Raw genomic sequence first — 461373 nt, 5'->3', positions numbered from 1 at the left:
GTCGATGAGCAGCGATATGAGCGCAAGCTCAATGATGTGAGCCATGCGGTTTACGAAGTTACCTACGCCGTTTTCCCTGATAGCTCAGGCAAGCTCAGCATCCCCGCACTAACCTACGTGGCCATCGCTGGGCGCAGGGACCCCTTCTCCCTATTTAATCGCAACAGCCAAAGGCTTCGACTTCGCTCCCAAGAGAAGTCTATCGAAGTGCTGCCAAAACCCGCTGACTACTCTGGCAGCCAATGGCTGCCCGCTGCCAGTCTCGGCATTGTTCAAAGCTGGAGCCAGGACCCGGACACCTTTGCCGTAGGCGAACCTATCACCCGAATTCTTACCGTACGTGCCGAAGGGCTCAGGGCCGCACAGTTGCCCCCACTTCCCAAACTCAACGTGGATGGCCTTAAAACTTACCCCGATCAACCGCAACAAGAAGACCAGGTTGGGCCCAACGGCGTTACCGGAAGCCGTATTGAGACAACCGCGATTGTGGCTACACAACCCGGGGACTACGAGCTTCCTCCCGTCACTGTGACCTGGTGGGATACAAAAAGCCAACGACAACGCACCACTCAACTACCGGCATTCCGCTTCTCAGTTTCCGGTACTGCTGCTGCAGTAACCAGCGACAATGAAACCAGTGCTAAAGTACCTCAGTCAGCTACACCCACCGAACAAGTCGGTACTGTGAGCCATTTTTGGCGCAACCTGGCTATTATCGCGATTGCCTCTCACTTACTGTGGGTCCTGTACTTTTTCTTTCAGAGGCGCAAACCCGCCCAGCAAATACCGAGCAACCACACCCAGGCTCCCGACTTACAACGTGAAACCCGTGCCCTTAAAAAAGCTCTGGAGAGTGAGAACCCCATCCATATCCAGCAAGCCACTTTAAAGTGGCTTACTGCAAAGTGGCCGCAAGTAAATGGTAAGAGCTTGGCTGAGACCGCGAGGCAACTGAACATCCCCGAGCTGGATCAGCTCCAAGCAGTTCTGGACGCCGCTATTTACAAGTCACCGGCTAGTCCTTTGGACATCAATAAGGTGAAAGCAATAGTCGACTTACTAGTGAACGCGAAACCTGAAAGTGAACCCAGTGAAACGGATAGCGCCCTGCCCTCACTGTTCTCTTAACAGGAGCCACTTCAAATCAAACAGGGAAAGGTTGGCCTTCACCGCCTATGGGTAAGGCCAATTCCTGTGTATTCGAGCAGTTTAAGAGGTACTTTAAATAGAATCAGGAAAAAGTTTGTGTAGATATGATTTTCTTTGCAAGCCCTAACAATTTCCAGATTTTGATGAATCCGCCCCCAAACGCCCTGGGAACTAACACCCCCTTCACGCATTTTCACAATACATTTTGGCAAGCGCCTGAAGCTGATTTTATCCCGATGAAGAAAACGAGCTAGCAATTCAAAATCTGCTGCAACACGGTAGTTGGTTTTATATAAACCTAGCTTTTTATAACAGTCACGCCGTACAAAAAATGTAGGGTGGGGTGGCATCCAGCCCCAGCGAAATTTAGACACCCTAAATTTACTGGAGCCATAAAAACGCACTCTTTGGCTTAAGTTATTGCGAGCCACAATCTCCAGGTCTGCATAGACAGATTGGGCTCCCGAAACCAAAAATTCATTAACAACATTTGAAATTACACGATTATCAGAATAGACATCATCAGAGTTAATAGTGCCGACTATATCGCCAGACGCCATGCATATGCCTTTATTCATAGCATCATAAATACCCGAGTCTTTTTCAGACACAACTGCCGCGACTTGGTCTTTAAACTCAGATATTATCTCTAGCGTGCCATCAGTAGAGCCACCATCAATAATTATATGCTCAATATTTGCATAATCTTGAGCCAACACGGATAGTATTGTGTCGCGAATGGTGTCAGCACTATTTAGACAAACCGTTATCAGGCTTATTTTTATCACAAAAATTCTCAAGTTGTCGTTTCGTGAAAAGTAAAACCTCTTCTGAGAACTTTAGTACAAATTACAATGTCTGACATTCGATCAACATAAAATACTTCTATACCAGTCGTATGTTTTCTTTAACCCTACCCCCAAGGAAGTCTGGGAAGCCCACCCCAACTTCGATAGCTTTGAGGTGTCTAGCAACTTCCGCGGCACACCATCAGGCATTGACCTGTCAAATGTAATATTTCCCTCAAACCCAATGATCTCGGCGATTAAATAAGCCAGCTCCTTAACAGTACAATCCACCCCAGTACCCACATTTAGGTGGGAGCACATAGGCTCTGTCACGGATCGATATACTCGATCTTCCAAACCCATTACAAACACCAACGCATCAACCATATCCTCTACATACAGAAATTCTCGTCGAACATCACCACTCCCCCAAACCCTGACATTCTGCACCCCTTCATTTTTGGCCTTATGGAAACGATGTATTAATGCAGGGATAGCGTGTGAATTTGCAGAGTCAAAGTTGTCATGTGGACCATAAAGGTTTGTCGGCATAACACTGCGATAGTTACGTCCATACTGCCTTGAGTACGACTCGCATAACTTAATTCCGGCAATCTTGGCAATAGCGTAAGGCTCGTTAGTCGCCTCCAACCTGCCCCCAAGCAGGTCCTGTTCCCGTATCGGCTGGGGGGAATCCCTTGGATAAATACAAGACGACCCAATAAACAGCAAATTTTGGATATCGGCCTTGTGAGCCTGATGGATTACATTGCACTGAATCATCAGATTCTGGTAAATAAAATCAGCTGGGAGCTTGCTATTCGCCAATATGCCCCCCACTTTTGCCGCAGCCAAATAAACAGTATCAATCGACTCCGAATTAAAAAAATCAGAAACAGCATCAGCATCTGTCAAGTCCAGCGAATCTCGAGGGCAAGTAATGACTTCACAGTTTTTTAGCGGTCTCAGCCTCTGAATTAATGCCGAACCAACCATGCCCCGATGACCTGCGACAAAAACTCTCTGGGAGTATTTCACTAACTACTCCTCAAAAATAGGCTCAGTGCGATAACCATTCCCAGCCAACAACAAATTCCGCTTCGCTTCCCTCAAATCATACTTAACCATCTCCCCAACTAAATCTTTCAAGGTTGTTTTAGGTGCCCACCCCAGCTCTTGCCGAGCCAATGAGGCGTCACCTACTAGTGACACCACTTCTGTCGGGCGAAAATAACGAGAGTCCACTTTAACAATTACATCTCCACACTTAACTGCTGGAGCATCTTCTCCCACAATTGAAGCAACAACACCTACCTCTTTCTGCCCCTCTCCATGAAACTCTACCTCTATCCCCAACTCTTGAGCACAATTACGAACAAAATCTCGAACGGAGTATTGCAGCCCTGTAGAGATGATAAAATCCCTAGGACTTTCTTGCTGCAACATCAACCATTGCATTTCAACATAGTCTCTAGCATGGCCCCAGTCCCTCAGTGCATTCAGCTCCCCCAAATACAGGCACCGCTCTAAACCTTGGGCAACATTTGCCAAACCCCGGCTTATCTTTCGAGTAACAAAAGTTTCACCACGCCGTGATGACTCGTGATTAAATAAGATTCCATTGCAAGCATATAAGCCATAGGCCTCGCGGAAATTGACCACGGTCCAATAAGCAAACAACTTTGCAATTGAGTATGGAGAGCGAGGGTAAAAAGGAGTGTTTTCATTCTGAGGGGAAACTTTGGCAGCACCATAAAGCTCCGATGTTGAGGCTTGATAAAACCTGGTTTTATCCAACCCCAGAAGACGCATCCCCTCAAGTATTCTGAGGGTTCCAAGCCCGTTCACATTTGCAGTATATTCAGGGCATTCAAAACTGACCGCAACATGAGACTGAGCACCCAAATTATAGATTTCATCAGGCCGCACCTCCTGAAGAATTCGGGTCAAATTATTCGTATCGGTAAGGTCTCCATAGTGAAGAAAAAACCTTCTACTATCATCTTGCGGCCCTTGGTACAAGTGATCTATGCGGCTCGTATTAAATGAAGAGGACCTTCTTTTAACCCCATGAACCTCGTACCCTTTCGCCAATAAAAATTCAGCTAAATAAGAACCATCCTGGCCTGTTACACCCGTTATTAATGCTTTTTTCATGTCTCAGCCTGTTAGAATTATTGGTATACAAGCTCACCTCTTCACAATCAATACCGCCCAAACATTTACAAAGATCAATGTCGCTCAGGTTTCGCCCCTAACATCAAGCGAGCCATCTCCCGTATTTCAACCCCCCACAACCTTATCTGAACGAAAGTTGCCATCAATCTATAACCAATATAAATCTCCCTTTTCCTCCAAAAAAATACAACCACCCTTACCGGCGGAAGAAGGGTATATAGAATCAGCTTAATCCTCCCTACCCCTTGAGAGAGGAAAAACTGCCCTCCCTTTATCCGCCTTGCTTTTGTCGCTACAGATTGCCAGGAACATCTAACTCGATGATGGACAAAAGCGGATTTCAGAAATAAGACTTGGTGCCCTTTCACCCTCAACCTTCTGCAAAACTCAAAATCACCACTCGAAAAGAAATTCTCACTAAAGCCGCCAAACTTCAGAAACAAAAACCGATCAACTACCATATTCGCTGTAGCCGCAACTCCTGCAGATACGTAAACTTCTTGTGGTATCCCTCTCATAAAGTCATAGACTTCATAGATATTGGAAAATCCATATTGCTTTTGACTTCGCACATCACCGGCAAATAACTTTACACTCCCTCCCCAACACCCGATCGCCCTATCAATTCCAGCTATCCACTTTGAATCCGGCAGGCAATCAGCATCCGTAAATATAAGCCAATTTCCTTCAGCTAACTCTGCCCCTTTGTTTCTTGCCGCATAAGACCCAGGCTTTTTGCACTTTCCTGTCTTAATCTGAAAACTCCCCCCCCCTAAAAAGGACGGAGAATTCCCGTCATTTGATATCAGTACAAGCTCAAAAAGGTCTTTTGAAATGACTTGAGACTCCAAGCAACAAACCAACTCCTCAATAAAGTGCCACTGCTGATAGACCGGAACAATCACGGAAAATTTAACCCGCATAGCAGCACCAATTGCAGATATTGTTAGACATTTGAATCATCACGCACTGACTAAACGATTAGCACAACACTTGGAATTAGCAACCTTCAGCAACAGTTGCCAAGCAGGATCGGCAGTCTTTTCAACATATTGATATAAAAGGAACTGGTAAAAACTATGATAGCTTTCAGCGTAAGGCGGGTCTTAAGTGGTTAAATTTATACAGCAGATACTGATAGAAAAATGCTTTCGGTTAAATTTTAACTCAACTTCTACGCGCACTACTCAACCTAATAACAGAAAATTCCAATACAAAACAAGCGCTGAGCAGTAGATAACCAAACTTTAATGGACTGAAAGCATACTTCGAAGAGCTTAGGCCGCCAGTAAAAATCTCAGGGGCAAACACTAAGTCAAGCGCAACTCGAAAAGTTGTAACCTCAAAAGAGAGACTGAAGAGCCTTCTGACAGCTAGGACAGCCGACTCCAACACCTTCAAAGTAGTACTTGCCACCTGACTCAAGAGAACTCTATCCCCCTTGTACCCGCAGCCTGCTGAAGGCTATTCGCCAAATCCATATTTAAATACAACTGATTATTGCTATCAACCAGACCTAAACCGAAAAGGATCAACCAAAATAGCCCCCAACCACTTCACTTGCAGCTCCACATTAGATGTCACCACCGAGGCATTAGTAAAAACTCTTCAACACCGGAGATAACTTGGGAGTATTAAGTATATATTCTACCCCGGTAATGATTGGCATATGGGCAGCCAACTCCGTCAAAAACCAGGACCTTAGCAGATGATAGGGCATGAATTATTATGGATAACTACTGGGATACTTAATATATTCGAAAAAGATGTTTGAAGCCTGCATGAAGAAAGAATACCACTTCTCGGCCATTTACCCATCATAGATGGCTGACCAAATCATTAGTAACTATCTAATACAATAAAGTATGATCAAACAGAATTTGAGATTGCTCATTACGCAAGAAAAGATTTGCAGAAGCAATCTCGAAAAAATACACGGTAGCAAAATCAATCTACCGGTCAAGCAAAGATCACCTTTCCAATATCGAGAGGGTATCTTTAGCAGCCCGCCCCCAAGAAAACTGCCCCGCCCTAACAAGTGCACACTTCTGCAATTCTCTAACAATTGAGATATCTTCAGAAAGACTTTTTAAAGCTTGAGCTATAGCCTCAGGCGCCTCAGGATCAATCAAGAAAGCCCCATCACCACCAACCTCTTTCATCGCTCCACGATTGGAGGTGAGTACAGGCGTTCCCTGACTAAAAGCTTCAACGATGGGGAGACCAAAACCCTCGTACAATGAGGGGATCAATAGGGCCCTGGCATTTCTATAAAGCTCTGCCAACTTATAGTCCTCAACATACCCAAGAACCTCCACATATCCCTCAAGCCCCAGTTCTGAAACTATCTCATCAACCTCAACCCCACCCCAACCTTTACCGCCACAAACTTTAAGAGGAAGAGGATTATCAACCAAGTTGATATATCTTTTAAATGCATAAAGGAGGCGGTTTAAATTTTTACGCGGTTCCAACGTACCCACAAATAAGAAATAGTCCCCTAAAACTACAGGAACACCACCCCCACCTAGGAATGGAGCTTCCTGTATCACGCTAACTTTACCTTCGCAGTGATCAAAAAACTCTACCAACTCCAGCATCGTACTTTCAGAAACAGCAATTACTGAGTCAGCTAACCTCAATGTAGGAGGCATCAGCAAACTTTCAAGCAGCCACCCAAGTCGAGACATGGTCTGAGGAAAGTTCCGCCAAACAAGATCATGAATAGTTACTACTTTCGTAATATTTGTTGGCAAAAAAACTGGTAGGTGATGGCGGGGAGACCAGAAAACTTCAACTCGATCACGTCGAGCCCAGATTGGAAAAACAACTTGCGCAAACGGCGAGCTCATACTTCCCCACGGGACATTGCCACACCGTACGGTAACATTGTCTAAACCAGAGAAATCTTCCAAAAGCGGCATGTGACTATATAAATACCACTCATGATCACTCTTACACATGCGCTCAAGTAGAGCGTATGTATAGCGTCCAATACCAGTAATTGCTGCCGCAAGAGGCCGAGCATCAACAGCAATTTTAGCCACCGGCAGCTCCTTCTCTCTCCTCTAACACTTCCCGATATAAACCTTGATAAGAAGCGACCATTCTCTCCGCAGTAAACAACCGTTCAAACCGGTGCCTCCCAGCTACCCCCATTGCTCTAGCATTATCTGGATCAGCCCACAACTTACTCATCGCTTCTCGTAAGGATCCAACGTCGGAAGGAGGGACAACATACCCCGTCTCCCCATCCACATTCACATAACTTGTTCCTGTCCCTATTTCACATGACACTAGGGGCTTACTGCTCATTAGCCCCTCAATCAACGTTACACCAAAGGCTTCGGAGCGAAGATGTGATGGAAAAACTATCGCCCTTGAAAGACGCATAAGAGCCATCTTCTCTTCATCACTTACAAAGCCTGCAAATACAACATTGTCAGCACCTAAGCTGCTCGCCAACTCCCTTAGACGCTCCATTTCTGGCCCCTGGCCAGCGATCACAATATTGTATGGCTGCCCTGTAGAGGCTCTTATTAGAAAATCTAAACCCTTGTAATAGCGAAGAACACCAACAAACAGCATAAAGTCACGACCAAATCTAGACTCTACGGAGGTCAGGGTGTGACTAGCTGGACATGGGTAGCCATCCTCGGAGATACCAAGCGGAATTACCCTCACCTTGCCTTTATATCTAGCAAGCACATCACTACTGTCTGCATAAGCTTGAGAGGTTGCGACAATACGATCAGCCTTACCGAGAAAGAAATTCATTAACGGCTTGTAAAGCAGACCCAGGAAGCGCTGGCGCACAATATCTGAGTGATAGGTAATCACTAACGGTCGTGACCGACCAGCCACAAGGTAGGCCACATCTCCGAATGGCCAGGGGAAGTGAAAGTGCAGCAAATCAGATGAGCTTTTAAACAACCCCCTTAAAAAACCCGGCCCTACACAGCACGAAGCTATGGAAAACCAGCGTCGCGCGGCCGTGAACTTTACGCTTGAGTACACACCATCACTTCTGGGAGCACTTGAAAGAGTTAGCACGCTCCCATCCGTACCGCGTGCAACCTCATAAATGACCTGCTCCAATCCCCCCTGACTCTCAGGGAAAAAAGTTCGGTAGCATTGCAAAACCTTAACTGAATCTCCCAACGAACTACCTCACCTAAACTTCTGGAGCAAATTCAGCCCATTATGACACATTTAACAGCCTGAACTAAGGCCAACTAGTCAACAATCCGTCACTTCTGTAGGCTATTGTTTTTTAACAAAATATTGTATTATTTACTGTTCGCAGAGTCTACCGGTAGGCCTTGGTTGTGACAATACAAACGCCCTATTGGAGGACCTAAGACTGTCGCCCAAAGTACGTTATGGGCTTTCTAAATTACCATGGGCATATTATTCTGATGTTAAAGAATTACCTCAGCATTATCTGGATTCGCGGAATCGGTGCCTTAAAGGCTGATTCTGAAAATTCGTACCTAGGATCCATCTGGTGGGTGCTAGAGCCCATCCTTTTAACAGCTTTGTTTTATGTGGCGTTCTCTACTGGGATCAGGGGAAGCAGTCAAGGCTCAGGGTTTATTTACTTTTTGATCTGCGCACTCATTCCATTTAAATGGACATCATCCTCAATTACCGGAAGCGGGGACTCGATAAGCAGCAATAAAGGAATACTAAGCCAATTTTACCTTCCCAAGTGGATATTTCCTTCCACCGTAAATTTATCCATGTTTTTGAGGTTTTTGTTTGTATTGCCTTTTCTGTGTGCATTTCTAGCGCTTGGCGGCAAGTATCAACTTAGCTCAGTTTGGTTACTTGTAATTCTTATCGTGTTTTGTCAATTACTCATAAATCTCGGGATCAGCTTTATAACCTCAGCTATTGTCCCCCTAATTCCAGACTTTAAGCACATCGTTAACTTGGGTGTAACGGCGATACTTTTTACTTCGGGTATATTTTTCGATATTAATGAGCGCCCTGAGTCCATCCAAGCAATCCTCCAACTAAACCCTTTCGTCTCAATTTTTGACTCCTATAGAGCCGTTCTATTACGCGGAGAAATGCTTCAGGTTGAAGACCTCGCATACCCCTTTACTTTTGCCATTTCCTGTATGTTGGCTGGTGTATTGGTTTTAAGAAAATTTGATCGTTATTATCCGAGGACCCTCTTATGAGTGACAGGATTCTCCAATTCAATGATGTTGGTGTTAGATTTCATCGGCGACTAAATCCTTTCAGTGAAAAACATCATATTTTGAAGGGTTTAACATTTGAGCTATATCGCGGAGAGACCTTAGGGGTAATTGGTCACAATGGCGCAGGCAAGTCCACACTGCTTAAATTGCTAGGGGAGATCATCGCTCCAGATAGCGGCACCATTATTCGCCCCAAGGGATTACGATCGCAACTACTGTCTCTAAGCCTAGGCTTTAACAAAAATCTGAGCGGTTATGACAACACTGTTATGGCATTGGTTACACAGGGAGTCAGAATCCACAAAGCTAAATCTCTAGCCTCAGAGGTTGCCAGTTTTGGCGGGGTTGAGCATTTAATGGATCAACCCGTCGGCACATATTCTGCTGGGGAGAGAGCGAGATTAGGTTTTTCCATCGCAATTCGCACTAGCCCAGAAATACTATTATTGGATGAAATCCTTGGAGTTGGCGATAAGCAATTTAAAGAGCGTTCATCGAACGAACTAAAAAAACGAGTAAATTCTGACCAAACAGCTGTGTTAGTGTCACACTCAGTTGAAACGCTAAGGGAACTATGCGATAGGGTTCTATGGATGGAAAAGGGGCGTGTAAACATGCTAGGTCCCGCAGGTTTAGTGCTAGATAGTTACTCAAAATCAACAAAGTCCGCATGAAGATACATCTCCATATTGGCTCAGATAAAACTGGTACCACTGCTATTCAGGCTGTACTTACCAGTAACCGAAAAATTTTAATGGATAATGGTGTTTTATATCCCGAGCTTGAGAAATCACCGCACCAAGAAATCTTAGCTAGAGAACTTGTCAGTGGAGAGAAAGGACCTGCCTGGGAGGCCCTGGAAAAGCACATAGCTTCAAAACCCAAGCACCTGATTATAAGCTCTGAAATGTTTTGCAGCCTAAGCCGGCAAAACATACAGCGCTTTAAGTCATGGGTAGGGGATGCCGATATCAATGTCATTGCATACTTAAGAAGTGCGGATGAATACCTTGAATCAGGTGTTTTGCAACGACTCAAGGCATCTAAGTCTAGGCGTAATTTTTTTAAGCTTTATCGAAAAGTTAAGTGGGTTCCAGCTCCGATAAATCCCCTTGTCTATATCGCTGCCCTCAAACCTTTGTTTGTCTACAAATGGGCAAATATATTTGGCAAGGACTCACTAAAGGTAAGACCCTACTGTAAATCTCAGTGGGAGGATAGCGACCTTTTATCGGACTTTATGAGAACCTTAGAGTTAGAACATTTAACTGACAAGTTGGTACAACCACACAGAAAAGAAAATATTACCCCAAATATTTACACTGTTTTCGCAATGTCTTCTTTCGCACAATCGAGCTACCCCCCCCTCCGGCACAAGTTTAGCGAGATAATGACGACCAATTTTGAGGGCGCAACAGCAAAAACTCCCATTAGCAGCTATTATCAAAGACGCTTGGCAAAAATGCTCGGATCAAAAATTTTCAATAGAATTTACCGGCAATTTAGATGCCCTCCCCCCCAGAGTGAGCCAACAAAGGAAAGCCTGGCTCCAAGTGAGCTATCACTCATAGAAACTGCACAAATGTTACTTGTGGAGTTTTCAATATTCCAGAGAAAACAGATCAACTCCATTGAAAACAAACTTCGCAAGAAGTAAATAGCTGGCAGTCGGAAATAGGCAGTATATATTGATGTCCATACACATAACTCCGAGCCAATCGGCAATAGCAAGCAAGATGGAAACGAGTAAAGCGAAAAAACGTGTTCTGTTCCTAACTATGCAGTTTGGAGATGGGTACAATCAGGGGACAGAAAAGTATATTCAGAATGTCACTGCTAAACTAATGCAGCTTGGACACGATGTTATCATTGCATCAGGTGACCCAGAAAACATTAAGCTCAACAACGCCAATAAAGTAAGTGGTAACACTGTAGATGTTTTGAATATCCCAACCAAAGGATGGGGTACGCTGAAAGGTCAGGGAGAAAGCTACTATAAAAAGCTGTTTCAAACTGTAAACCCTGATATTGTACACATGGTCAACCCTGCACACATTGGTATTAATGCGCTAAATGCTGCCAACTTACTAAAGATACCTTACTTTGTAACCGTAACAGACTTCTGGTGGCTTTGCCCCAAACATACACTTACACTCAAAGATGGTAGTTTCTGCGAAGGGTTTCAATCCTCTAAAGACTGTCAACGATGCATTTTGGCAACCCACCCAAATATAACAATTCAGAATTTAGCCACACGGAAGCATCTTCGGCCGTTCATTCAAGGCGCAATGAACTTAAAAAGCTTGCTTCAGCTTAACGAGCTTCCAATATGGCCATCAAGAAAAGCTATACTGGAAAATACGCTCAAAAAAGCACAAAAAGTCATCTGCCTATCAAAAACTAGTAGAGATAAAATAAGAAATTATTTTAATATTGAGAATACAATATACCTTCCAACAGGATTATCTGAAGAGTGGTTTTCAGCTATACCGGTTACCGAAACCTTAAGAGGCTCTTCATTTACAATCGGATACTTAGGGGCCATAGCCCCCCATAAAGGTCCTCACACCCTTATTAATGCCCTAACGAAGTTAAACTTAAGTAACGTGACACTTAAGATGGCAGGGCCCATTAATGATCAACGCTATGCTGCGCGCCTATTTGAAAGCGCTCTTGACATAAAATACCTGGGCAGAATTACAGAAACCGAGGCTGTTAAATTTATCGACTCAATCGACCTCCTGGTCATCCCAAGTAATAGTCCAGAAAATCAGCCTCAGGTTCTACTTGAAGCTGCCGCAAGGCAAACACCCATAATTTCTAGCGATAGCCCTGGATGTGCCGAGCTTTTAGATCAAGGGGCAACTTATCCAGCCAACGATTCCACAAAGCTCGGGGAGCTAATCATAAAGTTCACTCAGGCGCCCCTCGCCTTCCCAGTTCCACAAAAGCCCTTTTCTGCATCTGCTATTGCAAAGGAAACCAGCATGCTATACGAAGCTACAGATTCCCCCATAGATCGCAAGGCGACGATTTAACGAAAAAATGAGAAAAATTTTATTTTATGAGGCCATGCCAGATATTGTTAGAGCAGAACATATTTGCGCACTTGCACAAACTGAAATACTAAAGGGAAACAATGTACTTCTCGTTCTTGAAGAAGAGGTACAACTACTCCATAGGAATTCATTCGAGCAACCCCACTCAGTTTATTGCAAGAATATTATCAAAGCCAAGATTGCAGAGCAAAATATTCCCTTCTTCGCTCTCCCCAGGAATAGAAAACTAAAAAGAGCTTTTGAGAAAAACCCACTAGCAACTTTAGATGCAATAAGAAAGTATCGTTGCAACCACTACAAAAATATTCTAGAAGAATTTCAACCAGATCAGGTAATAATTTGGAATGGACTGGCACATTACCAACAGGACTTCATTAGCCTAACCAAAAAAATAAATCCCAAGCAGACCTTCTCATTTCTAGAGGCAGGTTGGTTTCCTCAGTCTGGCACATATTATTCAGACTGTCGTGGAGTAAATGCCGCAAGCTCCATTGCAAAAACATGCCCCGCTAAATTATCACCTTTAGAAAGTAAGCGTATCGAGAAGTGGAAGTGGTCATATCGAAGAAAAAACGGTGATTACAAAATTCAAGACCGCGAATATATTTTTGTTCCACTTCAACTAGAAACTGACACAAACATATCTAAATTTTCTCCCTTCAAATCTATGGAGGACCTCCTTTTATGGACCATTAAAAAAACACCCAAAAGCCATAAAATTATAGCTAGGCCTCACCCACTCTCCCCCAAAAATAAAACTAGCAAATACTCCGAGATTTCAGACCGATTAATTATTGACAACACCACAAACTTGCACCAACTAATAGCTGAAAGCTCTGCTGTAGTAGGTATTAATAGCACCGTGCTCCTCCAAGCTTTAATTTATGACAAGATGGTATTTGCATTAGGTCAAGGCATATTTCAATCCTCACCTGCCATAACAACGCAAAGCATTGATAAATCTATCCACCTAGAAAGCCAGATAGAAAATATATCTGACAAGAACGCACTATTACATCACTTACTTAGCAAGCAGCAAAAAATACCAGCGATATCTAACTTACCTACAATTAACCGCCGAACAGATCTTAACCAAAAGACTCTGACAGGTTACAAGAAAATAGATATATATACTTCAAAGATATACTTAAAAATTAAGCAGTACCTACTCCAAAAAATAGGCAGCTAACCAAGATCAGCGGCTGGCTGAGTCACTCCTATTAAAGCTCAGCCTGCTGGCAAATAGCACACTTAGAACGAATAAACACCTGAAACCAACCACCCCAGCCAAACCATACAAAAATATCAAATTCTTTAATTCACAGCTACAAGTCCTACATGCCTTGATATTGCAAAGTGCGCTAAAGTATCTAGAAAATCAAAGATATTAAAAAATTCAATCTGAATGAATTGCTTTAAAATTTATTAGTTAATCTACAGCAATAGCTTCAATAAATGAGCCCATCTTATATTGAAAATAATTTTTACTAGCTCGTTCACGCCTTCAAATCACATAGAAGTAAGCTCGGGAAACTACCCGAGCTTACTATATGAAAATTTACTAGCCGATCTTATTCACATCCACAAAAGGCAAATATGGTCTAACAAGTGATCTTGGGCTGCAAATAGAGAGTTCCACTCCAGCAGCCTTTAGCACACGGTAAGCATTAGAGAAGTTCCATATTTGCACACTCGTAAAGGGATCACTTGGCTCGACCACCTTCTCCTTATAGAAACGAGGCTGATCCGGCTTATATATTAGATCAACACCTACAAGGTGTATTTTTTTCAACCCCAAATAATAGGCTAGCTGCAAGGCAAGCATTGTTGTAGTGCAACCAAAATAAAATCCCGACTCTAGATCTGTCGAAAAACCGTCACGCCCAATCGATTTTACAAAGTGAGTATTACCTCCAACCTCAGTTAGATCAGCTGACAGTTCTTCTCGCAAAACACAAGGTATATCACGATCAAACATAACGTCAGCGATGGGCCTTTTCTCTGGGTTTTGCAAGAAACGCCTATCGGTTAACACATAATAGTCAAGGGTCAGGCCGCACTTTTCTTCAAGTAAGGGAGATGCATTTAACCCAATATGGACAACAGAATCATTTTTTTTCTTATAGCCTAATGCAGAAGGACCATTTGCCAAAATGACTCCCACGCCTCCTTCATGTAGCCCTTTAAAGGAACGGATACTATTAGAAGAGCTCTTCATACTTCTGCGCATAAATGCCTACCAATCTCTCAGGCTTTAAATAATTATTAAAAAACTCTAATGACTTTTTTTGATATTTTATAATTAGATCTGGAGAGGATACCAGTTCTTCCATCCGTTCAACACAATCATCCTCAGTAACTGCAAAAAAAGGTAGCTCTTCCACAGCTCCCAAGCAGCTCATAAATGAAAGGTTCGAAAAGTAATCGGACCCATTTACGCACACCGTTCCAGCACCCATAGCTTCCAGGCTAACTTGGTGAAAACCACCCGTGATTATTTCATCAACGGAAATTTGGCATGTTTTTCTTAGGGAGAACAATTCATATGGCGTTAGAAAAGACTTTGGCCTAACGTACTCAATTTTGCCTAGGGCAGATAGTGCAGTTAAAGTTTCTTCAAGGACCTTTGACCCCTTCCCGCCCCAGCGAGCTTTGCGTGAATGAGTCGGGGAAAAAAGTACTCGAGGCCTCTCTCCCTCACCCATCGGAGCTGGCTCCGAGTTGGCTGGAAAGCTAATAATATTTGGGACCGGCTCATAATTTTGGTAGAGGCGAGGGTAGGCCTGCGCAATCGTAAAAAATCGCTTAAATGGGAGCCCCATCATCTCAGTAGCATCAAAATACAAAGGCCCCTCTCTCAATCCAGAGTGGGTTTGGAAAACATATGCGGCTGAAGGGTTCAACTCATATATTTCATCACAAACTACCCGGTAAACTGCATTATGTATATGAATTACATCAGCATTTTTGATTAACTCTACTGCAAGCCCGTTACCCTTGCCTGGCCTTCTATCCCAATAAATTCCCGAAGAAGTAAAGCTTCCCTTTAAAGGCTTAGGATAATCAGACAGATAGATAAACTCGCCTCTATGAGGGGTGTATCGATTTATGCAGTCGGCAATCTTTCCTGGAGAACCTACTAATGGAGTTAAAGAAATATGGACTATATTAATAGACGATTTCATACTTCACCCCCTCCTTCAAAGACTTCAACAACAAGCCTACCGGATCATCCCTTTCTTCAGACTCCCAAACTAAATCTCTATACCTCAGATTAAGCTCCTCTCTAAGAAGTATATACTTAATTTTCTCCTTATTATGCTCAATCATTTCTATGAAAGTTGCCCCCTCAACAGGATTAAACGGCTCCTTTAAACATAAAACACCATCTATTCCCTTGGCATTAAGAATCTCAATATCAGGTATATACTCCAAACCACGGTAAGCTGGCACAAGCATATTTTTTTGTTTCTCACTGAAATCAAGAATAACGCTTGTCAGTACATGCTCCAAAGAATCTAGCGGGCTATGGATATATATATATGAACTCTTCCGGTCATGAGGAGTAATGATACCGTCACAATCAATTACAACAGATGCCACATCAAGGTAATCCTGTAAAACAGTGTGGTCCTGTTCGCCAGTCAAGATCAAGATTATATTCGCGTTCTGATTAACCTGCCAATACATCCAGGGGATATACCCCTTAGGATTTATGATTACTAAATTTTGATACGAACAATACAGACTATCTTGTAGCTTTAAAGGTTTCAGCCTCGTCATCAAAACCAGCTTATCACACACAAGCGCCTCATTATTCAGCAGGCTGACACCAAGATTTTCTTTCCTGAAACCAATGAAGTTAGACGTATTCTCAGACACTTCTTTCAAAAAATCACTACCAACATCATCCTCCGATGCCGACAAGAAAAACAGCGATGAAAATCGCTCATTTGTTGGTGAAAATTTAGTTCGGTTTATCCCAAACTTTTGTTTATCTTTGTAAATCAAGCTATAGCGCGAATAACCGCTAGAAGACTTCCTCTGAGTTTTTCGTATCCGAATAAATTTAGCGTCATCAAGAACGGCCCGATCGCCAGCCTCAACTACCCCAGAAATATCTTTCGCCCCCATAAACTTCAATGGCACAGACGTTGCATTTGCAATATCGTGCACTAAAACCCCTGGCGAAAAAAATACTTTTTTGAATATACGTGCAGAAAATTGCAATGGTTCGGTTTTCAGCCTAAACCATACCAACTTTAAAATTCCGATCATACACCTAACCACTTATTAAATTCTTTTCGAACATTTTCAACTCCAACCCAAAACGCCTCATTAACTTTAGCGACCTTTTCTGAAAACTGTGCAGAATCCGAAGAAGCTTGCAATGCATTCAAGATTACCTCTATTGTCTTTTCTTCGTCGGCAAAACCCTTAAAAACCACCTCATTATCTGCCCACTCACTAAACCCAGTATTAGGCCAAGCAATCGCCTTAGCACCATGTAAAATTGCCTCATAGCCAACCATAGAAAACGATTCAAACCTACTAGGAATCAGTACACATTTAGCCCTCTTTAGAAGATTCATTTTTTCTGAAGGGCCTACAAAACCGTGGTTATCGATATAATGATCATATACACCTAGATCTATAGGTCTATCATCTCCCGCCACCGCAACCTTCAAACTCCCATCGAAATAATTTACGACCTTTAAGAAAACATCAATTCCCTTCAAATACTGATATCGCCCCAAGAAAAGAAGATCAATATCTCTATCTGTCTCGCCATATATATAGTTATCCCTCTGGTTACAGATAGGGTTAGGGTATACACAAACCTCTCGCCCCTTTAGCTCGCTGGACAATTCGTTGCTCATCAACTGTGAAGGAGACGAGAGGAAGTCCGCTTTGCGCATTTGCCTAATCTCGCGGAACTTTAATAATTTACTAGGGCGCGCTCGATCATATTTCTGCGCCAAAAACAAAGGGCAATGCAGCCTAAGATGAGTGAAGTACCCACGTGGAATCAACTCCCCAAATGCCCTTGCATCTGGAACTTCAATTATTGTATTTTTCTTACTAAATTCACTTAAACTATGGCGTACGATCCTCTTTAGGTCCCCTCTTTTTTGGCCGTGATGGAAGCTAACCAAGACTACATTTACATCTTCCCTTGAGATGATTGCCTGCCTTAACTCTCTAGAATATATATCTATACCGGAATTAGACCCTTCCTCACCACTATAAAAAGGATTTAATATTACGTAATTTATCATGCCCACAATATCGTAAAAATCTTAAAATCCGAAAAACCTATTAGTATAAATAGCTGTATTTACATTAATAAAGTTATGGTAATTGCCAATTAAGCTTCATTCGGCAAGTCTCATAAAAGTTATGCTCGAGAGGATGGACCAAAGTTAGCCTATGAGGCTTTTTGTGGATGCGGATAATATCTCCAGGTTTAGTTACAACTTGCTCATGACCATCACATGTTACATATGGGTTTGTAGTATTGTGCTCCCCAACTGTTATCTTGAATTCACTACTACCCTCCACAACAATTGGGCGGCTACTTAATGTGTGAGGATTCAATGGAACCAATACAATCGCATCAAGCTTTGGATGCATGATCGGCCCCCCTCCAGATAAAGCATATGCGGTAGAGCCTGTAGGGGTTGAGATAATAAGTCCATCAGAGCGCAACGTATATACAAATTGCCCATCTATATGGAGATCAAATTCGATCATTCGAATAAATTCTCCAGGATGCAAAACTACGTCATTCAGTGCTGTTCCCTTACCTATACTCTTACCATCTCTCGATACTGACATATCTAGCAAAAAGCGGCTTTCAGCTATATATTTTCCAGCCAGTACCTCAGCCACCTTAGATTCAATTTCATCTGGAGTAATATCCGTAAGGAAGCCCAACCTACCTCGATTAATACCAAGAAGGGGCACGCTAAACTTTGCCAAAGCCCTGGCTGCAGATAGCAGGCTGCCATCCCCACCGACAACAATAACGAGATCGCAAACCTCGCCAAGCTTATCCCGAGGGGAAGTAGCTGCAGCATATCCTGTTAGAGATTTCGCGGTTTCGGCTTCCAACACAATCGTATAGCCCCGAGCTTGTAAAAAGCTCATTAGCCTCTTCAGAGAGATAACGGCGCTATCACTTTCTGTTCTGCCAATTAAGCCTATATTTTCAAACTCTGACACATCTCCCCCAGGCATAAATTGAGGCTCATTCCCAGACTAAACCAGCCATCCACCCGGGTAACCCCAGGCAATATAAAACCTCCATTATGCCGGACCATGCATCTATAGTCGAATTGAGAGATCACTGTTCAATTTGCGCCTCGCCTGCCTTGAAGCCCACCAGAATGAACAATAAGGATTCGTGCCCCTCTATTGATACGCCCCTGCAACGCGCTATCTTTCAGCCCATACAAGAGCTTGGTGAGGTATATAGGGTCTAAAGGCGCCTTAAGATGACGCTCCGCCTCCCTTTGGAACAAAGCCAATTCCTCAGATATCTTTCCATACCCTCCAAAATGGTACCCACCAAGCAACACGCCGTTTGCATTACGCCCCGCGCGCAACTCTCTTCTTATTACACCATGATCGACAACAGCCGGATGCCGCCCATGATCCACTCCCCAGCCAAGCACATCCTGAAAGATTGCTTCACCGGCATTCACAACCTCAACGCCAACTACAGAAGCACTTTTAACACTTGAATACAGTCCAGCGAAGGTAGATCCTGTTCCGCATGCCACCCAAACCTGATCAAAGTCTACCGGCATGGTTTTCTCAATGACCTCCCCAAGGAGCTGGATACCTCTGATCCCCAGCAGATTCGCCCCTCCCTCAGGGATGAAGTAGCAACCCTCCCCCCCTAAAGAGGTCTCAGCTAGGAAATCTTCCTCCCTCCTTTCTCTATATTTGGCACGACTAACAAACGCCAGCCTCATTCCTAGCCGCTCAGCATCGAGCAAAGTTGCACTTAAATGGCGCGGTTTATGCCCCCGAATTACCCCTATAGTTTGAAACCCAAAGCGGGCACCAGCTGCCGCCACAGAGTGGATATGATTTGACCAAGCACCGCCACATGTAACCAACGTCTTAGCTTTCCGGCTCTTTGCTTCCAGCAGGTTGTAAATGAGCTTATAGGCTTTATTTCCAGATATTAGTGGGTCCAGCAGGTCATCTCTCCTCAACCAAACCTCAATATCAGAAAAAAAACCCTTACCACCTCTTTGATAAGGGACTTCACATGAGGCCTCAACAAAAGACTCTAAACTCAAATCATCCAACATTCGGGGACACATAAACTATCACCTATTGACTTGGGTAGCGCCCATCTTCAGGAGCCCCAACAGTAGAAACGTCAAAAATGAAAACTTCGTGCGGAAAACGCCCAAAAGCTGCCCAAGAAGCACGCTTAACAACTTGCAAGAGCCCCGGAAAAACAGACAGGCTAAGATTGGAAGCCCCCCAAATAGCCGGACACCCACAAGTTAGGTATTGATTTTAAAGGCTTAAGAGAGACCGAACCGGAATAACGAAATAACAGATACAAAAAAGCCCTCACATGTGAGGGCTTTTTTGTATCTGGCGGACCGGACGGGACTCGAACCCGCGACCTCCGGCGTGACAGGCCGGCATTCTAACCAACTGAACTACCGGTCCTCGGTAGTAAACTTTCTCTATGGAAGTTGGTGGGTGGTACAGGGGTCGAACCTGTGACCTACGGCTTGTAAGGCCGTCGCTCTCCCAACTGAGCTAACCACCCGGTGCTCTTTGCTATCGGGGCCGTGCCCCCTTGAGCGAGGCGCATATTACCCGACTCTAGATTCCTGTCAACAATTTTCACGCCAAATAATCACGTCCGATTAATTTCCATCCGATTCGTCTGGTAAAGAGACAGGAACCCCCCTCATTTCAGCCTCTTCAGTACTTGCTCCCTGCAAGACCTTACCTTGCCGATAGTCTGGGTCTAGCAGATGCCCAGCTATCTTCACAGGTATCCCCCTCGGTATCAGCTGCTCTTTTGGGCGGGCCAAGTCTTGCTCGTTGTAATTACAAACACCGGTAGGAAATATTCTCTTTAGATCTGCCACACGACTGGAAATTTCCTCGGTGAATGGACCGTAGATCCCCTTCGCCAGCGCCCGCTCAACCGGCTGCAGTGCGCACTTAAAGACATCATCAGTCACCGGCGCTCCCGCCACTTGCCTTGACGTACTATGGATCGTGTATACCCTCATACACTTCCCGGGAGCTTGGCTATTCCAGGGGCCATCCCAAACCTTATCTCCAGACGCAAGTAAATTTCCCTCCTTGTCGAAGCATCGGTCATTGGCATCATCCGGGCGGTTTTCCACGACACCTTTACCTGGGTTTTCTATGATGCTCTGCATCCAACGGTCGACTAAATCCAGCGCCTCATGCAATGGGTTGTAGCCTTTGTCACTCATCCAAATCAGTTGATTCTCCGCATGTCCACGGGCACGCCGAATACGCTCGCGTGCGGAAAAAGAGGCTGAGCTGTGGTGCATATCAGGCTCTTTATCGAGGTAGTGCCGCAAATCAATAATGGGGATCTCTACATCCCCCAGGAAAACGTGCCCGGAACGATATATTCCATTAATAGCCTCCAGACTTGCGCGACTGCGCTTCGCCGGCTTTTGGAGGGTTCCCATATTGAGATTTTGCTCACTCCAAAGGGACAAGCGAACCGGAAACATATTCCCATTCATAAACCACAACTGCTCTTGGCTCTGATCTTCTGGTGCTTTCCAGCCACCTACAGCAGCATTGACACGTAAAAATGTATCTATATTAATTTCGCCGTTCACTAGGGCTTTCAGGCCGTACTGCACCCCCTCATTATCCCAAGAACTATTTGCATACCCTGATGCATTTGCACCATAAAACTGGCGAAGGTCTTCCCAGTGTGTCCAATGCACTTTGGGGATAACCTCAGCAGAAAAACTCTTAGCAAAATGAACAAAATTAGGGTTATTAACCAACGGCACTAAGCCTCGCCATCCTTCGACACATTCAGTGGTTCCTTGCATCCTGTCTCGGTAGCGGCTATCAAAAATCCCGGCGAAAAAGCTCAGCACTCCAAATTTACTTGAACCATTCTCACTGGCAGCTAACCCCTGGATAACCGTACGCTCCTCTGCTTTTTTCCAGCGCTGATTCTGCCTATCCACAATGTCAAAGAAGTACTCCAGTGGCTCACAATCGAAGGCATAGATCGTTTGGGACACCATATCTGGGTAGGAATACAAGGGTATAGCGGCATCTAAGAGGCCCGGTGCATTCTGCGCAAATAGATACTGTTGTATCGCTCCACCTGACCCCCCAATGCCAACGGTGTACATTGGCTCCCCGTATAACGATACAAATTGCTTTTTCACCCTACGAGCAGTGTCTTCTGCCAGCCACATATTGTAGTGGTTTCTAGTCTGATTGGCGGTCGAATAGACAATCGCATAACCGCGCGCAAGTTCATCCATTCGCCGCGTGGTGATATCTCCTTTGTTGATTTTTCCCTGGCGCCCGCCAATGCCTACGCCACCACGGAACTGATAGATCAGCCGCTTATTCCAGTTACTACCACTTGGTCTACCTGCTGACTCACCCTCGCCCCTTAATACTGCTATTGCATAAAAGTGGCGGTTGATCGTGCCTGTCTCTACACGAACAATAAAATCTACCTGCTTCCCGTTTACCGTCACCTTATCGATATCATTTCTGGCCTCATGCAGATAGTGAAACTGGCCATCAGTGGTACTACGGTAAAAATAGGTAACCTCTGTAGCGTGACTGCAATCCCGGCTATACCCAATAACCTCTTTTGTCTTTCTGCCCTTATCATTTAGAGCAAAGATGGGCACCCCTTCCCCATCCTGATTGTCGACCAGGGGCTGCTTATTTGTAATATTGTTTTTCCCACAATAAAGAGGGTACCTGACTGGGCCACTAAATAGCGTCTCTACAGGCCCCACCTCTCCCAAGCCAATAGGAAATGGGAAATATTCAGGCGGGCGGGACATCATTCGGGGGTGAGGGCCGGAATAAGCTGGCGCAGGTTGATAGTCCAGCACCCCTTCAGGAACCTTCAACACCGGAGCATCTACGCTCCCGTGGACTTTTGGCAGCTGGTTATACCCATACCAAGCTGCTGCCCCCAGGCCCACTAGCACCAAGAGCAAAATAGAGAGTATCCAGCCTCTCCTAACGGACATAAGCGCCTCCACAGGAAACATCACTTTCTGTACAGCTTGAGTATATGAACGGATGCCCCAGGCTACTGACAGTTGGCGCCGAGGAAGACTTAAAGAGATGCAGGACTTGTAGAGCGGTGCGCAGAAGCGCAAAAATCTTTAGGACAAAAGCAAAAAAAGGGGGATCTAGTGATCCCCCTTCTCGAAAGCAATACCGCCTAGTCTTTAGCGATAATGCCTTTCTCTTGGAGAGTGGAGAGAATCACTTCTACTTCCTCCTCAAGAGTCATTTCAGCAGTATTCAGGTGCAATTCTGGTGAAACAGGTGCCTCATAGGGATCATCAATACCAGTAAAGCCTTTGATCTCACCTGCGCGAGCTTTCTTATACAAGCCTTTGGGGTCGCGTGCCTCAGCCTCTTTCAGCGGACAGTCTACGAACACCTCCATATATGGAAGATCACCTGCTTCGTGCATCTTTCTTACTAAATCACGATCTTCACGGTAGGGACTAATAAAACTGGATAAAACAACCACGCCAGTATCCGCAAACAACTTGGAAATTTCGCCTACGCGACGGATATTTTCCTGGCGATCCTCTGCAGAGAAACCGAGGTTTGAATTGATGCCCAAACGAATGTTATCGCCATCTAGACGGTAGCTAAGCACGCCACGAGCAGCGAGAGCCTTCTCTACAGCAACAGCCACAGTACTCTTACCAGAGCCCGAAAGGCCGGTGAACCAGAGAGTCACGCCTTTGTGGCCGAGGAGACTCGCCCGGTTTTCTCGGGTCACATCACCCTCATGCCAATGGACATTGGTCGCTTTTTGCTCAACTGTAGCTGTCACTGATCACTCCAAGTCTTGAATACAATCCTAGTGTCACAGGTACCAGGCATTTCACTACACTCTGTGCCTATGCCTGCCTGTGATATGGGCGCTAATTATCGAGTATTTGAACTGTAAGCGTAAAGCCCCGTGTTATAACGTGTCTATTCAACTCAAAGCCTTGTGTGCATAAGCAACAAAAGTGGCATTGTTCTAATAGTGGGGCCGATTGGGGAAAATAGCCCTATTGATAAGACTTTTTTTGTTTGGTATCTGCATCAAGAACACTAGCCCAGGCACTATCATTTAAACCACTCAGCCACTACCATCCCTTCGTAACGCAGAGGCTGAGTAGATAGAAACCTTAGAGTTTTACACCAATCCCCCTATAAATTGAGTGCAATAAAAGAAGAAGTATCACTAGTCACAAGACATAAACGCTCGCCACCAATATCGATCTACTTATTTTATAAATCTATAAATTCTCACCGGGGATCTAAGCCCTTTCCGGTAGCCCCTTATACTCGCTCCAATGAACTATATGCCGTTGAATCATCATCAGCTGGAAAGCAAATAGCAGCTAGGGAAATTTGGCAAGGAGGTTCCTATACAATGCTACCCTCCCCTCAAGCAAAGAAACTTAGGAGTACCGCTACCCTATTGGACTAGCTAGACAAACCAAAGTAGACCATTCAAATCCATAGACAATTGTTTATTACAGTTAACATAAAAAACTATTATTCTTTACAACCCGAATACAATAGAATTTCATGGTTTTAGGCTCAAACTTGTCACCTGCCGATAAAAGCGGCATTTAATTTCAAATCACCAACACCCTCAAATTTCTTACGCGAAGCAAAGAAATCCCCAATAATTGCGCAGGTTTTCTCACTCATCATATTTTCGACCGGCTACCGAGTGACGTGCTTTAATCTAGTTAAAAATACAAGTTCCATGGTAATCTTTGGGCCTGAATTGAGAAAAACAGCCCTATATTTCTTAGGGTTTATAGCCAGTAAAGGAGGATGCTCAACGATGAGTAAAGGGGTTTTGAATAGATTTAAAATTCGCAAAGGAAAAATTTTTGAAGCCCCGCTAGAAGAGGCATTTGGTCGCCTGGTTACTCCTTTTGAGGAATTTATTCATCGCCAAAGCAGCAGTGGTATATTACTAATGCTCTCTGCGCTTATCGCTTTGATTATTGCCAACTCTCCTCTGCAAGAGGCTTACAAGCACCTACTTCATATGCCTATTGCGATAGGTGCAGGAGACTGGATATTTTCCCTTTCCCTACATCACTGGATCAATGACGGCCTAATGGCCATCTTTTTCTTTCTGGTAGGCTTGGAATTAAAACGAGAGTTTCTTGTGGGAGAACTCTCAGATCTCCGTCAGGCAGTACTACCTGTGATGGCCGCTATCGGCGGCATGGTGGTGCCCGCCCTACTATACAGCTCCCTTAATTTAGGTACCGAAGCCGGTCCAGGCTGGGGTATCCCGATGGCAACAGACATTGCCTTTGCGGTAGGCTGTATTGCACTACTAGGCAACCGTGTACCACGAGCAGTAGTGACCTTTTTGGTCGCACTGGCGATCGTAGATGACTTAGGGGCAATTCTCGTTATTGCCATCTGGTACACAGAACAAGTAAACATGACAGCACTCATCGCATCAGGTGGCCTGGTTGCAGTGCTCGGGCTGCTCAATGCTGCGGGGATTCGCCGATCCGCAGCCTATGTCTTTGTTGGAGGTCTATTGTGGTACGGACTTCACTCGGCTGGTGTCCACGCTACTCTCGCTGGTGTCATTACCGCTATGGCATTACCTGCCAAGCCAAAATACGATCCTGTAGCATTTAGCACCTTCGTAAAAGATATCATTCGCAGCTTTGACCGTTGCTTCCGCCCAGGTGACAAGATTATCGCTAACGATGATTTACGAGCTCGCGTAATGGGCTTGGGTAATGGCGTGAACTTAGCCCAATCTCCGCTACAACGCATGGAGACTCGCCTGCACATTCCGGTCGGGTTTGTAGTGATACCTATCTTTGCACTAGCTAACGCGGGAATTCCGGTCGACAGCTTCAGTAGCTCCGAAGCGGTACTCAACCCGGTCACTCTCGGGGTAATCTTTGGCTTGGTGGTCGGTAAGTTGCTTGGGATTGTAGGGGCCACTTGGGTAGGTTGGAAGCTAGGTTGGGGCCAATTACCCAAAGCGGCGAATTTCCAACATATCGTCGGTGTAGCATTGCTCGCAGGTATTGGGTTCACTATGTCCATTTTTATTGCCGAACTAGCATTTAGCTCACAAAATGAGCTGCTTATTCAGGCGAAAGCCGGCATTCTATTAGCGTCGGTTATCGCTGGGACAGCTGGCTTTTTGGTGCTACGTAACGCTCCTGCCTCAGAAGACAATGAAGCCAAAGGCGAGGAGCCAGATTACCCAGCCCAAGCTACTTCCAACTAAACAACAACAATCAAAGTAGGCCGGGCAAACTCCGGTTGCCCGGCCTACAAAAAGCGTCATTACGAATAGAAGGCAAACTTTGTGTCGACTATGTCCCTATAACTTAGATTCGAACCAAAGTTACATCACAATGTGCATAGTTCACTATGCTATTAGCGGTAGAACCAATCAGGGAACTCAAACCTTTCTTGGAGTGAGTTCCCAGAACTATCAGATCCACCTTCCTTTTTTCAGCTTCCTTACAGATAGCCTCATAAGGCTTTCCCACTTTAAGGGCCCGATTTCTCTTGCTAACCCCAAAGTCTTCCGTAATCTCCTCAAACTTCGGGATTGCACTCTCTTTCAGCTCTTTTTGATAATCCTTGGGCAGGAAGCTATAAGGCAGTACATTTAAAACTACTAGCTTGCTATCAAATTTCTTAGATAATTCTACCGCTTTAGACAACACATACCTCCCTTCTTGAGACGCTTCTATAGCGCAAAGGATAGTATTGTACATATTCCCCCTCCAGTATATTTGACTAATAACAACTGAACTTATCGAGCACCGATTCCACCACAGCTTAAATGAAAAGAGTTCGAAGCACAAAGAGGGAAAATTAAAAAATCAACCTAATACCACCTGTTATGTATTCAACCCGAACGGACTAAAGCCTCGATTACGGCACAACTCTCAAACAGCCATAGGAGGCCAGAAGTTATCATTTTCTTGACTAAACCTCCTGCAAGCTCTAAAAAAACTAAAGGCCGAGAAGATATAAGGAACAAACGGATAGGACACATCTGCGTCACAAGCAAAAATTTATTACTATACGATGGACATCTTTATCCACGCAGATGATATCAATAGAAGAACTTTCAACTTCAGAAAAATGTATACCTAATAACATCTCATTTACAGCCCTAGCTCTCTTCTATTTTGGCACAAGTCTATCTCACAAAAAATCCATTACCAGAAGACATCAATTACAGGGCTTTCTGTTATTTTTAAACTGTCAACTCATCACTTTCAACAAGTCTCGCCCCTAGAGCTGATTGTATAACTTAAGAAAACTATGACATTACATTCCCAGCCCTGCACCCAAACAAAGCTTCATTTCAGAGGCCAATTGTTTCTCCAACAGGATCTGCATTCCAAATGCGCGGTGTCACTCAAAGACCGAAAGAAACCTGATATGAAAGCCTCATGTGTAGCAGCTATAACTCTTTGTAAGCTGTCTCTCACTTAATTAGACATACTAGAAAGTAAAAGGGTTCTTTTAGTCTGCAGAATGGAAGTAGCAAAAATTCAACAAGGTAATTACAAATATCCCTATGGACTAGAAGACACTCACAATCCCCTCTTAACTGTTTATGCGCGCAGTAATATTAGCTTACTTAAGTAGCTTGGCATTGCAGTAATTGGATCCATAGATACGACAAAAATGGAATGAAATAGACCAAAAATAGCCAACCATATTACTACTAGAAACAATGTTGTCGTCAGTGGGCTAACTCTAGGAATTGAAACAGCAGCCTGTACGGAACGCTAGCTTCTAAAGGTGGAACAATTACAGTCTCACCTACGGATTGCACATATAGCAAACCCAATGCCGAATTATCGACTAACAATGAAAGTATCAGAAAGTGGGGGCCTGTGGGTACCAGAACACACCACCCAACAGCACTTTTTTTTGTAAGCCAGAATAGATTGCAGCTAGGCCTTTCCCAACCCTCTCTAATTGTTGAATCTGAAGCTTCGGAAGGCTCAATGAAGTATGTAGATTTTTGCCTCCAGGCTAAACACAAACTCTTTGTATACTACTTTTGCCCATAAAGATCGATATCATCGTCTCCTAGAACCTTAAAAAGTCAATAAAGTACTGACTTTTTAAGGTTGAAATTATCAAGTTAACACTAACTTCATTATTCTTTTACAAGAAAATTTTTGTACTCGACAATTCTGACCCGCATCGAGAAAAATTACCGTTCTCCAGCACTCTCAAGTAGTTGATAAACTCGCCCAGGGAAATCACCAATAATCCCATCTACACCAAGGGATATACTGCGCTCAATGTCATCTATATCGTTAACTGTCCAGAGATCGACGGCCACGCCTTTACTCTGAAAAAAGCGAACATAGGGCTTCGTGGTAATACTGTATGGCAGTTGGGCAACTTCAAAGTCCGGCTTGAAAGCCCATCCAAAGCCCGAACTCCAGGCTAGACTGGCCTCTATAAGTTCACCGATTGTTGCGCTCGTTCTAATCTCTCCCCCACTGATATCACGAAAATGGCCCATAGCCCTATTGTGCTGGCTAGCCACAGTAACTTGCTGCTCCATTCTATAGTCAACAATTACTTGCCATAGTATTTCTGATAGGACCTTATCATTTGGTTTAATTTCAATATTAAAAATGGCACTGGGGTAGCGCTCAAATAGCTCATTTAATGTTAAGAGGGCGAGTCCTTGGTTTCGGAATGGGTAACTATCACCATTATCTAGGGTAAACTTATATCCAGCATCCAATGCTTTTATTTCTCCCAAAGTCAAATCTTCTATTTTATCCGAGACACCTGTATTTTTTTTAAGGTCTGCATCATGATTGATAATAATAAACTTATCTTTTGACAAATGTATATCCAACTCTAGAATATCTGCCCCCTGCTCTAATGCCATATCAAAAGCCAGGCTGGTACTTTGAGGGTACTCACCAGATGCTCCCCTGTGAGCAAGTATGTCAATGGCCCAAACCTCTCTGTAAATCGTTATCGATAAAACTAGACAAGTAACGACCTTGAGTACACTGTTCATTTACAAGTTTCCTATATTTTAAGAGAAAAACTATTGCTAAGAGACTACGTAAAGCCAATCAAAAAGAGATACTACAGGGTAATAGTATTGGGCATACTATTACTCTCACATACAAAGCACCTATTAACTCATTTACACTATTTAAGAGATACAAAAGTAACTCTTACAGCCTTCAAGGCTCTTTTCGTTCACGTATACCCAAAGAGTCAACCATTAAAGTACTTAAATCTGATTGACACCCCAATCTAAATGCACTTATCTATTTTAAGCAATATCATACATTTAAATATTAAGTACTAACGCACAAACCCAGAAAATATCGCCACCAAATTCGTCATCCAAACAAAACGTCCACAATCAATAAAGGACATATCGATCAAACTTATGGGTTAATAGATTCTACCCTTTAAGCTAAAAACACCACATTTAAAGCAAGCCAGGAAGGTTAAGAGTAGTAAAGAGGGCCTGAGAAGCCTTCCCTTTCATCTATACAGGCGAGTAAAAATGAAAATATATTGAACAACATAAAGCGTAGCACAAATTAGACCTATTATTCTTGTACAAACATGATGCAGATCATGACAAAAACTCTCCTCAAAGTGCAAAAACAAATACTAGTTAAGCTTCTGTACATAAAAAAAGGGTTAAATTGGAGTGCAAGGTTGGTATGTAGGTTTTATTAAAAATAGAACATACTTCTGGCCAGGCAACTAGCCAACTACGCTTCGGCGTATTCAGCCGATAGTAACTACCAAAGGCTACCGACTCGGAGCCCAGATTTATAAATTTGGAGAATCCCATGGAAAGATACGCATTGTTTACCGGCACTTATAACCTACTTATGGGTGGAATAAAGGACTTCAAGCGATCATTTCACAATGAGGAGGATGCCTACAAAGAGATAGAACAGATTGCCAAAACTGACCCATTTACTCGCTGGGCACAGATATTCGACAAGAGAACTGATAAAGCGAGATTTTTTGATATTATCGATAAAAATGTAGTTGAGAGTAAAATCAATGATTGCCCTAAGCAATCTGCAAAATCAATGGTGAAGGCAGTAACTGAGTTTTGCTGAATTATGTTCAGCCAGTTTATGAGCCCGCTTTAAGCAGGCTCATAAACCCTCATTATCATTAGCAGTTTCGTATATCAGATTCTCAGGTGACTAACCAGAAAATAAAGGGGGGTTTTACTTTCTACCAATACCTGTACGCTATGAATTCTGTAGGCAGAACTCTCCCAAATTACGAATAGCGGCAAGTAGAAGGAAGAAATTACTCCTACCTTAAAGCTACCCTTATGATTTGGAAGGAGCGTTGCATCGGAGGGTGCTGGTGTGCCACCCAACACAGCGCCTTGTAAAATGGCAGTGCATTGGGCACAGTGAAATCATCTTCGCCAGGCCGTTCTTTTCAAGGTCACGCCAACGTCCGTTCTTGACCTCCTACTCAGAATCTCCTTTTATACTATCTGAATAGGATAGCTGGGGCACAAGAGCACCCAGCATACTCAAAATTAGCCTGCAACCTCGGCTCACAGTCGCTCGCAATATTCATAAGACCAAACTTTGAAACAGACACCTACGGTAAAAACCTCTGCCTTATCGAGTTTGGAAATAGCAGATTGAGCAGCACCAACCGGGCAAGCAAAAATCAGACTGAGTGGCCTGATCATCAAATGATAGGTCGCCAGCCAAGGTGTAACCTTCTATGAAATTTCAGATACCTGTTATAATAACGAGTATCGAATTACCCGTGTACTGCCCCCATTTAGCGCCTATTTGCGATCGTCAGGCTTCCACTCAAGAAAGAAAAGAATGGGATAAATTATTAGACGTCGTTTACCTCCGAAGCTTTTTCAAACACCCAACACTTCGTTTATCTCTCCAACAATGTGCTTATCTGTAGGCCCTTGAGCGTTATTGGTCTCGATCTTTTTGATAGCTGAGCGAGGCGGAGTTCTACCGGAATCTTGTTATACGTACTGACCTATATATTCCCGTGCCGGTTTACCCTTGCCGCACTTCCATGTACGGCATACATACCCCCAGGCAATACTCCTGAACGCCAAAGAATAGACTCCAATCTCTTATCATTACGCTTTACATCTGCGCCAAATATTTACTAGGCGCCGTGCCATTGGCTGCCTGATCACGGATAGCAATCTTAGCGATACCTGAGCTTTTCTCACTATTATAGAGTTCAGAGTAAACTTCGCTGGATTTGGAAAGATGCGCCCAATTGCTGCACGCTCTTCCCATGTATACGAAAGGCCACGTTATTTAGGGCAATCGAGCTGGCATAAGGAAATTACTTTCTCGGTTCAGCAGCTGCTCGATCAAACTTTGAGGTGTCGAGCTATCTACTAACATCAATCATTCCCACCCTGCTGCTCTTACACATTTAAACGCTTGTGGTTGTAATACTAATTGACCATCCGCCCCCCGCAGCTATCAGTACCCCAGCAAGATCTAACCGGTTGTCCGCGAGCCAACCAGCGAGAGTTTAAGCACCAATGGCAGTCATATAGCCAGCCTTATTTACCAATTTTCTTAGGGTATCGTGAAGCGTCTTGAATGCTTCCAAGCCTTCATCGCTTTCTCGACGCTGCGTCCCACGACATAACTACCGAGGCTGATTTTTACGACCTTCAGTAGCTCGCGCGCCTGGTCCTCACTGAGGTTTGGAGCAGCCCAACCAGTAGAATACAATCAGCCCGACAAATGGGCCATTGTTACCGGCCGCCAATTTCTCTGCAGCCATAACTTTCCAGAAGCCTCTGAAGTCACTACTTGGGTAGCTGTTTTCAACTCTTCCAGATTCATCACAATCAGCTGTGAATTTACCCGAGCCTTGAGTCAGTTTTCTCTAGAAAGGCTTTGCCTGACAAATTGGGTTCGGCTGAAATCATTAGTAACTCCAGACAGTTGGCGTATACCCTTACCAGGAATTTAATCAAGGTCATCCAAATATATAAACCGCTTTTTGATCGCCCCCTTTTGCTTCACTCCTATCCCAGTGAAGCCCTCCTCTAAGGCAATATTCAAAAAATCATGCGCCCCGCTGAAACATCAACAGCCTATCAAATGGCATGGGGCATAGTGGCCTTTAGCCGGGAGTTATAAACTGGGCAGCGATAACCGGAATTAGTAATCATCGGATTACCATAAAGCTCTCTGACTTGAATTAAGCGCCTGAGGGCTTCATCTTTGAAATAGTTTTTTTCACAGCAACGACAAGACAACTCTGCTTCCATAAATAATCATTATCAAACATGGGAGCACCAAAAACAAAAAACCCGCACAAGGCGGGTTAAATTTTATGAAATAAAAATCGCCACAAAGCGACTTCGCTTAGATATATTATCTGATTTGAATAAACAGCGTACCTTAACCCTTAAGTCAAAATAAAGATACAGTTAGAGTTCGTAAGCTTCTCTTAGAATATCTTCAAGATACATATGATGAATTTCAAATATCATGCCTTGCGCATCTTTAACTTTAAGGCTTATGGCTGTTTCATCACCATCAGGACCAGACATTGTTGAAGTTTCTAGCTTATATGCTTCATAGAACTTTGATTCATCACCGAACGGTGCGTGAAAATGGTAAATTTCTTTTCCCTCCCCAAACCACAGCAATTCGACAACAAATGCCATATCACCATTGCTTGAATTTGGATCAAGAGTTGGGTTATCTCTTAGAGACAATTCAACCTGATTACCGTCAACGGTGAAAGTTTTGACATCAACAATCTTGCTTGGAGTCGTATCAACCAACTGTCCATGAGCAGTAAATAGTCTTTGGTCAAAATTCAGTGAACGCTCTTCCCCAATAAAACTTTCAGCCTCAGAGACATAACCCTCAATGTTGATCATTGTATTATTTGGGCTTTCAAGGTCCAGGCCATCTACTACAACATCAAGCTGACGATACACCCAGGCACCATCGACGGTTGCTTCATGTCTCCAACCTCCATCATCCACCTGGAAATTACTTACTGACAGACTAGGCGCATTAGGGAAATTAATTTCTACCGAAGTAAGCACGGCAGGTGACCATTGATCCTCTTGGTCAACAGTCAAACTTACAGAGCTAGCGCCTTCTAAATCTAGACCTGGGTACTGTATTTCACCACCAAATGAGCCTAGATCTTGAAGCTCGTATTGGAACGTTTTAGCTTGCGCTCCGAAGGCTAAAAGGGCCACAGAAACGGCTACGGTTTTCACGGTTTTTCTAATAAACATAAAAACTCACTAAAAATATATTGAATTAACTAGCGGAAGAGAAAGTGAAGCTTATAACACACCTTAAACCAAGTAAATTATACCGCGCTTAATTTAATACCCCATTCGGTATGATTTCGCCAAGTAAAGAAACTCACAACTTCAGGATGGGCTTTTCTTTCCCATCGAATTTAACATAAATAACACACATAAAAAATCCAGTACCTGATCACACTTCATGGAAGTACCATTAAAAAAACATTAAGCACGGTTAAGACCTACAAAAATTTTTCAATGACAGTAAAGCTCACCAACTTCCAGGCACAAAAAACCGCTCCGTGGCCGTTTTAATTTTTCAAACAGAAAGACTGCGTGCTAGTAAACTCATATCCCCTCAGGACAAAACTGTCAACAAGCGGCCTTAAGCCACCCTCTGTACTCTTGCAAAATCTCAGAAGCAGGTCCTAAAGCTCTTACGGGTAAAGGTTCCAATCGCTGCTGCAAACGTTTCCAACTTTTTACCCACCCCTACCCGAACGCTTTTTATCACATCCTAAAATTGTCCATGCATGGCCCAGGCTTATTAATCGACCATTCACATCACCTAGTGCATACGCATTAATACAAAATAGCGCCAGCTGGCTAACCTTTTCTCGCGGGTACGGATCCGTCAATTTTTCGAGCTCAATTATCAAATATTTCAGTAGTGTCCCTCGCTCTTTGACTCTTGCGGCTGGCAGAGCATAGGCGGCCATACCCTGGGATCATTCGCTCACAGCTTTGCAACCCGATCTTGTATTAACCCTTTTTCACAGGCGTTCATGATGCGGCTGTCGCTATACTTAATTCCGGGGGCTTCTTACACAATTACTCTTGGAGCACCAATTCGCAAACTTTTTAGGCCAGCGACTCCCTCTTCTTTGTCATTTTCCATACCGCTCAAAATACCCCCTGTACCAATTGATGAAATCAAAACCTTAACATAGACTGAGACCAAAATTACCATACCAGAACCAGAAACGAAAAACCCCGCACTAGGCGAGGTTTTAACTCCTTGAAAAACAAGGAAGAATATGGGATGACCAACGGGGATCAAACCCGCGACCTCAGGAGCCACAATCAGATAGAAAATTAATAAATTATCATGCAGTTATAACAAACCGTGTGCAAATAATGGGGCAGCTCTATCGCTCTATGGAGCCTATAAATACGCTGTCATTCAATTTTTGGCACACGCGAAAACTGTATACCTGCACAGTGGTAAAATTACAATCGCCGGAAACTGATTTCACTACTAGCGAGGCAGCCTGGCTAACTCTATAGCTGATTTGCCCACGGCCTGCTTATAAATGGAAATCGTCCTTTTTCAATCTAGTGCCCTTATTTAAATTGAAAATATCGCAGCGGCACGTTGACTACACCCTTCAAAATCAGCTCATGCCCTTCTCTTGTAAGTATGGGCCGATATTCGACATTGGCGAACTGCGCTTCTGACTTATGTTTTTCTAGATAGCTGGCCATCCAGGGTGGACAACACCATATCGCGCTCACTCAAGTCAAAGGCCGATCAAAATGAAAACACCACAGTTACCCTCTACATTGAGCTGCCATTAATATATGGCATGAAAGTGACCGGGGGATTGGTGATTAACTGCACATTAAGGCTGAGATCTGTGACGAACATTTACTAACTCAATGGAAATCTCAGTCAGGGCTCACGTAAGTTTGCACTTCAGTTCCAACTTGCAAGTTAGCTGCTATTTGTAATTAATGTATGCTCAAGTATTCAGTGAGGCAGGCTAACCCTACCTCACTGCTCGCTCTATAGCTCAGGAATAGGGCGTACTGCAGCTTCAGGACCTGCATTGATATCAGTCTCTACTTGCATGATAACTTTCCTTATACGTTTGATAAATCAGTAGTGAGGCTAGCTAAGCTCAGCCTCACTGCCCTACGCTAGGGAATAGGGTGTATTACGGCTTCAGGGCCTGCTTTGATATCAGTCTCTACTTGCATGATGACTTTCCTAATACGTTTGATAGATCAGTAGTGAGGCGAGCTAGCCTCTCTGCCCTATTAATATGGAATAGGACGTATAACGGCTTCAGGACCTGCTTTGATATCAGTTTCTACTTGCATGATAACTTTCCTTATATGTTTGAGAGATCAATAAAGAGGTGAGCTAAGCCAACCTCTCTGCCCTACTACTAGGGAATGGGGTATATTGCAGCTTCGGGACCTGCTTTGATATCAGTCTCTACTTGCATGATAACTTTCCTTATGTGCTTGAGAAATCAGTAGTGCAGCAAGCTAAGCTAGCCTCTCTGCCCTATTAATATGGAACAGGACGTATAACAGCTTCAGGACCTGCTTTGATATCAGTCTCTACTTGCATGATAACTTTCCTTATATGTTTGAGAAATCAGTAGTGAGGCGAGATAAGCCAACCTCACTGCCCTACTACTAGGGAATGGGGTGTATTGCAGCTTCAGGACCTGCATTAATATCAGTCTCTACTTGCATAACAACTTTCCTTATAAGTTTGAGAGATCAGTAGTGAGGTGAACTAAGCCAACCTCGGACCCTGTTGCTATGGAAGAGGGAATATAGCAGCTTCAGGACCTGCTTTGATATCAGCCTCTACTTGCATGATACTTTCCTTATATGCTTGAGAAATCAGTAGTGAGGCGAACTAAGCCAGCCTCGGACCCTATTGCTATGGAAGAGGGAATATAGCAGCTTCAGGACCTGCTTTGATATCAGTCTCTACTTGCATGATACTTTCCTTATATGCTTGAGAAATCAGTAGTGAGGCAAGCTAAGCCAGCCTCGGACCCTATTTCTATGGAACAGGACTTACAACAGCTTTAGGACCTGCATTGAGATCAGTCTCTACTTGCATAATAAATCTCCTTACCTTTGTTTCTTGTCCTTTGACGATACCCAAGGTGAAAAGTTATGACAATACCCAAAACACATTTTTTTTGATGGAGTATGCAAAAGAAGAGAGGTGTGAAAACTCCTACTTACCTAAATTGCTGCCTCTACTAGCAAGCTAACCCGGCCAGCTCTATGGCTGATTTGCGAGCGGTCTACTTTATAAATGAAAACCGCCGCTCCAATCTAGTGCCACAATTAATGAGGGTTCTCGTAAATATATACAACGATCCTCCGAGAGCAACCACCTCCGGAATGGAGCAGCTTTACGCTAGCATACAGAAAAGCGACCTGAATATAGTCGATAGGATGCAGTAACTCATTATGAATTAACGTATGTACTCCAGCTGACCATTTAATCTTGCCAGGAACTTTGAGATTCGCCAGATAACAAATAGGAACACTCCCCACCATATACCACCAAATAAATTGGTTGAGGCCACCGCGAGCATAAAAACAACTATCTCAAGTGTAATTGCCCATAGTAGGTTATCACTACTCTTGACACTTACTACTGCATTGCAATTTACACACTCACATACGATGCCCGGTATACAAAGAGCTTGGAAGGCTAATTTTTTACGAGATATAGTGCTCCCCTGACAATATGGACAATCCCTGTTCTTCATAAAGGCCCTCAACTATAAATCTATATCACGTCTCGTTCAGTTTCGGATATCGCGCAGCTAATTATTAAAAATAATGGCCACGCTCCCGCAAAAAATTCAACAAATAGCCATGACCGCTTAAGAATGAAGATAACCGAATTATTTTGCCACTCTTGAATTTGAGCACATACCAAGGCCACCAACAATTAAACTCTACTGATTCGAGATCGCACCATTTTTCATCTTTCTTACCCGTCCAAGGAGTTACGAAAACAATCGAAGTGTCATTATAAGCCCCTTTCACAAAGAAACCTTCAGCTATGTAATATATAGCGGCAATGCCAAAACTAAGGGTTAAGCCAATAAGGGCTATTGTTTCCCCAGGCTTATCTACCTGATAATTTCCGGTTAAAAATACTCCGAAAGGAACTACCGAAAATAGCAAAGTAACCAACCCAAACCCCTTTGTGATCAGACCAAACTTTAGAACTCCTTCCTGTTCAGCGTAAACAGACCTTTTTCTTTCGTATAAAGCCACAAAGAAGCCTATCGCACCCGCAATCAAACCCTGCCAACTGATATCCATATAAATCCTAAATAAACTCTATATCTAAGACACTTGCAGTAAAACCAAAAGAGAGCCACAGCTTTGGTTCCGAACGCCTTTACTTATTAAGTATTGCCGTCTTCGACTGCACAGCGCCATTTACCGTAAAATATAATTCTTCAAATCTATACTCCTTAAACTCAGGAAATACAAACTTAAAGTCAATTCTTGTGCGGCACTTGCACATTTCATTTACCCCAGATGGAAACACCTCATCCACCGCAAGCGTTAAAGAATCGTTGCCAATGTAAAGCTCAGGATTTGCCACTTTCGCGGCACAGTTTATAACGGTAGATAACTCCGCAAACACTACCTCACCTTTTGAATACGAGGTAGATGCAGAACCAAAATTAACCGTGGACTCAACGCAATTTTTTTGATTCATCTCTAGCTTAAATAAATCAACATCATCTTCAGCAAATACAGGCCTGCAAAATAATAATGCAATGTATAGATATTTCTTCATAAATAATTAACACCCACAGTAGGATCGCTCCATAGAGGCCAGAAGAGGAGCAGCAAATTGCTTGTGAGCACTAAGCATATTCTTGCTTTATTGCCCTTTCTAGACATTGAATTTCTATTCGAATGGTTGGATGTCTACGAACCCAAAATTCACCTAAAAATTCATCTATCGTTCTATTTTTGAGTAATTCCTTCATGCCCTTAGCATTGCGAGCCTGCAGGAGTTCATGCGCCATCCCAAGTACGTCTTCACTATAATCTGCTTGAATGGTGCCAATTTCTTCATCCCACTCCTTTTGAATTGCCGAAATTAGCTTACCCGCTGCCTTTTCTGATATTGATTTTTCTCTGGCCATATTTTATATGCTTAGCGCTTATTGCATGCTCGGTAAACCGCAAGGTTGACACCCAATGCCTGCATTTGTTACATGCCAAGCAGTGCGCCAATCATACCGCCCCACATGTAAATACTCATTAGTAAAAGCCCAGTGTAACTAACTACATGAGCGCGAACCATTAAACCTGATATTGTTATTGACCCCTGATAGTTTGCTTTAAGCCAAAGCTTAGATAAGTGCCAGCGCTCATAAATAATAGTTAAAATAAAAGTAACAGTTAACCATATAAGTGATAGTGGCCCCAGAAGATCCGTATGCGGAGCTCCTTCGTATGCCCAAGTACCCATTAGAGATGCGTAGTCTTTAAATGGTTCTGGAAGAGACATAGCTAATGCAGTAACAACAGCCAATATAAAGGGAAAGCCGAGACCTACAACTATAGTTGAGCCTAAATTGACTAAAAAAACCTGCTTGAATGCAGTTACTGGATCAAGGTCTGTACATTTGCAGTAAATGAACGTTTCAGAGGCTAATATCCAGACTTGCCCATAAAGAAAAACACTACCGCTGATAAAGAGTAGAAGAGGTCCACCACCATTGGCATAGCTCGCTAATGGAAATACCAGCAAAAAAATAAGTAACAACTTTTTTCTGTTAATGAGATTCACTCATGACTCTCCATGGCCACTTAACGCTGGTAGAATTGACAGCCGAACTGTCCAGCCCAGCCTGGGCTGTGCGGCCTCGCACGGCCTGGTTATGCTTATTCCGGAACATATAGATACTTCAAATAACGCTCTTTATAAAAAGACTCAAGGTTCAGGTTTGACTGAAACAACTCGGACCAAACTTCGTAATTTTTAATAAGCTCATCACCATCCTGCTTGTAACAAACTTGCTCTGGGTGCATATCAAAACCATTATCTTCAGCGTATTCCTCAGCTTCTTTTCTCGCTCTACTATGGGCTTCTTTGAACGATTCAGCCCTTATACAAACCACCCTTTCTTCAAAGATATTCAAGCCCTTAGAACTTATTCCGAAGTGGTAAACACTTCTAACACCATACCAGCTCAACTAATTTCTCCTCAAAGAGCATAACGCCGCCGGTAGGGGCCTCTCACCCGGCCTTATTAAGCTCGCTGTATTCCCCTCAGTTTCCACAACAGATTTCCTAGACCAGAGGCTCCAAAGCAGAGAAAAGCACCGATCACTACCTCTACCACCGTGGTAATCTGAGCAATAACTGTTTCGGCGTAATTACTATCATTCATGTACGCCCTTTCCGAAAAGTGAATGAGCCACATTCCGTTATTAACTAAGTCAGGGATTGCCCATGAAAGGATGTATACCCCCAGAAGACAGAATGCAATTGAAAGCAACTCTTTCCCATTCTTTGAGAGCTCAACATTATTGTCAGACTCGTGAGGTAATAGTTTCTTTGCGACCGAATTTGGGAACTTGAGGAATATTAGCGCAAGTAAAAAAATCAAAGCGATCTCTATTACAGTCACCACTGCGTACACCTGAATACGCTCATCCAATTCATATGAAAGCATCCCCAATGACATATATTGGCTAGAAATTGTTCGCAAGCCTAAAAATATCAGCAACACGCCGCAAACTCTAAGACCAGCTGATAATAATTCTTGAGGTTTCATATGATTCCTTTTCTTCGCTTAACATCCAATGCAACGGTGAACGTTATCGCTCCTAGCCTGCAGGACAAGCAGTGCTGCCTATGTTTCTGTTTGTTTAACGCTACTGTCGCCACGCTTTATTTTCCTGATATTCGTTTTAGTCACCAATGGACTAGCCTACTCAAACCCGCACCAAGGCCTCAACCAATCCACTCTTTCTCAGATCTCGCCAACAACAGGACTTGCTCACCCTCTCGATATTGCCATTTATGCAGCCTGAATAGGGCAGCTGGGACACAAGAGCGCCCCAGCATGCTTAAAACTTAGTCAGCACTCTTTGTAAAATACAGACTATCTTTCACTCGATTACCGGTGCTTGGATCAGTTACATACCAAGTTAGTTCGTAATCCCCAGCTTCGAACCAAGCAGGTATGTTTAGATAATTTCTAGTGTAATCTTTCGCCTCAGAATAATTTAACACCACATCCCTTGACTTATGAATGGGATAATTATCGCCGTTGGGTAGAGTGAGTACACTCCATTGCTCAAATGTAACCAGTGATTTCGAAGAATCTAAATTACGAATATTCGCATCATAATTGACTCTTCCTCCGTAGGAAGGAACTAAAAATTCAGCAGGTTCGTCAAGTACAATCGCCAACTGAATGTCAGAGACATCACCCTCTACAACCAATTCAAAATCCCAGAAATCTACATAACCACCGGATACATGATACGTAAACTCACCTTCTCCATCGAGAAAATTCTTTGCCAAGATACTATTTCCATCCCCACAGAAATTGATGCTTTTTTGTAGCTGTGGTACAGGGTTGGGGTTTTCCGGTGTTGGAAAATCTACACTCCTAACAAGCATCTGCACATACGCTTCAAAAATAGGCAAAGTGAAAGGTCCTTCAGGTTCACTTTGCACTGAATAAGATACTGATGAAGCAGTTCCATTATCAACTTTACCACTAATACAAACTTCATTAATGGTATCGAATTGATAACCAGTATCTAAATTTACCGCGTGCCTGATTCCATCTTCCATCCTAAAGGGGAACGGTTCACCTAAGTCTATTTTTGTGCTTATTGTCTCTGCTTGGACTAATGCCGATGCGCAGATTAAAGCGATACCACCGATAGAATTTTTCAACACAGCCCTGTGCAGAGGGGAATTTGTAGTCATTTTTTTCAAAATTAAAATCCATTACATACATTATGAAACACAACTTACTTCGGACAGTTTTTAGAGCTGAATCCTTATAAAGCAAGACCAGTTCCTTGACAATCAAGCATTTATCGAATGTCTTGGCAGTTCCAATCCAAGAAAATAACTTTACCTGTTTGCCAGGCTAAAACTGCCCGAAGCATTGTATTTTACCCTTCCCCATCCCTACAAAATTTTTTCCTACCTAACCGTACCAGATACAATAAAAACTGAAGGCGGCACTACTAATTAATCTGGTTATCCCAATAAATATCTTTACGCGAAAAAAATTGCGTAAACACCTCAGCCAAGTTTATGCCTACATCCCCAACAACCATCAGTAATAATTCTTGGCGATTAGCTCCTAACTGTTTTAGTCACCCGTTAGGGATCGCCATAGCCGCAATAGAACTGTGCACGGCAAGCCGATTGGCCACTTCAACAATACAGTCAGACACCAAGCCAGCAGCTTCATCAACAACATTTACCGTTTGGCCTGCATCCGTGGTTAACGTCTTAGTGGTGACGTACACCGTATCCATAGAGTCGCCGGCCGCATCGGTCTGCACATTGTTCTGGCTGTCGATTACGGCAATCACGCATTTGAGTACGGCCACCGCCTGGGCTTCAGCGTTCGCAGACTCTTTTTTTTGAGTAATGGTTGCTCGCACAATGGTGCCGACGCTATGGCCATCATCGATAGTGTAAGCAAACTGCCAATCAGCCAGGCCTGGCACTCCATCTAAAACGGAAAAACTGGGCATGTCGCCTCCTAAGGTTTTATATCGATATTGTGAGTGATTACTCGGTGCTCGGGGTTCACACCGGCGGCAAATGAGATTCCACCGACAGAGATTTTGTAGACGGTGCGCAAGCCTGCGCACTCGACGTTAACGACTTTTTCCCAGGTCAGCGGATCACAGTTATGCAGGGTCCCAAGCGCAACGCCCACACAATCCTGAGCCAAGTAGACGCGCCCTTCTCTATCCGTAACTGGGGTTTCTCGACTGCAAATAACTTGCGCACCAGTCTCCATCGTCAACACTACGCAGAGCACATTGTCCTGGGGTTTAACGGCTTGGATCGGTGCAAAGTGAGTATTGGAGTCACCCACATCCCAGCATTCGATTAAATCTCCAGGGTGGCAGTTATCTGCTAACAATCCATCGCGCAACCAGGTACCGGCTGCAACGCACCAGGGATCAACCGGGGTGGTAGTGCCACCACCATCTGAAGGGGTTGTGATAGTACCTACAGTCCTTCTACCAATCCCAGCAGAGAGCTTCCAAATCTGTGTCGTTGTGTAATAGGTAACACCACCACCTGTATAGTGCGGGTCATCAACATAGATGTAATACTTGGTAGAAAAACTCAGACCGGTTATGGAGCCGCTATTGTAGGTAACGGTATAACCACCATACTGAACCGTATGGCTCGCAATTGTGATTTTTGCGGACGAGCCGTCATCTGATGCGGAAATGATATTGCTGCTAGTTGGTAAAGCGGGTATCGATCCAACATTTTGTGGAAGACTGCGCTGGTCCGCAATTTGGCCATATTCATTCAGTCCACTCATGTATTGGGCAAACCCAATCAGTGGACGCGGGTTCTGATAGATCCCACCGCTCTCAACACTCTCTGAATCAGTGAGGTGTAATTCTCCTATAACAATATGATCATCAGTGGGATTAAAGCTGACGTGCTTGGAGCTGCCATCATAATAATGCGCTCGAAATTCACCGCGCTCGATGCTGACACACATAGCGCTATAGCTGCTGTCCCAATAGCCAGTGCTCGCACGCACAACAATGTAAAGCAGCCCAGCATACCCTGGATTTAGGTGAACACTGGGCACAACCAGCATCTGCCCATTCCACTGAAACCAACCGGGCAAGTTTGCATTGGGGTTTCCAGTCGCACCAAACCCGCAAAGCATGGCTTCGCCTGGCGTTTCGTTGTCTTCCAAATTTGTTCCGCTATTGATCTTTAGGTAAAGGCCATTGCCGGTCGGCTCAACCTCATCAATGCGGATATAGTCAAACTGAGTGCGCCCGATTTTATCGTTGTAATTGACAATTGCAGTGGGAGAAAAGTAGCGCACGTCCGCGTGCAGTTGAGCGGGCTGGGCAATTGAGTTGTAGCCCAAAGAAGTTTCCACTTCGGCAGTATCACTGGCATTTCCTTTAAAGTAGCCCGTGTACTCTTGCCACGCCTCACCTGCTGCCTCGACGCCTGCGCAGGCGATATAGTGCTGCGTTCCGACAGAATCATCCCCATTGCGATTACAGCGAGTGCCATCAGCACGAAAACCAGCAACGCCTATAAATAGGCTTCTATCTGTATCGCCTTCATTGAAAACAGTAGCGCGAGCCCGAAGGCGATAGAGCTTATCCGGATCAAAGGGGAAGCGCTCGATATACTCGATAAATGCCTCGCCATTGGAAGCTAGAGTCCCTGTACCATCGCCACCAATGCGCAAAACATTACCACCAGCACGCGCCCCAGAATCTTCAGTTTTCACATAGTAGATATTGTCCTGAGTATTACCGCCAATAATCGGCCAATCTTCCTTTGCCGTGGAATCCACAAACGCATCAATAAATACGGAAGCGGAAGCTTGTTGTGCGCGCAGCTGGGCCCGGCGCACACTCTGCATTGAGCCAATGAGAATTCCATCATCAGTGAACTGTCCGGTGGTCTCGTCATAGCCAATAATATTACGGGTGGAGTCAAACGCTTTTTCTCTCGTAGCGTCTATCGTCGCACTGAGCAATGCGGTTTTTTTGTCGTAGGCGTACTCCCAATTACTGTCGAAAATAGTGCGGCTAATCGCGGTATTTTCTTGGCGGTCGTCCCAGGCTGGTGTTAACCCCTGCAAGTAACTGGTGAGTGCTGTTAATGCATTCGTAAAATCAGCGCGCTCAGCATCCAGTACAGTACCCACATTACTGGCCAAGATATCCAGATCCGTTTGATCGTTAATTAACTGGTTGTATTCGCGAATCACCTGCAGCTTTTCATTCGCGTGCAGTACGCCGTCTGCAGAAATATTGCCCAGGTCTTCCAGCGCTGCCTCTGCATCTTCCTTAGCCTCCTCTGCAGCATCCAGGGCTACCTGTAAATCGGGGTCTAGTGCTGGATCTTCCTGATCTGGATAGGGAAGACGCGAGCGGGGAACAAATAGAATTCGAACTGCATTGGTTCCCAGACAAGTATTACCTAGGCCAGCATTACCGGGACTGGTGGGACTATCTCCATAACAGGCAACAATTTTGCTGCTGGTAAGTACGGGCATCGGGTTGTCGGTACCGTCCACTAAAAGAACAATGCCACCTGGGGCACCGCCGCCACCGCTGCCACCGGCCACACCTCGAACCCCTACCAAGCCTGCACTTGCATCCTCGCCGGATAAATCAAGCTTGCCGGAAACCCCAAAAGCAATCCCCCGGGCTACTACAACAAGCCCCGCGCCACCTGCGCCGCCATCCCCCCCTCTTCCATCTCGCTCGTGGATATTATCCGCTCTGTTGTAGTAATAACCGTCTCCGCCATCAGCACCGCCGCTACCGCGTATATCGTCGGGAATCCCTTGAAGGTCGCCGGCATAATTTTCGATATTGAGCGGCGGCATGACTTCATTTCGGCCGGTGACCACCTCACCACGGCTTGAGCGGTAAATATATCCGGACTGATTGAAGCTGCCCGACAAGCTGCCATCACCACCACGGCAGGAACCCAAAAAGCCAACTCCGGTATTTCCCGGGACACCGGCCAGTGAACCCTCGATCTGCAAGACACCGCGCACCCGCAGCTCCACATTGTTGAGCACGGAAAGCGTGAGGCCTGCCGGTATAGTGAGGTCACCCAGGTGGTAATAAATCGATCGGCTATCAGTGTTGCCAGTAAGCGTGCCGTCTGCCGTAAGGAAACCATCAGAATCAACACTGAGACCTGCGGCCGCCATTGACGTCCCTTCGCTCTCATACCACTCATCTGGCAATTCAGCGCTGGTGCTTTCGGATTGATCGGCAATCATGCCGGCAGGTTGGTAGCTTCCGAACAGGTCAACACTGACCGCGCCCGTCACTTGGTTAATACTGACCCTCTGAACCTCCATAGCCCGATCTAAGCTGTATTCATCCATCCCTAAAGCAGGAAGTAGCCGGATGTAATCCAGCTCATAGCTATAGTCTGCAGTGTGGTCATGGCCAATATCGATGCGGATTAGCTCGATATCACCGCCGGTCCAGTCGTCCTCCTGGGATAGATCCAATACAAATTCTTGCCACTCATCTTTAACACTGTTCATCCGCTCGATAAGATCGAGCATTTCATCCGCGCCCGCTGAAAAATAACTGCTACTTCCGGTGTGTTTGAAAAACAGTTTACTGCCTGTACCTGCAGCGATCGGCTCATCACTGGTGCGACGAATGCGCAACTTTATATAGGGCAGATCCACACCAGGAAAAGTGGGGGAGAAACTGCGGCTAATCCAGGGATTCTCACCAACGACATTAATCGCCAGCACTCCATCTTTCACACTGGATGAGGTGATGCCATCACGAGGTATCCAGCCCTCGTTATCACTGGTGAAGTTAAATTCATAGGGGCGATCCCCTCGAATCGAGTGATCGCGCAGCTGGGGTAAACTCACCAGCACTATATCCCCTACTTCCAGGTCATTCTTACTTGGGAGTAGGCCTAGGCGCAGGCTCAATGGAGGGCCGGCAAAGCGATCCCTAAGCGCATCAAAAGTGTTTTTAATCGTAGTGTAGGTGTGGCGTGAATTATGGAGCCCTCTAAATGCCAAAGTATGCTGTTTTGCCTCACCATGAACAGCGATTGAATCAGCATCAAGTACGTGGTTTGTACGCAGATACTTGCCATCAAATCCAGGCTGCTCAAACCAACTCCATTCAACAGAAAATACATTCCGCACACCCGCCAAGCTATATTTCAGCTCACCAAGGCTGGTAACATCATCAGGACCAATTGTCGCTACACTTCCAGAGTCGGCGAGTACTCCAGCCATACGACGAAACCCCAACTGGCCGGCAGCATTAACTGGCATAAATGCACCGAGCAGCAGATTGATTTCAGTCTCGATAAACTTCTTGCCATCCGCTTCTTCGAGTCCGTCGAATCTTAAAATCTTACCTTTGGAGTGGTCGCTGGGCTTGTACCAGTCTGAACCTATATTTTCGAACTGATCGCGGATCACATAGTTAGGATCTATCCCTAGATGCCAATTGCTGGGCAGTACATCATCGGTACCTAAGATAGCGCCAGTAAGAAGCGCATACGCCAGCTGAGGGCCTGGACCTTCCAGGTAGACAAACTCTTCTACTTCTACCCCGCTTTCATCATCGCTGTCTTCTGGGAGTATATGGTCACGAGCATAAGTGCCGAACAGCCCTCGACTACAGCCAGTAAAACTACTATCGGTTTTACCGGTAGCCCGAACAATTTCGAAACCATCCTGATATTTAATTTTCAGGTAATAAACTGATTGATTCGGGGCATCGCCATAGGCTGAGGTGTGCGGGTTTGGTTCGAAGCTGCTTGCATCGTAAACCTGTAGGGTAACGTCAGATTTAGAGAAGTCTGCAGCTAAGCGCGTACTGTTAAGCACAAAGATATCACTGCGCATTTCCCGCTGGATATCTCTACAACGTACACGGTAGATACCGTTTGTATAAGAAATAGATTCCTCAGCAATTTGGGTCTGCTCAAGTCTAAAATCTTCCCAGTCGAGACCGGCAAACCCCTGATATAAGCGGACTGTACATCCCTTAATACCACGCCCATTCTCCAGCTCATCACGCAGCAAATAGGATAACTGAGCGGCAATATCGACCACTTCAAAGGAGATTGCTCCTATCTGTGCCAACCCCTGCTCAGGAATAATTTTTTGGCTGGTGGAACTGCACTTCTTTAAGGTCCCAAGAATCGCATTGGCAGGAAGCCCAGGAATATCCGTATGACTACTGATATAGAGCGGCATGTCATAGCCAATCTCAATCACCAATCGCAATTGCCGCTGCGGAGCCTGGTTATGCAAATCAAATATTTCAGTGTTGTTGCGCATAATTAAGCAATCACTTGAACCGTGGTAAACGAGAAGATAAAGCGACCATCTTTCTGCCGCTTTTCTTTGAAGGATTTAAATTTGAGTTGCACTTGTTGAGGGTCATCGGTGAGATCCACGGAGCCATAAGCATCGAAAGTAAAGAACTCACCGAATGCGCAGCTTCTTTTAAACTCGCGCCAACGCGCTAATTCTGTGCTGGTAAGCTTGAGCGGCACTGTTTGGCACGTGTACTCCTCTTCGATGCGATAGATCGTGTACTCACTTTGCCCGCTGAGCGCCTTGTGCTCTTTACCCTCAAGCCGGTCACTGCTGTCATAGCGCTTCAGTTTGGCTTCAATCTGGAAATCACTACCATCACCAACTAGTGAACGAGTTGGAGTGTATTGAATCAGCATGAGCTACTCCTTTATCCAGCAAGCTCTAGAGCTTGACGGCTGTTCTTATCGAACAGCACCAGTTCTCCCTCACTCATCTTGGTTTGAATTTCTTCTATAAATCGTTCACCGCTATCGCCAACGACATCTCCCTGAATCTGGATAATCACTTGAGAAGCTGGCTGTTGCAATTCCCCTTCGACTACTTCATCAATACCAGACACACCAGGGCTCTCTACGACTGAACCCGTTGTGCTAATACTGGGTGCGGCAGCACTGCCTGAAACGCCGCTGGGGGCCTGCAAAGAGGACAACATCCCGGCTATTTCAATGCCTTGGCCGATAGCACCGGCAATCATGGGAATATTTTGCGGGTAGCCAATTTCTGAGGCTTTGCCAATATTTTTTGCCAGGGAAACTCCGGTAGAGAAAACAGCCATTGCCATCTCTGCTTTCGCCGCTTTTTCGTTATAAGCTGCCGCTGCAGATAGCACTTGGCTGGCTCCGGAAACAAACAACTGAAGCTTGCTTTTGTGGCCGGCCTTATCAAGCTTCTCGCGCTGCTTACGGTGCTTTTCTTCTAAAAGGGTGAGATTGCGCTCATAGGTATCGTGCGCAATTAATTTGCTAGCAAAGGCCTGATCCAACAGGGCCATCTCTTCATCCTGCTGGACTTGCAGCTGCTCCATTTCGGTAAGCCAGGAGAGCTGCAAAGTCTCCAAACGGGCGAGCATGCGCTGGCGTTCAGCTTCGGTAAGGCCATCCTCACCGGCTTGGCCCTCTTCACCTTCACCATTGGCTGTACGCGCCTGCTCTTCGGCCAGGGCCATTTGGTAACGGTCTTTCTCACGCTCCGCATATTCAGTGCGCAGTGCCTCAATAGATTCAAAGCCTCGCCTGGTAAGCTCTTCCTCGGCAACTTGCAATGCAGCTATTTGTTGCAGTCGCTGCTCATGGTCGAGCTGGATCTTGCCTTGTTGATCGGCTAGGAACTGATCTAGTTGGGTTAACTGAGCGCTTCCAGCCTCTTCCGCCATCGCTCGCTGTTGGGCGATACGATCGCGCTCAGATTGTTCCCTCGCGGCTTCTTCAGCTTTTCGCTCTTCCTGCTGCCGCTTTTGCTGCGCGGCTATTTGTTCACTCTGTAGCTCGGCAAGTTGGCCACGTATCATTTCAGATCTGTTGCGATGGATTTCGACCTGAACCTGAATGCCATCAGCTTCCGCCTTGGCCAACATCTTTTGATGCCACACATACTGATTGTGTAACTCGGCAAACTGTGTGCGCTGCTTTTCTTCATCGGTAGGCGCGAGCCCCCGCCGCAGGGTATCCACGGCACCGGTTAATTTATTAATGCCAGCAGTTGCAAGGCCTGTAGAGCCCGAGGTTTCACTCAGCCCCTCTAGGAACTCCTGCCACGATTGCGCCAAAGAATCCGTCGCTCCGGTAAGGCCACCTGCTTCGGCAGATGCTGCACCTCCAACCTGCTGCTCCAGCTTGAGTAAAATCATGCGCTGGGCTTCGGCAACACGCCCTGATTGCTCCAGAGTCCTGATCTGCTCCTTTTCTGCAGCCGTGAAACTGACCCCGGCACGTTTCAGTGCGGTGATTCCGGTTGAGGGTTCCTCTAGCGCCTTACCTAACTGAAGTGCCGCGTTCTTTGCATCGCCTCCCATCACCGCTGCCATATCCTGGCTGAGGCGAATAGCATCATCGAATACCGGGCCTTGAACACCTTTAAAGGTGAGCAATATGCCCTGAGCTTCACGGATACCAGTAACACTAGCCAGGGTTGCGCGGGCCACTGAACGGGCTTGTTCATCCAGCTGCTCTGCAGTTCGACCACTGGCACTACCGGTCGCCTTCAGCAGTGCCTCAATCTTGAGCTGACCCCGCTCCATTTCTTCACCAGCACGAATACTTTTGTACATCACGGCTGTGACACCAGCGATCGCGACACCAAAAGTCGCCCATGCCAAGTTCCCACTGGTAAGCAATCCATTAAGCGCACCGACTCGACCAGAAACACCCCCCAAGGGACCATCGATAGCGGCGACACCCTGTGCAGCTCCGCGCATGGAACGGCCAAACATATCCCCCGCTGAACTGGTGGACTTCAGTTCTCGGGTTAGCTTTTTATTGCGTGCAGTAGCTTGGTCCATCTCCCGCTTATATTGCGTGGAGCGTAGCTCCAGGTTGGCCACCATCGTGGCCATGGAAGTTTGTTTTGCCATTGCTCAACTCATGGAGTTCCAGATTGCGATTTGCTGTTGCACGGTTTTGGGTTTGCGCGCTTGAGGTAGGTATTGAGAGACTTTGCCTCCCAGGGTGCCGGCAGCGATATGGGCGAGCTGCCACTGCTGGACTTCGGTCTGTAAGGGCCGCTCGGTGTGGAATTCATACCAGTGGTCCAACTCGGTAGAACTCATAGAGCGCAACATATTGAAATAATCGGGACGATTAAAATCCCGCGCGAGCTGCCGGGCAAAGTAAAAACCCGGCACTAGCCTTTTTTTTCGGTGCCCTCGCTTTCTATTTCGCTATCCGCCTCTTCAGTTTGGACATCGACAAACAGCCCGGATAGCTTAGCCGCAGGGACATAGAGCACATCGATCAATTTAGGCGTAACACCGCGAATCAGCCGCTGATGAATATCTTCCAGTGAATCCTGGCAGTCCGGCTTCATCCAGATGGCATAGGCAACCAGCAGCAGTTTCTTACTCACCTCCCCCATACGAAAAGCCCAAAGCTGGCCAAAGGTCTCCAGCTGAGTTTCCGGCAACTCTTCATCTTGGGGCAGTGGAATATCTTCAGTAGTTTTTTGCAGATACTCACAGCGGTGGTAGGCACTCAGCTCAAAAAGCTCGACTTCTTGCTGACCGAAAGAAACGGTTTCAGATTCTAAAATAGGCGCAGGGACAAAACTCATAATTAGCTACCTGCGGTTACTGTGGGTTTACCGGAAATCTTAAACTTCACGGTGCGGGTGATCTTGTCATCCTTGGGTACCGCCTTACCCCAGCCGGTAATATGGCCGGTAAATTCCACGGTGGTACCTTCTGGGTATTCAACCTTGTAATGCTTATTGGTATCGGAGTCGTAATCTGCACGCAGTGCCTGCTGGCCGCTGTCGGTTTCTTTCCAGATCAAAGTAATGGAAACCTCGCCGGCATCCCGCAAGCCGGAGGGGTCATAGTCCATATAGCCGCTAGTGCCATCAATCGGGGTCATGTCGACAGAACCGCGGGACTCTTCACCGGGTTCAAGATCCAACATGCCCGCCACCTGGGAATAGGAGCTGCCATCATCACTGCGATAAAACTTGGTTTTGTAACCTTGTGCCATAGTTATGATCTCATTGGGTTGAGTAATTAAAAGTCTGTGGGCTCAGTGGAATACTGGGCGCTGTAAGTAAGACGCACTTCGCCCAGAGGGTGATCTTGATCTAGGGCAAACTGCGTTTGGCTAAGCAGGAATAAGTCACAGGTGCCCTCAAGAGAGTCATCTTGCAGTACGCTCTCAATATCGGCCGCTGCTTGATCCAGCTCGACATAAATATCTCCGCTGCTCTTCACTACTGCGGCAATAGTGAGATCCAATTGCCGACTGGTGCCGCCGTCCATTTGGTGGTCGATCGGTTCATTTGCAAAGCCCACAATAATCGCAGGCAGCTTTTCCGGGCAGATGCTCTCTGTGGTACCAGCTGAGGGGAAGTTGTAGCCGGATAGGGTTTTTAGTTTGCTTAATACAGCATCGCGGATGGTGATGCGTTGGGTCATTGGGGATTGCTCCAGGAATTTTGGGCATAAAAAAACCCGCTGGTGCGGGTTTGAGTGTTTACATTACAGCAATGCTTACCAAACTAACAATCTTCTCCTTGACAGCTACCTAAATATCAAAAAACCACACAAATCACAAAAAGGGACAGCTTTACTCATAGCCACTAGTTAGATCAGATTTAAAAGATTCAATCGATCTAATCCGATCTAAATCAATGTCACTATCGGTAAATTTCCTGTTTTTAGGTTTGTCTCTTTTTGACCATTTATAGAGAGCATATGCCACACCTAATAAAAGTGGAATAAAACCTAGTGCCAATGCAAAAATAAAACCAATTGATACAGATGTAAGAGTTGCACCAGCAACAACAAAACAAAATGAAATCTTTAATTCAGAGTATTTTTTAGTGTCATAAACTATCGTATAACCCAACGCTTCAAATGTAACTATTACCGTTTTCTCTCCAGTTTTATACTTTAGGTTATGATCGCCTCCGGACACTGATTTCCTATAGCGTTCTATTCCATTTTCATCTTGGTACTTAAAAACCGCAAATAATAGATTACTTTTTGTTCCTCTAGCTGTTTCCCAAATTTCTGAGACTCCACCCGCGACTATTGCATTATATTTAGCACCTAAAGTTCGTTGATACACCGAAATACTAAAAATCACTAATCCTATGTATAAAAGCAAGAGTCCTACAAGAAGAAGTATCACCAGAAACAATACATCATTTGGATTAATCAATATCCCTTTTTCAAGATTATTTAGAATAAAATCCATGACTATTGAGCTGCCCCCTAACCGATCAATATTTAAACAATCACCATTTCTGCCGATCTAACGCCGCGCTCACAATTAGGCGTCGGCCTGCAGCGCATTGTTATGGATTGCAGACCTCGCTGAACTGTTTGCTAAATGCTGATTGCACATTAGGGAAGTAGCTACTTTTTGACACAAAACTATTTAGAACATCTCTAGCAGCGAAAAACTGCTTTTTCTCTTCACTAGACATGCCTTTTAGGAATAGATAGTAATCTTCATCAGCGCTCATCGCCGCCTTTTCTGATGTATAGAAGGAATCATTGGCCATAGCTAAATCCACTCTACTTCCCAACGAACCACTTGAAGTTACTTTTAACGAAAATCTAGGCACCAATTTCGCAATCGTACTACCAGTATTAAGTAGACTTGGATCGATAATATTCAATTTTTCTGCTACATAGATATCTAATTTGTTGTAGCGTACCTGAAATTTTACAAATGGCTTTATGATTTTGAAAGCTGCCTTATCCTCTTCGAAAAGTTTTTTTGTGGCTTCTAGCATCGATACACTTTGAGAATTTAAATATTTTTTGTATTGCTCGATTTCACATGATGCATTTGCAAGACTGCAATACATAAGGTACATCAGAAAAACTACATTCTTCACTTAGATCTCCATGATCCATAGCGCCCGCAACAGGGGCGACCAATGCTGTGCACATATTGTGCTAAAAAGGGAGCGCAGCGACCAGCACAATATGTGGATGGCGTTGGGCGTCCCGCGGAGGCCCGAAAGGCCGGAGCAATCTGCCTGCGATTGTTATGAGGGATTATGGGTACATAGGCTCCAAGTATCCCTTACTCTATAGCTATTGAGAGGGCAATAGATTTTCCATGGCAGTTATCCCCAAAATGAATCACCGTATCTGCGACCTTTGCCGCTGATTCGCAGAGAAGAAACACTGTACGGAGATGGTCTTCACCTCTAATGGCTGATGGGTAGAACTCTCCAGTAATAACTGAATCTTTTTTCATCTGCACAGTAAAACTAGCGAATTCATATTCAGCGATTTTGGTAACAGTAGTAATTTCAATGACCTTACAGCCTGGATATGCGTCATCGTCTAAAAGTTCATAACTGATCCCAATCTCTTGGGCGGCGTGAAGATCAGCATTAATCAATGGGTGATCGATTTCTCCGCATGATGTCATCGAAGCGCAAGTAGAGCCCGAAAATAATATTACTACGAGTAAAAGTAATTTCTTCATAGCGACTCATAACACCTAAATATGGGGCCGACGCTTACATAGGTCCCAGTGCGCGCTTTTCGCGCACGGTATAATTTTCTTGTTAGGCTATTCATCTAGCCCGAAGCTTATTGTGACCACTATGCCCTTTTGAGGGCCAGTGTAACGATAATACTTTGCAGATTGTATTGCCGCTTTACCGAAATCATCAATAGGGTGTGATACGACAACTTCATGATTTAAAGTACAGCCAGACTCATTTGTATCGAATTTTATTTTTGCATAGCCTTCCACTCCATCCTTAAGAGCCTCTCTTGGATAGATAGGCTTCTTTAGAAAGTGATAACAATTGCCATCCTCCTGGCAATGCGGAGGGTTGAGCTTTTTCCCTGCGCAAAAATCACTCTCGCGCTCAATGAGTTTTACTGGTCTTTCTTCAGCAAAACATAAGTTTGTAAACAGCACGAGAAATGGAAATAAATTCTTCATTCACGTTTGCCTAACGCCCAGCACACGGGCGGCCGAAACAGAGCGAAGCGGCGTGTAGGCCGTCCAGCCTGGCGCTTTTTGCCGGGCTTTCGTGCTGCTGCTTGTTAGAGTTTGTGGCACTCATGTTAATTTTTAAATGACAATATTTTGAGACCAAGACAAACCAGCGCTCCAATTAACACGCCTTGCCCAGCAGCTATGATCGGAACTAATGGTACGGCTAAAAGCATATTACCAGGGGCGTCAGGTTGTACCAAAGCAGCAATTAAGAACAGCGGCGTAAAGATAACGGAAACACCCGTAGTCCAACCTTTCCATATTTGTGTGAACATTAATTACACTCGGTTTTATTGGTAGCTTGGTCTTGCCCACAAAAAGTAGACACTCTAACTATGCGTATTTTCGTTCATACTCTGCTGGACTTACATAGCCCAATGCAGAGTGCCTACGAACCCTATTGTAGAAAATCTCAATGTATTCAAACACCTCAGATTTTGCTTGCTCTTCGCTTTCGAATGTTCCGGCATAGACCAGCTCGACTTTTAGCCTGCTAAAGAATGATTCCATTGCCGCATTATCCCAACAGTTAGCCTGGCGACTCATACTCGGCTTGCACTTACTTTCGGACAAGAGATCCTGGTATTTCTGCGATCGATATTGCACACCCCTGTCAGAGTGAACTAGCAGTCCAGGCTTTATTGGTCGTCGCTCTAGGGCCATTTTCAATGCTCGACGTGTCAATTCATCGGTCATCTGCGAGTCGAATGCCCAACCTACAATACGTCGAGAGTACAGATCCATAACTACCGCGAGGTATAGCCACCTATCCAGAACCCAGATATACGTAATGTCACTGGTCCAGCGGCAATTTGGTCGATCCACATCAAAGCAACGCTTAAGTAAGTTGGCGGAGACGTTAATGCTCCCCTCTACGGGCTGACTATATCGAAAGCCTTTGCCGTTTCTCGCTTTAATATGTTCCTGTTGCATAAGCTTAGCGACGTAGTTCCGCGAGCATGGCTCACCTAACTCTTGAAGCTCGCAAGCAATTCTAGGCGCGCCATAACGACCTTTAAACTCAACAAACGTCTCTCGGATTTTCTCGATTGTTCGTATCTCTCTAATCGTGCGAGCAGATGGCAATCGCCCCCGCCATCGATAATAACCCGATCTTGAGACTTCTAAACACCGACACATCAAACTAACCGGGAATGACCCTACATGCTCTTGTATCAATGCGTACTTTACTCTTGGTGGTTCGCAAAGTACGCAGCTGCCTTTTTTAGAAACTCAACCTCCTGACGAGCTTCATGCAGCTCCTTCTTGAGTTTGCGAACTTCAGCGCTTTCCTGTTTGGAATAGTCGACACCGTCTAAACTATTGAACTGCTTATCAGACAGTCGATTAAATTGACGACGCCAGTTGTAGATCTGCTGTGCGCTGACGCCTAGCTCTCGCGCCACAGAAGCCGTTGTTGCTCCAGCCTTTTCCGCTCTCTTAACTGCTTCTCTGCGGAACTCCTCCGTATACGCCTGAGTTCTTTTCTTACCCATGATACACCTCCGTGTTAGGCCTAAACCTAACTATACAGGGTGTCTACTAAACGTGGGTAAGTCTTAGCTCTAACGCCCAAAGCTGCGGGTGCGAAGCATCCGTAGCCTTTGTTTGTTAAATTTAGTTCTCCATACCACCAGAAACATACTCCCGCAGGGCTTCAATCCCAACCCTAAACGGATGATTCTCATCTAATGGTTTAGGTTTTTTTGAGTAGTCTGAATAATTTAAAGCCCTCATTTTTCTCTGCATCCATCCCTCGTTTGTGGTGGGACAGTATGCCGCTGTACGTAACATCGTTTGAAAAATGTATTGACTGGGGATCAAATCAATTACTTCAGAAATATTCTTTGACGTTATGTGTTCTAGAAATCGATCACATGCCTCTCCGTTGGGTATTTCACCGGAGTTATAGGCCTCTAATACTTCTTCATATGTACGATAATTATCCATGGTTTTGCAATTTAACGTCGCCATAACCGGCAGCCGTGCGCAAAGCGCGCTTTAGGCTGTCCAGCCACGAAGTGGCGTTGGTTGATGGCCTTGTTATGCATTTACTCGTACCTTATTAAAGAATAACAATGGCAGACCAATAGATAATGCTAGCGACCAATCATAAAAATAAAAACCTATTAAAGCATGAAAACCTATTATATACATTGTTTGTTCGGGGTATTTTCTTAGGAAGAGAAATACACCACAAGCAAAACAAACAAGCATTGACGCAATACTCAAATAAAAAAACTCTGAAGCATCCTCTGTAAGTACATAGATCAAGGTACTCTTTGCCGCTTTATATGTGCTTAGTGCCTCTGGCTGGGCAACAAGTAATAGAATTGTCCAGATAGCAAGAAAGTAAAAGACGCAAAGGAAATTTAGTGCTCCAGATATCTTAAAACCCATAACCTTCTCATGATGCATAACGCCAAGCGAATGGGCTGGCGCTGCGTAGCAGTGACAGTCCAGGCCAACTGGTTGGCCGAGCATTGCGCGCCTTGTTATGGCTCATTTATTGGTAAACCCGAGAGTTCAAAGGTGGAATAAGCTCTTCTGTGATTGTACCCATTATTATTTCTAATTCGCTTTTGATTTCTACGAGTTGGTTGTTGAACTCTGGATACTGCTGCCAAAAGTTATCAGGAACTGCAGCAATATTTGCCAGTAAATCTCCTTTGTACATGTCACCTTCGGCCAATGGGTTTACAGCAAGAATATCAAGAGCAACGGGAACCAGAAACCTTAAACCAATTTTTTGACCAATTAGTATGCGTAGGTTTTCGACCGAAAGTTCCGCTAAAGGAACTGACCATAAACGGTGACATTCAGCGGCTAGACTTGAGCCAAAGTCAGGCCTGCCCCATTTTTCTTTGTGTAGCTCTTCGAGAGATTTTGATAGATCCACGATAATCCTTTAAGGGCCATAACGCTTAGATAACCTGCACTGCAGGCGGTAAAAAAATGACTTGGCATTGAATTTAGGCCGAACTAAAGAGGCCCATTCCTGCAGTGTCTGGTTCATCGCCATGTTGTACATTCCCGCCGGCACTATCTTGCCGAGCCGCCCTCTTTATAAAGGAAATTCCTTTTTTCGCCTTAGACCACACTCTGCCAGTCAACTTTGTAGATTCATGGCACTGCCCACACTCTACCACCAGATCTTGGATTTGCAATCCAGCTGGGAGTCGTTGATCTTTCATTAAACCCACTTGATTACTACATAGATCGTGCTTTTTCTTATTGCACCCAGCATATAACCCATAACTCCGTACCATGTGTTTTCCTATTGGAGGTATGTGCTGCAAGACACGTCTTAAGAACTCCTGAGGCTTTAATCTTAGTCGCTTGCGTCGCTGGTCACGGTGATCAAAATAACGAAATTCCAGCTCCTTATGATCCACGTTTAATATCTGCTTTGGCTTCAGCGGGCCACCTTTGATATATCGTGAAAAATACAGAAGCACTCCTTGTCCATGCTCATATCGATCCTGAATACGAACTGACCATTCTTTGCGATAGCAAGCTTTAAAGAGAATATCAAACTGGCCAATGGGCCAACTGGGAGGCAGCTTGATTAGCCCAGCACGATACTGCTCTAGTAACAGCGCTTGAAACTTTCCCCTATAAAGACTCTTAACCACTCGCACAGGTAATAAATACTCACCTGTTTCTTTCCAGTTTTCTCTTAAAGTCAAACCGCCAGCGGTGATCAGGCAGTGTATATGTGGATGTAAAGTTAACTGTCTTCCCCAAGTATGCAGAGCCATAAGCATCCCGGGGGTTACGCCGTGATAGTCCTTACTTGCCATCAATTCAAATAGCGTTTCTTTACTCGACAAAAAGAGTATATCTGTAAGCTTCTCCTCGTTGTATTGCCATATCGGCAGATACTCATGAGGTATAGTAAAGACCACATGAAAATGTTCTGTATCAAATAATTTACGACGCTGCTGATCAACCCACTGGAGCTGTTTTCTGCCTGAGCAAAGGGGGCAACTTCTATGCCTACAAGAATGATGCTGCTCAGTGACATGGTTGTGCTTACAACGATAATAACTGCTTCCCATCGATTTTGTACGGCATTCTTGTATCGAGGAGATAGCCTTTAAATTTTTTAGTGGTTGCGCAGTATTAGATAAATAACCACTGTACGCAGAAAATATATTTTGCAATACCCGGTTATGCATTTTCTAAAATGCCTCTTATAATTTAAAAGTGGCACCACTCCCGCGCAGCGGGTTTGTACAACATTTATATAGTGGTCATCATGACCACTATTATTTTGACTACTATTTCTGATACAAATTTACGCCAATACGCCATCTTCTTCCACTAAATCAATAGATTACGATCATTTGGTACTACCGGCCCATCTAGAAAAATGATCAACTTGACCACTATCCCCATTTTTAACCGTCCCTTTAACCCACTGATTTTAAAGCATTTATTCGTGATTTTGAGCAACTCAAAAAAATAACAGTCACAACGATCATAAATCCTGTGCTGAACTACCCGCTGGGGCTACCCATACACCAGCACCCGCCAAACCACCCCATCATCCGCCAGCCGCTTGCGAACCTTATACTCCACTCCACCCAACGTAATCACCGCCTCTGAGTTGTAAGCCCCCACCTCACTCACCAGCAGGCTCAACTCAATACGCGCCACCCGCAGCCGCTCCTCCTCATCGAACTCGTCGATCTCCTGATCGAGGATTACCTTGCAATCAATGGGGACGCCGCCGCTACCATCGGTATAGGCAGCGGCTTTGCCCCATTTGCGGAACGCGCGCTCTGCGGCTCTCTGGTCCAAGTCCATGGTTCACCTAGGATTTAACAGTGCCAGGGACGCCGGTAAACTTCACGGCAAAACTGGTAACGCCATTCCCGGCAGCCTCTGCGGCGACGGCGGTGGAGCCGGTGATATCACCAGTAGCTGCGGTGGCTGCATTACTATCGAATGCGCTGGAGGCAACCACCCAGGTGAGGGTTTCGCCCTGATTGATTTCTGCGGCGGATACCTTGGGCACGGTGAATACACCATCAATGGCAATCACCCCGGAGGCGCCCACGGCGATATCGTCCATCGCGACACCCAGGACGGCACCTGCGATTACCACCTGGCCGGAAGTAATCGCTGCGCTGGTGTTGTTGGTGTAATCGAGCATGCGCCCGTCTTGTACAAAATTCGTAGCCATAATCTTTCTCTCAGTGGATAAAGCAGTCGAAATAAAAAAGGCCGCGTATTGCGGCCCTTTCCGGTTTAGTTTCAGTTGGGATTGGAATTAGGTTTTGGGTGTTTTCACCATGCCTTTCGCATCCCACGCTTTGGCTGCGGCATCCAGGCGGACTTTGAATTCCACGCCGTCCACGCTCCAGCCATTTTGCTCTTCTAGGACTGGGGCTTGCTGGCCGTCCAGATAGAGCACTTCGATAGTGTCGTGCACTGCCGGGTCGGCATTGAGGTACCAGCCGTTGTGGCCACTGAGGCGCGCATCAGAGAGCACTTCGGCAATATTGCGAACGCTGTTCGGCGTGGTGTTGTTTTTCGTGGATGCGCCTACTTCGTACTCAGACTCAAGTGCAACCTTTGCACTGCCTTCATCAGCAATATCACAGAGCAGGAACTTGGGCCGGATATTGAGTACCGCATCGCCATCCTTTTGCTTGCCCATCAATACCCGTGCGGCATCAATACTGCTTGTATTGATTCCCGCTGCGCTGGCGAGGTTGCCGTGACTAGCGTCGAACAGGGGCTTTTCGTCTGCCATATTGGGATTATTGAGCAGGATGCTAAATACCAGGTCACCTACAGTGCGCACAGCAGCCAGGCCCATCTTCTGTGGGATACGAGTAAATGCGCCCAGGTCATCGTTGATGATGGCTTGGCGGTTTATAGAAAAGAGTTCACCGTAAGTGGCCAGAGCGGCTGTCTCGGCGCGCTCGCCGATAGTCACATATTTAAATTCTGCCCCCGCTGCTACTTTACGAAGTGAGGGGAAGCTACCCAGGTCTGTGCGGGTTGTCAGTTTAAAGTCACTGAGGTTGCCGACGCTGGTAAAGCGCGGGAAGATCTCTTGTGCTTCTTCATAGCCTTTCAGCATGGATTTATTAGCAATATTGCCAAGGACAGTCGCGAAGTCACCAGAGCTATGGGTAAACGCTGCGGCGACCACGCCCATCCGATCCAGGCCAGACAAGCTCTGCCCATGGGCCTGCATCAGGATGCGGGCAATCTCCATCATGGTGTAGCCACTGAGTTCATTGCCCTCTGTGCGTTTTTCACCGAGGGCACGCACGGCAATGGCATTTTCGGCATCAGCCTTGAGGCGTTTCATCCCCTCACCTTCCTGCACCACTACGCTGTAGCTTTGCACTGGGGTTGGGGTTTGATTGCCGAGGGCTGTGAGCAGTTTGTCTTTGGCTTTTTCAGCGGTGCAGTCCATATCATTGAGACATTCCTGCATCACAACACTGTGCGCTTCGAAGCCTTTAAATACGGCCGTGATATCGTCTTTGCGCTTTTTCTCATCGGCGGCAAATTGCGCTTTGGCATCGGCGGCAATCTGCGCTTTCATTTCTGGGGTAACCTCGGGCGCAGCGGTTGCAGCTGGCGTGGTGGAGGTAGTTGTGGTCATAGCTTGCGCTTCCTTGGTTTGGGTTTGGGTTGGATTGCCTGCAACCGCAGACGGGAATCTAAATTCAGCGGGCCCCTGCATGACCAATGCGTTAATGGCTTGAGGGGTGTTTTTAAATTGATTTAAGTGATCGGCACTGAAGCTGGCAGCCATCTCGATGGCTGCGGTGGTGTCGGTGGCAAAACCGGCCTCTACCGCTTCGGTGCCGGTATACCAAGTCTCGTCATCCATCACTTGGCTGATGTCCTCATCCGACATTCCGGTGCGGGAGGAATACAGGCTTTTCATGGTGGCTTTAACTTTGGCCAGCAGGCTCTTGGTTTTTTCCAGAGCGCGCTCGTCACCGCGAACACCGGCACTGGGGTTGTGCACCATGTAATAGGCGTTCTCGGCAATATGGACCGTATCCCCGGCGAGGGCGATCACACTGCCCATACTGGCGGCGATGCCTTCAATCCAGGTTTCCACTTCGGCTTTATGGTCTTTGAGCAGGTTATAAATAGCCGTGCCGTCGAACACATCCCCGCCGGGGCAGTTGATGTGTAGATTGATCTTGCTGACATCGCCGAGCGCTTTCAGGTCTCGGGCAAAATCTTTTGCGGTCATGCCCCAGCCGCCGATAGAGTCATACAGATAGATATCAGCTTCACTGGTATTGGCGGCAGCGGTCATGCTGTACCAGGATTTATTCGGCATAGCTGCCTCCTATTCAGATTCAGTTTCTTGCGCGGGTACGGCTTCGCGTTTGGTTGGGGTGGTAATGTCGTTTTGTTTGAGCTTCCGCTGCCAGGCAGCGGTTTGCTTTATCACATCGTCCGGCTTTTTGCCTCGGCGGCGGATGGTCTGCTGTGGGCTGGCCAGTACATTTTCCAGCAGGGTTTCATCCGCGCTGGCTTCATGGACCGGGTTAATCCAGGGCATCACCGGGGTAATAAAATCGACGTGCATCAGCGTGGATGGATCGACATCACTCGGCACTTTGAAGGCATCCGCTAGTAAACCCATCTGCACCCAGCGGCGGGTGGCCGGCTCTACAATTTCCTCGCAGAATTCCAGGCTGAGGGTTTCGTAGTTTCCCCACTGCTCCACCAGCTCCTGGCGCTGCGAACTATAAGTCCCGTTGTAGTTTTTGCTGATGCTGCTAAAGCTGGCCATGGTGCCGGCGGCAGTCATGCGCTGCATGGTTTCTAAAAATGGCGTTAGTAAACCGCTGGGGCGATTGTTTTGAATGGTGCCGACTGATTCCCCAGGGCGTAAATCGTCGTAGATAGCACCAGCGCGAATATCCAAGGTGCGATTTCCTTCATCATCAACGTCGTTCTGCGAGTAATCATCTGGACTGCCCTTTTGGATAAAGCCCACCATGGCCGAGGCAATTTTGGCAGCGACACGCTCGTTTTCTTCATAGTCTTTAATATCCGTAAGGCGATTCATCACCGCTGCAAAGATGGAAGCCCCACGGGTTTGATGCAGCCGGCGCACAAATTTCAGGTGCTCGATATTTTCCGCACTGTGAAACCTGCGCTTCATTCGCCAGTTAAATGAGGCTCCGGGATGTTCGTCGTACAACCAAAACCCTGACGGCTCACCCCAGGCGGATTTTTGAATACCTTGCACAATGCGCTTACTGGGGTCGTTGTAATCCACCGGTAGGAAATCTGGCTCCAGGCATTCAATGGTGTAAGGCACGGAAGTGCGGTGCTTTAATCCAGGCACTGTGCCCTGCAAGTGCCGCAATAAAGTTTCACCATCGCGCAGCCAGGTATTGCACAAAAGCCGCTGCGCTTTGCCCCAGCTGAATTGCCGGGTGCATTCCGGGCGCCTTGCCCATTCCTTGTGGGCATCATTCATTTGGCTGGCAAGATCGTCATGGATATCGCCATCCCAGGTTTTGGGCTGGAATTCCACATCGATACCGCGCGGGCCGACAATGTTATTTACCAGGGTGGTAAGAATGCCAAAGGCAAAATCGTGGTTTTGCTCCAGGTGCCGGGCTTGGCCGCGCAGGGTTTCCACACTGCCTTCCAGCACCAGGTCGCCGCTGCGGTTATCACCGGGGTTTTTACGCAGGCGACTGGGGCGCGCAGCTTCATAGGCGGCGGCAATCTCCAGGGCGCGCCGGGCTTGTACGCGGCGCAGGGCAGCCTCGGGCGCAAAGAACCCGATGACAGAATCTAATTTATTCATCAATTAAAATTCGCGTAGGCGGGCCCAGGGCGTTTGCCGGCGGCCTTTAAGGTTTCAGCAGTTGCGCGGCGCTCCCACTCCTGACGACCCGCGCGGATTTCCTGCAGGTTCTCGGCGGTAAATTGGCGGCCATTAATCACCGTGGTTTTTCCGGCGAGCACGTCTATCTCGGCCTCGATATAGAGGTCGACCATCTCTTGTGCAGTTTTCGACATTTAACTATCCAGTAGAGAGCCGGCTGGCTGCGCGGGCTGCCTTGGTTTTTTAACGGCGGGTTTGGGTTGTTCGGGTGTTTGTTGAGGTTCGCTAAATAGCGTGCGCTGGCCCAGGCGCGATTCTATAGTGGACCATTTTTTCTCGGTCTTCTTGTGTAGTTCCATGGCATAGGCTGCGTGCAGGGCGTAGACCTCGGTATCTGTGCCCTCATTCGGTCTCCCGGGTCGCTGCTGCCAGGTCTCTCTACCTTTGTGTTTTTTACTCGGTGCTTTTACTTCAGCAGTCACCTGCTCCCAGTAATCCTGTCGCACATGCTTACAGCTGTGCATATAGGCACTGGTGCCTAGTAGTCGCCGGGCAATTAGATCCTTAGCCTTGTGGGTGCCTACCATATACACCTTCACTTCGTGGCGATCGGCTTTAGTAGTGCGCGTAGGGTTGCTAACTTCTGCTTTCCTTGGGTGCAAAATATTTCTTTACTACCAAAGTCTCTGCTATCGCCTTTAATCGCCATCACAAGAACGCGTCGATATTTTCTTTTTCTGGTTCTTACCCACTCATACACTGCGCCGCTGGTAGTTCCATCAGAGGAATCGATGCTCACCGCAGATGCGTAAATCTCACCAAAGCGCTCGTGCTTAAAGCTTTGAAAAACTAACTTATCCAGGGCATCCCAGCAGCTATCACGCTTATCTACCGTGTCGCCATCAATTTCGCCCCAGTACATTTGCCAACTTTCTTCATTGCGACCAAATGCGCGGATGGTGATTGCGAGTCGATCGTGCTGGACATCGACACCGGCAGTCACCAGCAAACCACCAGCAGGACAAAACAGTTCTGGGTAGTCTTCAGCAGCTTCTTCAAGTTTCTCGTGGTCCAGTAACCGATTGGCAGCATATTTATAAGGTCTGCCTAACTTGTTGTTTTGGAATACGATGCGTGCAGATTCATCGCCGCTTTTGGCTTCGTGCTCAGCCTCTAAGAAATCCCTAACGACCTCCGCCAATCCTGTGCCAGGGATACACACATAAAGCTCCGATAGCTCCATAAACGTCTCTATCGGTTCTATCTCATCCTGCTCATAGTCTTCGCCGCATTGAGTTTTAACCCAGCCGGCAAATTCATCACCGTTTTCACGCGCTGTTTTACAGGTCTGCAATATGTTGGCTTGGCGGCGGTAGTCATCCCATTCACTGCCGCACTTGGGGCAACCGTAAATTGCGGTTTCTGGCTGATTCAAGCCGAATACCGGGTGCGGCGTGCCGCCGTCTTTCTCTAACCAACTGACGTTTTCCCAATCCAACACATGAGACTCACCGCAGTCATGGCAAGTAATCGGCAGTACTCGCATGGTGCCTAGCTTGGTGTAGTGTTCCACCTGGGAGAGATCCGCAACCGCCGGGGTGCCACCGATAATTAATTTCTTATTGCGCATTCGCTTAAGACGTTCGCGCAGATGGCGAATGGAGTCGCCCTGATCACCGACGTCTTTATTAGTATCGTCCGGCTCCTCCACATAGCCTCGCTTGGCAGTGGTGGATTTAACATTGGAGACGGAGTTAGAACCGACTGTACGCACTTCCCCACCAGGGAATACTTTTCTGGTAGATCTGTTGCCTAGCTTGCGACTGGTGGAGACATCAATCACACGCGCTACATTCGGCGAGCCCTCAACAATCTTCACGAACTTTTCGTCCATGAAGTTCTGGCCTTTTGAATCCTTAGGAAAGAGCATCAAAACCCGCGCGGGATCAGTCACCGCCACCTTACAGATATCTGCCGCTAACAGTACCGTCCAGCCAATCTGCGCCGCTTTTTGCATTACCACCATCCAGGAGACTTGGCTATCGAGCGCGTACATTACGCCCCAGAAATAGGGCACAAAATCTACTCTGTAATATCCTGCGTTATCGCTATCTTCGGATGGCAGTTTGATATTTTCTGGCAACCACTCAATCAGCGGGATTTTAGGCTGCGGTATCCAGGTCTGGCGTACCTCCTTCACCAGCCTCTGTAAATTCAATCTCGTAACCGCCAATAGTTCTGAGGGCAGCTTCAATGTTTGGCTGTAGGGGTTCTCTGTCGACGGTAATGGCATACTGACTTTCGATAGCAATAATGATGCTCTCTACCGCTCCTATAAATTCATTCTTTCCAACGGTGGACCACTCCACCATCGCCTTGCGCGTTGACTCGACATCAAGGATTAATTGATCCTCTCGATACAGCTCGCGCATTTTTAGTTTTGCATTAACTTCAGACTCAATCGCCTGGGCCATATCGCGACGATTTCGGGCCTCATTCGACTGGCGGCCTGCGGCCTCGGTTCGCAGTCGCTCGCAGTATTCATGAAGCCAAACTTTGTAACTGGCACCTACGGTAAAGACCTCAGCCTTGAAGTGTTTGGCAATAGCAGGTTGAGTAGCACCAACCAGACGAGCAAAACCAGACTGAGTGGCCTGATCATCAAGTGATAGGTTGTCAGCCAAGGTATAACCCCCTAGGAAATTTCAGATATCTGTTAAAAAAACACGGTCCGAATTACCCGTGTGCTACCCCCTCTCAGGAGGACCCATTCAGCGCCTCTTTGCGGTCGCAATCGCATGGTCCATGGCTTTATCAAGTTCTAATGGCAAATGCCTACGAGCTATGCCGTCAGCAATCCGAAAGAAAGGAAAGCGCTTGCGGTAGTCTGGCTTTCCCTTTAGGAAAATGAGAATGGGCTTTACTGTAGGACGTCGCTTACCTCCGGCCCTTTTCCAGACACCCAACACTCCGTTTACCTTTCCGACAAAGTGCTTGCCTGTAGGCCCTTGAGTACTATTTGCCCCGCCCTTCTTGATACCTGAACTAGCACGGAGTTCTGCCAGAATCTTCTTATAGGTAGCGACCGAGATATTCCCATGCCGGTTTAGCCTTGCTGCTTTTCCATGCACGGCATACATACCCGCAGGCAGTACATCTAAATGCCGCAGGGCACGCTCAAATCTCTTATCGTTGCGCTTCACTTCGATAACCGACGGCGCCAAGTATTTACTCGGTGCCGTGCCGTTGGTTGCTTTATCACGAATAAAAACCTTCGCAACACCCGAGCGCTTAGTGGCTTTCTTCACCAGTACAGAGTTCAGTGTCAGCTTCGCTGGACTTGCAAAGATGCGCCCAATTGCTGCGCGCTCTTCTCCACGTATACGAAAGGCCACGTTATTCAGAGCAACCGAACTGGCATAAGGTAATTGCTTCTTCAGTTCAGCAGCTGCTCGATCAAACTTTGAGGTATCGAGTTTTACACTAACGTCCATCGTCCCCGCCCTGCTGCTCTTGCAGCTTCAAGCGCTTGTGGTTGTAATACCAGTTCACAATGAACCCACCCAAAGCAATCAAGAAACCACCTACCGCCAATATCTCTTGTGCTGCATATCCACCAACTACAGCAGTACCCGCAGCAACCGTAGTGGTTGCACTGGCGACCTTCTGAACCATGGCTTCCCTCGCTGCCTCTTGAGCTACAGTGTTCACCGCTTAACCTCACTCACCCACGACTTCACAAAATAGAAACCGATGATGATGCTATAAGGCTGCACAACCACATCAACTAGCAGACCCTTTAGGTCTGCTACAAAAGGCGCGTTAAAAGCCATGGCCGCCGCAATAAATAAAACCAGCAACGCCCAAACCAATGTCACCAGAAAGGCAATTAATCTTCGCGCCCGGTTCTGCGGTTGCGTGGCTTCCAGGTATTTGAGATACCAACGAGATTTTTCCTCATTGGTAAACCACACCGCATCCACAGTATTCACAGTGGCATCCAGCACTTTGCTTGCCGACTCGGGGCCAGCAAATAAACTCTTAACTCCAGACAAAATACCCATCACGGATACTCCGGCACATAGTGCGTAATTGTCAGATTAAAGTTAGGCGGCAACATGTCCCGCAATTGCCCCATTGCCTTGCGTGACTGCATCACCCACCAGCCACCCGGAGCTACACCAGAGCCAACACCAATGCAGCCCTGCACATCTGCAGCATAATTTGCTGTATGGATCAAGATTTTTGAACGACTAGGCACGTCCAGTAGCTCCCACACATTGGGGAACCTTGGTGAACTATAGGGATTACAGGAATAAACCCCTTCAGGAATACAGCTCTCGAACGGACGATTACCTAACCACGGGCGCTCTACCGTATAAAACACACAGTCGCGCACCCTTAGCCTCCCCAATGTGGCATTAGGCCCATAGGCAAATCGCTGCAGATTGCAATTCATGAAGTTCTACTCGCAGAGTATTGGAATAGAAAACGGCACCCAAATGAACACCGCCAAATACAGAAATTTGAAGACTAAAAAATGAAAAAACCCGCACAAGGCGGGTTAATTTTTACGAAATATGTATCGCTGCTGAGCGACTTCGCTAAGCTATTTTAACTGACTTGAATAAACAGCGTATCTTAAACCTTAAAGCAAAAATAAGGATGCGATTAGTGCTGGTAAGCATCTCTCAGTATATCTTCAAGATACATAGGATGTGTTTCAAGCTCCATACCTTGTGCATCTTTGACTTTAATACTTATGGCTGTTTCATCACCATCATAACCAGACGTTGTTGAAACCTCTAGCTTGTATGCCTCAAGAAACCTTGATTCATCACCGAAGGGTGCCTGAAATTGGTAGACTTCTTTCCCTTTTCCAAACCACAGCAATTCGATAACAAATGCCATATCACCATTGCTTGCAATTTGGTCAAGAACTGGGTTATCTCTTAGAGATAATTCAACCTGATTACCGTCAACAGTGAAGGTTTTGACATCAACAATCTTACTTGGAGTCGCATCAACCAACTGCCCATAAGCAGCAAATAGTCTTTGGTCATAGTTCAGTGAACGCTCTGCCCCAATAAAATTTTCAGCCTCAGAGACATAACCCTCAATGTGGATCATTGTATCATTTGAGGTTTCGTGTGCGTTTTCGAGGTTTAAGCCATCTACTACAACATCAAGCTGACGATACACCCAGGCACCATCGACGGTCGCTTCATGTGTCCAACCTCTGTCATCCACCTGGAAATTGCTTACTGACAGACTGGGTGCATTAAGAAAATTAATTTCTAACGAGGTAAGTACAGCGGGTGACCATTGATCCTCTTGATCAACAGTCAAAATTACAGAGCTAGCCTCGTGCAAATCTAGACCAGGATACTGCAATTCACCACCAAATGAGCCTAGATCTTGAAGTTCGTATTGGAACGTTTTAGCTTGCGCGCCGAAGGCCAACAAGGCCACAGAAACAGCTACTGTTTTAACGGTATTTCTAAAAAACATAAAAACTCACCAAAAAATATATTGAATTAACTAGTGAAAGAGGAAGTAAAACTTACAGTACACCTTAAACTAAGTAAATTAAATTGAACTTAATTTAACATCCTTTTCCAGTACGACCTTACCAAATAAAGAAACTCAAAATTTCACGAACAATGTCTTTCTCATTCACCAAATTAATACAAACAGAACGCATAAAAACCCAGCGCCTGATCACACTTTGTAAAACAGCCATTTAAAAAATACATAAAGTGCGATTAAAGCTTGAAGAAACTTACTGAGCTGACCAACTTCCAGGCACAAAAAAACCGGCTCAGTGGCCGGTTTAATTTTGCAAAGCAGAAAAACTGCACGCTAGGAAATTTATACCCCCTTAGGACAAAGCTGTCAACAAGCGGCTTTAAGCCGACCTCTGTACTCCTGCACAATCTCAGAAACGGGCCCTAAAGCTCTTGCGGGTAGAGGGTCCAAACGCCGTTGCAAACGTTTCCAAATTTTTACCCACTCCCTATCCCACCGCTTTTTGTCACATCCTAAAATTGTCCGCGCTTGGCCCAGGTCTATTAATCGGCCATTCACATCGCGCAGTGCACACGCATTAATACAAAATAGCGCCAGCTGGCCAACCTTTTCTCGCGGGTGCGGTTCTTCCCATTTGTCGAACTCTCTCATCAAGTACCGCAATAGGGCCGCTCGCTCTTTAACTCTTGAGGCTGGCGGGGCGTAGGCGGCCATGCCCCAGCAGTATGCCAACGGATCACTCGCTCGCAGCTTTGCGACTGCATCTTGGATTAACCCCTTTTCACAGGCATCCATGATGCGGTTGCTACTGTCCTTGGCTCCCGGGGTTTCTTTCGCAACTAGTGTTGGGGCTTTAACCCGGCAAATGACTTGGTTGGCCCTGCCCTGCACTTCTCCGCGAATTACAACTTTTCGCCCTTGTCCAGCTGAGGTAGCCGTACTTCTGCCGCCCATGGCCTCATAATCAAATGCAGCGGTGGAGCTATCAAAGGCGTCGTGCCACGCTTGTCTAGCACTTTCGAATCTCATGTCATGCCCCCCAAGCAATTTTCAAGCAACCAAAAACCAACCACACTCCCCATCAAGCAGCCTTCGGCATACTCTCGTAGTAATCCTGAAATCGCCTTTCAGCTGCGTGCAAATTATCTCGGTGATAAGTGCCCTGGTAATTTATGTGGCTCTGGTTTATCCAGAACTAGGTATCCACCGTATTCGCGAAATCGATTTCCACGAGGTGAGCGGACTTGGTTATGAGAATCGTAATCTGAGCGCAGAGCCTTTTGGCCGCTGTCGCTCTCTTTCCAGATCAAGGTAATAGAGACCTCTCAGGCATCACGCAAGCCCGAAGGGTCATAGTCTATATAGCTACTGGTGCCATCAATGGGAGTCATATCAACAGAACCTCGAGACTCTTCACCGGGCTCAAGATCCAACATGCCCGCTACTTGAGAATAAGAACTGCCATCATCACTGCGATAAAACTTAGTTTTATAACCTTGTGCCATAGTCATAACCTCATCGGGTTGTTTCGTTAAAAGTCTGTGGGTTCAGTGGGATACTTGGCGCTATACGTCAAGCATACCTCACCTAATGGGTGATCCTGGTCCAGCGCAAACTCGGTTTGGCTAAGCAGGAACAAATCACAGATACTCTCCAGAGAAGCATCCTGCAAGACGCTTTCAATATCCACCGCTGCTTGGTTGGTCTAACGCCGCATACACATCGCCGCTAGTTTTCACCACCGCAGCAACCGTCAGATCAAGTTGCCGCTCGGTACCGCCATGCATTTCGTGTTCGGTGTTCTCAACTGCAAAGCCCACCACAGTGGACGGCAGCTTTTTGCTATCAATTTCTTCTGTGGCGCCAGGAGTTGGGAATGTGTAGCCGGATAGGGTTTGCAGCTCACTTTGTAAAGCATCGTGGATTGTTATGCGCTGGGTCATTGGATAATGCTCCAAAAATTTCGGGCATGAAAAAACCCGCTGGTGCGGGTCTGGCTTCCAAAACCACTTAACTTTTATTGGAATAAAACTTTTTACCACCTTACGTGTTTGACTGCATATCGAATACTATTTAGTTGAAATCACTCTGGTTTTTGACCACGAATCATGCCACCCGCGTGTAGAACCGCTACGACCTAAAAAGGAAAATGGTTCAAATGGAACAAGTCGAATTAGGCTCCGACCTAAAGCTTGGCCCATTGTAATTTTCCCACCCTCAAGGTTTACAACTTTCGTTCTAGTAATAAATTTGGCAGGAGTTTTTCCAAAAAAATATTCAGGCAAAAAATTGTATAAAACCATCACCACTATGGCAAACACCGAAGCCCCTGCACCCAAAAAAATATGACCAATCCCTAATTGGGCAACCACAACCATTAAAACAACAGCCACTAAATAATAGACACCTGTGTCAATCATCAGATTGATAAATCTTTTTTGTAGTTGAAGCTAATTTATAATTAGATTCATCATCACCTACTTCAAGCGAAGCAGTTGGTGCCTGATACATATTTTCACTCATTATTTACTTAACTCTTTTTAATTTTTCCCTGAAAGTCAACTCAAGCTGATACTAAAGTGCAAATTAAATATAAAAAATCTGCTTTATAGCCCAGTATTTTCTCTGTTTTATATCCTTTTGAGAACCCTTTGAAAGACACTTACTTAACCCTTTCGCCCATAGTGGACTAATCTCACTTTATTCTTTAGTGTCAAAATTGGTTTCTTTGTACTTATTTGCAAACTAAATAGCATCAAAAAATCAGTTTCAGCTTGTAATGTCTACAGCCACTGAACACCTAAAGGAGAATGATAAATGAACGAGCGCTATTGCCTTGCGGCATTGTGTTTACACTCATGGCCGCCGTGAACCCCGATAATAGAGCCTCCAGGCAACTTATCGCGGAGCTGCTCCGCTAAGCAAGCAACTCTCTTTAAAACAGCCTTACACCCTATACACCAAGACTTGTTCTAAGTACGCCAGCCGAAGTAATCATATGGTCAGTTCGATATGGGTAATTATGTTTTTCTGCTTCAGAGTAATCGCCCTCATTACCTCGCAGAAAAAATGTCAGCGTACATGCACCTCTCATCTGCTTTACTTATTTCTATCATGTACAATCCAACTAAACTTCCCAATCAATACACCAGTAAAATGTGATAGTATTATTACTTTCTGATCACTCAGATTCCTCTACAACTGTAGAATGCTCAAGAATTACTACACCTTTAGCTAAATTGCGAAGGTTTTGAATAAATACTTCATCTTCAAGCTCAGGTTGGAAGGTGATTTTTCCTACATCCATATTAATTAAACTAGAGACAACGAGTCCCCCTATTACACTTCCTCTTGAGCCTGTATATTCCGTTTGACCTGCCGACAAAGAACTATTTGAAGTTTTTCCAGCTTTAGTAAAGGAAACAGCACTAACACCTTCTACATCTAGGTCACCAGATACTATAGCATTTTCGCACGAAACACCTTTCTCCACTTCTTTTACTTCAGTACTGCTCGTTGAAAAATAATTATATATTCTAGGCTTTTCATTAACATTCTTTGGAATCCAAATTCCCCCATCCCACGTCATGTAAGTTAATATGCTTGATGGCTTATGTAGCATGTCGTCCCTCCCAACAAACACACCTCCTTGAGGAGCTCGATAGTATATCCCCTGTCTATCTTCTCTTTCCGAAATATAAGGCCCTGGCTGCAAAGTTGTTCTGAATTCTACTTGTTCCCAACCTCTCTTATCAAAGCCCTCTACTCCTGAAGGGACTTGAATGCAGGTTATTTGGGTAGGAACATCCAAACTATTCGGATTCGTTGCACACCCAGTCAGGAACATTACTATTAAAAACGCATACAAATTTCTCATACTATATCCTCTTTCGTGATAATACTTGCCACATAACACACAATGTACAATATTTTTTAATTTAAGCATATGGAGAGATGACAATAATATTTTGCTCAAACTTACCATTCAATTTGGGCATACAGACACTTAAGAGTAGCTCCCTGGTTTCAGCGGCAACATCGCAAGTGCAGTGTGATTAAATCTTTTTGAGATACTCAATAATTATTCTTATTTCTCTCCCATTGTGCGACTCCCAGATGCAACTGGCTGACAAAAAATGAAATCCTCTATAATCCAACATTGTCGCTGCTTTATTTTACTTTGGGAAGTGTATAAGTCTCTATGCATCCACCAACACCCGTTAAATAACCCCATCATCCGATAACATCTTTCGCACCGCATACTCCACACCACCAAAGGCAACCACTGTCTCTAAACAATAAACCCCTACCTCACTCACCAGAAGATTCAACTCTACGCGTGGCACCCGGACGCGCTCATCCTCTTCGAACTCGCCAACCTCCTGATCTTTTATCACTCGGCAATCAATAGACTCATCGCCGCTACCATCATCATAGGTAGCGGCTTTGCCCCACTTACGAAACGCGCGCTTGCGGCTCCCTGATTTAAGCCCATGATGAATTATGACTTCACTGAGCCTGGTACACCGGTAAATTTGACCGCGAAGCTGGTAACACTGGAACCCGCATCGTCAGCGGCAAAGGCCGCTGCTCCGATGATATCGCCAGTGGCTGCGCTGTTATCGAATGAGCTGGAGACAACCACCCAGGATAGGGTTTCACCCTGATTGATCTCTGTGGTAGATACCTTAGACACCGTGAATATGCCATCAATAGCAATCACGCCGGACTCACCCACGGCGATATTATCCTTCGCTAGCCCAAGCACCGCGCCTACCACCACCTGACCAGAGGTAATCTTCACACTGGAGTTATTGATGTAACCCAGTATGCGCCCGTCTTGCACAAAATTAGTAGCCACTCTCTTTCTCTCGAATGGGCTTGTAACTGAAAGTAAAATGGCCGCGCGGTGCAGCCTCTTCAATGAACCTTGCCAGAACTAGCTGTAGGCTAGTTTTGGGGTCTTCATCATGCCTTTGAGGTCCCAGGCTTTGGCTGCCGCATCCAGGCGGACTTTGAATTCCACGCCATCGATGCCCCAGCCATTTTGCTCTTCTAAGACTGGTACTTGCTGACCATCCAGATAGAACAATTCGATAGTGTCATGCACTACCGGGTCGGTATTAAGGTAGTTGCCGGCACCAACGCCTCCCAGGCTGAAGTCTGGGTTGCCTATGAGAAATACCTAGCCGGTCTAGTGCAAAAGACCTTTACCTTCGCGGATTTAGTAGAGCTCTACTTCGCCTCACCCCAGTACACCAAACATATAAAGCCGCAGACTCAAAAAGACTACCATCGCTACAGCCAGCGTGTTCTCGCGGTATTTGGGGAGATGGAACCAGACAATATCACCTCCCCACTGGTACAAATGTTTATGGATGCACGCGGCGCTGAGTACCCCACCTCAGCCAATAGAGAGCGAACCTTTCTAGGCATTGTGATGAAGTGGGGCAAAGCCAGGGGCTTCGTTAAGATTGAAGACCCCACAGCAGTAGTAAAAACAATTAAAGTAAAGCCCGGCGGGCGCTACGTAGAAGACTGGGAATACCAAGCCTTTTGGCAATGGCTGGGTGATCGCGGCCACGTGATGCACCAGTGCGCTATGGAAATTAGCTATCTGTGTGCAGCCAGGCAACAGGATGTACTCGCCCTCACCCGTGCAGACATCCATGAAGATGGCCTATTGATCGTGCAAGCCAAAACAGGCAAAGCCCAACTAAAGCTATGGAGCTCAGCCCTCAAAGAAGCCGTTGATCGCGCAGTAGCCACTAACACCGAATCACAAATCCAAACCACCCATATCATTCGCAGTCGTGTTGGCCGCGCCTACACCCGCACCGGGTTCAATGCTATATGGCAAAGAGAGCAGCGAACAGCACTAGCCGCTGGCGCCATTAAGCAGCGCTTTCGCTTTCACGATCTGAAGATCAAGGCGGCTAGTGACTTTGATGGCGATGTTCAAAAGTTCACCGGACATAAGACGCGATCTATGGCTGAGCGGTACAATCGTACCGCGGATCGGGTGGTTAGCCTTGACCACAATGGGAAACTAACAAAGTAACGCTAAAGCATTCCCCCTGAAAACCCCCTTGATTTCAACAAAAGCACGATTAGTATTCTTGCTTACCTCTCGACACCAAAGCAGAAACCAGTAATGGGTCCTGTAGTCGTCAACAAGGGGACATAAATGTAATGAAGATCTAGTGCAAATATGCCAAGAATCCTAACTTACACTTCATGAATTTTCAGTCATAAAGAAGAAATAAATGAAAACCAGAAATTTAGCTTTCCTATTAGTTGGCTCGGTACTAGCTACTGTTCTCATATATGCAGGAGCTCTGATTTATTTTGCGTGGCCTATAGACGAAATATCCATCAACAAATCAGGAGTATTTGGTGACAGCTTTGGAGCACTAACATCCTTATTCTCTGGGCTTGCATTCGCTGGACTTATAATTACGATCTTGATGCAAAAAAATGAACTAGCCTTACAAAGAGAGGAGCTTGCACTTACCAGAACCGAGCTGTCAGAGCAAAGAAGAGAGCTAAAAACCCAAAACGAAACTATTAAAATCCAAAGATTTGAAAATACCTTTTTTAAAATGCTTGAATTTCTTGAAGGCTGTCGCAATGAAATATCTTATCACCGTCATTTAAACGCCCCCCTTCACAGTAGGGATGCCATTAAAAAAATATACAACGAATTCAAATCAGAAATTCTGGGAGCCTATATAAGGAACCCAAAAAACCCGACAGTTAAACAGCCAATTTTTAGAGAAGAGTCAAAAACAATAGAGGGAGTAAAGGAGGCATACCGAAAACTATACTCACAATATGGTGAGGAATTGGGGCAATACTTCCGAACTCTATATAACGTTTTAAAATTCGTAGAAGCAAACAAGTTCATAACAAATCCAGAAACATATACAAACCTCCTCAGGGCACAACTTTCAAGGTATGAGCTCTCTCTACTTTTTTACAATTGCATAAGTGAATATGGTAGTGAAAAGCTATCTCCGCTTGTCCAAGATTTTTCAATATTAAAGCATTTGGAACCCAACACCCTCCCCCAAGAAAACCTTAAGTTTTGGGAGCAATACAAAAACAAGGCAGTAAAAAATGATGAACTCAACTTAGAGCCCGCCACCCCTGAAATATAACCCAGTAAGCACCTAAGAAGTATAAATAAACATGCAGGGTTGCCGGCCTGAATTGAACACTAGCAGAGAGAGGCAAATAATTTAATTTTCTTTTTGCCCCATATATTCTCTGCTTTTTACAACATCAATGCGAGCATTTCTTTCAAGCTCAAGCTTCAGCACTGCTCGCAAGTCTTCAATTGATTTAGGCGATAAAGCGGCCTGCTCACCTTTTGCTTTAGCCAGCTCAGCTGAAAGTGCATGAGTTAGATTACTTATAGATTCATCAGAAAGAGTGACCGGCTGCATACCCACAGGGGAGTTTAGATTTACAGAAACAACTTTATTTTGAGAGTAGATCTGCCAACATAGTGCAACAGCAGCGATAGCAGCCGAACAAGCGGCAACCCAAACCGCCCTCCCTGTATGCATGGTACCTTTACGTGCGATTTCTGCGCTATCCATTGCCGCATTTGCACTCATTTTGGCTGCATCAGTGCTCTCATTAGCAACATGCACTCCTTCTTGAGCAATAGAATTCGCTCGCCTAGCTTCATCTAATGCCCGCCTAGTCAAATCTACTTGTTCCCGCACTTCTCTGCGACGAATAAAACTCTCGAAAATCTCAATCTGCATATCAACCTTCGGAAGTAGACCTTGAATAGACTCCTTTTTTTGCTCAGCCTTTCCCATCAGCTTGCGGCGGAGTTCCAATTCTAATTGGCCCCCTAGAGGCATAGAGGCCAACTTTTCAAAACATGCACCTGCGCCATCATGGAAATTTTGAAGCTTGACCCTCCATTTTTTTAACTCTAGGCTTGACCGCTCCTGATCCGGCTCTCCATTCTCTGCGCGCCACCCTGCCAACCGGTCAAACTCATCTTCCAGCTCTGGCAAATCATCTATTTCATCTAAAACCCGCTCTATCCCCCCCAATATTTCATTCATTTACTTCTCCTCCTTAAGAATCACAGCAAGTAACAAGCAAAACCTCAACATAGATTGAGACCCAAATTACCACACGGGAATCAGAAATGAAAAAACCCGCACTAGGCGAGGTTTTAAGTTCTTTATAAACAAGGAAGAATCTGGGGTGGGCGAGCGGGGGTCGAACCTAAAGATCCACCACCTACGCTACCACTGATAAGCAAACTTTACACTTGCACCGGTAGTATGCTCATCAAAATACGGCTCATCACCTGACCTGGTTCCCGCATGAACAGCGGCACCGAGAACAAATGAGGATTCAGAAAATCCTGAAAAGTAATAATTGTAAAGCAAAGCAATCCCGTTATAGCGCGCTGCTTCATCTCTACGATAGTTAACCTCTACAAGCCCCAGGAAAGCTCCTAAAGAATGGCTATCGGAAGCTACAAGTCGCTCCCAACCCAATCCGTAACCCGCAACTGAACCAGCCTCATCGGAATAGCCCTTCCAACCCAAAGAGCCGAAGTACTTATCTTTACCGCGGTTAATCGAATACTTTGCTCCTATCCCAGCATGATCCAGACCCTTGCCTAATGAAAAGTTTGAGTCCCCAGCCGCAGAGGCGAAAGCAGAACAAGTTAGGAAAAATACGGACAGCAGATACTTCATTACAGCTCCAAGCTACTTCTTAGTGATTTTAAAAAGGGGGGGGGGATTTTTACCGCCAGATAGACATGGCTCACGATCTACCAAAATCAAACCTCAACATAGATTGAGGCAGAAATTCGTACACCGAATTCGTACACTGAGGCCTAAAACTAAAAAACCCCGCACTCGGCGGGGTTTTAAGTCCTTGATAAACAAGGAAGAATCTGGGGTGGCCGACGGGGATCGAACCCGCGACCTCAGGAGCCACAATGTTTGGCCCGCCCTTTCAAAATCAACCACCTACATCATTTTCAGGGGTAATCACTGTATAAAAAACCAGTACATTACCCCGCGCTGCGGGTATTAGACATCGATAGTTACCCCTTATGCAAGCTGGACATGCAATCAGTGCTTTTTGTCACCCATACGATGGTACCGAATAGACGCCTTAACCACACCCTCAACTAGCAACTCCTGCCCTTCCCAGACCGGTATTGGCCTGTATTTGCCATTAGCTGACAATAGTCGGCCTCGTTTCAAGTCCAAGATTTTGCAAGCCAGCTGACCATCCAGAGCGACCACTACCACATCACCATTCATAGGTGTCAGGGAGCGATCGACAATGAGCACATCACGGTCAAAGATGCCCAAGCCCTGCATAGAGTCTCCGTTGGCCCTGGCCATGAATGTAGCCGGAGGATTGGTTATTAAGTGTTCATCTAGGCTTAACGGCTGTTCTTTTGGGTCATCTGCTGGGGAGGGAAAGCCACAGCTGACGCCGCTGCCGTATAGAGAGGTAAGTTTCATAATATACCGCATGCCGTATACATATACAGTATGCGAAAACAAGAAGCTGTATGGCAAAATTTACCGCTACATACCGATTAATATTAGCCACCAGTAGACACTAGAAAAGTTATCAATCACTATCAAGCTGTCGTGAAATATAAAAAGGGAGTAAGGTTATTGTGAGTGAGGGTAGGAATGAAGATTTTTCCAAAGAGGGCGTAGTCGAAACTACGGTTGAGGATCCAGCCAAGAGAAACGACGCGGATAGATACCCACTTCCTGGCCTAGGGTGGATACTAACCACACTTGGAGCACTCATTCTTATATCCCCCTTGTTGAATTACTTTTTTACTTTGATATTAACTATAGCTGCCTTATTAATCTCTTTTTTCCATAAGCAACATCGAAAATATCTACGAAACTGGTGGTCACCTGAAGGCCTTATTGAAAAGAGGACATTATGGCAATCAGGAAAATTTAAAGCTGCTCTAATCGTCCCGCTGGCAGTGTCATTTGTTTTCTGTTTAATAATTGGCCTAAACCTCGATAGAGAGTTTGACTATTCTTACGATGGTTTTAACAGGCTATTCGACATCTTTAGATTCCCTTTAGCTCTTGCCGCAATAGCTTTGCCACTTACCGCCCTTGTAGCCTCGAATCATAGGTCTGCCCAATTCGCAAAGGCTCTTAGCGAAACCGAGGAAAGAAATACGGCTTCCAACTTCTATGACCATAAGAAAGATTTCTTAGAGATGCTTGACCAGTTAGAGGTCGATTGGAATATTAAATTCTATAACCGCCGAAAACTATACCAAAGAATATTCCCTCACAATAATGCAAAAAATGTAGACTTTAAATCTTTAAAAGACAACAGAGGAATGCTCTACCTAGATACAACCATTAGACAATTTAACCATATTAGCAATGACATCACTCCAGTAAATAACGCAGACACCAACCTGGCAGCCCAGTATTTCATGAAGACATTTAGATTGTCTGAGAGTCTACACATCAGGTTTAATGAGGGAATCATACCTCCAAATTGTCAAACCGAGCATTTAATAGCTTACGATGACACCCATCCTATTTTTGCGCTAATTACAATATTGAAGGTGATTGAAGCTTTTTGTAGTTATAGTTTTTTGCCAGAAATCGATAACAGGATCATATGGAAATCTAGCTCTGCCCAATTTAATATCTGCGCACGTAAATATATTGCTTCAAAAAAATCGTCACCCTAAATATCCTAACTTCAAAGGAGCTAGATAGAACAAACATTCTCTTTGGCACCAATATTTGGGCTGAATCTTCCAGTAGAGGGTTCAGCCCACTCACCTCAATAATACTCAACTTACTCTAATAATTCTCTAAGCCGCTCCTGCTTCTCGTTGAGACTGTTCAGCTCATCTACAAGGGCATTGGTTGCCGCATCCAGATTGTTCACCTGCACCTTCAGCATGTCCCTAAGCTTCGGGTCGGCAGTGTCTGCGGTCATATCAATAGTGTTCAAGCAAGCGCGTATCTCGGCTTCAACCTCTATGAATGTCATGGTCCAACTCCTTCTTTCCGTCGACACAGGGGCAATCTACCAAAATACTGTATGTATATACAGTATCGATAGCAAAAAGAAGATGGCGCCCACGCTAGCGGGCTTAGAGGGTCAGGATATACAGGTTTTTATGGGTGCTGAGTGGCTCTTTGAGTGATTGGTAGACGGAGGCTTTAGATAGAGTTAGTTAAATTAATTCGACTCTATTAGGGAGGCGCCTCTCATTTCATGGACTTACAGCATAATTTCTACACCTAGCGCTATTTTATACTGAGCCACACAAACCATAGATGATAATCATGAACAATTCTTGGACGCTGTAAAAGGACTAGTCAGTAAATGGAAATTAAGTACCAGAACGGAAAGAGAATAACCAAGCACAAACATGAATTGTCTCATCTAGAGTCGATGATTCAAGACTACGAACAAAAGGCAGAAAAATTCTACAGCGGGGGCAATGCGGTAAACTCCTTAGATAAAGAGAGGAAGGCAGAAAGGGAAAAGGCTCTGAAATATTTGGATCAAGAGCGCAGAACCATTGAAGCCATGATGGACGTTCAAGAACAGCTTGCTAAGTATCGAGCGGTAGGTGAAGGAGCCCTTAGCGGTACACTAAAGGAAAGGGCGGATACTCTTCAGGTAATGGAGAAAGAAAAACACCACCCCACCGATACGCTAGAAAAGTACATGCGAGCCGAGGGAGTGCCCAAGCCGAGTCCACTACATACTGCGCACCACATTGTGCCAGGTAAAGGAAAGCTACCAGTCGTCACAGGTAGAGCCCGAATGCACCTCCATCGTCATGGGATCCGTATAAATGACCCAGCGAATGGAGTTTATCTAGTCAGAAGAGATGATGATACTCCACACTGGTCTATGCCAGAATCGACAGGCCACTTAACATATCATACCCATGAGTATGAGCGATGGGTCGCTCGACGTATACAAGGGTTTCGCGATATGGATACGATCAAAACTCAACTTCAGGTAATCGGGAGAATACTCCAAGAAAATGAACCCGATACCGCTATTACCGAAATTAAAAACGGAGTTATCTGATGCCTGCAATTTACGCAATTCGTGACGACGGCTTTCGGTTTAAAAACCTAGACTTAAGTATTCTGGATATTGCCAGGCACGCACCAGATGACTCCGATCCAGACTCAATCCTAGATTTTAGCCTGCGCAATACTGCGATGGCTGCTTGGTGGCCCCCTATGGGCGCACACTTTTTAAGCAATGAAGGGTTTGAGGGGTCCCCTATTCCAGATATATCATCTGGCCTGGGTGCCACGCTGGTACTGTCCCCAAAGGCCAAACGTTACCTTGGGGATTTACTGGAAAGCTATGGGGAGCTGCTACCCGTTGAAGCAGAAGGTGAAGTCTACTATCTCTTCAATTGCCGCACTTTTGGTCAGGAAGATTTAGATGTTTCCCAGCATGAATACCTTGGTGATACCCCTATTTCTTTAAAAGCTTTAGCTTTTACCGGTGATGCCGAAAAGCTAGCAACCTTTAAATCCAAATTTGAAAACTGCGCGACTGTATTCTGCAATGAGCAGTTTAAATGTGCTGTAGAGAAATTTGAGCTAACTGGCATTAGCTTTGATGAGAACCTAGTTGAGCAGTTTGGCTGAAGAACAGCAAATGGGAGGCAAAACCTCCCCTATTCCTCTATTAATCCCAGAATCTGGGCTGACTTTCCGGAGAGAGCTGCAGCCCATGCTTCTTAGCTATGACATAGACTCATTTTGGCCACACCCGAGACAGTGGTAGTAGGGTCCAAACCTGCCTGTACGAAATTCAACCGGCCCGCCACAGCGGAAACAGGAATATTCCTCTCCCTGACTCCAGCGCCAAAGCCGCAAGCCTGGAGGGAAAGCAAACAATATTCCGAGGCAAAATAAAACTAAACCACCCCAGCCCGACAACCAATATGCTCCCGCTACCATCTTTTCAAACATTGGGTGAGTAAAAAACAAAGGTATAATCTTTCCTAACACTACTATTGCCAGGAAGGACAGTAGAAAAAATAAAATTGAATAGCGGAATAATTTCAAGAACATCCTTGTCTGCATAGAAAACCTTTAACCTGCGTTATTGCTTCTTAGCGCTGCAAATTGCCGCGCCTCATCTTCTGTTAGAGCCAATCCATACTTCTCCACTATCGCCATAAAGCGCTGCACATAGATGGCCTGGACAGGCTCATAGGGTGGCATCCACTCATCGGGGCCTTTGTCACCCTTGCTTTGGTTCCGGCCATCATCGACCAGCCATAGATTCTCAGGGTCTTCTGCAAATTGACGCTTCAGCTCTACAGTCCAGTTGGCACCACCGTGCCCGTGCGCCCAGGACAGCGGCACGATATGTTCAACATCCAGGTCAGAGGCCAGGCTGTAGAAGTTGCCGGTGTATGGGTCCAGCCAGAGGCCTGTATCTACCGTGCACTGCTTGTCATTGGTGAAGGTTACTGGGGCCAGGGAGAACTGAACTAGCAGCTCATGGCGTGTGCTCTGGCAGTCTCTATCAGTATCAGACCAACGAGGTAGCCACTCGTGGCGGTCGTATTCGTTGGTATTGGCTACAGCCTCAAAACAACCAGACAGAGCGGTGGATATGATAATTGGTAGAAATAGGCGCATGACGACCCCTCTTTATTGTTTAGAGGGATCGTACATGACGAAAATTAAGAGAACAAATACAAGCCTTTACACTTTTTACTGTAACCTACCTGGGAGGGTAATCGAGAATTTCTTCTCCTGTGTATTGCCCTGAATTAATATCGAAGACACCAAAGCTCTTAACAGGCGCATTCCAAACTCCAAACTTGGGAAATGAAGTGCTCCCATCACCATGTTGTCGATATGCAATTGTGATCTCATTGTATTTAGCCCGCTTTTCAGAAGTCAGAATATCTTTATAATGAAAAGCGTTTTCAGCTAATTGCTCACGGTCCTCCGGAGTTACCGGGCGGGTACCAATCAAACCTTTTTCTTTAATTCTATTGCCCAGCCCATACCTAAGCTTCACCCCTGGCTTATGTGAAGAAGAGGGTCGATCAAATGCAATCATTTGCGCGCCAATATCATTTTCATACGCCAACTTTATGCGCGTCATTTTACTTCTATACTCTCTAAATAAGGGGCAAAGAGATGATTCTGGATACTTTTTAACTATATGGTCAACCACATGAAGTAAATGCATATCTTCAGGCTCAGGAAGTGGCATAAAAACAGCTACAGCACCATGCTTCCCCCTATCTAGAGCTAAAAATAACTGCTCAGATATAGGTTTTTCCCGCGTCAATAAGGAGGCACTAAGATCATGCAGGCCATACCTATATTTTAAACTTTGAGACCCGGGGCCATTATAAAAAAAGCTCGGCATCGTTCGAGCCAACACTCCTTGACCACTCACATCATATATATGATCGTAACTCTTTTTTCCTGACTCCCCAAATGGCGTAGCCATAGTAGACTCATAAATTGTTTGCCATTTAGAAGAGCTATCACTTCCATCACAATTATTGTACACACGAATAGATAATCGCGACTCGTGAAAAGCTTTCGATACAGTATCCTTAGACTCCCACTTCTTAAACTCACGCCACCACACTTTGGCATAAGAAGCGATAATGCGTTCCGGCCTTTCATCTGCCACTTCCAATACATCGATAAAATCATTACGCGCCTCAATAAGGTTCATAAAATTCCTGCCATGCATTGTAAAAAAAGGTTTCTATTGATACCGACTCCCCCCCAAGCATCAATCTTTAAAATATGCACAAAAAGGGAAAACTAACAGTAAAAAACATCAGAATTGAAATCAATTAAAAACAACACCACTCATACTATTCTCTTAGAGCAAAATAACTACACAAGCAAAAAAACAACTAGCCGAAAAACTTTCCTTAACCTCCATCAGGGAGAAACAAAATAATAGAAAGAAGCTGAGGTATGACAACCCTCAGAATTATATTGAGTGGTCGTACTGGAAGTGAACAGAGGAGACAAATACAGTTCGACATATCAAACACTTGTCTCCATATATCAATTTTGAAAAATTAACAAGAGTTTACTATTACGTGGCAAGTCACGATAATCCCCGTGGACCACTAGTTAAATATCAAAAGAAAATTGAATAAGCCAAGGAATGGTTTTGAAGAAATTAATTTTTCTTGCATTTGGGGATAATTTTTTTACACGATTCTTAAATCACCCCGCATTAAGCATTTGTATACCTGCCTTTACCACTATGTATTATCTAACCCTTGATATTTGGGGGGATGACTTTGCATTAATCAAGAACAACATAGAATTTCATCAGTCAGCTTTTCTGACCCTCCTCTTTATCACATCCCTAGTGATAATATTTAAAACGATTTCTGAGCTTTTGCACAGCAAGGTAAGCAAACAAAAAAACGAGATAACCAAGGCTCTAATAATGCTATTCAAGAGCCTGGTAAATAAGAAAAAACGTAGATTTTTCGACAAGGCAAAGCACCTAAAACCAACCGGTGATACCTTCAAAGCAATCACACACCCAAAGGAGCAATTAGAGTATGTACTGGCTGAAACAAAAAGATTTTTAGTCGAAGCTTTTGGATTAGACGCCAAAAATATTGCAATAACAATCATCCAAGGCAATCCAAGGGAAGATAAGTGGTGGTATGAGTTGCGATGTGAAACACAAAGAAAATACGCAAGAGCTCGGGACATCATGAACGGAAACTCTACAGCCGCCACCTGCTTTCAATCTGGTGATAGCCTATTGATTCCAGATATTAGAAAGGGTATCAAAGAGAATATGTTTGAGCACTCTAAACGATCTAGAGATGCCAAACAGGGATCAATTTATTGCAAGCCAGTTAGAATAACTGTAAACAACTGTAATTATGTTTACATTTTCTCTATTGCAGTTTATGGTCAAAATATATGTCCAGCAGATAGTAATGAAGATTTTAAGGCCTGCGAAAATGTATTGGATGACATCGCTGACCGCGTCGAATTAGAGCTTTATCTACACTCAATGAGAAAATATCGATTTCAGGACATCAGTACAAGCAGGGAGGGCAGTGCAAATGCGGAAGATATTAGCACCTGAAAAAGGTGAGTTTAAACGTCAAGGAAAGCTCGATTATATAAGGTCTGCAGCAATTAAAATGCTAGCCTCCAATATCAAACCGGTTAGCAGTAAGGAGCCCGAGGTACAAATTATAACTAGTCGCCCTAAAGAGCTAAAGCCATCCGGGAGTTACTGATAGTTAACCATGCAAACAGTACCACTTGGGGCTGACTCACGCGCCCCAAGTAGCTGGCACCCTCATTCCAATTGGGGGTTTTACCTTATGGCACGCTTCTCCTTAATGCCCACTGCCAGACACTTTTTGTATTTGCTATCTGGGATATGGTTTAGGAATGAATAAAGAAACAAAACAGTTAATCGAAGAAATTGTCTTTACATTCGGGTTAGCTGTTATTTTTATAGCTCCCTTTGTGAAAGATTGGCACTTCTCATAGCCATTACTGGTTAACGACATCCAGGGCCCCAACCAAAGGTGCGAGTGATTTGCCCTCTTCCCTTACGGGGGTTACTGGTATGTCTATAATCTCGGCATCTAAAACTCCCTTGGCGCGCCGCCCTTTGTACCCTAGCTCCAGTAATTTCAGAGTTGCCCGCTCAAATACGCCCAGGCTTTCTTTTAGAGAATTAACTGCCACACCTGTCGGCCCATCGCCTAGAGCTGTTCCAGGAACAGGAATACGCAACTCACCAACTTTGGCAATACTCTCAAGGGCTTCAAATTCCTCATTAGATAAAATTTGCTTAAGCTTGGGTCTGCCAATGCCCTCAATTGCTCTTCGGAATTCCGCCCCATTGAAAGTCCGCTCGCCCTGCTGATTTGTAGCAAGCGATTTTGTTGCCCTATCTTTTAGGTGTACCAAAGTTTGAGCCCGAAGGTCATTCCAAGCAGCCTTGCCAGCCTCACCACTGCCGCTATTCAAATAGCCCTTTAAGAGCTTCAGGTCATCAACTTTGCCGCCCTTGCCTACCACCAATCGATTGAAAATGTCCTCTGGCGCAACCCCTCCCTCCAGTATTTGCTTTACAACGGACTTGTCGTTCTTCCAGAACTTATGCTTTTTAACTGCCTCCAGCGATTTCCGGGACTGCTCGAAAGCCGCGCGAGCTTCTTTGTAGAAATCGTCACCGGCAGATGCAAAAACATCCTCGTCAACCGCGTCCTTGAGTTGTGTCAATATGCGGCGCCCAATGCCGCTAGTGGAATCCCAATATTCATTGATAAGTTGCCGGACATCCCGCTCCACTTGCCTTGGCGTGAGGCGTGCATGTTTCTCTACCATGCCTGCCGAGTTAACCGCTGATGGGGACTGGCTGAGCAGCAACCCCTTACGCTGTAGCCTGCCTCTGATCGCCTTCAGCACACCATTAGCAGCATCGTCCGAGGTCATACTATCTTCCAACAAGCTATTGAAACGCTTGAGCAGCACTTTCGGCTGGCCACCAGCAATCTCACTAGCCTGCTGATACAGCTTCGACGCGAGGGCATCATCATGTAATGCTCTACGTGTGATCGCGTCCTCAATCGCATAACCCGTTTCATGCGCCTCTCGGCTGGCCCCACCAGTCCGGCCAGCCAACTCATCTACGCGTTGAGTTAAAATAGAGTCCTGCTCTTCCAGAGCTCCACGGATAGCGCCAGAGTGCTTACCCAACTCTTGCTGCTCGCGGAAATCATCAGCATTACGCGTGAGCTGGGCCTTTGTTGGTTTTACTCCTACCTCTTCGAATGTCCTGTTGCGCACACGCTGCTCGACTGTATCGAGAGCACCTTTTAACTGCGTAGGCTGAACCTCGCCACGCGCCACAAGTCGCGCCCCCTCCCTGGTAACCCCTTTCTCATCAGCGAGAACGCCTTGGGAGATAGCCATTGGCTTGCGCTTCATATTTGAGGTTACAGCTGCAGCCCCTACGGGTAGCGCTAAAGCCCCTACCATCTCGCCCACTTGACGCCCAGTCTCGCCGCCAACATATTCACCAGCTTCTCCACCAAACTCAGAGCCAGCACCTGACGCGGCGCCAAGACCAATATCAGCTGAGGCCGAAGTCTTACCTACTTCGCGGATAGCTCCGGCAACCGCTGACTCAGAAGAAGCTCCGAATTGCGGCAGCCTTGCAGCGGCTTGCCTTAACATACCCCCGGCACTTGCAGCAGCAGGGATTACTTCCCCTGTTTGGCGGACTACATTTTTGCCTAGCCCGTCCTCCATGAAATTGCCTTCAGTTCCCTCTTCTAAAGCATCTGTTAAACGAGGCATTCTCCAATCAGAACCAGCCGCATATGCCACCGCATTCGGTACTGCACCAGCAACAAAATCTACAAGTTCAGTTGCACCACGGTTCACCGCACTCATGAACTCCAGTGGAACAGAGGCTACTAGAGGCATAGATGAGCTTTCAGCACTACTCTCGGTCTCTTCCTTTGCCCATTGACGCTCCCAAGGCCTCGGATTTTCTGAAGCGGATTCCCAATTTCTCTCCCAAGGCTTTGTCATTATTTCTGCCTCCAGTTGTTAGGGTCGTTTGGGTTACCGCCAAGGAATTCATAGCCGTCTACTACCTCTCCCTTTTGGGGGAGGCCTGATGGAGGACCAAGGGAATCAATATTTGTATTTCCTGTTGGCTCATCTCCACTGCTAGGCCGAGCCTCATCAAAACCGATTCCAAGTTTTGCGCGAACAATCTGGTCTACCATTTCAAGCTTTGCTTTTCGCGCTTCGGGATGGTCTTTTCGGGTCGGAATCATGTTTATCAGTAATTCTTGGTCTTTATCTGTAAAAACACCTTCACCAGCTTCACGGAAAAGAGATTTAAGAATTGGAGCCATTGCTGAGACTGCACCATCAGCCGTCTGCGCCGCTGAGGTCAACGCGGGTAATGAGCCTGTAATCGGGTTAGTAGTGGTCCCCGCCATTCCTTTAGTTAGACCTTTCATACCTGCTTGATACGCCTTGTAAGTTTTGGCGTTAAGCGCTGCAGTTTTTTCGGCCTCAGAATTAGCCTTTAAATCAAGCTCGCCTTTCTTGTTCTTTATGCGCTGGTCATAAATCTTCTGAAGCTGCTCATCCGATAAGAGCTCTACTGGAGTGTTGCCGCCAGTGGTTGTCAAAAGCTGGTCACCGATCTTATGTACTTTGGGATCAAATCGAACACCCAAGTCACGTACTTCAGTCGAGCCGTCAGGGTTCTTAACCGCAATCCCATAGTTACCATTAGCGAGCGCCAAAGGAGAGCCAACAGTCTCAGGAGTAGCCATTCCTTTCTGCTCTATCATTGCTCGCTTAAGATTTATTTCATCAATCCCAGAATTGAGCTTGGCACTATTGTTTTGCAGTGCTGCTAATTGACTGTTGTAGCCCTGATAAGCTTGTGAGGGGTCGCCACCGTTTAGGCCTACACCTGCAGCTGTCAGCATCCGTCCAATGCGGGCCCACTTATTACCTTTCAGCCTTTCAACTTCACTTTGATTGTCAATTAGCTGCTGTTCGTATCGGTCTATGCTGCGAGCGAAAGGGTCTGAGGAATCGAAGGAGGGAGATTGTTGTGGTTCAAGAAAATTTTGGTCGAGCACTCCGATAGGCTCACCCATGCTTAGTACTGGCATTTATCTATCCTGTTGATTTTCAGTTGTGGGCCTTATCCCATGCCCTGCATGATTCCGCCGATACCACTAAGGATGCCCCCGGCTCCTTGACTACCGCCTGCCTGAGTGGACTGATTAAGCACAATTGGTGAACCAATGGAGCCCTGGTACAACTGCAGTTTTTGCCAGGGCGCCATGGCTACTTGCTGCATGTAGTTCTGCATGGCGTTGCCACCCTGCCCCATCATGCTTACGCCGCCCATACCCATGTTGTAGGCGTTGCCAAATCCGGTATTGAAGAGATTGCCCGCTGTACCGAAATTGCTCGTCGCCATATTGGCGTTGAGATTGTTGGTGTTCATCTGGGCATTTTGATTTGCACTGGCTTGATTCGCTGCAACCCCCACGGCCTGGTTATAGGCATTGGAGCGAATACCTGCGGCCACATCTGAGGCCCTATCATCTGCTCCGCGCATAGCGATACCTTCGGCAACCCCTCGGCGAGTTGAGCCTGTATTGCCTGTAGAGACAGCGCCTGAGGCTATGCCCGGCAACTGGTTTTCATTGAGGTCGCGGTAAATATCACGAGTGCTGGCTGTGATTTGCGAATTAATCAGGTCGTTATCAATCAGTGAGTTTACGGTGTTCATATCTACACCGTTTTGCATTGGTGCCTGATATCCGCCGCTACCCATCACCTGATTCAGGTAATTCTGCATTGTGTCTGCAGTATTGCCGAAGCCATTAGACGCACTTGTCACTTGGTTAGCATAACCATTGGCCGTATCACCAAACCCCATTGCAGCCTGAATGTACTGCTGCATTTGTGGTGTGAGGTCTGCGACTGGAGATTGGCCAGAGTTGTAGAGTTGCTGCCCTTGCCCCCAAATATCATTGAGGTAGCCTTTCTGGTCCTCATCCAGATAACTCTGGCTTTTGGACTCGCCACCGCCACCCATAAGACTGTCTAAAAATCCCATGTTTCACCTGTTAGAAGAGGCTGAGAATGCCTTTGATTAGTGGGTCTTCCTTCAATCCATCTTCAAACGCTTTACCAGCGTTGGAGAAATCCAGAGAGCCAAGGTTTGCCATTGATTCAACCATGCTGCCAGAGCCCGGCAAGGTATCGTTGAGGTCGTCTTTCCAGCGGTAGGTGGCATCCTGCTCGAACACCTTGCCGCCGAGTAGGTCCAGGGCGTAGCCCTTGTCATCTTCATCGCGATAGCCACCATCCCGAGCTTCGTGCTCATTGATTGCAATGATTGCGGCCAGGGCCGCCCAGGGGCCGGCTGATGCAATCCAACTGGAGCCTCCTGCTGCACCACTACCGGCGCCAGTGCTTGCGGTACCGCCTGCCGTACTGCCTGCACCAGATGCGCCGCCGCCTGCAAATTTGTTGTACCAGCTCATAGCCTGCATTGGGTTAATGCTGGATTGTTGTGTGGTTTGGGGTTGTTGAGTTAAAGAGGGTGTCGGGTTGTACAGGGTTTCCCAGTCGGGCATGTAGGGGTTGTATCCGTATCTCATATCTATTAAATCCATTGAAAGTTATACAGCCAAACTTAAACCTCAGATAAACTCAACTAGGAACCGACACGGACAAGGAATATCCATGCAAATCGTACTTCCAGAAACCATTGATGGGCTGAATATATTTTTCTTTTCTATAGCTATTGCTGGGCTTGTTATTCCTTACTTCACTCAAAAGGGTAAGAATCAAGCGATTATCGAGGACTTGGAAAAAATCCAAACAGCGCAAGGTGAAATATCTCTCAAGTTTTCGAGCGAGCTAGAAAGGGTCAAAAAAGAGCACTCGAAAGAGCTTGAAGATATAAAAAACCAAAACAATCTTCTAATTGAGCAGTCGAGAAACCATAGCGCATTAAAGATTGCTACAGTAGATAGACGACTCGACGCCTTTGAAAAAACAACCACCCTCTTATTTAGAATTCATAGGAGTGAAAACATTAAAGATGCGATATTAATAAAACATGAACTTGACGCTCTTATGCAGCAAGCTTTCATGTACTACAACAAGCAAACATTGAAACTATTAACTCAGCTTTTGAAGAAGCTAAGAGATTCTGCCACTGAGAAGGATTTGAACTCCTCAAGAGAGTTATGCGTATCAAGTGTTAGATGCCTTGCAAACTCAGTTGACTTGCCAGATCTCTCTCTTCCAAATACAGACACACCGAAGAGTAAGCTTCAAGAGGCATGACACCATTTATGTATCACCCGCTAGGGATCGCCATAGCCGCAATAGAACTATGCACAGCTAGGCGATTCGCAACTTCAACTATATCACTGACTGCATGGTCTATAACGACTTCCGATTGCATGCAGAGTCATCGAAACAATCTAACTGGTACAAACACACGATAAATACTGATTTATAAATCCAAATAACTATTGTTCCACAATTTGATTTTGGGTATTTTTCAAGTGGCGCGAAAATTATTAGGTAGAGGCCACATGAAAACTTCAAGTTTCCATAAATTCCGCTCCAATCGTTTTGTGCGCTCTTTAGTTTATAGGTAAATAGGAATTACAACATGAATGTAGGAACTGACATTAAAGCTGGCCCAAACATCGAGAATGGGTCAGGAGGAGCCAGACCGGAACCTGGACAGGGCTAGTTAGCGGCCACTAAATCCAGATTTACAGAAACCTCGTGTTGCGACTCGAGGTTTTTGAAGCTTAATAAGTCCTTTAGTGGGCAGTCCTCTCCCATCACAATCGTATTCACGCGCTAGGAATAGCCATTGCCGCTATTGAGCTATGCACCGCTAAACGATTCGCCACCTCAACAATACAGCTCGCTACTAAATCAGCTGCATGGTCTGCCACATTCACAGCCTGACCTGAATCAGTCTGTAGTGTTTTCGTTGTTACATACACACTAGACATTTCATCACCAGCACCATCAAGCTGCACATTGTTTTGAGCATCAATTACAGCGATGGTGCACTTCAATACGGCGGCAGCCTGGGCATCAGCAGAAGCGGACTCAGTAGCTTGGGTAACTGTAGCGCGAACGATAGTGCCCGCACTGTGACCATCATCGATACTGTAGGCGAACTGCCAGGACTCTAAATCTGGAACACTGTTTAAGGGAGAAAAACTGGGCACAGTTGCCTCCTAAGGTTTATATATTGCGTTGTGGGTAATTACTCGGTGCTGAGGGTCAACACCTGCGGCATAGCTGATATTGCCAACGGAAATTTTGTAGACAGTCCGCAGTCCAGCAGATTCAACACGCTCAACGGTTTCCCAGGTGAGCGGCTCGTCTTCATGCAGGACTCCAAGCTCAACATCAACACAATCCTGAGCCAAATAAACCTGACCGGATTTATCTGTAACTGGGGTTTCCCTGCTGCAAATAACCTGAGCCCCGCTCGTCATCGTGAGCAACACACACGGCACAGTCTTTTGAGGTTCAACCGCCCTGATAGGTGCCAAATGGGAATCTCTGTCACTAACATCCCAACAGTCAATCAGGTCTCCAACCTTGCAGTTATCTGCCAATAATCCGTCTCTCAGCCAGGAGCCCTCTGCAACGCAATACGGGTCAGTTGGAGTTGTGGAGCCTCCACCATTCGCTGGGGTTCGAATGGTCCCCACTGCACGCCGTCCAATGCCGGCAGCTAATTTCCAAATCTGCGTAGTTGCATAGTAAGTAACACCACCACCGGCATAGTCCGGGTCATCTACATAAACGTAATAGGTAGTAGAAAAACTCAATCCGGTAATAAAGCCGCTGTTATAAGCAACCGTGAAACCTGCGTACTGAACAGAGTGGGAAGAGATTGAAATTTTTGCAGTCGAACCGTCATCCGCTGCAGACAGTACTGCACTGCTAGTTGGCAAGCTAGCCACGCTGCCTATATTCTGCTGCAAGCTGCGCTGGTCCGCAATCTGCCCGGACTCATTTAGCCCGCTCATGTATTGAGCAAAGCCAATTAGCGGTCGCGGATTTTGGTAAATCCCACCGCTCTCAATATTTTCAGAATCACTAAGGTGCAACTCTCCGATGACCAAATAATCATCGGTAGGAGTAAAACTAACGTGCTTGGAACCGCTGTCGTAATAATGATATTGATACTCGCCGCGCTCAATACTGACACACATAGCGCTATAGCTGCTGCTCCAATAGCCGGTGCTCGCCCGTACAACAATGTAAAGCAGACCTGCATACCCAGGGTTTAGGTGAATCCTGGGCACAACCAGCATCTGCCCATTCCATTGAAACCAACCGGGCAAGCCTGCGTGAGGGTTTCCATTCGCATCAAACCCGCAAAGCATGGCTTCACCAGGGGTTTCATTATCCCCCAAGTTTGTTCCGCTATTGATCTTTAGATAAAGGCCATTTCCGGTCGGCTCAACTTCATCGATACGGATATAGTCAAATTGAGTACGCCCAACTTTATCGCTGTAATTGACCACAGCAGTCGGGGAAAAGTAGCGCACATCCGCGTGCAGCTGAGCAGGTTGGGCAATTGAGTTATGTCCCAAAGAAGTTTCAACTTCTGCAGTATCACTGGCATTACCTTTAAAATAGCCCGTGTACTCTTCCCACCCCTCGCCAGCTGCCTGGACGCCTGCGCAGGCGATATAGTGCTGCGCTCCGACAGAATCATCCCCATTGCGATTACAGCGAGCACCATCAGCGCGAAAACCAGCAACGCCTATAAATAGGCTTCTATCTGTATCTCCTTCATTGAAAACAGTAGCGCGAGCCCGAAGGCGATAGAGCTTATCCGGGTCAAAGGGGAAGCGCTCAATATACTCAATAAATGCCTCGCCATTGGAAGCTAGAGTCCCCGTCCCATCGCCACCAATACGCAAAACGTTACCACCAGCACGCGCCCCGGAATCTTCAGTTTTCACATAGTAGATATTATCGCCACTGTTGCCCCCAATAATCGGCCAGTCTTCCTTTGCCGTGGAGTCAACAAATGCCTCAATAAATACGGATGCAGAGGCTTGCTGCGCGCGTAGCTGTGCCCGGCGAACACTTTGCATTGAACCAATCAGTATGCCGTCATCGGTGAACTGTCCCGTGGTCTCATTGTAGCCAACAACATTGCGGGTAGCATAAAAGGCCTGTTCTCGAGTGGCTTCAACCACTGCGCTCAATAGCGCGGTTTTCATATCGTGGGCATAGTCCCAATTAGCATCAAAAATAGTACGACTAATTGAGGTTTTTTCAGAGAGGTCATCCCAAGCTGGAATTAGCCCCTGCAAATAACTAGTTAATGCGGCCAAAGCATTAGTAAATGCAGCTCGTTCAGTATCAAGAGCGGTCCCAAAGTTGCTTGCCAGTACATCCAGCTCAGTCTGGTCACTAATTAGCTGGCTGTACTCGCGAACTAGGGACAGCTTCTCACTTGCATGCAGCACGCCATCTGAGGAAATATCATCCAGGTCTTGTAGCGCTGTATCCGCACCTTCTTGCGCACTGGCGGCAGTACTTCCTGCATCGTCAGCTGTTTTTTCAACGCGAGTATAAAGCCGCTCGATAGACATAAATTCGCGGCGGACAAACTGCCAAAGCTCTGTCAGAGTGCGCGGGATTCCTGGACCAATTCTATAGCTCATCGTCCATCCACCTGCAGCAAATCCAAATCCCACCCTGTTAGTCGCCAAAACCCATCATCAATAGATTCGATGCGAATAGCGAGATAGCGAGCCTTCACCCGGCAATCCACTTTTAGCCCTGTTGCAATATCAAAGGTGCGCGGCTGTCTCCAACGTACTGCACCCATCGGAGTATCAGAACCGCCGATAGTTATTCGCACCTGGCCAGAGCCCTCTATTTGCGGGACTATTTGGCGAATCAGCTTCCAGCGCTTGGAGGGGGCTTTAATAAATTGGTCGAGGTCAATTCCAGTGCGCTCAAGATAAACTGCTTCAGTACTGTTAGCGGTGGCGAGATAGTCGGCTTCCATCAGCTGGCCGTCAGAGAAGTAGTACATAACCGGGTAATATGTCGTTTCTGACATATCGCCCCAGCTCTGAGCCAATTCTTTCCAGCTCAGCCCCGCCAGCTCATCCCAGGTAATTATCTTCCCCTGCTTTGGTGCGAATACCGCGCAGGCAACATTTGGTAGGTCGACAAAAGTGAAGGTGTTATCAAGCCAGTTATAAACCAAAGCACGGTTTGCTGAGCCGGTCGGGTTGGTGGAGTAATAGACCCACACTTCTTTGGTTTTGTGATTCGCAATGCAGCGCACTTTATCCCGCTGTGCCAGCTCACCGTAAAACATTTTATTTACACGGCGGTGAGCTATTGGCCGAGGCGTTAGGCCGTCATGGACAAAAATTTCTGTGGAGCCAACCACGAAGTGACTGCGGTCAAAGGCGGCTACCGAGTTTCGGCAAAGAATGCCCTGATCGAAAAGTGTTTCGAATGAAAAAATAAACTGGCCACCAACATGCTGCATCAAGTAGGTGGCGTCATGGCTATAAACAATATTGGCCGAGCCCATCGGCAGGCAGTCAACAAGCTCGCTTGCGCCCGCGTCAATGGGGTTTGCACCCGCCAAATTTGAAGTGTCAGCAACGTCCCAGGTCTCCGGCACTGTCCCAGGTTCGGCTTCATCACTCCAGCGCACTGTATTGGGATAGCTCACACCATCCTCAGTTACACCAAGTGCAATCATAAAACCTTTGTAAATCCGTAAGCATTTTGCCCGCAGATTACTTGGCCAGTTCGGCAGGTCTTTAAATTCAGTATCAATCGGCTCAATGATTTGCGGAATATCGGTGCCGTTATTGAATATCGCAGACTCTCCCCAGACCTCACTGTGCCAGTCATCACTGTTGTATCCGGATGAGTAAGCAGTGCCTGTGCGCTCTACGAATGCCTCATTCTCACGGCGGTACAGCTTGCTTGCTGAGGCATAGGCCAACTGAGGGATACCGTCAGCAATCCAGCCCTCTCCCCATACTGGAGCTTCAGCTAGACCTTCCAGGGAAATCGGCGTTGGCATAGTTTGGGCTGCGCCGTTGGCAAAGCGAACATTGCGCCCAAAACTAAATTCATTGATTGCCAGTTCATAGGCGGGCTGGTCGGCATTAATGCCGCGCTCGCCCAATTTGCGTATGGGATAGAAAGGCATTATGTATCATCACCCCCGCTTAGGCTGGAAAGCAGGTCATCAATATTTTCGCTGGTAATTTCAGAGGTTTTTATAATCCAGGCCAGGGCGTAATAAGGAGGCGTTACGTCAACGGTATGGGCGTGTTCCCCATCTTCTTTAATTCCGTGGGCGTGCTCTTTCCCACCACCTTCAGATTCAATCGTTCCAGAAACACCATCCTTATCAGAGGGGTCGTAATCTGGCCCAATTGAAGAGCCTTCATCCTTAGTGGTTGACCAGAAAGAGCCGCCCCCGTGGTTGTGCTCGGGCATTTCGTCATCTTCTAGCGCGTGCCCTTCAGTTTCGCCGTCATGGCTATGCTTTCCGGCTTCCTTTGTGGTCTTTTCTTTTATATTGCTGGTATTTCCAACGGCGTAGTCACCCCCAGCGCCCACAACAAACAGCCCGCGCAAATCGGGTATGCCGTTTGTTCCGTCCATCAATTGCCACCCATCAGGAACAGGCGCCAGGACTGTGGACCAAGGCTTAATAGAATATTTCTGCTCAGTATGCGGCAGCATAAAATTAACGGTAGCGCTTACCGCATCCAAAATACTCTGAGGCAACCTGTTGATTTCATCCTGGCTTAGCTCGACCTGGCTAGAGATATTTGGAAAGCTGTTCTTCAGCGCCTTCTTTAGCATCCGAAGATGGTCATCACCCCACCCTGCCGGGTCACCATGGGCTGGATTATTGTTATCCAGCTCAGAAATAAAATTTGCATCTTCAATTGGCATGGTTTGATACTCGAATGACCGTTAATAGGCGCTCTGCACAATGGAGCCTGAACCAGCAAGCTCTTCTTCCTCGCATACAAGGTTGAGCCGGTGCAGCTGGTCTTGAAATTTGGATTCCCAAAGCGGGACACGGCTGTCATTCATCAGGAATGATTCAGCCTCTACAAGAGCGCCGAATAGATATAGGTCAGGCGCGGAAGTTAGAACCGGGTTCGTATCTGTATTAATGGAAAGCTGGCCCGAAAAGTCCTGATTGCGCGTAAAACCAACCGCGCCATTTACCTCAGCGCTAACAGTTGGTCCGCGTAATTCGCGAAGGATTCGCAGTTCAGCCAGCCCAATGAAATCAGGGATTGATTCGTCCAGGTCTTCACGCTCCAGCCATCGAGCAATTGCGGCTTTTAATTCGCCATAATTGGTGATTGCCATCAGATTCCCTCAAAGAATTTCTGTGAGCGCCCCATAATGCAGCGGGGAAACTCGGAGTGAATTATCTGGTCGAATTTGCGCTTTTCAGCCGGTGACATTTTCCCGTATCGAATCGGGTCCATTTCCTTCCCGTACTTCTTGATGATTTCAAGCTGAATAGTTGCCGGAATACTAAAGCGAAGACGGCGGTAATCTTCTTTCACTGCACCCGCTTCTATTTGATGCCGGCGATGGTCTTGCTGAGCAAAGAAGGCCTGCTCATTATCTTTACGGACCTGATAGATGGTGCCGTCTTCAATCGCGAAACTTTCGTGTGTTCTAGCCATAAAAATTGAGCAATAAAAAAGGCGCCCGGAGGCGCCCTTAGTTGGAGAGAGTTAAACCTTAAGAGGTGGTGATATTCTCAATCACAAAGCTGGTTTTATCGTTGAGACAAGCCAGTGTCAGCTCTGCTTTCCACATCATTTTCTGGTTGTGGCCGGTTAATGCTAGTGGCACCAGCTTAGTTTTCTGCAGGGTGTCCGCAGACCAGAACTCTGAATCAAGACCGAGTATTGTGGAAGTGTCCATGTACCGACCTTTAACCACCGACACTGAACCATGAGGCGTATCAATGATATCGATACAATCAACCAGTCTTTTCTCTTCCACCTCACGGTTTCGCCCTGACTGCTGTGCAAATCCTGCAATGGGGTCAGCGTGAATAGGGTTAATCAGAAGCGTTTCAACATTGCCACCATTGTTATAGGTCGCTAGCTGGCCAGCCTTGATTGAAGCTTCACCATTCGACGCTGTAAACGCGGCACCGTGGTCCACCCGGCAATCGCTATGAATCTGCACTTGAGCGCAATCCATCTTGTCCGGCACGTTGTTACCATCACCAGTCTGTCGAGTTTGCTTGCCAGCACCATTAAAGGCGTACTCAATGTCATTCTTGAGTTCGCGGAGTTTTACGGTGGATTGGTCCTTTAGCTCACTCGACCGACCGTGACTTTTGATCTCTTCGAGTGTGTCGGATATTTTGAACGGCTTGTCCATCAACTGACAACGATTGTCCATCATCGCTGTCGGTGTGTAGCCGAACGTGCCGATATCAGCCCCTTCAGGCCGTGCATTTTCACTTGGCGCCGTGGCATCCCGCTTTTGCCATTCGTGCAGTTTGCCTGTTGCCTTCCCGTTTTTGATCACGTTCAGCATCGGCTGGTCAATCAATTTGGTTTCGAAGATTGCATCTTTTACATCTTCAGCGGCACCTACTGAGTCGTACGTGGTAGTCATTGCTAGTTTCCTAAAAGACGGTCGATTTCACTATTTACAGTGTGAGCTGTAAGGCGGTTTTGAGCGGCACGGTCACCTTTTGCAGCAAGTGTGCGGTCCCGCTTTATTGCGTCCCCGCGCTTCTGTGCAACTGTACGGGGCTTGCCTGCCGCCTTCTGCTTAATCGTGCGCTTTACTGTTTGGGGTTTAGGTTTGGGTTTGACTTGGGCCTTCTCAGCCCGCATCTGATTGAGTAATGCGGAAATCACCCAAGGGCGGGTTTCATTTGCAATTTCATCCTGGGGCACACCCTTCTCGACTGCATACTTCAGCACCGAGTGGTACAGCTCATTGCTCCAGTCAGAGTGCATCTCCTGCAGGGTTTCAACTGCCTCCTTGGCCTTTCGCTGGTGGTCTGCCTTGCGCTGCTCCTCGGCCTGTCCCTTCAGTTTCTTGCGGGCTTCCTCAACCTGCTGGAATCCCTGCAGGGCAACTTTGTATTGCCCGTGCAGCTGCTGATACTTCGCCGGGTCATTGGCTTGTAGCTCTTGCCAGTTAACGCCGTCGAACTGTGCCAGTGGACCTTTCAGCTGGTTTTCGAGGAACTGCAAACCCTGGTCAAGCTGCTGATACTTCTGGTCAGCTTGCTTTTGGGTGTCCGCCAACTTCTGGTATTTCTTGGTGTAACCAGCCTGAAAGTTCTTCTCAGCATCGCGCCAGGCCTTCACCTGGGTCAGCGACACTTTCTCACCGTCTACATCAAAAGCAGGCTCTTCAGTAGATTCCGCTTCTTCGGTGTCCTCCTCGCCGTCTTCCTCCGATTCCTCTTCGGTTTCTGGTTGCTCCTCTTCGGAGTCCTCCGCCTCAGCCTCCTCTTCGGTTTCAGTGTCGAGGTCAGTTTCGGTTACTTCCGGGTTTTCGGTTTCGGTTTCTGGTTGCTCTTGCGAGTCCTCCATCTCACCTAATACACCGGAAATTGCTTCGTCAATTGCAGAATTATCGGAGTCCGACATAGCCGGTTATTCCTCTGTTGGTTGGTAGTAGCTGTTTAATTTTTCGGTGACGCGATGCAGTGCGCGGGATTGGCGGTGCAACTCTTCTCGCTGCTGTGGGTTTTCACAGTGGAGCCATTCGCCCTGAATATCTGCGATTGCATCCTTAACCGCCTGTTTAAATGCAGGGTCATCCCAGAGTTGTTTGGCATGTACCGAACGCGCACGGGCTGACAGGCAGGTATTGGCAACCCGCTTGAGTAGTTTTTTCATGGGATTAAATGCTTACGTTGCGGTCCTGCCGGCGCTCAAGGGCGAGTTCCAGCTCGTCGATAGTTTGGTCATGGGCTTCAGCGTCTTCAGCCAAGGATTGCTTGCGGTCACCAAGGGAGGCGTCTGTCATTTGCTTCTGGCGCTTGAGGTCCAGGTCACCCAAGGCTTTTACTTGCCTTGTCTCTGCATCCTGGGCTTTGATACCAAGCTCCTGCTGATTGAACTGCTGCAATACCGCTTGGAGCTGCTGGTTTTGCATGGTCATCTGTTGCAGCTGCTGCTGGGTCTGCATCAACTGCTTCTGTAGCTGTGCCGGTGTGCTGTTTGGATCCGTCAGGAATTCCGGCGAAGGCTGGCCAGACAGTTTGAATATCTCGCGCAGCACAGAGTATTTGTTTTGCGGTGAATAAATAGCCTGTAATGAAGGGTCCATCTGTGCGCCCTGAGTCAGCGAGTTATGCAGCACCATCAGTGTGCGCGCTCTCATCTCGGCATCATCTGGGGTCAGGGCTGTGGTCACCTCCATATCAACGCCCTCACCCATTTCCTGTGGGTTGAGCTGCTGCCACTCGCCATCGACCTCAGCCAGCAATCCCTCCTGGTCGTGCTCGAGAGCCAAGGTGTAAATCTCTTGGAATATTGGAATCAAGAAGAGCTCGGCATACCGTCTGGCCATGCCCATCATTCGCCGCATTGCTGCGCTAGTCATGCGGTTAATCATGTCGTCAGCATTCTGATTGCTGATAACGTCCTGATTGAGCCCAGAGGTTAAACGAGACACACCGGCCCGGTGCTCTTTGTCCTGGTTGAGCATCTCCAGGGCGGGCATAGTCAGCGGTGTTAATTGTGGTGCCGGAGTATCCATCACAAAGTTGGAAATCGGCTCACCTTTCTCAGCCTTAACCCAGTGAGTCGCACCAACTGGGTTCTCAATCCAGTCTGCCGGATTAACAAACGCTCCTTTTCTGGCAATGCGAGACTGATTATTGGAAATCAGCAGGTTGTCTACTATCTGCCGCTTGATTATCGACTTGAGCTTTTGGATATCGCCGACAATATCGAAGGTAGATAGGCCATCATATCGATGAGCTACCCGAAGCGCTGCCCAGCTGAAGTAAGGCATACGCTGCACCTCTTCAGTCTCAAGAATAGTATTGCCAACCTTAAAGACTTGGTGCAACTGGGCAACACCATCGCCCTCGTCGTCCCACCAGATAAACAGCTCGTAAAGCTCCAGGGTTTCTTGCGAGGGTTCACCAAGCAAGTCATCGCCAGTCGTCACGCCCTCCCGGGCCTGCTCTTCCATTTCATCCCGGGAATCACCGTCAGCAGTTAGGCCATCAACCAGCTCAGGCTTAAAGCCCATCTCAATCAACTCGGAACGGGTAACCTCGCTCTTCTCGCCCCAGAAACGGGCCTTGCTTGGCTCGGTGGCGTTCGGGTCTCGAACTACACGCTCAGGCGCAATGATTTCAATGGCAACCCTGGAGGCATCAACGGGTACCCTAAGCTCTGCATCAATCAGGCCGCTGGCTTCATCCTGCACAGCCTCGACAATATCAACCTCAGAACTTTCAAGCTGCTCGTAAACTTCAACTGTGATGTCCTGCACCTGCTCGGTTTTATATTCGGTCTCTTCATTCCAGTAGACCTTGGCGGTGCAGTTCTTGGCTAATAGCGCATCCTGGATAGAGTCGTGCAGGATGGAATACCCAGAATTGTTTTTATTAAATACCCGGTTGCAGTAACTGGTGCGCAGCTTTGCCTGCAGCACATCATTCTGGTCTTGCGGGGTGAATTTCACGGTCTCCCGGTTGGAGCCGAACACTTCCAATAAAATCTCTTTGGCATCCTCCACTGCATCGAATACATCACGGCTTACATAGTCAGAGCGCCCCTCACGCTCATTGCCGAAGGGTTCACCGTAGTAATACTTGTAGGCCTGGGCACGGTCATCGGAGTTGGTGGAATCGTCATCACCCTCTGATAGCTGAATACACTGCTCAGCCAGCTTCAGAATTTCGCCTTTAGTCTTTGCCATCAGTAACGGATTCCAGGGTTGGAGCGGGAATAGTCGAAGTCATCATCATCGACGGTCACCTCAGCCATGCACATCATTAGCGCGTCGGCCATATTGGGTGAATCGATTTGGAATTTGGATTTCATTTCTTGCTTGCTGTACAGCTGGATTTTGCCCCCGGCCACATACTTGCGCGGCAAGCGGCAAACCTCAGAGCGAAGCTGTGCAAGCTCTTTGATTTCTGAATTAATGCTTATCAGCTCATCAGGGTTGATGTACTTACCCTTCTCAACTGCCAGGAAGGTTTTAAACATCCTGTCTCGCAGCATCCAATAAAACTGAGCGCGACGATTGGCGAATGTTTCCCTGTTGGTTTTGGGCTCTTTGATTTCGCCGTCTTCTGGCTTGTAGATAGAATCCGGGTCTACCGGTGTGGCAGCACCATTGAAGCCTTCAATCTCTATCTTCTTACCTTCCAGCGCTTCGGTGACCTGCTTCTTAAGACCAGCACCAACACCAACCACATCCCAGAGGAATGCGTCAGGCTTGTGGTCATTGGTAAAGCTCAGCGCCCAATCGGTTGCGCTATCCAGGTCACCGGCTTCAGTGTTCTGCGCATCAAGCAGAATGGAGCCATGCATATAGGCCACTGCTTTAGCATCACCTGAGTCAGCTGGGTCGTATGCAATCCGCTCCTGGCCCACAGGTCCAAAGCCAAGCTTCTTGTGAGCATCGACACAGGCATCAAACCAGTCCGGCTCAATAATTGCGTTTTCCACTGAGTCTTCGTAAGCACCCAGCCAAATATGTTCGTACTTGGCTCGGGGCAGCTTCTCCTTGTCTCTGAGTCTGTCCTTCTCCAACACATTGGGGAAAAAGGGGTTATCGTCGTAGTTAATATCAATGATGAGAATGTCATCATCTTCATAGCGCTTATCCCTAGCTAAGTGCTTCTCGTAGGGCGCCAGGTAGTGCTTGCTGAATGGGTCATTACTACTGCCCCTGTTGAGGGTAAACAGCAGCTGTGAGCCCTCTTCCCTCACCGTTGGACCGAGTATGTCGATACTTGCCTGAGACATGGTGCGGGCCTCTTCTACCCATACACCATTCAGATTGAAAGTTGACTTAAGGCTCTCCAGGTTGCGAGCCAAACCACGATAGAAAGCACCACCAGCGTCAGGGCCATATACTCGGGTTGCGTCGTACCTGAGTCCCGGTAAATCCAGCTCATCGACTTGCGCCTTCATCAACGCATGAACGGAGTCGTCGATACTGTTCTGGAACTCGCGGGCACACAGCCAGCGCTGTCCTTGTGCAACTCGTTTGGCTATTAACTTTGCGGCAGTAAACGACTTTGCTGAGCCTCGGCCACCAACTAAAACGATTGTCCGCTTGTCAGTGGTGAATATTTCCCGAAGCCTGGGCGGTACCGTCTGGAGGAATTCGCGCTCTTGTCTTACCAGTCTGATTGCTGCCGCTAATTGCAGCTTGTTCATATGGTGTCAGGGTCAATGCCGGCTTCTTTGAGGAGATTGTTGGCTTCAGCCAGAGTCATGGAGTGCTCTATGGGGCCACCGCTGGGGCCTGATACTTCGTGAGTGTTGGCGTCCTTCAATCCCAGGTCACGAGCGATGATATTTGAGTTCAGCAAACCTGCAGCAGCACCTGAGAACTTCTGCTCTCTTATCACGCTATCTGCTCTCTCTACGATGCGAACAAAATCTTCGTTAGCACCTTCTCTCCAGCGCTGCCAGCACCTCCTGGTGATACCCAAGAACAGACAAAGCCCTTCGACAGTCATGGCTCGCATCTTAAACATGGGTCTACTGATAGCCTCACCATTGGAGCTGACAATCTTGTCTTCCCAGAGAGGGTTATCTTCCACCCACTCAAAGTATTCACAGCAGGCTTCCCACAATGCTTCTGAGCTGGCGAACAGCTTGTCACGGCCATGCTTGGCTCGCGCCTTCCAAAACTGGTTGCCTTCAGGTGCTGCCATGATTACTTGTCCAAGATGCTTATGTGGCCATCGTCATAATCGTTTAGCCACTGACGTTGCCATACAGTCGGAACGCCGTTCACGTTGAATGTGACAGTATCCTTATCTGAAGCTATCACCCTGAGACGCTGGGCCTCTATGTTGACTAGAGTTCCCGGTTTAAATGGGTCCGGCTTACCCTTGAAGAGAGTTTTGAGGAAGCTTTGCTTTTCAGTTTCCTTTGGCGACTTTCTACTTCTCACTGTTTTGACTTCCTTTGTGTTGTTCTGTCATCAACTTGTGCCGCTGGTGTGAGTAATACCAATTCACCACCAGTCCTGATGCGGCAATTACCACGCCTATAAGGCCGAGCCAATTATCAGCGAGCCAACCGGCAAAAGTGCCCGCACCTACAGCGGTCATATAACTGGCCTTATCGGGTATTTCCCGCATTGCATCGTGTAGGGTCATGATTGCTTCCAAGCCTTCATTGCTTTCTCAGCGCTTCGCCCCACGACATAACCACCGAGGCCGATTTTTACTATCTCCAGCAAGGCCAGGGTTTGCTCCTCGCTTAGGTTTTCGGCTGTCCAGCCTAACCAATGGGCAACAATCAGCCCGACAAATGTAAGCATTGTTACTGGCCGCCAATTTCTCTGTAGCCATGACTCCCCCGAGGCTTCTGCCGTGATTACCTGGGTTGCCGCTTTTAGCTCTTCCAGGTCCATTGAAATCAGCTGAGAATCAACCTGAGCTTTTAAGCGGTTGGCTTCTGTCTTATCTGGGAATGCTTTGTCTATGACCTTGCCGAGTAGATTTGATATGGCTGAAATCATTAGTAGCTCCAAACAGTGGGCCGGGTTAGTTCGCCAGGTATTGCTTCAAGGTCATCCAGGTGGAGGAATCGCTTACCGATAGCGCCCTTTTGCTTAACTCCTATACCGGTAAACCCTTCCTCTTGAGCGATTTGGATTAACCGATAGGCTCGGCCTAGTGCCACTTGAACATCAACAGCTTGCCCGGTGGCGTGGGTCATGGTGGCATTTAACCGAGCGTTATGTGCTGGACAGCGATAGCCAGAGTTAATAATCATTGGCTTGCCGAAGCGCTCTCTAACTCTAATCAGGCGCTTTAGCGTTCCATCTTTGAAATGATTTTTGCCACAACAACGACAGGCCAACTCCGACTCTGTGAAGTAGTCGTTTTGGAACATAGGAGTCTCAAATTTCAGGCATAAAAAAACCGGCTTGGGGGCCGGCTTAAGAAAGGATGGTCGCTGCATGAAAACCAAAGCAGCTATGAACATACTACTCTCGGGCACAAATACTGTCAATATATACAGCTGTATACATATACAGTTATGAAAATTTATGCGCCATTCTGACAATCTGGCACAAAAAAGCCCGCATTGAGCAGGCTTTAGGGCGTTTCGCTAGGAATCTGCATATTTATCCCAGCATGGGGTTTTTATACAGTTCTGACACAGAGAAAGTCAAGGGTTTCCAGTTCATTGGTTTTTTTGGGCTTTTACTAATGGACTCTAGGAAGAACAACAAGACTTCCCACCCTGTTGAACTGGCGGGCATGGAACCGTTCCATAAGAGCAAAATACACAGCAATCACCCTTCTTAGGGCTTAGTAGCTCACCACATTTATTACATTCATAAAACCACTGGCAAGCATCTACTGCCATAATTTCTGTGTGTTTGTGACCACACTTTGGACAGGTAATCGTAGACGTTCTATTTATATCTATCGCCATTGATTAATTGCCCTTTCCAGGAAACTTATATTTAGAATTCTACTACCCAGAACCTAAATCATAGTCTATGGGCCTTTTTCTACCCTGCTTAAGTCCGACCAAACCTCTGTATCTAGCCCTGAGCTGGTCAGCCTTGGGGTTTCTTCTATTTATAGAGCGCTCTCGTCTTGCAAACTCTAGCAATATGATGTCTTTTTCCTTCATGGATATACGCTTACCTGGCCTAGCCTGAAACTTCCGATTCCAGAAATAAGCCTCAGCGCCAAACTTATCTATGAACAGATTCCTGATTACTGGGCCGAATATCTCTCTATCCTTAGGGCCCGGTCTATCAGCAATGAAGACATCACGAACAAACGCATCAGCCGAATATTGCTTTTGTGATGAAATTGCCTCCCAGAATGGGTGGGATAGGCAAAACCCATAATCAACACACAGATCTCCAAGCAAGTCCTGGAGGCTTTCATACATATAGTTTCTTTTCATTAAAGCTATAGTCGCGCCAGCGACATGATACTTAGCAAGAACTCCTACTATGCTTAAGTATCCACTATAAATCAACGATGGAGCTACACCCGCAAGACTCCAAAACCAAAGAATCTTTTTGAGAGCAGAAATGAAAAAGCCCGTATTAAACGGGCTTCAGAGAGCTTCGCTGGGAAGCTGCATAATTATCCTGGCATGGGGTATTTGTACAGTTCTGACACATAGAAAGTCAAGGGCTTACAACGAATACTAAACAACACACCAAACAAGGACACTACATACAAAGCTTTACTCTGAAAGATACAAAACCTTACAATTCAAAAAGGCTCAAAGCTTCATATGCATCAGCCACATCAGAATGCCCATCACGCCTTAACTTACATGCGGAAATCTCACTACGCAGTTTTTTTATCATTTCATTATAGCGTTTCGCCATCCACAAGTACTTCACTCGGATAGAAACTTTCGAATAATGACTAGAATTCTTTAACCCTAGAGCAATAACCTCATATAAGTTCTGGGCATAATGAGGAAAAGTAACGACTGAATCATCTAACTCCTCAATTGCACTATAAAAATAGTCAATGTAGTACAAGCCATCTGAATCTTGCCCAAGGAAAGATGTAAGAAAATCGCGCTCATCTTTAGGAGAATTCCAGCTACTTCTATATTCAACACCCAATTCTATAATTTTTTGCTCCAAAACCACTCTTGGATAATTCGCCGCGCTGGACTCAAGTGCATAAGCTTCCACCAAAGCAGGACCAAAAAGATATTCATCTGTATGAATACACTTACCCTTGACTATCCCACCCCTGCACAAAATACCCTTGCCCACCAACTCTAACAGCAAGTTTTGAATGATTGAAATAGTCCAGTATAGCTCACCCTCCTCTACCCACCTGAAGGAAACCACAATACAGTCAGAAAATAATGTGACCTGTCTTGCATCATCAACATTCTGATCATCAAGATCCAGTACTTTTCGAATTAATTTGTATGCACCTAAAATTTTATCAATTGCATTTTGACTATGAGCTTCATCTTTTTTTACCGTCTCTCCAAGTAAGTCTTTAAAACCTAAAATATCAATAAATGCAACTATCCGCTCTTCGTACTTCATCTCCAACCTCAGAAAACTAATGAAAAATCATTCTCCAACTTCACAACCAACCCCACACAAAAACTATTTTGTCATCAGCCATTAGAGCCCCTAATTTCCCGCCCTTTCTCCAACAAGATTTCTTATTGTGCCGTCAATCTGAAATGAAATAAACGCTTGATCAACACTGGGCAAATGTTCTCGCAGGTAGTCAAAAACCCTTTCCCTCTGATTGTTAACCTTTAAAAAAAATCAATTTCTTACTCATTGAAATACTCTTACTAGCAACCAAATAAAAAGGGCAGGATACCATGAACTTGAATACAAATATGAACAAGGGTACAGGCCATTAGTGGATCACCGACAAAAAGAAACTCTATCCAAACAATTTTTCTTGATATTGATTTAAGATTTGACTTACTGGAAGTAGTGCTCGTTCAGGAAGATCATCTAGTAATCGTCCCAGACGCGCCCAAACCCTACGCCAATCTCGCGCCCAATCTTCTTTATCACACCCCAATACCTGCCGCGCTTGACGAAGATCAACTCTCCTACCCGTTACATCACGTAAAGTAAAAGAATGGATACAAAATAAGGCCAACTGCCCAGCTTTCAATGGGGCATGAGGCTCACCCCAGCTATAAAACTTCTTCATCATGTAATTCAGAAGATAAGCCCGCTCCTTATACCGATTCCCCGGCGGTGCATAAGCAGCCATCCCCCAACAGTAAGCCAGCTCATCAGTTTCTCTCAGCTTCGCAATGGCATGCTGTACCAATCCCTTTTCACAGGCATCCATAATTCGGCCACTACTGCCCTTTCCCACCCTGGTTTCAGTTGCATAAACAGTCTGACCTGCCAAACGAGCAGTAACTTTTCCATCTTCATTCCGAATTTCATCGATGTAATGCTTCGGCCCCCTACTTCGCACCGTCTGCCCACCCAACATTGCCGCATAATCAGATTGTTGAGTGGCCGTATCGAACGCATCATGCCAAGCCTGTCGAGCTGAGTGAAAATTCATTGATTCACCTTGAAGATTTTTTGGAATATCTTTGATGTGGGTTCTCTGTCTCGATACCTCACTTTGCCTGTGTCTTGCCAGCGTAAGTAATCACCACAAGCAAGCTCTTCTACTGCACACCTATCCCTTTGCTTACACGTGTCGCACGGAGATGGCTCGAACAAGGCGCTCTGCTGGTTGCGAGTTAGTTCTGTGTTTCCCCAGCTAGGCATTAGTTACTCCTTTATCAATCCCTTTTCCCGCATCTTGCTTTGGGTTTCGTATAGCGCTCTAAGCTTGCTACGCTCCACCTCAGCCTTTGAGATGTCCGTCTTGCTCCGGCCATCAATAACGTCATGGCAGCTGCTACAGCCGTACACACCCCACCAATCAGGAGATTTGCGGGCTAGACCTGCATTGCTTGGCAGATGGCAAAGCACTACCGTTTCAGGATTGCTGTTGCAGTGTGGAAACAACCTCAAGGTGCAATCTTCACCTCTGGCAGACTTGCGAATTCTGCTCATTGTTCTCCCCTCTGCTTTAGCTTCATGAATTCACCTTCCCCTGGCACGGTTAGAAATAATCCCCGCTCGGTTGCCCAGGCTAGGTGCTGGTCCATCATCTGGAGCATCACCCCCTTGTCACCACTGGCGGTCTTGTAGCGCTCGCCATTTGCATCAAGCCCTACATGCTGACTGACAAATAACTCGTGCGCGTCTTGAGCATTGAATGGGCGCTGCCCATACGGCTTACCTCCTTTCATGCAGAGAGGCATGGTTGCACCTCTCGCTGCCATCCATTCGGCTGTTTCGCTCATCCACATCCGCCAAGTTTTCTTCATCGGCCAACTGTTGGGGTTGTGTTGATTCCACTTGAACAGCCAAGGCCTACCTTCCAGGTCCAAGCTCTCAATGAACTGAATCAAGCGTGACTTACTGAATTCATCACGGATTAGCTCTTCTGCCATCTGCCTTACTCCAACCCAACCAAAAACCAAACACCTGAGCCAACCGCCACCACCCAGAGAAATAGCTCCAGATAGAAAACTGCTTTGGTTGGGGCTGGCTCATTCCTCACGCGACTTCTCGCATACTTTCTGAGTAGTCTTGAAGCCGCTGGCGGGCCTCGCTCAAGCTCTCCTTGTGAAAGCTACCCAGGTAGTTGATATCGCCCCACTTGATGCGCTGCTGGGTGCGGATGGTGTTTGCAAACATCACATTCACTTGGTCGTCTCGCTTAGTGCGGAATACTGCTAGCGGGCTGCAGGGCTCAGTGGTTGAAATCCGCTGAAGAGCTTCTGGAATGGTTGCTACGGTCATGGGTATCACTCCTTGATGGTTCTAGGTTTACCAGTTGGTATCAGTGAGTATTTCGGTCACAGATCGGTCTCGGGTCCGCCCCTGCTGCATGGATTGAGCGTGCGGCTGCTGTCCTTGGTTCTCGTGATTTAGCAGCCACTGGAATTGGAATCCTCGCCAACCTCGCTCACAGCAAATGGCAAGACAGTGGTCAACGCTGTAGCCGTGTTGGCTGGCTAGGTGAAACTGCTTAGCAATCTGGTTGACAGCGGTTTGAGTTAGCGGCGCCTTGCAAACTTTTTTCCAGTCCTCCAGAACTTCCTTCCCAGGCTCAGTTGGCCAAGATGAAAAATCCAATCCCCTATTAATATTTTTAGGTTCTTTTAGTTTCTTTTTAGATTCGTGGTCCGTTTTTGGTACTGGTCCAGTCCCGTTTTTGGTACTGGTTTTGTCCGTTTTTGGGCCTGGTCCTTTTTTGGGACTAGTACCGTTTTTGGTACTGGTGATTTGGCCAAAATTCAAAGTGAATTGATTGCTGGAGCCGCTCGATTTGAGGCGAATAATCAGGCTAGATTCTTCCAACTGCTCCATTGCAGAAATTACGGTTTTGCGGTTGAGGCCAGTAGCTTGAGCAATGTACGCAATGGATGGATTGCACTGCCCGTTTGCCTCATTGTGGCAATTGGCAAGAGATAGCAGCACTAACTTGTGCGTAGACTTCACGCCCTGCTGCCATGCCCAGAAAGTGGCCTCAGCGCTCACGGCTAACTCTCCTTCACTTCAATAAAGTCAGAGGGAGTCTCTGAGACTCTCTGAGGATTAAAAACTGAGTCGACAACATCACCACACAACTGAGCCATCTGCTGGCGCCGACTTTCGTCTACTTGTAATTCACTGTAATTTTTCGGCAGCTGGGCAGGAATTGTTTTACGCGGCTCATTTTGAGTTAGCGCATTAGAAGTTTTATTAGACATACAATGCCCCTTTCTTTTGCTCTTGATGTGTGAACCGTTTTATTTTTTATGGCACTTCTACAGCAGGGAATTTAGATCTTTCTAAAACGCGCGGACCTTAGAGAGGACCGCCATACTCGTAAGGGCTTCTTTTAAATCTGCCTGAGTCTGAGCAACGTAGACAGGCAAACATGCTTCAACCATGATTCGTAAAAGCTGCTCATGGCCGATACCCAATTCCGTCGCCCTGGACTTAAGTTGATTGAAGTCCGACTGCTTAATTCTCAAGTTGCATTTTCTTAAGCTGGTCTCCATTGCTATTTCCTGAACCATCCTTGAGTTAAAGTTGTTTTCAGCTCTTCGGCTGTTAGTGAAACCAAATAACTACCCCCAAATATCTGGACGACACTCAGCCAGGCTTACGTCACCATTCAGTTGCTCCGCCAGCTTTATCGAAAGCTTCGGGCCCGGAAGGACCTTCATGCGGCCGTACGCAATACGGGACAAATATCTGCCGGTAGTTCCAACCTTTTGAGCTAACTCATCTCGCTCAGACAGGCTCAGTCTTTTGAGGTAGAGGTTAATTTTCATACCTGAAATATACCCATAAGGTTTACTTTTGTCCATACAATAAACTTTTAGGTGTTACTTTTTACGTCAAAGTAAACTTTTTAGGATGATTTTTGAGGGGGTTATTCCTGCTAACATGGGAAAAGATTGATGAGTTCTTGATAAAAGAGATGGATATAAACGAAATAAGACGCGCCAATATCCGGCGGATAGCAACCAACTATAAGAATCGAGCGGAATTCGCTCGCAAGGTAAATAGGTCTGAGCAGCAGCTCTATTCACTCATAGGTAAAGACGCCACCAAAACAATTGGCAACCGAATAGCAAGAGATCTTGAGGAAAAGCTGAACCTAAAAGAAGGTGAGCTAGATAGGCTAGAAAGTAGCGGGATTAGCACTACGAGCGATATTGACCTCGAACTGCTACGCAAGTGTATCGATGCTATTGAGACCGAAATTGAGAAACGGGGCCTCCAGGGTATTACTTCATCCAAGAAGGCCCAGGCTATAGCGTTAGCCTATGGAGCGACTCGCGCGAGCAGTAATGATGATGTTGTCCCTGTAGACTTCATTGTCGCCACACTTTTTTAAGCCAAAGAAGCAACGGTGGTCTTCACCTACCAAAACTCCAAGCTTGGATCAAAATACTTGAGGTCCAAGCTGAAGCTGCAATTCTCAGATTAATAAATACCCTCCCCCTCTTTTTGAGTCCCATACAGCTCAACCGCCCATCTTGGGGATATCGAAGCTGCCTTCACCTCTCAGCACAACCAGAAATACCCCCCCCTGACAAGCCCATTAATCCCACCGCATTCACCTTTTCCGATGAAATATCTGCCAATCTAAACCAAAATAAACCTTTTGGGTTTACTTCATAAACCTTTGCGGTATATTTAATTTCAAGAATCAAAACCGCCGGAGTACAGGCGCCCACCAAGCCCGGGTACAAGCTCGAAGAGGATAGGGAAATGCACATAGCCAGCTCAACCGCCCCCACCGAAAACGCTCTCAACGCCCATGAGAATCACCAAGACTCTCTGCCTGACGAAACCGCAACTGATGTAGAGCGCGTTGAGGCTGGTATTGCTGACTACTTCATGGCCCGAATTTTTCTGGGAGTTCACCGCCTCGCCGAACTCGAAGCTCGCTGCTACGGGCGCTTTCTCGAAATCGCACTGGATGAAGTTGATGAAGACAAGCTCGGCGAACTCCTCGCTTTAAGCAAAAAAGACCAGTGTGAAGCCGGAAATCTCAGCTCCAAGTTTGCTGATAAATGCGCAAAGCAAGTTGCAAAAGAGTTCCGCGAGGAGCTGGAGCCTCTAGCAATTGAATATGGATATGTCCGAGCGGCTTGAGGTTTAGCCTCTTTTAATTACGGGAATTCGCAAATGTCTGAATCAAGTCAAGTAATAGTAAAGCCGGAGTCTCAGCCGGCTCCTGCTCAGCCAGTTTCTGAAGCTACACAAATGCTCGCTGTTATTGAGCGTGTAGCAGCAAATCCAGAAGCAGATATCGACAAGCTGGAACGCCTTCTGGATATGCAAGAGCGGATTATGAACCGCAACGCAGAGCAAGCATTCAATACAGCAATGGCTCAGATGCAGGCAGAGCTGCCAGTTGTGAGCAAGAACGGCGAAATTATTGTGAACAAAACTGTCCGCAGTAAATTTGCAAAACTTGATGATATTCAAGAAGCATGCAAACCATTTCTAAAGAAATACGGATTTGCAGTTAGTTTCAGAATAAAAAATACAGAGCGTGACGTTTGTATTTCTGGAATTTTAATGCACAACCAAGGACACAGGGAAGAAACCGAGATAACGCTGCCAGCAGACGGTAGCGGAAGTAAAAACAACGTCCAATCAATAGGTAGCTCCGTCTCTTACGGGAAGCGTTATGTCTACGGCGCACTATTGGATATCACGATTAAAGGCGAAGACACGGACGGAGTGCCCCCCGCTAACATCAACAACGTATCCCCCCAGCAAATCCAACAGCTCCGCAACGCAATGCGAGTTGCCGGAATTACAGAACAACAGTTCTGCACTTCCGCAGGCGTAGCCACCATCAACCAACTACATGCGGACAGATACAACCGCGCAATGAACCATCTTCAAAACCGAGCACAAGGAGTGCAGCAATGATTACCTGCAAAGTCGAACAAGGCTCTGAAGAGTGGCACCGACAACGTGCTGGAGCCATCACTGCCAGTAATTTCTCTGAGGTCCGCAAGCGTTTAAAGAGCGGAAAAAACAAAGGTGACTTCACCGCCGCCGCTCACGACTACGCCTTTCGCCTAGCTGTAGAGCGTATCAGTGGTGAACCCTTGGATGGAGGTTTTCAGACCTGGGCAATGAAACGCGGCAACGAGTTAGAGCCAGAAGCGCGTGCAGCCCACGAAGACAAAATCGATATGTTTATCGAGCAGACCGGGCTGGTGCTAACTGATGACCGCAAGTTTGGAGCCAGCGCAGACGGCTTAATTGGTGAGGATGGCGGCAGCGAATATAAGTGCCTAGTTTCACCTGAGCGCCTTAGAACCATCCTGCTTGATGAAAATCTCGACGAATTCAAAGACCAGATTCAAGGCTGCATGTGGTTAACCGGGCGCAAGTGGTGGCACTTTGTTTTGTACTGCCCTGCCCTGGATAAAATCGGAAAAGCTCTAACCGTTCGAAAAATGAAGCGTGATGATAACTACATCAACGAGCTGGAAATGGATTTATTGAAGTTCGACAAATTGGTTGAGGAGTATCGCAGCAACCTAACTCAAAAAGCCGCTTAGCAGGGATAGAAAAATGACTACAGAATTAATCGCCTCACCGGATATTCAACCGGTTCAAATTTTCGCAAGTAATGGATTAAATGCAGTTCTGGAAGAAATTACCAGTAAAGCAAAGTCTGTCGTTGCCGATGCCAGCACTGCAAAGGGTCGCAAAATCATTGCCTCCATTGCCCATCAGGTAGCCCGCAGTAAAACCTACCTTGATGGTTTAGGGAAAGATTTAGTAGCCGACCAGAAAGCCGAAATCAAAAAGGTCGATTCTGAACGCAAGCGTATGCGCGACTATCTCGACAATTTAAAAACGGAGGTAAGGAAGCCTCTCGCCGATTGGGAGGAAGTTGAGGAGAAGCGAATCAACGGGCATAAGAGCAAGATTTCTCAAATGGCGCTTTACGCCTCCGAATGCTCCGATCTTGACTCAAAGGAACTATCACATTGCATTTCAATTATTGAGTCGGTAGCAATTGGTGAGGACTGGGAAGAATTCGAAGCCCAGGCCGCTCGCACAAAAGAAGCCTCACTGGCAACACTTCGCGAAGCTCTAGAAAAACGCAATACCTATGAGGCAGAACAAGCCGAATTAGCTCAGCTCCGGATAGAGCGAGAACAGCGTGAGCGCAAAGAGCATGAGGAGCGCATAGCCAAGGAAGCCGCAGACCATGCACGCCATCAGGCAGAGCTAGAAAAGCAGGACGCCATTGAAGAAATAAAGCGCGCAGAGCGTGAAGCAAAAGAAGCAGCAGAAAGAGCTGAGCGACAAGCAAAGGAAGCAGCTGAGCGAGCAGAAAGAGAGAAGCGTGAAGCAGTGGAGCGTGAGCGCCAGCGAGTTGAAGCTGAAAAACGTGCAACAGAAGAAGAGCAGCGCTTAAAGGAGGCAAACAAGGCTCACTGCCGCAAGATAAACAACGCTGCAAAAAAAGCCTTCATTGATAGAGGATTCCAAGAAAAAGCAGCGCAAAAGATTGTTGAGTTAATCGCTCGCGGCTCAATCCCAAACATTTCAATCAACTACTAGCGCGTGAGGCTTGCGCTGCTGGTATGGGGCGCTTTTTTAGGAGATAGCTAGGGCTGCTAGTTTAGGGCTCCTAAAGGGGTTCACATGGAAATTTCAAAACTACCTCTCAATAAGCAGGCTACAGCAGTAGTAGCAGAAGTAAAAAAATTCCTTTCTGCATTCCAGGGTTTAAAAAAACGGAAACCCGAAAGAGTTGCGGTTAAATCAGATAAGTTCCAAATGATTCAACGTGCCGTAGTAGCTGAATTAAGAAGACAAAACAAAGGAACCCCATCCGCAAAGGAGATTACCGTTCCTAATGTTTTGAGCGTGGAAGGGGTTCAGATTTATCCGTTTGTGGCATGAACTTATAAATCAATCTCTCGAGAGACATGCGATGACCAAGCTATTAACTAAATATGAAATAGGCAAGCTAACTGGTGTTGGCGCGGAGAATGCTGAAGAGCAAAAGCGAGTGCTGGATAAGAATCGTATCCCCTATGTACTTAAGAAAGACCGCTCTCCCGCCCTGACTTGGGAGATGGTCAATCAAGCTAAACTCATGCAAATAAACAGCACCAGCCCCAACGGGCAAACACCTCAAATACCCGCCGGAATAAACATGAGCGCCATCAATGGCTAGACCAAGAAACCCCAAGAACGCCTGGATGCCACGCTGGGTAGAAGTTTACCCGCGCGGCTATCGGGTAAAAATACGAGGACAAGGTGCTTGGCACCTGTGTGGCCCTGACGCTACTCGCGCCGAAGTATGGACCGCCTACGAATTGTGGGAAAGCGGCCAACACAGCAAAACATTTACCATCGCCGACCTGATAGAGCTGTATCTAGCCTCTCCTCAATACACCAAAGAAATTAAACCTCAAACGCAAAAAGACTATCTGCGATACGCAAAGAAAATTGAGGCCGTCTTTGGCCAAGCAGTGCCAGACTCCATCACATCACCTGTGATTCAAATGTATATGGATGCACGTGGGCAGCAATACCCTACCGCAGCAAACAGAGAGCGCACATTTCTCAGTATTATTTTTCGCTGGGGAAAGGCTCGCGGGTTCGTATCGATCGAAGACCCAGCCAGGGCGGTCAAGCCAATCAAGGAAAAGCAGGCTGGCCGCTATGTCGAGGATTCAGAATATTTAGCCTTCTATAACTGGTTAGAATCCAAGGGACATACTGCTCACGCAGCTGCAATGGAGATTGCCTATCTCTGTGCCGCTCGCCAGCAAGATGTTCTCGCATTAAAGCGGCAGGATATTACCGAAGAAGGTTTATTGATTTGCCAACAGAAGACCGGCAAGAAACAACTGAAGCTCTGGACGGACCGATTACACGACGCGGTTGAGCTGGCACTTAAAAGCAACACCACCTCCAGGTCACAAAGCATGTATCTGATTCGCGGCCGAACTGGGCAGCACTTCACCCGAGACGGATTCAACACCACCTGGAGCAGAGAACAAAGAGCTGCCAATGAGGCCGGCGCCCTTCCCGCTCGCTTCCGGTTTCATGATTTAAAGATTAAGGGCATCTCAGATTTCGAAGGCGACAAGCAGGAGTTCAGCGGGCACAAGACTCGCAGCATGATGGAGCGCTACAACCACACCGCCGATAAAGTGGTTTCTCTTAACAAGGCGAGGATTAAAGGGAAGGAAGGCACGCCAAAGGACACTGGATAAATGTCCAATCCGAGGAGCTGGAAAAATCGATTGTGGTAAAAATTACCCCCTCGAATTACCCCTCAAAGGCCCAAAACTAAAAAACCCCGCACTAGGCGGGGTTTTAAGTCCTTGATAAACAAGGAAGAATCTGGGGTGGCCGACGGGGATCGAACCCGCGACCTCAGGAGCCACAATCCTGTGCTCTACCAACTGAGCTACGGCCACCATAAAAGTGATATACTTCAGCACCTTGTGGCAGTACTGATTGCCGGATACCTCTTGCAGCCAATCTGGCTTCAGACTAAGTCCTTTTTGCCAAACCAGCACCATCTTGTGAAGATGGCACGCCCGGCAGGACTCGAACCTGCGACCATCCGCTTAGAAGGCGGATGCTCTATCCAGCTGAGCTACGGGCGCAAGGTGAACCCGGAAAATTGGTCGGGGCAGAGGGATTCGAACCCCCGACATCCTGCTCCCAAAGCAGGCGCGCTACCAGACTGCGCTATGCCCCGTTTTTCCAATCATTCGCACCTCTTTGACCCTGTTAACCGCCCCGTAGGTGGTTGTGTAAGTCGCTGTAGCTGCGAAGTGCGTGCATAGTAATGATACCCCCGGCCCATGTCAACGCTTCTAAGCTATTATTTTTAAAGAAGTTTATCCTTTTGCCTATCTGGGCCCAGAAGTGGCGAAATTATTTCCAACCTGTGCGAAAATGGCGCACTTCGCGAATCCGACCGGATAAAAAGTAAGCGTTTTTAAAAATCGCCGGCTTCCGCCCTTCTATATAAAGTAGGTGCTGAAGCAGATTCCGGTCTATTAGCCATCGATTTTTTACTGTTAGAGATAGTATCTATGTCTGCACTGGTTCTGGACGGCAAGGCCCTGGCACAGAAAACTGAAGAGGAACTCTCGGCTCGGGTAGCCGTACTAAAGGAAAAGAGTGGTGGCCAAACGCCAATCCTGGCGACCATTCTGGTAGGTGATGACCCCGCCTCTGCCACTTACGTAAAGATGAAGGGCAATGCCTGCCGCCGAATCGGCATGGACTCCCTCCAGGTGGAACTGCCCTCCTCCACCACCACTGAGCAGCTGCTCGCCAAGATCGAAGAACTCAACACCAACCCCAACGTCCACGGCATTCTGCTCCAGCACCCGGTACCGGCGCAGATCGATGAGCGCGCTTGTTTTGATGCGATCAGCCTGGAGAAAGATGTAGACGGTGTAACCTGCCTGGGCTTTGGCCGTATGGCAATGGGTGAAGAGGCCTATGGCTGCGCGACTCCTAAAGGAATTATGCGCCTACTGGAAGCCTACAATATTGAATTGGAAGGCAAACACGCCGTGGTTGTGGGTCGCAGCCCCATTTTGGGTAAGCCGATGGCGGCCATGTTGTTGAATGCCAATGCCACCGTGACTATCTGCCACTCCCGCACCCAAGACCTGGCCGAGCATATCCGCCGCGCCGATATCGTAGTGGGCGCCGTGGGCAAGCCTGAGTTTATCAAGGCCGAGTGGATTAAGGATGGCGCTGTGGTTGTGGATGCCGGTTATCACCCCGGCGGTGTCGGCGATATCGAGCTGGGCCCGCTGACCGAACGCGCTGCAGCTTACACCCCGGTACCCGGCGGTGTTGGTCCCATGACCATCAATACCCTGATCTATCAATCTGTCGATTCCGGTGAACGTAAAATTGGCTAACCTGATTCGTCTGGATAAAGCGGTCAGCCAGGTCACCGACCTCTCCCGCACTGATGTAAAGCGCGCCGCCTGGGCGGGGCGCATTACCGTCAATGGTGAGGTGGTCACCAATGCGGCCACCAAAATACAAGTCAGTGATGAGTTGTGCCTGGATGATGAGCCCCTGCACGAGCCGGGGCCCCGCTACATTATGTTGAACAAGCCCCTCGGCTATGTCAGTGCCACCAAAGATGGCGAGCACCCTACAGTGCTGGACCTGATTGATGAGCCTAACAAGGAAAAGCTGCATATTGCCGGGCGCCTGGATATTGATACCACCGGCCTGGTGCTGCTTACCGATGACGGCCAGTGGTCCCACAAAGTGACCTCCCCCAACCACCATTGCGACAAGACCTACTACGCTCTGTTGGCCGAGAAAATTGAGGAAGATGCCGTGGCCAAGCTTGCCAAGGGTGTCTGGCTCAATAACGAAAAGAAGAGAACCAAGCCCGCCAAGCTGGAGATCCTCTTTGCCAACGAAGTGCGCATCACCATCGGTGAAGGGCGCTATCATCAGGTGAAGCGTATGTTTGCGGCCCTGGGCAACAAGGTATTGGAGTTGCACCGGGAAAAGATCGGCGAAATCATCTTGGATGAAGAACTTCAGGAAGGTGATTACCGCCTCCTGACCCCTGAAGAAATTGCCTCTATCAATTAAAAAAAGATATGTCAGCCCTTCTACATCAGGAACTTATCCAGGCCCCAGAGGAAACCCTGTGGATCGCCGATGAAAACAGCAAACCCCTCTTACACCAGGAGGGGTTTCATTTTGCCGGGGATTTAATCAGTAACCGCTGGGATATTGCCGAACTCGCCGAAAATACGGTGAAGCGGAGCTTCTTCAACGATTTCCACTTTGAAGAACTGGACCGCAAATACCGCCGTATTGTTTACGCCGTTTCGAAAGAGAAGGCCGTAGTTCACCATATTATTGATTGTGCACCCCACTTCCTCGGTGAAGGTGGCGAATTGATTCTGCTGGGTGAAAAGCAAAGCGGAATCAAAAGCTACGCCGCCAAAGTGGCCGAGCGCCTGGGCACTGCCAAGCACTTGCAAAAAAACGGCAACGACTACCTGAGCAGTAATGTTGTCGCTCACGAGGACACCGGCAATCCAATCAGTGAGCTTCAGTACGCCCAGTTACAAAAGCTGCCCGAGCTTGGCGGCCTCTACTCCAAGCCGGGATTGTTCGGCTGGAACAAAATCGATAAAGGCAGTGCCCTACTCGCCCAGCAATTAACGACGGAGTTGCCACAGGACGGTTCTCGTATTGTTGATCTCGGTTGTGGTTATGGCTACCTGAGCATGCAATTAGCCGCTCTGGGTAAATATCATTTTACCGCTACGGATAATAACGCCGCTGCTCTATTGGCCTGCCGCAAAAATTTTACCGAACAGGGAGTCGAAGGCATCGTTGTGCCCTCTGATGCAGGCTCTGAACTGGAAAGTGAAATCGCCGATCTGGTACTGTGCAATCCTCCTTTCCATCAGGGCTTTCAGGTGGAGGGAGATTTGACCGATCGCTTTCTGCAACAGAGTGCGCGGATTCTCAAAGATTCCGGCACTGCGATTTTTGTGGTGAATGAATTTATTCCCCTGGCGAAAAAAGGGCCCCGCTATTTTTCCCAGGTGGATTTAATCACCAAAGAGCAAGGATTTTGCGTATACCGACTGCGCCCCTAAGAGCTGGGGCGCAGGCCGGCAGCAGTCGCCTGGAAACAGGATTAAAGGCTAGTAATCGCGCAAATTAAACAAGTTCATCGACAGCGTATGCTCTTCCAACTCTTCGAGTTGTCGCAATCGTTCGAATGCATCCCGTGCCGATGGGGTTTCAGCGCCCTGGGCAAGATCCCGATATTGATCGGCCAGGTAGATCTCGATATCCATGGCCAACTTGGCAATCTGCTCCAAGTCTTCAATATCAATGCCGCGCAAGCGCTGCAAAAATTCTTTCTCTCGCCCTTCCGGGGCAAATTGCACCCAGGTATGTAGGGCTCCAGGGGGCAGGTCTTCATGGAAATTTTCCAGTGAGTGCTTCATGGAATCTTCCCGTCGTCGCAGCTGATCCAGCAGCAACTCGACCCGTTCATTGGTGGCAAGCTGCTCATACTCTTCGTACTGCAGCGCCAACTTGGCATGAAAATCCCTTCCTTCCTGAATCACTTCCTCAACAGTTTTGTACCGCATCAATCGATCCCGGCAGAACACTTCGCTCACCTTGAGTATAGTCACGAGGTGACAAAGGGCGCCAATGAATATCACTATTAAAGTGACAGGGATTTTAGGAGCCCGCCTCTGTGGGGGCTGTCGAGATTAGCGAAGCTGGCTCATGCGGAAATCCAGGCGCCGGTTGGGGTTGGCGGGATTGATCTTTTCTGGGGCCCTGGCCGCCAACTCACCTTTGCGCAGAGTTCCTCTGCTCACTGCCAGGATATGATTCTCGTACTGGGGCATATAGGCCATCCAGGCTCCGCCGAGTCGATCGCGCATAGCTTTATCGCGCCAGGCGCTGTTCTGTAGCTCGGGCCTATCCCCGAAGTTGCTGACCAGCACGCCATCCTTATGAAGCAGGCGCATCAGGCTGGAGCACCAGGACTTATCGGCGGGTACCGCTCGCTGCGCTACGCCGTCGCAGTGCCCAAATAAGTCGTCGATCACCAGGTCGAAAGTGCCGTGAGAGGGTCGCTTCAAGTGGTCGCGTACAAAGTCACAGGCATCCGCACACACCAGCTCAACATCACGTACGCCAAAGAAGCGACGGGCAATATCCAGGTGCACCGGGTCCAAATCTACGCCGACAATATGCTTGGCGGAGGTGAACGCCTGCAAAAGGCGAATCAGGGCACCGCCACCAACGCCGAGCACCAATACCGAATTCAAGCGCTCTTCAGGGAGGAAAAATGCCGGTAGCAGCAACAACTCCCATAGGGAGCCCTTGAGCGGATCGCGGGGATTCCACTGAGAGTGGAAAACCCCATTGCTGTAGAGGCGCACACTGGCGCCATGGTTGCGCACTTGGTAACAGGTGTCGCCAACCTGCTTTTGCCAAAGGAGCGCCATCAGCTCGCCGGGAGGTCTGAGGACTTGAGCAATACCCTGGCAAATTCCTGTAGGCCCGCCAGGTCTTCCTCGCTAAAGCGCGCCACACTGGGGCTATCGATATCCAGCACTCCCAGGCAACGACCCGCGTCATCATACAGTGGCACCACCACCTCTGAGGCCGACACGGCATCGCAGGCGATGTGGCCGGGGAACTGATGCACATCGTCTACCAATTGGGATTCACCGGTCGAAACAGCAGTGCCGCAAACACCGGCGCCCACTGGAATCCGGGTACAGGCAGGCTTGCCCTGGAAGGGCCCCAAACGCAATTCATCACCGTAGAGGAAATAGAAACCGGCCCAGTTGATATCCTCCAGCTCCATAAACAACAGCGCACTGGCGTTGGCGGTGTTGGCTAGCCAGTCTCGCTCTCCAGAAAGCAATCCTTCCAACTGCCCATTTAAGGTGGTGTAAAACTTGTTCAGCGACATACCTAGCGCCCCTTGCCCACTTATAATTTCAAATCGTGTCAGCTAAAACTGGCAAACCCGCAAAACAGTATCCTGCGGGAGGCAGGTATTTTGCGGGCTTTGGCGAGGGAATCAATATGCAGAGAGCAAAATTACTGGTAGGGATCGACCACTGCGGGTTCTTCACCGGTCTCACCGCGATACTCATCGGCATCTACAGTTGGGCGAGACCACTCGCTTTCATCATTGTTGCTACGAGTGTTCGACTGAATAGCCGGCGGCGCGCTGGTAACGTCTGATTGCATCAGGTTGCGCGACTTTTCGAAGCGGTCTTCCACTTTTGGCTTGGGCGCAACTTGTGCGGGATTGCCGCTACCTTCGCGGCGAATACGGTTGGCCATAGCACTCAGGTTAGGGCGGCGGCGCTCCGCAAGTTTCACGGTTTCCAACTCACTGTTCAGGCGGTTGATCTCCGCCTGTAAATCACCCATCTGCGCCTGAAGTTCAGTAATCTGGGTCAACACGCCTTTTACTTTACGACTTTCCTTCTCGTACATCACGGCGGCGCCGCCAAAGGCCAACGCAAAAATGACCAGGATGGAAAACTGACGCATAGCAAACTCCGGAAACTGCACTTGTTATTCTGAGGGGCATTTTTACAGCAAATTTTTTCTATCTTCCGAGAAATTGCGCATAAAAAACAAGTTCAAACGCCCGCCGACACCTTGATAGTCACCATTCCATAAAAAACGAACAATTAAAATTTATCGGATAGCGACATATTCACACTAATGTCCCTGCCAACTCCCCAATCTCAACCGCCTCCTGATCCACATAGCGATTGCTGTCCGAAATTGCTGGCAACAGAGTGCTATCTGCGTATTGGCAACCAATCGCTTGCACCAGCTTTTGTCCCATCTTTTCCGCCTGCTCCGGAGCATGGGCTTTTCCCGTGCGCAGAAAATGCAGTAACAGATCGTAGCCCGGGCGCCAGCACTGCAAGTCGGGAAAGCTCTTTCTCAGCGCTGCAGCAATCCGCAATCCCTCATAGTCCAGATCCCCCCAGAAAAATGTTGGAACCGTTCGGGATTCCCCATCGTGCCACCAGCTTAGGAATTGCTGCCGGATATTTTCATCAACCACATTAATAGTGCTGAAGCGCACCCTCTCCCCATTGCGAATCCGCTCTGCGCCTCCCTGGTAGCCCTCGCTATAAACCAGTGCTGCACGACTGGGTTGCAGCTCCGCCAAGCTAATAAAAGTGTCCTGGTTTTCGATGAAAATGACCTGCTCAAATTGCCTGGGCAGGTAGGCGTGAAGTAAAAGCTGGCGCTCCTGGATTTTACGGCTCAGGTCAGGATAGAGGTTGCGCACCAGGGATTGGCGGCTGGGTAATTCCAGGTATTTGGAATCCCCTTTAAAGCAGCGCGCGGCTAATTGTCGCCAGGAAATTTTATCTGCAAAGATCAGCTCTTTGCCGACGGACACCCAGCAAGCAATAATTTCTTCGACGGAATCAAACCCCGGTTGGAGCTCCAAGCCTTCGAGGGGAAAAGCAGAGGGATTTTCAAAGCGATCAACATAGGGTTCCAGCAGGCTGGTCCAGGCGGATTGGCGAACGGTGGGGGAGGGGCGATTGAGCCACAGGCGCAGCTGTTCCTCGCTGGCATCCCGAAAAATCAATTGGGCCCCCTGCCACTCGGCAATGCCCGGCCGCCTTTTCGGATTCGGTTTTACCGTAAAACACTGGTATTCCCGCGCAAAATGCTGCAATTCATTCCACAGCTCCTGCTCGTCTTGATCGGGGTCCCTGAGGGGCTCCAACACTTCCAACCAGCGCTTACTGCCAGCGCGTAAATCCAGCCTAAAACTAATGCGGGCTTCCTTGCCGCGCTCCAGCTGGCTGTCCCGCCGATCCAGAATAAAATTCAGGATGCCGATTACCAGCGGGTTTTCCTCTACCCAATAGGGCAATGTCTTTTCCATCGGTTGCCTCCCTGCCAATGGAGGGGTTTCCCCCGAAAATACCTATCCCTCTACTTCTACCAGGTCCATAAAATCCAGCGACGCCTGCTGGCGAATCGTGCGGCGGTGATTGGCCCAGAGTTCGGCGATACGCTCCTGGTTGCACACCTTGCGATCGACATACACCCGGGTATTCAGCTGGCCGATGGGCTTTGCACTGGGGCACTTACTGAATACAAACTGATTCGAGATCAGGTCCATAAAAGGACCGGATTTACTGCTGGGCATAATAAACAGCAGTTGTAAGCCCAGGGTTTCGGTCAGGTAACGGATCACTTCCTTGGAGCGAGACTCATCCATTTTGGAGAAGGCCTCATCCACCAGCACCATTTGCAAATGGCTGCCGCTTTCACCAAAGCGGAAGGCCGAAGTGACCGCTGCGGAGCGGATAATATAAGCCGGCGTTTCCAGCTGACCGCCGGAACCGGTGCCGTACTGGCTGAGCGCAATCGGCTCCTTGCCTTCCGGTTCCTTATAGATCTCATAGCTGCGGTAGTTGCGATAGTCGCTGATCCGATCCAGCTCGCGCCGCGCTACCTGCTCGTCTTCACTCAGCAGCATACTCAACAGGCGATCCCGCACCTTGCGGTGCTTGGGAGCCAAGTCCGTGTCGAACAGGCTCTGCTCTTCACCCAGATTCGGCAGTTCAATTACCGCCTTAAAGAAGCTCCAGTACTCCTTGAATTCCGCCACCCACTGGTAGTCGAAACGGAAGCGCTCGCGGTCGGCTCCAAAGCGGTGGTGTTCCAGCTCTTTGTTCAGATCATCCAACACGCGCTTACCATCGTTAATGGACTGGTAAATAGCGTGGCACAAGTGGGTTACAAAAGTGGTGTTAAAGGATTTTTTCAATCCCAGCAATTGATCGTGGCGCTCCACCAGCAGGTTGTTCTTCAGGCGGTTGCGCAGGGTCTCTACCTGATCGCCGAGACCGCTGATCAACTTGAACAAACCATCTTTGTGGCCGCCACTCAAGTCTGGCTCAAATACCAGGGTATCGACGCTGGCACAGGTGGCGTTGTACTCCATCACCGCGCGATCCAACTGGCGACTGTATTTCTCCAGCTGCCCCTGCCAACTTTCGATATCCGCTGAGAAGTCGAAGTTGTCAGCTGCGCGCTCTACCTGCTCATCAGCAGTAACCAGTACTTGCTCGGCATCGAAAGTGGGGTCGATGGCGGTAATACGCCTTACCATTTCCTCGCTGTCACTGGCGGCATCGTCCAGGGACTCAAGCTCGCCAGACAGGGCGTATAAGAGTTTTTCGTTGCTCTTTAATTTCGTTTCCAGGGAGCCAGTCTTGCGCTGCAGATCAGATAACTGCTTTTGATGGTCCTTGAGCTGGGCCTTGAGTTCATCAACCTGCTGCTCGAACTGCTCGAAGTCCTTCAGGTCCAGGTTTTCCAGAGCCCGCTCGGCGCTGCGCCATTCCCGCTGTGCCGCCAGGGCGGAATCCACAATGGACAACAGCTTGATATTCGCCAGTCCGCGCACCGCGTTGGTAACGCGGCGGTAGAGCTGGTGGCGCTCGTTGACGTGGGCGGCCTCTTCCAGCAACTGCTCCATAGCGCGCTGCTGCGCCGCCAGTGCGCGAGCGCGGGCGCCCTGGCCGAACACCAACTCGGCATCGTCCATATCGCAGCGCCACATGCTGTAGTTGCCACTGGCCATACCGTCGGCAGTCAGACCCCGGCGGGTGCCGCGCAGCTCGTGTTCATCCTCCACCTGCACCACGGCACCGTAAGAAGCGCGCAAATAGTGCTCGGCAGTTTTATGGGTGAATTCCATCAGTTCGATAATGGAGCCCGACGGCGTATCCAGGCGCTCCGCATCTCTGCGGGCTTTGTCCCCCTGGATCACGCGGGCGCGGTTGTTGCGCCCGGGCAGGCTGCGCACGATACGAATAGCGCGGGCCTCGTGTTCCGGCTCCACAATAATCGAGAAGCGCGCGCCGCCCAGATAGCCTTCAATCGCCATCTGCCAGCGCTCATCCAGCACTTCCACATAATCACACAGGACGCGGGGCTCCGCTTCAGGGCACTGCTCGCGAATTGCGGCCAGGGCCGCTTCCACCGATTGGGGGTAACGCACGCGGTTGGCCTGGAGATGCTGAATGCGGCTCTCCTGGGTGCGCAGCTGCTTTTGCAGTTGCTGGACTTTTTGCTCCCAGCGGGAGGCCTGCTGGGCAATCTGCTCTTTGGGAGAAACCTCATCACTGGCGCCAGCTTTGCCACTGCTATCCAGCAGATCGAAGAGGCGGTTCTGTAGAGCTTCGCTGCTGGCAGCGCGTTCGCGCAATGGCTCCAATGCAGCCAGATCGATCCAGTCCTTGCCCAACAACTTGTGCAGATCCGGCAGGTCTTCCTCGCGGGCTACCTGCTTAATTGCCTGCACCAGTGCCTTATCGGAGAAGGCCGGAATTTCCAGCTCGGCAGAGGTGGAGTTGAGCAGGTTTAATAATTCTTCGGCGGCCTCGCGGTTCTCGCGCCAGCGGGCTTCTTCGGCAGACATGGGGGTGTGTTGCTGGGACAGCAGGCTCAGAGCATTGTTAATGCGCTGTTCCAGTTCGTCCTTATTGCGCAGTGCATCGATACCCAGGCGCTGGGCTTGAAGCTCCACCAGCTGGCCATTGAGCTGCTCGACTCGTTCGGAGGCGACGCGCACTTCACGCTCATTGTTGTCCAGATCACTGCGCAGTTTTTTCTGGTCGTTCTTGCCGCTCAGATAACTCTTTTGCACCCGCTGCTGGCGGTGGCGTGCGCACAAATATTCCTGCACCCGCAACTGCAACCACTGCTCCCGGTAGAGCTCTACCGACTGGGCGATGGCCTCCAGGGAACTGACCCGCTCCACAATCTGGCGGGCTTCCTGTTCCATGCTGTGGATGGTTTTCATCAGTTCGGAGACGGAGCGGATGGCATCACCCAGATCGCGTTTTTCCAACACTTCCTGGGCGACAAAATCGTTGATGCTTTTTACTGGCTTGTAGGCCATAAAATTGGCAAAGGTGCGAGCGGCGTGCATAGCCTCGCGATCGGAGATCGCATCGCGGCGTCCGCGCAGGGCACCGTAAAGGCGGCGCAGGTAGGCCTTTTTCTTGTCGTACTGCTCGACTTTTTCGAACTGTTTGCTCAGGACCTGGTTGAATTTATCCAGTGGCAGTAAATGTTTGCCATCGGTGTAATCCCGGACAAAATCCCCCATCACCAACTGTTCGCCGGGGAATACGAAAAAGCGCAAATCACTTTGGCGGGCCTGGGCGGGTTTACTGCTGTTATCCAGGTGTGCGCGAATACCCATCACTGCGGTAAAAGGCTCAGCGTCGTCTTCACCGCTGGTGGGATGAAAAATACCGGCGATGTAACAGTCGGTGGGCTCAACACGGGCATAGCTGCCGTCGTCACAACCCAACACGTAGGATGCGAGCGTGCGCACCTGCTTGCCGCCGCGCCCGCGCTGGGTGGTTTCATCCTGCCCCGGGTTAAAGGTAAACAGGGTGTCGTGGGCGGCGGTCATCAATGTCTGGATGGCATCGGCTGCGGTGGTTTTACCGGAACCATTGCCACCGGAAAACAGGTTGATCGGGCCGAAATCATATTCCAACTGCGGAATATTACCCCAGTTAATCAGGATCAGTTTTTTTAGGAACATAGTCTTTTCAAAAAAACGGTCTTTTCAAAAGCAGGGTCTTTTGGCAGGCGGAAAGCCACTACCCTTTTTCGAGGCCCCGGCGGTCGAGTATTTGTCTATTTTTTGTGGCCGCTGTTGCGGCCTCTATTTTTCAGCTAAGAAGCCGCTTCACTCTCAAATAAGCTGTGGTCTTCGACCTCTGGGGTGATGCGCGCAGGCGCCGGCTCTATTTCCGCTTCTTCAAGCTCACCCACCTTATCGGTTTCGGCAACTTGGCTCTCTGCGGCGGGCGGGACTTCGCTGTCGATCAGCTGGTGCAATACCGACTCGCTGACAAAGTGGGCGATGGTCGGGCGCACGCGCAGCCACACTTCCGCACTGGTCTCCACCTCTTCGCTGCTGAACTGCACCAGGCGCAACTGGCGCAATTTCTTCAGCAGGTTTTTACGCTCGGCGTGCTTATCCGGCAGGGACATTTTCAGCAAGTTGCGCATGCCCAGTTCCAGGGCTTCCATCGATAGCGCGGCGCAACCACTCTCATCCACCTGCCCTTCCCGCAGCGCTTTATCGTATTCCACTCGTAAGGCGAGAATCGCGGCCACTTCCTGCTGACTGAGACGGGCGCGGAAGCCGCCGTGGTGCGGCTCTTCCTGATCTGGCAAACCCGGCACTTCGGCGCCGGGCGGATACACGCGGATAAACTGGAAACGACTGTCGTGCTGCAAACGCAACCCCAGCGGGGCCAACCACTCGCGCACCAGCTGCTCGCAGCGCTGGAAGCGATCGTAAAGCGTGGTCTCAATTACGCTTTCATCCCGGCAGATAACGCCGTAATCCAACAGGCGCACCAGCAGCTCGGAAAATTCGCTGCGGTTCAGGCGACACTGCGCCAGGGCCTCTTCCAAAGCCTGTTCAATCACTGTTTTTCAGCTCCAGGATATATTCGTCAAATTCGGTGAAAAAGTCATTGCTGGCGATTTCACCGGTAAATTTCACCTGCAGGTCGGCGGCGCCGCTCTGGTTCACCGCCGCTGCTTCGATCACATGGCTCATAGCGAGCAGATCACGCGCATCACGCAATGGCAGGTTGCGGCTGTTGATCTGGCGGCCGGTGCCGAGGGCATCACTCAGATAATCGCGCAGGTTACTGTTATTGAAGTTAAACGCCTGGTCGAGCAGTTGTTGCAACTCGATCTCGCGGCGGTTTTCTTCACCGATGGGGGTTTCATCTTCGACCCGGGTATTTACCGGCTGGCGGCGATTGCGCTGCCACAGCTGGGTTTGCTTGGGGTCAAACAGGCGCAGTTGGAAGCCACCTAACTGTTCGCCCAGCTGCTCGAGAATTTGTGTTTTTTGCTGGCTCTCGCCGAGACGCTGGCACAGGTCGGCAAATTCACCTTCGGCCTGGCTATGCAGGTAGCTGAGCTGGCGGATAATAATATCGGCACGCTTGGTAAAGCCCTGTAGTGCACGGCGCAAAGCGGGCAACTTCACCTCGCAGGCGCGGCGCATGCGGTCCTCGATGGTATCGAGCATCAGCCACAGCAGGGAGTGGCCCGGTTGCATCAACTCCGGCAGCAGCTGGCGCAGGCGCTTCTCCCACTCCGCTTTCTGCATATCCTCCTTGCGGCGAATGCAGTCAATCACCCGGTTGATGGAATCGCGATGTTTTTCCACGCTGTCCGCAGACAAACGGATAGCCAGGTCCGGTTGGAAGCGGCTCTCCATAAAGGAGAAAAACTCATCGGTGGCCTGGTGCACCAGCAATTGGGCCTCCACTTCCCGCACCATTTCCCGCTTGCGCTCTTCCAGCTCGGCGATCATATCGGTGAAATCCGCCACGATACGTTCGGAGTATTCCCAGGCATCGATCAAGTCGTGGATTTCACCTCGGCTGGCAAAGGCTTCCAGGGCATTTAAGGTGTTGCGGGTATTGCGGTGGCGGGTGCGCACGCGGGTGCCGTTCACTTCCACTAGCGGCTGAGTGAAAAGGCGGCCCCGGCGGCTAAACGGATAGGTGGCGGTGAGCGTGGCGCTGTCCACCTGCTTCTCCAGCCAACCGAACTCCACCAGGCTGTTCAGTACCCAGACGGCCTGATCGCGCAGGTTGCGGAAGCGGCCCTCGGGGTCCTGCACACCGTCCTCGCTGTCGAGTTGGGGCGCGCGGGTCAGGGCCTCGGCAAAAATTTCCAGAATCTGTTCCCGCAGCAAAGACTCACCGTAGTCAGCCTTGGCGGTGTACAGACGCTCATACAAAAGACGCAAGCACTCAACCACCTGCTCGCGGTATTTACCGGTCAGCGGGCGGAAGAAGTGCTGGTAGGAATCGACGAAGAACAACGACTATAGGCCCGCTTATTCCTCTTCCGGCTTTTGGTTGAAGACACAATATTTTGTGTAGTCGCGGGTATCGTCAAAAGTCCACTGCCCTTTGGGAATGCCATCCATTTTCTCGCACCAGGCATCGGAACCCCGTTTGGGCTCACAGCCGGTCAGTGCGATAAGGGCGATCACAGCGCTGGTCAGGACAAATACTTTTTTCATGGTTCGCTTCTACAAATGAAATTCGAATTTCACTTCCCCGGCGGCCGCAATGTGCCAAACCGGGGAAAATCTATCGGTGTCTCAAGTCTATCCGTGTCTCGGGGAGGGACCGCGCTATTCGCGGCGCCACTTAGTCCCTTCGCGGCTATCCTCAAGCACCACACCTTTGGATTTTAACTCTTCGCGAATCTCATCGGCGCGGGCAAAGTCACGGTTCTTCTTGCTTTGTGCGCGCTCTTCGATCAGTGCTTCAACTTCTTCGGCAGAAATACCTTCATCTCCACCACGGGCCTGTTTGAACCAGGCTTCCGGGTCTTGCTGGAGAATGCCCAGCATATCTGCAGCAGCCAGCAGCAAACCTTTCAGGCGTGCTTTATCCGCCTCATCGGCTTTGTTCAGGTCGCGGGCGATCTGGTGCAATTCGCTGATGGCGATCGGCGTATTCAGATCGTCTTCCAACGCCTTGATAAAGGCGGTGTCATTAAGATCTGCCGCTTCAGCCTCAACCGCTTCCGTTTCACGCAGTGCGCCATAGAGAGTATCCAGGGTGCGCCATGCCTGATCCAGCAAATCAGCACTGAAATTCAGTTCTGAACGGTAGTGGGCAGACAGCAGTGCGAAACGCAGCACTTCACCGGGGTATTGGCTCAGCAGGTCTTTGACCATACGGAAGTTGCCCAGGGATTTGGACATCTTTTCGCCATTGATATTTACATAGCCGTTGTGCATCCAGTAGCGCACAAAATCCACACCATTGGCGCAGCAGCTCTGGGCGCGCTCGTTTTCGTGGTGGGGGAAGGTCAGGTCGCGACCGCCGCCATGGATATCGATAGTGTCACCCAGGTGCTTCTTGATCATGGCCGAGCACTCCAAGTGCCAACCCGGGCGCCCACGGCCCCAGGGGCTGTCCCAGCCGGGCTCGTCATCGGCGGACGGCTTCCACAGTACGAAGTCGCCGGCGTACTTTTTGTAAGGCGCCACTTCCACCCGCGCACCGGCGAGCATATCGTCGAGGGAGCGCTTGGACAGCTGGCCGTACTCCTGCATGGATTCCACGGCGAACAGCACATGGCCTTCGACGGCGTAGGCATGACCTTTCTCCAGCAGGCTTTCGATCATCGCGATCATTTCCGGCAAGTGCTGGGTGGCGTAGGGGACGATATCCGGCTCCAGATTATTGAGCGCGGCCATATCCTCGTAGTAAGCCTGGGCATAGCGCGCCGACAGCACGCCGATTTCCTCGCCGTTATCCCGCGCGGTCTTCATGATTTTGTCGTCAATATCGGTAATATTGCGCGCGTAAATCACATCGCTGAAATTTCTTTTCAGTACCCGGTACAGGGTGTCGAACACCACCACAGGGCGGGCATTGCCAATATGCACGCGGTTGTACACGGTGGGGCCACACACATACATGCGCACCTGATCTTCCACCATTGGTACGAAGGGTTCTTTCTTCCCGGAAAACGTGTTGTAGACCTGTAGAGACATCTTTTCTCTCGAATTCTTTTTGCTGTGTGGCTGGGCCAGTCATTGACCCAGCCGCGAAAACTGCCGCTCGGGCAGCCCTCCGCCTTGCTATTTGTTTTGCTCTTTGGCCCAGCTGTCGCGCAGACCAATGGTGCGGTTAAACACCGGCGCTTCCGCGCTGCCGTACTTGCTGTCGCGACAGAAGTAGCCGTTGCGCTCGAACTGGTAGCCCTGCTCCGGCTCCGCTTTGGCCAGGCCGATTTCCGCCTTACAGCCTTTTAGGATTTGCAGGTTGTCCGGGTTTACGCAGTCGAGGAAGTTCTTACCGCCGGCATCCGGCGCCGCATCATTGAACAGGCGATCGTAGAGGCGCACTTCGCAATCGACATTGTTGTCCGCAGATACCCAGTGAATAACGCCCTTCGGTTTAACGCCGTCGGCCGGATCTTTGCCCAGGGTGTCCAGATCAACCGAGCAGATCACCTCAACAATTTCTCCGGCATCGTTCTTCACGACTTCTTCAGCAAAGATCACATAGGCGTTGCGCAGGCGAACTTTTTTGCCCAGCACCAGACGCTTGTACTTCTTGTTGGCCTCTTCGCGGAAATCCTCTTTCTCAATATAGAGAGTGCGGCCAAAAGGAAGTTCACGGGCCGGCAGATCATCGCGCACCGGGTGGCCAGGTGCTGACAGCATCTCTTCCTGGCCTTCCGGGTAATTTTTCAGGGTAATCTTCAAAGGCTCCATCACGCACATGGCGCGCGGTGCATTTTTATCCAGATCGTCGCGAATGCTGTATTCCAGCATGCCCACATCGACAACTGAGTCGGAGCGGGTTACACCGATCATCTCGCAGAAGTTGCGAATGGAAGCCGGGGTGAAGCCGCGACGGCGCATACCGGAAAGGGTCGGCATGCGGGGATCATCCCAGCCGTCCACATGGCCTTCGTCTACCAACTGCTTGAGCTTGCGCTTGGACACCACGGTGTAGTTGAGGTGCAGGCGGGCAAATTCGTACTGACGCGGGCGCGAAGGCACCGGCAGGTTCTCGATCAGCCAGTCGTACAGGGGCTTGTGATCTTCAAACTCCAGGGTACAGATGGAGTGGCTGATACCCTCAATCGCATCACACTGGCCGTGAGCGAAATCGTAGCTGGGGTAAATGCACCACTTATCACCGGTCTGGTGGTGAGCCATCTTTTTGATGCGGTAGATGATCGGGTCGCGCAGGTTGATATTCGGTGCGGCCATATCGATCTTGGCGCGCAAACTGCACTGGCCCTCTTCCATTTCACCGTTGCGCATCTTTTCAAACAGCGCCAGGTTTTCCTCGACAGAGCGATCCCGGAAAGGGCTGTTTTTGCCCGGCTCTTTCAGCGTGCCACGATAGTGACGAGCTTCTTCTGCGGACAGGTCGCAGACATAGGCCTTGCCCTCTTTAATCAGGTGCAGTGCCCACTCGTACAATTGATCAAAATTATCCGAGGAATATTTGGCCTCTCCATTCCACTCAAAACCAAGCCAGGAGACATCGCGCTTAATCGCATCGACAAACTCTTCTTCTTCCTTGGCCGGGTTGGTGTCGTCAAAGCGTAAATTACAGGTGCCACCGAATTCCTGCGCCAGACCAAAATTCAGACAGATGGACTTGGCGTGGCCAATATGCAGGTAGCCGTTGGGCTCCGGCGGGAAGCGGGTCGCGATCTGCGTAACCCGGCCCTCAGTCAGATCTTCACGGATAAGGTTCTGTAAAAAGTGAGCTGGCTTGCTCTCGGATGTCATAGGATTCTCTTAATTTACAGCTGTGCGAACGTAAACGGCGAATTATAACCTACTTGAGAGACAGAATATCGAATTTGAAGGAACGCTTTTCATAGAAATTCACTGCAAGCGTTTGATTTTTGTGCAATTGACACAGATATTCCGACACAGCATTTTACAGCTACAGACTACAAGGTATCATGCCGCCCCAAATCAACCCTCATAGGACATTTTATGATCACCCTTCACACAACCCATGGAGATATAGCCATCGAATTGGATTTCGAAAAGGCACCCAAGACTGCTGCCAACTTTTTGCAGTACTGCCGTGACGATTTCTATACCGGCACTGTCTTCCACCGGGTGATCAACAACTTTATGATCCAAGGTGGCGGCATGACTCCAGACATGCAGCAGAAGGAAACCCGCGATTCCATCGAAAACGAAGCCAACAACGGCTTGAAGAACGACACTGGCACCCTGGCCATGGCCCGCACTATGGACCCGCATTCCGCCAGCTCCCAGTTCTTTATCAATGTTAAGGACAACGATTTCCTGAACTTCCGCAGCGAAGATTCTCAGGGTTGGGGTTACTGCGTATTTGGTAAGGTTGTCGACGGCATGGACGTGGTCAACAAAATCAAAGACGTTAAAACCGGCAGCAAAGGCTTCCACCAGGACGTACCCCTGGAGACTATCGAAATCACCGGTATCAGCATCTCTGACGCCTACGCCGATAAGTAATTCCACGGGTCAGTACCGACTCTAAGGCGGGGACATTGTCTACTTATTTTATTTCTGACTTGCACCTCGACGAAAAACGCCCGGATATTACCCGGGCGTTTTTTGATTTCCTGCACGGGCGAGCTGCCGGTGCTGAGGCGCTATATATTCTCGGCGACTTTTTTGAGGCGTGGGTTGGCGACGACGACGATGCCCCGCTGGCCCGCGAAGTGATTGGCGAGTTAAGTCGCTATAGCGGTACCGGCGTAGAGTTGTACCTGATGCACGGCAATCGAGATTTCCTGCTGGGTACCGACTTCGCCCAGCGCGCGGGAGCCACTTTACTTCAGGACCCGACTGCGTTGTCCCTCGGTAATGAGCGCGTGTTGCTTATGCACGGCGACAGCCTTTGCACCCTCGACAAAGAGTATATGGCGTTCCGCCGCCAGGCCCGGGACCCCAAGTGGCAACAAGAGCTATTGACCAAGTCCCTACAGGAACGCCGCGCTATTGCCGCGCAGATTCGTATGGCATCCAAGAGTATGAACAGCCGCAAGGCCGAAGACATCATGGATGTGACCCAGGAAGAAGTGGAGCGGGTGATGCTTGAGCACAATGTGCACCGACTGATCCACGGCCACACCCACCGGCCCGCCCGCCACGCGTTGACAATCAACGATGAACCGGCGGAACGTGTTGTGCTGGGAGACTGGGATAAGAATGCCTGGTGCCTGAAAGCGGACAACGACTCACTGGAGTTGATTCACTGGCCGATCAGTTAGGAACCGGCGTTTTGGATGAGGCTCTGCTGTTGCTGCACAGCCTCTACCAATTCCCCAAGCGTCTCCCACAAACGCTGTACACCCCCAAATTGAAAACCTTTCCCCTGTAAATAAGTGCAATCCATCACTGCCGGCGGTTTCACTTGTGGCTGGGAAGGTAGCGGTCCCTGCTGTCCGGATATCGATCTTAGAATCTTCACCAACTCGCGACTGCTAACCAGGCAATCACTACAATTTACTGCCCGTCCCCGGGCATCTTCGTGCTCCAGTAAAAGCTCTACCGCCCGCGCCACATCTTCTCCGTGCACTTCCGTTGAAAGCCGGGAAGTTAAATAGGCTTCCCCAGATATCACGGCTCGAGCGATGTCATACCACTTGCTGCGACTTAGTGGACTCACCAGCCCGTAAACTCCAGTTAAGCGCAATGAAACCGCATGCCAGCCACGCTGATACGCCCAAGCAGACAACATGGCTTCCACAGCCGCTTTATAGCCGCCGTAGAAAGTATCCGGCTGAACAACCTGCTCCTCACTTAAAGAACCGCTCAACTTTCCAGTGGCATAAACGGCACGACTGGAAATAAACACAAATTTTTTTACCTTCGCTGCATAGGCGAATCGGATTAATGCCAGGGTTTGATTGAGGTTTACATGTAAAAAACCCTCGAGATCATCCCCCTCCCCATTTCGATAGCGCCCGGGAAGATGCTCGAAAGCCGCATGCACCACCACATCCAGATTGCTGGCGAATGTCTGTAGTGTTTTATCAGAAGTAATATCCCCGACGCTCCACGCCAATCTGGGTGAAGCAATACTGCTAAAAAGAGCTGCTCTTTCCTCCCTGCGCAGTAATGCTCGCACTTCATAGCCCTGCCGCAAAAAATGCCTGACCAGAAATTGCCCCACATAGCCACTGGCGCCAGTAATCCCTATTCTCACAATTCCCTCTCTCGATTTTATTTTCTAAGCACGGGCCAGCTCATCCAGATCAACGGCAATATCTCGCCCTTCGTAAACAGCCCACCACAAGTCGATCAGGGGTTTGAGCTTTTCAACTTTTGAGTGCTGTTTTTGCCAGGGTTTTTCATATTGGTAGTGAATGACATGAATACTGTCCCACTGCCACAGCTGGGGTAAATTCAGGTAGAGGTATTGCAAGGCGTTATAGATATAAGGCAAACCGTGCCAACGAGGGAAAAAGGACTGCAAAAAAGTCTGGTCTGTGCGCCGCCAGAAAACTCCTGGTCGATCCAGTTGCTCAAGCATTTTTTGGTAAGTCGTTTCACTCGGTACCGCAGTAAACAATCCCGAATTCATGCGATGAAATCCATCCAAGTCTTCGTAAAGATTGGGCGCTGCGCAAAATTCCGGATAATTCATCAAGTGATCAATATTGCGCAAAACCAGGGTGTCTGCATCCAGAAAAACAAGCTTATCGAATTGGGTCAATTGCCACAGTGCCAATTTACAAAAGTTATTCAATGGGTCATGGAAAGCGGGCTTACTACCCTTATCAAAGGGCGCGCGCCGGTGCAAAGAATCGCGTTTATGGCGGTGGATAAACTCATCGGAAAAACGAGGCGTATAAACTTCTTTTATCTTACAGCCCGCCGCTTCCAATGGCGCTGCATCACAGCTGTTCGGTGGCACCATACAAATTAACGGATAGGCACTGGCCGTACGATCCAGTGAGTGTTTCAGTGCCTGCGCACCTATTACATAATCCGGACTATTGACCAGGGTCACAAAGGCACATCTTGACATAACAATTGGCTCTACAGTCCCTATACAGCGTTATTTACAGCGGCGGTAGAATATCTTCAGGCCCGCACAATAATCTGTCACACCAGCGACTTACCATTTCCTCTACTTGTTTTTGTTCGAAGCAATTCTCATTGTAGATAAAGCTAGAGCGCAACTTCTTTCCAAAGACAGTAATAGAAAGATAGATGCCATATGGCGTTAAGCGCGTCGCCAGGGGGACAATGCGAATTTTCAAATGGTCATTCAATTTGACCCAGTCGGAAGTTTCACCGGTATAAACTGCAAAAAAACCTTCCCGATGCTCCTCTGTTTGCAGGAAAGTCACCAAGTAGCAATGGGATGCATCGAGGTGATGGCCAATCAGGCCGTGAGGCCCAATTGCATCAGCAGCATAAACCGTGCGCATGGCATACTTTATCTCCGCAGACAGGCGCGTGAGCTTCTCCTGCCAGGATTCATCCCTACAAACCATCAGGTTGACATACCTGCACATGGGGCCAAACACTTCCCGATACTCTCTCTTTAGCCGAAGGGATAAATTGCCATTCATCCAAAAAGAGTGAGGTATGAATTCACATAAAACTTGCTGAAATGCGGCTGCCAGATAGGCGAAGAGACTCACATTCTCCGAGCTGGCCAATGCCTTTATCTGCTCCAGCTCAATCTCATCTATGTGCTGGATTACTTCACTACAAATAACCGAGGTCTCTTCCGATTGGGGCAACTGCTTTATCTTATCTTTTTGGGATTGCAACTTTTGCTGCCAAAGATTTCGCGCCTTATCCCCCCTCGGCGATCTCAGATAGGTATTTTCATAATTCACATAATCAGCAAAGTCTGCAGTTTCCACCCTGGGTTGATAATCCTTACCCTTCACACTATCCAAATAGTGAGTCAAGGATTCAGACCAGAGGAGTGACAAGCTAATCCCATCGGCAATGATGTGGTGACACTTGGTCAAGAAAATGTATTCATCTTCTCCACTGCGAAGAACACTGAGTCCCAACAATTGGTCCTGCGTCAAATCCATTGGCGAGCTACCAAATTGACGCAAAAAGCTCTCGAAGTGAGTATCACTTATGTGGCGAATGTCGATGTAGTCCAGTTCAATATCTACAAAAGAGCGAACAGCCGGTTCCCCGCTATAACGACAGCGAAAAATCGGATAGGTATTTACCACCTCTGAAATGGACTTCTTAAACAGTTCAACATCGAATTCTCCTTTGAAAACCATGGCGCGGGTAATCAGGTCGACCAGATCCTTGCGGTGATGCAAATCATAAATACGCTGCTCAGTGATCGATAGGGGGACCTGAGTCGATAAACTCCAACCGGCCATTCTGGTCTCCAAAAGTCATTTGCCCGAAACAAGATCACTAATGAATCTGATAAAACTGCACAAGATCATCCGGAACGTTACTTTTAGAATATACAAAACAGTGAAATGACAACGGCGGTATGCTGAAGGCGCAGACAAGATTCTCTTGATTTAAGTCACCGGCACGATGCATGATCTCTACAAACTATAAGGGGCAGGAGTTCCATCCAGGTGATCAATAACCTGAATAAACGCGTAATGATTCTCGGCGGCTACGGCAATTTCGGTGCACGTATTGCACAAATGCTGAGTTCTGAGCCCAATATCCAGCTGATTATTGCCGGCCATAACAAGACACGGGCAGACCGCTGCGCCCAATCACTCGGTGGCCTCGCCGAGGGGTTACGACTGGAGCGAGACTCCATCAACTTGGCTGCGCAACTGAAAGCCTTGCACCTGGATTTATTGATCCACTGCGCTGGCCCCTACCAGAGAGAAACCGATTACCGGGTGGCCAAAGCCTGCATTGAAGCCCGCACACCCTACATCGATATTTCAGATGCGCGCCGCTTTGTATGTGATTTTCACCGTCTCTCCCCGGCCGCCGAGGCCGCCGGTATCGCCATGGTATCCGGTGCCAGCAGCCTGCCCGGCCTCAGTTCAGCAGCCATAGCTGAGATCCAGAAAGAGCTACCGGTCATTCGCTCCGTGCAGGCGGCAATTGCTCCGGCACACAAGGTAGAACGCGGCCTCGCCACCGTGCGCTCCGGTTTTGAAGCGCTGGGAGAGAGCTTCCCCCAATTGCGGGATGGGCGCTGGAGAGAATCATTTGCCGGCAATCACCTGCGCTCGGTAAGTCTTGCCCACCCTGTGGGAAAACGCTGGCTGTGCGACTTTGAAGTACCCGACCTGGAGTTGTGCCCCAGGTACCTGCCAGATTTAAACACAGCACTATTTTCCACGGGGACAGAGCCCCTGATTCTCCAGGCCGGCCTGTCTTTGTGCGCCCAGCTCTCGCGCCTAAATTTGCCCGCTACAAGCTCCCGCATCGCACAGATTGCCCATAAATTGAGTGCCCGCTGGCCTGGTGGCAGCTCTCACGGCGGCATGATTGTCCGCGCACTGGGTGAAGATGCTGACGGTAGGACAGCTGGTAGGCAGTGGCAAATACTTGGAATGGATGGCGATGGCGTCTGGATTCCTGCAGCACCCGCAGTGGCTTTAGCGAGAAAATTCCTTCGCGGTGAGATTTCAGACAGTGGCGCGCGCGCATGCTGGCAACTATTGAAGCTGGATGAAATTCTGGATGAACTGAAGGATTACTCCATCGTCACTGCCATCGAGTTTTTACCTGCAGAGCAAAATTCACTGCCTGCGTTGGCGGCGAGCTAGGGGAAAAAGCCCTTTAGTTGACCTTATCAAGGCAGAACCCTTACAAATGATCTAGGTTCAGTATCGGAACTTTATGTAACGATGCTGAACCTGATTTTATGAGTAGCTCCAACCCCTGGTGCGCCTATTCCGGCCGGAATGGTATAAAGCGCGCAATTATCCCCATTACCGCTCTTATCCTGACCCCATTCTTCTTGGTGTTCACGTTTACAAACAGCGCCTGGTGGCTGGTGGCTCTACTGATTAGCGTTTCACTGGTACTACTGGGAATCTACGATATGCTCCAACCCCACTGGAGCATTACGCGGAACTTCCCGGTTGCCGGCCGCATTCGCTGGATATTCCTGAACCTGCGTCCCTATTTCCGCGCCTATATGGTCGAGGGTGATGAGGAGGGGCGCCCTTACAGCATTGAAGCCCGACGACTGGTGTACGCCCGCTCTGAAGGTTTTTCCGATATGCATCCGTTCGGCACTGAAAAAGATGTGCAGAGCGAGGAATATACCTGGCTCACTCACTCAGTGAAGCCCGAAAAAAATGCAGACACTTCCTGCCGTACTGAAGTGGGCACGGGCCGCTGCAAACAGCCCTACTCCGCCGCCCTGTTAAATATCTCCGCCATGAGCTTTGGCGCTCTGTCCGCTGCCGCAGTAGAAGCCTTGAATAAAGGAGCCTCAATTGGCGGCTTCTATCACGATACCGGTGAGGGGGGTATCAGCCCCTATCACCGCAAACATGGCGGCGACCTAGTGTGGGAATTGGGTACCGGTTATTTCGGTGCGCGCAACGATGACGGCAGCTTTAACCCGGACCTATTCCGCGAGGCCTGTAACGACCAGGTTAAAATGACGGAAATTAAATTGAGCCAAGGAGCGAAACCCGGGCACGGTGGGGTATTACCTGGCACCAAAGTAACTCAGGAGATCGCCTCCACCCGGAAGGTTACGCCCGGCCAGGACTGCGTATCCCCCCGCGCGCACTCCATGTTCTCCACCCCCATTGAAATGCTGGAATTTGCCGAACAAATGCGTGAACTGTCCGGCGGCAAACCGGTAGGCATAAAACTCTGTGTAGGGCATATCTACGAGGTGATGGCCATAATGAAGGCCATGCACGAAACCGGGAAACTGGTGGACTTTATTGTTGTAGACGGCGCCGAAGGCGGTACCGGTGCAGCGCCGCTGGAGCTTTCCAACCACGTGGGTATGCCGCTGCTGGAAGGGTTGATTATCGTACGCAATGCCCTGGTGGGGGCGGGCCTGAAAGATAAGGTGAAGCTGGCTGCCAGCGGCAAGGTTTATTCCGCATCCGGACTAGCGCAATGCTTGGCCATCGGCGCCGACTGGTGCAATGCGGCGCGGGCCTTCATGCTTTCCGTAGGCTGTATTCAATCCCAACGCTGCCACACGGATACCTGCCCAACTGGCGTTACCACCCAAGATCCTCGGCGTCAGCGTGGGCTAGTGGTGGATGTGCAAAGCAAGCGAGCGGCGGCCTTCCAGGCAAAAACCCTCGAAGCATTGGAGGATATTGTGGCCGGCGCGGGGCTTACCGACCCCCGAGACCTAAAACCCTATCACATGATTCACCGAATTAATGGCGCAGAATCCAGGCCGATAGATCGTATCTGGCATTTTCTTGACACCAACTCGCTGATCGACGCACCAGAAGATACGCCCTACTGGCACTGGTGGCTGGCCGCACAGGCAGACAGTTTTCAGCCTGCGATCAAGCTCGAAGAAGGCAAGTACGCGTCGATCCGCCGCGCTATTAACCGCTAGCCTCACCCAATCTGTGGAGATTGCTATGCAAACCGTTTCAGAGATTATTGTCGATACACTGGTCAAGGCCGGCGCCAAACGGTGCTACGGCATTGTCGGCGATACCATCAATCACTTTACATCAGCGGTACGCACTTCCGACTTGGAGTGGATACATGTGCGTCATGAGGAAGTGGGCGCTTTCGCCGCTGGGGGGGAGTCTTACCTTACCGGTGAGCTGAGTGTCTGCGCCGGGACTGCCGGACCCGGCAGCCTGCACTTTATCAACGGCATTTTTGAAAGCCATCGCAATGGCGCCCCGGTGGTACTGATTGCATCCCGCATCGACCGTGCGGAACAGGGGTTCGGCTATCCACAGGAAGTGGACCAGCAAAAACTCTACGAACAGTGTTCGGTCTTCTGTGAAACCATGACCCACCCGGAGCAAGCCCGTCGAATGATTGTGCAGGCGGCACAAGCTGCGCTTACTCGCGGTGGTGTCGCGGTGGTGCAAATTAGCGGCGACTTGTTCAAGGAGAAGACCAAAGACAGTCTGCCCTGGTCGGTACATCGCCCTGAATGGCTAGCGCGTCCGTCTGACTCTGAGCTCGACGCCCTGGCAAAGAAAATCAACGCCGCAAAAAATATCACTATTTACGGCGGTATCGGCTGCCGTCACGCTCACGATGAAGTAGTAAAACTGGGACAGCACTTGGCCGCTCCTATCGCCCACACCACCAAGTCGAAAGAGTTTCTCGAATACGACAACCCCTGCCATGTGGGCATGACCGGGATTCTCGGCAATCCCGCGGGCTACCGGGCCATGGAGACTTGTGACCTGTTACTGTGTCTGGGTACCGATTTTGCCTACACCCAGTTCTACCCGAAAAAAGCCACCATTATTCAAATTGATGCGGAAGCGCCGCACCTGGGGCGACGCGCTCCTGTGGATATGGGCCTGGTAGGGCATGTGGGGCCCACCATTGAAGCCCTCTTGCCCCGATTAAAGGCCCGCACCGATAGCACCTTCCTCGATGACCTTCTCGAACGATACAAAAAAGATCGGGAAGAGATGAAGAGCCGCGGCAAAGAGAAAGACCCCAGCCTGATCCACCCTCAATTTGTCGCCCAGACGCTCAACAAGCTGGCCGATGAGGATGCCGTATTCACCGCCGATGGCGGCGCCTGTATGGTTTGGATGCTCCGCGACCTCACTGCCAACGGCAAACGCTCATTTCTCACCAGCCTTTCCCACGGCACCATGGCCAACGCCTACCCCCAAGCCCTGGGCATGGCCAAAGCCTATCCCGGGCGCCAGGTCATCGCTATGTGCGGCGACGGTGGTATGACCATGTTAATGGGAGACCTGTTGACACTGGTGCAAGAAAAAATCCCATTAAAAGTCCTGGTATTTAACAATAACTCCCTCGGCTTCGTAGAGATGGAGCAGCGCATTGAGGGGCTTCTCGACAGCTATACCGACTTACATAACCCGGACTTCGGCCGCGTTGCCGAAGCTTGTGGCATCAGTGGTGCCAGTATCGAGAGTGCGGATCAGCTTGAGGAAAGTATGAAGCGCTGGCTCGCCACTGACGGGCCGGCACTACTCAGCGTACCGACGAACCGCGTGGAGCTAGTGATGCCGCCGGAAGTTACAGCGCAGCAAGTCACCTCCACCGCACTGTTCGGACTTAAGGCAATACTCAACGGCCGCGCCGATGAGGTGGTAGATCTTTTGCGAGACAATTTCCTGCGCTGAGACTTTTTAGCAGGCCACAACAAAAGGTTTGTGCGGCACTCATGCATCATTTCGGACAGCAACGCCATAACAGCATGCTGGCCCTGATCGCCAGCAGTGAAGTCGACGACAACAGCGCTCCCGGCCGCGCCGCCATGAGGCTACAGGCAGAGTTATCAGAGCGAAAAATTGACGTAATAACAACCACCAGTGGTAGTGATGCCTGCGCCATACTGAGTACTAACACCGCGATCCAATGCCTGCTGATTAATTGGACCCTGCCCGGTGAAGCGAAATGCCCCGCCCTGGTTGTATTGGAAGAACTTCGCGCCCGCAATCCCCAAATGCCGGTATTCCTTCTGGCAGATCAGCAGACTGTCAGCACCATGCCGCGACGGGCCCTGGAATTAGCCAACGATTTTATCTGGATGCTAGAAGATACCCCGACCTTTATCGGCGGTCGCATCCAGAGTGCGATTGAAAGATACCGCCACGCCATTCTTCCCCCCATGTTTCGCGCCCTGACCCACTTTGCCCGGGTCCATGAATATTCATGGCACACACCCGGCCACACTGGGGGAACAGCTTTTCTCAAATCCCCTGCGGGTCGCGCTTTTTACGATTTCTTTGGGGAAAATATGTTGCGCTCGGACCTCTCTGTTTCTGTAACAGAGTTGGGATCGCTTTTGGATCACTCGGGCCCCATTGCCAAGGGAGAGAAATATGCAGCAAAAGTATTTGGTGCGGATCGCACTTACTATGTAACCAATGGCTCTTCGACATCGAATAGAGTGATATTGATGGCATCGGTTACCCGGGGGCAATTGGCTCTGTGCGATCGAAACTGCCATAAATCCGTCGAACACGCGATCACCATGTCAGGTGCAGTTCCAACCTACCTGATTCCCCTACGCAACAACTACGGCCTCATAGGCCCTGTCCCTCCCCAACAGTTGACGGCCAGCTCTGTTGCCAATGCTATTCGGCAAAACCCTTTGTCCAAGCACGCCAAAAACTCCCGTGCCGTTCACGCAGTCATTACTAATTCCACCTACGACGGTCTCTGTTACAACGTGCGCAGAGTGGAAGAACTTCTCGGCGAGTCCGTTGATCGCCTGCACTTTGACGAAGCCTGGTACTCATACGCTCGATTTAATCCTATCTATCGAGATCGCTTCGCAATGTATGATTTGGGCGAAGCCGACGCGAAAAATGGCCCGAGCAAATTTGCCACTCAGTCAACACATAAATTACTTGCCGCATTGTCCCAGGCATCGATGATTCACATTCGCGATGGGCGTAAACCCATTGAGCATGGGCGCTTTAATGAAGCCTTTATGATGCATGCCTCAACCTCCCCACTTTACTCCATCATGGCCTCCAATGATGTGAGCGCAGCAATGATGGATGGGCCGGGTGGAAAAGCATTAACAGAGGAGTCAATTGCTGAGGCCATAGCGTTCCGACAAGTATTGTCCCGTTTGCAACAGGAGTATCGCGATAAAGAAGAGTGGTTCTTCGGAGGTTGGCAGCCTGAGCATGTCACCGACCCCAGTAACGGGCACAACTACGCCTTTCACAGCGCCCCAGCAGAGCTCCTGTGTCATGAGCCCAGCTGCTGGTTATTAGACCCCGGCGAGTCATGGCATGGATTTGGTGATATTGAGCCAGATTACTGCATGTTGGACCCGATTAAAGTATCGATTACCACCCCAGGGATAAACCCTGATGGCAAACTGTCTGCATCTGGAATACCTGCCAACATCGTCAGTAAATACCTGGACAATCTCGGCATTATCGTGGAAAAAACTACCGATTTTACGATTTTGTTCCTGTTTTCTATCGGTATTACCAAGGGTAAGTGGGGCACTCTAATCAATGCTTTACTGGCCTTTAAGCGCGACTTCGATGCCAACCGGCCCTTGAGTGAATGCCTGCCAAACCTTTTAAAAAAGTCCCCAGCCTATCGCAATATCGGGCTGCGCGACCTTGCAGACAATATGTTTGCTTCCATGAAAAAATTGCAAACCACAGTGCAAATGTCTGCAGGGTTTTCAGCCTTACCTAGAGCTGACTGCAGTCCGGTACAAGCTTATGAAACCCTGGTTCGCGGCGATGTGGAAATGCTTCCGCTAAGCAAGTTACCGGGACGTACCGCAGCCACAGGCGTTGTACCCTACCCTCCAGGTATTCCTCTGCTAATGCCCGGCGAAAATTTTGGCGATGAAGATAGTCCGGCATTGATTTACTTGAGAACTCTGGAAGCCTTCGACCAGCAATTTCCAGGCTTTACCCACGATAACCACGGAGTAGAGGTGCGGGACGGCCACTATCATATTTACGCCCTGCGGGGAGACTCGCCATAGGCTCGCCTATCAAAGAGGAGCATAAAATAGGCCTGGTCCCCGCAACCCTGATGGTTGCAGGCAATATGATGGGCTCCGGGGTTTTTATGCTCCCCGCCAATCTCGCTGCAGTCGGCAGTATTTCTTTGATCGGCTGGTTGATAACCATCGTCGGCGCTATCTCCCTAGCCCTGGTATTTGCCAAGCTCGCCGCTATCTACCCCGCAGCCGGCGGCCCCTATGCCTATGCCCGCCGCGCTTTTGGCGATTACATTGGCTACCAAACCAATCTGGTTTACTGGCTGGCCAATGTAATCGGTAATGTTGCGCTGATTACTGCAGGCCTGGGCTATCTGACCCATTTTTTTCCACCGTTAAAAGACCCACTGACTTTTGCCATGGCCCAGGTTGCCATGGTCTGGCTGCTAACTTACGCCAATGTACTGGGCCCGCGCACCGTCGGTCGCATCCAATCCCTCACCACCGGCCTGGTTTTGCTTCCAATCCTCGGCACCGCTATTTTTGGCTGGTTCTGGTTCGACCAGCAAAACTTTACCAGCAGCTGGAATGTCTCAGGCAAAAGCGACCCCAGTGCTATTATGGCCAGCCTGACCTTCACGCTCTGGGCCTTTATTGGGGTGGAAACCGCCTCTGTATCCGCCGCAGTGGTAAAAGACCCCACCAAGAACGTCCCAATCGCAACGGTTGGGGGAGTTATCCTGGCTTCTATTGCCTATGTACTCAGCTCATCGGTCATTATGGGGATGCTGGCGAACCAGGAATTAATCAGCTCCTCCGCTCCCTTTGCCGATGCTGCTCGCCTGGCACTGGGAAATACTGCGGCCAATGTCGTAGCCCTGTGCGCCGCTATTGGCTGTATCGGTTCATTGGGCGGCTGGATACTGTTGGTGGGGCAGTCTGCCAAGGCGGCGGCAGATGATGGCCTGTTTGCAGCACTATTTGCCCGCACCAATAACAAAGGCGTACCTACCGGCGGATTAACCCTGGTGGCCGTGTTGATGTCTGTATTGATACTCTCCACCATATCGCCAACGGCCAGCCAGCAGTTTGGCAAAATTGCCTCTGTCGCCGTGATTATGACACTGATGCCCTATATCTATTCTGCGGTAGCTTTGCGGGTTTTGGCCTACGGCAAAATGCCGCCTCAGCAGTACGGACTGTTTACTGTGATTTTGCTGATTGCTGCGGTGTACTGCCTTGTGGCCCTGGTGGGATCTGACGGACAACAAACCCGCTGGTCCCTGATCTTTGTGATTGCGACAGTCATTTTTTATGCGCTAATTTTAAATCGCCGTCGCAGCGTTGAAGAAAAGCACTTTCTACCCGGTGGGCCAGAACCAGCCTGGGTTCACTACTTCACTCTCTTTGCCACAATTGCTGCCCTGTGCCTGTTCTTCTGGTTTTCCGTGGGGCAATACCCGGACCTGGAATTGCGCTTGCGCGCACCCAACCCCTCAGGTCATCATCTTGAGGGGCACATTGAACCCTAGACTCAGCGGGTTAGCGCCCTCTCGATGGTTTCCGCGGTAATTTCAGTAATCCCTTGGGAGTTGGATTCACGGTTACCCGCCACATTGAGCGTCTGCGGACGATTCTTGAGGATAAAGTCGCGCACCAGTTGTACTCGATTGGCATCAGTCGGATTGACTACTAAGTGTGGTCTCCCCGATGCCTGGCAGAACTCAATAGTAAACAGAGTGCCATCACTACCGGGATTGGTTGTGAAGATAATAGTGGCATCGGAGTTGCGGATATTCTCCCGGGTGCGCTCTTCCAGATCCGGGGACGTGTTTTCAATCAGCCCAAGCCCTTTCAGAAAATCCGGCCGATCACCGATCTCAGTCCAGTAACCCTGTGGCGCTGTGCCACCGGTGGCAATTCCCAGGCGCTGCCCCGCCAGCAGGCCACCGGTATCCGCCCCCGTCTGACCACCACTAATAATTTTCTCCGGTCGGAATATCACTTTTCTCCCCCATATCGTTCATCGTCCTACTAGCTCGAGCTAGCAGATATCAAACCAGCGATAATTGGCATTGAAATTAACGATCGCAGCCACTAATTTATCTCCAACTTTAGTCTGGCCAGCAGCACTGTGAATTACTATCTGATACTGAAAACACTGCATATCCTCTGCGCCATAATCGTACTCGGCACAGGGACCGGCATCGCTTGGTACACCCTGAGGGGCTGGCAGTCCGGAAATGCCCAAGTTATGCAGTGGGTCAGCCGGGAGACGGTACAGGCAGACTGGATATTTACCGGATCGGCGGTAATTGGTCTATTCGGAAGCGCGGTGGGTATGCTGCTGATTAATCCAAGCTGGATGCAGCAAGCCTGGTTACAATTGGCCGCCGGTCTCAGCGCAACCGTGTTCTTGTTGTGGCTGCCGGTTGTTTACCTTCAGTACCAGCTGCGTAAACATGCCAAAGAAGACGGTAATATAGACAAAATGCGCAAGCTAATGATGGCTTGGTGCCTGCTCGGGGCTATCGCATTTCCCATGACCGTTACCATTGTCTATCTGATGGTATCCAAACCAGTACTATAAGGAACTTATGCCTGGCCCTTACCTCTTCGCCCCCCTGAGGGTCTTATAGCTCGCTCGATGGCCAATATCTTTCCACTGCCGCTTGAAGTCATCCAGGACTACCCCAGACACAATTTCTGCATTACCTTCCGCACTTTTATCCAAACGATGTATCGCTTCTTTCTTACATAAAGGAACAATAATTGCCGATCGTTCATGCCTGTCCATTCTCAACAGACGGCTGCGAATATGCTCTGCCTCACCACCAGTACAACTTGCATCTGTAATCACAAATACATTGGTATCACTGTCTAGATCCGAAGCTATAGTGCCAAAACCTAGATCAAACTGCCGAAATACCACCCCTTTGAACAACCCCTCCCCCACTTCCGAACCCGTTATAAAGGGCCAGGCATGCGCCAGGGTCCACAAGTAGGATTTACTTAAGACATATTGCAGGTGTTGATTGCGAACAAGCCCCAACTGGAATTGACGCTCAAAGGTTTCATCATTCAACTTGGCTTTACTGCAAATGGCCTTGGGAATGAGTTCCCCTTTGTAGCTGGTGGTCGGAATAACCACGATAAAATCATCAGCATCCCGCTTTTTTTCCAATGCCTTAAGAATGGTCGCCTGTAAATGTAAGACAAATTCCTCGGTGGTAATTACATCGTGTGGCAGCGCTGCGTTGTCCATTGCCAGGTTCATATAAAGTGTTTCCGCTCTATATGCCTGAATAATCGGCTCCAGCTCTTCTCGACTAAACAACAACTTTTCATCGAGAATCGCCTGCTCATTAATTTTCTTTGCGTAGCAATCTATCAGCAGTTGGTCTGCGGCATAGATACCGAAATTTCCCGAACTGACACAGCGGAAGTATTCCTCATCTTGCATCGACAAAAATCGCTCAACCACAGCCCGACTTATGTCCCGGCCAAACAACTCATAAAGCGCGTCCTCTTGCCTAGGTAAAAAATATTCTTCCGGGTCAATCAACCGCTGAGATCGTTTAAGAACCACTTAATCACACCTAATTCTTGATCCACTGCCATTAACCCGTATTAACAAATACGAATTATGTTAAACGCAACAATTTACAGAGTTCTGCACACTTCATCGAAATCCAACCGAGGGTTGCGCGGATATAATTTGTCAGTTTCGCCATAGCCAAGATTGCACAAGAAATTGGACTTAATATGACAATCGGGGAAGTGCTCCGGCAGAAAAGCCGGTGCTGAGCATTTGTCACTAAAGAATTCCTCATCAACCAATGCGTTATCAAACCCCGACATTGGGCCGCAATCGAGCCCCAGGGCCCTCGCCGCTAAAATAAAGTAGCCTCCTTGCAAGGAACCATTGCGAAATGCGGTAACCTCAGCGTATTCGGGGCTATCGGCAAACCATTCCCGCGCAGGAGTCTGGGGGTAGAGCTTCGGAAGGTGTTCATAAAAGTGCATATCGTAAGCAACAATGGCAGTCACTGGAGCCCGCATAGTTTTTTCAATATTTCCCTCATTAAGCGCTGGCTTGAGCCGCTCCTTAGCCTCCGTACTTACAACAAACACCAATCGCATAGGGCAACAATTAGCACTTGTAGGTCCGAATTTGACTAGGTCGTAAAGCTGTTTCAAAACCACTTCTGAAACCGGCTTATCCTGCCAATGACTATGGGTTCGGGCCTTATTGAACAACTGGTCGAGCAACTCAGAGGAAACAGGTTGCATAAGAGCTACCCCAAAATAACTTCGCTGGTAACAGTTTAGTTTGCGCCAGGCATTTCAAAGGAGCAGCAGAATCATTAGAAGATGGCAGGCCATCACCAGGTAGGTCACGATGCTGCGGGTGCGGAAATACTGATCCCTCCCGGGCAGATTGGGGTTCAACCGGGCCTCGGCCCAGACCACAAAACCGAAAGCAATTAGTAATACCGGTAATGCCCAAGTGGTGCGAAACATCAGCAACGCCACCCACCCCACCAACGTCACCAGGTTACTCAGTAGCGCTAAAATCATCCTGTGCGGATGCCCCACTTGATTGAGTGCAGCGCCCCACCAAACACCGCAAAGAAAACTCAGAATCACTGCGCTATAGGCGGTGAACAGCAGGCGCGGAGTCACTCCCCAAAGAGAAAACCCTAACCACTGCATAATGATTCCTGCGACAAATGGAATCAAACCAAGGTAAGCCAGCCAGTCAAACAGCCGCGTATCTACTGGTGGGTAGTGATGGATGTCAGTGTCCATGTCGTCTAAGCTTCCAAGTCAAAGACAGTTTCGTCTCAAACAACAAGCTTAGCGGCAGGAGCAAGCAGCAATGGATGCCGAACAGAAGATTGACGTCAAACAAGCGCTGCGGGTGTTTGATAGGGCGACAAAGGAGGGGCGCAAGGAAGGTAACGAATGGCATTACCAGGGGCTGGCAGTCAGCACTGACTTTGACGGCTATACGGTTTTTATCAACTCCCCCAAAGTAAAACTCACCATATTTTTCCACAATAAATTTTCTGTGGATTCCACCAGCAGTAAAGAGCTCGAAGAGTTTATTCGGCTATTGAAAAAGCTTGATTCAGGATAAGAGAAAAGAACCTAGAAACCTCAAACAGAGGTAAATTTTAAACACCAAAATGAGACACATTGAGAGCAACTTTTCGACATTCACTAAAAGAACACCGTAAGCACAAATGGAGACACCATCCGCCACCAAGCTTAAAAATCTTAGAAATCCAACGCATCCGGTTTAAAATTACCGCCTAATACTACCGCAGCTACCTTCCAGATAAATCGATCATCTTATGGAATTATGCGGGTGGCACAGAATTTTGAAGCCCAGCGAAACATTGATCCATCATTTCACCCAAAGTCCGCTGGGCTAAATCTTAAGCTTCCCCTAGTAGAATTTTAATTATTGCCCCAAGAATATAACCAACACTATCCGTCACTCCACCAGACACATCACTTCCAGCCATTAACATATCTGCTGAAATGGTTTTCCCTTCTTCAGATATCTGAGTATGCATCACATCCTCATGTATTGAGCCAGCAAAACATACACTGATAGTTAAGACCATAAAAAACAATTTATATATAACTTTCATTTACATTCCTCCTAATTGATCGAGTTTTCCATCTTTCCTTCTTTCCATCCTCCAAAAATTTCCCTATTTTTGGAATATCCACATTAATGGATATTTGAACAGCCTTCAAACCTATTAGATTAAACTTAAAAATCTCATATGAAACCTTAATAGCTTCCATGAACGAAATAATACCTGCGAGATCAGCCTAGGCATAACTTCCTGACGGAACAAAGTAGCCAGCAAGATTGAACTTGCGGTTGCCAATATCTTCCGGATCATATTCAACCTCCCTGAAACCTAAAAAGCATCAACAACTCCAAAAGGTTCAGTGTTATCACTGGGACACGCGCCCAGTACTTTTCTGCCATGTCTAAAAGCAGAGGACCACCACCTGCCAACATGGTAGAATTGTGTTTAAAAAATCCAATATCTGGTTATCCATAACCAGATATTTCGTCAAACACCAGTCCCAAATAACAGCACCTCCCCAGCCTCCCTTTAATATCAACCTTTACATTTCATTGCATGCAAATATTTTTTAACATCCTCAGGAGCCAATAAACAATTACAGCTTTGAAATAGCTTGCTCTTAGCAACATCATTGGTCACACAAAAGATCATCTTGAGCATCAATACTGATTCATAGTTAGCTATGTTGATGTTCAAACGGAAAAATATAGCCTTTTTCGCCAGAGTAAAGTTGGAAGCTTGCCATGTCTTTTTTCAGTCCTTCTCGAGTAAGGCCAAATAGCCTCACACCCTAACAGGATTCTTTAATGGCTTTATTGATACAACCTTCTCGCCAAGGATAAATGTAAATCATGGTCATATCTACTGGAGAGCGTCCCAAGATCTTTATATTTTCTGCAAACTAAAATACTACGGCGTCTAAGTGATCAACCCCACTGTGAATACCACCTTGTTTTATGAGATCTTATGCAAGATTATTGAGTAAAGCACGGGACAGCCTTGCCTTTGTGCTTCTCTCAGCATCTGTATATTTCTTGGAAATGAAAGATAGTTTTTCCATTACTTACTTTTTTTGGAGGAGGAGGGGAGAAATACCGGGCTACCTGGTACAAACTCACCACAACAATCACCCTGACTGATCATTACGCCCTTCAATCTTCAGTACTCCAAGATCGTCGGATGCGGCCCCTGCAGTAACACCAATAGGTATACCGTCCTAGGCTTTCCCGTTTTGGTGCATTTCTCAGGTAGTCTAAAAAATTCCTGAAATTAGTCCGTTGTCTAGCATCTCTCTCTTATATGTCGTTAAGCAGTTTCATTAACCCTTAATCCACTACAAAAAAGCATCCAAAGAACCATTTTCGTCTTCCTTGATTCACTCCGGCGAAGATGTCCACAAACCATATATACTTTCTGATTACAGAATAACTAATTGAAAATAAAAAGCTGATTAAGAAACGGCACTTAAACCTTCAAAAGGCGGTGCTCAAAAACTGTACTTCCACACATTGACTCTAAAGTATAATTTTTACGGAAGGATGGTCAGTAGAAATTCACTGTGCAGTACATATCTTTTTCAAGTTTGTGGCCAACAAGGTATTGATGAACAGCGCCTAGTGTACGAGTTTGATCTTCTAGCGTGCTTACGATAGTACAGCTTACAAATACCCTTTGGTATTAGTTTACTACTGCTCACCCAACTTACTTATAGCATTTGATCAATCGATATCGACTTGTACTGGCGAGATCCAACAGAGACCTGTGCTGATTTTTAGAGCACTAACGTAGAATCGGGTAAAGGCAACAGAACTACCAAGCAGTCCTACGATAACGCCATAGCCAACGTTTTGAGCTACTGCCGGTATGACCCAATTTAGTGAGCTTAGGCACTAAGTATTCTGGTGTTTTCACTAAAGAATCAGGAAGCTTGTAGCCAATAAACATCAATTCAAAAGCTTCCTGAAAATCTGAGCCAACTTAGCAGGCCGGGCTAGAATTACTGCCCGGCACTCTCCGGCACACCACTGTGAAAGCGGAACTGTCCATCACTACCTTCCACTAATTCCTTTTCTTTCTCCAGCAGCACCTGAACCCTAGGTTGAATATCTTCATCGGAAGCCTTCTGGGCAAGGTGCAGGTAATCGCGGAAGTGACGCGCCTCAGATTTAAGCAGGGAGAGATAAAACTTCTGCAACTCGTCATCTAACTGGGGCGCAATCCGTGCAAAGCGCTCGCAGGAACGCGCTTCGATAATAGCGCCACAAATCAGCGTGTCGATCAGTCGCCCCGGCTCCGCACTGCGGACTTCGGCACGAAGACCGGCCGCGTAGCGGGAGGCACTAACGTGGGGATAGGCGATGCCGCGCTTCTCCATAATCGCCAGCACCTGCTCAAAGTGGCGCAACTCTTCGCGAGCCAGACGCGACATTTTGTTCAGCAGCTCAAAGTCATTCAGATAGCGAAACATCAGGTTCAGGGCAGTACCCGCCGCTTTTTTCTCGCAGTTGGCATGATCGATCAGCATCATTTCCGGCTCCTTCAATGCCGCCTCCACCCAGGCATCGGGCGTGGGACACAGTAGGAATTCATTGATAGCGGACAGATCTGGGATTTGAGCATTCATAGGGCGAACAAACTTAACTGGAGCAAAATAACTTGGCGCGGGATTATAGCGGCCCCAAGCCACAAACGCCCACTTTTAAACCGCCAGCGGGTACTACTTCACCGACTGACAGAGCCTGGCAGCAATTACCCAAGAAGGTCCCTAGTGATAAATACACTCAATTTGATAACGATTTATTAAGTGCATTAATATATAAATCACTTTTTATCCGGCATATCTGATGAATGACTACAGAACCCAGGCAAAAGCTATCCCACCTCTACTGGAAAACGTCCATGGCGCCGTCCAAGCCCTGAGAGAATCCCTGGAGTTGCTGCAAAATGCCGAGAAACCCTGGCAGCACTATCTACTTCAGCCCCCTTTCGCACAGGATGCCGCACTCAGTCTCAATCAGAGCTTTGAACGCCCCTATTCTCTGTCAGGCGCTCTCTACTCGCAACTCGACTATCTGGAGCCCATTAGCGCCGGAGGAGATGCCCGCGCCACTTTACAAGTACCGGGTTTATTGGCGGTACCGACCAAAACCCTTGAGTTTGCCCAACAACTCAATAACCACAAAGAGATCTTTGCCAAGGCTATCGCCGAACTTCGCAGCGCCCTGGCGGAGCGGCCAGTTGCCGAACAGGATCGTACGGTGCGAGAAGTGCTTGCGGATGCTGGATACCCCCGCGCGCATTTGCGCCAATGCTACCGCTTGGTGTTGATGTGTCCGAAACGCCCCGATGCGATTACCCTCTCATGGATAAAGGCGCGTAAATCCATTCGCAAGGTCACGGTGAAATGGTGTGAAAAGAAGCTGGTGCAGCTGGATCCTCAGGGGGCCGATCCCGGCATCCAATACCAGCGCCAGCTACTCGCCGGGCTACACAAAAGCCAGCAGGAGGATTTACGCCAGGTGCAAGTGCAGAGTCGCCCCAATCTCCAGGTAGCGGAAATCTTCTATGGGCACGAGCTAGGTGAGGAAGAGGAATATCATCAGGTCGGCTATTCCTCCATGCCAATTCTGGTAGAAGCCAACGAGGCCGGACAACTGCCTGAATTCACCCGAGTCGACCACCAACCGAGCTTGAGTCGACGGCGCCAGCGGCGGGATCTGGCAATCGCCAGTGAACCCTTTCTACCGGCGCTCAGAGTATTTTTGCGCCAGCAGCGCTAAACCCAAGCCCCAAATGGGGCTGCCATCAAATTTTTGAACCTTCTTAGGTAATACCAGGCGCCACATAGCGCTGGTAATAGGCGACAGACAGTGCGTAAAAATCCTCATCGATAAGGCGGCGAATTTCCACCAGTGGGGCGCCGCGAGCCTGTGCGGTGAGTTGCAACCCAAAAGCCTTGAGGTCCGATATCTGGCTGGCCCCTGCCCTCAATAGTTCGAACACCCAGCAGTATGGATTTTGACTCTCATCAAAACGGACCCGCTGGTGATGAAGCTGCTCCAATAGCAGCTCGCGATCCACGATCTCCAACTGGCTGCGTACTGCGTTCACCAAATACCCTTCTCGGCGCTCGGCAATTACTCGGCGCTGTTCTTCACTATAGGCATTCCAATCAATAACCTCGTGTGCAAAGCGCTTGCAGCCACGGCAAACATCATCGCCAATTCCCGTGGAGCAAACACCGATACAGGGCGTGCGAACCTTCTTATACATTAACTATCCGACCAACCTATTTATGCCGCCCGCGCGGCCTTCAAATTGCGCGTAGCCTATTTTGTTTCCGCCGCCAAGAAAAGGGGGGAAGTACCAGCTGCCAAACCACTAAAATTCACCCAGTAAATAGTCATAATTCACTTAAATTATTGATTTTTCGATAAACTTAACAGCAGTAGGGCTTTCCTGTAGTATTCGCCCCCCGCCATCAGCGGCCTCGAAAAAAAAATCCCGGCTGACAGTTAATAGATCGGGAATTCCACCCGCTGTAGGTGCCACCCCACACACCAAGAGGGACTTATCAGTGCTTGAAGCCTATCGCAAACACGTCGCCGAGCGCGCCGAACAAGGTATTCCGCCAAAGCCATTGGACGCCGAGCAAGTCGCCGGCCTGGTTGAATTGCTGAAAAATCCGCCAAAAGGCGAAGAACAGGAACTGGTTGACCTGCTCACCCAACGCGTTCCGCCGGGCGTTGACGAAGCCGCTTATGTTAAAGCAGGTTTCCTGTCCGCCATTATCAAAGGTGAAGCAGAATCCCCGCTGATCGATCGCAAACACGCTGTAGAACTGCTGGGCCAAATGCTGGGCGGTTACAACATCTCCACCCTGGTCGAGCTGCTGGACGACAAAGATCTGGCCGAACTGGCTGCCGAGCAGCTGAAAGGCACTCTGCTGATGTTTGACGCCTTCCACGATGTGGAAGAGAAAGCCAAAGCCGGCAACGAATTCGCCAAAGCGGTAATGCAATCCTGGGCAGACGCTGAGTGGTTCACCAAGCGCAACAAAGTACCCGAGAGCATCAAAGTTGCCGTATTCAAGGTAACTGGCGAAACCAACACTGACGACCTGTCTCCGGCACCGGATGCCTGGTCCCGTCCGGACATTCCCCTGCACGCGCTGGCCATGTACAAAATGAAGCGCGACGGTCTGGAGCCAGAAGAAGCAGGCGTTACCGGTCCGCTAAAGCAGATCGAAGAAGTTAAAGCCAAGGGCCTGCCCGTTGCTTTCGTTGGCGACGTAGTAGGTACCGGTTCTTCCCGTAAGTCCGCCACCAACTCCGTGCTGTGGTACTTCGGTGAAGAAATGCCTGGCGTGCCCAACAAGAAGGGTGGCGGTATTTGTATCGGCGGTAAAGTTGCCCCGATCTTCTACAACACCATGGAAGATGCCGGCGCACTGGTATTCGAAGCCCCCGTTGACGAACTGGGCATGGGCGACGTTATAGAGATCCGCCCTTACGACGGCAAGATCCTGGCCGAAGACGGCAAAGTCCTGTCTGAATTCCAACTGAAGTCCGACGTACTGCTGGACGAAGTTCAGGCTGGCGGTCGTATCAACCTGATCATCGGTCGCGGCCTGACCGGCAAAGCCCGTGAAGCCCTGGGCCTGGCGCCTTCCGAGCTGTTCCGCAAGCCTGAGCAACCTGCCGATACCGGCAAAGGTTACACTTTGGCGCAGAAGATGGTTGGTAAAGCTTGTGGCGTTGAAGGTATCCGTCCGGGCACCTACTGCGAGCCGAAAATGACCACTGTGGGCTCCCAGGACACCACTGGCCCCATGACCCGTGACGAACTGAAAGACCTGGCCTGCCTCGGCTTCTCCGCCGACCTGGTAATGCAGTCTTTCTGTCACACTGCGGCCTATCCCAAGCCCGTTGATATCAGCACCCAGCACACCCTGCCGGACTTCATCATGAACCGTGGCGGTGTTTCCCTGCGCCCGGCTGACGGCATCATCCACAGCTGGCTGAACCGCATGCTGCTGCCGGACACCGTAGGTACCGGTGGTGACTCCCACACCCGCTTCCCCATGGGTATCTCCTTCCCGGCAGGTTCCGGTCTGGTAGCTTTCGCCGCCGCTACCGGTGTTATGCCGCTGGATATGCCTGAGTCCGTACTGGTGCGTTTCAAGGGTAAAATGCAGCCCGGCATCACCCTGCGCGACCTGGTGCACTCCATTCCTCTCTACGCCATCAAGCAGGGCCTGCTGACCGTTGAGAAGAAAGGCAAGAAGAACATCTTCTCCGGCCGCATCCTCGAGATCGAAGGCCTGGAAGACCTGACTGTAGAGCAGGCATTCGAACTGTCCGACGCCTCCGCCGAGCGCTCCGCTGCTGGCTGTACCATCAAGCTGTCCGAAGACACCATGTCTGAGTACCTGCGCTCCAACGTAACCCTATTGCGCTGGATGATCGCTGAAGGTTACGGCTCCAAGCGTACCCTGGAGCGCCGCGCGCGCGCCATGGAAGAGTGGCTGGCCAACCCGAAACTGATGGAAGCGGACGCCGACGCCGAATACCTGGAAGTGATCGAGATCGATCTGGCCGAGATCAAAGAGCCGATCGTATGTGCTCCGAACGACCCGGACGACGCTCGCCTGCTGTCCGACGTTGCTGGCGACAAGGTAGACGAAGTGTTTATCGGCTCCTGTATGACCAACATCGGTCACTTCCGCGCTGCCGGTAAACTGCTGCAGGAACACAAAGGTGGCATCTCCACTCGCATGTGGATCTCCCCGCCCACCAAGATGGACGAGCACCAGTTGATGGAAGAGGGTTACTACAACATCTACGGTTCTGCCGGTGCCCGCACCGAGATGCCTGGATGTTCCCTGTGTATGGGTAACCAGGCACGTGTGGCACCGAACGCCACCGTACTGTCCACCTCTACCCGTAACTTCCCCAACCGTCTGGGCGATGGTGCCAACGTGTACCTGACCTCCGCTGAGCTGGCTTCTGTAGGCGCCATCCTGGGTAAACTGCCGACTCCGGCTGAGTACCAGGAATACGCACAGAACCTGGACTCCATGTCCAGCGAGATCTACCGCTACCTGAACTTCGATCAGATTGAAGACTTCCAGAAGTCTGCCGAAGAAGGCAAGCGCATCGCAGCGACTGAGATCCAGGAAGTGAATGTCTAATTGACAGCCTGATCCAGACGAAAAGCCCCGCTAACTAGCGGGGCTTTTTTTTGCCTATAGGAAAGATCTCAGCTTGCCCTGCACAAAAAAATAACTTTTAAGCTGGCGCACTTTACGTCTACATGGCTCGACACCAAGCTCTAGAATCTAGCCGACTATAATTAACTCCGAATCACGAGAACAAAATTTGATTGCCGGCTTTCCGTCAGCAATCAATGAGCACTCACTAGATTTCTCTATATCTAACTATAAGAATATGCTTCCATGCCAACGCCCGTAAAACAGCTATCTTCCGAACAGGAAACAACATCACTCCGTGAGCACACTTTTTGGATAAGGTGGCGAGATCGCTGCATATTCTTTTCTCAAAAGCTAAAAAGAAAAACCCTAAAATATGCCAGGCGCCTAGCCAATATTATTATGCGAAGGTATCGCCATTTTCCCAATTTCCACTATCCGAGCAGTCGTTCCCCCTACCCCAAAACTACGCCAGTCAAATCTCATAAAGCCACAACAAATAGAACCCAGACCTTTGTTCTCTACAGAGTCATCGGCAACGACTTAGCTCCCCGGCATAGTGTGGGACAGTCCCGCAAGAATCTTGAATTTATTTTGAAGCATGAGCCTGAACTCGACGACTGCGAAAAAATATTTATCCTCAATCGAATAGTCGACCCTAATGAAGAAGCAGCCATCATTAAACTACTCGACGACTTTCAACAAACCTTTCTCAGAATCCCCTTTAGCTGGGACGACTACCGAAAAATAGAGTGGAATATTCTCGATCACCCCATCAGCTATGCCCCCTATAAATTAAAGGGGCTACGATTACGCCAGGACTTAGCGGTTCAGGCAGAGCTGAGCCTTTACCGCTATAAAAACAATTATGTAATGAACAATAATGGGGCCAGAAATCTCGCCCTCCAGGACGGCAAATCGAAAGCAGACTGGATTTTACCTTGGGATGGCAACTGCTTTGTAACCCAAAAAGCCTGGCGAGCAATAAAGCAACAGGTACTCAACAACAACGCTTACCCCTACCATGTTATTCCAATGACAAGACTGCTGGATAACCAATCCATTCTATGTGAGAACTTCAAACCAACTCCCACTGAAGAGCCACAAATAGTATTTCGATCTGATAGTACAGAGGTATTTGATAGCCGCTACTGCTATGGCAGGCGACCCAAGGTAGAACTTTTATGGCGGCTAGGCGTATCGGGGAAATGGGATGAGTGGGCGATTTTCCCATGGGATCTCCCCTGCCCGGATTACTCGGAAGCCGCAGGTCACTATACTCAGGGAGGCTGGGTAGCCAGACTATTTTCCGGAAAGCCGCATCTGGAGCGAACAGATCAGCAGTCCAGCCGGGATCGAGGAACAACTCGCTCTGAAGCTATCCTTGCCATGCTGGATCAACTCGATGATTCCAGCTTTTCCGCCGACACATGCGCCCCTGGCAGCAAGTTGGCCGTAGCAAACAGGTGCGACCTTCCCTATCTAATACTATTAAGAGAGGCCACGCAAAGATCGGTAAAAGCAAAACAGAGGGCGCGGCCCAGTTCGATTAACAGCCTGCTTCAGGATTTGACCATTGTCGCCCTTGCCCAATCCCACTGCTCGAAGCCGGAATTCATTCAATTTATCGACAATAGTCTCATCAAGCTATTCCCCGACAAACATGAAACGAAATACAGCAAACAATTACAATCTGTAAATCCCAACCTACTGGTCCACACCCTCTGCACTTTAAAAGAACTTAAACAAGAACAGCAGATTCGTCTGATAGGAGTTGAGCGATTAGACTACCATCTGGAGCAATACCTTAGCTGGCTGATAGATAGTCATCGCGGACAATCAATGCGTCCAAAACTTGGGCATCTTGGCACACAGTATGATTTACAAGTTGTAGCTTTAGCGCTCTATCTCAATCAAATACAAGCTGCCAGAAAAACTCTCAGGGACTCCCGCTTCCGAATATTAGAGCAGTTTGATCACTCGGATAACCAAGTATCGAAAATCAAGAGTAAAAATAGTGTTCATTATGAATGCCTAAATCTTCAATTATGGATTTATCTTGCCAGTCTCGCAGAAACAATTGATGAAAATTTCTGGAACTTCACAGCAAGAAATGGGACTGGCATCCAGCAGGGAATAGATAATTTTCTACAAGCATTCGAAAACAACAAGGGCGCCAAGCATTTCGATCGGCAGAGACTGATCCCAATAGCCTATGCCTACAGACAACATTATGGAGAGCTAAAAATAGAACTTAATGCCGTACCAATCAGCCAATGCAAACCTGTTTTCCCAATCGAAACGGGAATTTTCCCATTTTGGAACTTTGGCAAAGAAGCACAAACTTTGCCTTTAAAGGCTGCCGATCAATTAACAACTGAAGCGGAAAGATAGACAACGGATAGGTTATTAAAATCAAACCTCAGGCTTTTTTATCCCCAACAAATAAAATGCAAATAATAAAAGCAAACATGGCGAGATAGGCGTTTACAGTAAATGCATATTCAATACCCGACGGCATGTCAGTGGCCATCGCCACTATCGTTGTATTCAACCCTAATCCTACGGCACCACCCGCTATTTGAAACATAAAAATGATTGCACCCGCCAAACTCGCTCTACTGTTATCAACAACCGTTATAGCCACAGTGGTAATGGTGGAATTGAACAAACCAATACCAGCACCTAATATCACCAGGCCAGGAACCAAAGACATATATTGAGTATCCTTGTGGATATGAGATAGAAGATACATTCCCAGCGTCATCAATAAAGTAGCTGCCGATACTATCTTCTTTGCTCCAATCACATCATATAGCTTCCCTGCCAGAAAGCCGAAAACGCTAAAGGAGAGCATCATAGGGATCAACCCCATCCCCGCCTTCATCGCCGAGGTACCTCGAACATGGGTTAAGAATTGGGGAATAAAAAACAATCCCGCAAAGAAAAGTGCTGAAATCAATAACGTAGCAATAGAGGCGAAAACAAACCGTTTATTCCCAGCCACATCCGGTGGAATCAACGCCTGAGCCCCAACTCGCTTCTCAACGAGACTAAACAAGCATATAAGTAAGAAAAAGGCAGCGATAAGGCCGAGGACCAATGGGCTTTTGAAACCGACATCAACCACAAGATCAAACGCCAGCAGCAAGGCAAATAGAGCCATCGACAGCGAAGTGATTCCGGCATAGTCAATACGTTCATCACAAGCTTCTGGAGAGTCATCAGGAATCACTCTCCAGCAAACATATAAGGCAACTGCTGATACCGGCAGGTTAATAAAGAAAATCCATCTCCAACTGGCATAATCTGCCAGCGCACCACCCAACAGTGGTCCAACTGAATTGGCAATACCGCAAACAGTAATCACCAGCCCTCCAGCCAAACCCGCTCGCTTTTCAGTCATCAGGCCATAGGTCATACCCAGGATCGACGGCCACATCATAGCCCCTCCAATCCCCATCAGTGCCCGGGATATCAATAACATTCCCATATTAACTGCAATCCCACCGATAAGTGAGAACGCCATAAATAGCAGGGTTCCAATAAAGAATACCCTCCTCCTGCCATACATATCGGCAAGGCGACCACCTGAAATAATCAGTACTCCAAAGACTAAGGCGTAACCATTAATGACCCACTGGGTCGTTGTAAGGTCAGAGTGGAACTCGTGCTCCATTGCCGGCAGCGCGGGAGAAAAGGCCGTAAAATCATTGGCGACAAGGAAAATGGCAAGAGACAGAGCCAACATTCCAAGGTATAAATTCTTATCTAAGAGACCCTCTTGTCTTTCCATTGCGTAAACCTGTACTTACATATACATAAACCAATTGACATACAAAATGACGTTAAGCTTTTTCTTCCTTAGACCCTATAAATAAAACGCAAATAATAAAAGATAACATCGCCAAGTATGCGTTTAATGTAAATGCCTGACTAATCCCATAAGATATATCACCAGCCATTGCGACTATTGTGGTATTCAGGCCCAACCCCACTGCACCACCCGCTATTTGAATCATAAAGATTATTGCTCCGGCCAAACTTGCTCGGCGCGGATCAACAACCGATATTGCAAACGTGATTATAGTAGAATTGAATAAGCCAATACCCGCCCCCAAAATTAACAACCCGGGAACCAAGCGAATATATTGACCGTCCTGATAGATATGAGACAGCATATATAAACCTAAAGCCATTAATAGTGTTGCTATGGAGACAATTAGCTTGGCTCCCAGCACCTTATAGACATTACCAGCAACAAAACCAAATACACTAAATGCCAACATAAGTGGAACCAATCCCAGACCTGCTATTGTTGCAGAAGCTCCATGGACTTTACTTAAATATTGCGGGATAAAAAAGAACCCCGCATAGAAGAACTGGGCAATTAACAAAGCGACACAGGCTGCAGTGACAAAAGACTTGTTTCCTGCTACATCTGGAGGGATTAATGCCCCCTCAGCTGCTCTCCCCTCAACCAATATAAAGAGGCAAAACAAGAGAAAAAAAGCCATAAACAGTCCAAACACCAGATAGTTTTTAAACCCCACATCGACTACAAAGTCGAAAGCAAGCAGAAGAGAGAATAGTGCCGATGACAGTAGAGCAACTCCTCGATAATCTAACTTATCTTTAGGCACATTTAACGAATCTGGTGGAATCACTCTGAAGCAAAGATAAAGAACCACTAGAGAAAGTGGTAAATTAATAAATAGAATCCATCTCCAGCTGATATAGTCAGCCAGGAAACCTCCCACTAATGGCCCTACAGAATTTGCTATACCGCATATCGTAATAATCAGTCCACCGGCCAACCCTGCATTCTTCGGTGTCATCAGACTGTACATCATCCCCAAAACAGACGGCCAAATCAGCGCACTCCCCGCCCCCATAAATGCACGGGAAACCAATAGCATTCCCATACTTCCAGCAATTCCGCCCAAAAACGAGAAAAACATGAAAATTAATAACCCGACAATAAATGTTCGCCTCCTACCATACATATCAGCCAGACGACCTCCTGAAACTATCAACACACCGCAAACCAATGCGTAAGCACTAATTACCCATTGACTCGTAGTAAGATCTGACTGGAACTCTTGTTCAACCACAGGCAGTGCCGGCGAAAATGCAGTGAAATCATTGGCCACAAGAAAGATGGCCAGGGACAGCGCGCCTAGACCAAGATATAGATTACTTTTCACCGAGGGCTTTTTATCAACCACACCTAAAAACTCGGCTTGTTCTCAGTGAAAATAGCTGCCATTAACGAATCGTTTTTGTAGAATGACCAGAAAAGAAAATCATGGAAATCAAGAACCCAAGTAGTGCCAGATAAGCATCAACCACAAAGGCCCGCTCAATCCCAACAGCGATGTTGGGAGCCATAGCCAGTAAAGTCGCATTAACTCCCAACCCAAGGGCCCCGCCCACAAATTTAAACATATAGATAATCGACCCTGCCAAACTGGAATCACTGGGCTCAACTACGCTAATTGCCGCTGTAACAATCGTAGGGCTATATATGCCAATACTGCTGCCCACTATCAAAAGCCCGGGAAGGAAGCGAATATAAGATGCCTGGGGCTCAACAGCCGACAGTAGAAACAGCCCTACACACATACCCAAAGCACCAGCACAAATCAAAATCTTAGCGCCCAGCCGCTCGTATAATGCGCCAGAAATATAGGCTACAACACCAGAGCTGACCATTAATGGTAGCAACGCCAACCCTGCCCCAAAGGCAGAATAGCCCTTTACCTTGATAAATAGCTGCGGGATATAAACCAGGGTCGCAAAAAATGCGATAGCAACAAAGAACATACTGAGTCCAGCGGCGATAAAGCCTCTGTTCTTTATCAATTCACCTGGAATTAGCGCGTTATTAGGATCAACAGTTTCAACAACAGCAAAAACTATCATGAGAAATATGGACAGTACCAATAGGCCCCACACATAGAAGTGGGACAAGCCATACTGAACCACCAGATCCATAGCAAGGAGGAAACTAAATAAAGACCCACAGAGGGTAATAACACCCCAATAGTCAATTTTCTTATTGCTTCTCTGAGTACTAGCTGGAGGATATTTGCTCCAACACAGAAGAATAACCAGCAAAGCAATGGGAATATTAATAAATAATATCCAGCGCCAGCTGGCAAAATCAGCCAACAGACCACCAATCACTGGGCCACTGGCATTGGCCAACCCCGTTGTAGTGAGAATCAACCCTCCGGCCAGCCCGGCCTTATCCCTGGGCAAGAGGGAGAAAACCATACCCAGGATGGCAACCCAGGCCAAGGCTCCCCCCAAACCCATCCATGCACGGGCGAATAATAGCGTTCCTATATTTCCCGCAAATCCACCTACAAGGGAAGATGCAGTAAAGATATAGATGCCGGTAATAAACATTCGCCGACGACCATAGATATCAGCCATCCTGCCCGTAGACACAATCAAAACACCATACACCAGGGTATAGGCGTTAACGACCCAGTGAATGGTGGTGATATCGACATTGAATGTCTTTTGAATTGCCGGGAGTGCCGGCGAAAATGCCGTATAATCATTGGCAAGAAGAAATGCCGCCAGTAGCAGGGCAAAGAGCCCCCAGTAGTGAGTGGGAGTTAAAGAGCTTTCATTGGATGCCATCGATTAAATCTACATGTACTTTATATCCAGTATGGTGTATTTGTTCCAACACCCACCCCAGCAAAGCCTCAATTCGTAATCAAAAATCAATATAATTCGAGCCACTATCGTATTTACATGACAACAGCTAGTGATTACTATTAATTAAGCTACACCCCACTTGAAAACAATAGATTTAAGCGAGTTTCATCAAGAAGTACATGCCTACAAATTATTACAAAGCGCCTAAAGCCAACCTGGAAAGTAAAACCACTTCTGCGCCCAAAACTATATCCTTCCTTATTGCCCTTAAAGCTACTGCGCTAACCTGCGTCGTATTGCCAACTATTATTGCGGTTTTTTCCTTGCCAGGTGCTTCCGGAATTCAGATTCTTAATGGCACAGTTCCGATGCTGACATTCTATCTGATGACCACCCTGATATCTTTAATCGCCACCCTAACCTACGGGAAACTTGTAGAGTATTTCCTATTAAAGATGCAGAGATATAACCGAGTTTCTATGATGTTGGGTGGTGCTCTTCCAAGTATTCTCCTTTCATGTGCTGGAGTTGCGACTTCAGAATCAGGTTTCTTTGCTTCTGCACTTCTTATCGCTTTATATTCAATTCCCATTGCATTTTTATGCCATTACTTTGTTAGAAAATCTGATGAAGGCATAGAAAGCAACTAAAAATCTGCCACCTCACCCTCTCTCAAGAAAAGAAATAAAAGCCTAAGTTCACGCTTGGGAGTTTCTTCTCAGAATATTGATAGTTAATTCCCAGGGAAAACACCCGGCCCATAATCAAAAATCGGAGGGTCATCCTATAACGTCATCCAATATCATTTTAACGATAGTGCTTTGGATGTCAGTGGTAGCTTTGGGTGAAAATAATTCAAGTAATTACCCAGGGATTTGAGAGCCGTCTTTGCCTAACCAGCTATTCAGCAGAGTCCCAAATCGACAAACAGGCAGTAATCCGCTTGATAGAACTTAATATGTTGATTTGTAAGGAAATAGATATGAAAACTTACGCCTCCATTGCTGCGGCAGTCGCTATAGCCATCAGTGGGCACGCTGCCGCCAATACTACCATTGTCAATCAAAATGGCGTCGGGAATTCAGCCCTGTCCAACCAGGTTGACCCATCCACGTCAGGTAACTTTGCGATATTCACACAAATCGGTGACAACAACTCATCGACCACATCTCAGGTAGTCAACACTACGAATAGTGTTATTAACAGCACTCAACTTGGCGACAACAACACTGTTTCATCGATTGATCAAAGCGACGCTACTACATCAACTGTTACCGTACTGCAAAATGGCCAAACCAATTTGTTTAATGCGCTTCAAATTAGCACTACTTCAAGCACTTCAACAACGACACAAACTGGCACCTCCAATCAATATACCACCGTACAAACTAACTCATCTTTGGATAACACCGTAATCACCCAGAATGGTGACTCCAACATGGGTTCCATGGTTCAGTCATCCTCCTCTGGGAATGGGCTTTTTATTACCCAGCTTGGAACAACTAATACCGCAGGAGCAGCTCAATCAACTGAGACTTCCGGCACCATCACGGTACTTCAAGATGGCACATCAAATATGTCGGGAAGTACACAATCTCTCGGAACAGGGAATACTCAAAGTACAACCCAGGTGGGAACGAGTAACACCTCATTAGTTCTTCAATTTACCAGTGTCGGAGATTCTGCTGAATTAATACAGGAAGGTGATTCAAACGATGCAGATATTGAACAAGATTTAGGCGCGGGCAATAGTCTCTACGCTGAACAACTAGGCACCACCAATACGGTCATGACCTTTCAAACTGGTGCGGGTAACGATGGTGAAATTCTCCAGGATGGATTAAGTAACTCAGCAGATCTATCACAGGATGGCGACTTGCTCGTAGCCTATATAGAACAAATCCAGACTTCGAATACTGCAACAATTACCCAAACATCAACCAACAATAATGCCAGTACTATGCAGATGGGTTTCGCCAACACCCATGACACCACCCAGGCAACAAGTGGAAACTCAGCAACTGCTACCCAGCTAGGTACCAGTAATACAGGTACCATCTTGCAGTAATTTATCGGCCGGCTCCTGTGAGACTCAAGCTGGAGCCGGCCATACCTGATGACATAGTGATATTTACTTTGCTATAGTAAATCTTTCAACAATTAAAGCCCCCAGGTTTTTCCCCGCCCCTATTTTAAATGCATAAAAGAAATGACTAACGTAATTAGTCACTTCTTTTTTACACAAGACAAGCTGCAATATAGGCCTGCAACTATCTCTTTAGGGATTTCTTCTCAGTAGATTGATAGTTAAATCCCAAGGAAAATACTGCTCACCTGACCGAAAATCGTTAGGTCATCCTACACCATCACCCAATATCATTTTAACGGTAGTATCTTGGGTGTCAGCAGTAACTTTGGATGGGAACAATTCAAGTAATTACCCAGGGATTTGAGAGCCGTCTTTGCCTAACCAGATATTCCGCAGAGTCCCAAATCGACAAGCAGGCGGTAATCCGCTTGATAAAGATTAATATGTTGATTTGTAAGGAAGTAGATATGAAAACTTACACCTATATTGCTTCGGCACTTGCTTTAGCAATCAGCGCGCATGCTGTCGCCAATACCACGATTGTCAATCAAAATGGCACCGGGAATACAGCAACAGCCAACCAAGCTGACCCCACCACGTCGGGCAACTTCGCGATATTCACTCAAACCGGCAACAACAATTCATCAACCACATCACAGATAACCAACTCTACAAATAGTGTTATCAACAGTACCCAAATTGGCGACAACAATACCGTTTCGACGATTGAGCAAGATAATGCGATCACATCGACAATTACTGTACTGCAAAACGGTCAAACTAATTTATTCGATGCCACTCAAACCAATACCACATCGGTAACTTCGACAACCACACAAATTGGCACTTCCAACCAATTCACCACAACACAACTCAATTCCTCCCTCGATACTGCCACAATTACCCAGAATGGTGATTCAAACACTGGATCTATTATTCAATCAAACTCTTCGGGGAATGGACTTGTTGTCATCCAACTGGGAACGACTAATGACGTAGGCGGTACCCAGTCAAGTGAAACTTCTAGCACCGCCACCATATTTCAGGATGGCACATCAAATATGGCTACCTTTTTTCAGGTCGCCGTTGGCTCGGGAAATTTCCAGAGCACAATCCAGTTAGGGACAGGTAATACCTCACTCATAACACAATTTACATCTACCGGTGGTACTGCTGAGCTAATACAGGATGGCGATTCAAACGATGCTGATCTTGGACAGCAGGACGGCCTCGGTAATAACCTTTTTGCCGAACAACTGGGTACAACCAATATGGTTTTTGCCATTCAATTTGGTGACAGTAACGATGCTGAGATCGAACAGGATGGCTTAAGCAATTCCTCTACGCTATTCCAGCTTGGAGATTTACTGGTTGCCGATGTGGAACAGATTGGAGATTCCAATACGGTTACGATTAACCAATCAATGACGATGAATACCGCCAACATTATGCAAATGGGCACAACAAACACCCATGATACCACCCAGGCAACATCTGGAAACTCTGCAACCGCTACGCAAGTGGGAACCAGTAACACCGGCACAATCTTGCAGTAGTCCACAGGCCGGTCTCCAGAAACACGAGCGAGGCCGGCCATTTTGTTTGATCTATCGAGGCCTGTATCTCAAGAGAATGACTCCCGCCACCCTATTTAATAGCCGTCAAAATATTACATACTTAAACGGCTCAAGAATAAAACCACTCGTAGTGTTAAAGCTACATTTCAGGATTCAACTCTAAGGCCAGGGATACTTACCAGTACCCTCTTTCTCAAACTGCTCTAACTTCTCTTTGGCTTGAGGTAAAAGGTCATAGATTGGCGGATTATTGGATATAAAACCGATCTTGAATTGTGGGGGATACTTAATGAGCTCTTTCATGTAGTCCCCTGCTGTTGTCATCACCGGCACAAGCATTGGCAAATGACGTACGCCGATACTGACATCTTCCTGAGGGTTGGAATAAAGGTTAAATAATATTGCCCCGCCACTCTCAACAAAAATGGGACCACTGAACCCGCCCCAGTTTCCCCTCTGTACGACACCATTTTCGATTTCTGCCGTCCATACATATTTGAACTCATCAATACGCATGGCAGAAAAATACTGATTCATCGTATAGGGCCGACTACGGCGTGCAGACTGGCCATTATCCGCCAATAGCATTCCCGTTTGATCGATACCATCGATATATCGATCTTCACTAACAAAACTTGCCACCTCTCTACCGGGCTTGCCCGCTATTGAAATGGCTGTGTTAAAGAGATCAGCCAGATCAAACAACCCTTCAGTTCGGCGCGGCTTTATCATCCCCTTCCAATAGGCAAATGTCGGCACTCTTACTCCACCCTCCCAGCTCGTACCTTTACAACCCCGGAAAGGGGTTCGGCCATAAGGGGGAACCTCGCACTCGGGGCCATTATCCGAGGTGAAGAAAATCAGGGTGTTATCCAGCTGGTTTGTTTCCTGCAAAGCACTAAATAGCTGTGCAAGTACATAATCCATATGTACCATACAGTCGCTATATACTGTACGAGCTCGCGATTTCCCTGCCCACTTATCAGATGGATAATTATCAAAGTGGCAACCTCGGGGGGCGTGATACAAAAAGAATGGCTTTTCAGAGCTTTTCATTTGCCTAATGAAATTTACACTGTAATCCATCCACTGGTCATCGAGCACCTTGATAGTGTCCAGGTCAATCAGATGGAGATCTTCACACCGCTCCGTGTCCTGCGGCGTGCAATGAACCTCACTATGACTAAATGGCTCCTTCTGCATCATGGCAAAGCGCTCTGGAGACAGCGCCACTTCTGGATTGAAATAAACGTCCCGCCATTCCGTATACATATCTGATACACCGAGAAACCCTCGGTAATCGTCATAACCAACATTCTGCGGTAGTGAGCCCTTATTCTCTCCCATATGCCATTTACCGACCCCCTGGGTCACGTAGCCTAACTTTTTGAGTACCGCCGGCATAGTTACCGCTCCGTCCAAGCCACCAGCCTCACCGTACATAGGGGGGCGTAGGATTCCATGGTGTAGCGGATTTTGGCCGGTATGAATAGTAGCCCGTGTTGGCGAGCATGAAGGTGTTGAATAGGCAGAGGTTAAAATAAGCCCCTCATTCGCCAATTTATCCATAGTGGGTGTGGCATTGCCGACAGCAATACCTCCACCATTAAAGCCAACATCCATCCAGCCCACATCATCAAGTAAGAAAATCAATATGTTGGGCTTTTTGCCAAATTTCTCCTCCAGAAGAGCCAGCTTCTGTCTAGCCTGCTTTTCCTCTTGCGGATGCTGAATTACCGGATACATATTGTCAGCCAGCTTTACAGGCTTTAAATGGAGAAACTGATCCGGGTGACTGTATCCAGGTGCAGAAGTTGGCCCCGTGGTACTTCCCCGTAAATTCTCTGCCAGAGCAATGGGGCCTGACACCATCAAGATTACAGCAAGAGATACAACAAGAGAATTATCAGCCAAGAACCGCAACCAAGACAATTTCATATCCGAGATCCATTTCGTATAAATTTACTATTAGCAATCTCTAAGAACTCAGCTCTTCCTGAGCCGCCAATATTAAACGGCTAACAACCCATACGAGTTAACATCGCTAATACTTGTTGAAGGATAGCCCCGACCACTCGCCTTATCCCTTGCAGTCAACATTTAGAGAGAATGAAAATAGGAAACATGCTCCTAAATACCGATAAGAAACCGTATTGCCTAAGAGGAATCTAAGCAGCGCGTCAATTACCTTCTCTGGGGCTCCTGAAAGAAGAAAATTGCAATCAAGAACCCTATAAGGACAATAAATCCATCTACCAGTAGTGCCCGGTTCACACCGGTGGCAATATCCGGCGCTGACGCCAATATGGCTGAATTGATCCCCAAACCCACAGCACCACCTAAAAAACGGAACATATAGACAACAGCACCAGATAAACTGGATTTACTGGCCTCCACAGAAGTTATTGCGGCAGTCACAGCGGCAGGGCTAAATATACCTAACCCAATGCCAATCAATAACATGCCCGGCACAAAGACTGGGTAGACAATATGATGACCGTGAACCGAAAGCATAAAAAGCCCCAGACTCATCACCAGGGCGCCTGAACAGAGCAGTAATTTGGGGCCAAACCGCTCATGAATTGCTCCAGATACAAATGCAAAAACGCCAGAAGAGACCATAGCTGGCAACAAAGCCAATCCGGCCTGAAATGCAGAATAATGATGCACGCTAATAAAAAGTAAAGGGATATAGACAAGGGTTGCAAAGAAGGCGATAGCGACAAAAAACACACTAACTCCTGATGCCATAAACACACGATTTCTCACCAAGCTCGCTGGAATAAGAGCATCATCTGCCATTCTAGCTTCAACAAAAGCAAAAGTTATCGCAGCCAATAAAGATATTGCCAGAAGACAGAAAACCAAGAGTCGAGAAATACCTGTCTGAGTCATTAAATCAAGAGCCAACAAAAACAGGAAAAGGGATACGGAGAGAGTTAACACGCCCAAGTAATCAATTCGTTCGTCTTTTTTCTCAAAGCGCTCTGACGGGTACTTCAATATGTAAATAACGACCACAAAGATAGCAATGGGGATATTCAAAAATAAAATCCAGCGCCAGCTCAAAAAATCTGACAGCACTCCTCCAATAACAGGCCCGCAAGCAGTAGCCACACCTAATGCAGCCAAAACAAAGCCCCCAACAAATCCTGCGCGATCAGATGGCAACAGTGTGTAAGCCATCCCCAGCATTGCCGACCAGGCTAATGCACCTCCCAACCCCATCAATACCCTGGCGATTAACAGCACCCCTACCTCACTCGCGAACCCTCCCAATAGCGATGAGCAAGAAAATATACCAACACCAATTAAGAAAACAGTTTCACGCCCATAGATATCCGCCAAACGCCCACTGGTCACAATAATGACTCCATAGGCCAAGGCATAGGCATTCACTACCCAGTGCACAAATGAGATGCGGACAGAAAAGTCTTTGGCGATAGCGGGGAGAGCTGGTGAAAAGGCGGTGAAATCGCTGGCGATAAGGAATACTGATAGGAAAAGGACAAATAGACCCCAGCATTGATTCGCAGAGATACTGCTCTTATTCGCCATTTTTTCTATACCAGCCCCCTAATTCCTATCAAATTAAACTCTAGCTTATAGGAAGAAGTAGTCTCAAACCCAGCTTAAGATCCGAATTATCAGTATAACTTTGAATGCTAAATTAAATGACAACTTAAGCACACCAATAAACAAAGCAAAGGCCGACAAATAATATCGAATCCGATTTAAAGCATGATCTTCTCAATTGGATAACAGGACCTCTAAACATCAGATTAAAATACAAATAACAAAGGTATTAATGAATTCGCATAGTCACTCCAACTAAAATGGAGCACATACTTTAGGAACAGTAGCCATATATACTGGCACTCAAGCTATTATACTTTCATTATTGAGACAACTTTTATAGAGGCAGAAAGACCCACAATCAAATCATTATAAGAAAGGAAAACCTCCAATTTAAAATCAACATTTAAGTAAAATAACGAAGCAGCATTAGACCATCCATGCATACATTTTTTGTCCAAGCCATCCTATAGGAATAGATGGTAGATAATTATATATGGTATCGAATACTGAGCGCTAATCAACCCTGCATTATTGCAAGCAATTACATTGTCAGCAGGGCCACCCAACCTATAAGCATTTATAACGGTTACCAATTACTCTTAACCCAAAGGCTGGAAAATAAAACTAGCGGGCAGCACCGTCTTTTATAATAAACCACTCATTGTATCAAACTCCCCACAAAATCTTCCGCCCTCCCACTTAGCAGCATCCAGAGCCACAATAAACTTCGAAATAAAGTCAGAGAAATTATCAGCGATAAGAAGCTTAGTATCTTCATCCCTGCCAAAAGCAATTATCTGGCCATACTTGCCTTTACTATCCGGATCAAAATCAACACCAATATGGTTGCCAGCCCAATCAAAAGTTAAAGGAATCCAGTATTTATTAGTATATAGGGGTTTTATATACCCTTCTGGACTGGATTTCATATAATCGGCACAATCTTCATTCATTTCCTCTTCATCCAACTCCCGCCAACCATCCCAACGAAGCTGGATATCAGACGTTGAAAGAAATTGTGATTCGAAGAAAAGTCCTAACCCCCGATAAAACTGGCCATTATGTATCGATAAAAATGCTTTCACATCTACTGGCAACTCGATACCAATATGCTGCTCCAAACTTTCCAATTCCATTTTAGTGCAGCCCGGATTTAGTTGCAATCCATCAGCACAACCCAAAGAAGACAATTTCTGTATGATAGTTCCCCAATAACTTACCATGGCCCACCCACTATTATTCGTGCAAGTTTTTCAAGCTTATCATGGCAACTGAAAAGCCGCCAACTTAAAATGAAAAACATGCTTCAATAGTCTTAACAGGATACAGCGATTCATGTAGATATATTGAGCGCGACACATTAATTACAATCATAGATTTTCCAGCCTCTCAACTCGAATTACTTGTGAATCTGGTTATTTTATTCAGCCTGACATAAAGCACCACCTTACTGATTAAAGAACTACAAGCCAGGGCGCCCCCTAACCGCATCAGAGCAGCCTCCAACACAGAAGCCCGTAAAATGGAACTTTATTACTAGCAATTCCAAACCTCCATCTCATATCCACCCCCAACAAAATCAGCAACAATTATCCTTGCAGCAAGGATACAAAAGGAACTCAGTTCCTGGGAATTTATTATCAACATTAAACGACCTGCCCCTCATGGAAAATATTATTTCTGCATGGCAGAAATATAACCTACCCCCAGACAGAGGAGGATAACCCTGCTGAAAAACTGAATGGCAAAACACCTTATTCAGGTAAAATCATTTAAGGAGCTCGCATACAACCGGCATCCTGGTAAAGAAAAGCTGTAATACCAACAAAAATGGCTTGGAAAAATCTATTAAGCAGCCCATAGAATTATCCCCATTTAGCGCCACCCCAACAATATCGATATTTTAGCGTCAGATAGAGGACACCCCGATATGTCATTTATTGGCATGGGAATTCTCTACCTCACAAAACCATCAGCAGCAAAACGAAATTCACTCAATTTTTTAAATTTATGAGTTGCCCATGAAAATTTCAATATTTATCCCAACAATTCTCTCCCTAGCCATCAGTAATACAGCCCTCTCGGACAATACCTATATTGTTAGTCAAGTGGGCAATGGAAATACTGCTATGGCAGACCAGAGTGACCTTACCATTAGTAACAATTTGGTTGTGCAGACCCAGGTCGGGGATAACAATGACGCTGAAGCGGTACAAATAAATGGAAATACTAACGGCACTGTCATTCACCATCAGCAGGGAAATAATAACTCCACAGATAGCGAACAAGATGGAACTACAAACACTACAGCTATAATAACTATTCTTGGCAACAACAATAATGGACAAACAACTCAGATTTCAACAAGTAACTCGCTAATGCAATACTCCATAACAGGAACTGATAATTCTTCAAGCTCTGATCAAGAATTTACCTCAAACAGTACAATGATCTACACCATGACAGGCACCTCCAATTTCGGCGGTTCACTACAGAGGTCCACTTCTAATACCATAATGACATACACTTTTACCGGCACTAATAACGGTGGTGGTTCTGTACAAGAAGACACATCAAATAGCTCTATGCAATTTACCATGACAGGCAGCGATAATATTGGCTCCTCCGTTCAAAGCAATGTAGATTTTGCTGTTCTGACTGTAGAATCTTACGGCGTTGGCAACGTTGGCACATCGCCGCAGAGTGAGAGTATCAATACCAGTATCACCGTTTTTCAAATGGGTAACGATAATTCTGGAGGTGGTGGAGATCAAAATAGCAGCGCGAATACTAGTGGCGTGGTTGTACAATTCGGGAATGACAATAATGGCTTTGCCGTTCGCGACGCAAGCTCCAACCAGACTAGCACCATAACCCAGTACGGTGACAGTAATAGTTCAATAATAGATGTAACAAGCTCAAACAACAGTGTCGGCCATACATTGCAACAAGGTAGTAATAACGATATTTCAGTTACCACTCAAATAGTTACTGAAAACAACCACTTAATTACTCAAATTGGTGATAACAACTCCGTAGATATTATTCAGTCCGGGTCTACCCATAGTATTGAGGTAATTCAGCTGGGTAATATCAATACCTTGAACAGTGAACAGACCGGTGCCACTTCCAATCTCTTTGCCATTCAGAGTGGTGAAGATAACCTAATTAATTCTCTACAAGATGGCATTGGTGTTTCCTCCACTCTTAGCCAGGCCGGTAATCTCAACGAAATCGATTTAACGCAAAGCGGACAACTAAATACTAGTGGCCTCTCTCAAACTGGAAGCAACAATTTCCTAATGGTAACTCAAACTGGATTCAGCGGCACAGTTAATATTACCCAGCTCGGAGATAATAACAGCGCGACCCATATGCAGTAATTATTCAACACATCAGTACATCTTAATAACCTTGGAAGTGGTGAGCTGCCTCCCCCCTCCAAGGTGCGTTTCTTTTGGGTGAGAAGGAAACTAAACCCAGTGATACAGGAGTCATCCAAGTTTGTTTTCTGTACTTTCAATCATATGCTACTCCCTAATATCGGAAATGCTTTCGAGTAGTAAGTTATACCTATAGCGGACTAAGGCTGAGATGAACCATAGTACTATGAATACAGATATGACCATGGCTTTCCGCTATGAATTCAAGTACTGCTTCTCACCTTTAGTGTCTTACTAGAATGAAACTTCCAGGAGGTGCATCTACTTCAATAGATGAGGCTTCTACACGCAGAGGTAGAACTTCTTTCCTCCTATAAAACAGGAAATACAATTACAAATAAAATCGACTTACACCTTCAATTTGCGACAACTTAATTGCTGATTTTTCAGCATATTTCTTGCTTATCGGCCATCCCTGACAGGCTTTACTCCTGTGTATAATATTCAGTTATTCTTCTACACCAATAAGGAACTACAGGAGGCTTACTCTGCTCATACCTCTTTTGCAACACTTCCGATAATAGCAAAGCTTTGTCTGCTTCGACTGGATTAGCTCGCAGACAACCCAGCAACATCTCTCAAGACAAAATCACTTCTTGCCTCCATAAACCATCTCCGCTCTCCTTATCCGGCCTCTCCCTGAACTTCTCAATAATTTTTTCTCCCATTATTATCAAGTCTCCATCCGCACTCATAACCTTCCCTTATTTCCAAGTATTTAGATGTTATTATGGCTCCATAGTGAACTCAAACCCCTCTAACAATAGCTAAATATCCGAGGTTGATAGGTATGAATAACCTCTTATGCTTATCAACAAACACTGAATACACCCATAAATGAGTTTACAACTTGAAAACCTAGTAAATTCACGACCCCATTTACAATGGTATAAATTAGTTTCAAAGAAATAGCATATATTTTTTAACACTTAAATAGTGTTTAGTTCGACTTAAACAATTGGTTAGTGCTAATAAAAACAATGAGCTAGGTCACTCCTTGTTTGATATGGATATCATCAATATACAGGAAGCCTTTATCTTGTCGCTACAGATTGCTCTATCAATTTAAGTAAGTAAAAAGCAATCTTAAGAGTTAAGACTAGTATGAAGCTTGCTATACCAAGAAGAAGTATAGAAACGAATAAAGATTTATCATGTATAGCGGCAAACTACCCGATTACTGAACGCTTCCGTTATTTAAAACTTCTGGAATTAAGCCCGACAATTGCCGGGCTCCAAAATCACAGCTTACCAATTATATTAATAAACACCCCGTGACTGTCATAGTCCAGCTGGGTGAGGTCATCAGAGAAGTCGGTAAAGTTGTAGCCCACCCCCAACTTAAGGTGGTCGCCAACATGGCGATACAAGCCGATTAAGGCGCCGCTCTTGCTATCCTGGGCATCGGGTAAATCGAGCAGACGCGCTTCCAAGAGGAGGTCCCAGCGTTTGATAAAATGCCAATCGGCACGCAGTACATAGAGGCTCGCACGGCTATCGAAAAACTCCGGGTCTTCCGTATCCATGCTCAACTGGCCCAGACGATAGGCGTACTTGCCACCCAAAGTCCACTGTCGATTGAGATCGTAACTGGCGTCTATCGAAAAGATATGGCTCTTTTGGATAAATTCCGTGGAGGTATTTTCAACCGTAACCTGATCCTGGGTCGGCACATTATAGAAATAGGTGTACTTCATCAGGGTATTCAGCCGGTCATTGTTTACCGGGCGATAGGCATAACCCATTACCGCTTCGGTGAATTTACCATCGTAGAATTCACCTTCCGAACTTTTGCTGTCTGAATAGTTGAGTTTGCCAACCAAGCGCCAGTCCGGGGTGAACTGGTAGTTGAAGGTATTTTTTAATAGCCAGGTATCGCGCTCAGTTTCCGATACAGTATTTTCGCCCGATACCGTTTCCGATATATCCGTACGGTATTCCAGCGCGGATGCGATGCGTATAGCATCCAAACCATAGCCCACATTAAAGCCCATGGCATTGCGCTCGGTCTTGGCTCCTGTATCCGGGTCTTCGAGTGTGCCCGCCTCCAGGGTAGTGCCATAGGTCCAACGGTCATTGGGGGCCAGATCCATACCCAGGGCGTGGGTCAGGCCAGTGGAAACATCACCGTGACTGTAGCGCTCCTCACCGTAAATATTTAGCGTATCAGAATAGCGACTGCGGAAGCCGGTACTCATATTGCCCTTGCGTGCACGCACACCGGTATCGCTGCGCTCGTTATCCAGCGCATAATTCATATAGAGGCTGGTTCTGTCAGTCACCAGAAAGTCCGTACCGAGTCGGGCAGCTGTGCCAGTATCACCACCGGAAACTTCACTGTCCATTGTCAAACGGTCACTCACCCGATAAGCGCCGCCGAGGCCGATGCGATTGTTCTCTTCGCGGGTACCGGTCACTTCCATCGTATTCTGAACAAAACCAAAGGCGCTCCAACTCTCACCGGAATCATAGCTCGCCTCGACAGCAACATCTGTGCGATCCCCCTCTGTCTGGGTAGCGGCGACAACTTCGGATTCATCTTCACGGCTATCATTGCGAACTGCGGAGGTGAGTCGCCAGTGATCATTGATACGGTAGCCGAGCATCAAGTCCATGGCATTGGTTTGCAACCCCTGCTCTTCCTCTTTGGTGTCGGCTTTGATTCTTACATCAAAACTTTCGCCGATCGGCAGGTTAACGCCACCGCCATATTGGATGGTATCGCCATCCACAAATTGGCCTGGACCGGAAAAACCAGCTTCACGCTCTTGATGGTAAAAACTACCAGAGCCACGCAAACTCTCGAAGAAATCTCCCAGCTGTAAAACGCCTTCCACTTTGGTTGCACTCGCAGCAACCGTGGAATCCAGGCTTTCATCATCAAAGGTGTAGCCGCCATCGAGCGAACTGACGCTATCGAGATTGCTGCCCTCGCTATCGGCCATTTCAATTTTCACCCAACTACTGGCGCTTTTACGCAAAGTCAGGTCAATACCCTGCAAGGAACTTTCATTTTCATCTTCGTCTTGCTGAATACTGCTGAAGCCCAATTTGACGTGATCGCCCAACCAGTAGTGGGCACGCCCACCAACAGCCAAGGTGTCCATTTCTTCAAAACCTGGTGTGTATTCGTAGCGTGCTACCAGGTATTGGGGATTGCCGTTGTAAGCGCCATCTTCAATGAGCAGTTCATCATTTGCTAGGGAAGATAAGGGGCTGTTAAGCAGGATACGCCCTTGGATATAGTCGATGTCGTAATCAACTACTGCGGTAAGGGTCTTAACTGCGAGCACCAGCCCGGAATCTTTATCCCGAACTTCTACTCGTAAACTTTCCGAACCGCTGGAAATGTCCTGGTGACGGAGGTAATACAGGGAACCGCCGGTTCCACGATACTCATCGCGCCCGGCAATGGTTCCCGGCTCTGCTCCAAAGGCATCTATTTGAAAGCGCTTCTCACCAAAGCTGGTCATCGCATCGGTTTCAAAGTGACCACTACCGCCGTAGAGCGTTCGGTCAATTTGAGCGAGCTCATTATCGGCGTAGTTGGCTTTGAAATTACCCCAGAGACCGTAGTCATCGTACTTGGACAATTTCACATAAAACTTGCCTGACGTGGGGGCGTCTTCAACTACGGTGGAGTCATCGCCAAACGTCGGGTAATACAAATCACTATCCAGGCGGCGGAACAAGGCATCGGGAGACTTTTCCATAAAGTTGGAAAACAGATCCTCTACCGGGCCCTCTTCGGTATCTGCACTGGCCGACAGACGCCAACCTTCCCCGAAACCGCCGTTGGTGTAAAACGCCAGACGGCCATCGTAGCTTACTGAATTGTCATAATGAGTTTCATCACCAGTAACCAGGGCCGCAGGGCCATTGGTTTTATCGTAACCCACAGTAAGGTCGGCAATACCTACAGTAAACCAGTCGTTTTTGGCAAAATCCAAATCCCGCAGGAAAAGTTCGCCATTACCCTCATCATCGAGTATCGCCACTTCAACCGTATGCATACCCGGCTCAAAAATTTGCTCGGCGATAAACTGGCCTTGACTATCGACCGGTACCGGATTGCCCGCTAACCATACGGTGTGCCCGGACGGCACCTGAGTGCCATTGACCAATACACTGTTACCATCCAGAGGGATGTTCCGCTGCGCTAAGCGGTTCTCACCATAGCCTACTAATAATTCCCTACCAATATCTTCATTTTCTGAAGACTCTTCAATTTGATCTACCAACCACAGGGTCTGTTCCGTGGTCTCGTCATAGCGGCCCTTGTTGTCATAGGCACGCAGTACGTAGTGTAATTTTTTTAAAGGCGCCTGGAATTCAGAAAATTCTGCATGCCATTCCCCTTTGCCAAAGTGATCCAGCGGTACAATTGCCAGAGGTGTATCGCGCAGAGACTGTCCCTCTTCGAACAATCGCACTTCGGTACTTTTAATAAAAGAGGGATAGTTGGTATAGCTACTGAAAAATACCCGGTTCTCTGCCAGGTCGGTATCCGGGTTATCTGCGTAACGGATGGTATTGGGCCATGCTGTCACATTCAGGCGCGGTTGCATTTTTTTATTGTCGAAGCGAAATTGAATATTCGCTTCTTGCAAGGCCACATCAGTACAGCGCTGTAAGTCCGCCGAGTTTTTATAGGGGTCGTATTCCGGGCTGCCGTCGACAGTAATACGCATCAAGTTAAGTGCATAGGGATTATTGGCTATGGCTTCACGATTAATGCGCTCGATTTCCAGGCGATCACTTTCAGTGAGAATTGCCAGTTCATCGTACAGGATTTCGACCTCAACCCTGGCGCCATCCCGCTGCTCAAAGCCATTGCTCACTACATCTGCGGACTGGACGTAGCCGCGCCCTTCAAATTCCACCTGGGTATCTTCGAGGTTGAGCAACTCCTGTACCTGTGCCATAGCGCGCTGAGCGCGGGCACCGGACAGTCCCTGGTCATCGCCGTAAACCATCGCTTCGCGGCGATCCATACGCTGGTTATTGCTGTAGCCAATAAAGCTCAGACGAACATTCGCTTTATTGGAAATTTCAGCCATGGCCGCACGTATTTGTGTTAGCTGTGCCTGACTGATAATCGGATCGCCATTATCAAAACGAATCGGCGACAGTTTTCCACCGGCAGACTCATAGGCAATGGTGAGAGTTTCCGCAGCGGCAGCTTCCGGACAGGCCTGAACAGAATCTGTAGCGACTTCCAATGGGTCGTCATACCAAAATTCCACTTCTACGCGACGGTTGAGGGCTCGGCCTTTCGGCGTATCGTTGGCCGCTATTGGTTGACTTGCCCCCTTGCCACTGCTGGTGACCATGGCCGCAGGCAAATTCAGTGCAGAACCCAGGGCCTGAGCGACACGGCGGGATTCGCTATAGGATCGCTCCTGATAAGCACTCTGTTGGGCTTCCGGATTTTCACTCACGTCCAGGGGGCGGGCGTCGGTATGACCAATAAAGTGAATAACCAGGTTGTTTTTATCCGCAAGGTTGGATCGAACCTCGCGGATACGGCGAATAAAGGCTTCCGGCAATTCTGTTTGCCCGGGCTCCATCCTCAGTGGCGTCACCAGGTTTCTAATGCGTGCCCGCTGTTCACTGCCTGCGGCATAAGTAAGCCTGCACACCGTTTCCTGGCGGCATACTTTCACCCGGTTGAGCAACAATGCTTCCGCACGGGCACGGTCCGCCATGGCTTTTTCATCCAGGGCGTCATAGGTTACTTTTACCTGTACTCGGCGATTCTCTTCACGACCTGCGGTAGTAATATTATCCGCTGTGGGTTCTATATCCCCTCGCCCTTCAACAATAATCATTTGCTCAGGCAGTTCAAGGGCCTCTTGAAGGAAGTCCGCCACGAACTGGGCCCGCGCCAAAGTAAATTCTTCTTTGCTGGCAAAGTCTGCTACCTGTTCCCCGGTAAGGGGATCGGAATCTGTATGGCCAATAAAGTGCAACTTAAAATTGGGCGTCTCACCCAAGTCATTCAAGCTCTGGCGCAGTAACTCCACTGCCTCCAGAGGTATTTCATCCTCAACGCCATAGAACAGGATTGGGTCGATAAAATCTTCCACCACAATCGGGTCCAGCGGTGCAACAAATTGAGTCGCATCCTGCAACCATTGATTTGTAGGTGCGCGCAGCAGCATACCTTCAGTATTACTGCCTATCGACTGCTCTTCGAGTTCGGATTGAGCTCCACTTTCTTCAGAACTCAGGCTTGGAATTTTTTGCCAGACCTGCCACCAACTAGGCTCATCTACTTGCGCACCCGCTTCCTGGGCCTGCGCTGGAAGTGTTAATGCCAACGCGATCGCAGTGGCGAGACGGCAGTCCCGCCGGGGGAAAAAGCGGGTCGTCTTCGCGGCAGTATTTATCGAGCAAGCTCGCTGATCACGATTCCGTTTTGCAAAGGACATCACTCCAAACCTCCTTTACCAGGAGGCGCTCCACGGCGCCAGAAAACTTCAGTTTCTATGGTCAAATCGTAGTCACCTTCGCGGCTCTCCCAGTCCTGGGCGACCTGATCTTTAATTGCCTGCAGACGCTCGTCCACCAGATCCGGATCTTCATTCTCCCCAAGATAGGCAAGGCGTAAAACAGAGGGAGCTTCACTGAGTTTTTCCAACAATAAATCCATTCGGGAATGCCATTGCGGGCGCAATTCTGTTGTGCCCGGTTCAAATACCGCTTCGGCAATATCCAGGCGCACTACCCGGTGCAAGCTGGCTCCAAAATTGAACTTCAGCATCTTGCCTCGGGTGGCTCGCAGCACACGCGGGTTTTCAGTGGTGAGACGATACCCGCTTGGCAAGCTGCGATCGTCGAGCTTGAGCACAAAATTGGAACCTCGATCCCCATTTGGCACCACTGCGCAGGTAATATGGAATCGACCGTGGGAGTCCGCTGTAGCATTCAGGCCGGTAGCAGTCACCACTCGAGCACCCGGCAAACCACCCTCGGCTTCATCCTGGTAGCCATTCATATTTTTATCGTCAAACACTTTGCCGATAACATCGGTACAGTCGAAGGTGGGATCGGGCACCACGCGCACAGTGGCAGAGGCCTCACCAGAGGCTGCCTGTCCAGAGAGCTGATTAAACATACGGGCGCGGTTCACATATTTACCCTCGCCCACACCGGAACCCACAACCAATAGCAATTTCAATACACGGGTTTCTTCCGCTTCCACGCGCAGATCTGACCACCTCAATTGCAGGCCTTCGCTTTCAGGCTCAACCGCTTCTCCATCAAGGCGCGCCGAGCCCGCGACATATTTGAAGCCTGCCGGGAAGTAATCTACTAGCTGTAGATCTGTCAGTGGAATTGGCAGCGTATTTCCAAAAGTGATGGTGTAAGGAACCAACTGACTGCGGGTTACGTTGAGCATGGCCGCGGTTTTGGTGATGGATAGCGCCCCTTCCAACTCTGGGTCCATGGCGACATGGTTGTTGAACAGCTGGCTTTCCCCTGGAATCTGGCCATCATCCAAAGTCATTCGCAGGTAGTAGTCCGTTGCCGCATCCCGCGCCTCGACATCAAGAGAGGGGTGAGAGAATGATTCCTGAACCTCACAATGATTTGCGGTCGCAGGAACCATATCGGCGTTGCTGCCCAGGCAACCGGCCACATCAAAACCGGCAGTTTCGCTGTTTGTCTGAGAAGGAATTACCAGTGATTCGCCACCCACATAATCCTCATCCGCGATATCCACCTGAATCAGGTAGTCCGCGTTGGATGGACAGGCTGCATCGCTGAAGTTGATATCAAACTTGTAGTAACCCCCAGACTGGGTTACCTGCCCTTGTTGTTTCTCATCATCAAAACAACGCGCAGGCAATTCCTGACCGGAACTCACCCTCAACATAGTGAGGGTGGCACCCTCAATGGCGGAGCGGGTTACTGAATCGTAAACCACGCCATTGGGTGTTAGAGGCAAATTCAAGTCCTGCGGGTTCGCTCCCGAATCTACATAAATTTCACTAATGGACTGCGGGCCGTTGGTGAAATCAGAAATAGAGTTACCCAATGAAGCCGTAGTTTCCGTAGCATCTGGTGCGGTGTAGCGCATTTCATAGCTAAGGCCACCATAGCTGTTCGGTACCAGCCCCTGGAACTGGAAGTAACCATTTTCATCAGACTGAACTGTTTCCATCAATTCGTCATTGAAATACAGGTCTACCGCCCAATTAAGCAGCAGGCTCTCATCCGTATCCAAGGCATCATTGAAATTCACATCGTGCCATAGATAACCAGCCAGGTTGGCAATGCCCGGGGTACCGCCAACGTCAATGGCAACACTGGCCTGAGCGCTGGAAGCCGGATCATTCCACTGTACTTCTGCGGTATTCAATACAGTAAAACCATAATCCAGGTTTTCTGACATCTGCGCCTGGAAACGCAGAGTAACCATCTCTCCCGGTTCCAAATCACCGTAAGTTGTGGCGTAGTCAGCAGTGATTAGCGTGTCGACAACAGTTATTCCGTCGGTCTGCCCGTTGAGCATGGCCGAATCAACGATATAAGTAAGAACTCCATCTCCGGCTATAGCCAGGTCATCGGTGATCTCAATATAAGTTGCTGGGACACCGCTGATATTTTCGACGGTTACCAGGTATTCCAATACCGCACCCGCTTCTGCGGCACCGCCACCGACAACCGCAACTTCTTTCACAATGGAGAGCAACTGGGCATCACCCACGACAACGTCAGTTGGCTGTGCACCATTGGCTGGGTTGCCATCTGCGTCGGTCAGGGTAAGTGCCAACTCATCTGCATCAACACTACCCTGGTTACTGATAACTGTGCCTGTCGGGGTGCCAGCATTCACCATTACCTCAAATGTGACTATGGCAGTTTGCCCCGAGGTAATAATGCCTTCATTGGCTCCTGGTAGCGGCGGAGTCAGGTCATCGGATGAAACCGGTAGGGCAGAATCCAACTGTGAATTACCACCACCGTTATCCGCGACCACTTCACCATTTAAAGTGGTGGTGCCGGCAACATAAGTAGTGTCATTTGGTACCTGATCGGTAAGCGCTACTTCGAGAGCATCTACACCACCCATATTGGTGATCGCGATGGTATAGCGAAGTACATCACCCGGATCGACAATCCCTGCGGAAATATAGTCTTCGGCAATCTCCACAGTCTTGTGGGCAATTAACAGGGGTACATCGCCAACAATATCGATCGTGGGATCATTGGGAGCATCGGTATTCGGATCATCGGAGGGCACTTCATCAAAAGTACCGCTACCCGCACCTTCACCATTTACAAACGCTTGGTTTGAAATAACGGTGCCATCATTAACGTCATTAATGGTGACATCAAAGGTGATGACCACTGCAGGTGCGCCATTGGCCGTTGCGCCGATAAAACCATCGGCTTCACCATCGGTATTAATGCTCATACCTGCAGCCAGAGGAGAGGTGCCGCTGACATCAGACAATGTGGAGCCATTCAGGGTGGTAGAGCCACTGACATAAGTTGTATTAGATGGGATCTGATCCAATATCAGGGCATTGATCGCATTCTCATTACCGGCATTTTCCGCGGTAATAGTATATCGCAGGGTATCCCCAACCATCAGCAGATCTGCATCATCAGTCATATCTGCCGACGTTTTTTCTACCACCAGTAATGGCTCTGACTCAATCAGTACTTCTGTGGGATCTTCATCACCCGCCGTATCCGGATCATCGGTGCCGTTGATGTTGGGATCATCACTGTCTTGCAGTAATTGCCCGGGAAGCTGAACCTGGGCCTGGTTGAAGACTTGGGTCCCACTATCAATAACTGCTGCCAGGGTAACTTCATAAACAATCTGGATAGAATCTCCCGCGGTACCGCTCGCCGTAAGATCCAGATTACTGACTTCCAGATAGCCACTATTCCAGGTACCGGCAGAGGCATCGATAGCACTGCTGTCACTGCCAGTCGGAGCACTTACCAACTGTAAAGTGCCCGATTCAAACAGTGCAGAATTATTTAATCGACCCAGGTCATCGGTAATCTCTACTCCGCTCACATCAACACCACTCGTATTGGTCAGAGTCAATGTGTAACGTAAAACTTCCGTGGGGCTGGCGGCAGTGGCCGGGTTTTCTCCACGGCTGATATTTTCCACAGCTTTGTAGAAAGTCACTGTCGGCACAGAGGCGCTAACTGAATAAGCATCCTCATGATCCAGCACACCGGGAGTGCCATCGGTGGGCGCCGCACGGGTGTACTGGCGAACTTCAGTGAGGCTGCTATCCCAGCTGTGCCACTGAGTAACACCAGCAATATTCGTCAGCGTATCCCCATCGACGGTGTCGGCATCCAAATAGGCATCGTAACCAATCAGCAGATGGTAATCCGCATCCAGCATTGCCACTGAACCAATGGAGGTAATTGTGAGGGTGCAGCTATCGTTATCGAATACCGCGCTAAAGTCGGAACCCTCTGTCAGGGTGGCCGTCGTGGTGCCGGCGCTGTCAGTAATTTGCGCGGTGAAATTGGCTGGGGCCGTTTCACACATTCCACCGGGATTATTATCCGGCAAAATATCGGTAACACTAATATCCCAGGCCGGGCCCGTACCAGTATTGTGCAAATCTAAAGTAAAGGTACCGCCTACACCGGACTGGACACTGGTGGGGCCAGTTTTAGTCAGGGTAATAGCCGTGGGCTCTACTACCGTCATGTCCGCCGTAGTATTGCCGCTACCCGCACCCTGCCCCGCAGAGGAATTATCATTATCGTAGTTGTAGCTGTAGCTGGCACTGGCGGCAAAATTCAAACCGTCCACATTCGGCGGGTCCATATCCAGCAGTCGCAGTGTTACATCAATAACGACTTGCTCGCCGGCAGGCACATCAATTCCGTTAGTGCTATCTGCAATACTGAGACTGGTGGAGCTGCCGTTATTTTCCGGAGTGAAAGATGCACTGCCAGACACTTTACTGGCACTGACAAATTCCAGGTCTGCAGCAGACGCAGTCAGATCCATCAGCACAGTAACATCGTGAAGCGCTGTGGTCTGCACCGTTTCCGGGATGGTAATGCGATAGTTAAACGGCTCGCCAATGGAGGCTGTTAATTGGGTAACTTCAATCAACAGTGGCGCGGCATTAGGAGTATTAAATTGGACACTCACCGGAGAAGTCGGGCCATAATCCTCGCGTAAATCGTCAGTGACCGCCACGGAATTCAGAGACGGCAAATCGTTATCATCAAGCGAATAATAAACTTCAACATAGGCCGCATTTTGCAGGCTAAGTCCAGCCCCCAAATTAGAATCCGCTTCAACGCGATATACCATTTCCATGGACTCACCAGCGTTGATTCCGTAACCCGTACCTGCGGCAAAACCCCAAAAGGCTTCGCCAGTACTGCTATCGAAAGTAGGTGCAACCACTGTTGCTGCGGCACCATTTACTGTGAGGGATTGGACACTGACACCCCCTTGGCGCAGACCTAAAGGAATCACATCGCGGAATACCGGATCATAGGCTGGTGAAGAACCGTTGTTGGTTATCGTAACGGTATATTCAATGGTATCACCGGCGGAAAGCGTGCTGCCATCTGCGGGAGTTGAGCTAATAGCTACGGCGAGGTCCGGCTGTAACAGATCCAGTGTTTCGCTATCACTGCGGGTTTCAGCTCCTGTGGCAGCATCAAAACCAAACTCTGCAGTATTGATCAGAGCAGTATTCGTTGCTGGCCAGGGGTGGGAATCCTCATTGAGAACCCGCACAAGGTAACGCACAACAAATTCATCGTTGCTGGTATCGTTATCACCCCTGTTGGCCAGGTCGGGAATTCTCCAGGTAACCGTAGTGGCACCAGTAGAAGGATCACCAGACTGCACTGGTTCTGCGATATCGGTGTGGGTAAAGGGCGCCGCAGCAGTAAATGGTGCAGAAGTCTGGCCATTAATTGAAAGTGTACTTACAAACACCATTCCCTGGGGCAAAGTATCGACAATAAGCCCATTGGAGGCCGTGCCCTCTGGTAGGGAGAGGGTAATCTGGTATTCAACCAAATCACCCACTCGCAATTGCTCGTCAGCGCTACCATAGCTGTCATCTGAACGGATTTTGCTAATTGTGCTGTCATTGGCAGCATCTAGCTGAGCAGCAATATTTTCCAGCAAGTAATCATTCAGGCCGCCGCTGCCATCAGCACCGTTACGTTCATAAATACTGCTGTTATCTTCATCGAGACTGGTCCATTCCACACTGGCAGTTGCGGACAGCGCAGCTGCTGGCTGTACGCTGTCGAGTACAACTACATCGAAGACCAGTTCACTATTATCACCTGCGGCGATATCCAGATCACTATTGGCCCGATCCCAAACCAGGTTTTGCGCAGTAGTAATTCCGTCACCAGTTACGGTGGGATCTGCCTGGGAGGCTCCGGCAAAAGTCACGGTGCCCGGTACAAACTCAAGCCCCAGGGATAACAACTCATTAACCGAAAGATCGTAAGCTGCAGAATTTTCCGCATTACCCGCAGCACTGAGGTCCAAGGTAAAACGCAGTACATCGCCCGCATCCGGATCGTTACCGGGATTGGTTTGATTTGCGACAGAGGCAATTGCACTTATCTCTGGCTCGACGATGGTGAGTGTCGCCGCAGTGCCGGTACCTCCAGACTGAGAAGTGCCGCCATCAGTCGCGGCATAAGAATAAGTCACCTCATTTTCAAAGCTGTGACCGGCCTGGGCTGTGGCATTGTTGGCAACCCGGGCGCGAACTTCAAAAATTGCCACGGTACCGGCTGGGATAATATCGATTGCCATATCGATATTATTGCCACTGGTATTATCGGTGTAGGTAAGCCCATTAATTTCCTGCAATTGCACCAACTCCAGGCTGGGGTCTAATACATCGGAAATTTCAATATCGTAAATGGCTGAGGTGGTGCCGCTGCCGGGGACCTGTATCTGGTATACAACTTCATCACCGACAGCGGCAGTAGTCGCTGTTTGCAGTGTTTTTTGTGGAGCAGTCACACTGGTCGCAACAGTGCCCATCGGATAGGGAGTGCCCAAGGTAACTGCAGAGTACTGTTCGCCATTGCTAGCTTCCAGCAACCAGAATTCATCGACGGTAAAAGTGTTAACCCAGCTTTCACCGCCACTAATATCTGTATAGAAACCGATCTGGTAACTGATTTCCAAACAGGTACCCGCTTCGACCGGCACCAGGAAATCGAAGCCCATATCATCACCGCGTGTTGCCGGCGCACTATAGGTGTAGTCTGTTCCCTGTGTCAGTACAGTACCGTCGAGGCTCACCTGGAGATTGGCAATGGAACTCCCATCCATTTGCGTCGCTAAATCGTCAGTTAGCGATAGGTTGTAGGCGGGGGCAAGACCCGAGTTACAGGCCTGCAGGGTAAACTGCATAATATCGTTGGCCGGGTCCACATTCATATGGGAACTGGGCCAGGTAGCATCGGTCTTGGTGAGATTGTCGATCACCGGTTGCAGTACAGTAATATCGGCGCTGTCCTGCAAGGTACTGGCGGCACCGGTGTAATTTAGCTGGGCCGTATTGGTAAGAGTTGCGGTAGGCGCGGTGATTCCCGAACCCGCCACTACTTTAGCGGTGTACTCAATAACAAAGTTATTGGTATTACCGAAATTACTGGTGATATCCCCTAGATCCCAGGAAACTGTACCGGTATCGCCGGCAGTGGGAACCGAAATCGCTGAATAGGTAAAATCATTCAGGCTATCGTCGTAGGGAGCAGTGGTATCCCCATTCACGCTGACAACAGTGTCAAATTCCAAACCACTGGGCAGCGCATCATCAATAGTTACCGCTGGTGTTGTTCCCGCCTGTAAATTCAAGGTGAGCTGGTAAGTGACAATATCACCAACACGCAAGGTACCCACTGCAGTTGCGGTATCTGTATCGGCAATTACTGTTTTTGTAATACTGGTATTGTCTACCGTATTGATACTGGCTTCTGCAGGACCAACACAGTAATCATCAGGTGCGGAAATACTGGGGCATCCAGCACCGTCGCGCTCATAGGCCAGGTCATTGATACTGCCATCGTCCAGGGAGGTCCAGTCCAGCATCACACTGTTGCTGATAGGCGAACCAAAAACGCCTGTAACCTGGGTTCGGTAGGTGAGCACCAGAGTTTGACCCAGCGCTAAATCCAGACTGTTATCGCCGTTGTCACGGCCCCATACGAGTGGACCTGCTGGAGCTGCCGCTGGTGTGGCGACAAAGCCGGATACTGCGGTACCGCCTATTTCTGCGGTAGGTGTAAAGCTGCTATCAAAGGTCAACTCTGAAGGCAGCGTATCGACTAAATTCAGCTCATAAGCTGCGGCACTGGAGCCCGCATCATGCTCCACGGTAATAACATATTCCAGCACATCACCACCCACTGGCAGATTGCCGGGGTTGGTGGCATTACTCACTGTTTTATTAATCTCGAGTAACGGCTCTACTACCGTTACACTGGTTGTGCTGTCGTTGATATTTTCTGTGCTGCCACTTTCCCCATTGCTGTAAGTGAGCGCGGCATTATTTTGGCGATTGTCACCATCATTAGTGGCGAGATCATTTTCGATGCGGGCAAAATAGGTAATTCGAATCAGCGGAGCAATTGTGCTTCCGGCCGTGTCATTTTCACTGCTGGTATCGACGGTGCCGATATCCCAGGTAGCATTTCCGGAAGTATTATCCCCCGGAAAACTGTTAAAGGCCGATTCAGATGGCGCACTGCCATTAATAGTTTCAATACCGACAAAATCGTATGTGATATCGTAGTCAGTATTATGAGAGAGCACATAACCTTCAGGGCTACCCAACTGATCAGTGATAACTACATTTTCACTGATACCTTCCGGTAAACTAATCTCCAGTTGGAATTTTTTATGGGCGCCAATGGTGGGGACTACCGAGGTGTCCAAATCCGTTTTAGTCAACTCTAATGACGGCACTTCGGTCTGGGCGCTGGCAGTGGTTTCATAATCGTTGATGGGATCGCCTACATTAGGCAAAACACCAATACGCATGCCGTCAGCGGCACCATCAATGCCAATAGAGTTGCCACTATTAAGGGCAACATCTATACCAGGTAGGGATTGCCAGCGGGCCTCAATGGTGTTGTCCAGGATTTCATGGGGCTCAACGCCCTGCTCTACCTGGACTTCAAAAGTGAATATTTTTGTATTGCCAACCGCAATAGCGTAATCGCTATTACTGCGATTCCAGCTAAAGATGGGAGCATTGGTGCCCACCGTAGTGACATCGACATTATTCGGGGGATCGTTGCCGCCCACATTGCCCAGATAAATAAGATTGCTACCGGTGAGATCGTCGAGCACCTGCAAGTTGTAGGCATCGGCACTGCCAATATTTTCTGCTGTAACCGTGACTGTCAAAATATCGTCAGCATCACTATTGGTAACAGCAAAGGATTTGGTCAGCTGTATTTGTGGTTCGAGTACTGTTATTTCATGGGCATCAAATGGCACCGCCACCGCCGCACCGGACTCATCCACATAGGTAACTTGCGCAGTGGTATAGCTACCGCCATTACCCAAAACATCACCGTCATTGGTGTTACTGCTGTTTTCAATACGGGCAATAAACTCTACCGGAAAATCAAACAGGCTACCGGATACGGTGGTGAGTTCCTGATCACCAAAATCCCACTCAACGTAATCTGCAGTACCTGTGCTGGTACAGGTAGCATTAAAAGTTCCTCCCGGTACAAAGCCAGCGGCATCGTATGGGGAGGCACTTAAATCGATGGTCTCCCCTTCGATACAGCGCATACCTGCCGGCAATTCATCACGAATCACAAAATCTCGCAGTTTCGCTGCCGGAATCTGTGCTGTCAGTTCGTAACGTACCTCTTCACCGACAACCGCTGTGTCACTGCTGGTTCCACTGGCCGTGCTGTTGGAGAACTCAAGGGCTTCTTTCGGCTCTGCCTGTACTTCAATAATCCTCATCTGCGCTTCGGCATCATCGGACTGGTAGTGGCGTGCCCGACCGGCTGCAGGAGTGCCATCACCGACACCATCATTGTCCGTGTCACTATCAATTTGCGGGGAAGTCTGATTACTAAAATCGCCTTCCAAACTGTCATAGCGAGCGAAGAAAGTATTGGTAAACAGCTGCAGTGGTGCCACTGACTGATGTGGTTTCACACGGTAATACAGGGTTACGGAGTCACCCGGGTTAATTCGCTCAAGAGCAGTGGAATGCTCATAGGAAAAAGTGATAATAGCCGGGGTACCACCATCACTACAGTGGGTAGCTTCTGAATAGTTATTTGCACCAGAGGTAATTCCCACCAAGCCATCATCGCCACTGACAGTTTCCGAACTGCCATCAGCATCGTTATCCAGGCTATCGGAATCCATTGCCTGAACACACATCTGGCCGGAAGAATCCAGGGTATCAGTTACTACAACATCGTATGCGGGAGCGCGATCAACACCGCTATCCGCAGCCCGGTTAGTCACCGTGAGACGGAAGATATAAGTCTGGTCCCGGTGCCCTTCATCGGTAAAATCCACAAAATTGCTACAGCTTGTTCCCGTGCCGTAGAGATTTTCATTACAGACTTTTTTATCGACTTCTATCGAGGGTTCAGTAACAGTGACAGATTCCGACCATTCAGTAATATCTGGGAAACCGGGGACCGTGGTTGGAACACCATCAATATTGGTCAGGGTTCCACTGGTATTGTAGTTATCTACGATAATCGTTTCAGTATCAAAAACCGCAGTAAACTGGGCGCGAGCGTAATCGATACTGTCATTTGCGTGTTGATTCGGATCAGTGTTTTCTGTATCCACTGGGTCATTCAACAAGCGGGTTGTCATATCCGCAAGGAACCAGCGATCTTTCGCAGTAATATTGGTAGTAATATCCCACTGTAAATCTGTTTCGCTCAGAGAGTTATTCAGACCACCGCCTTCGACAATATCACTGCTCGAAATAACCACACAATTTGCCTGTGAGGTGGGATCAGGAAGGCTGACGTCTGAACAATTTAGCGGTGAATCCGCAATATAGCCCTGGCCGTCGGGAAGGTCATCGATAACATCAATGTCCTTCACTTCTATCAAAGTAAATCCCGGTGTATCGAATCCAAACCAACCACCGGCTTGAATTTCAAAACTACACTCTTCACCAATCAATACACTGCTATTTGGGAAAGCAGTTTCACTGGTCAGCTCGGTACATTCATCGGAACGGTCCTTGACCAGGTTAAAACCCATTACCCGCGCGCGCATACCATCAAGGGTGTAATTATTAGCCAGTTGCTGGTTTGGTGTCGTATCCGTTAGAGATGCAGGACTGGGGAAACTTAGCGCGGTACCATCATATAAGGTGATTTCACCTACGACATCTGCACGGAACGTCAGGTCGTCATCAGTGGCCGAGTGATTCTTTTCAACCACAAAAACGACTCGCTCTGTATCACCAGGTCCAATTTCACCCCCCAAATCACCACTATCACACAGGTACACCCTGGAGGAATCTGGCAAATAATCAGGCTGGTTCCAAAGTGGGTGTCCTGGCACTGTGCCCAGATTGGGATTTCCCAGGGCCGTACAGCTGCGGTCATTGGACAGGACCGTCATCGCCTCACCGAAGGTGACATACACGGAATAATCATCCGCGTCGTGGCCACCGTTATTGGTGATATCCACCGTCAATTCTGAAGTACCACTATCGCGAACAATATAAAGTGGATGAACGGTGCTGACGTCCAGATCTTCGGGGTCGGGAGTAACCGACTGGGCTTCTACCTGAGTAGCAGGAGTGCTTGAAGAACAGAAATCCTCGTAATCAATAGTAAGGACATTGTTTGCAAGGGCGATATTGCTATTAGGATCAGTACCGGTGGTAGAAGACTCTTCCTCTACATCCAGGTCCGCATCCAGGTCATAGAAGTCGGGCTCAATCGTAACGATGCGGAAACGAAGTTGAATTTCATCTCCATGTCGCATCATGTGCTCTTGGTCTGAGTATACCGAGTGAACTGTACTACTCAACAAGCGGAATTCCGGTTGGTTGTTATTAAGTGGATCCGTATCCCATTGATTCCAAGTAGAACCCACACGCCATTCCAGCGTATCGGCTTTGCCGTCATAGTCTGAGCTGTAGTTAGCGCCATGGTTATCAATACCGCGACGCTCTCGGGTAATTTCCGGTGTAAAGGTGGTATCAACCACATACTCATCGGGCAGATCGCTGACAAACTGGATATCTCTTACCGAGCCACCCGTCCGGTTATTTACGGTTATAGTGACGTAACCGGAAGCACCGAGAGGTTGATTCAAGTTGGTACCGGTAATCTCCTGGGTAATAGTGAGATCAGTTGAAACCTCAACACGCATTTCCGAAGTATCAGAGCCCGGAGCCGAGGCTTCCGCAGGGCTTGAAATACCGCCCACACCCGTATCACCATCAATCTCACAACCCCACTGTAAATCTGACACTGTATTGGTGCCATTAGTGCAGGAGGTATTTACCTTACCTACCAAGTAAATATCCAGATCGCCACCAGACGGAACGTCAGTGCGCCCTGAACCATTGGAAAAGTTACCATCCAGCTCAAAGTTATTAATAGAATTACTTGCGGAAACACAGCTACTGCCACCAGGCGCAACACCATTATTATTGGCAACAGCTTCAGCGGCACTTTCACTCGGACAGGCGTAGTTGATATCCATATTGGGGTTGGACATCAAATCATCAAAACGCGCATCCTGCATATCCGCGTCACCATCATTAGAGATACGAATACGCCAGATCACATCATCTTCAATATTGCCATAGACATTATTGGTGTAATTCGTTTGTGCCGCATCAATATTACGGCCGCGCTTGTCCATGGAGGGTTCCGGCTCGCGGATCGCCAACTCCATGCTGTGAGTATCTGTAGTGGTGGGGTAACTGCAGTAGTCAAAAGTTGCGGTAGCATTTAGGGTGCGATTATTAACAACCAGCTCTTCCTCTTCTTCATCCTGGCTTCGCACGTTGAAGGTGATAGTCAGGGTCGTATTTTCGTCACGCTCTGCAAGTGCTGACAGGTCATTTTGATCCCAGGTAATCGTGGTACCACTGATAGTGGGCTCACCCAGAACAAACCCAGAACTCACTGAAGTAGAGCCAGTCACATACTCTAGACCGGAGGACCCGAAGTTCTCCGTAATAACGATATCCTGAATAGACTGGGTACCCGATAGGCCACTGAAAATACTGGGTACATCAACTTCAATGGTTACCTGTCCATCACCACATAAAACGCACCAACTTTGGCCTGAGCGGTGACTGAGAATATTGAACCCTGCAGGATCATCGGTAATAGAAGGACAGTTGGATTGAGCAAGTGCCTGCGGTGCAGTTAGCAGGACCACCGCACAGACCAATAAAAATCCAATAATCACAGACTTGCAGGATTTTTGCTCAACAAATTCCGACTTCATTATCACTTAACGGCCGCCACTTTCTAATACAGATGTTTGGAGATAAATCGGGCATTTACACCAGACACTCCACGGTGGGCGAACTTTAATTACAACCCACTTAGGTAGCCGTGAAACAAGTCATAATTAGCCAGCTGACAAGTGGAACTTTTGTAGGGATTGCCAAGTGGTTCTCAGGCGGGCCCTCAGTGAGGGAGAATTTTGTTCAGAACGGACAAATAATAACTGAACAGGTATGACGAAAATTTCATCAGCTTGAAACGACCGGCACCCACCATTCAGTGGGTTCCGGCCAATTATCAGTCTAGGTTGGTGGGAAGAAGTCAATCGGATAAAGAATGGTAATGGTCGGCACTCCGGCCTTTTCACCAAAGTTAAATCGTTTGACCCTAGCCACAATTTTTGCATTGAGCGACGGCGAATCCACATCACTGGAATCTACACTCACGGCAGAAACCGATCCGCTGGGTTCAATAGTAATCTTCAACACCATCTTACCTTGCAGCGCGGGATTATTACGCAGCTCACGATTGTAGATACGGTACAAGGTGGCCTTGTAGCGATCGAAAACAATCTGGATTTCCTCATCTGTCCGCGACGGACCAGCACCATCACTGAGAGGACGGTCCTCACCAGCAAAGTCACCCTCAGTACCGATAGAACTCTCAACTCGTGCAAAGGCAACGCCACCCAAGTCCGAACCAGATCCACCCACATTGCGACTCAACTCTGCCGTATTGATACCACCACTTCCCGCGGTAGATGCTGCAGTGATCAGTGAGCGCTGACTGCGGTTCTCTTTTTTACCGGCTGTACTCAGCTGGGTTTGCTGGCCGAGGCGGTTATCCAGATCATCCTGTATCAGGTCCTGGAAGTTATCCTTAAAGGCGAGAACACCGGATCGCTCAGCTTTTTTACGCGCCTGCTTTTTCTCCGCCTTGGAGGGTTTCGGGTCTTGCTTGGCTACCTTCTGCTCAGGCTTCTTCTCCGGTTTTTTCTCCTCTTTCTTAGGCTTGGATTTTTCTGGCTCCGGCGGTGGCTTGGGCTTGGTTTTCTTCTCAATAACCAGCTTGGCCAGGCGCTCGGGAATTTCCACTATTTGAGACTCGGGCTGGGGCACCGTATACAGAGGAATCAGGTAGCCCAGCAAGGCGGCGATAAACAGTGAGGCAAAGACACAGCGGCGAAAACGCTTTTCGTCCTCGCCCTGCTTGTGCCATGGCATCACCATAGGGCGGAACTTGGGCTGCTCGAATTCCCGTGTTATCTCGAACTCGAACTTTGACTCTTCCTCCTCGCGGCGCAGCTCATCCGCGCGCTCATCCAGCGTAAATACCTCTTCCTGGCACTCGCTTATGCTGTTCTGCAAAGCACTGCGCTCATCGCGCAGCTGCTCCAGGCTCTGGTTAAAACTACGCGTCGACTGGCCGATCCGCTCGATAAACTGCGCAGAAGCATTCTCCCGATAATCTTCCGCCCAGAACATTTCTCCCGCGCCCGCTTCTTCAAGCTTGCGCAGGCGTTCGGAAATCTCGTCGAGCAACTGGTACTTGGACCCCTGGTCCTGTAATTCAGCCAGCTTCTCTTCGATCTGGTGCCGCTCATCCTCGAGCAGCTGCATGCGATAGTGAACCGCCTCAAGCGCCTCACCTACCGCCCGCTGTTGTTGAAGAAAATTACTCACAAACTTCCATTAACCCTGAGATGCTTTCTGAATAACCGCCAGTGAAACTTTGGTATAGCCAGCGTCTGTACAGCTGGACATCACCTTTTTCAGCAAACTGAACGGAATGCCTCTGTCCGCGAGAATATTGACCTCCGGTGGTTCTGGATCCTGCTCCCCCTCGACATCACCCTCACCTGAATCTGCCGAGGCCTGTGCAACTCCAATTGCCTTGGCCAGCTCCGCAACCATGGCTTCCTTAATGGCCGCAATAATGGTTTCCTCGCTTTCCAACACTTCGGAGGTGGCAATTATCGAGTTGGACTCCACCAGGATTTCATCATTGGTAACCATCAGGGTCACCGTTTCCCGGGGCTTGGTCTCCACCACTGAGTCCGGCAAGGTAATTACCTTGGGAGGCTCCAGCGCTTCATTGCTGGAGGTATTAGTCAGCAGGAAAAACACCAGTATCGTAAAAACATCCATCAGGGAAGTCAGGTTCATACCTGAGGTTTTCTTGCGCTTATGGCTTCGCGCCATACGCTTCATGCGTCGGCTTTCATTTCTCATGGCGCATCTCCTATGGAAATATCAGGAAATAAAACCACCTTTTCCACCGCATCCAGATCACTGGGATCACTCCCCTCAACCCGTACTTCAGCTCCGCGCACAGTATCCATAATGCCCACCAAATGCTCATAGGCGATTGTGGGCTCCATCAGGATGATGGAATCAGTTTTTTCCGGATAACTGGCCTTAACTTCCAACAAAAACTGCGTGAGCTTTTTAAGGTCATACACTTCTGCTGTGGGCAGCACAGCAAGAGCCTCAACCTCTGTGGTATCTGCCCCAATGGGAGCTTCAACCAGAGCATTTTCACCCTCACCCTCGATATTCAGGTTGGGGAAGCGAGCGATAACCTTTTCACCATCACTGATTTCCACGGCTTGCTCTCGCACAACCACCTCCACCGTAACCGTGGGATCATCCGGTGCTCCACCACCGGCACCACTCGGCATATTCAGTTCGAGAATTGTCACCCTCGAAAATACCGCCGATACCAATAGAAAAGGCACCAATACCACCATCAAATTCAAGAAAGCAGTGATATCCAGCTCAGGAGCTTCTTTATCCCGCCCGTGGCGCCGCCTTCTCATTACGCAGTTTCCGCTTGCTGTGCTACTGGACTGGTTTTAGCTGGAGCAGTTTTTTCACTAGACGGCTTGGATTTTGTGGGCTCCACTTCAAAGCGACGACGGGTTGCACCATCAATCAGGTTGGATGCTTTTACAGAAACCATTTCCAGGCTATCGATAATTTCACCGGTGAGTGAGTTCAGCAGTGCGTGAACGATCAACAACGGGATACCAGTCATCAGACCGAAGGCAGTGGTGTTCATCGCCACGGAAATACTGGCGGAGAGCAAGTCTGCTTTTTCTGCCGGGTTGGCATTGGCTACCGCCGTAAAGGCTTCGATCAGACCCATAATGGTTCCCAGAAGCCCGAGCAAAGTTGCGATATTGGAAAACAAAGCTACGTAAGGGGTGCGTTTTTCCAGCTGTGGAGTGATCTCCATCATGCTCTCTTCCATCGCGATTTCGATATCTTCACGACGGCGAACAGCCCCCTGCCGGGCCAGCCCCATAGACAGTAATTTACTCACACTGGATTCGTCCTGTTTTACCAGGTTGCGAGCGCGATCGAAGTCTCCCGAAGCTAATACAGGCTGCAGCTTATCCCACATATTGCGGTTGCTGCGGCGCTCCAAATGCAGGCGGATAAAGCGCTCGATAGCCACAGCACCACCCAGTGCGGCAACCACGAGAATCGGGTACATAAAAGTACCGCCCGTCTGGAAAAACTCGATGACGTTATTGAAAAAGCCCATTACAAACCCTCTTGAGAAATACAGCTAAAACTTGGTGCTACTCCGGCGATAGCCGGAGTCTATATGGCGTTAATCGCCGGACAGGCTGAGCTGGTAGAACTCCAACTCACGCATGAAAACTTCCTTGTCGAGCGGTTTGAGTTTGTCATCCATCAAGCTGGAGACAAGGTCGCTTTCGACACCCACTTCGGAACTTTTCCAGGGGACAATATAGAGAGACTTAGGGGCTTCCTTGTTACCGATAATAGAAATACCCGACAACTCCTTAATTTTTGAATCCACCTTTTTATCGGTGGATTCTTTTTTCTCCTCTCCCTCAGACTGAGCCAAGGCATAAGGAAAAACCATAAAGCTGGCCACGAATGGCAAAGCCCAACGAAGTTTAATCATTTACCAGCCCTCCGTTGAATATCAGCTAACCAGATAGTGACATCCCGGTCCTCTGGTTCCAATTGAACATATTGTTCGAATTGTGCCAGAGCACACTGGAGATCTTGCAGATACAGATCACACAATATGCCCAGATTTTTTATCAAAGGTAGATATTCTGGATTTTCTGCCAAAGCATTCACATATATTTTTCGCGCCTCGGCAAAGCGCCCTTGCTTTCGGTAGAGAACAGCCAGTTCATTAGTTGCCACCGGATGCTTTTCATCCAGCGCCAATGCCTTTAAAAAAGCCTCTTCCGCTTTTGCCTCATTGCCACTTTTGTAGTGGGCAATACCCAGATTGATATAGGGTGCCGGAAGGCGCTGCTCGCGCTCTACCACTGACTGCAGAAGCTCAATAGCACTCGCATAATCCTGCTCGGCAAGATATTCCAGGGATCGCTCAAAGTCCCGGCTCACACTGCCCGATACTCGCACCGAAGAATAATCAGAGATTTTTCCAGACTTGGTTTGGGTGCTGGCGCAAGCTGCCAACAACAAGGCTAAGCCCACCAGAAAAAACAAACGCATTTGTTTTTGCATAACTTTCCACTCCAAAAGGCAAATGCCTGTTATTACTGACCCGAAACTGCTGATCCCGCTGAGGGCAATTCCGGCTCTGGTGGCAGGGGTACAATACTCTGGAGATACTCACCAGCCTCTTCCGCCCGTGCATAGCGAGCGGGCATTAAATTGGCAAGCTTGCCAATACTTTTATCAATCCAGGGGTTATAAATACCGACGCCCAGCAACTCGACATTCTTCTGGTGAACAGAAATGGCTTTTTCCTCGAAGGGATAAATCTGCTCCTCCAATGCCAACTCATACTCTTCCAGCTCCAGGGCATTCAGGTTGGCTGGACGTTCAGAGTCCTTCAGGGCCACACTAAAGTGGAGATAAATTTCAGCCAGGTAAAAGGTTGCCGCAGCGGTCACATCGGCCACCTGATAATCAATCAGGTCAGTAAATGCACGGGTGGCTGCTTTCATACGCTTGCGCTTGAGGTTGAGGCTTTTCTCGATAGGCGCAACCAAATCCACCTGGGTGAAAGCCTCAAAACTGGGTTCAGCCAATAGCAGGGCCGCATTACCTGCGAGATAACGGGTGCGGTCGCTGCGCTGGGAACCACCGCGAGACTCAACTTTCACCAGTTCACGAAGCTCTGCCATATAAAGCTTTTGATTCCCCGACACTTTGTAGATATCGGCAATTTTCTGGCGGGTCTCCAGCGCCGGCTCCATGGGTTCGGGGAAATAATCGACGTAGCGACGCAAAACAGACAGCGCTTTAGCGCTATCTTCTGCCGCTGCATAAAGATCTGCTGCCTGGGTTAAGGCCTCACGGCGTATTTCATCGTCCTCGGATTCCCGCTCAATACGCTCAAATTCCGCAGCTGCCAGCAACAGCTCACCGCTCTCCTGGTAAACCACTGCCAACTTCTTGGTGACATCTTTCGCCAGCTCATGCTCCGGGAAGTGACTGCGGAAGTTATTCAATACCGTTGCCGCTTGTACCCAATCCCTAAGAACGATCAATGATGCGGCAGCATCGTACTCCGCCGTAGCCAGAATGGTCGCGCCAGGTGCAGCGCCTCGAATACGCAGGAAATGGCTCGCTGCGGTTGCATGATCCTCCTGCTTACGGGCCATATCACCCTGCTGGTAGATGGAAGCCGCCAGGTTATCTACCAGTCCCGCCCTATCCTTTGCATCCTGGGCAGTCAGTGTCAAAGTTTCACCGTAAGCGATTTCTGCATCCGCAAAGGCCGCAGTATCGAAAGACGCGTGAGCCACCAGCAGCCAGGCAGAACGTCTAATCTCCTGCTCCGCAGCGGGGAACTGCTCCAACAATGAACGACCATTGGCGATTGTCGGGGCATAGTCTTTTAACCCGTAGAGATCCTCCACCGCTCCGAGCATGATTTGAGGGGCTTTGTCATGCTCAGGGAATGTGGCTGCAAATGTCAGCGATGAACGGATAATTTCCCACAATAGTGGTGCACGCTGCTCATCCGTTGCATCTTTTAAGTTATTGGCCAGATGTTCGCGATAAGCGTAAACCGCTGCGTAGCCTGCTTCGCTGGAATCCTTATGCGCAGGATATTCATAGGCCGTGCGCTCATACTCCAGAGCTGCACCATGGAAATCCCGGTTTTCCAACATCAATCCGGCAAGCTGATAATTGATTTCCGGTGCGCGCTCAGTTTCCCGAAAGGAATCGAGATAGCTTCGATACCAGTGAATCGCCTCGCGATAATTCTCGGCCTTCTTATCTTTTAACTTCTTATTCTGGTAAGCCGCATGGTAGTGCCCGGCGAGGTCGATCAGGTTGGTCTGCAGGAAGGCAACCACCTCTCCGTATTCATTAATATCGAAGACAGTCCAGTAATCGGCATTAAGTGCATAAGTAGTGGCGAAATCCTTCTTCGCTTCCAGCACCAGCTTGGGGAAGCCGCCTTTACTGTAGATTTCAATTACACGAATTGAGAAATCCGCAGATACTCTGTGTAACTGGTTTCGATCAACAAACGCAATATAGGATTTTGCCGCATCCTGGTAGCGACGCTTCTCCAAATAATATTCACCCAGCTGGCTGTATACCCTGAACTCGTAATCTCTATTGCCCTTGCGGGTGAAGTAATCGACAACCGAATCAGGGCCTTCCAGGTAAGAAAAGCTCAAGCTGACCACACGGAAAGTATCGTCAATATGCTTGCGCTCGCCCTTATTGTTTTGCTGGTCGAAGTCATATCCCTGGGAGACTTTGTAATCCAGCATGGCGATATAGTCATCCAGAGCCATTTCATACATATCTTGCTTAAACAGCGCCCAACCGCGTTTATACAGGGCAAGCTCGTAGAAACTGGATATCACACCAATATCGATAACTTTTCCGTAGGACTCTTCCGCATCGAGAAACTTCTTGCGGGTAAAATAGTATTCGCCCAACCGGAACCAGGATTCATCGATATGTCGCGAGTCCGGATAGTTGGCCACCAGCTGACGCAGCACATCCACCGCTGCATCAATCTCTCCCGCCTCTTCATAAGCCCGGGATAACTGATACATCACCTGGTCGTTGCGGTGATACAGGGGGTACTTTTGCAGCAATTTAATATAGAGATCGATAGCTTCGCGGGCATTGGCTGACATCATCTCTTCAGAATCAACGCCCGGCGCTTCAAGCGGGGTTTCATCTGCAGCTATTTCTATACTGCCACTAGCGCGGGTTTCAAACTCCTCATCAGACTCGACAACCCCAGGGGCCTGCGCCTCAGTCACTACCGGCTCTACCTTCGCCACCGGCGCTGACGTCTCTGGAGCATCCAGGGTATTTTCAGCCATAGCTTCTGACGCATCGACAGAGATCACCGCCCCGCTTCCAGCAGCTACTCCAGCAAGGTTATCGAATTCTGCATCTTCAGCGCGGTGTGCCTGCTTGATTTTCAGGTCGGCAATCCTGCGCATCGCCTCGGGGGTCAGCTTGGATTCAGGGGTTTCCTGCAAGTACTTCTGGTAGCTGGCCAGAGCCTTCTCCAGGCTGCCATCGATATGCTCTTCCTTGATTTCTACTTCGACATTTTGAAGACTGCCGATGGTCTTGCCGCTGTTTCCCGCACAACCCCCTAGCACTATAAGTGCAGAGAGAAGACCGGCGGCGCGATTGAGAGATTTAGATTTGAGCAACTTACTCACGAACCACCTCCCTCTGCTGATTCTTCTTCCTCCACCGGCTCCATCTCCGCTGGATTGTCCTCAGGGATTTGCTCTTCCAACAGCGCTTTGTGCTGCTCTACCTTGAATTCATCTTCACGCTGCTCCTGCAGCTCATTAGCGCGGTCATAGCTGTCTGCCAGGGCGAAGCGGGCTTTAATTTGATAACTTTCCAACTGTGCGCGACGGCGTTCCAACTCAGCAATTGCCAATGCTTCAAGCATGGTGCCCTGGCGCGCCATCAGGATTTTCAGTCGCCGCTGGGTTTGCTGGATACGCGCGCGCAAACGAGTAATATCGCGGTCGTAACCGGTATAGCTGTGAGTTGCCGCCTGGCGACTGCGCACAAAGGAATCGTAAACAGACTGGAGACTTTCGATCTCCTGGTTTAATTCCGCCAGGTGTTTGTAGGCTTCGGTCAGTCGCTGGTCGTACTCAAAGGAAAGACGCAGATCCAATACACCTTTGAGCCGCTGAACCCGCTCCAAAGTAGTTTCAGTAAAGCCTTGGGGATGCTCAGCAATTTTTCCGCTAAGCTCCAAGAGCTTCAATCGCGCTTCCTGCTCTTCGGCCGTTGCCAGATATTCTGGTCGGCGGGAGATCAGCATCTGCTCTATGCGACTGGCAAATTGGTCACGCTGCTCCATCCGCAGCTGGATACGGGCATCGAGTTCACGGAATTGCCTGTCCAGCTCCGGCAATAGGGGTTCGTAATAGTTGCGGCGAATACGAATAATATCTTCGTAGGCTGTGAGGCTTTTTAGCCACTCTTCATTGCGCTCATATAAATCGTTGAGGTCGCGATAATTCCGCAGAAACTCCTGGTAGTCATTGGACGCCATCAGGTCGAGTAAGTAATGAGTCTCGGGGGCTTCCGGTAAATTGCGCAAGGCCACTACCCAGTTCTGTACCTGGGTGGCCTCTTTACGACGCAGCGCCTCAAGGAACTTACCTTTGCGAATACTATGAATAGACTGAGTGAGGGTATCGATCTCACGCCCGAAAGCGTCTAACGCGCGACCGTAATTAATTGCAGCAGTACTGTGGACATCCAGTTTGCCGTAGGCATAGGGCACCGCCAACATGACCTCTTGCACCGGCTCATTGGTGCCTTTGCGGTCTTGCAACAGCTTCCAGGGCACCAGTGCCCGGTCATAGCGGCCCGCGCGGGCCTCTACCCAGCCAGCACCCAGCAGCGCCCTGTTTGAAAAAGGGCCATCGAGGTTTACACGATCAAAATAGGGGCGCGCCAGTTCCAGCTTGCCCAGCTCCATTAAATGGGAGCCCAATAAGAGATTGGTTTTATCGTAAAGGGCCTGCAGGGCCGCCTCTGAACTGCGCTTTCTTCCCAGTGCAGTCAACTCCAGAACACCGCGCTCCTCTTCTCCCGCCTTCAGTTGGGCAATACCCAAATTGAAGGAAACAAATCCCTCAAGGGACTCTTCACCCTTCAGATCTTGCAGCAGGTCTACGGCTTCTTCGAATCGACCGAGCTGCATATAGACTCGAGCACGCAAAAACTGCTCATCTGCACGGACCCTCTCGGGAACCCGCCCGTCAATCATTTCCAGGGCGTGTAAGGCGTTGCGCGGCTGTTGTTTGTGATAGTGAATTTTTGCCAGTCGATACGCGGCTTCATTGCGCACCGGCTGGGAAACATTTCCCTGCAGTACAGCCTCAATAGCCCGCCCGGCCTCCCTGTGCATTCGGTAGGACAATTCCAAGTCACCCACCGAAAACTCAGCTTGCCCCAAGTGCGCACTGAAAGGATCGAGTTCGGGCTGATCTAAGCGGTGATACTGAGCAAGTTCTGTGTCCAGTGCCACAATCGCATCAAAATAACTTTCCTGATGGGCATGAAACATTGCCGCACCGAAAAACAGGTCTTTAAGTTCTTCCTGCGATTCAGTCGCCGCTGCAGCAGGGAGAGCAGCCAAAGAACAAAGGGATAGAGCACCAAGCATCATCCTGGTTTGACAGGACAACACATTTACCAGGGACCTGAGCATGATTACCAGTCCTTGAAGTTTATCGTGGACTCGGTTCCCAGAACCTTAATCTCGACAAATTTAGGACCCACTGCTTTCTCCACGGTGTAGGAAGCTGTAGCCCGATACTCTTTTCCTGATGGGGTTTTACCGAGAAAACTAACCTCTAATGGGTGCCCACCCACTTGCACATTGCCAGTGTATATTTTTTGTACCCCACCTTTTTGCAGGGACTCAATTTCCCGGTAGGTATAGAGATGATGGGCAACTAATTTGCCATTCAGTGTGACCTCAACCGACTCCAGTTCGAAGGGCTTTTCATCTGCCACCGAGACAAAAAGAGCTACCTGCGTATTAGAGGGGAATAAGAGCTTTTCCTCCAGCTGTGACAATTCAGCAGTGAGATCAATTACATCTTTCTTAACATCCTGGATCTGCTCATCCAGGCCACGGATATCATCTCTATCAATAGTCTGAGCATGCCCAGTACTGGCCAACAGAAAGAAAAGTACAATCTGAAGAATTCTGAACATGTGGCCTACCTCCGACCCAACCCTAAACTATCAATTCCTGCCAGAGAACCTGGAACAGGACCACAATAAACCCAGGCACAACAGGGCCTTGAGCTGCGGCATTGTATTGAATAGAGGGCTAATCAGATGTGAGGAAATTCAAATCTCACAAAAACTCAAAGAATGGATAAATTTTGAAAAAAGCACTTCCAGCAAATAAAAGAGATCTACAACACAAAAGAAGTGAGACACAATTCACTTTCGATTAAGAAAGCTCTCCGCTTTGGCTCTCTGGCCTACCGATCACAAAAAACATACAGACAATCAAACCAACCAAGGCTAGGTAAGCATTTACTGTAAAAGCTCTATCTATACCCGAAGGTATATCTGGAGCGAAGGCAATGATTGTAGCATTCATACCCAAACCAACCGCACCCCCACCAATTTTAAACATATAGAGGATAGCGCCTGCCAAGCTGGCACGGTGAGGTTCCACCACCGTAATACCCGCAGTCGTACTGGATGGATTGAACAGCCCAATACCCACTCCCAACACGACCAAGCCCGGACACATATCCAGAAAACCCGTGTCCGAAGTCAGGTTCGAAAGCATGAACATTCCAACACTCATCCCCAAAATACCTAATGAGACGAGTAATTTTGGTCCAGCTAGCTCATAGAGGCGGCCGGAGATAATAGCAACCAGCCCCGATACAACCATTAAAGGGACTAAAGATAAACCGGCCTGAAATGCTGAGTAGCCACGAAAATTCGCCAAAAACTGGGGGACATAGAGAATCGCCGACAGGAATACTACGGAGATTAGGAGTGTCGTAACGCCTACCGCTAGGAACTTTCGGTTCTGTGCAATATCAGGGGGAATCAGGGCATCTTTACCAACTCGATACTCCACGATGGTAAACAGGCAGAGCAACACCAGGAACACAACGATCAGGCTGATAACCACAGGATGCTTGAAACCAATTTCTGCGGAGACATCCAGTGCAAAAAGCAAACAAAATAGCGAGGTGCACAGTAGTAGCACACCGAAGAAGTCTATTTTTTCCTCGGTGTCACGAGGTTTATCGGGGGGCACTGCCCACCAACAAGCCAGCATTGCTGCCAGAGTAAGGAGAATATTAACGAAGAAAATCCATCGCCAACTGAAAAAATCTGCGAGCACCCCACCCAAAACTGGTCCAGCTGCATTCGCTAACCCACAGGTGGCCATCAGGATGCCACCCGCCAACCCTGACCTTTCATAGGTCAACAAGTTAAAAGTCATTGCCAAAGTGGACGGCCACATCAATGCCGCACCCACTCCCATCAATGCGCGGGATATCAATAACATCCACATATCCATTGCCAAGCCACCCAGCACGGCAAAGAATACGAATATTCCCGCTCCAATCATAAATACTCTGCGACGGCCATAGATATCCGCCAAGCGGCCACCGGTTATGATGAAAACACCAAAAACCAAGGCGTAGCCGTTAATGATCCACTGGGAGCTAGTTATGTCTGCATTGAACTCTCTTTCGATGGCAGGTAGTGCGGGGGCAAAAGCGGTATAGTCATTACTAATAAGGAAGGCCGCGAGAACTAATGCAGCCAACCCCAAGTACTGATCTCGTGTAATTTTGCCGCTCTGTTTAGCCATACTGCGTAATTCACTCGACACCCGAGCCGCTCAGGTAATCCTTCAGAACCTAATTAGCTTGCGATATATTTTTGTTACTCCCGCCTAGAGCCTAGACCACTCGCTAATTTACACGCCTTTTGACTAGTCAGTTTTCACTGTGGATACTGATCATCATCTGCCTTGTAACTGGCAGCTAGTAACTTATGCTTAAAGGACATCCAAGCGCCGGAGAATTGAGTTAGTGATTGGATAGCCTGCTGAGTCCCTAAAATCACGCTAATAGATGAGATTAGTAAATGCATAAGTTCATTGTGCTTGTCTTGGTTCTGTTGACTTCTTCTACATTCGCCCAGGGATCTACGGTGAACGACCTAAAAGATTTCCAGTGGAAAAACCGCATTCTGTTACTGAATATCCCGGAAGATCCCAATAGCACAATCAATGAATTACTCAAGTTAGCGCCGCAGTTTGCAGAGAGAAACTTAATATGGTTCCTATTCTCTAACGGCACCCTTGAGACTAACTTCCCCGGTAAAGTCACAGACAGTTTTGCTAAAAATGTACGGGAAAAATATCTGCAAGGACCAGCAATGCAAGTACTTCTTATAGGAAAGGATGGGGAAGTAAAGTATAAAGCCAATAAATTCTCAGCCGTCGAAGTTTTCCAACGTATCGACAGCATGCCCATGCGACGCAATGAGATGCAACAAGGATCTGCACAGTGAACAATTATTGAACATCCACAATCTGATAGAGAATTTTTGTATCTTCCAGAATTACTGAGGAATCCCAGAGTTAGATTTCCCTCAGTTAATTACGCTTCGGCCTTCTTTGCTCACCAGACACCCTCTCCAGCTGGCAACTTTTAACAAACATAGACATCTTTGCGCTAAAGTACGCTATTAGCCTTGCGAACATATACCCAATGGAAATCGACATCCAATGACCAAAAGAGCCATTATCCTCGGAGCTACGGGCCTTATCGGTGGCCATCTCACAGAGCAACTGGCTGGTGAAGAAGTCTTTGATGAAGTACTTACCCTCACTCGACGCCCCAAAGCCACTGCAAGTCAAAGAATACATAATCATATTGTCGATTTTGACCGGTTGGAGGAGGCTGCTCCTCTTTTTCAGGGAAATACTCTATTTTCCTGCCTGGGAACCACTCGCAAGCAAGCCAGCAGCCTAGCCGCCCAGCACAAGGTTGACGTTGAATATCAATACAAAGCGGCCCAATTGGCAGCGGAGGCAGGGGTCAGCCATTACTTACTGGTTTCATCCAGCGGAGCCAATGCCAATAGCGCCAGCGCTTACTTACGTATGAAGGGTGAGTTGGAAGAGAAAATCAAGAAACTTCCATTTAAGCGCATCAGTATACTGCAACCCTCCCTACTCCTCGGAGATCGTGCAAATGCCCGACCCGGTGAGAAAATCGGAGGCATCCTCCTACCAGTAATTTGTATGCTGCCGGGGCTGAGACGTTATAGGCCCATTGAGGGGCGTGAAGTAGCCAAAAAAATGGTTTATTTAAGTCGACAAGAACGAACAGGGGTTGAGACCCTGCGTTTGGATGAGTTATTCAATACTTAAGGAGCCTCTGAATAATTCCGTAATGTCTCGGCGAATCTGGGAGGCTCCTTAAACCCCAAAGGTTAAATTCGGGAGCTTAAAACAAGTAAATCGCTCCCGAATACTACGGTTATTCTTTTACTTTAATCCCTAGCCAATGCGGATATTGAGTCAAAACAATAAGGACAATTGCATCGTAGACTGCGTGCCAGATTATCACTCCCAATAAGCTTCCGGACACTTGGTAAACCACTCCTAAAACCACACCAATTCCCAAAGTCAGAAAGAAATTGGTCCACGATGAGAAATGAAGTAGCGCAAATGCAATTGCGGAAATTAATAACCCCAACAATGGCGAGCTAAGTTCTGACAACCAGGACTGCAAAAACCCCCGAAACAAAAGCTCTTCGCAAATTCCGACTACAACAGAAATCAACAGCAGCTGAAAGAAAGACAATCGTGAAAATAGCGGAATCAGGGCGATCGATTGACGCCGCATTGACTTGCCAAGGGTCGTTTCTGAGCGAGTTAACGACAACATCACACCGTAGGTAGCCATTGCACCAATGATGCCAATTGTTACTTGCAACCCTACACTATCACCAATGATCACTACCTTGAGTGAAGCCAGATAAAAGCCCAGAAGGGCCAGCAACAAGCAAACAACCTGAGTGCCAATTAATAAAAGAAAAACTGGTGGATTCCCTTTTGTTTGGTCAACAGCATCCATTTGTGACCGTCCTTTTTATTAGTAGTTTATCGAGGTAGTCGAGTGGCTCAGTACCTAAATAGACTGCCTTAGGATTCCGTACCAACTAGAAACCACACCGAAATTCAATCAGCCGAAATAAGCACACCCGCCATCAGCAATAATCTAACAGAAAATGATGACAGGCATAATCCTCCGCCAACAGCCTATCTCTATCCGTTTAGTTTGACGTCAGACAGCTTATCCCCTTTGAAAAACTGCCTGACTTTAGCCGAAAAGCCAGTCACAGTGCTATGCTCGACAATATCTCTGGAACCGGATAGCTCGTAGAGACTACCCGGTTTCCAGCCCTCTTATCAGTAGATTGTCTTACAAAGAAACTACACAGCAACTAATTCCAACCATGACACAAGAAATCATAGGACTGGGCCAGCTGCTGAAGGATATTGAGGAGAAAAGTCAGGGGCAGGAGAAAATCTCCATCCAGCATGTTATTGAGGCTGTGGGGCTTCGATCCTTTGCCCCATTCCTTATCCTTATCGGGTTGATCCTGTTTTCCCCTCTGAGCGGTATTCCCGGAATGTCTACCGCGATGGGCGTATTGCTACTACTGTTTGCCCTACAACTGCTGATGAAGCGCAACTATATCTGGCTTCCACAGTGGTTAATCAACCGCTCCATATCCAGCGAGAAGCTGATGGATGCCCTGCACTGGATGGAAAAGCCCGCCCGGTTTGCCGACCGCTGGATTCAGCCACGGATGGATTTTATCGTGCGCCGATATGGCACCTACGCTATTGCTGGAACCTGCATTTTTATTGCATTGACCCTGCCAATAATGGAAGTAATCCCCTTCTCTGCCTCAACTGCTGGTCTTGCTCTCACCATTTTTGGGCTATCGCTGGCAGCTCGAGATGGACTCTTAGCGCTTATTGCTTTTATCCTAACGGCCTCCCTGGTACTAGTGGTGATCGTTGCCGTGATCTAGGGAGCCTCTGAATAACTCCGTGATACCTCTGGCTTGCAGAGCGGTTCACAATCAAGGCGCGGCTTCGCAGGAATGTCTAGACCTTTCAAGAAGTCGCAACGCGGAGTGTGAATCGCTCTGCAAGCCCCGAAGGGCGGGCCTTGAAGGCCACAGCTGCTGCGTTGCAGCTCTTGCAAAGGACCGAGCCATTCGCGGCGAGCTGCGCCTAACATCTGTAGCCTTCAAGGCCCGCAGAGGCATTATGGAGTTATTCAGAGGCTCCCTAGGAGCCCGCGAGTAACTCCGTAATATCTCTGTGGGTCTCCAGACCAAAGCTGGCTACTTACCCTCGCTTTAAAACTTGATTTTTTAATCCGAGCAAATGGGGAAAGTGCACTATGGCGAAAATTGCCAAAACGTCGTATACCGCATGCCAAACAATCGCCCCCACCAAGCCCCCGGACATTTGGTAGAAAATGCCTAAAATGAGCCCAATCATAAAGGTAAGGAAGAAGTACACCCAGGAAACACAGTGCAGTAATGCGAATATCAGTGATGCACCCAATAAACCGAGGAATGGCGTACTGAGCTGGGAGAGCCAAGACTGTAGAAAACCACGAAACAATAGCTCCTCACAAACACCCGCAGCTAAAGCAACCCATACCATCTGTGATGGGGACAACTTGGAAAACAGAGGGGTCAATTGAGTGCAGTGGAGCCGCAGCATTTTCCCAAATAGCGTCTCAGAACGAGCTAATGTCAGTACTACCGCAAATGTGACAATAGCGCCTAACAATCCCAACAGCAGTTGCAGCCATACCGTATCACCAACAAATGAAACTTCCATTGGCACGAGGTAGAGACCCAGAGCTGCAAGCAATAGACAGCCCAGTTGAATATCCATTAAAAAAAAGAAAACCGGCAGGCTGCGCCGTGCCGGACCAATCGCTTCCATTCCTGATTTTTCCCTTTGCCTATTGATTTCCTGAGCCTCTGACAACCTTCAAGCTCGCTCGCCCATCCGCAGAAATCATCAATTCGGCCACGCCACCCTCCCGCAGTTGCTTTTCCAGATCCAGGGCTTTTTCCTTCGGAGCAAAGTAGGCTTCAATACCGTAGCGAATCCGATAGCTATCTGACGAATTCCAAAAATTCTGGCCTGCTACCCGCCCTCGAATAAAGACTCCGCCCTGTGGTTTTTCAAGGCTGACAGAGGCGCGTTCATACAATCCGGATGGCCCTTTTTCTAAGCCCACATAAACCACCTCTCCCTGACGCAGCCGTCCCTGCCCTTTAAACAAGGCTTTATCTAAAGTGGAAAAGGGGTAATTTAATTGGGCATAGTTACCGCGAAACAATGAGCGCGGGTCTACAGGAACAGTTTTCACTGAGACAGGCTGGCCCGTCCACAGCGGTATTTGAGCCTTAATATACATTCCTAACAGTATAAAAAACTGCACGCCAATGGCGGCAACCAGGCCAATCACAACTCTACGTTTCATCGTAAACTTCCCCCCGCCTGGTGATATTTCCAATACTTGGCTGCTGCCAGCAATAAAACTGCGAAGAGAATAAACAGGAGAGCAGCTCCTATATAGTCGCCAATCAAGTCAATATAGCGCAGCAGAGCCGTCAACAGGACCGCCATAACTCCGAGGAAGAAGTAGTGTGAGATACCATCGTGAATACCCCTGAAGATCAACCAGATTCCACAGGCAATCAGGGCGAAGTTTGTGAAAATTTGTAACCAAACTGCGTAGTCACTGGAGCTGGCATTCGTTACGAACGCAAGTACTGCCGCAAAAACACCGCACAACCCCAGTCCGAATAGCAACCTCTGAGACAGCAGCGCCAACACTATCGACAGAGCAGACATAGTCCCCACTACCGCCCACATAGAAGGTAGGTGACTCCAGGGGGCTTCTATCATCTCCTCCCAGGGATATTCAAAGCTAAAAATCAGTAAGCCAATTAAAGTAAACCGAAGGCACCAAATAGAGACTACTGCTGCGTAGTCCTTGGCTACCGCCGACGGGCGAGTTGCCAACCAATGGGCAAAGCAATACATCAGGATAAAGAGCGAGACTGCAACAGCAAGGTTCTCTGGATAAATATCCGCACTAAATTTCCCATCCTGCAAACGCCAAAATTCTGATAGGGAAAATTCCAGCCAAAAACCTAAGCCAAAGATAAAGGTCAGCAAGAGAATCACGCTCGCACGACCACTTAACAGGATATAGAGGGCCCCCAGCAAGAAAATTGGGAACAGGGCGGGGTAAAAGCCTAAACTCGACTCCAGGAAGAACCAAAGCAAAGCCAAAAGCAAAGACTGCTCTGCAATCCATGGGCTGCGGGTAATTAAAGCAAATGGCAAACTACCCAGTGCCCACCAGAAAATACCATCTGGCATATGCTCGCCCAAGTGGTATACCTGTGCGATTAAAATAATCGCCGCACCAAAAAACAGGTTGCCCAACAAGAACAAGCCCTCTCCGGCTTTCCTGTCTCCAGACAGGTAAACCTTAAACGCCACTCCCTGGGTCACCAAGGTCAAAGCGATCAGCCCCCCCATTCGCAGCGCTCTGGGGATTTCCTCCCAATTGGCCCCAATCAGTGTAATCACCGCCAGCCCGATAAAGAGATAGGCCAACCCAATCAAAATACGATATCCAAGTGTTCTTTCTTGCGCCCGGTGGTAATCCACTTCATAGCGGGCACAGATCTGCTCAGCCTGAGCTTCACTGATCACACCGTCTTCAACCCAATCTCCGGCCTCGCGGGCCAGATCATGCTTAAGCAACCGAATCAATCGCATAGATGCGCCTTGTGAAAAATTACCCATACCCGATGAATGGGTATTAATACTTTGGTCCCGAGTATCCCCGATGTAACCAGCGACCTCAAATTGGTACGGATTGCAGACTAAATTATCGCCAAGCTGCCTAGATAGCAGAAAACTATCTCAGATATTTAAATTGTTAATTTCTATTATTGATAATCAGTCAATAGCATAAGCGGCATCAAAGTTAAGAGCCAGGCACCCAATAAGGAGCTAACCATGTCCCGCTATATCGAATCCGAACTCAAGCCGTTTAACGCCAAAGCCTACCAAAATGGCGAATTTCACGATGTAAGTGACTCTGACGTCAAAGGTAAATGGGCCGTATTCTTCTTTTACCCCGCCGACTTCACCTTTGTATGCCCCACTGAATTAGGCGATCTGGCAGACAACTATGAAGAGTTTAAGAAGCTGGGTGTAGAGATCTACTCAGTCTCCACAGACACTCACTTCACCCACAAGGCCTGGCACGATTCCTCTGACACCATCGGTAAGATCCAGTACCCGATGATCGGTGATCCTACCGGTACCATTACCCGCAACTTCGGTGTAATGATTGAGGAAGAAGGCATTGCCGACCGTGGTACTTTCGTAATCGACCCGGAAGGCCGTATTCAAATTGTGGAAATTACTGCTGGCGGTATCGGCCGCGATGCCAGTGAGCTGCTGCGCAAGATCAAAGCTGCTCAGTACATCGCTGCTCACCCCGGTGAAGTTTGCCCAGCGAAATGGAAGGAAGGTGAGGAAACCCTGGCCCCCTCTCTCGATCTGGTAGGCAAAATTTAAGTCTTCCCAAGCCCTCACAGGATTGGAACTGGCCTTGCCCGCCCTTTTGGCGGGCATTGTCGTTAATCAAATATTGCTAATCCGTGTTAATGGCTTCTTTGCTTCGCAATAAGTGACAAAAGCAAGCAACATACAACTCCTCCCAAGAGGAACATAGGAACTACAAAGATTGCGGTTTGTATTCCGTAACTTTCGTCTAACCATCCCACCAAAGCATGGGCCAGAATCAAGAAAATTCCCCCCATACCTAAGGAGAATGAAACTGTAAAAGGGGGATTCTTACTACAATGAGTCAACCATTCCATGGCATAAGGAAACAAGTAGGATAGTGTCAATCCACACACTGGGAACCATAGTGGGCTCACCCAGTAGCCCAAAGAAAATACGGCTGCTGTCGATAAAAAGGAGACTATCAACCAAAAAAAAGCACTTCCCTTCAGCAGGATAAAAGTGAAGGCCACTCTCCCTAAGCAGAGCAATCCGAAAAAGATTGAAAGCAAAATATCCGCCTCAACGGCCCAGTGCCCTCCCCTAGCTTCAAGAAACAGTACCATCCTACTCGCCAATATATGTTCAGCGCCGTTGTAGGCAGAAACAATAAACCCACCACCAATTGCGATCCACCACTCTTTCGGTTCTTTATCTTGTTGACTTGTCTCTTTATAGGCGCCAGGGTTAAAAGAACTCCCATTTTTCCTCAGTTTTCCTTTTCTTCTTATTAATCCAGACAAGATAAAAAATAATATGCTTGCAGCTATCCCCCCAAACAAATAGAAACCGCCCTCCCATCCAAAGTGAAATTTATATAACAACCCAGGTAACAAAGGGGACAATATGGAGGCAACCCCATAGGTACTATGTAATCCACAATAACCTTGACGAGTTAAGTTTTCAGGCACAAAAAGGGGGATTGCCACATTAATCAAAACCATGCTCCCTCCGGCACCCAAACCAAAGAGGAAGCTGCCCAGAATAAGCAGGGTAAACGAGTACAAATATCCAGAAATACCTGAAAGTACCGACCCTACCCCCATAAACACTACGAATAATGCTAACCCAGAGATCACTCTGATTTTTTTCACCCAGAGAGCCCCTGACAAAGTCATAAGTAAGGCAGAAAAAGTGGACAGGAAGAAAAAGGTGGAGCCCTTTGTTGGGGAAACAGAAAAAAAATCTAAAATTTTTGGATAAATTGGAGCTTTATAGACCTCCACAAAGCCCAGTAAAAATAGAGCCCCATAGCATGACAGCAATCCAAACCAATAGATGTTGCGTTTCACGCAGCCCTTCTTTTGATATATTGATCACACTCTTCAATCATTCGGATTGCTTGTATAGAGTCGGCAAGAGGAAGATCCGGTGATTCAATTAAGTTTTTCTCAATACATAACTGAACAGCCTGTGCCTCATAATAAAGCCCTTCAGAATTTGGATAATTAAACCTGCCTCTTATTCTCGGCAATGGGAATTCGTACAACTTAGTCTCATTATCTGTCCTTCGATCACCAGTGATCCGCGTCACTGACACTCTAGTTGGACAATGTGCCGGGGCAAACACTTTTATCCGACCTTCTGTGCCATAGATTTCCAACTCTTCCGCACCCTCAACCAGATGACTCCAGGAAACTACAGCTGTTGATCCACTATCGAAGTGCGCATAAATGAGCCCGGCACCATCCTCCTGAAAACCGTAGTTATCCAGCACCCCAGAGAATTCCAGGTCTGATATCCCCCTACCCAACACCATCAGCGCCGTGTGAACAGGATACACACCGGCATCCATACCAGCTCCCACCTTCCATTTCGGGGACTGCAACCCTTCATCCTTGCGCAGGTCAAAGCTCAAATCTGCACGAAGCTGGCTTACCTTACCTATATTTCCAAGACTAATAATATCTCTACAGTATTTAATAGCAGGGAAGAATCTCATCCACATCCCTTCCATGCAAAACAGCTGTTTTTTATTGGCAAGCTCTTTAATCCTTACAGCATCCTCAACTGTTAACGCCAGAGGTTTTTCAATAAGAACAGGCTTACCTGCCATTAATGCTAATTCAGCATGTTGTCGGTGTAACTCGGGGATAGTTGCAATATAGACAATGTCAATATCAGGATCAGAAACAAGTTCCAGGTAACTGCCATAAGCCCTACTTGCTCCATGACTATTCGCAAACTCTCTCGCCCTATTAAAATCCCTGGAAGCTACAGCAAACACTTCTGAGGAATCCAGGTAATCGAGGACTAATGCAAAATCATTTGCTATTCTTCCACAGCCTATAAATCCCCAGCGCAGCCTTCTCAAAGGTAGTTTTTTAGCGCTTTGATGACTGGTCAAGTCTAATTGCTTAGGTAAATACTCCTCCTCTGCTATTTCATCAGGATCCAATATGAGCTCTGGATGACGAGTAAGCCTTTCTTGCAGGTCATACCAAGCGCTTTCCAGATGGTTCGCCTCTATCTTATTGACCCAAATACAGTTTCCTAGAGGGGCTGGGAGAGGCGCTCGCAAAGTACCGGAGCGATGAATCGAGATCTGTTTTATTGCTGTCTTGTATACATCCAGGCTCAGCCCTTTGACACTAGCTGCAAGTCCCAGCTGCACGTAAATTCCAAACAGTAACTCAATGTCTGCCTTGGATATCAATCCCATTTTTTCAGCTACCAGCGAAGTAAACAGGCAATCAATGCCCACAGCTTCACCATGCATCAACCTAAAAGCCTCATCACGCTCCAACCAGCGGGATAACGTATGTCCAAAGTCCATTGGTCTGGATAAGTTTTCTTCTTTTAAGTCTCCCGCAATACTATCCAGCATGGCATCAATACAATTTATCAGCAGTTTATAGGATGCATCTCCCGGCAGGCCATCAGGTTCTAAAAAACTATTTTCCAACAGAGTGGTACCCTGAGCTGACAAGGTATCGAGCACATCCTTATTGAATACCACTCCAACCTTAATAATTTCACCAATCGCACTTTTTAATACCCGCTGTGGATTAGTTTTCAAGAAGGAGGGATCAATAATGGTATGCAAGGGACAATGGAAAGCACCAATCCCATTCTTAATATTGTGGTTCACACTGACTTTAATGCCGATAGAGGAGTCAATCATTCCCATTAGAGTCGTTGGAATACGTATCCAGGGTGTATTCCGTCGCCACACCGCACTGACAAACCCAATCGTATCGGTTACCGCCCCTCCGCCCATAGCTAAGATTGGCTCCCTGTAACGAAGAGGATTTGCCTTCCATATTTCATCAATCATACTGATAAGACTATTAATATTTTTTGACTGTTCGCCACCCTTCATAACTATCGGGATGAACTCAACCCCCATGGACTTTTGCCACTCGGTAATACCCTTCCCATAGAGTTCCCATACCTTGTCATCAACACAACAAATAATTCTGTTCTGCGGCGGTCTTAGGAGTTCTATAAGGAATTTATTACCAGGATTAAAGAGTCCATGGTGGTACCAGATTCTTTGGTTTGTTGGAGCCTGACAAATAGTATCTGAAATTTGTACGATAGAATGATGGCTTTCATCTTCTCTTAATTGAGCCTTAATACTGGGCTCAATCGCTGCGGCCAATTCGAGAACACCACATGCATGAAGCAGTCGCGGTAGGCTCAGGTATTTCTCATCATCGCTATCTAGAATGGATTCAATAAACAGCCGCTTCAGATTGCGATAATCTCGCTCAAACAAGTAACAATACCACACCCCTCCCTTTTCTTTTCTAGTAAGTTCAAGTGCCCGATCAAGCACATCTTCCATAGCCTGGCGAATAAAAATAGGCCTACCTCTAAGTCCTTTTCGCATCACTATGCAGCTTTCGACGCCCTCACAACGGGTAGCCAGAAAAGAGAAGCTTACTCCCAAGTTAGTTTTTAGCGTAAAAGATAGTTTCTTGAAGTCTTCAATATCAGCGAAGCGCTTTTGTACTGTTTCATCTCGATTCACCACTACATCAATAATATTGTGAGGAGCAAGGTTCCACTTTGCTATACAGAGTTCAAGCTCATGGCAGCATTGGTTTAGCAGCATACCTTCGGAATTTTGCCTAAAAATGCTTTCCAGGTTGGATTCCGGATGCGGGTTGTGATGAATGAATCCGACACTCCTGGACTTCAACTTCCATTGCTCGTTAAGCCTCTCGGCTCTATCCACGTAATTTGCAATATGCTTTTGATAGCCAACAACAACATTTACTTTATTTCTGTCGGCGATCCTTTCCATTTCACGTAGCTTTTCCAGCGAGTCTGCACCAGGTTTTTCAAGGTATATATTCCTATATCCTTTATTAACTACCCATTCAAAAATCCCCTTCGCGAGTGGAGTCCTCACAGAGATAACAACCAAATTTTTTAAGGAGGGATGCGCATCAGGTATTTGCTCCACCGAGGAAAAAGTTTTGAAATCGCCATACTGAGCTTTTAGCCTTGCCATCTCATTTCGGAAAACCATCCCTTTTTCAGATGACTCGACATCACTGGAAAGCCAATACTCTTCAACAATCGCATCTACCACTACATTTCGCATATTCATTAGCTGAGACAAATGCAGCCATCCGATTGACTCCCCAGGCAGACCGACACCTACCACCGTGACATGCACCACATTCTGGTTCATAGCGGCAACATTTAACCTCACATCCGCTGGCACTTCCCAGATCGTCAGAACTGGGCTTGCACTTCTAACTTTTTGCTAATGTGCGCTGATTTACGACTCAACTCTTTTTTGATGCCTGAGGGTATAGACCGCGATCAACACTTCGATATGTCGTCTTTGCGGCTCAATAGACATCAGGACGCGCCGATAAGGCTTCACCTGAAGGCTATCGCTTTGCAAAGCCATTAAATAGCGACTAATCACCCAATCAATCAAATAGCCAACAACGATTGCCAAAAGCTATCACACGCATTTACATTAATAATTTTTATCAAAGACTGTCGACCGATAGTATAGATCCCACTTCCAAACAACGACCGACAAGACAGTGATGAATAAGGAGCTATCCATGTCACGTTACATCGAATCCCAGCTGAAACCCTTTAACGCCAAGGCTTATCAAAACGGAGACTTCTTCGATATCAGCGACGCCGACGTTAAAGGCAAGTGGGCCGTATTCTTCTTCTACCCCGCAGACTTCACCTTTGTCTGCCCCACTGAGCTAGGCGACCTGGCGGACAACTATGAAGAGTTCAAGAAGTTAGGCATTGAGATCTACTCCGTATCTACCGACACCCACTTCACCCACAAAGCCTGGCACGACTCTTCCGACACCATCGGCAAAATCCAATACCCGATGATCGGCGACCCCACCGGCACCATCACCCGCAACTTCGGTGTGATGATCGAGGAAGAAGGCATCGCCGATCGCGGCACCTTTGTAATCGACCCGGAAGGCCGTATCCAAATTGTCGAGATCACTGCCGGCGGAATCGGCCGCGATGCCAGCGAGCTGTTGCGCAAGATCAAAGCTGCCCAGTACATCGCCGCTCACCCCGGTGAAGTCTGCCCGGCCAAGTGGAAAGAAGGCGAAGAGACCTTAGCCCCCTCCCTAGATCTGGTAGGAAAGATTTAACCCAAACACCTCTGACCCGGCCCATCAAAAGGTGGGCCACAACCAAGCCTTAAATTGTTAGAGAAAGGACACACCGATGTTGGACGCAAACCTGAAAAAACAACTGGACACTTACCTGCAGAATATCGTCAAGCCGATCGAGATTCGTGTGTCCACAGATAACAGTGAAAAATCCAAAGAGCTGGAAGCCCTGGTAGATGAAATCTCCGGACTCTCCAACAAAATTACTGCACAGCAGAGTCAAGCCAAGCGCACGCCGAGTATGGCCATCGCCCCTGCCGGAGAGGAACCCCGGGTTAGCTTTGCCGGTATTCCCCTGGGACATGAATTTACCTCACTCGTACTGGCACTATTGCAAGCGGGGGGCCATCCCTCAAAAGCAGACCCGGAGCTACTGGAGCAGGTACGAAACCTGAAGGGTGAATTCCACTTTGAAACCTATATCTCCCTCTCTTGCCAAAACTGCCCGGATGTTGTCCAAGCGCTGAACCTGATGGCAACCCTCAACCCAAACATCACCCACGAAATGATCGACGGTGGCCTGTTCCAGGAGGAAGTTGAAAAGCGCAATGTTATGGCTGTACCTGCGGTTTACCTCAATGGTGAACACTTCGGCCAAGGCAGGATGTCCCTCGAAGAGATTGTTGGAAAACTGGATACTGGCGCAGCCGAGCGTAAAGCTGAAGAACTGAATGAAAAAGCACCCTACGATCTTTTAGTGGTAGGGGGTGGCCCAGCGGGCGCAGCGGCTGCTATTTATGCCGCTCGCAAAGGCATTCGCACTGGCATAGTGGCAGAACGCTTCGGCGGCCAGGTAATGGATACCGTAGGCATCGAGAACTTTATCTCTGTACCTTATACCGAGGGCCCCAAGCTCGCAGCCAGCCTTGAGCAACACGTAAAAGAGTATGGTGTTGATATCATTACCGATCAACGCGCAGCCAACTTGCGACGCAACGAAATGGTAGATATCAAACTACAAAGCGGTGCTACCCTATCCAGCCGCTCTGTAGTATTGGCTACCGGTGCCCGCTGGAGAGAACTGGGGGTACCTGGCGAAGCGGAGTACCGCACCAAGGGCGTAGCCTACTGCCCCCATTGCGACGGCCCCTTCTTTAAAGGTAAGCGCGTAGCTGTTATCGGTGGCGGCAACTCGGGCATCGAAGCAGCGATCGACCTCGCCGGAATCGTCGAGCACGTCACCGTACTGGAGTTCGCCGATAAACTGCGTGCAGACGAGGTGCTGGTACGCAAGGCTCAGTTAATGGATAACATTGATATTATCGTCAATGCGCAAACCACCGAAGTACTCGGCGACGGCAACAAAGTTAACGGCCTGGCCTATACCGATCGAGAGAGTGGTGAAAACAAGCAACTCGACCTGGCAGGCGTCTTCGTACAGATTGGCCTGGTACCCAATACGGAGTTCCTTAACGAAACCGATATAGAGATGAATCGCATGGGCGAAATCGTGATCGACGAGCGCGGCGCAACTTCAGTCCCCGGCGTCTACGCCGCCGGCGATGCGACCACTGTCCCCTACAAACAGATAGTGATCTCTATGGGTGCAGGTGCAACTGCTTCGCTGGGCGCATTTGACTACTTGATTAGGTCTTCGGTTGAATAACACCAAAGCGTTAAAAAGGGCCAGTCATTGACTGGCCCTTTTTTATATTCACTTTAAGCATGGACAATATAGGAGAACAGATTTCAAGCTAAGACCTGAGCCCACATAAAATATCATGCGCCATTTATAAACCTATATTTATAATGGACACTAAATCCGCACCTTTAATTTATATATATTATTAACAAACCAAAAACAAACTGATTAAACCCTATAAAATACCACTTGGCATCACCTATCAATTACTAATCGAAAGAAAACTTTAGAGTAAATAATAGACTCATTATCTTGGGAGCCCCCCATGAAGAAGCCAAGCCTAACGCTATTTTTAACCCTGCTACCAACCTTTGGATTACCTTTAGCCTCAAACAGTTTTGCTGTGAGCTGTGGTGACACGATTACTACCCAGGAATCCCTCACAGAAGACCTCTCCTGCGAAACCAATCCAGCCCTCACAATTGACGGCCCCGGTGGCGGGCTGAACTTAAATGGGTTTACTGTTACCTGTATAGAACCATTACATGAGGGCATCTATCTAACAGGGCTAGCTGCAAGCCTGTTTAACGGCGTAATAGACAATTGCAATGACTCAATAGCACTTACGGAAGATGGTGTTCATTTTGTCAGTGATATTGAGATTAACAATCTTGTAGGTGTGGGCGTACGTATTGAAAGTAACAGTAATTTTGTTACCGGCATCGTGATACCTTTTAATGGTACGCAATATGCAATAGGCATAGAAACAGCTAATCCCGCAAGCCTCAATCAGATCACTGGAAATTTTCTAGAGTTCCCGGGATTTTCAGGAATATATATCGAGGGGCGAAGCAATACAGTCACCGGAAATGAAATTCTTAACCCTGGTGATTTTGGCATAGCTCTTGATTCCGATGGAGGGAGCAACTTAATCCTACTTAACACTATAATCAGTGACAGTAAAGCGAGAATATTCAACACTCTCAATGGCGATGGAGATGTGGGAATATCTGTAAGTTCAGATTCAAATCTCATTTCTCAAAATAGTATATCGAACAGCACCACTGGAATCAGAATCAATAACAGTGACAGCAATACAGTAAGCAGCAATGAAGCTGACAATAACACTGACTATGGCATAGTGATCGAGGGAACTAGCGCAGAATTCAATAACATTTTATCTAATACAGCCAATGACAATGGTATATTCGACCTTTACTCCCCTGATGATCCGAACTGCACATCTTCGAACAACTGGATTGGCAATAGTTCTACCATTAATGACCCTAACTGCTTGGATTGAGGCTTTGCCAAACTAAATCCATAAAATTATCTAGTTAAGCAATAGCCGAGCGGTATATTGCTTACTTATAAAGTATAAAAAAGTAAAGAATCTCTTAGCAATCATTCGTAGCCAATACTCCCCGATAACGGATTGAGAGTGAAATCAATACTCACATCTTCATAGCCCCCAAATTACAACCATGCCAGCACTAATGGGATAAAGCTAAAACTGACTTCTACCAGAAAAAAAGTATTACGCAAAAGTTCCAGACACCCATAAACCTTACTGAAAGTAAGATTCAATATTTACAATGGGTTTTAAAATCAAAGCCATAATTTAAATTAAATATTATCGAAAACAAATAAAAAAGCTAATAATAGTAAAAGTAACGCTAGCCCAGCTTACGCACTCATCCAATCTAACCATAGAAAATGAATCACCCTCAATAACATAACAACCGCGAACAAGGAATGGAAAGTATGAAAAAACTAAAATTAGCCCTTGCCTATTTTCTTTTGCCCGCTGCTGGAATAGCAATTTCCTTCGAAAGCTATGCTGTTAGCTGTGGAGATACCATTACCTCCCAAGAAACACTGACTCAGGACTTAGTCTGTGCCACTAATCCCGCACTAACAATTACCGGTCCCTTGGGCGGACTTGATATGGATGGATTTACTGTTACGTGCTCTGCCTCAACAGACGACGGCATACTCCTAAATGGCCTATCTGCTAGTTTAACCTCTGGAGTTATCGATAACTGTAACAACTCTATTATGTTACAAGACGATGGGTCCCACTATGTTACAAGTGTTGATATAGATGATCCTGATGGAGTAGGAGTACTTATTTCAAGCGATAGTAACTTTGTCACCGGCATCCAGATACAATCTGATGGCGTAACCTCCGGAAATGGTATAGAAACTGAAGATCCCGCTAATTATAACCAAATCATCGGAAATACTATCGATAGCACCGGTGGAGATGGAATATATCTAGAGGGAATCTCAAACAATGTTACTAGCAATATAATCACAAATGCTGGTGGTGACGGTGTTGATTTCGATCCCGATGGTCGTTCAAATATCCTTATATTGAATGTTATTGATAACAGTACAGACGTTGGCATTGAGATAGATTCCAACTCTAATCTCATTTCTCAAAATGTAGTGACAAATAACGTGACAGGTATCAGGGTTGAGAGCGCTGATAACAACACCATTAGTGTAAATAGTGTAAGTGATAACAATGACTACGGAATATCTATTGAAAGTGGAAGCGCCGACGGTAATACCGTCTTATCTAACTCCTCCTTAAACAATGGGATCTTTGACCTTTACTCACCCAACGATCCAACTTGCACTGATAACACCTGGATAGGTAATACTTTTGTTACCCGTGACCCTTCATGTTTAGAATAAATTAAACCCTAAATAACTCAAAACTAAAGGCGATAATCAAGTTCTGTATCGCCTTCTCTCAATGACTATCATTTGGGCAATAGAATACCTTGTAAGTTAAATCATACATTGTTACCGGCAGTCCTCTATCAAGCTTTCTTCAGCAAGAATTTCAAACCGACAATAAGTAAAACCTCCCATTAAACTAATGTCCCACTAAATCAGCACTTACCTCTCATAGCATCTATCTAGGCCATCTATCAAACTCATACTTGTATCAACCCCATTCACAAGGAGTACGTGCCAGATTGTCGGCCAAATTCCGATGATCAGGCTAGTGAACGGTGATTGATACGACCTCAACCTTGAAAATGCAATGGAAAACGACATTGGTCGTACAGTCTCATCACTAAAGGAGTTTATGATGAAGAATATTGCACCTCTAGCCGCCAGTATTGCCCTGGCAATCATTAGCCAGGGCGCTATCGCCGACACCAATACTGCAACGGTTTACCAAGAAGGTCTTGGGAACACTGCAACAGCTGATCAAAGTGATCCAACCGCCACAAACAATACCATCGATCAAACTCAGATCGGTGATAACAACACCAGCTATGCGGAGCAATCCGCTAACAGTGATGGTGGCACGATCATTCATAACCAAACTGGCGATATGAATACCGCCGAGTCCTATCAGGATAACTCTGTAGGCGCCTATATCGAGATCAATCAGGGAGACAACAATCAGTACGTCTTCACTCTCCAGTCATTTGTTGACGGTAGCACCATGTCCATTACCCAAGATGGGGATGGCCACAGTGCAACCTTAACTCAAACCAATAGTACCGATGATGTTATTGTGGTGACTCAAGCTGGGGTAAACCAAACCGCATTTGTTACCCAAACACTGACGTCAAACAGTGAAGTCTATGTAGATCAGCTCGGCGACTCCAACCTGGCGACCCACAATCAAGTCAATGGGGACTCCCACTACTCCTACTCATATCAGGACGGTACTACCAACACCCTAAATGTGATTCAAACCAACGATGATCACGAGAGCAACCTCTGGCAAATTGGCGACAACAATGTTGCCATTCATAACCAGACGGGTTCAGATCACTACGCACTGACCGAGCAGCTCGGAACTTCCAACTTTGCCAATATTACGGCAACAGGTATTGGTTCTTCCGCTCAAACTTACCAAAATGGTGTGGGTAACGCCCAAACAACAACGCAAATTGGCGATGCGCAATCTGCTTTTGCCAATCAAACCGGAAACGCAAACGTAGGTGTGATTCTACAGTAAACGCTTCATCTCGCAGTGCTGCCCATAAATGGGCAGCACCCATGGACTCATTGGCACCGAAAGACCATCTTCCAAAGAGTTATTTCCCAAATAACTCTTCCCTTACATCCACATACCTAGCAATAACCCAAGTTCTTTACCAACTTATATAGGCGACTTCGTGTTCGTCATAGGTACAATCCGCACCGTTAGTTAGTCTCTCCGTCCCATCTATCAGGATAAGTCGCCTCTATCTGATGACGCAACATACCTTTACCCCACGCATAACTAGACAAAGGATAGCCAAGACTTCCTCGCCGTTCAGCAGCCCTATTCGCCACTTATCCTAATTTTAATCCAGAAGAAAAAGATTCCTCTAAGATGGCAAGCATTCAGCAGGTGAACACAGAGAGAATAGTTGTGCGATATATTCAAACTAGATTTTCAAAGACAAACGCAAAGTTAAAGTCGCTTTTCTTAGCCGCCGGCCTGTTTTCTACTACAGCAAGTGCTGGTGGCATTGATGGAGAATGGAAGGCCACTATCCAAACAGAGAGTGACAAGGTACTTCCGATTGTCCTCCATTTTGATCAGGATAACGATAAATGGACGGGCGTACTGGATAGCCCTTCACAAAATGCCTATGGCATAGAGATGTCATCCTTGGACATTAGCGGCAACAACATATCCTTCGAAATTGAAGACTTACAAATCAGCTACGAGGGGGCGTACAACCCAGTAGTTGAGCTTATGTTCGGATCATTTACTCAAGGGAAGTCACAGACTCTTAACTTCAGAAAGATAAATACTGCTAAACCGGATAACCGTCCACAAATACCAACAGGCCCCTATCCCTATACTGTTGAAGAGGTAAGTTTTAAAAGTACAATCACAAATAATATAATCTCTGGAACATTGACCAAACCAAACTCAAGGATAAAAGCTACTGCGATCCTGATTAGTGGTTCGGGGCCGCAAGACCGGGATGAAACCGCATTCGGCCATAAAGCATTTGCGGTAATTGCCGACTATTTAACCCGGCAAGGGTACGCGGTATTGCGTTATGATGAACGAGGAATTGGTGACTCTACAGGGAGTTTCTCCACGGCAACTACCGAAGATTTTGCCAATGATACCAGTGCAATTGTGGATTATCTGAACAGTCGTAACGATCTCCCCAAGGGTAAAACGGGCTTGATTGGGCACAGCGAGGGGGGGATGATAGCCCCCATGGTAGCCAGCAGTCGTGATGATATTGCGTTTACAATTCTTCTCGGCGGTCCAGGGGTTAAACTACAAGAGCTCTTTTTCGACCAGTGGCACAGGGATAGAAAGCACAGCGGTGTAACTGAGAAAAACCTACAAGAGTTACGCAAGCTTGATAAAATTATTTTTGAACAATTTGCTCATCTTCCCATTGGGGGAACTATCAGTGATGAGTTGCACCAATATCTCTATAAGACTGTTGAACTCGAAGGCTTGAAAGGAGGTAAACTGGAAGCTCAAGTTGAGGTACTTAAAAAACAGTATTCCACCCCTTGGTTTCGTTATGCATTGAGCTTCAACCCTGAGCCCTATTTAGAGGGTACAAAATGTCCTATTTTGGCTCTTAACGGCTCACTGGATTTTCAAGTTGATGCGGAAATGAACTTGGGCAATATAGAAAAGGTGTTGATTAAATCCAATCATAAGGATTATGAAATTATTGAACTCGATAAAATGAATCATCTCTTTCAAACAGCCGAAACAGGTAGCTATGCTGAGTATGCGGAAATAGAGGAAACCTTTTCCCCTATTGCACTTGAGACGATGTCAATCTGGCTGAACGAGAGATTCTGATTTTATTTTCAACTAAACTCTGTGGCCCCAGAACAAGGGGCCACTTTATTAACATGTATTAATTTATGAAGTTACTGAAGTCCCCCGCACCTACGCCAAAATTCTTAGTGTACCATTTTGGCGGCTGGCTAATATTCGCCCTAGTGAACTCCATTTCTCGTGGGTTACTTACCGATGAAAATTTTGAGCAGCTCGCCATACATGCACTCACCCTGATATTAACCTGCGGAGCTTTAACACTAATCATCAGAGAAATGATTTATCGTTTTGACCTCTTAGATAAAAACTGGAGGCAACAGTGGCCCTACTTCGCTCTATCCTCAATCTCACTCGCATTTACCTGTGCTTATATTTCAGTTATCTTTCTATTCTCATATTATAATTTAATGGGGTATGCCATTCCCGATTCAATTTGGCATAACGTACTTGGCAACTGGCTTATCATGACTATTTTATTGGTAAGCTGGACCCTAATTTATATTACAGCAGTTAATCAAGACCGTTTACTCAAGGCTGAACAGGAAGCCATTCAACTTAACCTACAGCTCAATGAGGTTAAAATGGCAGCACTTATGGGGCAGCTTAACCCACACTTTCTATTCAATGGACTAAACAATATTCGGGCCTTAATTCTCGAGGATGCTACTAAATCAAGAACGATGCTGACAAACCTCTCTGATCTACTGAGATATACATTGATGGCGCATAAACAGAAAACCGTGCCACTCAGAGATGAGCTGGAAATTGTTTGTCAATATATCGACCTCCTCAAAATACAATATGAAGATCGTTTGACTTTCAAGTTGACAACTGATCCAGAATTGATGGGAGAACGAATCCCTCCTCTTATTATCCAACTGCTTACAGAAAATGCGATACGCCACGGAATTGAAAAGTCCAAGCATGGCGGTGAAGTAACCATCAGAGTATCCCATGAAGAGGAACACCTAGTCATCACGGTAGCTAACCCAGGGACCTTAGAACTAAACGCACCTCTAGAAACAAAGCCCAGCAAAAAGAAAAATGAAAATACCGGATTGGGGCTAGCTAATATAAAAAAACGATTGACTCTTCAATATGGTAACAACACATCCTTCCAGATAAAGCAACAGGGGCAGCAAGTTATTGCCCAATGCCATGTTCCTACTTCATCTCTACAGTTGGCGGTATAATAAGTGAAAGCCATTATTATTGAAGATTCCAGACTCGCTCGCAATGAATTGAGAGAGCTGTTAAAGCCTCACAAAAATATTAACTTAGTTGCAGAGGCAAAAGATTGTGAGCAGGCAGTTTCTCTGATTCTAAAAGAACAACCAGACTTACTTTTTTTAGACATTAATCTACCGGACGGGGCTGGCTTCGACATACTAGAACAGCTTGAAACTGCACCCCAGGTTATTTTCACAACCGCTTATGATGAATACGCCATACAAGCATTCGAAGTCAACGCATTAGACTATCTCCTCAAACCAATCAACCCGGAAAAATTAAAGCGGGCCCTTAACAAAACACTAAGTGATTCTTCCTTACAGGATGATAATCACTCATCGAACTACCTAGACACCAACAACAAGATCTTTATCAAGGACGGAGAGCGTTGCTGGCTAATAGAAATAGGAAATATCCGTTATTTTGAAAACTGTGGAAATCATGCTCAAGTATTCTTTGATAACAACAAACCGTTTATTTATAAATCATTATCTAAAATTGAACAGCGTTTAAATCCTGAGGTTTTCTTTCGCGCCAATCGCCAGCAAATCATAAACTTGAATTTTATTCAGGATATTCAACCATGGGTCAATAGTGGGCTACTAATAACAATGACCGATGGAAAAGAAATAGAGGCTGCAAGACGCCCCGCTACTCGCTTACGGGAAATGCTAAGTTTGTAGGTCGGCCGTATAACCTGCTGCCAGGTACCATGCTGGCAGCAGCATCTCTATTACTCACCTCGTATAAATACTCTGCTGCTAATCTGAAACATCAATTTTAGCGGCATACTTTTAATCCAGTAAAGTCCAAAGATGGACAGCTTGCCAAACTACCTGAATATCGATTCAGCTTATGAAATATGCGTCCATAATAGGAGATGACACAATTCTTTACTCATTTTTAATGTCGTTTACAAGACGTCCTGAAACACACCCTAATTTATGTAGAAAGGAATCTATCAAATGTTCAAACGAGCTTCCTGTTTGGTTTTAACAGCCCTTTTATTCAGTATCACCAATTTGGTGGCGGCACAGCCAAATAACTTAGAAGAGAATAAAAAACTCGCAATGCAAGCTGTGGGGTTATGGCTAAGCGGCAATAAGATAGATCCCAAGACAATTTTATCTCCTAACTATATAAACAACCTGGATTCTGCGACAACGGATAGCGCAGGCCCACAAAAGCGTAACCTCAAACAATTTGAAGAAGAGGTGGCTAAGTTTCACAAGGCTTTCAAAGACATCAAGGCGGTCAGTACCAAGCAAGTAGCTGAAGGAGATTTAGTCGCAACCCATGTTACAGTCAGCGCTAATCATGTCGGCTCGTTTATGGGGGAATCTCCAACCAAAAAAACAATCACCTGGGATGCCGTGGAATTCTCCAAGATTCAGGACGGCAAAATAGTCGAAGCTTGGGTCACTTGGGATAAATATGGATTCCTAAAGCAGCTTGGTGCACTGAAGTAGTCAATTGCGGAGTAATACTATCCTTGACAGCAAGTCAGGATACATTCCCGAATGCGACATTCATGCTGCTCTGAATCCAAATAATCAAGATCGTCGATATTTTGATCGGTGTCTTTTATGAGTTTAGAAACTCCATCTCGAGAACTTGGCCCACAAGAGGCCTTATTTATAGAGATGACAAGACTCTCCTATGGTGGCTTACAATTTGTTTCTTTCATTAGAGTCTGCAAATCGTTAAGTATTGACACTTTACGCACAGGATTAAAGTACCTACACAAACGCCACCCTCTTCTACGCGCTCGTATCCAAAGAGGGGAAAAACTTCGCTGGATTTGCGACGTTGACTTTAATGATATCCCATTAAATATAAGCCAAGTTAGTGACACTCTCAATTTAGAGGATGAGTTTAAAGTTCACGGCATAAACTGCCTGGACAGTGAAAAATATGTATACAGCATAAAGCTATACCTCAATAAAGAAGGTCTCGTAGAGTGGATTTCCGTCATCAATATACATGCAGCATTTGATGGCAGATCAGTAATGACTATATTTTCAGACTTAGACAAATTCCTGCAATCTAACGAAACACTTAAACAGGCCAAGTCACTACCTCTACAAGAGAGTATTGCGAGCCAGCTAGAGTCAGCTGGATACTTTGGAGAAAAAGAGGTCGAGCACAAGAATACCGGAGATTTTAGCTGGCCAGTAGAGAAGCAGGCCCCTCCTACAGAACGTATATCTTGTGCCGTTTCATACCTGATGCCCCCAGAGAAGATCCACAAACTCGCCCAATGGGGCAAGGATAATGGCATTAAAATAACAGCCATTTACTGTGCTATTGCATCCATAGCAGCTCGAGCCATACCTATCTACAAGCATCTAACTGAAGTAATTTTGGCCATGGATGCTAGGGGATTATGCTCTCCCAATATCCCCATAGGGCACATTGGAGCGTTTTCAGAAACTACCAGTTTAAAATTACCTGAAAACATAGAGTCCGCTGAGGTTATCGAAGTTGCTAAACAACTTCAACAGCAGATTCTTTCAGTTCTCCTCAAGCAGAGTCCTATGACAAAAAACCTAAGTTCTGACTATAAGATGGATGATATCACTCAAATGGCTTCAGAGATAACAGCCCAACATAAGTCATTTCCAGCAGGTATTATTGTTTCCAATGTGGGCAGTATGCGCTTACTAGCTGATGAAATGCAGTATTTTGAGATCCAAAAGCCTATGATCACCCTAACCAATGGTATAAACCCAATCATGGCAGTAACCTACACCACCTACCGCAATGCTGTTTTTGTCTTTGGGTATTGTGAACCATTGATTAGCAGACATAGTATCGATTTATTTGTTAATGAATATATGCGTATATTAAATAGCCTTATTTCAGAATAGTATTCCATGCGATAAATTACTTTAAGTAAACAGCCTTGAAAGGGAAACCCTGAAAATAACAATCAAAAAAGCTAAACCCTCATACAACTAAGCACCTCATAAACCCGCTAAAAATCAACTTGTTTTTTTAAAGTGCCAAGCAACTATTTATATTAGCAAAGCTACTTAAGCTGGAACATATTGCTCATCCCATAAGCTGAGTAAATTTCTTGCATCGCCTCTTCTGTAGTCTTGTTAATTTTCTCTATAGTGGGATTTAAGCCTGTGCCATCAACAGTTGTTCTAAATGAATGCTTACCAGGCTGAACAATCAGAGACTGAATGCCAAATTGAGCCAGCTCCACGCGGTAGTTTTCTCCGATTCCCTCTATTGCGTGCTTGGTAGTATTATATGAGCCAAGAAAAGGTAATACGAATTCCCCCAAAATACTTGATATCTGGACAATAGCTCCACTACCACGCTGTTTCATTTGCTGCAAGACCGCATGAATTAGTTGTTACAATCCAAACACATTAATTTCAAAAACCAAGATACATAATCTAGCTGCATTACTTCCGCTAGATATCATTGCATATGCTATATCAATAGAAAGGCGGAGCTTACCAGCGTCGGATTTCGAGACAAGTCACCACCACCTAGAACAATTACACTTTCTACTTAAGCTCCGCGTAAACTCCTTACTATATTGCTTATAGATTTTGTTTTATTACCATTCAGTCTTTGAAGATATAAAATAAAAGTTAATATACCTTTGGGAGTTTGTCTTTAAAAAGGCAAAACCCATAAGGAATAGATGGTTTTGGGTACAACATGGCAAGTAAGTTCAACGCCTCTTTCAAAAAGACTATTATTGCACTTGTGTACATTGCTGTTGGTTATGCTTTTTTCGCCTACGTTTATAACAATTTTTTTACGCAAACAACCACATTCCCCCGAGAGTCGGTCACGTATGATCTTACTCACAATACCGATTATCTCCAGCAAAAAGACACGATTAATATCCTCGTCGTAGCAGGCGGAGGAGTCAGAGGCTTAATTCCTCTACATGTACTGCAGTATATTGAAGACAAATTAGGGAAACCCCTTGATCAGGTGTTCGACGTTTTTTCAGGGGTTTCCACTGGAGCCATTATCGCAACAGGCCTCAATATTCCTGATGAAGCTATTCCCAGCAGAAACGGGCAAAAGCTATCCCATCTCGACTATCTGGTTGATATCTATGAGAACGAAGTAAATTACCTTTTCTCTCCCCCTTGGTATCACAAGTTCCTAACCGCAGGCGGTCTGTTTTCACCCTCTTACTTTGGCAGCCGATTACATGAGGTAATGGAAAAACATTATACTAAAGACCTTAACTTTACTGAACTTGAGAACTACGTAATCATTCCTTCTTTAAACTTAAAGGACGGACAGATACATCTTTTCAAGAACAAAGGTGAGACGGTTAATTATCTCCCCACCGATCGGCTTTATCAATTAATGACAGCCGCGGTAAGTGCTGAAACGGCTTTTCCACCTGTCGTATTCAATTATTCGGAAGATGAAGGTATCCAGCATTGCGAGCCTGAATTCGCAGAATCGGAAAACGAATCCCAATGTGTGTTTGCAGATGCAGCTATAGCTATGAACAACCCGGCCAGTATGATTCTTCGAGATGTTATCAACGAATTTCCCGATAAAAATTACTACATCCTGGTATTAGGTGCTGGCAGCCCTCGACTCCTTAGCTCAACAACAAACTACGACACATTGAAAAACTGGGGACAAATAAACTGGTTTCGAGATGCATTAACAAATATGCAGCGCTCAATGGATACACACCAGCTCCATACACTGGAAATTGCAAAGTCTTTATCTGAAGAAGGGAGGATAGAATACGACTATCTAAATATCGAAATTCGAGAGCCTTTTATCGGCATATTTGAGCATAAGAAGCTCCCAAAGTTAAAGGACTATTCGGACCAACTAATCAAAGACAATCAGGCCCAAATCGATCTAATTATCGACCATTTAAAAAGTGAGAGCATTAAAAATTCAAGTGATAAGTCTTGACAGGCGACTCTTAAATCAACATGGGGGAAACCTAGAAGGTTTCCAGGCATCTATGTGTTACCTCCTTGACCCACCTGTATATTTACAAATGCCTGGTACTGACTTAAAAACACTTCGCCAGAGAGCTTTTGTAAAAAGCTACTTTTCTCCAAGCGGTCCATCACCGGACCTTTAACTTCAGAAAGATGAAGTCGAACACCTCTATTAAGTAAGATACTGTTTATACTTTCCAGTACTTCCAAGGCGCTCCAATCAATTTCATTGACTGCACTACACATCAGAATAACATGCCTGACCTGGGAATTACCTGCTAGACGGCTATAAATACGCTCTTCCAATGAACTTATATTAGAGAACATCAGACGGCCATCTACTCTAAAAGTAAGAATCTCAGAAGCAGTTTTAACTCGGTGTCGATCTATATTGCGGAAATGCTCAGTGCCTTCGATTAATCCTACCTCTGCAATATGAGGCTTTGATGCGCGCCAAATAAATAATAATAGCGATGCACCCACTCCACAGAGCACGCCCGACTCAACGCCAAATAATAGGGTAACGAAGATTGTCACCGCTACAGCAACAAAATCCGCCTTGGAAAATTGCCAAGTTTTACGCAAGATAGAAAAATCTACCAGTGAAAGTACTGCAACAATAATAGTGGCAGCGAGAGTAGCTTTCGGAAGAAAATATAGTGGTGACGTGAGAAAAAGAGCCGTGAATCCAATGCCCATTGCGGTAAATAGGCTGGCAAACTGTGTTTGTGCTCCCGCGTCAGCATTTACAACTGAGCGTGAGAAGCCACCACTTACCGGAAATCCACCAGAAAAACCTGCCCCAACATTCGCCAACCCTAAAGCCACCAGCTCTTGGTTGGAATCAACTCTTTGTCTACGTTTTGCGGCTAAAGTCTTTGCCACGGATATCGATTCTACATAGCCGATGATAGCAATCATTAGCGCAGGTAACGCAAGTGACTCAAATAGGGAAAGCGACAGCTTTGGCAAGCTAAATTGAGGCAGCCCCGAAGGAACACTGCCAACAAGGGCTACTCCCCATGCTTCAAGGTTAAAAGTATATGAGAAGTACACGGTTATCAGCACTGCTACTGCGGGGGATGACTTAGACAGAAGATTAGCGGTATCAGCTCTGATTCCTAATCTTTGCAATAGTTTTGCCGCACAAGCTCTAGATAGGTATAGAAATAGCACCACCCCCAAACCGACTAACAAGGTCAACTGATTATAGCCTCCCAATTTTTCAAACAAGCCAGGCAACAGCTCTAATATTGTATCTCCATGGACCGATAGCCCCAGCAATTGGGTAACCTGATTAAGTGCAATTAATAATGCAGAGGCAGTTATAAAGCCGGAGATTACCGGGTGTGATAAAAAGTTAGCGAGAAAACCTAACTTTAATATACCTAATACTGTGAGAATTCCTCCAGATAAGAGCGCCAATATCGCTGCTGCAGTGAGGTAGTCCACCTCACCGCTCGCTGTTACCTTTCCAAGAGCAGCGGCGCTCATTAAGGAGATTACCGCTACAGGTCCTACGGATAGTGTTCGACTGCTGCCTAACAAGCCATAGACTAGCAGCGGAACAATACTTGCATAGAGGCCCACCTCAGGTGGCAATCCGGCAAGCAAAGCGTAAGCAAGGGACTGGGGAATAAGGAGCACGGTAACAATTGAAGCCGCCAGTAGGTCCTGGGTTAGCAGCTGCCGATTATAGGAGTGAATAGTAGCCAGAATGGGAAACCATCTGGTGAGATGCTGCATCGCCATGATCTGTTTTCCGCTCTGGCCTTACGGCCTGAGTTCTATCGCCTTAAAAGAAGGGGGTGAATTGCAGCACCGAAAGTGCTGCACTTTAGAGCTAGGGTTCAATCGATATCAGCACAGCGCCAATATCAAATCCTGCGGCCTGTGCCTGGGAATTGAGCTGCTTTTTATCTGCCCCCATCAGGATCTTGGCACCGGCCCATACCTGGCTGGAACGATTTCCCGTCCGGCAAAACGCGTGCACTTTGTCTCCTTCCTGCAAAACATCACGAAATGCCTCGCAGTGATTCCGCATCAAACGTCCGCGAGTAAAAGGAATAGCCACAAATTTAATGCCCACCGCCAATGCGGCCTGCTCCATTTCCACATAGGAAGGGTGAGTCTCACTCTCACCTTCCGGGCAATTGCATACTACAACTTGTACCCCACTCTGAGCCAATGGCGCCATACTTTCACAGGCTATATGCTCAGAAACGCTCACCTGTTCATCTAATTGTTTAATATTCATTATCACCTCAGTTCTATGCATTCAACTGAATAAATATATCGATCAATAATTTCGTCTAAAGCTGATTAAGCGGCACTTTCAAATAAACCGTACCATTCGATTCTGCCGGGGGCATTTGCCCCGCACGAATATTCACCTGCACAGACGGTACTATCAGCCGCGGCACAGATAAAGTGGCATCGCGCTTGCGGCGCACCGCGACAAAATCTTCCTCGGCAACCCCATCGCGCAAATGAATATTCTCCCTGCGTTGCTCTCCCACACTGGTCTCACACTGATAGCCCCGCTTACCTTTAGGCGGGTAGTCGTGACACATAAACATGCGGGTTTGGTCGGGAAGGGACAAAATCTTGCGCACTGAACGATACAGCTCTGACGCATCGCCGCCGGGGAAGTCACATCGCGCACTGCCAACATCCGGCATAAATAAGGTATCGCCAACAAAAAGCGCATCGCCGATTAGCCAGGCCATATCTGCGGGGGTGTGACCGGGACTGTAAATCACTTTCGCTGCCAGCTTACCGACCTGGAAAGTTTCACCATCCTTAAAGAGATGATCAAACTGACTACCATCTGCCAGGAATTCCCGCTCAAGGTTAAATACATCGCGGAAGATTTTCTGCACCTGGCAAATGTGTTCACCGATCCCAATACGCCCACCCAATTGCTGGCGTAAAAACGGTGCCGCTGATAAGTGGTCAGCATGGGCATGGGTCTCGAGTATCCACTCGAGAGTCAGATCTTTCTCTTGAATAAATGACACCAGCTCCTCAGCACCTCGGCTACTGGTGCGACCTGAGGCTGAATCAAAATTCAGCACAGAGTCCACAATAGCGGCGGAACCCCCTTCCCTGTCGTACACCACATAACTCCAGGTTTCTGTATCCCGATCCAGGAACGGCTGCACCCGGGCACAGTGTTCTTCGTGAGCCATCTTCTGCTCTCCCGTATTCACTACACCAACAATATACAATGTGATATTATATAAAACAATATATTGTCATTGTGTAAATTGATTTAGTTCCTATGCCTGATACTGAACATCTCGATCTCAACAAAATGCGCGATTCCGCTGGCCAGGCGGCAGCGATGCTGCGCTCCCTGGCCAATCAGGACCGATTGCTACTTCTATGTCAGCTCAGCCAGGAAGAGTTAAATGTAGGCGAATTGGAAGAGCGCCTAGGTATTCATCAGCCAAGCCTGTCCCAACAACTGGGTGTCCTCCGTCGCGAAGGCCTGGTCGAAACACGCCGCGAGGGAAAAAACGTCTTCTACCGGGTTGCAGACCCGCGAGTACTCGCCCTGCTGCAAACCCTTTACCAGCTCTACTGTGCGGAGTAATCCCATGACCATCGATTGGACCGCTTTCACTCCAGGCTCCGCACTCGCAGGGGGGCTGCTGATTGGCCTCGCCAGTGCCGCTTTACTCGCCTTCAACGGTCGTATCGCAGGGATCTCCGGCATCATTGGCGGACTGCTTGACCAAATCCAAGGTTCCCTGTGGCGCCTGGCCTTTATCGGGGGGCTATTGATAAGCCCTCTTGCCTGGAAAATCTTTGCAACAGTGCCCGACATTGATATCCAGGCAGGTTATCCCACCTTAATTGCAGCGGGATTACTGGTGGGCCTGGGCACGCGGATGGCTTCCGGTTGTACCAGTGGCCATGGTGTTTGCGGCTTGTCCCGACTCTCCACTCGCTCGCTAACCGCCACCCTGATATTTATGGCTGCGGGCTTCGCAACCGTGTTTCTAATGCGACACTTCCTGATCGGCCAGCTGGGGCAATGATGATGAAAACCAATATCAGCGCACTTTTGGCCGGGCTCACTTTCGGCCTGGGGTTATTGCTCTCTGGTATGGCCAACCCGGAGAAAGTTCTGGGCTTCCTAGATTTAGCCGGCGCCTGGGACCCCTCTCTGGGATTGGTGATGTTTGGCGCTATCGCTGTGGGCCTGCCACTATTCCATTTCATCAGACGGCGGGGACAGTCTATCTGGAAGCAACCGCTTCACCTGCCGGCAAGTAACCGGGTTGATCGCCGATTGGTATTGGGCAGCCTTCTATTTGGCGCCGGCTGGGGACTGGCGGGATTTTGCCCCGGACCGGCGATTGTCGCTACTGGGGCGGGACAACTTAAAGCGGTAATTTTTACGCTCGCCATGCTCACGGGTATGGGGATATTCCAACTCTTCGGGATCAAGCGCACTGCCGCAGTGGAGTAACTTGCGCCCAAGCACAACGGTGAGGCAGCCGCCGTCTATCTTGTTTGAGCAGTTCACACAATTGCGGCAGGAAGAGAGCGGAAACAAGTGTAAGGATGCGGCTACTCCACCTAATCCCTCCATGGCTTCGACGCTACCAGCCCAAGTGGCTGGTGGGAGATAGTGTTGCCGCCCTCCTGGCCAGCATGATGCTGATCCCACAGGCCCTCGCCTATGCCGCACTTGCCGGCTTGCCCCCTTATCTAGGGCTCTACGCTGGGCTGCTCCCATTAATAGGATACGCACTGTTTGGCTCCAGCTCGGTGCTGTCCGTCGGCCCGGTGGCCGTGCTCGCCCTAATGACCGCTTCAGCTCTCACCCCCATAGCCTCACCGGGAAGTCCCGAGTACATTTCCGGCGCCATATTATTAGCGCTCTTGAGTGGAGTAATCCTGCTACTAATGGGGTTTCTTGGCCTCGGCAGCCTCGCCAACCTCTTGAGCCTTCCAGTTGTTGACGGTTTTGTCTCCGGCGCCGCGCTGCTGATTATTGCCGGGCAGATTGCCCCCTTACTGGGAATATCAAGCAATGGGGATACGGTTCTCGAGATATTGATCAGCACCTTTAACCATCTGCCCGAAACCGATCGGGAAGCAGCTCTGCTGGGGCTCATTGCACTGGCCAGCTTAATTGCCGCCCGACTAGGTTTGCCCTTCCTGCTCAGAAAAATCGGGGTCGGCCCAGCACGATCCAAGTTGCTTTCGCGGTTGGCGCCCATGCTTATCGTGGTGATTGCCATTGTGCTCACCGCTATTTTTCACTGGGAGAAGGAATTACCCGTTGTGGGGGTTATTCCCGCTGGCCTACCGCACCTAAGTATCCCCTCTATTAACCCGGGGCTGATTTACAAACTGCTTTTGCCCGCCCTGATTATTGCCCTGCTCGGCTTTGTCGAAAGCTTATCTATTGCTCACTCTATCGCCCAGCGGCGCGGCGAGAAGCTCAACACTAATGCGGAGCTGAGGGGGCTGGGCGCCTCCAACCTTCTCAGCGCATTTTCAGGAGGGTTTGCGGTAACCGGCAGCTTTGCACGGACAGCCGTTAATGATGAGAGTGGAGCAAAAACCCCCCTCAGCGGCGTGATAGCCGCAGTGCTAATCGCCCTGCTACTTCTGTATGCCACCAAAGTCTTTACCGAACTGCCAATCTGCGTGCTAGCTGCCACCATCATTGTTGCAGCCGCAAACCTGATCAACTTCCAGGGTATGGCCCACCACTGGCGCTACGACCGCACCGATGGACTGGCTATGGCCGGCACATTTCTCGGGGTAGTGTTTTTTGGCGTGGAGACCGGGATTGCCCTGGGCGTCGGGCTCTCATTCGCCACATTGATCTGGCGAGCCAGCCGGCCACATATCGCTGTTGTGGGGCGTGTACCGGGTACTGAGCAATTCCGCAATGTACTTCGCCATACGGTGAAAACCGACTCTGAGATTTTGTTCCTGCGTATTGATGAGAACCTGTTTTTTAGCAACATCAATGCGATTGAGGAGCGACTTTTTGTAGAGATAAAGCGACATCGCAATACCCGCCATATGGTGCTGATCTTATCGTCTGTTAACCGGATCGACAGCACAGCGATAGAGCGTCTGTTACAAGTAAACCGGGATTTACAGAATCGAAATATCCAGCTGCATCTGGCTGAGGTAAAGGGGGCTGTACTGGATCGCCTGGGCCACTCCAAGTTACTGCAGGAATTGAGCGGCCGCGTGTTCCTCTCCCCCTACATCGCAGAGCTTGCTCTGCGCCACCATCAAATCTCCGATAGCGACAAACCATCCGAATAAGGTTGCGCGACTTGTAAGACAGCATCAAACACTGGCAAAATATCCAGTATTTGAGCAAAGAGCGCGATGGGCGGAAATAACCTTACCTCTGAACAGCAGGCAATTGCAGATCATGCCGGTGGTCACGCCAAGATCATTGCCGTTGCCGGCTCTGGCAAAACCACTGCTCTGTTGCACTACATAAAGAACCGCCTTGATGCAGGTATCGCCCCCGAACGACTGCTGGTATTAATGTACAACCGCAGTGCTCGGGAGGACTTCGACCGCCGCTTACGGCAGCTGACTGAAGGCTCGACACCAGCGGTACATACCTTTCACAGTGTTGGATATCGTTTATACCAACGCATGATCGCCAATGATCAAATCGCTGCTGCCAACCTATCCCCCCTGCCCCAATCCACAATCCAATTACAAATCTGGAAGGCCATTGAAGAGTGCGCGCCTACCCACGAACTCGAAGAGATTAGAGCACGGAAGCAATCTGAGATTGAGGCCGCTGAATTTTTTATCGACTACACCAAAACGATTCTGTCGGGAGATCTCAGCGCATTTCAGGAACTGAAGCTCGGTGATGAATACATGTATTTTCTGCAGGTGTTTCGCACTTTTGAAGCTTGGCGCCGCAGCCAAAATGCGGTTACCTACGCCGATCTGATTTATGACCCAGCCATACTGCTCAGCATGGATGAGGAGATGGCCGAGCAGTACGGCAGTTATTACGAAGACATCCTGGTGGATGAATACCAGGATATCAATGAGATACAGCACTTTTTATTGCGAGTTCTCTACGGAAAATCTGGCAACGTCATCGCGATTGGCGACCCAGACCAAACCATTTATGAATGGCGCGGCTCCAAACCGGATTTCCTGCTCACATTTTTCGATGGGGATTTTCCCCCCTCGAATATTTATCACCTGAGCCGCACTTTCCGTTATGGCCACCAGCTATCCTTGGCCGCCAATCACTTTATTGAGAACAATCGCGATCGCGCCGATATATTCTGTGTTTCAGCCAATGAAGATCAGCAAACAGAAATCGAGTTGGTAAAAACCGATAAGGAGGGGCGCTGGCTTGTAGAGCACCTGCGCCGATGTCAAAAGCAAGGTCAGTCACTCAGGGATGTCGCCGTATTGGTGCGGCTGTGGTCTATCGCCGCTCCTATTGAACTGGCACTGCTGGCCAATAATATTCCCTACCGCTCAGCAAGTCGCAACACCGTCCTTTCGCGCCGGGAGCTCCGCCCCTTATTTTGGAGTTTAAATATTGCCTCCGGTCGATTCGCCGAACTTCCTCCCAAGCGTCGCCAGCAGGGACTTTACGAATGGCTGACCTCTCCCCATGTGCGTATTCCGCGCAAAGTCCTGGAGCCCATCTGTTCATCTCTGGCAGCGCTGGACAAAGGCTGGGGCAAGAAGCTGATTGCCCTACTACCTGAAAACCTGAGCAAGCCCCAGACCAAACGCTTGCGCCAACGGGCAGACCTGCTTACCCAGATCGAGAGCTGGCGCGGTCACGCTGGAGAGCTACTGCGTCGCCATATCGGTGAACTGGAACTTCTCAGCGGAATCGCTGACGACGCCTTCACCCGCCAACAAGGGGAGGAGAGACAACAAACCATCCTCGCTTTCTGCAAATACCTGGACACTCTGAAGCAGCCGCCCGCTGAAGCCCTGGCACATCTACAAGAGCTGCAACGCCAACACCGGGAGGGCGAACAAACCGAAGCGGATGCTATACAGATAACGACTATGCACCAGGCTAAAGGTTTGGAGTGGGAACAAGTGATTATCCCCACCCTCACCCAGCACAATATGCCCTATCAGCCCCAACGGGACTTCAGCACACCCGCGTCACTGGAGAGCGAACGCCGCTTGATGTACGTGGCGATGACCCGCGCCAAGTCAAAACTCTTCTTGTTGGCCCCTGCAGAAGGCTCCAAAAAGAATGATCCCGAGGCTTCGCAGCCTTCATTATTTATTAATGAAATGCAGCTTCCTTTAAGTAAATTGATGGCAGACTCCCTTAAGGAGCGCCCGGAAAAAATCGACACTGATGTGCCGGTTTCACGCCAAGCGCTCCACTATTTAGAAGCTTGCGATTACAACCCCACTATCAGTGCACCCCGGGCACCAATGCGAAAACCAGAACCTGGAGAGGGGCTGCGGCATCGAAAACTTGGCTATGGAAGGGTTTTGGGATGGGAGGACAAGCGTATCGAGGTTTTATTTAGCGATGGAAAAGCTCGGCGGTTTGATTGGGAGACTTTGTCACAATATCTGATGTAGCAATACCCAGGAACGTTCGTACCAAAAAAATTAATTCACTCCGCTGTTATCAGGTTACCTAATGCAAATATCTATCAAGAGCCTTCTTCATAATCATCTTTCCCAACTGCTTTCCATTACGACTAAAATTCCACAGGAAATATTTCACAAGCAGCTGGCACCTGACATGTTCAGCTTAGCCGAGAATGCAAAAATTGCAGCCAATTTTTCTCTTCGCGGATACTGCCCACTCGTTGATCAGAAAATTGCGACATTTGAAGAAGATGGGGATACAAAGGAAATTATTCTGAGAACTATCCAGAAAACACTAAATTATCTAGATTCTTTACCCGAAGTAACCGATCTGGACAGCAGTAGAAGAATCAATGATAAAGCAGGTTTTACAATCGTGGATCTCCCACAGCCACAATATATCCATCAATATATACTTCCAAACTTTCTATTCCACATAAGCATGGTTTATGCAATTGCACGCCACTGTGGTGTAACCCTTAGCAAAGGCGATTTTGATGGGTTCCACAGCTATCCGGCTGAATTTAGCTTTATGTAAAACTCACCAAAATACTTCAACACCAAATTCTACCAGCTCTTTACTATCAAACTACTTCGCCGAACATACCCCCTCACGGCATTAACCAAAATATCACCATAAGCCGTAACTATTACTATGGTGCTAAAAATTCAGACTCAGAAAATTTCACCTCATTTAAAATAACTTGACCAATTTCATAAAAAAAAATATAAACGCGATACAATTCGACATCTACACCAAACTTTTCATGGAATAGAAGTAACCGGTATGAAAATCTCTAAACTATTATTAGTCCCCTTAGCTCTAACAATCTCTAATGGCTCTTTAGCCGAAGAGAGCCCATTTTATATGGGCTTTGGCCTAGGCTACTATGACCTTGATGGCCAGAAAACTCTATCCGGCAACTACCTTGAGGGGCAGCGCTTCGGCGATCAAACAAATTCTGTCAATATTTATTTGGGCTATAAATTTAGCCCTCACTTCTCTTTGGAAGCTGCATACAGCAATTTTGGCAGCGCCTCTGACAAATATTTCGCCTCGGGCACCTATTATGACGAATCGGAGGAAGAGTACAGACACTTTTACTACGAGGAAGACGAAACACTTGAAGTCAGCAGTTTTCAGCTGAATGGTGTCGCTCACTACCCGGTTCTCGAAAAACTGACCTTGAGTGCGAATCTTGGTATTTCCTACACCAGGGTTGACAGTGAGTTCAGACCTTACGGTTATTGGGCCCCAGAAGTTGAAAGGTACAGTGAAAAAGATGTGGATCTAACTTACGGCCTTGGTGCTACCTATGACTTTACCGATAAATTTTCAGGAAAGCTTCAGTGGAAGACAATCGATAACGACATCGTAGCCGTTAACGGGTTTGACCTATCACTGGAAGCCCGCTTCTAATCCACCTTGCAAGTAGTAGGGGCTACAGAGAAAGCAGCTGCAGCTCCCTTCACTTACCAGAGTTAAAAACAATCAAATGCCTCTCAGCCACCTAGAGGTAGCCGGGAGTCAATCGGTAACCAAGAAAATCTCGGCTTGCACTAAACACCCCCAAAGTGCCTAATCTTTAGCCAACATAATGATTTTTAAGGATTTTTTCATTCTTTAGGTTGACTTGCAGCAGGGGCATCTATAATATCCGCACCCGTAACGCGCTCGTAGCTCAGCTGGATAGAGTACCTGGCTACGAACCAGGCGGTCGGAGGTTCGAATCCTCCCGAGCGCGCCATACAAACAAAGGGCTTACGCTTAGCGGCGTAAGCCCTTTTTTGTTATAGCGCGCTAAAACCCGCATGCATATATCACCGCCAGCACTACCTTTATGCCTGAGTCGACCCCACCGATATCAACTCCCCCAGAACTCCACTACTAGACATCTGTCACAAGGCCGTAATACAAGAACTTCTAGGAAGTATTCCTCACCCTGAACCCATTGCTGGGAGCTAGTGATGGAATTGGCGGTTCACTGCCAGAAACATAAATTACAAGTGATACAGATAAATTTATATAAGCAGGGGCTGAGCCAGCTCCTCTTTCCCAAGCAGAAAGCCAGCGATTGGGCAAGCACTAGATTTTAACTGAGCTCCACCGGCAACAATTAAGTGGGCGAACCCCAGTCGACAAATAGCCAACGAAAAGCCATTATCAGGTGTAATAGAATTACGCATCAACACTCTCTGCTGAAGAGCAATAATCACACTCCCTCGCGTACAGACCATTTTAGATGTTAGATAAATTGAGGGGCGAGCTTCTCGATGATATAACCTATCCCCTCCACATCAACTCATGAATGCAAATGATGCTCTCAACACCTCCACCCCATAAGCAATACACCTTATAATGTCGACTCAATAATTCACAACTTAGCTAACGTTACTATGCTAATAGAAACGTAAGATCAAAACAGCCACCATAATCCAGATTGACTGATTGCAAGCAGCCCTCTTTTACACTTGCTGGCGCGATCATAATTATCCCAAAAGGAATGACGCAGGCATAAATTACATCGCTTATAGTTAATGAGCACAGAACATGACACGTTTCCTATCTTTTCTGACATGGAAAAAAATACTTGTCGGTTATTTTTCAGTAATCTTCATCTTTGCTGCAATATATAGTGAATGTGACTCCTGTATAAATGAAAAGCTCGATTTCACAAAAAGTATCTACTTCAGCATTGTAACAATAACAACGTTGGGCTATGGAGAAATTTACCCTGTCAATGAGCTCGGTTACCTACTAACCTCCATTGAAACACTGACGGGAATTGCAACATTTGGGCTACTATTGAATGAATTTACAAAATACCAATCAAACCGACAAGAAAAATTAAGACAAGAAAAAAGAGTCGAACAATTAAAAAATGCATACCACTATTTTCGAGTTCATATGGCCGACTTTTGTGCCGCGGCTATCAGCACCATAACCCACAAAGAACAAGCCCCAGCATCCTATGACATGATGGGTTTTAGAGCATATTTGGAGAACAACAATAATAGAAATGCAAATATCCTTAAGGAAGCCCTTCCTCGAGACTACAAGTTCAGAGCAATGGTCATGACGGAATACAAAATATACGCCCGACAAATAGAATTGGCTTGCTCAACGATAAATCTCCACGATACAAGGCTATTGGACTTCTTCTATACCCATATAAGCCAGTCTGTCCGACTTGAAGCTGTGAGTGAAGCATCAGAGACCTTATCGGAAACTCTATTCAATCTAATCAATGACATTATGGCAGGAGTCGATGCAAATGGAGACAGGCGTGACCGAGACATATATATGGGTTATATCAATTCACTAGAATCGCACGTTAGCCAAGGCTAATAAACCGCCAAGAGGTTAAGGGCAAACTAGATCCAAGCCTTAATATTTATCTCAACCATAAGTCATCCTGTTCGGGGTATACAAGGGCCCCACCTAAATAACAGATACTGCCGTACATGCTATATCCAGCTTCCAAAGTTCCAATTCAAGTATTATTTATCAGTAGCAAGTAGCAATTTTTCGAATTGTACTACGATTTAAGTCGGGAGAGGTCTGCTTAATGGCCTTTCATCTTCGCTGACAATATCCACTACTTAAAACCTAAGATAATTTTTAATAGAAGATATTACTTGGAATTTAATGGGCACTAAAACCTGAACTTTCTTCCTAGTAATTTAACACTGAGTTCCTATGGCAACTTCAACTCAGATCACCAACACTTTCCCTGCACCGATTGACCTGATCAAGATGTCGCGAGAAGGATGGCTGCACCGGGGTTACCCAAAGGGCTTCCCGTGAGACGAGTGACAGAGCATAAATGGGGTCAAGTTGCGTGAAGTCTTTCGCCAGACGCCTCCTACAATTTGATAGCCTCCTTTGCAGTATTTGGCTACAACTGCCCTTAGCGCCACTCAAAACAGCCCCCAATTTTGACACTATCAACTTCCCCTTAGAGGGCAACATAACCAAGTATGCGCATCCTACTGATATCAATCCAACTACTATTTCCATTTACACCCTAGAGGTCGCACTATGAAAGCAAATTTTTTAGTTATGGCAGTTGCACTTACTACTTTCAGTGCACATCTACAGGCAAATAATAATACTTCCATTGTACAGCAGACCGGTACCGGCAACATGGCAATGACGGATCAATCCGACTCAAGCACTCAGAACAGCACCATTCTACAAGTGCAAAATGGCAACAATAATTTCTCTGAAGCAATCCAATTTGGAGCTACCCTTGATAGCTCCATCAGCCATACACAAATAGGCAACGCAAATACCACTCTAAACTTAGAGCAGGAAAATGCTGAATTATCCAGTATGACTATCCTACAGAATGGTGATGGAAACACACTGTCAAATTTTCAGATTGACTCTATTGGAACGACATTATCCCAGACACTTTTTGGGATCAATAATGGAACAGCCGGCACGCAAATTCGCTCTTCTAATGACACTGCCATCTCCTTACAACAAGGCGATTCTAATACTACCTTGCTCACCCAAATAGATAGCACCAATAATTTCATGAATATGACTCAGGATGGCACTAATAATGTCGGAGTATCTATACAGATTGAAAGCTCACTGGGTACCGTTCAAATTTTACAAATCGGGGATCAAAATGAGAGTGGAATATCTCACAGCTTAAGCATTTCTGATTTTGCCAGCTCTACACAATTTGGCACTGGAAATATATTCAGCCTTGGTCAGAGTGCAGGCGGTAATAATTTTGCTATTGGAGATCAAGTTGGTGAGCTAAATACCGTGTCAGCCAATCAATCCAACAGTTCCTTTAGCCAATTAAATATAAGCCAGCAAGGCATGCAAAATTCACAAACACTGTTTCAGACAGGCTCACAAATTAGCTCATGGACCACCCAAAGCGGCATGGAGAACTCTGTAATGTCGAATCAGAGCGGAATGAACCACACTTTAACATCCCTTCAAAACGGGACCCTGAACAGCCTCACAGCTAGCCAAAGTGGAACCTCACAACTTGCCAATGTGACCCAGCTGGGAACAAGCAATAGCGGAACGATCAGTCAGTAGTCGCCGCAGAGCCTCAAAAGCCTCTTATAACCTCTAGAAAGCCCTACCCGCGGCTCCTGAGCCAAATCCCTTTGTGAGAAAGCAGAAACAGACAAACAGGCTTTGCGGTCACCAAACACCAAAAAAGCACTTCATATGAAAAAAATGCTTGACTCTACCTACACCAATCTATATTGTGCGCCTCCTCGACGCGCTCGTAGCTCAGCTGGATAGAGTACCTGGCTACGAACCAGGCGGTCGGAGGTTCGAATCCTCCCGAGCGCGCCACTTTCAAGGGGCTTACGTTTTTTGACGTAAGCCCCTTTTTTATTGCGACAACCTCAACACCAAAACACAGCTAGGCTTTGGATTATGGAAACAAGGAGAAGTTTTCAAGGGGTAGCGCCATGGATATCACGACTCTGAATGTACTTAAGCAGCTAGGTTTGTTAGCCGCAGTCTTTACCCTATCTACGGCCGCACTGGCCATTGAATGCGGCGACACTATATCTGAGCCCACCACTCTATCTCAGGACCTGAATTGCGAGTTGAGTATCGCCAATCCTGTAGCACTCACCATTGTAGGCCCATCAGGGAGCCTGAATATGGCGGGGTTTGAGCTTAGCTGCGTATCGCTGGACCCAACCCAAACAGATTTCTACGCAATAGACCTCCAGGGCACCGCAGCATATCTCAGCAACGGCCAACTAACCAACTGCACCAATGGTGTCATCACCTCCAGCTCAGGCTTCCACTCCATCTCCAATATGGAAATAAATAGCGCTGTAAGAAATGCAATTTTGCTATTCGGCAACGGCAATACCATCACCAACGTCGATATTACAGGTCCTGCTACTTCAACCATCTCTGATGGTATTGAGGTTTTTGGCGATTACAACACCATTAGTCGCAGTTCGGTACTAGGAGGCGGAGACGAAGGCATTGAAATCCTGGGAGACTATAACAATATCTCCTTTACTACCGTTTCTGGGTTTAGCGAGGACGGCTTCGAGATTGACGGCAACTTCACATTTGTATCTAACAGCATCATTGAGAATAACGGTGAAGCTGGAATCCTGATAAACGGTAATTTCAACAACATAGCAAGTAACAATGTGGCGGATAATGGGCAGGTGGGCATTAATCTAAGTGGCGGCTCAAGCAATTCGATTGCAAGCAACACGGTATCCAATAATGGGCTATCGATACTATCAAGCAATGGCGGTATTATCGTTACTGACTCGAATAGCTTAAACAACCGGATTACCGGGAATACCCTAAACGGCAACCAGCAATTTGACCTCGCAGATCCCTTTGACCCCGACTGCAATGAAAGAAATCTTTGGAGTGGAAACCAGTTCACTACTTCAGACCCCACATGCTTAGACTAACTACCCAAACTAGAGAAGTGGCTTGCGCTGCAAGACCGGACACCTCCAGTCTCACGAAGGCTATATCCGGGATTTAAACAGAAGCAAATAAGACTCAAGTACCAAAATTACTGTTCAAAGTTAAACCAAGTTGAATCAAGAGTCTCAATAGTTAAAAATGCATGAGGAGCTGTCAAAATCAGAAGTAAGGGACTACATGACTGATATCCTCAAAGATATACTTCAGTTCGTACAGAATGTGGGGCTTAAGAATGGCCTCTTTGTCATATTTTTCATCTTTGCGCATTACCTCCTCTTCTGGATGTACAGTGGGCGCCTGAAGGACCGACAAGTTGAAATTGACCGGCTTGCAGCAGATAATAAAGAATATAGGGACAGGTTTTTAAAGTTGATGGACAACGCCTTCTCTTATTCACCTCCCACTAGGAAAAACGCGCCCAAGAAGCCAATTAATGAAAAGGAGTTTGAGTAGTGCTCTATCTATTGCCGGCAATTGCTCTTGTCTTCATTTTCGCGAAAATATATCAGCTTCTGGAAGTAAAGAAGCATGATCAACACTTATTTGAGTTTTGTCAGCTACGGAGAGATACGATCGGCTATCTCTCCGATTCTTATACCGACCTATCAAGAAATGATTACATAGCCTTACGCAAGATCAATGATGCACTCAGCACCATCATTGCCGGATATAAAGAGCACAGAACGGTTGTGTTTAATCTCAGGTTATTTTCAGAGTATGTCAATCAGCTAAAAGCCTTTGAGAAAAAGGCCGAGAAGATATCAACCAGGAATCCAGATATACAAGAGTTACTAAACAGAGTTCATCAGTCTATATTTAATGCCTTTCTGGCATTTACCCCCTACCTAAAATCAGAACTCGCGTTCAATGTAGTGATGAAATTGATCTCTCTGGGAGTAAATGCCGGGGCCAATTCATTCAGGGCACATTTGCTAAGCCTTAAAGAAGCCAAAACCCTGCTCAATACATTTAAAAAGCATTCCTCCCCTTGCTGAGCCCCTCTTTTTCAGCCACCGAGAGCTTTTTGGCTATTTGCATGGCAAGCGCTATCAAGGGCAAATTTGATACCAGCCAGTACGCCAAGCGCTGATATCAATCCTGCTGGGAGTCAGCCAATAAGGCTGGACTCTGTGGGCACTCAAGATTCTATGCGTGAAAAGTAACTAAAGGCGGAATTTTCAGTCAAGCAAAAAGCACTGAAAAATTAATGGGTTAATACAGAAATACACTTATTTTTTGAAATGTGTATTATCCTAAATTAGGACAGCACTCCATCCAGCATCAAACTATTGATATTTAACTAAATAGTCATCTTCAGCTCATATTAAACCATTCGGTCATCATCGATATATCGATAATTTCGAAAAAATCGATATACGAAATAATCATTACCAGAAAACTGAAAATAAGACGCACAGACCTAGAAATCGCACTTTTTTCTCACCGAAAGCCCTTACAACCGAGAAAAAACTACGGACCGTTCAACCCATAAAAAGTAATATCATACGTTTTTTCCGCCCCCCCTTCTTGCCCGACAAAACCCACTCTCTCCATTTAGTCAATATCAAAGATTCGGTGTCTATATCCTTGCGACGTAAATACCTTATAGGTGCAGAAATGGAACTCAGTTATATCCTTATTATATGTACAGTGATCATCGTGATTCTCACTGCCTGCGCCTATCTGTACAACTACATCCTTACAGCAAGCGCAACATTTTATCGCTCACCAGTGCAAGAGGATGAGACTGCGATACGCAATCATCTCAATGATAAAGATACGATCAACATACTTGTTATTGACGGTGGTGGTATCCGTGGACTCATACCGCTATATGTCATTAAGCACTTGGAAAAAGCACTGGGGCAACCAGTTGACGAGCTTTTCGATGTGTTTAGTGGTGTCTCAACGGGCGCTGTTATTGTTACCGGGTTGAATGTCCGCTCATCTCACCTGGCTAAAAACTATGCCAATGTCGATTCAAAAACAGACTTGCTTATCAACTTATACAAGTCGAAAAGTAATTATCTGTTTTCAACCCCTTGGTATCATAAACTGCTTACGGCATCCGGTCTTTTTTCTCCAAAATATTTGGGCCGCCGCCTTCACAAAGTGATGGAGAAGCACTATACACCAGAGCTTAACTTCACCGATTTGAAAAATTATGTGATTATCCCCTCACTCAGTGTAAATACTGGTGAACTTCACCTCTTCAAAAACCGAGGAGGAGATACCAGTGAGCTTCCTACCAACAGCCTATATCAACTGGTCACAGCTGCAGTTAGTGGGGTTTCACTGTTTCCCCCAGTTGGCTTTATGGCTGACAGCAAAGAAGTGGGCCATAAATACTTTGCCGACGCAGGTATTTCTGCCAACAACCCTGCAAGTGTTGCGCTCCTGGATATCATCAAAGAGTTCCCTCACAAGAACTACTATGTGCTGATTCTTGGGTCCGGCACCTCCCCGCTAACCAGTTCGCAGGTAAAATATAAAGACCTGAAAAACTGGGGCATACTACAGTGGGCACGAGATGCTATCTCAAGTGTTCAAAGATCAATGGATGAGCAGCAATTGCACGCCCTGGAAATTGCTTCATTACTCTCCAACAATGTAAAGATCAAATATGACTATCTCAATGTAGAGGTAACTGAACCCCATGTCGGTCTATTTGAATACGACAATATCGATTCACTCAAGATTCATTCAGATCGACTCATTAAAAACAATAAACAGAAAATACAACAGGTAATTGACCAATTGGCCACTGCCAACGGATAAAAATCTCATCACAATGTAAGGCGGCAACTCAACAAAACGGTTGCCGCCGAATCTAAGGACAGAGGCATTCACTCTATCAGAAAATACACGCTTAGCACCCAACACCCTCTCACCCGCCTGCCAGCAAACCAACCAACAAATATTTTACTGATTTATCGCTAGTGACATTACTCTTCAGAAGCAAAATCAAACGGCGTTTAACCATGCCAAAGCTTCGCTATCTAATCACAATTCTAATTACACTGACTTCCTGCCTCTTTGTGAATGTAAGAGCTGGAGAACTTCATGATCGTGAGGCTCGAAACAGGTGTATAAAAACCTGTAAGAATAGCTACTATGACTGCATTAGAGATAATGAAAATCAAGACTGGTGCGTAGAGAAGAAGATCCACTGCGATAATATATGCTATGAGTACGAAGAAGATCGCTGGCGCTGGTATCGGGATAAATCTTCCAACCATTAACCAATAAACAGATATATGTAAGCCGCCCTATAGGACATCAAAGCAACATAGGATAGCTGTGCATTAAGCGTATATTTTGCTAAGATCCAGGTCCTGCATAAATTATCTACCAATAAGAAAATATGAAACTCCTCTCTATAAACGTATCCAAAAAAGTAGATTGCGAATACAAGGGTAAAACTGTAACAACGGGGATCTTCAAGAAGCCAGTCCAAGGAAAAGTTTTTGTTGGAAAGAATAATTTGGAAGGAGATGAGCAGGCAGACTTAAAAAATCATGGCGGCAAAGATATGGCCATATATGCGTTTTCTAATGACCACTACCCTTACTGGGAAGACCTGTTAGGCAGAAAGAGCCTTAAGTATGGCGCATTTGGTGAGAATTTAACGGTAGAAGGGCTTCGAGAACAAAATATCTTTGTTGGAGATCAATTCCGCATAGGCAGTTGTATCCTTGAGGTAAGTCAACCCAGAATACCCTGCTTTAAGCTAAGCATGGCCCTAGATAATGACGCTGCAGCCAAGATTCTCACTAGTAGCTTTAATTGCGGTGTATATTTTAGGGTTGTTAAGGAGGGGCATATTAAAGAAGGGATTTCGATTTGTAAGATAGCTGAAGCTCCAAACTCAATCGACATACGATCTATGTTCAGAGCTTTTTTTGATAAGCAATTTCCCAATACCAAGCAAGTACTCCAGGCTGCAAGTCAGCTACAACCCTTATCCAAAGAGTGGAGAGAGAAAGCTGTAAGGCGGCTCTCTAAGCTCTGACAATTGAGCAACTTATCACATCAGCCTACTAGCTATGTTCCCTCCGAAAGTGAGTCTCCATGAGGGCTATATAGTAAAAGTTAAAACCCGGCACTACCCCGGACTTAAATACTTTAGTAGTAGTTTTTTGGCGAAAAGTACTAACTTATTAAACAAACAAGAATTAATAGGCTTCCTCAACTTGATACTACTGCGCGAGCTGTACTCGAATACCCCCTATTGCCACCTGCCAATATATTTGCGGATAAAATGATAGGTATTATCAGGCATGCAAAAACTTAAACGGATCATGTCATAATTGGCCTAGGCAATAGAATTCCTGACTCAGCACTTAACGGTTTATCGCTAACAAAAGGGTTCACTCATGTACTTGGATGCGCCCAACACCCTGAATTTTTTACCAATATCACAGACACCAACCATTTAAAGCCTTACATCAAGCTACAGCTTATTATATACCCTGCAAAATTTAACATAGGACTTCGAAGATATTAAAAAATAAAAAGCAACTGAAAAAACAATTACCGCCCAAGCATACTGAATAAAATATAAAATCCATAAATATATAATAAACGGCAGAACTAACACGGATAATTTCTTAACCCCAATACTGGCAATATGCAATGATGCATAAATACAAATAAGTACTGACAAAGAGGCGCACACCAACAAAAGGGATGATGAAGTTATGGTAATCATGAGCACCCCCAGTACAGCAAAAACAGCAGCTCCAAAGTATCTCGTGCCAGGTTCAAGTGCACCCATGCTAATGGGGGCGGCCATATATCCAACTATATGATAGCCAGATACGATCACCATAAGTGCTGCCCAGCTATCAGCATGAGCAAGTACAACTGCTGCTATCAACCAATTAGTAAGCATCGAGCGCCTTGATAAATTATGTACAGGATCTAAAACAGCTAACCATCGCGGCATTTGCCCTACAGAGGCCATTGCAAATAGAATTCTTGACGAGGCCCCCAAATAAGTATATCCAGATGCCGAGGGGCTTATCACACTGTCTGCGAGTAGTATCATTGCAAGAAAGTGCAAGCCAAGCAGTGTCGCCAAGTCCAAAAGCGGCGAGTCAAAATTAATCCCTTGCCAACCACCATTTTCCACCAGAAGATCGTTCGGCACTGAGGCCATAAAAGCATATTGCAATGCAAGATAAACAAGTGTCATTATTGTAATTGATAAAGTAACGGCCAAAGGAATATTACGCTTGGGATGTTTTATCTCACTGGCAAAGGCAACACTGATCTGAAAGCCATTAAACGAATATATTAGACCTGCCCCAATAACAGCGGAAAAAGCGCTTCCAAACCCAAACTCCTGATTAGAGTCAATTGAAAAATTTGACCCACTTGTATCACTACTAAATACAACTATAAGCAATACAACTATTGCAAAGGTGGGAGTAAATATCTTTAGAACAGTGACAACATTATTGATCTTGGCAAGAAACCGTATTCCGTAATAGTTAATCAGCAAATATACAAAAAGAATACTTAACGCGAGAACCTTCCCCCACGGAGTCAAGGTGTGATTGCCAATTAACAAAGAGGAATCTATAGCAGATGAGAGGTATTGGGTAGTTGCCTGCGCCTCGGTCGCAACAACCATTAATGTGCCAAACCAGTTAGCAAACGCAAATGGCATTCCAAAAATACTATTGTGCGACAATGCACTGGATTGAGCGAGGGCTCCTCGGACTGGGTAGAATGCAACGACACGGCTTAGGCACAAGCCAACCATCAAGACCAAAAGCGCCGCTAATATCCAGGCTCCAAAAGCCCAATTACCTGCATAGTTTGCCGTAAGCTGCGCACTAAACAACCAGCCCGAACCTATCATACAGGTGGCACTAAGCAGCGTAGCACTCAACAGAGAAACGCGTTTTTTTCCGCCTTTGGCACAACCCATATCGACCGTTTTCTATAGTGTTATGCAGGCGTCTTCTCTATTTAATCTGATAGCTCCTGCTACTAATATCTTTAGTTTAGCCAGCCCAGTTCATTTCAACCAAAGAACAGTAAGTTATCTCTTTCTACTTCAGGTATAAGTCAAAATTAAAAATGGAGATATTGTATAGAAGCCTTTAAAGGCCTTATAGAAATTTGACATGAGCATCAACTCGCCCTTCCAAAAGCTTAGGGCTGCCTGCCGGGAGGCACGTTCAACATATGCAGCAATGAAAGTTAACGCAACTATACAGAGGGCTGAAGGAAATCCCAGCGGTTGCATCTTTCAACATCAAGGTATTCTTTCAAGATTGACGCCATACGCCCCCGCATCCGCCAGAATTTTTCTGGCACATAGTTAGTCGCAAAAGCTATAGAGGCCTTACATTCAGGAACAACTAAAAGGTAAGCCGTAGCCGCATCATCAGTCACGCCACCGTGATGCAGTACCAACCATGGCTTATCTTGCTCCCCTAGATTTATGCCACCCACCCGCCAACCAAGGGAATATTTTTCCTTGTTTATTTCGCCATTGCGTAATTTCAATGGCACAGAAAGCGCTTGTAGGGCATCTGTAGACAAAAATCCATTTTCATAGGTAGCTTGAGCCATTCTTACCAGATCAGAGGGTGTTGATATAAATCCTCCACCTCCAAAAAGGAAACTCCTATCTCGCTTGGTCGTTGATTTAACATGCACACTCTTTTTACTGGTACTTGAATAATAGGCCGCTTCATTTTCGTGCCCTGCAAATGAAGTGTCCAACTCTGTGGCCTTCATTCCCAGGTAATCCCAGAATTCGGAACTGAGATAATCAACGTACCCTTTTTGCGAAGCCTGCTCTACAACAGCGGATAGCAAGATATAACCATTCGATGAATAACGATATTCTGTTCCAGATTCAAATAGCAGAGGGTGTTTATCAAATACGTAAAATGCATCAAGTGGGTGTTGATGATCTTTTACATTGGAAAACTCAGCCAAATCTCTTTCCGGTGTATCATGTGGCACACCAGCGGTATGTGCGGCAAGTTCAGCAACACTGAATAGCCGAGTATAATGGGGCCTCTCTACATACTTACTTACCGGATATTGCAGATCGAGTTTACCTTTAGTAACTAGCCGAGCTACAGCTAATCCCGTCATCGGTTTAGCCAAACTACCAACTGAATACTGTGTACTTGTATCAGCTTCCAAACCCTTTTCAATATCAGCAAGACCTACGGCTTGCGCAAAAGCCACACGATTGTCCAACCCTATCGCAACGGATAAAGATGGTAGATTGTACTCCTTCTTTAATTCTGCAACCTCAGTCATAACTTTAGAAAAATTATTCTCGGCTGCTGAGGCTTCCATAGGAAACCCTACGAAGAGCACCATTAAACCAAATAGCAAATAACTTCTTAACATTTTTCTCACTTCAAATTCACTATAATAATTCTGGGGATCATAAATTCGTAAATAATAGCTGATCTACTAACTAGTAAAGCCTCCATTTTCAGCCAAGAAAAGGGGGATCACACTTAATCAGTTACAGTTTAATTAGACGCATTCAATACTGAATTTGGATTCAATAGATCAATTATTTTTATATCGACACGCACTTTAATTATACAGAGACATACTTGACCCATCTCTCATTGGAGCATCCATAAGGGGGGGGCCATATAAGTTGCTAAAGTAGCGCGGCTATCGCTATATCGAGGCTATCAAAATTTGGGTAAGTTCTTTGGGCATATCTAGCATCACATCATGACCACAGGGAAGGTTTATCGTCTCCCAACCAAGTTCTCTCTGGGCTCTCTCAAAGAACGGCCTACCAATTCCTGGTGCCCACCCCGACGCATAGATGTATCGGTGCCGAGCTACTTGCTTCCATAAGCCCTGTAGTTGAATCGGTTGCTCAAATGATCCCAGAGGATGGTCGACACAGCGCCGATCCACCCATGCCTGATCTTGAATGTTAACCCCGAAATCTATTGCAGGACTTGGCGCTACGCGAAATCCATCACCCTGAGTTCTGGCAATATCCTGAAAACTCAACCCGACCTCTACAGGCAAAAGATCTAAGACGTTTTGCCCATCCTCTGGAACTAAGGCATCAAGATAGACAAGGGATCGTATATGCTGGTGCACCTTATCAGCCACACCGGTTATTACCACCCCACCATAACTGTGGCCACACAAGACAACATCCGTTAACTCTTCACATGCGATAACACCCAAAATGTCTTGTATATGCGTATCCAGGTTGATTGTGTCATCTAAAAGGTGCGCCCTTTCTCCGAGCCCCGTCAGAGTTGGGCTATAAACCTCATGGCCGTACCGCCTAAGAAACGCTGATACCCGCTTCCAACACCAGCCTCCCTGCCAAGCACCGTGTACCAGAACAAATGTTGCCATAAAAACTTAACCCCACGACCAGGCACTCCACCTGTATGAATTATCGCCACTTTTAGCTTCCACCCCCATCCCAAATGATAAACGGTTGACAGGGATAGGACGCCTGACCTAGCATTATTGATTCTAGGTCAAGCGTCCTAGATCCTGTAATGCTAGTTAAAGAGGAAGTACAGCATGGCAAATCTATTTCAATCCTTCGATTTATCAGGTCTTCGACTTACAAACCGCATGGTTATGGCGCCGATGACGCGAAATCGAGCGGACAAAAATGGAGTCGTAACACCTATGATGGTTACGCACTACCAACAGCGGGCAAGCGCTGGCCTAATTATCGCTGAATCATCTCCTATCTCTACGCAAGGTGTGGGATACCCTTACACGCCAGGTATATACACCGCTGATCAAGTTGATGGTTGGAGGAAGTTAACCCATGCAGTGCATCAAGCTGGTGGGAAAATTTTTATACAGCTGCAACATTGCGGGCGCATTTCCCATCCTGACCTACAACCAGATAAAAAGGCCCCCGTGAGCGCATCTGCAATTAAACCAATTGGGCAAGCGGTTACCTACGAGGGGCATAAGGACTTTGCTCTTCCCCGCGCACTAGAAACTAGTGAGATTCCAATAATCGTGGAGCAATTTGGCTTTGCTGCACAAATGGCTAAAGAGGCCGGCTTTGATGGAGTTGAAGTTCACGGCGCTAACGGGTATCTGATTGATCAATTTCTGCGTGACGGGACTAATCATCGCAACGACCTCTATGGTGGAAGTATAGAGAATCGCATGCGTCTTTTAAACGAAATAATTGATTCCGTGATGGAAACTTGGCCTTCAAACCGTATAGGCGTGCGTCTAACACCAGAGAATAGTTTTAACTCAATGTCTGACTCTAACCCACAAGAAAATTTCGAGTATGTTTTAGAGCAGCTAAGTAACCGGAATATTGCCTACGTTCATATTCTGGAAGGCGATATGATGAAAAAAGAGAAAACCGTTAATTATCCAGCTTTACGCAAATGCTTTAAGGGTATGTATATCGCGAATAATGGCTATAATCTCGAACTGGCCCAAAAATCCCTGAAAAGTAATAATGCCGATCTAATTGCATTTGGAGCACCATTTTTAGCCAACCCTGATTTAGTTTACCGACTAAAACAAGGCATATCACTCAATCAAGCCGATCACTCAACTTTTTACGGTGGAGATGAAAAAGGCTACACTGACTACCCATTTGCCTCAACCCAAATAGAAAATCAGTAAAGTAATCGATATGGAAAAACTAGACACTCGCGAGCGAATCATCGCAATAGCAGATGACTTATTTTATCAACAGGGTTTTGAGCATACCTCATTCAAGGATATCGCTAATCTTTTAAATATTTCTCGCGGAAACTTCTACCACCATTTCAAGACTAAAGATCAAATTCTATCTGGTGTTATAGAGAGAAGATTGCAAAAAACCCAAGCAATGCTTGAAGATTGGGATGCACAAGGAAATACATCTGAGCAACGGATAAAATGTTATATCCGTATTGTCATTACCAACTGGGATAAGATCAGAGATTTCGGCTGTCCCGTAGGTACTCTATCCAATGAACTTGCCAAGTTGAACCATGTAGGGCGAGAGGATGCCAATAAAATATTCAGTCTGTTTCGGGAATGGCTAAAAACACAATTTACACAACTAAATCCCAACACTGATGCCGATAAACTAGCTCTACAGGTTCTCTCTTGGAGCCAGGGTGTTGCAACCTTAGCAAATGCTTTTCAGGACAAGGACTATGTTGAGTACGAAGTCAATAAAATGTGCTCTTGGGTTGACACATACAAGACGAAAGCTTAGCGCTATTTACAAGGAACTGTAAGTATATGTTTGTTATTTTGTTAAAATTTTCAGAAAAAAAATCACAAGCAGCAAAATATATGACTGGCCACAGAGAGTGGTTACAGAGAGGCTTCGATGATGGAGTTTTTATACTGTCTGGAAGTATAAAACCTGGAATTGGTGGAGGTATACTAGCATTTAACGCCACTTATGAAGAATTGCTAATACGCATTGAACAAGACCCTTTCGTATCTGAAAAAGTGGTTAGTGCCGATGTCATAGAAATTGATTCATCCAAGGCTAGTCCGCAGCTTGAATTTTTATTAGACCCATAGACAAACGGTTAGGTAATTAGTATGGCCGCGCAACTTATTCAAAGTCATGATGGTAAATACCGTTGCAACTGGTGCGCTTCTGCACCAGATTTCCTGGAGTACCATGACAGAGAATGGGGCTTTCCAGTTAGTGACGATTTTCGCCTATTTGAAAAGCTATGCCTGGAAGGTTTTCAGTCTGGTTTAAGCTGGCGTACAATTCTTGCCAAAAGAGAAAACTTTCGGGAAGCTTTTTATGGATTTAACTTTAATAAAGTAGCCAGTTTTACCAATACAAATGTGGAAAAACTGCTATTAAATGGGGGAATAGTCCGACACCGAGGTAAAATCGAAGCCGTTATTAATAATGCCAAATGTGCCAGGGAAATCGTAAAGAAAGAAGGATCTCTTGCATCATTTCTCTGGAGATACGAACCTAAAAAAGAGATGCTTGGCAAGCCTCAGTCCATGTCTACCTCAAATGAATCGATCATATTATCGAAAGATTTGAAAAAGTTAGGCTGGAAATTTGTAGGGCCTACAACTGTCTATGCCTTTATGCAAGCAATGGGATTAATTAATGACCATCTAGAGGGATGTGTCACGCGATCTAAGATAGAGAGTGCAAGAAATAAGTTTGTAAAACCCTAATGCTTAACTAGAACTAATCCGCACGATCATAGGTAATCTATAAAAGGGTAGAGCTTGATAGGGGATGCACCCAAGGTAAAAGATATTACCTCTGATACATCCCCAATCTTACTCACCAAGCTGCTCACATATAAAATTGTATAGTAATTTTAATCGATAGGAGGACATACGGTCCCCAGGCCTAAGTGAATAAAGGTTTAGCTCAGCAGTTTGGAAGCCTGTCAAAATCGGAACTAATCGCCCCTCTCTAAGGTCATCATCAATAATAAAATGGGGGATCAGTGCAATGCCCTTCCCCTCTAATAAAGCACAATGGAGTAATTTACTGTTATTAGAAGTCAACCTAGGTTCCAGATAAATATCGAGCCATTTACCTTTATCTTTAAACTGCCACACACTGGGTTTACCCGGTAAGGTATATACCAAACAGTGATGGTCACTTAACTCACGGGGGTGGCCTGGCTCCCCATATTTTTTAAGGTACTCAGGCGCAGCACAGGCAACTCGATGGTAACTGGTAATTTTTCGGCACAACAAGGCGCTATCAGCTAGTTCATTAGTTAGCCGTAGCACAAGATCAAACTTCTCTTCTAACACATTCACATAATGATCTCCCATTTGAATATCTAGAAGGATTTCCGGGTACCGATCCATAAACATATTCAAAATGGAACCGAACTTGGATAACCCCCAAGACATCGGGACGCCAATCCGTAACTTTCCTCTAGGGCTATCATTGGATTCACATAAGTCATCCTCTAAAGCATCCCACTTGCTGAGCACTTCAAGTGCCCGCATGTAACACCGTTCCCCGGAGCTAGTCACCTGCATATGCCGAGTACTGCGGCGCAAAAGCGTGGTTCCCAGGCGAGATTCCAACCTCTCTACCGACTTAGAAACCCAAGCTGCAGATACACCTAAACGATTTGCAGCAGTAGTAAAGCTTCCACACTCCACGACCGCACTGAAAACCCTCAAGCTCTCTAATTGATTAATTCCTGCCATATTCAATAAATAGTTGAAACTGTAATTACCTAATGTCTGATTTACACAACAATTCGTTAATTGTCAAAATATAAAAAATCTTAATAGGTAAGAAATATTTATGGCTACCAAATATCACAATCTATTCAACACCGTTGAAATCGGAAACTTACGTATTCCTAACAGGCTCGCAGTCGCACCGATGACACGGGTCAGCGCCGGGCTGGATGGTCGCGTTGGTCCATTGATGGAGGAGTACTATGAGGGATTTGCCCATGGAGGGTTTGGGCTGATTATTACCGAGGGATTACATACTGACAGACTTTATAGTCAGGGTTACAAGTATCAACCTGGCATGGCCTGCCACGATCATGCACAGAGCTGGAAGCCGATTATCTCAAGAGTTCATAGGCAAGGAGCCCGGATATATGCCCAATTGATGCATGCCGGCGCCCTTTCGCAATATAACCCTTATACCAATCAAAATGCTGGCCCCTCTATGGTTCGTCCCCAGGGAAGTCAAATGCCCTTCTACTATGGAGAAGGCCCCTATCCCATGCCGGAAGCCATGACCCAGCGAGATATTGCAATGGTTATTGAGGGCTTCGCTCAGGCTGCCCGCCTGGCACAACTTGCCGGCTTTGACGGTGTTGAGATACACGGTGCCAATGGCTACTTGTTAGACCAATTTTTAACCACCTATACCAACAAACGAAAAGACTGTTATGGAGGAGTACTCACTAACCGTTTACGTATTTACAAGGAAACACTTGAATCAGTAAGGGCAGCGGTCGGAAAGGACTTTGTAGTAGGTGTTCGTTTCTCTCAGAAAAAAGTGAATGATACCAACTATATTTGGCCTGAAGGCGAAGCTGGAGCTGCCGAAGTTTTCGAGCTAATGAAGCAATGTGGTGCCGACTATATTCATACCACCGAACCAAAAATAGACACTCCCGCCTTTGAAAACAGTAACTCATTAGCATGTCTGGCAAGGAAATATAGTACTCTACCGGTTATTGCCAATGGCGGAATTACAGACCCAAAACTCGCAGCTCAGGTCCTAGAAAACAATGAAGCAGATATTATCTCGCTTGGTAAAACGGCCCTGGCCAATCAGGACTGGCCAAATACCATAAAACAAAATCAGACTCCAAAGAACTTTACTTTTGATATGCTTTCACCCCATGCGACACTGGAATGTGCTCGCGATTATTTTCGAAAAAACAGCTAAATAGTTACCTGAGGACGGCGGAGGAATTTAATTACCCTTCCCCTCCTTGTAGACCAGAAAATGGCTCTAAGCGAGTGAAGGGTAATCTTAAAATTAGCAACTTTAGCTTTCTGACACCTTAAATTAATTAGTTTTTATTATGGAAAATATCTAATGTTTTCAGAGATAGCTCTATCAAGTCAGCCGTTTGATCACTATCTACATTCTTGACAACGCTTATAGAGCGGGCATGATCAGGGCAAAGCATTAGCATGGTACTTCCACCAACTCCTTCACCGCTCATCAATTTAATATTTGGATGCTCCTCGATAACTCTAATCAGCTCCGCATCCTCCTCCGGATCATACAAATTGCTTAAACTGATAAAGTCAATAATCCAACCAATACCGTAGCTAACTTCCTCACCACTTGTTAGAGTTCCTGGGCTAAAAAGCTCAGAAAGCGATTCATCACTCAGATAGCCACTATCAAGATGTGACATAGCAAACCTAACCAGGTCACTTGGTGTAGAGAGCATACCTCCGCCAGCATATTTATAGCTACTATTTACTTCTGGAGAGTTGATTAGACCTCCTCCCCAGTAAGAATAAGCTCTTTGCCTGTGGGAAATTATGGGAGAGTTTTCATCAAAAGTACTATTTTTGAGGTTCAAAGGATCAAATACTTCCTCTTGAACTAACTTCTTAAATTCAGTTCCTGATGCAGACTCCATTGCGGCAGCGAGCAATGTCCAGGCATAGGTCGAGTATTCAGAGTCTGTCCCAGGATAGAAAAGCAGATCGTCATTCTTAAAAAGGTCTAACGCATCTATTGTGGAACTATACTCCACATTGTAAAGAAATTCCCCCAAAGATTGGTAGTGGCGAATCCCGGAAGTATGATTTGTTATCTGTCTTAAGCTAATATCAGCGTGTGAATCAGGCCAAGCCTCTACCAGCGAAGAGACATAGGTGTCCAACTCAATAATCCCCTGTTCTTTCAACCTCATGAGAGCAGCTGCAGTGATAACTTTCGAAACACTGGCGATTCTCAATTTGGTTTTTCTAGTCATTGGAACATGAGATTCGAGGTCAGAAAAACCATAACCTCTTGCCCATCGAACATGCCCATTTTCTCCTACAGCCACACTAATTCCAGGCACAGACTCCTCAGAAACCGCATTTACAAAAAGACTATCCAAGTCACCCGTATGCGCTACTGAACTTTCAGCCGGAAATACCGAACATAAAGAAAGTACAGCGCTTAAAGTTATACGTTTGTACATATTTTTAAATCCTTTTAATCTTCACACACCAAATAAAAACATTTACTAATTGACTTTATCACTCAAATATAACCCGGACAATTAAAAAATACCCATCAACTGCACTAGTTAGCTTTAAACACTCTACTCAATAATTGATATATAGGAGGTTTTACAAGAACACACATAAACAGACTTTTAATTTAAGGGATATCATTCTCCATCCATAAACAAGTAGTCGTTGGCGAAATTCGAAAGTACTACGTGACTGCAACCTGTGACAATATCTTTATCCGATCAAGATTAGAGAAACTTCAACATCCGGCACAACAATAATACTCAGAATTAAGCTATCTTTTTAATTTATATCTAAATAACTTCAGCAATTACTTTTTCTTCAACTTCCGTTACTCCACACTTACTCAGACAACATTACCTGGAGTTAGGGCATTCAAATTCCGCTTCTCCAATACCCTAAAACAGATAAGTAATGACTAAAGTTATCGCTCCAAAACTGAAACCCAAAAAACACTCTTTATCTTTTGATAGTTTTCTGTAAATATTCATACTAGTCTTTATCCATATAGAGAATAATAATGAAGGATTATGTGATTATTGGTGGTGGTCATAACGGCCTGGTCTGCGCTTGTTATTTAGCAAAAGCAGGAAAAAAAGTAACGATCCTTGAACGCCGGTCTATAGTCGGGGGGGCAGCAGTAACTGAAGAGTTCTACCCAGGTTTTAGAAATTCTGTAGCAAGCTACACAGTAAGTTTGCTCAACCCGAAAATCATCGAAGATCTCAATCTCCGTGAACATGGCTTGGAAATCAAGTTACGGCCACAAGCTAACTTCTTTCCACTTTCAAATAGTCAAAGTCTCTCTTTCCATAAAAATATCTTGGATACACAAGCTGAGATTGCACATTTCTCAGAAAAGGACGCAGCCACCTTACCTGACTTTTATGCCATGTTGGAAACCGTTGCAGATATTTTGCGCGACGAATTACTCCGCTCCCCCCTAATGTGGGCGGTGGCTTTGTGGATTTAGTTCGTGCTGGGGGCTTTGGCTTAAGAGCGAAAAAGTTGAGTATGTCATCTCGTCGCGATGCACTTGACCTGTTCACCAAGAGTGCTTCAAGTGTACTGGATGCCTGGTTTGAAAATGACCATGTCAAAGCTGCATTTGCTTTCGACTCTATAGTCGGAAATTATGCAGCTCCCAGCACTCCAGGCTCTGCCTACGTGCTGTTGCACCATGTATTTGGCGAGGCTAACGGTGAGAAAGGTGCTTGGGGACATGCTATGGGCGGTATGGGCGCTATTACTCAAGCCATGCGAAAAGAAGCTGAGCGCCTTGGGGTCAATATTCGTACAGATGCGGAAGTCAAAGAAGTTCTGGTAGACCGCAGTCGTGCCAACGGCGTACGACTGAGCAGTGGAAAAACTATTACGGCTGACAAAGTAATCGCCAATGTTGGTCCCAAGCTGCTTTACTCCCGGATGATTGACGAACAACACCTAGAGCCAGAGTTCCGCCGCCGCGTACGTGGATTCAGGGTAGGTTCCGGTACTTTCCGTATGAATGTAGCACTGTCTGAACTCCCAGACTTCATCTGTAAGCCTGGAACTCACCTACAACAGCATCATCAATCTGGGATAGTCATTGGTCCAACAATGACCTACTTGGAACAGGCCTTTGTCGATGCAACTCAATACGGCTGGTCAACACACCCCATTGTAGAAATATTGATCCCTTCCACCATCGATCCTACTCTTGCTCCAGAAGGCAAACATGTCGCCAGCCTATTTTGCCAGCAATTCGCTCCAGAACTTCCGCAAGGAAAAAGCTGGGACGACTATCGTGACCAAGCTGCAAAAACAATTATCGATACCGTCACTAACTATGCTCCCAATTTTCGTGATGCGGTAATCGCCCAACAAATTCACTCACCGCTAGATTTAGAGCGCAAATTTGGCCTTATGGGAGGTGATATATTCCATGGTGCCCTAGGACTGGACCAACTATGGAGTAATCGCCCCTTTATGGGCTTTGCAGATTACCGCACACCGATACAGGATCTATATCTCTGTGGCTCGGGCAGCCACCCGGGAGGCGGAGTTACTGGAGTACCTGGGCATAATGCTGCTATGGAGATTCTCAGAGATAGATAAGAGTCGCCTGCAATAGGCGGGCCCTTTATCGCTTTACTATCAATTAGCTTTGATTCCAACTAGTAGCTCTAAAGATTCTGCTATTTTAAATAGTTGGAACACCTATTTCGAACACTTCACAGATCCCTCTGGCGCTTCAAAATATATGAGTGCCAAACATTTATTTCCTTTGAGGATGATTGAATATCTAGTGCCCAGCGCCACAAAAACCTTTATTTTGATTATAGCCCTCTCCCATTTATAGCCATCAAGGTTCTTCACGACTTTAATGGATATCTGCCCCCGCAGCTGATTTAGAAAATAGCACTTCTATAGCAGTTTATTTATCTTGTTGGCTCCTACACTTATGACCTCTATACCTCCTACATAAACATTCCATATTTAAATAATAACCAAGATCATATGCAGCCATAAGCTGAGCAAGTGATAATCTTCATCTGTGAGAAATAATGGATAAATGACATAGACCTCACCATGAACCAACTAATTTAATGTTCGCATACTAAAAAATCTTAGCTTATTCACTCAACACTTTAATAAATATTAGAAACCACAAAACCCTCAACACCTAAAGCAATAAATATGATTTCTAGGCAAATATTTTCTATTTTCTCTCACATAAAAACTGGCGCCGGTTATTTTCTAATTAACTATCATCGAGTTGTAAGCGTGTACGAGGGTACTATATTATGCGCCCGCACATAAATTAAGTGCGAAAACAAAAATGGCTGTACCACTACTTAAAACCTATTAATTTAGAGGGATCAGATATGAACAGAAGTCATATTTTTCTTTCATTGGTAGTGCTCTCAGGGGCATCCCATGCAGCCCCCCTTTACAACTTTGTTGAGATAGACCAAACCGCAAGTTTTATAAGCGGTCATAATGTTGCAAAACAACCAGTAGTCAATGATGCCGCAGTAAGAAAAGAATATACGTTAATGGAACGCACCGCTTCTTTAAGTGCTGTTTCGGTTACTCCAGACGGTAGGCAATATACTGCAGAAGTAGATCAAGAATCCTTATCGCTATTGGAGCAAGCGATCGCAATTATTGAATCTCATGGTTTGGATTCAAGAATTTTTTCATCAAAAGGACAGACGCCCACCATGATTCGTGGTGAGGAACAACTGCTCCCCACAGTTGTAATTGGTACCGACGATAGAGTTCAAATTACTAATACCGTGCAAAATCCTCACTGGTACAATGGCCGCATTGATGTAGGCTGTACCGGCACATTGATTACCGCAAAGCATGTGCTAACAGCAGGACATTGTGTTTCTGATGGCTCCGGCAACTGGTATAGTTCTCTTGATTTTACAGTGGCTCAATCTGGTAATTATGAGCCCTGGGGGAGTGAATCCTGGACAAATGCTGTGACTACCAGTGCTTGGCATAATAATTCAGATACGAACTATGACTATGCAATTATTGTGTTAGCGGAACCACCACACAATGGATATTCCGGATGGGGTGTCTATTCTGGCGGCACTCATAGCGTTACTGGATACCCAGGAGATAAGCCATTTGCTACTATGTGGACAGATTCCGGTAGCACGTCTTCAAGTACATACAGAGTGTGTTACACATTAGATACAGCTGGCGGTCAGAGTGGCAGTGGGATTAAAGACACGTCCAACAGTGTTCGCGGAATCCACACAACTGGATCACCCTCGCAAAACTGTGGAACGCGTATAACCAGCTCCGTCTATAACACTTTGCAGGATTGGATTGAGAATTACCCATAAAATAAATTACTTCACCCAAATTTAGGATAAGGCGCCCTTGGGCGCCTTTTTTAAAAGTATGAGAACGCTAATTTCTTTAATATTTTTTCTAAGTGCATGTGGAATGATGGCAGATGATGAACCCGAATGGCAGCGAATAATGGTGAGAGGCAGCCTAAATACACCTGATCCAGTTTTACAGGAAGTGCAGCGTCTGGAAGAATTAGGAAAGGTAAAAGATGTAGTTATTCTTGAGTCCTATCCATTACAGATATGGTTTAGTTCCGATTTTAAGACAGCCGAGAAGCTGAAGTCCCTGTCAAATAAATATAGTTCATCTCGCTAGCTTTCTCTTTACCTACGCGCGAATGATAATTTTTTATAGGATCGTGCTAATAGTAGAAGCCCGCCACAGCAGATTATAACTCCGAAACACCGAAATTAATCTAACGACCTTTCCTCCTTGTTATTCTAGTTCAGATTTTTTTCGACCATAGCAATGCTCCACGAATCAAGGAATAATGAGCTTTAAGCAGAAATCTACTCCTCAGCTAGTAATAGGAGCATATGCAAGCTCGAAACACTAACCCGAGATCGTCCGGTCAAATGGTAGTCCCTACCGGTTGCCATAGTTCTTCTAGGAGGGATAGTGGTGAAGCCGCGCAACTGACACAGGCCCCGCCACTCTCATTTCCCTAATCTCCAAATGCCGAGATAACAACATCTTTATCTTGGTCATCACTCCAAAGCAGATAAGATCGATTTTTACGAATGTCAACGATTACGAAGATAAAATGATCGATGCCTTTCCTTTTCTTTATCTCGCCCATAGCAGATTGCAGCTCGTATCTCCTATTAATCAACGGCATTTCCTTACATCTTAACCAGGTTAAGATCTACCACTGCTTATACGCTTCATGTAACTGACACCTTTCGCCAATTCTGAAATATCTTGAATAATTCATTCTGTGAGGAGCTTGGTGTTATAATTCAGGTGTCGTGATAATAACAAGGTGTAAAAATGGCAAAGTATATTTACCTCCCCGTAAACAGTGAAGAAATGCTAGAGTTTGCGGAGAATATGGCGAGCGCATGGAGTATTCCGAAGAATCATATTCTTGCCAACAAGGTTACATCCGGTATTGGTAAGTCTATGTACCGATGGATTGATAAATGTCTTAGTAGCCTAAAGTCTGGTGATACTCTTTATATTGTTTCTCATGGTACCGGCGCTGGCGATGGTGAGCAAATTGGTGCTCAACGCAATAACGGTAAGAATAAACAAACAAAAGTTTTCGAGAGGGGCGTAGAGTCGTGGCAGGGTGGAGAATGGAAAACCTATACTCCCACGCAACTAGCAGCTACTTTGGTTAAAGAAGGTTTGCCTGGTAGTTTTGTGGACCTGCATCTCTGTGCTTGCGGGTCAGGTTATGACGGTGAGAGGCTAAGGCCCTGGGCACAGCGTTTACGTGAGGCGATGGCCACTACCCATAAAAGCCTAGAGGTTACTGGGTACCTTGGTTGGTTTGACGCTACTGGTAGCTCTGTCAAGATTAAGGTTAATACCAAGTATTATGATTTGAATGAGCGTGCAGTGACTTTTTCTTGATGGTTATCGATTTAAGAGTAGTATAAGCATCTACTAGAATACTCAAAATTCTCTGCGAGCTAGAAAGCGAATCGCCAACTGTGGTCGTGTCAGACTCTAATATTGAATCGGGCACGTCCAAGGTTCGGGCATTAAATCTCATTATTTAAGACAAAGTCTGACACATCATTTTTTGATTCATAAATGTAATGCGGCTCACAATTACAAACTTACAAATTAAATTCCCCTCAAAGAGTTATACTTTGAAGATTATTAGGTATTGCAATGATATCCTTCCCCCCTTTGGCTTCCGCTTTAAGCACTTGACAGGCTGAGTTGAACTGATACAGATTATTGAGATATAGCAATATACGGGGTATGGGCCTGTTAAGTTTTTTTACCTTCCATGACCCTACTAGCTAGCGGCCAGAGCGCAGCCTCAGCCGTCAGAAGGGAAGTAGCAACGTACCTGTGATTGTTAGCTGCCTTTGCGTAATTACTCATTATATATTTCCTGTATCTCAGTATAACCAGCTACTCTTGAGCCTTCTCGAACCTGTAGTTTGGCACCTACCTCTAGGCATTTTGGATATGCTTCTAGTTTAATGAGGACGTTATCATTCCCCAGCCTACTAATATTGACTTACTATCTAATCTTTCAAACTTCATACATATAACGACTTAGTCAGCAGTATTTTGGTTCTATTAGAACTTTAACGTAAGGTGGCGCAGCCATGACAAAACGGATTGTAGACCAAAACATCAACTGCGATAAATTATTGTGTATTTTTAGCTCTTCGCTCAATTATCTCTTTTAAGTTCCACACATTGACATATTTTACCCCGGCAGAATCACCAGTCTCAACCCAATACCGCCCACTAGGCCATTCGAAAACATCTCCGCGTTTTACAACCACTGGCTCCGTATTAGAAAATGTTAATTCACAGCTACCAGATATAATAAAGCATAAGCAATTTTCAGAAGAGCCTGACAATTTTCTACCAGCATCATACTCGTACGGACTCACGCGAAACTCTCTTTTGCCTGGGTACAAGGTACGAATTTCTTCAATGTTCTCTTTATAGACGTAACTTACAGGAAATTTTCGTATATTAATACTCATTGCCCATCTACCACACATAGCGTCAGGTACAGCGGCCACGACAAGCGAAGCTTGACGGGGTCCGCTGGAAGCAGAAATGTGCTGCAACCTTTGTTATTTATTTTCACCTATTTTCTTTATAAAAATTATTTTACTTTGCAGAGGGGTTCCTTTATTTTCATACCCACACACTTGGTAGCCGTGAGATATAAGAAGATGCAACATTGAAGGAAATCTATTCATCGATTTAACGCTAATAAACTGAAATCCTTTGTTCATCACCCACCGCTCTTGGAGCTCAAGTAGAGACTTTCCTATACCTCGGCCCCGGTAATCTGGGCGGACTGCACCAGACCAACTATAAAACTCTGTTTCGGATACTTTATAACCAATTTTGTAGCCTACTTTCTTATTACCAACTGAAGCTACCAGTAATAAGTAAAGGCGCCCCTCTAATCTTTGCTCTATTTTATCTTTACTATTTTTAGTGTCGAACTCTGGAATCTCAGAATTGATCTGTATGACATCTTCTATCGTGCCTTCGCTGAAGGAAATGTTCATGTCGCCACCCCGGTTGGTGCATAATGTTCGGCTCTGCGTTAATCAAAAGCGGAGGCCGCTTTTGGCTGGAACTTTTATATCTGACAGCATCCGATTGTTAGGGACGCTGATTTCTTAGCTCAATTTCACCAAATGTCATATAAACAAGAGGTCCACCCGCATCAGCTCTGTAAGCTCCATTTGCTTCAGCCAAACGACTGGCAACGGCTGAAAACTCCCATGCTTGATCTTCGGAAACATGGACCTTTTTTGAGGTAAAGAGCTTTACTCCGTGCTTTTCACCATACTCTTTAACTAAACGTGAATGTTGCTGAAGAGGTTTTAGCACTGAAGGGTGATCCCACCCCCATAGAAAGCTTCTATCTTTCGGATTGTAAGTACCTATTATTTGAACAGGAGCTACAGCGATCCGACCATCCTCAAGCGACCAAAATATAAGGCCTTTGTCTTGGTCGACATTCCATGTTTTAGCAGACCCCAGCCCCCATGTCTTATCGTGAGCATCAGTTTGAATTCTTAAACCTTCAATGCTCCCTTCAATAAACTTTTCGACCTCCACAGAGTAACCTCCAGCATGCGTGTTAATTGATATGAATAGTACAAATATAACTGATACTAAATTTTTCATAACTCTCTGATACTTGATTGCCTTAACGACTGGTTTTTGAGCTGAATTAGAGCAGCGAAAGGATTGTGATTGTCAAACGCAGAGCTAAGCAAGAATCCCAGAACTGAAAACCCAATAGTAAATTGGACCGCAAACAGCCCACCCTGCGACTACAAATTTGAAAAAACTATCCCGCCTTGGCGCTCCTATACTTGCAAGGCCCGTAAGATCTTTCTCTTGAATTGGTTTTATAAGTCTGTAGGTTTTTACCAGCAGCCATCCAACCAGAAGTGGAAGTAATGTCAATAGAATGATAGTGCCGATTGTAAGTAAAGCTTCAGGCGATGATTTTCTCATTTATCTTATCAACTATTTAGAGTATTGGGGATAAATATACCGAGCGCACGCCAGTGCGTCCGGTGCTTTTACTAGTTAGGCATAGTACTGAATCGCCTACCAAAAGGCGGCAGTAGCTACCATACCCACATAACACATGAAAACAGCAGGCCTATGACATGTACATAGCTGGACAAGCTTGTCCGGCCTGATTATGTGTAGCTTTGTTATCCATGGCTTCTAGTCTTCAACATAGATTCAAATAAAAGTATGAAAAAAGCGCCACTTATAACTGGTAAAATTATTCCGAAAATGAAAAAAATAGCAGCCAATGAGCGACTACCTGCCTTATAGCGTCTATAGCCCTCTATGAACGGATACAAGAGGAATCCTATCAATACGCTATATATGATGAACTCCGGAACCCTCAGTAAAGCTCCGCCCCCTAACCTTTCCAGGCCGAGGAGGTAGATTACCGGATAAAGAAGACCGGCCAGTACAAAAATAACTAAAAGATAAAGCCACTTACTCAAAATTCATATCTCTTCATTGGAGCATATAACACTAAGCCTGTGTTTTATACACATCATTTAAGTCCATTTAAAGCCTCCGCTGCCTCCATATAATGGAGAAGCTTTGTGTACCCCTGCCAAACGGTTTTAACTCCAGGCTCACCATCGCCGCTCCGCCCCAGAAAGCCTCCAAGTCCTGCCAACATACGAGTTATATCTCTCATACTTGGAGCTTCATTGGGTGGGGAGGTTTTAGCTTGCATTATCCATATCATACGCCACTCTTTTTCAGAGTAGAATTTCGTACACGACGTATCAGGAAGCGTTCGTGCCCGTGTTGTCATGGAGTGTAGACGCCACCCAATAATCATATAGATTGCAATACAGTTCAACATGCGCTGCTCAGTTCTAAAGCGATTACTTTCTATCTGGCATCCGCCTTTCACCACTCGAAAATAGGTTTCAATTTCCCATCGACTTCGATACCACTCAATAATGATCCTCGCTTGCTTAAAGTCCTCAACTGCAAGATCGGTCAGCAGCATCCATTCAATACCTTTTTCCCCTTCTGGTGGGCTTAATTCCTTAGCAAAGACTGCGTAGAGAGAAAGAGGTCGTTTTGATTTTCCTTTTCCCTGCAATCTTACTTCTGCAATGGATACACTGACCTTAGCTTCCCTTTCTGGCCGTCCACTCCTTTTGGGGATACCTACTGAGTATTTCCCGATGGACTTCTGCTTGGTCATATAGTCCCAAAGTAAAGTCGTATCTTCTCCTTCGATCTCTAAACTACGGTTAGCCTTGGCTCGAACAATATAGCTTGCACGCCGCTGTTCATTTTGATCTTCAGCTAATTGAAACCACTCATGAATATCCCCCTCTCTATCCGCGATGCTCACAATCGTGGTTTCAGGGCAGCGCTCTTGTATCTCACAAGCTGATTCATAATGGTCTAGCCAGCGTCGACTCTCTTTATCTTGTATCGACTTGGTATAGCGAGAATTAGCACTAGATTCTTTATCTCGCTGCCACATACTACCTTCAACAACACCCAAATTAATTCTGGATGGTGTTATCGCGATGGAGGTGTGCAAGAGTTGTTGGTTGGTCTCTTTACGCCTAAGTGTTCCCATCTCTTTACTTTCTAGGTCAGTGGCAAAATTTAGAAAAGTAGTATCTTGTGGGATAAGAACAACAGGCTGCGCCTTGATTCTCTCAAGAGTTGCCGATTTATGGCCGCTCATAATAGAGTCAAAATTGACTTTATCATTTTCGATAAAGCGATAAGCCGCAAACGTTTCTGCCCAAGTTTTGTTTGCACAAGGAATGCTATTCTTTGGGTCGGAGCTTAAATTACTAAGAATATTAGACAAGCGTTTATTCAAGCGTGTATCACCCATAACCTGATTTTTTACTTCGTCCATGACCCAGTCCTGCATAATTATCCAGCCAAATCTGTAGTTCTTACTGGGCTAAACTGTAACTTATTGATTTATATAATAAAACTGAAAAAACTTGTGTATAAAACTTAGCACTAAGCTTAGGGGTGGGCCACGCAGTGAGCCGCCCCAGCAGCCAAAGGCTGTGACAACAGTGCTCTATTATATATTTATACGCGCCTTTATTGATTTGTAGGTAAATATTATTGCACTGAGAGCAGCACTGTAAATAAACGAGAAAACACCAAACACTATTACCCCGGTTATTAAACCACCCTCAAATTCAACGTTTAGGACAAATGCACTAATCACAGCCAAAACTAAACATATGAATGTGGCAAGATACGGATTGATAGAAAAGATATTTGGCCAGAACCTCTTGCATAAGGCCCAGATCAGCAATGACGGACCTAGAAACACTATCTGTAGGATGATACCAATCACTAAGAACATTAATTCTATCAACCTCTACCTAGATATATAACAACTACAACGGGGGCTGCTGCGTAGTGTAGGCAGTCCCGCGAAGGGCCAAAGCCCCTTAACAATCTGCTTGTATTTGTTAACTTTGACCATATTCCGATAGCAGTTCCAGAGCTATAAAAGCAGGCGTTTTCCCAATGCCTTTAGAATGAGCAGACACTTCATGGTGAACCCTAGACCAACCATCAATTTCCAATAACTCTTTATTGGCTCGATCTGTCATTACATCAAACTCGTAGAACTCTTTTTTCTTCGTTAGCCATGTGCCCATCCATTGAGTTCCATACTGCTCAAAGATTTCGGAACAATTCAATAGAATTCCCTCATTCGCGGACATCCCCTTTTGGGATAGCAGCAAGCTCAACCATGGGTACATACTTTCATCATTTATAAATTTGTCCGCGCACTCTTTCATTTCAAGAAACGAGAGTTCATTTTGTTGTTCAGTATTCTTGTTCCGAATTCGGCGAAGCTGTTCGATATTCATGATAAAGTTAACACTCTAAAACCGGCAGCCGGAGCGCAGACTCTCCGGCACGCGTCCTTCGCGCGTAAAGTTAATTAGTTTGTTATGAATTTCCCTCACGCAGCTCCCCGATAAAACTATCTACTAATGACTTGCGAACCGACATTGGCCAGCTCACTGAAAATGTAAAGGGTATTCGCCAGGTAACCAGAAAGCAGGTGACATATTCATCTTTACGCTTTATAAGTACTAATTTTCTATTCAAAGATTAGCTGGCGAAACACGATATTGGGTAGTTGGCCCATTGAATCGGATGTGAAAAAGAATGAATCTAACCTACTTTTTTTCGAAAGTTTAGTCTCTAGGACCTAGACCCACTGTTTTCCATTACTTCTGAATATAGCCATTGTGTTGTTTTTTGAAAGGACTTCAAACTCTACGTCCAAATTCAAAAAATTGAATGTATACCTCATACCATTTCTCATAACGCCCTGTCTGTGTTTTATACACATCATTTAAGTTCATTTAAAGCCTCTGCTGCCTCCATATAATGGAGAAGTTTAGTGTACCCCTGCCAAACGGTTTTAACTCCAGGCTCACCATCGCCGCTCCGCCCCAGAAAGCCTCCAAGTCCTGCCAACATACGAGTTATATCTCTCATACTTGGAGCTTCATTTGGTGGGGAGGTTTTAGCTTGCATTATCCATATCATACGCCACTCTTTTTCAGAGTAGACTTTCGTACACGACGTATCAGGAAGCGTTCGTGCCCGTGTTGTCATGGAGTGTAGACGCCACCCAATAATCATATAGATTGCAATACAGTTCAGCATTCGCTGCTCGGTTCTAAAGCGATTACTTTCTATCTGGCATCCGCCTTTCACCACTCGGAAATAGGTTTCAATTTCCCATCGACTTCGATACCACTCAATAATGATCCTCGCTTGCTTAAAGTCCTCAACTGCAAGATCGGTCAGCAGCATCCATTCAATACCTTTTTCCCCTTCTGGTGGGCTTAATTCCTTAGCAAAGACTGCGTAGAGAGAAAGAGGTCGTTTTGATTTTCCTTTTCCCTGCAATCTTACTTCTGCAATGGATACACTGACCTTAGCTTCCCTTTCTGGCTGTCCATTCCTTTTGGGGATACCTACTGAGTATTTCCCGATGGACTTCTGCTTGGTCATATAGTCCCAAAGTAAAGTCGTATCTTCTCCTTCGATCTCTAAACTACGATTAGCCTTGGCTCGAATAATATAGCTTGCACGCCGCTGTTCATTTTGATCTTCAGCTAATTGAAACCACTCATGAATATCCCCCTCTCTATCCGCGATGCTCACAATCGTGGTTTCAGGGCAGCGCTCTTGTATCTCACAAGCTGATTCATAATGGTCTAGCCAGCGTCGACTCTCTTTATCTTGTATCGACTTGGTATAGCGAGAATTAGCACTAGATTCTTTATCTCGCTGCCACATGCTACCCTCAATAATACCCAGATTATCTCTGGATGGTGTTATAGCGATAGACGTATGTAGGAGCTGCTGATTAGTCTCTTTGCGTCGGAGTGTTCCCATTTCTTTGCTTTCTAAATCGGTATCAAAATTTAGGAAAGTGGTATCCTGAGGGATAAGAACAACTGGTTGAACCTTGATTCTTTCAAGAGTGGCTGATTTATGGCCACTCATAATGGAGTCAAAGCTGACTTTATCATTTTCGATAAATCGATAGGCTGCAAAGGTTTCTGCCCAAGACTTGTTTGCACAGGGAATGCTACCCTTTGGGTCGGAACTTAAATTACTGAGAATATTGGACAAGCGCTTTTTCAATCGTGTATCACCCATAACCTGATTTTTCACTTCGTCCCTGACCCAGTCCTGCATAATTATCCAGCCAAATTTGTAGCCCCTATAACGTACAAACTGTAACTCATTGATTTTTATAATAAAACTGAAAAAACTTGTGTATAAAACTTAGCGCCCTGTTAAGTGGCCAAAGTAATCGTGGTAAAGTGAGCGAAAGCGAACCACGCTTACTTTGGCCCGCCACGACAGTTTGTTATGCTTGCGTTCATATTAATACTGGTAACACCCATAAAAATAAAATAAAACAGAAATTTACCGAACACAAAAGCCCCCTATAAGATGGCTTAAAACTCATTAGCTTCAGCTGATAAATTGAATGTAAGCTCCAAATTATAGAGTGAATAATAACCACCACAAACAGACTTGATATCGTCCAAAGTAACATTTCTACAGGATCAACTACAGCATCAGTTCTCGGCCAGTAATGACTATGATCATATAACCTCATGAGGCCATATACATAGACAAATGCAGTAACAACAAAACCTACAAAATATTTCATTAGGATTTAAAATTTTGGACTAGAAAGCATAACAGTTAATTCAAAAGAAGCTTCTTTATATCACCCTGCTTTATATTTCTACGCCCGATTTCCTTTCAAATCTCAATAAAATCAATAAGTTACCTTATTTTTGTGTAAATACGTAAGAATATATACAAAGCAGCGCCTTTATAATTCTGTATTTTCTCAGCTTTACATCACCTTTGGCACCCTTTAAGTATCAATGAGTTACTGAGTTTCAACTAGAAGTAGGTGCAGCTTCTGCTGGCTTTTGTTATTGAAAGTACAGCTGTACACTTTTCGATCAGCGCCAACTAATTTACATGGCCCAAAACTGATAATCTGAGGGTTATGGCTTGCTAGCCACTTGTGCCGTCTAAGCAACCCCATCACTGATATGTGTTTGCACGCGGTATGCTCCATATCATCAGGCATAGCCTCCCATCCAAGCTGTAAGCCTAAACTTCACTGTGTTGTAAACACTGGTCGATCCCCTCTTCCTTGACCTTATTGATATCCTGATTTTTGTCACACGGCGTCAACAGGTTCTCCGTTGCTACCATTCTTATACGTGGCGGTAACGATTCTGCGGGGCTGACTATACAAGTTCGGAAGAGCGTGACGAATTGAAATCTAGCGATGTGGAGGGACACCTTGTATGTTAGGCGAGGAACAGAAAAACCAAAGCATAGATTCCGTCAAAAGTGGAACCTCATCTGCTGGAGCTGGATTAATCACTGACTCAGCACACAAGAGCTAGGGAGCATTGTTGGGAATATTCCTCCTTCATCAAAAGGCTAGGCATCTTCACTTAGCGTAGGCTCTGTCTTTAGCCCAATCCTGAAGGCTGCTTGAAGCAGCTGGTGGGCTCGGCGACATTCATCTGGAGGATCTGTGTATAGCAAGCCAAGCATTAAGTACACCTCTTGTGGCGCTGGCAAGGCTTGCTTACCCTCTCTTCCTGTCGGATAAGAAGGTCTGCTTGTTAAACACCTCCAAGACATCAGCACGGCCACTCCGAGTTCGCTAGCTAGTCACCTTTGGCATCCAAAAGGCATTCGAATCAGAGCGCGTATATCGCCTACCGAACAGAGGCGCAATGATTCTTCTTGGAATCCCTCTTTCAATTATTGGGTGCCTCAAGTTGCCCTACCTTCAAGCATATTCAGGCCTTTGCTTTCTGCTGCTTTTTGATCCGCACATAGATTTCTTCACGGTGGATGGGGAGTGATTTGGGGGCGCTTATGCCTATCTTCACTTGATTGCCTTTCACCTCCAGCACTGTGACTGAGACATTTGCTCCAATCCTTAGAAGTTCACCTGTCCGTCGCTTTAAGATCAACATACTTATTTCCTTCGATGGTCAAAGTTTGGGCGCTTCCGAGGTGGGGAAGCTTGGGCTTAACGTTTGGAGGAAATATGGGGTGGTGCGCGGGGGCGGTAGGCAGAGAAGAGGAAAAGGCGGGCGCTAGGCTTCCAGAGCTTGGGAACAGATCCCAAGCCGCTGAATGTACTCCACTTTATTGAAGACGAGCGGGTTTCTAGCGTATTATCCATATAGCCACTTTGATACTGTACTTATCAATTTGGTCAGCTGGCCCCGGGTGTTCCTAGCACCTTGGGTCAGCGCCTTTTACTTTCTCTTACGTCACGCTACCGTTCTCCTTTGAGGGATGGGTCTTTTAGAAAATTCTCGGCTCTATCGAAGCTTCCAAAATCTTTTAAACTTCTGAAGCGTTTTTAATTGGCTCGCTCAATTACGGCCAAAATACCAAAAATATCTATCGATTTTACGCAGCTTTGAGATTGAAAAAAACTGAATAAATTCCAATAGGATTATTTTCGCGCCTATATTTTAGTTATTTCGACTGAGGAAATGTCAACCAACCATTGGAAAACTCTATTTACATTGAAATTCATCCCATGCTTTCCTTAAAAGATTAAAGAGTAATGCTCTCAATCATACAGCTAACTAAAGGCAAAACCGGGGAATGTGAAAGTTCACTAATAATTTAATTGGCTCATTAGTTTTATACTCGTATCCACACTCCATTGCTAAATACTGGAAGAGCGGGATTCCATTGTAGGGGTTAATATTGAGTTCAGCATGGAGTTACCACCTTGCAAGTCACCTCTCCACATTAGTGCTATTGCTTGGTTATTTTGGGTTAAAACCAACCGTACAAGTAGCCGCTGGTGAGGTCTTTTGAAATTCCTGGCTTAGCTCTACTCTTACCAGTATTGCCAAGACATTGAAGACTCTGATTACACTTGTACTTAACAGCGCATTCGCACGGTCGTATCTAGTGAGCAACCCAAAACTCTACTTTATTTATTGGTAGTGAGCGCTTGAAAGAACCTAAAGCACTTCCCTTTCCATTGGAACAATATTTCGAGCCAGTGATTGGAGTGGCCGGTATTTAGATCCTTAAAAACGAGGTAGTATTTTCGGAATCACCCCTCCTATCCGAAAGACTTGATACCTCACCTCTCCACTGGCTATGTAGCAACCGAATTTTGAAAGCAGATTTAAAGTCTGTAGCTGACTGCCGGCAGCTTCCTCTCAGCGTTCCTTATAATCTGGCCTATCCCCAAAATCAGCCTTCCCCAAAACCTGAACGTCAATTTCTGGTACTCCACTTCCCCTGCCTGTATGTCAGAGATGGAGAGTCTGCAGAAAGCTCTCATGGCTATTTACATCAGAGCCACTGCCATCTGGGGCCATCAGGATAAAGCCTTAACCTTTGCCCTTGAATATGTGTACGGCCGGTATAAGTATCCTCGCTCCCATCGACAGTCTCTTTAACAACAGTACCGCGAAAACGTTGATACCATTTGCCTGTATAATTACGATCTTGAAAATTTTTTAAGCGCAACTTACAGATTTTTGACGAAATCCCAAAATCCATTTCGGTTTCACTTAAGTCAACATTATTTTTTTCCAGTTCTTCTTTAAACTGCTCCATATAATCGCTAGTGGGCTGGTAGTGGCCACTGAAATTGTTAATATGCTCTATTATTCCACCTATCACAGAGATATGCCCAGCCGCAGCAACTGGACGCCCCGAAAAAAATGCTGAATGGTGCTGAATGTCACCATTTTTGTTACCACAAAAGATACGTCCATTTTTGTCCATAACAAATGCCCAAGATCCGCCTGGATTGGTATTAAGTTTCTCACCGCGCCAAAACAGAAGTCCATCTTGTATAGTAACCTGATATTTTTCTCGTTCAGCTTCACTCATATAGGGCACAATAACTCCACTAAAGGCATCTTTACTTAAACCGCTATCTTTTAGCATTCCAAGTTCTTTGTATGGCATGTTAGTTATCTCCTTTATAAATGCGCTTAATAGATATCCATCAATAATAGCTAGTAATATTGACAACTATTTCAAGAGTATTTCTATCTCCATTCGTAAGTTTGAATCCAATGTAAATCATTGAGTTTCCGGTTACATACGCAGGGCTTTTCTTTGTGGGAAAGATGCCCAACCCGAGAGAGATTATGAGCATCGGCGTCAGTGTATTGAGGGTAGGAAGCAAAAGCTAGCCGGTATCATTTCGCTCGATATTGAAGCCTATGCTGTAATAAGAAACCACTACTGTATTCTGCTCTATATCGACACAGAAGCCGCCAAAATTTGGTCCGATACCGAGGTCATTACTCGCTGGCAAGCGTTTTTAGAACTTCCGTACCAATTCAACGCTATCTTCGAGGGTACACTCTCGATTCTAGCGAAATAGAAAAGCTCCATGAGCTTAAAGAATGGCCATAATGAATGACGTGCCACTAGAGGCCCATAAAGCATGATGAATTTCAATGAATATAATCAACCAGCGAAGACATTAGTTATGCATTACGCGAAACAACTAAACTCCGAAATCGCTCGATCAGTTGTTTCTGGAAACTCCTATTTAGATAGTAAAGAGGAAGCAGAGTCTTTGGCTTACTTTTTCTGGGAAATGACAGATCAAGCGGTTGATGACGAAAAAGACTGCAAGATGATTGAGGGCATTTCAGATATTCAGTCTTGGTTAGAAAAAGCACTTCATATATTTAGAGGTTACTTCAAAAAGCAAGGCTATCAACAAGAGTGGTCAGAGGGCTATGACAAATACCATAGTGAGTAGAGCTTCATAACAAACTTCCACCTAACTGCTATGAGGAGAAGTAAGGTTGCAACTTTGGGAGTCGCTTTAAGTGCTTGGTCGGCTCGACGGAATTAGTGCGACAGGCCTGTACCTTGCAGAATAAACGCTAGGTACATGGACTGCGAGACTGCCAACTCTCCCTGGCCCCGCTCCAAGTTAAGTAGCCAAAAACCCTCTCAACTACTACTAAAGCAGTTGCGCGACTGGCAGTATTCCATACCTGTTTCTCAATTATTCAAAAACCCAGCCTATCTACGCTGAATCTCCATCAGTATCGGAGTTGATGTGCCATCTTCCGAATGGCGACGTAATAATTTTACTTATATCTTAGCGTTTCTAATTCGTGGGCTGATCTGTGGATACTTAAAAAGAGGGCTTGAACAAATACGGGCAAGAAGCTCAAAAATTGATCGGCTCGCTATTTCAGGTGAAATCCAGAGTTATTACCCGCTTTCACGAGTGGACAGCTCGACCGGTTGCTGAATTAAAAAACTACGGAGCAGAAGCGATAGGAGGGGCGAACGCCCCTCCCTTGGAGTTCTGTCAATAAGTGTACGGGAAATGGGGGTCAACATTATTACTGGGTTCGCCCCTTCCATCAAAAGTATTCAAACCTCAAGCAAGAACTGTCTCGTCATAAATATCTTCAGACCGGAAGAGTCCTTTCGCTTCAATCTGTGCTCTCATCGCATCGACATCGGGAAGAAACATCACTACAGCGAGATCTTGCTCGGCACGTGAACAACAGACATAGAATAGACGGCGAGTTCTCCCCAACACCGAATCTATGCCTTGATCTATATTCTCTCGGTCTCTATCTGACAATGGCGTCACCCCGAAATACTTCCCATAAGAAAAAAATCGTTGAGCCCGCCCTTCCTCGTCGTCAATGATAACCATTACACGATTGAACTCAGCACCCTTAACTCCCTGTTGAGTGGCAAATGGAGACATATCCTCGATGTAATATCGATAGCCCCATAGCTCTTCGGAATCGCACCCCAGAAAAGCCGCTATGCTTTCACTCTCAGGATCATTTGCATCAATCTCACCCTGAAGGTCAGTAAAATATGTGGAAAATCTATCCTCTAGTTGAATAATTTCATTATCAACCGCGAATTGAAGAACATCACGAATACTGTGCCCTGGGCCATCAAGCAATTGCTCTAACCCCGAAGTCGCATCTTGAAGCCCACGGAGAATTTCACTCACATCACGACACATTAATCTCTCACCGGATAATAATGGGCATTCAGATCGTAGCAGTGACATAACCTGGAAATGATCATCAGCCCGCAGCGCGAGAACAAGAGGTAGGAGATAGTTTAAAAAGGGACGGAGCGGCCAAGCTGTTCCTTCTTCCAGCCCGTCCTTAAGGCTGAGAGGTGCTTGGTCATGAAGTGAAGCATAGAGGTTTGGAAACCCCAATCGCGTCGCAGCCATCCGATGAACGACAACCAAGGCCCGTACGTCCTCGCTACCATCGTTTATGCTCCAGCGTGAATCGCAATTTTCCCGACTTAGCCATTCTCTAACTTGCTCTATCCTAGCCGAGCGATTCTCGTCAGCAGGCAGTAGAAACAATCGAGCCGTTCCTTCAACCGGAACTAGCTCACCGTCAACCTCAGCCATCTTTCCTCGGGTTTGGACCAGGCCGTCATCTTCCGCTCGAATCGCATTAACAACATCAAGCACTCTCTGTGGACATCGAAAATTTTCTGGCTTCGTAATTTCTTCCCAACCTTCACCTGGTAAAATTCCCCCCGCACCTGTAGCGTATATTTTCTGCATAGGGTCACCAAAAAATCCCAGGCAAAAATCCGCTTCTACTGTTTCCTTGATTTTTCTCAGTGCCGACACAAAGGCTGGAATTGTATCTTGGCTCTCGTCAACGAAGATAAATGGGAAGCGACTCGCAATTAGCTCACAAAGCAGCTGATTTTGCTCGATAAGTTCAGGTACAAGCGCAAGTACATCTGCATGACCTAAGACTCCATTGGCATAATCGCGACCTGTACCATATGTGAATCGAGTTACCCCTCCCACTGCAGCGTACTGAGCTCGATAACGTTCGATATCACGTTCTAAACGAGGCCTTGTCCTAGCCTGAGTGCGCGGATTGGCCAAGCGTGCAACTACTTTTTGGATTTTTTCAGTGAGACGTGCGAGAACCCAATCTCGGATATCCAATTGAAATGGCCGGATCACCGACCAGAGGAAACTGTGGATTGTGGATACATGAAAGAGGCTGTCATTCCCGACATCTCCCCAAATCTCCTTAACGGCAACTTCAGTGTACGTTATACAGGCTATTTTTTGCCCGCGCGCCCGCAAATCACTACTTCTCGAATGCGCCAAATGTGCGAGAGCTTTGACAAGCGATGTAGTCTTTCCGGAGCCCGCACCTGCGACCATCACAAAGCTAGCTTGGGGCCTCTGGTCAAGGCAAGATCGCAAATCTACATCGGCCTGAGTGTCTGGCTGTCCAATTCGGCTTGTCATACTGCCATAGCCTCCTCCGCAACATCAGGTACCGTCTGTTGCGCTGGCGCTAACTCCTGCTCAAGCCACTGGAGACCTTCTTCAATATAGCGAGGTACACTCCATGATTCTGGATCTTTAGCGAGTAAAGCGAGCGCGAAATCCGTCTTATGAAAATTTGAACTACCGATTTTTCGATGAAGCTGTTCGGCAACCCGTTCAAGAGAAAGATTGGAACTTCCGCGAACACGAAGCCGGAGATCGGCTTGGTCTGAAGCTTGACACCATGCAAGATTCTCCAATGCGAATGCCTCTTCAAGCGTTCTACCCGTCATCGAATCTGTTGTATCCCCCCAATTGACCTCGACTCTTTTTTGATATGTGACACGAACTAGTGCTTCACCATCACTCAATCGTAATTGAGTACGGCTTTGCTCGTCAGCTGCGAGCAACTCTGCAATCGTCGTACGACGTGGCAACCACTGAATCAAGGTCTGATTTGAAGTCACGGCCCCGTCAACGTTGACCATACAGGCTGATCCAGGCGATGGTTCATCCTCGCCTAACGGCTCGTTACTGGCTTCGCCTTGCGAGGCACCCACATTCCCTGGTGAACCTAAAACACTGTCGATGTCGGTAACGATCAAGGTTGTTAAACCTAGGAATTCGATTAGCGCCCGAAATTTATGACCAAAAGCACCGCCAATTTCCAAGATACTGAGATATGTTGATTGAAGTTGAGGGGCAGCCTTTGCAACCATCTGAGGCATCAGTAGACGCTCAACATTCCCTTCAACAAGAATGGCGGCATCAGAGAAAAACAAGTCACAATGTGTGAGTTTTAGATAACGCTCAAGGAAGTCTCGCGTCGGATTGGAAGTTCTGTCGTAGAAAATTGACAGACTTAAGACGTCGGAGCTCTGAGAAGCAGTAGTAGAGTTACGACGAAAATACCGAATTGGACGGAAGCCACGCTCATATAGAATATGTGGAGAGTGCGTAGAAACGACCACCTGACTTCTGTAATACTCCGCATCGTCACCTTCAATACTTAGAATATCCATTACTTTACGGATAAACACTTGTTGGAGTTGCGCGTGCAAGTGAGCCTCAGGCTCCTCAATGAATACGAGGTGAAGTGGAGGTCGATTTTCTTCAATGCCGAGCCATCGGGAGTGGAGATCAAGAAGCTCGATTACCATGTAAATGAGATTTTTGAATCCCAATCCGTTATACCGATCAGGCAATGTCGGCGGCTCAACCCCACTGTCAACAGGGCCAAGAGCGTAGTGTACCCTCGCTCCATCATAGCTACCCAAAATAGACATAGGATTTAATGCTGTTTTGATCAGCAACCTGGGGTTATGGAGCCCCGGATATCCAAGCTCCGCCAACCGCTGCAAGGTTGGCTCGAACACTTTTCCGAGATGCTCGTTAAGCATGGCTTCGGAGTCGGCTAGCGCTCTCTGCGCGTCAAAGTCCTCCGACCTTTGTTCTAAGTTGCGCTCATAGAACCGACTCAGGCACCGAGAAAGGTCTTCAGACCGGCTGCCACCAGCGGAATCTGATAAGTGACGCTGCGAGTGAAGAAAGTCAATTTTCACAAGCCCAGCAAGGATATCCTTACCCCCACGCCCTCTATCCGGCGTTATGAGAAATGGGGAATAGCCTGCTATGGCAATAAGGTTGTCATTGAAATTCGCACGATCCAGAATGTAGTAACGAAGTTCAAATTCGTGTCGAAGGTTTTCACCCAAATAATCAAATAGTGTACGCGGAAAAGGGTGATAATCAGTGGCCCCATTGGCATCGGGGGGCATGTTCTGACGAGCGCGTTCACGGGCCTGCTGGAAACGTCCACGCATTGCCTCAGCGTCAGAAACGGAAAATTCCACGCGCAGCCCAACGCAATTCCCCTGCCAAGCGAGACTCGGTAACAGGTCAACAACCCGATTTAGATCACCAGCCTCGACTCTAAACCAAATATCTAGTGAAATACTTGGAAATTCCGCGCCCTCTATGCCATCTCCAAAAGCATTGATTAGCTCCCAGCAATCAACACTAAAGTCATGAATAGAAAACCGCTCTCGTGAAGCCGCCGTGAACAGCTGTAATGCATGAGCGGCAGAAGTCTTCCCACTATTGTTTGCCCCCACAAAAATTGAAATATCTGACGCGAGATCGACACGGACATCCTTCAAACGCCTGAAATTACGAAACCTCACTGCTTCAATGTGCATTGATCCTCCCTGGCTGCCTCTAGCACTCTAATGGCTAGGCTTTTTATTAGTTCATGCTCAACATGCCTTACTGATGGCTATCATATTGCAATTTTGCCGTGGAATTCCAAATTAGACCTACCCACATCTCTCTAGCTTTTCAACTCAGAACAATATTGGGGTCACACATGATCAAATTCATTTGTAGTTCCATCGGTGCTGCCTCCTCGAACCTCAACTGGAATAACCGAATCCGCCTGTGCAAAGGGATACTGGATACTGGTTGTTATATGAGCCGGCGAAGCGAGCGAGTTTAAGCTGGACTTAAATTTCAGACACAAAAAAACCCGCTAAAAAGCGGGTTTCTTGGCCGTTGCTATGCAACGATATATATGGTCGGAGCGGCCGGATTTGAACCGACGACCACCACACCCCCAGTGTGGTGCGCTACCAGGCTGCGCTACGCTCCGATTTTTAAAAATCGTTCACTTCGCTAAGTGATTGATTTTTAAAGACATCGTGTCTCGATGTGGCGTGAATCATACCTGAGTGCGGCTGGATTGCAAGCCCAGGTTTACAGTTTTTTATAAATTATTTTTCCCTTCCAGCAGGGCCACCACGTCCTTTAGTTCTGCGATCACTTCGGGTAGTACTTGCTGTAGCTGTACCACCTCTGCCCGCTCGCTACCGGTTTCGATCTGCTGGCGGGCTCCACCAATGGTATAGCCCTCTTCGTACAGGAGCGCACGAATCTGGCGGATCATGATGACATCTTGGTGCTGGTAGTAACGGCGGTTGCCGCGACGTTTGACGGGTTTCAGCTGGGGGAATTCCTGCTCCCAGTAACGCAGGACATGGGGTTTAACGGCGCACAGTTCACTCACTTCACCAATGGTGAAATAGCGCTTACCGGGGATTGCAGGCAGCTGAGCGTTATTGCTCGGTTCCAGCATGCTCTTCTACTCGTGTCTTGAGTTTTTGCCCGGGTTTAAAAGTGACTACCCTGCGGGCCGAGATGGGGATTTCCTCGCCGGTCTTGGGGTTGCGACCGGGACGCTGGCTTTTATCGCGCAGGTCGAAATTGCCAAAGCCGGAGAGCTTGACCTGCTCGTTACTTTCCAACGCATTGCGGATCTCCTCGAAGAAATATTCGACGATCTCTTTCGCTTCGCGCTTGTTAAAGCCCAGCTCTTCGTACAGTTTCTCGGCGAGCCCGGCCTTGGTCAGTGCCTCTGTCATTGGATCCTACCAATTGATTCAGAGGCGTCGACTCCAGATCGGAAGCGGCCCAAACCGCGGCGGCTTTCAACCCGGTAGCAGACGCTCTCGGGGTGCAATTCAGCCTGCACCCGAGAGCATCATGCTCTACTAGCGCAGACTAGCGTTATATTTTTCTTCTAGTTTTCCGACCACCGCATCTACAGCGGCATTGATTTCGTCGTCATTAAGGGTGCGTGACGAATGCTGAAACGTCAACCCCAAAGCAACACTTTTTCTATTTAAATCAATACCTTTGCCTTGGTAGACATCAAATATCTTGAGGTCCGTCAAGGTTTCACCTGCAACTTCGACAGCAGTTTCCACCAGACTGGCGGCAGGAACCTCTGCATCAATCAACAGGGCCAGATCGCGGCGTACTTCCGGGAACTTGGACAGCGGACGGAAAGCGGGGGTTTTGCCCTCGCCGATCGCTTCCAGGCTCAGTTCAAATACGAACGCGGGCTTGGCCAGATCCAACTTCTTCTGCAACTGCGGGTGCAGGGCTCCAATAACCCCTACTTCGCGGTCGCCGCACATAATCCTGGCGGTTTGACCGGGGTGCAGCGCGGGGTGTTGGCCAGCGACAAAGCGGAACTCATCGGCTACACCGGTGCGAGCCAACAGGGCTTCTACATCGGCTTTCACGTCGAAGAAGTCCACGGCGTCTTTGCTGCCAGTCCAGTTTTCTGCGTAACGGTTGCCGTAGGCGAGACCGGCAATCATTTGCTCCTGGTGCAATTCGGCACCCGGTACAAAGCGCAGGCCGGTTTCAAACAGGCGCACGCGGTTTTGCTGGCGATTCAGGTTGTACTGCAACGCTTTGCACAGGCCCGGCAATAAGGTGGTGCGCATAACCGCCAGCTCAGCGCTGATCGGGTTTTGCAGGGCCACCGGATCGGCTTTCGGATCAAACAGCGCGGCGCTGTCGCTATCGATAAAGCTGAAGGTAATCGCTTCGTAGTAGCCACGGCTCAGCAGGGTTTGCTCCAGGTTGTCCTGGGCAATAGTGCTCTCCGGGCGCGGGGCGATTTCCAGTTCGGCAGTAAAGCTTTCGCTGGGGATACGGTTGTAGCCGTATACACGGGCCAGCTCTTCCAGCAGGTCTGCTTCGATGGCGATATCGAAACGGAAGCTGGGGGCGAGGAAGGTCCAGCCTTCGTCGTTCTGGTCGATTTTTTCCAGGCCCAGACGGGTGAGAATATCGACGATTTCGTCATCGGCCAGTTTGATGCCCAGGCCTAACTCTACTTTCGCACGGCGCAGGGTAATGTGGCGCTCGGCGGGCATAATCTCAGTCAGCTCACGCACGTGTACCGGGCCGGGTTCACCGCCGACAATATCCAGCAGCAACTGGGTAGCGCGCTCCACCGCTTTCTCTTGCAGGTGGTAGTCCACGCCGCGCTCGAAGCGGTGGGAGGAGTCGGTGTGCAGGCCGTAAGAGCGAGCCTTGCCGGCAATGGCCAGCGGGCTAAAGAAGGCGCTCTCCAGGAAGATATGCTGGGTGCCCGCTGTCACGGAGGAATCCAGGCCACCCATAATACCGGCCATCGCCAGAGGTTTTTCCTCATCGGCAATTACCAGGGTGCCCTCTTTCAGTTTGACTTCCTGGCCGTCCAGCAGGGTCAGCTCTTCACCGGCTTCTGCCATACGCACTTTGATGCCGCCGGAGAGTTTCTCCAGGTCGAAGGCGTGCATGGGCTGGCCCAGTTCCAGCAAAACATAGTTGGTAACATCTACTACCGGGTCGATACTGCGCAGGCCACTGCGACGCAGGCGCTCTTGCATCCACAGAGGTGTTACCGCTTTGATATCGATATTGCGAATAACACGACCTACGTAGCGCGGGCAGGCGGCTTCGGCCAGCAGGGATACGGGCATGCTCTCGTCGATCTGCTGGGGTACCGGAGCAACTTCCGGGCCCTGAACGGCGCAGCGATTCAGTACACCCACTTCGCGAGCGATACCGGCAACACCGAGGCAGTCGGAACGGTTCGGGGTGAGATCCACTTCGATGGTCTCGTCGTCCAGCTGCAAGTATTCGCGCAGATCGGTACCGGTGGGTGCGTCTTCTGGCAGCTCCCAGATACCGTCATTGTCTTCGCCCAGTTCCAGTTCGGTCTGTGCGCAGAGCATACCGAAGCTCTCTACACCACGGAGCTTGGCTTTCTTGATTTTAAAATCGCCCGGCAGCTTGGCGCCTACCAGGGCAAAAGGAATTTTGATTCCGGTGCGCGCATTGGGAGCACCGCATACAACCTGCATTTCACCGTCGGGGTGGCCAGCGACTTTGCACACGCGCAGCTTGTCCGCATCCGGGTGCTGTTCACAGGCAACAATCTCACCGACAACCACTCCGGAGAAATCGCCCGCAACTTTTTCTATACCGTCCACTTCCAGGCCGGCCATGGTGATTTGATCGGCCAGTTCCTGCGTGGTGAGTTCCGGGTTTACCCATTCCCGCAACCAGGAGTTGCTGATTTTCATAGTTGATCTCTTTCTGTATTCCGTCAGCGCAACTTGGTGCGCATTTCGCCTGGGGCTATTTCGCCTCCCAGGCCTCCACAATTCGACTGCTGTTGCGAAGGGCCATTGCCATTCGCGCTGTCACTTGGCTTAGAACTGTTTCAAGAAGCGCAGATCGTTATCGAAGAACAAGCGCAGGTCGTTGACGCCGTAGCGCAGCATGGCGAGGCGCTCGATACCGATACCGAATGCAAAGCCGGAGTATTTTTCGCTGTCGATATCGCAGGCGGCGAAGACGTTCGGGTGCACCATGCCGCAGCCGAGAATTTCCAGCCAGCCGGTGCCGGAACATACGCGGCAGCCTTCACCGGAACAGGCGGTACACTGGATGTCCGCTTCTGCGGAAGGCTCGGTGAACGGGAAGTAAGACGGACGGAAACGCACCGGTACTTCCGCTTCGAAGAAGGCGCGCAGGAACTGGTCGATGGTGCCTTTCAGGTGGGCGAAGCTGATGTTCTCGCCGATTACCAGGCCTTCTACCTGGTGGAACATGGGCGAGTGGGTGACATCGGAGTCGCAGCGGTATACGCGGCCCGGGCAGATAATGCGCAGCGGTGGAGATTTTTTCTCCATGGTGCGGATCTGCACTGAGGAGGTGTGGGTTCTCAGTACGGTGGTGGGGTCCACGTAGAAGGTGTCGTGCATCGCGCGCGCGGGGTGGTGCGCGGGAATATTCAACGCTTCGAAGTTGTAGTAGTCCTGTTCGACTTCCGGGCCGTTCTCAACAGAGAAGCCAATGCTCGCAAAGAATTCTTCCACGCGCTTTAAGGTGCGCGTAATGGGGTGGGCATTGCCCTGCTCTTCACCGCGCCCCGGCAGAGTGACATCAATGGTCTCTTCGGCCAACTTCGCGTTGATGGCGGCCTGCTCCAGCATATTGCGGCGCGCGTTAATTTTTTCCTGAACCTGCTGCTTGGCTTCGTTGATCTTGGCACCCGCCGCCGGACGCTCCTCAGCCGACAGCTTGCCCAGGCCTTTCAGCAGCGCCGTCAGCTGGCCCTTTTTGCCCAGGTAATCAACACGCACCTGATCCAGTGCGGCGAGGCCATCGGCCTTCTCCACCAGCTCCATAGCCTGCTCGGTGAGGGACTGCAAATCTTGCATCGAACTGTTCCCGTTTGAATCCAACTTCGATTAATTTTTTCTGCTTTGTTCGGCCGGTACTTTCTGTACCGGAGGGAATTTCCCCAGGCACCGCCACCGGTAAAAAATAGCGGAAACTCCATAAAAAAATAGGGAAGGGCCACTACAGCCCTTCCCTATTTTGAGTATTCAGTTTTACAACTGAAGTGACAGCTTACGCTGCCAGGGCTGCCTTAGCTTTTTCAACTACGGCAGCAAAAGCGACTTTATCGTAAACAGCCAGATCAGCCAGTACACGGCGATCCAGTGCGATGTCCGCTTTTTTCAGACCTGCGATCAGGCGGCTGTAGCTCAGGCCTTCAGCACGGGACTGGGCGTTAATACGAGTAATCCACAGAGCGCGGAAGTTACGCTTTTTAACGCGACGGTCACGGTATGCGTACTGACCAGCTTTAATTACTGCCTGCTTGGCAACGCGGAATACGCGTGAACGCGCACCGTAGTAACCTTTAGCCTGCTTCAGAATCTTCTTGTGACGACGACGCGCCTCTACACCACGTTTTACACGGGCCATACTTCTATCCTCTTAAACCTTTGCGATTTGGACCAATTACTTGGCGCGCAGCATACGATCGACCAGTCCAGCATCAGACTTGTTCATAGTCTGGGTGCCACGCAGCTGACGCTTACGCTTGGTGGTCATCTTGGTGAGGATGTGGCTCTTGTTAGCGTGCTTGTGCTTGTAGCCCGCAGCCGTCTTCTTGAAGCGCTTGGCAGCGCCACTGTGAGTCTTTGCTTTCGGCATTTTGTACTCCAAAGTTAATATTCGCCTGTAAAACAGGCACCTTTAGTAACTGCCGACAACCGAAGTTACCGGCACTGCGAGAGTGGGGAGGCAGCCGTCGCCCAACCACTTCTCAAAGGAGATCCCGGGAATGACTTCCCCAAACCTCACTTTTTCTTTTTGAGCGGAGCAATCACCATCAGCATTTGACGACCTTCCATTTTCGGTCGCTGCTCTACGGTGCCCAGCTCTTCAAGGTCCTTTTCGATGCGCTGCATCATTTCCATGCCCAGCTCTTGGTGAGCCATTTCGCGGCCACGGAAACGCAGGGATACTTTGGCCTTGTCACCCGCTTCCAGGAAGCGGGCCAGGTTGCGCAGCTTGATCTGGTAGTCACCGACATCGGTGCCCGGGCGGAATTTCATTTCCTTGATCTGCTGCTGCTTCTGCTTCTTCTTGGCGGCATTCTTAGCTTTTTTAGCTTCGAATACGTGCTTACCGTAGTCCATGATCTTACAGACTATCGGCGTGGAGTCCGAGGCAATTTCAACGAGATCCAAGCTAGCTTTCTGTGCAGCTTCCAGCGCTTCATCCAGGGAGACAATGCCTACCTGTTCGCCATCAGCGCCTATCAGGCGGAGTTCTGACGCTTCAATCTGATCGTTTATGCGGGCCTTTTTGGACCGTCCCTTAGTGTCTCGTTTAATAGCTATGGTCTCCCAGTTGCCAAGTTGTTATGCATTATCTTCTGTCAAACGACCGCGACGATTCACGTCTTGCTCGAGGATCTCGAGGAATGACTCATACGTCATTGTACCAAGATCTTCACCGCTACGGGTACGTACTGCCACGGTCTGACTTTCTACTTCCTTATCGCCAATTACCAATAGATAAGGAACACGCTGAAGCGTGTGCTCGCGGATTTTAAAGCCGATCTTCTCGTTTCTCAAGTCAGCTGTGGCGCGGTATTGCAGCTCACCCAAACGATCTTGCAAATTGCGACAATATTCGGCCTGACGATCGGTGATATTCATGATCGCCACCTGCTGCGGCGCGAGCCAGGTGGGGAACGCGCCTTCGTAGTGCTCGATCAGGATTCCGATAAAGCGCTCGAAGGAACCCAGGGCTGCGCGGTGCAGCATTACCGGGGACTGGCGCGAGCCATCTTCCGCTACAAACTGGGCATCCAGGCGGCCCGGCATGGAGAAGTCCACCTGAATAGTACCGCACTGCCATACACGGCCGAGACAGTCTTTCAGGGAGAATTCGATCTTCGGTCCGTAGAAGGCGCCTTCGCCCGGCAGCTCTTCCCACGGCAGGCCAGCGGCATCCAGTGCATCGGCCAGGGCTTTTTCAGCCTTGTCCCAGCTCTCATCGGAACCTACGCGCTTCTCCGGGCGAGTGGAGAGACGGTAGATAACGTCCTGGAAACCGAAATCCTTATAAACGGAGTGCAGCAGATCCATAAAGTCAGAAACTTCTGACTGGATCTGATCTTCGCTACAGAAGATATGGCCATCATCCTGCACAAAGCCGCGCACGCGCATCAGGCCGTGCAGGGAACCGGAGGGCTCGCTGCGGTGACAGGAGCCAAACTCAGCCAGACGCAACGGCAGGTCGCGGTAGCTGCGCAGGCCCTGGTTGAATACCTGTACGTGACAAGGGCAGTTCATCGGTTTAATGGCGAACTGACGCTCTTCACTGGTCAGGGTGAACATGTCATCGCCAAACTTATCGGCGTGACCGGACTTGCGCCACAGGCTGAAATCTACCAGCTGCGGAGTCTTGATTTCTTTGTAGCCGAATTCGCGCTGGCGGCGACGCATGTACTGCTCGATAGTGCTGTAAATGGTCCAGCCGTTCGGGTGCCAGAACACCATGCCGGGCGCCTCTTCCTGGATATGGAAAAGGTCAAATTTCTTCGCCAACTTGCGGTGATCGCGCTTTTCTGCCTCTTCGATACGACGCAGGTAAGCTTTCAATTCTTTTTTGTTGGCCCAGGCAGTGCCGTAAACACGGGTCAACATTTCATTGTTGGAATCGCCACGCCAGTAGGCACCGGCCACTTTGGTCAGTTTGAACGCTTTCAACCTGCCAGTAGAAGGTACGTGGGGACCGCGACACAAGTCTTCAAAGTCGCCCTGGCGGTAGAGAGAAATATCTTCATCACTGGGGATGCTGTCGATAATCTCAGCCTTGTACTCTTCGCCCATCTCGCGGAAATATTTCACCGCTTCTTTGCGCGGCATCAGGCGGCGGCTGACAGTGATGTCTTCTTTGGCCAGCACTTCCATACGCTCTTCGATCTTCTCGAGATCTTCTGGCGTAAACTGACGTTCGTAGGCGAAATCGTAATAGAAGCCGTTTTCGATAACCGGGCCAATGGTGACCTGGGCTGTGGGGTACAGCTGTTTAACTGCTTGTGCCAGCAAGTGCGCCGTGGAGTGACGGATCACTTCCAGGCCTTCGGGCTGACGATCAGTAATAATTGCCAGATTTACGTCGGTATCAATAACGTAACTGGTATCGACTTCCTTGCCGTCTACAACGCCAGCAAGTGCGGCTTTTGCCAAACCTGGGCCGATATCAGCGGCTACATCGTGTACGGAAACCGGAGCAGAAAATTCTCGACGGGAACCATCGGGGAGAGTAACAACGGGCATTGTTTATCCTTTGTTCTCAGTGGCGATCCCTACCAAAGACCGCATGAAACTATCCATGAATTTTTTCATGGAACTCTTGATCGGGATGGGCAATCCATCCTTTTGAAAGGTGGTAGACCCGGGCGGATTTGAACCGCCGACCTCTGCCATGTCAAGGCAGCGCTCTAACCAACTGAGCTACGGGTCTAAAGCTCTACAGCGGGGGAACCCTGTGCTGTGAAGAGCGCGAACTTTAGCACCGCTTTTCAGTGTTTTCAACAACTTACTGAACTTTTGTGTGAAATTTTTTAAGAGCGACCAAGCACCAACAAGGCAGTGCGGGACTATCAAAATGTAGATCCAAGTCCCGCCCTTCAGCAAGGATTATTCCACACCTTTTAAGTGAGTAATCTCATCGCGCAATTTTGCCGCTGCTTCAAATTCCAGGTTCTTCGCATGCTGGTACATTTGCTCTTCCAGCTCGGCAATTCGGGCCCAGCGCTGCTTATCGGTAAGGGCCTCGACATCCACCTTGTACTCACCTTTACCCTCGGCAACTTTGCGGCGCCCTTTCTTGGGCACACCGGGGGCCACCGCCCCCTCCAGAATATCCGCCACACTCTTGCGGATACCTTTGGGGGTAATGCCGTGCTCCTCGTTAAAGGCCAACTGCTTCTCACGGCGACGACGAGTCTCTTCGAGTGCTCGCTCCATAGAACCGGTGACTTTGTCCGCGTAGAGAATCGCCCTCCCCTCCAGGTTTCGCGCAGCCCGCCCAATGGTCTGAATCAGCGAACGATCGGAACGGAGAAAGCCCTCTTTATCGGCATCGAAAATTGCCACTAGGGCAACTTCCGGCATATCCAGGCCTTCTCGCAGCAAGTTAATGCCAACTAGCACGTCAAACTCACCGATACGCAGGTCCCGGATAATCTCCACCCTCTCGACAGTATCAATATCGGAGTGTAAGTAGCGGACACGAACACCACTTTCGGAGAGATATTCAGTCAGATCTTCCGCCATCCGCTTGGTCAATACGGTAATCAGTACTCGCTGATCGGCATCCACACAACGGTGAATTTCAGACAGGGCATCATCTACCTGGGTCAATGCTGGGCGAACTTCGACTTCCGGGTCCACCAACCCTGTCGGGCGAACCACCTGCTCGACCACTTGCCCCGCATTCTCTTGCTCATAGGCCCCTGGGGTTGCGGACACAAAAACCGTCTGGGGTGCCAACCCCTCCCACTCTTCAAACTTGAGAGGACGATTGTCCAGGGCTGATGGCAGACGAAAGCCATACTCCACCAAAGTTTCCTTGCGCGACCGGTCTCCACGATACATACCGCCGATTTGCGGCACTGTCACGTGACTCTCATCGATAAATAACAGTGCATCATTGGGCAGGTAATCAAAAAGCGTGGGCGGCGGCTGACCAATACCGCGACCGGAGAGGTAGCGGGAATAGTTCTCTACGCCATTGCAGTAGCCAAGCTCCTGCATCATCTCCACATCGTAGCGGGTACGCTGATCTAGCCGCTGCGCTTCGACCAGCTTGTTGTTTCCACGCAGTTGCTCGAGGCGCCCTCGCAGCTCATCTTTGATTTCATCGATAGCACTGACGATGGTCTCTCGCGGCGTCACATAGTGACTCTTGGGGAAGATAGTGACGCGGGGCACCTTCTTGATCTGCTCTCCAGTGAGAGGGTCAAATATGGTGATCTCTTCGATCTCTTCATCAAAAAGAGACAGGCGCACCGCTTCCAAATCGGAGTCTGCCGGGTAGATATCGATAATATCGCCGCGCACCCGGTAAGTAGCGCGACGGAAATCTGCATCATTGCGGGTGTATTGCAGTTCAGCAAGGCGCCTGAGGATAGTACGTTGGTCAACGAGATCCCCGCGATCCAGATGCAGGACCATCTTCAAATATTTGTCGGGGTCACCCAAACCGTAAATTGCCGAAACTGTGGCGACCACAACCACATCGCGCCGCTCAATAAGTGCCTTGGTGGCCGAGAGGCGCATCTGCTCGATATGCTCGTTTACGGATGCATCCTTTTCGATAAAGGTGTCCGAAGAGGGAACGTAAGCCTCCGGCTGGTAGTAGTCGTAGTAAGAGACAAAATACTCCACCGCATTCTTCGGGAAAAACTCTTTAAACTCCCCGTAGAGCTGAGCCGCCAGTGTCTTATTGTGGGCCATCACAATGGCCGGCCGCTGCAGGCGCTCAATAATATTCGCCATAGTGAAGGTCTTACCCGAACCGGTAACACCCAGCAGCGTTTGATGGCTCAGACCATCATCAATTCCTTCTGACAACTGCTCTATCGCCAGAGGCTGATCGCCCGCTGGCTGATACTTGGATTCCACCTTAAAAGGTCGCGACTCCATACACTTCCCCCAACCGCTTAATCATTCATGCAACACAGGATTGTAGGCTGTCGTCATACGACCCACAATTACAAGAGAATAGCGTCCTACCCTTCCTAACTCTGACCTGCGGCATTTTGCGCATGACCCCAAAAAATAATTTCCTGACAAATCAATTAGTTAAAGATGAAAAAAGGGGTTGACCTGTTCGGAAGTGCTCTATAATATACGCGCCATCTCAACGGCACAGCCGAAAAGATATTCCGCCTTAGCTCAGTTGGTAGAGCAAATGACTGTTAATCATTGGGTCGCTGGTTCGAGCCCAGCAGGCGGAGCCAAATTTAAAAGCGCAGCTTAATTTGCGCTCTATAAATTAGATTAAATTCCGCCTTAGCTCAGTTGGTAGAGCAAATGACTGTTAATCATTGGGTCGCTGGTTCGAGCCCAGCAGGCGGAGCCAAACAAAAGCCCGGATAGATTCCATCTATCCGGGCTTTTTCTTTTCTGCTCAAATATTTTTAATCTATATGGAGGTTGTGAGATAGCGGCCAACCGTATTAGTTAGCCGCCCAAAATATACACTAGCGGGAGCCAGCCTCCCCAGCTAAAGGCAACCTCTCCACAGTCGCCCCTCCACTCGCCTTACGTACCTGCCCCTGCCTCGACCAGACAACATCGACCAGCCCCTGCTTGGGTGAATAGCCTTTTACTGCCCGACATAAAATCCTGCGGACCTGCTCGCAATCATGAGAGCCGCACGCATCCCTAAGCTCTGAAACCAGAAGCTGCAAAGCCTCGCTATCCAGACGCTCCTCTTCGGCGCGCATAATCATTGGGTGGTCCGTGCCCAGCACGTTATCCCCCAACAACAATTCTTCGTACAACTTCTCCCCAGGACGCAATCCAGTGAGCAGGATTTCAATATCGCCATCAGGGTTCTCTTCATCCCTTACCGTGTGCCCCATCAAGCGAATCAAGCGCTCAGCCAGATCGTAGATGCGCACCGGCTCGCCCATGTCGAGAACAAATACATCCCCATTGCGCCCCATACTCCCAGCCTGCAATACCAGCTGAGCCGCCTCAGGAATCGTCATAAAGTAACGGGTTACTTTTGAGTGGGTCACAGTTACCGGACCACCGGCATTGATCTGATCCGTGAACAGGGGAATTACTGAACCGGAAGAGCCGATAACATTGCCAAACCTAACCATACATACGCGCATTTTATTAAAACGGCGACCAAAATCCTGGCAAATCAGCTCAGCAAATCTCTTAGTGGCTCCCATAACATTGGTTGGCCGGACAGCCTTATCAGTAGAGATAAGAACAAACTGCTCAACCCCATGCTGCTCTGCGGCCTCGAGCACGGAGAGGGTACCCAGGACATTATTGTCGGCACCAATAACGACATTCTGCTCAACCAAGGGCACATGCTTGTATGCGGCCGCATGGTAAATTGTATGCACGGAGAAGCCCTGGATGATTTCCGCCATACGCTCGGTGTTGCGCACATCACCAAGCAGCGCGGTTACTTCAAACTGAACCCCGTCATCCTGATGCTGCTGTCGCAGCTCGCGCTCTATCTGATAGAGGGCATATTCAGAGGACTCAACAACAACCAACCTAGCAGGCTTCCATTGCGATATCTGCCGGCACAATTCCGACCCGATTGACCCGCCAGCACCAGTGACCAAAACCACCTTGCCGCTGATGGAGCCAGAAACGAGCTCCTTTTGTGGCTCAACAGGGGCGCGCCCCAAGATATTTTCATAGGTTTGTGTGACATCCTCTGCTCGCCCCACACCGTCGAGCAGCTCCTCCACCCCAGGAATCGCCTTCACCACTAGGCCTCGCTCTCTGAGCGCCTTGGTTATCTCCCTGCGCCGCCGCCGGGGCACTCCCGGCATAGCCAAAATAACTTCTGCAATATCTTTACCCGCAACCACCTCAAGAATGTCCGCAGGGTTGTACACAAGCAGCCCATCAATAAAGGTCTTTTGTTTGGAGGCGTTATCATCAAAAAAAGCAACGGGCTTATATAGCTGCCCGTGAACCAGCGCCTTATACATTTGCAGGCCCGCAGTACCAGCACCATAAATGGCCACCCGGGTTTTATGAATCTCAAGTGCTGTCTGATAGTAAAGGCGGACCAACCAGCGGGACCCACCAACCGCAATAAATGCAAAGCACCAGTAGATAACAGGGACAGAGCGGGGAACCCCTGCCGTAGTCAGGTAAGAAAAGAGCGCCAACATCACGGCAGAAAGAGTGACCCCTTGCAGAACCGCGATGATAGCTTTTTGACCCATGTACCGAATAATCGTCCGGTACAAACCGAGCCGCAAGAAAATAAAACTAGTAGCAACTAATGTTAACCCCAAGCAAGCAAACATTCGCCACTCAAGAAGTTGTGCGACGCCATTGAGCCGGATTGCCATAGCCAGCAGAAAGGCCAAACTTAACATCAGCATATCAAATGCCAACATCAATACCGGCTTCTGGATTCTCTTTACGCCTCGCCAAACCCTTGTCACATGACTCCCCGAAATCTACCTACAAACAAAAAACCATCCTCTATAGAGGTTACTCAGATCTTCTCAAATACGGCGACCGCTAATGCCACTGAAGAGAAGAGCACCATCACACCCAACTGCACTACGAGCGCTTTTTTTACTCCAACCCGAATTGCATATCTTTGATAAAAGTGCTCGCGATGAGCCTCCCACCAACGCTGACCGTCCAACATTCGCTTTAATAACGTGTAAGTAGCATCCAGCCAAAAAGGTGCAAATATAACCACCGGCATCCAAAGCCCAAACGCTCCCCGTTGCCAGCCATACAAACTGACAGCAACCACCGCCAAACCTATACCTGTTGAGCCGGCATCGCCCAAAAAAATCTTCGCTGAAGGCCAATTGAAGACCAAAAAAACAGATGCACAAACAGCCAACAGCGCACAGAGCCAAGCTAGCTCAGCATCTCCATTTAAAGCGCAAACCAACCCCAGAGAAGAAAAGCCGATGAGCGTCATTGACCCCGCCAAGCCATCCATCCCATCCATAAAGTTATAGAGGTTGATAGCCCAGGCTCCAGCCAAAATGAATATTGGGTAGAGCCACCAGTCCAACCTTCCCGGTAGCGCAATTAACAGCAAGGCCACCGCCAGAAGATGAGCTGAAAAGCGAAAATGTATAGCCACACTCCTCAGGTCATCTAGGGCGGACACCGCTAACAGTAACGCAAACGCCCCCAACACCAACGGAGACAAATCAAGCGGGCTAGCAACTACCGCGACCAAGCAGCCAAGCAGGAAAGCCCACCCACCTGTACGAGGAACCGGCACTGAGTGCATCGAACGATTATTTGGTATGTCGAGCGCAAAATTGCGCATTCTTACAATAAACACCGATGTAGCGCCATAGCTTGTAACCACAGCAAGCAACAGTGGAATTACCCACTCCCAAGCCACACTACTCAACCAACCAACCCCTTATCACTTTCACGCAAGCCAACCCCTCCAGCCACTCTTAACACAGACAAATATTTGCACCGCAAGCAATTACAACTTTCTACACACCCCTAAAGGAAAACCCTAGAGGTCGTCCAAGCAGAGAACATTCGCTAATGATTAAAGGAAGATCAGAGCGGGGGGCAGAACACAATAAATTACGAGGCTTTGTGACTGATGTAATCCAAGTATTACATCTTACCGGGGAAAGCAGTTGAACGGTACCAAGGGGGCTCATCTATCGCGACTCTCTTGTCTATCAACTCAAAACCCCGACCGGAGGCAACTATGGACCTACCAGTCGGGACCCGTAAATCTTCAGAGCCGAATTATACCCCTGTTCTTGTCCAGGGTTGCTGCACCTACACCTTTAACATTCAACAACTGCTCTACAGATGTGAACGGGCCGTGCTCTTCTCGATACTCAACTATCAGTTGCGCTCGCGCCTCACCAATGCCATCCAATTTCTCAGCAAGCTCAGCGACTGAAGCACTATTAACATTGACTGACAGCTCAACCTCCCTGGCATCAACACTCTCCAACTCCTCCGCATATGTAGGGGGATTTAGAAAGAGCGAAACAGCGAGTGCAAAAACAACAGAAAACAATCGGTAGGTCAATTTCATGGTCAACTCCCAGTGAATTATCAGTTTCACTTTGGGACTACAATTACCTCCCCTAAGCAACGCCATGATATCAACAGGCGACTTTCTGTCGGCTCAGGCCTAATTACACATCATTACAAGCTACGAAGCAAGATAACCATCCTAATCTGCCACTTCAGCCAGTACTGACTTTAGGGCCGCTAGGGGTTCAGGAGCCGCAGTGATGGGGCGACCCACAACCAAATAGTCAGCACCTTGCGCCAAAGCTTCAGCAGGCGTCAAAGTACGCCGCTGATCCCCAGCATCAGAGCCTGCGGGGCGAATTCCCGGCGTCACCAGGGAGAAATCGGCCCCGCATTCACTGTGCAGCAGTTGAGCCTCCCGTGCGGAGCAGACTACACCATCGAGGCCGCAGGATTTAGCTTGAGAGGCTAGGTGCAACACCTGCTTTTCCAGCGGAGCAGCCACACCAACTGCAGCCAATTCCTCTGCAGTTGTGCTGGTAAGTACGGTAACCGCAATTAATAGAGGCTTATCTTCGCCAAATTCCCGCAGAGCCTCAGCAGCAGCCGACATCATCCGCTCACCGCCACTTGCGTGAACATTGACCATCCATACCCCCAATTTCGCAGCAGCTTTAACGGCCTTTGCAACAGTATTGGGGATATCGTGAAATTTAAGGTCCAGAAATACCTGGAAGCCCCGGTCAACCAGAGTTTTCACCAGGTCTGGACCAGCGGCAGTAAACAGCTCCTTACCAACTTTGACCCGACACAGCGACGGATCGAGCTGATCTGCCATTGCAAGTGCAGACTCAGCATTGTCGTAATCCAGAGCAACGATAACCGGAGAAGAAACTTTAGACTGCAAGAAAAACCTCATTTATTTCAAAAACCGTCCCGACCAGGCCGTCAGCCCGATGAGCAGGACAAGCATTACTTTACTCGCCCTCAATCCCCTTAACGGAGCGCACCGAATCCCAGTGTTTGCAGCTCGGACACAACCAGTGCAGCTGATTGCCCGAAAACCCACAATTGCTACACCGGTAGTGAGGGCGGCTCGCTATTAGCTGATCAATAAGCGTCTTGAGCAGAGAGAGATTCTCTCTCGCCCTACCCTCTGTACTATCTATATGCAGATCGAGAAAGCGTCCCAACCCCCTCAAAGACGGGCGCAGCGCCAGCTGCTTCCCCATAAATGCAGCCGCTGCAGCCTCACTATCCTGCTGCTGAATGCGCTCAGTTAGAGCAATCAATACACTATTAGAGGGGTGCTCTTTCAACAGAGATTCAAGATAGCGATCCAAGCCCTTGCCATCCCCTAAATCCCCATAACAAGTAATCAACAACTCAAGGATTTCAGGAATATAGTCCGGACTCTGCTTAGGGATCCGCTGCAAAACCTTAATGGCCTCTCTTGGCTTGCTAAGCAGATATTCGAGGCGACCCCACAGCAAATTTGCCCGCACTGAGCTGCGCTCATAACTCAGAGCAGAATCGATATGTTTCCTCGCACTTAAGTAATCCTTTGCCGCTATCGACTCCTCTGCCAATTCGCAACAAAAATGAGCCTGAACCGGGGCCCAGTCAGCCGAAAGGCGTTTGAACCGTCGACCATGCAATAGGTTTACAGCATGGATCGCTTTAGCCCACTCCCTTTCATCCCGATAGACTTCAATCAGACGTTCCAGGCTAACAGCCTTTAACTCCTGAGAGGTCTCAACCAGCTCTTGTAGCAGACGTTCAGCTCTATCCAGCCAGCCAGCAGAAATATAGTCACAGGCAAGTTCAAGTTGAGCTTTGTTTTGACTAACTCTGGACAAGCTCGGGCGCCCGAGTAAATTTTGATGGACTCGAATCGCCTGATCGTACTCCCCTCTTCGGCGCAACAGACTTCCAAGAGCCAGGTGGGTGTCAAAAGTAGCCTGACTTACTTCCAAAGAGTCAATAAATTTATCGATGGTATCGTCGTGGCGCTCACTCAATAAATAGTTCAAACCCTGGGCATAAGACCTCACCAGCGCATGCTCTTGCTCACTATAATCCGCCACTTTCTTTTTGGCGCTGCCTCGCCCCAGCACCCAGCCGATCGCGATTGCCGCAAGCAGGAAAAAGAAATAGGTAAAATCGAGCAAATCAGTCTCCAGAAGCCTTGCGGTGGGCGGTGTGTAATTCCCGCTCCATTTTCTTCAATTGCTTCTCGAGCGACCGCACTTGGCGACGCTTGGCATAAACAGGCTGCAGACTAACGACAAAACCCAGCAACAACCCCAGCAACAAGAAACCAATCAACCAAAAGCCTACACTTCCCGCCGGCAGTTGATAGCCCACAATATTTGGCTTGATAGTCTCCGGATTGGCAACTGCGAAATAAATCCCCAAAGCAATGCAAAGCAGGGCGACGACCCCATAGACGATGCGTGTCAGCCAACGCAAAAATGACAAGGGAACCTCCACGTTCCACAAAAAACTTTATCGATTAACGACGAAGCTCACCCCGATTAATGGCAGTATTCACACTGCTGCCAGGGAGTCTAATCATACTTCGATACTCGCCTCATCGTGCATACTTCGATTCACTCTGTCGCGCAACTCTTTGCCAGGCTTGAAATGCGGGACATATTTCCCGGCGAGATCAACCGCGTCCCCAGTTTTGGGATTCCGGCCCGTACGCGGGGCTCGATAGTGAAGAGAAAAGCTACCAAAGCCGCGTATCTCTATACGTTCACCCTGAGACAGGGCATCTGACATGGTGTCGAGCACCACTTTTACCGCCAGCTCTACATCCTTAACTGGCAGCTGATCCAACCTCAACGCAATCCTTTCGATCAGTTCGGACTTGGTCATGCGCTCCGCAACCTTTGTAAGTCATTGATTATTCTGGAGTAGAGCACCAATCATCTAATAGAAAGCCGGACTGGGCAACCCCAGTCCGGCTTTCGGGTCGCTCCAAATGATCCATTTGGAGCTATGAACACTCAAAGACGATTAGTCTTTGTTATTCATTTGAGCCTTAATCAGGTCACCGATAGTAGCGGGCTGAACTTGTTCAGACTGCTTCTTGCTGTGATCCTTGATAGCTTGCTTCTCGTCGTCCTGGTCTTTGGCTTTGATAGACAGGCTGATCACGCGGTTCTTGCGATCCACGCTGGTGATCTTAGCTTCTACTTCTTCGCCTTCTTTAAGGACGTTGCGAGCATCTTCAACCTTGTCGCGGCTGATTTCAGAAGCGCGCAGTACGCCTTCTACTTCGTCCGCCAGGGTGATTACTGCTTGCTTAGCGTCAACTTCCTTAACAGTACCTACAACGATGCTGCCGCGATCGCTGGTGGTAACGTAGTCGGAGAACGGATCAGACTCCAACTGCTTGATGCCCAGGGAGATACGCTCACGCTCGGAATCGATGCCCAGGATAACAGTCTCGATTTCGTCGCCTTTCTTGAACTTGCGAACAGCTTCTTCGCCAGCTTCGTTCCAGGAGATGTCGGACAGGTGAACCAGACCGTCGATGCTGCCGTCGAGACCAATGAAGATACCGAAGTCAGTGATGGACTTGATCTTACCGGAGATCTTGTCGCCCTTAGCGAATTTACGCGCGAAGGCATCCCACGGATTTTCCTGGCACTGCTTGATACCCAGGGAGATACGACGACGCTCTTCGTCGATATCCAGGATCATCACCTCTACCTCGTCGCCAACCTGGACAACTTTGGACGGGTGAATATTCTTGTTGGTCCAATCCATTTCGGAAACGTGTACCAGACCTTCCACACCTTCTTCCAGCTCGGCAAAGCAGCCGTAGTCGGTCAGGTTGGTTACAACCGCCTTCACGCGGCTGTTCTCTGGGTAACGCTGCTTGATGGATACCCAAGGATCTTCGCCCAACTGCTTCAGGCCAAGGGATACACGGCTGCGCTCGCGGTCGAACTTCAGTACTTTTACTTCGATCTCGTCGCCAACGTTCACGATCTCGCTCGGGTGCTTGATGCGCTTCCAAGCCATATCGGTGATGTGCAGCAGGCCGTCGATACCGCCCAGGTCTACGAAAGCACCGTAGTCGGTCAGGTTCTTCACGATACCCTTGACGCTCATGCCTTCCTGCAGGCTTTCCAGCAGAGCTTCACGCTCTTCGGAGGTGGCAGCTTCCATAACGGCGCGGCGGGAAACAACTACGTTGTTGCGCTTGGAGTCCAGCTTGATAACTTTGAACTCGAGCTCTTTACCTTCCAGGTGCGCAGTGTCGCGAACCGGACGAACGTCAACCAGAGAGCCGGGCAGGAACGCACGGATATTGGCAACATCAACAGTAAAGCCACCTTTAACCTTACCGCTGATAACACCTTTAACCACTTCGTCAGCTGCGTGAGCTGCGTCGAGGATTTTCCAGGCTTCAGCGCGCTTGGCTTTTTCGCGGGACAGACGGGTTTCACCGAAACCGTCTTCTACAGCTTCCAGGGCAACCTGAACTTCGTCGCCCACCTGCAGCTCAACTTCACCTTTATCGTTGGCGAATTGTGCAGCAGGGATAACGCCTTCAGACTTCAGGCCCGCGTGAACGGTAACCCAGTCTTTATCTACGTCGATTACAACACCAGTAACAATTGCGCCCGGTGCCATTTCAACGCTTTTCAGGCTCTCTTCAAATAGATCAGCAAAGCTCTCGCTCATTACATTACCTATAGTGCTGGGTCCAGCCGTTGGTAACTGTTAAGTCTAGTCAACCGCCAGCCGCGACCCCAACCGCGCTGCCAGCACGCGGGTCGGATTACGATAACGGCCGGGCGATTCTGGCTGATCCCGGCCGCTGTCGTTAGAAAACTATTTATTGCCCAAACTTCAGGGTGAAATACGGTCCTGAACCAAATCGAGCACTTTTCCGAGGACTTCATCAATACCCACCCCCGTACTATCCAGCTCAACCGCATCCTCAGCGGGAGCCAGGGGGGAGGCTTTTCTGTTCATATCCTGTGCATCTCGGGCACGGATGTCCTCCAGCAGGTCGCGGAGGCTAACAGAAACCCCCTTCTCCTGCAACTGAGCGAAACGCCTGTTAGCGCGCTCCTCAGCGCTGGCGGTTAGGTAAACCTTGACCGGCGCGTCGGGAAACACGGTAGTGCCCATATCCCGACCATCGGCAACCAAGCCGGGGGCTTGACGGAAGTCCCGCTGGCGCTGCAGCAGCGCTGCCCGCACTCCGGGAATTGCCGCGACCTTGGAAGCGGCCATGCTTACCCGCTCCATACGGATATCTGCGGTGACGTCACTCTCTTCCAGCCACACCTGCAACTGACCGGCACTCACGGTAAAGCGCACATCGAGATCTTTCGCCAATTCGGTCAGCAACTTGTCATTGGAGAGGTCAACTTCCTTATTAAGTGCGGCCAAAGCTGCAGCCCGATAAAGGGCCCCGGAGTCCAACAAGGAAAATTTCAGGCGATCAGCCAAAAGCTTTGCAATGGTCCCCTTGCCCGAACCACTGGGACCATCAATGGTAACTACTGGTGGCAACCCGTTTGTATCACTCATATTATCTATACAACTCAACATCTCTGGCGGATGCGCTCAAACGAATCACAACCGCCCAAACTTGAATGTCCGTGTCACGCCAACTGCAACTTGAGACCCGCGCCCGTTGCCAGTTCGGCAAAGTTCGGGAATGAGGTCGCCACATTGGCGCAGTGAAGGATGCGGATTGTATCCTTTGCGCGCAGCGATGACACTGCAAACGCCATAGCAATACGGTGATCCCCCAAGCTATCGACGGTGCCTCCAGAAAATACCGCACCCTCTTTGCAGCCCTGGATCACGATACCGTCCGGTGTTGGCTCAGCTTTTACCCCAAGTGCAATCAAGCCATTTGCCATCGCCTGAATCCGGTCGCTCTCTTTGACCCGCAACTCCTCCGCACCAGTCAGGACGGTCTCACCTTCTGCACAAGCTGCCGCAACAAACAATGCAGGAAACTCATCAATCGCCAGGGGTACCTGATCCTCAGGGATGCGAATTCCCTTCAAGGGCGCATAGCGAACACGAATATCCGCCACCGGCTCACCGCCCACTTCGCGCATATTCAGCAATTCGACATTTCCGCCCATTGCACGGAGGATATTGACAACCCCATCGCGGGTGGGATTGATCCCCACATGCTCCAGCACAACATCGGAACCGGGAGAGATAGCGGCAGCAACCATAAAGAATGCGGCTGAAGAAATATCGGCAGGCACATCGATGCGACAGGATTTCAGTGAGCCACCGCCCACCAACTTAGCCTGAGCACCATCCCGCTCCACCTTATAACCAAAGCCCTGCAGCATGCGCTCGGTATGATCTCTAGTAGGCGCCGGCTCAACGGTAGACGTTTGACCCTCACTATAGAGCCCAGCCAGCAATACCGCTGATTTCACCTGGGCACTGGCCATCGGCAGCGGGTAATCGATCCCTTTCAACGCACTCCCCCCCTTAATCAAAAGCGGCGGACGACCTTCCGGGCCAGTCTCAATATTTGCACCCATCTCACGCAGGGGGTTAGCCACGCGATTCATCGGGCGCTTTGACAGGGACTCATCGCCAGTGAGTGTTACGTCGAAATCCTGCCCGGCAAGCAATCCAGCCAACAGGCGCATGGAGGTCCCAGAGTTACCGAGATATAGCGGTCCGGGCGGTGCCTGCAAGCCATTAAGACCCACGCCATGAATTACAACCCGACCGTTGTCCGGCCCCTCAATTACGACCCCCATATCGCGGAAAGCCTGCAGGGTTGCCAGTGCATCCTCACCCTCCAGGAAGCCCTCAACTTCTGTAACTCCCTCGGCCAGGGAGCCCAGCATAATAGAGCGGTGCGACATGGATTTGTCCCCCGGCACCCTGAGCTTGCCATTCACAGCCTCGCCCGGCTGCACGATAAAAGTAATCTCTTGTTCTTGCATAGGTTCCGAATACGCTTGTTTTGCCAACATTTTGGTAAAGTGATCCCTTGCCGCTTTGGCGCGGGTAAAAACCCCCATCAGGGCAGCGCTATCACCGGAGGCAATAGCGTCTCGCAGGGAAGAAAGGTTGAGACTGTATAGGTCGATGGCCTTTAAGATGGCATCCCGATTGGCGAGCATAATATCTCGCCACATCACCGGGTCACTGGAAGCGATACGAGTAAAGTCACGGAAGCCTCCCGCCGCATAGCGGAAGATATTTTCGTTTTCCGCATCGTGGGCCAAAGTGTCCACAAGGCTATAAGCGATGACATGGGGAAGATGGCTCGTAGCAGCCAGAACCTCGTCGTGCTCCTCCACTGACATTGTCAGGGGCTCAGCTCCTACGGCCTGCCATGCTCGCTCCACGAGCTGCAAATGAGCAGCCCCTGTATTCGCAAGCGGCGTCAGGATAATGCGATGATCCCTATAGAGGTCATCTCTCGCCGCAGTAACACCACTTTTTTCAGAACCAGCGATTGGGTGCCCTGGCACCAGAAAATCTGGAGCACTTCCCCACACTTTTTCTGCCGCTGTCACCACGCTACCTTTTACGCTGGCGCCATCTGTCACCGTGACTCCCACCGGCAGGTATTCTTTCAGCTGCGCGAATACAGACTCAATTGCCAGTGTCGGCACAGCCACAAACACTAAATCGCCCGGCTCCAGCTGCGGCAATACCAGCTCGAGATTGGTACTGGCCCGATCAACAATACCGAGCGCCCTGGCTTCATCGCAGACGCTCTCTTCCAGAGCGACCCCGATAACCTCTCTGCAAGCCCCGGCAGCTTTCAGTGCAAGGGCAAAACTCCCCCCAATTAAACCGATCCCAACAACCAGCAGTCGGCCAATTTGAGCTTGCGCCATCACAGCACTCCGCGAGGGTAGGAACCCAGCACTTTCAAATCTGAGGCACAGCCTCCAACCTCTTTTAGCGCCTCAGCAATTCCCTGGGTATCGCGGTGGCCGCTAAAATCGATAAAGAACACATAGGTCCAATTACCAGACTGCGATGGCCGGGTCTCTACCCGGGTCAAATCGACGCTGTAGCGACGAAACGGCTCCAGGAGATCGTGCAGAGCACCTGGCTCATTGCGCATTGATACCATCAATGAGGTCTTATCATCCCCACTCGCAGGCACTTGCTGGGTACCAATAATCAAGAAGCGGGTGGAATTATCCGGGCGATCTTCTATTTTCTCCGACAGCACCTTCAACCCATAGAGTTCCGCTGCCATATCGCCAGCTATCGCCGCAGCATTCCACTCACCCTTAACGCGCTTGGCCGCATCCGCATTGCTGGCAACCGCCACACGCTCCACATTGGGATAATGGGCATCAAGCCACTTGCGGCACTGCGCCAGGCTCTGCGCATGGGAATAAATACGAGTGATTGACTCTGGGCGCGTTACATCTGAGATCATCAAGTGATGATGGATACGCAGTTCCACCTCACCGCAGATACTCAGGTTGGAGTGCATAAAGTTGTCCAGGGTGTGGTTGATCACCCCTTCGGTAGAGTTTTCTACCGGCACAACACCGTAACTGACGGCACCTGCTTCTACCTCACGGAAAACTTCATCAATTGCCGCCAGCGGCCGGCTCTGGGCAGAGTTGCCGAAGTGCTTTAATGCCGCCTGCTGGGTAAAGGTACCCTCAGGGCCCAGGTAGGCCACCTTGACGGGCTCTTCCAAGGCCAGGCAGGCCGACATAATTTCGCGAAACAGTCGCGCCATTTCTTCATCAGTCAGCGGACCATTATTGCGCTCCATAGCCTTGCGCAGCACTTGTGCTTCACGCTCCGGCCGATAATAGAGAGCATCCTCGCCAGTAGCTTTCTTAACCTCTGCAACCTCCAGGGCGCAGCGAGCCCGCTCACTAATTAAGCGAGCAATCTCTCCATCAATACTGTCGATCTGATTGCGCAGCTCCAGCAGTCGCTGGTCGCCACTCACAGTTTCCTCTGCCATTCGTTTATCTACTTTCTCTAGAAATCATCAAGATTGAATTAACCGCCTAAGCCTTGCGCGCTTCAAAATCCGCCATAAATGCCACAAGCGCTTCCACTGCCTCCATGGGAACGGCGTTATATAGCGACGCCCGCATACCACCCACAGAGCGGTGCCCCTTTAAGCTCAACAAACCCGCTTCTTCTGACTCAATCAAAAACTGCTTATCCAGGCGGTCGTCAGCCAACACAAAGGGCACATTCATACGGGAGCGACTTCCCTCCTCAACCGGACTGGAGAAAAAGTCACTGCTGTCGAGGAAGTCGTACAGCATTTTGGATTTGGCATCGGCCTGCTTAGCCATCGCATCAACACCCCCCTGATCTTTCAACCACTGGAAGACAAGACCAGATAAGTACCAAGCGAAAGTAGGTGGCGTGTTATCCATAGAGCCCGCTTCTGCAGCCACCTTCCAGCTCAAACTGCGAGGAATATTTTCCAGTGAGCGATCGAGTAAATCATCCCGAATCAAGGCTACAGCGATACCTGAGGGGCCAATATTTTTCTGCGCACCGGCATAGATAACACCGAACTTTTCCACCTCAATCGGTTGAGACAAAATAGTTGAGGACATATCCGCCACTAGCGGGCACTTCACTTCCGGCACATAGCCAAACTCAACACCGCCAATCGTCTCGTTGGGGGTATAGTGGAAATAAGCCGCATCCCCACTCGACTGCCAACTGTCTGCCGCAGGTGCATAGCTGAAGTTGCGATCCTCACTGGATGCAACCACATTTACCTCACCGTAGCGGCGAGCTTCTTTAATCGCTTTGGCCGCCCAACTACCGGAGTGTATAAATTCAGCTTTGGATGAACCGGCACCGAGAAGATTCCAGGGCACGGCACTGAATTGTCCAGTTGCCCCACCCTGAAGAAACAACACTTTGTAGTTGCTCGGCACACTGAGCAGATCGCGGAGGTCCTGCTCGGCCCGCTCAGCTACTTCAACAAACTCTGGAGAGCGGTGGCTGACCTCCATTACAGAGCAACCGAGCCCTTGCCAATCGAGCAACTCCCTTTGCGCCCGCTCCAGCACGGGCTGCGGTAAAGCGGCAGGGCCTGCACAGAAATTAAACTTCCTCATGAGTTGATTTCCACAATACAAAAAAGGTTTCAAATACAACTAGATGTGTCTACGCACAAATTGCCATTCAGGGGGATAGATATCGCGCCTTTAGCGTTTTTCGTGGGAGCCAAAGGCAAGAAAGGCCGCGATAAACGCAGCCTTTCTTAGTGGTCTGGAGCGGTGGGTCACTCTTCCCCACCGTTTTCTTCACCGTCATCTTCGGTCTCTTCAATGCGACCGAGACCAACCAGCTTCTCGCCAGTCTTCAGGCGAATCACTCGCACCCCCTGCGTGTTGCGCCCAAGTACAGAGACTTCATCAACACGGGTACGCACCAGAGTGCCCTGATCGGAGATCAACATCATCTCCTCACCTGGGTGCACCTGACAGGCCCCAACCAAGGCACCGTTACGTTCACTTTCCGCGATCGCAATAACACCCTGGGTACCGCGCCCCTTGGTGGGGAATTCGCTGATAGCCGTGCGCTTACCGTAACCATTCTCAGTAGCCATCATCACAGAGCCACCCTCTTCAGGGATAACCATAGCGATAACCTGCTGACCTTCCTGCATACGAATACCGCGAACACCACGGGAAACACGGCCCATAGAGCGCACATTGGACTCGGAGAAGCGCGCTGCCTTACCGGCGCTGGTAAACAGCGCTACATCGCGCTCACCATCGGTAATCGCAGTGGCTACCAGGCGATCGCCCTCCTCCAATTCAATTGCACGTAAACCAACACTGCGGGGGCGGGCAAAAGCGGTGAGGGGGGTTTTCTTCACGGTGCCATTGGCAGTGGTGAAGAAGATAAAGTGATTTTCGTCGTACTCGGACACCGGCATCATGCTACTGATACGCTCACCCTCTTCCAGGGGCAGCATATTAACCATTGGGCGACCACGAGAGGCTCGGCCAGCAGTGGGCACTTCGTAGACTTTCAGCCAGTACACCTTGCCCTTATTGGAGAAGCACAGAAGGGTGTCATGGGAGTTGGCGATCAATAGATGCTCGACGAAGTCCTCGTCTTTTACTTGGGTCGCGGATTTACCCATACCGCCACGGCGCTGGGCCTGGTAATCGGTTAGAGGCTGGCTCTTGGCGTAACCACCGTGGGAGATAGTTACTACCTTGTCTTCCGGGGTAATCAGGTCTTCAACGGTCAGATCCTGGCGAGACGCAACGATATCGGTACGACGTTCATCGTTAAAGTCCTTTGACAGCTGCTCTAACTCTTCGCGGATCACTTCCATCAGACGCTCGAAACTACCGAGGATATGCAGATATTCAGCAATCTGCTCCAGTCGATCCTGGTATTCTGCCAGCAGCTTGTCGTGCTCCATGCCCGTCAGGCGGTGCAGGCGCAATTCAAGAATTGCCTGAGCCTGGGCCGGGGACAAGTAGTAAGAGTTGTCGCGCAAACCAAATTCTTGCGGCAGATCATCTGGACGGCAGGCATCAGCACCAGCCCGCTCCAGGAACTGCTGTACATTGCCCACAGGCCAGCCTTTAGCCAGCAACGCCTCGCGGGCATCTGCCGGTGTGGCGGAAGATTTGATCAGCTCGATTACCGGATCGATATTGGCGATGGCAATCGCCAGACCTTCCAGAATATGACCGCGCTCGCGGGCTTTGCGCAACAGGTAGACCGTACGACGGGTAACGACTTCCTGGCGGTGGCGAATAAAGTGCTCGAGCAGCTCTTTGAGGTTCAATACCTTGGGCTGGCCATCGACCAGGGCTACCATATTGATACCGAAGACGCTTTCCAGCTGGGTCTGGGAATAGAGGTTATTCAGAACCACATCACCCAGCTCTCCCCGCTTAAGCTCAATCACTACGCGCAAGCCGTCTTTGTCGGACTCGTCGCGCAGCTCAGAGATACCCTCGATCTTTTTCTCTTTTACCAGCTCAGCAATACGCTCGATCAAGCGCGCCTTATTCAGCTGGAAGGGGATCTCAGTAATGATGATGGTTTCGCGATTGGTCTTGTCATCGCGGATCACATCTGCTTTGGCACGCACATAAATGCGCCCACGGCCAGTGCGGTAGGCAAGGAGAATACCGGCGCGGCCATTGATGATGGCGCCCGTGGGGAAGTCCGGCCCGGGGATGTACTCCATCAGGTCGTCGACGGTCAACTCGGAATTATTGATCAGAGCCAGACAAGCCTTGATCACCTCACCCAGGTTATGGGGAGGGATATTGGTGGCCATGCCCACCGCAATACCGGAGGAACCATTGACCAAGAGGTTCGGCACACGTGAAGGCAATACCTCCGGCATTTGCTCAGAACCATCGTAGTTATCGACAAAATTAACAGTTTCTTTATCGAGGTCGGACAGCAGCTCGTGGGCCAACTTATCCATACGAATCTCGGTGTATCGCATGGCAGCTGGACTGTCACCATCGATAGAACCGAAGTTACCCTGGCCATCTACCAAGGTGTAACGCATAGAAAACGGCTGCGCCATACGCACAATAGTGTCGTAGACCGCAGTGTCTCCGTGCGGGTGATATTTACCGATTACATCACCAACGACACGCGCTGATTTCTTGTAAGGTTTATTCCAGTCGTTTTTAAGCTCGCTCATCGCGTAGAGCACGCGGCGGTGTACCGGCTTGAGGCCATCGCGTACATCCGGCAGTGCGCGCCCGACAATCACGCTCATGGCATAGTCGAGATAAGACTGCTTGAGTTCTTCTTCGATATTAATCGGAGAGATTTCTTTGGCTAATTCGCCCATGGCTTACGGCGTTCCTTTTATAGCGCGGGCGTACGTACTGTGCCCGGGATAAGCGGGCGATTCTACCATAGTTTGAGATGTTTGGAGCCGCAGGACTCGGAGATATCCAACTGCGGCACAAACCACAGTTGTCGCCCCCATTGACTGCGGCTACAGTAAAACACCCCCACAGCAGCCACCAGATAACTCCTCATGCAACAAGCTGTCGATACCCTGATCCACGCACGCTGGATCATACCCGTCGTACCCGAGAAAAAAGTGTACGAAAATTGTTCACTCGCAATAGAAAAGGGCAAAATCTCTGCCCTGGTACCCACAGCTGAGGCCTCAATTCGTTTTAGGGCAACAGATGAAGTCGACCTGGGGCAACACGCACTAATTCCAGGGTTAATTAATACTCACAACCATGCGCCCATGACGCTATTGCGCGGCTACGCTGATGACCGCCCCCTTAAAGAGTGGCTGGAGCAGCACATCTGGCCGACAGAGCAACGCTGGGTAGGTCCGCAATTTGTAGCTGACGGCAGCCGGCAAGCGATTGCCGAGATGCTGCGCTCTGGTACTACTACTTTTTCTGATCAGTACTTCTTCCCGGAAGCCGTCGCCATTGCTGCGCGGGAGAGCGGAATCAGGGCCCATATCGCCTTCCCCGTGCTGGATGCCCCAACCCCCTGGAGCCGCAATAGCGATGAGGCCCTGCACAAAGGATTGGCGTTACGCGATGATTACCGTGCGCACGATCGAATTGAGGTGGTATTTGCACCCCACGCCCCCTATACCGTGGGAGATAAAACACTGGAAAAAATTGCAGTCTGCTCTGCCGAAGCGCAGATCCCCATGCAAATGCACCTCCACGAGACCCACGCTGAAGTTGAAAGCGCCCTGAACGCTACTGGAGAGAGGCCCACCGAGCGGCTATTCCGCCTTGGGCTGCTGGGGCCGCAGACACTTTGTGTACATATGGTGGCCACCAACCAGCGAGATATTGAGCTAGTGAGTTCAAGTGGCGCCCATGTTTCTCACTGCCCATCATCTAATCTCAAGCTCGCCTCAGGCTTCTGCCAAGCCTATGACATGCTGGAAGCCGGCATCAACGTATCCCTTGGCACCGATGGCGCTGCGAGCAATAACACCCAAGACTTGTTCTCCGAAGCCAACACAGCCGCACTACTGGCAAAAGCTGTTAGCGGGAACGCAACAGCCCTACCCGCGCATCAGACACTGAGCATGGCGACCATCAACGGAGCCAAAGCACTGGGAATAGAAGATATAACCGGAAGCCTGGAGGTAGGTAAAAGCGCAGACATTGCTGCCATCAATCTCGGCGGTCTAGAACAGCAGCCTTTGCATGACCCAGTGTCCCAGTTGATTTATGCCAACGGAGGACACAATGTCAGTGATGTCTGGGTTGCCGGGCGACAACTTTTAAAGGAGCGCCAGCTACAAACCTTAAACGAAACTGAGGTTATCCAGCGGGCGCAAATATGGCGTGATAGAATCAGCGGAAATTTACGCTAGATAACTGATTCCGGCTTAATCACTGAAAAATGCCGGTTACGAGCGACGGAGTTTGCAGAGAAGTTCATGAGCAATGTAGATCCCTCAGAAATCGCCAAATTTGAGCAACTTGCCAGCCGCTGGTGGGACAAGGAAGGCGAGTTCAAACCACTACACGAAATCAATCCACTGCGTGCAAATTACATTGACGGGCATGCTCCGGTTGCCGGTAAGAAGCTCCTCGATGTGGGCTGCGGTGGCGGCATCCTGGCTGAAGCCATGGCGCAGAGGGGAGCCGATGTCACTGGTATCGATCTAGGGGAAGCCCCACTCAATGTCGCCAAACTCCACGCCCTCGAAAGTGGCGTCAGCGTCAATTATCGCAAAGTGGCAGTAGAGGAACTCGCAGAAGAAGCGCCCGAGAGCTTTGATATTGTTACCTGCCTGGAGATGCTTGAGCATGTACCAGATCCCTCTTCTGTCATTCGCGCCTGCGCGAAACTTGTAAAACCTGGCGGCAAACTATTTTTCTCTACGATCAACCGCACCCCTAAAGGGTGGCTGTTTGCCGTAGTCGGAGCAGAATATGTCCTACGCTTACTGCCCAAGGGCACTCATGAATACAGTAAGTTTATCCGCCCCTCAGAAATGGGCGCCTGGCTGCGCGATGAGTCCCTGGAAGCGCACGATATAACCGGTATGACTTATAACCCGGTTACCCGAAGCTACAAATTGAACCCCCGGGATGTCGACGTCAATTATTTGATGTATGCCAGCAAACCAGAATAAGTGAACTGCAAAATGAAAGCCGTTTTATTTGACCTGGATGGTACCCTGCTTGATACAGCGCCAGATTTTATTGTTGTATTAAATCAACTGCGCCAACAGGAGCAGTTACCTCCACTGCCTGACGAGACGATCCGGGGAACTGTATCCAATGGTTCCAGGGCGCTGGTCACATTGGGGTTTAACAAAGAAGAAGGTGACCCCGCCTTCCCAGGATTACTGCAAAGGTTGCTGGACCTCTACTTGGCACATCTTGCAGAGAAGACGACCACTTTCCCCGGTATCGACAACCTGCTCGACAACCTGGTTGAAAAAAACCTTCCCTGGGGGATTGTCACCAATAAACCGGAGGCCTACACCACTCCTCTGATGGAAGCCTTTACCCATCTACCGCCAGCCTCTGCAATTGTTTGCCCTGACCACGTCAGCAAATCCAAGCCGGACCCCGAGCCCCTATTTTTAGCCTGCAGCCAGATTGGCTGCGCTCCCGCTGAAGCAATTTATATCGGCGACCACAAGCGCGATATCATCGCCGGCCAAAAGGCTGGTATGCCAACTATCGCTTGCGGGTATGGTTATATTGACTCTACAGATAACCCCGCCAATTGGGGGGCAGACCACCTGGTAAATTCCGCCAATGAAATTTGGCCCCTTTTAGAACAACACTATTTTTGAAACTTGAAGTAATACCGGGCACCCAAGCCCGGTGACAGTATCGGGATATTTCATGTCAGACTTTGTTGGCGACTATCAAGCGCCCTCCGACCTATTAAAGAGCAAAATTATTCTTATCACCGGTGCCGGAGACGGCATAGGTAAAACTGCAGCAAAGACTTTTGCTGCTCACGGGGCGACAGTAATTTTGCTGGGCCGTACAACCCCCAAGCTAGAAGCTGTCTATGACGAAATCGAGGCTGCCGGCGGACCACAGCCGGCTATTTTCCCCATGGACCTGGGCGCGGCAAAAATAGAGGATTTCGAGAGCCTTGCAGAAGCTATTCGCAACGAGTTTGGTCGCCTGGATGGACTCCTGCACAATGCCGGCCTACTCGGGCAACGCACCCCTATCGGCAATTACAATTTCAACACTTGGCAACAAGTAATGCAGGTGAATGTTAATGCAGCGTTTGGACTAACAAAGGCAATGTTGCCTCTGCTAGAGGAATCAGAAGCAGGCTCTGTTGTCTTTACAAGCTCCAGCGTTGGGGTTAAAGGGAGAGCCTATTGGGGGGCCTATTCAGTATCGAAGTTTGCCACTGAAGGGCTCATGCAGGTACTCGCCGATGAACTGGAAGGGGTTTCCAATACCCGGGTCAACTCCCTAAATCCAGGGGCAACCCGTACATCAATGCGAGCAACTGCCTACCCAGCAGAAAACCCTCAGTCGGTAACCTCTGCAGAAGATATTATGCCCACCTACCTCTATTTAATGGGTAGAGACAGTAACGGAGTTAGTGGGAAGCACTTCAGCGCTCAGAAAAAATAGATACCCTGTCTCCTGGACAAGAATCCGGGCTTCGGTCTCGGACGCTTGTCCATGCAGCTCTTGATTGGCATCGTACTCGATAGCTAATTAACTATTCACCGAAGCCCTTTTCATCACCATCTTTTGCACCTGAGCTCTCTCCAACTGGCGGCATATGCTCCGGAGCATCGGCAAATACATCACCTTCAAACTCCATCATATGCGAGCCATCAAACAACTCTATATCTTGAGCGTCTCCCGAGTATTGGTTGTAGTCAACAGACTGATCATCACGCTCACTAAGCATGATCTCCACAGCATAAGCTGCAGACCGATCAGACACCGCGAGACTTATTCCTTCGCAAGACACATACCCAATCACAACAGCAAGCAATGCTGCAGGTGTTAGCAACCCCTTCATCTTTCCACCCCTGGATAGTTAAATTTTATGGTTTATTGATTATTGATTATTGATAGTTTTCAGGCTTTAGAGGGATAGTTAGTCATCCCCCAACTACAATCCTGTCTCAGTATCTCAAATAAATTAGCCTTAAAGCTGCTTCTCAGGTCATCTGTGCTATTGCGCAAATTCTTTCATGTTGGCAAGCTGAAAAGTGTGAGCGTTTTCCCAAATCTATTTGTTCATGCCGACTATGTCAGGCAGAATAAAAGTCATAATTAGCAAATAAGTCGACACCTTGAATTATGAAAGCCTTCATCATTTTTGCCTTACTAATACTTTCCTCCTCGCCAATATTTGCGGATTCATTAAAGAACCAAGTCAAATCCTGCTCTGAAATTAAACCCCAGGAAGGTCGACTCACATGCTATGACCAGATCGCCAACTCCCTCGATCAACAAGAAGTTAAGGAGTTTGGCCAAGAACAAAAACGGATAGCTGAAGAGGCCCCCAACCAAATTGAGGCGGAAATAGTCGCAATCCAAATGGCCGCACACCAAAAACGAATGATTTCCCTCAATAACGGCCAAATTTGGAAACAAAATGACTCGAAAGGAGTAAATTGGAAAATAGGCGACCTTGTGGTCGTTGAGAGGGCCATGTTCGGCTCCTTTTTTATGAAACCTGCCGACGGTGGGCCAAAGCTTCGCGTGAAACGCATCAAGTAACATTCCGCGCTCCTCCCGGTGGGTGTTTTCACCCACCCCGCCCCATCACTTCAGTAATCCCTCCCCCTGATTTCAACCAACCCGAGCATTTCCGCCAGCTCTCTTCTATAGTGAGAAAGGAATAGGCGCCAAAAGCGCCTGAGAGACTAAACAGCGTGTAGTACTTACACAGCCAACAAAGGTTTAAGCACTTGTCCCGAGAACATTTTTACTCAAGGGATGAAGAATGGCTGAAGGATACAGGCGAACCACTCTCTGACTCCTGCCAGGGTGCCAGCGAGCCCGACCCTCAAGTCGAGCGAGACCCTGACTCGGAAGAGATTCATGCAGCGGGTGATACCCTCTCCGAGAGCGGCACCACCCCAATGCAAAGCTATCTCAAGCACCTCTACCGGCTTGAGCTATTAACTCCGGAGGAAGAGCACAGTACCACCTGTCTATTACGCGACCTGGAAGAAAAGCTCATTTCCAACCTTCAGGAGAGCGGCACCGAGTTGGTCCAGCTACGCAGCGAAGGAGTGGAGCAGCGCGGAAGTACGGGCGCCTACGACCATGGACTTATAATTGCCCACACTGAAATCCTGCTTACCAGCAATTTCCTGGATAGGCGCGGTCGCAGCAGGCTGACCGGGCTCCTACAGCGCTTTCAAAAACAGAGGAAAAAACTAATCCAATGTAATCTGCGCCTGGTTATTGCCATCGCAAAACGTTTTCGCAATCCATCAGTTCCCTTTATCGATTTAATTCAAGAAGGCAATGTAGGATTAATGAAAGCCATTGAGCGGTTCAAACCGCAAATGGGATACCGCTTTTCCACCTATGCCTACTGGTGGATTCAGCAAGAAATTCAATTAGCTTTAAGGCGCAACGAAGATCTCGTCCGACAACCAGCCAATGTCCAGGATGATTTAAGAGCGATTTACAGAGCCATTGGTGAAGTCCGCGCTCAGGGGCAACCTGCATCCGATGACAATCTGGCCCGCCATACAGGACTAGATATTGAGAGAATCCAAAGCTTATTAAAACTCCCAGGACCAACAGGGTCTCTCGATGACCCGGTTGCAGATGACCAGAGCAGCACCAGACTGGACTACGCACCTGCTGATGAGCTTTACAATACCGATGAGCTTGTAACCAACCAGGAGCTAGCGCAACGCCTCCGTGAAGCTGTTGCCCGCCTCCCCGCACGACAAAGGACAGTCCTCAACTTGAGGTATGGATTAATTTCTGACAAGGACTGCTCTTTTCGAGTTATTGGCGAGCAATTGGGGCTTAGTCAGGAGCGCGCGCGACAACTTCATTCTGACGCACTTCGACAACTGAAGCGGCAGTGGCGTTAGAAAAGGAAGAAGTCGATGGCAAGCCTCTCCTGAAAGCTTGCCATCGAACCCTTTCCCACTAGTCTTTAAAACAGTTCTATCAGTTAGTACTGCGAAGTTATGCGTAAGTTAGCGGTCTTCAACGAAAAATACTGTGCCTTTAAATGCTGTACCTATTTTTTTGTCGGCGGACTACTTCTAGCCCCACCGACCCAAGCAGAATCCGAGCTCATCGCAAGCGCAGGTAAAGGGTTGGGAAATGAGTTAATGCAGTATCGCTCCATTTCGGCCTCAGAAATGGCTGGATTCAGCTACTCCTATCTACTGTCTTCATTTAGCCTTGGCGACAATTCACTTCAATGGTGGGGTCAAGGCAGCTACTCCCATATGCGGATTGAACACCACAGCGAGAAACAGCAACAAAATATTCTCGAAATTAAACCTATTCTACGCTGGTACCCCCGAGGTGAATTACGGGGCGGCTTTGCTGAAGCAGGCGCAGGAGCATCCTACTTAAGCCAAAAGAACTTCGGTGATATTGGATTGAGCACCAAACTAAATTTTGCCCTGCACTTTGCTTTCGGGTACCGTTTTTCCAGAGGCCACGTCCTTTCTTTAAGATACAGTCATTTTTCAAACGCCAGAACCAATACACCCAATCCCGGTTTTGATTTCGCCTCTTTGAACGGGCACCTTAACTTTTAGAAATTCAACCTTTCAATACTTTCCAGATTGCTAACGACTAAGATTGCTTTCAATTTAATTAAGCAAGCGCTGAAAAAAGTCTATGGTTTTTCCAGCTGAAGCTGCATAGCTAAACTCTTGTGGATTCGGGTTATTTGGCTTGCTCACCAAATTCAAACTCGCTTCCATTAAAGATTTCAGATCACCTTTCTTCACCAGCCCTTCAGGAAAATGTTTCTGTAAAACCTCCCCCGTACAACCTTCGGAATAAGCAATTACCGGGCGCCCCATCGCCAGTGCCTCTTTGGAATATTTTGCGTTCCCATCTTTCTCGCTGGCGAGTTGAAAAACCAGCTGAGAAGTTGCGTACAGTTCACGCATATCACGGCGTTCACCGAGGAATGTAACCTTACTACCGAGATCCAAATCTTGTGCGAGCCCTTCAAGTTTTTTCAGATAACGTAAATCATCTTCAGCCAAAGCTCCTACAATCACTCCGTGAATATCATCGCTTTGTGCCGCAGCCTGGGCCAACAAATGTAAAAACTCCTCCTGGCCCCCACTTGCAGAGATATCTCCCGGCATTAACCACCAGTTTTTCCCTTCCAACTGGGGATAGCTATTCAAAAGCTTCAGTTGCCACTGGCTCGCTACCGGTTTTTCACGATCAAACTCGCGAATATTGATACCGTGATAAATAACCTCTATCGAGTCTTCTGCAATTTTGGGGGAGGACTTCTTAAGGTTCTCTGCAACCCCTCGGGAGCTTGCGATAATTCCATCTCCCGACAGCATACCTTTATTAAAATAACTGTTGGGGAAATCTTGATGCACGAGGGGCACCAGCTTAGGGCGACTTGTAGCTGACTCACTGTTTAAAGCGCGCCAAGCTAGAAAAGCCGTTGAGCGACCATAGGTATGGACAATATCCGGTTGCAACCTTGCGAGAATCTTACGCAGGCGGGATTTGTGCCGCAAAGACCAAATTGACTCACTGATTTTTGGAAAGCTGATAAAGTCACTACCGTGCAAACGAAACCGCGCCTCCAATGGTCCATCAGTAGAAATCACCAGGGACTCGTGGCCTTTTTTGACCAGTTCATTTGCAAACTCAAGCGCAAGAGTTGCTGTGATCCCAGGCTCTAGGCTGGGCAAAAACTGTACAACTTTCAATTTGACTTCCGTGAAACAGACCAAAAGGTCTATTTTGACTTCCTATAGGATAATTTCCCAGTAAATCATCACTAATTTACAAGTCAGTGACTTGATGCCTAAAAGCCCCTCTGGTACCTGAAGGTGTTAGTGATAGTATTTGCAAAGGCAAATTACTCAGGGACCCGACAATGCTTCAGCGACAAATAAGTTACTTTCTCGCCTTTACACTGCTTCTACTAACAATAGGAGCTTCAGCCGCTGAGAGTGATAAAGGCATCTTCTGGAAAGCAACTAAAGATAATAAAACCGTTTACTTATTAGGCTCGATTCACTTGGCAACTGAAGACTTCTACCCTCTAAGATCAAAAATTGAACAAGCCTACTCCAATAGTGATGCCATTGCCGTCGAGGCTGACATTCTCGCTGCAGAAGGCGACAGCCTGTTACAGCAGCGAATCATGATGGAGTCTATCTACCAAGGTGAACGAACTTTAAAAGACGAACTTCCACCCGCGCTATACAGCCAACTAAAGTCGTGGATGCACAAGCGTAGTATGCCCGAGGCTATGTTTATCCGGCAGCGCCCCGCCATAGCCATGATCTCTATGAGCATGATTGAGATGCAAGCCCACGGCCTCAACCCAGAACTAGGCATTGATAGGCACTTTTTACAAAAAGCAAAAAAGGATGGGAAATCCGTTCTGGAGCTGGAAGGTGTCTTGCAACAATTCAAGATGTTAAACGACCTGGACAACCCTGCGCTCCTCTTCCAGCAAACCCTTGAGCAAATTGGGGATATTTCAACCTTTTTACCCAAACTTACCAGCGCATGGAAGCGAGGAGATGAAGAAGCTTTGAATCGCCTTATTATCCTCGACGGCCTAACTGAAAACCCTGAATATAAGCCGCTCTATGACACACTTTTTTTTAATCGCAATGAAAGGATGGCTGAGAAAATTGCCCTTAAGGGGCCAAACTACCAGTCTCTGTTTGTCATTGTCGGCGCTGGCCACTTGGTGGGCGAACGCAGTGTTATCGAGTTTCTAGGCGACACTGGTTACAAATTAGAACGCCTTTAATCAACTATCCAGTAACCCTCGGCGCAGATTTTCTGCGCCGTCCCATCCCCCCTCCCCGTCCAAAGTCTTTTCTATTGCTAAACTCGAATAGCACTTTTCCCGTGACCAATGACAACTCTCAACTAGAGGCGTCCGATGAAATGCTGGGGAGCATACTGTGCCATATCAATTCTTTTTTTTAGCTTCCCGGCTATTGCTGATGAAGCCGAGACAAAAGGCGGGCTGAAAATTGTCTCTGACGATGGGGATTTCTCCGCACAACTCGGCGGAAGGATTCACTTCGATACATACATTTTTGACAAAGACCTAGAAGATCCGGTCAATACAACCGACTTCCGTCGGGTTAGATTGACAATGAAAGGCAATCTATGGAAGTGGAACTATAAGCTTGAAAGAGACTTTGCGGATGATGGAGCTGGGGGGTTGAGGGATGTCTACTTAGCAACAAAGTTCTCTACCGGAAAACTAACCATCGGCAATTTTAAACCCAGCCGCTCAATCAATGAGCTGACAAGCTCCAATGACCTAGTGCTTATGGAGCGGGCATTTACCAGCGCTGCAGGTATTTATTCTGGACGTGGACGTCAACAGGGTATCGACTGGCATAAGCATTGGTGCTGTTATACATTTGGTTTTACGTTATTCAATTTACGGGACCCCGGTGACCCCAGAAATTCTGGGTTTGGCGCAGCAACCCGACTGACCTGGGCCCCAATTAACGATGCCTTATCAACAGTTCACCTAGGTGTATACCGTAGCTACGAAAAAGCGAATCAAAACAGTCCCGATATCGTTGCTGAAGTTGCCTATGCGGGCCGACGAGGGCCGGAGCAGCTGATAGCAATCACACCTGGCGGATCAGATAATTTTTTTGGCGAGTTTGGTGACGATGAGTTTTTCCTTGGAGATGGCGGAGGCCGGGTCAATACTACTGGTTTCGAGCTAGCTGCGACTTACGGCCCTCTATTCGGCCAAGCGGAATATGCGTATGGTCATTTCACAGGGAAGATATACCTCTCTGAATTGACCTATGAGGAATTCTTCGGTCTTCCGCCAAGTTTTTTTTGCGATCCCATAAGCGGATGCTTTATTGGGGGGCAGGATGTTCACGCCTGGTACATTATGGGAAGCTGGGCAATTACCGGCCAACATAAACCCTACGACTCCAAGATCGGAGTATTTAAATCTATCAAACCATCTCCTCCAGAGGGTGCCTGGGAAGTTGCCGCAAGATATACCGCTATAGAGAATCGGGATTTTCGCCAGCTACGAGCCAGTAATTTTACACTTGGGGTCAATTACTATTTCAACCCAAAAGTCCGGGTAATGATGAACATCACCCTCGGCGATGACGATTTTACTGGAGATAAAACCAACCAATTCGCCATACGATTACAAGGGGTTTGGTAGGGGGGTATAAAGTGACTCAAGACAGTCCTCGAGCCACTTTATCAAACAGGCAATTAACCTACTTGCTGTGCCTTAGCTGGGTCAAAAACCTCAACTTCCGCTGAAAGTTTTATATCCCGAACCGGGTTTTCAAATCGATTTAATGCGATATTTCGCTGTTCTTTTGCTTTCTCAATATTGGCCTCCTTCACCGGGCCGTAGCCCCGGATGATATCCGGATATTGAAGTAGCTCAACTGCAGCAGCGTGATTCTGCGAATTTAATTGGCCCAGAACTTTCTTAACCAACTCTTCATATTCGCTAATCAGTGCCCTCTCCATTTTTCGCTCTGCTGTATAGCCAAAAATATCAAGCGCCGATCCGCGCAAGAATTTCAGCTTCGCCAAAACACCAAATGCCTTGTACATCCAACCGCCAAATTTCATTTTGCGGGGACGCCCCAAGCCTTTATCGAAGCGCGCCAGTAATGGGGGAGCCAAATTGAACTCCAGCGTAAAGTCACCACTGAAGTTTTCTTTTAGCGATTCGGTAAAGCGGCTATCGGTGTATAGGCGGGCCACCTCGTACTCATCCTTATAGGCAAGCAATTTTGCGTAATTGCGCGCAACCACCTCGGCCAACTGGACATTCCCGGGCACTTTTAAAATCTCAGCAGATTTCACCGTATCGACCAAACTGCGGTAACGCTCGGCGAGGTCCGTATTTTGATAACCGGTGAGGTGCTCCACCCGGTGAGCCACAATCGCTTCAAGAGTTTGTGGTACCTCTACTGCAACTTTTTCGTGGGTTAACAGTTTGTCCAGAGCGTTGCGATTTTCTGCCGCCAATCGACCTGCAGCAAATCCCTGCAGATTTCCTTCCACAGCGACACCGTTTAAGCGGATCGCTTCCAGCAGGGAGGCTTCAGTTAGCGGAATCAGCCCTTTCTGCCAGGCGTAGCCGAGCATGAAAATGTTGGCGGCGAGCGTATCACCCAGAGCTGCTTTGGTCAGGCGATGCGCTTCCACAGAACTGAGCTCATTAACCGCGCCACTCACCGTATCCAATACCGCTTGCGGTGAATGGACATCCTCACGCCCGAGAACCGTTGCCGCAGTTGGGCTCAAGTGGGTATTCACTACCGCGCGACTGTGCGATTTATCCAGTTTAACCAAACAAGCTGCCACATTGCCGGCTGCAATCAGGTCACAGGCCATTAGGGCATCGGCACGACCGTCGGAAATACGTACCGCCTGCAAAGACTCGGGCGCAGCCGCAAAGCGAATATGGGAGTAAACCGCTCCGCCCTTCTGAGCCAATCCGGTCTGATCAAGGGTGCTGCACGCTTTGTCCTCGATATGTGCCGCCATCGCTAGCAAGGCGCCAATGGTCACTACACCCGTACCGCCAACGCCGGTAACCAGGAAATTATACGGCTGCTGTAAGCCCGGAAGCTGTGGCGAGGGCAACTTGGCCGCTTCAGTTCGCAACACGTCACCCACCCCGGCGCCCTTGGCAATATTGCCACCCTTCACCGTAACAAATGAGGGGCAGAAGCCGTTAACGCAGGACATATCCTGATTACAGCCGGTTTGGTTCACCCTGCGTTTATCGCCCAGCGCCGTTTCCACTTTCTCAACAGCGATACAGCTCGACTGCTGGACGCAGTCCCCACAGCCTTCACACACCAGCTCGTTGATGAAGGGGCGCCCCTCGGCTTTAGGCAATAGCCCGCGCTTGCGCTTGCGGCGCAGTTCGGTGGCACAGGTCTGGTCGTAAATAATAACGGTACAACCTTCAACCTCACGCAGCTCATCCATTACAACGGGCAAGTAATCCCGGTGACGAATTTCAACTTCACTGGGGAAGGACAGCGCACCCTTGTATTTATCCGGGTTATCCATCACCAGGACAACTTTCTGCACCCCTTCTGCCAAAACTTGGCGACAGATCATATCCGGAGCCAACTCACCATCGTGGGGCTGGCCGCCGGTCATGGCGACCGCATCATTAAACAGGATCTTGTAAGTGATATTGACCTTGGCAGCCACGGAAGCGCGAATCGCCAAAATACCGGAGTGGAAATAGGTACCATCACCCAGGTTTACAAAGACATGCTTTTCAGTAGTAAACGGCGCCTGCCCTACCCAGTTGACCCCTTCGGCACCCATTTGGGTGAAGGTATAAGTCTCCCGGTCGAGCCACTGGGCCATATAGTGACAACCAATACCTGCTAAGGCTCGGCTTCCTTCTGGCACCTTGGTGGAACGGTTGTGAGGGCAGCCGGCACAGAACATAGGCAAGCGAGACACACTTGAGCCAGTCTGCTGGGAAATACGTTCAGCCAGCGCATTGAGACGCATCAAGCGGTGCTTGCCGCCTTCATCCAACTTGTCCTCACCCAAAACAAAACCCAATACCTGGGCAATAATCGCTGGCGACAGCTCGCCATAAGCGGGCATCAGCGGCTGATCACAATCGTCCACTTTACCGAGAATACGCGGGAAATTCGGGTCCTTCACGTGGACGTTGTACAGTTCCTCTTTCAGCTGTACTTCCATCAAACTGCGTTTTTCCTCAAGCACCAGCAGCGTATCCAAGCCACGGGCAAACTCCTGGATACCCGGCACATCCAACGGGTAGGTCATACCCACTTTAAGGATTCGGATACCGAGCTGCTTGGCCTTCTGCTCATCGATACCCATATCTTCGAAGGCCTGCATCAAGTCCAGATGGGCCTTACCGGTAGTGACGATGCCGAGGCTCGCCTCAGGGTTTTCCAATACAACCTTGTTGAGTTTATTGGCGCGGGCAAAAGCCAGCGCAGCAGGGCGCTTGTAGCGCCACAGGCGCTCTTCCTGCTCGAGAGGGTTATCCTGCTTGCGAATATTCAGGCCGCCCTCGGGACGTTCAATATCCGGGTAGTGGAATTTAACCCGCTCAGGGTCCACTTCCACGGTCGCAGAGCTATCCATATTTTCTGCCAGGGTGATCATTGCCACCCAGCAGCCGCTAAAGCGGGACAGCTCCAGCCCGTAGTGACCATAATCCAACACTTCCTGCACGGTGGCGGGGTTAAGTACTGGAATATGCATATCCACAAAGGCAAATTCAGACTGCCCTGGATAGGAGGATGACTTACAGCCGTGGTCATCGCCGGCAACGATCAGTGCGCCACCTTTGGGAGAGGAGCCAGCGGCATTGGCATGGCGAAATGCATCGCAGGAGCGGTCGACACCCGGTGTCTTGCCATACCAAATCCCACAGACGCCATCCACTTCTGCACCCTGGAACAAGCCCACCTGCTGGGAACCCCAAACTGCCGTAGCCGCCAACTCTTCATTGACGCCAGGCTGGAAACGGATGTTGTACTCTCCCAGCAGTTTTTTCGCCCTGGATAACTGCAGGTCGTAGCCACCTAAGGGCGACCCCCGATAACCGGAGATAAAAGTCGCGGTATTGAGGTCGCGATCCCGGTCCATTCGCATCTGGTCTATGGGTAAGCGCACAAGGGCCTGGATACCTGAAAGGAGCACACGGCCCTTGAGCATGGTGTAGCGGTCGTCCAATGAAACCTGTTTTTTTACTTGGGAATCCGCCGTACTTTGAGGACTGGTTACTTTTTCAGTCATACACCTACTTCCGGTTAATTATTCTTCTCGAAACCCGGTTCGAGTTATTAGTCATTATTCTTCCGAATAGTCCGTTTTCTGTGGTTAGATGCGCCTGTTTTTATATTTGCCGCAAAGTCCCAGAGCGGCTGAGGGCACACTGCACCTATCCCGAAACGGTTTAGTCAGGTCATACTAGTTCGTTAAGCGCAATAGAGCATTGCTTTATTCACGCAAATATGCGTAAATTTGTGATAGAAGTTTCGATTTAGATAATTTTTATAGGATAGGAGTCTTTATGAAGCGTTCGACAGACCTGGATGATTTTGACCGTAAGATTCTGCGAGCGCTGCAGGAGAACGCAGATTACTCCATGGCAGAGCTGGGCGATAAAGTCGGCCTTTCGCACACCCCCTGCTGGCGCAGAATCAAGCGATTGGAAGCCGAAGGCATTATCCGTGGCCGTGTTACCCTGCTGGACCCACGCAAACTGGATCTGGGTGTCACCGTATACTGCTACGTTACCATCCACAATCACGATGAGGAATCCCTGAACAACTTTGAATCAGCAGTTCAGGATGTCCAGGAGGTGGTCGAGTGCTATTCCACCAGCGGAGACAAAGACTATGTCCTGCGCGTTGTAGTGGATAGTGTGGAACACTATGAGCAATTACTGAAGCGCTCTCTGGTACACCTGCCAAACGTGGCCTCAGTCAACTCCACCTTTGCCCTCAAGCAGGTGAAGTACACCACCCAGCTGCCACTTTAAGCCAAAAGTGTGAAAAGTAAAGCCCCTTGCTTTAACGCATGGGGCTTACTGAGAAAATTTCGGTTACTCTGCAAGCTCCCGCAGCGCATTAAGTAAATGATCAAGCGTTTCCTGCAGTGATTTACTGTCACAATCCACCGTTATTTCTGCATATTGCCGGTAAAGGGCCTGTCGCTCTTCAAATAAGTCCGCAAAAGACTGCCCGGGCGCCTTCGCAATGCCACGGCTTTCATAATTATGGATACGCCGACGCAATTCCTCCGCTGAACACTGAAGAAACACTACCACACCCTGACTGCGTAGATTCGCCATGCCCTCTTCGCTATAGACTGCGCTTCCTCCAGTGGCAATAACATCACTGGGGAGGGTGGCCTCAGCTAATACCTCCCCTTCAATGGCGCGGAGATTAAGATAGTCACTTTCAGCCATAATTTGCTGCAAAGTCTTGCCCTCTCTGGACTGGATCAGAACATCAGTATCTGTAAACCCCAGTGCCAGCTCCTTTGCCAACAACACCCCCAGCGTACTTTTACCGGCGCCGGGCATTCCAATCAGGACAATACTTTTTCTTTTTTTCATTTTATTAATACTTACACATTCAATCGCTACGGCGGGGAAAGAATACCGAGCGCAACCAACCCAATAAGGTGTTCCCACCCAACATCATCTTATCCAATTCATCCAGATTATGCGCTTGGCGAAAGGCATCGGCAAATAATGCCTCCCGGGTAATCATTCGCCGCTTGGGATTAATTGATTTAATGGGTTTTGCCGGATTACCGGCGACAACCGTATTTGCGGGGACATCCTTGGTGACGATACTGCCGGCTCCCACTACAGAATTATCACCGATAGTGACACCTTTGCAGATGGTTGCACTATCTCCAATCCAAACATTGTTACCCAGGCGCACCGGGGAGGTACAACGGAAGGGCCGCGTGCGATTGTAGAGCCCATGCCAATCAGAATCGGAAATATACACATTGGCTGCGATCATACAGGCGTCGCCAATCTCAATAGATTGAGCCGCAGAAATACGTACCCCTGGAGAGATCAATACGAAATCCCCAATAGTAATAAATGCCTCTCCCCCCTTGTGCCCAAAAGTGGTAAAGCGAATACACTTCTCGTTGTTGGAGATTAAGTGAGGATAATTTCCGAGCCGAACATTTCCGCCAAAAACATGGACAGAACCCGGGTCCATTACTTCCGGCTCAACCCCAACCGCATCGAATTGTGGCAGAAGGAAATACTCTGTTCGCCATTTTCGCCAACGCAGCTGCAGTCGCTTGAGCCAATAGGGCCTGTGATCCTTACGCATATTTTAATTTCTACTTATATTTTATGGGATTTACGGAGCCCTGAGTAAAAACCCAATTGCTTTTGTATTAGTGGCAGTTTAGTGTTTCGGCCACGAAAAATAGCAAGCGTTTACCCATGTCCCTAAATCTACCTATTGATATTCGAGCAATTAAAGGTTTCCTCGCCGCCCATGAAGGGGAAGCTCTCTACCACCTGGCAGCTGAAGCCAGCTCACTGGGTCCCTGTCTTGAAGTGGGCAGCTACTGCGGCAAATCATCAATTTACCTGGCCAGTGCCTGTAAGCTGACCGATAACGTCCTGTTCGCCGTGGACCACCATCGAGGTTCTGAAGAGCACCAGCCCGGAGAGGAGTATCACGATCCCGAACTGTTTGATGGCCAGGCCAATTTAATGGACAGTTTTCGCACTTTCCGCGCGAATATTCGCGCGGCTGAATTGGATGACTGGGTTGTTCCCGTCGTCGCCCTCTCCGCAACAGCTGCACGCTGCTGGAATACCCCTTTGGGTCTCGTATTTATTGACGGCGGCCACTCCCTGGAAGCGGCCATGACCGATTATCGCAGCTGGTCCCGCCATATCGTGCCCGGTGGCTACCTGGCGATCCACGACATTTTCCCGGACCCCGCCGATGGCGGCCAGGCGCCCTACGATATTTACAAACTAGCCCTGGCTTCCGCTCAATTCGAGCTCGTCGAAACTGTCGACACCCTGGGAATCCTGCGCCGCATTTAGGGGCAGGCGCACCGATGTAAACAGCTCGCTCGCTGGCGTTAATCCGGCGAGCGCATCGGCAGCCAGAAGCATGGCCCCTACAGTCCAGGTGGTTTTTTCCTCCGGCCAGATGGCCTCATCCCGGTAGACATAACCGGTCCAGTAGCCCCCATCTTTATCCTGCCAGCGGTGCAAGCCGCGATACAAAATTTCCGCCCGCGAACGCTGGCCAGCAGCGATTAGGGACATAGTGAGTTCGCAGGATTCAGCCACCGTCACCCAGGGCTCATCACTGACGCAACGACATCCCAAACCAGCCACGACAAACTCATCCCAGCGCTGCTGAAGACGCAACTGCGCTGCCTCACCAGAAAAGGCACCGGTTAATACGGGATAAAACCAATCCATTGAAAAGCGCGCCTTGCTTTCCCAGGTGCGATCAAAGCGCTCCGGTTTATTGCGCAGCGCATCGCCCAAAGCTTCCCGGGCAAGTATCCATTGAGGGCGAGCAACCCCTAGCTGGTGGGCAATATTAATTGCGCATTCCAGACTTTTATAAATGGAAGAACAACCGGTGATCAGGGCATCTTTCATAGGGGCGCCCTCTGAATCTACCGCCCAATGAATTTCGCCAAATTCCGTTTGCAAGCGCAATACAAACTCGATTGCACGCTCCACCATCGGCCAATAGCGCTGTAAAAACAGTGTGTCTCTACTAACCAGAAAGTATTGCCAAATTCCTGTTGCCACATAGGCAACAAAATTGGTTTCACGGCGCTCCCGGTTGTCTATATCGCCATCTTTATAAGCGGCCCACCAGCTGCCGTCTTCCAGCTGAATCTCAGCCAACCAGCAATAAGCGTTTTCAGCAGCACTGAACTCTCCGGCAATGGCGAGCCCCATAGCGGCCTCAACATGATCCCAGGGGTCGGCATAGCCCCCTTTAAACCAGGGAATTGAACCATCGGGGAGCTGCTGGGAGAGAATATAGGCGGCGCTATCCTGGATAAATCCTTCAGGGAAAAGACCAGAAGCTTTTGCCGGCACAGAAATTTTACTCATGCTTCAACTCCCTCAGGCAGGGAGAGGGCCGCATCCACTCGTTGTGTCGACCCGGCAGGTTTCACAAAATAGAGAGCGATACTTTTTCCCAACAGCGGGTTCAATAGTTTTTCGAGAATCCGGGTAAAGGCTGGTTTCTTCATCAGATCCCACACCAACAGGCGGTGATAGGCAGAGACCAAACGGGAATCGGGCTTGTCCCAAAACAAACACTTTAACCACCAGTAAGGTGCATGTAACGCATGGGCCTTATGCCGGGCAAAATAGTGGTGTCCCAGCCTTTCAATATCCTCTCGCAGCTCGCGCTCGCGGAATATTCGGATATGCCCACCCTCAACCTGATGGTATTCATCGCTGAGTTTCCAGCACACCCACTCGGGAAAAAATGCCGGTACTGTCGCGGCAAAAATACCAGAGGGTTTTAATACCCGGTTAATCTCAGCCAGGACAGACTTGTAATCGGGGATATGCTCAAGTACCTCTGAGCAGATAACCACATCAAAACTCCCATCGGCAAATGGCAGTTGCAAGCCATTGGCAACTCCGAACTGCAAGCGACCCTTTGAATGCTCGGGAGAGCGGAAAGGTTCCGCTCGCTCACTGGCAGTGCGCACATCATCAAAACACAGGTCAATGCCGTAAACATCAACATCATCAGTGATCATCAAGTGGATAGAATGGCGCCCTTCACCGCACCCCAAGTCGAGGACTTTTTGGCCAGGGCGAAGATTTAAGTGCTGGGGATCTACAGTAATCATCAAGCCGCCTCCGCACTGCGCATATTCGGAGTTTCTATTTCATGACTACTGGGTTGTTCCGCCAGTGTATGTCCGAGAATTTCCCGGTAATATTTCACCAAACTCTCTGCAGCGATTTTCCAGGAAAATTTATTTTCAATGCGCTGGCGACCTTTCTCACTGAGTTCTTTTCGCAGCGCTTCGCTGGATAAAACCTGGCGCAGGGCATTAGCCAAAGCTTCGTGATTTCCTGCAGGGACCACGATTCCGGCATCCCCAACCACCTCAGGCAAAGCACCCCCGTCACTGGATACTACCGGAGCACCACATGCCATTGCCTCCCCGGCAGGTAAACCAAATCCTTCGTAGAGCGATGGGCAAACTACCGCTGTAGCCTTGCGGTAATTATCGACCAGTTCTTCGTTAGAAATACCGGAGACAAACTGAACCCTATCCTGAAGATCCAGATCGTGAAGCAAGCGTTCCGTGGCGCCACCTTCGCGTAATTTGCCAACCACCAACAACTCTATGTTTTCATATTCCTGGCGCAATTCCGCCAGCGCCTGCAATAAAAAGCGCAGACCTTTGAGCGGCTGGTCTGCCGATGCGGTGGTCATAATTCGCAGAGGCAAGCGCTTATTCTCTGCCCCTGGGTTGAATAATTCCGTATCAATACCGTTGTAAATCAGGTGAATCTGTTCGGGAGCCACGCCAAACTGCTCGATAATATCCCGCTCAGATTGCCTGGAAACGGTCACGATATGGCGAAGTTTCCGCGACACCTTGATCTGCATATTCAAAAAATTATGCCAGCGACGTACCAGCAAACGAAAACGCCAATCGGGGGCGGCATCTAATGCCAGTTGACGATCCCGGGTAATGGGGTGATGAATTGTCGCGACAACAGGCAATCCATTTTTTTCGATATCCAGCAAGCCGTAACACAGTGATTGGTTATCGTGAACAATGTCGTATTGTTTGCCGTGCTTGCGCAGGTATTTATTTACCCGACGGCCAAACGTATAAGGCTCTGCAAAACCGCCGGTAAGCTTACTCCACCATTCAAAAAAATCCGCCCATGACAGCAGGTGGCGAGGTTTCAAGGCCCGCGCTGGACGCTCAACTTCATAGAGATTCAACCCTGGCATTTTGATGAGCTTTACGCGCTCATCGAGTTCTGGGTAGGGCTGGCCAGAAATAACATCCACGGAGTGACCAGCATCTACCAGTGCTTTACTCAGGTAGCGCAGGTAGATGCCCTGACCACCACTGTGTGGATTGCTGCGATACCCCAAAAGGCATATTTTTAGTGGCTGCGTCTCGCCAGCCGTTGGACCGTCTGCACAATTTCCCAAGGCGGTCATAGTTTCCCCATCTGCAATATTCTTATACCCCATAACATTATCCGCTCTCGCACAGACATTCTGCGAATGCCAACGTCTAAAAGCCGACCATCTGGGGTGCCTCGCTGGTAAAGCGGAAGAATACACTGGCGGAGAAATGACTGCTAGGCGGAAGCGGTCCACACTCTTGGTATCCTGGCCCAAGGATGTGTGCTCGCAAGCCAAAATAGCAACAAAAGCCCAGCAACCGCACACCGTGTCAATCGATGCACTCAAGCCATGGCAACTTTAAAAGAAGGGATTAACACGAACAGGAAGTGGAAATAAGTCAATCAAAAATAAAAAAATGCCCGCCAAAAGGCGGGCCAGATTTCTCGAACACACTTTCAGGAGGAGAGTTTCAAGTACATTACGCACTTAAATTTAGGTATAGCAGAGGAAATACTCCCCACTAACTCTCCTGTCGTGAAAGCCGTTCACTAAAACGGCAATCGACGCTAAAGCACACCGCCAATGTTTATACCCGATGCAGATAACTCTGGTATTCAACATCGGTAACGCGGGCAGCTATCTCTGCTTGCTCCTGTCTTTTCAACAGAGAGAACAATTCCACAAAGCGCGGATCAAGGTACTCGCGCCACAAAGGGCTCTGCTCAAAGCGCTCCAGTGCACCACTCCAGGTATTGATCAACTTCTCACTCTCCACCTGATAGGCATCGCCTTCCACAGGTGCAGGCGCTTCCATCTGGTTCTCAATGCCATGACACACACCAGTGAGAATCGCAGCTAACACCAAATAGGGGTTTACATCCGCCCCGGCAATGCGGTGCTCGATACGCCGTGCCACAGGATCACTGGCGGGCACACGCAAAGTTGTAGTGCGATTATCGTATCCCCAGCAGAGGTTCAGCGGTGCGTGAGAGCTCTCCTGGAAGCGGCGATAGGAGTTGCTGTGAGGTGCGAAAAACGCCATCGCATCGTTGGCAGTCGCCAACATTCCTGCTGCGGCATAACGCAGTAAATCGGAGCCAGTGTCAGAACCGTCATCAAAAACGTTCTTCCCATTGGCGTCGATCAAACTCATATGCACGTGCATTCCGTTACCCGCCTGATCCCCGAAAGGCTTGGCCATGGTACTCACGCGGAAGCCGTGACTGCGCGCCACCCCTTTTAACAAGCGCTTAAACAGTAATGTTTGGTCGGCCACTTTAACGGGATCGGCACTGTGCAACAGGTTGATTTCAAACTGTCCCGGCGCACACTCCGACAATACTGAATCTGCGGGAATACCCTGTGCCTCGCAGGCAGCTCGCACATCGGCAAAGAAGTGTCGCTGTGCATTGAGCTCGGACAGATCGTAAACGTCGGTGGAAGGCACCAGCTCGGCGTCGTTATCGCTAACCGGGCGCGGACGCGCCAGATGATCCACCTCATCGCGGAGCAGATAGAATTCCAGCTCGGTCGCACACACGGCGGTATAACCCAGTTTGCCGAGACGCTCTACCACACGTTGCAACTGGCTGCGGGGATCGGCATAAAGAGAGGAGCCATCTGCCTCATGCAACTGCATATGCAGCTGGGCAGTGGACTCGCGATGCCAGGGCGCCAGGCTAATAGGCGAAACCGGCAGACAAACGCCATCGCTGTCTCCACTGGCAAATACCAGCGGGCTGTCTTCGATATCCCGCCCCCAGATATCGAGACTGACCGCGCTACGCGGCATTTGCAGACTGCCCTTGAGCAATTTCTCCGCAGCTTCTGCCGGCAACCACTTCCCTCGCGGCACGCCATTGATATCGAACATAAAGCCTTCGATCCACTTTAGGTCCGAGTGCTCTGCCAGGAATTTTTGCGACTGCTCCAGCAGATCGGGCTGGGCAGTGAATTCTTTTTCTTGAGACATAAGGTGCCTGGGGTGATTCAATCTAAACGCAGAGACGGCCCAACACCGCTTTTCCATTCAAATCATGGAAAACGGGGTACCAGACCGCCTCTGCAACAGAGTATCTTGCCGCTATGTTACGCCAGTGCTTTAGCAGTGTCGTCCAGGGCGCGGTGCGCTTTTTCTACCAGCTCATCGACCTGCTCAGTGGTCATAATCAGCGGTGGTGCGATAACCATGGCATCGCCAACGGCGCGCATCACCAAACCGTGCTTGATACTCAGGTCACGACATACCGCACCAGCGGTGCAGTCATCATCAAAACGAGCGCGGCTGGCCTTATCTTTTACCAGCTCCAAGGCACCGACCATACCCAAACTGCGGGTTTCGCCAACGATCGGGTGCTCCGCCAGTTCAGCCCAGCGCTTGGACAAATAGGGGCCGGTTACATCGCGGACATTCTCGATAATCTTCTCGTTGCGCAGAATATTGATAGTTGCCAGACCTGCCATACAGGCAGCCGGGTGCGCGGAGTAGGTGTAACCGTGGGTAAACTCGCCACCTTTGGTTTTGATCACCTCAGCGACACGATCACTCACCATGGTACCGCCCAGGGGGAAGTAGCCATTGGTTACTGCTTTGGCGAAAGTCATCAGGTCGGGCTTCATGCCGTAATAGTCGGCACCGAACCACTCACCGGTACGACCGAAACCAAAAATCACTTCATCCATCACCAGCAGGATGTCGTACTGGTCCAGCACCTTCTTGACTTCCGGCCAGTAGGTTTCCGGCGGGATAATTACGCCGCCAGCACCCTGGATTGGCTCAGCGATAAACGCCGCAACATTATCCGGGCCCAACTCCTGGATTTTCTCATCCAGGCTGTGAGCCGCTTGGATACCAAACTCCTCTGGAGACATATCGCCGCCCTCACCAAACCAGTAGGGCTGCTGTACGTACTCAATGTAGTCGAGCGGCTGGAATTGCTTGTGCATACCGCTCATGCCACCCAGGCTGGCACCGGCAATGGTAGAGCCGTGATAGCCATTCTTACGGGAAATAACGATGCGCTTCTCCGGCTTTTCCTGGATATCCCAGAAACGGCGGATCAGGCGCAGGTTAGTATCATTTGCCTCGGAACCGGAACCCGTGAAGAACACATTGTTCATATGCGCCGGGGTCACTTCAGCCAGGGCGTCGGCGAGTTCAATCGAGGGCACCGTAGTGCACTGGAAGAAGCTGTTATAGAAAGGCAGGGTATTCAGCTGCTCGTAGATCGCATTGCTGATTTCTTTGCGGCTGTAGCCGAGGTTGCAACACCAGAGGCCTGACATGCCATCAAGCATTTTGTTGCCATCAATATCGGTGATGTACGCGCCCTCGGCGCTGGTAATCACACGGGTCCCCTGCTGGCCCAAGTCATGGAAGTCAGTAAATGGGTGTAGCAGGTGCTCACGGTCGTGTTGCTGCAGCTCAGTCTTGTTCATATTTCTCTCCTGGCTTTCACAGGCCTTGCTCAGCGCCCACCAATCGGGCTCAAAAGGCCAAATCGTTACCACTAATTTGTGATCACATTCTAGTGGGGCCATCGACAGAAGCGCAAGGTCTATCTGCCCTTACCGAAAACATAAGGTCGAATTGCGCCAGTGCGAGGAGAAAAAGTGGAAACTAAATAGTCAACTGGGGGGGAAGGAGCCGCTACAGCAGCTCCTCTGCAGAGATAGAGCCGAGCCCCTCTTCAATATCCTGCTGAATGGCTTTGCGCACCTTCAACTCATCTTTACTGGCAATAGCTTCGAGCAGATCTTGATGCCGGTCTGGCAGCTCCTGCACGCCAAAGCGCTGGAAAACCAAGTGCTGGAGGGGAGCTGTCTGTAGCCACAGGCTCTCGATAAGGGACAGGATGATATGGGGCTGCCCCAGGCGATAAAGGGTAAAGTGAAATTCCAGATTAGTGGTTACATAGCGCTCGATGTCTTTCTGAGCGAGAGCTTCTGTTACACGCTCATCCAGCTCCCGAAGTTGCGCTAATTCAGCATCCCCGACCAATGGCAGTGCCTGTTCAGCGGCCTGACACTCCAGGGCCACGCGAGCGGCACAAATCTCTGCCAGTTTTTCCGGGGTCATTGTCGGTACCCTGACCCGGCGGGTATCTGACAGCTCCAGGGCCCGCTCCGAAGTCAGGCGGCGCAACGCTTCGCGAACCGGCATTGGACTGCAATTAAGCTCCGAGGCCAGGCCCCGAATAGTAATTGCCCTACCCGGCAAAAACTTTCCCCGCAGAATGGCATCCCGCACCTGAAAATAAACCCTCTCCTGGGTTGTGCGGTACTCTTCCTGGGGACTGTTAAATTCCTGCGCCATACCTATGCTGCCCTAACCTGCTCCAACATATGAGGGACATCCTCCGCACCCACCTCAATTAAATGTTCAGCCGCCCGGCCACTTTGCCAAATTTCATAAAAATCATCTGCCACCCGGCGACTGAGATCAACCACCCGCCCCCAGTACTTCAAACGGTCTTCACGGTCGAGCTTGTAGAAATCATTGCGGTCTGGAATTTTTCCATAGGGCAAGGAGGCAACGAATTTGGGCGAAGGAGCCACAACCAGAGTGGATTGCATGGCATCTCCGCGAACCCGTCGCCAAGAGAGCCCTTTATCAAACCAGCCGGGCACCATATAGGGGAAAAAGTGCGGGTAGAGCACTAAGCCCTGGGGGTGGCGGAAGCGCAGATCAAAGTGGTAATCGGTGATACCGCCATCGCGATAATTACCCTGTGGAGCTCCCTCCGGTGTCTGCACCCCTGTCATTACCAAAGGGATACAGCCACTGGCCAGTACAGCAGCACAGGTATTTTGCTCGGTCAGCGGAATATTTTCGGTGCTCAGGTTCTGGAAGTGAATGCCTGCCGACTTTTGCGAATGAAAAACCACCCGCTCCCAAAAAGCGCTCAGGCTGTTGCGAGATACAGCATTTGCCAGTGCCGAGGCGAGTAATGCCGGCGCCAACAGCGCCTTGTTTTCACTGGCCAGTGGCCCCCTGCCCCTGACCGCCACAAAGTGGCTGTGCCAAATGGGATTTTCCACTACCTCGCGAGCACCTTCAGCACCCAACACTGCCTGCAGCATCTTGCGACCGCCGGCAGTAATCTCTTCAGGGGAGGGCTTGTCAGAATAGGCTTGGTAGATGTAGTGATGCTCTAATCGTTCAAGTGCTGATAGCGGCTCTGCCATTGCGTAACACATGTTGCGAAAACTACCGATAGATGATCCCAAGGTGACAATTGGCTCGCTCCGCGCCTTGAAGAACTCCCCCATCAATACCCGATCCAACTGGCTAATCACCAGCCACTTGGGACCGCCGGAAGCGCCGACCAGCGTCGAAAATTGTCTCTGGGACAACCCCTCTTCACGTATGCGCCGCGCAGCCGTCTCTCCGGCCAGTAGAATACAACTGGTATTTTTCACTCACTTTCTCTTTTTCTTGGCCGTCAGAATTTATCTCAGGCTTCAACTATCCCGGGCTACCACTCACCCTGATTATCCATAGACATCCAGGGCTCCTGGGGTGGGAGGGGCTCTCCACTTTGCAGCAACTCAATGGAAATCCCATCTGGGGAGCGAAGAAATGCCATATGGCCGTCTCTCGGAGGCCTATTGATGACCACCCCCTGATCCATCATGCGTTGGCACACCCCGTAAATATCATTTACCCGATATGCCAAGTGTCCGAAATTCCGCCCGCCAGTGTAGCTTTCCGGGTCCCAATTGTAAGTGAGTTCCAGTGTCGGGGCCTTATTCTCCCTGGCCGCTTCAAGATCCTCGGGAGCTGCGAGATACACTAGGGTGAAACGCCCTTTATCATAATCATTTCGACTAACGACCTGCAGGCCCAGCTTTTCACAGTAAAACGCCAGAGATTCATCCAGATTGGTTACGCGAACCATGGTGTGTAAGTACTTCACCCTCTACTCCTTCTTGTTGCCAAGCTCTACAATCAGCCCATAACAAATAAATCGGCTTTTTAAAGCTAAACGCATATGTATAAAAAATTCTATCGCGAGTTCCTTCAGGCGCCCAGTGGCAGCCCCTCTTCCATGCTGCACATGGCTTGCCACTCCCACCACTACTGGCCCGATGTTACCCTTGATGCAGTACAGCAGTACTGGCGCGATTCAGCACTTCTGGCCGATGAAAAATGGGGGCCAATTTTTGAGGAGAAGATACCCTCATGGCAAGCGGCGATCGCAAAATCCCTCAACCTACCCAGGGCAGACTTGATCGCTATAGCCCCAAATACCCATGAACTAGTGTATCGGCTACTGAGTTCATTCGATCCCAGTAAACCATTGCGCATTCTCACTACAGACGGAGAGTTCTACAGTTTTACTCGCCAATTACAACGTCTGGAAGAGCTTCCTCAAGTAGAGGTAACGAGAGTTGCCAAAGAACCCTACGCCACCCTGGCGGAAAGATTTGAGACCGAGCTACATAAAAATGAATACCATCTGGCCTATGCCAGCCTGGTATTTTTTGACTCCGGTGTGGTATTTCCCCGGCTGCTGGAGGTTGCAGCACAGAAACCGCACGACACACAATTCGTTATCGACGGATATCACGGTTTTTTTGCTCGCCCAATCGATCTTTCAACCGTTGCAGACAAGGTTTTCTTTACGGCAGGATCATATAAGTACCTAGGCGCCGGTGAAGGCCTGTGTTTTATGACAATTCCTGCGAACTGTACACTGCGCCCTGTAAATACCGGCTGGTTCGCAGAAATGGCTGAGCTGGAGAATCACTCGGAAGAAGTCGGATATAGCGACAATTGGCTGCGCTTTGCCGGGGCGACCATGGACTATTCAACACTCTACAAAGCCCTGGCTATTTTCGATTTATTCCATCGCGAAGGCATTACCATCGAGAAAATACACAGCTATGTTCTCAATGCGCAAACCCGATTCCTGAATAGCATGGATAACTCAGACCATCCCATCTTGAATCGCAACAACTTGATTTGTCATGATCTGGAAGAAGGTCACGGCCACTTTTTCACATTTAACTGCTCACAACCAGAAATCTCACAGAGGGTTCAGGAAGAACTCAAGGCTCGAGCAGTTCTGTGTGATCGCCGACAACAGTTTCTCAGGCTGGGATTCGCCATCTATCACGATAAGGATGAAACTTACCAGCAGGTTTTTAACTCTTAAAGCTTCAGAGCTAAGAGAACGGAGTGATTTTTACTACCGCCGCTAGAGCATATTTCACACCTAAAAGGCACACGGGCTCAGCTGCGGTTCAGGATTCAATCTATAAAATAATGGCGCCATTTTCGTCACAATAATCAGCACTCAATGGATAAGGAAGCGTTATGAAAGCAGTAAAAATTTCAGTAATTTCCCTTCTCGCCCTGCTCGCCACAGCCTGTGGTAACGAGCGGGCTCCAGAAGACCGGGGGACCATGGTATCCATCGCTGCACGGGGGGAGGCAAGTCAGGTTCCTGATATCGCAAAAATTTCTGTCGGAGTGGTGACCGAGTCAGAGGACAGCAAACAGGCAATGCGCGATAACGCCAATCAGATGGAGTCTTTAATGGCCGCCATCAAGAAATCGGGTATCAACAAGAAAGATATTCAAACCACAGGCGTTAACCTGTCTCCGCGCTACCAGTACCAGCAAAACAAAAAACCCCGAATCACTGGTTACACCGCGCGAAATACCGTCAGCGTAAAGGTTCGCAAACTGGATGAACTCGGCAAGGTCTTGGACAATCTTACCGCCGCTGGAGCCAACCAGATCAACGGTCCGAGCTTCGAAATTGGTGAACCTGCTCCAGTTCAAGCCAAAGCCCGGGAGAAAGCCCTTGAAGACGCCCAGGAACGTGCAGAAATGTACGCAAAAGCGCTGGGTACAAAAGTGCGTCGCATTGTCAGTATTTCAGAAAATGGCAACGGCGGTATGCCACGCCCCATGTACCGCACTGAAATGGCGGCCATGAAAGACAGCGCTTCCACCCCCATTTCACCGGGAGAAACCACACTTACCGTCAATCTGGATCTGGTATACGAACTCGAGGACTAATACGGAGCAATAGCTACTCACATACGGAGGCAGGAAGGATACACGGCTCTTGGGGCCATTCGGAACTTGAATATATTCATAGTCCATTTCGGTTCTTCCCTGCTGCCCCGTAATAGCTAATATCTTGTCAGCAGTGAAACAGCACCAACAGCCTTGCTGTTTCACTGCCGTTCTTCCCTACCGGCTAACCGCTGATATCTTGCTCAAGAAACACATCGCTTGGCAGCTCGCTGGATTCTTTGTAAATAACGCCTTCTTTCATCACAAACAGAACCCGTTGCATTTCCGAAATATCTTCCAGGGGATTTCCTGCCACAGCGATAATATCGGCTATCTTGCCCTCGCTAATGCTGCCCAGTTCATCCTGTACTTGCAGTAGTTGGGCCGCGTTCCAAGTCGCTGAACGCAGTGCATCGGCCGGGCTCATTCCACCCTGCACCATCAATAAGAATTCACGAGCATTATTGCCGTGACGGGTAACACCGGTATCGGTTCCAAATGCAATTTTTACTCCGCGCTTGTGAGCGCGGCTAAAAGTATCCTGCATTAAAGGCCCCATAGTCGCGGCTTTCGGGCGCACCAGGTCCGGCAGGAAGCCTTCAATCGCCGATTTTTCTGTCACCCACTCGCCAGCCATTAGAGTCGGCACAAACCAGGTGTTGTTACGGCGCATCAGGTCCATCACCTCATTATCCATATAGGTGCCGTGTTCAATGGAGTCCACTCCAGCACGAATTGCGCGGATCATTCCCTCCTTACCGTGGGCATGTACTGCAACTGTGAAACCATAGTCCTTAGCAGCCTCAACAATTGCCTCCAACTCATCCTGCATAAATTGAGGGTTCTGGCCGCTCTTTGCCACACTCAAGACTCCACCAGTCGCGGTGATCTTGATCAGGTCAGCGCCGTCCTTATAGCGTTGACGAATCGCTTTGCGCGCGCTGATAGGCCCATCAATAACACCATCCACCGGGCCAGGGTTCCCCATCAAGTCCTGCCTGAGCCCATTGGTGGGGTCAGCGTGCCCACCGGTAGTTGCGATTGTCTTTGCCGCCGTATAAATACGCGGACCTTCCACCAGGCCTTTGTTGATTGCATTACGTAAACTCACAGTCACATTGTCGTGATCACCAAGATTTCGAATCGTGGTAAATCCAGCCTGTAGAGTGCGATGAGCAGCATCCACGCCGCGCAAGGTAAAATCGGCAGTATTCCAGCTGAAAGACTCCATATAAGCACGCGGCCCAAACTCGTAAGTGAGATGGCTGTGCATATCCATCAAACCTGGCAATACCGTATATTCTCTCAAGTCGACCAAGCGCTCTCGATCGCGCTTGGCAAACCCCTTCTGTACTGACTCAACCCGCCCATCGACAATATGAATGGTGCGGTCTTCCAATAATTTTCCATTACTGCTATCAAATAATTTGCCAGCGTAAATTGCGATGCTCTCGGCCCCAGCCTGTAAACTAAAAAGCCCGGCAAATACCGACAAAGCCACGGCGGCTGCGCGGTTGACAAAGTAGCTTCGGTTGGTCTTTGTTGTCATTGTCGTCCCCAGTAGATCTCTTTTAGATTCTTAACGTCCTTTACCAAGATCGCACAATCTACGCAATTACCCAGGCGAGAGGAAGCCTCTATGAAAATCTATGAGTTCGCAGCAGCACCAAACTGTCGACGTGTTCGCATGTTTATGGCAGAAAAGGGGTTAGATGCAGAATATGTCGGAATAGATATTACAAAAGGGGAAAATCTTAGCTCAGAGTTTCGAAGCAAAGATATCAATAAAAAAGTACCCGTAATGGAGCTGGATGACGGCACTTACATTGCGGAATCAGTGGCCATTCAGCGTTATTTTGAGGAGCTACACCCAGAGCCACCACTCTTCGGCCGCACCCCCAAGGAAAAAGCACTGGTGGAAATGTGGAATCGCCGTGCCGACTTTAACCTTATGTTTCCTGTCGGGATGTGTTTCCAGCACGTTTCCGGTTTCTTTAAGGACCGGATGAATGTTTACCCCGATTTTGGTGAGGATTCAGGCAAGCGAGCCTTGAAGTTTATGGATACCCTCGACAACCACTTTTCAGACCATGAATACCTGGTTGGTGACTATTTTTCAGTGGCCGATATCAGCATGGTTTGCGGACTGGATTTCGGCAAAGTTCAAAACCTTCGACCCGATCCGTCCAAGCACTCTCATCTAATCAGGTGGCGTGAACAACTTAAAGAGCGCCCCAGTTTTAAAGCTTAAACCCTATTTCCCCGCCCAAACAGGGCGGGGAAATAATTCAAATCAGTCCTTTGCAGGAAGCACCTCAACGGGGCCAATATCCAAGGCTTCAACCTCGCCTTTAATCTTACTCAGATCCCCAACAATCACCCAGGTGAATTGATCTGGCGCAAGATACTCCTTCGCGGAAGCCTCTACTTTTTCCTTATTCAGTGCTGAAACCCGCTGTGGATATTCGGCAATATATTCCTCTGGAAGCCCCTTCTCCACCTGCCAATTAATACTGGAAAGCAATTGCCCTTTGGTCTGGAATCGAGCACTTTGCTTCAGGACTTCGTCATTCTGGTAGTCCTCAAGCTCTTTTGCAGTAATAGGACGCTCTCCTAAGTATTCCTCATACTCTTTTACCAATTCCTTAATGGCTGGAGCTGTTTTATCAGTTTGCACAGGAGCAAAGAGGATATAGGGACGCTGCCCTTCTGTATCGAGGGAAACCGCGCGGGCACCATAGGACCAATGCTTGTTCTCACGAAGATTCATATTGACCCTGGACGTAAACTTTCCGGCAATAATATTTGTCATCGCATCAAAAGCTTCAGCGCCCTGCGGCTGCCAAGGCGGCATCAACAGACCTGCCATGATATAACTCTGTTGTGCGCCGGGGCGGTCAAGCAAATAAACTCGAGCTTTTTCTGGGCGGGGCACCTTGGCAACTTCAATTTTGGGAAGCTCTGATTTAGGAGCAGTCCACTTTCCGAGCGTCTCATTTAGCAAAGGCTCAATTTCTTTTTCAGTAACATCCCCCACGATCGTCAGGGTTGCATTATCCGGACGCACCCAGGTCTTTTGGAAATTAACCAGATCCTCACGGGTTATGGACTTAATTCCCTCGGGAGTACCCGATCCCGTCAAGGGAGAGCCATAAGGGTGGTTTTCTCCAAATAGCAGCGGCGGCAGTTCACGCATAGCCAAGCCCTGAGGCTGGGCTTTTTCCTGGGCTATTGCATCCAGGCGATTGGACTTAACCCGCTCCAGGTCGGACTCGGGGAAACGAGGTTCAGTAACCACCTTCTCAAATAGCTCCAGCGATGGCTCCAGCTGCGTCTTAAGGGCACTCATGCTGATATTGTTATAATCAAGGCCGCTACCACCACCAATATTTACACCAAGCTCTTCTGAGCGAGAGCTAAATTCCAGGCTATCCAGATCACCCGCACCTTCGTTCAGCATTTGCGCCGCAACTGAAGCCAGACCCGGCTTATTTTTATCTGCGGAGGCGCCACTGCGAAATTGTAGATTCATCAGTACCACGGGAGTATCGTGGCGTTCGGCCAGAACAACCTTTAATCCATTTTTGAGGGTAAATTCTTTTTGTTTTGGCAGTTCCAGCTCTACATTTTTGTCTACCTCGGGGAGCTTGCTGCGGTCAGCACCCTCCGCCGCTGCCGTATACTTCTGCTTCGGCTCCATAATTAAGGTGTAGGAGTCCTCTTTCAACCACTGCTCAGCCACTTCTTGAACTTCGAGAGCGGATACTTTTGCATAATCCTCTACGCCTTCGATCAAGGCTCCGGGATCGCCAAAATAAAACTCCGACTGGGCAAGGATGTCACTCTTACCACCAAAACCACCGGTTTTTTCCAACCCCTTTACCAGCCCGGCAAACTCACTCTGTTTAACCCGGCGTAGCTCATCCGCATTCACACCATTTTTTGCGAATTGCTTTAATTCTTTATTCAGTAAGTCTTCAACTTTTTCTACAGACTGCCCGGGTTTCACATCGACGATAATCATCAACTGCCCTGCAAGCTGACGGCCGTAATAAAAAGCACTGACACTGGTGGCCACTTGCTCATCGCGAACCAAGCGGCGGTAAAGAAGAGAGTTTTTTCTATTGGCGAGAAGGGAAGTCATTAATTCCAGCGCATCTTCCACTTCGCTACCCACTGCGGGCACATTCCAAACCTTGTAAATTCGCGTTTGGGGCACCTGGTCGTAAACCACCTCCCTCTTTTTCACTTGGGTGGGTAGTTCCCAATTCTTAATGCGCGGTTGCACTCCTGTGCTCGGGATATCACCAAAATATTTGCGCACCTTGGCCATCGCATCTTTGACCGTAACATCACCCGCAATTACCAAAACTGCATTAGCGGGCTGATAATGGTCCTCAAACCATTTTTTGACATCTGCAAGACTGGCGTTGTCCAGGTCCTCCATCGAGCCAATCGGCGTCCACGAATAGGGGTGTCCTTTGGGGAAGGTGCTCTTGGCAATAATATCGAACGCTTTGCCATAAGGTGCATTCTCCCCCTGGCGCTTTTCATTCTTTACAACACCGCGCTGCTCATCCAAAACCTCCTGGGTAATTGCACCTTTAAAATGCCCCATTCGGTCGGACTCCATCCACAGCGCCATATCCAGGGCGCCTTTGGGCACGGTGACAAAATAATTGGTACGGTCATTGCTGGTGGTGCCATTCATATCGGTGGCCCCAGAGCGCTGGAAGGGTTCGAAATATTCCCCTGGAAAGTTTTCGCTACCGTTAAACATCAAGTGCTCAAATAAATGAGCAAATCCGGTTTTACCTGGCGGCTCATCCTTAGAGCCTACTTTGTACCAGAGATTGGTAGAAACAACGGGGGCTTTGTGGTCTTCATGCACAATCACCGTCAAGCCATTGGGCAATACTTCCTTATGGAAAGGAATCTCCAACTTGGGTGGCGGGACATACGCCTCTTTATCGGATGCAGCAGCCTTACTACTGGCTGCTGCTTCCTTATCCACCGAAAGCGCATGAGGCGTATCATCGGTAGACTTTCCGCAAGCGGTAAGGCCAGTAATAGCGATGGCAACGCTGATAAGTAGCGGACGCAAGTCCATATTGTCACTCCCTTTTAAAAAACCGCAATTTCAGGATGGCAAGTTTAGGCCAGCTTTCCTCCAGAGTGTCAGCAAAACCTTTTACCAACTGCAATTTAGCAAATATTCCAGGCAAAAAAATGGGCACCGAAGTGCCCAAATCAATACATCACAGAGAGAAGCGAGATGACAATCGCCCAAGGAATCAGGTCACCAGCTCTACTCCTGCGCTGAAAACATTACGCTGCCACAGTACCAGACTTGTCTTCGGCCTCGCCTACAACCGTATGGTGACCAAAGCGCTCCTCGGCAACCCGGTCCGCTACGTGAGCGGTGGTCTGGCCGGTTTCATCGGCACGCTCGAACACTTCTTTCATCGTGCTGCCAATCTCTTCGATATGAGCGCGCACTTCTGCAGCGTCGTAATCACCTTTTTGCTGGTAGTAAACGTCGATAATACCGCCAGCATTAATGACATAGTCCGGTGCGTACAAAATACCTTTCTCGCGAAGCACTTCAGCATGGTGCTCTTCCGCCAACTGGTTGTTGGCCGCACCAGCAATAGCCTGCACTTTCAAGCGGCTGATGGTGTCATCGTTGAGAATTGCTCCCATCGCACAGGGGGCAAACAGATCTACGTCCAGGTCAAAAATCTCATCGGCAGTTACGGCTATGGCACCCAGCTCGGTAACCGCGCGATCGATGTTGTCTTGGAAAATATCGGTGACAAACAGTTCCGCACCGGCATCTTTCAATAGTTTACCCAGGCGGAAACCAACGTTGCCCACACCCTGAATAGACACTTTTAAGCCGGTCAGGTCAGTCTTGCCCCAGCGGTGCTCTACCGCAGCTTTCAGGCCGACAAACACACCGTAAGCAGTCGAAGGGGAAGGATCACCACCATACTCGGAGCCCGCAAACAGGCCGGAAACAAACTCGGTTGTCTCACCGATAACACTCATATCAGACACACTTGTGCCGGAATCTTCAGCGGTGATATAGCGGCCGCCCAGGGTATTAATAAACTCACCCATAGCGCGCAGTAACTCAGGGGTCTTTTCCTTGCGCGGATCACCAATAATTACGGCTTTGCCACCACCCAACTTGAGACCAGCCATCGCAGACTTATAAGTCATACCACGGGAAAGGCGAAGAACATCATTCAGGGCCTCGCCATCGTCGGCGTAGGGCCACATGCGGCAGCCACCCAGTGAAGGACCCAAATTCGTATTGTGTACCGCGATAATGGCCTTCAAGCCACTCTTTGCATCTTGGTAAAACGCCACTTGTTCGTGTTTATCGTAGGCGGAATGGGAAAAAATACTCATTAACTGTTCCTCTCCGGAAGGCCGGTTCTACAGCTGGGGAACAACCACAGCCCTTATCTGTTTTTATCTGGAATAAGATTATATCCAGCTTCCACAGACAAAGTTTGCATATTTTGCACACATGAGCCTTGCAATAGCTAAAGCATCACACTAGAAGCACAGTTTTAGGATGGGTATTCACCCCGGAATAACTTGGGCCGCCCAGTCATTAATCCAGGCGGCTAGCTCTACGCTCTTATTTCTCCATCAATTGGTATTGAATACCGGACCCTCTCCTACCGCTGGCGGCTCTCGCATAAATTTCCTATAACTGCCCCTCAAGAGAACACGATTCCTGTATAAATCTTCTGGCAAAGAACCACCTTTTGAAGCCTTCCTTAATATGTCTACTTTTTCAAAAATTTTTGGAAACCTCACAACACTGACAACTAAGATCATTTCCACCGCCTAAGCGCGTTACATCCTCTGCGTATGGTCTGGTAGAATCCGCGCCCAAATCGACCCATAGAGATAAACTCGATGCTGAATGCCGACGCTCTAAAACAACTTTCGCAACTGAAAACAGATATTCGCTCCAGTAAGGAGTTTGCCGAAGGCCGGGTTCGCGGCAGTAACGGCAAGTTTGGCTTCGTTGAGTTGGATGACGGGAGGGAAGCCTTCCTGCCTCCCAATGAAATGGAGCGTGTATTTCCCGGTGACCGGGTTCGAGTAAGTCTCTCAGAGGAGAACAAGGGTAAACTCGCGGCGGAGCTCGATGCATTGATCGACAGCCAGCTCGACTACCTTGTTGGCCAGTATGTACAGCGCGGCCAGGGCCACTTTATCCAGCCCACGCAAAATGGCCTGTCCCGCTGGATTTTTCTCCCTCCCAAGGCTCGCGGCAAGGCCCAGCCGGGAGAGTTTATTGCCTGCAAAGTAAACCGCCATCCATTTAAAGACGGCAGAGCCCAGGCCAAGGTGGAAACCGTTATCGGCAAGCCCGATATGCCCGGTATCGAACACGCCTATGTTGTCGCCCAATTCAAGCTGCCTGAGCAATTTGGTGCCGCTGCACAAAAGCAGGCGGACACAATTGCGGAGAAACTGACAACAGTTACCGGTGAGCGCACCGAACTTTCCGAGCTGGGCTTCGCAACTATCGATGCGGAAACCACTCGCGATATGGACGACGCTCTGGCCGTAAGCAGCCGTGACGGGGGCTGGACCCTGCACATTGCTATTGCAGACCCATCGTCGCTAATTGATGAGAACAGCCCCCTGGATAAAGAGGCGTTTAATCGGGCCCACAGCCAGTATTTACCGGGCGAAACCCTACCCATGCTGCCCCGCAACCTGTGTGAGAACCTGTTCTCCCTGGTTCCCGGCGAGCTGCGCCCCGCCCTGGTTATCCATATCGATATCGATAACGATGGCACCATTGGTAATAGCCGCTATGAATTTGCCGCTATTCGCTCCCTGCACAAACTGAGCTATGAACAAGTCAGCCGCTTTATTGAGGGTGACGACTCCGCCGTGCCCCAGGAGCAACAGGACAGTCTGCGTAATTTGGCGGCGATCTACGAAGCGCGCGCCGCATACCGTGCCAGCCACTCACTGGCAATGGAAGATCGCCCGGACTATGAAATCCGCTTGAACGATCAGCGCAAGATCGAGTGTATCGAAAAGCAGGAACGCAATATCGCTCAGCGAATGGTCGAGGAAGCCATGCTCGCTACCAATATCAGCATGGGTGGCAAACTCGCCGAGATTGAGCAGGGCTGCTTCTCTGTTCACTTGGGCTTCCGCGAAGAGCGCATGGGAGAAGTTCGCAGCCTGCTGAAAGAACTGCTACCTGAGCATGCAGAGGCCGATCTGGGGCAACTGGAGCATTACCTTGCACTGGTTAAGCACCTGGAAAACCATGAAGAGCCGCAGATGAACAACCTGCTAGCCGTGCTCAAGCGTATGCTGCGCCCGGGCCAGCTCGATAACAAGGTAGGGGCTCACCTGGGACTAGGCCTCGAGGCCTACGCCACCGTCACCTCTCCAATTCGCAAGTACAACGACCTGCACAACCACCGCGTTCTGCGCGCTGCTGCGCAGGGAGAGAAAGCCTCCACCCTGGCCGATGATAAAATCGAATCCCTGCAGGAAAGCCTGATTCGCGGTCGCCAGGCCAACCGAGCCCTGGAGCAATGGCTCTACGCTCAATTTATCGAGAAGAAAGTTGGCCAGGAATTTACAGGGAAAATTACCCTGGTAAACGGCGCAGGCATCGGCGTGCGACTCGACGACTTTGGTATTGACGGCTTTGTGCGCATGAATGGCGATAAGAAGAATCTGCCCACCTTCGATGGCAAGCACCTGGTTCTTACGCACAATGAAAAACGCTTCCACCTAGAACAGGAAGTTTCAGTTAAAGTAGCGTCTGTCGATGTAGACAAACGACGCATCGCCTTTGAACTGAACGCTGAAAAAACTGAGGCTGCCGACGCGGCTCAAAAATAAACTCCTGCACATTTACCCAAGCCCGGCGCTCGCCGGGCTTTCCTGCCGGGGCCAAAGCCCACCACCTTTGATCGACCAGCTAACTTATAGCTCCGGCACCAATAGAATAAATCGAGGCCACTCATGAGCAATATTGCTGAATTGAACCCAACTCCACTGTGGGCACACTTTTCCAAGCTCTGTGAAATTCCACGCCCATCCAAGCATGAAGACCGCGTAGTGGAGCATATCGTTAACTTCGCTAAAGCACGCGGCCTAGGCGTTCAGCTGGATGAAATCGGCAATATTGTTATCAAGAAGCCGGCCACTCCAGGTATGGAAAACCGCAAGACACTGGCCCTGCAGAGCCATGTGGATATGGTGCCGCAGAAGAATGCCGACACTGAGCACGACTTTCTCACCGACTCAATCAAACCCTACGTGGATGGAGACTGGGTAACTGCGGAAGGCACCACACTCGGCGCAGACAATGGTATTGGCGTTGCCGCAATCCTGGCCCTGATGGAATCTACTGATATTCCCCACCCCGCCTTGGAAGCCCTGCTGACAATCGATGAAGAAGCGGGCATGACCGGCGCCAAGAATCTTAAGCCTGGCTACTTTGAAGCTGACCTGCTCCTCAACCTGGATACTGAAGATGAAGGTGAGCTGTATATCGGCTGTGCCGGCGGTGTCGACGTCAATGTCAGCCTGCCCTATACGCCAGAAGCGATCCTGCCCGGTGCCGAAGCAGTAAAACTCTCTGTTCGCGGCCTCCGTGGCGGGCATTCAGGCTTGGATATCGACAAAGGCCGAGGCAATGCCAACAAGATCGCAAACCGCATTATCCACGCCGCTCTAACCCAGGTCCCCGAGCTGCGTATTGCCAGCCTGGATGGCGGTAGCCTGCGCAATGCGATTCCCCGCGAATCCTTCACAACCCTTGTCGTGCCTTCAGTAGCGGTCGATAAAGTACAGGAAATTGTAAAAAGCGAAAGCGCTCAAGTTGCCCGTGAACTGGACAATGAAGCGGCACTGGACATCACCCTGGAAGCTACCGAAACTCCAGCCAACACCCTCGACGCAGATAGCCAGTTGACCCTTATTCGCGCAATCCGCTGCTGCCCCAATGGTGTTGAGCGAATGAGCACTGCTCTCGAAGGCATTGCTGAATCATCCAACAATCTGGCCCGTGTTGTAACAATGGAGGAGAACGGTGAGCATCGAGTAAAAATCCAATGTCTTGTACGCAGCCTCTCTGACAGTGCCCGCGACCAACACGGCCTCAATGTCGCCGCCACCTTCCAGCTGGCAGGTGCAGAAACAACACTGGACAACGACTACCCTGGCTGGACACCAAATCCCGAATCACCGCTGCTGGCGATGATGAAGGATGTCTACAAAGAGATGACTGGCGAGGAAGCTGAAGTAAAAGTTATTCACGCCGGCCTGGAGTGCGGATTGCTGGCCAAACCCTACCCCAACTGGGATATGGTTTCCTTTGGCCCAACCATTCGCCGCGCTCACTCTCCTGAAGAGAAGGTACATATCCAGAGTGTCGCCAATTTCTGGGATTACTTTATTAAAGTGGTCCAGGCAATTCCCACTCGCGACTAATTGCCCAATCGGGCCTCGGGTTACCCCGAGGCCCGACACCTTGCCTTTCCACACCGCCCTCCAATTACTACACCCAACGCATCAACCACACTAAAAACTGCTTTCTAGCTATTGTTAGAGAGCCACTGGGCTATTTTAATATTTCTTAACTCCACAGGTGCCCCGGGAAAATGAAGGAGAGTTATTCACTTGGTGCAAAAGCCTCAGAGCAGAAACGCCTGCTGTTACAGAGGAAAATCTACGGGGATACAGAAGACATACATTTTCCTTCAAACTATCAAGTAGCAGAGTTTGGTTGTGGTGCAGGCGCCAATCTCTGGATTGCGCAAGAGGTATCCGCTGGTAGTTATATTGGCCTCGATATCCAGCCTGCCCAGTTAAACAAAGCCGAGCAAACAGCCCAAATGTTGGGGCTTTGCAACACAGAATTTAAGCTCTGTAATGCAGAAAAATCAGGGTTAGCAGATTCATCGGTAGATGCAGCTTTTGCACGCTTGGTTTTGATACATCTTCCAAACCCAAAAACCATGCTGCAAGAAATGATTCGCGTTGTACGCCCCGGTGGCAGACTTATTATTCACGAGCCTTACGACGCAACCTATTACACTGGCCCCGACAAGTTCAACCTAATGAAATGCTTCCGTGCACGTAATACGCTGGCCTACGGCAATGGGCGCGGTTCTCCTGAAATAGCCGTTAATCTTTTTCCAGTACTATCCTCCCTAAAGATCAGCGAAGTTGTAGTTTCACCCCATGTGATCAATGCCAATGGAAAAAGTGACGGGATTAGGTGTAAAAACTTACTGGAAAATATCATTGGACTTATAGAGCCTGTATCCGCAGAGTTAATTGCACAGAGCAAAATCACCCCTGAAGAATGGAAATCTGCACAACAAGAGGCCGGTATAGTTACCGCATACACTTTCCACACACAAACGCTTTGGAAAGCTACCGCCCAAGTTACCTAGCGGTAGAGAAATTGGAGATCCAATGTTGCGCTACCTCGTTGCGGCGACAAATCCAAATGGGTTCAAATCGCTGGATATATTTCAAGAAACGATAAACTCCAGCAGCCCTGGCAGGGTGGCCGCTGACTCGCCCATGTAGTCCAACACTCATCAACTTAGGACTCACGCTCCCTTCCCGCCAAAGCTGATCGAAAGCGCCTTTTAGCAATAAAAAGAAATCATCGGCAGTCGTGCACCCACTGGGCAGCAGGTACTGAATATCGTTATTCACCAAGGTGTAGGGAATCACCACCAATGAATCTGATTTCTGTTCCCAGAATGGCAAATCATCACTGTAGGAATCTGACGTATACAGTAATCCATCAATTTCTCGTACCAATGATCTAGTATGGGAGCTTACCCGGCCTGTATACCACCCAAACGGAGGCCTAGCGGTTAACTGCTCGATTATCTTAACAGTGAGCTGAATATCGTGTTTTTCTCGACCCTTAGGAGTATCTTTATAATCAATCCACCGGTATCCATGGCCAGCAATCTCATGTCCCGCTTCAACCAGGGCCAGCGCTAAAATCGGATTAAGCTCTAACGCCTGACCGGTAGCAAAAACTGTTAAAGGTACGTTGTAACTATTAAAGATATCGAGAAGCCGCCAGACACCAGCGCGAGAACCATACTCATACATACTCTCTACACTGAAATCCCGCCCTCCAACCCGTGCAGGCCTGCCAGGAAGTTCATGTAGGTAAGATTCCGATTGGCTATCGCCGTTTAGCTTGGTGGATTCTGATCCCTCCTCTAAGTTCAAGACAAACTGAATTGCAATGCGGGCCTGATCAGGCCAACGGGGATGAGGTGGACGCCCAGCGTAACCCTCCAGATTTCTCTTGTGCATCAACCCAGCTCAAATGTCGTTACACCAAAAATTCGGTCCCGCGCAATATCCGGCATTGGCCCCAGGTACATCCTTGCGCAGCCAAAAACTTCCTCCATTCCATAGTGCTTGGCCAGCGACATAGCCGCAGGATTATTTTCCGGCACATCCAGAAAGATAGGTCCATCATCTGCAAATGAGACCAGTCGCTTCAGCAACGTATCTGCCACTTTATAGCTATTTGCAAACAGAGGACCGACTTTACATCCATTGCGGCAACGCCTGATTACACCATAGCCACAAAGACTTCCAAATTGGACATAGCCCAAACTCAGAGCCTCTGGCTGGGAAATCCATGCTTTCAGAAATACCCGTCTACTTGCGGGAAAGCAGGTCCTGTCGTAAGCAATTATTTGATCGAAAGAAACTTCACTAAGCTGGATAACTTCATCAGGGCATTGAGTACTCACACCCTCAAAAGCAGAAAGCTCGACTCGATAACGGAGATTCCGATGGGAGAAGTTAAAACCGCCGCGGGCATAGTAATCCTGCATCGCAAATACCCCATCCATACCGATGCTTGCATCAGGCCTCAACCGGGTTTTTAAGCGGTCCCGTCGAATATACCAAAGTCTATTACCAAACCCATGACCTCTGAATTCAGGCCTAACGATAAAGAATCCCATAAAACCGAAATCATCACCGTACGCAGTAATTGCCCCTCCTCCAATCAAGTCACCCCGAACTTCCGCCGCAATGTAAGCTTCTGGATCTGTTTTCCAGAAAATTTCTGCATCGTGCAACCCCGGATTCCAGCCTTCAAGTGCAGCCCAGTCAACCAGTAAACCCACTTCTTTACGTGTCATCTCCCGAACAGTAAATGATTCATGCATTGACTTAGACTCTTCTCGTTATCGTATTTATTCAGCTACCTGGAGCGAGGAACTTAAAGGGTTCTGAAGGACTCAACTTAGATGCCACTTCCCCACCAGTATCCATTGGAGTATCTAATTTCATTGTCATTACTTTAGATCCCGGCTCAATAGAAACACTATCCATATCCAACCAAATTACTGATGGATTAATAACAGAGTCGAAATAGTAGCGGCTACTTTTTTGATCAATAACCGACCGCCACAATGTTGAGGCTATATTGGGTTTATCTGGATCATCCATTCCCAGCGGCACGCTGACAGCACGAATTTGGGAGAATGCGGATGCTAATGCATCGCGATACTTTTTATATTCTGGTGATGTTTTTAAAGCATAACTCGCCCGTACAAACCTGTCCGCCGCACTAATTGTACCCGGTAGAAAGTTTTGGCCTCCAATTGAATTCCAATAGGAATTGATTGCCAGTTGCTGATCATAAGGAGGAGAATTAGTCATTACCGTAAACTGCTTACCGTGATGGATCTTTAGCACACCATCAAGATATTCAAAAATAGCGGAATCACCACTGGGGTCTGAAATTGCAATATGTGTACTTGCCGGTCTCCCATTGGGAAGGTCTGCGCCAACCACAGTGAATGGGTCACTCTTTAACCCCTTTACCGCAGCATCAACCGTTGCGTAGTTATCCAGGATGTATTGCAACCAGGCCCCAACAGAGATAGTCGGCTTATCCCTATCGGCAGCACTCCCATAATCTGCCTCAGCCAAGTATAAAAGGTTGCCTACGAGGCCCTTTTCATTGAGCCCATCAGTTGTAGCCGCATCGTAAATACTGATAACAATTGAGCCAAACTTCGATGTCCAAGTAATAGATTTTGGGCCCAAGCCACCATTGCGCTCCATCCCCTGAGGAAAAACCCAAAATGCCATAGCTGCATCGGTATCACTCCAGTCCATGCTACGGGCAGTAATATAGGTCTTATCACCAGTTTCATAGAGTATTCGGGTACAAGCAATCGAAGACCTGGGCTCGAGTAGGCACAGCACTACAACAACAAAAACCATAACGGAGTTTATAGCTTTAGAAAAACATGAAATCCTTTTCACTTTGCCAACCATCCCTCGAAATCATTAATTAATATACTGATCGTTTACAGTCACTATAATCGGCTATAAACAATAGAAAGTCCGGTTTCCATCATAGATGGCCAACAATGGTGAGACTGTCTTTCATTCCAATACTTGGCAACCTTGGCGTAAAGGTCCAGAAACTGACACCGCTTTCAACATTTACAGTTCAAATATCTTGTAACTTCAGTAAACTTTTACAGCTTATCAGCTTCACGCTAAAAGCATTCATTTTGGTATAGGCCACTCAAATAAAAACTATTTGAAAAACTGTACACCTATTAACCAGAAAGAAATGCCCCCTCTTATCGAAGTAGCAATAAGGCCAATCACGGAGCCCCTAATGAACTCAATTGGCAGACTGGTAATCCTAGTCAACAACTATGAAGAAGCTATTGCCTTTTATCGTGACAAATTGGGGTTTGAAGTATTTATTGACTCTCAAGCAGCACCACATCGATTTGTTCATATTCGACTTCCGGCACAAAAAGATATGGGTATATGGTTACTTCAGGCAACTTCTGAAAGCCAGCAAAAGAAAGTGGGAGCACAAACTGCAGGGCAGCCTTGTGCCGTTATTTATACAGATAATTTTGACAGAGAATATAAAAAACTTGCAAAAAATGGCGTTCACTTCAGCAAGCCACCCACTTCTGAAGGGGGTGCAGAGTTTGCCCACTTTGAAGATCTCTACGGCAACGAATTTATTTTAGTTGAACTACAAAAAGAAACCGTAGAGTAAATTTTAACCTGTCGCTTCTGATTCCCCCATAGAGTGCGGTGTAAGCAGCGACAGATCTTCACCTTCGCTAGTCTACCCCCTTAACCGCGATGAAATAACTTCCGACAAGTAATTTAAGAAAAGAAGTACGAAGCGGCTTTTCCTCTCCCAATCAATAAATCTTTTTCTTTTCTATATTTACATCTCGTTTTGTATCACATATAAATCGAGTAACATTCAGTTGACATGCACCTATATCCAATGTCCTTCGGTTAGTATAGAGCTGGCCATCGCACAAAATTTCACCACTGAGATACACCGTAGCTAGCTACTGGCTAGCGTACTTATATATGGAAATACTCACTTACTGAAACGATTTTCACACAGAAAAAACAAAGGCAGGAGCAAACCTTGGCAGAAGGTTATATCTCCAGAATAGAGCCAATTGGAATAACAATGAGAAGAAGCTTAATTATGCTGGTGCCCGGACTGACACGAGTCACCAGCACCGCCCAACTGTCAGAGTTCACCGAGGGAATGATCGCAGCCAGTGAGCGTATGCCTCTCACTCAGATTTCTGATCCTACCGTCCCTGCCGGCATCAACCGCCTGAGGGTCAACGATAAGCAGGAGCTTGATCTGGTTGAAGCTTACTGGAACGACTTGGTTCCTAGCATTACCCAGCAGAGCCTGAAAGTCCGCTTAGCCCGAGGCTTCTCCCTAATCTGGTTCTGGCTGGCCAACCTCCATATTTGGAAAGGGGTGCTTAAACGAAAGTACCTGACATTTGGTCTAACCCTTTCAGCATTAGCCTTTATTATTTGGTACATTGGTACCATCATTTTGTTTGTCGAAGCTGTTGAGCCCACCAGTGACAGCCCGTTTTATCCCGCAGTACAACAGCTCAAGCAAGGTGTTGAGTATATAGGGGGCTGGCGGATCTGGCTGATTGCTACTGCCGTTGTTGCCGTTATGCCGGTTGCCTTACTAGTAGATATTTCTGACTTTTGTAAGCGCTATCTCACCAATGAGCCGGCGGCCAAGGGCAAGCCTGCAGTCCGCTTTGAGATTATCCGACGGGTCAGAGAACAGCTCGAAAACAGTATTAAACTTTACGACTACGATTCCGTAACTATTGTCGGACATAGTTTTGGCAGTGTTGTTACTGTAGACCTTTTTGCCGATCTTCCGCCAATCGGTAAACCAATCCGTATCCTAACAATGGGGTCCCTAATCGAAGTTCTGGGTAAGCAGGCTCCTTGGCTGCAGAATGAAGTAGAGCAACTGTCACAAAGAAAAGATCTAATCGAGTGGATTGATATCAAGTCTCACTCAGACTGGTTTGCCAGTGGTTCTGCGGTCCCAGCACGCCACCACTGTTATGAGCGAATTATCGGGTCTTACGGTACTTTTCCGGACAAATTGGCAGCTCGAGTTCACTCCCGATATTTCGATAATCAGGAGGCTGTTCGCTTACTGCTGACTTACTTTGAAAAGCAAAATGATCCCAGTATTTCGCCAACCTCGCACGAGATTTTGGAACCGGTATAAAGGGGTACCCAGACGACCAAATCAGAAATAAATGTATCTATACCTCAGCCCCCTTCCGGCGACTGGAGAGGGCCGAGCAGGACTATTAAAATGAAAATTAAAGAGGGAGCGATCATGATAAGGCAGCCAATAGCAATCTTTGCAGTTTTAGCCTTTCTTACCATTCTAGTTAGCGGATGCTCACAAATGGCGCCGCGCTATGATGCCGCGCTATACTCCGATTTAACCACTGTCAATGTAGAGATAATGGAATTTTTCTCTTCAGTTTCCAGTGGAACCAACAAAGATTCTTACTCAAAAAGAGATGAGAGATACCATGCATTGATCGGCAAAGTAGATGCGCTGGCAATGCAATCGAAAACCCGCCCTGCGCCTGAAAGTAAACTACTCAAAAAGATTAACAACTATTTGGAATCCTCTGGCAGGAATATTAGCTTTGAGCGGGAACCCCCCAGTGTTGCGTCATTGGAGAAAATTTCAGAGAGTTTGAACATGATGCGCACGGTAGATGAAGATAAGGGCCTAAACGCAACCGCTGTTTCTCTATTCAAAAATGAAATTGTTGTTTCCATGGACCAAGCACTCACTTATGAGTCTTTTCTGAATCGCTGAGGAAATTACTATGTCTATTGACGTTAACCAGCTCGTTGCAGATATCAAAGGGGCAGCTTCTGCGGTAATTAACAGTGATATTTCTGAACTCAGGGGATTTTCCGAGCGCCAGTTATCCGCAATGGCTCAGCAAACAAAAATGATTGCTAAAGCAATTGCATCTGATGAAATATCTGGCGATCTGCAAGATTACTTTCTCGACTCCCTGGAGGATATGGCCAAGAACTTCGCCAACACTTTACGTGGACTCCTGTTAGTCACCATTGAGAAAGTCTGGAATGCAGTTTTGGGAGTTCTCTGGGGAACAATTGAAGCTTGCACCGGCATTTCCTTGAAAGCTGCTATCTGATTTCTATTTAAATTGGGCTGGGGTAACTCAGCCCTCCCCCCTACACTCAATCAAGATTACTCACCAGATCACCCCCACTACCAAGGACACTATTCAGTCAGTCTGAAACAGCTCATGTTTCTGGCTCTCAGGATTTATTGAGCATTCACCAACGGGTAAAAAGAGTTTAACCCCCCTGTAAAGAATTATTCATCAAGACGCGTCAATGTACGCGCGCAAATAACTCAAGCCGCTTACCAGGCTGGTTAACACTTGCTGAATCACTACAAACTGGGGTATCCCGATGAATACTAAAAAGACCTACCTGGCAGCCGCCATTTCGGTGGCCACAATAATGAGTGCCAGTCCCGTGACCGCTGAAGACCTCAGCAACGCACAAATTGAAGAAGTAATGGTTCTGGGCTCCGGTAGCACTTTTAACAGCAGCGAAGTATCTGAGGCAATGCGCAAGCAACAGTCCTCTATCACCAGCGTTAATGCATTGATCGATAACCTCCCCGGTGTCTCAGTCAATGAAGGAGATACTTACGGCTTTGACGACTGGTCAACCAATATCAGTATTCGCGGATTTACTAACAGCTTAGATGAACAGCAAATTGGCACCACCATCGATGGTATTCCCAATGGCGGTTCGAATTACGGTGGAGGCTCAAAAGCAAACCGCTTTGTTGATCCGGGTAATATCGGTTCAGTAGAAGTATCACAGGGTACTTCAGATATCGCTTCACGTTCCCACGAAGCCCTGGGAGGCACTATTGATTATCGCACTGATGATCCTTTGGACACACAGCGCAGTCGAATAGAACTGTCCACAGGCGAATTTGATGCACAGAGAGTATATTTTCGCTATGACACTGGTATTTTTGCCGGGAACAGCAAAGCCTGGATCTCATACTCTAACCAGGAAGCGACCGACTGGATTACTGAAACTGCTGAGAATGAACGAGAGCACATCGCGGCAAAACTAGTGACCAGCTTGGAAGCTGGTACCATCAAGGCCTACATATCTTACGACGATATCCACGAAGATAATTATCAACGAGTCTATTCGGACGCCCAATTTGAAGAGTACCCTGAAAACGATTTCCTTACCGGCAACTGGTCCGGTATTCCCTATATCGATCAACTCTATCGCCGTGGCTGGTCTACCTTGCGCGAGAACCTGCTGGCCTACACCCAGTTCGATTTTGACCTGACAGACTCATTCAATCTACAGGCCGGACTCTACTACCACAGCAACGAAGGCCGTGGGGACTGGGTGCCCCCTTACCTGGTTGATATTACAGATGACAGCGAACAGGGCGAGTCCGAATTCCTCGGTGGCTCAACTGCTTATGGCGGGAGCCAATCCGGTATCATTTATTTTGTTGATGCCAATGGCAATGCCCTTAGTTACGATGAAACATGTACAGCCTCAGTCACCAATATCTATGGCGACTCAGGGCCTGCCTACAATCCTGATTGCTATGCAGAGGGTGCCATACCCGCGATGTCTTATCGGCACACTCATTATGAAAAAGAGCGTGCCGGACTGACTCTAGACTTTACATACGCTACCACTATCGCCGGGTTGGACAATGAGGTACGCGGCGGCCTCTGGTATGAAGACTCCACCCGTGACGAACACCGCGATTGGCACAAAATAACTGATGCAACTCAGGGTGCCAGTTTCAATTCAACACCTTACTGGGTGCAATACGACCGCAGTTACCCCTCAACCAGCACAAAGTGGTATTTACAGGACTCCCTGACCATCGATACTGTCACTTTGACACTGGGCGCTAAGCAGTTCTTTGTCGATGTTGAAAGGGAAGATCTGTTTCAGGAGTCTTCCGATGCAAGTGTTGATTCTGACTCAGACATCCTGCTCTCCGCCGGCTTGATTTGGGAAACACCCCTGGAAGGTGCAGAGCTGTTCGCTGGTTACGCTGAAAACTTTAAGGCGATTGGAGACAGCGTATTAGAGCGGCCCGATTCAGATCTCGACAATATCGAACCGGAAACCTCAGAGACCACTGAACTCGGGCTTCGCTATACTGCCGATAATTTCTCGGCAACTGCCACCTATTTTCAAAATGATTTTGAAAACCGGATCATTTTCCTGGATAACAATACTTCTGCAGGTAATAACTATCTGATTGGTACCAATGGGACCTATTTTAATGCCGGCGGAATCGAATCTGATGGTCTGGAACTTTTCCTGGACTACGATCTATCAGAAACTCTAAATCTCTATACATCCTATACACTGCTGGACACTACCTATATTGGCTCAGGAAACTCAGCTGTAGATGAAACTCAAGGAATAACGCCAGGGAATGATGTGGTCGGAATAGCTGATCAACTCTATGTAATTGGCCTGGATTGGAATTCTGAAATATTTTACGGCGGTATCTCCAGTAAGTTTACCGGAGATCGCTTTGTCGACTTAGACAATAGCTGGACAGCTGACTCCTATATAGTTGTCGATGCCTACCTGGGCATGAATCTGGGAGAATTTAGCCCGGCACTACGGGGAGCCAATCTGAATTTAGTGATAAACAATTTACTGGATGAGGATTACTTAGGAACTGTCGTTTCTGGCGGTGCCTGGATTGGTGCTCCACGGACAGCCTCACTCTCTGCAACTATTGATTTCTAAGATTTTTTGGCAGCCACACAATCGGCTGGAAATGCTAGCCGATTGTGCGTATGTTTAGTCAAGCAGTAGATTCAAAAACAAAGTGCAATAAATAATAAATATAGTCGAAAAATAATTTTGATTATTTGCGACAAATATAAATAATCCAAAGGTATGCAAAGAGCTCTTTCAATGAACAGATTGACTACAGCAATCCTGGCCCTGTTTCTTTCTACTCAATCCCTTGCCGCAGACAACCTCGTATTAGTTACTATCGACGGTTTGCGCTGGCAGGAAGTGTTCTCCGGTTATGACCCTGAACTTCTCAACCACACAGAGTTCACTGAAAATAAACAAGACCTTATCAATCACTTTCACGGCGATTCACTCACCGAAAAACGTCAAAAATTATTACCTTTTATCTGGCAAACAGTGGCTAAAGAAGGGGTTTTAATTGGCAATCGCGACAAGGGGTCTAAAGCACAAGTTACCAATAGTTGGTGGTTTTCATATCCCGGGTACAATGAGATTTTAACCGGCTCCGCCGACCCCAAAATCAATAGTAACGATCCAACTCCCAATGCCAATACTACCTTTCTCGAGTGGCTAAACAGCAAATCTGAGTACAAAGGCCAAATCGCTGCATTCGGTAGCTGGGGAGTATTCTCCTCGATACTTAATCGTGATCGCAGTGATATTTACATTAACGCCGGCCTGGAAGCTGCCGATTGGCCAAAATTGAGCCAAAGAGCAGAGTTTCTCAATGACTTGCAGGGGCAACTGCCGGTTTTCTGGGAAAACGTGCGGCCCGATGCATTTACCTATGGATTTGCAAAAGAGTACTTAATTAGCAAAAAGCCCAAGGTAATGTACATTGCCCTGGGTGAAACCGACGATTTTGCCCACGATGAGGAATATCACCAGTATCTCCACTCCGCACATCGGAGCGACATGATACTCGCCAAACTCTGGCAGACAATTCAATCTCTTGATCAATACCGAGACAATACCAACCTACTCATTACCGTTGACCACGGGCGTGGCAACACCGCTGAATCCTGGCCCCACCACGCCAGTGGCCCAGCCCTGACCCAATACTTCGGTAAAGAAGACCACCCCCACAAAGCGGGTATACCTGGCTCCAATGAGATCTGGATTGCCGCACTGGGCCCAGACATTAAGGCCTTGGGAGAAGTATCCAGGGGAGAAGCCGTTTTTCAGGATCAGATAGCCGCAACCGCACTAGAACTGCTCGGCCATAAGTCAGAAGAGTTCTTGCAGGATAGTGGCAAAGCAATAGACAGTATTCTCAAATAAACCTTTGTTCAGCCAGGCCTGACAAGTTCGGCTGAACAAATTTTCACCGCCTTGGACCAGTAATATTCTGAAGCTTGATAACAGCTTAAAGAACCCATCAATTTTGTGTTAACAGGCTCTAGCTGCCCCGCGCCGGTTTCCGCATAATGCAGGCCGCACTCGCAACTGAAAACAGATGGCCTGATGTATGTGGTTTAAAAACCTCCGTATTTATCGTTTGACGAAAGAATTTTCCCTGGATGCTGAAAAATTGAACGAATTGCTGGAGCCCCATGCATTTGTTCCCTGTGGCAGTCAGGACAGCACTCGCTATGGGTGGGTGCCTCCACTAGGGCGCCACGGCAGCCAGTTGGTGCACGCAACGAATGGCTACCTAATGGTCTGTGCTAAGAAGCAAGAAAAAGTGATTCCTGCTGCGGTAGTCAATGAGAAAGTTGAAGAGCTGGCACAAGCTATTTCTGAAAAAGAAGCCAGGCAGGTAGGTCGCAAGGAGCGGCAAAACCTTAAAGACGAGATTCTCCTTGAAATGCGCCCCAAGGCATTCGCTCGCTCCCGTCTGCAATATGCCTATATTGCACCTCAGGATGGTTGGGTAGTGGTTGACGCCTCTTCTGCCTCCGCCGCCGAGGAACTGCTGGAGAACCTCCGCGAGGCTATCAGTAGCCTTGCCGTGGTACCACTCTCCGCTAAGAACCTGCCACAGCAAACGATGACCCACTGGCTCAGTGCCCCTGAAGCACCGCATCAGTTTGATTTTGGCCACGAATGCGAGTTGCGCGATCCCAAAGACAGCGGCAGTGTTATCCGCTGTAAAAACCAGGACCTCTGTGCAGAGGAAATTCACAATCACTTGGTGGCGGGACTACAAGTGCACAAGCTGGGGCTGACCTGGCGTGGGGGCGTTGAATTCCTGGTAGATGATCAGCTGTCCCTAAAGCGTATCAAGTTCAGTGACGAGCTTCTGGAGAAGGCCGATAGTGCCGATGCAGAAAGTGCAGCCCAGAGATTTGATGCAGATTTTGCGGTGATGAGTCTGGAGATCTCAGCCCTGACCAAAGACTTGCTCTCCGCCTTCGGTGGCGTCAACACCGAGTCGGCTAGCGTTGAGGAACTGGTCGCCAAAGCCAGCCGCCAAGAAGCGGAGGCCCTGGCCAAAGAGGTAGAAGAGGTCGTTCTTTAGGGAACTCACATTATGATGCGTACCTGAAAGGCACGTATCACCTGCCCCCTACCCCACCAATCAGATCTCAACCATTGGGCGGCCAGGTTCGGTCCACTGGACGTGATACTTGCGCTGCTCAGGCTGGTCCACACGCGCAAAGGTATGGGCTCCAAAGAAATCACGCTGTCCTTGTAGCAGGTTCGCCGGCAGCGACTCGGTGCGGAAGGCATCGTAGTAATTGAGCGCCGATGACAGGGCCGGCACCGGAATACCATTCAGAGTGGCGCTCGCCACCGCTTGGCGCCAGTTGGCCTGGTGATCGGCAATCTGCTGGGTGAAGAAATCATCCAGTAGCAAGTTGGAAAGCTTGGAATCTCGATCGTAAGCATCGCTGATAGATTGCAGGAACACTGCTCGAATGATGCAACCTGCACGCCAAATTCTGGCAATTTCAGAGAAGTTCAACTGCCATCCCTGCTCCCGCGCAGCCAGCTTCATCAAATCGAAGCCCTGAGCGTAAACACAGATCTTTGCGCAGTAGAGAGCGTCGTGCAGCTGTGCAATCACTTCTTCCCGTTGCTCTGGAGCCACTGGTGTCAACTCAGGCCCTTGCAGTTTCTTCGCTGCGCGGGTACGCAATACCTTCCGGGTAGATAATGAACGGGCGTAAACCGCTTCGGCAATACTCGGGGCCGGACAGCCCACTTCCAGGCTGCTCATGGCTGTCCACAGACCAGTACCTTTTTGGCCTGCACGGTCGAGGATAACGTCTACCAGCGGCTGTTCTGTCACGGAGTCCAAGGTAGAAAGCACTTCTGCACTGATATTGATCAGATAGCTGTTCAGCGGGCCTCGGTTCCACTCGCGGAATACTTCTGCAATTTCCTCTGGGGCCATACCCAGCGCCGTGCGCATCACATGGTAGGCCTCACAGATCATCTGCATATCGGCATACTCAATACCGTTATGCACCATCTTCACATAGTGGCCTGAGCCTATCGGGCCGATATAAGCCGCACAGGGCTCACCTTCGCGAACCGGATTGCCAGGCTCAAAGCGTTCAATCGGCTGGCCGCTGGCTTTATCCACTTTGGCGGCAATAGCATGCCAAACTGGCTCAATACGACTCCAGGCATAACGGTCGCCGCTGGGCATCAGGGATGGCCCAAAACGAGCTCCCACTTCGCCACCGGATACTGCGGTGGTGAAGAAGATCAATTTGCCTTCATACCGTTTAGCCCGCTCCACAGAGTCGGTCCACAGGCTATTACCAGTATCAACAACGATATCGTCAGCCTTTAAGCCCGCATCGAGCAACTTGCTGCATACATCATCAACGGGGTCTCCAGCCGGAACCGAGAGAATAATCAAGTGCGGGGCTTTAACCTTCGCCAACAGCTCTGTGTAAGAGTTGCAGGCTTCAACACGCGCAGGCAGGTCTCCACGCTCTTTCTTGTCCTGCTCCAGCAGCGCATTCAGCCGGTTGTGATCCAAATCAAAGGCACAGACCCTATAGCCATTGTCGGCCAGGTTCAGGATCAGGTTCTTACCCATCACACCGGCGCCGATAAAGCCAATATCGCACTGTGAATCAGACATCAAGTTCTCCATATAAAGACAGGGGGCTTTCAAGGGCGCGGAGTATAGCAATATGAATCTGGAGCAGGGAGAGCAAAAACCAAACAAAATTGCCCAGAGGGCAGCAAATACGGCCTACAAGGTATAAAAACTGGTATAGATTGCCCCTTCAGTATGGGGCACCTTATGCTTGGCTAATTTTTGCCCCCTGTCACCAAAAGCAAATCTCCCCGGATCTGGCAATGGCAATCTCTAAGCTACTTCTGGTATTAGACAAGATATAGAAGGGCCTTTAGAACGTGATTATCGCTTGCTACACACCCTACAGTGCGACGACTGATACTTGCCAAGCAATGATGAAAGAGGTGGCAAACTATAAAAGATGCATCAATATTTCTACTGCTTTCTGGGAGGCTTTCAATTAGTAATAAATTAAATTCCTAGCTATTATTAAGGGCCATAAATTCATACCAAGGCGATCTTATCCTACCTAGAAAACAATAACATACCAGCCTAATAAAGCATTATCTTTCTGCATTTGAGATAACTTTCGCTGTACAAAGTAGTCCAAAAATTTTTCATGCTGAAAATCTGCATTCTAAGAGATACTAGAAAAGACCAACAGCTAAAATAGCCATGTAGGACACAGCCTATATTCTGAGATTTCAGGTCATAATAATTAAAGAAGAAAATAGTGGAGTAACCATTTTAGACTCACCAAACAACAACCCTATAGAAAGTAGTTATAGTTACTGCTTAGCATGTTTTTCAGAAAACCTCTTTAAACCTCAGGCACAACCCAACAAGTAGGCTCTAAAAATATTTTTCAAACACACCCACCCCGAAAGCTCTCAACAATAAACTTACGACACAATAAAAAATTTCTTACAGGACAACCTAACAATACCAGCTATATCCAACCTAAATAATATTACAGGTTAAATAAAAACGAAACCCAGAAAAAAGATACTCCATGAATTCACATTATTACAAATAGCATCACCTGATGGAAAATCACTACCCAGACTACTTTGAAAGCTATTTTTTTCAACATATATTTTCTAATAGAAACAGCAATATCTTAAGAATTTTCCTATAAGCACAGCCCGTCAACCCATAAGAAACAGAAAAAATAACCAATCAACTACACTCAAGATAAAAATCAAACCTCAAAAATAAATTCACGTCTATTTAACCTGTACCTCCCCCCCAACAATAGTCTCAGTTCGTCTTTACTAATGGAAGGTATTGGAGTTTTGATTTGGCTTACTACTAAAGCCAAATAAATTCTATCACCTCCCAGCGATGATGAATGTTTTTAAAGGTGCCGCATGAAAATGACTAAATATCGAGTAATGCGCCCACACTTACAATCAACAGAGATATAAGGGATACTATTATTATGAAAAAGATCCTTACCGCAGCCTCCATCTGCTTAGCTTCTATTGGAGTGATCGGACTAGCAAATGCAGAAACTTGGTCACCTCCAGGTGCTATCGGGCTAGCAAATGTCGGTACCTTCACAGTTCAAAAAGGCATTTCGCTCAACTGCTCACTATCTGGCAGCGTGAATTCAACAGGAGCTGATGCCGAAGTAGGCAGCATGGCACTCTCAGGCGGGTTTCTCAATATGTGTAGTAGAGTGGTCTTTAATAGCCTACCATACGACTTAGTGGGAAATGCCAATAATACTGTAACCATAAAGAATGTGTCAGTTAAGGCGGTAACGGGAGAGTGTGCTGGAGATCTTACGGGATCATTTAACCAGTCAAATGGAAGAATTACTTTCTCCAACGCCCAAATCCCTAGTGTTGGATCCGGAAGCGCATGTGTAATCAACGGTGTAATATCAACAAACCCTCAATCTTCCTACACCATCCCCTAAACCCAATCTAAGCGCTCAATCACGCCAAATACCACTAGTAAAATAGTGGTATTTGAGCTACCTCAGCAAAAACAGCTCTTTGAACTCAACTGTTTGATTCTTAAAACTTACTTTCACCAGCCCAACAAAAACAAAACGAAAACCATAAGATAATTTAGACAATTCTTTATATATGCGAAGACAGGAGGAAAGTATAAAAATAGTAGTAAACTGATGAAGATATACTACTGCACCAGCTTACTACTCCCTACAAAGAAAAATACATAAAACCTTTTACTCTATTAAAATCAGAACCCTTTACTGATATTAAAACCAACGATACGAGGTTCTAGAGTAAAGACATTAGTAGTAAGCCCTGAGTCATCACTATTAGTAAACATGTCAGTGATAGGCGCATCATCAAAAATATTCTTCACATAGAGTTGCATATACAGATCAGAGTTAGGATTGCTTAAGCTGACAGAAGCATTAAGATTACTCCAAGCTTTCAAGCGATCATACTCAGTGTTGTAAACCCGAGCATAACTTTCCGATTGGCGATAATAATCTGCCCGCAGAGTTAAATCCCAATTCTCAATAGGAATTGTATGCTCAACCCCAAAATTAACTGTAAAGCGTGGTGCATTCGGTAACTCATTGCCACCTAGATCAGCAGCAAAGCCACGTCCACCATTTGGAGCATCAGTTAGCGGGTTATATGGGTCAACCCCATAATTTAAATCATGACGTAGCCAGTCATCGACTTCGATTTCAGGGGTAAATGAACCATACCGGGCAGAACCTGAGCAAAGTGACCAAATAGCAAAGATATCAGGCGCAGCCATAACCGTTTCCACCAAGTCAACAGGGGCAATACAATTGGATGGCACTTGGATACTAGGACGCACTAGCACCCAGTCTTCATTACCCTGAGTGCGATTCATCACATCGATAGATTCTTCTCCATCTGCGATTCGAGTTTTCAGGTAGCCTAAATTCATATCTATCCGAGTTGCCTCTGTAAGCTGCCAGGCAAGCTCGAACTCAAGACCCATGGTCTCTGCATCAAAGTTCTCATTGAGAGAAATTCTGTCAACAATTTGAGAGACTTGATAGTCCGTATAGTCATAATAAAATGCATTAGCATTTAGCGATAAGCTACCATCGAAAAGAATATTCTTACTGCCAAACTCAATCGCATTGACAAATTCAGGTTCAAATGAATCCTCCAGGGGCTGAAACTGTACTATTGCTGGATCAACCTCTGCCCGAGGTGGATTTGTACCACCACCTTTATAACCATGAGCAAAGGACACATAGAGCATGGTCTCATCTGTAAAGGGTGTATCCGCTCTCCAGTCCAAAACTGCACGTCCGGTATACTCTTTCCAATTCTGGGTAACCTGCTCACCCTCTGGATAGCCTTGATGAACAAGCCCTCCAGAAAGCTGACCGGAGGAGACTTCACCCGTTACAGGATCATAATAAGTTCCTAACAGCAGTTGACTGGGCACCGGCGTAGAACGCTTTCGATCATCAGTATAACGAAGACCGGTAGTAAGCTTTACATCATCATTAATTTGCCAGTAGGCCTCACCAAATAAAGCCCAGGAACGAACCTCTACCAAATTCCGGCTAAGAAAATAGTTATGCCCTTCTTCATCAATGTTTTCTATCGAATTAGGATCGATATACATACAATCCGAACCAATATTTTCCGCCGGATCAGTGCAGTTTTGAGAATATAAGAGAAAGTTTTCGTCGTAGCTGGAATTGTATAGGTATTCAGCTAACATACTGAAAATATTATTGAATACAAAATAGTCATCCTGTGTTTTGAAATCTAAGTAATTAGTGCCCACCGAAAAATTCCAGGGGCCATCAAAAGATGTCTGTAGTCGAAATTCCTGGCTCCACTGCTTATTGTCCGATCTACTGATATCTACCGCCAACAATCCTTCTGAAGGACCCAGTTGCGGATCGGTATAGATTCCCCCAGGGGTAGGCTCTAAGTCCCCACCATCATTAAAGATGGGATCTGAAACATAACGGTTATAATCTTGGGAGGAGTAGTAATCATCCTTAGCATAGGTTGACTGAGAGTAAAATGTAAGAGAGTCTGTTAAACCCCATTCAAAATTAAGTTGTACCAAGTCATTTTCTGCACGAAAAACGGGGTCATAACTGGTCTCAATTTTACGGAGGTCACGGGACTGAGTTGTATTTGCGTAAGGATCAGTAAACCAATCAATTACGGGACCATAGGTTGAACCAATTAAACCTGTAGCCAGGATGCTGGCAAAGCCTTGAGCATTCGGCGCATTGTAAGCCTCCTCACTATAAATCGAACTTGGCAAACAACCTTGACTGAAGAAAACCGGTGTAAAGCCCGTTAGCTCAGTATCACCAATCTGCGTCCGACCTGGATCTTTAGTACAAAGCTGCTTCCCCGTGCGTGAACGCTTATCATCTTCCTCAAAATGCTGCCAAATTAGATTGGCACTAAACGATTCACTAGGCTCCCACTCAAAAATTGCACGAGTAGAGTACAGATCACGGTCATTTACATCATTACCGGTATAAGTATTGTAATCAAATCCATCCCGTTTGGTCATGGCTCCGGAAAAACGTACTGCCACGGTTTCTCCGAGAGGCATATTAAACATACCACTAGCGCGCTTGGAGCTATAGCTGCCTACTTCTGCTTTTATCTCTGAGGCAAACTCATCTTCAGGCATAATCGGCAACATATTTACTACGCCAGCGGTAGCATTGCGGCCATAAAGCGTTCCTTGCGGGCCACGTAATACCTCTACTCGCTGGACATCAAAAAATTCTTGTTCGAATAATCGATTACGAATTAAAGGCGTATTATTAAAGCTCACTGCAACCGCCGGATCAGAAGCAGCAGAAACTGCCTTCGTGCCTATACCGCGAATAGAGAAGTTGTAGGTACTGAAGTTGGACTTGGAAAAATTGGCATTGGGGACTGCACGAAGCAGCTCTTCTCCACGCTCAATTTTAAGATCATCCATATTGTCGCCACTGAGAGCAGATACTGCAATTGGTACATCCTGAATACTCTCTTCAATTTTCTGCGCGGTAACCGTAACTTCCTCAATCGCCTGACTGGCACGTTTAGTTCCTCCATTCTCCTGGGCACTGGAAATGGTAGGAGCAACTGCAATTGCCAGAGTGGCAAGAATAGTACTGTACCAAGGGGTAATTTGACATGAATGTCCAGATAGATAAATCGCTTGTGCAATCAATGTTTTCTTTTTGACAGGTTTCATCATCACACTACGTCTCTCTTTATTGTCGGTATTATTGGGTTATTGACCTGATATAAACCTATTTCAGGCTCAACAAAAACTAAGACGCATGAATTAAAAGAAGGGGGGGATAAAAAGATAAAATTTAGATACGTTAAGAAAAATCAGGGTTTTCGACCAAATATCTAGCAGTTTGCAATAGGTGTAACTATAAGGGCTCACCTTTGGAGCAGTACTTAACAAACTATTCTTCGAAAAAATTCTAGTGCAGAACTTAGAGTCAGTCAGCGTTCTCTCACAAACCCATATCAGCCATCAAACTAATATTCAACGTACCTGCCGACATCAAGCAGTTTCCCCCGCCACTTGCCTAACCTTGATCAGTGCGCGCTGTATCAACTCTTTAACAGACTCCTTAGAAATTCCCATTTGCTCTGCAATCGCTTGATAAGTCATACCCTCAAAGCGATGAAAACGGAAAGCTGCGCCAGCCCTTGGCGGCAAACCTAAAATGGCTTCCAGTACACGGGTATAGGCTTGCATTCCTATCACAGTTCGCTCAGGACTGATCATATAAGGAATATCGGCCCTGTAATCAATCGAGTCATGAAGACCTCCACACCTCGACTTCTGACGTCTACCATGGCTAATCAGAAGATTCTTTGCCATAGCATAAATATAAATTCTTGGGTTTTCGATTTTCCCTCCATACTTTTTTATTCGAATATATAACTGAATAAAAACCTCCTGCACCAAATCATCAACATCAGATAGGTTAACCCGGGAAGAAAAGTAACGTTTCAAATCCAACCCATACTCTCCTACCCACTGAGCCACATCATCCTGATAAGAATTTTCCATTTTTTTAGTAGACCATTTCGAACGACCGATCGACCTCTCTGAGCTGCTGGAAAATTTTGTAATAGCATAGTGCAATCTACAGACGCCCAATAAAGACTTTTAAAAATACACAATCGGTCACTTATTTTTTGATCGAATTATTTTTGCCACACAAAACCAACCTTCTTCTTTTGAAACCTATTGCCACTCGGCCAAACTGAAATAAAACTTTAGTTTTATTAAATCAACCTCCCTCAATCACAGAAAACAAATAGAGAAAACATACGATAAACGACCACACCCAGTGACTGGAAAAAAGCAACGCCTAAATTGCAAATACAAAAAAACACAAAGATAAGATTAGCAAACCAAAATCTAACCAAACCGTAGACTATTAACCTTCAAAAGGAGGAAAAATAAAAGAACAATTATTGATACGACCACCGAAACGACGGCAAATAAAATAATACCACTTTACGGAATATAAAAATTGAATTACTCACTTCTTCCAACTTTACCGTAGTAAACTAAATCTTCACGCTTCCATAGAAACATAGAAAGATTCATACTCATTATCTTATTACAAAAAAAATTATTATCATTTGGACAAAAACTTATCGATTGATTTTCAATAAGTATACACTAATGCACTTTCCTGACTTTTCGTTAGTACCTACCTGATGGTGATAGAGTGAAAAGAATAGCACTTTCGTTTATAAAACCCACCAAAATTCAATACGTAATACGTAGTTTTTCTGAATGAACAACCCCAATAATGAGCTATTTCTGCCCTTTACTTTGTACTTTGGGCCTTTGTTTCAGTCTTTCACTCTCTGCGAGCATAGGCACATCCCCATTCAAAACCTCCCCTAGCAGTAGCCTTGAATTAGATAACCTAGTCAGCAAGAGGGTCCACCCAGTGCTCATAAGCTACCGAGAAGTTACGGAGATACTTCCAATCAACGATACTCTCTGGTGTTGGTAACAGATGGAGACTTCACCTCTCAGACCATTTCCGGCGCCACCCAAGTACCAATAGATTTTGGCAAGCTGTAGGAATTCATTCTTGTCGGATTGTCTTGCCCAAACAGCTCTGGCGATCAAGTCAGCCATATCGGTGACTTCACCCTCACCAGCGGCAATACATGGAAACACCTGACAAGCAAAGTAACGGAGTATGCTACTTTCATCCAAAATGTCATTTTACCTACCTATTCAGTACTTATTGCCTAACTGACGGTGGACACACCTTTATAGGTTACTCTTCAGTTGGTCTACTTGGCACTTATATTTTGCTTACGAGGTCAGCCGGATTTGACAACTATATCCTCAGTAGCCCATCCATTTGGTACGAGAATGAAAGCATTCTTAACGTCAAAGCTATATCCGCTCCCACTCCCGAAAAGTACTTATCGGGACTGGCGCCCTAGCCCCCAAGAAAAGTCCAGCCAGAAATAATATGGTGTAGGGAGCAAGAAAGCTTTATAGAAAATTAATCCATACCAAAAAGATTGGGATAGATACCCGGCCACTCGTTGTTCCCAAAGAAAACCATGGTACTCCCTTTCCAGCTACCGCTATTCAGGGCTTGAACTGGTTGAATAGAACAAATTTAAACTAAAGCAGCAGCCTTGGGCATAAGGTGCTAGCTGTGTTAAATAGTAGCCCCTTTAGTTATGACCACTGTAAGCATAAATGAAGAAAAATATGAAAAGCAGAATTTCTGCTCGGCTCTACATACCTACTTCTAACGACCATAACATCAACTTCAAGAGCACAAAACAAGCGAAAGCCAAGTAAAGAAAAAGTTAAGTGTCCAAAACCTAGGTTACAAAAACCAGCGGTATTACTCTCGCTGAATACCCCAAAGGTCACGGTGTATATGCTAATTTTTTCATGGTTGACCAGAATTTTCCTTCTCCTCGAATCACCAGGTTAATACTGCTTCCAGAGTGGAGTGAGGACTATGGTTCTTAACTTTCATGATTACATTACAAATGACAAACTGAGTGATATATCAATACTTGCAACTACTAAAATTTGTAATGACTTCATAGATATAATGGATAAACTGAAGATGAACATCTCCTACCCTCTATTTGAAACCTACCGGATCCCAAAAAATTACTAAGGATCTTGATACCGAACTAGAGGAATACATAAGCGATATATAAGGCATCCATACTAACCGCAGGCTCCTTGCACTCAAAGGAAATCCCGATTAATTTAATATAAACTCGTTAACCGCTTGAAAACCAATTCTTAATCTAAAATAATAGCGTTCATCTAGGTTTGGCAATAAGAAAATATTAAAAACAATGAAAAATAAGGCAAAAAGGATACTTATTCAAACCCCAACGCTTTTTATATTTTTGCTAAGCTCTATTACCGGTACCGCAGAACCTAATACAAATGAAGAACCCCACACTTTTACCACATGGAGCAAACAAACTGCAGAGGGCTATCAAGGCTTTATTGAGGTTCCAGAAGATCGCACTAAGAAAGATAGCCGTAATATCACCCTCCAATATGTAAGGTTTCCTGCAACAGGAAAGAAAGTGGGTCCACCAATAATCTACCTGGCAGGAGGCCCTGGTGGCTCAGGAATTACGGCCGTTAACTATCGCTTTGATATGTTTATGGCGTTGCGACAATTTGGTGATGTTATCGCATTAGATCAACGTGGTAGCGGCCGTTCCAATGACCTTCCCAATTGTGAATCCAAGCAAATTGTACCTTCCCTTGAACCAATCACCGATACCCAGTATATCAACTACCACCGCAAAGCCCTAAAAGAGTGCTTACATTTTTGGGAGCTTACTGGTGTAAACCTAAATGCCTATAATACTCTCGAAAATGCCCGAGATCTTGATGCCATACGGAGCCATTTGGGTGCAGAGAAAATAGTATTGTGGGGAACATCTTATGGAAGCCATCTCTCTTTGGCAGCGGTAAAGGAGATCGAAGGTTCTATTGATAAGCTAATTTTATCCAGTGCAGAGGGTTTGGACCAAACCATCAAGCTGCCCGCCCGAACAGATTACTATCTAAACCGTCTACAACAGGCAGTCAATCAGCAACCCGCAGCAAAAAAAGCCTATCCAGATATTAAAGCACTTATAAGCCGAGTCCATAAAAAACTTGAGTCACAACCATTGAAAATTAAAATCCCTCAACGGGATGGCAGGGAAGTCGAATCCCTCCTACAGCGTAGGGATATGCAACAACTAGCCTCGGCATTCATTGCGGACCCTAAAAGTGTCAGCCATCTACTAAGGTTTTATCGCGATTTGGACCAAGGAGCTACATTAAGTTTCGACAAGGTGCCCAGACGTTACTTCCCCGATGAATTTCTGCAACCAGGCATACCCATATCCCTGCGCCCGATGCCTACGGCGATGGATATAGCCTCTGGAATTGATATGAAGCGTAAAGCACAGGTTGTAGAACAGGCACAAAAATCTCTACTGAAAGACTACCTAAATTTCTCTCTGCACTACGATAATTTAGCGCCAGAGTTGGATCTTGGGGATAAATTTCGGGAAAAGCCAGTCAGCAATATTCCGGTATTACTATTTAGCGGGACCTTGGACGGAAGAACTTACCTGGAAGGTCAATATGAAGCCATTTCAGGGTTCAAAAACGCCACTAAAGTAACAGTCGAAAATGCAGGGCATAATTTATTAATGGCTTCTCCTGAAGTCCAGGATGCGATAAATCTATTTATGGAGGGGCAGCCTATCCCGAATACCCATATCGTAGCCAAACTACCCAACTTAGCTCCATAACCAGTATCCGCCGATCGATAGCTGCGCTGTTAGGGTAAAAGACTCTTCCGCAGCTTTCTCCCTTTCTCGCATCCAACAAACCCTCACATTACCCTTGTCCTAGAAGCAACTGGAGGCTGGGGGATGACCAATATCACCGACGAAGTCCATCGTGGTGCCATCTGTGACCTCAGGGCGTTGCAGCAACCTGGTCTCGACACCTTTAAACGTTACATTCGCGGCAGCTTACCCGGGCCCCCTTTTTGGCGACTAACGGGTATGACTCCCACCGAGGCCGGCCTTGGTAAGGCCACCTATTCTATGCCTATTACGCCGTGGCTAGCTGATGGGACCGGGATCTATTGGGGGGGTATCTATGCGATGTTTGCAGACGCCCCCTTGGCCTCCGCAATATGGACAACCTTGCCAGCTGGTAAAGTCTTGAGCACATCAGAATTAAATATGTGCTTTATTCGACCCATCACTAGCAGTACACAAAATATTGTTGGTAGAGCTACGACCGTTCATTCAGGCAACCAGGTGGGGCTCTCAAGTATTCAGATTAACGATCAGGAGGGGAGAACCCTCGCTTTCGGTAGCACTCGCTGCCTTATTGCCGACTTTCCAGTCAACCCAGATCAGGAGCTTCCAATTCCCGACCTAGGACCAACAGATACACCTGACCCTTATCTTCGCCCTCCTCCAAAAACGTTCTTTTGCGACATGGCACACTTACCGGAGCAAGTCCCTATCGAACTGCAGAGAACCACGATTAGTGAGGGGCGAACTCACCCTATCTGGATGCTCACAGGTTACCGCGCAATAGAGGTTGAAAATGGTCGCTGTATCTCGACTATGCCCTCCTCTCCCTGGTTCTCCAATGGGACCCTTTCTATATATGGTGGACTTTTGGCATGGGCCGCAGATTTCACCATGGGAGGCGCGGTCTACTCCACACTGCCTGCAGGATCTATATTCGCTACTCTGGACATGCATATCCGCTTTGCTCGCCCAGCCAAGCTCAACAGTGGCGACTTGATTCTGGAGGCGCAGGTACTCCACCGCGGCCGGCAGCTGAGAGTATCCTCTTGCAACATTGATACTCCCAGTGGCAAGCGGGTGGCTATTGCTACTGGCTCAGCCCTGGTAATTCCAGGGGGCGCTCAAATGCTGAGTGACGGCAAGGAACCCGATGAAATCATCGCAACTGCTACCTCCGGTAAGCCTTGGACACCATAAAAATCTTTAGCGGTAGTTGGACCATCTTCAGGTAAAATACCCTCACAAACTATCAACCCATATGGTTGGTGAAAATTTGATCAGGCATACCTGTAAAGGCTGCCGAAACTTTAGACTTTCACGGGGAAGAGACTATGGCCTCATTGCAAGACCAACTACTCCAAGCAGGACTTGTCGATAAAAAGAAAGCCAAACAAATCAGCAAAGATAAACGGAAGCAACAGAAAGTTGCGAAGAAGTCTTCACAACCCCAGATTGATGAAACAAAGCTAGCAGCACAAAAGGCTCAAGCAGAGAAAGCCGCTCGTGATCGCGCCCTCAATGCTGAGCGCGATGCGGCTGCACAGCAGAAAGCTATTGCCGCGCAAATCAAGCAATTGGTGGAAAAAAATCGCCAACCTTATTCTGGTGAAATTACTTATAACTTCACTTTCGACAAAAAAATCAAAACCATCTATGTCAGCGAAGAATTAAGGGATCACTTGATTGCGGGGCGCCTGATGATTGTTGTCCAGGGAGAACAATTTGAGTTGGTTCCACGGGTTATTGCCGAGAAAATTGCGGAGCGCAATAGCGATATCGTAATCAGGCCTGCTGAAAGTTCAGCAGTGGTAGATGAAGATGATCCCTATGCAGACTTTCAGATCCCCGATGATCTTATGTGGTAAGCAGTCAAATGGAAAAAGCTGTTACTCAGGCGGTAGAACAATGGCTTACTGATGTGGTTGTCGGTCTCAACCTCTGCCCTTTCGCACGCAAACCTCTGCGTGCAGGGCAAATTCGACTCAAGGTGAGTCCTGCCACAGGAGACGAGGCGCTACTCAGTGATCTATTGTCGGAATTACGTCGGCTCGATACCACTTCGGAATCTGAATTGCTTACCACCTTATTGATTATCCCTAATCACCTAGGGAAATTCAGCGACTACAACCAGTTCCTGGATTTAGCAGAGTGGTTACTGGAACGCAACGACTATGTAGGAACCTATCAATTAGCCAGCTTCCACCCAGATTATCAATTTGCTGGCACTGCAGCCGCCGATGCGGAAAACCTAACTAATCGCGCACCCTATCCTATCTTACACCTGCTGAGAGAAGAGAACCTGGAAAAAATGATTGATCTATATCCAGATCCAGAGAGTATTCCAGAAAATAATATCCGTCGTATGGAATCATTAAGCCATGAGGAAAAACTAAAGTTATTTCCCTACTTATTTCTTCAGGGCAACAAGAAATAATGAAGCCTCTGGCAGAATTATTACGATTAAGGAAGCAGATCCGAGTTATCGGTTTTGATGACGCCCCTTTTGAAAAACGAAGGGGCGCGCCGGTAAAAGTAAGCGGTATTATCTGCACCAAAACTCGCTTTGAGGGAATGCTTTGGGGGCAGGTAAGCAAAGATGGGATGGAAGCTACAGAAACTCTTGCCACACTGCTGAAAGAAAGTAAATTCTACAGCCAGGTAAATGTCGTATTGACCGATGGAGTAGCAGTGGGTGGTTTCAATATTATTGATCTGCCCAAGCTGGCCGATATCTTACAGCGCCCTTGTATCGCGTTAATGCGAAAACCACCAGACATTCAAGCCATTGATAAAGCGCTGCAAAATTTTCCTGACTATCTACTGCGTAAAGAGACCCTGATGAAAGCTGGGAGTATCCATAACTACAATAACTTCCATTTTCAAGTGCAGGGATGTGAACCGGGGATTGCCGCCCAGGTGTTAGAGCAAACCACTGACACTGGGTATGTCCCTGAAGCTCTACGTTTAGCCCATATGATTGGCGCGGCAGTAATGACCGGACAAAGTGGCAAACGCGCATAATTCCAATAGCACAACAGATCTACCATTTGTCGCGGGCAGCTATAGCTCTTCTTTTACCGCGAGAATTATTATATTGCCCACAAATCCTGATATACCCACCTTAAACCTTTTGCCAACCCCACCGGGAAAGTGGAATAGTGGTCCGTACCGCTCACCACCTCTCCACTAAGCTTTAATCCACGATAATTACGCGACTGTAATTTAGCAAGAAATCTCTTATGCCCATCTACCATATCATTACGCATGTGGCTCTTTTGTATTGTCTCCAAAGCGCCAGTGGCAATATAGACGTTTACAGGCAGTGTGTTGTTATGGCTTGCATATTTATTCTCCAAATCAAAGATCATTTCATCCTTAAACCAAAGAGAAGGACTTGTCAGGATATAAGTGGAAAACAACTGTGGATTGGTAAGTAATACCCAAGCACCAAAAGATCCACCCAATGAATGACCTGAAAGAATCCTACGTGTGGGATCCCCCCTAAAACTCCCCTCAATAAAGGGCATTACTTCTTTTTCAATAAACTGTAAGTACTTACTGGCTCCACCAGTTGTATAACGCTTCCACCCACTATCGACTACGGGCGTGAGATCTCGAACTCGACTATACTGCCCGTTTTCTCCGTGAGCGAATGAAATAGCAACTACGATGGCTTTATCCATATCCTTAAAGTGTGTAACACCCGAGGCAACCTTAAATGTATGAGGCCCATCATTAAGGTAAATTATCGGGTAGGTCTTATTTTTATTGTCATCGTTCGAGTAACCTGATGGTAACTTCACATATAAGTCGTATTTGCGTTTGAGAATATCAGAGTCAACTGTGTATATTTTAGATCCACTTAACTCAAAAGATTCAGAAACCTTGGTAATGAGGGGCTCTGCAATTAGTGAATTAGACAGCACCAGAATGGCTATCAGCAGAATAGCTCTAATCATATTTAACCTAGTTTAATTTTATACTCAATATTGCTTTAAGAAAAAATTCGCTACCAACAAAATGTAATTCAGTTAAACCCTGAATATAATAAGGTGAGAGAGAAATAAAAAAGATAAAGAAAAGCTTAATTATGAATCAAACTGATTTGGTTGAGCGTACTTTATCAATTCATCTTGAATCTTTTGAACCTGTTGAGAAAATTGATTTAAAGAATCTCCTACCAGCCCCTTACTAATAGGGAGGTCAAGCCTTAATGGATCAACAGCCGTACCATTTTTATGAATCTCATAGTGCAAGTGACGCCCCTGCACACGACCTGTAGCGCCAAGGTAACCGATTACCTGCCCCTGTTTTACTCTTCCCCCTTTACTAATTCCTTTCGCGTACCCCTTAAGGTGCGCATAAATAGTCTTTATCCCGGAGCCATGGCGAATACGAATATAGTTGCCGAAACTACCAAAATAAGAAGCTCGCTCAATAATACCATCACCTGCAGCCAATATCGGCGTGCCCAAAGGGGATCCAAAGTCCAAACCTTTATGTACTCGGGTATACCCTAGGACTGGGTGCTTGCGACGCCCAAAATAAGATGACAACCTTGCATTCTCTAACGGAGTACGCATTAGAAACCCTCTAGAGCCTTGGCCATCAGGGTAAAAATAATCCACCCCCTGAGGTCCCTCAGTAGAAAACCGATATAAACTTATCTTTTCTCCACTAAGAATAAGCTCAGCAAATAAAATTCTATTTAGTTTTTCCTTTCCAGTTTGGCTATTGAACAAGGTATCATAGAAAACAGAGAATTGATCACCTGCTCGAATCTGCCGTTGAAAATCTACGGAATAACTAAATATTTCATTTAGTTTTGTGAGTACAGAATTAGATAGGCCAGACTCTTTTCCACTTTGGTATAAACTGCCCGAAATTTCACCTTTAACATAGTATTTCCTGGCATCGACAGGAGATTCAAATTGATTAGTTCTATAATTGTCTCCATGTCTAACCAACTCCAAACTCTCTGCAAAGCCAACAACCAAGGTAAGCTTATTAAGCTTTCCAGTGGTATCTATTGTTAAGTTAAATTCCTTACCAACTGGTAGGATACTGACATTGACATGTTCCGATAAAGCCTGAATTATTTTATACGCTTCTGCACGATCGACTCCACTATCCACCAATAGTGATAAAACCCCTTGGTTTTTAGCTAGTTGAACTTTTTTTGTGCGCTCTAGATATTCTTCCTCAACTCTATATGGAGGGGCCACCTCCCTACGCTGCATCCCTTCATCTTGATGTACCAAGGATAGATCATTGAGTAGGGGCAATGTAAAAGATAAATCATATTGTACCGATTTAACATTGGAATGGTTTTCCAATAACGGCCCTGCTATCGCCAGTGATTGAATCGATAAAAGAACCAGCAACAAAGCCATCCTCCAGATATCGATCAGAAAGAAAATAGTTAATCGCCTCACGGGTAACCCTACTTTTCTTAAGTAATAAATCACACTCCCCCCTTACTTCGCAAGCAAAGTGTCTGGGTTGATTCGCTTGCCTTCTTTGATAAGTTCAAAGTGAAGATGTGGCCCTGTTACACGCCCTGATATACCCACAGTTCCTATCGCCTGGCCGGCACGTACTGACTGCCCTGCCTCAACTTCCCGCTCATTTAAATGGGAGTACAGAGTTTTCGTATTATTACCATGATCAATAATTATGATTTTCCCATAATTTTTATGCTTATAATCATCAGTAGAGACTATTACAACACCACTTTCAGCTGAAACCACCGGAGTACCAATCGGTGCCGCAAAGTCAGTACCTTCATGGTTTTTTTTGCGAATTTTACTGAAATCACCAAAAGGGCTACTAATACGGGCACTCTCAACCGGGACTGTCAATTTGGTAATCTCCACTGAAGCCATTGTTAATCCCGGTTTTAACAGTAGCCCTCCGAGTATTAAAATGGTTGAAAAACTGCAGAACAACATAGCGCGTAAATAGACACCTAACTCGCCATTATTAGCCCCCGCCCTTGAGGCTTCCATAATATTCAAAAGTCTGCGTCGGAAAAAAGGAGCCTGACTCCTACCACCAGAGAAAGAGAAAGCTACAACCCAGTCACTTGTTCTTTGTGAAGAGTTCCGTCGAAGAGTGTCAATCATTGCTTGTGCATAAACACGGTATAATTCTCGCTTACATGACTTTAGAACTTCGCGATCGCACCCCAACTCTATCGCCCAGCTGAATCGAGACTTCATCCAACCTAAGAAGGGATTGAACCATAGGATGCAAGTAAATATATGCACAATCAGAATCAACAAGGGGTCAAGCCTTTTCAAGTGCATAATTTCATGCTCAATGATTAGATGACGCTCCGTTTCATTCATTGATAAAATATAGGAGGGAAGCACCAATTTACGACTGAATAGCTGCATCACAAATGGTGTAATCGTTGAGTGTGTTATAAACACCTGAGTTTTACTTCTGATTAGAAAATCACTTTGAGATGAAGTAAAAAACTGGTCAAATTTACCAATAGAAAGCTTATTATTTGCTATTAAACGCAATTTCTTGCCATAGAAAAACTGACTTACTACCACTTTAGATAAGGTAAAAAACACCCCGCACAGATATATAAGCAACCAAAGAAAAGCCAGTAATTCAACAGAACTCAAAGAGGTAGATACATACTCATGCAGAACTACGTTAATTGGTGGTATAGAGGTAACCTCATAAGCTGGCGGTAATTCAAAATTCAGATCCGGAGCAATACCCAACGTTAACTGATCGCTCAATTGCGCAAGAAAAAATGGGGAACCGGCAGCAACCATTGCACACAACCAGAAACTTCGCCAATGGTATATCGCATTAAAGCTGTCTTTATTTCTAGCTGTTGCCAGCCAAATAACAATGAAAACCAACCCCGCCCACAATATTGAGAAGAAAGAAGTAGCTAGAAAATCCAGTGCAAATGGTAGAACTGTAGAGACTATCTCGGCCATAGCCTATTCACCATCCTTGCTGACCGGCTCAGAGTCAGGCCAGGAATCGAGTACTGCCTGAAGCTCCTCGATATCTTTATCACTCATTAACTTACTGCCGGCAAACATCGACACAGGAAGGGGACCATCAAGCTCTAATACTCTTTCAGCGAAATCTTTTGCATATGACGCCAGAGTTTCCACCTTCTCAATCGCAGGGCTATAAACATGGATTCCATGGATCTCAGATTGAGCCACAAACGACTTATCCCGCATCCGATCTAGTGTCTTTCGAGTAGAGGAGTATGACCAACCCAATTCAGGTCCTACCCGATCATGTAACTCTCTGGCACTCAGCGGTTCTCGCCTCCAAAGGGCTTTCAACAGCGCAAGTTCTGATGGGGACGGTTTTACCTTTTTCATTTTATCTTCCCGTGTGACAGTCAGGGCTAGTGTGCGACAAGCGTCGCATTCGGTCAACCACCCTGCAGGGAAACTTGTTAGGTTGTTTTTTATACAGCCAGGATCGTAAACAGTTTTTGCCGGCTGGCAAAAAGTTAAAAGCTATCGATAGACCAATCGATTTTGATCAGTTTAAGCACCAACCAATATAAGGTTTGAAAGCGCTTGCAACCAACTCAAAACCTCAGGGCTTGCTGCACCAGTGCCAAGCAAAGCCCCAATCCAAAGATATAAGTGCCTACGGCACCCAAGAAGCGCATTGGGTTAGGCTTTGCCATAGTGGAGGGAAACAAGATGCCTGCAACAAAAAGAAATCGACAGGCGGTCAGCAGAATAACAAACCACCAAACCCAGGTAGAAGACTGCCCTAAGCTCACTAAGTAAATAAGTACCATCAAGAGGGGAGCATATTCTGCTGTATTTGCATGGGCCCTTACCCATTTGTGTAGGGTATTATCGGGGTCGAAAGAATGCCCAACTAAAACCTCATACTTACCGCGCCCAACAGTAACCAAGGCGCCGAGCAGAAAGGATAATGCCGCTAAGAGCCCAATACACAAATAGTAAACATTCATAGAAATCTCCATTTCCTATGTTATTTGTACAGGGAGGGCATTTTAAGCCTCGCCTCCCCGCCCTAGTTGTTCACACTATATAAGCATCGTTTTCAGCTACATTTTAAAGAATCACAGCAGTAGCTCTGGAGCCTGTCGCGAACAATGCAACCAGAGAAAACTGTGAAAAACCTTGATCAGTAGATAGATACTCTTTACACCAAAACCTAAGTTCATCCGACCATTTAACCAAAGCTTCCTGCCTCTTCGGCTCAGCATCATATTGGGAAGCCAGTCCAGCAAAGTGACAGTGCACAACTACTTTAGAGTCATTGCTTCGGCTATCATCAACTACAGATACCGTCATAGAAGCAGATACAGACTCCCAACTAATCAGGAAGTACAGAGAAGTATCACTTACATTTTCATCAAGCTTGGAAATTGCGAGCTGTAATACCTCGGAAAGGTCCTGATAAATATCATCATTCGCCAAGGCAGTACTTTCCGATCGGTGTAACTCATGCTCCGTAGCAGTTTTATTTTCACCACCAAAGAGGCATGTCGACTTTTCTATCTGCCAAGCCAATCTCATAAACCCTCCAAATACATCAAGACTGAACAAAGAAATATTCTACGAGATTTATGAGTAGAGCACACTTCATCCCCTCCCAGCTTGCATACTCTTCTCCATATTCAAGCTCAAAGTAAGGCAATTCCCCTTGAAAATACTCCAAGAGTTGACCTCAAATGACAACTCTACTACTTCGCGTCGGGGCGCTCTGATACACGCATGGTAATATCGGCATGAAATACTTCCTCTCCATTAGTATCAATAACGCTCACAGGCATAACAACATCGCCAGCCTCAATGGTTTTAAACCCTGGATACTCACAAACGGCTCGTAGATTAGTCTTCGCCATTTTTAAGTACTTGACTTCCATCCCTACTGGTATCCAGCGAAAGCGTCGATCCAAAGACACATCCAAACAAACACCGCCAGCTAATTCAGCGGCGTTACACATAGCGATAGCATGTACAGTACCGATATGATTTGTCACGCTCCAACGCTTATTCAGTAAAACCTCCACTTTACCCGGTGATAATTCCAGGAAACGCGGCTTGATTGAACGAAAATACGGTGCCTTAAGTGCCACTAATTTAGACACCAGCCAGCGGCCCAATGCCGAGCCGCCAAATCGCCCCCAAAGATTAAGTACTGGGCTTTTAGAAGATTGATAGTCCATCTTACCTCTCCATCCTATACATCGAACCGCCACTCTATATGGGCGGTCTTAAGCTATTTAGGCCACTATATATCAACTTCCGGTAGTCCAGGATAATCAGATCTATCAGTTTTATTGACATGGGCTATTCCAAGCGCAGAAATGCCCAAGAGGAGGTTTGGTTCATAAGCGAGTGCAACTAATAGGGCTAGAACTAATAATTTGTATTCCTTAATAGCATATCCATTAATAGGTAAAGTAAGTATATCTGCAAGCTGATAGGCATACTAAATGGCAATCGCTACTGCGCACCTTGAAAGATTGTTTTTGATGTCCAAAAAATTCACTCAGACAATCTTTTACAAAAAAGCTTAGATTGAGTAGCTAGTTATATGTCAATTAATACTGAAGATTAGATATCGAAAATTGTCAGACCAGAAAATCTTAGATTAAATTCTAACTATACTTCTCGCTGCGGTACCTGCTTTATTCATTTCTAAGACATCTAACTTTCAATATATCCACCATAATTAAGGGTACATTATAAATTTGTCAGAAATTTAATATTGCGAAGGGTATGATCGCGACTCCCACAACGCACCAACAATATTAGATTCCCAGAATATCTACTCCACTAAAGGGCTTCCGTTCATGGGTCTAATTTTATTTAGCCGCAAATCTATCACTACTTTTTCGCCACACCTATATATATCGGGATATGATTTTATGCTATATCACTTACCAATTGCTACCGGCCTGGTCCTAATAGAGACCGAGAAGCTCGCAGTCTACCGGTGAAAATTGGAGCTTCTAGTTAACATAAAAAATTAATTCCTATTCATGGGAGCGACTCAATCAACCCTAGCAAGGCTATATAATGGAGAGAATCAAGCTGTGTAAATTATCGAGTAAGAATAAAAATCCAGCTAAAAGATTTTTTCCCAAATGTAAATCTAGTAGAGGCATCTACAAAAGGAAAGACAAGCAATAATTAGGTAAGAAGAACAAAAATCTCTAACAGAAAATGTTATTTATATTTACATCCAAGGATAAAAATATCTTTTCTGAAAATGAGACAGCCCTACCGAATAGACTGTCCCATAAATTATCTCACGACAACTTTCGACGGTATTCCCTCGGCAACATACCCTTATTTCGGCGAAATGCCCTTCTAAGCTGTTCTTGAGACTTAAAACCACAGATAGTAGCTATACGCTCCTGAGTTAACGCTTGAGTTGCTAAAAGCTGGCAAACCTTTTCAATGCGAATTTTCTCAACGAATCGACCTGGAGTTACTCCCATATCCCGAGTAAAGCAGCGAGCAAAGTTTCTCGGGCTCATAGATGTCTTTTCCGCGAGACTATTAACGCATAAAGTTTTATCCAAATTACTATGAATCCATTGTACCAGCTCTAAAAAACGATCACTCTTTAACTGGCTCATAAGATAAGTGCTACTTTGTTTATGATCTCCATCTCTCTTGAGATATAAGACCATTAATTGAGCAACAGCTAAAGCAATACCCCGACCAAAATCATCCTCTACCATTGCCAAAGCCATATCAACCCCCGCACTAACACCTGCAGAAGTATATATATGATCATCTTTGACAAATACAGATTCTGAATCGACATCCACTTCTGGGAATCTCTTCAGCTGATCAATATATCTCCAATGGGTAGTGGCACGCCGACCATTTAGCAAACCTACTTTTGCGAGAATCAGAGCTCCATTGCCAATAGAGCCTATACGCTTAACTAAACCAGACTGAAGAGAAAGCCATCTACTCAAACATTCACTGATATTCAAATCATCAGCAGCATTAAGATTACCGCTCACAAGGAGAGTATGAATTCCTCTTGAATCAGTAAAACATCTATCTGAGCATATCCTTAAACCTGATGAGATTTCCTTGGTATCTCCATCTTCGGCTAAGAATTCAACCTCATACTGATCATCACAACTAAAGCCCCTATCCTTTAGCTGCTGATTTGCCAGCGAAAACACTTCTGCGGGCCCCATTACATCTAATGAGTGTGCCCCAGGGTAAAATACGATAGATACTTTCTTTTTACAGTTCATTTTAAATTGCAGAATAAGCGTAAAACTATATACCAAACTCAAAAATCACTGTGCGGATTACTAACTTATTAAAAGAAACTTCAGGAATACTATCTTGGGTAGCCCAACCACCTCAGAGGAAGGTGAAAAAACGCCATAGCGGAAGCTGAATAAAACCTAAATAAAATCCAGATTAACTGGAAACACTACTAATAAGTTAATTCTTCACTTGATCTGAGTAATATACCAGGTGGCTACTACCCAATAGTGAGAATTGATCACACGATGATTCTTACCCCAATTAGAGACTACAGGCAAACACACTATCCATCAGCCATACTCTCATCATCCATATACATAAAAATGCTATTTAATAAGGCACCTTCAGAACCAATATCACAAACTGTTAATCCTGTATAATTAAGCAATCCTGACCCTAAGGTACCAGCTTTTTCTATTCTGTAAAGTAATAACGATATTTTTTTTCGGAATATATAGTCGTATATGAAACAGCCCTGCATCCTGCCAAATAAACTTTGATTGCGGCCAATAATTACAACTAAGAAACACTACCCAGCCACATCAACAGAAGAGCCACTTCAAAGACCTAACGCCATTAAAGGAAAAAGATAATCATTCCTAATAAAAAGAGCTGTAAATATCTAAAGTCCTATTCATCTCAGCTAATATGAATTGATTCAAGGCAAGAAACAAAAGAAACTCACATTTATCGCCTAAAGCCTTCGCTCTATCGTATAACGACCTAAAAGCCCGCAAGAAGTGCACCGCCGTACCACTTACTTATTCACTCATATGAGCATCAAAATATTGATGATCTCATAGAAATTTAAATAATTTATCGACTCAAATAACCTCAGGCTTAGTAAGCTCTCTAACATATTGTTACAGTCGGTTGGGTGCTGAGCCCCATAGCTGGGACTTTCGAGGGTTATTAAATATAGATAGGCTTCAGGCTACGCATGGTAATCTGCTACTTCCAGGGCGGATAAGCAATGACTACCGACAACCTTGGCAGGATAGCCAAGACTTCAGAAAGTGAGTTTTCATTATTTATGGAAAATAACACACTAAAGCTATTGCCCTTTATGTTGCCGAAAGCCCTATCTAGCAATTTAACCCGCATAGACTTATATAAGCTAAAAAGGACAGCAACTTGTCTTCATGTAAAGAAGCACTGAATATGATTTATCTCAAAATGCAATACTGCTGTAAAAACTTACGAAAATTAACGTATTCAAGCTTTCGAGTTAACCCCCTATATCACAGACAACTTATAAGCCTTTACGAAATAATACTTCATTTACTTTGATCGTCATTCTTAAGCTGTTGAATAAGCGTATCACCAGACCAAAAGAATCTGACACAACCATCATAATTTTCCTTTCTTACACATCGCCCCAAGGGGTCGTATTGATACCGAATCACATCCTGAAATTTCTCTACACCTTTTTCTACTTTTAGATTTTCTATTTTTATCAACTTTTGCTGACAATTATAATGGTATCGAATCCTCTGTGCCCCCTCCCCTCCAACTTCTTCAACACGACCTGTAGAAGAGGTATAACCACGGGATATATTGCCATTATCAACGATTCTATTCTCAATAACTTCTTTGCCAGGATTCTGACTATCAAGCTTACTCGTCGAGTTAAGCTTACCTAGGAGACTATCAGCGGGGTCATAAATTAAGAAGGCAAGAAACTGATCTGAATCACTCTTACAAAAGTTATGAACATTAAAGATATTTTTATTAACCTTGCCGGAATGATTAACTATGGCAAGTGAACAGCTACTATTCGGCAATAAATTCAAAATATTTGTAACTGTATCAGTTGACCTTTCAAACTTACTGACAATAAAGCCTTGCACATAAACCTGAGGATCATAATTGTCCAGAGGTTTCAACCCTTCGGTTGTTTTTATCAACAAAGAATTGAAATTTCCATTTACTGAGGAGAAGGGTGAATTCTCAGATTCCACAGAATGATCAAAGATAAATTTAACATTTTCTTTTCTGGATAGTGAAGTTGCCGTAAGATTATCTAAAATATCATACTTATAACTGAGCTTACTATCATCTTGCCATTCCGCTACAATACGACCACTAGCATCATATTCCCACTTCAGACTACAGTAATTATTTTTAGCTTCGATCAGTTGCCCTAGGCAATTATATCTAAAGCTATTAACGCCCTCTAGCGTAGTTTCTTTTATTAACTGGCCCAGCAAATCACGTTCAAAGTAGATATCGGTACCAATGCCTGATTGAGAAGCAATTACTTCCGTAGAATTTACTAAGTGGCCAGCGACATTATATGCATAGTGGGTAACACGACCATAGAAATCCTCCTCTTCTATTAATCGGTTATTGAGATCATATTTCAGCCGATAACACTCACCCTTTTCATTTATAAGGCAAATTAAATTGCCCTCTCCATCATAATGATATTCTAATTGACTGCCACTGGAACTAGTCTTGCTCTTTATTTGATGGAGTGCGTTATAAGAATAACGCGTATAATTCCCATCCTTATCTAATATTTCTGAAACTAATCCATGCTGGTTAAACCTGCACTGAATATCTGTATCTTTTTGAGCAACCTTAACATTGATCCGACCCTGATCCTCATTCTTGCAAGAAGCCTCTTTCGTCTCAGCAGGCGTTAACAATTCCGTGCGAATATCAACATCATATCTACAATCAATAGATCGTCCGAAGGGGCAACTTATTCTTAATAGCTTATTGCTGCTTCCCCACAGATAACTCGTAACATTACCTAATGAGTCACTAATAGAATTAATCATGCCAGCAGAGGTATAGTCATATTTCACTTGGTTGCCGAGCGGGTCTTCAGCTAGCACCAGCTGTCTTTTTTTGTTGTAACTATACTGCCAACTGCTATCTGATGGATCAGTATACTTTGTGGCGAGACCTTCATTGTTATATTCAATTTGATAATTATTACCGGCCACATCTATCTTCTCGGTCAAGCGACCCTGATTGTCATATCGGAATAACTCCTCACGTATAGTCCCATCAGTACTGGGTAGCCGTACCTTTGTAACGTGACCTAGCTCGCTGTATTCATACCACGTTTCTCCACCTTCAGCATCTTGATGGAACGTGAGTAATCCGCGATTATTGAAGTGAAAACGTTGCCGCCCGCCTCTCGTGTCACACATCGTTGCTCCGTGACCACTTTCCTCCCAGATAAATTGATAACTGTAAGCAGCTTTTTCGTCAATAGGGTCCCCCCACTGCCGTATACAATGAGCTGAACTACCCTCAGCATCCCACTGAAAATAGAAACTATAACCAGTTTTTAAAGTTCTTTGTTTAATAAGGCCTTTGTGATAAACATACTTTTCATTATTGCCAACACTGTCTATAGCTTCAGTCAGATTATTTTCACTATCAAAGACATATTGAGCTACTACTTCAGAACTTCCCGAATTATTTTCTTTTGTCAAAGTATTTATAAGGTGACTTTCAGGAGATTCATCAAGCGAGCTAATGTATAAAATTTCACCGGAACTACTCTCGACCGATCTTAAATAATCCCCTGAGTAGTTGAATAAATAAAAGTTATCGTTATCATCCCGAATCTCAGCGAGCTTTAACGCACCAGTTTCACCAGTAGCTTTAAAATGTCTTTGTACTCCATTGGAAATTCCATATGTCGTAATGATCCAATGCTCATCGTTTACTCGCGTGAGAGTTAATCTCTCATAAATATTATGACTGCGCGAGCTATTTCCGGGAGCTGGCAAGCTAATTATTCTACCTTCAGAATCAAAGAAGAGTATGGGTTTGCCTGGACGCCAAACCAAGCGCTCGCTAAATGTATGAGTCCAGCCACAACCCAATCCGAAATTTCTTGAATTACTACTGCGATAGGTACGAGTTACCGATAAGGGTAGTGACCCCTCCAATACAAAATCTTCTAAAGTAAACTGAACCTCTCCAGTTTTTAGATTTACAGACCTAGTTACTTCACCAGTAACATTATCGCTCTGACATATATCGGAGTTATAATTTTCACCTACTTCGCTAATGTGGTTATCAGTATCATATGAATAATCCCTGACACAATTTATCTTATAAAATTCAGACTTTACATCATGGGGCACTGTGAAAGCTTGTTTACTACCCCTTTTATTTTCTCGCAGCTCGTTACCCACTTTGACTTGCACTAAATTTCGACTATTTTTTCGGGGTGCAGCTATTTTGGGGGTTTTCTTTCCGGATACAGCAGTGCTTTTGCCTACTGTCGGATATCCTGAATTTTTAGCAAGTATTTTCCTTTGCTTTTTTGTCCTGGCAAAATCAAACATTAAATCGCCAATATTACGAAAAGCATTCACTAAGCGCTTATTCTTAGTTAAGGATGTTATAGCTACATCTCCCTCAGTCAATGCCGCAAGTGCTATAGTCAAAATGATCTCAAAAGTACCACTTGCAGTTAAGTTTGTGTGCTGCAAGCTATGTTGTGTTTTAATGTAGTCCTGGGCAAAATGAAAAACTGCTCCCCGAAGAGTTGGGTCACTATAAATAACCTCGGCTATGTTGAAACTCAAGCGGAGCTGCTTTTTTGAAACAGAACTGGGATTAAAGCCTAGTACATCAATCACACCTCGATACAGGGAGGTTACACATTCATCAGCTTCTTCTTCTGGAGTTTCTTCATATAAGACATAATTGATTGCCGCAGAGCTAAACTCAAATGATTGACGTGCTGGACTTACTATCTTCTCAACATCAACAGCACTCTTTGACCAAATCGATAAGCGCCACACAGAGCTGTCAGTTTCTTTTACTTTCTTTTTTGCAGTTGTTACACGCTTCACCCAACTCCAATCAGTTTGCTGGCTAATAAAAGCCTTATCTGCAACTTCCTGCGTAATAATTTTCTGCAAGCCCATACGAATCTTAGCAACCAACTCTGTTTGTAGATCCCCCAATGCCGAATATGGCAATGGGGCCTCTTCAATAATCAGTTGATTCTGAGCCAATGCCCGATAAATGGCTTTATCCCGCTCATTAAGATAGCCAGGCACATTACTTAATCGCGATTGAGATGGGGGACGCTCTTGCTCAGGGTCTATATCTGGCGCAAAGGTTGTGTATAAGCCAAGGTACTGGTCATACACTAACTGAAGAGTGTTAGTATCGAACATCCTCAATAATTCAGCAGCATCAATCTTTCTAGAGGGACCCGTCTGGCATATCCATCCAGGCCGCACCGCATAACGAGAGCCCTGAGAGTTTTCGATATAGAGCTGTATCAAAAGTTAAATCCTATCAACCGCTGACCGACTATTCTGCGGTCATCAAAAAACGAATCCATTCAAAGCACCTAAACTAGGTGCTCAACTTCGACATAATCATTTCTACTGGGACGATTTTTCTTTCAAAGGACAAAGAAATATATTTCAGCCTTCTTACATCGGTTTTAAAAAATCGGCTGAACCAAGAACAGTTTCTACGTCCAAAATTTTGACAATGAGTGTGAAGTTTAGTAGTGCGTGTTTTAAAGCCGGGAACACTAAGCTCTCGATTCACATTCAAGTCTTCACTATCACAAGCAAAATATTAAAAGTCACAATAGCAACATCAAAAGCTATACCAATAGGAAAACCATAACTCATCCACATCTAAAGACTTTTCAAATGATCTAAACGAAATAGTTATAATCCCTATCTAATAGCTACTAAGCCAATCCTCCAAGATACCTAACATACCACCATCTTTCGGAGTAACTAGAAATTAGGTGAAAGCTAACTTAATTTGTATTGTTGCGATAGGAAAAAGCGATTACAGGAGAGCACACTGCATATAGTGCAATTAAATTTGACTAGGGTCAAAGAAAGAAAATAACAGTCAAGCGATATATGACAGCATATTCTGACAAAAAAGCACCATTTAGCGACATTAAATATAGTTTAAAGTTATGGATGGTAAACCAATCTCAAAGAGAGCACTTGAGTCCCATTAAATTGTCAGCGTAAATTATAGTATTCGCTCAAATAATATAATACAAAATTGATAACAATTCAGCAGTCGAATATTTATATATAAAGGTACGTCTGTTATGGGTATAGACATAATAGATCGGCTGGATTATCCAACCGATCCGTAATGAGCACTAATTGCTAACAGTAAAACTACTCGACTTACCTGAATAGCTGGAAATCTTCCCAGTCCAACCACTCTTCCAGTTACCAAAGTGCTTTATTCGGTAAGTGCCTGATGGTGTATCCTCTCCGATGATCCACTGCCCTTCAGCAAATGAACAGGCCATACAATCAATAGCCGTATCTCGTGTCCAAATAAAGCGTGTATCCAAATCATCATCGGTAAGATAAGTCTCCCAACTACCGTTAACTTTACGCTGTACCTCAATGAACGTACTCTCAGTCTTCAGGTCATTTCGGGGATGGCCAGAACGGAAAGTGACAGATACAGTATCGCCAGCACTGTAGCTGGTACCTACATCATCCCAGACTTGACCAAAAGACTCCCACAGGCGTTTGTCATCATAAACAACCCCAATTACATTAATGATTTGGTCATCAGACAGATCTTTCGGAGTAGGCCCTGCAGCAATATCTACGCCATTGACCATAGCATGTGTCATTTCGGTATAAATCTGTCTATAGGCTGCAAGGGTATTGGGGCCGTATATGGTATGTGCTCCCTCATAGTGCTGCCTATCAAACTCTTCAGGGGTAGTTATGTAACCGGAATAGGCATTTGCCAAACCGACAATCACCACAGTGTTTACACCGCTTCCTTCAAAAGCTGACAAGACTTCTGCTTCAAGACGTCGGCCTGCCATAGTCGTCATTTCACCCGGCGCGGCGACCAAAGCAAGTGAGCCTATGCGAAACATTTGGAAAGGTAGGTAAGGGGTATAAAGTGCTTGGCCTATTACCTCACGCTGTACAAATGTAGGTTTGGGGTACTGGCAGGGGTCATCCTGAGTATCCTCATATACAGCGGCTGCAGAAAATGCACTCATCAGGCCAAAAAGTGGATAACCATTAATCGCTGATTCGAATAGTCCCACATCTCTATCCCAATCCACCCCCTCATTTTCAACAGACATTCCCTCAAAAATACCATCAATATTGCTGGGACCGTCCCAACTTGATCCTGCAGTAAATGACCAGCCAACAGCACCTTCACAAATATCTATTTGCCCCTCACCGGTAAATTCACCTGCTACAGTATAGCCAGGGAAATAGATATGTTGATGTCGATAATCTAATCCACCTTCAAGTTTCACAGTAGCTGATTGGTAAAGAGACTGAGCTTTTGCAACTTGCTTTTCAGCAGATAAAAGTAAACTTTCATACTCAGAATTTCCGCATCCATCCCTAGGGCCACAAATATTCGGAGACGCATCACCTAAATTACTATTGGCAAATGCCGCAGTAAATTGACTTGCAGCACCCTGCTCGGCAGCCCAAGACTCCAGCAACTGACTCGCCGCCCCCTTATTATCCCCGCTAAGTTGCCGCTGCCCTGTCCCTAAAGAGACATTGTGTACTGCAAACCAATTAATAACTCCCAGTGCTTTGTTGTTGGCATCAACCAACTTGAGTTGGGTCATGGTTTTATTGGTATCGTATTGATAGTCGCTTGCATCAGTATTTTCTGAATAAGGGTCTGGGTTTCGATTGATACTGGTATCGAGCAAGATCCCCTGCTCAATAAAGATATCACCTGGAGTTAGTCCACTATCTGCTTCAACGATTGACTGAAAAATACCATCAACAATAGCGTCATAGTTATCTTCCGCATAACCGAGAGCACTCATATTCAACATGACATAATGATCATACCCGCCAGGACCTACATGGGTATGTGTAGCAGTCAGCATCACATTCTTTTCGGTGTACTTACTATTACCATAGAGATTTTTTAATTTATCAACGACACCCTGCTTCACGCCCTGCGGAATACCTTGCAGATCTGCTGATACGAATACCAAACGCTCATTTTCAGAGCTATCAGAAATTATGAATGCGCGGGACCATAAACGGGTATGAATTCCCTTGGTTGTCTGCCCCGTTTCTCCATATCCTACCATTCCAACATCTGCTGCCGGGCCAGTTATATCATACTTACCAACACCAACACGCCAGTCAGATGCTTTAACAGTGGAAGAAGCTCCAATAAATACTATTAAAGCAATGACGTAACCATTAATTATTTTTTTCATTTTTTCTCCAGAATCTATACACGCAGGAGTACATTCGCCAGTTCACAGAAGTGAAGGCGTATCCTTTTCGTTGAAAGTTGATACCTGAATAAGCCACTTCCGATCAACTCGGACGCGACTCTCTAGATAGTTAGCCAATGTAATCTTGGCTTTTATTATCTCATCCTGAAAAGCGGCTTTATTATTTTAAAAATACTCATAGTAGCCATAACCTCCCTGCTGTCAGCACACTAAAACTGAGAGTACAGCTCTAGTACGCATGTTCAGAATACCCTAACTGGCTGTATTTGGTAGCACCCGCAGAGTAATTGCCCGCCATAAATCCGTTAATTTAGAGTCGAAAGTAAAATAATTTTAAATATACGAAGATTTTCTGAACTACAGCAAACCTAAATATTTACAATTCAAGCAAGTACAATCTAAAAATGAGTGTAAAGAAAGGATAGATTAGGGGATTTGAATTACATTTAGAGAGGAAATGTTAAAAATTTTCGCCATTCAAAATTAGCACTCAATCAGTTTCCAATTATATTCCATAGATTGACCACTTGTTCACAAAAACAATTAAATTAACAATTAATTAGGTAAACACCTGTACTTAACATTCAAAGTTGTCTTGACAGGAAATAAGGTGGAAGTTGAATAACATTAATAATCGGTCCTTTTAGCATTTGACGCCCCTGACTATAAATATGTGAACTTTATGTAGCTATCAATATCCGACTACTCTGCAGTAATCCATATAGATACATATATAATGCACGCTAAACTTCTCCCCCTCTCAGTTTTTACCATATTGACCTTCTTATCCCTACCATCCCTGGCCGGTCAAAAGTGCGATGTACAAATGACGATACAGAGCGAATGGGAAGGCGGATATATGGCTTCAGTGGTTGTACGTAATACAGGTACCGAGCCAATAAGTGATTGGGAACTTTCATGGCAATGGCCCTCAGACCAAGAAGTCACACATATATGGAATGCTACCTCAGCCCAGGATGAAAACCTGATCTCTGTAGTTGGAAAACAAGGCTATATAAAAGTACCCATTGGCCAAGCCCAATCTTTTGGTTTTAATATTCGCTACTCGGGTGGTGAACAGAAGCCTGCTCATATTAACGCTAGTTGCAACAACACCATCAATAAACCAGATCCGCCCCCACCTTCACGAGACCTGTTAGACCCCCTTTCACAATACAATTTTATTTTAGGCACTCAAACGATAAACCCTAGGTATACATTTACAGATAAGGGATCACTTGTTGAAAGTGCTGAAGCCATTTACTCAATGGGCTCTAACTTACTCAAGATAGCCCTTTCTCCGAGCCTATATAGCGAGCTAAGTCACTCTGGACTCAACTATCAATTCAAGCGAATGCTGGAAGAAATACCAGAATTTCAGCAAGTCTTGGAAATGGATTTCTCCATCTACATGTTTTGGGTCGAGGACTCCGGTTCCTGGATGGATAACAAAGGAATGAGTGAAGAAGAGCTAAAGTGGCAATATGACAAAATTTATTCGTTGGCTGAATATTTACTAACTGAATATAACGGCTCCGGTAAGACATTCATGATTGGGCATTGGGAAGGCGATTGGAACCTGGTTCAAAAAACTGATGGTACTAGAGATGACAATCAGGAAACTATCCCTCCTAAGCGTTTACAGGGTCTAATTGACTGGATCAATATTCGACAAAAAGCCATTGACGATGCCAAGGCAAATATCACCCACTCTGACGTTAACTTATATCACTATATTGAGGTCAATAGGGTTGAATCTGCAATGCAGGGCAAAGAACGGATAACCAATGCCGTACTTCCCCATACTAATGTAGATTTGGTATCTTATTCAGCTTACGATCTCACTACCAAAGAAAAGCATTCAGATTTTGCCACTCTACATAGTGAGTTAACTTCAGCTCTAGAATTTATCAACTCAAATCTTCCCAAAAAATCTGGGCTACCATTTGAAAAGCGGGTTTTCATTGGCGAATATGGTTACGGAGAGTCCTGGTTTAAGGATTGGGGAGCCCGCTCTGGCGAAGCCCAGGATATGCTATCACGCAATGTAATAAAAACGGCACTCCAGTGGGGTGCTCCATTTATTTTGTACTGGCAAATGTATGACAATGAGTATGATAGCTGGATCAGTGAATTCACTGGCTACTGGCTGATTGACAAGGATGGTAATAAAAAGGAGATTTATAAGACTCACCAAGAGTACTATAAGGATGCGAGAGCATTCTTAGATAACTATTATATGGAAAACTCCTCCCTTCCGTCAGAAAGTGAATTTCGAGCCTATGCCTTAAAATGGTTTGAATCATCGAAAACCCCACCACCACAGCCCAAACCTGACACTCCCCCTACTGTACCGGAAGAACCCGGTGAACCTTCAGGCCAGTGTAATGTGGAATATACAGTTCAAAACGATTGGGGGAATGGTTTTATGGCAAATGTGGTTATTTATAATAAAGGAAAGACTTCTCTTGATAAATGGCAGCTACAGTGGAACTGGCAAGGTAACCAATCAATCACACACTTCTGGAATGCACAAATCGCAGAAAGTAACGGGACAATAACTGTTACTAGTGAATCATCTATTCCGCCAGGAGAGGCCCAGGCTTTTGGGTTTAATGCAGATTACTCTGGAGAAAACATCCCACCAATTATAATTGGCAACTGCACGGGTACACTCACAACTGAACCTTCACAACCTAGTCAGCCCCCCAATCAGCCCAATGAACATTCAGATAATAGCAGTATTAAGCTATGGTTTATTGGTGATTCGATTACTTACGGCATGACAACACTCCCTTATAATTCAAACGGATTTCGTAGCCAGATCTGGGGCTATCTTGCCAAAGCGGCCGATGGCAACTCAATCTTTCCTATAGATCAAGAATCTACCAGTGAGCAGCTAATTCTAAAATACAATGGAAAACAACTAGAAACGATTGGCACTATCACTGGACCAACAGGCCCTGATGATATGTCTCAACAGACCAAGAATTACTGGCACTCTGGGATACCTGGAGCTACAACCAGCGATTTACTTTGCTATCTTGATCCGATAGGCCATCAAATCACCCCAGGCTACAATTTCACCAACTGCCTCAATTCCATCAAGAACTTCAATCAATTTCTCAGCGAAATGTGCATGGAGGGCGAAACTAGTTCTGGCTGGCTCACTAATCAAGCCTGCAATTTAACGCGGGATATAACCTCTGAGGATAGCGTTGTCATACCTATACAGCTCGGGACTAACGACATCACCTTCCTTAGCATGAATAATGCGATTGATTGTAGCCTTCCTATAGAAGAAAATAGTGAATCCGCCCAGAAGCTAAATATGGTCGTTAGTAAGATAATATCATCACCCAATAATATTCAAGGCATATCAATAACAGATAGAATACAAAATTACTTTGAGAGCATAGATATTCCAACAGAGAAAATTGCATTCGTAATTTCAACTATCCCTCGCCGAAGTGATTTAGACGGACAAGATCCGAAAAATTACTGTACGGACTTTTATAATCAAAAAATCAGGAAGTCACTATCAGAGGCCTCCAATACCAAAAATATTTTCTTAGCAGACCAAGAAAATATTGTCCCAACTGGAGACCCGGTACACCCTACAACTGAGGGCCACAAGATTATGGCTTGCAACTTACTTTATGGTAAAAATCTTGGCCATTCAGATATTCCTTCTTGTATTCTTCCCAGTAACATCCCAGATAAAGGGCTATTGAAAGCAATAGATCATGTATCCAATTAGCTAGGATTTCGCTTAACAGGCCCTGATTAAAAATTTTCAGGGCGCTGCTTTTACTCACCAATAACTTTGGGAGCCTTTATAAACCCGCCTTCTATAGTAGCCGGCCTAACTCTGAACCAGATTTAAGAACTGCTTCCTATATTCTGCCCAAATCACTTTCCCTGAGAAATTACTTAAATCAACTTTTTTTAATTTTGAACCCGATAGAATTGACAAAAACATTGATTCCAGCTTTTTTACTGCATCATTACAGTCTGAATAACAGAAGTTCTCGGAATAGAACTCTGGGTAGCACTGTTCATCTGGCACCAGTGGAGTCGCACCGAGAATAGCTGCTTCCATCACCGCCAGCCCCTGGAATTCATGGTAAGCCGTAGAAAGGAATATATGGCTATGTCGCAGTACTTGACGATAGTCTTTAGCGCTTTCGAGATACCCGAGTACCAATAAATGGTCGGCAAACTCTTCTTGTATTTGAGCAAACTCAGCAGGGCTATTACGAAATGACTGCCCCATTAGATTAACAAGAAACTTAACATTTCTGGCTTTCAAGCCCCGAAGGATATCCAGCAATCGGTCCGCGCCTTTGTCATATTCCCAACGGGCCGCCCAACTGATAATCAAAGTATCTTGACCTATCTCGCCCCCATAAATGCTCTCTGCGCAGGAGCTCCAGGAAAAGGCCTCTTCAGTTTTCGCACTATCAAAAACGATGTCTTCTATTGGCACAGGAAGAACTCGCGACTTTTCTTCAATCTCCTCACAAATTCCGGGAGGAACACAATCAGGAAAGCGCTTGAGTAATTTCTTTACTCCTCCTAACAAGGTACTGCGGTTGTATTCAGAGTTGAACAAGACCAGATCACCGGACAAGGCCGTGTAAATATTCAACAACTGGGGTTCTACCGATCGAAACGCATCAGAGCTCACTGGGTAAGCAAATTGATTCTCATGAAAATATACAACTGTAGGCACCCTAACGATTTCAGGAACTAAACCGCACAAGGCACTTAGATCGGTCATTGAGGTTGTAACAATAAGGTCCCAACGCTGCTTCAATATTTGCGCAGTTTCCCCACGGCCCCAGGAAAGGCTATTACCGCGAATTCGCCAGCTAAAGTATCGCGGTGGTAAGGTTAGTACGGTCCATTGCCAATCAGAAAATGCCGCTACCAGCCCTTTACGCCATCGCTTGTGACTGTCCGCATCATAAGCGGAGAGTAATAAAACTTTCATTAAATAGTAACAAGAAGAAGCGGCACCGGGATCAAACTTAACCCCGGTAGCTATTGATCGGAGGGGTTAATCGAAAGAGCGCACATTCATTAATCGTGCAAACAAGCTGGAAGTATCCCAACGAGCACCACCAATAGCTTGTACCTCACTATAAAACTGGTCTACCAGGGCAGTTACGGGCAGTAAAGCTCCGTTATGTTGTGCCTCTTGAAGGACTATAGCCAAATCCTTACGCATCCAGTCCACAGCAAAACCGTGGTCATACTCGCCAGCTAACATAGTTTTTGAGCGGTTTTCCATTTGCCAGCTCTGTGCCGCCCCCTTGGATATCACATCAACAACCTGCTCTCCATCGAGGCCAGCTGCCTTGGCAAAATGTAAACCTTCAGCAAGCCCCTGAACGACACCCGCGATACAAATTTGATTGACCATTTTACACAGCTGGCCGCTACCTACTGGCCCCATCAGGTTGCTCGCCCGCGCATAACAGTCGATAAGAGGTTGCACTTTATCAAAGTCTGCCTTATCTCCCCCAAACATAACCGTTAAAGCACCATTCTCAGCGCCGGCCTGGCCTCCAGAGACAGGGGCATCCAGAAAACCGATTCCCTTTTCGCCAGCTGCAACTGCCAATTCCCGAGCAACATCGGCAGAGGCTGTTGTATGATCTACAAACAAAGCCCCGTCATCCATACTCGTGAATGCCCCCTGCTCTCCTGTCACCACTTGGCGGAGATCGTTGTCATTGCCTACACAGGCAAAAACAACCTCCGCGCCCTTTGCGGCTTCAGCGGGCGTTGCAAAGCTCTCTCCATCATATTCTTGTAGCCATTGATCCGCACGGCTAACAGTGCGATTGTAAATTCGCACCATGTGACCAGCATTAGAAAGATGCCCCGCCATGGGATATCCCATCACCCCCAAGCCAATAAATGCAACTGTTGCCATTTCCTCTACCCCCATACCATCCAAATAAGTATTACACCGAGAACCAAGCGATAAATCGCGAATGGAGCCATCCCAATGCGGCTAATAAACTGAAGGAAAAAATGAATACACAAATAAGCACTAATACAAGATAAAACGGTACCAAGCAGCAAGTCATTCCATGGAACACTTTCCAGTGCAAGTAATTCAATCGTTAACAAAATAGCGCTGAGGGCAATAACAGGAATAGACATCAGGAACGAAAAGCGCGCTGCAGCCTCTCTCTTCATGCCAAGCATCAAACCAGCAGTCATTGTGATACCAGAGCGGGAGGTGCCAGGGATTAGGGCCAACACCTGTGATAAGCCAATCAGAAGTGCTTTTTTCCAATTTAACTGGGCTAGAGATTCGACCCTGCGCCCCTTTGCATCAGCCCACCACAGTAAAATACCAAAGCCAATAGTCGTAGCAGCGATAACACCGGCTGAACGCAGGTGAGTTTCTATGAACCCTTTGAATACCAGGCCTATCAGTCCCACAGGTATAGTAGCGAGAACAATTAACCAGGCCAGCCGCCCCTCATCGGTAAATTGTTTATCCGTAAACCCTCCTAGACCATCCCTAATCAGCACCCAAATATCTTTGCGGAAATAGAAAACTACTGCCAGTAAAGAGCCAAAATGAACAGCAACATCGAAGGCCAGCCCCTGGTCCTGCCAACCCAATACCTCAGAAGGTAAGATCAAGTGCGCGGAACTGGAGATGGGCAGAAACTCTGTCAGCCCCTGTATCAGGGCCAAAATTACAATCTGAAATGTTTCCATGTGTTATTAAGATCGGATTTTTTGTCTTTTCTTCCAAGTCACTTCATTGCGCAAATAAACAGGCTCAAGCTCTTCAGCGGTCACTGTATGACCCTGCTCCCATAGTGGTACTGCCAGCTGCGCTATATCCCGAGCGTGAATGAGGCTGGCTTGATCAACGGCAGCCAATGACGCCCCTTCAAAAGCCTCATAATGTAATCCCGGGCCCGCCCCATAGATCGGAGTACAAATCTCCGATTTCTCTAAAGACAGCAGAACCTCCTCCGGGTTCTGTACCGCCTCCGGGATCAAGCTATCGCAGGGAGAGTCACTGGAATAAACCCCCCAATATACTTGTTGCATACGAGCATCCAGCATTGCCACGACGGGTGACTTTCCCCAGTCCGGGTGCGATCGCCGAGCTCCAAGTGCTAGGGCTGCGAGGCTGGAAACCGGAACCACCGGTAGATCTGCAGCATAAGCCAACCCCTGCACGCTACTAATTGCTATACGGAGACCAGTAAATGACCCCGGCCCGCGGCTGACAGCAAGAGCATCCAGGCCTGCCAGCTTTATGCCGGCTTCTGCGAGAACGTCATCCAGCATTGGCAAAAGGCGACGGGTGTGATCGCGTTCTGCCTGTACAAAACGCTCAATTAGCTGGCCATCAGATATGAGAGCAACAGAACAGGCGCCCGAAGTTGTATCCAGGGCAAGTATTTTCACAGCGTTCTTAATCCCGGTCATAAAAAGGGAGGGAATTGTGGCACGGGAGCGGAGGGGAGTCATGCCCAATATCGCAACCCGCAACTAAAAAACCCCGGACTAACCGGGGTTTATGAGGAGCCTGCCAAAGTTCACATCGTTGAGCCCATATTTATGACCCTAGGCGGCCTTTTTCGGTGGCCGGCCTCGACGGGCAGCACCAGCCTTCGGTGGACGGCCGCGACGGGCTGGAGCCTTCTTAGCAGCTGCTGTCGCAGTCGCTTTCTTGGGTCGTCCGACTCTTTTTGCTGGCTTAGCCGCTGAAGCTGCCTTCTTTGGACGACCGGCTTTTTTCGCCGTCGCTGTGGCGGCCTTCTTGGGGCGTCCAGGCTTTTTCGCTGCTGTGGCCTTGACTGCAGGTTTCTTCTTGGCCTTTTGAGTTTCGGCTTTTAATTTGGCTTTAGCCTTCTTCTCTAACTCTTTAACTTTAGCGGCAGCTTTCTTTGCAGCTGCTTTAACCTTAGCTTCAGCCTTCTTCTCAGCAGCCTTCAATTTCTTGGCATGAGCCTTTTCTTTGGTTTTTACCCAGCGTGTTTCAAATGCCTTGAGTGCGGCAGCTAACTCTTTATCTGCTTTGCTGGAGAGGCTCTTAGAGAGACTTTCCACCTTTTCTTTTGCAGCAGCTTCAGCCATATGTACGGCATCCATAGCCTTAGCTTTGGCAAGATCCATCTTTGCCGCTGCCAGCTTGGCGCGCAAATCCTTTGCCTTACTATTGGCACTGGCCAGCGAAGTTTTCGCTGTTGCCGCATTACTTTTCTGCGCTCGAGCCTTAGCCTTAGCAACACGGTCCATTTGCGCATCCAGCGATTTAGTCGCTGAATCTACCGCCTTCTGCGCTTTCACGACCGCTGGCGACGCTGCGGTCGCACTAGTTGCTCGTTTCGCGCGTGTACCTTTTTTTACTACTCTTGCCATCCCTTGTCTCCTCACTGAAAGAAGAAGTACATCCAAAAGTGTGCCGGCAGCATTGCCTTTTAGCTATCGAATAAAAACTGGAATCGGCCGTTTTTATTACTTATGCAGAGCGCCGCACCGCCTATTTCGATACAACTTTATCAAAGTTAATAAAAATACCCGGCATTGCAAGTAAAAAAGCGAAAAATGAGAAACTTTTTATAAAAAAAGTATATTTTTCTTATCAATTTTCACTTTTGGGTCCCGTTTTAGCACTTTGGTAGAAATTATTTTGTCCCATTGAGCTTAGTTTGCACAATTTCCGCAAGCGCCTCTATATGATCCTCACGCAAATTTAATGCAGGAATATATCGGTAGTCACTGCCCCCAGCATCAATAAAATTAGCGCGATTCTCTACCGAAATTTCTTCCAATGTTTCCAGGCAATCCGCAGAAAAAGCCGGGCAAATTACATCGACACTACTAACTCCTGTTTTACCCCATTCAATAAGGGTCTTATCGGTGTATGGCTGTAGCCACTCTGCCTTACCAAAGCGCGATTGAAATGTGACTTGCCACTTATCCTCACTGATTTCTAGTTCATCCGCTAATAACCGTGCGGTTTCCATGCAATGGCGATAATAGGGGTCCCCCCTATCAACATTGGCTTTTGGGATACCGTGAAATGAAAGTAACAATTTTTCCGCTGGCCCTGCTTTTTCCCAGTGTTCTTTTACTGAATTGGCCAGGGATTTTATGTAGAGCGGATTTTGGTAATAATCTCGAATCAGAGAAATATCCGGAATATCGCGACTATTGCGAAAAATTTGCGCCACCTGATCATAAATTGCTGCAGTTGTGGTAGCGGAATATTGGGGATATAGGGGAAGCACTATAAAAGACTCGAAACCTTTCTCGCGCAGAGTTTCTATGGTGTTGTCGAGGCGGGGCTCACCATAAGTCATGGCATATTCAACAGCGACATCGCAACCTTTTGCTTTTAAACGCTGCTGCAACAGCTCTGCTTGCTTCTGCGTATAGTAGAGAAGCGGCGATCCTTCCACTTTTGTTTCATCTGCACTGCTATTCCATATTTCCGCATAGGCAGGGGCAATACGTTGTGGACGAAAAGGCAGTACCAAGCAGTTCAATATGGTCAGCCAGATTGGCCGCGGTATCTCGACAACCCTCGGATCTGAAAGGAATTCCCGCAAAAAACTTCTTACTGCTGTAGGTGTAGGCTCAGCTGGAGTACCTAAATTCATCAAAATTATTGCCGTAGACATAAACCGCCCCGTTAGAAATCTTATCCTTTCAAGAAATCCTGCCAGTTATCAGGCAGGGAAGAGCGCATACTGCCAGGCCAATACCGCCGTGATCAACTCGCTCTATATCACTTCTGGAGATACAAAAAAGCCCCCAAGTGGGGGCTTTTAAAAAATGTTAGCGATGATCTCAGCTGAGAGCGTCCAACACTTTCTCGCGAATCTCATCCATACCGCCAACACCCATTACCTTGCTGTACTTGGGAGCCGCTTCAGGAGAGCGTGCTTCCAGCTCGCGATAGAAGCCTACCAGCGGTGCCGTCTGCTCGTGATAAACCGCCAAACGGTTGCGAACAGTTTCTTCAGTATCATCTGTACGCTGGATCAGTGCCTCGCCAGTCACATCATCGACACCCTCAGCCTTGGGCGGGTTGTATACGATGTGATAGACGCGACCAGAGTTTTCATGAACCCGGCGGCCCGAGAGACGCTTTACGATTTCTTCATCGTCAACAGCGATCTCCAGAACATGATCGATATGTACATCGGCTTCCAGAAGGGCTTCAGCCTGGGGAATGGTGCGAGGGAAACCATCGAACAGGAACCCTTTAGCGCAGTCTTCCTGGGCAATGCGCTCTTTAACTAACGCAATGATCAGGTCGTCAGAAACCAATTTTCCCGCGTCCATAACATCCTTGGCCTGTAGGCCAAGAGGGGTACCCGCCTTCACCGCAGCGCGAAGCATATCGCCGGTGGAGATCTGCGGAATGCCGAACTTCTCTGTTATGAATTGAGCCTGAGTGCCCTTGCCGGCTCCCGGCGCGCCCAAGAGAATAATTCGCATGTTCAGTAAGCCTCCAATACTATCGACGAACCAAAAGCCGCCGCGCTAAAAGAGCGCTACCTTACACTCACACCTCAGATTGGGCAAGATTGCTACCGATACCCCCACAATCCATACAAACCACAGAGTACTAAAAGGGGCTTAAAGCTCCGCTCTATGTAAGCCTGTTAAGATCCCTAGCTATCAGCACCGGGCTCTCGCTGAACTTTGGCCTTGTCCCAAAGTCTGTCCAGTTCCTCCAGCGTTGCCTCTGATACTTGCCGACCTTCACTGTGTAAACTGGACTCAACATAACCAAAACGCCGCTCAAATTTCCTGCTACACCCCCGCAAAGCTGCCTCAGGATCAACCTTCAGGTGGCGGGATGCATTCACACAAGAGAAAAGCAGATCCCCCAGCTCCTCCTTTGCATGCTCCGTATCCCCATTTGTCACGGCCTCCCGCAACTCTGCAACCTCTTCCTCAATCTTATCGAGGACACCATCAATATTGGGCCAGTCAAAACCGACACGGGAGGCGCGCTTCTGTAATTTGGCCGCACGCGTCAAAGCCGGAAGACCCACAGCTACTCCTGCCAGGGTTCCTGCATCCCCTTTGGCAGTGCGTTCGGCCTCTTTAATCGCCTCCCAATTCCTCTTTACTTCAGCTTCATCAAGAGCTTCGACAGAGCGGTCGCCGTAGAGGGTTCCACTTGGAAAGACATGGGGATGTCTGCGCACTAGTTTGCGTACCAAAGTGTCAACAATCTGGGGGAAATCAAAGTGGTCTTTCTCACGCCCTAACTGGGCATAAAAAATGACTTGGAAGAGCAGATCTCCGAGTTCTTCGTGCAGGTGCTCAAAGTCTTCCTGCTCAATAGCCTCTGCTACCTCATAGGCCTCTTCAATCGTAGAGGGGACAATACTGGCAAAGTCCTGTTTCAGGTCCCAAGGGCAACCGCCCTCAGGGCTGCGAAGCTGAGCCATCAAGTGGAGGAGGTCCTCCACAGAGTAATTCTTTTCCACGTTATTCCTTACTCAACGTTCAGCGCAGAATTCGCCGCTTTGCCGCTGCCACATTGGGCAGTTGATTGATCCGATGTAAAACCTGGCTCAACTCTTCAAAGTTGTGGATCTCAGCAGTCACGATCATTTCTACCGTATGCTTGTTCTTATTAGAGCGGGTTTGCATAGCGGTAATATTAATTTTCTGACTGTCCAGCATCACCGTGACATCCCGCAACAGGCCCTGGCGATCGTAGGCTTCGATCATAATTTCAACGGCGTAAAGTTCACGGGGTTTTTCCGCCCAACTTACCTGGAGTACCCTTTCAGACTCCTCAACCTGCATACGCAGCATATTTGCGCAGTCTTTACGATGTATAGAAACCCCGCGCCCAAGGGTGATATACCCCATAATTTCATCGCCTGGAACGGGGTTACAACAGCCGGCAATGTGGGTAAGCAAATTACCCACTCCGTCGATATAGACATCTGCCTTGCCTTCTCCCCGGGCAACTGGAGCCGTCAGCGATGGTACCCGAGGCACATTGTCGACCTTCACCATTCGCTGGGCTGCGTTGAGAACCTGACCCACGCCTATATCACCGGCACCCACTGCCGCATAGAGGTCCTCTAGGGAATGCATGTTGAGCTTGGCTGCCAACTTATCGAAATCGAAATCACTCAGCGCCAGCTGCTTAAATTCCCGGTCGAGAATACTGCGGCCATCGGCGATATTCTGATCCCGAGCCTGCTGCTTAAACCAGTGAATAATCTTGGCTCGGGCACGGGAGGTAGTGATATAGGCCATGCCCGAAGAGAGCCAATCGCGACTCGGCGCTTCGAGTTTTCCTGTGAGGATTTCAACCTGATTGGCTGTCTCCAACCGGTGGTTGAGCGGCACGATTCGGCCATCTACTTTAGCCCCGCGACAACGGTGACCAATTTCTGTATGGATCTTGTAGGCAAAATCTAATGGAGTTGCACCCCGAGGCAGGTCTACAACATGACCGCCGGGGGTAAATACATAAATACGTGAATCTGCCTCACTAGAGCGCAAATCATCTTGTAGTGGGTTCCCCCCCACCTCTTCATGCCAGTCGAGCACCTGACGCAACCAGGATATTTTTTGCTCGTAGCTATCTTTACTCTCGCTCTTAAGATCAGTGCCCTTGTAACGCCAGTGAGCACAAACACCGTATTCCGCCTCTTCATGCATAGCAAAAGTTCGGATCTGAACCTCGAGCACCTTTCGCTCGGGGCCAATTACAGCCGTGTGCAGAGAGCGATAACCGTTTTCTTTGGGGGAGGCGATATAATCATCGAATTCATTCGGTATGTTGCGCCAGAGGTTGTGCACTATACCCAGAACCGCATAGCAATCCCTTACTGTTGGGACAAGAATACGCACTGCGCGAATATCATAAACCTGGGAGAAGCCGATATTTTTCCGGCGCATTTTCCGCCAGATACTATAGATATGCTTTGCTCGCCCGTAGACATCACCTTCAATATGGGCGCGCTCGAGTTCAGAGCGCAATAGCTCCAATACCTCGTCGATATACTGCTGCCGAGCCAGTCTTTTCTCATCCAGCAAGCGAGCAATCTGCTTGTAATCTTCCGGCTCAAGATAACGAAAAGATAGATCTTCTAATTCCCATTTGATATGACCAATTCCCAGGCGGTGGGCAAGGGGTGCATAAACATCGGCCACTTCACGAGCAACTCTCTGGCGTTTAGCCGGCTCTGAGTTTTTTGCAGCACGAATGGCACAGGTACGTTCAGCGAGTTTGATCAAAGCGACTCGCACGTCGTCGACCAATGCTACCAGCATACGACGGATATTCTCTGAATGTTCCTCTACCGCACCACTCGGGCTTTCTTCTCCGGTATCTGCGCTGCGACTGCGAATCGCAGCCATACGCAAAACACCACGAATCAACTTGGCAACTCGCTCACCAAATTCTTTTTCCACAGCTTGCAGTGGCAGGCGTTTTTCACGTACGGCACGGTACAGCACCGCCGCGACAAGTGCTTCCGAGTCTATTTGTAAGTCGGCGAGAATCTCAGCCATCTCAAGGCCTGTGGCAAAACTGCTAGCGCCCTCAGCCCAGATATTTTCCGCCTCAATTGCGCGCTGTTCTGCTTCGGCACTCACCTCAGCTGCGCGCCGCAAAGTTACTATCGCAGAACCATCCAGGCCCGCGAGCTTCTGTACATGGCGCAACCAGGATTCAAGGTCGAGTTCACCTTCTCCACCAAAGGAATGATGCTTTCTTACTTGAACCATCTTTTAACAAGAGTCATTTGTGTTATTGGCATAATTTTGTCGTTACTTGGCTTAGCAGCACATTTACTCAGTGCTCATGCTGGATTAAGCGCTTCTCTATCATAGGTTTGAACTCACCAAAGTCCATGATTTTCTGTATACATTTCAATAAGCTGCGCGAAATTCAGCAGTTTTTCGTACCAATTTGAGTGGGAGGGTATAAGTCTTGTCCAGCTTGTTGACCTTTTAACCAACAGTAAACCTGCAAAACCAATGCCTATAGAAAACTAAAATTGTGATATTGGGGAATATCGAGAGAAGTGAACAGGTTGCATTTGTTACTTAAAAGTGAATTTCTCCACCTCTACATGAACACAAAACAAGGCTTTACCGAACTTTACAAACTATCAGTTTTTTTGTATTTACCGGCTTAGTTATTGCTTTTTTAACTGGCAATACACATATAGCAAGAGGATTAGAGGCTCCCCCCAAAAAAAGGGGCAAAAGAGATGATTGTAAATTGATTGGCGAATCACTTTACAAAGCTGCGAATCTCACAAAGTTTTTGCTAGTAGATATCAGGCACAATGCTGGAGTTAAAGCACTTTATTTCCAGCATTGATCAATAAAATAAGATAAATTAGAGAATAAAAGTAAGAGCTATTTTGGGGAGGCAAAAAGTCCTGAAGATAAATAACGATCTCCACGATCACAGACAATTGCAACAATCGTCGCATTTTCTAGCTGCGCAGATAGCCTTAAAGCACCGGCTACCGCCCCTCCAGAGGAAACGCCACAAAAAATACCCTCTTCTTTCGCCAGCCTGCGAGTCATATCCTCAGCTTCTCGCTGGCCCATATCCATGACCATATCCACTTGCTCAGGAACAAAAATCTTAGGTAAGTATGCCTCCGGCCAACGGCGAATCCCCGGAATACTGGAGCCTTCAGTTGGCTGCAATCCAACGATTTGAATATCGGGATTTTGCTCCTTCAAGTAACGCCCGCATCCCATAATGGTACCGGTTGTACCCATTGAAGAGACAAAGTGAGTCACCGTTCCAGAGGTCTGCTGCCAAATCTCCGGACCGGTTCCCTCATAGTGAGCCAGGGGATTATCGCTATTGGCAAACTGGTTCAGTACCAATCCTTTTTTATCCTCTTGCATTTGCAAAGCTAAGTCCCGCGCACCCTCCATACCTTCTTCAGCGCTAACCAATATCAACTCAGCGCCATAAGCTGTCATTGAAGCCTTGCGCTCCTCGGTAGCACTGTCGGGCATAATCAATATCATTTGATAGCCCTTAATCGCTGCAGCCATTGCCAGGGCAATTCCCGTATTACCGCTGGTCGCTTCAATCAGGGTGTCTCCCGGAGAAATATATCCTGCAGCTTCCGCATGGTTGATCATTGAAAGTGCCGGGCGGTCTTTTACCGAACCCGCAGGGTTATTGCCTTCCAGCTTGAGCAAAACAGTATTACTGGTATCACCTGGCAGGCGCTGTAGTTTAACCAGCGGGGTATTGCCTACGCAGTCAGCAATTGTTGGATAATCCATAATGCAATAAATTCCAGAAAAATCTCGCGGGAGCCAAGTGTACAGCAAGCGGTACTATGCACTAAATACCGTCTACTTTGGTCTACTCCCTACCCAGGTTATTAAGGGAGTTATACCTGAAGCGGTATTATTCAGATGGCTATGCCGCGCTATCTAATTTTGGCAAAGTGAATCTTTGAGCCTCTAAAACGCGCATATTGTGACAAAAAAGAAGCATTTTCTGATAAGTGAATGAGTGCGCTCAGATGTACATGACGGTAAAATGAGGGAAAAACAATCGTACAAGGCCCCTCTTAACATGGCCCCAGGCAACCCTATTCTCTCAATCGAGGAACCAGAGCAACCTCGATCCTTACGAACCCTGGTATTTCGCCTTACTGTAGCACCCGCACTAATTCTGTCCTTGCTCCTCGCTCTCGTTTTCACCCTGCAGCAAATGCACGATCGTCGCCAATTGCTATTAAGCCACGGTCGAGCCAGCGCCGAACAGCTAGCTGAACTAATTGAGATGAGCGGGGGCCATCCAGCTGAACTTAGAATGGAATGGCTGCGTAAAAGTTTGCTGGCGCTTATGCTGGAAAAAGATATGGTCAGATCTGTTCATGTCTACTCCACCGAACCCAGCCCCAAGCTAACCCTCAACCCCAGCACCGGACTCAGCTTGCTGGCCAGTGTCGGCCCGCGTCCACGCACCCCCATTAGCAGGGACACCCTTAACAAGCGCGAACCCTTTATTTTTGAAGATGATGAGACTCTTCAGGTTTTACAGCCACTGAAAGGCGATATCACCACCTGCTGGATAAGTATTGAGCTACATCGCCCCTATTTCCTGGTGGGAACTTACCAAGTTTTACTCGTAGGCTTGGTGGGGTTGATTCTCTGTACCCTAGCCGCGCTGGCCTGGTCGGTCATCATGTCTGAGCGCTTTGCTCACAGCCTGATTAGAATGGGGCATACTCTGGAGGCGATTGGCAGAGGTGAATTTGATCGACGCACCCATGAAACGGAGAATCGAGAACTCGCTCAACTGGGAAACCAAATTAACGAGATGGCTGAAAACCTGTCCAGTTACCAACAGGAATACAAAGCCAACTTACTCCAGTCTATGGATGACCTGCGCCAATCCCTAGACAGTATGGAAGAACAAAATATTGAGCTGGACTTAGCACGTAAAAGGGCGCAGGAAGCAAGCAGGATTAAATCGACGTTTCTCGCCAATACCAGTCACGAGATTCGCACACCTTTAAATGGCATTATCGGTTTTACCAACCTGTTGTTAAAAACTGGAATTGATGAGCTACAGCAGGATTACCTGCAAACCATTTTACGTTCATCGGAAAACCTGTTGACTACCATCAACGACATCCTGGACTTTTCCCGCATTGAGTCCGGCAATCTGGTCCTTGACCATATCCCTATGGACCTTGGCTTACTACTTGAAGAGACCCTGCAAATACTGGCCCCAAACGCCTATGAGCACCATCTGGAACTGGTGCCCTTGATCGATTCTCAACTCCCTCCCACTTTAATCGGAGACCCGTTGCGAATTAAGCAAATACTTACAAACTTGGTGGGTAACGCGGTGCGCAGCTCGGCAAATGGCAATATCCCTGTGCGCTTGTCAGTACATAGCATTAATAACTCAGAACTTGTACTCCGTATCTCGGTTACCGGCCTGGGTAACCGTATTGACGAGGCTGGTCGCCGTGAAATTGAGAACATTCTCACCAGCAAGTCCCCACAGCTCACCCAACAAATCAGCGCAAATGGTTTAGGGATGTCTATAGCCCGCAGCCTAGTTGAGAGAATGAGCGGCTGCACAGGTATTGAAGAAACAGCCAATGACGGCAACACCTGTTGGGTGCAAATTTCCCTCCAGGCTGAACGTAATCGAGGCATGTATCCGCGTATTCAATATCCTGGCTGCCGAATTTTACTTGCAGACCCCAACCCAGTTACACGGACCCAGGTAGCCCAGCTACTCAGCCAATGGCAAGTGGAGTCCATAGAACTCGGCGATACCGATACTCTGCAACCGGCAATCGAGCAAATGTGGCGGCACGATGCCTTACCGGATGCTGTTATTATCGATACAGCTACTGCCAAAGGTGATTTTGATAATTTCAGTAGCAAAGTGCAGTCGCTGGTTGATACCTATCAGTGCCGCGTGATCGTACTGGGCCCACCCGCTGAATTGCGTCGCTGCTACGACCAACTGCGCACCCGCACTCTCACTTTCCTTAGCAAACCCGTCACCCGAGACAATTTGCTGCGATCCCTGAAACGAGCAGTACCACAGCAGGGACAACAGCGGGTTAGTGGCGGGGTACAGGCGCTACCGTGGCCTGCACCACCGCGCGTGCTGGCAGTGGATGACCACGCGGCAAACCGCCGACTGGTCGGCGAACTTCTGCGAGCACAAGATGTAGAAGTCGTTATTGCAGCGAGCGGCGAAGAAGCTCTACAGCTCTGGCAGCAGGGAGCTTTCGACTTGGTGTTTATGGATATTCAAATGCCCGAAATGGATGGTATCGAAGCTACACGCCTGATTCGTGAGCAGGAGACCGGCCGCCGTACTCCAATCATTGCCCTCACCGCCCACGCCGGCGCCGAAGAAAAAGCACGCCTGCTGTCTGCGGGACTGGACGACTACTTAAGCAAGCCTGTTAGCGAGGCCCAGCTCTCCCATATGATCAAGCGCTGGCTTAAGATCATCACTCCCCAGGCCGCAGAAAAAGTGAAGATTGAGGAGATGCGCCTGGTAGACATTGGCGAATGCCTGACTCTCGCCAACGGCGATGCCAAGCTGGCCAGGGACATGCTGCGCATGTTGATCGACGGTCTCGGTTCAGATGAGAGAGAACTGGAAAGGTTGTACAACCTTGGGGATTACAAGGGCATGTTCGAACTCACTCATCGCATGCACGGTGGCTGCTGCTATTGCGGAGTTTCACGCTTGAGAGAATCAACTTGCGTGTTACAAGAGGCATTGCGCACTATCCAAGGCTCCGATGCCCAAGCCTTTGACCAGCGCAAACTCAATGCTGTTCTCAGGGAGATCCGGGCCCTGCGCGAGTGGGCTTCTGAACAAGACTTGGATGCGCTCTTTGGCCTGGAGGTAGTTGCCTAGCAGGATTCAAATACGACAAATGCCAGGGCCGAGTCTTTTTCATCAGACAGGCTGAGGTGGATTCTGTCCACACCAAGTTTTTCGGCCCTCTCCTCAGCTGCGCCCGCCAGTACCACCTGCGGTGCAGCGCCCTTGCGGCGACGGACATCGATGTCTTGCCAGGAAACCCCTTCACCAATCCCAGTGCCCAAGGCCTTGGCTACAGCCTCCTTCGCCGCAAATCGCTTGCACAGATATGCAGCGCGGATGGGCTCAGCCATAGCATAAAAGTCCTTCCTTTCCGCACTGCTAAGAACACGCTCAACAAAGCGATCACCAAAGCGCTGCCACGCCACCTCAATACGGTCGTAGTTACAAATATCGGTGCCAATACTAACAATCATTTTTTTCCGTAAACCTGTCGAAAAAGCTCTCTGCTCTGCAAAGGCTTATCCCCCAATACTTTCCTCAACAATAAACGTGTAAGACGCTTTGCAGGTGCTAAAGCCTCACCTGACCAGCCACCCCCATTCATAGCGCTGTCCATCCCCAATAGTTCGGCACCCGAAAAAAAATACTCTCCCAGGCTCTCATCTTTGGAGCGGTGAACAGGAATTAAACCCCACTCATCATCCAGGCGATAAACCCCATCTTCACTTACAGGGTCTCCTTGCGGGCCGCTAATATTGAGGGACGGGCAGGTACCGAGCTCCAGGAGCAGTTGTAACTCAAAGCGACGAAGCGGACCTTCCAGTTCAGCGTTGGAGAGTCCCTCCAGCTGAGACAGAGATTCCAGCAGGCTCTGATAAGCTGCAAACAGCGTGTAATGCGCCTCGCCCTCGGGAAGGAGCCTTACCATCAGTTCATTGGCATAAAGGCCCGCATAAACCGCTCGGCTCTTGAGCCATAGTGGTACACCAACATTTTCGACTGGACCTAGCGTTTTAAGTGAACCCGCTCCCATCAATGTGACAAGCAACGGGGTGAAAGGCTGCAATGCTTGTTGGCGGCGCTGCTTGTCACGGCGGGCCCCACGGGCGACACAGCCCAACCGGCCGTAATCGGGAGTGAAAAGCTCCAGGATCAAACTGGAGTCTTTATAGGGCCGCGAATGGAGGATATATGCGGGTTGAGGCGGTTGAGGCGTTTTCATAGGTCCAGGGAAACTGCCCTGATGATTACTCGTCTCTGTAACCGAGACTGCGCAGAGCCCGCTCATCATCAGACCAGCCAGATTTCACCTTCACCCACAAATTGAGCATTATCTTGCTATCAAACAAGCGCTCCATATCTTCTCTAGCCTGGCTGCCAATCTGTTTGATTCGCTCGCCCTTATTTCCAATGATGATACGTTTTTGGCCCGCCCGCTCAACCAAAATAGCAGCGCTGATATGCAAGACCTTACCTTCTTGGGCAAACTCCTCTACCTCCACAGTAACTTGGTAGGGAACCTCGGCACCCAATTGACGCATAATCTTTTCGCGAACAATTTCTGCTGCGAGAAAGCGCGAGCTGCGGTCAGTCACTTGATCTTCGGGGAAGAAATGCTGCCCCTCAGGCAAGTGCTTCAGAATAACCTCTTCCAAAGTATCCAGATTTACGTTGCGCAAGGCTGATATGGGAACAATTTCAGCTTTTGGATGCTCCTCAGCCAGGGCTTGTAGCTGGGGCAGTAGATCAGCTTTATCCTCGAGCTGATCCACCTTGTTCACGGCGATAATTAATGGGCACTTAATACCGCGCAGCTTATCTGCCACCAACTGGTCTGCCTCACTCCAACGAGTGCGCTCTACAACAAACACCACTACATCCACATCCCGCGCAGCACTGGCGGCAGCTCGATTCATATAGCGGTTAATCGCTTTTTCTTGATCGGAGTGCAGACCCGGTGTATCGACAAAAATAATCTGGTTTGGACCTTCGGTTTTAATACCGAGCATATTGTGGCGGGTGGTCTGCGGCTTGCGCGAAGTAATCGCGAGTTTCTGCCCCAGCAGGTGGTTCAACAGTGTGGATTTTCCCACATTGGGGCGGCCGACAATCGCGACATAGCCACAGCGAGAAGGTTGTTCGCTCAAGAAATTTCTCCGAAAGAGTTGGAGGTCTCCGGGAAGCCCCGGAGCCAGAAGCGCCCCCAGTGATACAAGGGGCTGTCATTACGATGCGGGAAATGGATCCGGCGCGCCGTTCCTATTGTAAGGTTAGTCCTGCCCGGTGAGGAGCTTATAGGCTTCCACCGCCGCCGTCTTTTCAGCATTACGGCGACTACTGGCTTCGCCTTTTACGGGCTGCGTAAGGCCACTGACACGACACTCCACTACAAAATGCTGTGCGTGTTCAGCGCCAGAAACATCTACGACTTTATATTCCGGCAGAGGTTTTTTTCGCGCCTGTAGCCACTCCTGCAAGCGAGTTTTGGGATCCTTCACGGTCTCTAATGATAGGCCCTGCAAGCGCAATGCAAACCACTCAAGTACCCGGGCGCGCGCAGCCTCCAAACCGGCGTCCAAATAGATGGCCCCAATAAGAGCCTCTACGGCATCGGCCAGAATCGATGCCCGACGAAAGCCGCCACTTTTCATTTCACCTTCACCGAGGCGCAGGCAATCGCCAATTTCCAGCTCCCGCGCAAGTTTTGCCAGGGTTTCACCGCTAACCAATTGTGCCCTCAAGCGGCTCAATTGCCCCTCGCGCCCGTTGGGGAACTGCTCGTAAAGTGCCGCGCCGATAGTGAACCCGAGTATCGAGTCGCCGAGAAACTCCAGGCGCTCATTATTACGACTCCCATGGGATCGGTGAGTCAGAGCCAACTCAAGCAGCTCGGCCTGATCAAAATCATGGCCGAGGCGCTTGCAAAGGCGTTCCAATAAAAGATCAGTCACGTTTGCGGAATTGCTCCAGATCGATCAGCGCATCACAGCAAAGCTCCGGCTTCGCGGTGTCGAGCTGTTTATTAAACTTCATCACAACATCTACGTTGTATATCAGCGGCTGGCGCAGCTCGTAATTGATGCTCACCACAGAACCCTTTGCGCCACGAACTACCTGCACAGATTTAGTGGGCTCTCCGCGCACATTGTTTACCAGGAAAAAACGGCTCAGCTCTTTTTTAATTTGCCCCGTGGTCATATCTTCCAGGTTTGGGTTTTGACCGAGGGTTTTTAGCCCTTCGTTAACGTAACGAGCATCTACGTAGGCCGGTGCCATCTTGGACACACAGGTCAAAGCAAATCCCAACATCGCGATAATCAGCAGCCAACCCCAGTAGCTCATACCGCGCTGCTGCTGCAGTGAAAGGTTGAGTTTACTACCCATAACTATGCCCTCTATCCTTTATAAATAACCGGGCTAACGCCCAGCTGGTTTCTTTATTGGATTGAGCCTACACGCTTAAAGCTGGGCAAACTGAGCAACTTGTCCCAGTGCATCCAAATGGCGAAAGCTTTGCCGACGATATCCTTCTCTGGGACAAAGCCCCACTCCCGGCTATCGAGGCTGTTATCGCGGTTATCGCCCATCATAAAATAATGCCCTTCCGGCACTACACCACTAAAGTTACTGTACTGCCGGGGGCGGACACTTTTCTGCATCTCGTGGCGATAGCCATCGAGATCTTCCCACATGACTTCTGTTTGCGGGTTACTCGGCGGGATGGCCCGGATCAATTCTTGGCGAGCCATCTCACCGTTGACATAGAGCACATTGTTCTTCAGCTCTATCTTGTCACCGGGTAACCCAATCACCCGCTTGATGTAGTAAGTATCGTTATTGTGGGGTGGAAAGAACACCATGACATCGCCGCGCTTGGGCTCACCCACATCCATTACCTTGGTTCGGGACACTGGCAAGCGCACACCGTAGGCATACTTGTTGACCAGAATAAAATCCCCGACTTCCAATGTTGGAATCATTGAACCTGAAGGAATCTGGAAGGGCTCGACAATAAAAGAGCGCAGAACAAATACGATCGCCAGAATCGGGAAGAAAGACTTCGCGTACTCGACAACGATCGGATCTTCTTGCTGGTCCCCGACATTCTTCTTGCGTTGACGGGCGAAAAATAGACTGTCAACTAACCAGATTCCGCCACTAATCACAACCAACCAAAGCAGAATCAGAGGTAAATTTATATCCATTACTTTTCTCTACTATCCCTTCATTTTTCGTCGTGGCGTAGGGCCGAAGCCCTACTGATCCACCTTCAGTACCGCCAGGAATGCCTCCTGCGGCACTTCAACACGGCCCAACTGCTTCATTCTGCGCTTACCCGCTTTCTGCTTCTCCAGCAGCTTCTTCTTACGAGTAACGTCACCACCGTAACATTTGGCCGTCACGTTTTTGCGCAGCGCCTTCACCGTGGTTCTCGAAACTACCTGACCACCAATAGCCGCCTGGATCGCCACATCAAACATCTGACGAGGAATCAGCTCTTTCATCTTTTCCGCCATTGCGCGGCCTTTCTGCTGCGCATTATCGCGGTGGACAATCAGCGCCAAGGCATCCACTCGGTCACCATTAATCAGGATATCCAGTCGCACCAACTTGGCCGCTTCAAAACGGACAAAGCTGTAATCCAAAGAGGCAAAGCCGCGGCTTACGGATTTGAGACGGTCGAAGAAGTCCATAACCACTTCGCTCATCGGCAGTTCATAGCGCAGGGACACTTGTGAACCTACGTATTGCATGTCCTTTTGAATACCGCGTTTTTCCACACACAAAGTGATGACGTTGCCCAAATACTCCTGTGGTACAAGAATATTTACCTCGGCAATCGGCTCCCTCATCTCTTCGATGGAGCCTACATCGGGTAAGCGCGATGGATTATCTACCATCACTATCTCACCGTCTGACTGCTCAACTTCATAAACCACGGTCGGCGCTGTGGTAATCAGATCCAGGTCGTATTCCCGCTCCAGACGCTCCTGGATAATTTCCATATGCAGCATGCCGAGGAAGCCACAACGGAAACCAAAGCCCAGCGCATCGGATGTTTCTGGCTCGTAGAACAGGGAGGCATCGTTTAGCGACAGCTTCTCCAGCGCATCCCGGAAAGCCTCATAATCATCTGAACTAACCGGGAACAAGCCTGCATAAACCTGGGGCTTAACCTTCTGGAAGCCCGGCAGCATATCAATATCATCGGCGCCCTTAGCATGGGTCAGTGTATCGCCCACAGGAGCGCCATGAATATCCTTGATCCCTGCCACCACAAAGCCCACTTCACCTGCGCGAAGTACACCGGTTTCGTGGCGCTTGGGTGTAAAGATTCCCACGCTGTCCACAACATGGGCACGACCGATAGATTTGGTGACAATCTTTTCTTTGGTTTTCAGGGTGCCCTGGACAACACGCACCAAGGAAACAACGCCCAGGTAGCTGTCAAACCATGAGTCGATAATCAGCGCCTGTAGAGGAGCATCGACATCGCCTTCCGGCGGTGGTACCAAACGCACCAGATCTTCCAGTACATCCTCAACACCGAGGCCAGACTTAGCACTGCAACGAGTCGCTTCGGCGGCATCGATACCGATAATATCTTCAATTTCTTCGGCAACCTTTTCAGGGTCTGCCTGGGGCAAGTCCATCTTGTTCAAGACAGGGATAACTTCCAACCCCTGTTCAATGGCTGTATAGCAGTTGGCAACCGACTGGGCCTCAACACCCTGGGCGGCATCTACCACCAGTAGCGCGCCTTCACAAGCTGCCAGAGAACGGGACACCTCATAGGAGAAATCCACGTGTCCGGGGGTATCAATAAAGTTCAGCTGATAGGTCTTACCATCGCGCGCTTCATAGTCGAGCGTCACACTCTGCGCCTTGATGGTAATCCCACGCTCGCGCTCGAGCTCCATGCTGTCCAGCACCTGTTCAGCCATCTCCCGATCGGAGAGGCCACCACAGTCCTGGATAAAGCGGTCAGCCAGGGTAGATTTCCCGTGGTCGATATGGGCAATAATGGAGAAATTGCGGATATGAGAGAGATCTGTGGCCACTGCGGAATAAAAACCCTTGCAAAATCAAATGATTAGCTGGCTATAGTGCCAACTGTGTGGCGCAAGTCTAACAGAACTCATGGACAGAGGTGAGAGCTAGGTGGCCCAATGGGCCACCAATCGCTGGAAAGCGGCTAGCTTTCGATCTTAATTGTACGGAAAGTGGACTGCCCAGCCCGGAAGAAGCGAATCGGCAATAGCTCATCCTCCGGCAGATCCTTGACGACAGTTTTGTAGTCACTAATGTCGCCAACTTCTTCAAAACCAAGTTGCGCAATGATATCGCCACTGCGCAAACCTGCTTTGGCACCGGGCTTGCCTGGAATCACTTGTTTCACCAGCACCCCAGTTTCCACATTCCAGCGCTGCTTCAGGATATCGGGAATTTCCTCAACCACGACACCCAGGCGCCCACCCACTCCAGAGCTGGGATTGGCTGCCACTTGCCTCGCTTCACCTTCAGAACCCGGCAGGGTGCCGACAGTAACACTCAGACGCTCGGGTTTACGATTGCGGATCAACTCCACCTGGGCCTGTGTACCCGGTCGAATCTGCCCTACAACGTGCGGCAGGTCGCCAAAAACCCCTATCTTCTGACCATGGAATCGCAAAATGATATCACCGGGCATAATTCCCGCTTGAGCTGCGGGCGACCCAGGGCTCACCTGATCGATCAGGGCGCCGGCGGGCTTACCAAGGCCCATGGCTTCCGCCATATTGCGGTCGACATTGCTGATTCCTACTCCGAGCCATCCTCGATCCACCCGCCCTTTTTCCTTTAACTGGGCAACCACATCCTGGGCAAGGCTTGCGGGAATAGCGAAAGAGAGTCCGATAGAACCGCCACTGCGGGTATAGATCTGAGAGTTGATACCCACTACTTCGCCATCCAGGTTAAACAGCGGGCCTCCGGAATTTCCGGGGTTAATTGCGACATCTGTCTGGATAAAAGGAACGTAATTCTCGCGGCTCTCATTGGGGATACTGCGCCCCATCGCACTGACGATCCCGGCGCTTGCGGAGTAGTCCAAGCCGAAGGGAGAGCCAATAGCGACAACCCATTCTCCCACCTGCAGTTCTTCGGAATCCCCCCAGCGTACTGACGACAGGTCTTCCGCGTCGATCTTTAACAGGGCCAGGTCGGAGCGCACATCCTTGCCAATAACCTGCGCCTCGTACTCGCGACGATCAGTCAATGTAACGGTTACCTGGTCTGCACCATCGACCACGTGATTATTGGTTACGATATAACCGTCTTCAGAGATGATAAAGCCGGACCCCATACTCGCTACCGGGCGCTGCTGGCGCTGGCGCGGCTCGAAAAGGTGGCGGAAGATATCGGGAATTTCCTGTTGAAGCTGCGGCTGACTACTGCGACTAGTGCGGTTGCGATCAACCGTGTTGATTTTGACGACTGCCGGAGAGTTATCTTCGATTAACTCCGTAAGTTCGGGTAGTCCACGAGCACTGGCAGCCCCGGAAACCAACAGACAAAGAACCAGTAGATATTGTGTACAACGTTTAACCATAGGTTTGTTACCCCTAGTGATCCCTTCTAATATGAAACCATTGGATTTTCGAGTCCTTTCAAGGGCGAGCCTTGGCTTGTCCAGCCCCTTAGGGACTCTCAGTAACGACTTAGTGGCGATCTAGTCACCAAAGTTCTACAACAGACTGTAAAACTGTGTAAAGAGTTAACGATGTCCGAAATGCGCCCGCGCCCAGAACGCGGTCAGTTTCACCTGCCCACCGAGCTCTACGGCCAAAGTGTTTTGGGCGCCCCCCTACTCTATTTTCCCGCGCAAACCGGCACCCACCACGGCCTCATAATGGCCGGCACCCACGGAGATGAAGTCGCCGCAGTCGTCGCTCTATCCTGCGCGTTGCGGGCCCTCGCCACCAATTCATTGAGACATCACGTAATCCTCGCTGTCAATCCGGATGGCTGCCAGCTGGGCACCAGGGCCAACGCACGCGGCGTGGATCTCAACCGCAACTTTGCCACTGCAAATTGGGATGGCAGTGGCAATGTCTACCGGTGGAACAGTGCTGCGGAAAAACGCGATGTTCGGTTAAGTACAGGTGATAGCGCCGCCTCTGAACCCGAGACCTCTGCACTTTGCCAGCTGTTTGCAAAGCTGGGACCGACCTGGACCGTTTCCATTCACGAGCCCCTTGCCTGTGTCGAGGACCCCAGCAACAGCCCTCTGGGCATGCAGCTTGCCAGTGATTTCAAGCTGCCTCTGGTTGGAGATGTGGGTTACCAGACCCCAGGATCATTCGGCACCTGGTGCGCAGAACAAACACTGCCCTGCATTACCCTTGAATTCCCCCCAATATCAGCTGATGCGGCAAGTGAAGACTATCTGCAAGCGCTAATCGACCTGCTGACTTACGACCAATAAACTCTACCCGCCTTGAAAAGCAGAGGGGGCTCCACATCGCTGGCCAGCCAGGTGGGCCCATCCAGGTCCAGAAAGCTCGCTCGACTTCCCAAGGGCCAGGCTGCTCGGATAGCCCGAGAGGTACAAAGCATACATCCCAACATAATTTCCAGGCCGAGATCAGTCGCTTCATCTGCCAGTGCCAGGGCCTCGGTAATCCCGCCAGTTTTGTCCAACTTGATATTGACCATCTCATAGCGTTTGAGCAACTTCGGCAGATCTTCCCGAGTATGGCAACTCTCGTCCGCACAAATCGTCAGCGGGTGCTCAAAGCTCTCCAAAAATTCATCTTCACTCGCAGGAAGTGGCTGCTCAAGCATCGCCACCCCCAGCTCGCTTAAATCATGACATCTCTGTAACAAGGTCTCTTTTCGCCATGCCTCATTGGCATCAATCACCAACCTGGCATCCGGTGCTGCAGAGCGTACCGCCGACACCCTTTCTTGCACATGTTGGTCATCAAGTTTCAACTTGAGAACATCAGCTCCCGCCGTCACAGCAATTTTCGCAGCACCAGCCATTGCCTCGGGACTATCAACAACTAATGTCTGTACGGTAGGGAGAAAATCCGGAGCCGGATGTAGACGCCCCGCTTTTCTAGCCTCCCAATCTGCCAGCGCACAATCCAATGCATTTCGCGCCGCTCCGGCAGGCATACGCAGCTGTAATTGCTCTCGGGTCAACCCATCGCTCACCTCTTTGAGCATCGGCTGCAGCTGGTGCAAAACAGAGGCAGCACTTTCTCCATAGCGAGCATAAGGCGTGCACTCACCGACGCCAGAGACTTCACCATCACTAAGCTCCACCACCACAACCTGAGCCTCAGTGCACGCGCCACGAGAGATGACAAATGCAGTACGTAGAGGCCAGCGCTCATCAAAACAGCGAGCCCTCATTGGCAGAGCCTCCAGGCAATAAAAGGAACTCTCAGTTTAGGTCAGGGAGACGAGGGCTAGCTGGCGAAGGCGGAGGCGACGGACTATTTCTTTTGGGAGGGCTCAATCTGCAGAAGTACAGGGGTGTAGGTGGGGTTTTGCGACTGGGACCTACTGTACCAGCGAACTCCCAAAGCACCGAAGACCAGACCGATCAAGGCCCCGATTACAGCGCCGGGTTCAGCGAAGAGCGAATCCCCAATCAGTGCAACTAGCACCAGGGACATCAAGGGGACGAGGTAAACCAGCAAGGCACTACTGGTCAAGGCATTCTCGGTAATACCAATTACCGCCACATCATCGAGGTGGATTTTATCTGCGGAAAAACCGTTGAGAGCTACTTTAACGCGGGTCGAAGAAGAAAACAGATCGCCCAGCAATCCGGTCCCACAGCTGGACTTGGTAGAACAGCCATTACAGGCGCTACTCTGGGTGGTCTCCACCCAGATAGCATCAGCCTCTATGGCCACCACCCGGCCACGCTCTTGAAGCACCTATATGCTCACTTAGCTCTTTGCGGTAATTGAGCTGGCGACACGGCGCGCTGTAGTTTCGGGGATTTCACCCACCACTGTTACAGTGTAAGCAACGCCTTCAATTTCCAGGCGGTCCATATAGGCTGTTGTGGCTCCGCGGATTGCGCGACCTTTAAAGCCCTCAAGTTCTGGACCGAGGCGCTGGACAAATACAGAAAACACTCCCAGCCCGTCGCTAAACACCATCATATCGCCATCAGATAAGGGCTTGACGGACACTACCCGGAAACCGTCGGGTAACCAGCCCACCTGCCAGCGGCTCTGTGAAGCCGTACACTCATTCCGATTATCGATGCGCCGGGCATTATTGGAGACCGCCTGTAGTGCGGCATCCTCTACAGGGGAGAGATCCAGTTGTACAAACTGGTAACGCTCCAGTACGCGGCCCTGGGTGCTAACCAGCATGGTCTTCAACGGCAGCCCAGTCTGTTTATCGAGACTCACTACCAAGCCCAGGCGATAGCGATCCCTTGGTCGCGCCTCAATCACAACAGCATCGCGATCCGCGATTCGCTCCTCACCCCGCAAGATAAATTGGTAAGCGCGCTGAGCCTGTTGTTGGCCCGCCGAGTTCCATGTTGTAGCACGATTTCTTGGCGAAGCACTGACATCGCAATTTCCGGCACTGCCGTGGCTGATCAACTCTCTAGGCTCACCACTGAGGTAGCGCACGCGCTCTACCTGCTCACCTTCTCGAACCGCGTGAACCACTTGCAAGGTCTCCAGGAGGCCCGCATGCTCAAAGGTCACCAGACCACTGTATTCAAGCTCAGTTACTGCCTTTGCCAACTTGGCTAGCCAATGCTCAACCTCGTTATTACTCACCACACCCGGGCTTACCATGCCGCTCTGCGCTGCAGGGTTGAGGTTAACTACGCCAGATGTCACCGCCTCTTGCGCCGGCACGCCGCCAACAGCACTTTCTGGAGTTGCAGTTGCTGGAACGGCCGGTACCGCAGCGGGACTTTCCACCTCTCCCGAGCCCCCGTCCGTCATAGCAACTTCCACAACAGCCGGGGCTGCTGCGGGAGCAGTACTCATATCGAGATTGATAGTGGTGGGGGCACTGGGCTCTACGCCAGCGTCAACCTGGGCAAATGACATGGGTGCCAATAACGAGGAGGCCAACAGTAGACCGTTGGCCTTGAGAATCCCACTGAGGATTCGGCGCCCCCTGGTTTCGACTTTCGTCACACTACATTCCAACTTGTTCGCCGTAAGTGGCGCGAGCAAAAGGCACCATGCCCTGACTGCCCACATGAGCGGCTTGTTCTGAGTGCTGAATCATTACGCGATTCAGGTGGCGCATCAACTCGGGGGTTGGTGCCTGCTGTATTACAGCCTGCCCCACAACACCTGTGCGCTGCTCGGGTACAAAGCGGGGAGCCGCAGTGCTCACAGAGCGCGTAGAGGGAGCGGGCACATAAAAACCGGAAGGCTGCGGAGCAGACTGAACCACTGGTTGGGCTTCACGCTCAACCGATGCTACTGGCTGGCTCCCCCCCTGGATGGTGTTCTGCGGAGAATCTGTCATTTGCTGCACACCCAAAATGGCAGCAAAAGCCACCGTCGCAGCAACAGCACCACGGGACAGCGGACGCCACCAGCGATTGTTGACCAAATTGCCAGTAACCGCAGCCCCCCCATTGCCGTTTTGCGACAGAGGCTCTTCCTCATCGATGGCGGCAGAAATACTCGCTGCAAGGCCGATGTCGACCGGCGCGACCTGTTCGCGGCGCATAACACTCGCCGCAAGTTGGTAACGCGACCAGCGCTCACCGAACTCTTCAGAGGCCGCGCTGGCCTTCAGAAGCCGTTGCAGCTCCAGTTCGCTGACTTCGCCATCCATGAGCGCCGAGAGCGACTCGTTAAGACGTTCCTGATGATTCCCGTGGGACATAGGGGTTAACCCTCTTGTGCAATCATTTATTCGGTGCCCACAAGCACCATATTTGGTTACATGTTATGACCGGAGTCTGAGCGGTTGGTTTCCCCGACTGGGAAAATTTTCCGCAATTTTAACCCCTGTCACCCAGTGTTTCCGGCTCGCCGGCCATCACGGCCTGGACTGTCCGGTCTATCGCCTCCCGTGCGCGAAATATTCTAGAGCGCACAGTTCCCACCGGGCATCCCATAACCTCGGCGATTTCCTCGTAGCTCAGTCCCTCAAGCTCTCTCAGCGTTACCGCTGAGCGCAGATCCTCTGGCAGTGCGCGAATAGCGCGATGCACCGCCGCTTCCAGCTGGTCGCGAAACATCTGACTTTCAGGTGTCTCGTTGTCACGCAGCAGGTCAGCACCCGAGTAAAACTCAGCATCTTCCAGTTCAACATCGGAAGATGGCGGCCGACGACTGCGGGAAACCAGGTGATTCTTGGCGGTATTGATCGCAATCCGATACATCCAGGTGTAAAAAGCACTCTCGCCGCGAAAATTGGCAAGAGCACGATAAGCCTTAATAAAAGCTTCTTGGGTTACATCCTGTACTTCACTGTGGTCCTTAATGAACCGACTCACTACAGCAACAATTTTGTGCTGGTACTTGAGTACAAGAAGGTCAAAAGCGCGTTTGTCCCCTTTTTGTACCCGTTCTACCAGCTCACGGTCACTCGTTGACGCCTGATGCGCTGTCATCCCCAACTCCCATATCCAGCCACACTGCGGGCGCCACAAAATTTGACTGCGGGGCCACCGGCGCAGGCGTTTCTTTTACTGTGTTGATGACAATGACAATAGGACATAAGTTCCACGTCAAATCGACGAATAATCAGGAGGCGCTATACTACGCGACCCTTAAACATAATTGAAATCTATGAATGCCCAGGCAAACTACGACGTTCTCGTAATTGGAAGCGGTGCAGCAGGCCTTACACTGGCCCTGCATCTCGCCTCCCAGTATCGCGTGGCCCTGCTCTCCAAACAGAGATTGCAAGATGGCTCTACCTGGTTCGCCCAGGGAGGCATCGCTGCAGTGCTGGATGAGATGGATTCGGTTGAGTCGCATATTGCAGACACATTAGACGCGGGTGCAGGACTCTGCCACCCCGCTTCAGTGCGCTTTACCGTAGAGGAGAGCACTGCTGCGATCAGCTGGTTAATCGATCAAGGTGTGGACTTCACCCGCGAGGAGCAGGGCTACCACCTCACTAAAGAGGGGGGGCACAGTCACAGGCGCATTATTCATAGCGCTGATGCCACCGGCCAAGCGGTACACAGCACCCTGATCACCAAGGTGCTAAACAGCCCCAATATCGATTGTTTCGAACACCACGTTGCCATCGATCTAATTCGCCAGCCGGATCCAGATAAAGGCCGATTTCGCTGTGCCGGCGCCTACGTACTCAACAAGAGCAACGATGAGGTCGAGCTGATCCAGGCTAAAGCCGTCGTCCTGGCCACCGGGGGGGCCAGCAAGGCCTACCTTTATACCAGCAACCCGGACGGCGCCAGCGGCGATGGAATCGCAATGGCTTGGCGCGCCGGGTGCCGTGTGGCCAATATGGAGTTCAATCAATTTCACCCCACTTGCCTTTACCATCCCAAGGCCAAAGCCCTGCTGGTAACAGAGGCTTTACGCGGTGAAGGCGCTGTACTCAAGCTTCCCGACGGCAGCCGGTTTATGGACCGCTTCGACAAGCGAGGAGAGTTGGCGCCGCGGGATATCGTCGCCCGCGCTATCGACCACGAAATGAAGCGGCTGGGGGCAGATTGCCTCTATCTGGACATTTCCCACAAAGATCCTCAGTTTGTACGCGATCACTTCCCAACGGTTTATAACAATTGCCTTCGATATGGCATTGATATCACCCGAGAGCCTATTCCAGTGGTACCTGCAGCTCACTATACCTGTGGCGGCATTATGGTCGATCGCCATGGGCGTACAGATCTGGACCAGCTCTACGCCATTGGCGAAACGACATTTACCGGCTTACACGGCGCCAACCGCCTTGCCAGTAACTCGCTGTTAGAGTGTCTGGTTTACGCTCGCTCAGCAGCCCTGCATATCGATGAGCACCTGGGTATGGTACAGGCGCCCCGCCCATCTCCTGACTGGGATGCATCGCGAGTCACCGATTCCGATGAAGATGTAGTGATTTCCCATAACTGGGATGAGCTGCGCCGGTTCATGTGGGACTACGTAGGCATTGTGCGCACCCGCAAGCGACTCTTGCGCGCACAACACCGAGTAACGTTGCTGCAGAAAGAAATTCGCGAGTTCTACGCCAATTACCGCATCAGCAGTGACCTGGTTGAACTGCGCAATCTCTCCCTGGTATCGGAATTGATTATTCGTTCGGCCCTGGATCGCCGCGAGAGCCGGGGGCTGCACTACTCCCTCGACTACCCCCAACTGCGTGAACTTGCTATGGACACGATTTTGGTGCCAGAGAACTTTGCCGGCCAACGCCAATTTATTTAACCGACCAATTTTTAGTCAACTGGGCCCGCCACGGCAACCCAGCTAACTAGCGGGAATAGCGCAGTGCCACTTGTAGCCTACGCCAATCCTGCGGCGCCAGCATATCCTTGGCCAACACCAAACGGAGCCGGCGCCCAGCCCTGTCTCGACCATTTATCACCACCAACCAAGACCACAACACCAGCTCATTTACAAACTGGAATTCGCGACGATCTGCGCCATCAGGCTGCCAAAACCACCTTCGCTCGCGGGTCGATAAATGGCCGCTCACAGTTTTCACCCGGCGCCACTCTATCCCGGCGTAAACCATAACAAAAAGGCTCGCCAGCCCTGATAACACTAAAGGCAGGTTACACAACCAGACCAGTAAGATCGCCAGGAAGGTGATCAGCAAAAGGAGCAAATGCAAAAGAAAGGAAGGCGCAACGACGCAACTTAAGCGGGCGCTGCGCTCATAAAGCGGGGGTGTCGAGCTATTCCTGGAGTCCGGTGTTGTCACGGATGATTTGCACTATACGCTTCAAGTCCGGGTCAGCCGGGTCTTCTCGACGCAAGAACCAGGCGAACAGATCCTGATCCTGCTCATCAAGCAGGCGGATATAGCGCTGCTGATCCTCTGGCTCCAGGGTCTCGTAAACATTATCCAGAAACGGCAGCAAAACCAGATCCAATTCCAACATGCCACGGCGACTGGCCCAAAACAGGCGGTTGCGATCCATACTTCTTTCCAACCAGATAAAAAGCGCAGTATACCCCCTGCCCCACCAAACTTGAAAAGGGCGCGAAGGACCCCCAAATTATGCCCCGAATACAAATGCAGGTGGCAGGATTATGGATCAGCAACAGTGGCAGGATTTTCTCAGCAACGAGGGCGCCATTTGGGAGGGCAGCAAAGCTCACTTCCCTCTCACCAGTCGCGAAGACCCTCAGAGTTTGCACCTGCTGGACCTGGGCCCAATCGGAGCTATTTCCATTACCGGACCCGACAGCCAGAAGTTCTTACAGGGGCAGCTCACCTGTGACTTGATCAACCTTCCCGATGAACACAGTACCCTGGGAGCTCACTGCAATCCTAAGGGGCGTATGATCAGTGCTTTTAGTGCACTGAAACTTTCACAAAGTGAGTTCATCTTCCGGTTGCCCAAGGATTTGGCCCCCATCGCCCAGCAAGCGCTGGCCAAGTACGCCGTCTTTTTCAAGACAGAGCTGCACGACATCAGTGATGAAACCCACTGGTTAGGCCTGCAGGGGCGCGATGTGGCAGAGCGCACCTCCAAACTGCTGGGCTTCGAGCAACCCTCAGTCGGCGAGGTGAAGCTATTTGACTTCGAAGGAGAGCGCTGCATTGCCCAATGTATTACCGACCTGCAGCTAGCCATCCTGGTACCCACCAGCAAGGTCCAGCAACTGTGGCAAAAGCTATCACCAGAGTGTGAAGCTACCGGCTATGACTGCTGGCAAATGCGCCAAATTGAAGCCGGTATCCCTCAGGTGGACGCCGCCACGACAGAGATGTTTATCCCGCAGATGACCAACCTGCACCTGCTCGGTGGCGTGAGCTTTAAAAAAGGCTGCTATACCGGCCAGGAAGTAATTGCCCGGATGCAATTCCGCGGCGCTGCCAAACGTCGCCTTTACCGGGCCAGCTGCGCTTCGGGGGATCTCCCTGAATCGGGCATGGAGATATTTGGAGATGGAAAGCAAAGTATTGGTAATCTGGTGGAAGCCTGCCATAGCAAAGAAGGCATTCAGCTACTCGCCGTACTCACCATATCCAAAGTGGCCGCAGGTGAAACCTTACACCTGAAAGATGGCCGCACTTTGGATATCGGAGAACTTCCCTACGATGCAGACGCCGATCCGCTAGCCTAAACCGGAAAAGTACTTTTAATCAAAAAGGCGGCTTTTTAGTCGCCTTTTTTGTTTATGATTTAACAACCAGAAAAAACCTCTGGAAAGTAAAAAGGTTTGCACCAATCAAAACGCAGCTTACTACCGCTACTATATTTATGGATATTTCCCTGGGCTTCAAAATTTCAGCTAAATAAAGCAGTAGAGGGAGGCAATATTGAAAGAGTTAGACCAACTAATTGTCGTTCTTGAATGCTGCATTATTCTGGCAGGCTTTGCTGCAATAGTTGGCACACTCCAACCCAGAAAAGGCAGAAATCTTGGCAAAGGAAGAATTGTATCCCTCGCGATGATTATTTATATCAGTTTGATCAACGCATTACTGGCTGCCTTCACCCTGACTCTATCCAATTTTGATCTCGCTGATCGCACCCTGTGGTCAGTAAGCAGTTTTGCCATGAGTGTGGCTACGTCGTTTTCTATCGGCTACCTATGGATAAAGAAACGACTCAAATCTGTTTCAATTGTTGCCAAGGTTACCTATTTCCTTCTTTTCGGCATTGCCGGCTCAGTAGTTATTATCAATATCATGAATACGCTAGGGATCGTTTTCAACAGGGAGTATGGACCGTATTTTTTATCCTTTGTTTGCAACCTATTTGTCGTCGGTTATGCATTTTCAAGACTGCTTATGCGCCCATTATGGGTAGCTGTTAAAGAAAATGAACTAGGCCGAACCGACAAGGAGAAAACGGCGGCGTCCGGCTGATTTTCAGCTAAAAGTGTGGCGTCAACCATTGGACACCTACACCTACACCTAACAACAATTATTAACCATATAGCAAGCGGGTTAAAATAAAGCTAATTGTGAGACGGGAAACAACTTACCAGCTCTCCATTTCACTCATATACTGTTATCAACTTTCCTATTTAACCTTTCTGCTTGGGACAATAGCGGAAGATGGAAAAACTGTCGGTACAAATCGATCAATTACTTGTCATTATTGAAATATCCATAGTGCTGGCAGGGTTTGCGGCAATGGTTGCCACTTTTCAGTCAAGGAGAATAGAGAGTATCTCTAGGGGTCATGTGGTGTCCCTGGCCATGATTGTCTATATCAGCCTATTCAGCGCACTGCTCGCCGCCTTTTCTTTGGCACTTTTGAACTTCCGTATCGATGCTGGCTATGTTTGGTCTACAAGCAGCTCCTTGATGGGAATAGCCACCACAGGCTTTATTGTCTATCTGTGGAAAAAAAGACACTTCAAATTTGTGTCTATTGTAATGAAAGTTACCTACTATGGGCTTTTCAGTATCGCTTCATCGGTAGTTATCGTCAGCACACTCAACGCTACTGGCATATTTTTCGAAAGAGAGTTTGGCCCTTATTTTTTAGCCTATATCTGTAACTTATTTTTTGTCGGCTTCGCGTTTGCCCGGCTATTAATGCGACCTCTTTGGAAGGCCGTTGAAACCAAAAAGAGGCACCCTGTGAAGGGTCGCCAATCTTAAATAGATAGGATTATTAGCCAAGCAATATATACCACCCAAGTGGAAACCCTTTTCGAATTACTCAACCCATATATTATTAATCAAACTTTAGCCACCAAGCTTATTAGGCCAAATCAATCTCCACCCATAAAATACTAATTTTTCTATTTACAATCCGGGAGAGCTGAAAATTCTGCCCTCTTTGACTCATACCACTTCTGCATTGAATCAGGATCTTTCATCAAATCCTGCATTTTTTTCATAGCTTGCAAGTGCTGTGCATCATTTTTTCGATACATCTCGATTCCGTGCATCTTGCTAAGCTCCGCCACCTCTTCAAAGTTATTCCCACGAAATTCCACATCGCAGGCGCCTCCCAACTCCTTGCAGGTCATCATTTTCATAGCAATTCCACCTTAGATTTCACAACTGATACTTTATCGGACAGATAAATAACTTCAAAAGAGCCAAAAATAGATAATAGCTCTGATTGGCTTTCAAGCCTCGATAGATTTCCATTGCAAAACACTGCCAAAGCAGAGAATTGACGCATATAACCACTAAAAAATAGAAAGATTCTTTATCTGAAAGCCAAGAGAAGGATAACAGGAATAGAATTTTTGGCTCTCTGGATAAATACAAACCCGGATAGATAATACCTATCCGGGGCAAGCCACTAAATCTCCACAGCAATCCGCTTCAATTGATCCGCCTCTGGCAAAGCCCACTCAATAGGCTTTTCTCCACGCTGTTGCAACCAGTGATTTGCCTGGGAAAAAGGATGGGTTCCAAAGAAACCCCGATGCGCAGATAGAGGGGAGGGGTGTGGAGCACGCAACACTAAATGCTTATTGCGGTCGATAAAGCCTCCCTTCTTTTGCGCATAGCTCCCCCAAAGAACAAAGACTAACCCTTCACGCTGTTCCGCTAGCTTGTGAATCGCCGCATCCGTAAATTGCTCCCAACCCTGCCCTTGGTGGGCGCCGGCCTTGCTGTCCTCAACAGTAAGGGTGGCATTTAGCAAAAGCACGCCCTGCTCTGCCCATGGTTGCAGGCAACCGTGGTGTGCAGGGGGAATACCCATATCGGAGTGCAACTCTTTATAAATATTTTGCAGCGATGGGGGAATGCGTACTCCGGGCATCACAGAAAAGCACAGGCCATGGGCTTGGCCAACGCCATGGTATGGGTCCTGACCCAGGATAACGACTTTTACCTGATCAAAAGGTGTGGAGTTAAAGGCATTAAAGATCTGGCCACCGGCTGGGTAGATCTTCTTGCCGGCAGCTTTCTCCCCCTTTAAAAACTGACGCAATTGGGCCATATAGGGTTGGTCAAACTCCCCGCCCAAAACATCGTACCAAGAGGGGTGGATCTTTATTTTGTCCGGAACCGGCATTCTTAAACCTTCAATATCTTTTTAACATGATGTTGTAACTCAGGCACAACTTCCTCCTCAAACCAGGGCCTGCGACGCAACCACAGGGTATTGCGCGGGCTTGGATGCGGCAATGGAAAGTATCCCGCTGGCAGAGCATCGCGGTAATGGCGAACATTCTCGGTAATACTGCCATACCAGTGCGGGAGGTAATGGCGCTGGGCGTATTGTCCCACCAACAGCGACAGTTGCAAGTTGGGTAATTGTGCCATTAGGCGCTGATGCCAGGTGGCGGCACACTCGGGTCGCGGCGGCAGGTCACCGCCCTTGCCGCGCCCAGGGTAACAGAAGCCCATGGGAATAATGGCAATCTGGGACTCGTCGTAAAAGGTATTCCTATCAATCGCCAGCCAATCTCGCAGGCGATCTCCTGAGGGATCATTCCAGGGAATACTGGTCGCGTGGACCTTGGTGCCCGGGGCTTGGCCGACGATCAATAGGCGTGCAGACGCTGCAGCCCTCAAGACTGGATTCGGCCCTAGAGGAAGCTGTTCTTCACAGAGGCGACAAGCCCGTATTTCCTCCAGCAGTGCCGGTAACTTCTCAACTACCACCTACTATATGTCCCTATTGTTTACCCTCGGGGAAAGCTAAATGTAACAACCGCGCGCGGCGATCCTGGGGATCACGGGCACGACTGATATTATTGTTATTGAAAACCACAAATACCCCCTGGTTATTTACAGCAACTCCAGACCCCATCCCCCCCAACCGCGACACTTCATAGGCGTGCTCCGGAGATTCTTCAATCTCACGGTAAACCAAGCACCATTCAGCTTGCAAGCTCGGCAGAGCTCTTCTACATACCGCATATGCGTTGCTTTCAAGAGTAAAAAGAGCGCCGTCATGATAATCAAGTCCTCTCAGATTCTCCGGGTGGTCTCCAAAATCCAGCCCCACTACAGAAGGCAAGGAGAAAACTTGAAACTCTCCTTTATTTCCCACCTTTAACAATCCCCTGGGTTCCCGCTCTAAAGCTACCCACAAGTCATCGCCAACCTCAACTATCCCCTCCCCGCCATTATTGTATCTCAGCGAATAACCCAGGTGTTCTATTGCTGATGACCACTTGTTATTAATCCAGCGTGAACTCCCATCTGTGTCCACTTCTGCTATTCGATTGTGGCGTTCACTCAATAAAAATGTACCGTCGTCTCTACAACATATTCCACCAAAACGCATTGCGATTTTAGCCCGCAATAAATCCATAACAAAGTGAGAAACATTATCGGCTACTCCCCTTTTGGGCGGAGGCAGGCCGCTAACTTCCAGGTATTTTTCTAATATTGCACTCTGACCGTGTAAATTGATTCTATATATTTTTTCCGATTCTTTAGGAGAGATCGTTATTAATTGACCACAAAAACTCAAACCAGATAGACCTACACCCGAGCTATTATCTATCCAGTAATCAGCAATATCTTTAGCCAAAAAAATCTCAGCAGCCATTCCCACGGATGCTAAAAATATGAAATTAATTGCGAGGAAAACTGTCTTGATCATTCCATCCCTCTTTAAACACAACCTGACTATTCGAACCCCAGTAATAGAAAGTCTCTATTGGTATTTAGTCAGATTGATCTGGTAGAGCCAGATGTAATAAGAGTGCTCTGCGATCCTGAGGGTCGTGAATACGGCTGATATTATCATTGTCAAACACAATAAAAACGCCCCGCTCTCCAATAGCCAAACCATCTCCCTTGCCACCGGTCCGCGATACCTCGTAGCCGAGTTCAGAGGAGTTTTCATGTTCCCAGTAATCCAGGCACCACTCAGCTTTCAAGCTGGGTAATTCTCTGCGGCAAACTGCATAGGCATTAGGTTCCAGGGTCCACAAAGCGCCATCATAGTAATAGAGGCCTGCCATATTTTCCGATTCATCACGAAAATCCAGCCCTTTTACTGGCGGCGGAGTGAAAATCTGTACACTTCCCTTGGGGCCGAGTTTTACCAGGGCACGGGGATCCCGCTCTATAGCCATCCAAAAGTCATCGCCCACCTTCTGTAGCCCTACACCGGAGAGATTGTACCCGTGCATATAGCCTTGGGCTTTAGCCGTGGCCGACCACATATTTTCTAACCAATGCCCCTTTCCCTCCATATTTATTTCGGCTATCCGGTTGTAACGTTCACTCAACAAATAGAATTTATCATCGGCACAGGTAATAGCTTCAAAATCCATCGCTGCAGCTGGGCGAGTAAGTTCCAGTAGAAAATACCATAAATTAGTAGGCCTATCTTTTTTCGGAACTCGGAGCCCAGCCAGCTTGATATAAGGCTCCAAGGTTGCACTCCTATCTCCCAATACTATCTGGTAGATCTCCCTGGATTGCTTATCCGACACCGTAACCATTTTTCCATCGCAAAAACTCAATCCAGATATACTTAACCCGGCACTATCATCCACCCAGTAATGAGCTATTTTTTTGGCGGGAATAATTTCAGCTGCAAGCCCCATGGATGACAAGAGCGCACATACGATAGTTAAAAAAATACGCTTAATCACGATCCTTCCAATTTATCGCCAAAGTGATTTAAGAACCGGGAGATTCCCTGCGGCCAACAGACACTACCAAGCTGTAAGGTCCCAATAGCTATTGGTACACAGCATAGTTACCCCAATTGCTCTAAACAATTTTAGCGCTAGTGACTAGAAGATATTTTAAAAATGGAGGGGCTTGTTGAACGGGAAAGAACTAAAGGGATGGGATTAGCGCCGGCTCTCGGGAAGTACGGCGCCAGACAGAGTCAATTATTGCTGCCTACTGGCCTCATCTGGCATTGCCAGATGCAACAACAGCGCGCGCTTGTCGTCAGGCGCCTGGGCACGGCCAACATTATTGTTGTCGAGGATAACGAAAATACCCTGCTCTCCGACTGCCAGCCCCTCGCCCTTTCCATAGCGGGTTTCTTCATAAACCCGCTCGGGAGATTCTTCAAGGGCGCGATAATCCAGGCACCACTCTGCTTCCAGGCTAGGAAGTGCCCTGCGGCACACGGCGTGGGCGTTGCGCTCCAAGGTAAAGAGTGCGCCGTCGTGGTAATCCAATCCCGCCAAGTCCTCTGAACGGCCAGCAAAGTCCAGACCATCTACTTGAGGCAGAGTCAGTGTGCTGGCCTCGCCATCTGCATTAAGCCTCAACAAACCACGGGGTTCGCGCTCCATGGCTATCCAGAAAGTATCGTCGGCTTTCACCAACCCCTCGCTGGAAGCATTGGTCTTCTGTAGAAACCCCTGGGACCTGGCTAATGCCGACCAGCTATGCTCCTGCCAGCGTGCATTTCCCTCGATATCTACGATGGCAATACGGTTGTAATGCTCACTGACCAGATAGACCTGGCCATCGCTACAGGTAACACCTTCAAAGTCCAGATCTTCTGCCGGGCGGAACAACTCCTTGAAGCCTTCCCAAGCGCTGACAGGCTCATCCTGCTCCGGTATCCCAAGGCCGCTTAAGCGAAGATGTGATACCAGGTCGGCACTGCCATCGCGAAGTTCAAGCGTGTAGATCTCTTCAGAATTCTTATCGGAGACTGCCAGCAGATCTCCAGAACAAAAACTTAAGCCGGAAATATCCAGGCCTGCACTACTATCAACCCAATAGCTGGCCAGCAACCTAGCCGGGGTAATTTCTGCGGCTATCGCCAGTGGCGACAACAGCACGGATAGAACACTGAAGAGAGTACGCTTGATCACTGCAAAACCAATTAATCGCGGAAGTTATTAAACTGCAATGGCTGTTCCAGCTCTTTACCGCGTAACAAGGCGATCACCTGCTGCAAGTCATCGCGCTTCTTGCCAGTAACACGCACCTGCTCACCCTGAATGGCAGCCTGCACCTTGAGCTTTTCATCTTTGATCAGCTTAACAATCTTTTTTGACAGTTCTTTGTCAAGGCCATTTTTCAGGGTCACGTCCAATTTGACCTGCTTGCCGGACTGCTCTTTATCACCTACATCCATCGCCAGTGGATCGATATCGCATTTGATCAGTGCGCCGCGCAGCATATCCACCATCTGGTCTACCTGCATGTCCACTTCAGCGCGAACTACCAGGGAGAACTCACTCATCTCCACTTCCGCATCCACACCTTTAAAGTCGAAGCGGTTGGTAATAGTGCGATTCACCTGATCCACAGCGTTGGTGAGTTGGTGCTTATCCACTTCAGATACAATGTCAAAAGAAGGCATTAAGTTGTCTGCTCCTATTTCCAGGTTTCCGGAGTAATCTCCGCGTTGTTGTCACTATCAGCGAGCCAGATATGGCCATCCTGAATGGTTGCACTCAGGTCCATATTGCGCTCAGCCATAGCCGCCAATTGCTCAGTGGCATCAGCGGCTAAATGGTAGACGGTAAGGTTATCAAAGCGCTCCAATTGGCTGGCCTGTTTCTGCCACCAGATTGGTGCTGCACGGCGCCCGTAACTGTATACGATAACGCGCTTCGAGCGGTTGCAGGCTTTGCGAATTCGTTCCTCAGTGGGCAGCCCCACCTCGATCCAGAGATCGATTTCCCCGCTCAGGTTTTTTTGCCAGAGATCCGCTTCCTCATCGGAGGACAATCCCCGGGTAAACTCCAGCGTTTCCGCCGCATTGTGAGCAAAAGCCAGTAGGCGCACCATCATACGCTCATCTGTTTCCGAGGGATGTCGCGCCAAAGTGAGCGGATGTTCGGCGTAATAATCCCTGTCCATATCGGATATCTGGACTTTGGCCTTAAATATTGTTGCTTTTAACGCCATTTTGGCTCCATGGTGATGCCTTCTCCAGCGCCGGGAGTCAGGCGGACTATTCTTGATGGGTTCACGTGAGAATAAGGATATTCCGCATGACCTCTGCGCTCCCCTGCGGCTGGCCCTTTTGGCAGAGCTCACTGCTACTGCTGCTGGCAACCACCCTCAGCGGCTGTGGTGTCAACAATATCCCAACCTATGACGAGCAGGTTAAAGCCACCTGGGCCCAGGTTCAAAACCAATACCAGCGCCGTGCCGATCTGGTTCCCAATCTGATGCAAACCGTAAAAGCTTACGCATCCCACGAGCGGGAAACCCTACAAGCCGTCACTGAGGCCAGGGCCAAAGTCAGCTCTCTCCAGGTTGACGGCAACCTTCTCAATGACCCAGCCAAGCTGCAACAGTTCGAAGCAGCACAAGGCCAGTTAACCAGCGCGCTATCCCGCCTTATGTTGGTGGTAGAGCGATACCCCGACCTCAAAGCCAACCAGAACTTCCTCACACTGCAATCTCAGTTAGAGGGCACCGAAAACCGCATCAGTGTCGCGCGCCGGGATTATATCCAGGCTGTAGAGCGCTACAACCGCGAGATTCGCACTTTTCCAGGAAGAATCTGGCATGCCGTGCTCTACAGGGATATGCCGCTTCGAGAAACTTTCGAAGCCACCAGTGAAGATGCCGACAAGGCACCTGAGGTCAACTTCCAATAGACAGGCGCCATCGACCCCAAAATGAACCGCCCCAGTCTTGCCATAACCACCCTGATCGCTCTGGTCTGTGCCTTAGCAGCCTGGGCCGATGTACAGTTTCCAGCGCTTTCCGGCCGGGTAGTAGATCAGGGAGAGTTGTTAAAGGCCGATGAGAGATACCAACTTACTGAGTTGATACAGCAGTATGAGCGCGACAGCGACAATCAGCTGGTTGTCGCCACCATCCCCGAGCTTCAGGGCATCACTATAGAGGAGTATGCCAACCAACTGGCACGCAAGTGGAAGCTAGGAAAGAAAGACAAAGACAATGGAGTGCTTTTCCTGATTGCGCCCAATGATAGAAAGGTCCGTATCGAAGTAGGCTACGGCCTGGAAGGAGCCCTAACCGATGCATTGGCGGCAAATATTATCCAAACCAAAGTACTGCCAGAGTTTCGCAATGGCGATTTTAGCGGCGGAATCAATGCAGGGGTTCGATCAATTATCGCCGCGACAAAAAATGAATATGTCGCTGAACCCGTAGAAACCAAAGAGGGACGCCGAATTGCTGTACTGGTCGGCGTATTCCTTCTGCTGGTCATGCTACACCTCTTCGGCAGTGCCGCACTGGGTTCACCTGCACAGAGCCGCATTTTTAAGCGGGGGCGCTACGGCGGCTACTATGGTGGAGGTGGATTTGGCGGAGGTCTATCCGGCGGCAGCTCTGGGGGCGGGTTTAGCGGGGGCGGCGGAGGTTTTGGCGGAGGGGGCGCATCGGGAGGATGGTAATGCTCACCAATACTTATCAACGCCAGGTAGCAGAGGCAATCAAGGAAGTAGAGTCCCGCACCGACGCTGAAGTCATGGCTGTGGTCGCTAAGGAAGCCGACAACTACCTTTATATCTCTACCCTATGGGCCGCATTCCTAACACTGTTAGTCTCCCCTCTGATCGAATTCCTGCCGTTCTGGATCAACCTCCAACAGGCGGTGACGCTTCAGTGGATTTTATTTATTGTCCTGGCAGTAATATTCCGCTGGCGCCCCATCACCATGCGCCTGGTACCAAAGAAAATAAAATTCTGGCGAGCTTCAAACTTAGCTCGCAGGCAATTTCTGGAGCAGGATTTACACGCAACCAAGGATCGACTCGGGCTACTGATATTTGTTTCAGAAGCCGAACACTATGTAGAAATACTGGCCGACAGAGGCATTGCTCAACACATCACCAATGACAACTGGCAGAGAGTAGTGGAAAATTTTGTGCAACAAATCAAGCGGGGAAAAGCAGGAGAGGCATTACTAGTATGTATTGAGCAATGCGGAGATCTACTTCACGAAGCGATACCCACCAGCACCATTAAAGATGAACTGCCGAATCATCTAGTCGTCATCAATTAAATCCCCGTATCCCCCAAGACTGGCAACACCAACTTATTCAAGTCTCAAAACGAAACTTCACGCCATACCAACCTACCCTCATATTGTGACTTGAATCATCAACTAAGCTGCCTAAAGGCATAAAACCCATAAGTAAACTCTATACAAGAAGATGATTCCGACTAAAACCCTATTGCAGCTTTTCAGTATTACTCTTCTGTTACTGGCATCTGGATTCAGTGCCGCTCTCTGGTCTCAAGAACTACAAAAGAAAAATACGACTTCGGCAATCGGGGACGCTTACTTGCCCGGCACTCGTATAGCCTCCCCTCGCCAAAAGCAAGCCACCACCTACTTCCTGCCAGCATTGAGTAACAGCGACAAATTAACTTTTCATGTCGAGCATTTGCTCAGCAACCACATTGGCGATCTCGACGCCCTCAGAATGGAATGGGCCATCAGTAACCGGCAAGTGAAATTTCCGACCTGGGACCCCAGCAGTACAAAGGCGGAGTCCGAAAAGTTACCAGCTGCCCCTACTGAGGTTGTATTCATACCTACCATTTATGGCGGAAAAGTAATTTATAAAAAGCTGATTGAGAAAATCTACGGGGAAGTCAATGCAGCCTTCGGTACTAATCTTGAAGCACCAGACTAAATTAATCCCCCTTCAAAAATGAATAAGATGCAACTGATAAACTCTGCCCAAACAACACATGACTCCCAAAACGAAATTTTATTTATCATTCAACAAAATACTTATCAGCCTGGCCTTGATATTATTCATCTGTGCATTATCAACAACCAGCAAGGCTGATTTCATCAGTTTAAGTGGCGCTGAGACCGCCAACAATATTGCGGAGATCGACATACAAAAAAATATCCTAAACATTAGATTCGAGATATCAGCAAGCGATGCCAAACTATTTTGGCCAGGAATTGAAGCTACACCAGACATTTATCGACTGGCCCAATCAGCAAAAACCCAGCAATCTTTCGATTTTCAAGTACTCTCTGGAAATAAGAACATTAAGCCCAAAGTCATCTCAATTCGAGTAGCCCAGAGGAAACCTAGAATTTCCCCTTTTGCTGGGCAAACCGATCCCCGCACCGGCATAAAAATGCCGGATTTCCCGACAGATAAAAAGGTTCTTTTAACTCAGCTGAAATATCCAATCGGTGGACTTTCAGACCTGCAACTAAAACCACCCATGGGTAGTGATGAGCTGGCATCCGTGACAATTGGCTTTACCAGTCGCCACGGGCAAACACCTATCAGCGGCTTTCACTACCTATCCCAACCTGAACCACTCATTATCGACTGGAAAGACCCATGGAATACACATTTTAAGAACACCGATATTAGTCGGCATAATCGCTACCCTCTAATGTCTTTCCTCTACGTAGAGCCCCGCCAGATACGCCATGAGATACTCGTGCGCACCAAGGACTTACTGGAGTGGACTAATCACCCTTTTGATGCCTGGCAACCATTAACACCAGAAAGCAAGGCCTTCCTGCACCACACAGTACGCAGCTATCTAAATAATAAAAATCCAACTTCTATTGATCAGTCGCCCTCACAGCCGAATAGCATTGAGACTGTTTTTCTCCGCGCAAATAACAGCGGGTACTCACAGATTTCAGAGAATGACACTATTGAAATGGGCTCAGTGATGATTGGCTACCGGGAAAAATTTTCCATCGATGCACTGCCCCAGAGTGTTACCGTAGACTGGAATCTATTCACCGATACGATCAACTCCGTTCCCACCCTAATTCAGGACCCCACAGGCCCATTCCCCACCCATGTAATTCCCTCATTTCCTGATATTCAGTGGCACAACTACCTATACGATTACCGACCTCCAAATAGCGATCCACTTGCAATAGAAACCCCCAGCCTGGCGATCCCTATGGCAATCCTATTTTCATTTCTTATTATTACGATAATTGTATTGACGCTATCCACAAAACACTCACTTATAGGCCGCAAGGGTTCAACTACTCTCTATACCGCCATAATAATCTCAGCTGTCGCTTTGTACCTCAATCTTCCAGAAGAATACCGGGTAAACCTTCCAGGAACCGCTAAAAAACGAGACTTGGGTCAAGTAACAGAACAGCTACTGTTAAAAGTTGCAGCCGCATTTAAAGAGCCTCTACCGATCAATCTGGAATTAAAGCTAAAAAACCTGATTACCAAGGAAGGATTCGAAAGTACCTATTCAAATCTGGCACAAATTTATCGCCCCCAAACAACGAGTGGTGGCTTGGGATCAATCAGTGCTATTACAAATCTTAAAGTCGAGTACTCCAGCCAAATTAACCTGAATGGCAACAAAGGATTCCGGTTAATTACAAGTTGGCAGGCGGTAGTAGAGGACCGAAGCTGGGGACACTTTGAACAAAGACCGCAAGAGACCCGGGCCAATATCGCAATTATCCAGTCTGATAACCACTGGAAAATCGCTGGATTTACGCCCCTATCCGTACGGTAAGAACAAAAATAGAGAAATAGTTTGAGCCATGAAAAACAGCACACTCAAGTTGCCCGCAATGATCGCTCTATACCTCCTCATATCCAGCCTCAGCGGGCAAGCACAAGCGCACTTTCTTCTTAACTTCAATGTACGGATTTTCCATATAGAGCACACAGCCAGTGGTGCCAACCTATATATGAGAGTGCCTATGCCCTATTTACTGGCAGATAAAACAAAAAAGGGTCGCGACCCCTATACTGGCAAACTCCCACAACCCGCGCCCTATACCAAAAACTCATTGGATCAAGGCGGCTTGGTCCATTATGTGGATTTTCAGCAGCTGGAGCTAGCGCCTCTAGGACTCGGTAATATTGCAGAGAGAGCCACTCTTCTCCGCAATACTGACAAGCAGATAAAAGGCGATGTAAAAGCCGTGCGCCTGTATCGGATAGGAAATGAACCAGGTTTTGCAACGCTGGAGGAGGCACAGCAGGCATTTTTGCACCAATACTTACCTGAAGACACCAATCAAAGGTTATATGTGGGTGACACCTTGGTTGATATTCAGATCTTCTACCCTCTGGAAGCTCCCCTTGGAGAATACCAACTATCCAGCTCTCTTAACCCCGGCCTCCCCAACCAGGAAGACACCGCCAACCTGGTACTGGATTACAACCCAGGTAAGACCCAGGTCTTTCGCTCACGCGGTCTTATGCAAGAGCCACTATTGATTACCCACTCCTCAATAGACGCTGTGAAGACTTTTCTGGCGGAGGGCATCGCCCATATCCTGAAGGGGCTGGACCACGTGTTGTTTGTACTCTGCTTAAGCCTCGGTGCACTCAGCCTACCCCTACTCTTGTGGCGCGCTACCGGCTTTACCATCGGTCACAGTATCACCCTCTCAGCCGGATTCTTTGGCTTTGTTCCCACTGCCAGCTGGTTCGTACCGGTGGTAGAAACCGGTATCGCCCTATCCATAATCTATATGGCCTGGATATCACTACACCGGGAAGACACTAAGATCACAGGGAGCGAAAGTACAATTTTTATCGGCACCTGTATGCTCGGCCTGCTCCATGGCCTGGGTTTTTCATTTGTATTACATGAAATACTCCAAGTTGATTCCCCGAATATCTGGCAAAGCCTCTTGGCCTTCAATCTGGGGGTAGAAGCCGGACAAGTAATCATAGTTCTTGCCATATGGCCCCTTACCTATTTGGCCAGGCTGTGGAAAAAGGAATGGGAAATCCGGATACGCTATTCTGTTGCTGGACTCTGCAGCGCAATTGCTTTTATTTGGACATTAGATAGAGGATATGAGCTTGTTTCAGCAATCTTCTGAACAGGAGAATGAGTTTTCTCTCTGGCTATTACACTCGAGAAAATACACCTAAAAATGTCTTGTATTCTCAAGCTCCAGAGGCAAAACTCACTCCAAAATTAACCTCCCTGTCACTACACACGCAATAGTGAATGAAAATACAAAGCGCAATAAATCAGGACGTTAAATAATTTAAGATCCAAACCCCTTGGGATGCTGCTTCCCGGCGTCATCTATTACTTCCCAAGAAGCCTTTGAGTCAACCCATAAATGATGAACCACTTTTAGGTTTTCGTTACCATCCACCAAGCTTCCTGCAGGAATGTAAGTATTTAAAGAATCATTCTCTCCGGGCAGAGTCGAACCGCAAGTAGCGCAAAAATTTGTATGCCAATCATGCCCAGGCTTAGACCAATACTTAAGGTTCTCCTTACCTTTAACCCAACTAAACTTCTCGGTAGGCACGATAGCTACAGTAATAGAGCCACTCCCTGTGGAGCGACGGCAGATTGAGCAGTGGCACATATATAAATCTGTGAGGGATTCTTGTATCTCATAAGCTATCTCTCCACAATTGCATTCACCTTTAGTCAAAAAGACACTCCTTTTTTAGTAATATAAAGATACAAAGCCCACATATCTGAGACATCTATATCACCTTGTATAGATTTTAACCGATCATAGAGCCCCAAAAGAACATCTACTCGCACTGAACAATCTCGCCAGCTAATTTTAACTTCGGTATTAGCTATCTGTTCTACAACAAATGTCTCAGGCTGAACTTCCGCTCCAAGTAGATAAAAGGTTACCAGAAAGAACTGGCTTTTGTGGTGCGCATATCTATTAGCACAAACCTTTATCTAACCTGATTTCTCTCATCATTGATTCAAGTTTTCGGCAGCAAGTGGCTAATAGAGGCTGAGTTGAGCAATATATAAAAGTGAGCACCCGCACACTTAGTGTGGTGCTCACTTTCTCACTTGGTGAAAGGATTCTATACAACTTAACAGGTTGCTGCGGGATCAACCGGGGCTTCATATATCGTAAAGACCGGAAATATCATTAAAGAATTTAAATTTAGCAATATGATGATAGATACAGAGAACTAGGCGTAGCTTAGTGTAAATTTTATTTAGGCCTAAGGATCTCAATAAACTTCGCATCTACCCACATTATTTCAAAATTCGGTGGAGTACAGCGCCGGCAGTAGAAAAGGTATTTCCCATCGGGCGTTACATATCCACCACCATCTTCCCCCTCTGTATTGATCTTATCACCGAAGTTAATAGCCGCACCCCATGAGCCATCTTGTTGGCGAAAGCTGATGTACATATCGCTATCACCATATCCACCGTCTCTTTCACTATCCCAGATAATATAGGACTCATCAGGGGCAATAAACGGGTGAGCAGTCCATTTACCTGTATTTATCTGCTTTCCAAAAGGTTTTGGCACTTCACGCTTACCATCTAACAGACGCGAATAGCGAAGAATACCATCTCCATTTGAACCTACTTCATCAAATACAAAGGTTCCATTTGCAGAAGCCGTAAGGCGCATGATACGAAAGTCTTCAAATAGTGGCCCCAGGCTTTTAGGTTCTGACCAACCATTGTCAGTGCGCTCTCTATATCGATTTCTAGAATACATTGTTTGACCATCAGGTGAGATAGAGCCACCCCAGGCCACTTCCGATTCATACCAACGATTACCCTCAAGCTTGAATGCAACTTTCGAAGACTTGCCACTTTGGTGATATCTTCTTGTAACGTAGTACTCTTTCATATCAGGCGTGAAGTAACCACCCCAATCCCGATACTCTTTCGAGGGACTAGGGGCGAATAACTTTGGAGTTAACCCAGGAGGTTCCTGTCCAAGATAGGGTCCTTCAAGAACTGTAAGTGTATCCTGACTATAACTGTTAACACTCAGGGTTAACAGTGAGAGTAGAACAATTGAAATACAAAGGTGCCTCATGACATATCCTTGCTTAAACATGAAGTAATAAGCAACCAATGTATCTATTCAGGCTTTATAACACCTGACGTCCATATGAATTTTGCCTGATTCTTGTGAGAAAAGGTGTGATCCGCCAACTATTTGTATGAAATATACTCAAAAGTGGCTCTGCACCGAGGGTTCGAACCTCCCTTTTGTCTTCCATTTATACTGACCTTGCGGCTCATCTCGTATTGCCAATCCGCCCCCCAATTACAGAGAGAGTTATCGGGACACGACAATCTTGAACCTACATAAATACACCTCAGATATTCACCTATTCGACGTAAGTTAATCTACAAGTTTGTCCAGAAGAAATAGATGAAGGTGGGAACTGTAGAGTAACGAATACTATTTTCTATTCTCAACCGTATGATCAATCTTCATTCTGGGGGATGAAGATTGAGCGATACTATAGCAACAATTACTACTGCACTTTCACAAGATAGATATCAATAAGGAGTGTGCAGCTCAATTAAATACTATATTTGATACACACTTCCTTATATATTTACCTGTTAAAGTTTAGATATCCTCAAGTATATTGATTGTCTTTAGGTGGCTCCAATTAAAATAGATCGATTTATTCTAAGTTATAGACAGTTAACACCAAGTTCTTTAACCGTTTTCAACCAGGAGTCCTGTTGATTCTTATCAGACATAATCATTGAACCAAATAAACTAACCTCTGCTTTCGAGAAGCCGCAATATTGAAGAGTAAATCGATCAAGCTGCTCTAATACTGGCTTTGCTTGTTCTTCTAAATATTCTGTAGGGGCATCCATTGTCAAAATTATTCTTGATGTTTTGCCTTTAAGAAGCTGTATCGGTTCTGCACTACCACTCTCAAATTTAAAGGTAATTCCGGGAAGAAAAGATCGATCAATCAAGCCTTTGAGCTTTCCAGGCAATCCGCCCCACCAAATAGGCGACACCACAACAATATGCTGTGCCCATTTAAGAGCCTCTTGAAATTCAGATAGACAATCCTCCAATACTTGATAATCATCGTACCCAAACTCTAAATTCGAATTGAAGTCCATTTCCGACAGGTTATATCGCCGAACATTAGCCTGTCTCTTTGCTTCAGACTCATAGACATCGCTCAACTGCTTAACAAAACTGTTCTTCTTTGGATTGCCATTTAAAAGTAGGATATTTTTCATCTCGTCATACTATTGCTTAAAGACATGATGAAAAGTCTACCGTCTCCCCTTAAGGGGAGAGTCAAGACTTTTATGGCAGGAATCTATAGAAGCAATACACTGATCAACCTTTTCAGCTTTACTAGAAAGTGATTCCAATTCAGCCTCAATTTTCCTTTTTACTTTCTTCAGAAAAACGCTGATTCGAGCCCAATCAACCTCTCCATTATGGTACCGAATAACATCCTTCAACTCAGCCAAAGTCACCCCAAGTACTTTGGCTTCTGAGATCAAAGTAAGAATTTCAACATCTTCTGCCGTATAGACTCTATATCTGCCCTGCCTTTTAGGAACGGCAATGAGGCCTTTTTCCTCATAAAATCTTATCGCTTTTACAGTGAGATTCGTTCTTCTTGACACCTCTCCTATAAACATACAGACCTCCTACCTATGCTCAATTTCCCGTTGAGATTACAGCCTATGAAAAATATTCATCACATGAAAGGAGCCTTCCATGAGTTTGGGACCTTCGCAGCTCTTACGGGTACCTAGTAGAACCCCATAAGAGCCGGGACTCACTTCTTACATTCTCATGCTTTCGGCACAAACATTACGTTGAAGAACGTAAATACGCAATACCGCAAATTAAGAAGACAAGGCCCTCTAATTTCCTGTAATAAATTCAGACGGGGAACCTAACTACGTAAATAAACTACTACTAATGGCAGTAACACCTCTATGCCGCCTCATACGCATCTGGCAAGTATTGCTAGTATCTGGACTACCTCTTACTTGATTTTCAATGGTCAGTGAGAATGTCTATTCAGAGGAACCTTAGAGACTGATAGATTTTAATTAGAGGCACTCTACTGTATACCAAAAAGCTCTAGCTAAGTAAGTCTGGAGTTGTACCGCTTGCTTTAAGCATGTGGCCTATCCCCATGTCTTTTTGTTTCAGGTTAACAAATAGCTTTGAAGTAAAAACACCAAAGGGCATTTGAGCTACACCAGTCTCTGTACCGGTCGGCGTAACAATGGCATAACTAGGTGTTTTATAAGGCTTAACCTTTTTACCTTTGGCTTGATTAATGATAACGCTCGCTAAGATGCCTCCTTGAACGTTTGCTATATAGCCGTGCTTATTTTTATCCAGAGTAGAGCAATCACCTATCGCATAAAGGTTAGAATAACCCCTAACCCGCATATATTCGTCCACTTTAATTAATCCCATCTTATCTAACACACCGAGTAATTCTGTTTTTAGAAACTCCGTATTTGGCGACATACCTACACATTCATAAACCAGGTCTGCCTTGAAGGTGTCTTGAGTATTCATAGAACGGTAAATTGCACCTTCCTTAACTAGCCGGGTATTGAGGTGTACGCTAACGCCTTTAGCCGTAAGCTGCTCTAGCGCCTTGTTCTGAGCTTTAGGCTTAAGATGGCCAAGTAGTACATCTTTAGAATGCACTAAGGTCACGGTTTTATTGGGATAAGCGCTGCTAATTTCCCCAGCCAGCTCCACGCCAACGGTACCGCCTCCTACAATCAAAACTGACTGAGATTTCGCCAGTATTTTTTGCTCATTCCGCATTTCTTGCTCACGCTCGGAAATCGTATAAGCTGATGTGGATTTCGCTATCGGCAAGGTTGGGTAGCGACTGCCTGTCGCGATAACTGCCTGTTTAAAGTGGATCTCTAATCCATTTGATGACTTTGCTATCCGGTCATCCATGGAAACCACATCTGCTTGAACAAAATCGCTCTGAATAAAGTCACGATAATATTTACGTGGATTAGCAGTCAGTAAGTTAGGCGCTATCGCATTACGTAATGTGGCAAAGGTCACTTCAAAATGGTCCTTTCGGTCAACCAATACCACCTGCATACCCTGCTTAGCTAACTTTTGGGCCACAGAAACACCAGCAAAGCCTCCGCCAACGATTAACACGTCTGTCCGTTTGATCATAACTCACCTCAATATCGTTCAACTGTTCGGATAAAGCGCGGCCGTTCGCAATGCCTCACGAACAGGTCACTTCTTGATAGGGAGATAAGGATAAAGTTAGACTTAGACTAATGATATTAACTATAATCTAAGTTCTTGTTAGCTTTTACCTAACAAGTTGATTTAGCTGATATCGGGTGATGATACCGCGCAGGCATGAAGTAAAAAGGTGCACGCAGACTCCCAGCTTCTGCTGGCAGAAGAAAAACAAATAGCTGGTTTACGTAAAAGCTGCTCATTCAAAATGATCAGCGGTGTTGATGCTGTCCAGTTTGCAAGCACTGGCAAATGGTATCGAGTGCAGATTACTCATGTTGTCAGCACAACAGAAAAGATGCTTCATAAAAGAAAGCCAGTTAATGGCTATTTTCAGTTTGAGATCCTCAAATATGCTGCATCAGAAACTTACCTATATTTTCTCTTAACTCACGCCACTATGACTTTGGAACAATTACGATATTTTAAGGCGATAGTTGAAGGGGGCTCGCTAAAAGCTGCTGCCCAGACACTTCACCGAACACAGCCCACTATAAGCGCCGCCATCAAGAAATTAGAGGCAGACCTCAATCTACAACTATTTGATCGGGACCAATACAGGAGCACACTCACAGCTGACGGCAAAGCCCTGTATGAACAATCCAAACATGTACTAGCTGAAGCCCACTCGTTTAAGAGCTTAGCTAAACAGCTGGTCGCAGGAGAAGAACTGGAAGTAGGTATTGCGTTTACTTCCGCCATACCGGTCGGCCCAATACTCAGCGCAATACGTCAGTGCAAAATTGAGTACCCAAAAACACGCTTGGAGGTCTATTCCGAAAATGGCCTCGGGCCACTGGACTTATTAAAGGGAGGCCAGGTTTCCATAGCTATTATTCCGTGGACTGAAACTTACGACCAGCTTGAATCCATTCATCTAATGAATATGAAATTCATTTCTGTGATCGCTGGCGACTCTCCCCTACTTACCCAATACGAGGAAGTCCCAAGGCAGATTATGCTACGCCATCCCCAGGTGATCATCAGTGGTAGGAAGTCATCCACTAAAACCTACGGGGTGCTTGAAGGGGGCGATCAATGGAGAGTCAACGATTTTCCGACTAAAAAAGAAATTATTCTTCAAGGTATGGGTTGGGGTACGCTACCAGAACATATGATAGAAGCGGAGCTTGAACAGGGCTTATTATCGCCCATAGCAGTGGAAGGGATACCAAAACCGCAAGAACTGGAAGTGCGGGTGGCTAGACAAGCATCTGATCCGATGGGTCCCGTAGCAAGTTACCTTTGGCAATTATTCCTAAACCTTCAGGGCCTTCATTAAAAAAACACTTACTATGTTTCTACTACAATTTTCCAGATTCTTTATGTTAAATGCATAGCTTCTAAGAACTCGAACCTGACCTACCAGCTGCCTGTATTTTTCGGGAGAAACTCTTTGGCTGAGTTTCCTCACACTAGCACATAGGTAAATAAAAGGCGCTTAAATTATCCTGTTGGGATCAATTAAGTTTGTTTCTATATCAAAGATGCGTAAAATCGATAGATCTCTATTAGTGTTTTGTTATTTTTGGTTGGGCTTGATTTGGCTTCTCACCTAAGGAGAAGTACCACAATTTCCTAAACGATCTATTTCTTCAAGAGGAGAACGGTAGCGAGATATAAGAATAAGTAAAAGGCGCTGACCCAAGGTGCTACCAACACCCGGGGCCAGCTAACCAAATTGATACCTTCAATATCAAAAGTCGAGTAGACCAAAGGAACTTCCCCTTCAACCTCTCACAGAACCGTACGTGAACCTCTCAATTCATACGGCTCTTCGTATTCAGCACATTTTCAAGCTTCCCATTCTCCAGTGTGCAAACAAGCCACGCATTTGTTGACGAACCTTTCCAATAAAGACCCAACTCTTAAAACAGCTTCGCTTCAGATGTTTAAACTTCTTCCTGGCCCAACGCATCAGCGTTTGATCAAGATACTTCTGTAGCCGATAAACACCATATCTCCGCCCAAAGTGACCATAGTAGTTCAGCCAACCCTGTATTGCGGGATTAAGTACTTTTGCCATTTCAGATAGTGATCGATCCACCCAGTTTATTACTCGCCATTGCCTGACCTTATCCTTAATCCTCTTGAAGGCCTTAGGACTCATTGAAGGACTAAATGCGGTGAAGATCTGTCCTTGGCGATTCCTTGCTTTTCTGGGACCAAATCGAAACCCCAGAAAGTCAAAGTGGATCACTGGGTGGGAGTCTTTACGATTACTGTTCTTGCAATAGACCTTGCGCGTTTTCTCTGGATGAGCCTCAAGCCCGCAGGTAGTCAGGCGTGCTTTTAGAGCCGCCAGTAAGCGATCCGCTTCCCGGGGATTACGACAATGGTAAACAGCATCATCCGCGTAACGCTCAAAAGGAATATCTCTGTGCGTTCTTACCATCCAGACGTCCAGCGCGTAGTGCAAAAACAAGTTCGCCAACAGTGGGCTGATTACGCCCCCTTGTGGAGTGCCTTGTGTTCGCTCTTCAAGCTGTCCATCCTGATGTTGTACCGGAGCCGTCAACCAGCGCTGCACATAGAGTCTGACCCACCGATGATCATTATGTTTATCCAATGCCTTCAGTAGGAGTTCGTGATTAATATTGTCAAAGAAACCTTTGATATCTAAATCAACTACCCAGATTCTATCCCAGCATCGTTGTCGAGCTCGACGCACTGCGTCTATAGCAGATTTGCCTGGCCGATAGCCGTAGGAGTCAGGGTGAAATACCTTCTCCAATTCTGGCTCCAGCAGTTGCTTAGCCACCATTTGTGCAATGCGATCTTCGATTGTGGGGATACCCAGTGGTCGCAGGCTGCCATCGAGTTTCGGAATATCCACTCGTTTGACGGCTGATGGAAAATAGCTGCCAGATGACATCCGATTCCATAGCTTGTAAAGGTTTTTTGACGAGACTCGATTCGTATTGCTCTATCGTTATCTCATCAATCCCCGCTCCGCCGCCATTAGCCTTGATCTGCTTCCACGCTCCCCAAACCGCTCGCTTGGGAATATTGAATGGCTTTGCGCTAATCGTTAATTCCTCCCCATCTGGGTTGATTACACGGTTAGTCGCCGAATACGACAACCCCTTCGCTCCACGTCCATTACAGCCGCTTCTCCACTACTACGGGTTGTTCCGCCCCTGTGACCAGTCTTGGTACTCAACGTCTTGTAGGGCCTCTACTTGACGCTCTTCCTTAACACCTGGACGACAGGTTCTCCTGTTCCACCCAAAAGCCTGTTGTGTGTTCACGCCACCTCTATGCCGGATGCCACTCGGTCGGTAAACAGGTAACCTCCAAGCTTATCCCCGCACTTAGCCAGTGCACGGGTTTTGACATCATCTTGGTAATACGCTTTCGACACCTCATCAGTGGTTCATTTGCATTCGTCTCTACACAACATACCTGACGTATCTCGTACGCCTTTTCCTCAAGCGCTTCTAACCAAAGCTCTTTACTCCGATCACCTTGAGGCGGTTTGTTACCACTTCCTGCAAAGCGATAACGGAGGGCCGACCTCCATCTCCTGGATAGCACGTATTTTTTTATTTATAAAAATAAATAAAAAAATAAAAAAATACTCAGGACGCACTGGCTATATGCATCATACGCTAGATACCCGCTCGTCTTCAATAAAGTGGTGTACATTCAGCAGCTTGAGACGTGTCCCCAAGCTCTGGGAGCGTTGCGCTCGCCTTTTCTTCTTCTATGCTTATCGTTCTCGTGCGCCCCCTCTTCTAGCCGCTTCTTTCAATACTCCCCCAAGAGAACGCTCTTTCTTGTAGCCTATATCAGTGGGAAATGAATATGTTGATATTGAAACGCCGAATAGGTGAAAACCTACGAATCGGCACCAAAGTTTCGGTTAAGGTATTAGAGGTTAAAGGCAATCAAGTGAAGGTGGGAATATATGCCCCCAAGTCGATACCCATTCATCGAGAAGAAATATATAGGCGCATCCAAAAGGAATAGATGGTGAACTTCCGAAGCCGTTGAGAAGCAAGTGTTCGGTCTTCCCAGCGGCTTTTCAATTAGTTTATGACCTTTGGAAAGGCCTCGATTAGCTAAATACTTGCACAAACTAACCAACAACAACTGTCTCTATGTGATATTTTTCAAACTCCAATACGAACTGCATTCAACTGAAACCTTTACAGATGGGGTCGTTGAAGGGCGTATTACATACTATCTGCTTGTATTTAGCATAAGCTTCTGCATTATAATTTCTGGATTGGGGATTCATAAAGCCATGAAGGTAAGTGGAATGATGAACCTCCACTTGCTCTTTCTGCTTCAACGTCTGCATGACCTCTGATACAGAAAAGTGAGGCTCCATCGCCGGGAATATCAAGCGCGTAGGAAATATAGGATCAATTTTGACGTAATGGCGAACTTGTGAACTATAAAATAAAATTGCCCCTGAAACATTACTCAAAGCTTGATGATCAGATAACCTCCATATGGCCGATGCGCCAATACTAAAACCCACTAAATTCACATGACCAAATGATACGCTGATTCTCTCTGATAATTTTTCAACGTATTTATCGAGCCCAACCTTTGATGTAAAGTGTGAATACGCCTCAACTTCATAATCGAAATTCATCAATTCTGAATTATACGGATCAACTATCTCTACACTACCAGGAAGATCAGCTGCAAATCGCTCTAACGCTTTTGTACGACCAAAAATATCTGAAACCAAAACCCAAGCCATAGTTTATTTTTTTATATAACAAGAAAGAAACGATACACCGACCAGTTATAGTTTAATCTATGCATATTTATCGAGTTCGATACAGTATGTCGTAAAACATCGACCCAACAGCTCAGTTTTATGTACTATTTTGGATATTCTTTTCAAAGCTCTGTATTCTGGCCTACTGTCAAGCAAATGACACACTATTTCCTTATGCCCTAACTCCTTAGCCCAACCGATCATTGTTTTGAATACCGAGAGTCCAGAACCCCAAAACTGTTGAGATATGACAACAGCCATCTCAAAGCCGCTATCGTCAGGCTGAATACCACACCACCCAGCTAATACTCCACCGATGTAAATTAGTCGAACACGGCACCCAGGCAGGGAGTCTACTTCTAATTTAAACTTGACCCACTCATTAATACTCTGGACATCAAAGTATTCATGTTTAATTAAGTGCTCCCTAAGTGAATCCTCATTGAGTACAGCTAACAGCTTATCTCGATTCACTTGGGTTAGCTCCTTAAACTCTATCCTGCTCATATTAAAGTAACTTTGATCTTCTCGTTTTGGGGTGGCTTTAAAGACGAAATAGTTTTTGCCTGCTTTGTAAGTTACCCAAGAGTAATCACGACCGAAAGGTAGGCGCCTATTCAATGGGGAAAGTTTCTTTATTTATTTGAGAAAAAGAATACAGCCGCAGTGCAAAAAAACACACAAATAGGACGTCAACTTCATCACTTTATTAGTCGCTACGGTTTGCTCTCTTGTACTTTTCCTGGTACTCGCGGCGCTGCTTAGTAACTTCATATAATACAATTCCAGAAGTTGTTCCGAGGTTCAGACTTTCAATCATTCCAAACATTGGAATGGATACGCAGAAAGCGCTATTTTCGACTGCAAGATCACTTATACCTCTAGATTCGTTACCAAACCAAACAGCCAGTTTTGGCTGAGTGTAATCAGCCTCATGCAATATAAAGCTGTCTTTTCCTTTTACATGGGGAGAGGTGACAATCGAGATAAATCTGTTTTTCGCCAAATGATCCAGGCATTCCTCGGTACTATCAAAACGCTTTACGAAGCTCCATTTGATCGCAGAGACAGACGGCTTCGAGAGTGATTTCCTTTCTCTCATTTCCTGCCAGTCATCGGGTATTAGCTTGCGAGGATCAACAATATACGTTTTTTCAACGCCTAATGCATTGACGTTTCTAATGACCGCTCCAATGTTCTTCATATCCATCGGGCACTCGAGAACAGCTATCAGATTTTTACAGCGATAAGGCTTAATTTCATCAGCTCTTTTTCGGGCACCATTTTTATCAATTTCCATATTCTCGAAGACCTTAGATAATTTGTTCACTACTAACATTGCAGTCAGACACAGTCTGGACTGTGTAAATACTAACAACAATAAGCGCAGCAACCTCACAAAATATGTATAATGCTATGTTAATGGCTGCATTACTTAATTAACTATTAAGCTACACCGACGCCCATAAACCGCCTATATAATTAAACGATATTATACCTAGCGCCAAATAATACAGGGTAGTACCGATGGACAGTTGTACCCAATACTTTTCTCCACCCATCGATTTGCAGTGATAAAACCATACAGCCCCTATGGCTATCAATGGGCCAACAACTCCCCAAAAAATCCATGTAATTATTCCAGGAATAAACTGAACATTGATAGACACTATGTTCAGTATCGTATATAAAATTGTAAATAGTACAGATTTAGCCAAAGGATACTTAATTATTTCCACTCTCTACCTAGACATTTAAACTTGAGCATAGAGCACGCTGTCTAGCCGCAACATCAGAAACAGCATGCGCCAGTTATAGGAAGTTAACTCCAAATAACCCATCCGATAGCCACTCCTAAAACCAAGCAGGAAGCTCCTATTTTAACCAGTAAGTTATGCTCTGCTCTATCTTCCATTATGGCGCCCTGAATGTACAAGTTAAGCGCTTTCTCTGCTTCATCTGAAGATGGAAATTCTTTATAGAAATTCAGTAAAGCGTTTTGAACTTTGGGTACCCACGAGGATGGATTATCCTCCTCAGGAGGATAATCTAATACAGCCAAAACATAAGGTGCCTGGGGCTCTACTAGCTTTCCTATTTTCTTAGCTTCATCGTAATACTGAGATATATCCATCGTTGTATCTACGTATACCATTTCAATTAGATGATACCTTTGCAGTCGATTGTACTACCTTGTTAGCCCTAAAACTTCCACCAAGACTTCCTTTTTGGCTTGGCCAAGGTAACACTTTCAATTGGAGTGCCCTCTGGCAAACCCTGAACTTTTTTATGAAATTGTCCTGATATTGAGAAGTGGACTTCGATATCAGTTATCTCAAAATTTTCTACGTCAATTTCACCACCAAGAAATAGAGGTATCTTAATGCTGTAAATCATATATTTAGAAAGTGACTTACCTGACTCAATCAAGCTACGTACAAATTTTGCCCCCATAAAACCGCTAACAAATTCAGAGTCTTGTAATTTTGAGAGAAACTCTTCTCCATCTTTTGCGATGAACTCGACTTGGCAAAGTGTAGTACTCAAAAACTCCACTTCATTGGTTTTTACGTTTTGAATAAACGCATCGCCAAGAGCGGTAATAACTATAGGTAACTTACCCTTACCAATAAGCCATTCCCAATCGGATAGAAGGTCTCCCTTGTTAATATGAGAAAAATTTACTGTTAAATCATTTAATGTCATGAGAATATTTTTACTAGTTAGCGCATGCGCCATACCGCAGATGCGCTTGCGAACCGGAGTGGAGATCAAAACTGTAAAGCAGCTGAGCATGGCCCACTCTGTTAGATCACCACTCCCTCATTTTTCCATCATTTGCCATATAACTATTGACCAAGCCTTCAGAAAGGCTTACAACTCTCATAATCTCCTCCTCTGTCAGCTCTCTACCTAAATTTAATTTAAGCTGAGAAAACGCCTTTGAGTCTTCACAAATCACGTTTGGCATAGATGATATTGCTGCCCATTCAATTTCGTGACCCGGTATATTTGTAGTAGCCTCATACGCATCAACTACCCATCCACACCCCAATCGAATTGCAATTAACCCACTTTCGACAGCTCTTTTATCATCTTCTGGAGTTAGATTTTTTGGATGAATATACATCCACTGCCGAACATCCTCGACAGCCTTTTTCTTTATCGCTTTTAATGCAGCCTCTCCACCGACTTTATACTGAAGGTACTCCAGAAGCCCCTCTACACATGAATAGGCCTCTGGTGAAAGCTGATCATACTGATCATCAATAATAAATTCACATTCATCAATTAGCTCTTTGAGCTGCTTTTTATCAAAATAATTTAATTCCGAGTAATCCTTAATATCTAGGACCGATGGAAGCTCCATATATACCCCTCAAATCTAACATTTATATAATAGCTATCCAAACCACTATTATCTTTACTACGGTTTCAAATATAAATTCGCTCCTCACATTTACTTTTAATTATGAAGCCGATAAGGTAAACACAAATGGGACCATAGAGCTAAATAAAAAATGCGTTCTATATGGCCACTATCACAAGCACCAAATAAATATCTAACTCTTTGATTTTAAACTTATGACTCTAATGAACTTAGTCTCTTCATAAACTGAACTCACTCAACTACCACCGCCAAGTCGCCGCTATATACGGCCCATGTTGAGTAATATCATAAGCAAAACGCCCATCAGAGAGTCGATCGGAATAATCAATACTGTAATACTGATACCCAAAACGCAGTGAGGTTGTCTTCCAGGCGCGCCAGTCGAATCCGGCTAGTAGATTCCACTGTAAGTCATCACCCCCAGCGCCAAAGCCTCCCAGTTCCGTGCGTACAGCAACGGTTAGGCATTCAGTAATTCCGATTGCACCTCGCGCAGATAGTGTAGGTTCCCACCAACTCTGTTTGCCTCCAAGGCGATTCCTAAATTCGGGCCTGGGGCCTATGTTAATTCCCGCTCGTGCTTTCACTTCCTGCTTTAATCGGTTCCAGCGCAAACCCGCTCCCACATCAACGAAGTACTTTCGCCCACTATTAGCCAGGTTCCCTTCTAAAATCCGGTAACCGGCTAGGGCATTTATCCAGCCCTGGCGAGCATCCACCTCAACATCAATATCTACATCGATATCCAGCTGTGGGTTTCGCGGCGGGGTTATGGTTGCTCCCTCGTCCAATCTGAGGTGCACATAGTAGAGATCCGCCACGACCCCAAAGCGCCCTTTCCAGGCTTCCAGGCGCACAGAAAATGCAGCGTTGAGGAGCTCCAGGGTTTTACTTAAATCCAGGTCTATATCGACACTGGTGTCAGCGACAGTGGAAGTCCCTTTAGTGCGAAGCGGGAGGAAAAGATAGGGAGTGGCGAGGAAGCGCCAGTCATCGGACTCTTTGGAAGTTAGGCTGGCAGCCGGTGTAGGCTCCGAACTCTGCGCAGCGGCGGTACAGGAGATAAAGCTGCAGAGCGTTAGCGCCAATATTTGCCTTGCGCTTTTCTCTTTCGCCTGTCCCTGTTTCATAGCAGCAACCGCTCCAAATCATTCGAGGCTCGATAGAGCATCAATGAATAAGGATAGATAGAGCTGAGGGAAGTTTCAGAGTGAGGAAATCTGTGGCATAGGGGGAGGAAATACTGCCGGGCAGGTCAAACTACCCGGCAGTGAGAAGCGATTAGTCGTTCGCTTCAGGGCGCATATGCGGGAACAGCAGTACGTCGCGAATCGACGGAGAGTTGGTAAACAGCATTACCAGGCGGTCGATACCGATGCCCTCACCAGCGGTGGGCGGCAGGCCGTATTCCAGCGCGCGGATATAGTCGGCGTCGTAATGCATGGCTTCATCGTCACCGGCATCTTTCTCCGCAACCTGGGCTTTGAAGCGTTCGGCCTGATCTTCCGCGTCGTTCAACTCGGAGAAACCATTGGCTATCTCGCGGCCGCCAACGAAGAATTCAAAGCGGTCGGTGACAAACGGGTTGTCATCATTGCGGCGAGCCAACGGGGACACTTCGGTTGGGTACTCGGTGATAAAGGTCGGCTGGTCGAGACGGTGCTCTACGGTCTTCTCGAAGATCTCGATCTGTACCTTACCCAAGCCCCAGCTGTCTTTCAGCGGGATCTCCAGCTTCTCGGCTACCGCGCGGGCGGATTCGATATTGTCGATATCGGCCGCAGTGAGTTCCGGGTTGTAGTGCAGAATGGAGTCGAACACAGACAAACGCGCGAACGGCTTGGAGAAGTCGTAGCTGCTGTCCTGGTATTCCACAGTGGTGGAGCCCAGTACATCTTCACAGATACCGCGCAGCATCTTCTCGGTGAGGTCCATCAGGTCGTTGTAGTCCGCGTACGCCTGGTAAAACTCAAGCATGGTGAATTCGGGGTTGTGGCGCGTGGACAGGCCCTCGTTGCGGAAGTTGCGGTTGATCTCGTAAACCCGCTCAAAACCACCCACAACCAGACGCTTCAGGTACAGCTCCGGGGCAATACGCAGGTACATATCGATATCCAGCGCATTGTGGTGGGTAACGAACGGACGCGCGCTGGCACCACCGGGAATAACCTGCAACATGGGCGTTTCCACTTCCATAAACTGCTGGCCGTTGAGGAAGTCGCGAATGTACTCGATCACTTTGGAGCGCACGCGGAACACTTCGCGGGCTTCCGGCGTGGCGATCAGGTCCACATAGCGCTGGCGATAACGCATTTCCTGATCGGCGATGCCGTGGAATTTTTCCGGCAGCGGGCGCAGCGCTTTGGTCAGCAGGCTGTACTCTTCACAGTTGACGTAGAGGTCGCCCTTACCAGATTTGTGCAGAGTGCCTTTTACGCCGACGATATCGCCGATATCCCAGGCACCGAAGCGCTCTTTAATATCTTTCTGTGCCGCTTTATCGGCATATAGCTGAATGCGGTCAGACACATCCTGGATCACCATAAAGGGTCCGCGTTTAGCCAGGATTCGCCCTGCTACGCACGCCCGTTTACCCAGTTCTTCCAGCTCCTCTTTCTGTTTATCGCCGAACTCAGCTTGCAGGTCGGCAGCGAGGTTCTCGCGGCGAAAACTGTTGGGGAAAGCATTGCCCTTCTCGCGCAGAGCGGAAAGCTTGGTGCGGCGCTCGGCGATCAGTTTGTTTTCGTCTTGCTGGATATCAGTCATGGTGATCTATCAGTTTTGTGATTGATATTGCCCCTCATCGACGAGGGGCGCGGTGAGAGTGGAGACTTTAAATCAGAGGCCGGCTTTTAGGCTGGCTTCGATAAATTGGTCCAGGTCTCCGTCCAGTACTGCCTGGCAGTTGCTGGTCTGGACATTGGTGCGCAGGTCCTTGATACGCTGGTCGTCCAACACGTAAGAGCGGATCTGGCTGCCCCAACCGATGTCGGCCTTGCTGTCTTCCATGGCCTGCTTCTCTGCGTTGCGCTTGAGCATTTCCTGCTCGTACATTTTTGCGCGCAGCATTTTCCAGGCTTTATCGCGGTTCTGGTGCTGGGAGCGCTCGCTCTGGCACTGCACGACGATACCGGATTCTGTGTGGGTCAAACGCACCGCAGAATCGGTTTTGTTCACGTGCTGACCACCGGCGCCGGACGCGCGGTAGGTGTCTTCACGCACCTGGGACTTGTCGATTTCAATCTCGATATTGTCATCGATTTCCGGTGACACAAATACCGAGCTAAAAGAAGTGTGACGGCGGTTGCCGGAATCAAACGGCGATTTGCGCACCAGCCGGTGTACACCGGTTTCTGTGCGCAGCCATCCGAACGCGTGGTCGCCGGCGAAATGCACAGTGGCACTCTTGATACCGGCAACTTCCCCAGCGGAAACCTCTTCCAGGGTGGTCTTGAAGCCGTGGGCTTCACCCCAGCGCAGGTACATACGCAGGATCATTTCCGCCCAATCCTGGGCCTCGGTACCGCCGGAGCCAGCCTGGATATCCAGGTAGGCGTTGTTCTCATCGTTCTCGCCGGAGAACATACGGCGGAATTCCAGAATCCCCAGCTGCTGCTGGAGACCTTCGATCTCAGTGGAGACCTCCCCTACGGAGTCCTCATCATTTTCCTCGACTGCCATTTCCAACAGTTCGCGGCAATCGGCAATGCCGGAGTCAAGGTTTTCGATGGTATTAACCACCGTTTCCAGGGAGGAGCGCTCGCGCCCCAGTTCCTGTGCGCGGCTGGGGTCGTCCCAAACACTCGGCTCAGCCAGCTCCAGCTCTACTTCGGTAAGGCGTTCTTTCTTGCTGGCGTAGTCAAAGATACCCCCTAAGAACGTCAGTGCGCTCTTCGAGGTCTTTTAATTGATTGATGAGGGGATTGATTTCCATGAACTTTCGGTGTCCGGACAAAATAAAAAGCGGCGCGCATTCTACCGCAGCGCGCGGGGGTCCTTCCAGTCAGATAGGGGCTGATATGGCGGCAAATCCTCTACTAGGCGGTCTGTCCCGAGAGCTTTTCCAGAATTGCGCAGTCTGGGGACTCATTGCCGGCGCAGCTGTCGGCAAAGGCCCGCAAGGTTGCGCGCATCCCCAGCAGGGTCTGCAACTGCTCTTCGAGCTGCCCGAGTTTGTGATTGACCAGGTCTTTGGTCTCGCGGCTGTGGCGCTCCGGGTTATCCCGCAACCCCAGTAGCGCCCGGACCTCCTCAGTGGTAAAGCCACAGGCCCGCGCGCGGCGCACGAAGCAGAGGGTTTCGACATCGGCAGTAGAGTAATCCCGATAGCCATTAGCAGAGCGGCCGGGCACCACCAGGCCAATATTTTCGTAGTGCCGCAGGGCTTTTGCACTGAGGCCCGAATTCTCTGCGGCCTGGGAAATGTTCACGATTACCCCACTTAAGGTTTCAACTCAGGCACTGTTGTCCCGACAGGCAGCAAACTGATACTGCACTTTCTCGGCGGGGCTATATCCCAGCTCAATTGAGGCATCCAGGGCATCCATACCGATCAGGTGCATCAGGATATCTCCTGTGGGTGCGCCACATACGGCGGGGAACATCCTGTCGGTGCGGACTCCACAGCGGGACTCCTGCACCTTCACCCCATTGTCACTCAACTTGGCCTGGCTCTGCTGAAGAGTCATACCACCCCCTTCACACTGCTTGCTGCCACTGCCGCGGTAAATCCACACCATTTCCCCTGGCCTCATAGTCGCTGCAGGAGGCGTGGGTGCGACTTCGGGCTCCGCCGCGCCGGGTGTGTTCTCAACCTCGTTCTCCATCGCTTTCTCCTCCCTCGACTGGCCGCAAGCCGCCACCGAGATAATCAGGGCCCATACCCATAAGAATGACAACCGTTTTTTCAGCACAGAACATCCTCCATAAAGCGATAAATAGCCGTGTCAGGATAACGCCAACCAGGCTCCCACCGATAGCATCAAAGTACCAGAAATCCGATTAACCAAACGCACATTTTCAGACCGCTCCAGTAGTCGACTCAAGGCCTGGCCACCACTGGCATAGATCAGCAGGCACAACGCCTCCAAAAATAGCAATATCGCTAACAAGACTGAGAGCTGCGGTACCAATGGTTTGGCATCGTTAATAAATGGCGGTAATAACGCAATAAAAAACGCCCAGCCCTTGGGGTTGGCCACAGCAGTGACAAACCCCTGTAGCGCCAGCGCTCTTCGCGATGGTCGGCCGACGTCGACTGCATCACCCTGATCCATCAGAGCCAGCTGCCCCCGGGAGCGCCACATCTGCACGCCTATCCAGGCCAAATAGGCGGCCCCGCAGTATTTGAACAGCTGAAATAAAGTCGGATACTGAACCATCAATACCGCAGCACCGAGTGCAGAGGTAATCGCCACCGACGCAACACCGATCAACTCTCCCACCATCATCCACAGAGTCTGGCGCACGCCCAGGGTAATTCCCAGACTCAGTGATAGCATCATGCAGAGCCCCGGTGTGACCGAGGCAAAGAAGCTTGCGGGAACAAAGAGTGCCAGTGTCGATAATTCCATTGATATTCCTAGTGGTGAGTACCGCTGTGGTTGCCGTAATGACTGACCAGCATCCCCGCCAGCATCAAACCACAACCAATTAACTCCGTGGTATTGAGCATTTCATTGAGGAATAGCCAGCCCGCCGCCAGGGCAAAAACTGCCTCCAAGCTCATAATTACGGTAGCGTGAGAAGGCGCGGCGTAGCGTTGGGCCAAGAGCTGGAAAGTAAACGCCAGTGCCGTGGAGAAAATCATCATATAGGCGATAGGCCAAGCCGCATCGATCGCCGATTGCAGTGTCGCCTCTTCGGTAAATAGCGAAGCTACGGCGGACAAAAGGCCACACACCAGGAACTGGATACAGGCGAGTCGCAAAGCGTCGTAGCGTTTTACCAATCGATCCGCCGTCAACACCTGGATGGCAAAAACAAATGCACTGGCAAATACCATTAAGTCGCCCACCAGCTGGGATTCTTCACTGAAGTCCGCCAACCAATAGAGACCGAACAAAGCGAGACCAATTCCCATCCAGGTCCAGCGATTGGTTTTATGCCCCAGGGACAAACCGATTACAGGCACCAGCAGTAAATAAAAACCGGTAATAAATCCAGCGCGGCCGGCAGTGGTATACAGCAGGCTCACCTGTTGCAGTGCCGCGCCTAGAAACAGCCAAAAACCCAACAGTGCGCCACCGGGCAGGCAGGCCCGCCAGGTGTGATTCACCGATTGCCCTTCGGCTTCACCGGGCTGGGCATCGCGACGGGAGGACAACCAGTAAACGATGGGGATCAGGATTAAACCGCCGAGAATAAAACGCCATGCGTTAAATGCCAGCGGCTCAATATCCGCCATGGCAATCTTTTGTGGCACAAAGGCAACGCCCCAGAAGAGAGCGGCTAATAACAGTAGGACTTCGGCCTGGACTTGTTTACGTTTCACTACTTTTTACTTCCAAACAACTTGGGAGCTGTTGCAAAAAACTCCGTGTTTTTCCCAACAGCCAAATACAAAGTGCGCCCTATACCGCTTCTAACAGGCTCACCATTAATTGCAGGGATTCCCGCCCGCGAAATTCATTAACATCGAGCTTAAAAGCCAAGCGCACTCTTTCCGTGGGCTGCGGCCACTGCTCGGTGTCCACATTAAAAGCAATAGCATCCAGCGCCAGTTGCGGCGCCTGGGGCGGCGCCACCACCATTTTTAAATGGCGCTCGCCGACGATGCGCTGTTGCAGCAACAGGAATTCACCGTCGAATACCGGCTCTGGAAACGCCTGTCCCCAGGGCGCACAAGCGCGCAACATGGCTGCCGTGTGCAAAGTGTAATCCCCAGATTCCAACTCACCGTCAGAGTCGATAACCGCGTGCAGCTGGTTTTCATTCAGGCGGTTGCGCACCACCTGCTCAAAAGCCTTGCGGAAAGCCTCCAGGTTTTCCTGGGGTAAGCTCAGCCCCGCCGCCATGGCGTGGCCACCGAACTTGCTGATCAGGTCCGGGTGAGAGGCGGCTACGTCACTCAGGGCATCGCGAATATGCAGCCCGGGAATCGAACGCGCAGAGCCCTTCACGAGGCCGTTATCACCCTCAGCAAATGCGATCACCGGGCGGTGGAATTTCTCTTTGATGCGGCTGGCCAAAATACCCACCACACCTTGATGCCAGTTGGCATCGTACAGACACAAACTCCAGGGAATTTCGCCCTCCAGGCGCAACTCATCCAGGGCCGCCATTGCCTCCCGCTGCATCCCCTGCTCGATCGCTTTGCGATCCCGGTTCAGGACGTCCAGCTCGCCGGCCAGCTCCCGCGCTTCACTGGGATCGCGGGTGAGCAGGCAGCGGATACCGGTGCCGATATCGTCGAGACGACCAGCCGCATTAATTCGCGGCCCCAAAATAAAACCAATATCTGTGGTAGAGAGCCTGCGCTGGTCGCGCCCGGCAACCTCCATCAGGGCGGCAATACCGGGCCGGCAGCGGCCGGCGCGGATACGGGCGATGCCCTGGTGAACCAGAATCCGGTTGTTGTGATCCAGCGGGACCAGGTCGGCCACAGTACCCAAGGCGACCAAATCCAGGTATTCGGCCATATTGGGCGGGGCAATACCGCTCTGCTCAAACCACCCACTCTGCTGTAGGGCCGTGCGCAAACGGCTGAGCAGATAAAAGATCACCCCCACCCCAGCGAGGTTCTTGCTGGGAAAGTCACA

403 protein-coding genes and 11 tRNA genes (2 of these 414 running past the window's edge) are annotated in these 461373 nt (G+C 47.7%); 131 read left to right on the top strand and 283 right to left on the bottom strand.

Annotated features, from left to right (window positions below; all coding sequences use genetic code 11):
• Positions 1-1128, top strand: the 3' portion of a protein-coding gene (locus ACYX4J_RS07795; RefSeq protein WP_476178289.1) for a BatD family protein. The gene continues 642 nt to the left of window position 1, outside the view; 1128 of the gene's 1770 nt are visible here — the last part of the coding sequence; its start codon lies off the left edge, out of view; the stop codon is at positions 1126-1128.
• A 38-nt stretch (positions 1129-1166) separates the two neighbouring features.
• On the opposite strand, the gene ACYX4J_RS07790 is transcribed toward ACYX4J_RS07795, so the two are convergent.
• The 6 genes from ACYX4J_RS07790 to ACYX4J_RS07765 form a co-directional block, all read right to left on the bottom strand.
• Positions 1167-1937: a glycosyltransferase family 2 protein gene (locus tag ACYX4J_RS07790; RefSeq protein ID WP_476178288.1), complete on the bottom strand. Its 771-nt coding sequence runs from the start codon at positions 1935-1937 to the stop codon at positions 1167-1169.
• Between the two features lie 81 nt (positions 1938-2018).
• Positions 2019-2975 carry a GDP-L-fucose synthase family protein gene (locus ACYX4J_RS07785; RefSeq protein ID WP_476178287.1) on the bottom strand — a complete coding sequence of 319 codons (957 nt, stop codon included), beginning with the start codon at positions 2973-2975 and terminating at the stop codon, positions 2019-2021.
• 3 nt (positions 2976-2978) lie between these two features.
• Complete coding sequence (gmd, locus tag ACYX4J_RS07780) at positions 2979-4094, bottom strand: GDP-mannose 4,6-dehydratase (RefSeq protein ID WP_444907913.1); 1116 nt, start codon at positions 4092-4094, stop codon at positions 2979-2981.
• 74 nt (positions 4095-4168) lie between these two features.
• Complete coding sequence (locus ACYX4J_RS07775) at positions 4169-5038, bottom strand: glycosyltransferase family 2 protein (RefSeq protein WP_476178286.1); 870 nt, start codon at positions 5036-5038, stop codon at positions 4169-4171.
• A 1047-nt stretch (positions 5039-6085) separates the two neighbouring features.
• Entirely contained in the window at positions 6086-7162 is a 1077-nt protein-coding gene (locus tag ACYX4J_RS07770; RefSeq protein WP_476178285.1) for a glycosyltransferase family 4 protein, read from the bottom strand.
• Positions 7155-8213: a glycosyltransferase gene (locus tag ACYX4J_RS07765; protein WP_476178652.1), complete on the bottom strand. Its 1059-nt coding sequence runs from the start codon at positions 8211-8213 to the stop codon at positions 7155-7157. The genes ACYX4J_RS07770 and ACYX4J_RS07765 overlap by 8 nt, the downstream gene beginning before the upstream one ends.
• Before the next feature lie 320 nt (positions 8214-8533).
• Here ACYX4J_RS07765 and ACYX4J_RS07760 point away from each other — a divergent pair, with 320 nt between their 5' ends.
• The 5 genes from ACYX4J_RS07760 (at position 8534) to ACYX4J_RS07740 (ending at position 13573) form a co-directional block, all read left to right on the top strand.
• Entirely contained in the window at positions 8534-9304 is a 771-nt protein-coding gene (locus ACYX4J_RS07760) for an ABC transporter permease (protein WP_476178284.1), read from the top strand.
• A complete protein-coding gene (locus tag ACYX4J_RS07755) occupies positions 9301-9999 on the top strand; it encodes an ABC transporter ATP-binding protein (protein ID WP_476178283.1) in 699 nt (232 codons plus the stop codon). Before ACYX4J_RS07760 ends, ACYX4J_RS07755 begins: the two co-directional genes overlap by 4 nt.
• Positions 9996-10982 carry a hypothetical protein gene (locus ACYX4J_RS07750; protein WP_476178282.1) on the top strand — a complete coding sequence of 329 codons (987 nt, stop codon included), beginning with the start codon at positions 9996-9998 and terminating at the stop codon, positions 10980-10982. Before ACYX4J_RS07755 ends, ACYX4J_RS07750 begins: the two co-directional genes overlap by 4 nt.
• A 79-nt stretch (positions 10983-11061) precedes the next feature.
• Positions 11062-12363, top strand: coding sequence for a glycosyltransferase family 4 protein (locus tag ACYX4J_RS07745; RefSeq protein WP_476178281.1), 1302 nt, complete (start codon positions 11062-11064; stop codon positions 12361-12363).
• Positions 12364-12370: 7 nt separating this feature from the next.
• Positions 12371-13573 (top strand): capsular polysaccharide export protein, LipB/KpsS family, encoded by a 1203-nt coding sequence (locus tag ACYX4J_RS07740; RefSeq protein ID WP_476178280.1) that lies wholly within the window; start codon positions 12371-12373, stop codon positions 13571-13573.
• Between the two features lie 372 nt (positions 13574-13945).
• On the opposite strand, the gene ACYX4J_RS07735 is transcribed toward ACYX4J_RS07740, so the two are convergent.
• The 10 genes from ACYX4J_RS07735 to cysC all read right to left on the bottom strand — a co-directional run bounded on the left by ACYX4J_RS07735 (position 13946) and on the right by cysC (position 23479).
• On the bottom strand, positions 13946-14614 hold the full coding sequence (locus ACYX4J_RS07735; RefSeq protein ID WP_476178279.1) for a hypothetical protein: 669 nt from the start codon (positions 14612-14614) through the stop codon (positions 13946-13948).
• Positions 14586-15569 (bottom strand): hypothetical protein, encoded by a 984-nt coding sequence (locus ACYX4J_RS07730; protein WP_476178278.1) that lies wholly within the window; start codon positions 15567-15569, stop codon positions 14586-14588. Before ACYX4J_RS07730 ends, ACYX4J_RS07735 begins: the two co-directional genes overlap by 29 nt.
• On the bottom strand, positions 15553-16662 hold the full coding sequence (locus tag ACYX4J_RS07725) for a hypothetical protein (RefSeq protein ID WP_476178277.1): 1110 nt from the start codon (positions 16660-16662) through the stop codon (positions 15553-15555). The genes ACYX4J_RS07730 and ACYX4J_RS07725 overlap by 17 nt, the downstream gene beginning before the upstream one ends.
• Complete coding sequence (locus ACYX4J_RS07720) at positions 16659-17663, bottom strand: glycosyltransferase (RefSeq protein WP_476178276.1); 1005 nt, start codon at positions 17661-17663, stop codon at positions 16659-16661. The genes ACYX4J_RS07725 and ACYX4J_RS07720 overlap by 4 nt, the downstream gene beginning before the upstream one ends.
• Positions 17664-17736: 73 nt before the next feature.
• Positions 17737-18609, bottom strand: coding sequence for an NAD(+) kinase (locus ACYX4J_RS07715; RefSeq protein ID WP_476178275.1), 873 nt, complete (start codon positions 18607-18609; stop codon positions 17737-17739).
• Between the two features lie 128 nt (positions 18610-18737).
• A complete protein-coding gene (locus ACYX4J_RS07710; protein ID WP_476178274.1) occupies positions 18738-19721 on the bottom strand; it encodes a 1-aminocyclopropane-1-carboxylate deaminase/D-cysteine desulfhydrase in 984 nt (327 codons plus the stop codon).
• A gap of 284 nt (positions 19722-20005) precedes the next feature.
• Positions 20006-20082 (bottom strand) — tRNA-Asp (locus ACYX4J_RS07705).
• Positions 20083-20109: 27 nt separating this feature from the next.
• Positions 20110-20185, bottom strand: a tRNA-Val gene (locus ACYX4J_RS07700).
• A 100-nt stretch (positions 20186-20285) separates the two neighbouring features.
• Positions 20286-22652: a DUF6351 family protein gene (locus ACYX4J_RS07695; RefSeq protein ID WP_476178273.1), complete on the bottom strand. Its 2367-nt coding sequence runs from the start codon at positions 22650-22652 to the stop codon at positions 20286-20288.
• Positions 22653-22849: 197 nt separating this feature from the next.
• Positions 22850-23479, bottom strand: coding sequence for an adenylyl-sulfate kinase (gene cysC, locus ACYX4J_RS07690; RefSeq protein WP_444914152.1), 630 nt, complete (start codon positions 23477-23479; stop codon positions 22850-22852).
• A 1014-nt stretch (positions 23480-24493) separates the two neighbouring features.
• Here cysC and nhaA point away from each other — a divergent pair.
• On the top strand, positions 24494-25924 hold the full coding sequence (nhaA, locus tag ACYX4J_RS07685; protein ID WP_476178272.1) for a Na+/H+ antiporter NhaA: 1431 nt from the start codon (positions 24494-24496) through the stop codon (positions 25922-25924).
• A gap of 103 nt (positions 25925-26027) precedes the next feature.
• Here nhaA and ACYX4J_RS07680 read toward each other — a convergent pair whose 3' ends face one another.
• Positions 26028-26423, bottom strand: coding sequence for a universal stress protein (locus tag ACYX4J_RS07680; RefSeq protein WP_444907895.1), 396 nt, complete (start codon positions 26421-26423; stop codon positions 26028-26030).
• A gap of 1017 nt (positions 26424-27440) precedes the next feature.
• On the opposite strand from ACYX4J_RS07680, the gene ACYX4J_RS07675 reads away from it, so the two are divergent.
• Positions 27441-27740, top strand: coding sequence for a DNA-processing protein DprA (locus ACYX4J_RS07675; protein WP_476178651.1), 300 nt, complete (start codon positions 27441-27443; stop codon positions 27738-27740).
• Positions 27741-27886: 146 nt separating this feature from the next.
• Here the strand turns inward: ACYX4J_RS07675 and ACYX4J_RS07670 are convergent, their stop codons facing one another.
• Positions 27887-28717, bottom strand: coding sequence for a glycerophosphodiester phosphodiesterase family protein (locus ACYX4J_RS07670; RefSeq protein WP_476178271.1), 831 nt, complete (start codon positions 28715-28717; stop codon positions 27887-27889).
• A gap of 799 nt (positions 28718-29516) precedes the next feature.
• Between ACYX4J_RS07670 and ACYX4J_RS07665 the strand changes: the two genes are divergently transcribed.
• Complete coding sequence (locus tag ACYX4J_RS07665) at positions 29517-29795, top strand: hypothetical protein (protein ID WP_476178270.1); 279 nt, start codon at positions 29517-29519, stop codon at positions 29793-29795.
• A 2006-nt stretch (positions 29796-31801) separates the two neighbouring features.
• On the opposite strand, the gene ACYX4J_RS07660 is transcribed toward ACYX4J_RS07665, so the two are convergent.
• The 50 genes from ACYX4J_RS07660 to ACYX4J_RS07415 form a co-directional block, all read right to left on the bottom strand.
• Positions 31802-31975 (bottom strand): D-Ala-D-Ala carboxypeptidase family metallohydrolase, encoded by a 174-nt coding sequence (locus ACYX4J_RS07660; RefSeq protein WP_476178269.1) that lies wholly within the window; start codon positions 31973-31975, stop codon positions 31802-31804.
• A 162-nt stretch (positions 31976-32137) separates the two neighbouring features.
• Entirely contained in the window at positions 32138-32965 is an 828-nt protein-coding gene (locus ACYX4J_RS07655) for a hypothetical protein (protein WP_476178268.1), read from the bottom strand.
• Between the two features lie 838 nt (positions 32966-33803).
• Positions 33804-34040, bottom strand: coding sequence for a hypothetical protein (locus ACYX4J_RS07650; protein ID WP_476178267.1), 237 nt, complete (start codon positions 34038-34040; stop codon positions 33804-33806).
• A gap of 2534 nt (positions 34041-36574) precedes the next feature.
• Positions 36575-37075 carry a hypothetical protein gene (locus tag ACYX4J_RS07645; protein ID WP_476178266.1) on the bottom strand — a complete coding sequence of 167 codons (501 nt, stop codon included), beginning with the start codon at positions 37073-37075 and terminating at the stop codon, positions 36575-36577.
• Between the two features lie 79 nt (positions 37076-37154).
• The gene (locus ACYX4J_RS07640; RefSeq protein ID WP_476178265.1) at positions 37155-37562 is read right to left on the bottom strand and encodes a hypothetical protein; all 408 of its coding nucleotides are present in this window, start codon (positions 37560-37562) and stop codon (positions 37155-37157) included.
• A gap of 70 nt (positions 37563-37632) precedes the next feature.
• Positions 37633-37917, bottom strand: coding sequence for a hypothetical protein (locus tag ACYX4J_RS07635; protein WP_476178264.1), 285 nt, complete (start codon positions 37915-37917; stop codon positions 37633-37635).
• Positions 37918-37985: 68 nt separating this feature from the next.
• Positions 37986-38567, bottom strand: a complete 582-nt coding sequence (locus ACYX4J_RS07630) for a hypothetical protein (protein WP_476178263.1) — start codon at positions 38565-38567, stop codon at positions 37986-37988.
• A gap of 95 nt (positions 38568-38662) precedes the next feature.
• Complete coding sequence (locus tag ACYX4J_RS07625) at positions 38663-38974, bottom strand: DUF4288 domain-containing protein (RefSeq protein ID WP_476178262.1); 312 nt, start codon at positions 38972-38974, stop codon at positions 38663-38665.
• Between the two features lie 56 nt (positions 38975-39030).
• Positions 39031-39558, bottom strand: a complete 528-nt coding sequence (locus ACYX4J_RS07620) for a hypothetical protein (protein ID WP_476178261.1) — start codon at positions 39556-39558, stop codon at positions 39031-39033.
• Between the two features lie 302 nt (positions 39559-39860).
• Positions 39861-40727 (bottom strand): RbmA family biofilm matrix protein, encoded by an 867-nt coding sequence (locus tag ACYX4J_RS07615; protein ID WP_476178650.1) that lies wholly within the window; start codon positions 40725-40727, stop codon positions 39861-39863.
• 398 nt (positions 40728-41125) lie between these two features.
• Positions 41126-41512 carry a hypothetical protein gene (locus ACYX4J_RS07610; RefSeq protein WP_476178260.1) on the bottom strand — a complete coding sequence of 129 codons (387 nt, stop codon included), beginning with the start codon at positions 41510-41512 and terminating at the stop codon, positions 41126-41128.
• 8 nt (positions 41513-41520) lie between these two features.
• Positions 41521-46836: a hypothetical protein gene (locus ACYX4J_RS07605; protein WP_476178259.1), complete on the bottom strand. Its 5316-nt coding sequence runs from the start codon at positions 46834-46836 to the stop codon at positions 41521-41523.
• A gap of 2 nt (positions 46837-46838) precedes the next feature.
• Positions 46839-47234, bottom strand: a complete 396-nt coding sequence (locus ACYX4J_RS07600) for a hypothetical protein (RefSeq protein ID WP_476178258.1) — start codon at positions 47232-47234, stop codon at positions 46839-46841.
• Between the two features lie 11 nt (positions 47235-47245).
• Positions 47246-49447, bottom strand: a complete 2202-nt coding sequence (locus ACYX4J_RS07595; protein WP_476178257.1) for a phage tail length tape measure family protein — start codon at positions 49445-49447, stop codon at positions 47246-47248.
• 3 nt (positions 49448-49450) lie between these two features.
• Positions 49451-49717: a hypothetical protein gene (locus ACYX4J_RS07590; RefSeq protein ID WP_476178256.1), complete on the bottom strand. Its 267-nt coding sequence runs from the start codon at positions 49715-49717 to the stop codon at positions 49451-49453.
• Positions 49717-50142, bottom strand: coding sequence for a hypothetical protein (locus ACYX4J_RS07585; protein WP_475709853.1), 426 nt, complete (start codon positions 50140-50142; stop codon positions 49717-49719). Before ACYX4J_RS07585 ends, ACYX4J_RS07590 begins: the two co-directional genes overlap by 1 nt.
• Before the next feature lie 2 nt (positions 50143-50144).
• A complete protein-coding gene (locus ACYX4J_RS07580; RefSeq protein WP_476178255.1) occupies positions 50145-50558 on the bottom strand; it encodes a phage tail tube protein in 414 nt (137 codons plus the stop codon).
• A gap of 26 nt (positions 50559-50584) precedes the next feature.
• A complete protein-coding gene (locus tag ACYX4J_RS07575; RefSeq protein ID WP_444914635.1) occupies positions 50585-50992 on the bottom strand; it encodes a hypothetical protein in 408 nt (135 codons plus the stop codon).
• A 151-nt stretch (positions 50993-51143) separates the two neighbouring features.
• Positions 51144-51776: a hypothetical protein gene (locus tag ACYX4J_RS07570; protein WP_444914636.1), complete on the bottom strand. Its 633-nt coding sequence runs from the start codon at positions 51774-51776 to the stop codon at positions 51144-51146.
• A 100-nt stretch (positions 51777-51876) separates the two neighbouring features.
• Positions 51877-52425 (bottom strand): hypothetical protein, encoded by a 549-nt coding sequence (locus ACYX4J_RS07565; protein WP_444914637.1) that lies wholly within the window; start codon positions 52423-52425, stop codon positions 51877-51879.
• Between the two features lie 191 nt (positions 52426-52616).
• Positions 52617-53027 (bottom strand): hypothetical protein, encoded by a 411-nt coding sequence (locus tag ACYX4J_RS07560; protein ID WP_444914638.1) that lies wholly within the window; start codon positions 53025-53027, stop codon positions 52617-52619.
• A gap of 87 nt (positions 53028-53114) precedes the next feature.
• Positions 53115-53495, bottom strand: a complete 381-nt coding sequence (locus ACYX4J_RS07555; RefSeq protein WP_444914639.1) for an energy transducer TonB — start codon at positions 53493-53495, stop codon at positions 53115-53117.
• Between the two features lie 125 nt (positions 53496-53620).
• On the bottom strand, positions 53621-53827 hold the full coding sequence (locus tag ACYX4J_RS07550) for a hypothetical protein (RefSeq protein ID WP_444914640.1): 207 nt from the start codon (positions 53825-53827) through the stop codon (positions 53621-53623).
• Between the two features lie 58 nt (positions 53828-53885).
• Positions 53886-54731 (bottom strand): IS3 family transposase, encoded by an 846-nt coding sequence (locus ACYX4J_RS07545; protein ID WP_282933833.1) that lies wholly within the window; start codon positions 54729-54731, stop codon positions 53886-53888.
• Positions 54732-54739: 8 nt separating this feature from the next.
• The gene (locus ACYX4J_RS07540) at positions 54740-55048 is read right to left on the bottom strand and encodes a transposase (protein ID WP_282933834.1); all 309 of its coding nucleotides are present in this window, start codon (positions 55046-55048) and stop codon (positions 54740-54742) included.
• A 121-nt stretch (positions 55049-55169) separates the two neighbouring features.
• The gene (locus ACYX4J_RS07535; protein ID WP_476178254.1) at positions 55170-55526 is read right to left on the bottom strand and encodes a hypothetical protein; all 357 of its coding nucleotides are present in this window, start codon (positions 55524-55526) and stop codon (positions 55170-55172) included.
• Positions 55527-55595: 69 nt separating this feature from the next.
• Positions 55596-55952, bottom strand: a complete 357-nt coding sequence (locus tag ACYX4J_RS07530) for a hypothetical protein (protein WP_476178253.1) — start codon at positions 55950-55952, stop codon at positions 55596-55598.
• A 106-nt stretch (positions 55953-56058) separates the two neighbouring features.
• Positions 56059-56451, bottom strand: coding sequence for a contact-dependent growth inhibition system immunity protein (locus ACYX4J_RS07525; RefSeq protein WP_413665440.1), 393 nt, complete (start codon positions 56449-56451; stop codon positions 56059-56061).
• A 73-nt stretch (positions 56452-56524) separates the two neighbouring features.
• Positions 56525-57733, bottom strand: a complete 1209-nt coding sequence (locus ACYX4J_RS07520; RefSeq protein WP_476178252.1) for an IS91 family transposase — start codon at positions 57731-57733, stop codon at positions 56525-56527.
• A gap of 334 nt (positions 57734-58067) precedes the next feature.
• Positions 58068-58364, bottom strand: coding sequence for a head-tail joining protein (locus ACYX4J_RS07515; RefSeq protein WP_444914643.1), 297 nt, complete (start codon positions 58362-58364; stop codon positions 58068-58070).
• Between the two features lie 7 nt (positions 58365-58371).
• Positions 58372-58743, bottom strand: coding sequence for a capsid cement protein (locus tag ACYX4J_RS07510; RefSeq protein ID WP_476178251.1), 372 nt, complete (start codon positions 58741-58743; stop codon positions 58372-58374).
• A gap of 87 nt (positions 58744-58830) precedes the next feature.
• Positions 58831-60879, bottom strand: a complete 2049-nt coding sequence (locus ACYX4J_RS07505; protein ID WP_476178250.1) for a ClpP-like prohead protease/major capsid protein fusion protein — start codon at positions 60877-60879, stop codon at positions 58831-58833.
• A 9-nt stretch (positions 60880-60888) separates the two neighbouring features.
• Entirely contained in the window at positions 60889-62370 is a 1482-nt protein-coding gene (locus tag ACYX4J_RS07500; protein WP_476178249.1) for a phage portal protein, read from the bottom strand.
• Complete coding sequence (locus ACYX4J_RS07495) at positions 62370-62585, bottom strand: primosomal replication protein PriB/PriC domain protein (protein ID WP_252472065.1); 216 nt, start codon at positions 62583-62585, stop codon at positions 62370-62372. The genes ACYX4J_RS07500 and ACYX4J_RS07495 overlap by 1 nt, the downstream gene beginning before the upstream one ends.
• Positions 62586-62984: a terminase gpA endonuclease subunit gene (locus ACYX4J_RS07490; protein ID WP_476178649.1), complete on the bottom strand. Its 399-nt coding sequence runs from the start codon at positions 62982-62984 to the stop codon at positions 62586-62588.
• Between the two features lie 2 nt (positions 62985-62986).
• On the bottom strand, positions 62987-64591 hold the full coding sequence (locus tag ACYX4J_RS07485) for a terminase gpA endonuclease subunit (protein ID WP_476178248.1): 1605 nt from the start codon (positions 64589-64591) through the stop codon (positions 62987-62989).
• Positions 64554-65075, bottom strand: a complete 522-nt coding sequence (locus ACYX4J_RS07480) for a hypothetical protein (protein ID WP_476178247.1) — start codon at positions 65073-65075, stop codon at positions 64554-64556. Before ACYX4J_RS07480 ends, ACYX4J_RS07485 begins: the two co-directional genes overlap by 38 nt.
• An 87-nt stretch (positions 65076-65162) precedes the next feature.
• On the bottom strand, positions 65163-65885 hold the full coding sequence (locus ACYX4J_RS07475) for a hypothetical protein (RefSeq protein WP_476178246.1): 723 nt from the start codon (positions 65883-65885) through the stop codon (positions 65163-65165).
• Positions 65875-66102 (bottom strand): holin, encoded by a 228-nt coding sequence (locus ACYX4J_RS07470; protein ID WP_445354549.1) that lies wholly within the window; start codon positions 66100-66102, stop codon positions 65875-65877. The genes ACYX4J_RS07475 and ACYX4J_RS07470 overlap by 11 nt, the downstream gene beginning before the upstream one ends.
• The gene (locus tag ACYX4J_RS07465) at positions 66099-66455 is read right to left on the bottom strand and encodes a hypothetical protein (RefSeq protein ID WP_476178245.1); all 357 of its coding nucleotides are present in this window, start codon (positions 66453-66455) and stop codon (positions 66099-66101) included. The genes ACYX4J_RS07470 and ACYX4J_RS07465 overlap by 4 nt, the downstream gene beginning before the upstream one ends.
• Entirely contained in the window at positions 66455-66850 is a 396-nt protein-coding gene (locus ACYX4J_RS07460) for a DUF5675 family protein (RefSeq protein ID WP_476178244.1), read from the bottom strand. Before ACYX4J_RS07460 ends, ACYX4J_RS07465 begins: the two co-directional genes overlap by 1 nt.
• A 212-nt stretch (positions 66851-67062) precedes the next feature.
• A complete protein-coding gene (locus ACYX4J_RS07455) occupies positions 67063-67902 on the bottom strand; it encodes a hypothetical protein (RefSeq protein WP_476178243.1) in 840 nt (279 codons plus the stop codon).
• 384 nt (positions 67903-68286) lie between these two features.
• Complete coding sequence (locus ACYX4J_RS07450; RefSeq protein ID WP_476178242.1) at positions 68287-68949, bottom strand: hypothetical protein; 663 nt, start codon at positions 68947-68949, stop codon at positions 68287-68289.
• Positions 68950-69245: 296 nt separating this feature from the next.
• The gene (locus ACYX4J_RS07445) at positions 69246-69425 is read right to left on the bottom strand and encodes a hypothetical protein (protein ID WP_476178241.1); all 180 of its coding nucleotides are present in this window, start codon (positions 69423-69425) and stop codon (positions 69246-69248) included.
• Between the two features lie 174 nt (positions 69426-69599).
• Positions 69600-69863 (bottom strand): hypothetical protein, encoded by a 264-nt coding sequence (locus ACYX4J_RS07440; RefSeq protein WP_476178240.1) that lies wholly within the window; start codon positions 69861-69863, stop codon positions 69600-69602.
• Between the two features lie 126 nt (positions 69864-69989).
• Positions 69990-70340: an RDD family protein gene (locus ACYX4J_RS07435; protein WP_476178239.1), complete on the bottom strand. Its 351-nt coding sequence runs from the start codon at positions 70338-70340 to the stop codon at positions 69990-69992.
• Positions 70341-71101: 761 nt separating this feature from the next.
• Positions 71102-71797, bottom strand: coding sequence for a hypothetical protein (locus ACYX4J_RS07430; RefSeq protein ID WP_476178238.1), 696 nt, complete (start codon positions 71795-71797; stop codon positions 71102-71104).
• Between the two features lie 343 nt (positions 71798-72140).
• Positions 72141-72317 (bottom strand): hypothetical protein, encoded by a 177-nt coding sequence (locus tag ACYX4J_RS07425; RefSeq protein ID WP_476178237.1) that lies wholly within the window; start codon positions 72315-72317, stop codon positions 72141-72143.
• Positions 72318-72421: 104 nt separating this feature from the next.
• The gene (locus tag ACYX4J_RS07420; protein ID WP_476178236.1) at positions 72422-72781 is read right to left on the bottom strand and encodes a DUF2190 family protein; all 360 of its coding nucleotides are present in this window, start codon (positions 72779-72781) and stop codon (positions 72422-72424) included.
• A 78-nt stretch (positions 72782-72859) separates the two neighbouring features.
• Positions 72860-73075 (bottom strand): hypothetical protein, encoded by a 216-nt coding sequence (locus ACYX4J_RS07415; RefSeq protein ID WP_476178648.1) that lies wholly within the window; start codon positions 73073-73075, stop codon positions 72860-72862.
• On the opposite strand from ACYX4J_RS07415, the gene ACYX4J_RS07410 reads away from it, so the two are divergent.
• Positions 73025-73981, top strand: coding sequence for a tyrosine-type recombinase/integrase (locus tag ACYX4J_RS07410; protein ID WP_476178235.1), 957 nt, complete (start codon positions 73025-73027; stop codon positions 73979-73981). The genes ACYX4J_RS07415 and ACYX4J_RS07410 overlap by 51 nt on opposite strands.
• A 205-nt stretch (positions 73982-74186) precedes the next feature.
• Positions 74187-75080, top strand: coding sequence for a putative phage abortive infection protein (locus ACYX4J_RS07405; protein WP_476178234.1), 894 nt, complete (start codon positions 74187-74189; stop codon positions 75078-75080).
• A gap of 81 nt (positions 75081-75161) precedes the next feature.
• Here the strand turns inward: ACYX4J_RS07405 and ACYX4J_RS07400 are convergent, their stop codons facing one another.
• The 3 genes from ACYX4J_RS07400 to ACYX4J_RS07390 form a co-directional block, all read right to left on the bottom strand.
• Positions 75162-76007: a hypothetical protein gene (locus ACYX4J_RS07400; RefSeq protein ID WP_476178233.1), complete on the bottom strand. Its 846-nt coding sequence runs from the start codon at positions 76005-76007 to the stop codon at positions 75162-75164.
• A 186-nt stretch (positions 76008-76193) separates the two neighbouring features.
• Entirely contained in the window at positions 76194-76655 is a 462-nt protein-coding gene (locus tag ACYX4J_RS07395; RefSeq protein WP_476178232.1) for a hypothetical protein, read from the bottom strand.
• A gap of 384 nt (positions 76656-77039) precedes the next feature.
• Positions 77040-77441, bottom strand: coding sequence for a LexA family protein (locus ACYX4J_RS07390; protein WP_476178231.1), 402 nt, complete (start codon positions 77439-77441; stop codon positions 77040-77042).
• A 161-nt stretch (positions 77442-77602) separates the two neighbouring features.
• On the opposite strand from ACYX4J_RS07390, the gene ACYX4J_RS07385 reads away from it, so the two are divergent.
• The gene (locus ACYX4J_RS07385) at positions 77603-78664 is read left to right on the top strand and encodes a hypothetical protein (RefSeq protein ID WP_476178230.1); all 1062 of its coding nucleotides are present in this window, start codon (positions 77603-77605) and stop codon (positions 78662-78664) included.
• Positions 78665-78774: 110 nt separating this feature from the next.
• Here the strand turns inward: ACYX4J_RS07385 and ACYX4J_RS07380 are convergent, their stop codons facing one another.
• On the bottom strand, positions 78775-78972 hold the full coding sequence (locus ACYX4J_RS07380) for a hypothetical protein (RefSeq protein ID WP_476178229.1): 198 nt from the start codon (positions 78970-78972) through the stop codon (positions 78775-78777).
• Positions 78973-79380: 408 nt separating this feature from the next.
• Here ACYX4J_RS07380 and ACYX4J_RS07375 point away from each other — a divergent pair, with 408 nt between their 5' ends.
• Positions 79381-80031, top strand: a complete 651-nt coding sequence (locus ACYX4J_RS07375; RefSeq protein WP_444959666.1) for an AHH domain-containing protein — start codon at positions 79381-79383, stop codon at positions 80029-80031.
• A complete protein-coding gene (locus ACYX4J_RS07370; RefSeq protein ID WP_444941262.1) occupies positions 80031-80609 on the top strand; it encodes a hypothetical protein in 579 nt (192 codons plus the stop codon). Before ACYX4J_RS07375 ends, ACYX4J_RS07370 begins: the two co-directional genes overlap by 1 nt.
• Before the next feature lie 450 nt (positions 80610-81059).
• Here ACYX4J_RS07370 and ACYX4J_RS07365 read toward each other — a convergent pair whose 3' ends face one another.
• The gene (locus tag ACYX4J_RS07365; protein ID WP_476178228.1) at positions 81060-81614 is read right to left on the bottom strand and encodes an HNH endonuclease family protein; all 555 of its coding nucleotides are present in this window, start codon (positions 81612-81614) and stop codon (positions 81060-81062) included.
• Positions 81615-81699: 85 nt separating this feature from the next.
• A complete protein-coding gene (locus tag ACYX4J_RS07360) occupies positions 81700-82677 on the bottom strand; it encodes a hypothetical protein (protein WP_476178227.1) in 978 nt (325 codons plus the stop codon).
• A gap of 453 nt (positions 82678-83130) precedes the next feature.
• On the opposite strand from ACYX4J_RS07360, the gene ACYX4J_RS07355 reads away from it, so the two are divergent.
• Positions 83131-84075 carry a hypothetical protein gene (locus ACYX4J_RS07355; protein ID WP_476178226.1) on the top strand — a complete coding sequence of 315 codons (945 nt, stop codon included), beginning with the start codon at positions 83131-83133 and terminating at the stop codon, positions 84073-84075.
• A 419-nt stretch (positions 84076-84494) separates the two neighbouring features.
• Here the strand turns inward: ACYX4J_RS07355 and ACYX4J_RS07350 are convergent, their stop codons facing one another.
• The 4 genes from ACYX4J_RS07350 to ACYX4J_RS07335 form a co-directional block, all read right to left on the bottom strand.
• Entirely contained in the window at positions 84495-86549 is a 2055-nt protein-coding gene (locus ACYX4J_RS07350; RefSeq protein ID WP_476178225.1) for a hypothetical protein, read from the bottom strand.
• Positions 86549-87625: a hypothetical protein gene (locus ACYX4J_RS07345; protein ID WP_476178224.1), complete on the bottom strand. Its 1077-nt coding sequence runs from the start codon at positions 87623-87625 to the stop codon at positions 86549-86551. The genes ACYX4J_RS07350 and ACYX4J_RS07345 overlap by 1 nt, the downstream gene beginning before the upstream one ends.
• 65 nt (positions 87626-87690) lie before the next feature.
• Positions 87691-88617 carry a hypothetical protein gene (locus ACYX4J_RS07340; RefSeq protein WP_476178223.1) on the bottom strand — a complete coding sequence of 309 codons (927 nt, stop codon included), beginning with the start codon at positions 88615-88617 and terminating at the stop codon, positions 87691-87693.
• Positions 88618-88627: 10 nt separating this feature from the next.
• Positions 88628-89164, bottom strand: a complete 537-nt coding sequence (locus ACYX4J_RS07335) for a hypothetical protein (RefSeq protein WP_476178222.1) — start codon at positions 89162-89164, stop codon at positions 88628-88630.
• Positions 89165-89249: 85 nt separating this feature from the next.
• Between ACYX4J_RS07335 and ACYX4J_RS07330 the strand changes: the two genes are divergently transcribed.
• Positions 89250-89858, top strand: coding sequence for a hypothetical protein (locus ACYX4J_RS07330; protein WP_476178221.1), 609 nt, complete (start codon positions 89250-89252; stop codon positions 89856-89858).
• Between the two features lie 524 nt (positions 89859-90382).
• On the opposite strand, the gene ACYX4J_RS07325 is transcribed toward ACYX4J_RS07330, so the two are convergent.
• From ACYX4J_RS07325 to ACYX4J_RS07200, 26 genes are all read right to left on the bottom strand, one after another.
• A complete protein-coding gene (locus ACYX4J_RS07325) occupies positions 90383-90769 on the bottom strand; it encodes a hypothetical protein (RefSeq protein ID WP_476178220.1) in 387 nt (128 codons plus the stop codon).
• 9 nt (positions 90770-90778) lie between these two features.
• Positions 90779-93238 (bottom strand): hypothetical protein, encoded by a 2460-nt coding sequence (locus ACYX4J_RS07320; RefSeq protein WP_476178219.1) that lies wholly within the window; start codon positions 93236-93238, stop codon positions 90779-90781.
• Positions 93235-94761, bottom strand: coding sequence for a hypothetical protein (locus ACYX4J_RS07315; protein ID WP_476178218.1), 1527 nt, complete (start codon positions 94759-94761; stop codon positions 93235-93237). Before ACYX4J_RS07315 ends, ACYX4J_RS07320 begins: the two co-directional genes overlap by 4 nt.
• Positions 94761-95519 (bottom strand): hypothetical protein, encoded by a 759-nt coding sequence (locus ACYX4J_RS07310; protein WP_476178217.1) that lies wholly within the window; start codon positions 95517-95519, stop codon positions 94761-94763. The genes ACYX4J_RS07315 and ACYX4J_RS07310 overlap by 1 nt, the downstream gene beginning before the upstream one ends.
• 21 nt (positions 95520-95540) lie before the next feature.
• Entirely contained in the window at positions 95541-95948 is a 408-nt protein-coding gene (locus ACYX4J_RS07305) for a phage adaptor protein (protein ID WP_476178216.1), read from the bottom strand.
• Positions 95948-96274: a hypothetical protein gene (locus tag ACYX4J_RS07300; RefSeq protein ID WP_476178215.1), complete on the bottom strand. Its 327-nt coding sequence runs from the start codon at positions 96272-96274 to the stop codon at positions 95948-95950. Before ACYX4J_RS07300 ends, ACYX4J_RS07305 begins: the two co-directional genes overlap by 1 nt.
• Before the next feature lie 58 nt (positions 96275-96332).
• The gene (locus ACYX4J_RS07295) at positions 96333-97226 is read right to left on the bottom strand and encodes an SU10 major capsid protein (protein WP_476178214.1); all 894 of its coding nucleotides are present in this window, start codon (positions 97224-97226) and stop codon (positions 96333-96335) included.
• A gap of 2 nt (positions 97227-97228) precedes the next feature.
• Positions 97229-98218, bottom strand: a complete 990-nt coding sequence (locus ACYX4J_RS07290) for a hypothetical protein (RefSeq protein ID WP_476178213.1) — start codon at positions 98216-98218, stop codon at positions 97229-97231.
• 6 nt (positions 98219-98224) lie between these two features.
• Positions 98225-98470 carry a hypothetical protein gene (locus ACYX4J_RS07285; protein WP_476178212.1) on the bottom strand — a complete coding sequence of 82 codons (246 nt, stop codon included), beginning with the start codon at positions 98468-98470 and terminating at the stop codon, positions 98225-98227.
• A gap of 4 nt (positions 98471-98474) precedes the next feature.
• A complete protein-coding gene (locus ACYX4J_RS07280; RefSeq protein WP_476178211.1) occupies positions 98475-100511 on the bottom strand; it encodes a portal protein in 2037 nt (678 codons plus the stop codon).
• Complete coding sequence (locus ACYX4J_RS07275) at positions 100511-101986, bottom strand: phage terminase large subunit (RefSeq protein ID WP_476178210.1); 1476 nt, start codon at positions 101984-101986, stop codon at positions 100511-100513. Before ACYX4J_RS07275 ends, ACYX4J_RS07280 begins: the two co-directional genes overlap by 1 nt.
• On the bottom strand, positions 101983-102489 hold the full coding sequence (locus ACYX4J_RS07270; protein WP_476178209.1) for a DNA-packaging protein: 507 nt from the start codon (positions 102487-102489) through the stop codon (positions 101983-101985). Before ACYX4J_RS07270 ends, ACYX4J_RS07275 begins: the two co-directional genes overlap by 4 nt.
• Positions 102490-102491: 2 nt before the next feature.
• A complete protein-coding gene (locus ACYX4J_RS07265) occupies positions 102492-102731 on the bottom strand; it encodes a hypothetical protein (protein WP_476178208.1) in 240 nt (79 codons plus the stop codon).
• Positions 102721-102939, bottom strand: a complete 219-nt coding sequence (locus tag ACYX4J_RS07260; protein ID WP_476178207.1) for a phage holin family protein — start codon at positions 102937-102939, stop codon at positions 102721-102723. The genes ACYX4J_RS07265 and ACYX4J_RS07260 overlap by 11 nt, the downstream gene beginning before the upstream one ends.
• Complete coding sequence (locus tag ACYX4J_RS07255) at positions 102936-103304, bottom strand: 3TM-type holin (protein ID WP_476178206.1); 369 nt, start codon at positions 103302-103304, stop codon at positions 102936-102938. The genes ACYX4J_RS07260 and ACYX4J_RS07255 overlap by 4 nt, the downstream gene beginning before the upstream one ends.
• The gene (locus ACYX4J_RS07250; RefSeq protein ID WP_476178205.1) at positions 103304-103681 is read right to left on the bottom strand and encodes a D-Ala-D-Ala carboxypeptidase family metallohydrolase; all 378 of its coding nucleotides are present in this window, start codon (positions 103679-103681) and stop codon (positions 103304-103306) included. The genes ACYX4J_RS07255 and ACYX4J_RS07250 overlap by 1 nt, the downstream gene beginning before the upstream one ends.
• A gap of 327 nt (positions 103682-104008) precedes the next feature.
• The gene (locus ACYX4J_RS07245; protein WP_476178204.1) at positions 104009-104230 is read right to left on the bottom strand and encodes a GDCCVxC domain-containing (seleno)protein; all 222 of its coding nucleotides are present in this window, start codon (positions 104228-104230) and stop codon (positions 104009-104011) included.
• 42 nt (positions 104231-104272) lie between these two features.
• Positions 104273-104701: a hypothetical protein gene (locus tag ACYX4J_RS07240; protein ID WP_476178203.1), complete on the bottom strand. Its 429-nt coding sequence runs from the start codon at positions 104699-104701 to the stop codon at positions 104273-104275.
• A gap of 325 nt (positions 104702-105026) precedes the next feature.
• Positions 105027-105839: a hypothetical protein gene (locus tag ACYX4J_RS07235; RefSeq protein WP_476178202.1), complete on the bottom strand. Its 813-nt coding sequence runs from the start codon at positions 105837-105839 to the stop codon at positions 105027-105029.
• A gap of 355 nt (positions 105840-106194) precedes the next feature.
• The gene (locus ACYX4J_RS07230) at positions 106195-106842 is read right to left on the bottom strand and encodes a hypothetical protein (RefSeq protein ID WP_476178201.1); all 648 of its coding nucleotides are present in this window, start codon (positions 106840-106842) and stop codon (positions 106195-106197) included.
• 215 nt (positions 106843-107057) lie between these two features.
• Positions 107058-107345, bottom strand: coding sequence for a nuclease domain-containing protein (locus ACYX4J_RS07225; RefSeq protein ID WP_282952963.1), 288 nt, complete (start codon positions 107343-107345; stop codon positions 107058-107060).
• On the bottom strand, positions 107342-107788 hold the full coding sequence (locus ACYX4J_RS07220; RefSeq protein WP_476178200.1) for a NinB/YbcN family protein: 447 nt from the start codon (positions 107786-107788) through the stop codon (positions 107342-107344). The genes ACYX4J_RS07225 and ACYX4J_RS07220 overlap by 4 nt, the downstream gene beginning before the upstream one ends.
• Before the next feature lie 106 nt (positions 107789-107894).
• On the bottom strand, positions 107895-108140 hold the full coding sequence (locus ACYX4J_RS07215; RefSeq protein WP_476178199.1) for a hypothetical protein: 246 nt from the start codon (positions 108138-108140) through the stop codon (positions 107895-107897).
• Positions 108141-108167: 27 nt separating this feature from the next.
• Entirely contained in the window at positions 108168-108881 is a 714-nt protein-coding gene (locus tag ACYX4J_RS07210) for a helix-turn-helix domain-containing protein (protein ID WP_476178198.1), read from the bottom strand.
• A 2-nt stretch (positions 108882-108883) separates the two neighbouring features.
• Positions 108884-109093: a hypothetical protein gene (locus ACYX4J_RS07205; protein WP_476178197.1), complete on the bottom strand. Its 210-nt coding sequence runs from the start codon at positions 109091-109093 to the stop codon at positions 108884-108886.
• A gap of 363 nt (positions 109094-109456) precedes the next feature.
• Positions 109457-109663 carry a helix-turn-helix domain-containing protein gene (locus tag ACYX4J_RS07200; RefSeq protein WP_476178196.1) on the bottom strand — a complete coding sequence of 69 codons (207 nt, stop codon included), beginning with the start codon at positions 109661-109663 and terminating at the stop codon, positions 109457-109459.
• Between the two features lie 149 nt (positions 109664-109812).
• Between ACYX4J_RS07200 and ACYX4J_RS07195 the strand changes: the two genes are divergently transcribed.
• The 8 genes from ACYX4J_RS07195 (at position 109813) to ACYX4J_RS07160 (ending at position 115111) form a co-directional block, all read left to right on the top strand.
• The gene (locus ACYX4J_RS07195) at positions 109813-110232 is read left to right on the top strand and encodes a hypothetical protein (RefSeq protein ID WP_476178195.1); all 420 of its coding nucleotides are present in this window, start codon (positions 109813-109815) and stop codon (positions 110230-110232) included.
• Positions 110233-110609: 377 nt separating this feature from the next.
• Positions 110610-110996, top strand: a complete 387-nt coding sequence (locus tag ACYX4J_RS07190) for a hypothetical protein (RefSeq protein ID WP_476178194.1) — start codon at positions 110610-110612, stop codon at positions 110994-110996.
• 33 nt (positions 110997-111029) lie between these two features.
• Positions 111030-111785, top strand: coding sequence for an ERF family protein (locus tag ACYX4J_RS07185; RefSeq protein WP_476178193.1), 756 nt, complete (start codon positions 111030-111032; stop codon positions 111783-111785).
• Entirely contained in the window at positions 111782-112426 is a 645-nt protein-coding gene (locus ACYX4J_RS07180) for a lambda exonuclease family protein (RefSeq protein ID WP_476178192.1), read from the top strand. Before ACYX4J_RS07185 ends, ACYX4J_RS07180 begins: the two co-directional genes overlap by 4 nt.
• 13 nt (positions 112427-112439) lie before the next feature.
• Complete coding sequence (locus ACYX4J_RS07175; RefSeq protein ID WP_476178191.1) at positions 112440-113441, top strand: hypothetical protein; 1002 nt, start codon at positions 112440-112442, stop codon at positions 113439-113441.
• Between the two features lie 84 nt (positions 113442-113525).
• A complete protein-coding gene (locus ACYX4J_RS07170) occupies positions 113526-113786 on the top strand; it encodes a hypothetical protein (protein ID WP_476178190.1) in 261 nt (86 codons plus the stop codon).
• 31 nt (positions 113787-113817) lie between these two features.
• Positions 113818-114063, top strand: a complete 246-nt coding sequence (locus ACYX4J_RS07165; RefSeq protein ID WP_476178189.1) for a hypothetical protein — start codon at positions 113818-113820, stop codon at positions 114061-114063.
• Positions 114056-115111, top strand: a complete 1056-nt coding sequence (locus ACYX4J_RS07160) for a tyrosine-type recombinase/integrase (protein WP_476178188.1) — start codon at positions 114056-114058, stop codon at positions 115109-115111. Before ACYX4J_RS07165 ends, ACYX4J_RS07160 begins: the two co-directional genes overlap by 8 nt.
• Before the next feature lie 131 nt (positions 115112-115242).
• Here ACYX4J_RS07160 and ACYX4J_RS07155 read toward each other — a convergent pair.
• From ACYX4J_RS07155 to ACYX4J_RS07145, 3 genes are all read right to left on the bottom strand, one after another.
• A tRNA-His gene (locus ACYX4J_RS07155) sits at positions 115243-115318 on the bottom strand.
• 115 nt (positions 115319-115433) lie between these two features.
• Positions 115434-115510: transfer RNA gene (locus ACYX4J_RS07150), tRNA-Arg, on the bottom strand.
• Positions 115511-115528: 18 nt separating this feature from the next.
• Positions 115529-115605: transfer RNA gene (locus ACYX4J_RS07145), tRNA-Pro, on the bottom strand.
• A 340-nt stretch (positions 115606-115945) separates the two neighbouring features.
• On the opposite strand from ACYX4J_RS07145, the gene folD reads away from it, so the two are divergent.
• From folD to ACYX4J_RS07130, 3 genes are read left to right on the top strand one after another with little or no spacing between them, the layout of a single operon-like run.
• Positions 115946-116791: a bifunctional methylenetetrahydrofolate dehydrogenase/methenyltetrahydrofolate cyclohydrolase FolD gene (gene folD, locus ACYX4J_RS07140; RefSeq protein ID WP_108733712.1), complete on the top strand. Its 846-nt coding sequence runs from the start codon at positions 115946-115948 to the stop codon at positions 116789-116791.
• Entirely contained in the window at positions 116784-117488 is a 705-nt protein-coding gene (rsuA, locus tag ACYX4J_RS07135) for a 16S rRNA pseudouridine(516) synthase RsuA (RefSeq protein WP_282932200.1), read from the top strand. The genes folD and rsuA overlap by 8 nt, the downstream gene beginning before the upstream one ends.
• A gap of 8 nt (positions 117489-117496) precedes the next feature.
• Complete coding sequence (locus ACYX4J_RS07130; protein WP_476178187.1) at positions 117497-118513, top strand: class I SAM-dependent methyltransferase; 1017 nt, start codon at positions 117497-117499, stop codon at positions 118511-118513.
• A gap of 48 nt (positions 118514-118561) precedes the next feature.
• On the opposite strand, the gene ACYX4J_RS07125 is transcribed toward ACYX4J_RS07130, so the two are convergent.
• The 11 genes from ACYX4J_RS07125 to ACYX4J_RS07075 form a co-directional block, all read right to left on the bottom strand.
• Positions 118562-119017 carry a hypothetical protein gene (locus ACYX4J_RS07125; protein ID WP_444897768.1) on the bottom strand — a complete coding sequence of 152 codons (456 nt, stop codon included), beginning with the start codon at positions 119015-119017 and terminating at the stop codon, positions 118562-118564.
• 126 nt (positions 119018-119143) lie between these two features.
• Positions 119144-119890 carry a spermidine synthase gene (locus tag ACYX4J_RS07120; protein WP_444914167.1) on the bottom strand — a complete coding sequence of 249 codons (747 nt, stop codon included), beginning with the start codon at positions 119888-119890 and terminating at the stop codon, positions 119144-119146.
• A complete protein-coding gene (locus ACYX4J_RS07115) occupies positions 119890-120363 on the bottom strand; it encodes a GAF domain-containing protein (RefSeq protein WP_413662523.1) in 474 nt (157 codons plus the stop codon). The genes ACYX4J_RS07120 and ACYX4J_RS07115 overlap by 1 nt, the downstream gene beginning before the upstream one ends.
• A 131-nt stretch (positions 120364-120494) precedes the next feature.
• Positions 120495-120956, bottom strand: coding sequence for a 6TM ABC transporter family protein (locus ACYX4J_RS07110; RefSeq protein ID WP_444897771.1), 462 nt, complete (start codon positions 120954-120956; stop codon positions 120495-120497).
• A 169-nt stretch (positions 120957-121125) separates the two neighbouring features.
• Positions 121126-122328, bottom strand: a complete 1203-nt coding sequence (locus tag ACYX4J_RS07105) for a Wadjet anti-phage system protein JetD domain-containing protein (protein ID WP_476178186.1) — start codon at positions 122326-122328, stop codon at positions 121126-121128.
• A 42-nt stretch (positions 122329-122370) separates the two neighbouring features.
• Entirely contained in the window at positions 122371-126018 is a 3648-nt protein-coding gene (locus ACYX4J_RS07100; protein ID WP_476178185.1) for an ATP-binding protein, read from the bottom strand.
• Between the two features lie 134 nt (positions 126019-126152).
• Positions 126153-126917, bottom strand: coding sequence for a DUF4194 domain-containing protein (locus ACYX4J_RS07095; protein ID WP_444893397.1), 765 nt, complete (start codon positions 126915-126917; stop codon positions 126153-126155).
• Positions 126910-128337, bottom strand: a complete 1428-nt coding sequence (locus tag ACYX4J_RS07090) for a Wadjet anti-phage system protein JetA family protein (protein ID WP_476178184.1) — start codon at positions 128335-128337, stop codon at positions 126910-126912. The genes ACYX4J_RS07095 and ACYX4J_RS07090 overlap by 8 nt, the downstream gene beginning before the upstream one ends.
• A gap of 15 nt (positions 128338-128352) precedes the next feature.
• Positions 128353-128541, bottom strand: coding sequence for a DUF3012 domain-containing protein (locus ACYX4J_RS07085; protein ID WP_108733723.1), 189 nt, complete (start codon positions 128539-128541; stop codon positions 128353-128355).
• Positions 128542-128655: 114 nt separating this feature from the next.
• Positions 128656-130032, bottom strand: a complete 1377-nt coding sequence (gene cysS / locus ACYX4J_RS07080; protein WP_476178183.1) for a cysteine--tRNA ligase — start codon at positions 130030-130032, stop codon at positions 128656-128658.
• 87 nt (positions 130033-130119) lie between these two features.
• A complete protein-coding gene (locus ACYX4J_RS07075) occupies positions 130120-131793 on the bottom strand; it encodes a glutamine--tRNA ligase/YqeY domain fusion protein (protein WP_476178182.1) in 1674 nt (557 codons plus the stop codon).
• Between the two features lie 213 nt (positions 131794-132006).
• Here ACYX4J_RS07075 and ACYX4J_RS07070 point away from each other — a divergent pair, with 213 nt between their 5' ends.
• Both ACYX4J_RS07070 and ACYX4J_RS07065 read left to right on the top strand, forming a co-directional pair.
• Entirely contained in the window at positions 132007-132516 is a 510-nt protein-coding gene (locus ACYX4J_RS07070) for a peptidylprolyl isomerase (RefSeq protein ID WP_108733726.1), read from the top strand.
• 35 nt (positions 132517-132551) lie between these two features.
• Complete coding sequence (locus ACYX4J_RS07065; protein ID WP_444907849.1) at positions 132552-133277, top strand: UDP-2,3-diacylglucosamine diphosphatase; 726 nt, start codon at positions 132552-132554, stop codon at positions 133275-133277.
• Here ACYX4J_RS07065 and ACYX4J_RS07060 read toward each other — a convergent pair.
• Genes ACYX4J_RS07060 through ACYX4J_RS07050 form a run of 3 tightly spaced genes read right to left on the bottom strand, consistent with a single transcriptional unit; the run spans position 133274 to position 136379 of the window.
• Positions 133274-134215, bottom strand: a complete 942-nt coding sequence (locus ACYX4J_RS07060; protein WP_476178181.1) for an NAD-dependent epimerase/dehydratase family protein — start codon at positions 134213-134215, stop codon at positions 133274-133276. The two genes, ACYX4J_RS07065 and ACYX4J_RS07060, sit on opposite strands and share 4 nt — an antisense overlap.
• A gap of 24 nt (positions 134216-134239) precedes the next feature.
• Entirely contained in the window at positions 134240-135040 is an 801-nt protein-coding gene (locus tag ACYX4J_RS07055) for a glycosyltransferase (protein ID WP_444907847.1), read from the bottom strand.
• Between the two features lie 34 nt (positions 135041-135074).
• Entirely contained in the window at positions 135075-136379 is a 1305-nt protein-coding gene (locus ACYX4J_RS07050; RefSeq protein ID WP_476178180.1) for a condensation domain-containing protein, read from the bottom strand.
• A gap of 210 nt (positions 136380-136589) precedes the next feature.
• Here ACYX4J_RS07050 and ACYX4J_RS07045 point away from each other — a divergent pair, with 210 nt between their 5' ends.
• The 5 genes from ACYX4J_RS07045 (at position 136590) to adiC (ending at position 145104) form a co-directional block, all read left to right on the top strand.
• On the top strand, positions 136590-137750 hold the full coding sequence (locus ACYX4J_RS07045; RefSeq protein ID WP_476178179.1) for a saccharopine dehydrogenase family protein: 1161 nt from the start codon (positions 136590-136592) through the stop codon (positions 137748-137750).
• A gap of 98 nt (positions 137751-137848) precedes the next feature.
• A complete protein-coding gene (locus ACYX4J_RS07040) occupies positions 137849-139531 on the top strand; it encodes an FMN-binding glutamate synthase family protein (RefSeq protein WP_476178178.1) in 1683 nt (560 codons plus the stop codon).
• 25 nt (positions 139532-139556) lie between these two features.
• Positions 139557-141269: a thiamine pyrophosphate-dependent enzyme gene (locus ACYX4J_RS07035; RefSeq protein WP_476178177.1), complete on the top strand. Its 1713-nt coding sequence runs from the start codon at positions 139557-139559 to the stop codon at positions 141267-141269.
• Between the two features lie 41 nt (positions 141270-141310).
• On the top strand, positions 141311-143614 hold the full coding sequence (locus ACYX4J_RS07030) for an Orn/Lys/Arg family decarboxylase (RefSeq protein WP_476178176.1): 2304 nt from the start codon (positions 141311-141313) through the stop codon (positions 143612-143614).
• Positions 143611-145104 (top strand): arginine/agmatine antiporter, encoded by a 1494-nt coding sequence (gene adiC, locus ACYX4J_RS07025; protein ID WP_476178647.1) that lies wholly within the window; start codon positions 143611-143613, stop codon positions 145102-145104. Before ACYX4J_RS07030 ends, adiC begins: the two co-directional genes overlap by 4 nt.
• Before the next feature lie 2 nt (positions 145105-145106).
• On the opposite strand, the gene ACYX4J_RS07020 is transcribed toward adiC, so the two are convergent.
• The gene (locus tag ACYX4J_RS07020) at positions 145107-145577 is read right to left on the bottom strand and encodes a YpsA SLOG family protein (protein ID WP_475709805.1); all 471 of its coding nucleotides are present in this window, start codon (positions 145575-145577) and stop codon (positions 145107-145109) included.
• A gap of 129 nt (positions 145578-145706) precedes the next feature.
• Here ACYX4J_RS07020 and ACYX4J_RS07015 point away from each other — a divergent pair, with 129 nt between their 5' ends.
• Positions 145707-146162 carry a DUF2269 family protein gene (locus tag ACYX4J_RS07015; RefSeq protein WP_476178175.1) on the top strand — a complete coding sequence of 152 codons (456 nt, stop codon included), beginning with the start codon at positions 145707-145709 and terminating at the stop codon, positions 146160-146162.
• An 18-nt stretch (positions 146163-146180) separates the two neighbouring features.
• Here the strand turns inward: ACYX4J_RS07015 and ACYX4J_RS07010 are convergent, their stop codons facing one another.
• The 3 genes from ACYX4J_RS07010 to ACYX4J_RS07000 all read right to left on the bottom strand — a co-directional run bounded on the left by ACYX4J_RS07010 (position 146181) and on the right by ACYX4J_RS07000 (position 148384).
• Complete coding sequence (locus ACYX4J_RS07010) at positions 146181-147161, bottom strand: hypothetical protein (protein WP_444907840.1); 981 nt, start codon at positions 147159-147161, stop codon at positions 146181-146183.
• A 74-nt stretch (positions 147162-147235) separates the two neighbouring features.
• Entirely contained in the window at positions 147236-147865 is a 630-nt protein-coding gene (locus ACYX4J_RS07005; RefSeq protein ID WP_476178174.1) for a malonic semialdehyde reductase, read from the bottom strand.
• 54 nt (positions 147866-147919) lie between these two features.
• Positions 147920-148384: a DUF3429 domain-containing protein gene (locus ACYX4J_RS07000; protein ID WP_444897790.1), complete on the bottom strand. Its 465-nt coding sequence runs from the start codon at positions 148382-148384 to the stop codon at positions 147920-147922.
• Between the two features lie 70 nt (positions 148385-148454).
• Here ACYX4J_RS07000 and ACYX4J_RS06995 point away from each other — a divergent pair, with 70 nt between their 5' ends.
• Entirely contained in the window at positions 148455-148715 is a 261-nt protein-coding gene (locus ACYX4J_RS06995) for a DUF3081 family protein (RefSeq protein ID WP_413662543.1), read from the top strand.
• A 301-nt stretch (positions 148716-149016) separates the two neighbouring features.
• Here the strand turns inward: ACYX4J_RS06995 and ACYX4J_RS06990 are convergent, their stop codons facing one another.
• Both ACYX4J_RS06990 and ACYX4J_RS06985 read right to left on the bottom strand, forming a co-directional pair.
• Positions 149017-149235, bottom strand: coding sequence for a hypothetical protein (locus ACYX4J_RS06990; protein ID WP_476178173.1), 219 nt, complete (start codon positions 149233-149235; stop codon positions 149017-149019).
• Between the two features lie 1948 nt (positions 149236-151183).
• Positions 151184-151810: a MiaE family protein gene (locus ACYX4J_RS06985; protein WP_444914185.1), complete on the bottom strand. Its 627-nt coding sequence runs from the start codon at positions 151808-151810 to the stop codon at positions 151184-151186.
• Positions 151811-152030: 220 nt separating this feature from the next.
• On the opposite strand from ACYX4J_RS06985, the gene ACYX4J_RS06980 reads away from it, so the two are divergent.
• Positions 152031-152966 carry a hypothetical protein gene (locus ACYX4J_RS06980; protein WP_476178172.1) on the top strand — a complete coding sequence of 312 codons (936 nt, stop codon included), beginning with the start codon at positions 152031-152033 and terminating at the stop codon, positions 152964-152966.
• A 43-nt stretch (positions 152967-153009) separates the two neighbouring features.
• On the opposite strand, the gene ACYX4J_RS06975 is transcribed toward ACYX4J_RS06980, so the two are convergent.
• A complete protein-coding gene (locus tag ACYX4J_RS06975) occupies positions 153010-153459 on the bottom strand; it encodes a DUF1289 domain-containing protein (protein ID WP_476178171.1) in 450 nt (149 codons plus the stop codon).
• A gap of 304 nt (positions 153460-153763) precedes the next feature.
• Between ACYX4J_RS06975 and acnB the strand changes: the two genes are divergently transcribed.
• Together acnB and ACYX4J_RS06965 are read left to right on the top strand one after the other, a co-directional pair.
• Positions 153764-156379, top strand: a complete 2616-nt coding sequence (gene acnB / locus ACYX4J_RS06970; protein WP_444907834.1) for a bifunctional aconitate hydratase 2/2-methylisocitrate dehydratase — start codon at positions 153764-153766, stop codon at positions 156377-156379.
• Positions 156380-157432: 1053 nt separating this feature from the next.
• A complete protein-coding gene (locus tag ACYX4J_RS06965) occupies positions 157433-158791 on the top strand; it encodes an alginate lyase family protein (RefSeq protein WP_476178170.1) in 1359 nt (452 codons plus the stop codon).
• Positions 158792-158819: 28 nt separating this feature from the next.
• Here the strand turns inward: ACYX4J_RS06965 and ACYX4J_RS06960 are convergent, their stop codons facing one another.
• Genes ACYX4J_RS06960 through ACYX4J_RS06950 form a run of 3 tightly spaced genes read right to left on the bottom strand, consistent with a single transcriptional unit; the run spans position 158820 to position 163051 of the window.
• The gene (locus ACYX4J_RS06960) at positions 158820-160193 is read right to left on the bottom strand and encodes an MFS transporter (protein ID WP_444917668.1); all 1374 of its coding nucleotides are present in this window, start codon (positions 160191-160193) and stop codon (positions 158820-158822) included.
• 52 nt (positions 160194-160245) lie between these two features.
• Complete coding sequence (locus tag ACYX4J_RS06955) at positions 160246-161625, bottom strand: MFS transporter (RefSeq protein WP_444914190.1); 1380 nt, start codon at positions 161623-161625, stop codon at positions 160246-160248.
• 40 nt (positions 161626-161665) lie between these two features.
• Positions 161666-163051, bottom strand: coding sequence for an MFS transporter (locus tag ACYX4J_RS06950; RefSeq protein ID WP_476178169.1), 1386 nt, complete (start codon positions 163049-163051; stop codon positions 161666-161668).
• A gap of 200 nt (positions 163052-163251) precedes the next feature.
• Between ACYX4J_RS06950 and ACYX4J_RS06945 the strand changes: the two genes are divergently transcribed.
• The 3 genes from ACYX4J_RS06945 (at position 163252) to ACYX4J_RS06935 (ending at position 166717) form a co-directional block, all read left to right on the top strand.
• Positions 163252-163722 (top strand): hypothetical protein, encoded by a 471-nt coding sequence (locus ACYX4J_RS06945; RefSeq protein WP_476178168.1) that lies wholly within the window; start codon positions 163252-163254, stop codon positions 163720-163722.
• Between the two features lie 194 nt (positions 163723-163916).
• Complete coding sequence (locus ACYX4J_RS06940; RefSeq protein WP_444897801.1) at positions 163917-165140, top strand: hypothetical protein; 1224 nt, start codon at positions 163917-163919, stop codon at positions 165138-165140.
• Positions 165141-165490: 350 nt separating this feature from the next.
• Positions 165491-166717, top strand: a complete 1227-nt coding sequence (locus ACYX4J_RS06935; protein ID WP_476178167.1) for a hypothetical protein — start codon at positions 165491-165493, stop codon at positions 166715-166717.
• A 180-nt stretch (positions 166718-166897) separates the two neighbouring features.
• Here the strand turns inward: ACYX4J_RS06935 and ACYX4J_RS06930 are convergent, their stop codons facing one another.
• The 3 genes from ACYX4J_RS06930 to ACYX4J_RS06920 form a co-directional block, all read right to left on the bottom strand.
• Positions 166898-168676: a sulfatase-like hydrolase/transferase gene (locus tag ACYX4J_RS06930; protein ID WP_476178166.1), complete on the bottom strand. Its 1779-nt coding sequence runs from the start codon at positions 168674-168676 to the stop codon at positions 166898-166900.
• Positions 168677-168922: 246 nt separating this feature from the next.
• Positions 168923-170296, bottom strand: coding sequence for an MFS transporter (locus ACYX4J_RS06925; protein WP_476178165.1), 1374 nt, complete (start codon positions 170294-170296; stop codon positions 168923-168925).
• 665 nt (positions 170297-170961) lie between these two features.
• Positions 170962-171453 carry an SMI1/KNR4 family protein gene (locus ACYX4J_RS06920; protein ID WP_476178164.1) on the bottom strand — a complete coding sequence of 164 codons (492 nt, stop codon included), beginning with the start codon at positions 171451-171453 and terminating at the stop codon, positions 170962-170964.
• Between the two features lie 885 nt (positions 171454-172338).
• Between ACYX4J_RS06920 and ACYX4J_RS06915 the strand changes: the two genes are divergently transcribed.
• The gene (locus ACYX4J_RS06915) at positions 172339-173700 is read left to right on the top strand and encodes a hypothetical protein (protein WP_476178163.1); all 1362 of its coding nucleotides are present in this window, start codon (positions 172339-172341) and stop codon (positions 173698-173700) included.
• 1301 nt (positions 173701-175001) lie between these two features.
• On the opposite strand, the gene ACYX4J_RS06910 is transcribed toward ACYX4J_RS06915, so the two are convergent.
• The 12 genes from ACYX4J_RS06910 to ACYX4J_RS06855 all read right to left on the bottom strand — a co-directional run bounded on the left by ACYX4J_RS06910 (position 175002) and on the right by ACYX4J_RS06855 (position 205116).
• Positions 175002-180194 (bottom strand): OmpA family protein, encoded by a 5193-nt coding sequence (locus ACYX4J_RS06910; RefSeq protein WP_476178162.1) that lies wholly within the window; start codon positions 180192-180194, stop codon positions 175002-175004.
• Positions 180194-193243 carry an isopeptide-forming domain-containing fimbrial protein gene (locus ACYX4J_RS06905; protein ID WP_476178161.1) on the bottom strand — a complete coding sequence of 4350 codons (13050 nt, stop codon included), beginning with the start codon at positions 193241-193243 and terminating at the stop codon, positions 180194-180196. Before ACYX4J_RS06905 ends, ACYX4J_RS06910 begins: the two co-directional genes overlap by 1 nt.
• Before the next feature lie 304 nt (positions 193244-193547).
• Positions 193548-194927, bottom strand: coding sequence for an AgmX/PglI C-terminal domain-containing protein (locus ACYX4J_RS06900; RefSeq protein ID WP_476178160.1), 1380 nt, complete (start codon positions 194925-194927; stop codon positions 193548-193550).
• 9 nt (positions 194928-194936) lie between these two features.
• Positions 194937-195476 carry an ExbD/TolR family protein gene (locus ACYX4J_RS06895; protein WP_445361509.1) on the bottom strand — a complete coding sequence of 180 codons (540 nt, stop codon included), beginning with the start codon at positions 195474-195476 and terminating at the stop codon, positions 194937-194939.
• Positions 195473-196063 (bottom strand): ExbD/TolR family protein, encoded by a 591-nt coding sequence (locus ACYX4J_RS06890; protein WP_445361508.1) that lies wholly within the window; start codon positions 196061-196063, stop codon positions 195473-195475. The genes ACYX4J_RS06895 and ACYX4J_RS06890 overlap by 4 nt, the downstream gene beginning before the upstream one ends.
• A complete protein-coding gene (locus ACYX4J_RS06885) occupies positions 196063-196794 on the bottom strand; it encodes a MotA/TolQ/ExbB proton channel family protein (protein ID WP_476178159.1) in 732 nt (243 codons plus the stop codon). The genes ACYX4J_RS06890 and ACYX4J_RS06885 overlap by 1 nt, the downstream gene beginning before the upstream one ends.
• A gap of 69 nt (positions 196795-196863) precedes the next feature.
• Complete coding sequence (locus tag ACYX4J_RS06880; protein WP_238152012.1) at positions 196864-197184, bottom strand: hypothetical protein; 321 nt, start codon at positions 197182-197184, stop codon at positions 196864-196866.
• The gene (locus tag ACYX4J_RS06875) at positions 197181-197765 is read right to left on the bottom strand and encodes a tetratricopeptide repeat protein (RefSeq protein ID WP_413662567.1); all 585 of its coding nucleotides are present in this window, start codon (positions 197763-197765) and stop codon (positions 197181-197183) included. Before ACYX4J_RS06875 ends, ACYX4J_RS06880 begins: the two co-directional genes overlap by 4 nt.
• Positions 197766-197797: 32 nt before the next feature.
• A complete protein-coding gene (locus ACYX4J_RS06870; RefSeq protein WP_476178158.1) occupies positions 197798-200917 on the bottom strand; it encodes a tetratricopeptide repeat protein in 3120 nt (1039 codons plus the stop codon).
• Complete coding sequence (locus ACYX4J_RS06865) at positions 200914-202944, bottom strand: tetratricopeptide repeat protein (RefSeq protein ID WP_476178157.1); 2031 nt, start codon at positions 202942-202944, stop codon at positions 200914-200916. Before ACYX4J_RS06865 ends, ACYX4J_RS06870 begins: the two co-directional genes overlap by 4 nt.
• 2 nt (positions 202945-202946) lie before the next feature.
• Entirely contained in the window at positions 202947-203456 is a 510-nt protein-coding gene (locus ACYX4J_RS06860) for a hypothetical protein (RefSeq protein ID WP_282932151.1), read from the bottom strand.
• Between the two features lie 244 nt (positions 203457-203700).
• Positions 203701-205116 carry an MFS transporter gene (locus ACYX4J_RS06855; protein ID WP_476178156.1) on the bottom strand — a complete coding sequence of 472 codons (1416 nt, stop codon included), beginning with the start codon at positions 205114-205116 and terminating at the stop codon, positions 203701-203703.
• 257 nt (positions 205117-205373) lie between these two features.
• Here ACYX4J_RS06855 and ACYX4J_RS06850 point away from each other — a divergent pair, with 257 nt between their 5' ends.
• Both ACYX4J_RS06850 and ACYX4J_RS06845 read left to right on the top strand, forming a co-directional pair.
• Entirely contained in the window at positions 205374-205802 is a 429-nt protein-coding gene (locus ACYX4J_RS06850; RefSeq protein WP_476178155.1) for a DUF4174 domain-containing protein, read from the top strand.
• A gap of 217 nt (positions 205803-206019) precedes the next feature.
• On the top strand, positions 206020-206667 hold the full coding sequence (locus ACYX4J_RS06845; RefSeq protein WP_476178154.1) for an NAD-dependent epimerase/dehydratase family protein: 648 nt from the start codon (positions 206020-206022) through the stop codon (positions 206665-206667).
• A 109-nt stretch (positions 206668-206776) separates the two neighbouring features.
• Here the strand turns inward: ACYX4J_RS06845 and ACYX4J_RS06840 are convergent, their stop codons facing one another.
• Positions 206777-207376 (bottom strand): CPBP family intramembrane glutamic endopeptidase, encoded by a 600-nt coding sequence (locus tag ACYX4J_RS06840; RefSeq protein ID WP_444936212.1) that lies wholly within the window; start codon positions 207374-207376, stop codon positions 206777-206779.
• A 382-nt stretch (positions 207377-207758) separates the two neighbouring features.
• Between ACYX4J_RS06840 and ACYX4J_RS06835 the strand changes: the two genes are divergently transcribed.
• Positions 207759-208343, top strand: coding sequence for an exopolysaccharide biosynthesis protein (locus tag ACYX4J_RS06835; protein ID WP_282932146.1), 585 nt, complete (start codon positions 207759-207761; stop codon positions 208341-208343).
• A gap of 322 nt (positions 208344-208665) precedes the next feature.
• Here ACYX4J_RS06835 and ACYX4J_RS06830 read toward each other — a convergent pair whose 3' ends face one another.
• From ACYX4J_RS06830 to ACYX4J_RS06820, 3 genes are read right to left on the bottom strand one after another with little or no spacing between them, the layout of a single operon-like run.
• Entirely contained in the window at positions 208666-209277 is a 612-nt protein-coding gene (locus tag ACYX4J_RS06830; RefSeq protein WP_476178153.1) for a lysostaphin resistance A-like protein, read from the bottom strand.
• Between the two features lie 19 nt (positions 209278-209296).
• Complete coding sequence (locus tag ACYX4J_RS06825; RefSeq protein WP_476178152.1) at positions 209297-209824, bottom strand: GDYXXLXY domain-containing protein; 528 nt, start codon at positions 209822-209824, stop codon at positions 209297-209299.
• On the bottom strand, positions 209821-211137 hold the full coding sequence (locus tag ACYX4J_RS06820; RefSeq protein WP_476178151.1) for a DUF2157 domain-containing protein: 1317 nt from the start codon (positions 211135-211137) through the stop codon (positions 209821-209823). Before ACYX4J_RS06820 ends, ACYX4J_RS06825 begins: the two co-directional genes overlap by 4 nt.
• Before the next feature lie 243 nt (positions 211138-211380).
• Here ACYX4J_RS06820 and ahpC (ACYX4J_RS06815) point away from each other — a divergent pair, with 243 nt between their 5' ends.
• A complete protein-coding gene (gene ahpC, locus ACYX4J_RS06815) occupies positions 211381-211947 on the top strand; it encodes an alkyl hydroperoxide reductase subunit C (protein ID WP_445361499.1) in 567 nt (188 codons plus the stop codon).
• A gap of 86 nt (positions 211948-212033) precedes the next feature.
• On the opposite strand, the gene ACYX4J_RS06810 is transcribed toward ahpC (ACYX4J_RS06815), so the two are convergent.
• The 3 genes from ACYX4J_RS06810 to ACYX4J_RS06800 all read right to left on the bottom strand — a co-directional run bounded on the left by ACYX4J_RS06810 (position 212034) and on the right by ACYX4J_RS06800 (position 216856).
• Complete coding sequence (locus ACYX4J_RS06810) at positions 212034-213227, bottom strand: MFS transporter (RefSeq protein ID WP_476178150.1); 1194 nt, start codon at positions 213225-213227, stop codon at positions 212034-212036.
• Positions 213224-216580 (bottom strand): Gfo/Idh/MocA family oxidoreductase, encoded by a 3357-nt coding sequence (locus ACYX4J_RS06805; RefSeq protein WP_476178149.1) that lies wholly within the window; start codon positions 216578-216580, stop codon positions 213224-213226. The genes ACYX4J_RS06810 and ACYX4J_RS06805 overlap by 4 nt, the downstream gene beginning before the upstream one ends.
• A 90-nt stretch (positions 216581-216670) precedes the next feature.
• Complete coding sequence (locus tag ACYX4J_RS06800; protein WP_445363833.1) at positions 216671-216856, bottom strand: hypothetical protein; 186 nt, start codon at positions 216854-216856, stop codon at positions 216671-216673.
• Positions 216857-216968: 112 nt separating this feature from the next.
• Between ACYX4J_RS06800 and ahpC (ACYX4J_RS06795) the strand changes: the two genes are divergently transcribed.
• From ahpC (ACYX4J_RS06795) to ACYX4J_RS06750, 10 genes are all read left to right on the top strand, one after another.
• Entirely contained in the window at positions 216969-217535 is a 567-nt protein-coding gene (gene ahpC, locus ACYX4J_RS06795) for an alkyl hydroperoxide reductase subunit C (protein WP_476178148.1), read from the top strand.
• A gap of 76 nt (positions 217536-217611) precedes the next feature.
• The gene (gene ahpF / locus ACYX4J_RS06790) at positions 217612-219162 is read left to right on the top strand and encodes an alkyl hydroperoxide reductase subunit F (protein WP_444933702.1); all 1551 of its coding nucleotides are present in this window, start codon (positions 217612-217614) and stop codon (positions 219160-219162) included.
• Positions 219163-219463: 301 nt separating this feature from the next.
• Entirely contained in the window at positions 219464-220441 is a 978-nt protein-coding gene (locus tag ACYX4J_RS06785) for a right-handed parallel beta-helix repeat-containing protein (RefSeq protein WP_444897831.1), read from the top strand.
• A 461-nt stretch (positions 220442-220902) separates the two neighbouring features.
• A complete protein-coding gene (locus tag ACYX4J_RS06780; protein ID WP_444897832.1) occupies positions 220903-221841 on the top strand; it encodes a right-handed parallel beta-helix repeat-containing protein in 939 nt (312 codons plus the stop codon).
• Between the two features lie 400 nt (positions 221842-222241).
• Positions 222242-223129 carry a hypothetical protein gene (locus ACYX4J_RS06775; protein WP_444897833.1) on the top strand — a complete coding sequence of 296 codons (888 nt, stop codon included), beginning with the start codon at positions 222242-222244 and terminating at the stop codon, positions 223127-223129.
• 360 nt (positions 223130-223489) lie between these two features.
• On the top strand, positions 223490-224947 hold the full coding sequence (locus tag ACYX4J_RS06770) for an alpha/beta hydrolase family protein (protein WP_444907805.1): 1458 nt from the start codon (positions 223490-223492) through the stop codon (positions 224945-224947).
• 65 nt (positions 224948-225012) lie between these two features.
• A complete protein-coding gene (locus ACYX4J_RS06765) occupies positions 225013-226119 on the top strand; it encodes a sensor histidine kinase (RefSeq protein ID WP_444907804.1) in 1107 nt (368 codons plus the stop codon).
• Between the two features lie 3 nt (positions 226120-226122).
• Entirely contained in the window at positions 226123-226839 is a 717-nt protein-coding gene (locus ACYX4J_RS06760; RefSeq protein ID WP_444907803.1) for a LytR/AlgR family response regulator transcription factor, read from the top strand.
• Positions 226840-227121: 282 nt separating this feature from the next.
• Positions 227122-227625 carry an ester cyclase gene (locus tag ACYX4J_RS06755; protein WP_444897837.1) on the top strand — a complete coding sequence of 168 codons (504 nt, stop codon included), beginning with the start codon at positions 227122-227124 and terminating at the stop codon, positions 227623-227625.
• Between the two features lie 117 nt (positions 227626-227742).
• The gene (locus ACYX4J_RS06750) at positions 227743-229026 is read left to right on the top strand and encodes a condensation domain-containing protein (protein WP_444907802.1); all 1284 of its coding nucleotides are present in this window, start codon (positions 227743-227745) and stop codon (positions 229024-229026) included.
• 161 nt (positions 229027-229187) lie between these two features.
• Here ACYX4J_RS06750 and ACYX4J_RS06745 read toward each other — a convergent pair whose 3' ends face one another.
• Positions 229188-229517, bottom strand: a complete 330-nt coding sequence (locus ACYX4J_RS06745; RefSeq protein ID WP_444908408.1) for an SDR family NAD(P)-dependent oxidoreductase — start codon at positions 229515-229517, stop codon at positions 229188-229190.
• A gap of 320 nt (positions 229518-229837) precedes the next feature.
• On the opposite strand from ACYX4J_RS06745, the gene ACYX4J_RS06740 reads away from it, so the two are divergent.
• On the top strand, positions 229838-231079 hold the full coding sequence (locus ACYX4J_RS06740) for a patatin-like phospholipase family protein (protein ID WP_444907801.1): 1242 nt from the start codon (positions 229838-229840) through the stop codon (positions 231077-231079).
• 50 nt (positions 231080-231129) lie between these two features.
• On the opposite strand, the gene ACYX4J_RS06735 is transcribed toward ACYX4J_RS06740, so the two are convergent.
• From ACYX4J_RS06735 to ACYX4J_RS06725, 3 genes are all read right to left on the bottom strand, one after another.
• Entirely contained in the window at positions 231130-232857 is a 1728-nt protein-coding gene (locus tag ACYX4J_RS06735; RefSeq protein WP_476178646.1) for a SulP family inorganic anion transporter, read from the bottom strand.
• Positions 232858-232954: 97 nt separating this feature from the next.
• Positions 232955-233368: a protein tyrosine phosphatase family protein gene (locus ACYX4J_RS06730; RefSeq protein ID WP_444907800.1), complete on the bottom strand. Its 414-nt coding sequence runs from the start codon at positions 233366-233368 to the stop codon at positions 232955-232957.
• Positions 233369-233423: 55 nt separating this feature from the next.
• The gene (locus tag ACYX4J_RS06725; protein ID WP_444933723.1) at positions 233424-234302 is read right to left on the bottom strand and encodes an MBL fold metallo-hydrolase; all 879 of its coding nucleotides are present in this window, start codon (positions 234300-234302) and stop codon (positions 233424-233426) included.
• Between the two features lie 92 nt (positions 234303-234394).
• Between ACYX4J_RS06725 and ACYX4J_RS06720 the strand changes: the two genes are divergently transcribed.
• The 16 genes from ACYX4J_RS06720 (at position 234395) to ACYX4J_RS06645 (ending at position 250184) form a co-directional block, all read left to right on the top strand.
• Complete coding sequence (locus tag ACYX4J_RS06720) at positions 234395-234709, top strand: ArsR/SmtB family transcription factor (protein WP_282932131.1); 315 nt, start codon at positions 234395-234397, stop codon at positions 234707-234709.
• Positions 234710-234713: 4 nt separating this feature from the next.
• Positions 234714-235157: a YeeE/YedE family protein gene (locus ACYX4J_RS06715; protein ID WP_444907798.1), complete on the top strand. Its 444-nt coding sequence runs from the start codon at positions 234714-234716 to the stop codon at positions 235155-235157.
• Entirely contained in the window at positions 235154-235591 is a 438-nt protein-coding gene (locus ACYX4J_RS06710; RefSeq protein ID WP_476178147.1) for a DUF6691 family protein, read from the top strand. Before ACYX4J_RS06715 ends, ACYX4J_RS06710 begins: the two co-directional genes overlap by 4 nt.
• Positions 235592-235686: 95 nt before the next feature.
• Positions 235687-237417, top strand: coding sequence for a SulP family inorganic anion transporter (locus ACYX4J_RS06705; protein ID WP_444907796.1), 1731 nt, complete (start codon positions 235687-235689; stop codon positions 237415-237417).
• 66 nt (positions 237418-237483) lie between these two features.
• Complete coding sequence (locus ACYX4J_RS06700) at positions 237484-239703, top strand: ATP-dependent helicase (protein WP_476178146.1); 2220 nt, start codon at positions 237484-237486, stop codon at positions 239701-239703.
• A 61-nt stretch (positions 239704-239764) separates the two neighbouring features.
• Complete coding sequence (locus ACYX4J_RS06695; RefSeq protein ID WP_476178145.1) at positions 239765-240253, top strand: DUF1993 family protein; 489 nt, start codon at positions 239765-239767, stop codon at positions 240251-240253.
• A 249-nt stretch (positions 240254-240502) separates the two neighbouring features.
• Positions 240503-241135: an outer membrane beta-barrel protein gene (locus ACYX4J_RS06690; RefSeq protein ID WP_444907793.1), complete on the top strand. Its 633-nt coding sequence runs from the start codon at positions 240503-240505 to the stop codon at positions 241133-241135.
• A gap of 251 nt (positions 241136-241386) precedes the next feature.
• A tRNA-Arg gene (locus ACYX4J_RS06685) sits at positions 241387-241463 on the top strand.
• Between the two features lie 803 nt (positions 241464-242266).
• A complete protein-coding gene (locus ACYX4J_RS06680; RefSeq protein ID WP_444933728.1) occupies positions 242267-243064 on the top strand; it encodes a potassium channel family protein in 798 nt (265 codons plus the stop codon).
• 693 nt (positions 243065-243757) lie between these two features.
• On the top strand, positions 243758-244783 hold the full coding sequence (locus ACYX4J_RS06675; RefSeq protein WP_476178144.1) for a hypothetical protein: 1026 nt from the start codon (positions 243758-243760) through the stop codon (positions 244781-244783).
• Between the two features lie 190 nt (positions 244784-244973).
• Positions 244974-245050 (top strand) — tRNA-Arg (locus ACYX4J_RS06670).
• 119 nt (positions 245051-245169) lie between these two features.
• On the top strand, positions 245170-246153 hold the full coding sequence (locus ACYX4J_RS06665) for a right-handed parallel beta-helix repeat-containing protein (protein WP_444914236.1): 984 nt from the start codon (positions 245170-245172) through the stop codon (positions 246151-246153).
• A 157-nt stretch (positions 246154-246310) separates the two neighbouring features.
• On the top strand, positions 246311-246625 hold the full coding sequence (locus ACYX4J_RS06660; RefSeq protein ID WP_413662626.1) for a hypothetical protein: 315 nt from the start codon (positions 246311-246313) through the stop codon (positions 246623-246625).
• Positions 246625-247167, top strand: a complete 543-nt coding sequence (locus tag ACYX4J_RS06655; RefSeq protein ID WP_476178143.1) for a hypothetical protein — start codon at positions 246625-246627, stop codon at positions 247165-247167. The genes ACYX4J_RS06660 and ACYX4J_RS06655 overlap by 1 nt, the downstream gene beginning before the upstream one ends.
• 622 nt (positions 247168-247789) lie before the next feature.
• The gene (locus ACYX4J_RS06650) at positions 247790-248950 is read left to right on the top strand and encodes a patatin-like phospholipase family protein (protein WP_476178142.1); all 1161 of its coding nucleotides are present in this window, start codon (positions 247790-247792) and stop codon (positions 248948-248950) included.
• Between the two features lie 586 nt (positions 248951-249536).
• On the top strand, positions 249537-250184 hold the full coding sequence (locus ACYX4J_RS06645) for an MOSC domain-containing protein (protein WP_445361487.1): 648 nt from the start codon (positions 249537-249539) through the stop codon (positions 250182-250184).
• A gap of 441 nt (positions 250185-250625) precedes the next feature.
• Here the strand turns inward: ACYX4J_RS06645 and ACYX4J_RS06640 are convergent, their stop codons facing one another.
• The 3 genes from ACYX4J_RS06640 to ACYX4J_RS06630 form a co-directional block, all read right to left on the bottom strand.
• Positions 250626-252110 carry an APC family permease gene (locus tag ACYX4J_RS06640; protein WP_476178141.1) on the bottom strand — a complete coding sequence of 495 codons (1485 nt, stop codon included), beginning with the start codon at positions 252108-252110 and terminating at the stop codon, positions 250626-250628.
• A gap of 284 nt (positions 252111-252394) precedes the next feature.
• Complete coding sequence (locus ACYX4J_RS06635) at positions 252395-253558, bottom strand: serine hydrolase domain-containing protein (RefSeq protein ID WP_445361485.1); 1164 nt, start codon at positions 253556-253558, stop codon at positions 252395-252397.
• 285 nt (positions 253559-253843) lie between these two features.
• Positions 253844-254551 carry an alpha/beta hydrolase gene (locus tag ACYX4J_RS06630; protein ID WP_444941290.1) on the bottom strand — a complete coding sequence of 236 codons (708 nt, stop codon included), beginning with the start codon at positions 254549-254551 and terminating at the stop codon, positions 253844-253846.
• 174 nt (positions 254552-254725) lie between these two features.
• Here ACYX4J_RS06630 and ACYX4J_RS06625 point away from each other — a divergent pair, with 174 nt between their 5' ends.
• The 4 genes from ACYX4J_RS06625 to ACYX4J_RS06610 are packed head-to-tail and all read left to right on the top strand — an operon-like array spanning position 254726 to position 257341.
• Positions 254726-255811: an alkene reductase gene (locus ACYX4J_RS06625; RefSeq protein ID WP_476178140.1), complete on the top strand. Its 1086-nt coding sequence runs from the start codon at positions 254726-254728 to the stop codon at positions 255809-255811.
• A gap of 10 nt (positions 255812-255821) precedes the next feature.
• A complete protein-coding gene (locus ACYX4J_RS06620; protein WP_476178139.1) occupies positions 255822-256394 on the top strand; it encodes a TetR/AcrR family transcriptional regulator in 573 nt (190 codons plus the stop codon).
• Between the two features lie 26 nt (positions 256395-256420).
• Positions 256421-256711 carry a YciI family protein gene (locus ACYX4J_RS06615; protein ID WP_476178138.1) on the top strand — a complete coding sequence of 97 codons (291 nt, stop codon included), beginning with the start codon at positions 256421-256423 and terminating at the stop codon, positions 256709-256711.
• Between the two features lie 21 nt (positions 256712-256732).
• Positions 256733-257341 carry a DNA-3-methyladenine glycosylase I gene (locus ACYX4J_RS06610; protein WP_444907782.1) on the top strand — a complete coding sequence of 203 codons (609 nt, stop codon included), beginning with the start codon at positions 256733-256735 and terminating at the stop codon, positions 257339-257341.
• A 108-nt stretch (positions 257342-257449) separates the two neighbouring features.
• On the opposite strand, the gene ACYX4J_RS06605 is transcribed toward ACYX4J_RS06610, so the two are convergent.
• On the bottom strand, positions 257450-258346 hold the full coding sequence (locus ACYX4J_RS06605) for a LysR family transcriptional regulator (protein WP_444907781.1): 897 nt from the start codon (positions 258344-258346) through the stop codon (positions 257450-257452).
• 100 nt (positions 258347-258446) lie between these two features.
• Between ACYX4J_RS06605 and ACYX4J_RS06600 the strand changes: the two genes are divergently transcribed.
• The gene (locus tag ACYX4J_RS06600; RefSeq protein ID WP_476178137.1) at positions 258447-259556 is read left to right on the top strand and encodes an NADH:flavin oxidoreductase; all 1110 of its coding nucleotides are present in this window, start codon (positions 258447-258449) and stop codon (positions 259554-259556) included.
• Positions 259557-259683: 127 nt separating this feature from the next.
• Here the strand turns inward: ACYX4J_RS06600 and ACYX4J_RS06595 are convergent, their stop codons facing one another.
• Complete coding sequence (locus tag ACYX4J_RS06595) at positions 259684-260820, bottom strand: serine hydrolase domain-containing protein (RefSeq protein ID WP_476178136.1); 1137 nt, start codon at positions 260818-260820, stop codon at positions 259684-259686.
• Positions 260821-261395: 575 nt separating this feature from the next.
• Between ACYX4J_RS06595 and ACYX4J_RS06590 the strand changes: the two genes are divergently transcribed.
• The 5 genes from ACYX4J_RS06590 (at position 261396) to ACYX4J_RS06570 (ending at position 266308) form a co-directional block, all read left to right on the top strand.
• Positions 261396-261848 (top strand): phytoene desaturase family protein, encoded by a 453-nt coding sequence (locus tag ACYX4J_RS06590; protein ID WP_476178135.1) that lies wholly within the window; start codon positions 261396-261398, stop codon positions 261846-261848.
• Positions 261839-262972 (top strand): phytoene desaturase family protein, encoded by a 1134-nt coding sequence (locus ACYX4J_RS06585; protein ID WP_476178134.1) that lies wholly within the window; start codon positions 261839-261841, stop codon positions 262970-262972. Before ACYX4J_RS06590 ends, ACYX4J_RS06585 begins: the two co-directional genes overlap by 10 nt.
• Positions 262973-263742: 770 nt before the next feature.
• Positions 263743-264720: a trypsin-like serine peptidase gene (locus ACYX4J_RS06580; RefSeq protein WP_475709743.1), complete on the top strand. Its 978-nt coding sequence runs from the start codon at positions 263743-263745 to the stop codon at positions 264718-264720.
• A gap of 103 nt (positions 264721-264823) precedes the next feature.
• Positions 264824-265045: a hypothetical protein gene (locus tag ACYX4J_RS06575; RefSeq protein WP_475709742.1), complete on the top strand. Its 222-nt coding sequence runs from the start codon at positions 264824-264826 to the stop codon at positions 265043-265045.
• Positions 265046-265720: 675 nt separating this feature from the next.
• On the top strand, positions 265721-266308 hold the full coding sequence (locus ACYX4J_RS06570; RefSeq protein ID WP_413662643.1) for a hypothetical protein: 588 nt from the start codon (positions 265721-265723) through the stop codon (positions 266306-266308).
• Positions 266309-267063: 755 nt separating this feature from the next.
• Here ACYX4J_RS06570 and ACYX4J_RS06565 read toward each other — a convergent pair.
• The 8 genes from ACYX4J_RS06565 to ACYX4J_RS06530 all read right to left on the bottom strand — a co-directional run bounded on the left by ACYX4J_RS06565 (position 267064) and on the right by ACYX4J_RS06530 (position 277477).
• Positions 267064-267411: a hypothetical protein gene (locus tag ACYX4J_RS06565; protein ID WP_476178133.1), complete on the bottom strand. Its 348-nt coding sequence runs from the start codon at positions 267409-267411 to the stop codon at positions 267064-267066.
• 93 nt (positions 267412-267504) lie between these two features.
• The gene (locus tag ACYX4J_RS06560) at positions 267505-267951 is read right to left on the bottom strand and encodes a GNAT family N-acetyltransferase (protein ID WP_476178132.1); all 447 of its coding nucleotides are present in this window, start codon (positions 267949-267951) and stop codon (positions 267505-267507) included.
• A gap of 97 nt (positions 267952-268048) precedes the next feature.
• A complete protein-coding gene (locus ACYX4J_RS06555; RefSeq protein ID WP_444914254.1) occupies positions 268049-268579 on the bottom strand; it encodes a DUF6882 domain-containing protein in 531 nt (176 codons plus the stop codon).
• A gap of 901 nt (positions 268580-269480) precedes the next feature.
• Positions 269481-270845 carry an IS4 family transposase gene (locus ACYX4J_RS06550; protein ID WP_475708210.1) on the bottom strand — a complete coding sequence of 455 codons (1365 nt, stop codon included), beginning with the start codon at positions 270843-270845 and terminating at the stop codon, positions 269481-269483.
• A gap of 562 nt (positions 270846-271407) precedes the next feature.
• Positions 271408-271815, bottom strand: a complete 408-nt coding sequence (locus tag ACYX4J_RS06545; protein ID WP_476178131.1) for a hypothetical protein — start codon at positions 271813-271815, stop codon at positions 271408-271410.
• Positions 271816-272305: 490 nt separating this feature from the next.
• Positions 272306-273670 (bottom strand): IS4 family transposase, encoded by a 1365-nt coding sequence (locus ACYX4J_RS06540; RefSeq protein WP_476176738.1) that lies wholly within the window; start codon positions 273668-273670, stop codon positions 272306-272308.
• A gap of 1649 nt (positions 273671-275319) precedes the next feature.
• On the bottom strand, positions 275320-275499 hold the full coding sequence (gene csrA, locus ACYX4J_RS06535; RefSeq protein ID WP_353376628.1) for a carbon storage regulator CsrA: 180 nt from the start codon (positions 275497-275499) through the stop codon (positions 275320-275322).
• A gap of 1354 nt (positions 275500-276853) precedes the next feature.
• Positions 276854-277477, bottom strand: a complete 624-nt coding sequence (locus ACYX4J_RS06530; RefSeq protein WP_476178130.1) for a hypothetical protein — start codon at positions 277475-277477, stop codon at positions 276854-276856.
• A gap of 487 nt (positions 277478-277964) precedes the next feature.
• Between ACYX4J_RS06530 and ACYX4J_RS06525 the strand changes: the two genes are divergently transcribed.
• Entirely contained in the window at positions 277965-278288 is a 324-nt protein-coding gene (locus ACYX4J_RS06525; protein WP_476178129.1) for a hypothetical protein, read from the top strand.
• A gap of 636 nt (positions 278289-278924) precedes the next feature.
• Here ACYX4J_RS06525 and ACYX4J_RS06520 read toward each other — a convergent pair.
• From ACYX4J_RS06520 to uvrB, 13 genes are all read right to left on the bottom strand, one after another.
• Entirely contained in the window at positions 278925-280811 is a 1887-nt protein-coding gene (locus ACYX4J_RS06520) for a UvrD-helicase domain-containing protein (RefSeq protein WP_476178128.1), read from the bottom strand.
• The gene (locus ACYX4J_RS06515) at positions 280808-283030 is read right to left on the bottom strand and encodes an ATP-dependent endonuclease (RefSeq protein WP_476178127.1); all 2223 of its coding nucleotides are present in this window, start codon (positions 283028-283030) and stop codon (positions 280808-280810) included. Before ACYX4J_RS06515 ends, ACYX4J_RS06520 begins: the two co-directional genes overlap by 4 nt.
• A 372-nt stretch (positions 283031-283402) precedes the next feature.
• Positions 283403-283479 (bottom strand) — tRNA-Pro (locus ACYX4J_RS06510).
• 114 nt (positions 283480-283593) lie between these two features.
• Entirely contained in the window at positions 283594-283962 is a 369-nt protein-coding gene (locus ACYX4J_RS06505) for a MerR family transcriptional regulator (protein WP_108733836.1), read from the bottom strand.
• Positions 283943-284248, bottom strand: coding sequence for an integration host factor subunit alpha (ihfA, locus tag ACYX4J_RS06500; RefSeq protein WP_108733837.1), 306 nt, complete (start codon positions 284246-284248; stop codon positions 283943-283945). The genes ACYX4J_RS06505 and ihfA overlap by 20 nt, the downstream gene beginning before the upstream one ends.
• 129 nt (positions 284249-284377) lie before the next feature.
• Positions 284378-286753, bottom strand: a complete 2376-nt coding sequence (gene pheT, locus ACYX4J_RS06495; RefSeq protein ID WP_476178126.1) for a phenylalanine--tRNA ligase subunit beta — start codon at positions 286751-286753, stop codon at positions 284378-284380.
• Between the two features lie 129 nt (positions 286754-286882).
• Positions 286883-287896 (bottom strand): phenylalanine--tRNA ligase subunit alpha, encoded by a 1014-nt coding sequence (gene pheS / locus ACYX4J_RS06490; RefSeq protein WP_108733839.1) that lies wholly within the window; start codon positions 287894-287896, stop codon positions 286883-286885.
• A gap of 193 nt (positions 287897-288089) precedes the next feature.
• Positions 288090-288449: a 50S ribosomal protein L20 gene (gene rplT / locus ACYX4J_RS06485; protein ID WP_108733840.1), complete on the bottom strand. Its 360-nt coding sequence runs from the start codon at positions 288447-288449 to the stop codon at positions 288090-288092.
• Positions 288450-288485: 36 nt separating this feature from the next.
• Entirely contained in the window at positions 288486-288680 is a 195-nt protein-coding gene (gene rpmI, locus ACYX4J_RS06480; RefSeq protein ID WP_020413351.1) for a 50S ribosomal protein L35, read from the bottom strand.
• Positions 288681-288826: 146 nt separating this feature from the next.
• The gene (gene infC, locus ACYX4J_RS06475; protein WP_282934667.1) at positions 288827-289366 is read right to left on the bottom strand and encodes a translation initiation factor IF-3; all 540 of its coding nucleotides are present in this window, start codon (positions 289364-289366) and stop codon (positions 288827-288829) included.
• A 27-nt stretch (positions 289367-289393) separates the two neighbouring features.
• A complete protein-coding gene (thrS, locus tag ACYX4J_RS06470; protein ID WP_108733842.1) occupies positions 289394-291322 on the bottom strand; it encodes a threonine--tRNA ligase in 1929 nt (642 codons plus the stop codon).
• A gap of 110 nt (positions 291323-291432) precedes the next feature.
• Positions 291433-291509: transfer RNA gene (locus tag ACYX4J_RS06465), tRNA-Val, on the bottom strand.
• A 176-nt stretch (positions 291510-291685) separates the two neighbouring features.
• Positions 291686-293695, bottom strand: coding sequence for an excinuclease ABC subunit UvrB (gene uvrB, locus ACYX4J_RS06460; protein WP_476178125.1), 2010 nt, complete (start codon positions 293693-293695; stop codon positions 291686-291688).
• 241 nt (positions 293696-293936) lie between these two features.
• On the opposite strand from uvrB, the gene ACYX4J_RS06455 reads away from it, so the two are divergent.
• Together ACYX4J_RS06455 and ACYX4J_RS06450 are read left to right on the top strand one after the other, a co-directional pair.
• Positions 293937-294012, top strand: a tRNA-Asn gene (locus ACYX4J_RS06455).
• A gap of 46 nt (positions 294013-294058) precedes the next feature.
• Positions 294059-294134, top strand: a tRNA-Asn gene (locus tag ACYX4J_RS06450).
• A 121-nt stretch (positions 294135-294255) separates the two neighbouring features.
• Here ACYX4J_RS06450 and ACYX4J_RS06445 read toward each other — a convergent pair.
• From ACYX4J_RS06445 to gyrA, 13 genes are all read right to left on the bottom strand, one after another.
• Positions 294256-296208, bottom strand: coding sequence for a polysaccharide biosynthesis protein (locus tag ACYX4J_RS06445; protein WP_476178124.1), 1953 nt, complete (start codon positions 296206-296208; stop codon positions 294256-294258).
• 53 nt (positions 296209-296261) lie between these two features.
• Complete coding sequence (locus ACYX4J_RS06440) at positions 296262-297143, bottom strand: MraY family glycosyltransferase (protein WP_476178645.1); 882 nt, start codon at positions 297141-297143, stop codon at positions 296262-296264.
• Positions 297144-297500: 357 nt separating this feature from the next.
• Positions 297501-297809 (bottom strand): ComEA family DNA-binding protein, encoded by a 309-nt coding sequence (locus ACYX4J_RS06435; RefSeq protein WP_476178123.1) that lies wholly within the window; start codon positions 297807-297809, stop codon positions 297501-297503.
• A 141-nt stretch (positions 297810-297950) separates the two neighbouring features.
• Positions 297951-298658 carry an orotidine-5'-phosphate decarboxylase gene (gene pyrF, locus ACYX4J_RS06430; protein WP_476178122.1) on the bottom strand — a complete coding sequence of 236 codons (708 nt, stop codon included), beginning with the start codon at positions 298656-298658 and terminating at the stop codon, positions 297951-297953.
• A gap of 70 nt (positions 298659-298728) precedes the next feature.
• Positions 298729-299922, bottom strand: coding sequence for a lipopolysaccharide assembly protein LapB (gene lapB / locus ACYX4J_RS06425; protein ID WP_476178121.1), 1194 nt, complete (start codon positions 299920-299922; stop codon positions 298729-298731).
• 1 nt (position 299923) lies between these two features.
• A complete protein-coding gene (locus ACYX4J_RS06420) occupies positions 299924-300232 on the bottom strand; it encodes a lipopolysaccharide assembly protein LapA domain-containing protein (RefSeq protein ID WP_413662669.1) in 309 nt (102 codons plus the stop codon).
• Positions 300233-300325: 93 nt separating this feature from the next.
• Entirely contained in the window at positions 300326-300634 is a 309-nt protein-coding gene (gene ihfB, locus ACYX4J_RS06415; protein ID WP_282932044.1) for an integration host factor subunit beta, read from the bottom strand.
• Positions 300635-300775: 141 nt separating this feature from the next.
• The gene (rpsA, locus tag ACYX4J_RS06410; RefSeq protein WP_413662670.1) at positions 300776-302455 is read right to left on the bottom strand and encodes a 30S ribosomal protein S1; all 1680 of its coding nucleotides are present in this window, start codon (positions 302453-302455) and stop codon (positions 300776-300778) included.
• A 168-nt stretch (positions 302456-302623) separates the two neighbouring features.
• Positions 302624-303313 carry a (d)CMP kinase gene (gene cmk, locus ACYX4J_RS06405; RefSeq protein WP_476178120.1) on the bottom strand — a complete coding sequence of 230 codons (690 nt, stop codon included), beginning with the start codon at positions 303311-303313 and terminating at the stop codon, positions 302624-302626.
• Positions 303314-303387: 74 nt separating this feature from the next.
• The gene (locus ACYX4J_RS06400; protein ID WP_476178119.1) at positions 303388-305619 is read right to left on the bottom strand and encodes a bifunctional prephenate dehydrogenase/3-phosphoshikimate 1-carboxyvinyltransferase; all 2232 of its coding nucleotides are present in this window, start codon (positions 305617-305619) and stop codon (positions 303388-303390) included.
• Positions 305619-306722 carry a prephenate dehydratase gene (gene pheA, locus ACYX4J_RS06395; protein WP_282932042.1) on the bottom strand — a complete coding sequence of 368 codons (1104 nt, stop codon included), beginning with the start codon at positions 306720-306722 and terminating at the stop codon, positions 305619-305621. Before pheA ends, ACYX4J_RS06400 begins: the two co-directional genes overlap by 1 nt.
• Positions 306723-306768: 46 nt before the next feature.
• Positions 306769-307848, bottom strand: a complete 1080-nt coding sequence (gene serC, locus ACYX4J_RS06390; protein WP_476178118.1) for a 3-phosphoserine/phosphohydroxythreonine transaminase — start codon at positions 307846-307848, stop codon at positions 306769-306771.
• Between the two features lie 167 nt (positions 307849-308015).
• On the bottom strand, positions 308016-310577 hold the full coding sequence (gene gyrA / locus ACYX4J_RS06385; protein WP_476178117.1) for a DNA gyrase subunit A: 2562 nt from the start codon (positions 310575-310577) through the stop codon (positions 308016-308018).
• Positions 310578-310769: 192 nt separating this feature from the next.
• On the opposite strand from gyrA, the gene ACYX4J_RS06380 reads away from it, so the two are divergent.
• From ACYX4J_RS06380 to ACYX4J_RS06365, 4 genes are all read left to right on the top strand, one after another.
• Positions 310770-312095, top strand: a complete 1326-nt coding sequence (locus tag ACYX4J_RS06380; protein WP_476178116.1) for a TRZ/ATZ family hydrolase — start codon at positions 310770-310772, stop codon at positions 312093-312095.
• 66 nt (positions 312096-312161) lie between these two features.
• Positions 312162-312863 (top strand): bifunctional 2-polyprenyl-6-hydroxyphenol methylase/3-demethylubiquinol 3-O-methyltransferase UbiG, encoded by a 702-nt coding sequence (gene ubiG, locus ACYX4J_RS06375; protein ID WP_476178115.1) that lies wholly within the window; start codon positions 312162-312164, stop codon positions 312861-312863.
• 12 nt (positions 312864-312875) lie between these two features.
• Entirely contained in the window at positions 312876-313535 is a 660-nt protein-coding gene (locus tag ACYX4J_RS06370) for an HAD family hydrolase (protein ID WP_413662676.1), read from the top strand.
• A 52-nt stretch (positions 313536-313587) separates the two neighbouring features.
• Entirely contained in the window at positions 313588-314346 is a 759-nt protein-coding gene (locus ACYX4J_RS06365; RefSeq protein ID WP_444897945.1) for a YciK family oxidoreductase, read from the top strand.
• 91 nt (positions 314347-314437) lie between these two features.
• On the opposite strand, the gene ACYX4J_RS06360 is transcribed toward ACYX4J_RS06365, so the two are convergent.
• Together ACYX4J_RS06360 and ACYX4J_RS06355 are read right to left on the bottom strand one after the other, a co-directional pair.
• Positions 314438-314746 carry a hypothetical protein gene (locus ACYX4J_RS06360; protein ID WP_476178114.1) on the bottom strand — a complete coding sequence of 103 codons (309 nt, stop codon included), beginning with the start codon at positions 314744-314746 and terminating at the stop codon, positions 314438-314440.
• Positions 314747-315093: 347 nt separating this feature from the next.
• Entirely contained in the window at positions 315094-315489 is a 396-nt protein-coding gene (locus ACYX4J_RS06355) for a hypothetical protein (protein WP_476178113.1), read from the bottom strand.
• Positions 315490-315644: 155 nt separating this feature from the next.
• On the opposite strand from ACYX4J_RS06355, the gene ACYX4J_RS06350 reads away from it, so the two are divergent.
• Positions 315645-316793 carry a sigma-70 family RNA polymerase sigma factor gene (locus ACYX4J_RS06350; RefSeq protein WP_475709724.1) on the top strand — a complete coding sequence of 383 codons (1149 nt, stop codon included), beginning with the start codon at positions 315645-315647 and terminating at the stop codon, positions 316791-316793.
• A 99-nt stretch (positions 316794-316892) separates the two neighbouring features.
• Positions 316893-317477, top strand: a complete 585-nt coding sequence (locus ACYX4J_RS06345; protein ID WP_476178112.1) for an acyloxyacyl hydrolase — start codon at positions 316893-316895, stop codon at positions 317475-317477.
• 54 nt (positions 317478-317531) lie between these two features.
• On the opposite strand, the gene ACYX4J_RS06340 is transcribed toward ACYX4J_RS06345, so the two are convergent.
• Positions 317532-318629 (bottom strand): glycosyltransferase, encoded by a 1098-nt coding sequence (locus tag ACYX4J_RS06340; RefSeq protein WP_476178111.1) that lies wholly within the window; start codon positions 318627-318629, stop codon positions 317532-317534.
• Between the two features lie 170 nt (positions 318630-318799).
• Between ACYX4J_RS06340 and ACYX4J_RS06335 the strand changes: the two genes are divergently transcribed.
• On the top strand, positions 318800-319690 hold the full coding sequence (locus ACYX4J_RS06335; RefSeq protein WP_444933750.1) for a TraB/GumN family protein: 891 nt from the start codon (positions 318800-318802) through the stop codon (positions 319688-319690).
• Between the two features lie 135 nt (positions 319691-319825).
• A complete protein-coding gene (locus ACYX4J_RS06330; RefSeq protein ID WP_444914277.1) occupies positions 319826-321100 on the top strand; it encodes an OprO/OprP family phosphate-selective porin in 1275 nt (424 codons plus the stop codon).
• A 53-nt stretch (positions 321101-321153) separates the two neighbouring features.
• On the opposite strand, the gene ACYX4J_RS06325 is transcribed toward ACYX4J_RS06330, so the two are convergent.
• A complete protein-coding gene (locus ACYX4J_RS06325) occupies positions 321154-324711 on the bottom strand; it encodes an indolepyruvate ferredoxin oxidoreductase family protein (RefSeq protein WP_476178110.1) in 3558 nt (1185 codons plus the stop codon).
• A 277-nt stretch (positions 324712-324988) separates the two neighbouring features.
• On the opposite strand from ACYX4J_RS06325, the gene ACYX4J_RS06320 reads away from it, so the two are divergent.
• Complete coding sequence (locus tag ACYX4J_RS06320; RefSeq protein ID WP_020413378.1) at positions 324989-325459, top strand: Lrp/AsnC family transcriptional regulator; 471 nt, start codon at positions 324989-324991, stop codon at positions 325457-325459.
• A 63-nt stretch (positions 325460-325522) separates the two neighbouring features.
• On the opposite strand, the gene ACYX4J_RS06315 is transcribed toward ACYX4J_RS06320, so the two are convergent.
• On the bottom strand, positions 325523-326038 hold the full coding sequence (locus ACYX4J_RS06315) for a shikimate kinase (protein ID WP_413662685.1): 516 nt from the start codon (positions 326036-326038) through the stop codon (positions 325523-325525).
• A 19-nt stretch (positions 326039-326057) separates the two neighbouring features.
• Complete coding sequence (locus ACYX4J_RS06310) at positions 326058-326780, bottom strand: acyltransferase (RefSeq protein WP_413662686.1); 723 nt, start codon at positions 326778-326780, stop codon at positions 326058-326060.
• A gap of 116 nt (positions 326781-326896) precedes the next feature.
• Here ACYX4J_RS06310 and ACYX4J_RS06305 point away from each other — a divergent pair, with 116 nt between their 5' ends.
• Complete coding sequence (locus ACYX4J_RS06305) at positions 326897-327514, top strand: class I SAM-dependent methyltransferase (RefSeq protein ID WP_476178109.1); 618 nt, start codon at positions 326897-326899, stop codon at positions 327512-327514.
• On the opposite strand, the gene ACYX4J_RS06300 is transcribed toward ACYX4J_RS06305, so the two are convergent.
• The 8 genes from ACYX4J_RS06300 to ACYX4J_RS06265 form a co-directional block, all read right to left on the bottom strand.
• On the bottom strand, positions 327443-328555 hold the full coding sequence (locus ACYX4J_RS06300; protein WP_476178108.1) for a prenyltransferase/squalene oxidase repeat-containing protein: 1113 nt from the start codon (positions 328553-328555) through the stop codon (positions 327443-327445). The genes ACYX4J_RS06305 and ACYX4J_RS06300 overlap by 72 nt on opposite strands.
• Positions 328552-329313, bottom strand: a complete 762-nt coding sequence (locus tag ACYX4J_RS06295; protein WP_476178107.1) for a class I SAM-dependent methyltransferase — start codon at positions 329311-329313, stop codon at positions 328552-328554. The genes ACYX4J_RS06300 and ACYX4J_RS06295 overlap by 4 nt, the downstream gene beginning before the upstream one ends.
• A complete protein-coding gene (locus ACYX4J_RS06290) occupies positions 329313-330689 on the bottom strand; it encodes a glycosyltransferase family 4 protein (RefSeq protein WP_476178106.1) in 1377 nt (458 codons plus the stop codon). Before ACYX4J_RS06290 ends, ACYX4J_RS06295 begins: the two co-directional genes overlap by 1 nt.
• A 463-nt stretch (positions 330690-331152) precedes the next feature.
• The gene (locus tag ACYX4J_RS06285; RefSeq protein ID WP_413662690.1) at positions 331153-332538 is read right to left on the bottom strand and encodes a glutamine synthetase family protein; all 1386 of its coding nucleotides are present in this window, start codon (positions 332536-332538) and stop codon (positions 331153-331155) included.
• Positions 332539-332654: 116 nt separating this feature from the next.
• Entirely contained in the window at positions 332655-334004 is a 1350-nt protein-coding gene (locus ACYX4J_RS06280; protein WP_476178105.1) for an aspartate aminotransferase family protein, read from the bottom strand.
• Between the two features lie 211 nt (positions 334005-334215).
• The gene (locus tag ACYX4J_RS06275) at positions 334216-334881 is read right to left on the bottom strand and encodes a GntR family transcriptional regulator (protein WP_444907738.1); all 666 of its coding nucleotides are present in this window, start codon (positions 334879-334881) and stop codon (positions 334216-334218) included.
• A gap of 2 nt (positions 334882-334883) precedes the next feature.
• Positions 334884-335987: a hypothetical protein gene (locus tag ACYX4J_RS06270; protein ID WP_476178104.1), complete on the bottom strand. Its 1104-nt coding sequence runs from the start codon at positions 335985-335987 to the stop codon at positions 334884-334886.
• Between the two features lie 56 nt (positions 335988-336043).
• The gene (locus ACYX4J_RS06265; protein ID WP_444897960.1) at positions 336044-336484 is read right to left on the bottom strand and encodes a VOC family protein; all 441 of its coding nucleotides are present in this window, start codon (positions 336482-336484) and stop codon (positions 336044-336046) included.
• Between the two features lie 75 nt (positions 336485-336559).
• On the opposite strand from ACYX4J_RS06265, the gene ACYX4J_RS06260 reads away from it, so the two are divergent.
• Together ACYX4J_RS06260 and ACYX4J_RS06255 are read left to right on the top strand one after the other, a co-directional pair.
• The gene (locus ACYX4J_RS06260) at positions 336560-337726 is read left to right on the top strand and encodes an aminotransferase class V-fold PLP-dependent enzyme (RefSeq protein ID WP_476178103.1); all 1167 of its coding nucleotides are present in this window, start codon (positions 336560-336562) and stop codon (positions 337724-337726) included.
• Between the two features lie 161 nt (positions 337727-337887).
• Complete coding sequence (locus ACYX4J_RS06255; RefSeq protein WP_444893270.1) at positions 337888-338598, top strand: SIMPL domain-containing protein; 711 nt, start codon at positions 337888-337890, stop codon at positions 338596-338598.
• Between the two features lie 184 nt (positions 338599-338782).
• Here the strand turns inward: ACYX4J_RS06255 and ACYX4J_RS06250 are convergent, their stop codons facing one another.
• A complete protein-coding gene (locus tag ACYX4J_RS06250; RefSeq protein ID WP_444897962.1) occupies positions 338783-340147 on the bottom strand; it encodes a metal-dependent hydrolase family protein in 1365 nt (454 codons plus the stop codon).
• Positions 340148-340237: 90 nt separating this feature from the next.
• On the opposite strand from ACYX4J_RS06250, the gene ACYX4J_RS06245 reads away from it, so the two are divergent.
• Positions 340238-340849, top strand: a complete 612-nt coding sequence (locus ACYX4J_RS06245) for a glutathione S-transferase family protein (protein ID WP_444897963.1) — start codon at positions 340238-340240, stop codon at positions 340847-340849.
• Between the two features lie 42 nt (positions 340850-340891).
• Here the strand turns inward: ACYX4J_RS06245 and ACYX4J_RS06240 are convergent, their stop codons facing one another.
• Both ACYX4J_RS06240 and ACYX4J_RS06235 read right to left on the bottom strand, forming a co-directional pair.
• Positions 340892-343708: a M16 family metallopeptidase gene (locus tag ACYX4J_RS06240; RefSeq protein WP_444936292.1), complete on the bottom strand. Its 2817-nt coding sequence runs from the start codon at positions 343706-343708 to the stop codon at positions 340892-340894.
• A 218-nt stretch (positions 343709-343926) separates the two neighbouring features.
• Complete coding sequence (locus ACYX4J_RS06235) at positions 343927-345015, bottom strand: Glu/Leu/Phe/Val dehydrogenase dimerization domain-containing protein (protein WP_476178102.1); 1089 nt, start codon at positions 345013-345015, stop codon at positions 343927-343929.
• A 519-nt stretch (positions 345016-345534) separates the two neighbouring features.
• Here ACYX4J_RS06235 and ACYX4J_RS06230 point away from each other — a divergent pair.
• From ACYX4J_RS06230 to ACYX4J_RS06220, 3 genes are all read left to right on the top strand, one after another.
• Positions 345535-347502, top strand: a complete 1968-nt coding sequence (locus ACYX4J_RS06230) for a VacB/RNase II family 3'-5' exoribonuclease (protein WP_476178101.1) — start codon at positions 345535-345537, stop codon at positions 347500-347502.
• A gap of 123 nt (positions 347503-347625) precedes the next feature.
• Positions 347626-349098 carry an aminoacyl-histidine dipeptidase gene (locus ACYX4J_RS06225; RefSeq protein WP_475709706.1) on the top strand — a complete coding sequence of 491 codons (1473 nt, stop codon included), beginning with the start codon at positions 347626-347628 and terminating at the stop codon, positions 349096-349098.
• A gap of 170 nt (positions 349099-349268) precedes the next feature.
• On the top strand, positions 349269-350066 hold the full coding sequence (locus ACYX4J_RS06220) for a class I SAM-dependent methyltransferase (protein WP_444907729.1): 798 nt from the start codon (positions 349269-349271) through the stop codon (positions 350064-350066).
• Here the strand turns inward: ACYX4J_RS06220 and ACYX4J_RS06215 are convergent.
• From ACYX4J_RS06215 to ACYX4J_RS06205, 3 genes are read right to left on the bottom strand one after another with little or no spacing between them, the layout of a single operon-like run.
• Positions 350059-350958, bottom strand: coding sequence for a polysaccharide deacetylase family protein (locus ACYX4J_RS06215; protein WP_444907728.1), 900 nt, complete (start codon positions 350956-350958; stop codon positions 350059-350061). The genes ACYX4J_RS06220 and ACYX4J_RS06215 overlap by 8 nt on opposite strands.
• On the bottom strand, positions 350958-351830 hold the full coding sequence (locus ACYX4J_RS06210; protein ID WP_444907727.1) for a GNAT family N-acetyltransferase: 873 nt from the start codon (positions 351828-351830) through the stop codon (positions 350958-350960). Before ACYX4J_RS06210 ends, ACYX4J_RS06215 begins: the two co-directional genes overlap by 1 nt.
• A gap of 31 nt (positions 351831-351861) precedes the next feature.
• Positions 351862-352896, bottom strand: coding sequence for a linear amide C-N hydrolase (locus tag ACYX4J_RS06205; protein ID WP_444907726.1), 1035 nt, complete (start codon positions 352894-352896; stop codon positions 351862-351864).
• Positions 352897-353302: 406 nt separating this feature from the next.
• On the opposite strand from ACYX4J_RS06205, the gene ACYX4J_RS06200 reads away from it, so the two are divergent.
• The 7 genes from ACYX4J_RS06200 to rdgC all read left to right on the top strand — a co-directional run bounded on the left by ACYX4J_RS06200 (position 353303) and on the right by rdgC (position 361309).
• Positions 353303-353701: a VOC family protein gene (locus tag ACYX4J_RS06200; RefSeq protein WP_444897970.1), complete on the top strand. Its 399-nt coding sequence runs from the start codon at positions 353303-353305 to the stop codon at positions 353699-353701.
• 435 nt (positions 353702-354136) lie between these two features.
• Positions 354137-355231 (top strand): alpha/beta hydrolase family protein, encoded by a 1095-nt coding sequence (locus ACYX4J_RS06195; protein ID WP_476178100.1) that lies wholly within the window; start codon positions 354137-354139, stop codon positions 355229-355231.
• 90 nt (positions 355232-355321) lie between these two features.
• On the top strand, positions 355322-355843 hold the full coding sequence (locus tag ACYX4J_RS06190; protein WP_444917752.1) for a hypothetical protein: 522 nt from the start codon (positions 355322-355324) through the stop codon (positions 355841-355843).
• 10 nt (positions 355844-355853) lie between these two features.
• Positions 355854-356192: a hypothetical protein gene (locus ACYX4J_RS06185; protein WP_413662708.1), complete on the top strand. Its 339-nt coding sequence runs from the start codon at positions 355854-355856 to the stop codon at positions 356190-356192.
• Positions 356193-356475: 283 nt separating this feature from the next.
• Positions 356476-358833 carry a TonB-dependent receptor domain-containing protein gene (locus ACYX4J_RS06180; RefSeq protein WP_476178099.1) on the top strand — a complete coding sequence of 786 codons (2358 nt, stop codon included), beginning with the start codon at positions 356476-356478 and terminating at the stop codon, positions 358831-358833.
• 171 nt (positions 358834-359004) lie between these two features.
• A complete protein-coding gene (locus tag ACYX4J_RS06175; protein WP_476178098.1) occupies positions 359005-360129 on the top strand; it encodes an alkaline phosphatase family protein in 1125 nt (374 codons plus the stop codon).
• A 187-nt stretch (positions 360130-360316) separates the two neighbouring features.
• Positions 360317-361309: a recombination-associated protein RdgC gene (gene rdgC, locus ACYX4J_RS06170; RefSeq protein WP_476178097.1), complete on the top strand. Its 993-nt coding sequence runs from the start codon at positions 360317-360319 to the stop codon at positions 361307-361309.
• Positions 361310-361369: 60 nt separating this feature from the next.
• On the opposite strand, the gene gndA is transcribed toward rdgC, so the two are convergent.
• Positions 361370-362890 carry an NADP-dependent phosphogluconate dehydrogenase gene (gene gndA / locus ACYX4J_RS06165; RefSeq protein ID WP_444907719.1) on the bottom strand — a complete coding sequence of 507 codons (1521 nt, stop codon included), beginning with the start codon at positions 362888-362890 and terminating at the stop codon, positions 361370-361372.
• A gap of 1381 nt (positions 362891-364271) precedes the next feature.
• Here gndA and ACYX4J_RS06160 point away from each other — a divergent pair.
• On the top strand, positions 364272-364754 hold the full coding sequence (locus ACYX4J_RS06160; RefSeq protein ID WP_476178096.1) for a hypothetical protein: 483 nt from the start codon (positions 364272-364274) through the stop codon (positions 364752-364754).
• A gap of 287 nt (positions 364755-365041) precedes the next feature.
• On the opposite strand, the gene ACYX4J_RS06155 is transcribed toward ACYX4J_RS06160, so the two are convergent.
• The 3 genes from ACYX4J_RS06155 to ACYX4J_RS06145 form a co-directional block, all read right to left on the bottom strand.
• A complete protein-coding gene (locus tag ACYX4J_RS06155) occupies positions 365042-368029 on the bottom strand; it encodes a TonB-dependent receptor (protein ID WP_476178095.1) in 2988 nt (995 codons plus the stop codon).
• 321 nt (positions 368030-368350) lie between these two features.
• Positions 368351-368866, bottom strand: coding sequence for an RNA polymerase sigma factor (locus ACYX4J_RS06150; RefSeq protein ID WP_476178094.1), 516 nt, complete (start codon positions 368864-368866; stop codon positions 368351-368353).
• A gap of 909 nt (positions 368867-369775) precedes the next feature.
• Entirely contained in the window at positions 369776-370039 is a 264-nt protein-coding gene (locus ACYX4J_RS06145) for a hypothetical protein (RefSeq protein ID WP_476178093.1), read from the bottom strand.
• 1124 nt (positions 370040-371163) lie between these two features.
• On the opposite strand from ACYX4J_RS06145, the gene ACYX4J_RS06140 reads away from it, so the two are divergent.
• The 5 genes from ACYX4J_RS06140 (at position 371164) to ACYX4J_RS06120 (ending at position 375675) form a co-directional block, all read left to right on the top strand.
• Positions 371164-372633 carry an alpha/beta fold hydrolase gene (locus ACYX4J_RS06140; RefSeq protein ID WP_476178092.1) on the top strand — a complete coding sequence of 490 codons (1470 nt, stop codon included), beginning with the start codon at positions 371164-371166 and terminating at the stop codon, positions 372631-372633.
• Between the two features lie 123 nt (positions 372634-372756).
• Positions 372757-373851: a PaaI family thioesterase gene (locus ACYX4J_RS06135; RefSeq protein ID WP_413662716.1), complete on the top strand. Its 1095-nt coding sequence runs from the start codon at positions 372757-372759 to the stop codon at positions 373849-373851.
• Between the two features lie 134 nt (positions 373852-373985).
• On the top strand, positions 373986-374519 hold the full coding sequence (locus ACYX4J_RS06130) for a DUF2058 domain-containing protein (RefSeq protein ID WP_413662717.1): 534 nt from the start codon (positions 373986-373988) through the stop codon (positions 374517-374519).
• Positions 374520-374527: 8 nt separating this feature from the next.
• Positions 374528-375088 carry a DUF1415 domain-containing protein gene (locus ACYX4J_RS06125; protein ID WP_413662718.1) on the top strand — a complete coding sequence of 187 codons (561 nt, stop codon included), beginning with the start codon at positions 374528-374530 and terminating at the stop codon, positions 375086-375088.
• Positions 375088-375675: an endonuclease dU gene (locus ACYX4J_RS06120; RefSeq protein ID WP_413662719.1), complete on the top strand. Its 588-nt coding sequence runs from the start codon at positions 375088-375090 to the stop codon at positions 375673-375675. The genes ACYX4J_RS06125 and ACYX4J_RS06120 overlap by 1 nt, the downstream gene beginning before the upstream one ends.
• 68 nt (positions 375676-375743) lie before the next feature.
• Here ACYX4J_RS06120 and ACYX4J_RS06115 read toward each other — a convergent pair whose 3' ends face one another.
• The 10 genes from ACYX4J_RS06115 to ACYX4J_RS06070 all read right to left on the bottom strand — a co-directional run bounded on the left by ACYX4J_RS06115 (position 375744) and on the right by ACYX4J_RS06070 (position 392148).
• Positions 375744-376613: an alpha/beta hydrolase gene (locus ACYX4J_RS06115; protein ID WP_413662720.1), complete on the bottom strand. Its 870-nt coding sequence runs from the start codon at positions 376611-376613 to the stop codon at positions 375744-375746.
• A gap of 129 nt (positions 376614-376742) precedes the next feature.
• Positions 376743-378041, bottom strand: coding sequence for a peptidoglycan DD-metalloendopeptidase family protein (locus ACYX4J_RS06110; protein WP_476178091.1), 1299 nt, complete (start codon positions 378039-378041; stop codon positions 376743-376745).
• Between the two features lie 90 nt (positions 378042-378131).
• Complete coding sequence (locus ACYX4J_RS06105) at positions 378132-379619, bottom strand: M56 family metallopeptidase (RefSeq protein WP_476178090.1); 1488 nt, start codon at positions 379617-379619, stop codon at positions 378132-378134.
• A gap of 3 nt (positions 379620-379622) precedes the next feature.
• Positions 379623-380021 (bottom strand): BlaI/MecI/CopY family transcriptional regulator, encoded by a 399-nt coding sequence (locus tag ACYX4J_RS06100; RefSeq protein ID WP_444907712.1) that lies wholly within the window; start codon positions 380019-380021, stop codon positions 379623-379625.
• A 215-nt stretch (positions 380022-380236) separates the two neighbouring features.
• Positions 380237-380635: an MAPEG family protein gene (locus tag ACYX4J_RS06095; RefSeq protein ID WP_444907711.1), complete on the bottom strand. Its 399-nt coding sequence runs from the start codon at positions 380633-380635 to the stop codon at positions 380237-380239.
• Between the two features lie 103 nt (positions 380636-380738).
• Positions 380739-381206 (bottom strand): hypothetical protein, encoded by a 468-nt coding sequence (locus tag ACYX4J_RS06090; protein ID WP_444907710.1) that lies wholly within the window; start codon positions 381204-381206, stop codon positions 380739-380741.
• Between the two features lie 167 nt (positions 381207-381373).
• Positions 381374-381859 (bottom strand): hotdog fold domain-containing protein, encoded by a 486-nt coding sequence (locus ACYX4J_RS06085; protein WP_444911193.1) that lies wholly within the window; start codon positions 381857-381859, stop codon positions 381374-381376.
• Between the two features lie 1089 nt (positions 381860-382948).
• Complete coding sequence (locus ACYX4J_RS06080; protein WP_413662727.1) at positions 382949-383920, bottom strand: GlxA family transcriptional regulator; 972 nt, start codon at positions 383918-383920, stop codon at positions 382949-382951.
• A gap of 1296 nt (positions 383921-385216) precedes the next feature.
• Positions 385217-389209, bottom strand: coding sequence for a DUF6531 domain-containing protein (locus tag ACYX4J_RS06075; protein WP_476178089.1), 3993 nt, complete (start codon positions 389207-389209; stop codon positions 385217-385219).
• Between the two features lie 857 nt (positions 389210-390066).
• Positions 390067-392148 carry a neutral/alkaline non-lysosomal ceramidase N-terminal domain-containing protein gene (locus ACYX4J_RS06070; protein ID WP_476178088.1) on the bottom strand — a complete coding sequence of 694 codons (2082 nt, stop codon included), beginning with the start codon at positions 392146-392148 and terminating at the stop codon, positions 390067-390069.
• Positions 392149-392905: 757 nt separating this feature from the next.
• Between ACYX4J_RS06070 and ACYX4J_RS06065 the strand changes: the two genes are divergently transcribed.
• The gene (locus ACYX4J_RS06065) at positions 392906-395929 is read left to right on the top strand and encodes a cellulose binding domain-containing protein (RefSeq protein WP_476178087.1); all 3024 of its coding nucleotides are present in this window, start codon (positions 392906-392908) and stop codon (positions 395927-395929) included.
• Positions 395930-396034: 105 nt separating this feature from the next.
• On the opposite strand, the gene ACYX4J_RS06060 is transcribed toward ACYX4J_RS06065, so the two are convergent.
• The 10 genes from ACYX4J_RS06060 to cysM all read right to left on the bottom strand — a co-directional run bounded on the left by ACYX4J_RS06060 (position 396035) and on the right by cysM (position 407472).
• Positions 396035-397165, bottom strand: coding sequence for a tRNA-queuosine alpha-mannosyltransferase domain-containing protein (locus ACYX4J_RS06060; protein WP_444911197.1), 1131 nt, complete (start codon positions 397163-397165; stop codon positions 396035-396037).
• Between the two features lie 66 nt (positions 397166-397231).
• Positions 397232-398113, bottom strand: coding sequence for an NAD(P)-dependent oxidoreductase (locus ACYX4J_RS06055; protein WP_444911198.1), 882 nt, complete (start codon positions 398111-398113; stop codon positions 397232-397234).
• Positions 398114-398118: 5 nt separating this feature from the next.
• Positions 398119-398916: an undecaprenyl-diphosphate phosphatase gene (locus ACYX4J_RS06050; RefSeq protein ID WP_282931976.1), complete on the bottom strand. Its 798-nt coding sequence runs from the start codon at positions 398914-398916 to the stop codon at positions 398119-398121.
• 6 nt (positions 398917-398922) lie between these two features.
• On the bottom strand, positions 398923-399621 hold the full coding sequence (gene tsaB / locus ACYX4J_RS06045) for a tRNA (adenosine(37)-N6)-threonylcarbamoyltransferase complex dimerization subunit type 1 TsaB (protein ID WP_445361407.1): 699 nt from the start codon (positions 399619-399621) through the stop codon (positions 398923-398925).
• A 159-nt stretch (positions 399622-399780) separates the two neighbouring features.
• A complete protein-coding gene (locus ACYX4J_RS06040; RefSeq protein ID WP_413662735.1) occupies positions 399781-400578 on the bottom strand; it encodes a hypothetical protein in 798 nt (265 codons plus the stop codon).
• A 266-nt stretch (positions 400579-400844) separates the two neighbouring features.
• Complete coding sequence (gene hemH, locus ACYX4J_RS06035; protein ID WP_476178086.1) at positions 400845-401843, bottom strand: ferrochelatase; 999 nt, start codon at positions 401841-401843, stop codon at positions 400845-400847.
• A 169-nt stretch (positions 401844-402012) separates the two neighbouring features.
• Positions 402013-402666 (bottom strand): adenylate kinase, encoded by a 654-nt coding sequence (adk, locus tag ACYX4J_RS06030; RefSeq protein ID WP_476178085.1) that lies wholly within the window; start codon positions 402664-402666, stop codon positions 402013-402015.
• Positions 402667-402842: 176 nt separating this feature from the next.
• Complete coding sequence (gene mazG, locus ACYX4J_RS06025; RefSeq protein ID WP_476178084.1) at positions 402843-403670, bottom strand: nucleoside triphosphate pyrophosphohydrolase; 828 nt, start codon at positions 403668-403670, stop codon at positions 402843-402845.
• A gap of 19 nt (positions 403671-403689) precedes the next feature.
• Positions 403690-405936, bottom strand: coding sequence for a GTP diphosphokinase (relA, locus tag ACYX4J_RS06020; protein ID WP_444911202.1), 2247 nt, complete (start codon positions 405934-405936; stop codon positions 403690-403692).
• A 639-nt stretch (positions 405937-406575) separates the two neighbouring features.
• Entirely contained in the window at positions 406576-407472 is an 897-nt protein-coding gene (gene cysM / locus ACYX4J_RS06015) for a cysteine synthase CysM (protein ID WP_445363750.1), read from the bottom strand.
• A 235-nt stretch (positions 407473-407707) separates the two neighbouring features.
• On the opposite strand from cysM, the gene ACYX4J_RS06010 reads away from it, so the two are divergent.
• Complete coding sequence (locus ACYX4J_RS06010) at positions 407708-410602, top strand: response regulator (protein WP_476178083.1); 2895 nt, start codon at positions 407708-407710, stop codon at positions 410600-410602.
• On the opposite strand, the gene acpS is transcribed toward ACYX4J_RS06010, so the two are convergent.
• The 8 genes from acpS to ACYX4J_RS05970 all read right to left on the bottom strand — a co-directional run bounded on the left by acpS (position 410599) and on the right by ACYX4J_RS05970 (position 418103).
• Positions 410599-410985 (bottom strand): holo-ACP synthase, encoded by a 387-nt coding sequence (acpS, locus tag ACYX4J_RS06005; protein ID WP_413662741.1) that lies wholly within the window; start codon positions 410983-410985, stop codon positions 410599-410601. The two genes, ACYX4J_RS06010 and acpS, sit on opposite strands and share 4 nt — an antisense overlap.
• The gene (gene recO, locus ACYX4J_RS06000) at positions 410982-411668 is read right to left on the bottom strand and encodes a DNA repair protein RecO (RefSeq protein WP_413662742.1); all 687 of its coding nucleotides are present in this window, start codon (positions 411666-411668) and stop codon (positions 410982-410984) included. Before recO ends, acpS begins: the two co-directional genes overlap by 4 nt.
• Before the next feature lie 91 nt (positions 411669-411759).
• On the bottom strand, positions 411760-412659 hold the full coding sequence (gene era / locus ACYX4J_RS05995; protein WP_282931965.1) for a GTPase Era: 900 nt from the start codon (positions 412657-412659) through the stop codon (positions 411760-411762).
• Positions 412660-412782: 123 nt separating this feature from the next.
• Positions 412783-413463 carry a ribonuclease III gene (gene rnc, locus ACYX4J_RS05990; RefSeq protein WP_282931964.1) on the bottom strand — a complete coding sequence of 227 codons (681 nt, stop codon included), beginning with the start codon at positions 413461-413463 and terminating at the stop codon, positions 412783-412785.
• Positions 413456-413896 (bottom strand): DUF4845 domain-containing protein, encoded by a 441-nt coding sequence (locus ACYX4J_RS05985; protein WP_475709690.1) that lies wholly within the window; start codon positions 413894-413896, stop codon positions 413456-413458. Before ACYX4J_RS05985 ends, rnc begins: the two co-directional genes overlap by 8 nt.
• A 53-nt stretch (positions 413897-413949) precedes the next feature.
• Positions 413950-414717 (bottom strand): signal peptidase I, encoded by a 768-nt coding sequence (gene lepB / locus ACYX4J_RS05980; protein WP_413662745.1) that lies wholly within the window; start codon positions 414715-414717, stop codon positions 413950-413952.
• Positions 414718-414768: 51 nt separating this feature from the next.
• A complete protein-coding gene (lepA, locus tag ACYX4J_RS05975; RefSeq protein WP_413662746.1) occupies positions 414769-416574 on the bottom strand; it encodes a translation elongation factor 4 in 1806 nt (601 codons plus the stop codon).
• Between the two features lie 134 nt (positions 416575-416708).
• Positions 416709-418103 carry a Do family serine endopeptidase gene (locus ACYX4J_RS05970; protein WP_476178082.1) on the bottom strand — a complete coding sequence of 465 codons (1395 nt, stop codon included), beginning with the start codon at positions 418101-418103 and terminating at the stop codon, positions 416709-416711.
• A gap of 171 nt (positions 418104-418274) precedes the next feature.
• On the opposite strand from ACYX4J_RS05970, the gene mpaA reads away from it, so the two are divergent.
• The gene (gene mpaA, locus ACYX4J_RS05965) at positions 418275-418979 is read left to right on the top strand and encodes a murein tripeptide amidase MpaA (RefSeq protein WP_413662748.1); all 705 of its coding nucleotides are present in this window, start codon (positions 418275-418277) and stop codon (positions 418977-418979) included.
• Here mpaA and ycjG read toward each other — a convergent pair.
• The 5 genes from ycjG to rpoE form a co-directional block, all read right to left on the bottom strand.
• Positions 418967-419914 carry an L-Ala-D/L-Glu epimerase gene (gene ycjG / locus ACYX4J_RS05960; protein WP_476178081.1) on the bottom strand — a complete coding sequence of 316 codons (948 nt, stop codon included), beginning with the start codon at positions 419912-419914 and terminating at the stop codon, positions 418967-418969. The two genes, mpaA and ycjG, sit on opposite strands and share 13 nt — an antisense overlap.
• 83 nt (positions 419915-419997) lie before the next feature.
• Positions 419998-420447, bottom strand: a complete 450-nt coding sequence (locus tag ACYX4J_RS05955) for a SoxR reducing system RseC family protein (protein ID WP_444958307.1) — start codon at positions 420445-420447, stop codon at positions 419998-420000.
• Between the two features lie 12 nt (positions 420448-420459).
• Complete coding sequence (locus ACYX4J_RS05950) at positions 420460-421683, bottom strand: MucB/RseB C-terminal domain-containing protein (RefSeq protein WP_476178080.1); 1224 nt, start codon at positions 421681-421683, stop codon at positions 420460-420462.
• Position 421684: 1 nt separating this feature from the next.
• On the bottom strand, positions 421685-422389 hold the full coding sequence (locus ACYX4J_RS05945) for a sigma-E factor negative regulatory protein (protein ID WP_444914325.1): 705 nt from the start codon (positions 422387-422389) through the stop codon (positions 421685-421687).
• 118 nt (positions 422390-422507) lie between these two features.
• A complete protein-coding gene (gene rpoE, locus ACYX4J_RS05940; RefSeq protein ID WP_282931954.1) occupies positions 422508-423122 on the bottom strand; it encodes an RNA polymerase sigma factor RpoE in 615 nt (204 codons plus the stop codon).
• A 178-nt stretch (positions 423123-423300) separates the two neighbouring features.
• Between rpoE and nadB the strand changes: the two genes are divergently transcribed.
• Complete coding sequence (nadB, locus tag ACYX4J_RS05935; RefSeq protein ID WP_413662753.1) at positions 423301-424908, top strand: L-aspartate oxidase; 1608 nt, start codon at positions 423301-423303, stop codon at positions 424906-424908.
• Positions 424909-424954: 46 nt separating this feature from the next.
• Here the strand turns inward: nadB and ACYX4J_RS05930 are convergent, their stop codons facing one another.
• A complete protein-coding gene (locus ACYX4J_RS05930) occupies positions 424955-425407 on the bottom strand; it encodes a protein YgfX (RefSeq protein WP_476178079.1) in 453 nt (150 codons plus the stop codon).
• Positions 425382-425627 carry an FAD assembly factor SdhE gene (locus tag ACYX4J_RS05925; RefSeq protein WP_282931952.1) on the bottom strand — a complete coding sequence of 82 codons (246 nt, stop codon included), beginning with the start codon at positions 425625-425627 and terminating at the stop codon, positions 425382-425384. Before ACYX4J_RS05925 ends, ACYX4J_RS05930 begins: the two co-directional genes overlap by 26 nt.
• Positions 425628-425739: 112 nt before the next feature.
• On the opposite strand from ACYX4J_RS05925, the gene ygfZ reads away from it, so the two are divergent.
• From ygfZ to ACYX4J_RS05910, 3 genes are all read left to right on the top strand, one after another.
• Positions 425740-426780 carry a CAF17-like 4Fe-4S cluster assembly/insertion protein YgfZ gene (gene ygfZ, locus ACYX4J_RS05920; RefSeq protein WP_444914326.1) on the top strand — a complete coding sequence of 347 codons (1041 nt, stop codon included), beginning with the start codon at positions 425740-425742 and terminating at the stop codon, positions 426778-426780.
• A 196-nt stretch (positions 426781-426976) separates the two neighbouring features.
• Positions 426977-427528, top strand: coding sequence for a hypothetical protein (locus ACYX4J_RS05915; protein WP_444914327.1), 552 nt, complete (start codon positions 426977-426979; stop codon positions 427526-427528).
• 192 nt (positions 427529-427720) lie between these two features.
• The gene (locus ACYX4J_RS05910; RefSeq protein ID WP_413662757.1) at positions 427721-428272 is read left to right on the top strand and encodes a hypothetical protein; all 552 of its coding nucleotides are present in this window, start codon (positions 427721-427723) and stop codon (positions 428270-428272) included.
• A gap of 143 nt (positions 428273-428415) precedes the next feature.
• Here ACYX4J_RS05910 and ACYX4J_RS05905 read toward each other — a convergent pair whose 3' ends face one another.
• From ACYX4J_RS05905 to ACYX4J_RS05870, 8 genes are all read right to left on the bottom strand, one after another.
• Positions 428416-428655, bottom strand: a complete 240-nt coding sequence (locus ACYX4J_RS05905) for a DUF1059 domain-containing protein (protein WP_444917780.1) — start codon at positions 428653-428655, stop codon at positions 428416-428418.
• Positions 428656-428927: 272 nt separating this feature from the next.
• Positions 428928-429650: a uracil-DNA glycosylase gene (ung, locus tag ACYX4J_RS05900; protein ID WP_476178078.1), complete on the bottom strand. Its 723-nt coding sequence runs from the start codon at positions 429648-429650 to the stop codon at positions 428928-428930.
• Positions 429651-429652: 2 nt separating this feature from the next.
• The gene (locus ACYX4J_RS05895) at positions 429653-430243 is read right to left on the bottom strand and encodes a uracil-DNA glycosylase family protein (RefSeq protein WP_444917782.1); all 591 of its coding nucleotides are present in this window, start codon (positions 430241-430243) and stop codon (positions 429653-429655) included.
• Positions 430244-430256: 13 nt separating this feature from the next.
• Complete coding sequence (locus tag ACYX4J_RS05890; RefSeq protein ID WP_476178077.1) at positions 430257-431192, bottom strand: hypothetical protein; 936 nt, start codon at positions 431190-431192, stop codon at positions 430257-430259.
• Between the two features lie 64 nt (positions 431193-431256).
• Complete coding sequence (locus tag ACYX4J_RS05885; RefSeq protein ID WP_413662766.1) at positions 431257-432195, bottom strand: hypothetical protein; 939 nt, start codon at positions 432193-432195, stop codon at positions 431257-431259.
• Positions 432196-432441: 246 nt separating this feature from the next.
• Entirely contained in the window at positions 432442-433386 is a 945-nt protein-coding gene (locus ACYX4J_RS05880; protein ID WP_444893214.1) for an SdiA-regulated domain-containing protein, read from the bottom strand.
• 11 nt (positions 433387-433397) lie between these two features.
• Positions 433398-433880: a YajQ family cyclic di-GMP-binding protein gene (locus ACYX4J_RS05875; protein WP_108733959.1), complete on the bottom strand. Its 483-nt coding sequence runs from the start codon at positions 433878-433880 to the stop codon at positions 433398-433400.
• Between the two features lie 14 nt (positions 433881-433894).
• Complete coding sequence (locus ACYX4J_RS05870; protein WP_282931942.1) at positions 433895-434431, bottom strand: YaeQ family protein; 537 nt, start codon at positions 434429-434431, stop codon at positions 433895-433897.
• 86 nt (positions 434432-434517) lie between these two features.
• Here ACYX4J_RS05870 and ACYX4J_RS05865 point away from each other — a divergent pair, with 86 nt between their 5' ends.
• The 6 genes from ACYX4J_RS05865 (at position 434518) to ACYX4J_RS05840 (ending at position 440318) form a co-directional block, all read left to right on the top strand.
• Positions 434518-435132: a LemA family protein gene (locus tag ACYX4J_RS05865; RefSeq protein ID WP_476178076.1), complete on the top strand. Its 615-nt coding sequence runs from the start codon at positions 434518-434520 to the stop codon at positions 435130-435132.
• A 21-nt stretch (positions 435133-435153) separates the two neighbouring features.
• Positions 435154-435900, top strand: a complete 747-nt coding sequence (locus ACYX4J_RS05860) for a TPM domain-containing protein (RefSeq protein WP_476178075.1) — start codon at positions 435154-435156, stop codon at positions 435898-435900.
• On the top strand, positions 435900-436511 hold the full coding sequence (locus tag ACYX4J_RS05855; RefSeq protein WP_445363728.1) for a TPM domain-containing protein: 612 nt from the start codon (positions 435900-435902) through the stop codon (positions 436509-436511). The genes ACYX4J_RS05860 and ACYX4J_RS05855 overlap by 1 nt, the downstream gene beginning before the upstream one ends.
• Positions 436512-436662: 151 nt before the next feature.
• Complete coding sequence (locus tag ACYX4J_RS05850) at positions 436663-437148, top strand: hypothetical protein (RefSeq protein ID WP_476178074.1); 486 nt, start codon at positions 436663-436665, stop codon at positions 437146-437148.
• A 115-nt stretch (positions 437149-437263) separates the two neighbouring features.
• Positions 437264-438991, top strand: a complete 1728-nt coding sequence (locus ACYX4J_RS05845) for a hypothetical protein (protein WP_476178073.1) — start codon at positions 437264-437266, stop codon at positions 438989-438991.
• Between the two features lie 28 nt (positions 438992-439019).
• On the top strand, positions 439020-440318 hold the full coding sequence (locus ACYX4J_RS05840) for a HupE/UreJ family protein (RefSeq protein WP_476178072.1): 1299 nt from the start codon (positions 439020-439022) through the stop codon (positions 440316-440318).
• A gap of 171 nt (positions 440319-440489) precedes the next feature.
• On the opposite strand, the gene ACYX4J_RS05835 is transcribed toward ACYX4J_RS05840, so the two are convergent.
• The 5 genes from ACYX4J_RS05835 to ACYX4J_RS05815 form a co-directional block, all read right to left on the bottom strand.
• Positions 440490-440891 carry a GFA family protein gene (locus ACYX4J_RS05835; protein WP_444933803.1) on the bottom strand — a complete coding sequence of 134 codons (402 nt, stop codon included), beginning with the start codon at positions 440889-440891 and terminating at the stop codon, positions 440490-440492.
• A 534-nt stretch (positions 440892-441425) separates the two neighbouring features.
• Positions 441426-442082, bottom strand: a complete 657-nt coding sequence (locus ACYX4J_RS05830; RefSeq protein ID WP_476178071.1) for a TolB-like translocation protein — start codon at positions 442080-442082, stop codon at positions 441426-441428.
• Positions 442083-442888: 806 nt separating this feature from the next.
• Positions 442889-443461: an NAD(P)H-dependent oxidoreductase gene (locus ACYX4J_RS05825; protein ID WP_444914341.1), complete on the bottom strand. Its 573-nt coding sequence runs from the start codon at positions 443459-443461 to the stop codon at positions 442889-442891.
• 36 nt (positions 443462-443497) lie between these two features.
• Positions 443498-443875 (bottom strand): MerR family transcriptional regulator, encoded by a 378-nt coding sequence (locus tag ACYX4J_RS05820; RefSeq protein ID WP_444898031.1) that lies wholly within the window; start codon positions 443873-443875, stop codon positions 443498-443500.
• Positions 443876-444326: 451 nt separating this feature from the next.
• Positions 444327-445409 carry an NAD(P)/FAD-dependent oxidoreductase gene (locus tag ACYX4J_RS05815; RefSeq protein WP_476178070.1) on the bottom strand — a complete coding sequence of 361 codons (1083 nt, stop codon included), beginning with the start codon at positions 445407-445409 and terminating at the stop codon, positions 444327-444329.
• Positions 445410-445617: 208 nt separating this feature from the next.
• Between ACYX4J_RS05815 and ACYX4J_RS05810 the strand changes: the two genes are divergently transcribed.
• Positions 445618-446766: a LysR family transcriptional regulator gene (locus ACYX4J_RS05810; RefSeq protein WP_476178069.1), complete on the top strand. Its 1149-nt coding sequence runs from the start codon at positions 445618-445620 to the stop codon at positions 446764-446766.
• A 501-nt stretch (positions 446767-447267) separates the two neighbouring features.
• On the opposite strand, the gene ltrA is transcribed toward ACYX4J_RS05810, so the two are convergent.
• Positions 447268-448359: a group II intron reverse transcriptase/maturase gene (gene ltrA / locus ACYX4J_RS05805; RefSeq protein ID WP_476178068.1), complete on the bottom strand. Its 1092-nt coding sequence runs from the start codon at positions 448357-448359 to the stop codon at positions 447268-447270.
• Positions 448360-449291: 932 nt separating this feature from the next.
• On the opposite strand from ltrA, the gene csrA (ACYX4J_RS05800) reads away from it, so the two are divergent.
• Positions 449292-449456, top strand: coding sequence for a carbon storage regulator CsrA (gene csrA / locus ACYX4J_RS05800; protein ID WP_444933809.1), 165 nt, complete (start codon positions 449292-449294; stop codon positions 449454-449456).
• A 166-nt stretch (positions 449457-449622) separates the two neighbouring features.
• Here the strand turns inward: csrA (ACYX4J_RS05800) and ACYX4J_RS05795 are convergent, their stop codons facing one another.
• From ACYX4J_RS05795 to recJ, 14 genes are all read right to left on the bottom strand, one after another.
• Positions 449623-450201, bottom strand: a complete 579-nt coding sequence (locus ACYX4J_RS05795) for a dienelactone hydrolase family protein (protein ID WP_444933810.1) — start codon at positions 450199-450201, stop codon at positions 449623-449625.
• 57 nt (positions 450202-450258) lie between these two features.
• Complete coding sequence (locus ACYX4J_RS05790; RefSeq protein WP_476178067.1) at positions 450259-450729, bottom strand: GNAT family N-acetyltransferase; 471 nt, start codon at positions 450727-450729, stop codon at positions 450259-450261.
• Positions 450730-450931: 202 nt separating this feature from the next.
• Positions 450932-451522, bottom strand: a complete 591-nt coding sequence (locus tag ACYX4J_RS05785) for a TrmH family RNA methyltransferase (RefSeq protein WP_444907665.1) — start codon at positions 451520-451522, stop codon at positions 450932-450934.
• Between the two features lie 522 nt (positions 451523-452044).
• Entirely contained in the window at positions 452045-452356 is a 312-nt protein-coding gene (locus ACYX4J_RS05780) for a hypothetical protein (protein WP_444907664.1), read from the bottom strand.
• 68 nt (positions 452357-452424) lie between these two features.
• Positions 452425-453018, bottom strand: a complete 594-nt coding sequence (locus ACYX4J_RS05775; RefSeq protein ID WP_444907663.1) for a T6SS immunity protein Tdi1 domain-containing protein — start codon at positions 453016-453018, stop codon at positions 452425-452427.
• Positions 453019-453034: 16 nt separating this feature from the next.
• On the bottom strand, positions 453035-453592 hold the full coding sequence (locus ACYX4J_RS05770) for a hypothetical protein (RefSeq protein ID WP_476178066.1): 558 nt from the start codon (positions 453590-453592) through the stop codon (positions 453035-453037).
• Between the two features lie 260 nt (positions 453593-453852).
• Entirely contained in the window at positions 453853-454743 is an 891-nt protein-coding gene (locus ACYX4J_RS05765) for a hypothetical protein (RefSeq protein ID WP_476178065.1), read from the bottom strand.
• Positions 454744-454894: 151 nt separating this feature from the next.
• Positions 454895-456379, bottom strand: a complete 1485-nt coding sequence (lysS, locus tag ACYX4J_RS05760) for a lysine--tRNA ligase (protein ID WP_444886817.1) — start codon at positions 456377-456379, stop codon at positions 454895-454897.
• A 72-nt stretch (positions 456380-456451) separates the two neighbouring features.
• A protein-coding gene (gene prfB / locus ACYX4J_RS05755) for a peptide chain release factor 2 (RefSeq protein ID WP_413662795.1) occupies positions 456452-457547 on the bottom strand; the annotation gives its coding sequence in 2 pieces (ribosomal slippage) (positions 456452-457474 and positions 457476-457547; 1095 coding nt in all).
• Between the two features lie 103 nt (positions 457548-457650).
• On the bottom strand, positions 457651-458043 hold the full coding sequence (locus ACYX4J_RS05750; RefSeq protein WP_444893197.1) for a MerR family transcriptional regulator: 393 nt from the start codon (positions 458041-458043) through the stop codon (positions 457651-457653).
• A gap of 24 nt (positions 458044-458067) precedes the next feature.
• The gene (locus ACYX4J_RS05745) at positions 458068-458526 is read right to left on the bottom strand and encodes a hypothetical protein (protein WP_444933817.1); all 459 of its coding nucleotides are present in this window, start codon (positions 458524-458526) and stop codon (positions 458068-458070) included.
• A gap of 33 nt (positions 458527-458559) precedes the next feature.
• A complete protein-coding gene (locus ACYX4J_RS05740; RefSeq protein WP_445361378.1) occupies positions 458560-459186 on the bottom strand; it encodes a LysE family translocator in 627 nt (208 codons plus the stop codon).
• Between the two features lie 8 nt (positions 459187-459194).
• A complete protein-coding gene (locus ACYX4J_RS05735) occupies positions 459195-460106 on the bottom strand; it encodes a DMT family transporter (protein ID WP_444893194.1) in 912 nt (303 codons plus the stop codon).
• Positions 460107-460185: 79 nt separating this feature from the next.
• Positions 460186-461373: the 3' portion of a single-stranded-DNA-specific exonuclease RecJ gene (gene recJ / locus ACYX4J_RS05730; protein ID WP_476178064.1), read on the bottom strand. 540 nt of this gene lie beyond the right edge of the window; the window shows 1188 of its 1728 coding nt (coding positions 541-1728); the start codon falls outside the window, past its right edge — the gene reads right to left on this strand; its stop codon occupies positions 460186-460188.

The sequence above is a fragment of the Microbulbifer sp. ABM4_008 genome (assembly GCF_056311705.1).
This window is presented reverse-complemented; position numbering and strand designations above follow the sequence as displayed.

Excerpts from the sequence above, each read along its gene's own strand:
- ACYX4J_RS07720 (WP_476178276.1), bottom strand. The coding sequence starts at position 17,663 with ATGATAAATTACGTAATATTAAATCCTTTTTATAGTGGTGAGGAAGGG.
- ACYX4J_RS06980 (WP_476178172.1), top strand. The coding sequence starts at position 152,031 with ATGAATGACTACAGAACCCAGGCAAAAGCTATCCCACCTCTACTGGAA.
- ACYX4J_RS07160 (WP_476178188.1), top strand. The coding sequence starts at position 114,056 with ATGGCTAGACCAAGAAACCCCAAGAACGCCTGGATGCCACGCTGGGTA.
- ACYX4J_RS06755 (WP_444897837.1), top strand. The coding sequence starts at position 227,122 with ATGTTCAAACGAGCTTCCTGTTTGGTTTTAACAGCCCTTTTATTCAGT.
- ACYX4J_RS05840 (WP_476178072.1), top strand. The coding sequence starts at position 439,020 with ATGAAAAACAGCACACTCAAGTTGCCCGCAATGATCGCTCTATACCTC.
- ACYX4J_RS06700 (WP_476178146.1), top strand. The coding sequence starts at position 237,484 with ATGGGCGGAAATAACCTTACCTCTGAACAGCAGGCAATTGCAGATCAT.
- lepB (WP_413662745.1), bottom strand. The coding sequence starts at position 414,717 with ATGGATATAAATTTACCTCTGATTCTGCTTTGGTTGGTTGTGATTAGT.
- ACYX4J_RS07305 (WP_476178216.1), bottom strand. The coding sequence starts at position 95,948 with ATGGCAATCACCAATTATGGCGAATTAAAAGCCGCAATTGCTCGATGG.
- ACYX4J_RS06335 (WP_444933750.1), top strand. The coding sequence starts at position 318,800 with ATGCTTCAGCGACAAATAAGTTACTTTCTCGCCTTTACACTGCTTCTA.
- ACYX4J_RS07380 (WP_476178229.1), bottom strand. The coding sequence starts at position 78,972 with ATGACATTCATAGAGGTTGAAGCCGAGATACGCGCTTGCTTGAACACT.
- ACYX4J_RS06920 (WP_476178164.1), bottom strand. The coding sequence starts at position 171,453 with ATGGAATTGGAAAGTTTGGAGCAGCATATTGGTATCGAGTTGCCAGTA.
- ACYX4J_RS07000 (WP_444897790.1), bottom strand. The coding sequence starts at position 148,384 with ATGGACACTGACATCCATCACTACCCACCAGTAGATACGCGGCTGTTT.
- ACYX4J_RS06105 (WP_476178090.1), bottom strand. The coding sequence starts at position 379,619 with ATGGCCGAGATAGTCTCTACAGTTCTACCATTTGCACTGGATTTTCTA.
- ACYX4J_RS07190 (WP_476178194.1), top strand. The coding sequence starts at position 110,610 with ATGCACATAGCCAGCTCAACCGCCCCCACCGAAAACGCTCTCAACGCC.
- ACYX4J_RS07390 (WP_476178231.1), bottom strand. The coding sequence starts at position 77,441 with ATGAAACTTACCTCTCTATACGGCAGCGGCGTCAGCTGTGGCTTTCCC.
- ACYX4J_RS06240 (WP_444936292.1), bottom strand. The coding sequence starts at position 343,708 with ATGGACTTGCGTCCGCTACTTATCAGCGTTGCCATCGCTATTACTGGC.
- ACYX4J_RS05740 (WP_445361378.1), bottom strand. The coding sequence starts at position 459,186 with ATGGAATTATCGACACTGGCACTCTTTGTTCCCGCAAGCTTCTTTGCC.
- ahpC (WP_445361499.1), top strand. The coding sequence starts at position 211,381 with ATGTCCCGCTATATCGAATCCGAACTCAAGCCGTTTAACGCCAAAGCC.
- ACYX4J_RS05795 (WP_444933810.1), bottom strand. The coding sequence starts at position 450,201 with ATGGCTTGGGTTTTGGTTTCAGATATTTTTGGTCGTACAAAAGCGTTA.
- ACYX4J_RS06965 (WP_476178170.1), top strand. The coding sequence starts at position 157,433 with ATGACAAGACTGCTGGATAACCAATCCATTCTATGTGAGAACTTCAAA.
- ACYX4J_RS06895 (WP_445361509.1), bottom strand. The coding sequence starts at position 195,476 with ATGAGAAATGAAAGCCGACGCATGAAGCGTATGGCGCGAAGCCATAAG.
- ACYX4J_RS06945 (WP_476178168.1), top strand. The coding sequence starts at position 163,252 with ATGCCTACAAATTATTACAAAGCGCCTAAAGCCAACCTGGAAAGTAAA.
- ACYX4J_RS05765 (WP_476178065.1), bottom strand. The coding sequence starts at position 454,743 with ATGAAACAGGGACAGGCGAAAGAGAAAAGCGCAAGGCAAATATTGGCG.
- ACYX4J_RS07445 (WP_476178241.1), bottom strand. The coding sequence starts at position 69,425 with ATGGCACAAGGTTATAAAACTAAGTTTTATCGCAGTGATGATGGCAGT.
- ACYX4J_RS05890 (WP_476178077.1), bottom strand. The coding sequence starts at position 431,192 with ATGATCAAGACAGTTTTCCTCGCAATTAATTTCATATTTTTAGCATCC.
- ACYX4J_RS06090 (WP_444907710.1), bottom strand. The coding sequence starts at position 381,206 with ATGAGATTGGCTTGGCAGATAGAAAAGTCGACATGCCTCTTTGGTGGT.
- ACYX4J_RS06135 (WP_413662716.1), top strand. The coding sequence starts at position 372,757 with ATGACCAATATCACCGACGAAGTCCATCGTGGTGCCATCTGTGACCTC.
- ACYX4J_RS07430 (WP_476178238.1), bottom strand. The coding sequence starts at position 71,797 with ATGAGAAATTTGTATGCGTTTTTAATAGTAATGTTCCTGACTGGGTGT.
- ACYX4J_RS06690 (WP_444907793.1), top strand. The coding sequence starts at position 240,503 with ATGAAAATCTCTAAACTATTATTAGTCCCCTTAGCTCTAACAATCTCT.
- ACYX4J_RS07710 (WP_476178274.1), bottom strand. The coding sequence starts at position 19,721 with ATGTGTCCCCGAATGTTGGATGATTTGAGTTTAGAGTCTTTTGTTGAG.
- ACYX4J_RS07450 (WP_476178242.1), bottom strand. The coding sequence starts at position 68,949 with ATGAGATTCGAAAGTGCTAGACAAGCGTGGCACGACGCCTTTGATAGC.
- ACYX4J_RS07695 (WP_476178273.1), bottom strand. The coding sequence starts at position 22,652 with ATGTCCGTTAGGAGAGGCTGGATACTCTCTATTTTGCTCTTGGTGCTA.
- ACYX4J_RS06580 (WP_475709743.1), top strand. The coding sequence starts at position 263,743 with ATGAACAGAAGTCATATTTTTCTTTCATTGGTAGTGCTCTCAGGGGCA.
- ACYX4J_RS05830 (WP_476178071.1), bottom strand. The coding sequence starts at position 442,082 with ATGAAAGAGTACTACGTTACAAGAAGATATCACCAAAGTGGCAAGTCT.
- ACYX4J_RS07515 (WP_444914643.1), bottom strand. The coding sequence starts at position 58,364 with ATGGACTTGGACCAGAGAGCCGCAGAGCGCGCGTTCCGCAAATGGGGC.
- ACYX4J_RS06830 (WP_476178153.1), bottom strand. The coding sequence starts at position 209,277 with ATGGAAGCGATTGGTCCGGCACGGCGCAGCCTGCCGGTTTTCTTTTTT.
- ACYX4J_RS06840 (WP_444936212.1), bottom strand. The coding sequence starts at position 207,376 with ATGGATGCTGTTGACCAAACAAAAGGGAATCCACCAGTTTTTCTTTTA.
- nhaA (WP_476178272.1), top strand. The coding sequence starts at position 24,494 with ATGAGTAAAGGGGTTTTGAATAGATTTAAAATTCGCAAAGGAAAAATT.
- ACYX4J_RS06910 (WP_476178162.1), bottom strand. The coding sequence starts at position 180,194 with ATGTCCTTTGCAAAACGGAATCGTGATCAGCGAGCTTGCTCGATAAAT.
- ACYX4J_RS07455 (WP_476178243.1), bottom strand. The coding sequence starts at position 67,902 with ATGTTTTTTAGAAATACCGTTAAAACAGTAGCTGTTTCTGTGGCCTTG.
- folD (WP_108733712.1), top strand. The coding sequence starts at position 115,946 with ATGTCTGCACTGGTTCTGGACGGCAAGGCCCTGGCACAGAAAACTGAA.
- ACYX4J_RS06130 (WP_413662717.1), top strand. The coding sequence starts at position 373,986 with ATGGCCTCATTGCAAGACCAACTACTCCAAGCAGGACTTGTCGATAAA.
- ACYX4J_RS06615 (WP_476178138.1), top strand. The coding sequence starts at position 256,421 with ATGTTTGTTATTTTGTTAAAATTTTCAGAAAAAAAATCACAAGCAGCA.
- ACYX4J_RS05865 (WP_476178076.1), top strand. The coding sequence starts at position 434,518 with ATGACCTCTGCGCTCCCCTGCGGCTGGCCCTTTTGGCAGAGCTCACTG.
- ACYX4J_RS07610 (WP_476178260.1), bottom strand. The coding sequence starts at position 41,512 with ATGCCCAGTTTTTCCGTTTTAGATGGAGTGCCAGGCCTGGCTGATTGG.
- ACYX4J_RS06595 (WP_476178136.1), bottom strand. The coding sequence starts at position 260,820 with ATGTACAAACGTATAACTTTAAGCGCTGTACTTTCTTTATGTTCGGTA.
- ACYX4J_RS06310 (WP_413662686.1), bottom strand. The coding sequence starts at position 326,780 with ATGCGTAAGGATCACAGGCCCTATTGGCTCAAGCGACTGCAGCTGCGT.
- ACYX4J_RS06610 (WP_444907782.1), top strand. The coding sequence starts at position 256,733 with ATGGCCGCGCAACTTATTCAAAGTCATGATGGTAAATACCGTTGCAAC.
- ACYX4J_RS06220 (WP_444907729.1), top strand. The coding sequence starts at position 349,269 with ATGAAGGAGAGTTATTCACTTGGTGCAAAAGCCTCAGAGCAGAAACGC.
- ACYX4J_RS06865 (WP_476178157.1), bottom strand. The coding sequence starts at position 202,944 with ATGCTCAGGTCCCTGGTAAATGTGTTGTCCTGTCAAACCAGGATGATG.
- ACYX4J_RS05820 (WP_444898031.1), bottom strand. The coding sequence starts at position 443,875 with ATGTTTATAGGAGAGGTGTCAAGAAGAACGAATCTCACTGTAAAAGCG.
- ACYX4J_RS06885 (WP_476178159.1), bottom strand. The coding sequence starts at position 196,794 with ATGGGCTTTTTCAATAACGTCATCGAGTTTTTCCAGACGGGCGGTACT.
- ACYX4J_RS05775 (WP_444907663.1), bottom strand. The coding sequence starts at position 453,018 with ATGCTCAGCTGCTTTACAGTTTTGATCTCCACTCCGGTTCGCAAGCGC.
- ACYX4J_RS06185 (WP_413662708.1), top strand. The coding sequence starts at position 355,854 with ATGTCTATTGACGTTAACCAGCTCGTTGCAGATATCAAAGGGGCAGCT.
- ACYX4J_RS07070 (WP_108733726.1), top strand. The coding sequence starts at position 132,007 with ATGATCACCCTTCACACAACCCATGGAGATATAGCCATCGAATTGGAT.
- ACYX4J_RS07050 (WP_476178180.1), bottom strand. The coding sequence starts at position 136,379 with ATGGCCGGTTGGAGTTTATCGACTCAGGTCCCCCTATCGATCACTGAG.
- ACYX4J_RS07400 (WP_476178233.1), bottom strand. The coding sequence starts at position 76,007 with ATGAATGAAATATTGGGGGGGATAGAGCGGGTTTTAGATGAAATAGAT.
- ACYX4J_RS07120 (WP_444914167.1), bottom strand. The coding sequence starts at position 119,890 with ATGGCGCTCCTTTGGCAAAAGCAGGTTGGCGACACCTGTTACCAAGTG.
- gndA (WP_444907719.1), bottom strand. The coding sequence starts at position 362,890 with ATGTCTGATTCACAGTGCGATATTGGCTTTATCGGCGCCGGTGTGATG.
- ACYX4J_RS07560 (WP_444914638.1), bottom strand. The coding sequence starts at position 53,027 with ATGAAGAAATTACTTTTACTCGTAGTAATATTATTTTCGGGCTCTACT.
- ACYX4J_RS06260 (WP_476178103.1), top strand. The coding sequence starts at position 336,560 with ATGTATAAAAAATTCTATCGCGAGTTCCTTCAGGCGCCCAGTGGCAGC.
- ACYX4J_RS07740 (WP_476178280.1), top strand. The coding sequence starts at position 12,371 with ATGAGAAAAATTTTATTTTATGAGGCCATGCCAGATATTGTTAGAGCA.
- ACYX4J_RS07460 (WP_476178244.1), bottom strand. The coding sequence starts at position 66,850 with ATGAATTGCAATCTGCAGCGATTTGCCTATGGGCCTAATGCCACATTG.
- ACYX4J_RS06205 (WP_444907726.1), bottom strand. The coding sequence starts at position 352,896 with ATGGTTTTTGTTGTTGTAGTGCTGTGCCTACTCGAGCCCAGGTCTTCG.
- ACYX4J_RS07595 (WP_476178257.1), bottom strand. The coding sequence starts at position 49,447 with ATGGCAAAACAAACTTCCATGGCCACGATGGTGGCCAACCTGGAGCTA.
- ACYX4J_RS07040 (WP_476178178.1), top strand. The coding sequence starts at position 137,849 with ATGAGTAGCTCCAACCCCTGGTGCGCCTATTCCGGCCGGAATGGTATA.
- ACYX4J_RS07215 (WP_476178199.1), bottom strand. The coding sequence starts at position 108,140 with ATGACCGTAGCAACCATTCCAGAAGCTCTTCAGCGGATTTCAACCACT.
- ACYX4J_RS06155 (WP_476178095.1), bottom strand. The coding sequence starts at position 368,029 with ATGATGAAACCTGTCAAAAAGAAAACATTGATTGCACAAGCGATTTAT.
- ACYX4J_RS06065 (WP_476178087.1), top strand. The coding sequence starts at position 392,906 with ATGCACGCTAAACTTCTCCCCCTCTCAGTTTTTACCATATTGACCTTC.
- ACYX4J_RS07110 (WP_444897771.1), bottom strand. The coding sequence starts at position 120,956 with ATGCGTCAGTTTTCCATCCTGGTCATTTTTGCGTTGGCCTTTGGCGGC.
- ACYX4J_RS06050 (WP_282931976.1), bottom strand. The coding sequence starts at position 398,916 with ATGGAAACATTTCAGATTGTAATTTTGGCCCTGATACAGGGGCTGACA.
- ACYX4J_RS07745 (WP_476178281.1), top strand. The coding sequence starts at position 11,062 with ATGGAAACGAGTAAAGCGAAAAAACGTGTTCTGTTCCTAACTATGCAG.
- ihfB (WP_282932044.1), bottom strand. The coding sequence starts at position 300,634 with ATGACCAAGTCCGAACTGATCGAAAGGATTGCGTTGAGGTTGGATCAG.
- rpsA (WP_413662670.1), bottom strand. The coding sequence starts at position 302,455 with ATGAGCGAGAGCTTTGCTGATCTATTTGAAGAGAGCCTGAAAAGCGTT.
- ACYX4J_RS06235 (WP_476178102.1), bottom strand. The coding sequence starts at position 345,015 with ATGAGTATTTTTTCCCATTCCGCCTACGATAAACACGAACAAGTGGCG.
- ACYX4J_RS06960 (WP_444917668.1), bottom strand. The coding sequence starts at position 160,193 with ATGGAAAGACAAGAGGGTCTCTTAGATAAGAATTTATACCTTGGAATG.
- ACYX4J_RS06775 (WP_444897833.1), top strand. The coding sequence starts at position 222,242 with ATGATGAAGAATATTGCACCTCTAGCCGCCAGTATTGCCCTGGCAATC.
- ACYX4J_RS07655 (WP_476178268.1), bottom strand. The coding sequence starts at position 32,965 with ATGTTTATTAGAAAAACCGTGAAAACCGTAGCCGTTTCTGTGGCCCTT.
- rpoE (WP_282931954.1), bottom strand. The coding sequence starts at position 423,122 with ATGACAGCGCATCAGGCGTCAACGAGTGACCGTGAGCTGGTAGAACGG.
- ACYX4J_RS05925 (WP_282931952.1), bottom strand. The coding sequence starts at position 425,627 with ATGGATCGCAACCGCCTGTTTTGGGCCAGTCGCCGTGGCATGTTGGAA.
- cmk (WP_476178120.1), bottom strand. The coding sequence starts at position 303,313 with ATGAGTGATACAAACGGGTTGCCACCAGTAGTTACCATTGATGGTCCC.
- ACYX4J_RS06710 (WP_476178147.1), top strand. The coding sequence starts at position 235,154 with ATGATGATGAAAACCAATATCAGCGCACTTTTGGCCGGGCTCACTTTC.
- ACYX4J_RS06315 (WP_413662685.1), bottom strand. The coding sequence starts at position 326,038 with ATGAAAAAAAGAAAAAGTATTGTCCTGATTGGAATGCCCGGCGCCGGT.
- ACYX4J_RS07665 (WP_476178270.1), top strand. The coding sequence starts at position 29,517 with ATGGAAAGATACGCATTGTTTACCGGCACTTATAACCTACTTATGGGT.
- ACYX4J_RS07550 (WP_444914640.1), bottom strand. The coding sequence starts at position 53,827 with ATGTTCACACAAATATGGAAAGGTTGGACTACGGGTGTTTCCGTTATC.
- pheS (WP_108733839.1), bottom strand. The coding sequence starts at position 287,896 with ATGCAAGATTTGCAGTCCCTCACCGAGCAGGCTATGGAGCTGGTGGAG.
- ACYX4J_RS06915 (WP_476178163.1), top strand. The coding sequence starts at position 172,339 with ATGAAAATTTCAATATTTATCCCAACAATTCTCTCCCTAGCCATCAGT.
- ACYX4J_RS07055 (WP_444907847.1), bottom strand. The coding sequence starts at position 135,040 with ATGTCAAGATGTGCCTTTGTGACCCTGGTCAATAGTCCGGATTATGTA.
- ACYX4J_RS07670 (WP_476178271.1), bottom strand. The coding sequence starts at position 28,717 with ATGAACAGTGTACTCAAGGTCGTTACTTGTCTAGTTTTATCGATAACG.
- ACYX4J_RS05785 (WP_444907665.1), bottom strand. The coding sequence starts at position 451,522 with ATGGAAATTGATAAAAATGGTGCCCGAAAAAGAGCTGATGAAATTAAG.
- ACYX4J_RS06845 (WP_476178154.1), top strand. The coding sequence starts at position 206,020 with ATGACCAAAAGAGCCATTATCCTCGGAGCTACGGGCCTTATCGGTGGC.
- ACYX4J_RS06620 (WP_476178139.1), top strand. The coding sequence starts at position 255,822 with ATGGAAAAACTAGACACTCGCGAGCGAATCATCGCAATAGCAGATGAC.
- ACYX4J_RS06645 (WP_445361487.1), top strand. The coding sequence starts at position 249,537 with ATGAAACTCCTCTCTATAAACGTATCCAAAAAAGTAGATTGCGAATAC.
- ACYX4J_RS06590 (WP_476178135.1), top strand. The coding sequence starts at position 261,396 with ATGAAGGATTATGTGATTATTGGTGGTGGTCATAACGGCCTGGTCTGC.
- ACYX4J_RS06285 (WP_413662690.1), bottom strand. The coding sequence starts at position 332,538 with ATGTCTCAAGAAAAAGAATTCACTGCCCAGCCCGATCTGCTGGAGCAG.
- ACYX4J_RS07435 (WP_476178239.1), bottom strand. The coding sequence starts at position 70,340 with ATGATTGACACAGGTGTCTATTATTTAGTGGCTGTTGTTTTAATGGTT.
- ACYX4J_RS05905 (WP_444917780.1), bottom strand. The coding sequence starts at position 428,655 with ATGAAAATGATGACCTGCAAGGAGTTGGGAGGCGCCTGCGATGTGGAA.
- ACYX4J_RS07755 (WP_476178283.1), top strand. The coding sequence starts at position 9,301 with ATGAGTGACAGGATTCTCCAATTCAATGATGTTGGTGTTAGATTTCAT.
- ACYX4J_RS05985 (WP_475709690.1), bottom strand. The coding sequence starts at position 413,896 with ATGGGTAGTAAACTCAACCTTTCACTGCAGCAGCAGCGCGGTATGAGC.
- ACYX4J_RS06705 (WP_444907796.1), top strand. The coding sequence starts at position 235,687 with ATGCGGCTACTCCACCTAATCCCTCCATGGCTTCGACGCTACCAGCCC.
- ACYX4J_RS06860 (WP_282932151.1), bottom strand. The coding sequence starts at position 203,456 with ATGTTCAGAATTCTTCAGATTGTACTTTTCTTTCTGTTGGCCAGTACT.
- ACYX4J_RS06345 (WP_476178112.1), top strand. The coding sequence starts at position 316,893 with ATGCGTAAGTTAGCGGTCTTCAACGAAAAATACTGTGCCTTTAAATGC.
- ACYX4J_RS06985 (WP_444914185.1), bottom strand. The coding sequence starts at position 151,810 with ATGAATGCTCAAATCCCAGATCTGTCCGCTATCAATGAATTCCTACTG.
- ACYX4J_RS06175 (WP_476178098.1), top strand. The coding sequence starts at position 359,005 with ATGAACAGATTGACTACAGCAATCCTGGCCCTGTTTCTTTCTACTCAA.
- ACYX4J_RS05860 (WP_476178075.1), top strand. The coding sequence starts at position 435,154 with ATGAACCGCCCCAGTCTTGCCATAACCACCCTGATCGCTCTGGTCTGT.
- ACYX4J_RS07035 (WP_476178177.1), top strand. The coding sequence starts at position 139,557 with ATGCAAACCGTTTCAGAGATTATTGTCGATACACTGGTCAAGGCCGGC.
- ACYX4J_RS07250 (WP_476178205.1), bottom strand. The coding sequence starts at position 103,681 with ATGTTCCAAAACGACTACTTCACAGAGTCGGAGTTGGCCTGTCGTTGT.
- hemH (WP_476178086.1), bottom strand. The coding sequence starts at position 401,843 with ATGTCTACGGCAATAATTTTGATGAATTTAGGTACTCCAGCTGAGCCT.
- ACYX4J_RS06300 (WP_476178108.1), bottom strand. The coding sequence starts at position 328,555 with ATGAGTAAAATTTCTGTGCCGGCAAAAGCTTCTGGTCTTTTCCCTGAA.
- ACYX4J_RS06625 (WP_476178140.1), top strand. The coding sequence starts at position 254,726 with ATGGCAAATCTATTTCAATCCTTCGATTTATCAGGTCTTCGACTTACA.
- ACYX4J_RS06770 (WP_444907805.1), top strand. The coding sequence starts at position 223,490 with ATGGCAAGCATTCAGCAGGTGAACACAGAGAGAATAGTTGTGCGATAT.
- ACYX4J_RS06275 (WP_444907738.1), bottom strand. The coding sequence starts at position 334,881 with ATGGCGCAGGAATTTAACAGTCCCCAGGAAGAGTACCGCACAACCCAG.
- ACYX4J_RS06080 (WP_413662727.1), bottom strand. The coding sequence starts at position 383,920 with ATGAACTGTAAAAAGAAAGTATCTATCGTATTTTACCCTGGGGCACAC.
- ACYX4J_RS06675 (WP_476178144.1), top strand. The coding sequence starts at position 243,758 with ATGAAAGCAAATTTTTTAGTTATGGCAGTTGCACTTACTACTTTCAGT.
- ACYX4J_RS07475 (WP_476178246.1), bottom strand. The coding sequence starts at position 65,885 with ATGGACGTTAGTGTAAAACTCGATACCTCAAAGTTTGATCGAGCAGCT.
- ung (WP_476178078.1), bottom strand. The coding sequence starts at position 429,650 with ATGCCGGTTCCGGACAAAATAAAGATCCACCCCTCTTGGTACGATGTT.
- ACYX4J_RS07195 (WP_476178195.1), top strand. The coding sequence starts at position 109,813 with ATGGATATAAACGAAATAAGACGCGCCAATATCCGGCGGATAGCAACC.
- ACYX4J_RS07280 (WP_476178211.1), bottom strand. The coding sequence starts at position 100,511 with ATGGCAAAGACTAAAGGCGAAATTCTGAAGCTGGCTGAGCAGTGTATT.
- ACYX4J_RS07735 (WP_476178279.1), bottom strand. The coding sequence starts at position 14,614 with ATGCGCAGAAGTATGAAGAGCTCTTCTAATAGTATCCGTTCCTTTAAA.
- ACYX4J_RS07180 (WP_476178192.1), top strand. The coding sequence starts at position 111,782 with ATGATTACCTGCAAAGTCGAACAAGGCTCTGAAGAGTGGCACCGACAA.
- ACYX4J_RS07310 (WP_476178217.1), bottom strand. The coding sequence starts at position 95,519 with ATGCCAATTGAAGATGCAAATTTTATTTCTGAGCTGGATAACAATAAT.
- thrS (WP_108733842.1), bottom strand. The coding sequence starts at position 291,322 with ATGCCCGTTGTTACTCTCCCCGATGGTTCCCGTCGAGAATTTTCTGCT.
- ACYX4J_RS06225 (WP_475709706.1), top strand. The coding sequence starts at position 347,626 with ATGAGCAATATTGCTGAATTGAACCCAACTCCACTGTGGGCACACTTT.
- serC (WP_476178118.1), bottom strand. The coding sequence starts at position 307,848 with ATGAGGAAGTTTAATTTCTGTGCAGGCCCTGCCGCTTTACCGCAGCCC.
- ACYX4J_RS06100 (WP_444907712.1), bottom strand. The coding sequence starts at position 380,021 with ATGAAAAAGGTAAAACCGTCCCCATCAGAACTTGCGCTGTTGAAAGCC.
- ACYX4J_RS06575 (WP_475709742.1), top strand. The coding sequence starts at position 264,824 with ATGATGGCAGATGATGAACCCGAATGGCAGCGAATAATGGTGAGAGGC.
- ACYX4J_RS07730 (WP_476178278.1), bottom strand. The coding sequence starts at position 15,569 with ATGAAATCGTCTATTAATATAGTCCATATTTCTTTAACTCCATTAGTA.
- ACYX4J_RS07285 (WP_476178212.1), bottom strand. The coding sequence starts at position 98,470 with ATGAAAAAACTACTCAAGCGGGTTGCCAATACCTGCCTGTCAGCCCGT.
- ACYX4J_RS06995 (WP_413662543.1), top strand. The coding sequence starts at position 148,455 with ATGGATGCCGAACAGAAGATTGACGTCAAACAAGCGCTGCGGGTGTTT.
- ACYX4J_RS07350 (WP_476178225.1), bottom strand. The coding sequence starts at position 86,549 with ATGACAAAGCCTTGGGAGAGAAATTGGGAATCCGCTTCAGAAAATCCG.
- ACYX4J_RS07500 (WP_476178249.1), bottom strand. The coding sequence starts at position 62,370 with ATGAATAAATTAGATTCTGTCATCGGGTTCTTTGCGCCCGAGGCTGCC.
- ACYX4J_RS06545 (WP_476178131.1), bottom strand. The coding sequence starts at position 271,815 with ATGAATATCGAACAGCTTCGCCGAATTCGGAACAAGAATACTGAACAA.
- ACYX4J_RS05850 (WP_476178074.1), top strand. The coding sequence starts at position 436,663 with ATGATTCCGACTAAAACCCTATTGCAGCTTTTCAGTATTACTCTTCTG.
- ACYX4J_RS05780 (WP_444907664.1), bottom strand. The coding sequence starts at position 452,356 with ATGGATATATCTCAGTATTACGATGAAGCTAAGAAAATAGGAAAGCTA.
- ACYX4J_RS05825 (WP_444914341.1), bottom strand. The coding sequence starts at position 443,461 with ATGAAAAATATCCTACTTTTAAATGGCAATCCAAAGAAGAACAGTTTT.
- ACYX4J_RS05910 (WP_413662757.1), top strand. The coding sequence starts at position 427,721 with ATGGAAAAACTGTCGGTACAAATCGATCAATTACTTGTCATTATTGAA.
- ACYX4J_RS05790 (WP_476178067.1), bottom strand. The coding sequence starts at position 450,729 with ATGAGCAGGATAGAGTTTAAGGAGCTAACCCAAGTGAATCGAGATAAG.
- ihfA (WP_108733837.1), bottom strand. The coding sequence starts at position 284,248 with ATGACAGAGGCACTGACCAAGGCCGGGCTCGCCGAGAAACTGTACGAA.
- uvrB (WP_476178125.1), bottom strand. The coding sequence starts at position 293,695 with ATGGAGTCGCGACCTTTTAAGGTGGAATCCAAGTATCAGCCAGCGGGC.
- ACYX4J_RS06365 (WP_444897945.1), top strand. The coding sequence starts at position 313,588 with ATGTCAGACTTTGTTGGCGACTATCAAGCGCCCTCCGACCTATTAAAG.
- ACYX4J_RS05855 (WP_445363728.1), top strand. The coding sequence starts at position 435,900 with ATGCTCACCAATACTTATCAACGCCAGGTAGCAGAGGCAATCAAGGAA.
- ACYX4J_RS07570 (WP_444914636.1), bottom strand. The coding sequence starts at position 51,776 with ATGGATTTTATTCTAAATAATCTTGAAAAAGGGATATTGATTAATCCA.
- ACYX4J_RS07100 (WP_476178185.1), bottom strand. The coding sequence starts at position 126,018 with ATGTTCCTAAAAAAACTGATCCTGATTAACTGGGGTAATATTCCGCAG.
- ACYX4J_RS06435 (WP_476178123.1), bottom strand. The coding sequence starts at position 297,809 with ATGAAATTGACCTACCGATTGTTTTCTGTTGTTTTTGCACTCGCTGTT.
- ACYX4J_RS06070 (WP_476178088.1), bottom strand. The coding sequence starts at position 392,148 with ATGAAAAAAATAATTAATGGTTACGTCATTGCTTTAATAGTATTTATT.
- ACYX4J_RS06255 (WP_444893270.1), top strand. The coding sequence starts at position 337,888 with ATGAAAGCAGTAAAAATTTCAGTAATTTCCCTTCTCGCCCTGCTCGCC.
- ubiG (WP_476178115.1), top strand. The coding sequence starts at position 312,162 with ATGAGCAATGTAGATCCCTCAGAAATCGCCAAATTTGAGCAACTTGCC.
- ACYX4J_RS07360 (WP_476178227.1), bottom strand. The coding sequence starts at position 82,677 with ATGAACCTTATTGAGGCGCGTAATGATTTTATCGATGTATTGGAAGTG.
- ACYX4J_RS07505 (WP_476178250.1), bottom strand. The coding sequence starts at position 60,879 with ATGCCGAATAAATCCTGGTACAGCATGACCGCTGCCGCCAATACCAGT.
- ygfZ (WP_444914326.1), top strand. The coding sequence starts at position 425,740 with ATGGATCAGCAACAGTGGCAGGATTTTCTCAGCAACGAGGGCGCCATT.
- ACYX4J_RS06730 (WP_444907800.1), bottom strand. The coding sequence starts at position 233,368 with ATGAATATTAAACAATTAGATGAACAGGTGAGCGTTTCTGAGCATATA.
- cysS (WP_476178183.1), bottom strand. The coding sequence starts at position 130,032 with ATGTCTCTACAGGTCTACAACACGTTTTCCGGGAAGAAAGAACCCTTC.
- ACYX4J_RS06530 (WP_476178130.1), bottom strand. The coding sequence starts at position 277,477 with ATGCCATACAAAGAACTTGGAATGCTAAAAGATAGCGGTTTAAGTAAA.
- ACYX4J_RS06560 (WP_476178132.1), bottom strand. The coding sequence starts at position 267,951 with ATGAACATTTCCTTCAGCGAAGGCACGATAGAAGATGTCATACAGATC.
- ACYX4J_RS07330 (WP_476178221.1), top strand. The coding sequence starts at position 89,250 with ATGCAAATCGTACTTCCAGAAACCATTGATGGGCTGAATATATTTTTC.
- ACYX4J_RS07375 (WP_444959666.1), top strand. The coding sequence starts at position 79,381 with ATGATTCAAGACTACGAACAAAAGGCAGAAAAATTCTACAGCGGGGGC.
- ACYX4J_RS07530 (WP_476178253.1), bottom strand. The coding sequence starts at position 55,952 with ATGGGTTTTAAGATATCTGGAGCACTAAATTTCCTTTGCGTCTTTTAC.
- ACYX4J_RS07260 (WP_476178207.1), bottom strand. The coding sequence starts at position 102,939 with ATGACCCTACACGATGCAATGCGGGAAATACCCGATAAGGCCAGTTAT.
- ACYX4J_RS07395 (WP_476178232.1), bottom strand. The coding sequence starts at position 76,655 with ATGAAGTATCTGCTGTCCGTATTTTTCCTAACTTGTTCTGCTTTCGCC.
- ACYX4J_RS07030 (WP_476178176.1), top strand. The coding sequence starts at position 141,311 with ATGCATCATTTCGGACAGCAACGCCATAACAGCATGCTGGCCCTGATC.
- ACYX4J_RS06520 (WP_476178128.1), bottom strand. The coding sequence starts at position 280,811 with ATGACAAGCCGAATTGGACAGCCAGACACTCAGGCCGATGTAGATTTG.
- relA (WP_444911202.1), bottom strand. The coding sequence starts at position 405,936 with ATGGTTCAAGTAAGAAAGCATCATTCCTTTGGTGGAGAAGGTGAACTC.
- ACYX4J_RS06570 (WP_413662643.1), top strand. The coding sequence starts at position 265,721 with ATGGCAAAGTATATTTACCTCCCCGTAAACAGTGAAGAAATGCTAGAG.
- ACYX4J_RS06305 (WP_476178109.1), top strand. The coding sequence starts at position 326,897 with ATGTCCCTAAATCTACCTATTGATATTCGAGCAATTAAAGGTTTCCTC.
- ACYX4J_RS07660 (WP_476178269.1), bottom strand. The coding sequence starts at position 31,975 with ATGGAAGCAGAGTTGTCTTGTCGTTGCTGTGAAAAAAACTATTTCAAA.
- ACYX4J_RS05770 (WP_476178066.1), bottom strand. The coding sequence starts at position 453,592 with ATGGAGCTTCCATCGGTCCTAGATATTAAGGATTACTCGGAATTAAAT.
- ACYX4J_RS06905 (WP_476178161.1), bottom strand. The coding sequence starts at position 193,243 with ATGAAGTCGGAATTTGTTGAGCAAAAATCCTGCAAGTCTGTGATTATT.
- ACYX4J_RS07085 (WP_108733723.1), bottom strand. The coding sequence starts at position 128,541 with ATGAAAAAAGTATTTGTCCTGACCAGCGCTGTGATCGCCCTTATCGCA.
- ACYX4J_RS07220 (WP_476178200.1), bottom strand. The coding sequence starts at position 107,788 with ATGGCAGAAGAGCTAATCCGTGATGAATTCAGTAAGTCACGCTTGATT.
- ACYX4J_RS06765 (WP_444907804.1), top strand. The coding sequence starts at position 225,013 with ATGAAGTTACTGAAGTCCCCCGCACCTACGCCAAAATTCTTAGTGTAC.
- ACYX4J_RS06330 (WP_444914277.1), top strand. The coding sequence starts at position 319,826 with ATGAAATGCTGGGGAGCATACTGTGCCATATCAATTCTTTTTTTTAGC.
- ACYX4J_RS07405 (WP_476178234.1), top strand. The coding sequence starts at position 74,187 with ATGAAAACCAGAAATTTAGCTTTCCTATTAGTTGGCTCGGTACTAGCT.
- ACYX4J_RS06360 (WP_476178114.1), bottom strand. The coding sequence starts at position 314,746 with ATGAAGGGGTTGCTAACACCTGCAGCATTGCTTGCTGTTGTGATTGGG.
- ACYX4J_RS07205 (WP_476178197.1), bottom strand. The coding sequence starts at position 109,093 with ATGTCTAATAAAACTTCTAATGCGCTAACTCAAAATGAGCCGCGTAAA.
- rpmI (WP_020413351.1), bottom strand. The coding sequence starts at position 288,680 with ATGCCGAAAGCAAAGACTCACAGTGGCGCTGCCAAGCGCTTCAAGAAG.
- ACYX4J_RS06780 (WP_444897832.1), top strand. The coding sequence starts at position 220,903 with ATGAAAAAACTAAAATTAGCCCTTGCCTATTTTCTTTTGCCCGCTGCT.
- ACYX4J_RS06925 (WP_476178165.1), bottom strand. The coding sequence starts at position 170,296 with ATGGCGAATAAGAGCAGTATCTCTGCGAATCAATGCTGGGGTCTATTT.
- ACYX4J_RS07775 (WP_476178286.1), bottom strand. The coding sequence starts at position 5,038 with ATGCGGGTTAAATTTTCCGTGATTGTTCCGGTCTATCAGCAGTGGCAC.
- ACYX4J_RS06245 (WP_444897963.1), top strand. The coding sequence starts at position 340,238 with ATGAAAATCTATGAGTTCGCAGCAGCACCAAACTGTCGACGTGTTCGC.
- ACYX4J_RS06715 (WP_444907798.1), top strand. The coding sequence starts at position 234,714 with ATGACCATCGATTGGACCGCTTTCACTCCAGGCTCCGCACTCGCAGGG.
- csrA (WP_444933809.1), top strand. The coding sequence starts at position 449,292 with ATGTTGATATTGAAACGCCGAATAGGTGAAAACCTACGAATCGGCACC.
- ACYX4J_RS06380 (WP_476178116.1), top strand. The coding sequence starts at position 310,770 with ATGCAACAAGCTGTCGATACCCTGATCCACGCACGCTGGATCATACCC.
- ACYX4J_RS06120 (WP_413662719.1), top strand. The coding sequence starts at position 375,088 with ATGAAGCCTCTGGCAGAATTATTACGATTAAGGAAGCAGATCCGAGTT.
- ACYX4J_RS06695 (WP_476178145.1), top strand. The coding sequence starts at position 239,765 with ATGCAAATATCTATCAAGAGCCTTCTTCATAATCATCTTTCCCAACTG.
- ACYX4J_RS07535 (WP_476178254.1), bottom strand. The coding sequence starts at position 55,526 with ATGGCGACGTTAAATTGCAAAACCATGGATAATTATCGTACATATGAA.
- ACYX4J_RS07200 (WP_476178196.1), bottom strand. The coding sequence starts at position 109,663 with ATGAAAATTAACCTCTACCTCAAAAGACTGAGCCTGTCTGAGCGAGAT.
- ACYX4J_RS07750 (WP_476178282.1), top strand. The coding sequence starts at position 9,996 with ATGAAGATACATCTCCATATTGGCTCAGATAAAACTGGTACCACTGCT.
- ACYX4J_RS07005 (WP_476178174.1), bottom strand. The coding sequence starts at position 147,865 with ATGCAACCTGTTTCCTCTGAGTTGCTCGACCAGTTGTTCAATAAGGCC.
- ACYX4J_RS07725 (WP_476178277.1), bottom strand. The coding sequence starts at position 16,662 with ATGATCGGAATTTTAAAGTTGGTATGGTTTAGGCTGAAAACCGAACCA.
- ACYX4J_RS06550 (WP_475708210.1), bottom strand. The coding sequence starts at position 270,845 with ATGCAGGACTGGGTCATGGACGAAGTAAAAAATCAGGTTATGGGTGAT.
- ACYX4J_RS07290 (WP_476178213.1), bottom strand. The coding sequence starts at position 98,218 with ATGTCGGACTCCGATAATTCTGCAATTGACGAAGCAATTTCCGGTGTA.
- ACYX4J_RS06735 (WP_476178646.1), bottom strand. The coding sequence starts at position 232,857 with ATGCAGCATCTCACCAGATGGTTTCCCATTCTGGCTACTATTCACTCC.
- ACYX4J_RS06230 (WP_476178101.1), top strand. The coding sequence starts at position 345,535 with ATGCTGAATGCCGACGCTCTAAAACAACTTTCGCAACTGAAAACAGAT.
- ACYX4J_RS06785 (WP_444897831.1), top strand. The coding sequence starts at position 219,464 with ATGAAGAAGCCAAGCCTAACGCTATTTTTAACCCTGCTACCAACCTTT.
- ACYX4J_RS06210 (WP_444907727.1), bottom strand. The coding sequence starts at position 351,830 with ATGCATGAATCATTTACTGTTCGGGAGATGACACGTAAAGAAGTGGGT.
- ACYX4J_RS06060 (WP_444911197.1), bottom strand. The coding sequence starts at position 397,165 with ATGAAAGTTTTATTACTCTCCGCTTATGATGCGGACAGTCACAAGCGA.
- ACYX4J_RS06250 (WP_444897962.1), bottom strand. The coding sequence starts at position 340,147 with ATGACAACAAAGACCAACCGAAGCTACTTTGTCAACCGCGCAGCCGCC.
- lysS (WP_444886817.1), bottom strand. The coding sequence starts at position 456,379 with ATGACTGATATCCAGCAAGACGAAAACAAACTGATCGCCGAGCGCCGC.
- ACYX4J_RS07270 (WP_476178209.1), bottom strand. The coding sequence starts at position 102,489 with ATGGCAGCACCTGAAGGCAACCAGTTTTGGAAGGCGCGAGCCAAGCAT.
- ACYX4J_RS06640 (WP_476178141.1), bottom strand. The coding sequence starts at position 252,110 with ATGGGTTGTGCCAAAGGCGGAAAAAAACGCGTTTCTCTGTTGAGTGCT.
- ACYX4J_RS07575 (WP_444914635.1), bottom strand. The coding sequence starts at position 50,992 with ATGACCCAACGCATCACCATCCGCGATGCTGTATTAAGCAAACTAAAA.
- ACYX4J_RS07240 (WP_476178203.1), bottom strand. The coding sequence starts at position 104,701 with ATGTATGAAAGCCTCCAGGACTTGCTTGGAGATCTGTGTGTTGATTAT.
- ACYX4J_RS06320 (WP_020413378.1), top strand. The coding sequence starts at position 324,989 with ATGAAGCGTTCGACAGACCTGGATGATTTTGACCGTAAGATTCTGCGA.
- ACYX4J_RS07235 (WP_476178202.1), bottom strand. The coding sequence starts at position 105,839 with ATGAAGTACGAAGAGCGGATAGTTGCATTTATTGATATTTTAGGTTTT.
- ACYX4J_RS07540 (WP_282933834.1), bottom strand. The coding sequence starts at position 55,048 with ATGGGTAAGAAAAGAACTCAGGCGTATACGGAGGAGTTCCGCAGAGAA.
- ACYX4J_RS07635 (WP_476178264.1), bottom strand. The coding sequence starts at position 37,917 with ATGGCCAGAGAAAAATCAATATCAGAAAAGGCAGCGGGTAAGCTAATT.
- ACYX4J_RS07370 (WP_444941262.1), top strand. The coding sequence starts at position 80,031 with ATGCCTGCAATTTACGCAATTCGTGACGACGGCTTTCGGTTTAAAAAC.
- ACYX4J_RS07105 (WP_476178186.1), bottom strand. The coding sequence starts at position 122,328 with ATGGAAAAGACATTGCCCTATTGGGTAGAGGAAAACCCGCTGGTAATC.
- ACYX4J_RS06085 (WP_444911193.1), bottom strand. The coding sequence starts at position 381,859 with ATGGACTATCAATCTTCTAAAAGCCCAGTACTTAATCTTTGGGGGCGA.
- ACYX4J_RS06125 (WP_413662718.1), top strand. The coding sequence starts at position 374,528 with ATGGAAAAAGCTGTTACTCAGGCGGTAGAACAATGGCTTACTGATGTG.
- ACYX4J_RS07555 (WP_444914639.1), bottom strand. The coding sequence starts at position 53,495 with ATGAAGAATTTATTTCCATTTCTCGTGCTGTTTACAAACTTATGTTTT.
- ACYX4J_RS07225 (WP_282952963.1), bottom strand. The coding sequence starts at position 107,345 with ATGAGCAGAATTCGCAAGTCTGCCAGAGGTGAAGATTGCACCTTGAGG.
- ACYX4J_RS06740 (WP_444907801.1), top strand. The coding sequence starts at position 229,838 with ATGGCAAGTAAGTTCAACGCCTCTTTCAAAAAGACTATTATTGCACTT.
- ACYX4J_RS05870 (WP_282931942.1), bottom strand. The coding sequence starts at position 434,431 with ATGGCGTTAAAAGCAACAATATTTAAGGCCAAAGTCCAGATATCCGAT.
- ACYX4J_RS06950 (WP_476178169.1), bottom strand. The coding sequence starts at position 163,051 with ATGGCATCCAATGAAAGCTCTTTAACTCCCACTCACTACTGGGGGCTC.
- ACYX4J_RS06635 (WP_445361485.1), bottom strand. The coding sequence starts at position 253,558 with ATGTTAAGAAGTTATTTGCTATTTGGTTTAATGGTGCTCTTCGTAGGG.
- ACYX4J_RS06195 (WP_476178100.1), top strand. The coding sequence starts at position 354,137 with ATGAGAAGAAGCTTAATTATGCTGGTGCCCGGACTGACACGAGTCACC.
- ACYX4J_RS06200 (WP_444897970.1), top strand. The coding sequence starts at position 353,303 with ATGAACTCAATTGGCAGACTGGTAATCCTAGTCAACAACTATGAAGAA.
- ACYX4J_RS07175 (WP_476178191.1), top strand. The coding sequence starts at position 112,440 with ATGACTACAGAATTAATCGCCTCACCGGATATTCAACCGGTTCAAATT.
- csrA (WP_353376628.1), bottom strand. The coding sequence starts at position 275,499 with ATGTTGATCTTAAAGCGACGGACAGGTGAACTTCTAAGGATTGGAGCA.
- pheT (WP_476178126.1), bottom strand. The coding sequence starts at position 286,753 with ATGAAAATCAGCAACTCCTGGTTGCGGGAATGGGTAAACCCGGAACTC.
- ACYX4J_RS07365 (WP_476178228.1), bottom strand. The coding sequence starts at position 81,614 with ATGCGCCTATTTCTACCAATTATCATATCCACCGCTCTGTCTGGTTGT.
- ACYX4J_RS06660 (WP_413662626.1), top strand. The coding sequence starts at position 246,311 with ATGCATGAGGAGCTGTCAAAATCAGAAGTAAGGGACTACATGACTGAT.
- ACYX4J_RS06565 (WP_476178133.1), bottom strand. The coding sequence starts at position 267,411 with ATGAGTATTAATATACGAAAATTTCCTGTAAGTTACGTCTATAAAGAG.
- ACYX4J_RS06515 (WP_476178127.1), bottom strand. The coding sequence starts at position 283,030 with ATGCACATTGAAGCAGTGAGGTTTCGTAATTTCAGGCGTTTGAAGGAT.
- ACYX4J_RS06400 (WP_476178119.1), bottom strand. The coding sequence starts at position 305,619 with ATGGCGCAAGCTCAAATTGGCCGACTGCTGGTTGTTGGGATCGGTTTA.
- ACYX4J_RS07125 (WP_444897768.1), bottom strand. The coding sequence starts at position 119,017 with ATGCGGTACAAAACTGTTGAGGAAGTGATTCAGGAAGGAAGGGATTTT.
- ACYX4J_RS06930 (WP_476178166.1), bottom strand. The coding sequence starts at position 168,676 with ATGAAATTGTCTTGGTTGCGGTTCTTGGCTGATAATTCTCTTGTTGTA.
- ACYX4J_RS06115 (WP_413662720.1), bottom strand. The coding sequence starts at position 376,613 with ATGATTAGAGCTATTCTGCTGATAGCCATTCTGGTGCTGTCTAATTCA.
- ACYX4J_RS07510 (WP_476178251.1), bottom strand. The coding sequence starts at position 58,743 with ATGGCTACGAATTTTGTACAAGACGGGCGCATGCTCGATTACACCAAC.
- ACYX4J_RS05815 (WP_476178070.1), bottom strand. The coding sequence starts at position 445,409 with ATGATCAAACGGACAGACGTGTTAATCGTTGGCGGAGGCTTTGCTGGT.
- ACYX4J_RS06805 (WP_476178149.1), bottom strand. The coding sequence starts at position 216,580 with ATGAACCAGAATGTGGTGCATGTCACGGTGGTAGGTGTCGGTCTGCCT.
- ACYX4J_RS07520 (WP_476178252.1), bottom strand. The coding sequence starts at position 57,733 with ATGCATAACCGGGTATTGCAAAATATATTTTCTGCGTACAGTGGTTAT.
- ACYX4J_RS06215 (WP_444907728.1), bottom strand. The coding sequence starts at position 350,958 with ATGCACAAGAGAAATCTGGAGGGTTACGCTGGGCGTCCACCTCATCCC.
- ACYX4J_RS06095 (WP_444907711.1), bottom strand. The coding sequence starts at position 380,635 with ATGAATGTTTACTATTTGTGTATTGGGCTCTTAGCGGCATTATCCTTT.
- ACYX4J_RS07640 (WP_476178265.1), bottom strand. The coding sequence starts at position 37,562 with ATGAAGAAATATCTATACATTGCATTATTATTTTGCAGGCCTGTATTT.
- rdgC (WP_476178097.1), top strand. The coding sequence starts at position 360,317 with ATGTGGTTTAAAAACCTCCGTATTTATCGTTTGACGAAAGAATTTTCC.
- mpaA (WP_413662748.1), top strand. The coding sequence starts at position 418,275 with ATGTCCGAAATGCGCCCGCGCCCAGAACGCGGTCAGTTTCACCTGCCC.
- ACYX4J_RS07600 (WP_476178258.1), bottom strand. The coding sequence starts at position 47,234 with ATGCTGATTCAATACACTCCAACTCGTTCACTAGTTGGTGATGGTAGT.
- ACYX4J_RS06150 (WP_476178094.1), bottom strand. The coding sequence starts at position 368,866 with ATGGAAAATTCTTATCAGGATGATGTGGCTCAGTGGGTAGGAGAGTAT.
- ACYX4J_RS06835 (WP_282932146.1), top strand. The coding sequence starts at position 207,759 with ATGACACAAGAAATCATAGGACTGGGCCAGCTGCTGAAGGATATTGAG.
- ACYX4J_RS06505 (WP_108733836.1), bottom strand. The coding sequence starts at position 283,962 with ATGCTGGAACCGAGCAATAACGCTCAGCTGCCTGCAATCCCCGGTAAG.
- ACYX4J_RS06370 (WP_413662676.1), top strand. The coding sequence starts at position 312,876 with ATGAAAGCCGTTTTATTTGACCTGGATGGTACCCTGCTTGATACAGCG.
- ycjG (WP_476178081.1), bottom strand. The coding sequence starts at position 419,914 with ATGAGGGCTCGCTGTTTTGATGAGCGCTGGCCTCTACGTACTGCATTT.
- ACYX4J_RS07170 (WP_476178190.1), top strand. The coding sequence starts at position 113,526 with ATGGAAATTTCAAAACTACCTCTCAATAAGCAGGCTACAGCAGTAGTA.
- ACYX4J_RS07615 (WP_476178650.1), bottom strand. The coding sequence starts at position 40,727 with ATGACTACAAATTCCCCTCTGCACAGGGCTGTGTTGAAAAATTCTATC.
- ACYX4J_RS06650 (WP_476178142.1), top strand. The coding sequence starts at position 247,790 with ATGGAACTCAGTTATATCCTTATTATATGTACAGTGATCATCGTGATT.
- ACYX4J_RS06750 (WP_444907802.1), top strand. The coding sequence starts at position 227,743 with ATGAGTTTAGAAACTCCATCTCGAGAACTTGGCCCACAAGAGGCCTTA.
- ACYX4J_RS07185 (WP_476178193.1), top strand. The coding sequence starts at position 111,030 with ATGTCTGAATCAAGTCAAGTAATAGTAAAGCCGGAGTCTCAGCCGGCT.
- ACYX4J_RS07410 (WP_476178235.1), top strand. The coding sequence starts at position 73,025 with ATGCACTACCGGGTCGGTATTAAGGTAGTTGCCGGCACCAACGCCTCC.
- ACYX4J_RS07300 (WP_476178215.1), bottom strand. The coding sequence starts at position 96,274 with ATGGCTAGAACACACGAAAGTTTCGCGATTGAAGACGGCACCATCTAT.
- ACYX4J_RS07130 (WP_476178187.1), top strand. The coding sequence starts at position 117,497 with ATGTCAGCCCTTCTACATCAGGAACTTATCCAGGCCCCAGAGGAAACC.
- gyrA (WP_476178117.1), bottom strand. The coding sequence starts at position 310,577 with ATGGGCGAATTAGCCAAAGAAATCTCTCCGATTAATATCGAAGAAGAA.
- ACYX4J_RS07645 (WP_476178266.1), bottom strand. The coding sequence starts at position 37,075 with ATGGATATCAGTTGGCAGGGTTTGATTGCGGGTGCGATAGGCTTCTTT.
- ahpF (WP_444933702.1), top strand. The coding sequence starts at position 217,612 with ATGTTGGACGCAAACCTGAAAAAACAACTGGACACTTACCTGCAGAAT.
- gmd (WP_444907913.1), bottom strand. The coding sequence starts at position 4,094 with ATGAAAAAAGCATTAATAACGGGTGTAACAGGCCAGGATGGTTCTTAT.
- rplT (WP_108733840.1), bottom strand. The coding sequence starts at position 288,449 with ATGGCCCGTGTAAAACGTGGTGTAGAGGCGCGTCGTCGTCACAAGAAG.
- ACYX4J_RS07255 (WP_476178206.1), bottom strand. The coding sequence starts at position 103,304 with ATGATTTCAGCCATATCAAATCTACTCGGCAAGGTCATAGACAAAGCA.
- ACYX4J_RS06720 (WP_282932131.1), top strand. The coding sequence starts at position 234,395 with ATGCCTGATACTGAACATCTCGATCTCAACAAAATGCGCGATTCCGCT.
- ACYX4J_RS07230 (WP_476178201.1), bottom strand. The coding sequence starts at position 106,842 with ATGAATTTTCACTCAGCTCGACAGGCTTGGCATGATGCGTTCGATACG.
- acpS (WP_413662741.1), bottom strand. The coding sequence starts at position 410,985 with ATGATTGTTAGTATTGGCACCGATATTTGTAACTACGACCGTATTGAG.
- pheA (WP_282932042.1), bottom strand. The coding sequence starts at position 306,722 with ATGGCAGAGGAAACTGTGAGTGGCGACCAGCGACTGCTGGAGCTGCGC.
- ACYX4J_RS07165 (WP_476178189.1), top strand. The coding sequence starts at position 113,818 with ATGACCAAGCTATTAACTAAATATGAAATAGGCAAGCTAACTGGTGTT.
- ltrA (WP_476178068.1), bottom strand. The coding sequence starts at position 448,359 with ATGTCATCTGGCAGCTATTTTCCATCAGCCGTCAAACGAGTGGATATT.
- ACYX4J_RS06890 (WP_445361508.1), bottom strand. The coding sequence starts at position 196,063 with ATGAGAAGGCGGCGCCACGGGCGGGATAAAGAAGCTCCTGAGCTGGAT.
- ACYX4J_RS07760 (WP_476178284.1), top strand. The coding sequence starts at position 8,534 with ATGTTAAAGAATTACCTCAGCATTATCTGGATTCGCGGAATCGGTGCC.
- ACYX4J_RS06325 (WP_476178110.1), bottom strand. The coding sequence starts at position 324,711 with ATGACTGAAAAAGTAACCAGTCCTCAAAGTACGGCGGATTCCCAAGTA.
- ACYX4J_RS07340 (WP_476178223.1), bottom strand. The coding sequence starts at position 88,617 with ATGGGATTTTTAGACAGTCTTATGGGTGGCGGTGGCGAGTCCAAAAGC.
- ACYX4J_RS06825 (WP_476178152.1), bottom strand. The coding sequence starts at position 209,824 with ATGAAACGTAGAGTTGTGATTGGCCTGGTTGCCGCCATTGGCGTGCAG.
- ACYX4J_RS06055 (WP_444911198.1), bottom strand. The coding sequence starts at position 398,113 with ATGGCAACAGTTGCATTTATTGGCTTGGGGGTGATGGGATATCCCATG.
- ACYX4J_RS06525 (WP_476178129.1), top strand. The coding sequence starts at position 277,965 with ATGATGAATTTCAATGAATATAATCAACCAGCGAAGACATTAGTTATG.
- ACYX4J_RS06880 (WP_238152012.1), bottom strand. The coding sequence starts at position 197,184 with ATGATTAAACTTCGTTGGGCTTTGCCATTCGTGGCCAGCTTTATGGTT.
- ACYX4J_RS06190 (WP_444917752.1), top strand. The coding sequence starts at position 355,322 with ATGAAAATTAAAGAGGGAGCGATCATGATAAGGCAGCCAATAGCAATC.
- ACYX4J_RS05875 (WP_108733959.1), bottom strand. The coding sequence starts at position 433,880 with ATGCCTTCTTTTGACATTGTATCTGAAGTGGATAAGCACCAACTCACC.
- ACYX4J_RS06990 (WP_476178173.1), bottom strand. The coding sequence starts at position 149,235 with ATGAAAGTTATATATAAATTGTTTTTTATGGTCTTAACTATCAGTGTA.
- ACYX4J_RS07295 (WP_476178214.1), bottom strand. The coding sequence starts at position 97,226 with ATGACTACCACGTACGACTCAGTAGGTGCCGCTGAAGATGTAAAAGAT.
- ACYX4J_RS07315 (WP_476178218.1), bottom strand. The coding sequence starts at position 94,761 with ATGCCTTTCTATCCCATACGCAAATTGGGCGAGCGCGGCATTAATGCC.
- ACYX4J_RS06665 (WP_444914236.1), top strand. The coding sequence starts at position 245,170 with ATGGATATCACGACTCTGAATGTACTTAAGCAGCTAGGTTTGTTAGCC.
- ACYX4J_RS06850 (WP_476178155.1), top strand. The coding sequence starts at position 205,374 with ATGCATAAGTTCATTGTGCTTGTCTTGGTTCTGTTGACTTCTTCTACA.
- ACYX4J_RS06680 (WP_444933728.1), top strand. The coding sequence starts at position 242,267 with ATGACACGTTTCCTATCTTTTCTGACATGGAAAAAAATACTTGTCGGT.
- ACYX4J_RS06555 (WP_444914254.1), bottom strand. The coding sequence starts at position 268,579 with ATGAAAAATTTAGTATCAGTTATATTTGTACTATTCATATCAATTAAC.
- ACYX4J_RS07440 (WP_476178240.1), bottom strand. The coding sequence starts at position 69,863 with ATGACCCAGCGCATAACAATCCACGATGCTTTACAAAGTGAGCTGCAA.
- ACYX4J_RS06975 (WP_476178171.1), bottom strand. The coding sequence starts at position 153,459 with ATGTATAAGAAGGTTCGCACGCCCTGTATCGGTGTTTGCTCCACGGGA.
- ACYX4J_RS07605 (WP_476178259.1), bottom strand. The coding sequence starts at position 46,836 with ATGCGCAACAACACTGAAATATTTGATTTGCATAACCAGGCTCCGCAG.
- cysM (WP_445363750.1), bottom strand. The coding sequence starts at position 407,472 with ATGGATTATCCAACAATTGCTGACTGCGTAGGCAATACCCCGCTGGTT.
- ACYX4J_RS07115 (WP_413662523.1), bottom strand. The coding sequence starts at position 120,363 with ATGTCGCTGAACAAGTTTTACACCACCTTAAATGGGCAGTTGGAAGGA.
- adk (WP_476178085.1), bottom strand. The coding sequence starts at position 402,666 with ATGCGAATTATTCTCTTGGGCGCGCCGGGAGCCGGCAAGGGCACTCAG.
- ACYX4J_RS06630 (WP_444941290.1), bottom strand. The coding sequence starts at position 254,551 with ATGGCAACATTTGTTCTGGTACACGGTGCTTGGCAGGGAGGCTGGTGT.
- ahpC (WP_476178148.1), top strand. The coding sequence starts at position 216,969 with ATGTCACGTTACATCGAATCCCAGCTGAAACCCTTTAACGCCAAGGCT.
- ACYX4J_RS05945 (WP_444914325.1), bottom strand. The coding sequence starts at position 422,389 with ATGTCCCACGGGAATCATCAGGAACGTCTTAACGAGTCGCTCTCGGCG.
- ACYX4J_RS06935 (WP_476178167.1), top strand. The coding sequence starts at position 165,491 with ATGGGAACAATTCAAGTAATTACCCAGGGATTTGAGAGCCGTCTTTGC.
- ACYX4J_RS07075 (WP_476178182.1), bottom strand. The coding sequence starts at position 131,793 with ATGACATCCGAGAGCAAGCCAGCTCACTTTTTACAGAACCTTATCCGT.
- ACYX4J_RS06725 (WP_444933723.1), bottom strand. The coding sequence starts at position 234,302 with ATGGCTCACGAAGAACACTGTGCCCGGGTGCAGCCGTTCCTGGATCGG.
- ACYX4J_RS06280 (WP_476178105.1), bottom strand. The coding sequence starts at position 334,004 with ATGAACAAGACTGAGCTGCAGCAACACGACCGTGAGCACCTGCTACAC.
- ACYX4J_RS06875 (WP_413662567.1), bottom strand. The coding sequence starts at position 197,765 with ATGCAAAAACAAATGCGTTTGTTTTTTCTGGTGGGCTTAGCCTTGTTG.
- ACYX4J_RS06160 (WP_476178096.1), top strand. The coding sequence starts at position 364,272 with ATGAAAAAGATCCTTACCGCAGCCTCCATCTGCTTAGCTTCTATTGGA.
- ACYX4J_RS05970 (WP_476178082.1), bottom strand. The coding sequence starts at position 418,103 with ATGGTTAAACGTTGTACACAATATCTACTGGTTCTTTGTCTGTTGGTT.
- ACYX4J_RS06040 (WP_413662735.1), bottom strand. The coding sequence starts at position 400,578 with ATGGCAAGAGTAGTAAAAAAAGGTACACGCGCGAAACGAGCAACTAGT.
- ACYX4J_RS06540 (WP_476176738.1), bottom strand. The coding sequence starts at position 273,670 with ATGCAGGACTGGGTCAGGGACGAAGTGAAAAATCAGGTTATGGGTGAT.
- ACYX4J_RS07335 (WP_476178222.1), bottom strand. The coding sequence starts at position 89,164 with ATGAGATACGGATACAACCCCTACATGCCCGACTGGGAAACCCTGTAC.
- ACYX4J_RS06605 (WP_444907781.1), bottom strand. The coding sequence starts at position 258,346 with ATGGCAGGAATTAATCAATTAGAGAGCTTGAGGGTTTTCAGTGCGGTC.
- ACYX4J_RS07620 (WP_476178261.1), bottom strand. The coding sequence starts at position 39,558 with ATGAAACCTCAAGAATTATTATCAGCTGGTCTTAGAGTTTGCGGCGTG.
- ACYX4J_RS06290 (WP_476178106.1), bottom strand. The coding sequence starts at position 330,689 with ATGGGGTATAAGAATATTGCAGATGGGGAAACTATGACCGCCTTGGGA.
- ACYX4J_RS07320 (WP_476178219.1), bottom strand. The coding sequence starts at position 93,238 with ATGAGCTATAGAATTGGTCCAGGAATCCCGCGCACTCTGACAGAGCTT.
- ACYX4J_RS07580 (WP_476178255.1), bottom strand. The coding sequence starts at position 50,558 with ATGGCACAAGGTTACAAAACCAAGTTTTATCGCAGTGATGATGGCAGC.
- ACYX4J_RS07275 (WP_476178210.1), bottom strand. The coding sequence starts at position 101,986 with ATGAACAAGCTGCAATTAGCGGCAGCAATCAGACTGGTAAGACAAGAG.
- ACYX4J_RS07245 (WP_476178204.1), bottom strand. The coding sequence starts at position 104,230 with ATGGCGATAGATATAAATAGAACGTCTACGATTACCTGTCCAAAGTGT.
- ACYX4J_RS07680 (WP_444907895.1), bottom strand. The coding sequence starts at position 26,423 with ATGTACAATACTATCCTTTGCGCTATAGAAGCGTCTCAAGAAGGGAGG.
- ACYX4J_RS07465 (WP_476178245.1), bottom strand. The coding sequence starts at position 66,455 with ATGGGTATTTTGTCTGGAGTTAAGAGTTTATTTGCTGGCCCCGAGTCG.
- ACYX4J_RS06295 (WP_476178107.1), bottom strand. The coding sequence starts at position 329,313 with ATGATTACTGTAGATCCCCAGCACTTAAATCTTCGCCCTGGCCAAAAA.
- ACYX4J_RS06820 (WP_476178151.1), bottom strand. The coding sequence starts at position 211,137 with ATGCGATTGATTCGGTTGCTTAAGCATGATCTGGCCCGCGAGGCCGGA.
- ACYX4J_RS06180 (WP_476178099.1), top strand. The coding sequence starts at position 356,476 with ATGAATACTAAAAAGACCTACCTGGCAGCCGCCATTTCGGTGGCCACA.
- ACYX4J_RS06600 (WP_476178137.1), top strand. The coding sequence starts at position 258,447 with ATGGCTACCAAATATCACAATCTATTCAACACCGTTGAAATCGGAAAC.
- ACYX4J_RS06140 (WP_476178092.1), top strand. The coding sequence starts at position 371,164 with ATGAAAAATAAGGCAAAAAGGATACTTATTCAAACCCCAACGCTTTTT.
- ACYX4J_RS07585 (WP_475709853.1), bottom strand. The coding sequence starts at position 50,142 with ATGAGTTTTGTCCCTGCGCCTATTTTAGAATCTGAAACCGTTTCTTTC.
- nadB (WP_413662753.1), top strand. The coding sequence starts at position 423,301 with ATGAATGCCCAGGCAAACTACGACGTTCTCGTAATTGGAAGCGGTGCA.
- ACYX4J_RS07495 (WP_252472065.1), bottom strand. The coding sequence starts at position 62,585 with ATGTCGAAAACTGCACAAGAGATGGTCGACCTCTATATCGAGGCCGAG.